This is a genomic window from Aeromonas veronii (assembly GCA_041319085.1).
GTDB classification, from domain to species: domain Bacteria; phylum Pseudomonadota; class Gammaproteobacteria; order Enterobacterales; family Aeromonadaceae; genus Aeromonas; species Aeromonas veronii_F.
Window position 1 is genome coordinate 832,501 of record CP101033.1, and the last position, 461,373, is coordinate 1,293,873.

A 461,373-nucleotide genomic window follows, 5' to 3' on the forward strand; every position below is an offset into this window, starting at 1 on the left:
CCCCTGTGAGGGGAGTGAAATAGAACCTGAAACCGTGTACGTACAAGCAGTGGGAGCCCTTCGGGGTGACTGCGTACCTTTTGTATAATGGGTCAGCGACTTACATTTTGTAGCGAGGTTAACCGTATAGGGGAGCCGTAGGGAAACCGAGTCTTAACTGGGCGTCTAGTTGCAAGGTGTAGACCCGAAACCGGGTGATCTAGCCATGGGCAGGTTGAAGGTTGAGTAACATCAACTGGAGGACCGAACCCACTAACGTTGCAAAGTTAGGGGATGACCTGTGGCTGGGGGTGAAAGGCCAATCAAACTCGGAGATAGCTGGTTCTCCCCGAAAGCTATTTAGGTAGCGCCTCGGACGAATACTACTGGGGGTAGAGCACTGTTTGGACTAGGGGTCATCCCGACTTACCAACTCCATGCAAACTCCGAATACCAGTAAGTACTATCCGGGAGACACACGGCGGGTGCTAACGTCCGTCGTGAAGAGGGAAACAACCCAGACCGCCGGCTAAGGTCCCAAAGTTCTGGTTAAGTGGGAAACGATGTGGGAAGGCTCAGACAGCTAGGATGTTGGCTTAGAAGCAGCCATCATTTAAAGAAAGCGTAATAGCTCACTAGTCGAGTCGGCCTGCGCGGAAGATGTAACGGGGCTCAAACCAGGCACCGAAGCCGCGGATTCACACTTATGTGTGAGTGGTAGGGGAGCGTTCTGTAAGTCTGCGAAGGTGTATCGAGAGGTATGCTGGAGATATCAGAAGTGCGAATGCTGACGTAAGTAACGATAAAGGGGGTGAAAAGCCTCCTCGCCGGAAGACCAAGGGTTCCTGTCCAACGTTAATCGGGGCAGGGTGAGTCGACCCCTAAGGTGAGGCCGAAAGGCGTAATCGATGGGAAGCAGGTTAATATTCCTGCACGACTTGTAATTGCGATGGGGGGACGGAGAAGGCTAGGTGGGCCAGGCGACGGTTGTCCTGGTGAAAGTGCGTAGGTGGTGTTTCTAGGCAAATCCGGAGACACAACACTGAGACACGAGACGAACACACTACGGTGTGGAAGCCATTGATGCCCTGCTTCCAGGAAAAGCCTCTAAGCTTCAGATTACAAGTCATCGTACCCCAAACCGACACAGGTGGTCGGGTAGAGAATACCAAGGCGCTTGAGAGAACTCGGGTGAAGGAACTAGGCAAAATAGAACCGTAACTTCGGGAGAAGGTTCGCTCCTGACAGTGAAGTCCCTTGCGGATGGAGCAGTTGGGAGTCGCAGTGACCAGATGGCTGGGACTGTTTATCAAAAACACAGCACTCTGCAAACACGAAAGTGGACGTATAGGGTGTGACACCTGCCCGGTGCCGGAAGGTTAATTGATGGGGTTAGCGCAAGCGAAGCTCTTGATCGAAGCCCCGGTAAACGGCGGCCGTAACTATAACGGTCCTAAGGTAGCGAAATTCCTTGTCGGGTAAGTTCCGACCTGCACGAATGGTGTAACCATGGCCATGCTGTCTCCACCCGAGACTCAGTGAAATCGAATTCGCCGTGAAGATGCGGTGTACCCGCGGCTAGACGGAAAGACCCCGTGAACCTTTACTACAGCTTGGCACTGAACATTGAACCTACATGTGTAGGATAGGTGGGAGGCTTTGAAGGCGTGACGCCAGTTGCGCTGGAGCCGACCTTGAAATACCACCCTTGTATGTTTGATGTTCTAACGCAGGCCCATAATCTGGGTCGCGGACAGTGCCTGGTGGGTAGTTTGACTGGGGCGGTCTCCTCCCAAAGAGTAACGGAGGAGCACGAAGGTTGGCTAATCCTGGTCGGACATCAGGAGGTTAGTGCAATGGCATAAGCCAGCTTAACTGCGAGACGGACAGGTCGAGCAGGTACGAAAGTAGGTCATAGTGATCCGGTGGTTCTGAATGGAAGGGCCATCGCTCAACGGATAAAAGGTACTCCGGGGATAACAGGCTGATACCGCCCAAGAGTTCATATCGACGGCGGTGTTTGGCACCTCGATGTCGGCTCATCACATCCTGGGGCTGAAGTCGGTCCCAAGGGTATGGCTGTTCGCCATTTAAAGTGGTACGCGAGCTGGGTTCAGAACGTCGTGAGACAGTTCGGTCCCTATCTGCCGTGGGCGTTGGATGATTGAAGGGAGTTGCTCCTAGTACGAGAGGACCGGAGTGAACGAACCTCTGGTGTTCGGGTTGTCACGCCAGTGGCACTGCCCGGTAGCTAAGTTCGGAATCGATAACCGCTGAAAGCATCTAAGCGGGAAGCGAGCCCTGAGATGAGTCATCCCTGACCCCTTGAGGGTTCTAAAGGGCCGTTGGAGACCACAACGTTGATAGGTGGGGTGTGTAAGCGCGGCGACGTGTTGAGCTAACCCATACTAATTACCCGTGAGGCTTAACCATACAACACCCAAGAAGTGTTCTAAGGCTTGTAGCAAATACCAAGCGAACTACTTACGTCAGCTTTCTCAGATTGAAGATTTTGCCTGGCGGCCATAGCGCCGTGGAACCACCTGATCCCATGCCGAACTCAGAAGTGAAACGCGGTAGCGCCGATGGTAGTGTGGCATTCGCCATGCGAGAGTAGGACACTGCCAGGCACCCAATACAAGAAACCCCGCTCAATGAGCGGGGTTTTTTATTGCCTGCAATTCAGCAAATCGACTTCTCCCCGCTTCGTTAAACCCGTACTTTCCAACTGGAACCAAAAGAGGAACGGTAATCCTCCCATTTTTAGGTTCTTCGCATTATCGCGGGGAAGAGATAATTGACAGTCAGGAACTCAGGTAAATTGGCAGTCACCAAACACACCAACCCCTGAGCCCTGCTGTCATCATGCATCCTATCGATCTTGCCGCTTTCTGGCCAGGCTACGCCATCGTTGCCAGCCATCAACACGTCAAAGACATCCTCACGCTGACTCTCGAGCCGCTCACAACCCAGCTGCCGCGCTGTGGTCGCTGTCTTGCACTAAGCCCTCTGGTCCATGATCGGCGTATCCGCCATGTACGGGATCGCGATCTGCTCGATCAGCGTGTCCAACTGCAGGTTCCTGTCCGCCGTGTGGACTGCCTGAACTGTGGCCGCGTCTGTGAGCACATCGACTGGCTCGAACCCGCATCACGCCTGACCCGGAGGCTGCGGGCATGGGTCGAAACCTTGATGCAGATGCTGCCGATAAGCCACATCAGTCGACTTGTAATCCCCCCATTTTTAGGGGCACTCACAAGTAGAGGCGACTAAACCAAGGCGGTCGAGATTACGAATCGCGATAGCGGGGGCGGCCATGATGCTCTACCTGTAAAAAGGTGCAATAAATCAGAACCGCCGATCGCCATCAAGCAGAGAAAAACCGGAAATGAGGTGCGGAATGACGGATGTCATCGTACTTGCCTAGCTTTTTAGCCGTCGTCTGATCCGTGATATTGCCAGTCTGGTGATGACCCGGGCTAGGTTGCGGATAGACTGGCGGGCGATGCCGGCAAGCTGACGGCGATGATCACCCGCTCTGATCTCGTCTCGAGGCGTGAGATGGCGGGATCATCCCTCCATTGCGATTTATCCGGCCGTTTGGACTGTTGGTTTAGTCCAGCCGTCTGAAGGCTTGGTTGTCGAAGCTGCCAGTGGTCTCCTGATTGAGCAGGCTGACCAGCAAAATCGCCCGTTTCTCCCCATCCGGTTCCATATAGATAGCCTCGAAGCCAGCCAACGGTCCCTCTTCAATCAGCACCTTGTCGCCCGAGCAGGGCAGGTTGGCGTAGCTGGCTCTCGCTTCGTCGCTGTCATCGCGGCTCATCAGCTGATAGACCAGCTTGCTGCTGATGGGGGTCCATTCACTGCCAAAGTGGATAATCCGGCTGATGCCGCGGGTCGATTTCAGGGTGACCGGTGTCACCTCTTCCAGATCGACGAAGATAAACAGATAGTTGGGGAACATGGGCTCCCGTACTGGAACTCGCTTGCCCCGGCGCAGCTTCTCGATCTCCACCATGGGGTAATAGGATTCGATACCCTGGGCATCGAGGTGGGCGCGGGCGCGGGCCTCTTCTTTTGGCTTGCAGTAGGCCAGATACCATTTTTTCATGTTGTGAGTATGTTCGTGTTGCCGTGCTCGCGGATATGATAGCGGCGCCAATAAAAAAGGCCACGCATTGCGTGGCCTTTTTTGCCAAGTGAGCAATTACCAACCTTTTACCAGGCCGCCTTTGAACAGCTCCAGACCCTTCTTGTAGACCTCGTCGGTCTGATAGGACTGGACGAACTGTTTGACCTTCTCGTCATCCTTGTTGTTGTCGCGAGCCACGATCAGGTTGACGTAGGGGGACTCTTTATCTTCAACAAACAGGCCATTTTCGGTCGGGGTCAGACCAATTTGACCGGCGAAGGTGTTGTTGATGATGGAGAGATCCACATCTTCCAGTGAACGGGGCAGTTGGGCTGCTTCCAGCTCGACAATCTTGAAGTTGCGCGGGTTGCTGGCGATATCCAGCACGGTGGCTTCCAGGCCGGCGCCATCCTTCAGGGTGATCAGACCCTGTTTGGCCAGCAGGATCAGCGAGCGACCCAGGTTGGTCGGATCGTTCGGTACCGCGATCTGGGCGCCATCTTTTAGCTCGGAGAGCGCCTTGATCTTCTTGGAGTAACCGGCGATCGGGTAGACGAAGGTGTTGCCAACCGGCACCAGCTTGAAGCCGCGATCGCGTACTTGTGCATCCAGATAGGGCTTGTGCTGGAAGGCGTTGACATCGATGCTGCCATCGTTCAGCGCCACGTTCGGGGTGACATAGTCGGAGAAGTTGACGATCTCGACGGTCAGACCGTATTTCTCTTTGGCGACCTTGGCAGCCACTTCAACCAGTTCAGTCTCTGGGCCGGCAATGGCGCCCACTTTCAGAACCTTGCTCTCTTCTTTTTGACCGCAACCGGCCAGTACCAGGCCAGCCAGCAGGGCAGCCGCAACGGATTTGATGCCAAATTTCATAAAACCTCCTGTCAGAAATCGACGATTAACGATGATCACATTTGTTGACCAGGCGCTCACCCGCGCTCTGGATAAGTTGAACCAGTACTACCAGGATAACCACGGTCACCAGCATGACTGTCGGGTCAAAGCGCTGATAACCATAACGAATACCCACATCCCCCAGACCACCGCCACCGATGGCCCCGGCCATGGCCGAGTAGTTCACCAGTGTGACGAGGGTAATGGTGACGCTGTTGAGGATGCCGGGCAGAGCCTCGGGCAGCAGCACCTTGGTGATAATTTGCAACGGCTTGGCGCCCATCGCCTTGGCCGCTTCCAGCAGGCCGTCCGGCACCTCCATCAGGGCCCCTTCCACCAGACGGGCGATGAAGGGGATGCAACCGACGGTCAGCGGCACGATGGCGGCAATGGTGCCGATACTGGTGCCGACGATCAAGCGGGTCAGCGGAATGATGGCAACCAGCAGGATGATAAAGGGCACCGAGCGACCCACGTTGACCACCATGCCCAGGGTACGGTTGAGCAAGGGGTTGGCTAGGATTTGGCCCGCCTTGGTGACGTGCAATGCCACGCCGAGCGGCAGACCCAGCAGGCAGCCGAACAGGGCGGAGGCAAACACCATGATCAGGGTGTCGCCCAGGGCCGCGATGAGCAGATTAATCATGGCTTCGGACATAACCCATTACCTCCAGCTGAATGTGGTTGTCGATGAGGAACTGCTGGGTCGCCTCACACTGGGCTTCATCCCCGAACAACTCGGCCAGCAGGAAACCGAATTTGACGCCACCGGCGTACTCGATGTCTGCGCTCAGAATACTGATGTCGATATTGAAACGGCGGCTCGCCTCGGAAATCAGCGGCGTATCGACCGTGCTGCCGGTAAAGCCGAGCTTCACCAGCGGATAGCTACCCGCCACCCGCTCACTGCTCATCCGATCCTGATACTCCTGCGGTACCTCCAGATGGATGGTGGAGTGGATGAAGTCACGGGCCAGCTGGGTCTTGGCGTTGCTGAAGAACCAGGCCACTTCGCCCTGCTCGATCAGACGGCCGTCGCTGATGATGGCCACTTCGTCACAGATCCCTTTCACCACATCCATTTCGTGGGTGATGAGCAGGATGGTGAGCCCCAGCTTGACGTTGATCTCCTTGAGCAGGGTCAGGATCGAGCGGGTGGTCTGCGGGTCGAGGGCCGAGGTGGCCTCGTCGCAGAGCAGCACCTTGGGGGCCGGTGCCAGTGCGCGGGCAATGGCGACGCGCTGCTTCTGACCGCCGGAAAGCTCGGACGGATAGGCATGGGCACGGGCTTCCAGCCCGACCAGCGCCAGCAGCTCGGCAACCCGTTGCTGGATCTGCTCTTTGCTCCAGCCAGCCAGCTCCAGCGGAAAGGCGATGTTGGCAAATACGGTGCGGGAGGCGAGCAGGTTGAAGTGCTGGAAGATCATGCCGATCTGGCGGCGGGCCAGGGTCAGATCCCGTTCGCTCAGGGCCACGAGATCTTGACCATCGACGATGACTTGACCCTCTGTCGGGCGCTCCAGCAAGTTGACACAACGAATGAGGGTACTCTTGCCGGCACCGGAGGCACCGATCACCCCGAAAATTTTGCCTTGGGGTACATGCAGACTCACATCACGCAGGGCGTGCACGGCGTCACTGCCTGTACCGTAGACTTTGTTGAGACCGATCAACTTAATCATGGATTCTTCCGTGCTAACAGCCTTACAGCACAGGGCGCTACAGGCGGGAAAATTGGGCAGAGGTTCCACGGGGTTACTCTACCATCATGGAGGATGATGCTAAGATGTCTGGATGGCCGTGTCAACGTATGTTTTTACGTCTAGACGTCTAAAAAGTGATAAGGATTGCTGTCAGGCGGATAACGATCAGGATGGTATTGTTGCTCTTCCAGATCCTGTTTCGTCCCTGCGGCACATAACCGAATTAAAGATGGTTTATACCGGGTGAAGGCTGGTTTTATTAGTGTGTCAGCCCGTTTCTGTTCACATCTGCTGTCGAGCTTAATGCTCCTCCATCGTTACACAAATTGCTGCACAAATCGTTCCCTATTCGTGACCGGATCACCTGATCGCCACTTTGTCGGCGTCAACCTTGATGCAGCGCAAGGGGGGCTCGGATCGGGATTGGGTCGGTGGCGCCTGTTTTTTATACTGATGATGTCGACAAGCATGGAGGGCAGTGCGATGAGATTCCAACAGATCAAAGAGTTGCTGCACTATCTTGAACAGGTTCATCACCAGCTCGGACTCTGTTACGGGCGCTTGACCAGTCAGGTGGACAGCGAACGCAGCCGGATGTTGCTGGTCTATCTGCAAGGGCGTGAGGATGCGGCCAGTGCCCATCTGCACGAATATGCCACTCAGCTGGGTGAGGCGGTCAGGGAGACCTGGCTGAACCAGAGTTTCAGCGAGGATATGCTGCCCGCCATCACCCGCTTCGAGCTGCCGGCCTCGTCCCAGACCCAGGATATCGTCACTCAGGTGTGCCGCTGGGAAGAGCAGCTGGTGGGCGAGCTGGGCCATCTGGCCCGTGAGTGCCCGACACCGGCCACCACCACCCTGCTCGAGAATCTGGCCGGGTTGGAGCAGACCCGCCTGACCCGACTGGTGCACGGGGTGCATCGACTCGATGACCTGTAACGGGTGATGGCAACCAAACACGCAAGATAGCGGCCAAACAAAGGGCCCGGCAGCAGTGCCGGGCCCTTCCCATTTGATCTCTGCTGATTGGCGGTGAGCGGCGATCAGCCCTGCCGCTCGGCTGCGTAGAGGGCGGCCCCGATAATGCCCGCCTGATTGAGGCTGGCCGCTGGAATGAGCGGAGCCCGGGTCTCGATGCGATCGACAAACTTATCCAGCTTGGCTGCGCTGCCGCCCCCCAGAATGAAGAGGTCGGGGGAGAAGAGAAACTCGAGGCACGCCAGATACTTGTTGAAGCGCTTGCCCCAGCGGTTCCAAGAGAGATCTTCCCGTTTGCGCGCCGTATCGGAGCAGTAGTGTTCGGCCACCATCCCTTCCAGCATCAGGTGACCCAGCTCGGTGTTGGGCAGCAGATGGCCGTTGACGAAGATAGCGGTGCCGATACCGGTGCCGACCGTGATGAGGATGATGACCCCTTTGCGATCCTTGCCGGCGCCAAAACGCATCTCGGCCAGCCCGGCAGCGTCGGCATCGTTCAGCACATAGCAGGGCTTGCCAGTGACATCGGCAAACAGGTGAGCTGCATCGGTTTCAATCCAGCTCTTGTCGATATTGGCGGCACTCTTGGCAACTCCGTTGTGGATGGTGGCGGGAAAGCCGCAGCCCACTGGCCCTTTCCAGTCGAAGTGTTCTACCAGCGCCTTGAGGGTATGGGCGATGGCGGCCGGGGTGGCCGGTTGCGGTGTGGCAATGCGATGGCGCTCGCCAATCAATTCGCCGGTTTTGGTATCGACCAGACAGCCCTTGATCCCCGAGCCTCCAATATCCACTCCCAACATATGCATCTGTGTTGTCCTTGTTGTGTGCCGACCAGTTTGCAGTGACCACGCGGTTATGGGCACTGCAGGTCGGCAGAGCATGAAAAAAGTGCTGCAATCCGGCAAGGGGCAGATCACTTATGCGTGATCCGACAGACCTTTTTCGATGCAGCGGATCAGCAAACGGGTCTTCTTGTTCTCTTCATCCTGACGCCGGGCAAGGGTGGCCAGCGCCCATTCGATATGTTCGGCCACCATGGGTTCGGCGGTGGTCAGCCCCAGTTGCAGGGCGGCGATCACCTCGGGGGTCGCCGGGCCATTGCCAAGGGCGACCGCCAGATTGCGACGCCAGCGTTGATAGCCGATGCGGCGGATCGGACTCCCTTCGGTCTGCTTCAGAAAGTCGCTCTCGCTCCAGCGCCACAGCGCCAGCAGGGGCGGGCGGTGCAGGCTAGGGCGCGGGCTGAAGTCGGGTTCCGGGCTGGCATCGGCGTAGCGATTCCAGGGGCAGATAAGCTGGCAGTCGTCGCAGCCGTAGATGCGGTTTCCCATCAAGGGCCGGAACTCTTCCGGAATAGGGCCGTCATTCTCGATGGTGAGATAGGAGATGCAGCGACGGCCATCCACCACATAGGGGGCGACAATGGCGCCGGTCGGGCAGATGTTGATGCAGGCGACACACTTGCCGCACTGCTCCTTCGCTACCGGCTGGTCGAGCGGCAGCGGCAAGTTGAGCAACAGCTCCCCGAGAAAGAAGAAGGAGCCGGCCGATTCGTTGAGCAGCAGTGAGTGTTTGCCAACCCAGCCGAGGCCCGCCTTGTCTGCCAGTGGCCGCTCGAGGATGGGGGCGGAGTCGACGAAGGGGCGCCACTCACCCAAGGTCTCTTCAGTGCCTTGAAACAGCTCGGCGCAGCGCGCTTCGATGCGATCACCCAGCTGTTTGAGCCGGTTGCGCAGCACCTTGTGGTAGTCGCGGCCGAGGGCATAGCGGCTGATATAACCGAGAGTCGGATCGCGCAGGGTTGCGGCGAAGCCAGCCTCGAGCGGCAGGTAGTTCATCCGCACCGACAACACCCGCACCGTGCCCGGCAGCAGCTCGTGGGGGCGCGCGCGCATCATGCCGTGGCGCGCCATGTAATCCATGCTGCCGTGATAGCCCGCATCCAGCCAGGCCTGCAATCTCGGCTCTTCGATACGCAGATCGGTGTCGGTGATGCCCGCCTGGTCAAATCCTAGCTCCCGTGCCCAGAGCTTGATATCGTGGGCCAGCTGGTGGAAGTCAGGTGCGCTCATGCGGCTTGGCCTGGCCGGTGTTTGCTGGCGTGGGTCGATTGATAAGAGGCGGGAGCCGTCATGGTAGAGATCATCAGGGGCGCGTTGGGCACAAAAGAGGGGGGCAGTTTACCACAGGGGCTGTGGCAGACTGAACAGATCCGCACACTGGAGCGCAACTGGGCAGCGCGTGAGGGACAACCTCTCTATGCCCTGATGGCGCGAGCCGGTGCTGCGCTGTGCACCTATGCCACCCTGCATTGGCCCGAGAGTCGCTGCTGGTGGATTTTCGTCGGCCCCGGCAATAACGGCGGTGATGGCTATGTGCTGGCCCGCCTTGCCCGCCAGATTGGCATCGAGGTGGTGGTGATTGCCGCCAGAGCACCCGACCAGCTGAAGGGAGATGCCAGACGGGCTGCCGATGAGTGGCTGGCGGCCGGTGGTCGGGTCTGGCTGGCCGAACAGTTTGATGGGGCCCGGCACTCCACCCCGGATCTGGTGGTCGATGCTCTGCTTGGCACCGGCGTCAACACGCCCCTCTCGCCACTACTGACAAAGCTCGTCGCAACAATCAATGGCTTGGCTGTGCCCGTGCTGGCGGTGGATCTCCCCTCCGGCCTCAACGGCGATACCGGCCGTGCCATGGGGGCCGTGGTGCAAGCCACTCGCACCCTCACCTTTATCGGTATCAAGCAGGGGATGCTCACCGGCAACGGGGTGGATTGTGTCGGCCAGCTCGACTGTGATCCCCTTGGCGTGACGCCTGATGACACTATGCTGCCCGCCGCCTGGCGTATCGATTATCCGCTGCTCAGCACACGGCTGACCCCGCGCCCGCGCGCTTGCCACAAGGGCTCTTATGGCAAGGTACTGCTGGTGGGGGGCAATCGCGGCATGCAGGGGGCCATCGTGCTGGCGGCCCGCGCCTGCCTGCGGGCGGGGGCCGGGCTGGTGCGGGTGTGTCAGCATCCGGAGCATCCGCCGGTCAGCCTCTATCAACCGGAACTGATGAGTCTCACTACCGCTGATGACGAGGGGTGGGCGTCGGTACGGGTCATCGGCCCTGGACTCGGTCAGAATGAGTGGGGAAGCGCGCAAATCACCCGTTATCTCACCGATCGGCTGCCACTGGTTTTGGACGCCGATGGATTGAATTGGCTGGCGCAATCTCCCCGCCATCAGGATAATTGGGTGCTCACGCCCCATCCCGGCGAAGCAGCGCGCCTGCTGGGATGCTCCATTGCCGACATTGAAACCGACCGGTTTGCCGCCGTGCAGGCGTTGCAGCGGCGCTATGGCGGTGTGGTGCTGCTAAAAGGGGCGGGATCACTTATTTATGACGGCGAGCGGGTCGCGCTCTGTTGTGAAGGCAATCCCGGCATGGCAAGTGGCGGCATGGGCGATCTGTTATCTGGTATAATCGCCGCCCTTTTGGCCCAGGGCTGGTCTGCCACCATGGCAAGCTGGCTGGGCGCCGTGATCCACGGCGAGGCTGCAGATCAGGCCGCCGCCGACGGCGAGCGGGGCATGCTGGCGTCAGACCTGCTGCCGCAGATCCGCAAACTGGTTAATCCCGACACCATTACAAGTTAAAAAGAAGAACATGGCAAAACAGTTGATGATGACACTGCCGGACGAGGCAGCAACCGTAGCACTGGGTGGCCGCCTGGCACAGGCCTGCCAGCAGGCGACCACAGTGTTTTTGCATGGCACGCTTGGCGCCGGTAAAACCACCCTGACCCGCGGTTGGGTGCAGGGCCTTGGCCATCAGGGCAAGGTAAAAAGCCCGACTTACACCCTGGTCGAGCCCTACGAGCTCAACGGCTGGCAGGTCTACCATTTCGATCTCTATCGCCTGGCTGATCCGGAAGAGCTGGAATTCATGGGCATTCGGGACTATTTTGCCGCCAACACTCTCTGTCTGGTGGAGTGGTCCGAGAAGGGCGAGGGCTGGTTACCGGATCCCGACCTGGAAATTACCCTCACCTATGTAGGCGAGCAGCGCGAGGTTCTGATAGAGGCCCGCACTGCTATTGGCGAAGCCATTCTGGAACGGTTGTCATCTACGTGCGCTTGATCCTTGTTATTGCTCTCTCTTTGATGGCGTTACCCTCCTGGGCGAATCAGCTCAAGAGCGTACGAATCTGGCCATCACCTGATAATACTCGGGTGGTGCTCGACATGAGCAGCGCCCCCAACTTCAACTATTTCACCCTGAGCGGCCCGGATCGGCTGGTGATCGACCTGAAAGGGGCGAGCAACGCCGCCAATCTGGCCCGGATCGAGAACAACAGCGAACTGGTGCGCAAGATCCGCCAGAGCACTCCGCTGGAGAAGGGCGGTCTGCGACTGGTGATGGATCTCAGCTCCGCCATCAAACCGGTGGTCTTTCCGCTGGCGCCAGCCGGGCCCTATGGTCACCGTCTGGTCATTGACCTTCCTTATGAAGAGAGGCGCTCGGCGGCTGCGGTGCAATCCACGCCGGTTGGCGGTAAGGGCAAGGGGGTGGTGATTGCCATCGACCCGGGCCACGGCGGGGAAGACCCAGGTTCCATCGGCCCGCGCAGTACCTTCGAGAAGCGGGTGACGCTGGCGGTCTCCCAGAAGCTGGCGGCGCTGATCGACCGCGAGCCGGGGATGCGCGCCGTGATGACCCGTCGTGGCGACTACTTCGTCGATCTCAACAAGCGTTCTGAGATTGCCCGCAAGGCCAAAGCGGATCTGCTGGTGTCGGTGCATGCGGACAGCTTCCACAACTCCACGCCCCGTGGCGCATCGGTCTGGGTCTTGTCGACCAACCGTGCCAACCGCGAGATGGGCAGCTGGCTGGAGAAGCAGGAGAAGCAGGGCGAGCTGCTGGGCGGTGTCGGCAAGGTGTTGGCGGAATCCGATCCCAACCCCTATCTGGCACAGACCTTCCTCGACCTCTCCATGGACAAGTCCCGTGCCGAAGGATATGACGTCAGCCGCCAGATCCTGCGCTCCATGGGCAAGGTCGCCCGACTGCACAAGAAGGCGCCGGAACACGCCAGTCTGGCGGTGCTGAAGGCGCCGGATATTCCCTCTGTGCTGGTTGAAACCGGGTTTATCTCCAACCACGCCGAAGAGCTACTGCTGGCCAGCGCCAGCTATCAGGACCAGCTGGCCCGCGCCATCTTCGAGGGGATCCGCAACTACTACCGTGCCCACCCGACCAAGGGGGCCATGCTGATAGGCAAGGGGCTGGCGAGTCGGTCTGCGGCCACCACTCGGCCCGCACCTGTTGCTCAGCAGCCGGTGAGCCAGCCTAGGCAGGTACAGTCGCAGCCGGTGGTGAGCAACAAGATGCCCGCCACTGCCCGCGACGGCGGTGCGGCGACCGGCTCCGGAGTCGGGGTGATCAAGCCTTACTCGGCGGCAGCGCAAGAGACTGGTGCGCCGGTCAGCAGTGTGGGCGACTATGACAAATCGCGGATGATCCGCCATGTGGTCCAACGGGGCGAGAGCCTCTCCCGCCTTGCCGAGAAGCATGGGGTGAGTCAGTCCACCCTGGTGGATATCAACAAGCTGCGCAGCCGGGATATTCAGATTGGTCAGACCATCCATATCCCTCAACAGGGGCAGAGCCGCAGTGCCGCCCCTGTTCGCAGTGACGACAAGTCGCAGATGCTCCGCCATGTGGTCACGCGGGGCGAGAGTCTCTCCCGCCTTGCCGAGAAGCATGGGGTAAGTCAGGCGAGACTGGTGGAGATCAACAAGCTCAAGTCGCGGGATATTCAGGTCGGGCAGGTGCTCTACATTCCGCAAAACTAACGCGCGGGAGCGGACGATGCCGCTCCCGCTGTTAGCGAATACCATTAGCAAGATTGAAATTCAGGAGTAAGTGATGCCGATCCGTATTTTACCCCCGATTTTGGCCAACCAGATTCCGGTTGGTGGAGAGGTGGTGGAGCGGCTCTCTATTCGCAAGATTGAAATTCAGGAGTAAGTGATGCCGATCCGTATATTACCCCCGATCCTGGCCAACCAGATTGCAGCCGGAGAGGTGGTGGAGCGGCCCTCTTCTGTGGTGAAAGAACTGGTGGAAAACAGCCTGGATGCGGGGGCTGACCGGGTCGAGATCGACATCGACAAGGGTGGCGCCAAGCTGATCCGCATTCGTGACAACGGTTGTGGCGTCGCCAAAGACGAGCTGGTGCTGGCGCTGTCGCGTCACGCCACCTCCAAGGTTGCCACGCTGGACGATCTGGAAGGGATCAACAGCCTCGGTTTTCGCGGCGAGGCGCTCGCCTCCATCAGCTCGGTCTCCCGTCTCACTTTCACCTCCCGTACCGCAGAGCAGTCCGAAGCCTGGCAAGCCCAGGCGGAAGGGCGCGAGATGAGCGTCACCATCAAGCCGGCGGCCCATCCGGTGGGCACCACGGTGGAGGTGGTGGATCTCTTCTTCAATACCCCCGCGCGGCGCAAGTTTATGCGCAGCGAAAAGACCGAGTTTGCCCATATCGACGAGTTGGTGCGCCGCATCGCGCTCTCCCGCTTCGACGCCACCCTGATCCTGCGCCACAATGGCAAGGTGGTGCGCCAGTACAAGGCCGCCAATACCGTGCCGGAGCAGGAGCGTCGCCTCGCCGCTGTTTGCGGTACCCCCTTCATGCACCATGCGCTGGCGGTGGAGAGCGAGCATAGCGACGTGCGGCTGTGGGGCTGGCTGGCGACCACGGAGGGGGCAAGACCGCAGAACGATCTGCAATACACCTACGTCAACGGCCGGATGATGCGCGACAAGCTGATCAATCACGCCATTCGTCAGGCCTATGACGAGCTGCTGCCTCCCGATCGCTTCGCCGCCTATGTGCTCTACATCGAGCTGGATCCCCGTCAGGTTGATGTTAACGTCCACCCGGCCAAGCACGAGGTGCGCTTCCATCAGGCGCGGCTGATCCACGACTTTATCTTTCAGGCGCTGTTTACTGCGCTGCGCCGCGAAGGGGTCAGCACCGCTCATCAGGACGCGCCGTTGGCCGAAACCCTGGTCGAGTTGCCGGTCAGTCCGCAGATTGAATATCCCGGTCAGGCGCCACGCCCGGAGTGGTACGGTGCCGAGCACAGCTACCGGGCGCCTGCGCAGGTGCGGGAAGGGGGCGCGGCTCGCACCAGCAATTATCAACCGCCCGAGCCGCCAAGTCGCGAGGCGATGCGCGGCATGGGGGCCCTGCTCACTACGCTGCCTATCGCAACGGCGGCTGAGACTGCGCCTGAGCAGCCAGCGGCCACCGTGCCATCACCCAAACAGGGGGGATGTCGCGCCCTGACTTTGGTGGATCAGGCCTACCTGTTGATCGAGCGGGATAATCAGCTGGCGCTGCTCTCGCTGGTGCGTGCCGAGCGGGTGCTGCTGCGTCACTGGTTGCTGGAGACCTGGGGCCAGGGGCTGGCGGCCCAGCCGCTGTTGCTGCCGGTCTCCTTCAAATTGCCGAAGAATTTGATCGCGCTGGTGACCGAGCAGGAACGTTTGCTGAAACGGATGGGGCTGGAGTTGAAAAGCGGGGGGCGCGACACCATGATCCTGACTCGGGTGCCGGCTCTGCTGCGCCAGACCGATCTGGTACGGCTGTTACCCGAATTGCTGCAGATTATCGAGGGCAGATCTGACAGTGATGCTGGCCAGCAGGCTGAAGTATTATGCCAATGGCTGGTGGAGCAGGGGATAAGCCGCGAAAAAATATACGATTTTTCAACTGCCAGTCGTCTGCTGACGGAACTTGTTGCCGCTCATGCTGACCAACTGACAGACATTCGCATGGTGCGCCCGCTTTCGCTGGCGACCGTGCTGGAGGAGTTTGAACATGGCGAGTGACTTGCCGACTGCAATTTTTCTGATGGGGCCGACGGCCTCCGGCAAGACGGATCTCGCCATTGGACTGTGCCAGGCATTGCCTTGCGACATCATTAGCGTCGATTCGGCGCTGATCTATCGCGGCATGGATATAGGGACGGCCAAGCCGACCGCCGATGAACTGGCTCGGGCCCCGCACCGGCTGATCGACATTCTTGACCCGGCCTTGAGCTATTCAGCGGCCGATTTTTGCAAGGATGCCCTGCGGGAGATGAAAGAGATCGCCGACCGTGGCCGCATTCCGCTGCTGGTGGGCGGTACCATGCTCTATTTCAAAGCGCTGCTGGAGGGATTGTCCCCATTGCCCTCTGCCGATCCCGCCATTCGTGCCGGGATTGAGGAAGAGGCTGCCCGCCTCGGTTGGCAGGCGCTGCACGACGAGTTGGTGCGCATCGACCCGGTGGCCGGGGCGCGGATCCACCCCAATGACCCGCAGCGATTGAGTCGTGCACTGGAGGTCTATCGCATCAGCGGCAAGACCCTCACCGAGCTGACGCAGGTGCAGGGGGAGGGCTTGCCCTATCGGGTGCAGCAGTTTGCCATCGCCCCGAGCGATCGTGCCGTGCTGCATCAGCGGATCGAACAGCGCTTTGACAAGATGCTGCAAGGTGGCTTTGAACAGGAGGTCCGTGCGCTGATGGCACGCGGCGATCTGACCCCGGATCTCCCCTCCATTCGCTGTGTGGGTTATCGCCAAATGTGGGACTACCTGTGCGGTGAAGTGGGGTATGATGAGATGCGTTATCGTGGCATTGTTGCCACACGCCAATTGGCAAAACGACAGATGACCTGGTTGCGCGGCTGGCCCGACGTGACCTGGTTGGAATCTGGTGAGTCTGGCAATCTCGACCGCGTGCTTGCTCGAGCTGGTGCGGCTTGACACTCCCTGTATAATCAGGTTGTTATATTGATATTCGGTGTTTAAAAACAACAAACTATAAGGAAAAGAAAAATGGCTAAGGGGCAATCTCTCCAAGACCCGTTTTTGAATGCGCTGCGCCGTGAGCGGATTCCTGTTTCTATCTATTTGGTGAACGGCATCAAACTGCAAGGTCAGATCGAGTCTTTTGACCAGTTTGTTATCCTGCTGAAAAACACCGTGAGCCAGATGGTTTACAAACACGCCATCTCGACCGTCGTACCGGCCCGTGCCGTCAATCATCACCAGCCTACTCCGGGTGGCGCTGCTGATGAACAGGGTGATGCCGAGGCGTGATATCCCTGGGCGAGTCGACTCGCCAACTCAGATTCATCATGATTCCTGTTAAGGAGCAAGCGCTTGTTTGACCGTTATGAAGCTGGCGAACAGGCCGTTCTGGTGCATGTCAACTTCAGTGATGAGGGTGAGCGGGAGGATCTGGAAGAGCTCAAGATGTTGGTGAGCTCGGCCGGAGTCAATGCGCTGGGGGTCGTGACCACCAGTCGCAGTGCGCCCAGTGCCAAATTTTTTGTCGGCAGCGGCAAGGCTGAAGAGATCGCGTCCCAGGTCCAGATGCTGGCGGCGGACGTGGTGATCTTCAACCATGCCCTGACCCCCGCCCAGGAGCGCAACCTGGAGCGTCTGTTCCAGTGCCGGGTGGTGGACCGAACCGGCCTGATCCTCGATATCTTTGCCCAGCGCGCCCGAACCCATGAAGGTAAACTGCAGGTCGAACTGGCCCAGTTGCGCCATCTTTCCACTCGTCTGGTGCGAGGCTGGACCCACCTTGAGCGTCAAAAGGGCGGGATCGGTCTGCGTGGTCCGGGTGAAACCCAGCTTGAAACTGACCGACGTCTGCTGCGAGAACGCATCAAGGCGATTTTGCGTCGGCTCGACAAGGTGGCCAAGCAGCGGGAGCAGGGACGCCGCGCCCGCAACCGCAACGAAGTGCCGACGGTGTCACTGGTTGGTTACACAAACGCCGGAAAGTCCACTTTGTTCAACCAACTTACAGCTGCCAGTGTGTATGCTGCTGACCAATTGTTCGCAACTCTGGATCCCACCCTGCGTAAACTGGTGATCCGGGATGTGGGTGATGTGATTTTGGCGGATACAGTTGGATTTATTCGGCACTTGCCCCATGATCTGGTCGCGGCCTTCAAGGCGACCCTGCAGGAGACTCGTGAAGCGGATCTGCTGCTGCATGTGGTGGACTGTGCCGATGAGCAGATGCAGGAGAATATCGACTCCGTGCAGCAGGTGTTGGCCGAGATTGAAGCCGATGACAGGCCCCAGCTGATGATCTGCAACAAGATCGACAAGCTGGCGGATCGTCCGGCAGGTCTGGAGCGAGATGACGAGGGGCGCCCGTTGCGCGTCTGGTTGTCGGCCCAGACCGGTGAAGGTTGTGAGCATCTGTTTACGGCGCTGACCGAATTGCTGGCTGGCTCCATGGTGCATCACACCCTGCAGTTGCCCCCTTCTGCCGCGAGATTGCGCAGTGCGCTCTATCAGCTGAAAGGGATTGAGCAGGAAGGTTTTAGCGAGGAGGGTGATTTCGTGCTGGAAGTCCGCTTGCAAGTGGCCGACTGGAACCGCCTCGTGAAACAGGAAGGTGAGAGTTTACAACGCTTTATCAGGCATTGATTCGTCGAAGAAGATGACCCCTTAGGGGCTTCTCAACGTATGATGGCCCGGTAGAGATGATATCCATCCGCATGTATTAATGGAGACGCTGATGGCTTGGAATGAGCCTGGTAACAACGGCAAAGACCGTGACCCTTGGGGGAATAACGGCAAGAATCAGGGCCCCCCTGATTTGGATGAAATGCTGCGCAAAGTGAGTCGCCGTTTCGGTGGCTTGTTTGGTGGCGGCAAATCTGGCGGCGATATAGGTCGCTTTGGTCTTTCCATCGCGCTGGTTGTCGCTGTGGTGGTGTGGGTCGTCAGCGGCTTCTACACCATTCGCGAAGCTGAGCGTGGGGTGGTGCTGCGTTTTGGGGAGTATTCCCATAATGTCGACCCTGGCTTGCGCTGGAAACCGACGTTTATCGATCAGGTGATCCCGGTGGATGTGGAGTCTGTGCGCTCCCTGCCGGCCTCCGGTTTCATGCTGACTCAGGATGAGAACGTGGTGCGGGTCGAGATGGACGTGCAGTACCGTGTTGTCAATCCGGAGCAGTACCTGTTCAGCGTCACCAATGCTGACGAGAGTCTGAGCCAGGCTACCGATAGCGCCCTGCGTTATGTGGTGGGTCATACCCGGATGGATGACGTACTGACCACGGGTCGGGAAAAAGTCCGTCAGGAGACCTGGCAGGTGATCGATGGCATCATCGAGCCTTACCAGATGGGTCTGCAGATCGTTGACGTCAACTTCTTGCCGGCACGTCCGCCGGAAGAGGTAAAAGATGCCTTCGATGACGCCATCTCCGCTCAGGAAGATGAACAGCGCTTCATTCGTGAAGCTGAAGCCTACGCTCGTGAAGTGGAGCCGAAGGCGCGTGGTTCGGTCAAGCGGCTGGAGCAGGAAGCGGAAGCTTACAAATCCCAGATCGTGTTGAAGGCCCAGGGTGAAGTTGCTCGCTTCAACGAGCTGCTGCCCCAGTATCAGGCGGCGCCTGAGCTGACCCGTAATCGTATCTATTTGGAAACGATGGAAGAGCTCTATCAGCAGGCCAACAAGGTGGTGGTCGACATGCCGGCTGGCAACAACAGCATGATCTATCTGCCGCTCGACAAGCTCTCTGGCAAAGCAAATGCCGTACAACCGGCTCTTCCGGCGAGTGCTCCGGTGGCTGAATCGACTCCTGCGTCCAACGAAGGGGCCAACTCTACACCGACCCCACTGCGTGGCGGTGACCGTTTCAGCTCAGGGAGAAACTGATAGATGAAAAAGTTAGCTATTGGTGCAATCGCTGTCGCGGCCATGGTCTGTTTCTCTTCGGTCTTCATTGTGAATGAAGGCCAGAAGGGGATCGTGGTGCAGTTTGGCAAGGTGAAGCGGGTTGACTCTGGTGAGCCACGTCTATATGAGCCGGGCTTGCACTTCAAGGTGCCGCTTATCGATCAGGTGCGCAAGATGGATGCCCGCATCCAAACCCTGGAAGGTCAGGCGGATCGCTTCGTTACGTCCGAGAAGAAAGACCTGATCATCGACTCCTACGTGAAGTGGAAGATCGAAGATTTCTCCAAGTACTACTTGGCAACCGGCGGTGGTAACAAGATCCAGGCTGAAGACCTGCTCAAGCGCAAGATCAACAACGGCCTGCGTTCTGAAATTGGTAACCGCACCATCAAGGACATCGTCTCTGGTGAGCGCAGTACGGTGATGGAAGATGCCTTGATGAAGATGGCGCGCTCCTCCGAGCTCGGTATCAAGGTGGTGGATGTGCGGATCAAGCAGATCAACCTGCCGGTGGAAGTGTCCAGCTCCATCTATCAGCGGATGCGTGCCGAACGGACCGCGGTAGCCCGCGAACATCGTTCTCAGGGCCGTGAGCAGGCTGAAATCCTGCGTGCCGATATTGACCGCAAGGTGACCGTGATGATCGCCGACGCCGAGAGTAACGCCCGTCAACTGCGTGGTGAAGGGGATGCCGAAGCCGCCAAGATCTATGCCGACAGCTATAAGAAAGACCCCGAGTTTTTCAGCTTCGTGCGTAGTATGGAAGCCTATCGCAAGAGCTTCGCCGGTGGCAACGACCTGATAGTCCTCAAGCCGGACAGCGAGTTCTTCCGCTACCTCAAGTCGCCTAACGGTACCAAACAGTAATCGCCACGAGGTCACATTCAAAGGGTCTGCATTGTCAGACCCTTTTGTGTTTGGTGTCAACGCCAGCCATTGCTCCAGTTGGCTGGCTGTGCGGATGCATGACACCCATGCTGATGGGATTGCGGAGCGTGTGGCTCCCGAGTCTGCGAGTGATATATCCGTATCCGGATGAGCAGTGTTACCCCTGTGGCTGCTGAAAACGGCGTCAACTGAGAGGCGCGTCGCTATTTCAGTCTGTGGGCCGCGCCATTTGTTAGAGTTATGGTATAGATAAGCCCATTTTGGATGTTCAGGGAGGTCCCATGATAGTGACAAGATCCGATGACGATACCGTATTGACCACAGAGGATGTGCTGCTCAGCCTGTGCAACTCGGTGACGGGTGTCTTGAGTGCCGCGACCATGAGTCAAGTGCGGTTTTCCGGCATGGTGCAGCGGATCAGCAAGACCTGCCTCAAGCCTGATATCGGCTGTTTCGTGCTGTTCGATGGCGGTTTTTCCGGTCTGGTGGTGATCAACTTCTCCGCCGCCGCCGCCATGGAGCTGTACGAGAGCTACATGCTTAGCATGGGGCTCTCCAAGGAGGATCTTGCTATCTCACACACCTCTGATGAGGTGAGCAACGTGATGGGCGAGCTGATGAATCAGATTGTCGGCAGCTTTATCGTCAAGGTGGGCCGGGATCTGCAGACCCACATCACCCAGAACCAGCCGAAGATGCTGGCCCTCAACAAGCAGGTGATGCTGAGTGTCGATACCAATCTCGATAGCCCGGAATCTCGCCGCGTCACCTTCTTCACCGCCCGCAACAACATCTTCTATCTGGAGCTGGCGATGGACAAAACCGAGTTCATTCGCATCCACAATGAGGGGATGGAGCACGAGGAGCTGGATCCCGATGCGCTGATCGCCCAGGCCAAGCAGCACGTAGCCAAGCCGGTTCAGGCGGCAGCTCCGGTCGCCAACGATCACGACGATCTGCTCGACTCCCTCGGCATCTGATCTCGAGCTGATGAGTGAAATGAGCAGGCCACCTAGCGGGGCGTGATGATATCGTTACCCACAAGAACGCGCAGTGGCTTAGTACTACAGCGAAGAACGAGCGCGTATTTTTGGCGTATCTCATCGCTATACCCCGCCATTTCCTCAGATGACGGAAGGTGTTCTCTACCAGATGCCTTGCCTTGTAGAGCTCCTTATCATGCTCTCGCTGCTCCTTACGGGATCATTATCTTCATCCCTCTGCAGCTGGCAAACGCCATCAACTCATTGGTGCTGTACCTCTATCTGCCAGTAAACACGAGTCTGGCCAGTGTACAATCCGCAGTTGTTCCCGATGTAATAATGATTTTTATCGGCATATCACCCACTCAACCTCACAGGCCTTTTTGCCCCAAGAGGTGGGAAGCGATAAGGTTCGGTTCCATGTGCGGTCTGATAAATCATGGCGGTAATGAGCTGGAGTCGTCATGTTGTGATGATTATTTGAGGGGAGCAAGGCGGTGATTGTATCGAATACCATCACCTGAAGATAACGGCCCCTAGACCGGTCAACCAGTGTATTCATCCATTAACCGGAAAAATGGGCGTAAAATTACACGGCAATGCATAGGTTTGCATAAATAGCGTCAATTTGTGTATTGTAATTCAAAAAGATAAGATGTTCAGTCAAAAAATCAGATACGGCAGCAGATATTGATTAAAGAGATATTGTAGATGATGGGTTCGTTATTGTTGATTTTGGTGGGCGGTATAATCGGTAAAAAAAACCGGAGCCTGTTCAGGCTCCGGTTTTCAATGAGAGTGACGGGGATCAGTCACGCACGTAGATGACTTCAACGCCATCATCTTCGTCGTCATCCCACTCGTCATCATCAAGCCCTTCATCGAAGGCCACGGAAGCTGCCAGTGCTTCGGCTTCAGCCTGAGCCAGCTGGTTCTTGTGGTAGTCGTCCCACTTGAACTCGACCTTCTCGATCGCCTCTTTGGCATCCTGCTCCAGTTGACGGGGCATGGTGTCCAGCAGATCCAGAATGTCGTAACAGACCTTCTTGGTACCTTCCTTGCTAATGGCCGAGATCTGGTAGACCGGACCTTCGTATGCCAGCGCCGCCTTGACACGGTCCATCACTTCCTGCGCTTCCTCTTCCAGGATCAGATCCATCTTGTTGAACACCAGCCAGCGCGGCTTGCCTGCCAACTCGGGGCTGTATTTTTCCAGCTCCCGGACGATGGTCACGGCGTTTTCAGCAGGATCGGAGCCATCGATGGGGCAGATATCCACCAGATGGAGCAGCACGCGGCAACGCTCGAGGTGCTTCAGGAAGCGAATCCCCAGACCAGCACCTTCGGCGGCACCCTCGATCAGACCCGGAATATCCGCGATCACGAAGGAGCGGGAGTTCTCACCACGCACCACACCCAGGTTCGGCACCAGGGTGGTGAAGGGGTAGTCGGCCACTTTCGGACGCGCGGCGGAAACAGCACGGATAAAGGTAGATTTACCAGCGTTGGGCAGACCCAGCATACCGACATCGGCCAGCAGCAGCAGCTCCAGCTTCAGGGTCCGCACTTCACCCGGTGTACCGTTACTCTTCTGGCGCGGAGCCCGATTGACGGAGCTCTTGAAGCGGGTGTTGCCCAGACCGTGGAAACCACCCTTGGCAACCATCAGCTTCTGACCATGACTGGTCAAGTCGCCCAGTCGCTCACCGGTATCCTCGTCGCTGGCGCGAGTACCGACAGGAACACGCAGGATCTTGTCCTTGCCACGATGGCCGGTACAGTTGGCACTACGACCATTCTCGCCACGCTCGGCGGCATGGAAACGCTCAAAACGGTAATCGATCAGGGTGTTGAGGTTTTCGTCGGCCAGCAGATAGACATCACCGCCATCGCCACCATCACCGCCATCCGGACCACCGTTGGGAACATACAACTCCCGGCGAAAACTGACACAACCGTTACCACCGTCACCGGCATCGACTCGAATCTGGACTTCATCAACAAACTTCATAGGTAACCGTCACCTTAATTCGAAAAACCGATACGCAATTATAGTGGTACAGACCCCTGCGGGCGATACGCATCTTGGCAATCCACGCCCCTGTCGGAGCCCGGGTCATCTGCGTTCCGTTTTTTCGTCAACTATTCAGAAAAACAAAAGCCCCGCCTGTTGGCGGGGCTTCGGATCCTTGCGGTCCGTAATTACTCAGCAACGATGCTAACGTACTTACGATTCAGCGGACCTTTAACTTCGAACAGGATTTTACCAGTCGCGGTTGCGAACAGGGTGTGATCCTTGCCCAGACCAACGTTGGTGCCAGCGTGGAACTTGGTGCCACGTTGACGAACGATGATGCTACCAGCTAGAACTGTTTCGCCGCCGAAACGCTTAACGCCCAGGCGTTTAGCTTCAGAATCGCGACCGTTGCGGGATGAACCGCCAGCTTTTTTGTGTGCCATTTATCGGACTCCTCTAATTAAGCGCTGATGCCAGTGATTTTGACTTCAGTGAACCACTGACGGTGGCCCGCTTGCTTACGATGGTGCTTACGACGACGGAACTTGACGATAGTCACTTTCTCGCCACGGCCGTGAGCCACAACTTCAGCTACAACCTTGCCACCTTCAACGAAAGGAGCACCTACTTTAAAAGTGTCGCCTGCAGCAACCATCAGAACTTCGTTGAAGTCGATAGTAGCGCCAGTCTCAACGTTCAGCTTTTCCAGACGAACGATTTGACCTTCGGCCACACGGTGTTGTTTTCCGCCGCTTTGGAATACCGCGTACATTTGATTAACTCCGTAAAGGCATGTCTTTTGCTCAAGGCTAGACATGCGCAAAAACCTATAACAATGGGCGGGCATTCTACGCAAATCGATCTGCTCAGGCAAGGCCAATTTAGCAAAAAGTTTATTTTGTGCGCATATCTGCCGCCGTGGATAAACGCCTAACTGTAACCCATTGTGAAATCGTGTAGAATCCCTGCCATTACTAAAATCGCAGTTATTGCTGCTGTCACGTTACGAGACTTATGGACCAACAGACTATCCGTGCGCTCTGTGCCGCCGACATGACGGCGGTCAATGAACTGATCCTGGCCCGACTCCAGTCCGACGTTAGTCTGATTAATCAGCTGGGTTTCTACATTGTCAGCGCCGGCGGGAAACGGATGCGCCCCATGCTGACCGTGATGGCTGCGCGTGCGCTGGGCTATGAGGGTGAGGATCACCTGAAACTGGCCGCCATCATCGAATTCATTCACACCTCTACCCTGCTGCATGACGACGTGGTCGACGAATCCGACCTGCGCCGCGGCCGGGAGACCGCCAACGCCATGTTTGGTAATGCCGCCAGCGTGCTGGTTGGTGACTACCTCTATAGCCGCTCCTTCCAGATGATGGCCGAACTCTCCAACCTGCGGGTGATGGAGATCCTCTCGGATGCCACCAACACCATCGCCGAAGGGGAAGTGTTGCAGCTGATGAACTGCAACGATCCGGACACCACCGAAGAGAGCTACATGACGGTCATCTACTGCAAGACCGCCAAACTGTTCGAGGCCGCCACCCGGCTCGCCGCCGTACTGACTCATCAGCCCGAGCCCGTCGAGCAGGCCATGACCGATTACGGCAAGTATCTGGGCACCGCGTTCCAGATCATCGATGACGTGATGGACTACTGCTCCCAGAGCGAAGAGATGGGCAAGAATGTCGGCGACGATCTGGCCGAAGGCAAACCGACCCTGCCGCTGCTACGTGCCATGGAAGTGGGCTCGCCGGAAGAGCGCCAGCTGGTACGCGATGCCATCGAGCACCGCAACGGTATGGAACATCTTGAGCAGATCCTCGGGATCCTCGACCGTACCGGTGCGCTGGAGTACTCCCGCATGCGTGCCAGGGAAGAGGCCGACAAGGCCATTGCCGCTCTCGCCATCCTGCCTGACTCCCCGCACAAGCACGCGCTGGAAACACTGGCCCACATGGCCGTGCAGCGCAGCGCCTGAGTAAACGACATTCCTGACATAAGGTAGAGTCCACGGGCGTGGTGTAAATTCGGTGGAATGGCAAGATCCATCGACTTATGCGGTAAGGTAATGGTTTGCAAGGATAATAATCTTGAATGGCATATACCTGCGTACCAGCAACCAGCGTTGCAATCATGCGAGCTATCCCGAGTTCTTGGTAGCGACCAAGCCACGGTGAGCGAAGTTGCGAATGGAGACAGCGGGAGCGATCATGATGCTCTACCTGCAAAAAGTAGCAATAGTTCAGAACAGCTGATCGCCGTCAAGTAGTGACCCGCTCAAAGACGTGTCCAACAAGGCGGTTGGTTGGGCCATTCCTATATCTTGCCTGCTCTGTGAAGGCAATACCGGTGTCTGTGAGAGGTATGAATGGTGTACGCCACCATTTCTTCAAGAAATGCAGCTCCATTTTGTTTGGTCGGTGCATCCAAGAACGCCACGTGGGTAAATCTGGTGACACGTTCAATGGCCAAAAACATGTGTTGCTTGCCTTCCTCCAGACGTAACTCGCAACTGTCGGTATGCAAGTAACCCATTTCTGTCGGTTCGAACTGTCCACGTTGATTTTTGTTCTGTTGCTGATTGGGTCGCTTGCTAATGCCATGTCGTATAAGACAGCGATGAAGGGCACTGCGAGTTAGTTGTGGGAGGGCTTTGCGCAAATGCCCCTGGTTTCTGACGACTCCCTCTGACTGTTAGAGACAACAAAAACCCGCAAAGCCTTACGCTGTGCGGGTTTCTGTACTTTCTAGTTCCTGCTCGGAACTTAATTTGGTGGCCCCTGGGGGACTTGAACCCACGACCAATCGATTATGAGTCGACTGCTCTGACCAACTGAGCTAAGGGGCCAAATTGTGCGTTTAGCGGCGTGGATTATAGGGGAAGAGGAAAGGGCAGTCTATAGGTATATCAACCACTTGGCGACTAATTGACCAGATTGGTAGAGGATGAAAAGCGGGTCACAAGGGTAAATGCCAGACAAAACAAAGCCCCGCATGGCGGGGCTTTGGCAGAGTAGTTTGACACAGCGTCAGGACTATTCGTCCAGGAAGCTGCGCAGCACTTCCGAGCGGCTTGGGTGGCGCAGTTTACGCAGAGCCTTGGCTTCGATCTGACGAATACGCTCACGGGTAACGTCGAACTGCTTGCCCACTTCCTCGAGGGTGTGGTCAGTGTTCATGTCGATACCGAAACGCATCCGCAGTACCTTGGCTTCGCGGGCGGTCAGGCCAGCCAGCACTTCGCGGGTGGCGTTGCGTAGGCTTTCACTGGTCGCCGCATCCGCTGGCAGAGCCAGGGTGGTATCTTCGATAAAATCGCCCAAGTGGGAATCTTCATCATCACCGATGGGCGTCTCCATGGAGATAGGCTCTTTGGCGATTTTAAGTACCTTGCGGATCTTGTCTTCCGGCATGCCCATACGCATGGCCAGCTCTTCCGGGTTCGGCTCACGACCCATCTCCTGCAGCATCTGACGGGAGATTCGGTTGAGCTTGTTGATAGTCTCGATCATGTGTACCGGGATACGGATGGTACGGGCCTGATCCGCGATGGAGCGGGTAATGGCCTGACGGATCCACCAGGTTGCATAGGTCGAGAACTTGTAGCCACGACGGTATTCAAACTTGTCTACCGCCTTCATCAGACCGATGTTGCCCTCCTGGATCAGATCCAGGAACTGCAGGCCACGGTTGGTGTATTTCTTGGCGATAGAGATAACCAGACGCAAGTTGGCCTCAACCATCTCTTTCTTCGCACGGCGGGCCTTGGCCTCACCGATGCTCATGCGGCGGTTGATATCCTTGATCTGGGCAATCGACAGACCGGTCTCTTCTTCAATCTGCTGCAGCTTGCCGATGGCGCGCTGAACATCCTCATCCATTTCAACCAGACGGGGAGACCAGGCTTTGCCTGCCTGCTTCTGGTATTCAAACCAGGCAGTTTCACACTCGTTGTTGGTGAAGGCCGCGACGAAGGTTTTCTTCGGCATCTTGGCCTGCTCAACGCAGAGCTTCATGATGATGCGTTCCTGCACGCGGACGCGCTCCATCATCTCGCGCATGTTGTTGACCAGGCGATCGAACTGCTTGGGCATCAGGCGGAATTGACGGAATACATCAGCCAGCTGGGCGATAGCGGCCTGGGTATCATCGTGTGCGCGGCCATTCTTCTGAATGGAGAGGCGGGTCACCTCATACTGGGCACGCAGTTCACCAAACTTCTCGCGAGCGACTTCCGGATCCGGACCACCGTCACCGTCGTCGTCAGAGCTGTCGCCATCTTCATCTTCGTCTTCTTCGTCTTCTTCATCTTCGTCGGCCAGATCGTCTTCGCCGAGTTCGGAACCGATGTGTGTGGCGGTAGGCGCCATGTCTTCGGTTTCGTTCGGGTCGATAAAGCCAGAGATGATGTCAGAGAGACGCAACTGCTCGGCTTCGTACTTGTCGTACTGCTCGAGGAGGTAAGTAATTGCTTCAGGGTACTCGGCTACAGAGCTTTGTACCTGGTTGATACCGTCTTCGATCCGCTTGGCGATGTCGATTTCGCCTTCACGGGTCAGCAGTTCGACGGTACCCATTTCCCGCATGTACATGCGGACGGGATCGGTCGTGCGACCAATCTCAGATTCAACAGATGCCAGAGCCTGGGCCGCTGCTTCGGCAGCGTCCTCATCGGCTGTACCACCTTCAGCCATGATAAGGTCATCGGCATCTGGGGCGTTTTCCACCACTTGGATGCCCATATCGTTGATCATCTGGATGATGTCTTCGATCTGGTCGGAATCGACAATGTCTTGCGGGAGGTGATCGTTCACCTCGGCATAGGTCAGGTAGCCCTGTTCTTTACCTTTGGCAACGAGGAGTTTAAGCTGAGACTGCGGGGTTTGCTCCATAGAACTCATCCGGTTGGTGTTGCTAGGTTGCGCGTACAGTGCGCTGCTGCGCAAATAGCCAATTCTAATAGAAAACCGCCAGACATGCTATGTCTGGTTGCGGCGTCGGTCATGAGAAACCCCTGCCCGCAGTATTGTCGGGGCCAGGCGGTTATAAAATTTTTGCTTTTCATCCCGTTGATTCGGGCGACGCTATCCATATTGGGACTAATCACTCAAATATCAAGCCTCACTCTCATTTCTTTTCTCAATTTGCACCTCTCTTATCAGCATCATCAACTCTTGGGTTTCTTCGGAGCTTAGTCCTTCCTGAGCCACTTTGGCCTGCAATTCTTCTATCCGTTGTTTCAGAAACTGGTTGATGAAGCCGACGAAGGTGTCCTGAAGTTCTCCCAGAATATCGGGTTCCTGGTCGAGCCTGACCTCTTCAAAGAGATCGTGCATCGCCAGCTGAGCGAGGATCTCGCCCTCCTTGGTACCACGCCAGTGTTCCAGCAGGATACCGGTGGTGATACCGGGCTGTGCCAGGATCTGCTGGTGCAGTTGCAGCAGGAACTTGATGCCCTGTACGCGCAGTCCAGCCAATTCCGGCATGGGGGGAAGCTCAGCCGTTACTGCCGGATATTGCACCATCAGTGCCAGCGCCCGCCGCAGTGGCGTCAGCTTGGCTGCCTTGGGTTTGTTGACCTCGGCCTTGGGCTGGCTGTTGCGGGCAAACAGTTCGGCGATGCGCTGTTTGTTCTCGCCCCAGCGCATCATGCTGGAGAGACGAGTGATCAGCCCTTCGCGGGTAAACCCTTCCGGTACGCGGCGAATAAGTTCGGCGGCCTTGTTGGCCACTTCAAACTTGCCAGCCTCACCCGAAAGTGCGGCATCCCGCCCCAGGCGCTCGAACATGAAGTCGGCGAACGGTTGGGCTTCATCGAGCAGGGCTTCGAAGCCCTCCTTGCCAATCTGGCGCACCAGCGAATCCGGATCTTCTCCATCGGGCAGGAACACGAACTTCAGCTCGCGCCCGTCCTGCAGATGGGAGAGAGCATTATCCAGTGCCCGCCAGGCGGCTTCACGGCCGGCGTTATCACCGTCGTAGCAGCAGACCACCTCGGCTGTTGTACGAAACAGGGTGTGGATATGGTCGCTGGTTGTTGCAGTACCCAGCGCCGCCACCGCATAGTCGATGTCGTACTGACCGAGAGCCACCACATCCATATAGCCTTCCACCACCAGGATCCGGCGGGGATCCTTGTGTGCCTGCTTCACTTCGTAGAGACCGAATAGCTCTCGCCCTTTATGGAAGATGGGGGTCTCCGGCGAGTTCAGGTACTTGGGGGTGCCATCACCCAGCACCCGGCCACCGAAACCGATGACCCGGCCACGCTTGTCACGGATCGGGAACATGATGCGATCGCGGAAACGATCATAACTCCCCGGGCCATTGTCACGGGTGATCAGCATGCCGCCCGAGATAAGCAGCTGTTCGTGATCCCGGCTGGCGCCGAAGCGGCGACGCACCTGATCCCAATCGCTGGGTGCATAGCCAATATTGAAGCGTTTGACCACTTCGCCAGTCAGACCGCGACCTTTGAGGTACTCCACCGCATGGGGAGCGCTCTTGAGATTGCTCTCGTAGAAGCGGGCGATCTGGTTCATTAGCTCGAACAGATCCTTGCTGACGGCGGGCTGGCTATTGGCCGAGCCGCCGATACTCTGCTCGCGAGGCACCTGCATGCCCTGCATGCTGGCGAGCTCTTCGATGGCATCGGGAAATTCGAGACCGTCGTACTCCATGACAAAGCCGATGGCGTTGCCGTGGGCGCCACAACCGAAACAGTGGTAGAACTGTTTCTCCTGGCTGACGGTAAAAGAGGGGCTTTTTTCGTTATGAAAAGGGCAGCAAGCCTGGTAGTTCTTACCGGCTTTTTTCAGCCGCACTCGCGAGTCGATCAGCTCGACTATGTCTGTGCGTACGAGCAGATCGTCGATAAAGGATTGGGGGATCCTGCCTGCCATAACCGTCCTGTTTCATTGCGGAGAAAATAAAAAAGCCGCGCATTCCAAGGGAAGCACGGCTTCTTCGACCAAACAAGAGAGTTGCCTGTTACGCCAAGCGGGTTTTCACCTGAGCACTGACGGCGCCGACATCGGCACGCCCCTGAATTTTCGGCTTCAAGACAGCCATGACCTTGCCCATATCAGCCATGACGGCAGCACCACTTTCAGTGATGGCTTGCTCGATCAGAGCGGCAATTTCATCTGCGGTCAGCTGTTGCGGCAGGAACTCCTGCAACACAACGATCTCGGCGGACTCTTTGTCGGCAAGATCCTGGCGACCGGCAGCTTCAAATTGGCTGATGGAATCGCGGCGCTGTTTAACCATTTTGGTCACGACAGCGAGGATATCCTCATCATTCAGCTCGATACGGGTATCGACTTCACGTTGCTTGATTTCTGCCATCAACAGGCGGATCGCTCCCAGACGTGCCTTATCTTTGGCAAGCATGGCGAGTTTTTGTTGATCCTTGAGTTGATCCTTCAGAGACACGGCAATATCTCCCGATTAGTACAGGCGGATACGACGTGCGTTTTCGCGAGACAGCTTCTTGGCGTGACGCTTAACAGCAGACGCTTTGGCGCGCTTACGAATGGTAGTCGGCTTCTCGTAGAACTCACGGCTACGAACTTCGGACAGGATACCGGCTTTTTCGCAAGAACGCTTGAAACGACGCAGAGCAACGTCAAACGGCTCATTTTCACGGACTTTGATTACTGGCATGTGCCTTTCACCTCAGTGATAAATTGTTAGCTGACCTTCAATCGATCAGCATGTCTTAAAATGGTGCGAAATTATACTCTGGACAGGGAATGAAAGTAAACCCGCAGAGATCGCTCTGGTTTAAAAAACCCGCGAAGGTTACCATAGCCATCTCATTTTAGCAGTGAAATTTTTTAGCAATGCGTGTATTGGGCATAGAGACATCCTGTGACGAAACCGGGATCGCGATCTTCGACGATCAAAAAGGGATCCTTTCCCATCAGTTATACAGCCAGGTCAAGCTGCATGCGGACTACGGTGGCGTTGTCCCCGAGCTCGCCAGCCGGGATCATGTTCGCAAGACGATCCCGTTGATCCAGGCCGCATTGCAAGAGGCGGGACTGGGCAAAGATGACATCGACGGCATCGCGTATACCGCAGGGCCGGGTCTGGTCGGCGCCATTCTGGTGGGGGCCACCATCGGCCGCTCGCTGGCGATGGCGTGGAACAAACCGGCCATCGCCGTCCACCATATGGAAGGCCACCTGCTGGCCCCCATGCTGGAAGAGAAAGCCCCCGAGTTCCCCTTCGTGGCGCTGCTGGTCTCCGGTGGTCACTCCATGCTGGTGCGGGTTTACGGCATCGGCAGCTATCAGCTGCTGGGGGAATCCATCGATGATGCCGCTGGCGAAGCGTTCGACAAGACCGCCAAGCTGATGGGTCTGGACTACCCGGGCGGCCCCCTGCTCTCCCGTCTGGCAGAGAAGGGCACCACCGGACGTTTCCACTTCCCCCGTCCGATGACCGATCGACCGGGGCTCGACATGAGCTTCTCCGGCCTCAAGACCTTTGCTGCCAACACCATCGCCGCCAATGGTGATGATGAGCAGACCCGCGCCGATATCGCTCGGGCGTTTGAAGATGCGGTGGTTGATACCCTGGCCATCAAGTGCCGCCGCGCCTTGAAAGAGACCGGTCTCACGCGTCTGGTGGTGGCAGGTGGCGTCAGTGCCAACCGCCATCTGCGTGCCCAGCTGGCCGAATTGATGGAGAGCCTCAATGGCGAGGTGTTCTATCCGCGCACTGAATATTGCACCGATAACGGCGCCATGATTGCCTACGCCGGTATGCAGCGCCTGAAAGCTGGCGTGTTTGAGCCGCTGGCGGTCAAAGCGGTGCCGCGCTGGCCGCTGGATACCCTGGAGCCGGTCTGATCCAAAGGATCTGGCACCCAGAAGGGTCGGGGGAGTGCTATCCAGCGCTCTATTCTTGCGATGTAACAGCGGCCCTTCGGGGCCTCTATTGATCGTGGACGCCAGATTGCGCGACCATCCCTGTCCGGTACTCTCGCCCTTTTCGCCGCCATGCCCCCTCTGTGTTGCCCTGGATGATATAGTCACGGTCAGGATCCGTATTCAAGGAGTGCATCGTGAAGAAGATCATCTACATCTTGCTGGGCCTGGCCGTGGCTGCCGTGGTGGCCATTGCGGCGCTGGTCAGCCTCATCGACCCTAATCAATTCAAACCCCAAGTGGCTGAACAGGTGCGCAAGAGCACGGGCCGGGAGCTGGTGATGGCGGGGGAGATGGACTGGCGTTTCTGGCCGAGTCTCGGCCTCTCGCTGAAGCAGGTCGCCCTGCGCAATCCGGCCGGTTTTGCCGAGCAGGATCTCGTTCGCTTCGAACAGGGTGAGGCCTCGGTGGCGCTGTTGCCGCTGCTCTCCCATCGCTTGGATATTGGCAAGGTGACCCTGAGTGGTGCTCATCTCTTTATCCAGACCAAAGTGGATGGCAGCTCCAATCTGAGCGGGCTGATCAAAGACTCTGCGGCTTCAACGGCGACAGCAACGAGCGAGCCTGCTGCGCCTTCTACCTCCCCTGCGCCAACCACTGATAACAAACCTTGGCAGATCAGTTTGCAGGGGGTCGCGCTCTCCCAGGCCAGTGCGCTGGTACAGGATGATCGCAGCGGCACCTCGCTGCGACTGGATCGTCTCGATCTCGACATGGGGCAGCTGGCCACCGGTCAGTGGGTCCCCGTGACGCTGGCCGCCAAGGGGAGTGCCGACAGGCTCGCTTTCGATCTCAAGGGACAGGCCCAGATCAAGCTGGCGCAGGAGGTGATGGCCAGCGAACTGAAGGAGCTGAGCTTTAGCGGCAGCCTGAGTGAACCGACCTTGCGACTCGACAGCTTCTCCATCAAGGGAGACCGGCTGGCTCTCGGTGAGTGGAGCAATCTCACGTTGGCACTGAAAGGAGCCAAGGTAGAGGGGCAGCAAGTTTCACTGGCTGGCTCGCTGGAAGGAACCCTTAAAGGGCGGCTCGATAAAGAGACGAAGCTGGCCGAGCTCTCCGATGTGCTGCTGACCGCCGCGCTGGAAGGTGATGCGCTGCCGCGCCCGCAGATGAAGCTTAAACTGGCCGGCTTTGCCCGTGCCGAGCTCGACAAGCAGTTGATTACCCTGAGCAAGTTGGTAATGAGTGCCGATGAGGCACTGCTGAGTGGCGAGGGGGCCGTGCAGCTTGGTGAGGTTCCTGTGGTCACGTTTGATCTGCATGGTGAGACGCTGGATCTCGACAAATGGCTCGCCAAAGCGACACCGGCCACGACCACACAGCTGAAAGAGGGCAAACCTGAGGCCAGAGTCCCCAGCGCCGGGGCAAGTGGCAATCAAGCGGCAACCGGCAAGAGCGAAGCCCTCTCCGCGGTCGAACCGGATTTGGGCGCGCTCAAAGTTATGGATCTGGATGGTCGGCTGCAGCTTGGCAGCCTGCGTCTGAAAGGGCTGGATCTCGGCGCTGTCGATCTGCAGGTGGATCTGGGCAAAGGGCTGCTCACGCTCAAGCAGTTCAGCGCGACCGTGGCTGGCGGTCAGGTGAAAGCGAACGGCGTACTCGATGCGCGCCAGCAGCCCGCTACCTACAAGGTGCACAAGCTGGTGGCCGGAGTGAACATTCGTCCCTTGCTGCAGACGCTTGCCCAGAGTGATCTGCTGGAGGGTAAGGGCGATCTCGATGTGCAGGTGCAGGGCCGTGGTCTCTCCGCGCTTGCACTGCGCAACGGGATGCAGGGCAAGGTTACCTTGAAGCTGAGCGACGGTGCCCTGCACGGTATCAACCTGCCGGAGATGATCCGCGAGGCGCGGGCCACCCTCACCGGCAAGGGGGCCGAGCAGGTGAAGGAGGCGCGCAAGACCGATTTCAGCGCCCTGACCGCCAGCTTCCAGATTGCCGATGGCGTTGCCCGCAGCAACGACATCCAGCTCTCTGCCCCGGCCTTGCGGGTCAAGGGGGAGGGGCAGACGGCGCTGGTACCGGAGAGCCTCGACTTCCTGTTCCTCACCTCCATCGTCGAGAGCAGCAAGGGGCAGGGGGGCAAGGATGTGGACGAGCTGAAGGAGATCACCATTCCGGTGCGGATCGGCGGCCACTGGCAGGCCCCCAGCTACCAGCTCGACGTGAAGGCGCTGCTCAGCAACAACAAGTTGCTGGAGGATAAGGCCCGCAAGGAGGCCGAACGCGGCCTCAAGAAGCTGCTGGGTGACAAGGCCGACAACGAGGCCGTCAAAGGGGTGGCTGACCAGCTGCTCAAGGGACTGTTCAAATAGCCCCAGCCTTTCGCTTTATTGCCATGCAGAGCCCGTGCCGAGCGGGCTCTTTCTTATTGCGGAGACCGTTCAGTGAGTGTCGTATCGGACTAGGCATTGGCCTGGCAAGTCTATAGGGAAGGGCCCGCCTGAATTGCTTCAGGCGGGCCCTTTTTCATTGCCGCTAGCGGGAATTACTCCCCCAGCAGCGTTTGCCAGACGGCGAGCACATGGCTGCGCTCACTCTGCAGCTGATCATCGCTCACCTTGCGGGAGATCTCCGAGAGATTGAGGCGATGGCCGAGGTTGCGGATCTCCAGATAGGCCTGCTTCAGCCCCTCCGCCTGCTCCAGGGTCAGTACCCCTGCCATCACGCACTCATCGAAGATGCGCACGTTATCGGACCAGCGAGTGAGGGCATCGGGTTCGCTACAGGCGTGGGCCAGCACCAGATACTGGGCGATAAACTCGATATCCACCATGCCGCCGGGGGACTGCTTGAGGTCGAACTCGCCAGCCCCCGCCTTGAGCAGGTGATCCCGCATCTTGTGGCGCATCTCGCGCACCTCGCGGGCCAGGGTCGGCAGCTCCCGCTCTCTGGCCAGCACATCGCGGCGGATACGGGCAAACTCGGTAACGATGGCATCGTCGCCATAGATGGGACGGGCCCGCACCAGCGCTTGATGCTCCCAGGTCCACGCCTCGTTTTGCTGATACTGCTCATAGGCCGACAGCGACGAGACCAGCAGACCGGAGTCGCCGGAGGGGCGCAGCCGCATGTCGATCTCGTAGAGGATCCCGGACGGGGTACGGGTGCTGAACAGGTGCAGGATCCGCTGCGCCAGACGCAGATAGAGCTGGCGGCTGTCGATGGGCTTGCGACCATCTGTGTAGCTGTTGGGGTCGCCGCCGTGCAGGAACACCAAATCGAGATCCGAGCCGTAGCCCAGCTCGATCCCGCCCAGCTTGCCGTAGGCCACCACCGCAAAGCTGCGCTGGCCGCTTACCGCTACCTCGGGTGGCACCCCGTAGCGCTCGCTCATCTGGGCCCACGCCTGATTGACCACCTCCTCGGTGATCGCCTCCGCCAGCCAGGTGAGGTGGTCGCTCACCTTCATCAGCGGCAGGGCGCCGGCGATGTCGGCCGCCACGATGCGCAGCAGCTGCACCTGCTTGAACTGGCGCAGCGCCTCCATCTGCTGCTCCACATCCTCTTCGGGGATGCGCAGCAGGAACTGGCGCAGCTGGGGCTTGTACTGATCGAGCGGGGTGGGGTGGTAGAGGTGCTGGGGATCGAGCAGTTCGTCCAGCAGGATGGGGTAGCGGGCCAGCTGTTCACTCACCAGATGGCTGGCGTCGCACAGCCGTACCAGCTGGCGCAGGGCGCCCGGGTTTTCCGCCAGCAGCTGCAGATAGGCGCTGCGGGTGAAGATGCGGGTCAGCAGCTCACAGACCCGCTCGAACAGGCGGGCGGGTTGCTCGCTGGCCACCACCAGCCGCAGCAGCTCCGGCATCAACCAGTCCAGCGCGATGCGCCCCTGCGGCCCCACCTGACGGCGCTTGTACTCCTCCTTGAAGCGCAGCAGGGCGGCGCAGAGCGGAGCGGGCTCGACGGCCCCTTGAGCAGTCAGCAGTTTTTCCAGCTCGGCGGCGTCGAGCTCGGTGCGCCAGAGATCGAGCCAGAGCTGCTCCAGATGGGCGGGGGCCTCCTTCTCTTCCCCCACCACGGCGGCGAACTCCTGATGGACGGCGGCCATCTCCTCATCCAGATGAGCCATAAAGGCGTCCCAGTCAGCAAAACCCAGAGCAGCGATCAGCCGCTGGCGATCCCGCTCCTCGGTGGGCAGGGTCTGGGTCTGCTGATCGCCGATCTCCTGCAATATGTTCTCGACCCGGCGCAAGAAGCGATAGGCATCCAGCAAGCGATCGCAATGGGCGGATTCGAGGGCGCCACATTGGGCGATGGCGGCCAGCGCTTCGGGCAGGTGACGCACCCGCAGCGCAGGTTCACGACCGCCGCGAATAAGTTGCAGCGCCTGGGCGATGAACTCCACCTCGCGAATGCCGCCAGCCCCCAGCTTGATGTTGCCCTCCAGCCCCTTGCGGCGCACCTCGGCGGCGATCATCGCCTTCATCTGGCGCAGGCCGTCGATAACGCCAAAGTCGATATAGCGGCGAAACACAAAGGGGCGCAGCATTTCGGCGAGCTCGACCGCGTGCTCGCACTGGGGCCCCAGTACCCGCGCCTTGACCATGGCGTAGCGCTCCCAGTTGCGGCCGTGGTGCTGGTAGTAATCCTCCATGGCGGCGAAGGAGATGGCCAGCGGCCCCGCATCGCCAAAGGGGCGCAGTCGCATATCGACCCGGAACACCTGACCATCTAGGGTGGGCTGGTGGAGGGCGTTGATGATGCGCTGGCCCAGCTTGATAAAGAACTGCTGGTTGGCCAGCTCGCGCCGCCCGCCGACCGTGTAGCCGTTCTCGGGGAAGGTGAAGATAAGGTCGATATCCGAGGAGAAGTTGAGCTCGCCGCCCCCGAGCTTGCCCATGCCGAGAATGAGCAGCGGCTGCGGGTTGCCGTTGCCGTCCATCGGGGTGCCCAGCTCGCCGCACTGTTTGGCGTAGAGCCAGTCGCGAGCGGAGCAGATGAGGGCATCCGCCAGCTTGGTGAGGTGGATAAAGCTCTCTTCCACTTCGGCATGGCCCAGCAGCTCGCGCCAGGCGATCACCAGCATGCGGCTGCGGCGGAACTGGCGCAGGATACGCTTGAGGGCCTCTTCATCGCTCACCTCGGCCAGCAGGGCGCTGAGGTCACTCTGGTAGGCGGGCCAGCGTTCGGCCCGTTCGAGATCCCCAGAGGCGAGCAGCTTGGTCAGCAACTCCGGCTGTTTGAAGAGGGAATCGGCGACAAAATCGGAGAGACCGAGCAGGGTCAGCAAGGTCTGGCGCACCAGTTCGGGCTGGTTGCCATAGTCGGGGGCCAGCTCGATCAGTCGCTGCCACTGACGCTCGGCCTGTTTTTGCAGCAAGGGGGAGAGGGCAAAGAAAGAGTGAGAGTGCTGGGCCACGGTTGCCGTCCTTGTGGTTCACGACAGGCGGTTAACGACACGGGGTTAACAAAGCTGCCGGTTCAAAATGGTGGCTGCCAATCTAGCACTGTCAGGCGCCCGCGTCACAGCACAGGGGCGAGAAGCATGATCCGGCGAGAAAAAAATGGGCCCCCGATATCGGAGGCCCATTTGATTGGTGGAACAGCGGTTTAGTGGCTGTCGACCCAGACGAACTTGAGCACGAACAGCAGGGCTACCACCAGCACGCAGGGGTTGATCTCGCGCCAGCGGCCGGTACCCGCCTTCATCACGCAGTAGGAGATAAAGCCGACGGCGATCCCCTCGGTGATGGAGAAGCTGAACGGCATCATCACTGCGGTCATGAAGGCCGGGACCGCTTCGGTCAGGTCTTCCCACTTCACCCGGGTCAGCTCGGAGCACATTAGCACGCCGACATAGATAAGGGCTCCCGCCGCAGCATAAGCGGGCACCATGGCGGCAACCGGAGAGAAGAAGATCGCCAGCAGGAACAGCAGGCCGACCACGATGGCGGTCAGGCCGGTACGGCCGCCGACGGCAACGCCTGAGCTGCTCTCGATATAGGCGGTGACCGATGACGTGCCCATAAAGGCGCCGCCGACCGAGCTGACGCTATCGACCAGCAGCGCCTGCTTCATGCGTGGGAAGCGGCCGCGATCATCAGCCAGCTTGGCACGGTTGGTGACGCCGATCAGGGTGCCGGAAGAGTCGAACAGGTTGACCAGCATAAAGGAGAAGATGATCCCGGCGAGGCTGATGTCGAGCGAACCCATCAGATCCAGCTGGCCAAATACCGGCGTTATGCTCGGCGGTATGGAGACGAAGCCCTTGAAGGTGACATCGCCAAACAACCAGCCCAGGGTGGTGGTGACCACGATGGCGATCAGCACAGCGGAGTGAACACCGCGGGCGGAGAAGATGCAGATCAGGAAGAAACCGAGCAGACCCAGCAGGCAGGGCAGGGAGGTGAGATTACCCACCGTCACCATAGTCGCAGGGCTGGCCACGACGATCCCGGCGTTGTGCAGGCCGAGCAGGGCGATCAGCAGACCGATGCCGGCGGTGATGCCGACCCGCAGGGTGAGCGGGATATTGGCGATCAGCCAGTAGCGCACCCGCAGCAGGGTCAGGATCAGCAGCCCCAGGGCGCCCCAGAAGATGGTACCCATGCCGACCTGCCAGGAGTAGCCCATGCCGGCGACCACCACGAAGGCGAAGAAGGCGTTGAGACCCATGGCGGGTGCCAGGGCGATGGGCAGGTTGGCCAACAGGCCCATCAGGATGCTGCCGATTCCGGCGATGAGGCAGGTAGTGACGAACACGGCCTGGGTATCCATGCCCGCAGCGGAGAGGATCTGCGGGTTGACGAACACGATGTAGACCATGGTCAGGAAGGTGGTGATACCGGCGATGACCTCGGTGCGGGCCGTGGTGCCGTGGCCTTGCAGGGCAAACAGGCGCTCGAGCAATCCTTGCCCGGCCGCCTGGCTGGTGGCTTGATGTGATTGATTCATGTTGGATTCCAATGGTGACGTGAAATAAGCAGCAGGCGCGGCCAGACCCATCCATAGGGGCGTCGACCTTATCGCCAGACTCGTCCTGATACCGTGACAACGCGCACATTTTTACACAGGCGGCGATGTTTACAAACCCCGGATCTGCGAAGCGGATCAATGAATGGAGTAAAAGATCAATCGTTTGCTTTTTGGCCAGTAAAAAAGGTGCTCGCCGGAGAACATTGTTGAGCAGAGAGGAGGCTCAGAGGGTCTTGAAGTAACGTTCCACCAGTTGGGCCAGCACAGCATCGAGAGTCTCCTGTACTTCCCCCGGCTCCCGTCCCAGACGGCGCAGCAACAGGCTGGCCTGCTCCTCGGTCAGCTTGCGCCCCTCGATAAAGAACTCATGCTCCGGCAACTGTTTGTCGTAGCGGGGGATCAGCACCCAGCTCACCAGCTCGGGCTCCACGGCGGCAAACATCTTGGCGGCAGCGGCACAGAAGGTCTCGATGTGCGCCTTGCCATCCGGCCCGAGGCAACCCGGTTCAACCCGGATCTGGATGGTGAGTTTTTTCTCTATAGGGGTCGTCATCGTGCTACATCCATGCAAAGGCATCCGCCTTGGATTGTAAGTCAAAAGGCAAGAGAAAGGGGAGCCGAAGCTCCCCTCAACACGCAGTCAGCCTTATTTGGTTATGCGCTTATCGTCATTGGCGCGGTGCGGCTGGATAGCCACTCGCCCTGCACTGCCAAGTTACTTGGCGATGCGCTTGTACTTGGCGCGATGGGGCTGGATCGCCTCGGCGCCGTAGGTCTTCTTCTTCCACTCTTCGTATTCGGTGAAGTTGCCCTCGAAGAAGGCAATCTTGCCCTCATCCTGATAGTCCAGGATGTGGGTGGCGATACGGTCGAGGAACCAGCGGTCGTGGGAGATCACCATGGCACAACCCGGGAACTCCAGCAGGGCGTTCTCGAGGGCGCGCAGGGTTTCGATATCCAGATCGTTGGTCGGTTCATCCAGCAGCAGCACGTTGCCGCCGGTCTGCAGCAGCTTGGCCAGGTGCAGACGACCACGTTCACCACCGGAGAGTTCGCCAACCCGCTTCTGCTGGTCGGAACCCTTGAAGTTGAAGCGGCCGATATAGGCACGGCTCGGGAACTCGTAGTTGCCGATGCGCAGGATATCCTGACCGTCAGCGACCTCTTCGAATACTGTCTTCTTGTCATCCATGCTGTCGCGGAACTGATCGACAGAGGCCAGCACCACGGTTTCACCCAGGGTGATGGCGCCGGAATCCGGCTGCTCCTGACCCGACATCATGCGGAACAGGGTCGATTTACCGGCACCGTTCGGGCCGATGATGCCGACGATGGCCCCCTTCGGAATGGCAAACGACAGATCGTCGATCAGCACCCGATCACCGTAGGATTTGCGCAGGTTGGCCACTTCCACCACCTTGTCGCCGAGGCGCGGTCCGGGCGGAATGAACAGCTCGTTGGTCTCGTTGCGCTTCTGGTAGTCGTTGGTGTTGAGCTCTTCGAAGCGAGCCATACGGGCCTTGGACTTGGCCTGACGCCCTTTCGGGTTTTGACGAACCCACTCCAGCTCCTTCTCGATGGACTTGCGACGGGCCGCTTCGGAGCTGGCTTCTTGTGCCAGACGGGCGTCCTTCTGTTCCAGCCAGGAGGAGTAGTTGCCTTCCCACGGGATACCTTCGCCGCGGTCCAGTTCCAGGATCCAGCCCGCCACGTTGTCGAGGAAGTAACGGTCGTGGGTGATGGCTACGACAGTGCCTTCGTAGTCGTGCAGGAAGCGCTCCAGCCAGGCCACGGATTCCGCATCCAGGTGGTTGGTCGGTTCGTCCAGCAGCAGCATGTCCGGCTTTTCCAGCAGCAGACGGCACAGCGCTACCCGGCGGCGCTCACCACCGGAGAGGTGCTTGATCTTGGCATCCCAGGCCGGCAGGCGCAGGGCATCGGCCGCGCGCTCCAGCTGGTTTTCCATGTTGTGACCGCCCTGGGCCTGGATGATGGCTTCCAGCTCGCCCTGTTCGCGGGCCAGCTTGTCAAAGTCGGCATCCGGGTCGGCGTAGGCCGCATAGACCTCGTCCAGGCGGGCCATGGCGCGCTTCACCTCGCCAACGGCCTCTTCGACCGCTTCGCGTACGGTCTGCTCCGGCTCCAGCTTCGGCTCCTGCGGCAGGTAGCCGATCTTGATGCCGGGCTGCGGGCGGGCTTCCCCTTCGATCTCGGTATCTAGCCCTGCCATGATGCGCAGCAGGGTCGATTTACCGGCACCGTTGAGACCCAAGACGCCGATCTTGGCGCCCGGGAAGAAGCTCAAGGAGATGTTCTTCAGGATATGACGCTTGGGCGGCACGACCTTGCCGACCCGGTTCATGGTGTAAATAAATTGAGCCATTGGCTAATTCTCTTTAATTTTCAGAATGTTAATGTCTTGGCGCTAACAGGCTGATGTCGTGGTGGGGCCAGGTCGACACAGGTCAACCCGGTTCCAAAAAACCCGTCGATTGTAAACCAATGACCCAAGGGCGGCAAAGCAACCGGCTGGGGGCTGGTTCCCCAGTTCGGGGGGATGGTCGGGGATGGCAGCAGCGCCCCCGATTATCTGGTTCACTGCCCCTGATAGAGATACTTTTGGAAGCCGACGAAGGCGCTGCGTACAGCATCAGGAGTGCCCAACTCGGCAAAGGCATCGGCCAGCGCATTGTTGTATTTGAGTTTGAGCAGTGGCCCCAGCTTGGTGTCATCCAGTTCGGTCACCCCCTCTTTGACATAGTGACCCAGCACGAAACTCAAGAAGGCTTGCTGCTTGCTGTCAAACTCCTGGCTCAGCATGGCTTCGGCTTGCGTGGCTCGCTCTTCCCGGGTCATGGGATCATCGGCATAGGCCACATAGGCCAGCACATCAAATAGATCACTCTGCTCGGCCTCGATGACCTTCTGCATCTCGGTCAGTTGGTCAAGGCCAAACCCTTTTTCTGCCAGACCATCAAGCAGCTTTTTACGGGTGCCCGGTTCACTCCAGAGTGCGCGCAGCTCGTCTTCATCCTTGAAAAACTCGGGCAACTTGCCAAACAGCTCGTCCATAAATTCGGCGGCTGACATCGGCGTACCATCCGGGTGCCAAAAGTGGGTGGCGCTCATGTGCTGGATCTTGCGGGCCTTGCCGTCAGCCAGTTCAATCTTGATCTTCTCTTTCTTCTGGCAGGTGCAGGGCTTATTGCCGCACACCTCACACTGATACTCGGGCTCAGGCTCTTTCAGGCAGACACAAGGGCGCTCGCCACAGACCTTGCATGGCTTGGGCGGTGCTTTCTCGCAGGAGCAAGGAGAGGTGCCGCAGCGTTCACATACCTCGGCTGGCAGGGGCTCACCATCCCACTCGGGGTCGCTAAAGTGGTGATGGGCTTTTACAAAGTCATGCAGGGTGAAGTAGTCCTTGCCATCACAAAGCCGGGTGCCTCTGCCGATGATCTGTTTGAATTCGATCATCGAGTTAACCGGACGCATCAGCACGATATTGCGCACATTGCGGGCATCTACGCCGGTTGAGAGCTTTTGCGAGGTGGTCAGGATAGTCGGGATCGATTTTTCGTTATCCTGAAAATCGCGCAACCACTGCTCGCCCAGCGCCCCATCGTCGGCGGTGACCCGGTGGCAATAGTCGGGGTGCTTGATTGTGTTCATCTGGTTGATGAGATCTCGCACCGCCAGCGCATGATCCTGGGTGGCACAGAACACGATAGCTTTCTGGCGCTGGTCGATCTCATTCATAAAGATCTCGACCCGTTTTTTCTCGCGGGCTTTGATCTCGATGATGCGGTTAATCTCCTGTTCGGTGTAAACCCGACCTCGTTCTACTTCCCCCTGAATCACCTTGTCATCTGAGGTGTAGATGTACTCATCCAGTGTGGTGGCATGTTGGCGCACCCGAAACGGGGTCAGGTAACCGTCGTTGATCCCCTCTTTGAGCGAGTAGCTATACACCGGCTCGCCAAAATAGGCATAGGTATCGACGTTATCCTTACGCTTGGGGGTTGCGGTCAAGCCCAGTTGCACCGCCGGTTTAAAGTAATCGAGAATGGCCCGCCAGTTGCCTTCATCGTTGGCACCGCCCCGGTGGCACTCATCGATGATAATGAGATCGAAGAAATCGGCGGGGTAGTCACCAAATACCGGGGCCGGTTTGCCCTCGGCATCGGTGCCAGTCATAAAGGTCTGGAAGATGGTGAAGAAGATATTGCCATTCTTGGGGGCACGGCCTTTCTTTCTGATCTCGTCTGGGGAGATCCGCACCAGCGCATCTTCCGGGAAGGCAGAGAAACTGTTGAACGCCTGATTGGCCAAGATATTGCGGTCTGCCAGAAACAGGATGCGGGGGCGGCGGGCCGGCTCACCTTCGCTCTTCCAGTCATTGATGTTCCAGCGACTATGAAACAGCTTCCAGGCCAATTGGAAGGCAATAAAGGTCTTGCCGGTGCCGGTCGCCAGGGTCAGCAGAATGCGATCTTGTCCTTGGCTGATGGCCTTCAATACCCGCTCGATGGCGATATCCTGATAGTAACGCCCCTGCCAGTAGCCGCCCTTGTCTTCAAAAGGTACGGCAGTGAAGCGCTCCCACCAGCGGTTCTGCAAGGCAAAGGTGGCATGCCACAGCTCATCCGGGCTCGGGAAGGCCAGGGTTTGCCCCTCCTGGCCACTCTCCATGTCGATGGCATAAATACCCTGGCCATTGCTTGAATAGGTAAAGCGGATAGCTAGCTTGTTGGCGTAATCCTTGGCCTGACCCACCCCGGCGGTGAGCGGTTTGTCCCACGCCTTGGCCTCAACCACAGCTAGCTTGGTATTGCGATACTCCAGCACATAGTCGGCCGAGAGCGCCTTGCCCCGTTTACCATTGCCCTCCAGCCGCCCCAGGGTGATGGGGTACTCACGGCGAATACGGCTGCCCGGGGTGACGCCCCAGCCAGCAGCCACCAGCATGGGGTCGATATGGTCGCTGCGGGTTTCTGCTTCGTTCTTCACGTTCTCTCCCTGTCTCTGTGGCCAACGGCCGAGCCATGCTCGATGGTTGCGGCGCAGTCCCCGCCAAGCTGGTCAATCAAAACCCAATCAAGAAAGATCAGGTTGCCAGAAACCTTGTAATTGCATGATTTATTAGTGTTTTTTAATAATCACTGCATCATTGACTGAGCCAGAATCAAAACCCAATCAACAAATGTTCCATCGAAAGCTCACCATTAATGGTTGCTCAATCAGGTCTTTTTAGTGGTTAGTGTCTCACTTATGAGCCACAAACCGGTTTGTTTATCATTTTTTTAAAAAAATGAGATACAAATGCTTTTGTGTCTCACCACTGAGCATCAAAATACCTCGCGCCCCTCCGCGACGTTCAGTAACTCGCGAAACGCATAAATCCCAGCCCGACGGCCCCGGCCCTCTTCAAGCGTTATCAAAATCCCAGCGTCCCGCAGCAAAGTCAGAATACGGTTGGCGGTGGGCCTTGGAATATCCGCATGGTTGATGAACGTAGGCGCACTGAAAATTGGTGATTGGAATAAGAAATCGACTGCTCGAATGGCATGCTGGGAATGTGTGAGGTCTGTCACTTGGGTCTTGATTCGATCGTAAAGTGACAAAATAGCGCGTGCTCGATGCTCATTCTCTGCAGCCTGCTCACGTACACCCTTAAGGAAAAACACACACCAACTCGTCCAGTCGCCATCACGCGAGACCGCTCGCAGGCGCTCCTGATATTCCTCGCGGTTTCGTTCCAGATAGCCGCTCATATAGAAATCCGGACTGGCCAGTAGTTTGCGCTGATGGAGAAACAACGGGATCAGCATTCGCCCCAAGCGACCGTTACCATCCTTGAATGGATGCAGTGCTTCAAATTCAACATGGATGATCGCAAGTTGCACCAGCGCGTCAGGTTCAGTAGTGCTGCCAAAATAGCGCTCCCATTCATCCATTCCGAAACACAAATGCTCTGGTGCAACAGGCACAAAGCTGGCTGTGTCAATGGTGCAACCCGCCGTCCCAATCCAGTTCTGTTCGGTCCGGTAGTAACCTGGCGTTTTATCGCGTCCGCGTACCCCCTCCATGAGCAACTCATGCGCACCACGCAGTATGTGTTGTGAAAACGGGCGGTGTGCCATTTCGCTAACGCAGGCTTTCATGGCCCGACGGTAGTTCAATACCTCTTCTGCATCGAGTCGCTTGGGTTGCGTAAAGGCTTCTGAATCACCACCAGCCTCAATCTCAAGCACTTCGCCGATCGTCACATGCGTACCTTCGATTTTCGACGACAGCACGGCTTCCTGAGTCGTTAAAGGTGAAAGCAGAATGTGAGCATTCGGGATAGCCGATAGCAACCCATCATAGCGAGCAAGTCCCGCATTGGCGGGACCAAGCAAGGGGATGAGCTGCAGCCAATCCAGCTCTGCTGGCGGGAAGTCTCCAAGGTGATAATGAACAGCGTCGCTCATGTATTGTTATCCATATTCGTTTTCTATAACTGGCCGCTAAAGGCTTGCTGTAACAGCGACTGCTTTAGCTCATCCAATGCAGCGATCTTGCGCTGGTAGAGGGATTCGAGGCGCTGGGTTTCAACTCTCAGAGCATCTAATTTCATAACAGCTTCAAGTTGTTGTTCGGCCATCACTCTCGGCACTTTAAAGCTACGAAGTAGCTTTAAAGAGACAGTTTTTTGCGCGGTGCCGGTCGCTCCATCTTTCGCTTGCTTAAACACCTGAGGAGACATAAGCAAGTAATAGAGCCAGTTGCTTGAGATACCAGCTTTCGGGCGAACCAGCCCGATGTGCCGCTGAAAGCAAAACTCGGCATTACTCTCAACCAAAACTGGAATACCGAAAGAGCCTGTAACCGTGTAAAGAACATCACCATACTGAGGCTTTTTATTCGTTTTCAACCCGGAAAAATACTCATGTGGCACCTTGAAGGTGTTTGAAAAATCAATTTTTTGGGTGTCTTTTTGAATATTGCCGATAGTGATGAAAGGAACTCCAGTTTCTGATTTCGGCGGTGGCATGTGATCGCCGTCGGTAATGTCGGTCGCAAGATCTGAAAGGCTTACGACAGGTCCGGTTTGCCAAGCATGGTTGAAAACGGCTTCCAAATAGCTTTCAAACAGGGTGCGGGCGTTCTGGCGGTTCTGCTCGGCATTGGTGCGGGCCGCTGCGATAGCCTCAAACGCCTCATCGAGGATAGCCACGATGCGTTGTTGCTCGGGAAGAGTAGGAACAGGAATCATCAATGCAGCAAGCTTGGAAGCGTTAAATCCACCTTGGGCGCTACCAGATGAACCTGCTCTTATTGCATCCCAATATTCTTTTGATTGGAAATACAGCGAGACAAACTCAGGAAGCAAAGACATATCCTGTAAACGCAATCTGATTAAGTAAGATGCAAACACTGCTTCGGGTGGATTAATAACCAGAAAACTCTTGCCTGTAGTTGCTCCGGTTCGAGCAAAAACGATATCGCCATGGGCAAGCTTGAACTTCTTTAGTCCTGTTGCATCTATCTGGCAGAAAGGTACATCATCCCAATTGACACCACTATCTTGAATGTCTGTAATTCTCAGAAATTTGGGGCCAATAGGATCACTTGTCGCGCTCTCTGTGTATCCATAATTAATTACAGATACTTCCCCTAGTGGCTTCATTTTCCACCTAGCCTTCATACCAGCCCCCGAATCGTGGCCAGCAGCTCGGCGCTTTCGGCATCCAGTGCGGCAATCTCATCCATGATGTCACTTGGGCTGCGATGAACCACTTCTTCACCGCCGTTAGGATTTTTCACCGACAGGTCATAGCTGCTGGTATCGATCTCGGCAACGTCCAGGCTCCAGCTGTTGGCTGAGTCGGCAAAGCTGGCCTGCAGCTCGACAAACTCTTGCAGATCGTCGTCATTAAGCGGGTTGGTCTTGCCCATATTGCGGCCCGGGTCGAGCTGATAGAACCACACCTTGCGGGTCGGTTCGCCCTTGGTAAAGAAGAGCACCACGGTTTTGACCCCTGCCCCCTGGAAGGTGCCGCCCGGGCAGTCCAGTACGGTGTGCAGGTTGCAGCTCTCCAGCAGCAATTTACGTAAGTTAACTGAGGCATTATCGGTGTTGGAGAGGAAGGTGTTCTTGATAACGATGGCTGCACGACCGCCCACTTTCAGCATCTTGATAAAGTGCTGCAGAAACAGAAATGCCGTCTCGCCAGTGCGAATGGGGAAGTTTTGTTGCACCTCCTTGCGCTCCTTGCCGCCAAACGGCGGGTTGGCAAGGATCACCTCCATCCGGTCTTTGTCCTGAATATCGCTCAAGTTCTCGGCCAGGGTATTGGTGTGCTGGATATTGGGCGCTTCGATGCCATGCAAGATCAGGTTCATGATGGCGATGACGTAGGCGAGGCTCTTCTTCTCCTTGCCGTAGAAGGTGCGGGTCTGCAGGGTGGCCAGATCGTCGGTGGAGAGATTCGGCATGGCGCTCAGGTAGTCGTGGGCTTCACACAAGAAGCCTGCTGAACCACAGGCGCCGTCATAGATGCGCTCGCCAATGCGCGGCTTGGTCACCGCAATCATGGCGCGGATCAGTGGGCGAGGGGTGTAGTATTCGCCGCCATTGCGCCCGGCGTTGCCCATCCGCTTGATCTTCTCTTCATAGAGCGCCGACAGCTCGTGTTTCTCCACCTGGGAGCGAAAGCGCAGCTCGTCGATATGGTCGATGATATCGCGCAGGGTGTAGCCGCTGCGGATCTTGTTCTTAATCTCGCCGAAGATTTCGCCAATCTTGTACTCGATGGTATCCGGCCCGCTCGCCCGTTGCTTGAACCCTTCCAGATAGGCGAACAGCTCTTTATCGACAAACTCCACCAGATCGTCACCTGTCATGGCCACGTTGTGGTCAATCTTGCCATCGGCCCCCTTGGGGGCGGCCCAGCTCGACCAGCGATAGCGAGGTAGCAGGATCGGGGTATAGGGCTTGCCTTCGAGCAGTGCTTCGCTCTCTTTGTCCTGCTCCAGCGCGTCGAGGTACTTGAGGAACAACAGCCAGGAGGTTTGCTCGGTGTAATCCAGTTCAGAGCTGCAGCCCGACTCTTTGTGCAGGGCGTCGTCGATATTCTTGAAGGCTTGATCAAACATGAATGGCATCCGGGTAATGCGGGTGGGCAACCGCCAGCCTGGGCAGGCAGTTGCCGCTAATGGATTGAGTTGGCGGCCATTCTACTGTGTTAGCGGGATGCCATAAACCGTTATGGCAGTTTTTGGCCGCGGGATGGGAGGGCATCAAGGTGCCAATGCTAATGCCAAGGGCCAAGGCGCAAGCAAGGCCGAGTGATCCATTTGGCTAAACCGCGCCGGGTCTATCAGCCATGGCAATAGCTGGCAACAGATAGCAGCAGAGAGAAATGGCGCGCCGTGGCACCTTGCTGGCGAGCGCTCAGGGCTGCTGGTGCCCTGCAAAATAGAGCACCCGTTTCACGTACTCCTGCGTCTCGTCATAGGGCGGGATCCCGCCATAGCGCTCTACCGCTTTTTCACCAGCGTTGTAGGCGGCCGAGATCAACACCCAGTCACCATCGAAGCGGCGATCCAGCCACTTGAGATAGGTGACGCCACCCTTGATGTTCTGGGCCGGATCAAACGGTCGGGTTACTCCGAAGCGTTGTTGGGTCTCGGGGATCAGCTGCATCAGTCCCTGGGCATTTTTCGGTGAAACGGCGCGGCTGTTGAGGTTGGATTCGGCGATGGCGATCGCCAGTACCAGCCGGGCATCCACCTTATGGTGTTTGGCGGCATGGCGCAGCATGGTGACCAGTTTCTGCTTGGCGGGTGGCTGGCGGGCAATCCAGGAGTCGACATTGAAGGGGGTGGCGGGGATCCGGGCCAGATAGCCACCTTGGCCGCCACGGATCCCGATGCCGCACTGATCCCCCATGGGGGCATTGCCGATGCGGGCGTTGTAGTAACGGGCAGCCTGTTGGCTGCCAAGGCGTATCGCCATGGCGAGATAGCTGTTGGCCAGCTTGGCGCTGCGCACCGAGGCGGGGCCGGTGGCGAGCAGGCGGCCGATCCGGAAATACCCTTCGGGATGGCCGGTGCTGGCCGCGACACAGTAGAGGGCGATGGCCTTTTGCAGATTGCCGTGTTGCTGGGCTGCCTGACCCTGCTTGATCGCCGTCAGTGCCTTGGGGGCTTGCCTGAAATCCCTGCCTTGTGCCATCGCTAGCGGCGTACCTGCCAGTAACAAAGACAAAAAAAGCAGCAAAAACAGTCCGTTTTCGCTGATGTTCCTCATGGGGTATCTCCTGCTTGAGTACAGAAGATATAGAGGAACATGGCTGCTATCGCCACCAACCCAGTGGATCCTGTTGTTATAGCCTGGGGATTTCAGAGATCAAAACGGTATGGAACTAATGGCGAACCAGCCGTTTATCGAGGTTTTTCGGTCGCTTAGGGGGCGTGGTGGTACGCCTGCGGATCGGCGTTGGTGCCGGGGAGGTCGCGGTAGCATTGGCCAATGTCGCGGGCAACCCGGCGCGAAAGCTGGGGGCGGATCATGGGGCTCTTGCTCGTCAGGGGGCAGGCCGGTAGTCATCGAGATACCAGCGGACAAACTCGGCGACCCCCTGCTTGAGAGGCGTAGCGGGGCGCAGACCGGTGAGGGTGTGCAGTGACTCACTGTCGGCCCAGGTGGCGTGCATGTCGCCTGCTTGCATCGGCAGCATTCGCTTGATGGCGGGTTTGCCGAGGGCCTCCTCCAGCGCCTCGATAAAATCGAGTAGCCGTACCGGCTGGCCGTTGCCGATATTGAGGATGCGGTAGGGGGCTGCGCTCTCGGCCGGGCTCTGTTTGCTGGCATGCCAATCGGGATTGGCGCCGGGCGGCTGATCGGCCACGGCGAGGATCCCCGCGACAATATCGTCTATGTAGGTGAAGTCGCGGCTGAGATCGCCGTGGTTGTACACGTCGATAGGCTCGCCCGCGAGGATGGCGCGGGTGAACTTGGTGATGGCCATGTCGGGGCGGCCCCAGGGGCCGTAGACGGTAAAGAAGCGCAGCCCTGTGGTGGGCAGGCCATAGAGCGCCGAGTAGGCGTGGGCCATCAGCTCGCCGCTCTTCTTGGTGGCGGCGTAGAGGGAGACCGGGTGATCCACCTGCTGCGCGGTGGAGTAGGGCATCTGATCCCCCATGCCATAGACCGAGCTGGAGGAGGCGTAGATGAGGTGCTGGATCCCATGGTGGCGACACCCCTCCAGCACCGTCAGCATGCCGGTGAGGTTGCTGTCGGCATAGGCGAACGGATTGTCGATGGAGTAGCGCACCCCCGCCTGCGCCCCCAGATGGATCACCCGCTCGAAACCGTGGCGGGTAAACAGGGCCGCCATCGCCTCGCGATCCGCCAGATCCACTCGCTCGAAGTGAAAACCGGGGTTGGTTTCGAGCCGGGCCAGCCGCGCCTCTTTCAGGCTCACCTCGTAGTAGTCGTTGAGGTTGTCGATCCCCACCACCTGATGGCCTGCGGCGCACAGCTGGCTGGCCACGTGAAAACCGATAAAACCGGCGACGCCGGTGATCAGATAGATCATGGTTGGCTCTCCGGGTTGCTGATCGCGTTGGCTGGCTGCATTTTGGCGGGAAGATGTGGCCGCCCGATGGTGTGATAGTCAAAGCCGAGTTCGCTGAGCTGGCGCGGCTCATAGAGGTTGCGGCCATCGATGATGACGGGCTGGTTGAGCAGGGCTTTCAACTGCTGGAAATCGGGGGCGCGAAACGCCTGCCACTCGGTGCAGATCAGCAGGGCATCGGCCCCCTCCAGTGCAGATTCTTGAGTGGGGCAGAGCAGCAGATCCGGCCGCTCGCCGTAAAGCTCATGGGCACGCGCCATCGCCTTGGGATCAAAGGCCTGCACCCGGCCACCAGCTGCCCAGATGGCGGCCAGCAGCGGTCGGCTCGGCGCATCGCGCATGTCGTCGGTGCCGGGTTTGAACGCCAGCCCCCACAGGGCGAAGGTGTGGCCGTGCAGCTCCGGGCCGAAGCGGGTCAGCAGGGTTTGCGCCATCTTCTGTTGCTGGCGCTGGTTGACCTGCTCGACCGCCGCGAGCAGCGGGGCGTCGCAGCCGACACTCGCCGCGGTATGGCGCAACGACTTGATATCCTTGGGGAAGCAAGAGCCGCCGTAACCGCAGCCCGGGTAGATAAAGTGGTAACCGATGCGGGGATCGGCGCCCATCCCTTGCCGCACCGCCTCGATATCGGCCCCCAGCTGCTCGGCGAGGGCCGCCATCTCGTTCATAAAGGAGATCTTGGTGGCCAGCATGGCGTTGGCGGCGTACTTGGTGAGCTCGGCGCTGCGCAGATCCATCACCACGATCCGGTCGTGATTGCGGTGGAAGGGGGCATGGTTGAAGGGGATATAGAGGGCGCGCAGTTGCTCAAGCGCCTGCTCGCTGTCACAACCGATGATGATGCGATCCGGCCGCATGCAGTCGTTGACCGCCGCTCCCTCCTTGAGAAACTCGGGGTTGGCTGCCACCTCGCAGGCGAGGGTCAGCCCACGTTCGGCCAACTGTAGCTCAATATGTTCTTTTACTTGCTGCGTTGTGCCGACCGGTACCGTGCTCTTGGTCACCACCAGCTTGGGGTGCTGCATCAGTCGGCCTATGGTGTCGGCCACCGCCAGCACATGTTGCAGATCGGCCGAGCCATCCTCGTCAGCCGGGGTGCCCACGGCGATCAGCAGCAGATCGGCGTGTGCCACGCCAATGGCGGGCTCTACCGTGAAGCTCAGGCGGCCGCTGGCCAGATGGCTCTCGACCAGCGGGGCCAGCCCCGGCTCATAGAAGGGGATCTGCCCCTGTCTGAGGGCGGCGATCCGCTCATCATCCACATCCACGCAGCAGACCTGATGCCCCACCTCGGCCAGAACGGCGGCCTGCACCAGCCCGACATAGCCTGTGCCAAAAATGGTGACCTTCATGAAAAGTGCCTCGTGCTGTGAATGGGGGGGTGGCGCGGTTAAACCGCGGCATGCTGCATCTTGGTGCAGCGGGTGTCAATGCCAGATGACAGGCACCAGAATGGGGCGTTCAGCCTGACTGTTGTGATCCTTTTCACAAAAAATAGACTGGACCCCATAACGAAGCCCTGTGGACAGGGCTCGCAGCCCGCCCGCAATGGCAGGCGACAGATACGCTCTCACAGACACGCTCTCTTTACTTCGCTTGGATACAGGTTATGGACAACACCTCGATTCGCACTGCCCATCCTATTTATGAGGATGTGCTGGCCCTGCTGACGGCGGCCGGCTTTGTTTCCCTCGGCATCTTTCTGTTTCATCAGGTTGGCCTGCTCACCGGCGGGACTGCCGGGCTGGCGCTGCTGCTGCAAAAGGTGACCGGCATCAGCTTCGGCCTGCTGTTTTTCGGCATCAACCTGCCCTTCTATGCGCTGGCATGGTTACGGATGGGGCCACGTTTTACCTTCAACACCTTCGTCTCGGTAGCGGCGGTCTCCTACATGACCGATCACCTCAACGGCGTACTGCAGATCGGCAAGATAGAGCCGCTCTATGCGGCGCTGATCGGCGGCACCCTGATCGGCATGGGGCTGCTCATCATGTTTCGCCACAAGTCGAGTCTGGGGGGCTTCAGTATTTTGGCGCTCTTTATTCAGGATCGCGTTGGCATCCGGGCGGGCAAGCTGCAGATGGGGCTCGATTGCGCCATTGTTGTCGCCTCGTTTTTCGTGGTGCAGCCCTGGATCCTGGCGCTTTCTATCATTGCCGCTGTGCTCTGTAATCTGCTGTTGACACTCAACCACAAGCCGGGCCGTTACCAGATTGCCTGACGAGTGGCAGCCGTGACCGGATAAGACAAGCGTGACCCGATAGTACGAGGCGGCCTGATGGCCGCCTCGTCTGTTTCTACCCTGGCGTTTGTTCGCAGCGCCTAGCTCGCCTGTTCCAGCCTGCTGTCGCCGCTCATAGCGTTGTCACTGATGGTGCTGCCGCTGATGGCGTGACCACCGACGGCGAGCGGGGTGTGACAGGCCACCTGATGATGGGCCTCATCGCACACCTCAAGCCTTGGCGCCTTGCTCTTGCACAGCTCGGTCGCATGGGGGCAGCGCTGGTGGAAGTGGCAGCCGCTTGGCGGCGAGATGGGGGAGGGCACATCGCCGGTCAGCAGAATGCGCTGGCTGCGCCTGCGCGGATCTGGCACCGGAATGGCAGAGATCAGCGCCTGGGTATAGGGGTGGCGCGGCGCCAGATAGAGCGACTGGGCATCCGCCAGTTCGACGATCCGTCCCAGATACATCACCGCAATCCGATCCGAGATATGTTTGACCACCGACAGATCGTGGGCGATGAAGATGATGGAGAGGTTCATCTCCCGCTGCAGGCTGAGCAGCAGGTTGACGATCTGCGACTGCACCGAGACATCGAGGGCTGAGACCGCCTCGTCGCACACCAGCAGCTTGGGTTTGAGGGCGATGGCGCGGGCGATGCCGATCCGCTGGCGCTGACCGCCGGAAAACTCGTGGGGGTAGCGATCCACCGCGCTGCCCGGCAGGCCCACTTTTGCCAGCAACTCCTGCACCCAGGTGCGGCGCTGCTCAGTGTTGCCTTTACCGTGGATGATGAAGGGCTCCTCCAAAATCTGGCCCACGGTGTGGCGGCTGTTGAGGGATTCTGCAGGATCCTGAAACACCATCTGCATCTCCTGACGCAGGGAGCGCATCTCCTTCGGGCTGAGGGCGGTGATGTCGCGCCCCTCGAAGGTGATGGTGCCCGCGGTCGGCTCGAACAGCTTGAGCAGGCTGCGTCCGAGGGTGGACTTGCCGCAGCCCGACTCGCCCACCAGCCCTAGCGTCTCCCCCTGTTTCAGGTCGAAGCTGATGCCATCCACCGCGTGAACCGTATATTGCTTGCGCAGGAAGCCGCCTCCCAGCCGGAAGTGCTGTTTCAGATCCCTGACCGATAACAGAGTGCTCATACGGTCAACTCCTTCCAGTAGTGACAGGCGACATGGTGGTGCGGATTGAGTTGCTCCACCGCTGGAATGGCGCTGATGCAGAGATCGGTCGCGTGGGGGCAGCGGTTGGAGAAGCGGCAGCCTGCGGGCATCTCGTGCAGGGCAGGCACCTGTCCCTTGATGGTCTTGAGCAGGCTCTTGGGCTCATCCTCAAGGCGCGGGATCGAGCTCATCAAGCCGTGGGTATAGGGGTGACGGGGATGGTCAAACAGTTCGAACACATCGGCCTGCTCTACCGCCCGCCCGGCATACATCACCACCACTTCGTCGCACAGCTCCGCCACTACCCCGAGATCGTGGGTGATAAAGATGATGGCCATCCCGGTCTGGGCCTGCAGCTCTTTCATCAGTTCGAGGATCTGGGCCTGAATGGTGACATCCAGCGCCGTGGTCGGTTCGTCACAGATAAGCAGGTCCGGCTCGCAGGAGAGCGCCATGGCGATCATTACCCGCTGGCGCATGCCGCCGGAGAGGTTGTGGGGATAGACCGAAAAGCGCTGGGCCGGTTCCGGGATCCCCACCTTCTGCAGCATGGCAATGGCCGCGGCTTTGCGCTGTGCCTTGTCATACTCGGGGCGGTGGAGGCGAAACACCTCCATCAGCTGCTCCCCCACCGTCTGCACCGGGTTGAGGGCCGTCATCGGTTCCTGAAAGATCATCGAGATGCGGTTGCCGCGCACCTTGTACATCTGATCCGGCGCAAGGGACAGCAGCTCCTCCCCCTGAAAGCGGATGGAGCCAGCAACTACCTGACCATGGGGTTTGGGCAGCAGCCCCATGATGGCGAGTGAAGTGACACTCTTGCCACAGCCGGACTCGCCGACGATCCCCAGCGTCTGACCTGGGGCCACCTTGAAGCTGACCCCGTCGAGCACCTTGATCTTGCCGTCATCGACGGCGAACTCCACCTCGAGATCGCTGACCTCAAGGATGGGTGCCTGGGTGTTGGGCATAACTGCTGCTCCCTTCGCAATGGCCTGAATATCAATGACGTGCATAGGTCTTGTCGAGCAGGTTGATGGGCGCCAGCGCCTCCCCTGCCTCCTTGGCGTTGCGGGTCTCTTCCTTCACCTTGGGATCGAGCCAGAGCAGACCGCCGCTACTGTGAGGATAACCGTCCATCGGCCAGTAGAGCAGATCCGGCGTGTTCTTGGTGGCAGGCACCTCCGGCAGCATCACATAACGCCAGCTGCTAGCCCGCACATAGTTGAGCTGTACCCCGGGCACGAAGATGGCGAGGTCATAGATGCGCTGCTGGATCTGCTGGGAGAGCTTGGCCCGTTTGGCCATGTCGAATTCGACGTTGTAGGCGTCGATCAGCGCGTCCAGCTCCTTGTCAGCCACGTTGAACAGGTTGTTGGTCTGCGGTTTGTTGGCGTTGGCGGAGTGGAACGACTCCCAATATTGTGGATAGAGACCGCCGCCGCCCCAGCCAAGCCAGGCCGCCTCGTGTTTCTTCTCCAGCATCACCTTGAAGCCGGTGGCGCCATCCACTAGGTTAAGCTCCAGATCGAGACCCGCTTTCTTGGCCTCCTCTTTCAGCACAGTAAGTCGCTTGGAGTGCTCCTGACTGGTGTAGGTGAGCGCCAGGGTCAGCCGCTCCCCCTTCTCATTTTGCAGGATGCCGTCCGGCCCCGGCTTGTTGTAGCCGCCCTTGGCAAAGTACTCCCGCGCCTTGCCGATGTCGTAAGCCCGCTCCGGCAGCGTCATCTCGGTGAACTCGCCAAAACCCGAGCCGAAGGTAGTGGCTCTGTCGTAGTCGCCGCGCAGCACTGTCTCGATCATCTTGTCGATGTTGAAGGCGTGCTGGATGCCGAGCCGCACGTTCACGTCCGCCAGTTTGGGGTTGGCCACATTGAGGTGAACCCCCTGACCGCCCTGTTTGGTGTCGGTCATGGCCATCACTTTTTGCACGTACCCCTTCTTGTACTCCGGGGTGACCGCTTTTTCATGCCACCAGTTGGGCAGGATCATCTCGAAGGTATCGATCTCCCCTTTCAGGAAGTGGCGGAAGGCGATGTTGTGGTCGCGGATCACCTGCACCTTGATGGTGTCTATGTTGAATCTGTGCTGGTTGTAGCGATCATCCTTTGCCCACCAATCCTTCTGCTTGCTGAAGGTAACCGATTTGCCCTTCTTGACGTCGCTGATCACGTAGGGACCTGTGGTGGGCACCAGGGCCCAGTTGTACTGCTTCACCCAGTTAGGGGTCAGCTTGTAGTAGTGCTTGGGCTGGGGCCACAGCTCGGTGGTGTTGAGCAGATCCAGCTTGGCCTTGCGGTTGCCTGCTTTGACCAGAATGGTGTGGTCGTCGATCTTCTCTACCGCTACCACTTCAGTGGTGTAGTAGTTGTTGAACCAGGGCCCCTTGATGTGTTTGGAGCGCATCATCTCGTAGCCGAAGGTGTAGTCATCGGCATTGACCGGCTTGCCATCCGACCATTTGGCGCGGGGATCCAGCTTGAAGTAGACGGTCTGGCTGTCTGGCGCGATGGCCCAGTGGGTCGCCAGCGAGGGGATGGGGTTGCCGGTATTGGGGTGGAAGCTGATGAGTCGCAACTGGTTATCGAGAATAAAGGAGCGGAACGATCCGTTGGAGTCAGGCCCTACGGTGCGGAACGTCAGCGGAAAGCTGTCGACAAACATATTGAGGCTGCCGCCCGGCTGCGCCTTGGGGGAGGCGAACACCGGATCCGTGTCGTTGGTCTCCCATTTGAGATCCGCGGGCAGGCTGGCCGCCCAGACCCAGGATCCGTTTACCAGCACAAAGAGAGCACCTATCCATTTGATTTTATTTTTCATGTTTGACTTCCAGGTCTGGCCCCTGCACTGGGGGTCTTGATTGATAACGGGATTATCCCTTGCTCCCGGGACCGCCGATGGCGGCGGCCCGTCCTTCATTTATCACTGTTCGTGGCCCGACGCCTGTCGATGCGCTGGCATCGGCTGGCTTATTGGTAACGGGTAAATTTGCGCGGATCGAACGCTTCGCGGATCGCCTCGCCGATAAAGGAGACCATGATCAGCACCAGACTCACCGCCGCCACCACCGAGCTGACGATCCAGATGGCATCCAGATTGTTGATGCCCTGGGAGAGCAGCTCCCCCCAGCTCGGGGTCGGCGGCGCGAGGCCAAAGCCCAGATAGTCGAGTGCCGTCAGGGTCGAGATATTGCCCACCACGGCAAACGGCGCCAGGGTAACGATCATCATCAGGGTGTTGGGCAGGATGTGGTTGAAGATGATCCGCCCGGTGGTCGCCCCTTGCGCCCGCGCCGCCATCACATAGTCCCGCGCCCGCTCCTTGTAGGTGAGGGTGCGCATATACCAGGTGATCCCCATCCAGCCGAACAGCACGTTGATGGCGACAAACAGGCCGAAGTTGGGCTTGGCCAGCGACACCAGGATCATGATGACGTAGAGAAACGGCACCTGGGACCAGATCTCGATAAAGCGTTGCAAGATGAGGTCAAAGCGGCCGCCGAGAAAACCCATCAGGCAGCCGATGGTGACTCCGATGGCGTAACTGGCCGCCAGCGCGATAAAGGCAAAGCCGATGGCAATGCGAAAGCCGTATACCAGCCGCGCCAGCACGTCGCGGCCGCTGGTGTCGGTGCCGAGGAAGTGGCGCTCAGCCATGCTCGGAGCATAGGGCGGGTAGGCATCCTCTTTGAAATCCTGCTCGTAGGGGTTCCAGGGCACTGGCGGCAGCAGTACCCAGTCGCCCTGGCCCTCTGCGGCAAACTTGGCCTTGAGCTGGCGGTAGTTGGTTTCGTACTCGTAATCGAGCCCGAACTGCTGACCGGGGATCACATCGCCATAGGTGGGGAAGTGCAGCTGGCCCTGATAGCTCACCATCAGCGCCCGGCTGTTGACCAGCAGCTCCGCCAGTAGGGAGAGCAGCACCAGGGTGGTGAAGATGATGAAGGAGTAGTAGCCGCGCTTGATCGACTTGAAGCGCTTGAGTTTTTTCAAGGTAACCGGATTGAGCTTCATGGTCAGTCTCCAAACCGCACGCGGGGGTCAACAGAGGGTGCAACGCAGATATCGGAGACGATATGGCGTGATATCAGCATCGGCATGGCAATAGAGGTCTGGTTCATGGTCAATCTCCAAACCGTACGCGCGGATCTACCAGGGCAACGCAGATATCGGAGACGATATTGCCTATCAGCATCAGCATGGAGGTGATGGCCAGAATGCCCATCACGGTGGGGTAGTCCCGCTCGACGATCGCCTCGTAACCGAGCAGGCCGATGCCGTCGATGTTGAAGATGGTCTCGATGAGGAAGGAGCCGCCAAAGAAGACGGTGAGCACGGACCCCAGGTGACTGGCGATGGGGATCAGGCTGTTGCGCATGGCGTGGTCGGTGACCGCCTTGCGAAACGGCAACCCCTTGGCCACGGCGGTACGCACATAATCGGCCGACAGGTTCTCCATCAGGCTGTTTTTCATGGTCATGGTGAGGATGGCGAAATCGCCGATGGCGTAGGCGATAAGCGGCAGCAGGGCATGGGCAAAGACGGTGCGGATCTGATCCCAACTGCTCTCCATGTACTCAAAATCGTCCCCCGGAAAACCGCCCATTGGCAGCCACTCCAGATGGAAGGCGAACACGGTGATGAGGAAGATCCCCACCACGTAGGCGGGCAGGGCATAGGCCATGTAGATGAGCATGGAGCTTAACGAGTCGAAGCGGCTGTTGTGCCTGAGCGCCTTGGCCACCCCGAGCGGGATGGAGACCGCATAGCTCAGCAGAAAGGTCGCCAGCCCGAAGAAGGCGGTAACGGGGAGCCGATCCTTGATAAGATCCCACACCGGCTCGTAGTAGCGGGTTGATTCACCGAGATCCAGCACCGCCAGCTTCTGCAGCCACTCCCAGTAGGCGACCAGCATCGGCTTGTCGAGGCCATAGAAGGCCTTGAGCTCCTCGATCTGTTCATCGGAGAGGGCCTGCGCCCCCTTGCTGCCGCTGGAGCGGCCAGATTCATTCTGGGACACCTGGGCTTGCAGCAGCATGCGTTCGACCGGGCCGCCCGGCACGAAACGGGTGATGGTGAAGACGAGCAGGGTGATACCGAGAAACGTCGGGATGATCAACAGCATCCGGCGTAGGAAATACGACAGCATGGTAGAACCTCGTCCTTGTTGTTCTTTTTTTGCGACCAGTCAAATCCGGTGACAGGCCTTTCCTTCCTGGCATTACGCGCTGGATTGGTTGCCAAACAGCAGACAATCCGCTTGGCCACTGTAAAAGCTCTGCAACAAAAATCAAGTACAAGGAAATGGAAAACTGGGACAAATGACCCGCTGAAACCAAAAACGCCGAAAAATGATGTTTTTTATCTGAAAAGTGAAAATCAAAACAAAACGCTACCGTTCAACATAATTTTAAAAAACATAAACAGCTGTTTATCCAGGCTTAATTTAATTTTAAACTATTGATTTTTTTTGGTTTTTGCTTGGCTGGTAAAGCTGAAGGAAAACGATATCATCTCGGCACCTATATCTATCCCCACTACCAAAATGGTGCGGTTCACCAGTGATGAAGTTAGTGTTTTATTCTTATTAAGGTCGATAAATCGAAATAAGATATAAACAGACAGCACGCTAACTAATAAGTTCATCAAATTTTAATTCAGCGCCATTTACGTCATTTAACAATGTTTTTACATTGTTCTGGTTGTTTTTGACGGAATTATTCACTAATTTTGCCGGTCAAAATTAATACACTTCGCTTATTCTGCGTTCGACCTCGCCGCCCCCCTGCTCCATTGACGCCGCTAGTCAAAGATTGATAAGCCTTACACATCGCTCCAAAGAGGGCGGTATCAGGAAGCAAACAATAAACAACCAGGAAGGATATAAGCGATGCTTAGGAAGAGCAGAATCTCTGCTGCGATTGCGTTCGCCTTGGCGAGCGTTGCGGCGGCCCCATCCGTATCTGCCGAAGAAGGGCAGAACGTCGAAAAACTGCAGAAAATCAAAGTCACTGGCTCCCGTATCTCCCGTGTTGATGTTGAGGGGGCAACTCCGGTTGTCTCTGTCAGCAAGGCCCAAATTGAACAGTCTGGTCAGCAGACTGTGGCGGATTATCTGAAACAGGCCTCCTACAACTCCTTTGGTGGATACTCCCCTTCCTCTGGTGACTCCTATCAGTCTCAAGGAACCGTTGGTCTGCGTGGCCTGGGCTCTACCCGTACTCTGGTACTGCTCAATGGCAAGCGGATCGCCGGTTCACCGACCATGGGCGGTACTTCCATCAACCTCAACACCATCCCCATGGCGGCCGTTGAGCGGGTGGAAGTGAACCTGGATGGTGGCTCCGCCCTGTATGGTTCCGATGCCATCGGCGGCGTGATCAACGTGATCCTCAAAGAGGGTTTTGAAGGATTGACCTTCCAGGGGCGTGTCGGTTCACCGACCGAGGAAGGTGGTGACGAGAAGAGCGGTTCCATCGTTAGCGGCATCACTGGTGAGAAAGGCTCCCTGATGATGGTCTACGAGCACGATGTCAAAGACGTGATTTTCTACCGTGATCGCGACTATCTGGCCTTGCAGGGCGCCCTGGCCCCCAGCCTCTATGGCCGTAATATCAAAGGGGTGGATGCGGCGACCGGCAAGACCGTCACCCGCACCCTGGATGGGGTTGATTGCGCAAGCACCGGCGCAGGCTTCGTTACCAAGGGCACTGCCTGCCGTTTCGACTTCGCCCAGGTTGCCGCCAAGACCGCTTCCCGTACCCGTGACACCGTCTATGTGAATGGTCGCTACCATATCAACGATAACGTGGACTTCGTTCCTCAGCTGATCGGCTCCCGGGTCACCAGCTTTGGTCGTTTTGCTCCGGCTGCCGGCGCCTTTTCCATCAATGGTGGTACTGCTGGCGGCGATGCCGTGCTGGCAGACAATGGCTTTAACACCGGTGTGGGTGAAAAAGCTACCGTTTATTACCGCTTCAACAACGTCGGTCCCCGCGACAACAATGTGACTGACCTGACCGGCACTATCAACCTGGGTTTTGAAGGCGTGATGCCCACTGACGCCGTCGGGGATGTGGAGTGGAACGCCGGCTATATGTACTCCAAGACCGATAACAAGAGCTCGGGTACCGGCTATGTGTTGGGACCTGCGGTACAGACCCAGGTCAATGGCGGCAACTTCGTCAATGGCAGTTTCTCGGATAGCGCCACCAGCGACCTCTCCTACGACACCAGTCGTACATCCAAGATGGACTTCTTCCAGTGGTCTGGCGGTATGGGTTGGGAGATGGGCCAATTACCGGCCGGTCCGGTCAGCTGGTATTGGGGCGCCGAGTATAACGACTGGGCTTACGCCGATACTTATGACAGCCAGTCCGAAGCGGGCAACGTGCTGGGTTCTTCCGGCAACTCCGGCGCCGGGGTGCGCGATGTGTTTGCCACCTATATCGAGAGCCTGATCCCCATCACCGAGCAGATCGAGCTGAACCTGGCGGGTCGCTTCGACAAGTACAGCGACTTTGGCAGCGCCTTCTCGCCCAAAGCGAGTCTACGTTATCAGCCGCTCGACCAACTGATGTTCCGCACCTCCTGGTCCCAGTCGTTCCGTGCGCCGGGGCTGGATGATCTCTACGCTGCAGATTCATTCTCGGCCGACTTTGCCAAAGATTATGTGGGTTGCCAGGCAAACAATATTAGCGACTGTCCGGAAGCGCAGTACGACACCACCCGGCAGGCCAACAAGAACCTGAAGGAAGAGACGGCTGATACCTTTACCATCGGTGCAGCTTACAACCCGCTGGACAACCTGAACCTGTCGCTCGATTACTACTACATCAAGATTGATGATGTGATCCAGCTGGCGACTACCCAGACCCAGTTCTATCAGGAGCTCAACACCGGCAGCAACCCGAACGTCATTCGTGACGCCAACGGCGATGTCGAGATGGTTTACGCCGGCATGGTCAACCTGGGCCAGCTCAAGACCAGCGGTCTGGACTTCAAGGCGGACTACAAGTACGACTTCAACGTCTTCACCCTGCGCTACGACTTCGGTGGCACTTACATCCTGAAGTATGAAGAGGGTCTGTTTGCTGGTGGCCCAATGATCGACAAGAAGGGTTGGAACGGGTTGCCTGACCTTCGCTTCAACTCCGGGATCGGTGCCAACGTTCCGCAGTGGTGGAATCTGGACGCCTATCTGAGCGCCAACTATATCGACTCCCAGAGTCAGGATTATGTGGACGGTCAGGAAGATGGCCATATCGCTTCCAACACCATCTGGAACCTGAACGTGGCGGTCGATACCAGCTGGAACGGCAAAATCCAGACCGGTGTGAAGAACCTGTTCAACCGCGGGCCTTCCCTGTCGAGTGATGGCTTCACCTACGCGGAAGACCTCTACGGCATCGATGGTCGCATCTACTACATCGACTACACCCAGAAGTTCTAATCAACCCCGTTGATATACAACCTCAGCCGGCCCGGTCGGGCCGGCTGTGCCCAACGTCCAAGGAAGTTACGGAGATAGGGTAATCCTATGAAGACAAGGACCATTACAATGAAGAAAGCGCTTCTTGGCAGCCTGGTTTCGGCCGCCTTGTTGACCAGCTTCAATCTGAGTGCCGCCACTGCCGGTCAGGCCGTGGACGCTCAAGCCGCCACCAATAATGCATCCAAAGTTTCCCAGCAGAAGATCGACAGCTATGCCGAATCTGCCGAGTCCGCGCTGGCCCAGTACAAGGCTGCCCTGCGTCAGGTCGACAGTCTGCGCACCTATAACGAGCAGGTGGGCAAGATGGTCGAGTCCCAGAGCGCCGAGCTGGCATCGATGCAAAAGCAGATAGCCCAGATTGATCAGACCAGCACCGAAGTGGTGCCCTTGATGCTCAAGATGATCGACTCCCTCGAGCAGTTTGTGTCACTGGATCTGCCGTTCCAGAAGGTCGAGCGGGAGGACCGCGTAGCGGCCCTGACCGATCTGATGAACCGTGCCGATGTCACCATCTCCGAGAAGTACCGCAAGATCCTGGAGGCTTACCAGATCGAGGAGGGCTTCAGCCGCACCATCGAGTCCTACAAGGCGAGCCTGGACAAGGATGGCAGCGAGAAGACCTATGAGTTCCTGCGGGTAGGCCGCATCGCGCTGCTCTATCAATCCCCGGATGGCAATGAGACCGGTATGTGGAACAAGCAGACCCGTCAGTGGGAAGTGTTGCCCCAGGAGTATCGCAGTGCGGTTGAACAGGGCCTTCGCATCGCCAAGAAGCAGGCGCCTCCTGCGCTGATCAAGCTGCCGGTTCAAACTGCGGAGAAAGCATCATGAAAGGAATCAAACTTGCTATTGCCTCCCTGATTGCGGGAGCAACCCTGGTCACCCTGCCGGTGACCGCCGCCGAAAAACCGGTGGATCTCAATGCACTGCTGAACCAGGTCAAGGCCTCCAGCCTGAGCGAATCCCAACTCAACAAGGAGCGGGAAGCCCGCTTCCTGGCTGACAAGAACGAGCAGGGGGCGCTGCTGGCCAAGGCCAAGGCCGAGCTGGCTGCCGAAACCGCCAAGGGCGAGCAGCTCAAGGCGACCTTCGATGCCAACGACAAGCAACTGACCGAGCTGACCGAAACCCTGCGCCAGCGTTCCGGCAACATGGGCGAGATGTTTGGTGTACTGCGTCAGTTTGCCGGTGAGTTCAAGGGGATCTTCAACGCCTCCGCCCGCCGGGTCGAGCATCCGGAGCAATCCGCCCTGTTGACTCGTCTGGCCGAGAGTAAAGAGCTCCCCTCCAGCGACGATCTGGAAGCGTTCTGGACCACCACCCTCAGCCGCATGGTGGACGGTGGCAAGGTGAGCCAGATCCCGGCGACCGTGGTCTACGGCGAGGGCAACCAGGCCGAGAAGACCGTCACCCAGATCGGTGAGTTCAACACCGTCTCCGAAGGCAAGTACCTCACCTTCGTGCCGGAGACCGGCAAATTCGAGCAGCTCTCCCGTCAACCGGAGAAGAGCGTGCTGGCTCCCATCGCCGAGTTTGAAGCGGGGGGGGACGGGGTCAAACCCATCTTCATCGACCCGTCTCGCGGGGTGATCCTCTCCCTGCTGGTGCAGTCGCCGACCCTCAAGGAGCGTGTCGATCAGGGTGGTGAAGTGGGTTACGTCATCATGGTGCTCGGCGTGCTCGGTACCCTGCTGGCCATCTTCTGTGGTATCCGCCTGTCGCTGATCGGCTCGTCCATGCGCAAGCAGCTGAAATCCGATCAGATCATCAAGGGCAACCCCATTGGTGACATGCTGGGGGCCTACCAGAACCATCGTGGTGACAACATCGAGGATCTGGAGTCCAAGCTCGACGAGATCATCCTGCGCAACGTGCCCAAGTTCGAGAAGGGCATCAGCATCATCAAGCTGATCGCCTCGGTCGCACCGCTGCTGGGTCTGCTCGGTACCGTGGTGGGGATGATTGCCACCTTCCAGGCCATCACCTTGTTCGGTACCGGCGATCCCAAGCTGATGGCGGGTGGTATCTCCGAGGCGCTGGTGACCACCATGCAGGGTCTGGTCGTCGCGGTGCCCATGCTGTTCCTCTACACCATAGTGCAGACCCAGAGCCGTCGTCTGATCCAGGTGCTGGAAGAGCAGAGCGCCGGTTTCGTCGCCCGTTATCAGGAAAGTCTGCACGCTTCCAAAGCCGCAGCGTAAGGAGTCACCCATGTGGTTCTGGTTGATTGAAGAAGTCGAGTCGGTCCGCCGGTTTTTGGGATTGGGGGGCGATGTACTGGTCGCCCTGTTCTTCCTGACCCTGATGATGTGGGCCCTGTTGCTGGAGCGCTGGTTCTACTTCACGGCGGTCTACCCCAAGCAGGTGAAGCAGACCAAGGCTACCTGGCTGGCCCGCACCGATCATCTCTCCTGGTCTGCCAGGCAGATCCGGCGCGAGTTGGTCTCTCGGGTGGCCATGGCGGTGGACAAGGGAATGCCGGTCATCAAGGTGCTGATCGCTCTCTGCCCGTTGATGGGGCTGCTCGGCACCGTGGTGGGGATGGTGCAGGTGTTTGACACCCTGGCCATCACCGGCACCGGTTCGCCGCGGGCGATGGCATCGGGGATCTCAAAGGCAACGGTACCGACCATGGCGGGCATGATTGCCGCCCTTTCCGGCCTGTTTTTTGTCAACCAGCTCGATCACAAGGCCAAACTGGCGGTGCAAAAGCTGGAAGACAACCTGAAACACGGCTGATGCAGGATGCATACCCCCGGCGAGGCACGGCCTGCCGGGGGCACAGAACAAGCAAGGAGTTTCTGCTATGAGAAAACGTTACAGCGACAGCGGTGCTGACGAGGCGGCTATCGATTTGACCCCCATGCTGGACATAGTGTTCATCATGCTGATCTTCTTCATCGTCACCACCTCCTTCGTCAAGGAGTCCGGTGTTGAGATCAACCGTCCCAGTGCCAGCACGGCCGAGACGGTGAAGAAGGGCAATATCATGGTCGCGGTGCGCGAAAACGGTCAGGTCTGGGTCGACAAGCGGGTAGTCGAGGTGGGGGCGGTACGCGCCAACATCGAGCGGCTGCGGGCCGAAAACCCGGAGAGCGCCGTGGTGATCCAGGCCGATAACGAATCCCGTTCCGGTCTGGTGGTGCAGGTCATGGATCAGATCCGCATGGCCGGTGTCCAGAACATCTCCATCGCGGCAGACAAGAGCAGCTGATGCCGGAGAGAGACCTATGAGATACCTGATATCGTTGGCGGTCTCCTGTGTGGTGGTGTTCTTTCTGTTTCTGGGAATGAACAAGCTGATCACACCGGATCACCGGGAGCTGGTGGAGAAGGATGACGTCACCATGACCGATTTCATCCGCCTCAAGCCCCAGGAGACCCTGCAAGAGAAACAGCGGGAGCTGCCCAAACCGCCGCCGCCCAAGCGTCCGCCGCCCCCTCCCGAGATGGAAGTGGCCAGCACCGATCGGCCGAAGATGGATAGCGCACCGATGGACATGCCCAAGCTCGACATCCCGGTCAACATCGGTGGTGGCAACGCGCTGGGTGCCTACAGCACCGGCGGCGGTGGCGGCGGAGTCGGTGGCAACAACGGTGCCATTCCGCTGGCGACCTTCGAACCCATGATGCCCCGCAAGGCGGCACTGGCGGGGCTGGCCTCCGGCAAGGTGCTGGTGGAGTTCACTGTCACTGATCGCGGTACTGTCAGCAACGTGCGGATCGTCAAGGAAGAGCCGCGCAGCTATGACCTCGGCAAAGAGGCGCGCAAAACCATCGCCAAGTGGACGTTTAAACCGGCCATGGTGGATGGCAAGCCGCAGGCGAGCCGGATGCAGCAAGAAATCGAGTTTGCGGTCAACTAAGGAAGGTGGCGATGAACAAGTTACACAAGATGATCCTCGCCCCGGTCGCCATGGCGGTGCTGCTCAGCACCGCCAGTTGGGCCGCCGAGCAGCCGACCCTGTCGGATCGGGCCTATCGGGCGGTCAACAAGGCGCAGGAGCTGATCACCGAGAAGAAATACGGTGAGGCCAATGCCAAGTTGCAAGATGCACTCTCCGGCGCGGGCGAGCGGGTCTACGACAAGGGGGTCATATTGCAGACCCTCGGTTTCGTAGCCGCCCAGCAGGAGAAATACGGCCAGGCGACCAAGTACTTTGCCGATGCCATCGCGACAGGCGGCCTGCCGCCACCGGTGGCCCAGCAGGTGCGCTACAACCTGGCCCAGCTCTATATGGCTGAGGGTAATTATCAGGGCTCGATCAAGACCATGAAGGAGTGGTTTGCCAACCAGGGCAAGGATGACAAGCCCAACTCCCATGCCTATATCACCCTGGCCAACGCCCACGTGCAGCTCAAACAGTACCGTGACGCGATCCCGGCGGTGGATCAGGCGATCAAGCTCTCGGCAGGTAAAGCGCCGGAGTCCTGGTATCTGTTGAAGATGGGCGCCCACTACGAGCTGAAACAGTACAAACCGGCGACCGAGGTGCTGACTTCTCTGGTCAACATGTTCCCGGAGAAGAAGAAGTACTGGACCCAGCTCTCGGCCATGCATATGCAGGCGGGTAACGATGGCAAGGCACTGGCGGCGCTGGAGTCGGCCTACAACCTCGGCATGTTGACCGAGGCCGCCGAGCTGCAGCGGTTGGCCAACTATCTCGCCTTCACCGGCATTCCCCATCGCGCGGCACGGGTGATGGAGAAGGGGATGAAGGAGGGGGTGATTGAGCAGAGTGCCAGCAACTACAAGACCCTGGCCAACTACTGGCATCAGGCCAAGGAGCTGGATCCGGCTATCGACACCCTGGCCAAATCTTACCAGCTGGCTCCGAATGCCGAATTGCAGCTGAAAATGGCGCGCATGATGATCCAGAGCAAGCGCTATCAGGATTTGGTGGCACTAGCGGCCAAACCGGCAGCCAATGCGAATGGTGAGCAGCGTGCGGATCTCAAGTTCCTGACCGGGGTCGCCTATTTTGAGCAACAAAAGCCGAAGGAGGCCCTCAACGCCTTCACCCAGGCGGCTCAGAATGGCAACGTCAGCGGCCGGGCATCCCCGTGGATCAGCTTCCTCAAGGAGCAGAGTGGCACAGGGGCGGCGGCCGTCCAGTAATTCCAATGACAACACCTGTAGTCCCTTTTATGGTTGCCTGGTGGCTCCATTAACCGCTCTTCGGAGCGGTTTTTTTTTATGGCGATGGCCGCCAGCACCTGTTAGTGGCCGATGCGCTGTTTTGCCCCATTTCATGCCGATCAGGTGCCACTACCGGTATTGGTTTATCTTCCCGGAGGTGGCAAACGTTTTCCTCTCTGCTGCAACCGTGACACCTGGTGACGCTACGCCGTGCTTGATGGGTGGCGCGGGTGGCCTGCTGGCTGTGGGGCCGTGCTGTTCATCTTTCTCTCAGCTGCGACTTGCTAAGGTAGCTTTTGCCCTGTTGATAGGCGTTACGCCGAAAACGGCCACTTTTAACAAGAAAAGCAACATATCGAAGTTGAAATTTTGGCCGACTCAGGAAAGAATGCGCGCTCGGTTATTGGCGTCGTGGGACAGGTTGACCCGCCACCGGCAGACCGAGGATGAGACGGCCCCCGGCCCATTTGGTACAGGAAACCACACAGGAATTTTATGAATCCCCTTCGCATTGCCGCTTCGGCCCTTTTATGCACACTTGCGCTGGTCAGCCAGCAGGCTGCCGCCGTCGAGTACCGTCTGCCTGCGGCCAACAGCCGCCTGATCGGTGAAAACCAGGAATACGTGGTGCCTGCGGACAACCGTCCGCTGGAGCAGATCGCTGCTGATTTCCAGCTGGGTCTGACCAACATCATGGAAGCCAACCCGGGTGTAGATCCCTATCTGCCCACCGCGGGTAGCACCCTGATCATCCCCCACCAGCTGATCCTGCCCAACGCTCCCCGCGAAGGGATCGTCATCAACGTCGCCGAGATGCGTCTCTACTACTACCCGAAAGGCAAGAACGTGGTGGAAGTACTGCCCATAGGTATCGGTCAGCTGGGTGCCGATACCCCGGAAAACTGGATCACCAAGGTCGAGCGCAAGCGCGCCAACCCGACTTGGACCCCGACTGAAAACATCCGTCGCCGCTACGCCGCCCAGGGCAAGACCCTGCCTGCGGTCTGGCCGGCCGGCCCTGACAACCCCATGGGTCTGCACGCGCTCTACATCGGCAACCTCTATGCCATTCACGGCACCAACGCTACGTTCGGCATCGGTCTGCGGGTGAGCAGCGGTTGCGTGCGTCTGCGCGCTGACGATATCAAGTATCTGTTCGACAACGTGCCGGTCGGCACCCGCGTCCAGTTCGTCAATCAGCCGGTCAAGACCACGGTCGAGCCGGATGGCGGTCGCTACATGGAAGTACACGAGCCGCTGTCACGCAACGAAGAGGAGTTCAACTCCACTGCCTCAGCGCCGCTCCCGATGACTCCGGCCATCACCCGCTTTATCGCCCACGTCGAGTCTGACTCCAACGTGGTCAAGCAGGTGCTGGAACAGCGTACTGGTATGCCGACCCGGATCAATCCCTGATTTAGGCAAGTTGCTGGTGCCGCGCACTGGCTGAATAAAGAAAACGGCGACCAGATGGTCGCCGTTTTTTATTGCTTCGTTTGCTGCATCTTATGGCATGCAGACCGGGCAGAAGGCGTAGGTGCCTTGCGGATCGTTGAAGCGAGTGAGTGGGTCCAGGCTGCGGTTTACGTCCACCAGCACCTTGCCAAATCCCGCCGGCAACCAGTTTTGCAACTGCGGGGCCAGTACTTGGGCGCTGCTGTCAAACAGTTGGCGCAGGAACTTGTCCTTGGTGGACTCCTCCTGCTCGATGGGGGTCACCTGCCACTCTTTGAGGTTGGCCAGTTCGGCGGCGGCCTTGATGGCGTCGTCCAGATTACCGAACTCGTCCACCAGACCCAGGGTCTTGGCATCCTGGCCGGTCCAGACCCGACCTTCGGCCGCTTTCTCGGCCTCTTCCGAGCTCAGGCCGCGGCCCTTGCTCACCAGACCGATGAAGCGTTGGTAGGTATCCTCCACGCTCAACTGGATAGCCTGACCGACGTGCTCCGGCAGGGCGCGGGTCGGGCCCACGCCGACGTAATCGGTCGTGCCGACCCCGTCGGTGTGTACCCCGAACTGGGCCAACGCCTTGTCGATGGTGGCGAACATGCCGAACACCCCGATGGAGCCGGTCAGGGTGGAGGGGGAGGCAAAGATCTTGTCCGCATCGGCAGAGATCCAGTAGCCACCGGAGGCGGCATAGCTGCCCATGGAGACCACCACCGGTTTGCCTGCCTGTTTCAGGGCCAGCAGCTCGGCGCGGATCTGTTCGGCGGCGAAGGCGCTGCCGCCCGGGCTGTCGACTCGCAGGACCACGGCTTTAACCTTGTCATCGCGGCGGGCATCGGCCAGCAGGTCGGAGAGGCTATCACCGCCGATGGTACCGGCAGGCTGCACGCCATCCATGATGGCGCCGCTGGCAACCACCAGACCCACTTCATCCTTGCCGCTCTGGGGATACTGTTCGGGCACTGCGGCCAGATACTCTTTCAGGCCGACCCCTTTCCAGCCGTGATCGTCCGCTTCGCCAACCTCTTTAATGACCGCCTGGGTCATCTCGTCACGGGTGGCCAGCTGATCCACCAGACCGTTGTCGAGGGCATAGTTGGCGGCATTGCCACCGGCTTTGCGCAACAGCTCGAGGAAGCGCTCCTTGCCGGGTGCCACGGCGTCCGGTTCGATTTCGCGCTGCTCGGCCACATCGGCGACATAGGATTGCCACAGCTGATCCAGCCAGCGCTGGTTCGCTTCTTTGCTCTCGGGGGACATCTCGTCGCGGGTATAGGGCTCGACGAAGGATTTGTAGGTACCGACCTTGAACACGTGCGGGGTGATGTTGAGCTTCTCCAGCGCCGACTTGAAGTAGGTCTGGTAGACACCAAGCCCCTCGATCACCACGGCGCCGCTCTGGTTGAGCAACACGTGATCGGCGTGGGCCGCCAGCAGGTATTGGCCCTGAGTGTAGAAGTCGGCCATGGCGATCACTGGTTTGCCGCTCTCCTTGAACTCGTCGATGGCGGCAGTCACTTCCTGCAGTTTGCTGAAGTTGGCCCCCTGCAGCCCTTGCGGCTTGATCACCAGCGCCTTGATGCGCTCGTCATCCTTGGCACTCTTGATGGCCCACAGCAGGTCGGAGAGGACGATCTCGCTCGGCTGCTCATCGCTGCTGTCCATCTGGCGCAGCAGTTGTACGGTGGGATCGGTCTGGGAGCGTTGCTCCACCAGCACGCCGTTGAGATTGAGGGTCAGCGCTCCTTCGATGGGCGCCTTGGGGGCCTCTTTCTGGCTGACGCTGAAGACGATGACCAGCACTACGATGAGAAACAGCAGATTGACCAGCATCAGCCGGGTGAAATTGAGCAGGCGCCACAGGCTGCGGAACAACCAACCCAGACCTTTGAAAATAGACATAGTCGCGTTATCGCCCTGTTAATGGGTAAAGAAGGGTCATTATTAACCCGTTGCGGGTGAAATTGCCATTTCCGACTGGCGGATCCCGCCTATCTTCGTTCAGGGCACGGCTGTTCGCTGAAAAATTGTCCAAACATTTGTTTGAAAAAGAATTTTCGATTCTTTACTCTAGCCCCAGTTTGATAACAAAAAATTAACTGGAGGCATCGTGAGCCGCTATCCGACCCTGCTGACCCCGCTCGACCTTGGTTTTACCCAGCTGCGCAACCGGGTGTTGGGCGTTGTTCCATGCACCCTGGCCTTAAAGAGGAAGGCATCATGAGTCGCTATCCCCATCTGCTGACGCCCCTTGACCTTGGTTTTACCCAGCTGCGCAACCGTGTGTTGATGGGCTCCATGCACACAGGCCTCGAAGAGGAGAAGGGCGGTTTTGACAAGCTGGCCGCCTTTTACGCCGAGCGAGCCCGTGGTGGCGTCGGCCTTATCGTCACCGGCGGTATCGCCCCCAATCTGCGCGGTCGGCTGGTACCTCACGGCTCCCAACTGAGCTTCCCCTGGCAGGTGAGCAAGCACAAGAAGGTGACCAGCGCCGTGCATCAGGAGGGGGGCAAGATAGCGCTGCAGATCCTCCATGCCGGTCGTTATGCCTATCATCCGTTCAGTCTGGCGCCGAGTGCCCTCAAGGCCCCCATCTCCCCGTTCAAGCCGCGTGCCATGAGCGAGCGGCAGATCCGCGGCACCATTCGCGACTTCGCGGCCACCGCAGCGTTGGCCAAAGCGGCAGGTTATGACGGCGTCGAGGTGATGGGCTCGGAAGGCTATCTCATTAACCAGTTCATCTGCGAGCGCACCAACAAGCGCACCGATGGTTGGGGCGGCAGCAGCGAAAACCGGATGCGTTTCCCGGTGGAGATTGTCCGCGCCATCCGCGAGCGGGTCGGCACCGACTTCATCATTATCTTCCGCCTCTCCATGCTGGATCTGGTGGAACAGGGTTCGAGCCTGGAAGAGGTGATTGCGCTCGGCAAAGCGCTGGAAGCGGTGGGGGTGACCCTGATCAACACCGGCATCGGCTGGCACGAGGCGCGCATTCCCACCATCGCCACCAGCGTGCCGCGCGGCGCCTTCAGCTGGGTGACCGCCGAGCTGAAAAAGCATCTCAAGGTGCCGCTTATCACTACCAACCGGATTAACACCCCGGAGGTGGCCGAGCGGATTCTGGCGGGGGGCGAGGCGGATATGGTCTCCATGGCGCGCCCCTTCCTGGCGGATCCCGAATTTGTCATCAAAGCGGCCGAGAACCGTGCGGACGAGATCAATACCTGCATTGCCTGCAACCAGGCTTGTCTCGACCATGTATTCAAGCAGAAGCGCGCCTCTTGTCTGGTCAATCCCCGCGCCTGTTTCGAGACCGAGCTGACTTTTGGTCGGGTGCCCCAGCCCAAGAAGCTGGCGGTGGTGGGGGCTGGCCCGGCCGGGCTGGCGTTTGCCTGCTACGCTGCCGAGCGTGGTCATCAGGTAAGCCTGTTCGATCAGGCCAGCGAAATCGGCGGCCAGTTCAACTTCGCCAAGCAGATCCCGGGCAAGGAGGAGTTTCACGAGACCTTGCGCTATTTCGCCAAACGGCTGGAGAAGTGCGGCGTCGAGCTTTACCTTGGTCAGCGCCAGAGTGCCGAGAGCCTGCTCGGCGGCGGTTTTGACGAGGTGATCCTCGCCACCGGTATCCGCCCGCGCACCCCCAACATCCCGGGAATCGAGCATCCCAAGGTATTGAACTACCTCGATGTATTGCGGGATCACAAGCCGGTCGGTGAGAAGGTGGCGGTGATCGGCGCCGGCGGCATCGGCTTCGATGTGGCCGAGTTCCTTGTAGAGAAAAGCATTGAGGCAGATGCCGGGAGCCACCGTGATCACTGGCTCAAGGAGTGGGGCATCGACAAGCAGCTCGGCGAGCGTGGCGGCCTCACGACTCCTGAAATCGACGCCCCCGAGCGCCAGATTTGGCTGCTCCAGCGCAAGGAAAGCAAGGTGGGTGACGGCCTTGGCAAGACCACCGGCTGGATCCACCGTACCGTGCTGAAAAACCGCAAGGTGCAGATGCTCTCCGGGGTGCAATATCTGGGGATCGATGACGAGGGCTTGCATATTCAGGTGGGCGAGACCAAACAGTGTCTGCCGGTGGATCAGGTGATCATCTGCGCCGGGCAGGAGCCCCTCAAGGAGCTGCAGGCTGGGTTGCAGGCGGCAGGCAAGCCGGTGCATATCATCGGCGGAGCCGACGTGGCAGCCGAGCTGGATGCCAAGCGCGCCATCCGCCAGGGGGCCGAACTGGCTGCGGTCATCTAGCCAACTGTGTCATCCTGCCCTCTATCGTGCGATAAACCCCTGAGCCTCAGGGGTTTTCTTCATTCGGTGCTGTGCTAAGGTAGCGCCATCATTGCCCCAGAGAAGGAATTGCCCATGGATGCCCTCACCCTGTTGCTCAACCGCCACTCCTGTGGCCGCCTGACCACACCCGCCCCCAGTGGTGAGGTGCTCGACAATATCCTCAAGGCGGGTCTGCGCGCGCCTGATCACGGCACCCTGACTCCCTGGCAGTTCATTCTGTTTGAAGGGGAGGGCCGCGAGCGGCTGGGCAAGCTGTTGGCGGACGCCGCCCGCGCCCGTGGCGAGGATGAGGATAGCGTCAAGAAGTGCAGCGAAGCGCCGCTGCGGGCACCCTTGTTAGTCGCCGTGGCAACCCGTTTCCAGGATCACCCCAAGGTGCCGAAACTGGAGCAGGAGCTCTCTGCCGGTTGCGCTCTGATGGCGATGCAGATGGCGGCGCAGGCGCAGGGCTTCAACGGCATCTGGCGCTCCGGCTGGTTTATCTTCGATGCGCAGATCAACAAGGGATTGGGATTGGCGCCAGAGGATCAGCTGGTGGGTTTCCTCTATCTCGGTACTCCCATGCTGGAAGCACGCAAACTGCGCGAGCTGCCGCTCGATGTGTTTGTCCGCCGTTTCTGACACTTCGGTCACGTTGCGCTAGAAAAAGTAAAGCCTCGAGAAATCGGGGCTTTTTTGTTTAACCGTGAATAGTAACCAGAGTGGTTGGGGAAAATAAATGGGTCAAAGAGGCTTCGCGCGCCATAGCAGGTAATTATTTAAATAGTGCGATGTACCTCGCAATCCTGTTGTATTTCACTATGTAAAACGTTTGCGCCTTCGTTAATATCTCCCTGCCAGTTTAGAAGGGCACTCCTTCTAATTTTCTGCGATGAGAGTCGCAATTCCGTAGCACCTTTTAACAGCCCAACGTCTTCGTGACATTGGGCTTTATTTTTTATGGGGTGTCGGGGCGGCAGGTGAGCTAATAGCGGCATCGGCTTTGACGCTCGCCTCCCACTCTATGCAGTTGTAAGGTTGGCTGCCTGTGTTTAGCCGTGTTTGCGGCCGGAGAGGCGGCACCACTCCTCCTTGACGGCGGTCGGGTCCATCTCGAACCACTGGCCGTAGATAGTTTCCAGCTCCGGGGCCTGGCTCTCCAGCACGCCGGAGAGGGCCATCAGGCTGCCCGGTTTGCCGTGGCCGGCGATAAGCGGTGCCAGTTCGCGCAGCGGGCCGGCCAGGATGTTGGCGACCACTACGTCCGCTTCGACGTCTTGCGGCTGGTCGGCCGGCAGGTAGAGTTCAATCTGGCCCGCAACGCCATTACGCTCGGCGTTGTCATGGCTGGCCTGGATGGCCTGCGGGTCGATGTCGATGCCGATGACGCGGGCGGCGCCCAGTTTCAGGGCGGCGATGCCGAGAATGCCGGAGCCACAGCCAAAGTCGACCACGGTTTTACCGGTCAGATCCAGCCCATCCAGCCACTGCAGGCAGAGGGCGGTAGTGGGGTGGGTACCGGTACCGAAGGCCAGGCCCGGATCCAGCATCACGTTGACCGCATCGGGGTTCGGCACATCGCGCCAGCTCGGGCAGATCCAGAGGCGCTCGCCAAACTGCATGGGGTGGAAGTGATCCATCCATTCGCGCACCCAGTCCTTGTCTTCCAGCTGCTCGACCTTGTAGCCGACGTTTTCGCCGAAGATCTGCTGGAAGAAGGCGATGGTGGGGGCCGGATCGGTTTCGGCATCGAACAGCCCCATCACTTCGGTCTCGCCCCAGAGCGGAGTTTCACCGGGCATGGGTTCGTAGACGGGCACATCCTTGGCATCCATAAAGGTCACAGCCTGGGCTCCACGCCCCAGCAGCATGTTGCTCACCTTGTCTGCGGTCTTGGCAGTGGCGTTGATTCGAATTTGTATCCAGGGCATGGCGTCGACTCTTCATAAATGTGAAACCGCGAGATTCTACCATCATGGGGCTGTGCTGTCGTGGTTTGCCCATGATGTGGGGGGATATGGGGGCTTTTGCCGGATTGGCACGGTTCCTGTATTACTCTATGCAGGCGAAGACGATCGGTTTTCGCTGAACGCTTTGCTCAAGTTCCGTCATCTTTCACTGCCACCCCCGGGTGGCATTTTTTTTATCTGCGCTTGTTTGCCTGGTAACAAATCTGCCAGACAAAAAAAGAGCAAGGTCGACACCTTGCTCAAGGACGGCAGGCGCCGTTTTGGCGCATTTATTCTGCTGTTGGCACGCCAGATGCAAAGACTAATGTGTCCTGCATAAGGATATGTGTGTGATTGTTACCCCAATGTTCAGGTATTCAGGCCATTTCTCGCGAAATGGCCTCTTTTTTGGCTGATTGCCGGACGTTGGCCTGCCGCTGGCTGGCATGCGTGCCGGAGGTTGTGCCCGTTTGGGGCATCTCCTTGGTGAACTTATCCTATCATGGTGCGTTTGGGTGCTTAGTTGGCAAAGTCGTTCATGTCGATCACCAGCTTGCCTACCATGCGGCCCGCTTCCACCTCGGCATGGGCCTGAGCCAGCGTGACCGGGGTCAGTGACGGGATGGTTCTGGTCAGGGTGGTCTGCAATACCCCTTCATCGACCAGTGCCGCCACTCGGCTGAGCAGGCGGTGCTGCTCAATCATGTCTGGCGTCTGGAACAGGGAGCGGGTGAACATGAACTCCTGGCTGAAGGTGACGCTCTTGCTCTTGAGCAGGGAGAGATCCCACGGCTCGCTCGATTCGGCGATGGTACAGATATGGCCGAACGGGCGGATCAGCCCGGCCATGGTGGCCCAGTGCTCGGCAGTGGCGTTGGTGCAGAAGATGGCGTCGACCTGAGTGATGCCAAGGGCGGTCAGCTCTTCCTGCAATTTGTGGTGGTTCACGACCTGATGGGCGCCCATCTCGAGGCACCACTCGCGGCTCTCGGCGCGGGAGGCGGTAGCGATCACCTCCATACCGGTGAGCTGGCGAGCCAGTTGGATGGCGATAGAGCCCACGCCACCGGCACCGCCGATGATCAGCAGCTTGCCACGACTTTCGCGGGTGAGGGAGATGCGCTCGAACAGGGTCTCCCAGGCGGTGATGGCGGTCAGCGGCAGGGCGGCGGCCTCCACATCGCTCAGGGTGGTGGGGGCGATCGCGGCGATACGTTCATCCACCAGTTGCAGGGCGCTGTTGCTGCCGGGGCGGCTGATGTCGCCGGCATACCAGACCCGGTCGCCTGCCTTGAACAGGGTCACTTCGTTGCCGGTGGCGATCACTTCCCCCACCGCATCCCAGCCCAGCACCCGGGGTGAGCTTTCAATTTTGGCCTTGGGGGAGCGCACCTTGGTATCCACCGGATTGACGGAGGTGGCGGTGACACGCACCAGCAGATCCCGCGGGCCCGGAACGGGATCGGGCAGGTTGGCGGCGATAAAGCAGTCGGGGTGGTCGCTCGGCAGGTAGTGAGTCAGGGCAATGGCTTTCATGGTTATTCCTTTCAAATCGCAGTGTTCGGGATTGCCACTCACTCTAGTCTGGTTAATTATCAAGATTAAGATGGGTAATCAGTAAAGACTGTTTGAATATATGAACAATATTGATCTGGAGTTGATGGGACTGTTCGCCACCGTGGTGGAGCAGGGGAGCTTTACCCGGGCTGCCGATCTGCTCGGTATGCCGAAGTCGTCGGTGAGCCAGAAGATCTCGCGGCTCGAATCCCAGCTCGGGGTGCGGCTGTTGCAGCGCACCACCCGCAGGCTGAGCCTGACGCCGCAGGGGGAGCTCTATGTGGAGCACTGTCAGGGGCTGTTGGCACTGGCCCGCAGCGCCAATCTGACGATGGCGCGGCTGCGCTCGGCCCCGGCGGGGCGGGTGCGGATCACCGCCCCCGAGGCGACCGGTACCCTGCTGCTCGGTCGGATCCTCGCCGAGTTTCGTGCCCTCTATCCCGAAGTGGTGCTGGAGCTGACCCTCTGCGATGAACAGCTCGATCTGGTGGGGGAGGGCTATGATCTGGCGCTGCGGGCGGCGCCGCTGAAAGACTCCAGCCTCATCTGTCGGCGCATCGGTCAGGTGGTGCGCCATCTGGTGGCGGCACCCGCTTATCTGGCCGCTCATGGTATGCCGCAACAGCTGAGTGAGCTGGGCCGTTATGCCTGTCTGGTGCACTCGGCCATGCCGGTGTGGCCATTGCAGGAGGGGGGCTGGCGGCCACAGGGGGCCTGTGTCAGCAACAGTTTGCTGGCGCTGCGGGAGATGGCGCTCCATGACGGGGGGATTGCCCTGTTGCCCCACCATGTCTGTGAAGGGGATTTGGCGGCGGGGCGGCTGCAGAAGGTGTTGCCGGATCAGCCGATACCGGCCAACCCGTTTTACCTGATCTATCCGAGCCGGGAGCATCTGGCGCCCGCTTTGCGTAGTTTGATGGACTTCGTGGCCGAGCGGTTGCCATTCGCCTGAGTTACCAACGACTCTGGCTGGTCGACTCCTGATTGGGTTTGAGGCCGAGGGGGACCGACTGGCGCTCCGCCAGCATGCGGATCTGCCCTTCAATCAGGCTGGCGCAGGGGCCCAGCACCAGTACCAGCTGGTGGTCGTTGAGCTGGACCCAGGAGAGGCAGCCCAGGCCCAGCAGGCGGGATTGATCCACCAGCGAAATATCACGCACCCGCAGGCTGAGGCGGGTGAGGCAGAGGCTCATCGCCTGCAGGTTGTCCATCCCGCCCAGCACCTTGAGGTACTGGATCGCCAGCATCTGCGGGTCGGAGGGGGCGACGTTGGCGAGGCGCGGGTGCTCCACCGCAATGGGCTTGCTCGACATGCTGAGGGGAGCGCGCTCCAGCAGTTGATAAAAGATCAGAGTGTAGGCGACGAAGAACAGGATCCCGACCGGAATGAGCCAGAAGCTGTGCTCGCCGGATTGATAGCTCAGCACCAGATCCAGCAGACCGGCGGAGAAGTAACTGCCCACCTTGATCCCCAGCCCGCTGCAGACCGCCAGCGACAGCCCGGTCAGCAGGGCGTGGGCCAGAAACAGCCAGGGGGCGGTGAAGGCGAACAGAAACTCGATGGGCTCGGTAATGCCGACCAGTGCCGAGGTGAGCGCCAGGGTGAGCAGCAGCCCGCCCTGTGGCAGCCGCTGCATCCGCTGGCGGTGCAACCAGATGGCAAAACAGGCACCCGGCAGGCCGAACATGATGATGGGATAGAGCCCGGCCACATACCCTTCATTAAGTGGTTGGGCGGCGGCCAGCGCCTGCAGGTTGCTCTGGCCAAGGCCGATGACGCTGCCCAGCACCTGATGCAGTCCGAGCGGGATCAGCAACCGGTTGAGGGTGCCGTAGCAGAAGGCGCCAAACGGTGTGGTGAGCAGATCCGAGGTGAGCAGGGTCAGCCCGCGTTCCAGCGGCGGCCACAGCAGCGAGAGGGGGATGACGATCAGCAGGCAGGCCAGTGCCGAGATCAGCAGGCTGGGAAACTCCCCCCTGGCGATGTGCAGCCAGCGAGGCAATGTTTGCTGGTGTACCCAAGGGTAGATAATGGCGGTGGTGAGCCCCGCCAGCAGGCCGCAGATCATGTCGGCGTGCAGGTTGGGGGCCAGGGTATTGAAGGCGGCGCTCAGCAGCAGGAAGTTGACCGCCCCCGCCAGCGTCTGTCCGCCCAGCTCCTGCCGACTCAGGCCAAAGGCGATCGCCACCGCATAGATGAGCGGCATCTGGCTAAAGATCGCCTGACCGGTGAGGGAGAGCACCGCCAAATCGAGCACATCGGGTTGCCCAAGCCGGTGGACAAACGCCGCCATCGGCAGGATGGAGACGGGCAGCAGCAGGGCATAACCGAGCCGCTGCAGGGCTTGAGTAACGACTTGTCGAGTGGCTTTAACGGACATACAGCGGCTACATTCTGTGACTTGGCGCACAGTTTAACCGGAAAGCACCCATTTGGGGATAGTTTTGGAATTCCTGTTTTATCTTTTTATTATTTTTGCTCGAAAAGCTCGCGTACCTCCCGCGAGGGCGGCGCCGTCAACAGGCTCACCGTGATAAAGACCACCAGCGCCAGCGTGAGGCTCGGTACGATGGCGTGCAGGCCAGCCAGTTTGATCCCCCACTGACTCAGCACCCCATAGCTGATGATGCCGCTGACCATGCTGGCCAGCGCGCCCGGGCCGTTGGCTCGCGACCAGTAGAGTCCAAGCACCAGCGGCCAGAGGAACACCGCCTGCAGACCGCCAAAGGCGAGCAGGTTGAGCCAGATGATCATCTCGGGCGGTTGCAACGCCGCCAGCAGCACCAGGGTGCCGAGGATCAGGGTGCAGAGCAGCGAGAGGCGCGGAATGCGCACTTCCAGCTTCTCCTGCTTCGGGCTCAGGTAGTTGAGGTAGAGATCCTTCACCAGAGTGGCGGAAGCCTGGATCAGCTGGGAGTCGATGGTGGACATGATGGCCGCCATCGGCGCCGCCAGAAAGACCCCGGCCAGCCAGGGTGGCAGCACGGCCATCATCAGCGATGGCATGATCTTGTCCGGGCTGTCCATGCCGGGCAGGATGGCGCGGCCAAGGGCGCCAGCCAGATGCATGCCAAACATCAGCAGGGCGCTGACCACGGTGCCGATCAGAATGCCGCGATGGAGCGCCTTGCTGTCGCGATAGCCAAAACAGCGCAGCGCCGAGTGGGGTAGCCCCACCACCCCGACACAGACCAGGATCCAGAAGCTCAGCATAAAGGGCTGGGTCAGCATGTCGCCGGCCCCTTGCGGGCTCACTAGCTTGGGATCGATCTCCCTGAGCTGGTGGATGAGGTTCGGCAGGCCGTCACCGGCGACCAGAATCCCCGCCAGCAGGGCGCCGGTGCCGATCAGCATGATGATCCCCTGCAGCGCATCGGTCATCACCACTGCCCGGAAGCCGCCGATGATGGTGTAGAGCAGCACGCAACTGGCAAACAGCATCAGCCCCTGCTGGTAGGAGAGGCCGGTCGCGGTCTCCAGCAGGCGGGCGCCGCCGATAAACTGCACCACCATGGTGGCGATAAAGGCGAGGATGATAGTAACGGAACCAAGGATCACCACCGCCTTGCTCTGATAGCGGGCCCACAGCATGTCGTTGATGGTCACCGCATTGACCCGGCGGGCGATGATGGCGAACTTCTTGCCAAGCACTCCCAGAGTGAGCCAGACGGTGGGCAGCTGGATCATCGCCAGCAACACCCAGCCCAGACCGATTTTGTAGGCGGCGCCCGGCCCGCCGATAAAGGAGGAGGCCGAGGTGTAGGTAGCCACTAGCGTCATCGCCAGCACCAGCCCGCCCATGCTGCGGTTGCCGATGAAGTACTCCTGCACGAAGTTGCCTTCGGCGCGATGGCGGCTGGCCCAGAAACCGACCCCTAGCACCAGCACCAGATAGATGACGAGCGGCAGCATCAGCTCAAGATTCATGGGATGACTCCTTGCCGGAAGGGGAGTGGGTATCGAGGGGGATCTCCACAAACAGCCGGTTTACCATCAGGGCGCAGAGCAGAATGAACAGCAGTGGCATCACCATGCAGCTGAGCAGGAACCACAGCGGCAGCCCCCATAACTCCAGCTGGAGCGGGATAAAATAGGCGGTGCCATACCAGGCAAAGAAGTAGAACAGGGTCAGCAGCAGGCAGAAAGCGGCTTCCCGGCGGGCGAGAGCAAAACGGTTCACCTTGGCCTCCGACAAATTTGAGGGGCGCAAGGATAACAAAAAAGGGCCATGTCGCCATGGCCCTTTTTCAGCAGAGGCTCCTTGCGGAGCAGACTTCCATCGGAAGTCCGGTCTCTATCAGCGATCCTTACAGACCCAACTTCTTGTGCAGATAGTGGATATTGGTGCCACCGTGCTGGAAGTTTTCGTCTTTCATGATCTCTTTTTGCAACGGTACGTTGGTCTTGATCCCTTCCACTACCAGCTCGTCCAGCGCATGGCGCATGCGGGCGATGGCAATGTCACGATTCTCGCCGTAGCAGATCAGCTTGCCGATCATCGAATCGTAGTGGGGCGGTACCTTGTAACCGGCATAGATGTGGGAGTCCCAACGCACGCCCAGACCACCCGGCGCGTGGAAGCGCTGCACCAGACCCGGAGAGGGCATGAAGGTGGCCGGATCTTCGGCGTTGATCCGGCACTCGATGGCATGGCCACGGATGCGGATATCCTGCTGGGTGATCGACAGGGGCTGACCGGCGGCGATGCGCAGCTGCTCCTTGATCAGATCGATACCGGTGACCATCTCGGTGACCGGATGCTCAACCTGAATACGGGTGTTCATCTCGATGAAATAGAACTCGCCGTTCTCGTACAGGAACTCGAAAGTACCCGCACCGCGGTAGCCGATCTCGATACAGGCACGCACACAGCGCTCACCGATGAACTTGCGCATTTCGGCGGTGATGCCGGGTGCCGGCGCCTCTTCCACCACTTTCTGGTGGCGACGCTGCATGGAGCAGTCACGCTCGCCCAGATAGAGGGCGTTGCCCTGGCCGTCTGCCAACACCTGAATTTCGATGTGGCGCGGGTTTTCCAGGTACTTCTCCATGTAGACCATGTCGTTCTTGAAGAACTGGCCTGCTTCGGATTTGGTCAGGGCGATGGCACCCGCCAGTTCCGCTTCATTGCGCACCACGCGCATACCGCGACCACCACCGCCACCGGCGGCCTTGATGATCACCGGATAGCCGATGCGCTTGGCAATGGCGGCGTTGTGCTTGGCGTCGTTGTCGACGGGGCCGTCAGAGCCCGGTACGCATGGTACGCCCGCTTTCTTCATCGCTTCGATGGCAGAGACCTTGTCACCCATCAGGCGAATGGTCTCAGGCCTAGGGCCGATGAAGATGAAGCCGGATTTTTCGACCACTTCGGCGAAATCGGCGTTCTCGGAGAGGAAGCCGTAACCCGGGTGGATGGCCACGGCACCGGTTACCTCGGCGGCGGCGATGATGGCCGGGACGTTGAGGTAGGAGTCGGTACTGGCCGGTTTGCCGATACAGATGGATTCGTCGGCCAGCAGCACATGTTTGAGCTCCCGGTCGGCGGTGGAGTGAACGGCCACTGTCTTGATCCCGAGCTCTTTACAAGCGCGCAGGATCCGCAGGGCAATTTCACCGCGGTTGGCGATGACTACTTTGTCCAACATGGGTGGCGATTTCCCTTATTCGATGATGAACAGCGGCTCGTCAAATTCGACGGCCTGACCATTTTCAACCAGGATCGCTTTGATCACACCGGCCTTGTCGGACTCGATTTGGTTCATCATTTTCATGGCTTCGACGATGCACAGAGTGTCGCCGACATTGACGTGCTGACCCACTTCCGCGAACGGTTTGGCATCCGGGCTGGAGGAGCGGTAGAAGGAGCCAACCATGGGGGAGCGCATCAGGTGACCGCTCGGGGCGGCATCGGCGGCCGGTGCAGCGGCAACCGGGGCGGCAGCGGCAGGTGCGGCAACCGGAGCGGCTTGCTGCATCATCATCTGCGGCATGGCGGTGGTCACCTGACCGGAGAAGTTGCGGCTGATGCGAACGGACTCTTCACCTTCGGAGATCTCCAGTTCGGCGATGCCGGACTCTTCAACCAGTTCAATCAGCTTCTTGATTTTGCGGATATCCATTAGCATTCTCTTTCTTCTTTATCTGATCAGTGATTATCAAGCCGCGCGCAGATGGTGCACGGCCGCGGTTAAAGCGAATTGGTAGCCATCGGCCCCCAGACCACAAATGACCCCTTTGGCGACATCAGACAGATAGGAGTGATGACGGAACGGCTCCCTGGCATGGACGTTTGACAGGTGAACCTCGATAAAAGGGATGGCAACGCCCAGCAGCGCATCGCGGATGGCGACGCTGGTGTGGGTGAAGGCGGCTGGATTGATGATGATAAAATCCACCTGGCCCATGGCCTGATGGATGCGGCTGACCAACTCATGTTCGGCGTTGGATTGCAGATGTTCCAGAGTGACACCGAGTTCGCTGGCGTTAAGCTTCAGATCGGCGACGATCTCATCGAGCGTCTTGCTGCCGTAGATACCCGGTTCCCGTTTGCCCAGCAGATTCAGGTTTGGTCCGTTGAGCAGGAGAATTCGGTGATGTTGCGACATATTGAGTGCATCCTCGATGATAATGCTGCTATCTATCAGCTATCTTGTGGACTACCAGAAATCTAGCCATTTTCTGCGCAAATCGGTGTGCCCTGGCACACAGATTTCGCAATTATATTGATTTCGTGAAAATTAGCAGCATTTTACTGGTCTAATCTCTACATCTGGCTATTTATTGCGCGTTTCGGTCGGCAAGGCGCCGTGACTGCCGTCCTGCTGTTTGCTGGCGGATGAGAAACGATAAAGCCGGCGCAGGGCCGGCTTTATTGAGCAACAAACGAAGCGGGATCAGGCAGCTTCCGACTTCTCGCGGATAAGTTTGTCTACTACGCCCGGATCCGCCAGGGTGGAGATATCCCCCAGGCTGTCGGTCTCGCCGGTGGCGATCTTGCGCAAGATGCGGCGCATGATCTTGCCGGAACGGGTCTTCGGCAGCCCCTCCGCCCAGTGAATGACATCTGGCGTGGCGATGGCACCAATCTCCTTGCGGACCCACTCCTTCACCTCTTTGTGCAGCTCGCGGCTCGGTTCTTCCCCGGCGATCAGGGTGACATAGGCATAGATACCCTGACCCTTGATCTCGTGAGGAACCCCCACCACCGCGGCTTCAGCGATCTTGGGATGGGCCACCAGCGCCGATTCAATTTCGGCGGTACCCATGCGGTGGCCGGAGACGTTCAGTACATCATCCACCCGTCCGGTGATCCAGTAGTAGCCATCGGCATCGCGACGGGCACCGTCGCCAGTGAAGTAGCGACCCGGGAAGGTGGAGAAGTAGGTCTGCTCGAAGCGCTCGTGATCGCCGAATACGGTGCGCATCTGACCTGGCCAGGAGTCGGTGATCACCAGATTGCCCTCGGTGGCGCCTTCCAGTGGCTCGCCCATGTTGTCCACCAGCGCCGGTTGCACCCCGAAGAAGGGGCGGGTGGCCGAGCCCGGTTTCAGGTCGGTGACGCCGGGCAGCGGCGTAATCAGGATGCCGCCGGTTTCGGTCTGCCACCAGGTATCGACGATGGGGCAGCGTTCGTCGCCAATGGTGCGGTAGTACCACTCCCAGGCTTCCGGGTTGATGGGCTCGCCCACCGAGCCCATGATGCGCAGGCTCTGGCGCGAGGTGCCGGTGACCGCTTCGTTGCCCTTGGCCATCAGGGCGCGGATGGCGGTGGGGGCGGTATAGAGAATGGTGACTTGGTGCTTGTCCACTACCTGACTCATGCGGTTGGTGGCCGGGTAGTTGGGCACCCCTTCGAACATGATGGTGGTGGCGCCGTTGGCGAGCGGCCCGTAGACCAGATAGGAGTGACCGGTGACCCAGCCCACATCGGCGGTACACCAGTAGATATCCTGCTCGTGGTAGTCGAACACATATTTGAAGGTGAGGGTGGCGTAGACCAGATAGCCACCGGTGGTGTGCAGCACCCCTTTGGGTTTGCCGGTGGAGCCGGAGGTATAGAGGATAAACAGCGGATCTTCGGCGTTCATCGCCTCGGGCGGGCAGTCGCTGCTGACGGCGGCGGTCGCTTCGTGCCACCAGATGTCGCGGTGGTTGTGCCAGGCGACATTGCCGCCGGTGCGCTTGAGCACGATCACCTTGTTAACTTGGGTATCCGGGTTGGTGAGCGCTTCATCCACATTCTTCTTGAGCGGTACCGGACGGCCACCACGCAGCCCCTCGTCGGCGGTGATCACGATGCGCGAGCCCGAGTCGATGATACGGCCAGCCAGCGCTTCCGGCGAGAAGCCGCCGAAGACGATGCTGTGTACCGCGCCGATGCGGGTACAGGCCAGCATGGCGATGGCGGCTTCGGGCACCATGGGCATGTAGAGGCAGACCACGTCGCCGCGGTGAACCCCTTGTGCTTTCAATACGTTGGCAAACTTGCACACTTCGCTGTGCAATTCGCGGTAAGTGAGTTTGCGATCTTCGGCGGGGTTGTCCCCTTCCCAGATGATGGCGACCTTGTCACCCCGTTCGGCGAGATGGCGATCGAGACAGTTGGCTGAGACGTTGAGCTGGCCATCTTCAAACCATTTGATGGAGACATGGCCCGGATCGTAGGAGCTGTTCTTGACCTTGGTATAGGGGGTCATCCAGTCGAGGATTTTTCCCTGCTCTCCCCAGAAGGCGTCCGGATTGTCGATGGAGGCCTGATACATGGCCTCGTACCCGGCCTTGTCCAGCAGGGCGCTGTCGCTGATATGGGATTTGACCGGGTAGACCTTGCTCTCGCTCATCTGTCACTCCTTTGAATAGATCTTTTAATGGTTTCTTAACAACTTATACCTTTGGTGGCGGGGGGCAATTAGACTTTTGGATAGGCGGCAACAGTTGGTTACAGGACAAAGAGTGACGATTAATCGGTGAGCGGGTAAAGAGGGCGGGGTTATCCCTTCTGGCGACCAAACGCCTGAATACCGCGCACAAATACCAGCCAGCCGATCAGATGGAATGGGAGGGCCAGCAGATAGAGCAGCAGAAAGTGTGACTGGTTGCCACTGCTGTTGATGAAGTCGATCCAGGCGGCCAGCAGCGCCAGCATGCCGGCGATCTGGAAGCGGCGGCGCAACACCACCTCGACGCCGAGATTGGCAAGGTAGAGGGTGAGCAGGATGCCGGCAAAGCCGGTGAGCTGGGCGGTGCCGTAGAGCTCGCGATCCGGGTTGAACAGCAGCGCAATCAGGGGGGTAATGCCCTGATCCAGCGGGATCAGGGCCAGCAGCCAGCATGCAATCAGAAGCAGGGCTGTCTTCATCTCGGGCTCAGTCGGCGGACGGTGCCGGTTTGACCAGAGAGAGATAGTTGGCATCCATCTTGAGGAAAACCCCCAGCAGACGGGCACTGGCACCGTAGAAGCCAAACCGGTCGGCGGCGCGACAGGCGCTTTCGAACTTGTCGAACCAGCCCAGCAGATGACCGTGCAGCAGCGCTTCCTGTTCGTCGAGCCAGTTTTCCCGCTCGGCGGCGCTCTTTGCTTCCGCTGCGCGGATGATGAGGTTGCCCATCAGATCCAGCTCGATGGCCAGATGGTCGGCAGGCTCTTTGTATTTATCGCTGACATTGATGCCGAGGCGATCGAGGCGGGCCTGCATCTCGGCCATCGGGGCCTGCATCAGCAGTTTGGCCTCGCCACGATAGAGCGATTCGTAGGGCAGGGGGCCCTGCTTGGGATCCACCAGAAACAGGCCAGCGAAGTCGGCGGCCAGTTCCAGCTGGCGATCCGGGCGCACCAGCAGGCGAGCGATGGCGTCATTGAGTTCGGCCACGGCGTCGCGCATCGGATCCAGGGTCGAGAGGCTTTTCAGAAAGCTTCGCACATCATAGGTGTCATATTCGGCGATCTGCTCATCACTGAGTTCGGCGGCGAACAGGGTGGAGAACCACCAGTAGAGTTCGGCCCGGCGTTCGCTGGTAGCCATAAATTCCTGCATTTTTCCTCCGTGGATGGCAATCGGGAGCCTTGATGGCTCCCGATTCTAACGACTTTAAAAATAAAGGAAACTCAAGGGGGCGCTTTCGTCCCCCCGGGGTCAGAGTGCCGGGAACATGGGGTCGATGCCCTTGGCCGATTCCGGCGCGCCGAACGCGGTGACGGCGGGCGCCGGTCCGTGGAACTTCTCGATCTCCACCAGCGCAGTGTGGGCCGTGGTGGCCTGTGCCAGGCTGGAGGAGCCGATGTCGGCGGTCAGCACATTGGGATCGCCGTAGGTACAGAGCGTACCGACCTTGCCGCCCTCTTGCGGCCCATACCAGGCCCCTTCCTGAATGCGCACCACGCCGGGGGCGTAGTCATCGCTTACCACCAGACCAGCCAATACCTGACCGCGGCTGTTGAACACCCGCACCAGATCGCCGTCCTTGAGGCCACGGGATTTGGCATCCTGCGGATTCATGTAGACAGGCTCGCGACCCTGTACTGTGTAGGTGGCGCGGTAGTTGTCGGAGGAGCAGAGCTGGCTGTGCAGCCGCTTGTCCGGGTGGCAGGATTGCAGGTGCAGCGGGTACTGTTTGCTGCCCGGCCCGCCGTGGGAGCGCTCGTAGGGTTCGATCCAGACCGGGTGGCCCGGGCAATCCCCATAGCCGTAGTCGGCGATGGTCTTGGAGTAGATCTCGATAAGGCCGGACGGAGTACCGAGGGGTTCCAGATCCGGCTCCTGACGGAACGACTCGTGACGCACCCAGGGTTGGCCAGTCGGGAAGGTGACGAAGCCTTCGCCGTGCCAGAACTGGCTGAAACGGGGCAGACGAATGCCGATGCCGCGGCCCTGCAGGCGGGCGTCGTCATAGATGCTCTGGATCCACTCCTGCTTGCTCTTGCCACCGGTGAACTCGGCCTCGCGACCGAAGCGACGGCAGAGATCGGCGAAGATGTCGTAGTCATCGCGCGCCTCGAACAGCGGCTCCACCACCTTGTACATGGCCAGAATGCCCGCATTGGAGTGAGAACCCCACTGCTCGATGTCATCCCGCTCGTAGGTGGTGGTGGCGGGCAGCACGATATCGGCGAAGCGGCAGCTGGCGGTCCACTGGTGATCGATGCTGACCACGGTTTCCAGCTTGCGCCAGGCCGCGACCATCTTGTTGCGATCCTGCTGGTGGTGGAACGGGTTGTTGCCGCAGAACACCGCCATCTTCATGTGGGGGTAGGTGATGGTCTGGCCGTTGAAGGCGATCTGCTTGCCCGGATTGAGGATGCAGTCGACGAAACGGGCCACCGGAATGTATTTGGAGTAGCCCTTCCAGTCGCCGTCATGGAGCGGCTTGGCCCCGGGAATGACCGAGCTGAAACCTGACATGATAGGGCCGCTGGAGGTGATGGTGCCCGCCCCGTTGTAGTGCCAGCCAAAGCCGTAACCGCCGCCCGGCAGGCCGATCTGGCCAATCATCGAGGCCAGTACCACCAGCATCCAGGCGTACTGTTCGCCGTGGTGCATGCGCTGCACACACCAGCCGCCGATAAGCTGGGTGCGGCCGCTGCTCATGGCGCGGGCTAGCTCGCGGATGGTCTCGGCAGGGACGCCACAAATGGCGGCGGCCCACTCGGCGTCCTTCACCTGACCATCGCTGGTGCCCAGCAGGTAGGGCAGGAACTTGTCAAAGCCGGTGGTGTAGTTCTTCAGGAACGCCTCGTCGTGGCGCTTCTCGCTGTAGAGGGTGTGGGCGATGCCCAGCATCAGCGGCACATCGGTCTGCGGATTCAGGGTCACCTGATCGCAGTTGAGGTACTTTTGGGTCTTGGATTTGACCGGATCGACACTGATCACCCGGATCTCGCCCTTGGCCACCTTCTCTCTCAGCTGTGCCCAGTAGTCGTAGACGCTGTGATCCGGCACCAGCCAGCCCACTTGCAGGTTCTTGATGGGATCGGAGCCCCAGATGACGATGGTTTTGCTGTGCTCCAGCACCAGCGGCCAGGAGGTCTGCTGTTCATACACCTCCATCGCGCCCGCCACGTGGGGCAGGATCACCTGGGCGGCGCCGGTGGAGTAGTCACCGGCCTTGGCCAGATAGGTGCCGTGCAGGTTCATGGCGCGTCCCAGCATGGCGCCAGCGGAGTGCAGCTTGCCCACCGACTGCCAGCCGGAGTGACCGGCATAGAGGGCGCTCGGGCCATAGGTCTTCTGCACCCGCTCCAGCTCGTGATAGAAGAAGTCCAGCGCCTGGGACCAGGTCACCCGCACGAAGCGGTTCTGGCCGCGTTCGCTGGTGTCGGACTGGTGGCCCTTGCGCAGCCAGTCCAGCCGCACCATGGGATAGCGGATGCGGGAGGGGTTGTAGACCACCTCACTCAAGGCCTTGAGCATGTCGGTGGGGTGCTTGTCATGCTCGAACGGCAGGGTCTCGACCCAGCGCCCATCGACCACCCGGGCACGGAAGGCGCCCCAGTGGGAGCCGGACTGCACCAGTTTTTCGCCGGACTCGGCGGCCATCACGGCGCGACCGAGCAGGGAGGGGCCGATCAGGGCAGAGGCACCGCTGGCCAGCAAGCCACCCAGAAAACCACGACGGGAAATATTGATCATCTTGTTATTCCTCTCTCGGATCCGGAACTCGAATCCGGACTTAGTGGCTGCCCTGACCACCGGTATCGGCGGCATGGTTTTGCAGGTATTTGAGCAGGGTGCGCTCCTCTTCCTTGCTCAGGCGATAGTAGGCAGACATCGCTTTGAGTCCCGAGATCCAGCCGTTGGCAGTGAAGTGAGCGGGATCCGGCGCGCCGTGGCAGGAGTTGCAGGTGGATTTGTACATCTCGCCGGCGTAATCCCAGATCGGCTTGAGCGAGGACTCAAAGCCCTTGCCATCGACCCAGGCCTGCACCTGAACCTGCTCCCACTTGATATGGGTGGCGCTGTCGGTCTCCTGCTTGAGCACTTTCTCGCTCGCTTTCAGTTCGTCACGGATGGTGGCGACGAAGACCCGCTTGCCCATGTATTCGCTCAGCACCCGGCCCTTGCCATCGCTCTCGCGCCACCCTTCGATGGTCACCTTGAGGCGATCGCCGCTGCGGTCCACCACGTCGATGCGGGAGGCAGGCAGCAGTTTGCCGACCGGGTCGCTGCTCTGTTCGCTGGCATAGAGATCTTTTTCACCCAGGTTGTAGAGGGTCTCGGCGGCTGGCGCCTGTTGCGCGTCGTTGACCAGGGTGGCGTAAGTGGCCCGGAAGCCGCCCGCCATGTTGGGCAGTTCGTGGGCGATGCCCTTGTGGCACTCGATGCAGTTCATGTTCTTCGCCGCCGCGTCTTTCATCGCCAGCGCGGCCGCCGGGGACTGCTTGGCGTGATCCATGTTGTCGTAGCTGTGGCAGGACTTGCAGGTCTTGGAGTTCTGGCTGCTCATCCGTGCCCACACCTTCTCGGCCAGATGCAGGCGCCGGTCCTCGAACTTTTCTTGGGTGTCGATGCTGTGGCCTATGTACTCCTGATAGAGGTCGTTGGCCGCCTCCATCTTGCGGGCCACCTTGCCGACAAAGTCCTTCGGCTGGTGACAGTCGGTACAGACCGCCTGTACCCCTGAGGCATTCTTGAAGTGGATGGACTCCTTGTACTCCGGATAGACGGTGTCTTTCATGGAGTGGCAGGAGATACAGAATTCGAGGCTGCTGGTTTTCTCAAAGCCGTAGTGCAGGCCGACGGTGCCCGCGAGGGTGACGCCGATGCCCACCAGAAGCAGCGCCAGTACCGACCAGCGGCGGCTGGGGGTGCGCAGGAAGTGCCACAGTTTTTTCATCATGCTCTCTCACATCACTTTTTTGATGGGAGCCATGATAGGGAGGCGTTGTGAACAGGGCTGCCACCACAAATTAATGAAATAGGGGTATTTATGACAAAATGTGAATAGAATAATCCTCCCTTGTCGACCATCGTGAACCCTGCCCATGAGCTACCACATTCTGGTTGTTGAAGATGATGCGGTTACCCGCGAGAAGCTGACCGGCTATTTCGAGCGGGAGGGCTATCGGGTGACGGCGGTCGAAAACGGCCAGGAGATGCGCGCCGTGCTGGCGGAGCAGAGGGTCGATCTGGTGATGCTGGATATCAACCTGCCGGGGGAAGATGGTCTGCTGCTGACCCGTGAACTGCGGGCGCGCAGCACGGTGGGGATCATTCTGGTCACCGGCCGCAGCGATGCGGTGGACCGGATTGTCGGCCTCGAGATGGGGGCCGATGACTATGTCACCAAGCCGTTCGAGCTCAGGGAACTGCTGGTGCGGGTCAAGAATCTGCTGTGGCGGATCTCGCTGGCGGCCGCCGCGCCGAGCGAGCCTGCGGTGGCTGACGATGCGGTGCGCTTTGGCCCCTGGCGTTTTGATATTCCCCGCCGCCAGCTCAGCAAGGACGGAGTGCCGGTGCGTCTGACCAAGGCCGAATATGAAGTGCTGGTGGCCTTTGTCGCCCATGCCGGGCGGGTGCTCAGTCGGGAGCGGATCCTGACCCTTATCAGCCATCGCGGCGATGGCCCGAGCGATCGCACCATCGATGTGTTGATCCGGCGGCTGCGCGGCAAGATGGAAGCGGATCCTCGGGATCCCCAGCTGTTTGTCACCGTCCATGGTGAAGGCTATCTGTTTGCTGGCGAGATAGCCTTCTGACTGCGGCGTAGTGGTCTTGGCCTGTTTGACCGGGTATCAGACCGGCGGGCGGGTATCAAATTGCGGGCAGTCGTCGCCAATCTGGTGCCAGGGCGCCTTGGAGCCGACGAAGATGTGAAATGCGGGCCGCTGGCTCGGCACATCGTCCAGTACCCCGAGGCGCAGGTTGATCTTGCCGCTGCTGCTCTTCTGGCTGAACAGGCTGGAGCCGCAGTGACGACAGAAAGCCAGGGTGGTCTCTGCCGATTTCTGGTAGCGGCTGATGGCATCAATGCCCTTTACGATGGTGACCTTGTTGCCATCCAGTCCGCCGACAGAGGCGTAATCTCCCCCTGAAAACTTGCGGCATTCGCTGCAGTGGCAGTTACCCATATAGTCGAATTGATCCGGCAGGGTCAGGGCAACGGCGCCGCACAGGCAGCTGGCATGTAACTCTTTCATCTCTTCTCCTTGAGTGTGTTAATCGGATTTGGAACGGCTATTCGACCCGATAGACGGGACGAAAAGCGCCATCCGAGAGGGAATCGGCGGGGTCTGCCAGCGGTGCAGACAGCGTCAGAATGGGTGGCCCCATCACCCGCGGGCACTGCTCGGCACTGGCATCAGGGTGTTGCAGCAGGCAGACCGCCTGAGCGACCGCAAGGCGCCCCTGCAGCCGCATCTGATCGCTGTTGGCGGCCAGGACCTTGCCTCGGCGCAGGCCACGCTGTACCCCGTGGCTGAAGTAGGTGCTCAGCACCTGGGGCCTGTCGAGATGGCGCTGCGCCAGCTCGTTGACCGCCACTTCGGCGGCGATGGCCCCCCCCACCAGATAGTCGAGGTCGGGATAGCGGGCCAGCGTCTGCTGCACTAGCGTGCGCTGGATTTCCCGGCTGTTGTCGCCGCGCTCGGTGGTGACCAGCTTGATGGCGCTTCCCTTGATGGCATCGGCAAAGCCCGGCTCGACGAAGTTGTTGCCGCCACTTGCCTGCGGGCCGGGGAAGAGGGCGACCGAGACCGGCTTGCTGCCGGCGGGGTGGCGCTGCGCCAGCCAGTGGCCGATTTGCCAGCCCATCTGGTACCAGGAGACCCCCACCTTGGCCTGCACCAGACCGCTGGGTAGATCGTTGACCAGCCCAAAGACCGGCAGCGGCGTGGCCTTGATGGCCTCGCGCAAGCCCAGATAGCTCACCGCGCCGAGCAAGATGGCGTCGCTCCCTTCCTGCACGCAACGCTGCAACTGCTGGCGCTGCTCGGCGAGGGCGCCATAGCCCCCCGCTTCGTGGATCTGCAACTTGACTCCCAGCCGCTTCGCCTCGTCCACCATGCCCTGATTGACCGAGAGCCAGTAGGCGTCGCGCAGATGGGGGTAGAGGGCACAGAGGGTCAGCGGTTGGGTTGCGGCAGCGGGTTCCGGCCACTGCTGGCGCACCGGCTGGCCGCTGAATTCGCCGCCGGGCCAGATATCGACTGCAAAGGCGAGGGCGGCGCGAGGCAGCGTGAGCAACCACATGAGCAACAACGGGGAGAGATAGACGCTTCGCATGGCCAGGGGTTTTGTTAAAGTGTTGGGCCATATTATCCGGTCAAAGCCGACCACAACCAAGGGACTTCCCGTGAGAATCTTTTCTGGCCTGGGTGGCAAGTTGCTGCTGGCCTTCTCCCTGATGGCGTTGCTGACCCTCAGTGCCTCCCTGCTGGGCTGGGTGGGGCTTAGTCATCTGCGCCAGCTGGAGCAAGGAGTGCAGCAGACTCTGGTCGATCAGGAGCTGGCCCGCACGCTCTCTCGCCTCAGCGGCGAGATCCAGAGCGCGTCGCGGCTGCTGGCCACCGCAACCAGCGAGCAGGAGCGGGAGCATCAGGGACGCCTGCTCACCCTGCAGGGGCAACAGCTTCAACAGGTGCTGGCGCAACTCGGCCGTGGGCAGGGTTCAACAAGCCTCGATCAGCTCAGCCAGAGCATTATCGGCAATCTGGGTCAGCAGGGTTGGCTGGTGGGAGAGCGACTGACCCTGATGGTGCAGGGTGAAGCGCGGCGGGCCCGTCTGGTGGCGGCAGCTGGGCAGATTGCCGAGCTGGCGCGCAGCCAGATGGAGAACGCCGAAACCGTGATGGTGGCGGGATTGGGTTCCCTCTACCAACAGCAAGGCACGCAAGCGGCCCGGACGCTGGATCGCTTGCTGGAGCAGGATCTCGACTGGCTGGAGCAGATGACCGAGTTGCGTCATCGCACTTTGATGCAGCAGCAGCGCATTGAGGAGATGTGGCGCAGCGAACGGCAGGAACAGTTGCAAACGCTATTGCAAGAGGGGCAGCGGGAGCTGGCCATCTTGCAACTGCGGGCCGGGGCGGTGACCGATCCGGCCCGCCGGCAGGCGGTGGAGCTGGCGCTGACCGTGCTGGCGCAGAGTGACAAGCTGGTGCAACTGCGCAGCGACTGGCTCGGCAAGGGAGAGGCGCTGCGGTTGCTGGCTAATGCCAACGAAGCCCTGATGAGCAGCCTCAACCAGCAGGTCGGTGAGCTGGTCAGCCGTGCCCGCGATTCGCTGGGGCAGAGCCAGCAGGCGCTAAGCCAGCGTCTCAGGCTGCTGGAGCAGGCGTTGATGGGTATTGGCCTGCTCACGCTGGTACTGCTGATGCTGCTGATGTGGCGCATGGTCTACGGCCGGATCGTCTGGCCGCTGCAACGGGCGGTGGCGGGGATGAGCCGGTTGGCTCGCGGGGATCTGACCCCCCTTGAGCCGATCGCCAGTGCCGGGCGCGATGAGCTGGCGGAGCTGGGCCGGGCCCTGCAGGTGTTTCGTGACAATGCAGTGGAGCTGGGCCGCTATCAGCGCGAGTTGGAGTCGCGGGTCGAGGAGCGCACCGGCCAGCTCAGCCACGCCAACGAGCGGCTCAATGAGGAGGTGGAGAAGCAGCGGCAGGCTCGCGCCGAGGCGGAGCAGGCCAACCGGGCCAAGTCGGTGTTTCTCGCCACCATGAGCCACGAGATCCGCACCCCCATGAACGGCATTCTGGGCGGTCTGACACTGCTGGAAGATACCCACCTCAGCGAGACCCAGCAGCGCTATCTGGCCGCCATCGAGCACAGTGGCGAATCCCTGCTGGAGATCCTCAACGACATTCTCGACTACTCCAAGATAGAGGCGGGCCATGTGGAGGCGCGCCGCGAGCCCTTCCCCCTGTTCCAGCTGGTGGATGAGCTCAGCGCGTTGTTTCGGCCAAAGGCGGCGGCTAAGGGGGTCACCCTGGCGCTGGAATATGCGCCCGGGCTGGCGTCTGTGGTCGAGGGGGATCTGGGCAAACTGCGCCAGGTGCTCGGCAACTTGCTCGGCAATGCGGTCAAGTTTACCGCCCGTGGCCAGATTACCCTGACGGTAGCGCCCCTTGTCTGTCAGGGCCCTTGCGCCGAGCCCTGCATCCGCTTCGTAGTGCGCGATACCGGCCCCGGCATTCCGGCCGATGAGCAGGAGGCTGTGTTCGAGGCGTTTCGCCAGCGCCAGCGCGACATAGGCCATCAGGGCGGCACCGGGCTGGGACTGGCGATCAGCCGCAAATTGGTGGCCGCCATGGGGGGCGAGCTGATCCTTGCCAGCGAACCGGGCAAGGGGTGTGAATTCAGCTTCAGCCTGCCCTTGCAAAGCTCAAGCGCCCAACTGCCCGCCGAGGCGCAACCGCTGCACCTTGGCCAGTCCCGCGACATCCTGTTGGTGGAGGATAACGAGATCAACCGCTTGGTAGCGCATGGCATGCTGACCCGCCTCGGCCATCGCGTGACTCTGGCGGAGGATGGTCGCAGTGCGCTGGCGCTGGTGACCGAGCGCCTCTTCGAGCTGGCGTTGCTCGATATCAATCTGCCCGATATGGACGGCATTACCCTGCGCGAGGATCTGGCTGCCATCAGTGAAGAGGTGCATGAGCGGCCGCTGCCCGCCATCGCCATCTCGGCCCAGATGTATCCGGAGGATATCCGCCACTGCCTCGCCGCCGGTTTCGTCGATTTTGTTGGCAAGCCGGTGCGGTTGGCGGTGTTGGCCAATGCCATTGAAGGGCTGTTTCGGCAGGATGGGGCCTCTATCGAGCCGCCTGTGCAGTTATCTGCCGCGCCCTCAACTAACCAGCCAGAGTGGGCCAATCCGGTGCTTGATGCCGATCTGCCCCTGCTCGGCATGGCGCGGATCCGCCAGCTGGTCACGCTGTTTGAGTCGCAAGGGCGGGTGTTGGTGGACGAGTTGGCTCAGGGGGAGGGGAGTGAGCAGCGGCAGCTGGCGCACAAGCTAAAGGGGAGTGCGCTGGCGCTGGGGTTGACCGGGTTTGCCAGCCACTGTGCGGCCCTAGAGGCGGGAGGTGGTGAGCCTGGGGCAATCGGGGTGCAATTTGACGCGGCGGTGAGCGGGTTGCAGCTCTGGCTGGCGGCCAACAGGGATGCGCAGCCCTGATCCCTGTTGGCGATGCACAACGTTCAGAGGGGGTGGCCAGCCCCTGCGCCGTTATTCGATCTCGCGAAACAGCACCTGCTTGCACTTGGCGCAGACCCATTCCCGGCGAAAATCGGTCAGGTGCACCATGCCCACCTCCAGCAACTCGTGATGGCCGCAGTGGTGGCAGAAGATGATGTCGCCATCGACTGATTCAGGGTGGGCCGCCAGATATTCGGCTTTGGTGGGGAGCTGATCCCACGAGGTGGTGGAAACATGTTTGCGCTGGCTGGTGTAGTAGACCCAGTAGAACAGAAAAAAGACAGCCAGGATCACGAATGTCAGCAGATGGTCCATCTTGAACTCCTCCGGTTAGGTGCAGCCCCTCGGATGCATGGCTGCAATCAGCTCCATCATCATTAAATTTGTTTCGAATGAATATGTTACAGGATGGATCACGATGGCGTTGTGATCCCCTTCGGGTTTTACCCGCCCAACCGCGGGATGAAAAATGTGTCGTTTGGCGAAGGGGCCAGGGTATTGAACGGGGAGGGAATCTTGCTTTTTACAACATAAATTCAACATTTTTTTAGGTGGTTGGACTGTCTCTTTGATCCAGCTCACGTTACAATGCCCGGGCCCACTTCACCTAACGCGCAAACGATTTTCAGGAGAGAAACGGATGTTGAAACGTGACATGACCATCGCCAATTATGATCCGCAATTGTGGCAGGCCATCACAGACGAAACCCGTCGTCAGGAAGAGCATATCGAGCTGATTGCGTCTGAGAACTACACCAGCCCCCGTGTCATGGAAGCCCAGGGCTCCCAGCTGACCAACAAGTACGCCGAAGGTTACCCCTCCAAGCGTTACTACGGTGGTTGCGAGTATGTGGATGTGGTCGAAACCCTGGCCATCGAGCGCGCCAAAGAGCTGTTCGGTGCCACTTACGCCAACGTGCAGCCGCACTCCGGCTCCCAGGCCAACAGCGCCGTTTACATGGCGCTGCTGCAACCGGGCGACACCGTACTGGGCATGAACCTGGCCCACGGCGGTCACCTGACCCACGGCTCTCCGGTCAACTTCTCCGGCAAGCTCTACAACATCATTCCTTACGGTATCGATGAGTCCGGCAAGATTGACTACGACGAGATGGAGCGTCTGGCCATTGAGCACAAGCCGAAGATGATGATCGGTGGCTTCTCCGCCTACTCCGGTATCGTTGACTGGGCTCGCATGCGCGAAATCGCCGACAAGATCGGTGCCTACCTGTTCGTCGACATGGCCCACGTGGCTGGCCTGATTGCCGCTGGCGTCTACCCGAACCCGGTGCCCCACGCTCACGTGGTCACCTCCACCACCCACAAGACCCTGGCCGGTCCGCGCGGTGGTCTGATCCTCTCCGCCGCTGACGACGAGGAGCTCTACAAGAAGCTCAACTCCGCCGTCTTCCCGGGTGGTCAGGGTGGCCCGTTGATGCACGTCATCGCCGGCAAAGCCGTTGCCTTCAAAGAGGCGCTGGAGCCCGAGTTCAAGACCTATCAGGCTCAGGTCGTGAAAAACGCCAAGGCGATGGCTGCGACCTTTATCGAGCGCGGTTACAAGATCGTCTCCGGCGGTACCGACAACCACCTGATGCTGGTTGACCTGATCGGCCGCGAGCTGACCGGTAAGGATGCTGACGCTGCGCTGGGCAAAGCCAACATCACCGTCAACAAGAACTCCGTGCCTAACGACCCGCGCTCCCCGTTCGTCACTTCCGGTGTGCGGATCGGTACCCCGGCCATCACCCGCCGCGGTTTCAAGGAAGCCGAGTCCATCGAGCTGACCCACTGGATCTGCGACGTACTGGACAACCACGACAACGATGCCGTGCTGGCCACCGTGCGCGAGAAGGTGCTGGATATCTGCCGCCGTCTCCCGGTCTATGGCTGATAAGCCAGACCGTTCGGTTTGAGACCAATGCCACCTGCGGGTGGCATTGTTTTTTCAGGCTTTTACCGGTTTTGGATGGCCATGCTACACTGGCCGACCTAGATCCTGGCCCGCCGGGCCGGTCCCTGTTCCATTAACGCCGGAGGTCCGATGCATTGCCCATTCTGTAGTGCGGTTGATACCAAGGTGATCGATTCCCGTCTGGTGGCAGAAGGCCATCAGGTGCGCCGCCGTCGTGAGTGTCTGCTCTGTCACGAGCGTTTTACCACCTTCGAGATGGCCGAGCTGGTGATGCCCCGCGTCATCAAGTCAAATGGCTCGCGCGAGCCGTTCAACGAAGATAAGCTGCGCGCCGGCATCCTGCGGGCGCTGGAGAAGCGGCCGGTGAGCATGGAGGCCATCGAAAAGGCGGTCAACCATATCAAATCCCGCCTGCGAGCCACCGGTGAGCGCGAAGTCGCCTCCGAGCTGGTGGGCAATCTGGTGATGGATGAGCTCAAGAATCTGGACAAGGTGGCCTATATCCGCTTTGCCTCCGTCTATCGTAGCTTCGAAGATATTCGCGAGTTCGGTGAAGAGATCGCCAAATTGGAGAAATGATGGTATCGGATGGGCAGGCGGATATCCGCTTTGCCCCTCTCTACCTCAGGACACGCAGATATCCGCGAATTTGGTGAAGAGATCGCCAAATTGGAGAAGTAAACCGCCATTCTCACCCATGTTGCCGCGTCCGATTACGCTGCGCTAATCGAACCTACGATACTGCGTAAAGTCGAGATGTGTTGTCAAAGGAGCCCGAATGTTTAGTCAAGATGATTACCAATGGATGAGTCGGGCCCTCGAACTGGCCCGCCGCGGCCGCTACACCACGGCCCCCAACCCCTGCGTCGGTGCCGTGCTGGTCAAGGATGGCGTGGTGGTGGGCGAAGGGTGGCATCAGAAGGCGGGCGAGCCCCATGCCGAGGTCTATGCCCTGCGCGCTGCCGGTGACAACGCCCGTGGCGCCACCGCCTATGTGACCCTCGAACCCTGCTCCCACCACGGTCGTACTCCCCCCTGCGCCGAAGCGCTGATTAAAGCCGGTGTGGCCCGGGTAGTGGCGGCCATGGTTGATCCCAATCCCCAGGTGGGCGGGCGTGGCCTGCGGATGCTCTCCGAAGCGGGTATCAAGACCGATTTTGGCCTGCTGGCGAGCGAAGCCGAAGCGCTCAATCCGGGCTTTTTCAAGCGGATGCGTACCGCCTTCCCGCGGGTGACCGTCAAGCTGGGGGCCAGTCTCGATGGCCGCACCGCCATGGCGAGCGGCGAGAGCCAGTGGATCACCTCCCCCGATGCGCGTCGTGACGTGCAGCGGCTGCGGGCCAGTCACGATGCGGTGCTCTCCAGCGCCGAAACCGTGCTGGCCGATGGCGCTTCCCTGACCGTGCGCTGGGACGAGCTGCCCCCCTCGGTCAAGGCGAGTTATCCCAAAGAGACCCTGCGCCAGCCGCTGCGGGTCATTGTCGATTCGCAAAACCGGCTCACCCCCGATCTGCCGCTGTTCCAGAGCGAGAGCCCAGTGCTGCTCGCTCGCCACAAGGCGTCCGGCGAGTGGCCCGCGTGGGCGCAGCAGCTGGAGCTGCCGCTGCTGGATGGCAAGCTGGATCTGGTCAGCCTCTTCATGCTGCTGGCCAAACAGAACATCAACTCGGTTCTGGTCGAGGCGGGCCCGCGGCTGTGCGGCGCCCTGCTGGATAAGGGATTGGTGGATGAGCTGGTGCTCTATCAGGCGCCCAAACTGATGGGGGATGAGGGGCGCGGCCTGTTCCATCTGCCGGGCCTGACCCGGCTGTTCCAGGCCCCCAAGCTCAACATCAAGGATGTGCGCATGGTCGGCCAGGATATTCGCATTACCGCCAAAATAGCCTGATTTATCAATATTTAAGGGGGCATTATCTGCCCCCGTCATCAGCAAGGTGATCTGCATGTTTACCGGAATTATCGAAGCGGTGGGAACCCTGGCCGAACTGCGCCGTCAGGGCGACGACATGGCCCTCACCGTCCATGCACCAGGCCTGGATTTTAGCGACGTCAAACTGGGCGACTCCATCGCCACCAACGGTGTCTGCCTCACCGTCGTGGCGCTGGGCGACAAGAGCTATACCGCCGATGTGTCGCTGGAAACCCTCTCCCGTACCGGTTTTGCCGCGGCCAAAGTGGGTGATCGGGTCAACCTCGAGAAGGCGCTGATGCCTACCTCCCGCCTCGGCGGCCATCTGGTCTCCGGCCACGTGGACGGGGTAGGTGAAGTGAAAAGCGTCTCCAGCAGCGGCCGCGCCATCGAGTACTGGATCAAGGCGCCGGGGGAGCTCTCCCGCTACATCGCCGAGAAGGGCTCCATTGCGGTGGATGGCATCAGCCTCACCGTCAACGCCGTGCAGGGCGACCTTTTCCGCCTGACGATCGTGCCCCACACCGCGCAGGAGACCACCATCGCCAGCTGGAGGCCGGGTCACAAGGTCAACCTGGAGGTGGATCAGATCGCCCGTTATCTGGAGCGGTTGATGATGGGCAAGCCCCAGGAGAGCAGTGCCTCGACCCTGACCATGGAGACGCTGGCCAAGGCCGGTTTTCTCTAATGGTGTGCGCTAAATCCGGCCACCAAAACGATTTTCTGTGATCCCGCTCTGATTGAAATGGGGCCGTTCGCCCCAATCTAGAGCAATATACACTCGCATTTGCGTTGAGCCTGCTGGCTCGACCCCCAAGCACACTGATGGAGTAGCCCATGGCGCTGAGCACAACCCAGGAAATCATTGCCGATATCAAGGCGGGCAAGATGGTGATCCTGATGGATGACGAAGACAGGGAGAACGAAGGTGACCTCATCATGGCCGCCTCCTGCGTCCGTCCGGAGGATATCAACTTCATGGCCCGCTACGGCCGTGGCCTCATCTGCCTGACGCTGACCCGGGATCGCTGCAAGCAGCTGGCGCTGCCGCTGATGGTGGATCGCAACAATGCCCAGTTCTCCACCGCCTTCACCGTGACCATCGAAGCGGCCGAAGGGGTGACGACCGGTATCTCCGCCGCCGATCGCGCGGTGACCGTGCAGGCGGCGGTGGCGCCCAATGCCAAGGCGGCCGATCTGGTGCAGCCGGGCCATATCTTCCCGCTGATGGCGCAGGATGGCGGCGTGCTGACCCGTGCCGGTCACACCGAGGCGGGCTGCGATCTGGCCCGTCTGGCCGGTTACGAGGCGGCTTCCGTCATCGTCGAGATCCTCAACGAGGATGGCTCCATGGCGCGCCGTCCGGATTTAGAGATCTTCGCCGAACAGCACGGCATCAAGCTTGGTACCATTGCCGACCTTATCGAGTACCGCAACCAGCACGAGACCACGGTCGAGAAGGTGGCCGAGTGCAAGCTGCCCACCGAGTTTGGCGAGTTTGACCTCATCACCTTCCGCGACACCATCGACAATCAGGTTCACTTCGCCCTGAAAAAGGGTGAGGTTCAGGCCGATCAGCCGACGCTGGTGCGCGTCCATCTGCACGATGTGCTGAGCGATTTGCTGCTGACCGACCGCCACGCTGCCCGCAGCTGGCCGCTGCCCAAATCCATGGCGCGCATCGCCAGCGAAGGCGGGGTGCTGGTGATTTTGGGGGCGGAATCCCATGGCGAGGAGCTGCTGGCCCGGGTCAAGGGCTTTGAAGCCGCCGACAAGGGGCTGGCGCCGGAAGGGGCCAAGTGGCAGGGCACCTCACGCCGGGTTGGCGTGGGCTCCCAGATCCTTAAGGCGCTCGGCGTGAGCAAGATGCGTCTGCTGAGCTCGCCGAAGAAGTACCATGCCCTCGGCGGTTTCGGGCTGGAAGTGGTTGAGTACGTCGGCGAGTAAAGTTCCACCAGAGAAGTTCCATCCCCTCCCGGGTGGTTTCGGGCTGGAAGTCGTGGAATACGTCGGCGAGTAAAGGACTCAAGGTTCTACCAGAGAAGTACCATCCCCTTCCGGGTGGTTTCGGTTTGGAAGTGGTTGAGTACATCGGCGAGTAAAGTTCCACCAGAGAAGTACCATCCCCTTCCGGGCGGTTTCGGTCTGGAAGTAGTGGAATACATCGGCGAGTACGCGCGCCGGACTGGTTAAATCGTGATCATGGCTGTCTATTGCGGCCATGGTTTTTGTCGTGGGTCTGTTGTGCTAGAATGTGCGCACTTTTGACTCCGGCCCTTTTGATTGCACAGATACAGGATTTCCAATGAAGGTTATCGAAGGAAATATCGCCGCTCCTGAGGCGCGCGTTGCTATTGTTGTTGCCCGTTTCAACAGCTTCATCAACGACAGTCTGGTGAACGGCGCGGTGGACGTACTGAAGCGTCAAGGTCAAGTGCAGGACAGCAACCTGACACTGGTAAAAGTGCCGGGCGCGGTTGAAATGCCATTGGTCATCAAGAAGCTGGCCAAGAGTGGTCAATACGACGCCATCGTGGCGGTCGGTACTGTCATCCGTGGCGGCACCTACCACTTCGACCTGGTGGCAAACGAGAACAGCAAGGGCATGGCCCAGGTAATGATGGAATATGAAATTCCCGTTGCCTTCGGTGTGCTGACCACTGAAAACATTGAACAAGCCATCGAGCGTGCAGGTACCAAGGCGGGTAACAAGGGTGCAGAGGCTGCACTGGCAGCGCTCGAAATGATCAACGTCCTGAAAGAACTGGACGTGTAACGAGGAGAAGTACATTGAAACCGTCTGAGCGCCGTAAAGCCCGCCATTGCGCCACCCAGGCCATCTACCAGTGGCAGATGACCAAGGCTAACGTGGGTGACATCGAAGAGCAGTTCAAGATCGATCAGGACACCAAGGGTGTAGACCTGAGCTATTTCCGCGATCTGCTGTTCGGGGTAGCCCTCCACTGCAACGAGCTGGACAAGGTGTTTGCACCTTACCTCTCCCGTCCGCTGGAAGAAGTGGACATGGTGGACAAGGCGATCCTGCGTCTGGCGACCTACGAGCTGACCCGTCGTGATGATGTACCGCCGCGCGTGGTCATCAACGAAGCGATCGAGCTGGCCAAAGCCTTCGCCGCCGATGACAGCCACAAGTTTGTCAACGGTGTACTGGACAAGGTGATCAAGTCGCTGAACAAGCGTTGATCCTGCTGTCCGTCAGCATCTAAGAGAGGAGCCAGCTTATTGCTGGCTTTTTACTGTATGGGTGAATTTGAGCTGATTGATAAGTACTTCAAGGTTCCCCACGCCCGCAAGGACGTGGTGATGGGCCCTGGAGATGACTGTGCCCTGCTGACCCTGCCCCCCGATACCCAGCTGGCGGTGAGCACCGACACTCTGGTGAGCGGCGTACACTTCTTTCCCGACATGGATCCGGTAGATCTCGGCTACAAGGCGCTGGCGGTCAATCTCTCCGATCTCGCCGCCATGGGGGCCGAGCCGCGCTGGGTGTCGCTGGCGCTGACCCTGCCTGCCATCAACGAAGGTTGGGTTGCCGGTTTTGCCGAAGGGTTCCTGGAGCTGGCCGAGTACTACAACGTCGCGCTGGTGGGGGGAGATATGACCCGCGGGCCGCTCTCCATCACCATTTCGGTGAAGGGGTCGGTGCCTGCCGGGCGCGCCCTGATGCGCAGCGGCGCCAAAGCCGGTGACGGCATCTATGTCACCGGCACTCTGGGGGATGCCGCGCTGGCGCTCTCCCACCTGCTGGGCAAACGCACCCTCAACGAGAACCAGCTGGCGGCCGTGCTGCCACGGCTCGACCATCCGCATCCCCGCATTCTGGCGGGTCAGGCGCTGCGCGGGCTGGCGGGCAGTGCGCTGGACCTCTCCGACGGTCTGGCATCGGATCTCGGCCATATCCTCAAAGCGTCCGGCGTGCGGGCCCAGATCGATCTCGATCTGCTGCCGCTCTCGCCGGTGCTGCAGGATGCGGTGAGCGAGCAGGAGGCGTGGCAACTGGCGCTGGCCGGTGGCGATGACTACGAGCTCTGTTTTACCGTACCGGAGGAGCACCGCGGCGCGCTCGATACGGCGCTGGCCCACAGCGGGGTCAAGTTCAGCCGCATCGGCCGTATCGTGGCGGGCGAGCCCGGCATCGACTACCTGCGTGGCGAACAAGTGGTGGCGTTGCAACTGAAAGGGTGGGATCACTTCGCATGAGTTTGTTCAGGATAAAACCCGAGCTGACACGACTGGATCTGAAAAATCCGCTTCATTTTTTAGCGGTGGGGTTTGGTTCCGGTCTCAGCCCCAAGGCGCCGGGCACCATGGGCACCCTGGCGGCCATTCCGCTCTATCTGCTGGTGAGCGGTCTGCCGACCCACTGGTTCATCGCCTTGCTGGCGGCGGGCTTTGTGGTGGGGATCCGCATCTGCCAGAGCGCTACCGATGCCATCGGCATGCCGGATCACGGCGCCATCGTCTGGGACGAGGTGATTGGTTTTGGTGTCACCATGATCGCCGCGCCAGCCGGTTGGGAGTGGGTGGTGGCGGGCTTCGCGCTGTTCCGGTTGTTTGATGTGCTTAAGCCCTGGCCCATCTCCTGGTTTGATCGCCGCATTCATGGCGGATTCGGCATCATGCTGGACGATCTGATCGCCGGCCTGTTCGCCCTGTTTTGTATGCAATTACTGGCGTTCTGGCTCGGCTGAATGCCACCTTCCGGGGGATGACCGTTCTGGCATCCCCCGATTTATCTCTGCTTAATTTTCATTCATCGGCATATGCTGCCGTTTATCATCCATTTCACATAAATATTCACTACTCATTCGGAGCTTGCGATCGTTTTTGAAATAGTGATAAATGCTGCTTGTTGCGCTATTGTTGAAATTAAAGTAATGATACAGATAGATGTACGGATGCACCGGCCATTTATGTGATAAAAATCATCATTTATCTCTACTGAATTGGTTGTTATCTGCACAAAACATTGCGGAATTGTATAACTCAATCATTTACACCCGTGGTCAAACCGTCTAAGTTACTCGCGGGTTATTCCAAAAAAATGCAAAAAACCCGCCCGGATCGCTGGTTTCGCTGCCTCATGGATTGAGCGTTTTTTATTCTATAAACACTCAATATCAACTGCCCAAGGTAACAACCGGCATCTGCGGCTGATTTACGGACGAATTATTTGGGACGGATGTCCCCCGCAGAGGTAAACATGTCCTTGCTCGAAGTAAAGAACTTGCGGATCGAGTACCCCTCCCGCTACGGGGTGCTGGCCGCGGTGAAGGATCTCTCTTTCTCTATCGAAAAGGGTGAGATTGTCGGGGTGGTCGGTGAATCCGGCGCCGGCAAGTCCACCATCGGCAACGCCGTTATCGATCTGCTCAGCCCCCCCGGGCACATTGCCCGTGGCGATATCTATCTCAATGGCGAGCTTATCTCCGGCAAGAGCCAGAACGAGATGCGGGCCATCCGTGGCTCCCGTATCGGGTTCATCTTCCAGGACCCCATGACCTCCCTCAACCCGCTGTTCACCGTTGAGCATCAGCTGGTGGAGACCATTCTGGCCAATACCGACCTCTCTCGCGAGGCTGCTTTTGCCAAGGCGCTGGCGCTGATGGGGGCGGTGGGGATCCCGCAGCCGGAGCTGCGCATCAAGCAGTATCCGCACCAGTTCTCCGGTGGCATGCGTCAGCGGGTGGTGATTGCCATCGCGCTCTCCTGCGATCCGGAGCTGATCATCGCCGATGAGCCGACCACGGCGCTGGACGTCTCCATTCAGGATCAGATCCTCCAGCTTATCCGCACCCTCTGCAAAGAGCGTCAGGTGGGCTGCATGCTGGTGACTCACGACATGGGGGTGGTCTCCAACGTCACCGACAAGGTGGCGGTGATGTATCGCGGTGATCTGGTGGAGTTCGGCACCACCGAGCAGGTGCTGGGCAGCCCCAATCACCCCTATACCCGCAGCCTCATCTCGGCGGTCCCCCGCTCCGACGTGAAGCTGGTGCGCTTCCCGCTGGTCTCCTATATCGAGGATGCCAGTGCGCCGGAAACCAATATCGACCTCAAGACCCACTGGCTCGGCCAGAGTCAGGACGAGCGTGCCTATGAAGGGGCGCTGCTGCGGGTGGAGAACGTCGATCTGAAGTTCGTCACCAAGGACTCCATCTTCCCGAGCCGCCGCCAGTATGTGCGGGCCTGCAACAACATCAGCTTCGAGATCTTCGAAGGGGAGACCTTCGGTCTGGTGGGGGAGTCCGGCTCCGGCAAATCGACCATTGCCCGCGCCATCACCGGCCTCTATCCGCCTGATACCGGCAAGATCTTCTTCGAGGGGATCGATCTGACCGCGCTCAAGAGCGAGCGTGAGCGCCGTCCGCTGCGCCGCCAGATGCAGATGGTGTTCCAGAACCCCTATTCGTCAATGAACCCGCGGATGAAGGTGCGCGACATCATTGCCGAGCCGATCCGCTTCCATCAGCTGGCGAGCAGCGAGAGCCAGATCGAGGGGATCGTCAACGATCTGCTGGATCACGTCGGGCTCGGCCGCGGTGCCGGGGTCAAGTATCCCCACGAGTTCTCCGGCGGCCAGCGCCAGCGCATCTCCATCGCCCGCGCCCTGGCCACGCGCCCGCGTTTTCTCATCTGCGACGAGCCAACCTCGGCGCTGGATGTGTCGGTGCAGGCCCAGATCCTCAACCTGCTCAAGGATCTGCAGCAGGAGCTCAAGCTCACCATGTTGTTCATCAGCCACGATCTGCCGGTGATCCGTCAGATGTGCGACCGCATCGGGGTGATGCAGCACGGTCATCTGGTGGAAGTGGCCGAGACCGAGAAACTCTTTACCAATGCCGAGCATGAGTACAGCCGCAAGCTGATCTCCCTCATGCCGGAGTTCAAGGGAATGTCCCGCGAGGGGCTGGAAATCGCAAGCTAGGATTGGGCCGGTGCGCCGGTCTGCTTGTCAAAAAAAGTGTCATAAAAAAGCCAAAAGCATGGAGAACAAGATGAAAAAAGGATTGTCCAAGATTGCCCTGGCGCTGTTTGCCGCCGGTTTCGCCTTCAGTGTCTCAGCCGCTGATATCAAGGTGGGTGTCGCCTCTGACGCCACGTCGCTGGATCCGCAGGAGCAGCTCTCCGGTCAGACCCTGGAGATGTCGCACCTGGTATTCGATCCCCTGATGCGTTACACCCAGGACCTGCAGTTCGAGCCCCGTCTGGCCGAGAAGTTCGAGCGTGTCGATGACAAGACCGTCCGCTTCCACCTGCGCAAAGGGGTCAAGTTCCACTCCGGTAACGACTTCACCGCTGACGACGTGGTGTGGACCGTCAACCGTCTGAAAGCCTCCGTCGACTTCAAGGCGATCTTCGATCCCATTAGCGAAGTGAAGAAGGTCGATGACTACACCGTGGATCTCGTCACCGCCAAGCCGTTCCCGCTGGTGCTGCAGACCGTCACCTACATCTTCCCGATGGACTCCAAGTTCTACACCGGCAAGACCGAAGCGGGCAAAGACAAGGCCGAGATCGTCAAAAACGGCGACTCCTATGCCTCTACCCACGTCTCCGGTACTGGCCCGTTCACCGTCAAGTTCCGCGAGCAGGGTGTGAAGCTGGATTATGCCCGCAACGCCAACTACTGGGACAAAGCCTCCAAGGGTAACGTCGAGAACCTGACCGTGGTGCCGATCAAGGAAGATGCGACCCGTGTTGCAGCCCTGCTGGGTGGCGACGTGGATATGATCTATCCGGTTGCGCCGAACGATCTGGAGCGAGTGAAGAATGGCAAGGACTCCCAGCTGGTCACCCTGTCCGGTACCCGCGCCATCATCATCGAGCTGAACCAGAACACCAACCCGGCGCTGAAAGACAAGCGCGTGCGTCAGGCGATCAACTACGCCATCAACCAAGTGGGCATCGTCGAGAAGATCAACAAGGGCTTCGGTACCCCTGCTGGCCAGCTGAGCCCGAAAGGCTATGCCGGTCACAACGAGGCGCTGGTGCCCCAGTATGATCTGGCCAAGGCCAAGGAGCTGATGAAGGAGGCCGGTTACGAGAAAGGCTTCAAGATGACCTTCATCTCCCCGGCAGCGCGCTACGTCAACGACGTCAAGATTGCCCAGGCTGTCTCCGCCATGCTGGCCAAGATCAACATCAAGGTGGATCTGAAGACCATGCCGGTGGCCCAGTACTGGCCGGAGTTTGACAAGTGCGCCGCCGACATGCAGCTGATTGGCTGGCACTCCGACACTGAAGATACCGCGAACTTCTTCGAGTTCCTGACCTTCACCAAGGATGCCAAGACCGGTATGGGCCAGTACAACTGCGCCGGTTATGCCAACGCCGAAGCTGACAAGATGGTGATGGATGCCAATGCCGAGACCGATCCGGCCAAGCGTGCCGAGATGCTGAAAAAGGTCGAGGCCATGCTGATCGAAGATGCTGCCTACGTGCCGTTGCACTGGGAAGATCTGGCCTATGGCGCCAAGAAAAACGTCGACATCAAGCCGGTGGTCAACGTGATGAACTTCCCTTACCTGGGTGACCTGGTGGTCAGCAAGTAAGAGAACGTCGCAAGGAAGGACGGGGCGGGGTGGTCAGCTGGCCACTCCGCCCACTAACAGAAGCCTGTGCCACGACACAGGCCACGTAGAAGGACAAGCATGTTTACATTCCTGCTGAAACGGTTCTATCAGGCCGTGATAGTGATGTTCGTCATCAGCCTGGTCGCCTTCTCCATCCAGGATAACCTGGGTGACCCGTTGCGCGAGCTGGTGGGACAATCCGTCTCCGAAGCCCAGCGTCACGAGTTGCGCGAGAAGATGGGCCTTAACGATCCCTTCCTCATCAAATACAGCCGTTTTTTGAAAAATGCGGTGCATGGGGATTTGGGCACCTCCTATTTCTTCAAGCGACCCGCTCTCGAGGTGATCCTCGACAAGCTGGTGGCTACCCTTGAGCTGGTGTTTGCTGCCGCGCTCATCATCGTGGTGGTTTCCATTCCACTCGGTGTCTATTCGGCGATCCGCCCGCGCAGCATTCCCACCAAGATCATCATGGCGGGGAGCAGTATCGGTATCTCGATCCCGGTATTTTTGACCGCCATCATGCTGATGTACCTCTTCTCCATCCAGCTGGGCTGGCTGCCGGCCTATGGCCGCGGCGAGACCCGTAACCTGCTGGGCTGGGAGTCGGGCTTCTTCACCTGGGATGGCATCAAGCACCTGATCCTGCCCGCGGTGTCGCTCTCCTCCATCATGTTGCCGCTGTTTATCCGCTTGGTGCGCTCCGAAATGCTGGAGCAGCTCTCCTCCGAGTACGTCAAGTTCGCCCGCGCCAAGGGGCTGGACAACAACAAGGTCTACTATCAGCACGCCCTCAAAAACACCATGCTGCCGGTCATTACCGTTGGCGGGGTGCAGATCGGTACCATGGTGGCCTACACCATCCTGACCGAGAGCGTGTTCCAGTGGCCGGGCACCGGCTTCCTGTTCCTTGAGGCGATCCACCGGGTCGATACCCCGCTGATCACCGCCTACGTCATCTTCGTGGGGCTGATCTTCGTGGTGACCAATACCCTGGTCGACCTGCTCTATGGGTTGATTAACCCGACCGTTAACCTGACTGCCAAGGGGTAAGCATGAGTAACGCTGTAACTGCAAGCCCAAGCCGTTGGGCACGATTCAAGAACTCTGACATCGTCTACTACTTCCTGCGGGACAAGGTAGCCATGTTCAGCTTTGCGGTGTTCGTGGTATTTGTGCTGGCGGCGCTGCTGGCCCCCTGGCTGGCCCCACACAACGTCTATGACCAGACCAGTTTTGATCTGATGGATGCCGAACTGCCTCCCTCATGGCTGGAAGGGGGCGAAGAGCGCTTCTGGCTCGGTACCGACAACCAGGGACGGGATATCTGGAGTACCATCCTCTATGGCGCCCGCATTTCGCTCTCCATCGGCCTGTTTGCGGTGGCGTTGCAGCTGGTGCTGGGTATCGTCATCGGTCTGATTGCGGGTTACTTCGGTGGTCGCATCGACAACCTGCTGATGCGCTTTGCCGACGTGCAGCTGTCGTTTTCCACCATGATGGTGGCGATCATCATCTCCGCCATCTTTCAGGCAACCTTTGGCTCCGAGTTCTACTCCAAGTTCGCCATCATGATGCTGGTGGTGATCATCGGTATTGCCGAGTGGCCGCAGTACGCCCGTACCGTGCGTGCCTCTGTGCTGGCGGAGAAGAAGAAGGAGTATGTGGAAGCGGCCAAGGTAATGGGGTTCCGTGCCCCGCGCATCATGTTCCGCCACATTTTGCCCAACTGCCTGTCGCCCATTCTGGTGATCTCCACCGTGCAGGTGGCCAACGCCATCATGAGTGAAGCTGCTCTCTCCTTCCTCGGTCTGGGGATGCCGGTTGATCAGCCGTCACTGGGGTCGCTTATCAGCGTCGGCTTCAACTACATCTTCTCCGGCTCCTGGTGGATCACCGCGTTCCCGGGCATCTGTCTGGTGGTGCTGGTGCTGGTCATCAACCTGCTGGGTGACTGGCTGCGGGATGTGTTTAACCCCAAGATCTACAAAGGGTAATCCGGGTTAGAAACGCAAAAATAAAAAGGGCGCCAATGAGGCGCCCTTCTTTTGCTTGATAGCTTTAAGGGTTATCAGGCTTGTAGCCAGGTTTCGATGCTGCGCTGGATGCCTGCATCGTCCAGACCGAGCAGGGCATAGATCTCTTGCTGGGTGCCCTGTTCCACGAAGCGATCCGGCAGGCCGAGGTTGAGCACAGGTTTGCACTGTTTATTGAGCATCAGCAGCTCGTTCACCGCCGAACCGGCGCCGCCCATGATGGCGTTGTCTTCGATGGTGACGAAGTGATTGTGGCTGGCCGCCAGCGACAGCACCAGTGCCTCATCCATCGGTTTGACGAAGCGCATGTCCACCAGAGTGGCATCCAGTGCCTCTGCGGCCGCTTTCGCGTGGTGCAGCAGAGTACCAAACGCCAGAATAGCGGTGCCTTTGCCCTCTCGAATGATGCGTCCCTTGCCAAGCGCCAGTGCCTGCATCTCTGATGAGATGGGCGCATCGCTCAGGCTGCTGCCGCGCGGGTAACGCACTGCGGCAGGGCCCTGATGGAGATAGCCGGTATAGAGCATCTGGCGGCACTCGTTCTCGTCAGATGGCGTCATCACCACCATGTTGGGCACGGTGCGCAGGAAGCTGATATCGAACGCCCCCTGATGGGTCGGGCCGTCGGCACCCACCAGACCGGCCCGATCGATGGCGAACAGCACCGGCAAGTCTTGCAGCGCCACGTCGTGAATCACCTGATCGTAGGCACGCTGCAGGAAGCTCGAATAGATGGCCACCACCGGCTTCTTGTCGGCGATGGCGAGACCCGCGGCGAAAGTGACCGCATGCTGCTCGGCAATGGCCACATCGAAGTAGCGATCCGGATATTGTTGGCTGAATTTCACCAGCCCCGAGCCTTCGCGCATGGCGGGGGTGATGCCGACCAGCTTCTCGTCTTTGGCCGCCATGTCGCACAGCCACTGGCCGAAGATGGCGGAGAAGGTTGGTTTGGCACTGCTCGCCTTGGGCAGGGAGCAATCGTCAGGATTGAACTTGGGCACAGCGTGATAACCAATGGGGTCTTTCTCCGCCGGCTCGTAGCCCTTGCCCTTCTTGGTTTTGACGTGCAGCAGTTGCGGGCCCTTGAGGTTGCGCATGTTGCGCAGGGTCTCGACCAGTGCCTCGATATCGTGACCGTCGATGGGGCCGATATAGTTGAAGCCGAACTCCTCGAACAGGGTACCGGGCACAACCATCCCCTTGAGGTGCTCTTCGGCCCGCTTGGCCAGCTCCTTGACCGGTGGCAGACCTGCCAGCACCTTCTTGCCGCCTTCGCGGATGGTGGTGTAGAGCTTGCCAGACATGACCCGGGCCAGATGGTTGTTCAGCGCGCCGACATTCTCTGAGATGGACATCTCGTTGTCGTTGAGGATCACCAGCATGTCCTTGTGAACATCGCCGGCGTGGTTGAGCGCTTCAAAGGCCATCCCTGCGGTAATGGCACCGTCACCGATCACCGCAACGACCTTGCGACCCAGCCCTTCGCTCTCGGCGGCGACCGCCATGCCGAGCGCCGCACCGATGGAGGTGCTGGAATGGCCAACGGAGAGCACGTCGTACTCGCTCTCGCCACGCCAGGGGAAGGGGTGCAGACCATCTTTCTGACGGATGGTGTGGATCTGGTCACGGCGCCCGGTCAGGATCTTGTGGGGATAGGCCTGATGGCCCACGTCCCAGATCAGCCGATCGAACGGGGTGTTGTAGACGTAGTGCAGGGCGACGGTCAATTCGACCGTGCCGAGACCGGAGGCAAAGTGTCCGCTGGAGCGGCTGACAGAGCGCAGCAGATATTCGCGCAGCTCGTTGCACAGCACCGGCAGCCGATCTTTGGGCAAGGAACGCAGCTCGACCGGAGTGTCCGCGAGGGCCAGGTTGGGGAAATTGCTAATATCAACGCTCATATTGTTACTGTTATCCAGCGTTTAGTGGGTTCGCTCGATGATGTAATCGGCAAACGCTTCCAGAATGTCGGTATTGTAGGGCAAGGATTGCAGGGCTGTTAAGGCTTTACCGTGCAGTTCGCGAGCCAGCTCACGGGCGTTTTCGAGTCCGAGCAGGGCCGGATAGGTACTTTTCTCCAGCGCCAGGTCCGAGCCTTGCGGTTTGCCCAGGGTGGCGGTATCACCTGTGATGTCGAGGATGTCATCCTGCACCTGGAAGGCGAGGCCAATCGCGGCGGCGTAGGTTTGCAGTGCCGCCAGGGTGGCGTCATCGACATCGGCTTTGCACAGGGCGCCGAGCGCCACGGCACATTCAATCAGTGCACCGGTCTTGTGGCGGTGTACCTGTTCCAGTTCGGCCAGCGAGATCTGGCGCCCTTCGGCCTGCAGATCCAGCGCCTGACCGCCACACATACCGAGATAGCCGGAGGCGCGGGCGAGGGTACTCAGCATCCGCACCCGGTTGGTCATCAAGGTATCGGGCATGGGGTGATCGGCCAGAATGGAGAACGCCAGGGTCTGCAGCGCATCACCGGCCAGAATGGCGGTCCCTTCGTCAAACGCCTTGTGAACGGTTGGCTGGCCACGACGCAAGTCGTCGTTATCCATGGCGGGCAGGTCATCGTGTAGCAGGGAGTAAGCGTGGATGCACTCCACGGCAGCTGCGGGGCCATCCAGCAGCTCGCTCTTTACACCCAGCATCTCGCCGACTGCGTAGACCAGAAACGGGCGAACCCGCTTGCCGCCCAGCAGCAGGCCGTAACTCATGGCATCGCGCAGACGCGGTGCCATGGTGGGCAAGGATTCAAGGTGTGCTGACAGACAGTCGTCAATACGCTGACGATGCAGACGGGAAAAATGGTCCAGCGCCACTCACTCCTCTCCTTGTTCTGGCTGGAAGGGGGCGAGCTGGTCACTGCCATCGGCTTGACTGAGCAGGATCTGGATCTTCTGCTCGGCCAGTTCCAGCTTCTGCTGACCGGCCCGTACCAGATGAACGCCTTGCTCGAACTGCTTGAGTGCCTCTTCCAGGGGTAGGGAACCTTGTTCCAGCTGATGAACGATGGTTTCCAGCTCTTCCAGAGTGGCATCAAAACTCAGACGGTCGATTTTTTTACTGGCCATGTCCATCCTCGGGGATTGAAAAAAACGGCTTATATTAGCATCGACCGTCCACAGGGGGGAGGCTGAAAAGCACTGCGCCCTCAAACTCTCGCTAAACTGGCCGATAATGAGCCATCATACTCAGTGGATGCAGGCTTGCCGCTTGGGTCGCAATAGCAGAAAATTCAACAAATTATAAATTAGGCATAAGCATCGGTGACAGGAGTAGGGACGTGGATCTAGGCAGTCTGATAGGGATAGTGCTGGGTTTCGGGGTGGTGGTATACGCCATGGTTCTTGGTGGTGGTGTGGGCATGTTTGTCGATGTTCCATCCATTCTGATCACTTTTATGGGGTCAATTTTCATCGGAATGATGAAATTTAACTTGGGTCAGTTTTTTCTCGCTTTCAAGGTCGCCGGGAAAGCGTTTATGTATAAAAGCGATAAGCTCGATGATCTGATCCTCAAGTCTGTCGAGCTGGCTGATGCTGCCCGCAAAGGGGGGTTTCTGGCGTTGGAGGCGGCAGAAATCCCCAATCCTTTTATGAAAAAAGGGATCGACATGCTGGTGGATGGTCACGATGCCGATGTGGTACGTGCTGTGATGGAAAAAGATATCGATCTAACCGAGGAGCGGCACACTAATGCGATCAAGGTGTTCAGAGCTCTCGGAGATTTGGGCCCCGCTATGGGGATGATCGGTACTCTGGTGGGGTTGGTAGCCATGTTGTCAAATATGAGTGACCCCAAGTCGATCGGTCCGGCGATGGCTGTGGCCTTGTTAACGACGTTGTATGGTGCGATTTTGGCGAATATGTTTGCCATACCGATAGCCGATAAGTTGGATCTGCGCAATGCCGAAGAGCGCCTTGGTCGTTCGCTGATTCTTGATGCCATTATGGGCATTCAGGATGGTCAAAACCCTCGGGTGATCGAGTCATTGCTCAAGAATTATTTGCATCAATCCAAACGCGGACAAGCGGCGGAGTAGCATAGTACATGGCTAAATGTAAATGTCCGCCCCCCGGTCTTCCTGCCTATATGGGCACGTTCGCCGATTTAATGTCGCTCTTGATGTGCTTCTTCGTGTTGCTGCTCTCCTTTGCTGAGATGGATGTGCTCAAGTTCAAGCAGATCGCGGGCTCTATGAAGAATGCCTTCGGGGTGCAGAACATCCTCGAGGTGAAAGATATTCCCAAGGGAACCTCGGTGATTGCCCAGGAGTTCAGGCCCGGTCGCCCGGAACCCACGCCGATTGATACCGTGATGCAGCAGACCATCGATATGACCCAGACCGAGCTGGACTTTCTGCCCGGTGAGGCGGATCAGGCCGGTGGTCAGGACAAGAGTGATGGCAAACTGACGGGGGGCGATACCGCTCAGAATGCGCAGAAGGTGCAGCAGCAGTCCAACACCCTGGCAAAAGCCCTCGCCGAGCAGATGAAAGATCAGATCCAGGATGGCGCCATCGAAATTGAGGCGCTGGGTCAGCAGATCATTATCCGGATCAGGGAAAAAGCGTCGTTCCCGGCCGGTTCGGCGTTTCTGCAGCCCCAGTTCTGGCCGGTCATTCGCAAGGTTGCGACCCTGCTCAAGGATGTGCCGGGTGAAATCACCATCTCCGGTCACACCGACAACGTGGCGACCGAAGATGAGCTGTTCCAGTCCAACTGGGAGCTCTCGACGCAGCGGGCGGTGGCGGTCGCGCATCAGATGATCAAGGTCCCAGGTTTTGATCAGGGTCGGCTGGTGGTGCAGGGGATGGCGGATTCCCAACCATTGGTGCCCAACACGACCCCGGAAAATCGTCGGATGAACCGGCGGGTGGAGATCGCCATCATGCAGGGTAAACCGACCGTGTCGGCGCCCATTTCAGTACCGGAAGGGAAGTAGGCGAGGGGAATGTCGATGACGCAAGTGGGATCAGCATCAGGGGGCTGACGTGGATTTTGTGTTGGCTTCATATTAAGATGCCCCATCCGAACCGATTGCTGCGGCCTCCTTGCAGATGGCCGTAGCTTCTATTTTCAAGCAACCCAGGTTTCGACTATGAATCATACTCCGATGACTGTTCGCGGCGCTGAGAAGCTGCGCGAAGAGCTCGATTATCTCAAGACCGAGCTTCGTCCCCAGATTATCGAAGCGATTGCCGATGCCCGTGAGCACGGCGATCTGAAGGAAAACGCCGAATACCATGCCGCTCGCGAGCAGCAGGGGTTCTGTGAAGGGCGCATTCAGGAGATTGAAGCCAAGCTCTCCAATGCGCAGGTGATCGACGTCACCAAGATGACCAACAACGGCCGCGTTATTTTTGGCGCGACGGTGACTCTGCTCAAGAGCGAGACAGAGGAAGAGGTGGTTTACCGCATCGTGGGGGACGATGAGGCTGATATCAAACAGAACCTTATTTCAGTCAACTCCCCCATTGCCCGCGCCCTGATTGGCAAGGAAGTGGACGATGTTGCTATCGTCAAGACGCCGGGCGGTGATGTGGAATACGAAGTACTGGAAGTCGCTTATATCTAAGCGAATGCCACAGATGATGAAACAGGGGGGCTGGCGCTCCCCTGTTTGTCTTTGTCGGCATCACTACTGATAACGATCAGGACAGATACGCCTCGGTAAAGGCATCCTGATGACGCTGAAACAACCAGTGGCGTAGCCGTTCGAGGTCGCACTCGTTCATCTGAAAACTCAGCGCCCAGGTGGCATGGTCAGCATTGACCTTGATGCGCCTTACCAGCCGTCCCTGCAGTGGAAGAGGGGCCTCTTGTTCGATGCAGAGCTCGCCGTTGATGGGGGTATCGGCGACCATGTCGGTTGGCAAATTTTCCACGATGAGGCCGTTGAAGGAGAGGCTGAGCACCTGAAACAGGCCCAGTTCGCTGCAAAGCTTGGCTTTTTGGGTGAGACGCCAGGCACGCGGTTGCGCAAACCCCAGCTCCCTGATGACCGGAGCAGATAACCGAGTCTCGACAAAGCCGTCTTCCCCTTGGGTAAAGGTCAGAGGAAAATGCAGCTGATGGCCTGCGAAGCGGGCTTCTAGTACAAGGTATTCGGCTTTTTGCAGCAAGCCAAGCATGGAGGCGTCGAGATGACCACTCAGAACATGGGGGTCCTGATTGCTCCCCAAGTCCCGTAGCATGGCCAGCTCATCGTCGGTCAGAATTGGATGGTGAGCCATAATGCCTGTCCGGAAGTATTCATCGCAGGTTAAGGGCTTTGCGACTACTTTGGCAAGCGACTCGGGAAGAAGTGGAATAAGGAAAGAGCGATGCTCTTTCCTTTTACTTGCGGGGCAGCTGGATTTTGGGTTCGTTGGCTTGACGATAAATGGTCAGCACATGACCCATGCTTTGCACCTTGATTGAACCGGTTTCACGGACGATAGCATCCATAACCAGTTGTTTCATTTCGCGATCTTCAGAGGCAACCTTAACCTTGATCAGCTCGTGATGGTTCAGTGCCAGATCGATCTCGGCCAGTACACCTTCGGTCAGACCATGCTGACCCAGCAGGACGACAGGCTTGAGGCTATGGGCAAGGCCCTTGAGGTACTGTTTCTGTTTATTGTTGAGAATCATCGCAATTTCTTCATAAGTCAGGGTTGAAAGGGGCGTATTCTACCCCCACTTAGCCCTTAATACTAATAACCCTTGTGGTTTTTTAAAGTCGATTATCATGACCCAGAAAAAACGTTCCCCCAGTTCAACACGCTGGTTAAAAGAACATTTCGACGATCAATACGTCAAAAAAGCCCAGAAAATGGGCCTGCGTTCTCGTGCTGTTTTCAAGATTGACGAGATCCAGGGCAAGGATCGCTTGCTGAAAAATGGCATGACCGTAGTGGATTTGGGTGCCGCCCCCGGTGGTTGGTCCCAGTTCGCGGTTGAACAGGTTGGTGATTCGGGTCGTGTCATCGCATGTGACATTTTGCCGATGGATCCGATTGCCGGTGTCGATTTCCTGCAAGGGGACTTTCGGGAGGAAACTGTGCTTGGCGCCTTGCTGGAACGAGTAGGGCCTGACAAGGTTGATGTCGTGATGTCTGATATGGCGCCCAACATGAGCGGTACCCAGCAGGTGGATCAGGCTCGCGCCATGTATCTGGTCGAGCTGGCGCTGGACATGTGCAATCAGGTATTGCGTAGTGACGGCAGTTTCGTGGTGAAGGTGTTTCAGGGAGAGGGCTTTGATGCCTATCTCAATGAAATTCGTCAACTTTTCTCCGCTGTCAAAATTCGTAAACCAGACTCATCCCGCGCCAGATCACGGGAAGTCTACATTGTGGCTACCGGTTTTAAACTGTAGTACCCTAACCTTCATCGTTAACTGTCAGTCTGCGAGGTTACTGATTTGAGTGACATGGCGAAAAACTTAATCCTGTGGCTGGTCATCGCCGTCGTTTTGATGTCGGTGTTCAATAGCTTCAGCCCCAGCGATACCACCAGTCGCCAGCTGGACTATTCCAGCTTCGTTAAAGAGGTGACCCAAGAGCAAATCCGTGAAGTACGGATGGACGGTAAGGTCATTAATGGCGTCAAGCGTACTGGTGAACGATTCACCACCATCATCCCTGCGCCGGATCCCCAGCTGCTCAACGACATGCTCAATCACAATGTCAAAGTGATGGGCGAGAAGCCGGAAGAGCCGTCTCTGTTGACCTCTATCTTCATCTCCTGGTTCCCGATGCTGCTGCTGATCGGTGTCTGGGTCTTCTTCATGCGTCAGATGCAGGGCGGCGGTGGCAAAGGTGCCATGTCGTTTGGCAAGAGCAAGGCTCGCCTGATGAGCGAAGATCAGATCAAGACCACCTTTGCTGATGTCGCAGGTTGCGATGAAGCCAAGGAAGAGGTGAAGGAGCTGGTCGACTATCTGCGCGACCCGAGCAAATTCCAGAAACTGGGTGGCAAGATCCCGACCGGTGTGCTACTGGTTGGTCCTCCGGGTACCGGTAAAACCCTGCTGGCCAAGGCCATTGCGGGCGAGGCCAAGGTGCCGTTCTTCACCATCTCCGGTTCCGATTTCGTGGAGATGTTCGTCGGTGTCGGTGCCTCCCGGGTGCGTGACATGTTCGAACAGGCCAAGAAATCCTCCCCCTGCATCATCTTCATCGATGAAATTGATGCGGTCGGTCGTCAGCGTGGTGCCGGTCTGGGTGGTGGTCACGATGAACGTGAGCAGACGCTTAACCAGATGCTGGTTGAGATGGATGGCTTTGAAGGCAATGAAGGTATCATCGTCATTGCGGCCACCAACCGTCCTGATGTATTGGATCCTGCACTGCTGCGTCCGGGCCGTTTCGACCGTCAGGTTGTGGTCGGTCTGCCGGATGTCCGTGGGCGCGAACAGATCCTGAAAGTGCACATGCGCAAAGTTCCGTTGGCGGATGACGTCAATCCTGCGCTGATTGCCCGTGGTACACCCGGTTTCTCTGGTGCGGATTTGGCCAACCTGGTTAACGAAGCTGCCCTCTTCTCTGCCCGTGAGAGCCGCCGAGTGGTCTCCATGCTGGAATTCGAGAAGGCCAAGGACAAGATCATGATGGGGGCGGAACGTCGCTCCATGGTGATGAAAGAGTCCGAGAAAGAGATGACTGCGTATCATGAAGCCGGTCACGCCATCATTGGTCGTCTGGTTCCGGATCATGACCCGGTTTACAAGGTCTCCATCATTCCGCGTGGTCGTGCGCTGGGTGTGACCATGTATCTGCCGGAGCAGGATCGCTGGAGCCACTCCAAACAGCACTTAGAGTCAATGATCTCCAGCCTGTATGGCGGTCGTCTGGCAGAAGAGCTGATCTACGGTGCCGAGAAGGTTTCCACTGGCGCTTCCAACGACATCGAGCGGGCAACAGACATTGCACGCAAGATGGTGACTCAGTGGGGGATGTCCGAGCGTCTCGGCCCAATGCTCTACGCGGAAGAAGATGGTGAGGTGTTCCTTGGTCGCAGCATGGCCAAGGCCAAACACATGTCCGACGATACCGCTCGCGTCATAGATGCCGAGGTCAAGCAGGTCATCGACCGCAACTACGCCCGTTCCAAGCAGATCCTGCTGGATAACATGGACGTGTTGCACACCATGAAAGATGCGTTGATGAAGTACGAGACCATCGATGCCAAACAGATCGATGATCTGATGGCGCGTCGCGAGGTCCGAGCTCCGAGCAACTGGCACGACGAGCACGGAGATACCCCGCAAGGTGGTTCCACTGTGGCTGCCGAGGCCAAGCCGGCCGATGAAGCCGCTCCGGTGGCGGATGTCACTATCGACAAAGCCAACGACGTCCCGGCCAAATAATCGTGACTCTCCAAACCCCGGGCTTGCCCGGGGTTTTTCTTTATCAGATGGACGTGAAAATGCAGTTAACCAGCAAGGGGCTTAGCCTCTCCCTCGATCGTCCCCATGTGATGGGGATCCTCAATGTAACGCCCGACTCCTTCTCCGATGGCGGCCATTTCAACCAGTTTGAACGGGCCATGGTCCATGCGCGGCAGATGGTCTCGGACGGTGCGACTCTTATCGACATTGGTGGCGAGTCAACCCGCCCTGGTGCGCCCGATGTGAGCGAGCAGGAGGAGCTTGACAGGGTTATTCCTGTCGTGGAACAGATGGTCCGTGAGCTGGATGTGATGATCTCCCTTGATACCTCCAAAGCGGCGGTGATGCGTGAGGGTTGCAAGGTCGGCGCCCATCTGATCAACGATGTGCGGGCGCTGCAAGAGCCGGGAGCACTGCAGGCGGCGGCCGAGGCTGCGGTCCCTGTCTGTCTGATGCATATGCAGGGGCAGCCACGAACCATGCAGGTCGAGCCCCACTATGACGATCTTATCGCAGAGGTACGCGCCTTTTTTGATGAACGCATTGTGGCTTGTTTGACTGTCGGGATCCGGCGCGAAGATCTGTTGCTGGATCCGGGATATGGCTTTGGCAAGACCCTTGTACACAACTATCAGCTGTTGGCGGCTCAACAGGAGTTGCTTGATTATGGCTTGCCGCTATTGGTGGGGATGTCGCGAAAGTCTATGATAGGCAATCTGCTGGGGCGTCCGGTGGATGAGCGTCTGGGGGGCAGTCTGGCATGCGCTCTTATCGGCATGCAGCATGGGGCCCGCATCATCAGGGTACATGATGTACGGGAGACCGTGGACGCATTGCGCGTCGGTTGGCTGGCAATGACGGGACAAGATTTTATTTCCAGATAATAAAGAGAACAGACAATGACAAGAAAGTATTTCGGTACCGATGGTGTCCGCGGCAAGGTTGGTGAATACCCGATCACCCCTGATTTCGTGATGAAATTGGGTTGGGCTGCCGGCAAGGTGCTCTCCAAAAAGGGCACCAAAAAGGTGCTGATTGGCAAAGATACCCGTATCTCAGGCTATATGCTGGAGTCTGCGCTGGAAGCAGGACTCTCTGCGGCAGGCCTTAAGGCCATTCTGATGGGGCCCATGCCCACTCCGGCGGTTGCCTACCTGACTCGCACTTTCCGTGCCGAAGCGGGCATCGTCATCAGCGCCTCCCACAACCCCTTCTATGACAACGGCATCAAGTTCTTCTCCGCAGATGGCACCAAGCTGCCTGATGATGTCGAGCTGGCTATCGAAGCCGAGCTGGATCACGAGCTCAAGTGTGTCGAGTCTGCCGAACTTGGCAAAGCGGTGCGCATTGATGATGCCGCCGGTCGCTATATCGAATTCTGCAAGAGCACCTTCCCCTCCCACATGAATCTGGATGGGGTGAAAATGGTGGTCGACTGTGGCCACGGCGCTACTTACCACATTGCGCCGTCGGTATTCCGCGAGCTGGGCGCCGACGTGATCACCATGGGCTGTGCCCCGGATGGCCTCAACATCAACGATGGTGTCGGTTCGACTGCGCCTGAAGCGCTGGTTGCCAAGGTGCTGGAGTGCAAGGCCGATCTGGGGGTTGCCTTTGATGGTGACGGTGACCGTCTGATCATGGTTGACCATACCGGTTATCTCATTGATGGTGATGAAGTGCTCTATATCATCGCGCGCGATGCCCTGCGCAATGGTCGCCTCAAAGGTGGCGTTGTCGGCACCCTGATGGCCAATATGGGCCTGGAGCTGGCGCTGCAGACCCTGGGCATTCCGTTTGCCCGAGCCAAGGTGGGTGACCGCTATGTGCTGGAGATGATGGAAGAGAAGGGCTGGCGCATCGGTGGCGAGAACTCCGGCCACATTATCTGTCTGGATCAGACCACCACAGGCGATGGCATCGTGGCCGCCTTGCAGGTGCTCACCGCCATGCGCAGTGCCGAGATGCCGCTGGCCAAGCTGCGCTCCGGCATGAGCAAGTTCCCGCAGGTGTTGGTGAATGTTCGCTTTGCCGAAGGCAAGGATCCACTGGCTGCTGATGCTGTCATGGCTGAGGTTGCCAAGGTAGAACAAGAGTTGGCTGGTCGTGGTCGCGTGCTGTTGCGTAAATCCGGTACCGAACCGCTGATCCGGGTCATGGTCGAAGGTGAGCATGAACAGCAGGTGCGTGACATGGCTCAACGCATCGCCAAACAGGTCGAATCGGCGTTTTAATGAACAACCAGGGCGACTTTTTAGCCGCCCTGGTTGTATCTTGTTCAAACGATTCGAAAATTTAAAAATAGCACTTGTCAGCTGAGCATCCTCTGGATATTATCAGCCCCGCTTTCGCAAGGGAGTTGCCGATGGGACATCGCAAGCCGTTTGTAGCAGCCAACTGGAAGTTGCACGGTAGTAGGTCGCAGCTAGAGCAGTTTACGAGTCAATGCCTGAACGGTGTTGATGAAAATGTAGATGTGGTTCTCTGTCCTTCCCATGTGCATCTCGACTTTACCGCTTCACTGCTCAACGAGCAGGGAGTAATAAAGTTGGGGGCTCAGAATGTGAGTCAGCACGCTACTGGCGCTTACACCGGAGAAATCTCGTGTCGGATGCTGGTTGAGGCAGGGTGTCGTTACGTATTGGTAGGGCACTCCGAGCGCAGGCGTCTCTTTGGTGAGACCAGTTTTATCGTCGCAGAGAAGTTTGCGGCAGCCAGAGCGGCAGGCTTGATTCCCATCCTCTGTTTAGGTGAGTCAGGTGCAGCGAGGCAGGCGAGAAGAGCCTTCGAGGTGATCGCCGAAGAACTGGATATCGTCATAGAGAAAAATGGCGCGATGGCTTTCGATAATGCTATCATCGCCTACGAGCCGATTTGGGCTGTAGGTACAGGTAAATGCGCCACACCCGAGCAGGCACAAGAGGTTCATTCCTTTATACGTGGTCGCTTGGCGGAGGATACTCCGGTAATAGGTGAGAAAGTGAGAATCATCTATGGTGGGAGCGTAACGCCGACCAATGCGAGAGATTTGTTTGCCCAGCCCGACATTGATGGCGGCCTGATTGGCGGAGCAAGCCTTGATAGCCATGCGTTTTTAGGAATTGTTGAAGCGGCAAAGGGTGCAAGTTAAATGTACGAAATTCTTTTAGTCGTTTATCTGTTGGTGTCACTGGCTCTGATTGGTCTGGTGATGATTCAGCAAGGTAAAGGGGCTGATATGGGCGCCTCCTTCGGCGCAGGGGCATCGAACACAGTATTCGGCTCCGGTGGCTCAGGCAGTTTCCTGACCCGAACAACAGCAATTTTGGCTACTCTGTTTTTCGTTATCAGCCTGGTGCTCGGCTCTATGTCCAGCAACAAGGTAAAGCAGGGTAGTGAGTGGGAAAATCTGCAACAAACCCAACAGGTTGAGCAGACTAAAGCGCCAGTAAATAAAGATACTGACGTTCCCCAGTAAGTGAGTTTTGCCGTGGTGGTGGAATTGGTAGACACGCTATCTTGAGGGGGTAGTGCTCTAGGGTGTGCGGGTTCGAGTCCCGCCCACGGCACCAATTAAGCAGTGAGCTCGGGTAACCGAGTGTATTATAGACAGTCACTCTTGTATGAATAGATTGAACTGGCTATAATCTCGCACGATTTCGGACGCGGGGTGGAGCAGCATGGTAGCTCGTCGGGCTCATAACCCGAAGGTCGTCGGTTCAAATCCGGCCCCCGCAACCAAATTTCACGCATTTCCTACGCTCAGGAAGGCGGTCGCTGCGAGGCGACAATCAGGGTAAAGCGCCAAGCCCCGATTTGACATCGGGGCTTTTTGTTATGTGCAATTTACTCTGAATCGATATCTATCTGGGCTTTATGCCCTTTTTTTGTTTTTCGGAGGGTGACTTTGGCTACGTTGGAACAACGTTTGACCGATCTGCTCGAGGCTCCGGTCGTTGCCTTGGGTTTTGAACTTTGGGGTATTGAGTTTATCCGTGCGGGTAAACACTCCACCTTGCGTGTCTATATCGACGGCGAGCAGGGTGTGACTGTCGAGAACTGTGCTGAGGTCAGCCATCAGGTTGGCGCCATCATGGACGTCGAAGATCCCATCACCGAGGAGTACTACCTCGAGGTGTCCTCCCCAGGCCTGGATCGTCCCCTGTTCAAGGTTGCCCATTTCGAAAAATACGTTGGCCAAGAGGCGGCGGTAACGCTTCGGATGGCAACAAACAACCGCCGCAAGTTCAAAGGCGTAATCAAAGCTGTGCAAGGCGACATGATCACCCTGACAGTAGATGGTAAGGACGACGTGTTGGCTTTCACCAATATCCAAAAAGCGAACATAGTGCCGAACTTTGGTTAACGAGGCTATCGGATATGAATAAAGAGATTTTGCTGGTCGTTGACGCAGTATCCAACGAGAAAGCGGTACCCCGCGAGAAGATCTTCCAGGCTCTGGAAACCGCGCTGGCGACTGCGACCAAGAAGAAATATGAAGGCGAGATTGAAGTTCGGGTCGAGATCGATCGCAAGACCGGTGACTACGACACTTATCGTCGCTGGGTCGTCATTGCGGATCAAGCCGCGATGGAAAACCCCTATGCTGAAATCACCCTGGAAGCGGCGCAGATTGATCAGCCGGAAATCCAGATCGGTGAGTATGTTGAAGACCAGATCGACTCTGTGACCTTCGACCGTATCACTACCCAGACCGCCAAGCAGGTTATCGTGCAGAAAGTGCGCGAAGCCGAGCGTTCACAGGTCGTTGATCAGTTTAAAGATAAAGAAGGCACCATCATCAGTGGTGTGGTCAAGAAGAGCAACCGCGACAACATCATTCTGGATCTGGGCAGCAATGCTGAAGCCGTGATCTTCCGCGACGACATGCTGCCGCGTGAAACCTTCCGCCCGGGCGACCGTGTCCGTGGCCTGCTCTACGCAGTCCGTCCGGAAGCACGTGGTTCCCAGCTGTTTGTCAGCCGTTCCAGCCCGGACTTCCTGAAAGAGTTGTTCCGCATCGAAGTACCGGAAATCGGTGAAGAGATGATCGAAATCATGGGTGCTGCCCGTGATCCGGGTTCCCGCGCCAAGATCGCGGTGAAGACCAACGATCGTCGTATCGACCCGATCGGTGCCTGTATCGGTATGCGTGGAGCCCGTGTGCAAGCTGTCTCCGCCGAGCTGAGCGGTGAGCGCGCTGACATCGTGCTGTACGATGACAACCCGGCCCAGTACGTGATCAATGCCATGGCGCCTGCCGATGTGGCCTCCATCATCGTTGATGAAGATAACCACACCATGGATATCGCCGTGGAAGCGGCCAACCTGGCTCAGGCCATCGGTCGCAATGGTCAGAACGTGCGTCTGGCCTCCCAGCTGACCGGTTGGGAGCTGAACGTGATGACCGTTGAGGACATGCGTGCTAAGCACCAGGCTGAAAACGACCGCATCATGAACCTGTTCACCAGCACCCTGGATATCGATGACGATTTCGCCGGTCTGCTGATGGAAGAGGGCTTCTCTACCCTGGAAGAGATCGCCTTTGTCCCGGTCAACGAGCTGCTGGCGATCGATGGTCTGGACGAAGATATGGTGGAAGAGCTGCGCAAACGCGCCAAAGATGCCCTGACTACCAAGGCTCTGGCCAAAGAAGAGTCTTTCGATGGCGTCGAGCCGTCCGAAGATCTGCTCAGTTTGAACGGCCTTGGCCGTGACATGGCGTACGCCCTGGCCGCACGCGGTATTGGTACCCTGGAAGATTTGGCAGAGCAAGGCATCGATGACCTTGCTGATATTGAAGGGCTGACGGCAGAGAAAGCCGGTGAGCTCATTATGGCTGCTCGCAACATCTGTTGGTTCGGAGAAGAGCAGTCTGAGTAAGATCAAACGGAGGAAAATGAATGGCAGAAGTATCAGTCAAACAACTTGCCACTGACATCGACACACCGGTTGATCGTCTTCTCCAGCAGTTTGTCGATGCCGGTATCAGCAAGAGCAAGGCCGACGACATGGTCAGCGAGTCTGAGAAACAGACACTGCTGGCCCATCTGAAGAAACAGCATGGAGGTGACGAGGTCGCCGCACCTGCCCGCATGACTTTGCAGCGCAAGACCAAGAGCACCATCAGTGTTCAGGGTACTGGCGGCAAGAACAAGGAAGTGCAGGTAGAAGTGCGCAAGTCTCGCACCTATGTAAGACGTTCGGCGCTGGAAGATGAGCAGCGCCAGGCGGAAGCCGAGGAAACAGCGCGTTTGGAAGCAGAAGAAAAAGCTCGTCGCGAGGCCGAAGAAAAGGCCCGTTTCGATGCTGAAGAGAAGGCTCGCCGTGAGGCTGAGCAGGCTCATCGTGAAGCTGAGGAAAAGGCGCGGATCGAGGCACAACAAAAGGCTCGACAGGCTCCACAGCCCGCCAAAGCAGCCGGTAGCACAGCTCAGCAAGAGGCAGAAAAGATGGCCAAGCGCGAAGCAGAAGAACTGAAGCGCCAACAGGAACAAACAGCTTTGCAAAAAGCTGAAGAACTCGCCGCGAAGAAAGCCGAAGAGGCTCGTCTCATGGCGGAACAGAACGCAGCCCGCTGGGCTGAAGAAGAGGCCGCTCGCGCCAAAGAGAGCAGCGACTACCATCTGACCACCAACAAGCATGCGCAAGCCGCAGAAGACGAGTTGGATCGGAAAGAAGAGACCAGCCGCCGCACTGCCGCTGCTGCCAAGGCCCCGAAGAAAGCCGGTCGTCGTGAAGATGATCGCGATTCTCGCAACCCGCGTGCCCGTAAAGGCAAGCGTGGCAAGGTCGCCATGCCGAACGCTATGAAGCACGGCTTCAACAAGCCTGCTGCCGTGGTGAACCGCGACGTCGTCATCGGCGAGACCATCACTGTGGCCGAACTGGCCAACAAGATGGCCGTCAAGGGCGTTGAAGTCATCAAGGCGATGATGAAGATGGGTGCCATGGCCACCATCAACCAGGTGATCGACCAGGAGACCGCTCAGCTGGTCGCCGAGGAGATGGGTCACAAGGTGGTGCTGCGTCGTGAGAACGAGCTGGAAGAGGCGGTACTGTCCGATCGTGACGAGACCTCCGAAGCCAAGCCGCGCGCACCGGTTGTCACCATCATGGGTCACGTTGACCACGGTAAGACCTCGCTGCTGGACTACATTCGTAAAGCCAAGGTTGCTGCGGGCGAAGCCGGTGGTATTACCCAGCATATCGGTGCTTACCACGTCGAAACTGACAGTGGCATGATCACCTTCCTGGATACCCCGGGTCACGCGGCGTTTACCTCCATGCGTGCTCGTGGTGCCAAGGCGACCGATATCGTGGTGCTGGTTGTTGCTGCCGATGACGGCGTCATGCCGCAAACCATCGAAGCTATCCAGCACGCCAAGGCAGCGGGTGTGCCGCTGGTTGTTGCGGTCAACAAGATCGACAAGCCGGAAGCGGATCCGGATCGCGTCAAGACCGAGCTGGCCCGTTACAACGTCATGTCCGAAGATTGGGGTGGAGACTGCCAATTTGTGCACGTATCCGCCAAGTCTGGCGAAGGCATCGACGATCTGCTGGAAGCCATCCTGATCCAGTCTGAAGTGCTGGAACTGAAAGCGGTGGTTGATGGCATGGCCAACGGCGTCGTGATCGAATCCTTCCTGGATAAAGGTCGTGGTCCGGTTGCTACCGTACTGGTACAAGAAGGTACTCTGCGTCAGGGTGACATCGTGCTGTGTGGTCTCGAGTACGGCCGTGTTCGCGCCATGCGTGACGAACTGGGTCGCGAGATCAAGGAAGCGGGTCCGTCCCTGCCGGTGGAAATCCTGGGTCTGTCCGGCGTTCCCTCTGCCGGTGACGAAGCCACCGTTGTCCGTGACGAGAAGAAAGCCCGTGAAGTGGCGCTCTACCGTCAGGGCAAGTTCCGCGAAGTCAAGCTGGCTCGCCAGCAGAAGGCCAAGCTGGAAAACATGTTCGCCAACATGACCGAGGGCGAAGTGTCCGAAGTGAATGTGGTGATCAAGGCCGACGTACAGGGTTCTGTGGAAGCGATCTGCGATGCGCTGGTCAAACTCTCCACCGACGAAGTGAAGGTGAAGATCGTGGGTTCCGGCGTAGGTGGTATCACCGAAACCGACGCGACCCTGGCTGCTGCTTCCAGCGCCATCCTGGTGGGTTTCAACGTCCGTGCCGACGCTTCTGCGCGCAAGGTCATCGAATCCGAGAGCCTGGATCTGCGTTACTACTCCGTCATCTATGACCTGATCGACGAAGTGAAGCAGGCCATGAGCGGCAAGCTGGCCCCTGAGTATCGTCAGGAAATCATCGGTCTGGCTGAAGTGCGTAGCGTCTTCAAGTCTCCGAAGTTCGGCGCCGTTGCCGGCTGTATGGTTACCGAAGGTGTGGTCAAGCGTTCCAACCGTATCCGCGTTCTGCGTGACAACGTGGTTATCTATGAAGGCGAGCTGGAATCCCTGCGCCGCTTCAAGGATGACGTCAACGAAGTTCGCAACGGCTACGAGTGCGGTATCGCGGTCAAGAACTACAACGACGTGCGCGAAGGCGACCAGATCGAAGTTTACGAGACTGTTGAAATCCAACGGACTCTGTAAGCCGAGAGTTAGACAAAATAGGGGGCCGCGGCCCCCTTTTATCGCAGGATAGAATATGGCCAGAGAATTCAGCCGGACCCGTCGGGTCGGACAGCAGATCCAGCGTGAAATCGCGCTGATCCTGCAGCGCGAGGTGAAAGACCCGCGCATCGGCATGGTGACCGTTTCCGATGTGGAAGTGTCCCGTGACCTCAACTATGCCAAAATTTACGTTACCTTCTTGCAGCTGGAAAATGATGCCGAGCGCATCAAGGAAGGCTTGCAGGGTCTGACCGAAGCTGCCGGCTATATTCGTAGCCTGCTGGGCAGCGCCATGCGTCTGCGCGTGGTGCCCGAGCTGCGTTTCTACTACGACCAGACCCTGGTCGAGGGGATGCGTCTCTCCAACCTGGTGACCAACACTGTGCGTGAAGACAAGCGTCGCATGGCCGAATCCGGCCGTGACGAAGAAGCTGAATCCGCACCGGATGATACGACTGAGGATAAAGCCTGAGATGACCCGAAGACGTCGTTTCAAGGGCCGTGATGTGCACGGCATTCTGCTGCTGGACAAGCCGACCGGCCTGACCTCCAACGATGTGTTGCAGAAGGTCAAGCGCATCTACAACGCCGCCAAGGCCGGTCACACCGGCGCACTGGATCCGCTGGCGACCGGCATGCTGCCGATCTGCCTCGGTGAGGCCACCAAGTTCTCCCAGTATCTGCTGGAAGCGGACAAGCGCTATGAGGTGACCGCCAAGCTGGGCGAGCGCACCAACACCAGCGACTCCGACGGTGAGGTGGTCTCCACCCGTCCGGTGAACGTGGCGGTCGGTACCCTGATCGAGGCGCTGGACCATTTCCGCGGCCCGATCATGCAGGTGCCCTCCATGTACTCGGCGCTCAAGCATAACGGTCGTCCGCTCTACGAATATGCCCGCGAAGGCATCGAGATCGAGCGCGAAGCCCGTCCCATCACAGTATTCGAGCTCAAACTGCTGAGCTTTGAAGGTGATGAAGTGCGCCTCGAAGTACACTGCAGCAAGGGCACCTACATCCGCTCTCTGGTGGATGATCTGGGTGAAGTGCTGGGTTGTGGTGCTCACGTCTCCCAACTGCGACGTACCCAGGTGGCCAGCTATCCGTATGATCGGATGCTGACGCTTGAGCAGCTTGAGTGCATCTTCGAGCAGGCCAAGGCCGAGAGCATCCCGCCGCGTGAGCAGCTGGATCCGCTGTTGCTGCCGATGGATACCGCCGTGGCTTCCCTGCCCGAGGTGAACATGCTGGCCGTTGTGGCTGCCTATGTGAATCAGGGCCAGGCCGTGCAGGTGGCCGGCGCGCCGCAAAGCGGTCAGGTTCGCATGACGGTCGGCCCGGAGCGCGAGTTCATCGGGGTTGGCGAGATTGATGATGATGGCCGCGTCGCGCCCAAGCGACTGGTGCGTTATCACGACGATCGCGACGAGGAGTAATCCTCGGGCGGTATCGGCATCACTTTGCCAGCGCGCGTCTTTATCATTGCGTAAAGGGGCGGGGACGATTATGATACCGCCCTCATTTCACGGCTGAATTAGAGATTGGCTGTGAACCTTTAAACACTCTACTGGAGTAATACCATGTCTCTAAATGCTGAGATCAAAGCTTCCATCGTTGCTGACAACGCTCGTTGCGCCAACGACACTGGCTCCCCCGAAGTGCAAGTTGCCCTGCTGACTGCTCAGATCAACCATCTGCAAGGTCACTTCAAAGAGCACTCCAAGGACCACCACGGTCGTCGCGGTCTGCTGCGCATGGTTTCCCAGCGTCGTAAGCTGCTGGACTACCTGAAGCGTAAAGACGTTCAGCGTTACGCTGCTCTGATCGCCAAGCTGGGTCTGCGTCGTTAATCGACCATCAGATTTCGCGAAAAAGGGGAACCATCAGGTTCCCCTTTTTTTATTGCTCTTCAAGCCGTTGCCTGCCTCACAGAATTCGCGTCGCCGCTTACCTTTTGCATCGAATCAAGTATACTTGTGCGCGAATTTAAAGAGCCAAATTGTAAAAAGGAAATTCACGTGAATCCTATTGTAAAGTCATTCCAGTACGGTCAACACACCGTCACGCTGGAAACCGGTGTGATGGCCCGTCAAGCCACTGCGGCCGTTATGGTCAGCATGGACGATACCTGCGTATTTGTGACCGTAGTTGGCAAGAAAGAGGCCGATCACGGCCGTGATTTCTTCCCGCTGACCGTCAACTATCAGGAGCGTACCTATGCTGCTGGTCGTATCCCGGGTGGTTTCTTCCGTCGTGAAGGCCGTCCGAGCGAAGGCGAGACCCTTATCTCCCGTCTGATCGACCGTCCTATTCGCCCGCTGTTCCCGGAAGGCTTCCTCAATGAGGTTCAGGTCGTTGCGACTGTTATGTCCGTGAATCCGGCCGTATCCCCAGACATCGTTGCCATGATCGGTGCCTCTGCGGCACTGGCAATCTCCGGTATCCCGTTTGGTGGCCCGATTGGCGCTGCTCGCGTGGGTTACATGAACGGTCAGTATGTGCTGAACCCGACCACCACCGAACTGCCGCAGAGCGATCTGGACCTGGTGGTTGCCGGTACAGCCAACGCGGTACTGATGGTTGAGTCCGAAGCGGCCATTCTCTCCGAAGAGGTGATGCTGGGCGCCGTGGTATTTGGTCACGACCAGATGCAGACCGTGATCAATGCGATCAACGAGTTTGCCGCTGCCGTCGGCACCAAGCCGTGGGACTGGACTCCGCCTGCCGTCAACGAAGCGCTGAAAGCCAAGGTTGCCGAGCTGGCGACTGCCGAGTTGGGTGAAGCCTACCGCATCACCGAGAAGGCTGTTCGTTACGAAACCATCGCTGCCATCAAGGGTCGTGTGGTTGAGCAAGTTATCGCGTCCGGCGTGGAAATCGACGCCAAGAAGATCGGCGAAGAGTTCCACAGCCTGGAAAGCCGCATCGTTCGTGGTCGCGTCGTACGTGGCGAGCCGCGCATCGATGGTCGCGATCCGGAAATGATCCGCGCCCTGAGCGTAGGTACCGGCATTCTGCCCCGTGCTCACGGTTCTGCCCTGTTCACTCGTGGTGAAACTCAGGCTATCGTGGTCGCCACTCTGGGTACCGAGCGTGACGCGCAGAACATCGACGAGCTGACCGGCAACCGTGCCGATCGCTTCATGCTGCACTACAACTTCCCGCCATACTGCGTCGGTGAGACCGGTATGATGGGTAGCCCGAAGCGTCGTGAAATCGGTCACGGCCGTCTGGCCAAGCGCGGCGTTGCTGCCGTGATGCCGAGCGCCGCCGAGTTCCCGTACGTGGTGCGCGTGGTCTCTGAAATCACCGAATCCAACGGTTCCTCCTCCATGGCCTCTGTCTGTGGTTCCTCCCTGGCGCTGATGGATGCCGGTGTGCCGATCAAAGCCTCCGTTGCCGGTATCGCCATGGGTCTGGTGAAGGAAGAAGAAGGTTTCGTGGTGTTGTCCGACATCCTGGGTGACGAAGACCACCTGGGCGACATGGACTTCAAAGTGGCCGGTACCACCGAAGGTGTGACCGCGCTGCAGATGGACATCAAGATCGAAGGCATCACCAAAGAGATCATGGAGATTGCGCTGAAGCAAGCTCGTGGCGCTCGTCTGCACATCCTGAAAGTGATGGACGAAGCCATCCAGGCTCCGCGTGCCCAAATCTCCGATTTCGCACCGCGTATCCACACCATCAAGATCAATCCTGAGAAGATCAAGGATGTGATCGGTAAGGGTGGTTCCGTGATCCGTGCGCTGACCGAAGAGACCGGCACCAACATCGAGCTGGATGATGACGGTACTGTACGTATCTCCGCCGTGGCCAACGAAGCCGCCATGGAAGCGATCCGTCGCATCGAGGCCATCACCGCCGAGATCGAAGTGAACCGCATCTATGAAGGTAAAGTGGTCCGTCTGGCCGATTTCGGTGCATTCGTCAACATTCTGCCGGGCAAAGATGGTCTGGTACACATCTCCCAGATCACCGACGCGCGCGTACAGAACGTGGCTGACCACCTGACCATCGGTGACGTGGTCAAGGTCAAGGTACTGGAAGTGGACCGTCAGGGCCGCGTACGTCTCTCCATCAAGGAAGCGAACGCCCCGACCGAAGCAGCTGCACCTGCTGCTGACGCCGCTCCGGCTGCTGAAGAAGCGCCTGCTGCAGAGTAATCTGCTTGCCTGATACCGGACCTGTTCCGATTGATGTAAAAAGTCCGGCTCCCCAAGGGGAGCCGGACTTTTTTATGCGCTCACTCTTGTCACTTCGAAGTAGGCCCTCTGCTAAGGATATGGTGGGGCATCCCTGTAGCCTCAAGAGGCCAGGTTAGAAAAGCGGTGTCACAAAAGAGGAGGGAAACGGGGCAGGGGGAGCAAGGAGCCTGAGGATTCAGGCTCCTGATGAGGATCACGCCTCGTTGGCGTGGGCCTTCTGGCACCCTTCCACGGCGTGGGCGATGAGCTCCAGCGCACTCTGGTCGCAGGGGGCAATTCGGCATCGCACGCCTTGATGGGGGTGACGCGATCGCCCCACTTGATGATGGCGGCACCCCAGGTCAGACCGGCACCGAAAGCGGCGGTCAGCAGATAGGAGTTTGGCTGGACGCGGCCCTGCTCCAGCGCTTCACACAGGGCGATGGGCACAGTGGCGGCGGAGGTGTTGCCGTAATTTTCGATGTTGACCATCACCTTCTCCATCGGCGCATTCATCCGCTTGGCGAGGGTCTCGATGATGCGGATATTGGCCTGGTGCGGCACGATCAGGTCGACCTGCTCCGGTGCAATACCGGCCTGCGCCAGCACAGTGCTGGTGGCCTCACCCATGCCGCGCACGGCGCGTTTGAAGATCTCCGGCCCTTCGAAGTTGAAGGTGAATAGCCCATCGATATCGGCAAAACGCACCCGATCGGTACCGAAGTTCGGTACGTGCAGGATCTCCCGCGCTTCGCTGTCACAGCCCAGCTTGTTGGCGATCAGGCCACACTCCTGCTCGCTTGCCTCGATCACCACGGCACCTGCCCCGTCGCCAAACAGCACGGCGGTATCGCGGCGTGCCCAGTCCAGCAGGTAGGTAAGGCGCTCGGCACCGATCACCAGCACCTTCTTCATCATGCCGGTCTGCACCAGCGAGGTGGCGACGGAGAGGGAGTAGACGAAACCGGTGCAGGCCGCATTGAGGTCAAACACGGCGGCGTTGACGGCCCCGAGCTTCTTCTGCACCGCAGAGGCCGCGCTTGGCAGCAGGTTGTCCGGGGTGGCGGTGGCCAGGATGATGCCATCGAGGTCGCTCGCTTCCAGACCTGCGCAGGCCAGTGCACGGCGACCGGCCAGAGTGGCGAGATCCGAAGTGCTGACATGGGAGATCCGGCGGGCCTTGATGCCGGTGCGCGGATAGATCCACTCGTCTGACGTATCCATGATGGTGCTGAGGTCGTCGTTGGTCAGCACGGAGGGAGGCAGGCATTTGCCCCAGCCGGTGATATTGGCGTATTTCATCTTGTTACCGCTTCTCAAAGTGGATCGCCCGCGGGCGGAAAATCGTGCAATTATGCCGTACGAGACAACCACTGTCATCTTGTGGTCATGGTTATGTGCGGGGGGCTCAGCTGTGCCATCTGGTCGCAAAGGGCTGCAAGGTGCTGAGCGTGGCTGGAAATTTTGCTTAAAACGCGGGACTCCTCTGCCCTAAGATAGGCGTTTCACCACCGATGAGGGTATCTCCTTGCTCAGAGCCAATCTCAACTTGTTGCCGACCCTCAAGGTACTGCTGGAAACCCGCAATATCAGCCGCGCCGCCGAGCTGTTGCACCTGAGTCAGCCCTCCATCAGCAAGCAGCTTGCCCAGTTGCGCAGCGAGTTTGACGACGAGTTGCTGGTGCGGGAGGGGCAACGCTGGCTGCTGACGCCAAGGGCCGAAGCGCTGGCCGCCCAGCTGGCGGATTCTCTCGGTGCGCTGGAGCGGCTCTACGAGGCCCCCGGGTTTGACCCGAGCCGCTGCGAGCGGGTATTTCGGCTCGCCTCCTCCGATTATGTGGCCCAGCATATCCTGCCCGATATCTGTGCCGCGCTCGCCAAAGAGGCGCCGTTGGCGGCGCTGGAGTACAGCCTGTGGGACAAGCGTCAGCTGCCGCAACTGTGGCAGTCCGAGCTCGATCTGGTCTCCACCATCACCGAGCAGGTACCGGAGCAGATCCGTGGTCTGCATCAGGGGGAAGATCGGCTGGCGGTGCTGATGGGATGTCACCACCCGTTGGCAGGCAAGACGCTTAATCTCGATGACTATCTCGCCTGGCCTCACCTGCAGGTGAGTGGCGGTGGTGACAAGGACAGCCCGGTTGAGCAGGTATTGGCGCCGCAGGGACTGAGTCGGCGCTGGTTTGCCAGAGTTCCCTTCTTTCAGGCTGCGGTTGAGGTGTTGCTGCGCACCGATTGCCTGATGACCACTCCGGCTCATATCGCCTGGCAGCTATCCTGTGGCCATGAGCTCACCTTTGTCGATCTGCCCTTTGCTACCCGCGACCAGCAGTATCATCTGCTGTGGCATCAGCGCCATCATCAGGATCCGGCTCACCGCTGGTTTCGCGAGCTGGCCTACCCCTTCCTGCGGGATCACCTGCAACGTACCGTCGGCGAGAGTCGCAAGCTGCTCGATCTCGGCGGTTAGCCCCAGTCAGTTGTGTGGTGCCATAGCCATTGGTTATGGAATCTATTCATAACTTTCACTACTGGCATAATGGCTCAGCCCGTACCCTGAATGCAGGTCATCATATCGAGCATATAAAGAGGAAATGCATGGAACTGACGAGTTGGCTGGCACTGGCCGCAATCTGCGTGATGGGCGCCATCAGCCCGGGGCCGAGTCTGGCGCTGATCATCCGCAACACGGTGCAGGGCGGGCAAGGGCACGGCGTCGCCACGGCGCTTGGCCACGGCCTCGGGGTTGGTATCTATGCGCTGGTCACCGCGCTTGGCCTCTCGATCCTGATCACCCAGACCCCTATCCTGTTTGATCTGATCCGCTACGGCGGCGCTGCGTTTCTTGCCTGGCTTGGGGTGAAAGCCCTGCTGGCAAAACCAGCCAGTGGTGACGCGAGTGAAGAAGTTCACCAGCTGCGTGGTCGGCAAGGGGCCTTTGAAGGTTTTATGGTGGCCTTCCTTAACCCCCAGCTGGCGGTTTTCTTCATCGCTCTGTTCAGCCAGTTTGTGCGGGCCGATACCGGTTGGAGCGAAGGGGGCATCATGATGCTCACCGCGGGCGGGATCGATGCCGTCTGGTACGTGCTGGTGGCGCTGGTGCTCTCGCGCGGGCCTGTGCTGGCGTGGCTTAAAGCCAAATCCTTTGTCATCGATAAGGTGAGCGGCTTGGTGCTGCTGGGACTGGCACTCAAGGTGGTTATCTAATCCTGCATTTTGCGGATACCTTAAGCGGGATCAAGGCACGCGGGTGGTGAATGGGCTAGAGTAGCGCCCATTTGCTGTCTGCCCTGATCCCGAGACCATGCACCAGAACAAGCACCCGTTAAGCCACAACAACCGGTTGGAGCTGCTGGCTCCGGCCAAGAACCTCGCCTACGGCATCGAAGCCATCAACCATGGCGCCGATGCCGTTTACATCGGCGGCCCTGCCTTTGGCGCCCGCAGCGCGGCGGGCAACACCATCGAAGATATCGAAGCGCTGGCGCGCCACGCCCATCGCTTCGGTGCCCAGGTCTTTGTAGCCTTCAACACCTTGCTGCACGATCATGAGCTGGAACAGGCCCGGCGCCTGACCCACCAAATATATGAAGCGGGAGCAGATGCGCTCATCGTCCAAGATATGGGGCTGCTGGCGCTCGATCTGCCACCCATCGCCCTTCATGCCAGTACCCAGACTGACAACCGCACCCCGGAGAAGGTGAAGTTTCTGCAGGATGTGGGCTTCTCTCAGGTGGTGCTGGCGCGCGAACTGTCGCTGGCGCAGATCCGCGAGATCAGTGCGGCGACCAATGTGCAGCTGGAGTTTTTTATCCACGGTGCGCTCTGCGTCTCCTACAGCGGCCAGTGCAACATCAGCCATGCCCGTACCGGCCGCAGTGCCAACCGCGGTGAGTGTGCCCAGCTCTGCCGTCTGCCTTGCTCGCTGCAAAAGCCGGATGGCGAAGTGCTGGTGGCCGACAGCCACCTGTTGTCCCTCAAGGATATGGATCAGACCGACAACCTGGAGGCGTTGATCGAGGCGGGGATCCGCTCCTTCAAGATTGAAGGGCGTCTCAAGGGGCTCGACTACGTCAAAAACGTCACCGCCTGGTATCGGCAGAAGCTGGACGCCATTCTGGATAGCCGCTCCGATCTGGTGGCTGCCTCTGCGGGTCGTTGCAGCTACGGCTTCACGCCTGACCCCAAGAAGAGCTTCAACCGTGGCAGCACCGACTACTTCCTCCATGGCCGCCAGCAGGGGATCGACTCCACCAAGAGCCCAAAATATGTGGGCGAGCCGCTGGGGCGTGTTACCAAGGTGACCCGTGACGGCATCGAGATTGATGGCAAACAGGTCACCCTCAACAACGGCGACGGTCTGGGCTTCTTCAAGCCGAATAACGAGCTGGTGGGGATGCGCCTCAACAAAGTCGAAGGTAAGCAGTTACTCCTGTCAGAACGCATGCCGGGGCTGAAGGTGGGGACAGAAATCTACCGCAACCACGATCAGGCGTTCAGCAAGATGCTGGAGAAGGCGAGCGCGGATCGCCGTATCCGGGTCGATATGGTGCTGGCAGAGTGCGATGAGGGCGTGAGCCTCACGCTCACCGACGAGCAGGGTATCAGCGCCGCGGTGACGCTGTCTTGCGACAAACAGCCTGCCGACAATCCGGAGCGGGCGCTGCAACAGGCGCGTGACCAGCTCGGCAAACTCGGCAATACCCTGTTTGTGGCGCGCAAGATTGAGTTGGCATTCACTCACCCGCTATTTATCGCCGCATCACAGCTCAACGGCTTGCGCCGGGATGGTATCGCCGCGCTGGAGGCCGCACGCGTGGCCAGCTACCAGCGCCCCGAGCGACGCATTGCCCTGCGGGATATCAACTATCCCCAGCACCGTCTCTCCTACCTTGGCAATGTGCTGAACAGCGCGGCCGAGCAGTTCTTCCGCGAACACGGGGTGGAGCAGATTGCTCCCGCCTATGAGGCGAACAAGGAGGAGCGGGAAGTGGTGCTGATGATCACCAAACACTGCATCCGCTATAGCCAGAACCTCTGCCCGAACGAGGTGCCAGGTCTCAAGGCCGAGCCGCTGGAACTCAAGATGGGTAAAGACACCTTCCGCCTGCGCTTTGACTGCAACCGCTGCGAAATGCATGTGATGGGCAGCCTGAAACGCTGATCCATGAGCCCCTTTCTCCATCCGGAAAGGGGCAATTTTTATCGCAGGTTCTCTGCCTACCCTCCTTTAATTGTCCCTCTCCAGCGCCAGCAGCGTTTTTTTAATCTCCAATCCCCCCGCATAGCCGGTCAGGTTGCCGTTTTGGCCGATCACCCGATGGCAGGGGACGATGATCGAGAGCGGATTGCGGCCATTCGCCGCGCCCACTGCCCGCACCGCATCGGGTTTGCCGATGGTGCGAGCGATATCGCTGTAGCTGCGGGTTTCGCCGTAGGGGATTTCGCACAGCGCTTGCCACACCGCCTGCTGAAAGTCGGTGCCACGGGCGGCAAGGGGCAGGGAGAAGCGCTGCAAGCGACCGGCAAAATAGGCGTCAAATTCGGCGAGGAAGGGGGCCAGAGTCTCGTGATCTTGCTGCCAGCCACTCATATCGGGCAGTGCCCGCAGGCCCGCCACAAAGTCCACGTGCACCAGACCGGATTCATTGATGGCGACCAGCAGATCGCCGCAGCGGGTCGGCAGGATATCGTAGCGGATCATGGGGTTATCTCCTGTTGTTGGCTATCCTGCTGGTTTTCGTTGCCAGTGGCACGGAGTAGCAAATCGGGCGCTTCACTCATGGCATGCCACAGCCAGCTGGCCGCATAGCTGCGCCACGGCTGCCATGCTGCGCTTTGCGCCAACACCTCTTTTACCGGCAGTTTGCTGCCGCCGCCGAGTGCCTTTTGCAGCACCAGATCGGAAGCGGGGAAAGTATCGGTATCCATCCCGCAGCGCAGCCGCCAGTAAGAGACCGTCCAGGGGCCTATGCCCGGTAGTGCCAGCAACTGCTCATCACTGGCTGTCGTGAGGGTCAGCTCACCGCTGGCCAGTGCCTGCGCCACTCCCCGCAGGGTACGAATACGGCTGCCGGGCATGCCGATGCCGTCGAGATCGAGTTCGCACAACAGGGCGGGGGTCGGTAGTTGCGCCACCCCGAATTGCGCCTCGGTGCGGGCTACCAGTCTCCCCAGTATGGTGATGGCCCCCTTGACCGAGACCTGCTGGCCGACGATGGCGCGCAGCATCACCTCGTACTCATCCCAGCCCCCCGGCAGCCGTACGCCCGGCCAGCGCGTCTGCAAACGCGCGAGCAGCGGATCCTGACCGAGCAGATCTCCAATCCGCTGCATATCGGCATCGAGATCCCACATCCTGCGCACCCGATAGAGCAGATCGGGCAGCGCCGCGAGCGGCAGATCATGGACGGTGAGCTGCAGGCTATGCCCCTTGCCCTGCGCGATACGCACCAACGCGACCTGATCGCCGACCCGGTAGCGCCGCTCATACACCTCGCCATCTACCCGCTCCAGCCCAGGGATCGCCCGCAGCCGGTAGAACGCCAGCATGGCCGCCACGTCATACGGGGGGCGGTAGGGCAGTTGCAGCGTCAGGGTTGCGCCGCGTGGCTGCGCGCTCATTTGTTCTGGCGCGTCAGCGTGCTGCTCCTGCTGGCGCAGGGTGCGCGGGGCCAGTCCGTAGGCGTTCAGCCAGGCGTCGTTGAAGCGGCGGATGCTGGCAAAACCGGCGGCAAACGCGATGTCGGTAATGGACAGCCCGGTTTCGGTCAGCAGTCGTTTCGCGAGCAACAGGCGGCGCGTCTGCTCCACCTGTTTTGGCGAGGCGCCGAGGTGCTGCTCGAATTGGCGGCGCAGGGTACGTTCGCTGATCCCGGCCTCAGCGGCCAGTTTGGCGAGCGTGCCGTCAGCCAGCTCGCCACGATCGATGCGCGCCAGCAGACGTGCCAGTTCAACCGGCAGATCGCCACGGGCGGCGGGGGCCAGCTCAGGGCGGCAGCGCAGGCAGGGCCGCAGCCCATACTGCTCGGCAGCTGCGGCGCTTTGGAAGTAGCGTACATTGTGCTCGTGCGGTGGCCGTGCCGGGCAGACCGGCCGGCAGTAGATGCCGGTCGAGAGTACGCCGGTAAAAAAACGGCCATCAAAGCGAGCGTCGCGGGCGAGCCGTGCGGCGTGGCACTGCTCGGCGCTGAGCGGGAGGCCTGATTCAGCCTCTGTAGCTGGCGGCATCGTCATGGCGTGATCTGTTGGCATCGGTGGCTCCTTGCGCCGAAAACGGGGCGGGCGCTGCGGCCCGGATGAGTGAGAGACTAAGCAGGATCGAGAGGGATGACTAGCCAGAAACGGACAGTCATTGAAATAAAGCCGAAGCCGTGTGCGTGACCCGGGGGCATGAAAAACAGATCGGTTTGGCAAGGCAAGTGTGCGAATCTGGGGTGACAACCCCCAAGGAGGAGATTGCCATGCCAGGACCCGCTCGTGCCGGTGCCCTGATCTATGCCAAGGATCCGGGCCTGCTGACCCTGTTTTACCGTACGCTGCTGCAGATGGTGGTCTGCAGTCAGGATGAGCAGCTGGTGGTGCTGGAAAACAGTGATATCCAGCTGTTGATCCACGCCATTCCAGAGCCCTATGCTGGGCAAGTCGTTATCAAGAGGCCGCCGGCGCTGCGGGAAGAGGGGGCTATCAAGCTGTTCTTCACCGTTTCCAGTCTCGCCTGGGCAGAAGCGAAAGCGGCGGATCTCGGTGGCGGCCTGCTGCCACAGCAGTGGACAGGACCCGGCTTTGTGGTGCGCAACGCCTTCGACCCTGAGGGCAATATCCTGCAACTGCGCGAGTTGCTGGGTTCCCCTGATCCCCTCTGAATCAATCTGTTAGCCACATTATGGTGAGGGCGTGCTGTGGCATAAACCGCCATAAAAATGAACCACCATAAAAACGGGGCCCTGTAGTGGTCAACTATAAAGGGCCCCGTTCTGCAGTTAGTTTGCTGCACGCATCACTTCAGATAACGCTGTTCCAGATGCTGGCGCAGCCAGTGCGGATTGAGCGCTTCACCGGTGGCGCGGCGCACCAGCTCGTCGGTGCTGTGCTGGCTCCCCTGTGACCAGATGTTGCGACCGAGCCAGTCGAAGATCTCCGGCAGACGGCCCGCTGCGATCACCTCACCCATGCTGCCCAGCTCTTTCTCGAGTGCAAAACGCAGCTGGGCGGCATACATGGCGCCCAGGGTGTAGCTCGGGAAGTAGCCGAACGAGCCGCCGGTCCAGTGAATATCCTGCATGCAGCCATTGCGGTCGTTGCCCCGGGTGGAGAGCCCCAGCCACTGCTGCATCTTGGCATCCCACAGCTCGGGGATGTCGGCCACCTCGATCTTCCCCTCCACCAGATCGCGCTCCAGCTCGTAGCGCAGAATGACGTGGGCCGGATAGGTCACCTCGTCCGCATCGACCCGGATAAAGCCCGGCTCGACCCGGCTGTAGAGCTTGGCCAGATTGTCCGGCGCAAACGCCGCCTGCTCGCCGAAGTGGTGACGAATGCGTGGTGCCAGCAGCGCGAGGAAGGCCGGATGATGGCCCAGCTGCATCTCGCAAAACAGGCTCTGGCTCTCGTGGATCGCCATGGAGCGGGCCTCGGCCACCGGCTGACCCAGCAGATGGCGCGGCAGCCCCTGCTCGTAACGGGCGTGACCGGTTTCGTGCACTATGCCCATCAGGCTGGAGACAAACTCCTGCTCGTTATAGCGGGTAGTGATCCGCACGTCGGTCGGCACGCCGCCACAGAAGGGGTGGCTGCTCACATCGAGACGGCCGTGGGCAAAGTCAAAGCCGAGCAGTCCCATCACCTCCTGACCGAGCGCCTGCTGGGTGGGGATGGGGAAGGGGCCTTGCGGCAGCAGCAGGGCATCGCCCTTTTGTTGTTCACTCACGGTCTGGATAAGAGCCGGCAGCCAGCTGGCCAGATCGCCGAAGATCTGATCGAGCCGTGCGCTGGTCATGCCCGGCTCATAGAGGGCCAGCATGGCGTCGTAGGGGCGCACGTCAAGCGCATCGGCCCGCAGTTGCGCCACGTCACGGGAGAGTTTCACCACCTCCTCGAGATTGGGGGCAAAACCGGCCCAGTCGTTTTGCTTGCGCTGGCTGCGCCAGGCGTGCTCGCACTTGCTGCCAGCGAGCGATAGCGCTTCGACCAGCTCACCGGGCAGCAGGCTGGCATCTTGCCACTGGCGCTTGATCTCGCCGAGGTTGGCCCGTTGCACTTCATCGAGCGGCTCACTCTCGGCCTTGGCAATCCAGTCGCCCAGCTCGGGAGCGGTGCGCTTCTGGTGGATCAGCAGACCGAGTTCGGCCATCGCTTCGGCGCGAGCATCGTTGCCCCCTTCCGGCATCATGGCCGCCTGATCCCAGCCGCAGATGGCGGCGAGGTGGCTAAAGCGGTGGATCTGTTGCTGATGTTGTTCAAGCTTTTGATATGACATGGGATTGTCCTTGTTATCGTCCCTGATGGTATACCGCCCCGTACCTGGCATGATCGGGGCCGTTCGATGCTAACACCGCCGCAGCATCGTTGACCACCATCATGCAGGCGGGCCAAAGGCGTGGGGGCGAGAGGCGGATTAGCCGAGCCGCTTCTGGTGCCGCTCGCGGTTTTCCGCTTTTTTGCGTTCGCTTTTGCGCAGCAGCACATAGAGGGCACCGCTGCCGCCGTGGCGACGCTCGGCACTGTGGATCGCCATGACGGCGGGCAGTTGCGGCAACCAGGCGCTCACATAGCTTTTCAGCAGGGCACGCGGGGTGCTGCGCTCCCCCTTGCCGTGCAGGATAAGCAGGCAGCGGATATCCCGGACTTCACAATCCGCAATGAACTGCACCAGCGTCTGGCGCGCCTCATTGAGGGTTTTCTGGTGCAAGTCCAGGCTGGCTTGCAGCTCGTATTTGCCGAGCCGCAGCTTCTTGTAGACCCCCTCCTGCACCCCATCACGCTTGAAGCCGATGATTTCGTGCGGATCGCGCATCTCGATGGCCTCCATGGTGAGGTGGTCGAGGGCGAGTTGCTCGGCGGTGGCAGCCTGACGGCGAGCGAGCTGCGCCTCGGTCGGGGCGGATTTGGCCGCATGGGGATGGATGTTGTCGCTGCGAATGGGCCGAACGTCGGCCACTTCATTCATAAATAGCGAGAGTTCGTCGTTATGAGACACGGCAGGCTCCCCATAAGAAAAAGTGGCGGCCATTATAACGGCCGCAACCGGCACAGAAAACGGGGAAAGGGTCAGGGGATAAGGGGCACCCGGCATGGACACTGGTGCAGTCTGGCCCGGGAATCACCGCCGCGAACCATAAAACAGCACAGGCGGTCAGTGTGAACTGCCGCCTGTGGTCAGAGGATTATTTTCCCTCTTTGGGCTGTTGAGAATGGGGTTGCTGTGAATGAGGCGGTTGCGAGTGCATCACCTTGTAGATGAAGTAGGCCGCGTAAGAGCTGATGAGCAAGAAGGTGCCGATAATCACCAGCATCGACATCAATCCCACGCTGTTGCCAAACATCAGGTCCAGCCAAAAGTCCATTTTATTGCTCCTGTCACCCGGTTGATGACAGGCATGATAAATACCTCTTTGCCCCGTCCGGGATGATCCCGATCAACTCCCTCTCAGGTTGTTTAATAACCAGCGCGATCTGTGATCGTTCTCACTGGACTCCTTGCTACCGAGCCTGCACAGGGCCCGGTGTGGTGAGCGGGGTAATGCGCCACCCTTGCTGCTCCAGCAACGCCAACAACCCCTGTTCGCCGTAAAGGTGCAGGGCGCCTACCACGATAAAGCTCTCGTTGGGCAGGGTGGACCATTTTTTCAGCCAGTTATGGTTGCGCTCGGCCAGCAGAGTCTGCTCCATCCAGCTTTGCAACGGGGGGGGAGCCATCTCCTCCTTGAGCAGATTGATCAGCGTCGCCTCATCCCCCTGCTGCCACGCCTTCATCACGGCGGCGAAACCGCTCTCCAGCATCGGCAGCTCATCCAGGGTGCTGGCGAGCATCAGGGTTTGCTTGTCACCCACGCTGGCCAGATAACCGAGCTGCTCCAGCAGGGTTTCAAAGCCCACTACCGGCTTGCCCTCTTTGGCGGCCCGGGTGGCAAAGTGCTGGTCTATCCCGAGTTCAGTCTTGAAGTCGGAGCGGGCCATGGCGGCCTGGGTCAGGGTAATGGCGGCAAACCAGGGGCGCAGGGTGGCGAGGGTAACCTCGTCGATGCCATAGCGGGCGCCCGCCATCAGGGTGCGTTGATAGAGCTCGGCAGGCAGATGATCCTTGAGCTGTTTGCCATCCACCAGCCGGGTGAGGGAGCCGGTCTGTTGCCACTGATCCGGCGTGATGCTGTTCATGTCCACCTCCATCACCAGTGCGCGGCTCTGCAGCCAGGCGCGCTCGACCGGCTCGGGCAGAGGATAGAGGGCTGGCTTGCCCGCATGGATAGAGCCCAGCAGCCAGTGTTGCTGGTTGCCCTTGCTCACCCGATAGAAGGCGGGATCGGCAAAGGCGTGCAGCGGTAACAGCAGGCAGAGCAGGAAGGCAAAGAGGGTGCGATGAAATCTCATGGGGATCCTTAATATGCGCCGGGTGACTTCTCTTGCTGACAATAACTCCTATGATAAGTCCTCATTTCAGATAACCAAGAGGTTTGCCATGCCCCATCTTCGTTTTCGCGCCGTGACGCTCGATACCCTGCAACAGGTGAGCGGCCCGCTGCTGGCCGAGCTTTGCGAGCTGACCGGCGGCAAGCCGGAGTTTGTCACCATGGAGCGGATTGATAGCTGCTGGATACGCAACGGCGAGCCAGAGGCGGGTTTTCCGTTTGTCGAGCTGCACTGGTTCGAACGGCCGCAGGAGATGCAGGACGCCGCCGCACGCCTTATCACGCGCCATTTGAAACAGGTACTGGGGGAGCAGACCTATGTGGTGGTGCAGGTGATCCCCTTGGTCAAGAGTGCCTACTACAGCAATGGCGAGCACTATTGAAGAGAGGGATAAACCAGGTTGGCGGGACGGGTGACGCCGCTACCCGGCTAACGCCACTTGGGCGGCAGGATGCTTGTCGCCCATCACGGGATCAGGCCGATTTGGCCAGCAGTTTATCGAGCCAGCGAGTGGGCAATACCCGTCGCAAGAAGGCAAACAGCCGGGTCGGAGTGGTCACCGGATAGCGCGCCTTGGGATGGGCGTGGGTCAGCGCATGGAGCAGCGGCGGGATGCAGGCTGTGCTGGAGAGGGTAAAGCCGCTGGTGGCACCCTCTTTTTCCAGCCGCGTCAGGGTCTGGCGGTAGGCCGATTGATGACGGCTCTGGGCCGGGTCGATGTGGCGTAAGAAGGCGCTGCGGGCATTGGCACGAAAACGGGTATCGATGGGACCCGGTTCAATCAGGCTGATATGTACCCCGCTTCCCGCCAGTTCGAGGCGCAGAGTGTCGCTATAACCTTCCAGCGCAAATTTGCTGGCGTTGTAGGCGCCGCGATACTTCATGGCAACCAGCCCCAGTACCGAGCTGTTCTGCACTATCCGACCCTCTTTGGCCTCCAGCATCGGCGGCAGCACCTGACGGATCAGATGGTGCCAGCCAAACAGGTTGGTATTGAACTGCTCCCTGAGCGCCTCGGTGGGCAGATCTTCCAACGCCCCGGGTTGGCCATAAGCGCCGTTGTTGAACAGGCCATAGAGGCGCCCGCCCGCCAGATGGAGCGCCGCACTGGCACCCAGTTCGATGGAGGCGGGATCCGCCAGATCCAGTTGTACTGCCAGTAATCCCTGTTGCTGCAAACGGGCCACATCTTCCGCCTTGCGCGCCGAGGCGATCACGGTAAAACCGTGCTGCCCGAGCGCTTGCGCGGCGGCTAGGCCAATACCGCTGGAACAACCTGTGATCAGAACAAAACGGGGCATGATGGCGTCCTTGTGACTGCTGACAAAAGCGTGCTGACAGGTGAGCGGATAAAACCCTTATCCGGCTCGCATGTTAGCTGCCAACCGGAAAAAAGAAAACCGGGCCAAGTGGCCCGGTTTGCTGACATCGTCTTGCCTGATTACATAAAGGTAAGCGGCATGATGATGTGGAACTTGACGTCGTGCTCGGAGGCGAAGATGTTGGGGTAATCGGTCCAACCGCCGCCTTGGCTGATGTCGTTGTTGTAGTCGGTGTAGTGCAGTTTGAACAGGGTGCCTTTCAGCTTGCCATCCTGCACGGTATAGGTGACGTCGAAGTTGGCAGCCCATTCGGTATCTTCACCGTTGGCTGCTTTCTTGCCTTGACCGGTTTCGATATCCCAACCGTAAGCACCGGATACACCGACGGACCAGCCTGGCGCACCAACCAGGTCATCCAGTGAACGGCTCACCCCGAAGAACAGCGCTTTCTCGTTGTTGGCGTTCCAGTCAGAGCGGGAATCCCACCAAATTTCGTTGGCGCCCTGGGAGTTGGCGTAGCCACGGGTCAGACGGGGCAGGTAGTTGCCTTCGTTACCTTCAGCCTTGGTCCACAGACCTTCCAGACGGAAGCCGTACGGGCCCATGCCCCAGGCTGCAGTCAGTGCTTGTTGCCATGCCAGACCATCATAAGTTTCGATCTGGGAAGTGCCCTTGGTATAAGTCTCGGTTTCAGAACCGTAGAACTGGTAGCTGGTGGAGAGGCCACCCATTACGTCAAACTTGTGAGCCAGTTTGAAGTGGTAGCTGTCCATGTAGCCTTCGGACTGACCGAAAGAGCCGGTCACAGCAGTGCCATTTTCGAAGGTGTAACGGGCTGCGATACCGTGGATGTAGTCGATGACGTTTTCGTCAGCGAACGGATCCATCCATGCTTTGGCACGGGAGAATACCTGAGTCTCTTTGTACCAGGGAGCCTTGTACTCGTCAGCGATGGCGTAGGTCAGGTAGAGACCGCCGAAGTTGCCTTCGACTTGACCACCACGATAGGTACCCGGTTGATAAGACCAGTTAACACCGATTTGGCCTGGGACATACAGCTGGGTATAACCACCCTTGGCAGTGATGCCGCCGTCCAGGAATTTCAGCTTCATCGCTGCGTTGGAGAGGCTGAAGCCACCTTCAGGGGAGCCATCTTTGGCGTTGTTGCCCCAGGTGCGGCCAGCGAAGGAGAATTCGTTTTCCTGGTTTACCGGGTGATTTTCGGTAACAGCCAAGTCATAGGCACCGAAGCCGCCCAGATCCAGACCTACGGTGTCCCAGGCATAACCGGAGTTGAAGTTGAGAGCAGCTTGAACAGTGGAATGACTCAGGTTGGACTGGTATTTGCCTTCTTTCTTGGCGGCAGTCGGGTCACCATCGATGCGCTGACGATCACGCTGGAAGTAGAACAGACCGCCGGTCAGTTTGGAGTCTTTGACGAAAGTTTCATAGGACTGGCCATATTCCGGGCTCATCAAGTCCTGAGCTGCCAACGCCATACCGGGCGCGACCAGAGCGGCTACCACAGCGGCACTCAACGCGGCGCGCTTGAAGATCACTTTTTCCATTTTTATTGCTCCTGATTTTATGGACTTAGCTTTTTTTTCCGGCAGTTGGCATCGGGCCTACCGCTCGGTATTGGCATTGCAATCAAAGCCCCGAAGGGCAAAAAATCGTGTCTTGGTTACCTGCAAACCCGGATGTCTTGGCACATCTGTCGTTGGCAGTCCTGATCATTACATGTTGTTTTTTTATGTTCCGATTCTTGGCTATCGGACAACTCAAGAGTACGTTCGCGGTGCGAAATATCAATGAAAAGTTCCCTCAACGTTTCAAAAGTATGACCGAGTGCAAATAATCATGGGTAAGGTCGTAAACAGCATCATGGCAGGCAACACGGTGATGAGAGCGTTTTCTTGAGGCTGTAGCCAGCGCCAGTGCGGGTTTTATCCGGTACGGGGGAAGCGGTGTCTGTTAACCTGTTGCTAACAGATAATTTTGCGCCACAAAAAAACTTTCCCTCTGGTCGAGGGAAAGTGATCTGGCAAAGATGTGGAGCGAGTAGGGGTCAGCCTTGCTGGCCGAGGATGCGGGGGATCTGCTGCGCCTGATGGTGAATATGGGACGAAACCTGCACCGATAGCTGACTCACCTGACGGGCATGCTGATGGATATGGGCGATCAGATCGGCAAAACTGGCCAGCTTGTGCTCCTGACTTTTGGCGTTGTCGGCGCCCTGCAGGGCGATCACTGCGGTGTTGCGGGCGATCTCCCGTACCGCCTGGGTGGTCTGGCGCAGTTGTTCCACCTGCGCCCGCTGGCGGCTTGACTCGCTGGTGATCCGGTTCAGTACAGTGCCAAGCTGTTCACCGGATTGGGTCAGACGCCCCAGAATATCGGTGATCTGGTTGAGGGATTGCTGGGTATTGGCCGAGAGGTGGCGCACTTCATCGGCGACCACGGCAAAGCCGCGCCCCTGTTCCCCAGCGCGGGCCGCTTCGATGGCGGCGTTGAGGGCCAGCAAGTTGGTCTGCTGAGCGATATGACCGATCACATCGACAACCGAGCGGGTGAGAGCTTTCAGCGCCTCATCACTCTCGTCAATTGCCAGTCCAGTCTGATGGGTGGCGTGCAGCATGCTACCCACCAGATCTTCGCTCTGGCTCATCGCCTGTTCGTTATGGTGGGCATGCTGGGCGATGTCGGCGGCGACCTGATGGACCTCTCCGGCCAGCTGGTTCAGCTCATCCATCATCTGACCGCTCTCGTCGACCACCTGTTCGGTGGTGCGGGTGCTGTGGTGGATTTCGTCAACCTGACAGACCATTCCTTGCAGACTGAGGGATACCGCAGACAGCAGCCCCTCTTTCTGTTGTTGGTCCAGTTGCAAGCGCCCGATCAGTCGGTTGTAGCTGGCAACGATATCGGCCAGCTCATTGTGATCGCGCCCGGCAGGCAACGGCTCGGCCTGCCCTGTCTGATCGAGCTGCAGAAAGGCTCCACGCAGTCGCAACAAGGGGGCGAGCAGCCAGCGTCGTTGCACCAGCGCAAACAGCAGAGCGACTATCACCAGACAGAGCGCCAGCGTACCGAGGATGGTGGCCAACTCCTGATTGACTGCTTGCCGCTCGCGGGCAAGTTGTTCCCCCATCTGTCTGGTCGCTTGCAACATCGCCATGATGTCTTGCTGCACGGTCTGGCGGCCAGCCTGTTGCTGTTGTAGCGCCGTGCGGCTGTTGGCCAGTTCCTGTGGATAGCGGCCCAGCAGCGAGCGTAATTCGCTGCGCGGTTGATCTCCCAGCTCCTTGCGTACCGGCTCCCCCAGCGTGAACTCATCGGCGGGCGCCTCTTCATACAGGCCGAGCAGCGGCAAGGCTTGCAGCGCTTGCGCCTGTTTTTGCAGTGCCTCCAGCTCGAAGCGGATCCCTTCGAGCAGCTTTTCATTGCCCTGTTCCATATAGCTTTGGCGCAAATGGGCGAGGCGCGGCAGGCCCGCCAGGATCTCGGCCGCACCGCGGCGATATTGTTGTGCCGCGGCAGATTGTTCCGTGCTGGCGCCTTGCTCCCCATAGCGGATCAGCGCCATAGCCTGGCTGCCCAGCTCACTCTCCGCATTTTGCAGCAGCTGGCTGTTGCCCGAGAGCTTGCCAGCGGCCTGATAGTCGTGCGCGATGCGCTGCGCCATCTGCTCGAGTTGCTGCCTGAGCGGGGCTGCCACGGCATCATCCTGAGCGGCCAGCGAGGAGAGCGCTTGCTGGCGGATCTTCTCCGCCGCGGTCAGTTGCTGTGGATCGCCGCTGTTGAGGTAGTCCCGAAGACTGTTTTGCAGGGTCACCGTCACCCGTTGTTGCAGCGTTTCGTGCTGATGCTGAGCCTGATTGGTTCGGGCAAGCTGTTGCCAGCCGTGGTAGAGGGCCAGCGCCTGTCCTCCCGCAACCAGTAACAGAACAAGGGAGGATAGGGTGGCGTAATGGGCGATTTTCACGGGGAAATTCCTGTCAGCACAGACCATGGGGGGAGCGTGGCCCGAGCCTAAACAGGGATGATGGCGTTTTTATGACAGCATGGTCAGGTGACCTTATTTTACCGACTTAACTGGCTGGGGATGCCTGCGTGCTGCTGCGTTGTCCCAACATACCGAGCAGGGCGCCCCCCATGATCAGGGCGCCGGCCAACAGGTGGCGCGAGGTCAGCGCTTCTCCATTGAGCAATACCAGCAGCAAGGTGCTCAGCAGCGGTGTCAGGTAGGCCAGCGCACCAATCTGCCGTGGGTCTCCATCCCGTAGCGCCAGATACCAGGTGACAAAGGCTGCCCCCATGGGGCCCAGTGCCAGCCCGATGATCAGCCACCAGTCACTGGTGGGGATCTGTGCCAGCGGCAGAGGCCCTTCGAGCAAATAGGCGAGCAACAGCGCCAACAAACCTGCGGGCAGGCAGGCTGCCGCAGTGACCACGGCAGGGGCGGATGGCAGACGGCGCGACAGCACCGAGTAGGCCCCCCAGATGACCGCAGCCCCCAGCGCCAGCAGGTATCCCGGCAGATAAGCTTGCTGCAGTTGCAGCTCGCCATTGACCATCACCAGCATGGAGCCCGCCAGACCAAAGGCGCCAGCCAGCAGGTGACGGGCATGAAGGGGGTGGCCGGGCAGCAGCAGCGGGGTGAACAGAATGATGCAGAGCGGCCAGAGGTAGTTGATGAGGTTTGCCTCCAGCACCGGGGCATGGCGAAAACTCATAAATAGCAGCAGATGGTAGAGCAGCAATGCCGCCACCGTTACCAGCCAGGTAATCGGGCGAGCACGCCACTGGCGCCAGAACGGCAAGGCCCCGACCCCGCAGAAAAACAGCACCAACCCGACCAGCACCAGCGGTGACACGCTGGTGACCCGTGACGTTAGCGCCGCCAGCGAGGCCCACAGCACAATGGTCAGCAACGCAAAACCGGTGGATCTATTCCACCAGGAACAACCGGACATCCAACACTCCCTTGCAAGATGAAGCAGGGCTTGGCCCACACGGACAAGCCAAAGGGCATCAGTCTATCAGAGAGTGCGCATGCTCTGAATGCAGAAAAGAGAAGGTCATGATAGCGGGTGGGGATACTGGATTGCCGTTTTCGGCCTCTTCGCTGTTCCTAAATGAATAAGCTGAAGTTATATAACTCATTGATTTAAAACTAAAAGCTTTAAGCATTCACCTGTGGCGCCAGACACGTTTTCCCGCTTAGCAGATGCCCCGTAAACCCTAGCCCAATCGGGCGGGGATATAAGGGGAGCTAATCTGATGCGTTTGCGAGCCCGCCTATGTCTTCAGTGTCTCGATAGTCGCGCCTGCCGCACGTCCGCAGCGGTTGTTGATTTCACTGGCACGCGCTATAACTGTACTTATATACAGACTGTGTTTTTAATCATGAAAAAAGCCACGAAAGTACGCATTTACCCCACCGACGAACAAGCGGTATTCCTCAATGCCCAGTTCGGCGCTGTGCGGTTCGCGTACAACAAAGCCCTTCATATTCAGCGGCACATGTTCCAGTGCCACGGGGTTTCACTGAAACCCAAACGCGACTTGAAACCCCTGCTCGCCGTGGCAAAAAAATCGCGCAAATACAGCTGGCTGAAAGAGTACGATTCACAAGCCTTACAGCAGGCGGTGATCAACCTGGATAAGGCATTCGCCAATTTTTTCAACCCCAAGCTCAAGGCCAGGATGCCCACCTTCAAGAGCAAGAGAGGCAGGCAATCGAGCTACCACCCCAATGGCAAAGTGCTGACCGATGCCATCCTGTTACCGAAGATGACGCCCATCCGAGCTGTCATTCACCGAGATATTATCGGCGTGGTATCTAGTATCACGGTCAGCCGTGGCCCGACAGGGAAATACTATGCCTCCATCCTTTGCGATGATGGCCGTGAGGCTCCCGCCAAGCCCTCCCTCATCACAGCGGTGACAGGCTATGATATGGGGCTGTCCCACTACCTCATTGCGTCGAGTGGCAAAAAGATGGCCAACCCGCGCCATCTTATCAACGCCAGTCGCAATCTGCGGCGAAAGCAAAAAGCACTGTCTCGCAAGAAAAAAGGCAGTGCCAATCGTAGTAAGGCCAAATTACAGCTGGCCGCCCTGTACGAGCGGGTAGCCAATGCTCGCGCTGATTTTCAGCACAAACTCTCTCGCACGATAGTTGACGATAACCAAGCGATCATCGTGGAGACGCTTAAAACAACCAATATGATGAAAAACCACAAGCTGGCCCGCGCCATTGGCGATGCTGGCTGGCATGGTTTTATCATGAGGCTGGAGTACAAAGCCCAAGCGGCGGGCCGCCACCTAATCAAACTCGATCAGTGGTTCGCCAGCTCTAAACCATGTAGCGAGTGCGGCCACAAGATGCCGGAGATGCCACTTCACCAGCGACAGTGGGTATGTCCAGCGTGTGGGGCAGAGCATGACCGCGACATCAACGCGGCCATAAACATTCGACAGCAAGGAATATTGGAATTAAAAGCGGCGGGGCTCGCCGTTTCTGCCCATGGAGGCCAGCGTAAATCCGTCAATCTGACGGTAGCGGCCTAAGAAGTGGGAAGCCTCGCCGCTTGAGGCGGGGTGCAGTCACCTATTGTGATAGCCGACAGCGCAAACATGCCCGAGGTGAACTGTATCCCAAGGTGCTGTGCGGGGGCTGCTCGTGATAATGCAGCTCAACCGCGATGGCCACATTGCTATCGTGATTCGGCTATCCGGTGTCGGCAAAACAGGGATCCCCAGCGCTGTCACCTCATGAGCTGATGGAGTGAGGTCGGGTGTAGCTGCTTGTATTGCACCAGTAACAGCTCTGCCGTGGCTACCGCATCGATCAGCGCCTCGTGGCAGGAATAACTGGGCAATCCATGGCGGTTTCTGACCGAAGAGAGTCGCAGGTCAGCGGGCATATCCCTCATGTATCGTCTCCGGCGACGCTCAATTTCCAGCGTGTCCAGCCAGGGTAGTGGCAAGGGGGGCAGGCGATGGCGTTGCTGCAGGTAGTGGTCGATGAAGCGGCGTTCCACCATGGCGCCATGAGCTAGCAAGATGGCCCCCGACATCTGGTGAAAGAGCTCTTCCATCGCATCATCCAGACTCTTCCCGCCGGCTAGCTGCTCGGGCATCAGGTGGTTGATGATGGCTGTGTCGGCCTTGATCCGGTGGTGGCCGTGAACGAACGCATGGGTCGCGGTCTCGAGATCGATTCTCCCTTTCAGCACATCGACCGTGCCAATGCTGAGAATGTGATCCTCCGTGGGCTGCAACCCCGTTGTTTCAAAATCCAGAGATAGCAGGCGCGCTTCTTTTAGGGAGGTTCCCGGGGAGGGGAGAGGGGCGCTCAGCAGTTGGCGTACCATAGCGGGCAACCCGTCCCAGGTTCTCATATAGCGTGCCCTTGCCCGCTCGAGACGCTTGCGGGCAGAGAAGTAATCAAGGCAACCCATTAGTGTACTCACTCTTTAATAAAGCGTAATTTTGCAAAATCCTGCAGCTCGCCGATGATGCGAAAGGCATCTTTCAAGTGCTTGCGTTCGAAGCTGCCAAAGCGATTCGGGTCTATGTGATTGTCGGGTTTGAGGCCTTTCTTCAATGCCATGAGTTGGTGGGCAAAGCGCACTTTCATGATGAAGTGATAAGCACCGATGATGTTCTTGTAGCTCTCTTCCGAGAGCTGCTGCTGTTCATGGGCGTGGAGGAAACGCGCCTCAGTACTGTTATGGGTAGATCCGGCGCTGAGTCCGTAAATACGCGCCAGATCGGTGATCAGCGTCAGGGCATAGCGTTTGATATTGAGGACCTTGCTGTTATCGCCATTTTTCTCCAGTACCAGATTCTTGAAGATGCCCAGGGGCGGCTGGGTTGAGATAGCATCGCGGGTTAAGGAGCGAATGAACGAGGGGTGTGCTTGTACGAGGGAAAACAGGTGGTGCTGCAGTTCATCGCACAACGCCATGTTGCCGTGGAGGGCCCGCAGCTCGAGGAAGACGCTGGCATTGAGCAGTTTGTCGTATTCGGGGTTGGCTATCCACTTGCGGTAGTATTCTTTCCACACCTTCAGCGGTTGGCACCATTTATGGGCGGTAGCCATGAAATGGCCAGAGCAGAGCGGATAACCGCAGGCATCAAGCCCATTGCAGACATACATTGCCAGGTGATTGAAGTAGAGTCTGTCGTTGTCAGTGGCGTCATCAGCCAGAATGAGCGCGCTGTCTTGATCCGAGAGCATATGGACTTCGTTGCGGGCCTGTGAACCGGCAACTACCCAAGCATAGTCGCAAGGGGCCGCTCCCAGTCTGGCTTCTCCCAGTTGCAGCAGTCGTCGACAATAGGCATCCATGATGAGTGTCATGACGTTGCCTATGCTCTCTCCCGCTACCTCCCCTTCCACCAAGGCTTCAAAGATGGCCTGACGCTCAACCGTCAGGAGTTCCATGGCCTCCACCGTTTCGCAATACTTGATCTTCTCGATGAGAAATATCGCCTGCACCCTGTGGTTTTGCACCAGATGGGAGGTGGTCAGCAAACCCAGCACCTGCTGCTCTCGCACAATGGGCAGGCCGCGAATATTGTGCTGCATCATCAGGTAGGCGGCTTTCAGCGTTAGCTCGTCCGGATGAATCGTGATGGGGGCCGGTGTCATTATCTCCCGGATAGGGCGACTGGTCGCCAGCCCTTCGGCGATCACCCGCATTGTCATGTCGCGATCAGTGACGATCCCCTTGAGCTCTCCCTGTTCCATCACAACGGCGGTGGAGGAGCGGCAGACCATGCGCATCTCCCGGGCCACTTGCTGAATACTCATATCGGCATCGACCACGGCTATCTTGCCGCTGTTCACCTCGCAGACCTTGCGCATGAAGAGCCCTTTGTCGTTGTCAGACCAGATGACATTGAGGGCCGATTGCAGACGCTCCCTCGCCTGGGAGGCGAACAGGTTGGCGTATTGCGGATACTCAACCAGCATGTGTTTCAGCTTGCTGTGGGGGATCTGGTAGAGCAGGGTGTGATCGAGTGCGGTCACGTTGTAGCAATCTGCAGGATTGCCCGGGGTACTTTCCAAAAAAGTAAAGCCGAACAGATCGTCTGGTCCCAACAGCCCCCTGAGCACGCCATTTTGCATCCGTTGCTCCAGCGAGCCTGTGCGTACTATATAGAGGTAGCGCTCTGGATCCTCGATGTTGAACGGCAGGCTTTCTCCTTGGCTTAGGTAGCTGATCTTTATGGTGCTGGCCACACAGTGTTGCAACTCAGGAGGCAACCTGTTGAAGGGATCTATCCTGGCGAGAAAGTCGATGATATTGGGCAGCAATGTCTGGGACATGGTGGCGACCTTGTTGGCATTAAGAGAGGGAGGCGCCGCGCCGAGGACGCCTCCATTTAGTGGGGTTACCCGGTGGTTTAGACGGGATCTGTTGGCAGAGTGGCCAGGTAGAGGGCGGGTTTGCCATCGCAGTCGGAAGTAAACAATACCTGCCGATCGTCCGGGGTAAAGGAGGGGTGTGGATGAGTCACCTGGCGATCCCCTTGAAACACCCGCCAAGAGGTGTTGTGGGCAGCTAGTTGATAGTAATAACCCTGCTTTACATCGAAGACATAAAGGAAGGGGTCATTGTCGATGGTATAACCATGGGTATCTTTCACATCAACAGGCGTACCGGATCCATCGCCAATCAGCAAGGAGCCGTCATGGTTGCTCATCAGGTGTGAGCAGGCAGGCATCGCCATGACGGGTTCATCTACGCCGTTGTCCGGGTTGAAGCGGCGGATGATCCTGTCTTGTTGCCCCTTGAGGTAGGAGACGTACATCAGGTATGAGCCGTCCGGTATCCAAAATTCGTGGGTGCAGCTCTCGCCTTCCTGATGAGATCTCACCTTGCGCACGGCCGAACCATCTTCATTGACCAGCCACATGCGGGCATCGACCAGATCGTGAGGACCTTCATGGCAGAAGGCTACGGTGTGATCATCGAAGGGACGGTAGATGGGGTGGCCGAGCCATCCATGCTCCTCATGAATGACTTGTGTCGTCCCGCTGGCGAGATCGATCCGCAACAGCCGACAGTGGGGTTTGGTATGGTAGAAGGTGTGAAACAGGTTCCAGTCGGTCAGCGGGATCCAGTCTTTTTTGGCAATCTCGATCCCCACCAATTTAGTGCAGTCACTGTTCGCTACCCAGGTTCCATAGCCTACCCACTGCTCAGGGACTTGATAGACGAGTGTTTCCACCAGGGTATCAAGGTTTACTTTCAGCAGGTTGCGGCCATTTTTAACGTAGTAGAATGCGCTGTCATCGGGGGATAGAAAGCCGCCAAAGGTGTTGTCTCCAGCCCCTTCTGTCAATTGACGAGCTTGGCCACTGGCCAGATCCAACAAGTAGTAGTTCCAGTAGCCATCAAACTCACCGGCGAACAGCAGTTGGCTACCGTCATTGGTAAAACACTTCTGGTAGAAATAGTTGCGGTGACAGGTTACCTCAGGTGGCGTGAGACGGCAGATTGCTGCGCCTGTGTCCTGGTCTAGGTAGTGGTGATAAGTGAGTGAGACGATTGAGCCCTTGGCCATATGTTCCTCTTGCTGGTTAGCATCGCAAATTGGGCTGTACACCCGCCATTCCTAAATTATAGGAATAGCGTTTCTTTTTTAAATTGACGTACGTCACGAGAATGGAACGATTGTGGGTGGATCATGCCTAAGGTGAAGTGGGTCACATTATGAGTGAGCACAAGATGCTAGCTGTTAATCAGTAACATGCATGTTGTTACAATATTTCCTCGATATCCGCTTCTGGGTGACTGCTCCCCGCCGCAAGCGGCGAGGCTTCCCACTTCTTAGGCCGCTACCGTCAGATTGACGGATTTACGCTGGCCTCCATGGGCAGAAACGGCGAGCCCCGCCGCTTTTAATTCCAATATTCCTTGCTGTCGAATGTTCATGGCCGCGTTGATGTCGCGGTCATGCTCTGCCCCACACGCTGGACATACCCACTGTCGCTGGTGAAGTGGTATCTCCGACATCTTGTGGCCGCACTCGCTACATGGTTTAGAGCTGGCAAACCACTGATCGAGTTTGATTAGGTGGCGGCCCGCCGCTTGGGCTTTGTACTCCAGCCTCATGATAAAACCATGCCAGCCAGCATCGCCAATGGCGCGGGCCAGCTTGTGGTTTTTCATCATATTGGTTGTTTTAAGCGTCTCCACGATGATCGCTTGGTTATCGTCAACTATCGTGCGAGAGAGTTTGTGCTGAAAATCAGCGCGAGCATTGGCTACCCGCTCGTGCAGGGCGGCCAGCTGTAATTTGGCCTTACTACGATTGCCACTGCCTTTTGTCTTGCGAGACAGTGCTTTTTGCTTTCGCCGCAGATTGCGACTGGCGTTGATAAGATGGCGCGGGTTGGCCATCTTTTTGCCACTCGACGCAATGAGGTAGTGGGACAGCCCCATATCATAGCCTGTCACCTCTGTGATGAGGGAGGGCTTGGCGGGAGCCTCACGGCCATCATCGCAAAGGATGGAGGCATAGTATTTCCCTGTCGGGCCACGGCTGACCGTGATGCTGGATACCACGCCGATAATATCTCGGTGAATGACAGCTCGGATGGGCGTCATCTTCGGTAACAGGATGGCATCGGTCAGCACTTTGCCATTGGGGTGGTAGCTCGATTGCCTGCCTCTCTTGCTCTTGAAGGTGGGCATCCTGGCCTTGAGCTTGGGGTTGAAAAAATTGGCGAATGCCTTGTCCAGGTTGATCACCGCCTGCTGTAAGGCTTGTGAATCGTACTCTTTCAGCCAGCTGTATTTGCGCGATTTTTTTGCCACGGCGAGCAGGGGTTTCAAGTCGCGTTTGGGTTTCAGTGAAACCCCGTGGCGCTGGAACATGTGCCGCTGAATATGAAGGGCTTTGTTGTACGCGAACCGCACCGCGCCGAACTGGGCATTGAGGAATGCCGCTTGTTCGTCGGTGGGGTAAATGCGTACTTTTGTGGCTCTTTTCATGATTAAAAACACAGGCTGTATATAAGTACAGTTATAGCGCGTGCCAGTGAAATCAACAACCGCTGCGGACGTGCGGCAGGCGCGACTATCGAGACACTGAAGACATAGGCGGGCTCGCAAACGCATCAGATTAGCTCCCCTTATATCCCCGCCCGATTGGGCTAGGGTTTACGGGGCATCTGCTAATAACCTCATGTCGAGGGCGACCAGCCTTCTGGTGCGTCTTGGGTCGTTGAGGGTGGTGTGGCCAAATTGGGCCAGCTCCCACTCAGCGTGCCGGTTGAGTGAGGGGGGCAGAACCTTGATGAGGAAGGGGGATGAAATAGACAGAACCCGAAATGGGGCGGTGTTCAAAAACATCCCCAGCCGATGCTGGGGATGTTTGTATAAGAGACAGGATTTCGGATGCGCTTGTTGTTTGGGCTGTCAGATACCTGATCCGTCGTGCTCGCCGTTTTCCTCGTGCAGGCCGCACTCGCGCTTGAGGCCGAAGAAGCGGGTCTGCTCCTCGCTCATACCCGGCTCCCACTTGGTGGTGGTGTGCACGTCGCCCACCGAGAGATAGCCCTGCTCCCACAGCGGGTGGTAGGGGAGGTCGAACTCCTTGAAGTAGTAGAAGACGTCCTTGTTGCTCCAGTCGATCACCGGCAGGAACTTGAAGCGGCCGCGCTGGATGGCCAGCACCGGCAGCTTGCCACGGCTGCCCGCCTGCTCCCGGCGCAGACCGGATAACCAGGTCTGGGCCCCCAGCTCGCGCAGGGCGCGGTCCATCGGCTCCACCTTGTTGAGCTGGTTGTAGCGGGTGATCCCCTCCACCCCCTGCTCCCACAAGAGGCCAAATCGGGCCTCCTGCCAGGCCGGACTGAGTTCGGCCCGATAGATCTTCAGGTTGAGCGCGAGGCGCTCGGTCAGCTCATCGATAAAGTGGTAGGTCTCCGGGAAAAGATAACCGGTATCGGTCAGCACCACCGGCACGTCGGCCCGTTCGCGGCTTACCAGATGGAGCATCAGCGCTGCCTGAATGCCGAAACTGGAGGAGAGCACATGCTCCCCCGGCAGATTGGCCAGTGCCCAGCGCACCCGCTCGGGAGCACTCATGGTATCCAGCTCCCGGTTGAGGGGGGCCAGCGCCTCGGCCTGCTCTTCACGGCCGAGGGCCAGCAGTGCCTGCAGGTCAAGGCGGCCATCTTCAGTGACATTAAGCGGCAGATTAAGCAGCATAGAAGTCCCTCGCAGAATCGATAACGGGGGCAACCACCCCAACCCGGATCACGAAATCGCCGAAGCACTCACCCTGATTGCGCTCGTTGGCCCAGCGGCCGATCAGCGCGTCCAGTTCGGCCAAAATCTGCGGCTCGGTGATGTTCTCCTGATAGAGGCGAGGAATGCGGGTGCCCTCCAGATTGCCTCCCAGATGGAGGTTGTAGCGGCCGGGCGCCTTGCCCACCAGCCCCACTTCCGCCAGCATGGCGCGGCCGCAGCCGTTGGGGCAGCCGGTGACCCGGAAGATGATGGCGTCATCTGCCAGCCCGTGTTTGGTGAGCAAGCCCTCGATGTCGGTGACAAACGTCGGCAGCATGCGCTCGGCCTCGGCCATCGCCAGCGGGCAGGTGGGCAGGGCAACACAGGCCATGGACTGCTTGCGCTGTTCGCTCACGCCGTCATCCAGCAGGCCATATTGGCGTGCCAGCCCTTCGATGCGGGCCTTCTCGCTGGCAGGCACCCCGGCGATGATCAGGTTCTGGTTGGCGGTCAGGCGAAAATCCCCCTGATGCACCTTGGCAATTTCCAGCATGCCGGTTTTGAGCGGCTTACCCGGGAAGTCCAGCAGGCGGCCATTTTCGATAAACAGGGTGAGGTGGTGCTTGCCGTCGATCCCCTCGACCCAACCAAAGCGATCGCCACGGCTGGTAAATGCATAGGGGCGCACCTCGCCAAACTGGATGCCAGCGCGGTTCTCCACCTCGGCTTTGAACGCCTCGACGCCAACACGTTCGAGGGTGTACTTGGTCTTGGCGTTCTTGCGGTTGACCCGGTTACCCCAGTCGCGCTGGGTGCTGACTACGGCGGCCGCCACCTCCAGTACGTGGGAGAGCGGAATAAAGCCAAAGTCGCTCGCCTTGCGCGGATAGGTGCTGGTGTCGCCGTGGGTCATGGCGAGACCCCCGCCCACCAGCACGTTGAAGCCCACCAGCTTGCCGTGATCACTAATGGCCACGAAGTTGAGATCGTTGGCGTGGATATCCACGTCGTTGTGAGGCGGGATCACCACAGTGGTCTTGAATTTGCGTGGCAGATAGTTGGAACCCAGGATCGGCTCCTCGTCGTCCCCCAGCTTCTCGCCGTCCAGCCAGATCTCCACGTAGGCGCGGGTCTTGGGCAGCAGGTGTTCGGAGATCTTCTTGGCCCACTCGTAGGCCTCCTGATGAAGCTCGGACTCCACCGGATTGCTGGTGCAGAGCACGTTGCGGTTCACGTCGCCCGCGGTGGCGATGGAATCGATGCCGGTGCTGTTGAGGGTCTGGTGCATCAGCTTGATGTGGCGCTTCAATACCCCGTGGAACTGGAAGGTCTGGCGGGTGGTCAGGCGGATGCTACCGTACAGGCTGTGCTCCTCGGCGAACTTGTCGATGATCTGCCACTGGGCCGGGGTGATGATCCCACCCGGCAGGCGGGCACGCAGCATGACGTTGTGCAGCGGCTCCAGCTTCTGGGCGGCGCGCTCGGGGCGAATGTCGCGGTCATCTTGCTGGTACATGCCGTGAAAGCGGATCAGCTGGAAGTTGTCGCCGTTGAAGCCGCCGGTGAGCGGGTCCTGCAGATCCTGCTCAATGGTGCCGCGCAGGAAGTTGCTCTCGCGCTTGAGGCGTTCGTTGTCGGCCAGCGGCCCTTCGACCGGCCCCGCTTTCTGTTCCGAGATTGTTTGCTTGCTCATCAATAGACATCCCTTTGATAACGTTTGGCACGACGCAATTCGCTCAAATACTCTTCTGCTTCCTCACGGCTCTTGTGACCGTGTTCGGCAATCACATCCAGCAGGGCCTCCTGCACATCCTTGGCCATCTTGTTGGCGTCGCCACACACATAGAAGTGAGCGCCTGCTTCCAGCCACTGGTAGAGCTCAAGCCCTGCCTCGCGCAGGCGGTCCTGCACATAAATCTTGTTGGCCTGATCCCGGCTGAAGGCCAGGGAGATCTTCGACAGCAGCCCTGATTTCACATAACGCTGCCACTCCACCTGATAGAGGAAATCCTGGGTAAAGTGGGGGTTGCCGAAGAAGAGCCAGTTCTTGCCTTCCGCGCCCTGAGCTTCCCGCTCCTGCATAAAGGCGCGGAACGGGGCGATGCCGGTACCCGGGCCCACCATGATGACGGAGGTGTCGGGATTGGCGGGCAGGCGGAAGTTGTCGTTGTGCTCGACAAACACCCGCACCTCGCCATCCTCAATCAGCCGGTCCGCCAGATAGGAGGAAGCGGCGCCAGAACGCCAGGTGCCATCTTCCTGTGGGTAGCGCACCACGCCAACGGTGAGATGCACCTCCTCTTCCACTTCGCTCTGGGCGGAGGCGATGGAGTAGAGGCGCGGGGTGAGGGGGCGCAGCAGGCCAGTCAACTGCTCCGCGCTGAGTTCGGTCGGGAAGCGTTTGAGCACATCCACCACCTGGGCAGAGGCGACCAGCCCATTGACCTGGGCCTTGTCGCCGGCCAAGTCTTTCAGCGCCGCGTTGTCCGATACATCAGCGAGTCCTGTGATAAAGCCGCCGTGCAGCCGGGTCAGTTCGAAGTGACTGGTCAGGGCTGCACGCAAGGTGCCGTGGGCCGTGGCCTCATCGCCGGAGAGGCCGGTCAGGGCCAGCACTTCCTCCACCAGTTCGGCGTCATTGTCGAACCAGACGCCGAGGGCATCCCCAGGCTGATAGGTCAGCCCTGACTCTTCGAGGCTGATCTCGATATGGCGGATATCCTTGGTGGAATCCCGGCCGGTGATCTTCTGATTGACTGACAGACGGGCAGGGAAGGGGTTCTCCTTGCTGTACTGGCTTTGGCCAACCGCCTGCTGCACCGCGCTTGCCACGCTGCCGCTGGCCGCACCGGTGGTGAGCGTTGCGGCAATGGCATTGAGCGCCTGTTCGCTCCACGCCTTGGCGGCATCCTGATAATCCACATCGAGGCTCGCGAGCTCATAAATGCGCTCGGCCCCAGCTTTGGCGAGGAAGTCGTCAAAATCTTTGCCGGTCTGGCAGAAAAATTCGTAGGAGCTGTCACCCAGCCCCAGCACCGCGAACTTGAGCTCCTCCAGCTTGCCAATCTTGCCTTTTTTAAGCTGCTCGAACAGATCGACGGCGCTCTCCGGCGGTTCACCCTCCCCGTAAGTGCTGACGACCACCAGTAGATGGCTCTCTTTCTTGAGCTGCTTGGGTTTGTAGTCGGCCATCGACGCTAGGGTGACCGGTAGGCCACGGGCTTCAGCCTGCGTCTTGATGGCAGTGGCGACGCCTTTGGCGTTGCCTGTCTGGGAGCCGTAGAGAATGGTCAGGCTGCCGCTGGGCGCAGCCACGGCGGCGCTGGCTGCAACGCTCTGGTGACCGGTCTGGGAGAGGCCGTAGAGATATCCGCTCACCCAGGCCAGTTGCTGGGTATTGAGGGTCGAGAGTACCTGACCCAGCTGACGTTGCTGCTCGTCAGAGAGGGGGGAGAGGTTGAATGGGGAATCCTTCAATTGCATCACACGCGTCTTCCATGGTCTGATTTTTGGCCAGATTAAAGGGTGTGTTGGATAACAACAAAGAATAAAAATGTATTCTTTATTCTATTAATGCATTAAAGGGGCAGAGGTACGCCTGTTCCCGCAGCAAAAGAGGGGCGTGGTATAAAGAGCGTTAAATGAGAGCCACTTGATAACACAGGAAGTGCCATGTCGAATATCCGATTGTTTCATGTCAATGCGTTCAGTCAGCAGCCCCTTGGTGGCAATCCCGCGGTGGTCGTATTGGGAGCAGCCCTGCCTGATGCCAGCCAGTTGGCGATGGCGGCCGAGTTCAATCTCTCCGAGACGGCCTTTCTGGTGCAACTTGGCAGGGCCCATTACCAGTTACGCTGGTTCACGCCGAAAGTCGAGGTTGATCTCTGCGGTCATGGCACCTTGGCGGCTGCTCATGTGTTGTGGCAGACAGGGGCGGTAGCTGCACACGAGACTATCCGCTTCGAGACCCGCAGTGGTGAGCTGCTGGCCCGGCGCGAAGGGGAGTGGATTTGGCTCGATTTTCCGCGTATCGCGTTGACGCCACTGACGCTGGATCCCGCCTATGCTGCCGCGCTTGGTTGCCAGCCACGACAGACCTTGGCGGTCGGGGCCAAGTTCTTGCTGGAGCTGGCAAGTGAAGAGGAGATCCGCGCTATTTCGCCTGATTTCCATGCCCTGCGCGCCCTGCCGGGACGGGGGGTGATAGTGACGGCGCCCTCAAACGACTCGAACCATGACTTTGTCTCCCGCTATTTCGCCCCTTGGGTGGGCGTCGATGAGGATCCGGTTACTGGTTCCAACCACTGTGCTCTGGTGCCCTTCTGGGCCGAACGGCTTGGTAAACGGCAACTGCAGGCCCGTCAGATTTCGGCCCGTGGTGGTGAGCTGCGGCTTGAACTGCAGGAGGAGCGGGTACTGATGGCCGGTCAGGCCGTCACCTTGTGGCAGGGAGAGTGGCTGCTACCGCCAGCCTCATAAGCGGTAAGCATTCGTCAATGGTTGTGAGCATCATAAAAAACGCCCCGCAGTTGCGGGGCGTTTTTGATTGCCGTTGGCGGTAGCGCTCTGCTACTACGGGCCTTATTTCTGCGGATCTTACTTTTGCGGACGCAGGGCCGGGAACAGAATGACGTCACGGATGGTGTGGCTGTTAGTGAACAGCATCACCAGACGGTCGATACCGATACCCTGACCGGCAGTCGGCGGCAGGCCGTGTTCCAGCGCGGTGACGAAGTCGGCGTCGTAGAACATGGCTTCGTCGTCGCCAGCTTCTTTCTGATCAACCTGATCCTGGAAGCGCTTGGCCTGGTCTTCTGCATCGTTCAGCTCGGAGAAGCCGTTAGCCAGCTCGCGGCCACCGATGAAGAATTCGAAGCGGTCGGTCACGTCCGGGTTCACGTCGTTGCGGCGAGCCAGCGGAGAAACGGCCGCCGGGTACTCGGTGATGAAGGTCGGTTGCAGCAGCATGTGCTCCACGGTCTCTTCGAAGATCGCGGTGATCACGTGGCCCAGCTCCCAACCCTTCATCAGCTCGATGTGCAGACGCTTGGCAACGGCCTTGGCGCTCTCGAGGGTAGCCAGATCGTCCAGGGTCACATCCGGGTTGAACTTCAGGATGGAGTCAACCATGGTGAGGCGCTGGAACGGCTGACCGAAATCGATGGTCAGGCCCTCTTCGCCCTCTTTGGCGTAACGGATCTTGGTGTCGCCCAGAATGTCCTGCGCCAGGGTGCGCAGCAGCTCTTCGGTCAGGTCCATCAGATCGATGTAGTCGGCGTAGGCCATGTAGAACTCGATCATGGTGAACTCGGGGTTGTGACGCACCGAGATACCTTCGTTACGGAAGTTGCGGTTGATCTCATAGACACGCTCGAAGCCACCGACCACCAGACGCTTCAGGTAGAGCTCCGGAGCGATACGCAGGTACATGTCGATGTCCAGCGCATTGTGGTGAGTGACGAACGGACGCGCGGAGGCACCACCCGGAATGACTTGCATCATCGGGGTTTCCACTTCCATGAAGCGCTTTTCGTTGAAGAACTTGCGGATACCGGCAACTACCTGGGTGCGGATCATGAAGGTCTTGCGGGACTCTTCGTTAGCGATCAGATCCAGGTAGCGCTGGCGGCAGCGGGCTTCCTGGTCGGTCAGCCCTTTGTGCTTCTCGGGCAGCGGACGCAGTGCCTTGGTCAGCAGGCGGATATCGGAAACGTGGACGGAGAGCTCACCGGTCTGGGTCTTGAACAGGGTGCCTTCGACACCCACGATGTCGCCCAGATCCCACTTTTTGAACTGCTCGTTGTAGAAACCTTCCGGCAGGTCGTCACGGGTGACGTAGACCTGGATCTTGCCGGCCATGTCCTGCAGGGTGGCGAAAGAAGCCTTGCCCATGATCCGTCGGGTCATGATGCGACCGGCAATCTTCACCCGTTTACCCAGGCTCGTCAGCTCCTCGGCGCTCTTGTCGTCGAACTCTGCGTGCAGATCGCCAGAGAGGCTGTCGCGACGGAAGTCGTTGGGGAAAGGATTGCCCTGGGCGCGCAGGGCGGCCAGCTTGGAACGACGCTCAGTCATCTCGTTGTTGAGTTCGAGTGAATGATCGACTTCCGGAGTGATGGTTTGTTCAGACATGGTGATTCCTGCTTGTTTACAGACCTGATTTCAGGCTGGCTTCGATAAACTTGTCCAAGTCACCGTCGAGCACCGATTGGGTATTACGGGTTTCGACGCCGGTGCGCAGATCCTTGATACGGGAGTCATCCAGCACATAGGAACGGATCTGGCTGCCCCAACCGATATCGGACTTGGTCTCTTCAAGGGCTTGTTTCTCAGCGTTCTGCTTCTGAATTTCCAGCTCGTAGAGCTTGGCTTTCAGCTGCTTCATACACTGGTCTTTGTTTTTGTGCTGGGAACGATCGTTCTGGCACTGTACCACGACACCGGTCGGAACGTGGGTAATACGCACCGCAGATTCGGTTCGGTTAACGTGCTGACCACCGGCACCGGAGGCGCGGTAGACGTCGATCCGCAGATCCGCCGGGTTGATCTCGATCTCGATGTCATCGTCTATCTCGGGGTAGACGAACACAGAACAGAAGGAGGTGTGACGGCGGCCACCGGAATCGAATGGGGACTTGCGCACCAGGCGGTGTACGCCGGTTTCGGTACGCAGCCAGCCGAACGCATATTCGCCGGTGAACTTGATGGTGGCGGATTTGATGCCGGCCACGTCGCCGTCGGAGCATTCAATCAGCTCGGGCTTGTAGCCGTGGGCATCGCCCCAGCGCAGGTACATACGCAGGACCATGTTGGCCCAATCCTGTGCTTCAGTACCACCGGAGCCGGATTGAATGTCGATATAGCAGTCGGAGCCGTCGTGCTGACCGGAGAACATGCGGCGGAACTCGAGATCCACCAGCTTGGCTTCCAGCTGTTCGGATTCGACAATGGCTTCGTTGAAGGTCTCTTCGTCTTCCCCTTCCACCGCCAGGCTCACCAGCATCTCGACGTCATCCACGCCCTGGGTCAGGGTGTCGATGGTGCCAACCACGTTTTCCAGCGCGACGCGCTCTTTGCCCAGCGCCTGTGCACGCTCGGGTTCATTCCAGACGTCCGGCTGTTCCAGCTCGGCGTTGACCTCTTCTAGACGCTCTTTCTTGGCGTCATAGTCAAAGGTACCCCCTAAGAAGCTCGGTCCGCTCAGACAGCTCCTTAAGTTTATTTAATACGGGATTAACTTCGAACATCGTGAAAACTCTCAGGGTCGATGTGACTTAAAAACGGGATATTCTAGCCAATTGTGGAAGGAATAAACAGGGTTGCCTTGGCTTGTGCGGCTCATGCCGTCATTTTCTGATGCACTTTTTTCTCCACCTCGGTAGAAAATATTGTCCATCGCCCCATTTTCAGGTTCAGTTTTGGCCATTCGGGTCGCTAATGACTAGGTGTAGTGTTGTGTCATTTAGGGAAAAACCCGCTCCTCACCTCAATAAGAAGAACACATGATGAAAAACCTGTCACTCAAGCAGAAGATACTGTTGTCAGTGGTGATCGCCCTTTCGTTGGTGATTTCGTTGCTCTCCTGGCAGAGCTATAGCAGCCAGAAGAGTCTGTTGCTGCAAGGCAGCCAGGAGCAACTGCAGCGGCTGGGCACCCAACAGGCTGCCAGCGTCAGTGACTGGCTCGCAGCCCGTCGCGATGTGATCCAGGCGCTCGGCAACAAGGTCAGCTCCGAACCTCTCAATGCCTTGCAACAGGCACAAGTCTCCGGCCGTTTCCAGCTCACCTATTTCGGTGAGAGCAGCGGCAAGATGCACGACTCCGATCCCTCCATCAACCGTGATGGCTACGACCCGCGCTCCCGTGGCTGGTATCAGGAGGCGATGGGCAAGGGGGGCCTTATCGTCACCAAGCCCTATCTTGACGTGGCCTACAACATCATGGTGGTGACCCTGGCCCAGCCGGTTTCTGGCGGGGTGATCGGGGGGGACCTCTCCATCGCCTCGCTGGTGGAAGACGTGACCAAGATGCAACTGCCTGCCGACGGTTTCGCCATCATGATGCACAAGGATGGCACCATCATCGCCTACAAGGATGCCGCCAAGGCGATGAAACCGGCCAGCGAGATCGACAATGATCTGACCAATGCGCTGATCGAGCAGAGCAAGTCGAGCAAGGAGCTGGTTCCGGCCTACTTCGACAACGAAGGGCGCGACAAGCTGCTGTGGGCAGTTGATATCCCCGATACCGACTGGGAACTGGTGCTGGTGCTGGACAAGGCCGCGCTGGAAGCGCCGCTCTCCTCCCTGCTGATGACCCAGCTGGGGATGGCGCTGCTGGTGCTGGTGGGCAGTATCCTCGCTATCTCCTGGCTGGTCAGCATGCTGCTTGGCCCGCTCACCAAGGTCTCCCTGGCCCTGGCCCGCATTGCCGATGGTAATGGCGATCTGACCCAGCGCATCAAGATCGATGCCAACGATGAAGTGGGCCAACTGGCCAACAGCTTCAACCGTTTCGTCGGCAGCCAGCACCAGCTGATCGGCAATATCCGCAAACTGGCCAACGAACTGAATGCCGATGCCGAGCGCAGTCTGGTGACCAACCAGGCCGCGGTGGATGAGCTGCAACGTCAGCAGCAGGAGGTGACCATGGTCGCCACGGCGGTCACCGAGATGGCGAGCGCCACCATGGAGATCGCCGGCAACGCCGAGAACACTGCCGCCGCGGCTCAGCAATCTGCCCAGAGCAGTGAGCAGGGCAAGATGCTGGTCAACAAGACCCGCCAGTCCATCAATGGTCTGGCTGAAGAGGTGGGGCAGGCGACCGAAGTGATCGGTGAGTTGAGCCGCCACGCGCAAGCCATCACCAGCATCCTCTCCACCATTCAGGGGATTGCCGAGCAGACCAACCTGTTGGCGCTGAACGCAGCCATCGAAGCGGCCCGCGCCGGTGAGCAGGGTCGTGGTTTTGCGGTGGTTGCTGACGAGGTGCGGGTGCTGTCGCGCCGTACCCAGGACTCCACCCAGCAGATCCAGTCCACCATCGAGACTCTGCAGCAGACCACCGCCCGTGCGGTGAGCTTGATGCAGACCAGTCAGGGGCTGGCGGACAACAGCGTGCAGGATGCGGATCAGGCGGTGCGCGCGCTGGAAGAGATCACCTGCGCCATCTCGCTCATCTCCGACATGGCGGGTCAGATCGCCACCGCTGCCGAGGAGCAGACCCAGGTGACCGGCGAGATCACCCAGAACACCACCGCCATCAAGGATGTGAGTGACGAGATCACCGCCGCTGCCATGCGCGATCTGGATCAGGCCCACAGCCTCAAAGGTCGGGCTACCGACCTGAACCAGCAGGTGTCGACCTTTATCCTGTAAGGTGCAACTCGCGGCCTGTTTCGGCTGAGATAAACAAGCCCCGCCCTCTTTCGAGTACGGGGCTTTTTGTTGTTCGGGGGAATGCAAAGCATGAGGATTCCGGGTTGTCTGCCGGGCATCCTCGCGCTGGATAAGTGATCCGCCCCTGCCTACGTCGGCTGGCGGGGAGAGCGCACAAGCAAAGAGCCCACCGAAAAGGTGGGCTCTGATCATATATGTCTGACGAAACGGGAATTACAGGAACGGCATCGCCATAAACAGCTTGATCACCATGGCGTTGATGATGTCGATAAAGAAGGCGCCCACCATGGGCACCACCAGAAACGCCAGGTGGGAGGGACCGAAGCGCTGGGTGATGGCCTGCATGTTGGCGATAGCGGTCGGGGTTGCCCCCAGACCGAAGCCGCAGTGACCGGCTGCCAGCACGGCCGCATCGTAGTTCTTGCCCATCACCCGGAAGGTGACGAAGATGGCGTAGAGTGCCATCGCCACGGTCTGGGCGGCCAGCAGGATGAAGATAGGCAGGGCTAGACTGGCCAGATCCCACAATTTCAGGCTCATCAGCGCCATGGCGAGGAACAGCGACAGGCTGACGTTGCCCAGCAGGGAGACCTCGCGGTCGCTCACCTCATGCCAGTTCAGCAGGGTCAGGACGTTGCGCAACAGCACACCGACAAACAGCACGCAGACAAAGATCGGCAACTCGAAGGCGCCCCCTTTGAGGGAAGCCGAGAGTAGCTCGCCACCCTTGAGGCTGATGGCGATCAACGCCAGCGTCTCGATCACGCTGAAAGTGGTGAGGGGGCGCTCCATATCGGGCATTTCGAAGCCCTTGGGCGCCTCATCCTGGTTATGCTCTTCACCGGGCACCTGCACTTTCTTCACCAGATAGCGAGCCACCGGGCCACCGATCAGGCCGCCCAGCACCAGACCGAAGGTGGCACAGGCGATGGCGAGCTCAGCGGCGGATTGCACGCCGTACTTCTCGGAGAAGGTGGCACTCCAGGCCGCACCGGTACCGTGGCCGCCGGAGAGAGTGATGGAGCCGGCCAACAGCCCCATGTGGGGATCCAGGCCGAGCAGGGTCGCCAGACCGACACCCAGACTGTTCTGCACCAGCAGCAGGCCGGTGACTACCAGCAGGAAGGTTGCGACCGCCTTGCCGCCGCGTTTCAGGCTGGCGAGATCGGCAGAGAGACCGATGGAGGCGAAGAAGGCCAGCATCAGCGGGGTTTGCAGGCTGGTATCAAATTGCAGCTCCATCTGCAGGGTGGAGCGCAGCAATAGCAGTACCAGCGCGACCACCAGGCCGCCGGCAACCGGTTTGGGGATGTTGAAGGTACGCAGCAGCCCGACCCGGGTGACCAGCACCCGGCCAAGCAGCAATACCAGAGTGGCAGCGACCAGCGTTGCGTAGGAATCAAGTTGTAACATTCAGTACTCCCATGTTGATTGGCTGTGTCTTTCATAGCAAAAGACTTACAGATTCAGCCGGGATGAAAACAGTGTGGCTTATGTGCCAGCAAAGAAGGGGAAACATCTCCCCGCCCCAGGAAAGATGGGGCTTGTGCGGGCCTGAAATGCTCAGGCATCCAGATGAGATTTTAGTAAAATCCGGCGGATTGTAGCAAAAAGCATCGTTTAATTCCATCTTTGTCGTATTAATGCTCGTTTTAGTCGTTTATTGTGACATTTAACACTATGTGGGTAGAGGGCAGAAAAGCCGAAAAGGGTGCATGGAACGGCTGTCATTTGGGGCGCCAGTCTCTATAATTCGCCGGTTTCCGCTGCACGCAGAGGCGCTGGCGGGCGTTGACATTGTGGTTCACCCCGACATGGTTCATGTTTTGGCGGTGTTCACTTCATCAAGAGGAGAGGGTGTGAAGAAGTCTATCTACATTGCCTACACAGGCGGCACCATTGGGATGCAGCGTTCCGATCACGGCTACGTGCCGATGGCGGGCTTTATGGAAGACTGTCTGGCGCGGATGCCCGAGTTCCACCGCCCCGAGATGCCGGATTACCATATCCACGAATATGCGCCCCTCATCGACTCCTCCGACATGACCCCGGCGGACTGGCAGCGCATCGCCGAGGACATCAAGAGCAACTACGACAAGTACGACGGCTTTGTGATCCTGCACGGCACCGATACCATGTCCTTCACCGCCTCGGCGCTCTCCTTCATGCTGGAAGATCTCCACAAGCCGGTCATTATCACCGGCTCCCAGATCCCGCTCGCAGAGCTACGCTCCGACGGCCAGCAGAACCTGCTCAACGCCCTCTATATTGCGGCCAACTACCCGATCCACGAGGTGACGCTGTTCTTCAACAACCAGCTCTATCGCGGCAACCGCAGCAAGAAGGTACATGCCGACGGCTTCCATGCCTTCGATTCGCCGAACTACCCGCCGCTGCTCAATGCCGGCATCGCCATCTCGCTGGAAGCGGGTGAGCTGGGTGTGCCGTCCGAGCGACCGCTGGTTCTGCACGACATCACTCCCCAGCCCATCGGCGTGGTGACCCTCTATCCGGGCATCTCCAGCGAGGTGATCGCCAACATCCTGCAACAGCCGGTGAAGGCGCTGATCCTGCTGTCGTTCGGGGTGGGCAATGCGCCGCAGAATCCGGCCATGCTGGCGCTGCTCTCCGAGGCCTCGGCCCGCGGCGTCATCATCGTCAACCTGAGCCAGTGCCTGCACGGCAAGGTCAACATGGGCGGTTATGCGACCGGCAATGCCCTCTCCCGGGCCGGGGTGATCTCAGGCTTCGACATGACCGCCGAGGCGGCGCTGACCAAGCTGCACTTCCTGCTGAGCCAGGACTTGCCGGCACCGCGCATTCGCGAGCTGATGCAGCAGTCCCTGCGTGGGGAGCTGACCCCCTGAGCGTGCGTCCCTCACCCTAACCCTCTCCCTGGGGGAGAGGGGATAGCTCGGGGGAGTTGGCAGCAAGGCTTGTCATGAAGATCGCCGGCAGGTGGCCCGCTTACTGTCCGCAGGCTGCGAGCCAGCTCCCTTCTCCCCCGGCGGGAGAAGGGCTGGGGATGAGGGGGATGAGTCATCCTGCAGAGAGAGGAAAAAAGAGGGGAGCCATCATGGCTCCCCTCTTTGCTATTTATCGCACTCTTTATCGAACAATGTATCGCACTATCGCTATTCGACTGGCCGCCGCGAGACGGGATAGCGAGTGGTCTCAGTGGTTGAGATTGACCCGCACTATCTCCTCCTCAACCGGCTGATTCTCATCACGAAACAGCCGCTTGAGCTCGCTCTTGCTCTTCATCACGATCTCGCCGTCGCGGCCGATGTTCATATGCTCCGGGTTGTCGAGATGCATCGCTTGCCAGGCCATCACGGCTTGCAGGGAGGTGGCCTTCTGCTCGTCGGTGAGCGGCTTGCCATCGGGCCACTTGCCCAGCTCGACCGCGGTTTTGAGCCGCTTGTACACCTCTTGTGGCATCAGCCTGATTGCTTGCAAAAACTCACCCTGTTGAAACGACATCCGGCCTCTCCTTGAACTATTGAGCCATAAACTACGGGGTCAGCCCGGCAGATCCTGGCGGGCCATGCAGGTAGACCCTATCGGGCTATGCAGGTAGATCCTGGCGGGCTATGCCGGTAGATCCTTGCGGGCTATGCCGGTAGATCCTTGCGGACTATGCCGGTAGATCCTTGCGGACTATGCCGGTAGATCCTTGCGGACTACGCCAGCCATCTGCTCCATCACCCGCACTACCTGACAACTGTACCCGAACTCGTTGTCATACCATACGTAGAGCACGCAGTGATCCCCCTCGGCGATGGTCGCCTGGGAGTCGACGATGCCCGCATAACGGGAACCCACCATGTCGGAGGAGACCAGCTCGGTGCTGGCGCTGAAGTCGATCTGGCGGTGCAGGGCCGAGCTTAACGCCATCTGCTGCAGATAGGCGTTGAGGCTCTCCCGATCGGTGGCCTGCTCCAGCGACAGATTGATAATCGCCAGCGAGACATTGGGGGTCGGCACCCGGATGGCGTTGCCGGTCAGCTTGCCCTTGAGTTCGGGCAGCGCCTTGGCCACCGCCTTGGCGGCGCCGGTGCTGGTCATCACCATATTGAGGGCGGCGCTGCGACCGCGCCGCTCGCCCTTATGATAGTTGTCGATGAGGTTCTGATCGTTGGTGTAGGAGTGGACCGTCTCCACGTGGCCATGGCGAATGCCGAACTTTTCCTGCATCACCTTGAGCACCGGGGTGATGGCGTTGGTGGTGCAGGAGGCGGCGGAGATGATCCTGTCATCCGGGCCTATCACCTCGTGGTTGACGCCGAACACCACGTTTTTCATCTCGCCCTTGCCGGGGGCGGTCAGCAGCACCTTGCCGGCACCGCGCGCTTTCAGGTGCTCGGATAGACCCGCCTCGTCACGCCAGACCCCAGTGTTGTCGACGATCAGCGCATCGTGAATGCCGTAAGCTGTGTAGTCGATGTCGGCCGGGCTGTTGGCGTAGATCACCTGAATGAAGGTGCCGTTGGCGATGATGGCGCTGCGCTCCACATCCACCTCGATGGAGCCGTTGAAGGGGCCGTGCACCGAGTCGCGGCGCAGCAGGCTGGCGCGTTTCTCCAGATCCCCGTCGCGGCCGCCACGCACCACGATGGCGCGCAGCCGCAGCGGATTGGCGGCGCCGGTGCGCTCGATCAGCAGTCGGGCCAGCAGGCGGCCGATACGGCCAAAGCCGTAGAGCACCACGTCGGTCGGCTGCGGCATCTGGCTGTGACCAAGGGCCGGTGCCAGTCTGGTTTGCAGATAGTCCTCGATCCCCGCTTCATCCTGATGATCCTGCCAGTAACCGACCGCTAGCTTGCCAAGGTCAACCTCGGCAGCGGTGGGTTTGAGGGCCACGATGGCCTGGAGCAGGGGGAAGCTTTGTTGGATGGGGAGGGGAGCGCCCTGGTGGCGGCGGACGACCCGGTGAGCCTTGAGGATATCGATGGTGGAGGCGTTTTGCAGCGGGCGGCCGTAGAGGGTGATCTCGACCCCTTGTTGTCGGTAGAGGCGACCAATCAAGGGCTGCATGGCTTCGGCGAGCGCCTGGCTCTCCTGCCACGCTTGCAGGTAGTGCTCGTGGGTCATTGACCAGATCCTTTATTTCACGTTGTTGGTGTAAATAGAAAATTCGTCGAATGCAGATCACTGTAGGGGTCTATATTTCGTTATATTATTCTGCAATCGCGGCCTTATATGGCGCGCGCATTGTAATGGATATGTAACCGGTTTGCTAGCCGGAGGTGGCCTGTGAAGGCGCCAGTTGTTACCAACCCGCCTTACCAACAAGATGTGAACCATGGCCAATTTCCCTCTGCGACAGACCTTCATCATGCTTTCCGTCGGCCTTGCCGTGGCGGGCTGCAATGACGACCGGATCCACAACATCTGCAGCAACCATGCCGAGCTCTGTCAGGATCTGGTGGACGATGGCTGGTGCCGCTACGAGCGTACTGATGTGATCCGCAGCCGCTTCTATCTCAAGGAGGAGGGGACAGAGCGGCGCAAGTACGCGCTGATGCGCAACCTTGAGCGCTATCTCAAGTGTGCCGAACGCTCTACCAACATCGAGTACAAGAATGCCCGCGAACAGAAGAGCCCGCGGGTGGAAGGGATGCTGGCTGCAGGGGATCAGTTGGCCCAGCTCGATGCGGCGACCCGCAATTCGCAAGATCCCTATCTGCTGCTCTGGCACTGGACCAACAATACCAACGAGCTGGCCCGCCACCAATTTCTAGCGCTGGAAGGCAGCAAGGCGCTGGATGAACCTGAGTTGCAACTGGCGCTCGGCGGTATCTACGCCAAGAGCGACCCCGAGAAGGCTATTGCCACCCTGCAGCGTGGCCTCTCCCTCTATCAGGAGGGGGACAAGGTCAACAGCCGCCTGCTCACCTCCCTCAGCACCCTCTACATGGGCCAGAAGCAGTACGGGCTGGCCTATCTGTGGGGCAAGGTGAGCGAGTCGTTTCAGGATGCGCCAGAGGTCTCTGCCAAGCGATTTGGCATCTACCACACCCTGAGCAAGCTCGAGCAGGATGGCTACGATGTCCGGGCGGCCGAGATCATCGAGCAGCTCAAACGTGGCAACTATCGGCCCCGAGACAGTGATGACGACGCTCTCCCCGGTCAGTAGCTGGCCCACTCCGTTCGATCTCTCTTTCGTTCATGGCGAGGTGTTCACCGATGGCTGCACCCTCGAGCGGCTCACGGTGCGCGCCGTGGTGTCCCGTGGCGATGAGCTGCTGCTGGTTCACTCCCGGGTCAACGGCGATCTGATGTTCCCCGGTGGCGGCATTGAGGCGGGGGAGAGCCACCATGCGGCACTGGCCCGCGAGCTGTTGGAAGAGTGCGGTGCCGAGCTGCGGGAAGTGGGGGCTATGCTTGGTGAGACCCGTGAATACCGCACCGCCCGCGAGCCGGGGGTCGATGCCTACTGCATCCGCTCGCTCTACTACTGGTGTCAGATTGACGATCAGCTGGTGGCCCCGCAGCCGCAGCCCTACGAGATCCGCCTTGGCTTTGTGCCCGGCTGGTTTGCCCTCGACGAGGCGCTGCAGACCAACAAGACCCAGCTGGCGGGGCCCTGCCCCCAATGGACGGCGCGGGAGACCCGGGTGCTGGCCCAGCTGCAACGCTGGCATCAGCAGGGGATCTTCGACAACGGCCGCTGAGCACATCAAGCGGTAACGGTCAGGGATAGCAACAAAAAGAGCGCCAAAAGGCGCTCTTTTTGTTGCTTGGGAGGACGTTATTTGACCTCTTCGCCCTTGGCTTGCAGATCCGCGTGGTAGGAGGAGCGCACGAAGGGGCCGCAGGCGGCGTGGGTAAAGCCCAGCGCCATGGCGACCTCTTTCAGCTCGTCGAACTCTGCAGGCGGCACGTAGCGCTTCACCGGCAGGTGGTGGCGGCTCGGCTGCAGATACTGGCCCAGGGTCAGCATGTTGACGCCGTGCTCGCGCAAGTCCTTGAGTACCTGCACGATCTCTTCGTTGGTTTCGCCCAGACCCATCATGACACCGGACTTGGTCGGTACATGGGGGTGCATCTCCTTGATGCGGCGCAGCAGCTCCAGCGACCACTTGTAGTCGGCACCCGGGCGGGCGACCCGGTACATGCGCGGGGCGGTCTCCAGGTTGTGGTTGAAGACGTCCGGTGGCGTTTCGCGGAACACCTCCAGCGCCTGCTCCATCCGGCCGCGGAAATCCGGGGTCAGGATCTCGATACGGGTCTGCGGGCTGTGCTCGCGGATCTGCTTGATACAGTCGGCGAAGTGTTGGGCACCGCCGTCGCGCAGATCGTCGCGGTCCACCGAGGTGATCACCACATACTTGAGTTTCATCTCCTTGATGGTCAGCGCCAGTTTCTTCGGCTCTTCCGGATCGAGCGCCAGCGGACGACCATGGGCCACGTCGCAGAAGGGGCAGCGACGAGTGCAGATGGCGCCCATGATCATGAAGGTGGCGGTGCCGTGGTTGAAGCACTCCGCCAGATTGGGGCAGGAGGCCTCCTCACAGACCGAGTGCAACTTGTTCTTGCGCAGGGTGCTCTTGATGTGATCGATCTTCTGGCTCGACGGTGGCAGCTTGATCCGCATCCAGTCCGGCTTGCGCAGCACTTCCTCGTTGGGATCCGGCATGAATTTCACCGGGATCAGGGCCATCTTGTCGCCATCGCGCAGCTTGACGCCCGGCTCCATACGAACGGGTTTGCTCATGATTCACTCTCGGTGTTTGTTATTGTCTGGTTGGTCGCCATCAGGGTCTGCTCGGAGCCCTCATGGTTGCACGGCATGGGGTTGCTCATGCTGCTTCTTCGGTATTGATGATCGTTTGATAGCCAATCAGGCGGGCCAGTTCGGCCACCAGAATGGATTGCGCCTCGGCCACGCTCTGCGGGCCGCCCAGGGCGCTGGTCTGGGTCATGGCCATGCCCGCATAGCCGCACGGATTGATGTGCAGGAAGGGGGTCATGTCCATGTTGATGTTGAGGGCCAGCCCGTGGAACGAGCACCCCTTGCGGATGCGCAGGCCCAGCGAGGCCAGTTTGGCCTCCATGCCAAGGTCATTTTTCACATAGACCCCGGGGGCATCGGCCTTGGCGTAGGCCAGGATATCACTGTTGGCGAGGGTATTAATGATGGCTGTCTCCAGCGCGGTCACCAGCTCGCGGACCGAGAATTTGCAGCGGCGCACATCCACCAACACGTAGAGCACCAGCTGGCCCGGGCCGTGATAGGTCACCTGACCGCCGCGATCGCTCTGCACCACCGGGATGTTGCCCGGATTGAGCAGGTGTTCGGCCTTGCCGGCCTGACCCTGGGTATAGACGGGATCATGTTCGACCACCCAGAACTCGTCCGGGGTGTCGCTGGTGCGGTTGTCGGTGAAGGCCTTCATGGCGTCCCATACCGGCTGGTAGGGGCGGCGACCCAGCTGCCTGACAATCAGGCTGGACTGGGCGGGGATCTGGGATGACATGGTGTCCTCGCGGCGTGCTGCGGCCAAAAACAGTCGCCCCGCAGAACGGGGCGAGAGAGAAATTACAGTACGTATTTCACCAGCTCGATCTTGCCAAGGGCGTGGTACATCGCTTCGATGTGCTCTTTGCTCTGAGCCGTCACGGTCACGCGGACCGAGTGGTAGTTGCCCTTGGAGCTGGGCTGGACAGTCGGGCTGTAGGTGCCGGGGGCGTGCTGCTGCAGCACAGCAACCACTCTTTCCGGCAGTGCCGGGTCGGCAACGCCGAGCACCTTGAACGGGAACTTGCAGGGAAACTCCAGCAGTTCATCAAACTTGGTATTCATTTACTCACCTTTTGCGTCATCACCGGGATGACTTTATCTTGGATGGCTAGTGGCCGATGGCCCGTGTAGGCCGCCATTTCAAGTCTATATGGGCACAGCTCATTACTATATGGGCACTGCCCGGACCGGGATCAAGGCCAGGATCGGTCAGACAAGGATGGAAGTGCTGCTTTTTACCACAAATCAGAGTAAGGCGGAACCTGCAGTTTACAGGGTTATTCACTGCCTTTGCCCAGCACAGACAGCAGCGGCGCCTGTTGGCGCCGCTGTTTAGTGAGGATTGTGCGTTGGATTACTTGAACCAGCTGGTGACCAGCAGTACCAGGTAGTCCCACAGACGGCTCATCAAGCCACCTTCTTGCACCTCTTCCAGGGCGACCAGCGGCACCTGCTTGATCTCTTTGTCGCCCTGCTTCAGGAACACGGTGCCGACGCGCTGCCCCTTGGCCAGCGGCGCTTTCAGCTCGCTGTCGAGCTGGAAGTCTGCCTTCAGGTTGTTGCCCTGACCGCGAGTGACCAGTACGGAGACATCTTTGTCGACGCCCAGTTTCACTTCAGACTTGTCGCCCATCCAGATCTTCTGGGTGACCAGCTCGGTGCCGGCCTTGTACGGGGTCAGGCTCTGGAAGAAGCGGAAGCCATAGGTGAGCAGTTTTTTGCTCTCGGCAGCGCGGGAGGCTTCACTGCTGGCGCCCAGTACCACGGCGATCAGGCGCATGCCTTCGTTGTTGGTGGCAGAAGAGACCAGGTTATAGCCGATCTGGCTGACGTGACCGGTCTTGATGCCATCCACTTGCAGGGACTGATCCCACAGCAGGCGGTTGCGGTTGTGCTGGGTGATGCCGTTGAACACGAAGGATTTCTGGGAGTAGATCTTGTACTCCTCCGGCAGGTCGCGGATCAGCGCCTGGCCCAGACGGGCCATGTCGTGAGCGGTACTGTGGTGACCTTCCGCATCCAGACCGTGCGGGTTCATGAAGTGGCTGTCGTTCATGCCGAGCTTGGCGGCCCAGCTGTTCATCAGGCTGGCGAAGGAGTCGGTACTGCCCGCCAGGAATTCGGCCATGGCGACACAGGCATCGTTACCGGACTGGATGATGATGCCCTTGTTCAGGTCATCGACGGAGACCTGCTTGCCCACCTCGATAAACATCTTGGAGGAGTCGGAGTAGTTCTTGGACCAGGCGTTCTGGCTGATGGTCACCATGTCGGTGCGTTTGATGTTCCCCTTCAGCAGCTCGTGGCCGATGATGTAGGAGGTCATCATCTTGGTCAGACTGGCGGGCGGCAGACGCTCTTCGGCGTTCTGCTCGGCCAGCACCTGACCGGAGTAGTAGTCGATCAGAATATGGGCCTTGGCGGAGATCTCCGGTGCGGCGGGCACCACCACGGGCGTGGCATTCGGGGTCGGGGTCGGTACTGGCGTATTGGCCTGGGCGGCGGCGCTGATCAGTGAGGCCAGAATAACTGAACGGGCAAATTTGGACATCTTGAAATTCCTGCGAGCCAGATGGGGATAAAATGCGGGCCTAACTATACCAGATGCGCCCGCAGGTTATAGCCCGACATGACGATCAGAACTGGTTTTTATCCATCACTCCCTGTCAGCACGCCATAACACGACGTGATGACAGACAGTGGTTAGCAGATGCCCCGTAAACCCTAGCCCAATCGGGCGGGGATATAAGGGGAGCTAATCTGATGCGTTTGCGAGCCCGCCTATGTCTTCAGTGTCTCGATAGTCGCGCCTGCCGCACGTCCGCAGCGGTTGTTGATTTCACTGGCACGCGCTATAACTGTGCTTATATACAGACTGTGTTTTTAATCATGAAAAGAGCCACAAAAGTACGTATTTACCCCACCGACGAACAAGCGGCATTCCTCAATGCCCAGTTCGGCGCGGTGCGGTTCGCGTACAACAAAGCCCTTCATATTCAGCGGCACATGTTCCAGCGCCACGGGGTTTCACTGAAACCCAAACGCGACTTGAAACCCCTGCTCGCTGTGGCAAAAAAATCGTGCAAATACAGCTGGCTGAAAGAGTACGATTCACAAGCCTTACAGCAGGCGGTGATCAACCTGGATAAGGCATTCGCCAATTTTTTCAACCCCAAGCTCAAGGCCAGGATACCCACCTTCAAGAGCAAGAGAGGCAGGCAATCGAGCTACCACCCCAATGGCAAAGTGCTGACCGATGCCATCCTGTTACCGAAGATGACGCCCATCCGAGCTGTCATTCACCGAGATATTATCGGCGTGGTATCTAGTATCACGGTCAGCCGTGGCCCGACAGGGAAATACTATGCCTCCATCCTTTGCGATGATGGCCGTGAGGCTCCCGCCAAGCCCTCCCTCATCACAGCGGTGACAGGCTATGATATGGGGCTGTCCCACTACCTCATTGCGTCGAGTGGCAAAAAGATGGCCAACCCGCGCCATCTTATCAAGGCCAGTCGCAATCTGCGGCGAAAGCAAAAAGCACTGTCTCGCAAGACAAAAGGCAGTGCCAATCGTAGTAAGGCCAAATTACAGCTGGCCGCCCTGCACGAGCGGGTAGCCAATGCTCGCGCTGATTTTCAGCACAAACTCTCTCGCACGATAGTTGACGATAACCAAGCGATCATCGTGGAGACGCTTAAAACAACCAATATGATGAAAAACCACAAGCTGGCCCGCGCCATTGGCGATGCTGGCTGGCATGGTTTTATCATGAGGCTGGAGTACAAAGCCCAAGCGGCGGGCCGCCACCTAATCAAACTCGATCAGTGGTTTGCCAGCTCTAAACCATGTAGTGAGTGCGGCCACAAGATGTCGGAGATGCCACTTCACCAGCGACAGTGGGTATGTCCAGCGTGTGGGGCAGAGCATGACCGCGACATCAACGCGGCCATAAACATTCGACAGCAAGGAATATTGGAATTAAAAGCGGCGGGGCTCGCCGTTTCTGCCCATGGAGGCCAGCGTAAATCCGTCAATCTGACGGTAGCGGCCTAAGAAGTGGGAAGCCTCGCCGCTTGCGGCGGGGAGCAGTCACTCACACTCGCTACAAAAGGGGGCGATCAGGGCACGATAAAGGCCTGTTCCAGTCCCCCTTGCCGTACTTTTTCCAGCACACTCGCCTGCTGGTTGGCTGCGACCGGGCCAATCAGCACTCGGAAAATAGCGCTATGGGCATCGATGCGGTAGGGCACGCCGTACCGCTGGGCCATTACCTTGCCCATCGCCTCGGCCCGATCCCGGGAGCCGCTGGCCAGCACCTGGATCATCTTGCCATCGCCACTGCTGGCAGGTGCTGCAGCCTTGGCTGGCGAGGGTTTGACAGGCGCTGCTTTGGCGGGCTTGGCGGCGGGTGCCTTGACGGGAGCTGGTTCGGCGGTGGGAGTGGCTATCGCCAGCGCCGTCGGCTGACCAATGAAGACATCCTGCGACATCGCCTTGGGTGCGGCGGCCGGGGCTGTCGGAGTCATCTCGATGGGCTTCATCGGCTCCATGATCACCATCTGATCCGGCGTGTCATTGATCAGCTCCAGTCGCACTCGTGCTTCACCGCTATCGACCATATCCAATTGCTTGGCCGCCGCGTAGGAGAGATCGATCAGGCGAGTGCTGTTGAACGGGCCGCGATCGTTGACCCGCACTGTGGTCTCCAGTCCGTTGTCCAGATTGGTGACCCGCACATAGCTCGGGATAGGCAGGTTGCGGTGGGCGGCGCTGAACAGCTTGCTGTCCAGCACATCGCCGTTGGCGGTCTTCTGGCCATCCAGATCCGGCGACATCCAGCTGGCGGTACCCTCTTCGCTGTAGTGTTTGATGTCGCGCCATACCTCGTTTTTCTGCTTGCCGATCCAGTAGTCCCGGTTGCCGCTGGCACTCAGGGGCTCGGGGCGCGAGATGGCGCCGGTGGCTTGCGGGATCTCGATAACGGGTGGCTTGCTGACTGGTGCTTGCGGCTCGATGGGGGCGGTCTGTTCCGGCTGGCTGCTACAGGCGGCCAGCAACAAGCTCAGGCTGAGCGGGAGGAGTGTGTGACGAAGATGCATATGCTTCCTGAATGGCTTGGCTAAGTTGATACACCGCCATCGCATAGAGTGGGCTGCGATTGTAACGGGTGATCACATAAAAGTTATGCCGTGCGACCCAGTATTCCGGTCCATCGGCTTGATCAAATGCCAGTAACTTGACCGGCGTCTGCGGGGCCAGCGGCGTGGCGAGCTCAATCCCTGCTGCTGCCAGTTCTGACCACGGCTGTGTGAGCTCGGGCTCAGATCTCAGCAGCGGTTCGACCGCCATCAGCCCGATCTGGGCCGGTTCCACCACGGATTCGCCCCAGCGCCACTGGTGGCTGGCAAAATAGTTGGCCACGCTGCCGATGGCATCGACCGCGTTGGCAAACAGATCCCGCTTGCCATCCCCGTCAAAATCGATGGCGTAGTGGCGGTAACTGGAGGGCATGAACTGCCCCATCCCCATCGCGCCGGCATAGGAGCCCTTGAGGCGCTCCAGCGACCAGCCCTCTTCCCTTGCCAGCAACACCAGCTGGGCAAACTCCTTGGCAAAGAAGTCGCTGCGCTCGGGGTAGTAAAACCCCAGGGTGTAGAGGCTATCGAGCACCGGATAACGGCCCATTTGGCGACCATAGAAGGTCTCGACCCCGATGATGGCCACGATGAGCGAGGCGGGCACCCGATAGGTCTGCTCCGCGCGGGCCAGCGTCGCCGCATGTTGCTGCCAGAACTGTTGCCCGTCACGGATGCGATCCGGGGTAACGAACAGCGGCCGGTAGCGATGCCAGGGTTTGGCCTCCCACGGCTTGCTGATGGTGTCGAGCACCTCCTGCCGTAGCTGGGCACGGGCGACCGCGGCCTGCAACTCCGCCAGCGGCACCTGCTGCTGTTGGGCGAGCAGAGCCAACCGATCCGGCGCTACGGCGGCGGTTGTCATCGAGGCGGCGAGAGAAAGCAGCAATCCAACCCGTCTCATCAGGCGAGCAGTCTTCTATGAGTCTGAATGGACATCAGTATGCCAAAGCCGGCCATCAGGGTCACCATGGAGGTGCCACCATAGCTCACCAGCGGCAGGGGCACCCCTACCACCGGCAGAATCCCGCTCACCATGCCCATGTTGACGAACACATAGACGAAGAAGGTGAGGGTGATGGCGCCACCCAGCAGTCGCTCGAAGCTGTTCTGGGCCTGCATCGAGATAAACAGGCAGCGGCTGATGACATAGAGGTAGAGCACCAGCAACAGGGCTACCCCCACCAGCCCGAACTCCTCGCTGAAGACCGCGAAGATGAAGTCGGTGTGGCGCTCGGGCAGGAACTCCAGCTGGGACTGAGTCCCTTGCAGCCACCCCTTGCCAAAGACGCCGCCGGAGCCGATAGCAATCTTGGACTGGATGATGTGATAGCCGCGGCCGAGCGGGTCTTTCTCCGGGTCGAGCAGCATCAGCACCCGCTGGCGCTGGTAGTCGTGCATCAGGAAGAACCAGAGCACCGGCATAAAGGCCAGCATCAGCAGGACCGCCAAGCCGATCAGCCACCAGCTGAGCCCCGCCAGGAAGATCACGAAGAAGCCGGAAGCGGCCACCAGAATAGAGGTGCCAAGGTCAGGTTGGGCGGCGATCAGCAGGGTGGGCAGCAGCACCATGATGAGGGCGATCACCACATGGCTGAACTTGGGGGGCAGCGAGTGGCGACTGAGCCAGGCGGCGACCATGATCGGCATGGAGAGCTTCATCACCTCGGAGGGCTGGAACTTCATAAAGCCCAGATCGAGCCAGCGCTGGGCCCCTTTGCCGATGTGTCCGAATACGTCGACCGCAATCAGCATCAGCACCACCACGGCGAACAGCGGCACCGACCAGCGGGCGTAGAGGGAGGGGGGTAGTTGGGCCATGCCGATCATCAGGGCAAAGGCGAGACCGCCGCGCACCAGTTGGCGCACGATGGCGTCCATATCCTGACCGGAGGCGGAGTAGAGCACCACCATGGAAAGGGCCACCACGGCCAGCAGACCGAGCAGCAGGGGCAGGTCGATATGCAGCTTGTACCAGATACTCTGCTGACGGGCTGAATTACTCATGGGGGGCGACCTCACTCGGTTGGGATGGCTTTTCCGGTGCCGGTGGCAGTTGCGGATCAGGGGGCAGCAGATAGGCATCCAGCATCTGACGTGCAATGGGCGATGCAGCCCGGCCTCCACCACCACCGATGGAGTTTTCCAGCACCAATGCCACCACCGCTTTGGGCGCCTCGAAGGGGGCATAAGCGACGAACAGAGCGTTATCGCGATGCTCTGCCTTGACGGTCTTGATGTTGTAAACCTGGTTTTCCTTCAGGCCGACCACCTGAGCGGTACCCGACTTTCCTCCCGAGGTGTATGGCGCATTGATAAACGAGTGGCGGCCACTGCCTTCACTGCCATGGTTGACGCGCCACATCCCGTCCTGCGCCACCTTCCAGAAGCTGTCATTTTTGAGCTTGAGGGCGATGTTAGGATTGATCGGTGCATCGACCACACCCGCCTGTGAGGCGGTGCTCTTGAGCAGGTGCGGCGTCACGTCGTGGCCGTTCTGGGTCAGGATGCTGATCGCCTTGGCCAGTTGGAGCGGGGTGGCGCTCCAGTAGCCCTGACCGATCCCGACCGAGATGGTGTCACCCTGATACCAGGGCTGGCGCCAGCGGGCCATCTTCCAGTCGCGAGACGGCATGACGCCCTTGGTCTCTTCATAGAGATCGACCCCAGTGTACTGACCGAAGCCGAACTTGGTCATGTAGCTGTGGATCTTGTCGATGCCGACCCGATAGGCGAGATCGTAGAAGTAGGTATCTGCCGAGACCTCGATGGCGCGATAGACATCGAGCCAGCCGTGACCCCAGCGGCGCCAGTCGCGGAACTTCTTGGTGGTGCCGGGAATGGAGAAGCTCGGGCCGCCGAAATAGCGGTAGCCTGGGGTGATAGCCCCCTCGTTGAGGCCCATGATGGACATCATGGGCTTGACGGTGGAGGCGGGGGCATAGATGCCCTGAGTGGTGCGGTTCACCAGCGGCCGCGCCGGATCGTTGAGCAGCGCCGAGTAGTTGGCGCCGGAGATACCGGTCACAAACAGGTTGGGGTCGTAGCTCGGGCTCGACTCCAGGGCCAGGATGGCGCCGGTTTTCGGGTCCATCATCACGATGGCACCGCGCTGGCCCGCCAGCAGTTGCTGGGCCTTGAGCTGCATCCGGACGTCGATATTGAGGTAGATATCCTTGCCGGGAATAGGCGGCTGGAATTTGAGGGTGCGGACAATCCGGCCACGGTTGTTCACCTCGACCTCCTGATAGCCCGCGACCCCGTGCAACTCGTCTTCGTAATACTTCTCCACCCCCTGCTTGCCGATATCCTTGGTGGCCGCGTAGTTGGCGAGTTTTTCTTCCTTGTCGAGGCGTTCCACGTCACGGGTGTTGATCTTGGCCACATAGCCCAGGGCGTGGGTGAGGGTGTCACCAAACGGGTAGTAGCGCTTGAGGTAGGCCTCAATGCTGGCGCCCGGGTAGTTGTGCTGGTTGACCGAGAAGAGGGCCACCTGATACTCGGTCAGCTTCTCGTAGAGGGCGACCGGCTTGAAGCGACGCTGGCGCTTGACCTCAGCCAGAAACTTTTCCTTGGTGCCCTCTGGCAGCTTCAGCAGGGTGATCAGCTGGTCGGCGGTACGATCGAGATCGGTGGTCTCTTCCGGCACGATTTCCAGACTGTAGACCGGGCGGTTTTCCGCCAGCAACACGCCGTTGGTGTCATAGATCAGGCCCCGTGGCGGCGCCACCGGCACCACGCGGATGCGGTTGTCGTTAGAGCGAGTCTGATAGGTATCGTAAGACTCGACCTGCAGATAGTAGAGATTGCCCAGCAGCACCAGCATCAGCACGACGATGCCGATGTAGGCTACCAGGGTGCGCCGGAAGAACAGATTGCCCTCGGCACTGTGATCGCGCATTTCGATGCGTTGTTTCAGCATGCCTTTACCTCAAGACCCTTGGGGGCAATACCAGCGGGAACTGCATTGTTCACTCTCTGTGATACGGGTGAATATGAGAGGTGAGACTCCAGAGACGCATGGCTCACTCTCTATGATACGGATGATTGGTGGTGATGCTCCAGGCCCGATAGAGGCTTTCGGCCACCAGTACCCGCACCAGCGGATGGGGCAGGGTGAGCGGTGACAGTGACCAGCTCTGTTCGGCGGCAGCCTTGCACTCGGGGGACAAGCCTTCCGGCCCGCCGACCAGCAGGGCCACGTCCCGGCCATCGAGTTTCCACGCCTCCAGCTGGGTAGCCAGCTGCTCCGTGGTCCAGGGCTTGCCCGGAATATCGAGGGTGACGATGCGCGAGCGCCCCGCAGCCGCCAGCATGGCTTCCCCTTCCTTCTGCAGGATGCGGGGAATGTCGGCATTTTTGCCCCGTTTGCCTGCGCCGATCTCGACGAGTTCAAACGGCATGTCTTTGGGGAAGCGGCGACGATACTCTTCGAAGCCATGCTCTACCCAGGCGGGCATCTTGGTGCCCACCGCAATCAACTGGATCTTCATGGTCGTTACACTTGTGCTCTTATTGCGTATTCATTTGAGCGGCACCGCTCCACAGCTTTTCCAGTTGGTAGAAGTCACGATGTTCATCCTGCATCACATGCACGATCACCGAGCCCATATCTACCAGCACCCATTCACCGCTCAGTTGTCCTTCCACGCTCAGCAGATCCAGACCCGCGTGGCGGGCCTCGCTGGCCAGATGGTGGGCAATGGCGCTGACGTGACGACTGGAGTTGCCGGAACAGACGATCATGGTGTCAGTAATGCTGGATTTGCCGCGTACATCGAGGGTGATGATGTCGCGGCCTTTCATGTCATCGATCTTGTCGATGATAAAGGCATGCAGTTCTTGGCCTTGCAATGAGTCTCTCCTCTGTTCCGGCGCGCAGCGTTTGCGTCAGGGCGGCGGATTATATCATGGTCACTCCCGTTTCCCATCGGGTGGGATGGGATTACGACAGGGGCTAGCGGCGGTTGGCGCGGTAGAGCCCCTGTTGATCAATATAGTGCGCAACCGACTCGGGCAAGAGGTAGCGGGTGTCTTGCCCCTCATCCAGCAAGGCCCGCAGTCGGGTGGCTGACAGTTCGATGGGCTGGTTGTCCGCCAGCCAGATATGACCGGCCAGACGCTGGTGCAGCGCGCTGGCGTCAGTGGTGTGATGGCGCGCCAGCAACTGCGCCACCTCGGCCGGATACTCCGGTTGCCAGCCCGGCCGCACGCTCACCACCAGATGGGCATAGTCGAGCAGCGCTTGCCAGCGGTGCCAGCTTGGCAGGCTCAGCAGTGAATCCATCCCCATCAGAAAACAGAGCGGCGTATCGGGCAGTTCATGACGCAGCTCGATCAGGGTATCGATGGTGTAAGAGGGCTTGTCCCGTCGCAGCTCCCGCTCATCCACCACAAAGTCCCGGTTCTCCGCCGCCGCGAGTCTGACCATGGCAAGACGCTGCTCGCTGGAGCAGAACGGATTGGCGCGGTGGGGCGGGATATGGTTCGGGATCAGCCGCACCTCGGCCAGCCCGAGGGCATCGCGCGCCTCGATGGCCGGGCGTAGATGCCCGATATGGATGGGGTCGAACGTGCCCCCCAGCAAACCGATAGGTGCCTTCAGCTGGTTGGCCGGAGCCTTCAGCAGATTGATCGCAGCCTTCAGCACGGGCTGCACTCCATCGCCAGCGGCAACGGCGTGCCGTCACGAAAGCCGAGGGCTATGGTCTGCAGCATCAGCCAAGCCTGCTCGGTATCGAAGCGGCGCTGGGCATCGTCCAGCTGGGCCATCAGTTGCCACAGTTGCTGCAACTTGGCAAACGGCAGTCGGGTCAGTGCCTGCTGAATGAGCTGCTGGCGGCTCTGCCAGATGCGCAGGCGGCTGAAGTGCTCCCCCAGTGGCTGGCCGTTACGCATCGCCAGTGACAGCTCGGTCAGCTGCTCCAGCTCGCGGCAGAGGGTCCAGGCCAGCATCCCCGGCTCGGAGCCTTCGGCCCGCAGGGCGGCCAGAATGCGCTGGGCCCGGTTCACCTTGCCCTCCAGCAGGGTATCGACCAGCTGGAACGGGGTGAAGTGGGCGTGGCGGATAATGGTCTCTTGCAGATAGGTGACGCTGATGGGCTGGGGCGGCGAAAGCAGGGTCAGCTTCTCGATCTCCTGACTGGCGGCCAGCAGGTTGCCCTCGTAGGAGTGGCACATGAAGTTGATGGCATCCGGCAGCGCCTTGAGGCCGAAACGCGCAAAACGGGCACTCATCCAGCGCGGAAAGAACTTGGGTTCCGGATGGTTGACCGGCACATAGGTGCCAATCTGGTAGAGCTTGTCGAACCACGCTGCTTTCATCTGGGTCTGATTGAGGCGACCGCCGCTCAGCACCAGCAGCAGGTCGGGATGGAGCTGCTTGCCGATTTCGCTGATGCGGGCAGCGAGATCCTTGTCCACCTTGGCGGGCAGTTCCAGCTCGATGATCTGACGGGCGGAGAAGAGACTCATGGCCTGACAGGCATCGTAGACCTGATTCCAGTCCAGCCCCTGCTCCACCACGAAGGTGTGGCGTTCATCGAAACCCTGTTTGCGGGCGACCTGACGGATGGCATCGATGGCCTCCAGTCGCAACAGGGGCTCGTCACCAAAAACGAGATAGCAGGGCCGAAGCCCTGCTTTGAGGTGGTCACCAAATTGCTCAGGGTAGACTCTCATCAAAGTACTCGCATCAGAAGCTGACCTGACTCAACTGCCGGATCACCTGATTGGCCGCCTGCTCCTGCATCTCGCGGTTGAGCTGCTCCTGCTCACGGGAGGAGGCGAGCGCTGCATCCGGCTTGTTGAGGAAGCTGCGGTTGAAGTTGATGGGGAAGACCTGAGTCGGCTTGCCCGGTACCGAGATGGTGAACTGGGTACCAAAGCCCATCACATACTCGGTGTCCGTCCCCAGCGCGTTGACCGAGGCGACCTGACTGGTGCTGCCTACGCCGCCCAGGGTGAGCACCGGAATGCCCTCCTTGTCAGCCAGGGTCACGCCGGAGGCTTTCAGGCGGGTGGTGACCATCCGGTAGAAGTCGCTCTTGTTGTCGCCCACGACCTTCATGGTCATCAGCTCGCTCGGAATGCCGTTGCCGCGCATGTGAAAGCCACAGCCTTGCAGCAGCAGACCAGCCAGCACGATGGCCATCCAGCGGGTGAAGATGGTGCCCATAGAAAATCCTCTTTGCATGAAGGGAAAGCGGCGGGCGCAGGGCCCGCCGTTATCATCCGTTTGCTGTCACAGATTGGCAATGATCAGTTGGTAACCAATCAGTTGGCAGCCAATTAGTTAGCGACAATATTGAGCAGCTTGCCCGGTACATAGATCACCTTGCGCACGGTCAGACCGTCGGTGAACTTCTGCACGGAGGCATCGGCCATCGCCAGCTTCTCAACGTCAGCCTGGCTGATCTCGGCCGGTACGGTCAGCTTGCCGCGCATCTTGCCGTTGATCTGTACCACCACCAGCTTCTCGGTCTCGACCATGGCCGCGTCATCGGCCACCGGCCAGGCAGCGTGATCCACGTCGTCGCCCTTGCCCAGCATCTTCCACAGCTCGAAGCCGATATGCGGGGTGATGGGGTAGAGCATGACTACCACGGCTTCCAGCGCTTCTTGCATCAGGGCGCGGTCCTGCTCATCGCTACCCAGCTTGGCCAGATTGTTCATCAGCTCCATGATGGCGGCGATCGCGGTGTTGAAGGTCTGACGGCGACCCACGTCATCGCTCACCTTGGCGATGGTCTTGTGCAGTTCACGGCGTACCGCTTTCTGCTCGTTGGTGAGAGCCGCCACATCCAGCGCGGCAACGGCGCCACCGGAAACGTGTTCGAAGGTGGTGCGCCACAGGCGACGCAGGAAGCGCTGGGCTCCCTCTACGCCGGAGTCGGACCACTCCAGCGTCATCTCGGCCGGCGAGGCGAACATCATAAACAGACGGACGGTATCGGCGCCGTAACGCTCGACCATCAGCTGCGGGTCGATGCCGTTGTTCTTGGACTTGGACATCTTGGTCATGCCGGAGTGGATCACTTCACGACCATCGTTGTCGATGGCCTTGGTGATACGCCCCTTCTCGTCACGCTCTACCTTGACGTCGGTCGGGCTGACCCAGACGTTGCCGCCCTTCTCGTCTTTGTAGTAGAAGGCGTCGGCCAGCACCATGCCCTGGCAGAGCAGGCGCTTGAACGGCTCGTCGCTGTTCACGAGGCCTGCGTCACGCAGCAGCTTGTGGAAGAAGCGGGCGTAGAGCAGGTGCATACAGGCGTGCTCGATACCGCCGATGTACTGATCCACCGGCAGCCAGTGGTTGGCAGCCGCCGGGTCAAGCATGCCCTTGTCGTAGTCCGGAGAGCAGTAGCGCGCGTAGTACCAGGAGGACTCCATAAAGGTGTCGAAGGTATCGGTCTCGCGGAACGCTTCCTGACCGTTGTAAGTGGTCTTGGCCCACTCGGCGTCGGCCTTGATCGGGCTCTGGATACCATCCATCACCACATCTTCCGGCAGCAGTACCGGCAGTTGATCTTCCGGAGTCGGCACTACTGTGCCGTCAGCCAGAGTCAGCATCGGGATGGGGGCACCCCAGTAACGCTGACGGGAGACACCCCAGTCGCGCAGACGGAAGTTGACAGTACGCTTGCCGTGGCCGAGCGCTTCCAACTTGTTGGCGATGGCGTCAAAAGCGCCCTGGAAGTCAAGACCGTCGAACTCGCCGGAGTTGAACAGTACGCCCTTCTCGGTGTAAGCCGCTTCGCTCACATCGACGTCGCCATCAACCGGCTTGATCACCGCCTTGATGTCGAGGCCATATTTGGTGGCGAATTCGAAGTCACGCTGATCGTGGGCCGGAACCGCCATTACGGCGCCGGTGCCGTAGTTCATCAGCACGAAGTTGGCGACCCAAACCGGTACCTTGCGGCCATCCAGCGGGTGAATGGCATAGAGGCCGGTGGCCATGCCCTTCTTCTCCATGGTGGCCAGTTCCGCTTCGGCTACCTTGGTGTTCTTGCACTCTTCGATAAAGGCTGCCAGTTCCGGATTGTTTTCGGCGGCCTGCAGGGCCAGCGGGTGGCCGGCGGCGATACCGACATAGGTGACGCCCATGAAGGTGTCCGGACGGGTGGTGTAGACCTCCAGCTGATCAGTCTGACCCTCGATATTGAAGCTGATGTTGACCCCTTCGGAGCGGCCAATCCAGTTGCGCTGCATGGTCTTGACCATCTCCGGCCAGCCTTCCAGATTGTCGATGTCGCTGAGCAGCTCTTCGGCGTAGTCGGTGATCTTGATGAACCACTGGGGGATCTCTTTCTGCTCCACCGGGGTGTCACAGCGCCAGCAGCAGTTGTCCACTACCTGCTCGTTGGCCAGTACGGTCATGTCGTTCGGGCACCAGTTGACGGAGGAGGTCTTCTTGTAGACCAGACCCTTCTCGTAGAGCTTGGTGAAGAACCACTGCTCCCAGCGGTAGTAGTCCGGTTTGCAGGTGGCCAGCTCGCGATCCCAGTCATAACCCAGACCCAGCATCTTCAGCTGGTTCTTCATGTATTCGATGTTTTCGTAGGTCCAGGGCGCCGGTGCAGTGTTGTTTTTGACTGCGGCGTTCTCCGCTGGCAGACCGAATGCATCCCAACCTATGGGTTGCAGCACGTTCTTGCCATTGAGGCGTTGATAACGGGAGATCACATCACCTATGGTGTAGTTACGAACGTGCCCCATGTGTAGTCGACCAGACGGATAGGGGAACATGGACAGGCAGTAGAACTTCTCCTTGTCTACTTTCTCCACGGCCTTGAAGGTTTTCTTGGCATCCCAGTGCTGTTGCACTGCTGGTTCAATGGATTGGGGAACGTATTGCTCTTGCATTGGTGACATCCGGATCTGTGAAATGAATAGATAAATCAGCTGGGAAATCGCAATAGAATACCCATATCCTGCGGCGGCAACAACCGCCAGCGTCCCTTGGGCCTGAAGCCGGGCCAGATCAGGGTTTAGTAGAGGAGTTAGAGCCATGGACAAACGTCAAAAAGGGTACGAAGCCTTCATTGCCGAGCTGCAAAAACAGTGGCAAGAGACTGAAGAGTTCCAGGGGGAGCGCCTCAACCGGATGATTGCCAAGGTGCAGGCCTATCTGGAGGCTGCCAGCGACCTGACTCAGGACGAACTGGCGCTCATCGCCGAGTACGTGAAGCGGGATCTGGGCAACTATGACGAGGGGCGCCATGACGATAGTGCGCAGGTGGAAGAGTCTGCCTTTATGTTGGCCCTGAAAGACACCGCCTGGTCCTGGCTGGCAGATGTGACCGACCGCGCCCAGGTGGAGTGGCGAGAGCTGGCCGACGAGCTGGAGCACAAGGGCGTCTATGAGGCGGGTGACTGGGTTGGGCTGGGGGTCATGGTGTGCGACCAGTGTGGCTGGCGCCATACGGTGCTGCATCCCGAGCAGCTCGATACCTGCCCCGAGTGTGGCTGCGCCGAGTATCACCGCGAGCCGCTCTCGCCTTGAGTAGACGCATTATCAGGTTCGCATTATCAGGTTTATGTACCGACCTGTAGGGTCGATTAGCGAAGCGTAATCGTCCATTTAGCCAGAGGTATCGACACTCGGCTTGCTAATTTGCTTGCCAATAAGAGAGAGGCGCCATCAGGCGCCTCACTCTGTTGATGGGCGGGATTACTTGCCCGCGACGGAGAGGCCGCCAAAACGGATCAGCGGGGCGTAGAAGCCCTTGCCATCGTTGTGGTGCAGGGTATCGCCGACCGCTTCCAGCTCGCCCAGCAGGCGGTAGAAGTTGCCCGCTACCGTGATGCCGCGCACCGGCTGGAGTCGTACGCCATCGCGGCAGAGGAACCCTGACGCGCCAAACGAGAAGTCGCCGCTCACCGCATCGGCACCCGAATGCAGGCCATCCAGCTTGACCAGCTCCAGATAGTCGCCGCTCTGCACCTCCGCTTCGCGGTGGGGGCCCGCGCCAAACACCAGATGGCGAGCGGTGACATCGAGGGCGCTGCGGGCACCGCGGGCGGCCGAGCCGTTGCTGGCGACGCCAAAGTGGCGGGCGGTGGCGCTGTTGTGGAGCAGGGTTTTCAGCTGCCCCTCGCCAATCAGCAGCAGATCCGAGGTGGCCGCCCCCTCGCCATCAAACGCCTTGATGTTCATGCCGCCCGGCATATAGACTCGGCTCTCCAGAGTGAGCCAGCGCGAGGCGACGCTCTGCCCCACCTTCTCCCGCCAGGGGTTGATCCCCTGCTGGGCCCACTTGCCCGACAGTACCCCCTGAAAGCAGCCAAACAGGCTGGCGAAGCAGTTGGTACTGAAGATGACGCTGTAACGACCGCCTGGTACCGCCTCGCCCGGCAGCAGGTCGCTGGCGACGGCATAGATCTGCGCGATGAGCCGCTGGCTATCCAGCTTGTCGAAGCGACGGCCATACTGCCCCTGCGAGTGCATCGACTGGCGGCCATCCCGTTCGACCAGTGCCGAGGTGTAGCAGCTGACGCTGAACTCGCCGTGCTGGCAGAGGGTACCCTGACTGTTGGCGAGCCAGAGCTGGCTCTCCCCTTCAAAGAAGCTGTTGTAGGGGGCGCCGCTCACATCGGGCATGGCCAGCATGTCTGACTCCAGGCGCAGGGCCAAGGCGATCTTCTCCTCAACCGGCGTGGTATCGGGCTGGTTGATCTCTTCGCAATCTGTAGTGAGCCGGCTATTGGCCACCGAGATGCGCTGATCCGGGTCTACCTTGGCAAAGCGGCTGGCATCCAGCGCATCCTGCAGCATGGCATCGAGCGCCGCTTCATCGAGCGCTTCCGAGTAGGCGATGCCGACTCGGCCCTCTTTGATCAGGCGAATACCGAGTTGCTGGCTGCTGGTGACCTTGTATTCACCCAGCTCGCCCTTGTCTGCCTTGAGGGAGAAGGCCTTCTCCTGATTGGCGATGATGTCTGCCTCGGCGCCGAGGTCGGCCACTTTATCCAGCAGGCGGGTGAGCAGTTGGTTCATGTCGAGTTGGCTCATCAGGCGTTCCCTCCCACCAGAATATTGTCCACTTTCAGCGCCGGCTGGCCCACCGAAGTGGGGACCGAGCCCGAGACCGAGCCGCACATACCTGCGGCCAGCGCCAGATTGCTGCCCACCATGGAGATCTCTTTCAGCACCTGCGGGCCGGTACCGATCAGGGTGGCTGACTTGAGCGGTTTGGTTATTTTGCCGTGCTCGATGAGGTAGGCCTCCTGCACATTGAAGTTGAACTCGCCGGTGCCGGGCTGTACCGAGCCGCCCCCCATCTTCTTGGCGTAGATGCCATGTTCGACGGTGGCCAGCATATCGTCGAGGCTGTGGTTGCCTGGTTCGATATAGGTGTTGCGCATGCGCGAGGTGGGGGCGTACTTGTAGGATTCGCGCCGACCTGATCCGGTGCGGGCATAACCGGTCTTGAGGGCGCCCATTCTGTCCACCAGAAAGCCGGTCAGAACACCGTCCTTGATGAGCTGGGTATGCTGGGTCGCCATCCCCTCGTCATCGACGTTGATGGAGCCCCAGGCATTGCCTTGCAGCCCTTCATCCACCGCATTGACCACCGGATTGGCGATAAGCTGGCCCATCTTGTCGTGGAATACCGAGGCCTTTTTGGCTACCGAGGTGGTCTCCAGCAGGTGGCCGCACGCCTCGTGGAAGATGACGCCGCCAAAGCCGTTCTCCATGATGACCGGCAGGGTGCCGCTCGGGCAGGGAGCCGCGCCCAGCTTCACCAGTGCCTGACGGGTGGCGGTGAGGGCCAGCTCGCGCGGATCGATGCGATCGGCATGCTCCCAGCCCATCAGGGCGCCGGGGGCCTCGTAACCGACGCTCTGCTCGCTCCCTTCCATGGCGATGGTCTGGGCCATGATGCGGTTGTAGTGGCGGCGATCGGCCACTTGCACTCCTTCGCTGTTGAAGATCTCCACCTCCTGCTCCCAGCCCAGCACGTTGCCGGAGAACTGGCTCACCTTGCTGCTCTCGGCGCGGGCCGCCGCATCCATGGCGTGCAGATAGGCGATCTTCTGCTCCAGCAGCTTGTCTGCCGAGAGCGGCAGCGCCACCGGGTTGCGATCGCTCAGGCGGGTGAAATCGAAGGCGGTGGCGGTCACCACGGGGTCGCGGCGGTCTTTGGCCGCCAGCAGGGTGACGATGCGCAGCAGCTCGTCGCGGTTGGCCAGATTGGTGTAGCCGTAGAGCACCTTGTGGCCGTAACAGAGGCGCACGCCGATGCCGAAATCGAGGCCGCCGCTGATGTTCTCTATCTGGCTGGAGAGCAGGCTGAGCTGGCTGCGGCGCTTGCGCTCGACAAACAGCTCGGCAAAATCGGCACCCAGCGCCAGCGCGTGATCGAGCACGTCACGGGCGATGGCGGGGGCCAACAGGGAGAATGGGGTCATAGAATATCCTTTTCTGGTCTGTCCGTTTGCTTCCGACATCCGGCTCTGATTGTTATGGAATGTCGAGTCCATTGTTGCAGACCAGCACAAAAAAGTCGCTATAGCGTCACGCGATGATACCGATTGAGAAAATCGGTGCGATAACTGCGCCCGGGCGGCCACATCCACAGGGAGTGGCCGCCTTAAGATGAGTGAAAAAGATCAGAGCAGGGCGTGGATTTCGCTCAGGATCTGTTCGACCCACTGCTCGATGCGCGGATCGGTCTGGTCATATTGGTTGGCATCATCGAGGGCCAGCCCGACGAAGTGACGGCCATCGTCGATCAGTGCCTTGGAGGCATCGAATTCGTACCCTTCGTTGGGCCAGTAGCCCACCAGCTTGACTCCTTTTGGCACCAGCTGGTCGTGCAGCATGCCGAGGGCATCCTGGAACCATTCCCCATAACCGAGTTGATCGCCGAGGCCAAACAGGGCAACGATGCGTCCCTCCAGATGGAGGTCGGCGATATCTTCCCAGCGGGACTCCCAGTCCTCCTGCAGTTCGCCAAAATCCCAAGTGGAGATGCCGAGGATCAGGATCTCGTAATCCTCCATCCGGCGCAGGGAGACATCTTTGATATTGTGAATATCCACCAGCTCGGGGCCGATGAGGGCGCGGATCTTCTCGGCAGCCATCTCGGTGTAGCAGGTGGTGGAACCGTAAAACAGACCAATCTTCATCGCTCTTCTCTCTGTTGGCGCTTTCTCGCTTGCTTTTGGCGCGTTCTCGCATGCTCGTGTGGGCAGCGCCATGTTGGCAACACGATGGGTAACGTAAGGGGAGGGCGCCAGTCTAGCAGATTGCCATTCGACCTTCACCGCCCGGTAAGGGGCGTGGCAAACGTGCCTTATCTTTCCAATGAAAGTGCCTTGTCTTTCCAAGGAGTTGGCGAGTTACAATGGGCCATTGATCCCCTGATTGCAGCGCACCATGAGCAAACCCGACCCCCATCCCCTGATTGAACCCTTTCTCGATGCCCTCTGGCTGGAGCGGGGATTGTCTGACAACACGGTCAGCTCCTATCGCAGCGATCTGGAGAAGTTCTCCCTCTGGCTCGACGAGCAGGGGAGCTCGCTGCTGCTGGCGGGGATGGACGAGATCCAGCACTACCTCGCCTGGCGGGTCGATCACCAGTTTGCGGCCAGCAGCACCGCCCGTTTTCTCTCGGCCCTGCGCCGTTTCTATCAGTATCTCAACCGTGAGAAGCTGCGCAGCGATGATCCGACCGTGCTGCTGGAGGGGCCCAAGCTGCCGAAAAAACTCCCCTCCGATTTAAGCGAAACGGAGGTGGAGGCACTCTTGAGTGCGCCGCTGGTGGATGACCCGCTGGAGTTGCGGGACAAGGCAATGCTGGAGCTGCTCTACGCCACCGGCTTGCGGGTTTCCGAGCTGGTGGGGCTCACTGCCGAGCATGTCAGTCTGCGTCAGGGGCTGGTGCGGGTAGTCGGCAAGGGCAACAAGGAGCGGTTGGTGCCGATGGGCGAGGAGGCGATGCACTGGCTGGAGCGTTACTACCGGGAGGCCCGCACCCTGCTGCTCGGTGGTACCAGCTCGGACGTGGTGTTTCCCTCCAAGCAGGCCCGTATGATGACCCGCCAGACCTTCTGGCACCGCATCAAGCTCTATGCCCAGCGGGCCGGGATCAACGGCGAATTATCCCCTCATACCCTGCGCCACGCCTTTGCCACCCACCTGCTCAACCACGGCGCCGATCTGCGGGTGGTGCAGATGCTGCTGGGCCACGCAGATCTCTCCACTACCCAGATCTACACCCATGTCGCCAACGAGCGGCTCAAGGCGCTGCACGGTGAGCACCATCCGAGAGCCTGAGTGTCGGGCCTCCCAAAACAAAAAAACCGCCAGCAGGCGGTTTTTTGGCATTACACGACAGGAGATGGCGCTTATTTATCCTGCCGGGATTTAAGCAGATCACGGATCTCGGTCAGCAGCTCCTGATCCTTGGTCGGGCCTGCCGGGGCGGCGGCTTCCTCTTCCTGCTTTTTCTTCAGGGTGTTGATGGCCTTCAGTCCCATGAAGATGGCGAAGGAGATGATCAGAAAGTCGATGATGGTCTGGATGAACTTGCCATAGGCGATGACCACGGCGGGTGTGGTCCCCTCTGCGGCTTTCAGGGTGACAGCCAGGTCGCTGAAGTCCACGCCGCCGAGGATCAGGCCGATGGGCGGCATGATCACGTCACCGACAAAAGAGGAGACAATTTTGCCGAAGGCGGCACCGATGATGATACCGACGGCCATGTCGATGACGTTGCCGCGGGCGGCAAAGGCTTTGAACTCTTGGATCAGACTCATTATTTCCTCCGAAATTAAACAAGATAGCGCGTTGATGACTCTTGCCAAAGGGCGAACTCTTGTCAGGAAAACAGAGGCGAAGCCGCGTTATTCCTGTCGTCCAGACTAGCTTGCGGGCGTTATGATTCCTTGGCAATCGGGGGAAACCATTTTTTGGGTACAAACCGATATTAATTTTTTGGTAAGTAGCAGGTTGAATAATAAGCTGTGCTGCTGTAGCTTACTCTATCGATTCATTCATGCCGCATGATCAATAAAATGAAGTATTTAATACTAATACTGATGCCTTTGTTCGCATTTACTGCCATGGCTGAGATGGATGCCCAAGCCTTGAGACAGACCATTACGTCCCGGCTGGGGGTGCCCGTCTATCTGGTTGAACCGACCCCGATTGCAGGGTTGTATATGCTGGGCACCTCGCAGGGGGTGCTCTACAGCGATGCCAAAGGGGATTATGTGGTGCAGGGGGTCATGCTGGATATGACCCGTGACATGAAGAACCTGACCATCTCGGGTATGCGCGAGCAGCGCCGACTTGGCCTGGCGCAGGTGGCCCATGCCCCCGTTGTGCTCAAGGCCCGTGATGAACGTCACCGGGTGGCGCTGTTTCTCGGCGAGCAGGATGCCAAACGTCGTCAGCTCCCCAGTACCTTGCATCAACTACAGGCATCCGGGGTGAGCGTGGAACTCTATCCGGTGATTGGCCACGCTGAACGGGCCGCTGACTGGTGCAGTGATCCCCTGCTGCAAAATGATCCGTTAAAAGCCTATTTGCCTCAAACGGCATGTAGTGAGACCCTTATCCAAAATATTGGCCTGAGCCAATGGTTGGGGGTCAAGGTACTGCCGGCCTGGGTCTCCTCTGACGGGGATCTGGTGCGCGGGTATCAGAGCCCCGAACAGCTGCTCAAGATACTGGATAATATAGATGCCTCTGCACATTCGTCGCCGTCCGCGAGTTGATGATTCCCATCTGCCTGCCACTTTGCATCCCCTGCTTCGCCAAATCTTCGCCAGCCGTGGCGTAGACGATCCCGCCCTGCTGGAGCGCAGCGCCAGCCAGCTGTTGCCGCCCCAGCGTCTCTATGGCATGGAGCAGGCGGTGCCGCTGCTGGCGGAGGCTCTGACCGCCCAGAAACGGATCCTGATTGTCGGCGATTTCGACTGCGACGGGGCCACCAGTTCGGCCTTGTGCGTGCTGGCCTTGCGCGCCATGGGCGGTCGCCACATCGATTTTCTGGTGCCCAACCGCTTCGAGTTCGGCTACGGCCTCACTCCCGAGATCGTCGAGCTGGCGGTGGCCCGTGGCGCCGAGTTTCTGATCACGGTGGATAACGGCATCTCCAGCATCGCCGGGGTAGCGGCGGCCAAGGCGGCTGGCATGCAGGTACTGGTTACCGATCACCATTTGCCGGGTCAGGAGCTGCCTGACGCCGATGCGATAGTGAACCCGAACCAGCATGGCTGCGACTTCCCCTCCAAGTCGCTGGCCGGGGTGGGGGTGGCCTTCTATCTGATGGCGGCCCTCAACACCCATCTGCGCCAGCTTGGCTGGTATGAGCGGCAAGGGCTGCGCGCGCCCAATGTGGCGGATTACCTCGATCTGGTGGCCCTTGGCACGGTCGCCGACGTGGTGGCGCTCGATGGCAACAACCGCATTCTGGTCCATCAGGGGTTACAGCGGATCCGGGCTGGGCGCTGTCGCCCCGGCATTCAGGCGCTGGTGGATGTGTCGGGTCGCGATGGTCGCCGTCTGTGCGCCGCCGATCTCGGCTTTGCGCTGGGGCCGCGCCTCAACGCGGTGGGCCGGCTCGATGACATGTCCCTCGGGGTCGCCTGCCTGCTCTGCGATGACCTCAATTTGGCGCGCCAGCTCGCATCCGAAATGGACAGCCTCAACCAGGAGCGCAAGGAGATCGAGCAGGGGATGCAGCAGGAGGCGCTCGCCACTTTGGAGCAGATCCGTTTTCGTGACGGCGAGGTGCCGTCGGGCATAGTGCTGCACCGGGACGAGTGGCATCAGGGGGTGGTGGGGCTGGTGGCCTCCAAGGTGAAGGAGAAGTACTACCGCCCGGTCATCGCCTTTGCCGAGAGCAGCGAGACCGAGCTCAAGGGCTCCGGGCGCTCCATCCCCGGCGTGCACCTGCGCGATGCGCTGGAACTGCTCGATACCCGCCACCCCGGCCTGATGGGCAAGTTTGGCGGCCATGCCATGGCGGCCGGGCTGACCCTGCCCAAGGCCAATATCGAGGCCTTCGGTCGGGCCTTTGAGGCGGTCATCGGCGAGCTGGTGACGCCTGAGCTCTTGACCGGGGTGCTGCTCACCGATGGCGAGCTGCTGCCCGATGAGCTGAGTCTGGAGCTGGCGGAGCTTATTCGCGCCTCCGGCCCCTGGGGTCAGGCGTTCCCCGAGCCGCTGTTTGACGGCGAATTCGTGCTGGTGCAGCAGCGGCTGGTGGGGGAGAAGCACCTCAAGATGATGCTGACAACCGATTCCGGTCACGCGGTGGATGCCATCGCCTTTGGCGTCGATCTCAAGCGCTGGCCCGATGCCTCGGTCAAGCGGGTGCGGCTGGTCTATCGGCTCGATGTCAACGAGTGGCGCGGCAACCGCAGCGTGCAGTTGCTGGTGGAGCATCTGGAGGCGGCCGGTCTCTGAGCCGGTAGCATCGCTGCTTTATCACAGATAGCGCTGACAACGGCCACCCTCGGGTGGCCGTTTTTGTTGGCGGATCTCTGGAAAAGGGCGTTGACCTGTCTATAGCTTCACAGTTTAAGCTCGTCTCTATCGGGTCACCTGAGGGCCCGCACCGTGAGTGATTGCCATGAAAATATCCGAACTGGCCCGCCGCTGCGGCCTCGTCCGCTCCACCCTGCTCTATTACGAGAAGCAGGGGGTGATTGCCGGTACCCGGGCCGCCAATGGCTATCGCCACTATGACGAGGGGGATCTGCAGCGACTGCAGATGGTGCAGGCCCTGCAGGCGGGTGGTCTCAGCCTCAAGCAGTGCCTCGCCTGTCTGGCTGGCGAGATAGATCAGGCGGCATTGCAGGCCCGGGTCAGGGAGCTGGATGAGGAGCTGGCGCGGATGCAGCGCGCCCGGGATCTGTTGGCGGATCTGGCAGGGCTGCGTCCGCGCTCCGGTGAGGAATTCAAGGCCTGGCAGCTGCAACTGCAGCGCGAGGCACCGGAAGCCTACTTCACGTGGGTGATGAAACAGGGTTTTAGCGAGAAAGATCGCTACCACTTGCAATGGTTGAGCAAAGACATGAATGAACATGAGCATTACATCAAGGACTTTATCCAGCTGCTGGATGGCATGAGTTACTGGGGGCCGGGGGATCGCGCCTTCACTCAGCAGCAGTTTGCCGCCTTGCCAATCCGGCCGCGCCGGATCCTCGACATGGGCTGCGGGCGCGGTGCCTCGACCATGGCGCTGGCTCAGGTGACCGATGCCGCCATTGTGGCCATCGATCTGGAAGAGGAGGCGCTGGCCGCCGTGGCGCACTCCGCCCGTGCTGTGGGCTTTGAACATGTCTCCACCCTCTGCGCCAACATGGCGGCACTGCCGGACGATCTGGCCCCGGCCGACCTCATCTGGGCAGAGGGGAGCGCTTACGTGATGGGGGTTGCCAATGCACTGAAGGCGTGGCGTCCGCTGCTCGCGAGCCCACAGGCTTGCATCGTGCTGAGTGATGCGGTCTGGCTGACCGATAACCCGCCCGAGGAGGCGTTGGCATTCTGGCAGCAGGATTACCCCGCCATGCAGACGCTGGCGGGCCTGCTTGAGACGGTACAAGCGGCAGGCTACCGCTGCCTGTCACACACTCCCTTGCCGATGAGCGCCTGGAACAACTATTTGGACCCTATCGAGGTCAATCTGGTGCGCTATCGAGACGAGTTGGGGGAGAGTGCCGCCTGGCAGGACTTGAGCCGGGAAGTGGCCATCCACCGCCAATATCTGGGAAGTTACGGCTATGTGATCTGCTGCCTGCAAAAAGATGCGTGATAAGTTGTCGTAAAAAAAAACGAGGCGCCTGTGGGCGCCTCGTTGTTTATCAGGGATTGCGGATGGCCATTACAGCTCGCGGGCCCAGGGGTGAGCCTTGGGGCGCAGCGCCAGCGCCAGACCCAGCAGCAGCACGGTCAGACAGTAGAGGGGCCAGCTGCCAAAGCGCATGTAGGGGGTCTCGCCGTGGGCGGGACGTACCTCGCTGCGCAACACGCCCGCTTCAAACTGCGGGATCTGGCCGATGATGCTGCCGTCGATCTCGGTGACGATAGTGATGCCGGTGTTGGTGTCCCGCAGCAGCGGACGAGCCAGCTCCAGCGCGCGCATCCGGGCGATCTCCATATGCTGCCACGGACCGATGCTGGTGCCGAACCAGGCATCGTTGGAGACGGTCAGCAGGAAGTCGGTATCGGCATTGACGTTGCGGCGTACCTCCTCCGGGAAGATGATCTCGTAGCAGATGGCGGCGGCAAACTTGAGCCCTTTGGCGATCAGGTTGGGCTGCACCTCGTCACCCCGGCTGAACGAGGACATCGGCAGATTGAAGAAGGGGGCGATGGGGCGCAGCAGATCTTCAAACGGCACGAACTCGCCGATGGGTAGCAGGTGGTATTTGTTGTAGCGGTTGGAGTGGTTGTAGAAGTAGGACTCCTTGCCATCCGCATCCTGCACCCCCATGCCGAGCACGGTATTGTAGAAACGCTGTTGCTGCTCGTCGTAGTGGATGATCCCCGCCAGCAGGCCGGTATCGTTCACCTTCATCGCCTTGTCCAGATTCTCCAGATAGGGGCCCATCGCCTTCTCGATGGCCGGGATCGCCGACTCCGGCCAGATGATGATGTCGGCATCCTGATTCTCGCGGCTCAAGTCCTGATAGGTGCGCACCGTGGGGGCCAGCGCCTCCGGATCCCACTTGAGGGACTGGGCAATATTGCCCTGCACCAGTGCCACCTTGACCGGCTCGCCACGGGTGACCCAGTTGAGCTGCATCAGGCCGTGGGCCCCGGCCACCAGCAGGGCGGGCACCGCCAGCCAGAGCGGGGAGCGGGATTTCCACACCAGCCAGATGGCGGAGGCGGACAGCAACAGGGCGAGGGTGATGCCCTGCACCCCGAGGATGGGGGCGAAGCCCTTGAGCGGGCCATCGATCTGGCTGTAGCCAAACCAGAGCCAGGGGAAGCCGGTCATCACGGCGCCGCGCAGCCAGTCAGCGACCAACCACAGGGCCGGGAAGGCGAGCAGCCAGCGGCTCCAGTGACGGCCGCCAAAGAAGCGGGCAAAGACCCAGCAGGCCAGGGTCGGGTAGAGCGCCAGATAGGCGGAGAGCCCGGCCAGCAGCACGAAGGCGACCGGCAGCGGGATGCCGCCAAACTCGGTCATGCTGACGTGGATCCACCACAGCCCCGGCAAAAAGAGTCCCATGGCGTAGCCAAAACCGCGCCAGGCGGCCTGTTTCGGCGTGGCTTTGTCCAGCAGGGCGTAGAGGCCAAGCAGGGAGGGGATCACCAGCGGCCAGTAGCCGAAGGGGGAGAAGGCCAGCACGGCGATGGCACCAGAGGCCAATGCACTGAGGCTTAACAGAATTTTGGAAGTAACAGGGGATAATCTCACGGGCGATGGTGCTCGTCTTGGTGTGCAACTGGGGTCGAATGGCCGGTATCTTAACCTGTAAGCGGGGCAACGGCGAGCCTCGATGCCGGTGGCAGAGAGCACAACGCCCCGAGGTCGGGGCGTTGTTTCACACATCGAGCGGATTTGCTTATTGCGGCTCGGATTGCGCCGCCGCGTGGTGCTCGGGGATCTTCACCTGCAGCTGCTGCAGACGACGCCGGTCGGCATGCATCACCTTGAACAGGTAGCCGTCCAGCTCGATCTCCTCGCCCTTCTTGGGCAGGTGGCTGAAGGCGTGCATCACCAGACCGCCCACCGTATCCACCTCTTCATCGCTGAATTTGGTGCCGAAGAAGTCGTTGAAATCCTCGATCTCGGTCAGGGCGCTGATGGAGAAGACCCGCTTGCTGAGGCGGCGGATTTCGTCCGGCTCATCCTCGATGTCGTCAAACTCGTCGTCAATCTCGCCAACGATCAGTTCCAGTATGTCTTCGATGGTCACCAGACCGGAGACGCCACCAAATTCGTCGACCACGATGGCCATGTGGTAGCGCTCTTCACGGAACTCCTTGAGCAGACGGTCAACCCGTTTGCTTTCCGGCACGATCACCGTGGGGCGCAAGATTTTCTCGAGCTGCAGCGGCTCGCTGGCGTGATGGCCGCCAAACCCGAAGGGGAGCAGATCCTTGGCGAGCAGAATGCCCTCCACATGATCCTTGTCTTCGTTGATCACCGGGAAGCGGGAGTGACCGGACTCGATGATCACCGGCAGGATCTCGTCGATCGGCTGGGACTTCTCGATGGTCACCATCTGGGAGCGGGGGATCATGATATCGCGCACGCGAAGATCGGCGATCTCCAGCACCCCCTCGATCATGTCCTTGGTGTCCTGATCGATGAGGTCGCGCTCTTCGGCATCGGCTATCACGTCTACCAAATCATTGCGGTCTTTTGGCTCGCCCTGGAAGAGTTGGCTGAGTTTGTCGAGCCAGGTTTTCTTCGGCGAGCCGGTACTAGGGTGATCGTCGGTCATTTTTTCTCTTGGTTACTCGCTTAAACATACTTGAAATTGTTCGAATTATATAAGGATGGCCATCTGCTGTTTCAAGTCGATGACCGTCCTGCATTTTACTCTTCGTCGTTCAAATAAGGATCGGCAAAACCGAGCTCCTGCATGATGTCGCGCTCAAGTGCTTCCATCTCTTCGGCTTCCTCATCCTCGATATGGTCATAACCTAGCAGATGCAGACTGCCGTGCACAACCATGTGGGCCCAGTGGGCCATGAGGGGCTTGCCCTGCTCCTCGGCCTCGCGCTCTACCACCTGACGGCAGATCACCAGATCGCCGAGCAGCGGCAGCTCCAGACCAGGTGGCGCCTCGAACGGGAAGGAGAGCACGTTGGTGGGCTTGTCCTTGCCGCGATAGGTGAGGTTGAGCTCGTTGCTCTCCGCCTCGTCGACGATGCGCACCGTCACTTCTGCCTCCTGCTGGAAGCCGAGAATGGTGCCGTCGAGCCAGCCTTGCAACTGGGCTTCGGTGGGCAGGCCGTCAGTGCTGGCACTGGCCAGTTGCAGATCCAGGGTTACGCTCATTGCTCACTCTCTTTGCTGGCGTTTGTTTGGCCGGCCACCTTCTCGGCTGCCTGTTTAGCGTCGAACGCCTCATAGGCCTGCACGATGCGGGCCACCACCGGGTGGCGTACCACGTCTTTGGACTCGAAGAAGTTGAACGACAGACCATCGACCCCTGGCAGCACTTCCAGCGCGTGGCGCAGGCCGGATTTGGCGTTGCGCGGCAGGTCTACCTGGGTGATGTCGCCGGTGACCACCGCCTTGGAGTTGAAGCCGATGCGGGTCAGGAACATCTTCATCTGCTCGGTGGTGGTGTTCTGGGCCTCATCGAGAATGATAAAGGCGTCATTGAGGGTTCTTCCGCGCATATAGGCGAGCGGCGCCACCTCGATGATGTTGCGCTCCATCAGCTTCTCGACCCGCTCAAAGCCCAGCATCTCGAACAGGGCGTCGTAGAGCGGGCGCAGGTAAGGATCCACCTTCTGGGAGAGATCGCCCGGCAGGAAGCCCAGCTTCTCGCCCGCTTCCACCGCCGGGCGGGTCAGCAAAATGCGGCGAATTTCCTGACGTTCCAGCGCATCCACCGCCGCCGCGACCGCCAGATAGGTCTTGCCGGTACCGGCAGGGCCTATGCCGAAGCAGATATCGTGGCGTACGATATTGGCGATGTACTGGGCCTGATTGGGGCTGCGTGGCTTGATGAGACCTCGCTTGGTCTTGACCGTCACCTCCTTGCCATAGGGGATGCTCGGCGCCGGTTCGTCATCCTGCTCCAGCACCCGCGACTCCGAAATGGCCAGATGGACCATGTCGGGAGTGATGTCGGTCACCTTGCCACCCTTGAGGGGCTGGGTTTCCACATAGAGGTGTTTGAGGATGACGGCGGCGGCATCCAGCTGGGCCGGTTTGCCCACCAGCTGGAAGTGGCTGTCACGGTAGCTGATCTCGACGCCGAGGCGGCGCTCCAGCTGCTTGATATTGTCATCGAAGGGGCCGCACAGGCTGGCAAGGCGCTGATTGTCGGCGGGCTCCAGATGCAGATTCAGGGTCGAGATGTGTCGGCTCAAAATATCCTCGTCTCAAGGCGCTCCCCATCCGTCGGGCGAATGGGGAGGGGGAGATTAATGGGGAGTAAAGGCGGCCACGCCCAGCTCGTCTGGCACATTGTCGGGACGACGGGCCAGGATTTCGCTCGGGGCGGTGGCGATCCGCAGGTTCATCTCGCTCTCGCCGCGGATGAACTTGCCGCGCAGGGAGTTGGGACGCACCTCGGTGATCTCCACGTCGGCAAAGCCGCCAATCAGGGTATGGGCCCCTTCGAAGTTGACCACCCGGTTGTTTTCGGTGCGGCCACACAGCTGCATCGGATCGAGCTTGGAAGGCCCTTCCACCAGGATACGCTGGGTGGTGCCCAGCATGGCGCGGCCAATCTGCATCGCCTGGTTGTTGATGACGTGCTGCAGGCGGGCCAGCCGGGCTTTCTTCACTTCCATGTCGACATCGTCGGGCATGTCGGCAGCCGGAGTGCCCGGGCGCGGACTGAAGACGAAGCTGTAGCTCATGTCAAAGTTGATCTCTTCGATCAGCTTCATGGTGGCTTCGAAGTCTTCATCCGTCTCGTTCGGGAAACCCACGATGAAGTCGGAACTGATGGTGATGTCGGGACGGACGGCGCGCAGGCGACGGATCTTGGATTTGTACTCCAGGATGGTGTGCGGACGCTTCATCATGGTCAGGATGCGATCAGAGCCGCTCTGCACTGGCAGGTGCAGGAAGCTGACCACTTCCGGGGTGTCTTTGTAGACCTCGATGATGTCGTCGGTGAACTCGATCGGGTGGCTGGTGGTATAGCGAATGCGATCGATACCGTCGATGGCGGCCACCAGACGCAGCAGCTCGGCGAAGGTGCAGATGCCGTCATCAAAGGTCGGGCCGCGCCAGGCGTTGACGTTCTGACCTAGCAGGTTCACTTCGCGCACGCCCTGCTGCGCAAGCTGGGCGATTTCGTAGAGCACGTCGTCCAGCGGTCGGCTCACCTCTTCACCGCGGGTATAGGGCACCACGCAGTAAGTACAGTATTTGGAGCAGCCTTCCATGATGGAGACGAACGCGGTGGCCCCTTCGGCGCGCGGTTCGGGCAGGCTGTCGAATTTTTCGATCTCGGGGAAGGCGATATCAACCTGGGCACCACGGCCCTCTTGCACTTCCTTGATCATGGCGGGCAGGCGATGCAGGGTCTGCGGGCCGAACACGATATCCACATAGGGAGCGCGCTGGCGAATGGCATCGCCTTCCTGAGAAGCGACGCAGCCACCCACGCCGATCACCAGACCGGGCTTTTTGGCCTTGAGCTTTTTCCAGCGTCCCAGCTGGTGGAACACCTTCTCCTGCGCCTTTTCGCGGATGGAGCAGGTATTGAGCAGCAAGACATCTGCCTCTTCGGGCTCTTCGGTAAGGGTGTAGCCATTGCTGGCATCCAACAGGTCGGCCATTTTGGACGAGTCATACTCGTTCATCTGGCAACCCCAGGTTTTAATGTGAAGTTTCTTGCTCATTGCTTCTCTTGACTTGTTTTGAAATCGGCATGGTCAAAGGACCGCGCATTTTACTCCGCAATCTGGATACTGCCTAGCTAATATGCTGCTGGCCATGATGCTCACCCGATACCTGTTGCCAGCAAGATCAATAGGCTTTCCCCTTGATTTGACGCAGCAATTCCCCGTTTGCCTCACTGTTTATCCCGCGCCCTTGCGCTATCATGCAGCCATTCGGTTCACGTCCGGGCGCTGTCGCCGGACGCATCCTTTCAGGAATAAATGTATGGAACAGTGTGATATCGCCATCGTCGGCGCCGGCATGGTGGGCGCCGCCACCGCCTGTCTGCTGGCGGCTCAGGGCCTCTCGGTGCGGGTCATCGAGACCCAACTGCCAGCGCAATACGCGCCGGAGCAGCCGCTGGATCTGCGGGTCTCCGCCATCAGTCAGGCCTCGGTAGCGCTGCTGGAGCAGGCCGGTGCCTGGCACCATCTGCAGCAGATGCGGCTCTGCCCCTACCGCCGACTGGAGACCTGGGAGCTGGACGGCTTTGCCACCCGCTTCAACGCCGCCGACCTTGGCCTGCCCCAGCTCGGTTACATCATCGAGAACCGGCTGGTGCAGCTCGCCCTGCTCAAACGGATGGAAGATTTCCCCAATATCCAGACCCACACTCCGGCGGCGGTGACGAGCTTGCGTCAGAGTGCGGATGAAGCTGTGCTGACTCTGGACGACGGCACCGAGCTGGCGGCCCGCTGGGTGCTGGCCTGCGACGGCGCCGAATCCCATACCCGCAAGCTGGCCGGCATCGGCGTATCGCGCTTCGAGTACCGCCAGCACTGCATGCTGATCAATATCGACACCGACTTTGCGCAGGAAGATATCACCTGGCAGCAGTTCACCCCGAGCGGCCCGCGCGCCTTCTTGCCGCTGCCCGGCCAGCACGGCTCTCTGGTGTGGTATGACAGTCCGGCCCGCATCCGGGCGTTGGCTGCCATGAGCAACGAAGGGCTTGCCGCCGAAGTGCGCCGCCACTTCCCGAGTCGGCTCGGCGGGTTCACTGTCACCGGCAAGGGGAGCTTCCCGCTGGTACGCCGCCACGCTAACGACTACCACGCCGGTCGGGTGGTGCTGCTTGGTGATGCCGCCCACACCATCAACCCGCTGGCGGGGCAGGGGGTCAACCTCGGCTTCAAGGATGTGGCCTGCTGGGTCGACTTGCTGCAAGGGGCCGGTGCCGACTGGCATCACGCTGTGCTGGCCGAGCGTTACGAGCGGCGCCGTCGTCCCGACAACCTGCTGATGCAGTCGGGGATGGATCTCTTCTACGGGGTGTTCAGCAACGAGATTGGCCCCCTCAAGCTGGCCCGCAATCTGGCCCTCAATCTGGCGGATAAAGCTGGCCCCTTAAAGGAGATGGCGCTGCGCTATGCACTGGGGCTGGTTTGACAGGTAGAAACCAGATAGCACGGGCTGAATTCGCGAAGGAGCAAAGGTGATGAACAAGGCCCGCCAGTAACGCTTGGCAATGGCATGATCCCACATCAGCGGTCTCTCTGATCAATCGCAACGGCACTCGCCGCGACTCGGGTACTCGTATTGATGAAGGGTGATGAAAAATTCAGATCACGAAATAGGAAAGACGTTCAAAAAAATCCCCAGCCGATGCTGGGGATTTTGGTATGAGAGACAGGTCATCTGACCGGCATAGGATTATCTAGATAATCAATGCGTCATATTAGGACGATAGAAGGCGTTAACCTACGAGCCCCATTGCTTTTGGCAGCGCCATCGAAATGGCCGGTACATAGGTGACTAACATCAATATCAGCGCAATGACGGCAAAGAAGGGGAGCAGTGGCTTGATGACCCCCTCAATCTTTATTTGCCCTATCTTGCAGCCGGTAAAGAGGATCGGGCCGACGGGTGGCGTAATGGTGCCAAGGGAGAGGTTGAAGATCATCATGATGCCAAACTGCACCGGATCCATGCCGAACTGGGTGCAGATGGGCAGGAAGATAGGTGTGAAGATCAGCACTGCCGGGGTCGGATCCATGAAGGTGCCCACCAGCAGCAGTACCAGGTTCATGATCAGCAGGATGATCAGGAAGCTGTCGGTAAAGGAGAGCAGACCCGAGGCGATCACCGCCGGTATCTTGGTAAACGCCATCACCCAGGACATGATGGAAGAGGCGGCCAACATCAGGATCACGATGGCCGTCATCTTGGCCGTCGCCAGGAAGATGGCGGGCAGGTCGGCAGCCTTGATGTTCCGGTAGCAGATACCGAGCACGAGGGAGTAGACCACGGCAATGGCAGAGGCTTCGGTGGCCGTGAAGATGCCGCCCAGGATGCCGCCAATGACCACCACTATCATCATCAGGCTGGGGATTGCATCGAGCAGCAGCTTGAGATGTTGCCCTTTGAGGGAGTTTTTCTCCGCCACATAGCCACGACGCTTGGCGATGAAGCCTGCCACCAGCATGACCCCCAGTCCCCACAGGATGCCGGGGACGTATCCTCCCATGAACAGGGCGGTAATGGAGACGCTGCCGGCGACAGTGGCATAGACGATCAGAGAGTTGCTGGGAGGGATCAGCATGCCGGTCGGGGCTGAGGCGATGTTGACCGCGGCGCTGAAGGCGGGATCGTAGTTATCCTTCTTCTGGATCGGTGACATGATGCCGCCGATGGCCGCGGCAGAGGCGACGCCGGAGCCGCTGATGGAGCCAAACAGCATGTTGGCGACCACGTTGGTCTGGGCGAGGGGGCCAGGCAGGAAGTTACTGACGATCTTGGCGCAGTTGATCAGCCGGATGGCGATGCCGCCATTGTTCATCAGGTTGCCAGCCAGGATGAAGAAGGGGATAGCTAGTAGAGCGAAGGAGTCCAGGCCAACGAAGACCCGCTGGGCCGAGGTCAGGATGGCACCATCAAACGGCAGGATCATCGCCATCGCCAGGAAGGAGGAGAGTCCGATACTGATGCTGATGGGGGCACCGATGAACAGCAAGATAAACGCACCGATGAACATCACCAGCGCAACCGCAACCGCAATATCCATGGTTACACCTTTTGCTTGAAGGAGAATTGCTTGGCCAACCCGTACTGGTTGTACAGGCAGTAGAAGACAGCCAGCGCACCGCTGATGGGGATGGCGGCGTAGATGACCCCGATAGGGATTTGCAGTGCGGAGTCGAGTTGTCCCATCTGGCGATTCATGCCGATATAGCCGCCCACAGTCAGAACCAGCAGGGCAAAGGCCGTGGTGGCGAGCTCGCCGATCATTTCCATCAGGATGCGGACATTGTGTGGCATCCGATCGCGCATGAAAGTGATCGCCATGTGCTCGCGCAGACCGAAGACGTAGGCGCTCCCGATCAGGACCAGCCAGATGAACAGGTAGCGGGAGAGCACTTCGCTCACGGCACTGGGGCTGTTGAACAGATAACGGGTCACCACCTGATAGGTGACCAGCAGTGCCATCACCCCCACGAGGGCGATGCAAAAATAGGAGACAGCGAGATCCACTTTCTGTTTGATGTTGGTCAGGGTGGCGAAGAAGCCCTTCTGAACAGCAGGTTCACTCGATGCGGAAAAGGGAGTTGGTTGTTCAGCGGGTTTCATGATGGAACCTTATAAAAGGGGCTGCAATGGCAGCCCCAGACAATGAACGACATTAGTTGGCCAATGCTCGGATCTTGTTGAAAATATCTTTCTGTTCCGGGGAGGTCAGCAGGGCCTCCTGCAGCGGTTTGCAGCTAGCCTGGAAGGGAGCAATGTCCACTTCGGTAAACGTAGCCCCTTTGCTGGTGGCGGTTTGTTTGGCACTTTCCAGAGCCTGACCGAAGAGGTCAAACTCAGTCGAGGTGCTCTCCTTGGCCAACTTGCGGAAGGTAGCCTGATCCGCGGCATCCATCTTGTTCAGGAAGTTCTCGTTGACCACCAGCAGGTCGGCCACCATCACATGACGGGTATAGGAGAAGTGCGGAGCCACCTCGTACTGTTTCAGGTCAGCATACGTGATCTCGTTATTCTCGGCACCATCGAGTACCCCTTGCTGGATGGCTGAGTAGACCTCGCCCTGTCCCATGGGCACACCGGTTCCTCCCATGCAGCCCAGCATCTTGACCATGGTGTCGGACTGCATGACCCGGATCTTCTTCCCTTTCATGTCTCCGGGCACCTTGATGGGGGCTCCCTTGACATACATGCTGCGGGCACCGGCGGTATAGGCGGTCAACACTTCGAAGCCGTTGCCCTTGGTGGAGCTGAATAGCGCATCCAGGGTGCCGTCGGTGAACACTTTACGCTGGTGCTCGGGGCTGTCATAGATGTAGGGCATAGCCAGTACGGAGAAGTTCTTGTTGAAGTTCTCGACCAGGGGGTTGGCGACGACAGCCAGTTGGATGGCGCCGGATTGAACCAGCTCCAGCGCGGCACGTTGATCACCCAGCAGCTCGTTCGGATGGATCTCCAGCTTGTATTTCCCGCCGGTAGCCGCTTCCAGTTTCTGGCTGAAATCTTCAAGGGCCTTGTACTGGGGGTTTTTTTCGGACTGATTGAATGCTGTTTTCAAAATCACGGGACCAGCAGCCTTGCTGTCTTCACCACATCCAGTCAGAAACAGACCAGCGGCTACAACAGTGCCAATAAGAGACAACTTGGGCAAAGCATTTTTTGTACGCATGTGTAACCCCTCTATGGGTTGGTTATCTTGATGATGTACATGCTACTCGGATCCGCCACGATTTCAGTGATCAGATTCAATTAAATGAAACGTCGTTTTCATTTTATGAGTTTCGTATGTCATTTTTTATGACGATGTAATGTTGCAAGTTGTTACGAGTGATAATTAAGGGCTTCAAATGGGGGGCATTTTTGCCAAGAGGTGTGTTTGGCTGACGATCAACAAGAGGAAATAAAAACAATCGCTCCCGCCAACGCGGGTCATGCTGAATCAGTCAGAGGCTGTCGTCATAAGATGGCGGCCCACAAAGATGCACCGCAGATCTGCACAGCCGCGACAAGCAAGCTCGAGAGTTGGGTGTCGCTGACCGGTTAATTCGACCTCTTTTCTAGCGCGCGAGTCCGGCCGGTCGGCGTCAGCCAATCCATGGATACTAGGATCCCGATGCGTTTGGCCACCTTTGGCCACCATATAGGGAACCCAGTCATCAAAGCGGCACCAGACGTTCGGCTTGGTGTTGGTCAGCACATGAGCGACCTGTTTGACGGTGTACTTTCGTGCAAGACCACTTGCCAGTGAAAGGCCATTGCTAATGGCTTGGAGGGCCACTGAGCCACACTCGATAACCCCGTGGGTGGCATTGGCGAGTGACAAGACCCCCTTGGCATGCATGTTTTGGCCAAATAGGTCGTCGATATGGTTGAGGATAATGTCGTGATTGAGCATGGCTAACGGGGGGATATTTCGCCCTCGTTGCATGCCATCGCCGTAATGGTTTCCAGCGCAGCGCAGACCCGTCCTCCAAATAAAAGTTCAATTTTGAAAGCGATTTCAGTCATGTTTTTAAGAAATCGTAGAGCTAATAAGAAGTTTTTTGATGGTTGATATTTTTGTTGATATCGTTTTCAAGTGGTATCTAGTTGCTGGAATTTTTAATTTCTTGTTATTTTTTTTGTTTTATTGCTATTTCTGGGGGTGTTTTTGTGTTTTTTATGGGGTGTTGGCAATATGTGTTCGTTTTGTGAGTGTTGTCATATCACCCAAATGTTATGCTCCATATAATCGCTTCTGCTTGTCACTTGTATATATCTACTGGCTAAGCCTTGATTATTATGACATCACTCATCCTCAGCGGGAAAAGGAAAATGACAATGAATACAAAATGGCTTCCGATAGCTGCCGCAGTAAGTATGGCCCTCTCTTCCGGTGTTGTTGTTGCTGCTGACGCAGATAATGGTTGGGAAGTACATGGTTATGGTCGTCTGGGTGGACAATGGAATGGCGATGGCGCCAGCAAAATGAACACCTTGGGTAAACAGGATTACCGTACTGTGACCTCTATGGATGAAAATGCCAACCAGGTCGAGTTGTCTGTAAAAAAGAAATTTGAAGGCAAAAATGGTGTAAAGGGTGAATTTGTTACCCGTGCTGAATATGGTAACCAGAATGCAGGTGACACAGGTTATTTTGTCTCCTCAGAAAGTTCTCTGCAGACACATCGTGATGATGCCCAATTTGAAATGAAAGAAGCTTATGTGGAACTGGCTGGTTTTGATTTCCTTGATAAGGATACCAAAATTTGGGCCGGTCAACGTTTTCTGAACCGTGAACAAGGTATTTTGACCAAAGAGTTCTGGAAGCAATCTTCCGGTATCGGTGCTGGTTTCCAGAATGGTGGCTTTGGGGTTGCTATTGTTTCGGCTGATGATGCAGGCCAAGTTCGTAATAATGATCCATTCAACAGCGATTGTAATGAAAGTAACGTATTCAAGTGTACTGGGTCTGTTCGTACCGCAACGTCTTTGAACGTTTTTTATTACGGCTTGGCGGCTCTGGGCGGTACCTTTGATTTTGACCTGAAAGGCATGAAACAAGCTAATACTGATGCTGATGCCGTATCAAACAAAGATCCGGTGACCGGAAAATATACCATCAATGCAGATACCGGTATTGGTGCCTCTATTGCCTATAACCGTGACTATTACGGCTTTAAGGGTTGGTCCAAGACCGCGATTGCTTACGGTGAAGGCATGGCCTCCAACCGTGGTGTTAACTTCGGTTCCTGGAATGGTGGCTTCGGTAAAGACTCCAGCGCTCTGTTCTTCACCTCTTATGGTGTTGCAGAAGTCACTCCTCGCTTACAGCTTGGTAGTGAGCTGACTTATTGGGCTCCACAACATGTGAGCTGGGGTGGGGATCTCGACGTTGCTCGTACCATCTTTGCCCTACAGCCATCCTACAAGATCAATGATAATCTGCGTTTGATACTGACCGGTTCTTATGCGAACGAGAAAGTTGAAGATCAGAACGGTAAGGCACAGTGGGGTCGCACAGATGTAAATACCCAGTTCTATGCTTTGGAAGTAGCTACAGCATTCACTGTTGATGCAGATTACTGGGGACGCCCACAGATCAAACCCTTCGTGACTTGGGTTAAATCCAGCGACGAAAATGCGTCTGGCGGTATCAGTATTGATTCCACTAAAGACAACGGCAAGCTGTCTACCTCGCAAGTATTCTTCGGGGTTGAGGCTGAAGTATGGTTCTAAGCTGATTCTCAGCTAACAGCAAAAGAAGCGACGCATGTTCATGCGTCGCTTCTTGATTTAAAGGAATAACTATTATGAGACGTAACACGAAAGTAGCAATGATCGTGGCTGGCGTTCTGCTGTTGGGTGGGTGTGCCAGCCATAGCTCACAGTCAATTCCGGATTCTGGATTCGCGACCTTGATGGCGTCTCCTGCATGTTGTGCAGATTTTGCTCAGATGCCGCTTGATGCATTGCCGGACGATGACAGCACTCTGGAAGTAGTCTTAGATTCTTCATCACCCGTATTTGATTTCAAAGACGGAAAGTCTTACTTCAAAGCTTTTCAACTACCTAAGCAACGTAGCCAAATAGATATCACGCTTAAGTCTTATTTTACCGATAGCATTATGTTGCCCAGCGTGCTCTTTTTAGACAAAAATCTGAAAGTTATCAAAGAGGTAAATGCTGAACAATTCCAACTCGTTTATGGCAGTGTTGGTCGTCGCATTTCCCTGGATAGTCATATTACCTTAGGCCATGCCTCGCCTGGCCAGCAGGCTGAGTTTATGATTATCAAGGCTGACCCCAAGAGTCGTCAGGGTGAGACGAAGGTAATGTCAGCGGCAAGAAAATGGGCAAAAGAGACTGGTTTGGCCGAGCCGGTGGAAGCTGATCCTATGTTCCCACATAGTATGTCAGGTAATTTAGCTCTTTCAGTGAGCTCATCTGGCCAGATGTTGAGTTCAGGACAGTTAATGTCATTAGGCTCAGTGCAAAAACAGCCCATCACTCCCTCACCTCAGCCTACCGTAGGCAATAGCAAAAGTGCCATTGTGTTGCCAGTACCGACTTCAGTACCTGCCATGCTGAGTGAAACCGAAGCCTTCTATCAGAGCCAGATCGAAAAAGCGGTCAAGGCGGGGGATATCGACAAGGCAATGAAGCTGGTGAACGAGGCCGAACGGGCCGGTTCAAGCAAAGCAAAAACCGTGTTTATTGATGCGGTCAAGCGCTCGCAAAAATAGCGTAATACGCTCCTTTGCTAGTCAGATATATTTATGAAGGCCTCCCTTGTTGGAGGCCTTTTTAATCGGTAGACTGTAATAAATAAAAATGATGTGGTTACATTGAGTTACAATTGGTTTCCTGTTGATGTAATTTGCATTATTAAAATACAAAGTGAAACTGCAATTTATATTTATTTGTAATAGAGTGATGATGCGGATTATTAACTTGCATTAGCGTAATTCTTTAGCCACTAAACAAGTTGTGATCTCCCCTCCAAATTCAATATTCCCCCGCCTTCGAAAGCAGCAATTTATAACCTGCTGGGTTATATTCTGATGGTCAAAATAAACAAGCCCGACTCGAAGATATCTGAATGAATCAGTGCTTATTTCATCCAGATAGATCGTTCAGGGAAGACAATCCATTCAGGAGCGCACACAATGTTCAAAAATGCTTTCTCTAATCTGCAAAAGGTTGGTAAGGCGCTGATGCTGCCCGTATCAGTCTTGCCGGTCGCAGGTATTCTGCTGGGGGTGGGTGCTGCCCACTTCAGCTGGTTGCCAGAAATTGTCTCCCAACTGATGGAGCAAGCTGGTGGTTCCGTATTTGGTCAGATGGCTCTGCTGTTCGCAGTCGGTGTTGCTCTGGGCTTTACCAATAACGACGGCGTATCTGGTCTGTCAGCTATCGTTGGCTACGGCATCATGGTCGCTACCCTGAAGGTCATGGCACCTGTGATGGGTGTTGAAACCATCGAAACCGGTGTGCTGGGTGGCATCTTGGCTGGTGGTATCGCTGCCTGGGCGTTCAACCGTTTCTACAAGATCCAGCTGCCAGAGTATCTGGGCTTCTTCGCGGGCAAGCGTGCTGTGCCCATCATCACCGGTTTCCTCTCCATCGGTCTGGGTGTGATCCTGTCCGTGATTTGGCCGCCAGTGGGTGGCGCTATCGGTGCTTTCTCTGACTGGGCTGCCAACCAGAACCCGGTACTGGCCTTTGGTATCTACGGCGTGGTTGAGCGCTCCCTGATCCCGTTCGGTCTGCACCACATCTGGAACGTACCGTTCTTCTATCAGGCTGGTACCTGCGTCAACGGTGCTGGTGAAACTGTTCACGGTATCATGACCTGCTTCCTGACTGCTGATGACGCCTCCCGCGCTGCGGGTAACGGCTTCGGTCAGCTGGCTGGTGGCTACCTGTTCAAAATGTTCGGTCTGCCTGCCGCCGCGTTTGCCATCGCGCACTCCGCCAAGCCGGAAAACCGTGCCAAGATTGTTGGTATCATGGCCTCTGCTGCCCTGACCTCTTTCCTGACTGGTATCACCGAGCCGATTGAATTCTCCTTCCTGTTCATCGCTCCGGTTCTGTACGCTATCCACGCGGTACTGGCTGGTCTGGCTTATGTGCTGACCAACTCTCTGGGGATCGTACACGGTCACACCTTCTCCAACGGCTTCATCGACTTCGTGGTGCAATCTCCACGTGCCGACAAGATGCTGCTGCTGGTGGGTCTGGGTCTGGTTTACGCTGCCATTTACTACGTCGTATTCAGCTTCGTTATCCGTGCCATGAACCTGAAAACCCCGGGTCGTGAAGACGAGGTTGCTGAAGAGACCGTTGGCCAAAGTAAAGACGGAATGTCTGCAGCTCTGGTTGCCGCCTTCGGTGGTAAAGAGAACATCGCTTCTCTGGATGCCTGCATCACCCGTCTGCGTGTTGGTGTGAAAGATGTTGCCAAAGTTGACCAGGCTGGTCTGAAGAAGCTGGGGGCTGCCGGTGTGGTGGTCGCAGGCTCCGGCGTTCAAGCCATCTTCGGTACCAAGTCTGACAACCTGAAAACCGACATGGACATCTGGATGAAGAGCAACTAATTCTGTTGCCTGAATATCAGCGTGTTTGAAGAGGGAGGCGAAAGCCTCCCTCTTACTATTTGTGGTTACGGATAGTGCGAGTCGCCGTAGCACAGTCAAGCACTGAAAATGCCAAAATCAGGTGCGGAATGACGGGTGAATGACTTCATGCGAGAAGGCTCACTTGTAGCATGACTTGTCCCGCCCGCTGATATTGTGCATGCTGATGGCCCATTTTCCAGGCAGGACTCTTGCTGTATGAATCTTCGCGATCTCGAATATCTGGTGGCGCTGGATGAGGAAAAACATTTTCGCAAAGCCGCCGAACGCTGCTTTGTCAGTCAACCCACCCTGAGCGGCCAGCTGCGCAAGCTGGAGGATGAACTCGGGGTCATTCTGATCGAACGTACCTCGCGCAAGGTGCTGTTTACCCCTGCTGGCGATGCCATGGCCCATCAGGCGCGTCGGGTGCTCAAGGAGGTGCGCGAGCTCAAGAGCATCGGTCAGCACTTCTCCGAGCCGATGTCCGGGGAGATCCATATCGGTTTTATTCCGACCGTGGGCCCCTATCTGTTGCCCCGCATTATCCAGACCCTGCGTGAGCGTTTTCCCCAGCTGGAGTTCTATCTCTATGAGGAGCAGACCCAAACCCTGCTCAAACGGCTGGAAGAGGGGGAGCTGGATTGCGTCATTCTGGCCGAGATGCCGGGGATGGAGGGGTTTGGCTCAATCCAGCTCTACCACGAGCCGATGTGGCTGGCGGTGCCTTGCCATCATCCCGAAGCACAGGCCAGACAGGTGCCGCTTGGCAACCTCAAGGGCAAGAAATTACTGATGCTGGCCGATGGCCACTGTTTGCGGGATCAGGCGATGGGATTCTGTTTTGCCGGCGGGATTGGTGAGGATCAACGCTTCAAGGGCACCAGTCTCGAGACCCTGCGCAACATGGTGGCCGCCGGTAGCGGCATGACCCTGGTGCCAAAGCTGGCCGTACCTGCCGATCATGATGAGGGGGGAGTGAGTTATCGACCGGTGGTCGACCCTGTGCCGGGACGCACCATCTCGCTGCTCTATCGCCACTACTCGGTGCGCCGCCCCTGTTTCAACGAGTTGGCTACCTCGATAGCCACGCTGATGAGCAAGCAGTTGGCCCAATAAAAATACCGCCCGAAGGCGGCATTGCTATTCATATCGATGATCACGCCTTGGCGAGGTCATCCGGTCCAATCTGGCCGATTTCGGCGACTTTTTTGTCTGCCAACAGCCAGAGGGTGAACTTGTGCAGATCCGGGTGGTGAGCCAAGGCAACCAGGAAGGCGCCTCCGACTTCACGGTAACCCAGCTCGTAGTTTTTCAGGGTGGTAGGAGGAACTCCCAGCAAATCTGCAAACTTCGGACGGCTCAAACCGACTGCTTCACGGATCTGACGGATCTTCTTGCCAACAGTGACGATATTTGAATTCATAATGTTCCATACTCCGTTTGGCGGATTTACTCCGCCTTTATTTTTCGCGACGACTCGTAGTCAAGTGTATCAGTTTTGTACGGACTCGTTATGGTCGAGCCTCTATCTTATGAGCGCCTTTCGGCGACAACCCTTCTCTTCGTCGCGGATGGTAATCGCTCAGCCGCTTCAGGTAAACAGTCTCGAAAAGAAACCTTTATTGTGGCCACTCCGATAACTCGTATAATCCGCTGGATACCCATTAAGAGGAATAAGTATGGCTTTTCCCGGCATTATCTCTCGCCTGCACCCCGTTTCCTGCCCTGCAATACTGGCGCAACAGCGTCTGCAAGGTGAACAATATCGCGCCGAAGCATTCTGGCTTCCTGCCTCGATGCTCAGCCATGCCAGCGAGCTCCTGACCACACTGCCGGATAGCTGTAGTCTGTACCTTGAACAGGAGTGCTCGGACCTTGCCCTGCGCAGTCACGATGGCACCCTGCATAACAATGAACAACTCATCATGGTAAACGGTCAGACCATGGCTCTGGCGGTGACCCCGGGTGATGGTGGTCTGGTGCCCGAATCGGGCATGTGCGAGATGGCAGATTGGCTGGAGGCGGGACACCGGCATTTCATCTGTTCTGCGGCGGTTCAGCCTGTGGCGCGCGCCATCCTCAATATCTGGCCCCTTGACCCCTATCTGGCCCGACATTTTTTGATGACATTGACCCCCCTGCTGCAGAGCGCAACCCAGGCTGATTACCTCGCGGTCTTTGCCGCCAGAGCGAATCCTGCCAACCCGCATTCTGACTGGGCTCAGGCCTATATGAAACTTGAAAAGAAACTGCATAGGGCCTATTTGGATCATTAATTAATCTGGATAAATAGGCAATTAAGGGCACGACACAATTTGCCACAAGGTTCATTTGTGAGCTTGATCATGTTTTAAAATCGGCATAGAGTGCGCATCGTCATCGGAATGACATCAGTTGCCTGGCAGTCGCTCTCGCGCGCCAGCGCACTCGACACACCAGGAGAGTGTGCAACCCGGTTATACCGGGTCATCTGTCAGACTCGACGCCAGCCGTACGGCGGAGCCTGCAGCTTACATAAATTACAAAGTGCGAAGCACGTAAATAACGTGCGATCTCAACGAGGATTTTTTTATGATGAAAATGGCTCCTTCCCTGATCGCCATCGCCATGGCTGCTCTGGGTGCTACCGCTGCTCACGCTGCTGACGACATCTACTTCGGTGCCGGTGTCGGTGCTGCTCACTTCAACGGTCTGAACGATATCGCTGGCGTAACTAGCGGTACTGAAGATGCGGCTGCCGCCAACGCCTTCGCGGGTTACAACATCACCGAAAACTTCGGTACCGAACTGGGTTACCAGTACGCCGGTCGTGGCAACACCAACGGCCTGCGTTACGAAAACCAGGGGGCCACCCTGTCCGGTATCGCTCGTCTGCCAGTTGGCAACGACATCTCCCTGTTCGCTGAAGGCGGCGCCTACTGGGCTCACACCGACGGTCTGGGTGTAAGCGACACTAAAGTGTCCCCGCTGGCCGGTGCCGGTGTGACTTACAAAGTCAACGACGCGCTGGATGTGCAAGCCCGCTACCGTTACATGTGGAATGTCGCTGACCTGCACAACGATGGCATCAGCGCCAAAGCTGACCAGTACGTTGGTACTCTGGAAGCGGTATACCACCCGTTCCGTTCTTCCTACGTAGAGCCGGTCGCGGCTCCGGTCGTTGAAGACGTGCCGGCACCTGCTCCGCAAGTGGTAGAGAAGAACTTCGCCCTGAACTCAGACGTGCTGTTTGCCTTCGGCAAATCCACCCTGAAGCAGGACGGCGTGGCCGCCCTGAACGGTCTGTATCAGCAAATCGTTGAATTCCAGCCGAAAGATGGCAACGCTGTTGTTGTTGGTTACACCGACCGTATCGGTTCTGACGTTCACAACCAGAAGCTGTCTGAAGCCCGTGCTCGTACCGTTGCTAACTTCCTGGTGAGCAAAGGTATGGCGGCCAGCAAAGTCGCTATCGAAGGTCGTGGCGAAGCCAACCCGGTTACCGGCACCAAATGCAACAGCGTGAAAGCTAAAGCTAAACTGATCACCTGCCTGGCTCCGGATCGTCGCGTAGAAGTTCGCGTATCTGGCGTACAAGAAGCTCAGCAATAATCTGACCTCGTTCAGATTGTGCGAAAAAAAGGGATGCTGCGGCATCCCTTTTTGTTTCTCTGATTTTCGTTTGCATCCCTCAATCATCCCTCCTTACCCTTGTCTGATCCGTCGTGAAAGCATAAAGTAGTTGCGTCTGTAAGGTATTGGATAAGCACTAAAAAGCGCTTATTGTCCGGTCTGTTGTCCATGACGCCAAGGCATCATGAGAGTCCAAAGCCTTCGCTATCCACTTTGCTGGCGATGTTCTCGCAGCAATAAGAACAAGTGCATTGCCCGACCTGGGCTAATACAACGAGGATAAACCGATGAAACTTAAAATGGCTCCTACCCTGATTGCACTGGCACTGGCTGCCGCAGGTACCACGGCTCAGGCTGCCGATGACTGGTATACCGGTGTTGGTGCAGGTTGGGCATATGCTCATAACCTTGACGATGTACAAGGTCTGGATACAGACAAAGACGCCACCGCACTGAGCCTGTTCGGCGGTTACAACTTCAACGACTATTATGCAGCGGAACTGGGCTACCTCTACGCCGGTAAAGCGGGCGTTGACGGTGTCGACTTCAAGACCCAGGGGGCAACACTGTCCGGTATTGCCCGTCTGCCGCTAGGCGATATCTTCTCGGTGTTTGCTGAGGGTGGTGCCTACTTCAATCACGTCAACGGCAATGGCAATAGCGACAACGGCACAGCGCCGCTGGCTGGCCTCGGCCTGACTGCCAAGGTCTCCGACCTTATCGATCTGCAAGCCCGCTACCGCTATCTGTGGAATCTGGGTGACGAGCAGAAAACCTGGCAGAGCGACATGAGCGTCGCGACCCTGGAGCTGGTGATGCACCCGAACCGCACCTCCTATGTGCCCCCGGTTGCAGCTCCCGCACCTGAGCCGGTTCCCGAGCCGGTACTGGTCGACAAGAACTTCGCCCTGAGCTCTGACGTGCTGTTTGCCTTTGGCAAATCCACCCTCAAGCCAGAGGGTGCCGCAGCGCTCAACACGCTGTATCAGCAGATCGTTGACGTTCAGCCGAAAGATGGCAGTGCCGTGGTTGTCGGTTACACCGACCGTATCGGTTCTGACGCTCACAACCAGAAACTCTCTGAAGCGCGCGCCCGTACTGTGGCCGACTTCCTGATTGGCAAAGGTCTGCCGGCTGGCAAGGTTGCCATCGAAGGTCGCGGTGAAGCCAATCCGGTCACCGGTACCCAGTGCAACAGCGTCAAGGGCAAGGCTCAGCTGATCTCCTGCCTGGCGCCGGATCGCCGTGTGGAAGTTCGCGTCACCGGCGTACAGGAAGTCAAACAGTAATCCTGTAGTCCGATTTGAAAGGAGGCCACGAGGCCTCCTCAGCTTGCTGAAGAACCTCCTCTGTTCCAAAGAGGGGGTTCTTTATTTGGCTCTGGGCCATGGGGCCATTCACTGGCTGGAAATCCTGCATATTTGCCATCTTCGCCATCTCATGTCCTGACACCTTGCCGCTCGTACTCCCTGCATCTGCACCTTCAGCCTGCCAGGCTGTTGGCATCTGGAAGAAACTGGCGTGCTGACGCTGTGTCGGTCCATCCTGAAGCAACATCTGTTTGAAGGCTCCCTAGGCAACCTCAGTCACCGGCTGGCTGATGCGCTGATGGGCAATGCGCTCAAGTTCGGCTGGCGCGAGGCGTTGATCGAGATAGTGGTAGCTGTGGATAATCGTCATGGCTTCGGGCGTGGCGGTTTTGTTTGGCGATAAAATAAGTTCACAAACGAATCCCATTTCATGTCTATTTCACTTGGTTGCCGCTAAAGAGCCTGTTCATGATGCGAGCCCCGGGTCCTGATGAGATGGCGCCACACGGAACGTCAGCGTATGATATGTATCTAATTTTACACCGTTCACGAGTTGATGCGGTGCCCACCACTTGTTTGGTAGAGAACTATGAAACATCAATCCGGTTTTACCCTGATCGAGCTGGTTATTGTGATCGTGATACTCGGTATTTTGGCCATTACCGCCGCACCGAAGTTTCTGAATATGCAAGACGATGCCCGCGAGAGCACCTTGAAGGGCGTTCAGGCGGCCGTAAGCAGTGCGGCCGAGATGGTGCATGCCAAAGCCGTGATATCGGGGGTGGAGACCGCCAGTGCCGCAACGATAACCTTGGGTAGTGGTAAGACTGTTCGTACCGTTTATGGGTACCCCAATGGTCAGGATCTGATGGAAGTTATTGATATTTCAGCTAGTAGCGATGCCACATCGACTACCACCGATTTTATTTACGCCTCTCTGGATACGGCTCCCAATACCATCGGTATCTGGCCCAAAGGGCGCTATGCCTCGGCATCTGACCATACGGTTGTCTGTAATGTCACTTATATCGATGCCGTAACGTCCGGTGCCGCCCCTACGATTTTATTCTTTCCTGGCTGCTGATATGCAGCTACCCAATGCCTGCGCTGTGGCAGGCATTGGCTATATCCACGTTCGGCCTCACTGCGCCAGATCCATCCCACGGTAATCTACGGTGGGACTCCACCTTTATGTGCAGAATGACGAGACCTCTTGGACAGCCACCTTTTTGGGTAGAGTCCACGGAGGTGATGTAAATTCGGTGGGATGGTGATCGCTATCAGCTTATTCGGTAAGGCAATGTTGTGGATGTCCCCATTATGTTTCCGGAAAGGAGGGCAACGAGTCCAGATTGAACCGGAATTGGTGTGCATGATCGGTCGGAATATGCAGCGATAACGGCAGGCTGGATCTGCGGGGGAAATCCTGCAATGGTGCGGGCAGTTATCCGTTTGTCCCGTTATCGAGTGAAAAGGAGTTGAGATGCGCATTGCCATGATTGGTCTGGGGGATATCGCCCGGAAAGCCTATCTGCCGCTGCTGGCGAGCGATGAGCGGGTCACCCCGCTGCTCTGCACCCGGAGTCCATCGGTGCTGGAGAAGCTGGCCCGCCAATATCGGGTCGCCGAGTGCTTTACCGACGTGGCGGCCCTGCTGGCCAGCCGCCCCGATGCCGTGATGATCCACGCAGCTACCGCAGTGCATCGCGAGCTGGCCGAGCAGTCCCTGCGCGCAGGGATCCCCACCTTTGTCGACAAGCCCCTGTGCGACAATCTGGCCGAGGCCGAGGCGCTGGCCAATCTCGCCGTGGTGCAAAATTGCGCCCTCTTTACCGGTTTTAATCGCCGTTATCTGCCCGCCATGGATGCCGCCCGCGCCCAGCCGCTCACCGATCTTAACTGGCAAAAGCATCGCTTTGCCTTGCCGGGCAAGGCGCGGGATTTTATGTTCGACGACTTTATCCATGTGCTCGACAGCCTCTGCTTCTATGGCGGCGTGCCGGATGGCGACTTTCATGCGGTATTGCGCCCCTGTGCGCAGGACACCAGTCTGTTGGCCGGAGTAAGCGTCAGCTGGCAACGCGGCGATCGCGCCATCAGTGGCAGCATGAACCGCAGCGCCGGGATCACCGAGGAGCGTATCGATGCCTACGGCGACAACCTCTCCCTGCACCTTGAGAACTGCACCCGCGGCATCATCGCCCGCGACAAGCAGGCCCAGACGCTGGCCCCCAACGACTGGCAGCCGGTGCTGGCCCAGCGCGGCTTTGCCGCCATGCTGGAGCACTGGTATCAGCAGATTGCAATCGGCAAGGCTGATAGCGAGTTGATCGCCTCCTACCTGCACGGCCACCGGTTGGCAGAGCAGCTGGTGGCGCTGGCTGACCAGCGGAGTTAAGGCTGGCCGAGTCAGTGCGAGGGATATGAATGGACGGTGCGCGAAGATAGCGCACCAAACACAACGGGGGCCGCAGTTGCGGCCCCCGTTGTTATGGGATCAGATGCACTTCACCGGCTTGGGCAGGCCGCCAATCTTGGTCGCCTGCTTGGCGGGCCCTTCCGGGAACAGCTTGTAGAGGTAGCGGCTGTTGCCCTTCTCGGGGCCGTACTGCTTCTCCATCGCCTTGACCAGCGCGCGGATGGCGGGGGAGGTGTTGAACTCCAGATAGAAGGCGCGCACGAAACGCACCACTTCCCAGTGCGGCTCCTCCAGCTCGATCCCCTCCTGCGCCGCTAGCATCAGCGCCAGCTCCTCGCTCCAGTCGTTGCTGTTGAGCAGGTAGCCCTTGGCATCGGTCTTTATGAGTTGGCCGTTGAATTCCAGCTGATGTTGTTCGGACGCAGACATGAGGGCTCCTCGCTAATGGGGCTATCAGGATTGGGCGGGCATGGTAGCGCCTTGATCCCCGGTGAGCAACCGGCTCTCGTTGGCCAGATGGAGTAACTCATCCGCCAGCTCGCTGATCAGGTTGAGCTGCTGGGTCAGCATCAGCTGCTCCTCGCTGCACTCGTTATCGCCATCCGTGGTGAGCAGCAGGTTCTTGCTGCCGATGGAGCTGGAGGGGGTGCCTGCCAGATGACCGGCGGCCTGCTCCAGGGTGTGGCAGATGTGGTGGCGCATCTCATCCAGCCCGTTGATGGCCTCCAGCTTGTCGCGATGGGCCCCCAGCGCCGAGATGTAGGAGAGCAGGGCGTGGTTGCGCCAGGTGAGGGTAAAGCAGAGATCGAGGAAGCGGCGGCGCTTTTGCGGCTCCACCAGCATGCTCTGCCAGGCGGTGGCCAGCTCGCTGTCCGCCAGATGGGCGCTCTTGCGCGCCACCCGATAGTCGATGGACTCGTCCCGCTGCTGCTTGAGGCTTGCCAGCACCGCCGAGAGATAGCGGGCGTTGGCCGACAGCGAATTGGCGATCAGGGTCGGCAGCCGCTTGTACTGCCAGTCCGGCCACAGCCAGGCCACCAACCCGTAAGAGATCAGGCAGCCGAGCAGGGTATCGAGCAGCCGCGGCCCCAGAATGGCAAAGCCGATGCCATCGAGCAGGTTGAACGCCATCAGCACGTAGAGGGTGATAAAGCAGACCGCGGCGCTGTAGTTGTTGCGCACCTGGGTGAAGAACAGGAAGGCGGCGAGCCCCATCACCACCAGCTGGACGTGCAGCTCGGGGAACAGCCAGAGCACCGGGAGTCCCACCAGGATCCCGATAAAGGTGCCGAGCATCCGCTGCACCAGTCGGCGCCGGGTGGCGCTGTAGCTGGGCTGGCAGACAAACAGCACGGTCAGCAAAATCCAGTAGCCCTTTTCGATATCAAAGGCTTGCAGTATGCCGTAGCCGATCACCAGCCCCAATGAGAGGCGCAGTGCGTGGCGAAACACCATGGAGTGCAAGGTGAGGTGCTGCTTGAGCTGGGCCAGCAGCGGCAGGCGGGGCGGGCGCGCCAGCGCGGGCAGCTCCTGCTGCGGCTGTTCGGGGTTTTGCAGCACTTCGGCGCTGCCCAGCAGCTGGTTGATGCTGGCCAGATTGCGGCGCAGGAACTTCATCGGCGTCAGCAGGGTTTTCGGGTAGTGCTGCTTGAGATGGGTGAACTCCAGCTGATCGCCGAGGGCCTCCAGCGTCCAGTGGATGCGCTTGTTATGGGCGTAGGGCTTGTGCACCAGAATGGCGTAACCGAGCCGCTGGCACGCCTCGGAGAGTTGCAGGAACAGCTCCTGAAACCCTTCCAGTACGATGCCCTGCTTGAGCTCCGCTTCCAGTCGGCTGTAGGGGTAGTGGCTGGAGGTGGCGCGTTCGTGAATTTCCAGCGCCAGCAGGTAGAGGCGTAGCAGGCTGGCAAGTTCGGGGCTCGCCGGATGGCGGCGGCTAAGGCGGGCGTTGAGGGCCGATTTGGTGAGGGTCAGCGCACTCACCAGATTGATGTTGAGCTGGGCCAGATTGTGGCGAATGGCCTGGGCGCCGTGCTCGTCCGCCGGGAAGAAGCGGGATTTTTCCAGCAGGTAGCGGCCAAGGGCGAAGTAGCCCTGGGCCAGCTGCTCGTGCAGGGTCTTGTAGGGCAGCAGCCAGAGCCAGATGAAAGAGACCAGCCCGTACCAGAGGGCGCCAGCGCCGAGGGCCAGCGGCTGGTAGAAGAGATCCGGCGACTTGGCGGCCCCCAGCATGGTGTAGATGGCGATCAGCAGCGAGCCGAAGCTGATGGTGGCGTAGCGGGCGCCGAGCGCCCCTACCATCACGAAGATAAGGGTGGAGCTGGCCAGCCCAATGGCAAACAGCCAGGGGGTGGGGTAGAGATACTGCACACACAGGGACGCAAACATGAAGCAAATCAGCGTCATGGCGAGGTTCTTGAGGCGTCCCCACAGGCTGTCGTCGGTTTCGGCGATGGCGCCCGCCACGACCCCGAGAGAGAGCAGCACGGTGAGCTGGATATTGCCGGTGGCCAGGGTGAAGGCTAGCAGACCGAGAATGGCCAGCAGTACCTTGAGAGCGAAGTAGATGTGACTATCGGCCAGCAGTCGGCGTAACAAACCGGAGAAGTCCATGGGCATGCTAGGCACCACCCTTGAGCGAAGCAAAATCGATGTGACTATCAGTCAGCAGTCGGCGTAACAAACCAGAGACGTCCATCGGCATGAGACAGGTGAAACCCTTGATCGAAACGAGAGCGAGATAGTAGCCCACCAAGCGCGAAGTGGCCCTGATTTGGATCAGGGCCACTTCGCTTCATATCCTTGATTTACAAATTATCCTGACAAAAAACAGCGCCAATAAAAACCCCGCCGAAGCGCAATGCTGATCAGTTAAGGATCCATTGACCGATCCTTCTGCTGTAGGACAATCCGGAACCAATCACTGGTTCCGGATTTTTTTATGTCTATTGCAAACGACCTGAGCGATGTTGTTGAGACATCTGGCGACATGCTGGCTCGGCTGGCAATTTTTGCCGACCATATTCCCGACGAATGGATTACTGCCGCAGCCGCCTTGTCTGAAAAGGCCACTATCCGCCGACGCCGCTTACCTTCTGATATGGTCTTGTGGCTCGTCGTGGGGATGGCCTTTTTCCGTAATGAGCCCATCTCCGAGGTCGCTCGGCGCCTCAATATCTGTGCAGAAGGGTTGGCCAATGACGCCTTGCTCGCGGACAGTGCCCTGTCTCAAGCCCGTCAGCGACTCGGCAAACAGCCGCTCGAGTGGCTGTTCAAGCAGTGTGCCGATGTGTGGGGACGGGAACGTTATCCTGAAGACCAGTGGCACGGTTTACAGGTCTTTGCCATCGATGGAGCCCTGTTTCGTACCCAGGATATGCCTGAACTCAGGGCGCATTTCGGTTCGGGTAACACGTCAACCAACCGGCAGACACCCTATCCAATGCTGCGGCTGGTCACGCTGATGAATGTCCGCTCGCATGTCATTGCCAACGCGGCCATCAGCCCGTATCGCAAAGGGGAAATCCCCCTGGCCAGTGAGTTCATTCACTCATTGCCGGACAAGTCGGTGACCCTGCTGGATAAAGGTTTCTTCGGTGCCGACCTGTTGCTACGAATTCAGGCCGAAGACACCGACCGTCACTGGCTCATCCCGGAACGCAAGGGGTTGGTATACACGGAACTTGAGCGCTATGGCGACGGTGACCGTCTGTTGCAAATGACGGTCTCGCCTCAGGCTCGCAAGAAAAACCCCGAGTTACCGACGCACTGGCAAGTTCGCGCAGTGACCTACGAGGTGGCAGGCAAGGAGAAAACGGTCTTTACCTCCCTGCCCGTAACCCGATTCAGCGCAGCGCAGGTGGCGACCCTGTACCACGAGCGCTGGGAAATCGAGTTGGGATACCGGGATATCAAAAGTGCGATGCAGCACAACGCCATCACACTGAGAAGCAAGAAAGTGGACTTGGTTTATCAGGAACTGTGGGGTTTGCTGCTTGGATACAATCTGGTCAGGCGGGAGGCGAGCCAGGCCGCCGTAGCTCATCAGCGAGCGCCCAATGAGGTGAGCTTCAAGTTTGCCTGTCAGTTCATCGCGAACCAGATGGCAGTGATGGCGGGCGCGATATCGCCAGCCCATACCCCACGGAGGTTGGCGGAGTTGCGGGGGAGCATAGGCGTCATGTTCATAGAAAAACGCCCCAGGCCATCGAGACCCAGGGCGGTGAAGATATCAAAGACCCGCTTTCCGGTAGATCGCAATGCGGCTCCGCTTAAGTGAACAGCATTGCCGCCGAAGCGGGGTTTCTGATTAGTTGCGGTTGCCGCCAAGCAGGCTCAGCAGGCTCAGGAAGATGTTGTAGATAGAGACATACAGGGTGACGGTAGCGGAGATGTAGTTGGTCTCGCCGCCGCGCACGATCTGCTGGGTCGTCAGCAGAATGGCACCGGAGGAGAACAGCATGAACATGGCGGACAGCGCCAGGTTCAGGGCGCTCATCTGCAGGAAGATGTTGGCCACCATGGCGACCAGCAGTACCCAGAAACCGACGAACAGCATGCCGCCGATGAAAGAGAGGTCACGCTTGGTGGTCAGGGCATAGGCCGACAGACCGAAGAAGGTGAGCGCGGTGCCGCCAAGGGCAGTCATCACGATCTCGCCACCACCATTGTTCATGTACATGTTGATGATGGGGCCCAGGCTATAGCCCAGCAGACCGGTCAAGGCGAAGGTGAAGACCAGCCCCATGCCGTTATTCTGATTTTTCTGAGTCAGGAACATCAGACCGTAGACGCCGATCAGGAACACGGCCCAGTGCAGCGGCGGCATGTTCATCACGGTAGCGATCCCCGCTACCACGGCAGAGAAGCCCAGAGTGAGGGAGAGCAGCATATAGGTGTTACGCAGCACCTTGTTGGTATCGCGTACGGCACTTTGGGTGCCAGTGTAGATAGAACGGGTATCCATCTTGGGTGTCCTCTTGATGTCCGGGTGAGACGGCGAGCGGCCGCCTCGTGATCGCTGTTTGTTACTGCATGTAATAGGCATTGTATGTAGAACAAATAGGGATGACGAGGAACAATTTCAAGCCACCGGCCATTTTGCTCCCGCACACTATCCCACAGGAAATATGTATTGCATATGAACAAGGGCTTAGCGTAGTATGCACGCCGTTCGGAGGGGTGGCAGAGCGGCTGAATGCACCGGTCTTGAAAACCGGCGATGGGCGACCATCCGTGGGTTCAAATCCCACCTCCTCCGCCATATTCAAAGAGAAAGCCCAAGCGGTCACCCGCTTGGGCTTTTTCGTTTCTGGCATTTTAACTGACATGTCACATGGACGATAAAAATGGCTCGGGTTGTCCCAGAGCCATTTTCAACTTGAATGATGGCTTAGATCCGCCCCTGATAGCGCAGGGGGAAGCGGCCCTGACTGTCGGGCTGGCCGAGGAAGGGGAGCCCTTGCTGCATCTGTGGCGGCAGTTCGGGGCCCGGTTTCAGGGTGCCCTGGAACAGGTATTGGCCATTAGGTTGCAGCTCGAGGCGACCCATGGTCTGCACCGCATCGGAGCCCTGCTTGAGTTCGGCCACCAGTTTGGAGTCGAGGCAGGTGAGCTTCAGCTCGGGGTCGGCCAGATCCAGCTTGCCCGCCGGGGTATCGGCGCTGGCGTTGTACCAGTCGAGGTTGCCGTAGAGGTTGTCACACCAGGGGTTGCCCTGGGCAAACTGCTCCACTTTGAGCTGCAGCTGGCCGCTGACGGTGAACGGGATCGGCAGGCGCATCGGCACCCGGCTCAGCAACCAGGGGGCGGGGGCGTTGAGGGTCAGATCCCGGCCGAAGGCGGCGCCATTCCAGCCGACAACGCCCTGACCGTTGAGGCCGTTGCGATCGCCAAAGCGAATGGCCACTTCGGGGGCGAAGCGCAGCAGCGACCAGCCGTTGAGATCCCAGCGCAGCTGGTTCACCGATTCGCTGGCATATTGCAGTCGGGCAATCTGGCCACTCCAGAGCGTGCCGCTCACCCCTTCCAGTTTCAGCAGGTTGGCAATGTTGGCAGGCAGCGGCAGATGGCGAGCCACTAGCGCTGCAGGCAGGGTGGCCAGCAGGAAGACCAGATAGGCTGCCAGAAACAGGCTGGCAATCAGGATGCGTTTTTTCATAGGAAACGACTCAACTGCAAGAGAGAAACCCGGCCCGGCGCACTGGCTACATGGCGGTGAGAGAGCTGCAACCGGCGGGGAGTGACGATGGGATGTTTCATTGAGGACGACTCAACTGCAAACGTCTGACCTTGACCAGACCCGGGGCCAGGTCCTCGCGGGCGATCTCGATGATTTGAACCTGAATGCCGTGCTGCTCCACCAGAGTGGAGAGCCAGAGCAGCAAGTCATCGAACTGGACCGTGTCGATCCACACTTGCAGCTCCTGCGCCTGGGGTTGCAGCCGGGCAATCTTGATCTTGTGATTGAAGGCGGTGCGGTTGACCACCCCTTCCAGGGTGCCGCTGGTGTCGATCTGGCGCCCCGCGCCACCCTGCATGGCCAGCACCTCTTCGCCCTTCTCCTTGAGCCAGGCGAGGGTCTGCTGCTGGTTCTGCACCTGCCGCTCCCGCTCGGCAATGCGATTATTGATCGGTTGCCAGACGCTCCAGTAGAAGAGACCGACCAGCAACAGGGCGCCACCCGCGACCACCAGCCGCTGTTCCCGTGCGGTGATGCCGTGCCACCAGCTCTGCAATTTTTCCATCATGATGATTTACCCTTGAGCACCAGTGCACCCTCTACCTTGCCCTCGGTGCTGCGCACCTCGCCTTGCTGTACCTCGAATTGCTTGCCTGCCAGCTCGCGGAACCGCTCGATCTCGGCAAAGCCGGGGGCGGTTACCTGCAGCCGCAGCTCGCGGCGACTGGCATCAAAGCGCATCACCTGCGGTTTCAGACCGGGGACTTCGGCAAAGGTGGGGGCCAGCTCGGTGAGCATCAGCAGCACGCCGTTTTGCGGGGCCTGTCCCATCTGTTGCAGGTGCTGGTTCATCTGGCTGCGCACATTCACGATGCGGCTCTCGCCCGGGAAGATGCGGGTATAGACGGCACGGATCTCCGCTTTCAGCGCCTTGTCCTGCTCGGTGAGCTGATAGAGCTGCACGCCGCGCTGGCCGAGGGCCACCAGCAGCAACAGACCCGCAGTGATGGCTACCTTGCGCCACTGCAACCAGTAGCGGGCATATTCGGTTTGCGGCCGGTAGGGGCCGGTCAGCAGGTTGGCGCGGCAGGTGAGGGCCCCTTTGGCCAGCAGCAGCATGGGCAGCTCGGGCTCCGCCGCCTGCCAGTTGGCGGCTGCAATGGCGGGCACCGGAGTGTGGCTGTGGATGGTGACCGGCTCGGCTTCGGTTGCCAGCAAGATAGCCAGCAGCGGTTCGTCGGCAACGATCCCCTGACAGGGGCCCTGGCGCACCAGCCATTCGCTGCCGAGTTGCAGCGCAGACCAGCCATCAGCGGCCTGTGGCAGCGCCAGCACATCGGGCAGCAGTTGCAGACTCTTGAGGCCAGCGGCATCGAGCCAGCCGAGCCACTCGGCCATCTTCTGCCGATCCACCGCCATCAGATCCACCTGCTGGCCGTCGTGGGCCAGCACCACCAGATGGAGCTCGTCTACGTCGGAGGCGATCTGCTCCTCCAGCAGGTAGGGGAGGGCTGCTGCCGACTGGCGGTTGTAGCGACCCGGCAGGGTGACGCGCCGGAAGATCAGATCGCTGCCCGGCACCAGCGTGACCACGGGGCGGCCACCGGCCCGCTCCTGCAGCTCGCCCAGGGCATTGGCCGAGGGCAGGGTGCCGGAGGCGATGATCTCCTGCTCCTGACCGGACCAGACCAGCCAGGCCACGGGTTGTTGTTTATTGGTCCCCAGTCGGATGACCAGACTTTCGCTCACGCATCTCTCTCCTGCGATACCGGTTTGCGCAGGGCGTTATGCGCCCTGGCCACTGGTGCGCAGCCCGCAGGCTGCATCCAACATCTCTCGTACCCGCGGGCGAGTGCCTGCAGGTGCGCTGTTTATTCGGCGCCGCTACTGAGGCGGCGCAGCATGACCAGTTTATTGTCCTTGCCCCGCTGGAACAGGGTCTCGAGCCAGGCCCGGTTATCGCCGACTTCCGCCACCATGCGGGCTTCGAAGAAGTCGCTTTTCACTACCAGCGCCTCTTTCAATCCTTTGACCGTATCGGGCGGAGCGAGCATGTCCGTCATCAGCTTGCTCTCTTTCCACCCCTTCTGCGGTCGCTCGTTCAATATCCGTTTGGCATCATCCAGCCCTATTTTGCCCAGATAGAGGGCGACCAGCAGCTCGGGGCTGTCGGGCGCCAGAGTATTGATATTGATTTTCAACTTGTCGCTCGGCAGGGCGCAGACGTAGGGGGCCAGTCTGGCATAGACCCTGGCCGTCACCCCGCGCACCGCCCGCAGCTCATCCTTGCCCAGCATCCACTGATTGGCGGTGAGGTAGGGTGGCTTGAGCCCCTCGTAATAGGCGTCCTCTGCGCCAAGGCTGGAGACCAGCACCGTATCCTTGTCAGTCCAGTCACGGATGGCATCGGTGAGCTGGGCCGCCTCGTAATCATCCATCGCCAGTTGCTTGAGCAGTTCGCGAAACACCTGCACCGGATAGGGTTGCTGTTCCAACTCCTCGCCGCTCCCCGCCTTGGAGGCCACGCTCAGGCTGTTGAGGTTGAAGCAGGATTGCAGGTCGGTCACCTCGCCCTTGAGCTGGCCATCGTCCACCGGAAACACCGTATTTTTGCGGGCCCAGTTCTGGCTGAGATTGACCACCTCGGGGTTGTCCTTGAAATCCTGTGTCAGCACCTTGCTCACCAGCGCTTCTGCCGAGAGGGCATACCACCACGCCTGTTTGCCGGTGGTGATGTTGGCGGTGCGGCGCAGCTCAAGCTGCAGGCGGCCGCTCATGTTGCTGGCGATGATCACCATCACCGAGAGGATCAGCAGCACCATCAGCAGCGCCATGCCGCGCTGGCGACCGGGAGCGGCGAGATTAGCCCGCATTGGCGCTACCCCCGTTCTGGCTGTCACCATTACCGCCGCTGGTATTGTTGTTGCCGCCATTGTTCCCATTATTGCTGTCGCTGCCACCCCCTTGGTCGGGGTTGCTGCTCTGGCTGTTCTCTTCGGCGCGCTGGCCACCGGCACCAATCAGGAACTGACGGCGAATGGTGCCGTAATCTTCCAGATCCAGCTCCACTGCCAGCCCATGGGGCAGCACGCTGCGCTGGGTCCACTCCTCCTTCCAGTTACCCTTGTCGAAGAAGTAGAGGCGAAACGCCGTGACCCCCGCCAGCACCGGCTGGATGCGCGGTTCGGTGCCGATCACCGGATCCGGATAGAGGTAGCTCAGGCGCTCAAGCTTCTGATCCTTGAGGCGCCAGCCGACCCGCTGCAGATGGGAGCGGGGCAGCATGCCGTCCGGGTTGAGCCAGCCGCTGCGCATAAAGGCCATGCCCCAGTCATCGCTCTGTTGGCCGAAACGGGAGGCCGCCAGCAGCACCTTGTTGTTCTCCCCCTCGATGCGGCCACTGCGCGGCACCATCTGGGTGACGTCTCGCTCCAGCAGGGTGAAGGCGAGTTGCAGTTCGTTGAGGCGGGCCTCCTTGCGCTTGGCCACCTCGTCGCTGGTGAGCACCCCCTGCAGCACCTGATAGGCACCCATGCTGAGGCTGGCGAAGATGGCGATCGCCACCAGCATCTCCAGTAGGGTAAAACCGCGCTGACGAGCTGGCCGAGCATGCGGCAAGCGAATTGACGATCGCTCTCTCGGCGTCTCGAGCAGGGTGAAACCGGCGTGACGGACGGGGCGAGGCGTGCGGGCAACGTGCTGGGTCATCGGCTGATATAGGTCCGCATCATGGCGACCGGGTTCTCGGCCTTGGGCTCGGTACGCACTTCCATATCGAGCGCCCGGAAGTTGTTGTCAGCGGTGGCAACGCCGCGATAGCGCCAGTACCAAGTGCTGCCCGCCATCTGCTCATCCCCTTCCACCCAGCTGTCGCCGGGCCACTTGTTCTCGAGCTTCTGTTGCACCAGCTGGTTCTCCACCACCCAGGTGGCGAGTGTCTTCTGCTCCAGATAGTTGAGGGCCGAGAGGTGTTCGCTGGCGGTTTTCATTACCGCAAGCCCGGCGATGGCAAAGACCGCCAGCGCCACCATCACTTCGAGTAAGGTCATGCCGCGGGCGTTCATCGTGCCACCTGTTGAGGGTGTGGTTGGCACAGCAGTAGCGCCACCATCACTCCTTTCTCAAACAACGTCATGCCGCGGGCGTTCATTTGCTCACCTCTTCATCTTCATCGCCGGTGAGCTGGGTGAGGCGGCCGAACTCGTCCCCTTTGACGATGCGGGTGTAGCGGACATCCTCATCCTGCTGGGTGAAGGTGAGCACGAACGGGCTCAGCTCGCCTCCCGGGAAGATGAGCAACTGAGGAGTGCGCTCCTTCTCGTCGCGCTTCTGTTCGGTTTTCTCGTCGGAGTCCGGTTGCCAGCCAAAGCCTTCCAGCTCCAGTGTCAGCGTCATGTTCTCGGCCAGTTGCACCGGCCCCAGTTGCTTGTCGCCAGTCAGGGCCAGCCACTTGCGATCCTTGGCCTGACGCTGCATAAACTGCCAGCCGTTATCCTCGATGCGAATGCCTACCAGCCGACCATCCATCACCGCATACTCCTGCGCCAGCTGCAGCGTCGCCATCAGACGACGCGCCTGCTTGTCCAGCTCCCGATCCCCTCTGGCGCCTCCCATGCTGAGGGTGACGGCGGTGGCCACCAGTCCCATCAACATGGCGACCAGCAACACTTCCAGCAGAGTAAAACCGGCTTGGCGACTCTGTTTCATGGCGCCAGCCTCAACTGCATAGCGGTAGCCTCAAGCCGACCCATCAACATGGCAACGAGCAGCACCTCCAGCAGGGTAAAGCCGGATTGGCGACGAGCAGATGGCGCAGCCCTCATTCAGGCTGCTCCAGCAAGGCGGAGTGAATGCGCTGGCGGCACATCACTTATTGGAAATCCTTCAGGTTCCAGTTGCCGATGTCGTCATCAGTACCTGCTTCACCATCCAGACCCATGGAGAAGATGTCGATCTTGCCGAACTGGCCCGGGCTCAGCAGCTGGTACGGGTTGCCCCAGGGATCTTGCGGCAGGCGCTTGATGTAGCCGCCATCGCGGTAGCTGCGCGGCGCCGGATCGATGGAGGGCTTGGTCACCAGTGCGTCCAGACCCTGTTCGGTGTTCGGGTAGCGGTTGTTGTCCAGCTTGTACATGTCGAGGGCGTTTTCCAGCGCCACGATATCGGAGACCGCTTTCTGCTGATCAGCCTTCTCCTTGTTGCCCATCAGGTTGGGCACCACCAGACTGGCCAGAATGCCCAAGATCACGATGACCACCATGACTTCCAGCAGGGTAAAACCGGATTGACGACGCTTTTGCATTACTTTGACTCCCTCACAGATGAGATGGCATGAACCATCGACGATTGATTGTTAAACCGCGATCGTTCGATTACGCCTGTCGGCTAATCGAACCTACGGGGTCGATTGGATTGGTAGGTTCGCATAGGGTCGCGTATTTGGACGTCCGAACCTTACATATTCACCATATTGTTCAGTTCCAGGATCGGCTGCAGGATCGACATCACGATAAACAGCACTACCCCGGCCATGGAGACCACCAGCATGGGTTCGAACACCCCGAGGGCAATGTTCACCTGGGATTCAAACTCCCGATCCTGGTTGTCTGCCGCCCGCTCCAGCATGCTGTCGAGCTCGCCGCTCTGCTCGCCGGAGGCGATCATGTGCAGCATCATGGGCGGGAAAATCTTGGTCTCGGCCAGCGACTTGCGCAGACTGGTCCCTTCGCGCACCCGTTCGGCGGCCTCGAGAATGCGCATTCTGGCAAAGTCGTTGGAGAGCACTTCGCCGGAGATCTTCATCCCCTCCAGCAGCGGTACCGCACTGGCGTTGAGGATGCTTAACGTGCGAGCGAAGCGGGCGGTGTTGAGACCGCGACTGACCCGGCCAATCACCGGCAGGCCGAGCAGCACCTGATGCCAGCGTCGGCGGCGCTTTTCATCGGTGAGCCACCAGCGCCAGACAAAGCTGCCAAGGAAGATCAGCAGCAGGAACCAGAGGCCGTAGGCCTGCATCAGTTCGCTGGTGCCGATGAGAAAGCGGGTGGTGCCCGGCAATTGTTGACCCATGTGTTCAAACTGGGCCACCACCTTGGGTACCACCGCGGTGAGCAGGATCGAGATAACCCCGATGGCGACACAGGTGAGCACGATGGGGTAGATCATCGCCTGCAGCAGCTTGGTGCGCATATGCTGGCGCTGCTCGGTGTAGTCGGCGAGGCGGTTGAGCACTTTTTCCAGATGGCCCGATTTTTCACCGGCCGCCACCATGGAGCGAAACAGCTGGTCGAATACATGGGGAAAGGCCCCCAGCGAGTCGGCCAGCGAATAACCTTCCACCACCTTGCTGCGCACGGTCGCCACCAGAGAGCGCAAGTGGGCTTTTTCGCACTGCTCGGCCACCGCTTTGAGCGCCTCTTCGATGGTGAGACCGGCGCCCACCAGAGTCGCCAGCTGGCGAGTGATCAGGGCCAGCTCGGCAGTGCTGGCACCACGACGAAACAGGGCGAAGCGGGTCGCTTCCCGTTTCGCCTTCTCGGTGGTCTCGTTCACCTCGAGGGGAGTGAGCCCCTGTTCACGCAGCAGCTGGCGTACCTGACGGGCCGAGTCGCCCTCCATTACGCCGCTCTTGCTGCGTCCCTTGTTGTCGAGGGCCTTGTATTCGAATGCCGCCATCTCAATCTTCCCGGGTCACGCGCAGCACCTCTTCGAGGCTGGTCTGCCCCTTGAGGACCTTGTCGATGCCATCACGGCGGATGCTTGGGGTGTGGCCGCGGATCAGCCGCTCGATGGCGAGCTCGCCGCTGGCGCTGTGAATGGCTTCACGCACCGCTTCGTCGATCACCACCAGCTCGTGGATGCCGGTCCGGCCACGGTAGCCGGTGTGGTTGCACAGCTCGCACCCGACCGGACGCCACACCTGCTGATCGGGGGCCAGCTCGATGCCCATGGCGAGGCGCTCCTGCTCGGTGATGGGGCGCGGGGCACGGCAATCGGGGCAGAGGGTGCGCACCAGCCGCTGGGCCAGCACCGCCAGCAGGGACGATGAGAGCAGGAAGGGTTCGATCCCCATGTCACGCATCCGGGTGATAGCGCCGATGGCGGTGTTGGTGTGCAGGGTCGACATCACCAGGTGACCGGTCAGCGACGCCTGTACCGCAATCTGGGCGGTTTCCAGATCTCGGATTTCCCCCACCATCACCACATCCGGATCCTGACGCAAAATGGCGCGCAAGCCGCGGGCGAAGGTCATGTCCACCTTGGTGTTGACCTGGGTCTGGCCCACCCCTTCGAGGTCATATTCGATGGGGTCTTCCACCGTCAGGATGTTGCGATCCCGCGAGTTGATTTCAGACAGCGCCGCATAGAGGGTGGTGGATTTACCGGAACCGGTCGGGCCGGTGACCAGAATAATGCCGTGGGGCTTGCGAATAAGCTCGCTGATAATGGTGCGGTTGGCCGCGGTCATCCCCAGCTGCTTGAGCTCGAGGCGCACGTTGTTCTTGTCGAGCAGACGCAATACCACCCGCTCGCCGTAGCTGGACGGCATGGTGGAGACCCGCACATCCACCGCCCGGCCGCCGATGCGCAACGAGATACGGCCATCCTGCGGTACCCGCTTCTCGGCGATATCCATCCGCGACATCACCTTGATCCGCGACACCAGCAGTGAGGCTAGCTTGCGATGGGGGCGCAGGATCTCCCGCAGCACCCCATCGATGCGAAAACGGATCACCAGTGCCCGCTCGAAGGTCTCGATATGGATATCGGAGGCCTCCTCCTTGATCGCCTCGCTCAGCATGGCGTTGATGAGGCGAATGATGGGGGCGTCGTCATCGGCGTCCAGCAGATCTTCGCTTTGCGGCAGCTCTTCGGCCAGGGCGAAGAAGTCCATCTCGTTGCCGAGATCTTCCATCAGCTGGCGCGCCTCTGAGGAGTCGCGCTGGTAGTGGGCCATCAGCAACTCTTCGAAGGCGTCGTTGTCGAGTTGCTCCACCGCGAAGCTGCAACCCGCCACCCGCCGCACTTCCAGCAGGGCTTGCGGGGTGACGCCGGGGCGACACTGCAGCACGGGGGTGCCGTCCCGCTCAATCAGGATCACCCCGAAGTTGCGGGCAAAGACAAAGGGGAGCTCGGGCAGTGGCGCAGGCCCGGCGCTTCCATCCAGATGGTAGGCACTCATCAGGGCTTACTCTGCACAAACGGGGTGGTGGTCTCGACAGTGTTCTGCTGTCTGCTCCGCATCTCGTTGATCTGCTTCTGGATCTCTTTTTGCAGCTCGGGCGACACCATCACATCCTGACCGTAGGCAGGCAATACCTGACGGGCGGGGGAGGTGAGATACCCCTCCTGCGAGGCGGCATTGAGCTGCTCGGCGCGGAACAGGGAGTACTTGTTGCTGGAGACACCGGTATAGACGTCTGCATCACGCAAGATGGTCGGCCGGATAAAGACCATCAGGTTGCGCTTGGCGGTGGTGTTGGAGGTGGAGCGGAACAGATAACCCAGCACCGGGATATCACCCAGCAAGGGTACCTTGGAGACCTGCTCCTTGGTCTGTTCGTCCATCAAACCGCCCAGCACCACGGTTTCGCCGCTTTTGACCAGTACCGCGTTCTTGACGGTTCGGGTATCGAAGGTGGGGCCAAGGTTGGCAGTACCGGTCGCCTGGGTCTGGGCGACGCTGGAGACCTCCTGCTCGATATTGAGCAGCACCGAATCCCCTTCGTTGATCTGCGGGGTCACCACCAGCTTGGTGCCCACCGTCTTGCGTTCGATGGTGTTGAACACCTGATCGCTGGTGGTGGAGCTTTGCGAGCCGCTCTGGACCGGGACCTCCTGACCGACGTTGAAGGAGGCCTCCTTGTTGTCCATGGTGACGATACTCGGGGTGGAGAGAATATCGTTCTTGGTGTTGGAGGCCAGCGCCGTGGCCAGCATGGCCCAGTCCCCCCTATAGAAACCGGCGGCCATGCCGTTGAACTCTTTTAGCAGATTGGCTGCGGTGTCGGTATTGCCGTCCTGGTAATCCTTACCGGCGGCGATGGCGCCGCCGATGGGCAGACCGGAGTTGGTGAACTGGGTGCCGCCGCCGTTGGCATTGCCCCACTGGACGCCAAGGGTGAGGCCGTCACCGTCCTGCATCTCGACGATGATCGCCTCCACCAGCACCTGGGCGCGGCGGATGTCGAGCTTGGCCACCACCTGCTCCAGTTCGGACATCACGTCCGGCTGGGCGGTGATGACCAGCGCATTGGTGGTCTCGTCGGCGGAGATGGCCAGCTTGCCACCGCCGATGCTGGCACTCCCTGTGGTTGCGCCGCCCTTCTTGTCGGCCTCGATGCTGGAGCTGACCCCCTTGAGCACCTCGACCATGTCTTTGGCCTTGCCATATTTGAGGTAGAAGACCCGGGTATTGCCCTGGCTCTGCAGGTCGCGGTCGAGCTGACGCACCATCTGGATGATGCGGGCGCGCGCTTTCGGCTCACCACTCACTACCACAGAGTTGGTGCGCTCGTCGGCTACCACCTTGGGGGAGAGCAGCAAGGAGGCGGTGCCGCCCTGTGGGTTGCCATCCTTGTTGAGGTTGGTCACCAGCCGCACCATTTCACCCGCCGAAGCGAACTTGAGCTTGATGATGTCCACATCCTGATCGCCTGCGCGGTCGACCCGGTTCACCACTTCCACCAGCCGGTTGACCACGGCGGCGCGGCCGGTGATCAGCAGCACGTTGGAGGGCTCGTAGTGCACCACGTTGCCACCACCGGCGTTGTCGTTGAGCTGGCGCAGCAGTGGCGCCAGTTCACGGACCGAGACGTTGCGCACCGGCACTACTCTAGTCACCATCTCGTCGCCGGAGCCCGGGTTGCTGCCATCCACCACCGGAATGGCGGAGGTCTTGGCATCCCGCGAGCGCAGCACCTTGAGCACCCCGTTGTCCATCGGCACCACGGCAAAGCCGTAGACGTCGAGCACGCTCAGGAAGAACTGGTAGTATTGCGCCTCGTTGAGCAGGTCGTAGCTGCGCACGTTGATCTTGCCGCGCACCGAGGGCTCTATGATGATGGTTTTATTGAGGTTCTTGCCCACCGTATTGATGAATTCTTCGATGTCGGTGTTCTTGAAACTGGCCGAGTATTCGGTGGCCCAGGCTGAGCCCGCCATCAACAGTGCCGCTGCGACAGTGGCCAGACGCCAGCCTTTCCCTTTAGTGGTCATTATTGGTACGACTCCAAATCATTATTCTGACAAGCGCACATAGACATCGAACTGTTCGCCCTGTCGCTCGACGGTCACTGTCATTTCCGTTGCGCCAGCCAGCTGCTGCATCGCCTGCATGGCTTGCATGTTGTCCCGTAAGTCCAGCCCGTTGATGCTGATGGCCAAGTCATTGGTCTGCAGCCCGCTCTGGTTGAAATACTCCGGATTGCGGCCCGGGTTGAGGCGATAGCCGGTCATGCGGCCATTCACTTGAACCGGTGAAATATTAAGGTAATCGGTGATCTTGCCCGGATCGGCCATCAGCTCGCTGCGCAGGGAGCCAAGGGGGGCTGCTTTGCCAGTCTGCGGCAGCGGTTTGCCATACTCCTCGCCATCCAACATCAGGGTCTCGTCGCGGCCATCCCGCTCGATGATCACCCGATCCGGATAGACCTGCCGGATCCGCGCCTGGGTGCCGTCAATCATGTCGCCAATACCATAGGAGTTCTGGATGCCTGACATGGCGATGATGGCGATGGATTTGGCAGGATCTGAACTGGCCAGCACGCCACTTAACTGAGCATTGAGCTGGGTGCGCGGCGCATTGGCGGCCACAGCGGCTTTGGCCTGCACCTTGGGGATCGCCTTGCCAAACAGCGCCAGTCGGCTCACCTCGCCCAGCTCTAGGCGCGGGTTGCTCTGGCCGCTGACCGCCACGGCGGACGGTTGCCACGGCTGGCTGGTTTGCGGGCTGGCCAGGGTGAGCAGACGCCAGGTGAGGGCGGCGCTCTGTTGCGCCAGCATGATCAGCAGCGCCAGAAAGGCCAGCTGGGTGACTCTGGTCATGGGAAGCCGCCGGCACTGGGCCAGCAGCATGGTCAAGATCTCATCCCTGAATCGTAGCGTCATATTAATCAACAAATTCCAGGTTCTGGGGTGGCTGCGTATTGTGTACGGCTGAGAGCCGTGACACAACGGTTCCGGGCGCGCCAAGCCGTAAAAATGGATGTTTCATCACACCGTAACCCTTTGAATGCGCATATAAAGTGGCACTCTGGCGAGGTACTTCCTGCTTGCCAGCGAACATCAGGGCCCGGTGCGTACTCACCCTCGCCAATCTTGCAGTGCCTTGAGGGTCACGCTCTGTCCGGCGATCTGCAACACGATGTATTGTTGGTCGATGGTGGCGAGCACGACCCCCGGGGCGATTTCGCTGCTCTCCCGGTATTCGCGGCCATTGAGTACCACGGCCCGCTTGGCGGGGTTGGAGGAGAACACATGAGAGCCGTAGCTCAGCTGCGGCACCTGCTGGCGCACCGACAGGGGCGCCGAGCCCAGCGCCATCAACTGGGCCGGTTGCACGCTCTGGCTGGCGGTGTGTGGCGTCTCCTGCAATGGCGTTTCATTGAGGGCTTTCATCAGCTGCTCGGCCAGACTCAGTGTGGGGGGATTCCCCTTGCTGGCCCCTTCGTTTTTGGCCACAGCTCTGGGTTGGACCACCGGCTCCGGCAGGGGCGGGGGGAGCGGACGGGTCACCATCGCCTTGGGTTCGACCCGCACGAAGGGTGGGGTGATTACCTCTTTCACCTCCACCTTCTCCTCGATGGGGCGCAGGTGGATCAGGTGCCAGCCATAGTTGGCTCCCGCCCCCAACAACAGGGCCAGAGGGGCCAGCAGCCAGCCGATGCGGCGGGGGCTGCGCTCCTCTTCCCGGGGCATGGGCAAGCCCATGGCCGGGATATGGGCGGAGAGTTGCGGTTGCTGCGCTCGGTGCAGCGCTTTTAGCAGGGTAGACATCAGGAGGCCTCCTCCAGTCTGGGCATGGGTTCACCGGAGAGGGCGTTGAGACGCAGCAGGGTGTTGCTGCCAGCGATGCCATCAGGGGTCAGGCCTTGGTCTTGCTGGAACTGGCGCAGCTTGTGTTTGAGCTCGTCATCGAAACGGCGCACCTTGCGCTCGGGTTGTTGCAGCGCACGGCTCAGGGCGTTGTCGAGCCACTGGATCTGGGTCTGACCGGCATTGCTGGCGATCAGGCTGACGCCCCCTTTCGGCATGCGCCAGAGCAGGGTGTAGCTACCGCCCCAGTTGTCGCTGAGCCACTGACGATCCACCTGCCAGCTCTGGTCGCCGATCATCAGGCTGGCCTTGCCCGGCCCCAGATTGACCAGGGTCGCGTAGTAGAGGCCGCCGGTGTCGTCGGTCAGAGTGATCATGGCGGGATGCTGCAGGGCGCGCAGCTCGTCGAGGCTCGCCTCTCCCTCCTGACAGCGCAGACCGGCACGGGGCGCGTTGTCGCAGGTCGCCTCGAACGGTTCCGGTTCATAACCCCAGACCCGATAGAGATTCTGCATGGCGCTGTCGGGGTCGATGGCCTGATTGATCGCCTCGGTCAGTTGCTCCTGTTGCTCGGCGGTCTCGTCGATGGTGACCGGCACCTCGACCTTGACCACCGGTCGGGTGGGGAACACGCCGAAAAATTGCCAGCCCCACCAGCCTGCGGCCACCAGCAGGGCGCCAGCCAGCGTCACCATCAGAGCGGCGACCCAGCTTCCTTCGTCCCGAACGCCATTGACCTCAAAGGCGGCCTGGCTGATATCGCCGTGGACAATCTTGTAGCTGCCACGGGCGAAGGCGGCGATCAGGGCGCGGTCGCAGATGAGGTTGATGAAGCGGGGGATGCCGCCGCTCAGGCGATGGAGTGTCTTGATGGCGCGCGGGGTAAAGATGGGCTGCACACAGCCCGCAACTTGCAGCCGGAAGCGGACGTAGGCATCCACATCGCGGTGGGAGAGCGGCAGCAGGTGATAGCGGGCGGTAATGCGCTGGGCCAGTTGGCGCAGCAGCGGTTGGCGCAGCATCTGTTGCAGCTCGGGCTGGCCGATCAGCACCACCTGCAGCAGTTTGCGTTCGTCGGTTTCGAGGTTGGTGAGCAGCCGCAGTTGCTCCAGTACCCCGGGCAGCAGGTGCTGCGCCTCATCCACCAGTACCACGCTGCGCTTGCCCGCCGCCAGGTTGGCCAGCAGGTGATCGCGAATAAGGTCGAACAGCCGCTTGATCCCGGCATCGTCAGGATAGGGGAGTTGAAACTCGTCGCAGATGGTGGCCAGCAGATCCCGTTCGGTCAGGGAGGGGTTGAGGATGTAGGCGATCTCGGTCTCGGCGGGCAACTGTTGCAGCAGGCAGCGGGAGACGGTGGTTTTGCCGGTGCCCACTTCGCCGGTCAGCAGCACAAAGCCGCCGCCATCCTGCAATCCATAGTTGAGATGAGCCAAGGCTTCGCCGTGGCGCTCGCTCATATAGAGGTACTTGGGATTGGGCGAGATGGAAAACGGATGTTCCGAGAGGCCGAAGAACTGTGTGTACATGAGGGGATTCTTTTGTGGCCGGAGACAGATGAAATAATGTCTCAGGATGATAGCAAACCTCGAATTCATTTAAAGCCATCATTGGCGAAGGGGGGGGGGCAAATTGCGGCCTTTTCCTGCCATCTTGTGATCCAGATAGCGGCGCGCCGGGATATTGCGTTCGAAAGATCGTCACCGAGGCTAAAAACAAGTTTTTGTCGATGAGTTGCCGACCTGAACACTTTCCCTCTTCTGCCGCTTGAGCCTCTGTTCGGCAGCGGCTGCCGAACAGAGGGCTTTGCGGTCTGGCCCCTCACAGGCGCAGCAGCAGCAGGCTGCCGATGGAGTAGCCAGCGCCAAATGAGCAAAGTACACCGCGGGCACCGCTCGACAAGTCCTGGTTGAACAGGTGGAAGGCGATGATAGAACCCGCCGAGCTGGTGTTGCCGTAGCTATCGAGAATGACCGGCGCCTCCTGCTGGCTGGCATCGTGGCCGAGCAGCTTGCGACCGATGAACTGGTTCATGGTGAGGTTGGCCTGATGGAGCCAGAGCCGGCTCAGGCTCTCGGCAGGCCAGCCCTGCTCATCGAGCTGGTTTGCTATCTGGTCGCACACCAGCGGCAACACCTCCTTGAACACCTTGCGTCCCTGCTGGCGAAACAGCTTGTCGTCGCTGTAGCGGGTACGCGGGCTGAGCCGGTTCAGAAAGCCGAAGTTGTTGCGGATGTTGTTGGAGTACTGGGTCACCAACTTGCTGGCTACCAGTTGCCACGGATTGGCCACCTTGCAATCGGCTTCCCGCTCCAGCAGCACCGCGGTGCAGGCATCACCGAAGATAAAGTGGCTATCACGATCGCGAAAATTGAGATGCCCAGAGCAGATCTCCGGATTGACCACCAGCGCCACTCTGGCGGTGCCTGCCGCCAGCATGTCGGCGGCTGTCTTGATGCCGAAGGTGGCGGAGGAACAGGCCACGTTCATGTCAAAGGCCATGCCGCTTGCCCCCAGATAGTGCTGCAGCTCGATGGCCAGCGCCGGATAGGGGCGCGGCATGTTGGACGCCGCGACGATCACCAGATCGATCTCGCCCGGTTCGCGGCCAGCGGCGATCAGCGCTTGCTCGGCGGCGGCCACCGCCATCTCCACCATGATGGAGGGCATCTCGTCGGGCCGCTCCGCCATCAGCGGTTGCATGATATCGGGGTTGAGCACCCCTTCGCGGCTCACCAGATAACGGCTCTTGATGCCGGAGGCCTTCTCGATGAACTCGCAGCTGGAGTGCTGCTTGGCGGAGAGCTGGCCGGCGTCGATGGCGGAGGCGTTCTCCTCGTTGTAGAGATCCACATACTGGTTGAAGGCGGCCACCAGCTCTTCATTGCTGACGGCAAAGGGTGGGGTATAGAGGCCTGAGCCACTGATCACGATAGAGGTCATCTTTGCTCCTCGCCGGGTGCGTTCCCGGCTTGTCGGTTTATAGGGTAGAGAGGGTTACAGCTGGTCGATCGCCGCAGCGAGACCCGCCAGGGTCAGCGGATGCATCCGTCCGCCAACCACGTCATTCATCAGTTTGATGGAGGGATGCCAGAGCCACTCCCGCCGCGGGGTGGGATTGATCCACACCAGTTTGGGAAAGTGCTGCTGCAAGCGGGTAAGCCACACCTGACCCGACTCCTCGTTCCACTGCTCGACACTGCCGCCCGGCCAAGTGATCTCGTAGGGGCCCATGGTGGCATCCCCCACCAGGATCACCTTGTAGTCGCTACCATAGGTGCGCAGCAGCCGCAGGGTATCGAACCGCTCCTCAAAGCGGCGCTTGTTATCCTTCCAGACGAAGTCGTAGAGGCAGTTGTGAAAATAGAAGTACTCCAGATGCTTGAACTCGTGGCGCAACGCAGAGAAGAGGCGCTGCACCTCGGCCACGTGGGCATCCATGGAGCCTCCCACGTCGAAGAAAACCAATAGCTTCACCCCGTTGTGGCGCTCGGGCCGCAGTTTCACATCGAGCCAGCCCTGGCGGGCCGAACTTTTTATGGTGTCGTCGAGATCCAGCTCGTCGGGATTGCCTTTGCGCACCCAGCGCCTGAGTTTGCGCAGCGCCAGCTGGATGGCGCGCTGGCCAAGTGGTGAGTCGTCGCTGAAGTTGCGGTAATGTCGGGCCTCCCATATCTTGGCCGCCTTGCCGTGCTGCCCTTTTCCACCCATGCGGACGCCCTCGGGGTGAAAACCGCCGTGGCCAAACGGGCTGCTGCCACCAGTCCCCACCCACTTGTTGCCACCGGCGTGGCGCTCTTTCTGCTCGTTCAGCCGCTGGTTAAGGGTCTCCAGCAGCTTGTCGAGTCCGCCGAGGGATTTGAGTAACGCCTTCTCCTCTGGGCTCAACAGCCGTTCGAACTCCTTGCGCAGCCACTCCTCGGGCAGGCTTTCCGGCAGCAGGGGTATAGCTTCCAGCCCCTCGTAGTACTCGGCAAAGGCGCGATCGAAGCGATCGTAGTGGGCCTCGTCTTTCACCAGCAGGCAGCGGGAGAGTTGGTAGAACTCGTCCATATCGACAGCGACCAGCCGGGCAGCCAGTGCGGCGTGCAAGTCCAGCAACTCGCGCAGGCTGCACGGCAGCTTGTGGCGGCGCAGGTGGGTAAAAAAGTCGATCAGCATGGGTCAGCTGCCGCGCCGGGCCAAAAAGGCGAGCTTCTCGAAGAGGTGCAAATCCTGCTCGGTCTTGAGCAGAGCGCCATATAGCGCGGGCACCAGCTTACCGGGCTCGCGGGTACGCATCGCCTCGGGGGCGATATCGTCGGCCAGCAGCAGGCGGATCCAGTCCAGCAGCTCCGAGGTGGAGGGCTTCTTGCGCAGCCCCTCTACCTCGCGCAGCTCGAAGAAGAGATCCATTGCCTCGCCAAGCAGGCTCTCCTTGAGGTCGGGGTAGTGGAGTTTGACGATGGCCTGCATCTCGGCCTTGTCGGGGAAGCGGATGTAGTGGAAGAAACAGCGGCGCAGGAAGGCATCCGGCAGCTCTTTTTCGTTGTTGGAGGTGATGATGACCACCGGCCGCTGGCGTGCCTTGACTCGCTCACCGGTCTCGTAGACATCGAACTCCATCCGATCCAGCTCCAGCAACAGATCGTTGGGGAATTCGATGTCGGCCTTGTCGATCTCGTCGATCAGCAGCACCGGTCGCTGCTCGGCGCTGAAGGCCTGCCACAACTTGCCTTTACGAATGTAGTGGCTGATATCGGCCACTCTGGGGTCGCCGAGCTGGGAGTCCCGCAGCCGGGCCACCGCATCATATTCGTAGAGTCCCTGTTGGGCCTTGGTGGTGGACTTGATATGCCAGGCAATGAGGTCGGTGCCGAGATGGTCGGCGACCGCTTCCGCCAGCACCGTCTTGCCGGTGCCCGGCTCCCCCTTGATCAGCAGCGGTTTTTCGAGGGTGATGGCGGCATTGACCGCCATCCTCAATGCATCGGAGGCGAGATACTGGCTGCTTCCTGAAAATCCCATAACGTCGGTTCCTTTGACGATTGGCGCCCGGAGTCAGGGGCCAGAGAGAATAAGCTCTATATGTTGTAATGCCATATGGTTATAACGAATAGTCACTTCTCATTCAGAAACCACAGGGTAATCTTGTTTCATCGTCGTAACAAACACAGGGATAGCACCATGAGCAAAATTTTTGAGGACAACAGCCAGACTATCGGTCACACCCCGCTGGTTCGTCTCAACCGTGTTACCAAAGGCCGCGTGCTGGCCAAGATCGAGAGCCGCAACCCCAGCTTCAGCGTCAAGTGCCGGATCGGTGCCAACCTGATCTGGGATGCCGAGAAGCGCGGCATCCTGACCAAGGGTAAGGAGATCATCGAGCCCACCAGCGGCAACACGGGTATTGCTCTGGCCTTTGTCGCGGCAGCTCGCGGCTATCCCATCACCCTGACCATGCCGGCCACCATGAGCCTGGAGCGCCGCAAGTTGCTCAAGGCGCTCGGTGCCAATCTGGTGTTAACCGAAGGGCCGCTCGGCATGAAGGGGGCCATTGCCAAGGCCAACGAGATCCTCGAATCCGAGCCGGGCAAGTATGTGCTGTTGCAACAGTTTGAAAACCCGGCCAACCCGGAGATCCACGAAAAGACCACCGGCCCCGAGATCTGGGATGCCACTGACGGCGAGGTGGATGTGTTTGTGGCCGGGGTCGGTACCGGCGGCACCATTACCGGTGTCTCCCGCTACCTGAAGCAGACCCAGGGCAAGGCGGTGGTCTCTGTCGCGGTCGAACCGGCCGAGTCGCCGGTCATCAGCCAGAAGCTGGCCGGTGAAGAGATCAAACCGGGCCCCCACAAGATCCAGGGGATCGGCGCAGGCTTTATCCCGGGCAACCTCGACCTCTCTCTCATCGATCGGGTGGAGCAGGTGACCAGCGATGAAGCCATCGAGATGGCCCGCCGCCTGATGGAGGAGGAGGGTATCCTGGCCGGTATCAGTTCGGGGGCTGCCGTCGTTGCCGCCAGCCGTCTGGCCGAGCTGCCCGAATTCGAAGGAAAAACGATAGTGGTCATCCTGCCGAGTGCGGCGGAGCGTTACCTCTCGAGCGCCCTGTTTGCCGGGGTGTTCAGCGAGCAGGAATTGCAGCAGTAAGTGATCAGATTCTGTCAAAACAGCGGCGCTCTCAGGAGCGCCGCTTCTTTATGGGCTAGACTCAATTCTGTCAGTGTCACTTGGTCCTTATTTTTTGGGGTAAAATAACAAGTTTTGGGATGAGAAAAAAAGCAGACATTCCGCTGTAAATCTCATATCCTGTGCGGCGTCACGCGGTGTTTGTTGGCTGGGTATCACAAAGTAACAAAGTGTTATTTTTCGTTATAAAATAATTTCAGGCCAGTCCTGATGCGGCTTGTAGCCCAATAACTGAAAATTGCCAACCAGCGCACCGATTACTGCACAGAAACTTGACCTGGATTAAACCATTGCGGGTCTGCTTTCGTTACTTTACAACATATCCATACTGACACGGTGGGTCAGGTTGCTTCAAAAACGACCAATCCACCAAAAAATATCAATAATATGGGGTGAAACCATGTACGAGAAGTCTGTTGTTATCACTGCTGAAAACGGCCTGCACACCCGTCCGGCAGCTCAGTTCGTGAAAGAAGCCAAAGAATTCCAAAGCGAGATCACTGTGGTCTCCGGTGGCAAGTCCGCCAGCGCCAAGAGCCTGTTCAAGCTGCAGACCCTGGGCCTGACCAAGGGTACCAACGTGACTATCCAGGCTGACGGCCCGGATGCTCAGCAAGCTGTTGAGAAGCTGGTTGCCCTGATGGACGAGCTGGAGTAATCCAGCTTTACTCCTCCCCCACAGTCGTTTTAATAGGAAGGATTATGATATCTGGCATTCTTGCGTCCCCCGGTATCGCATTCGGCAAGGCGCTTCTTCTGAAAGAAGATGAAATCGTTATCAATCAGGGCAAGATTCCCGCCGAGCAGATTGATGCCGAGATCAACCGTTTCCTCGAAGCTCGTACCAAGTCAGCTACTCAGCTGGCAGCCATCAAAGAGATGGCCGGTCGTACCTTCGGTGAGGAAAAAGAGGCCATCTTCGAAGGCCACATCATGCTGCTCGAAGATGAGGAGCTGGAAGGGGATATCAGATCCTTCATCAAAGACAACAAGGCTTCCGCTGACAAAGCCATCTATGAGGTGATCGAACAGTACGCCACTATGATGGCCGAGCTGGATGACCCTTATCTGCGCGAGCGCGCGACTGACTTCCGTGACATCGGTACCCGTCTGGTCAAGAACGTACTGGGCATCGCCGTTGTCAACCTGAGCACCATCGACGAAGAGGTGATCCTGGTCGCCAAAGACCTGACCCCGTCAGAAACCGCTCAGATCAACCTGAAATATGTGCTGGGTTTCGTCACCGACATCGGTGGCCGTACCTCTCACACCTCCATCATGGCCCGCTCTCTGGAGCTGCCGGCCATCGTGGGTACCAACGACATCACCGAGCGCGTCAAGAACGGTGACATGCTGGTGCTGGATGCGATCAACAACCAGATCATCATCAATCCGACCGCCGAACAGCTGACCGAAGCCAAGAAGTTCCGGGCTCAGTTCCAGGCCGAGAAAGATGAGCTGGCCAAACTGAAAGACTTGCCTGCCATCACCCTGGATGGCCATCAGGTCGAAGTATGTGCCAACATCGGTACCGTCAAGGATACCGAAGGTGCCATCCGCAATGGCGCCGAAGGCGTGGGTCTGTACCGTACCGAGTTCCTGTTCATGGACCGTGACGCGCTGCCGACCGAAGACGAGCAGTTCAAAGCCTACAAAGAAGTGGCCGAAGCGATGCCGGATCAGCCGATCATCGTGCGTACCATGGACATTGGCGGCGACAAAGAGCTGCCGTACATGAATTTCCCGAAAGAGATGAACCCCTTCCTGGGCTGGCGTGCCGTGCGTATTTTCTTCGACCGCGAAGACATCATGCACGCTCAGCTGCGGGCCATTCTGCGTGCGTCTGCCTTCGGCAAACTGCGCATCATGTTCCCGATGATCATCTCGGTCGAAGAGTTCCGTAGCCTGAAAGCGACCGTAGAGACGCTGAAAGCCGAACTGCGTGCCGAAGGCAAAGCCTTTGATGAATCCATCGAAGTGGGTATCATGATCGAGACCCCGGCCGCTGCCGTGATGGCTCATCATCTGGCCAAGGAAGTGGATTTCTTCAGTATCGGTACCAACGACCTGACCCAGTACACCCTGGCTGTCGATCGTGGTAACGAGATGATCTCCGCCATGTACAACCCGCTGTCACCCTCCGTCCTGACCCTGATCAAGATGGTTATCGATGCGTCCCACGCCGAAGGCAAGTGGACCGGTATGTGTGGTGAACTGGCTGGTGACGAGCGCGCTACCCTGCTGCTGCTGGGTATGGGTCTGGATGAGTTCTCAATGAGCGCCATCTCTGTACCGCGTATCAAGAAGCTTATCCGCAACACCAACTTCGAAGATGTGAAGGCAATGGCTGATCAAGCACTGAGCTTTGCCACCGCCGCTGAAATCGAAGCGTGCGTAGATAACTTTATTAAGCAGAAGGCAGTCTGCTAAGATCGGCTGCAAACAGCGACAAATCATCTCTAGGAGCTTTATATGGGTCTGTTCGACAAACTGAAGAAACTGGTTTCTGACGATAGCTCTGACACCGGCGGCATCGAAATCTTTGCTCCGCTGTCTGGCGAAATCGTGCCGATCGAAGATGTGCCTGACGTTGTCTTCGCCGAGAAGATCGTGGGTGACGGTATCGCCATCAAGCCGGCTGGCAACAAGATGGTTGCTCCGTGCGATGGCACCATCGGCAAGATTTTCGAGACCAACCACGCGTTCTCTCTGGAATCCGACTCTGGTATCGAGCTGTTCGTTCACTTCGGTATCGATACCGTTGAACTGAAAGGCGAAGGCTTCACCCGTATCGCTCAGGAAGGCCAACAGGTCAAGCGCGGCGACACCATCATCGAGTTCGATCTGGCCGTTCTGGAAGCGAAAGCCAAATCTACCCTGACTCCGGTTGTCATCTCCAACATGGACGAGATCAAAGAGCTGATCAAAATGACCGGTGCCGTGACAGTGGGCGAGACCCCGGTTATCCGTATCAAGAAGTAATGCCCGGCTGGCTCACGCCAGCTGTTGCAATAAAAAAAACCGAAGCCTGGTGCTTCGGTTTTTTTATTGGTGCGCCGGGTACGGCACGTTGCGTGTTAGCTCGACCGGGATGACAGCGGTGGTCAAATCGCTCACTTGGAGGTGCCTCTCCTCTATACCCCCGGTAAGGAGCGTGTTAGCAGATGCCCCGTAAACCCTAGCCCAATCGGGCGGGGATATAAGGGGAGCTAATCTGATGCGTTTGCGAGCCCGCCTATGTCTTCAGTGTCTCGATAGTCGCGCCTGCCGCACGTCCGCAGCGGTTGTTGATTTCACTGGCACGCGCTATAACTGTGCTTATACACAGCCTGTGTTTTTAATCATGAAAAGAGCCACAAAAGTACGCATTTACCCCACCGACGAACAAGCGGCATTCCTCAATGCCCAGTTCGGCGCGGTGCGGTTCGCGTACAACAAAGCCCTTCATATTCAGCGTCACATGTTCCAGCGCCACGGGGTTTCACTGAAACCCAAACGCGACTTGAAACCCCTGCTCGCTGTGGCAAAAAAATCGCGCAAATACAGCTGGCTGAAAGAGTACGATTCACAAGCCTTACAGCAGGCGGTGATCAACCTGGGCAAGGCGTTTGCCAACTTCTTCAATCCAAAGCTCAAATCTCGAATGCCTGCCTTCAAGAGTAAACGGGGCAGGCAATCCAGTTATCACCCCAATGGGAAAGTGCTGACCGATGCCATCCTGTTACCGAAGATGACGCCCATCCGAGCTGTCATTCACCGAGATATTATCGGCGTGGTATCTAGTATCACGGTCAGCCGTGGCCCGACAGGGAAATACTATGCCTCCATCCTTTGCGATGATGGCCGTGAGGCTCCCGCCAAGCCCTCCCTCATCACAGAGGTGACAGGCTATGATGTGGGGCTGTCCCACTACCTCATTGCGTCGAGTGGCAAAAAGATGGCCAACCCGCGCCATCTTATCAACGCCAGTCGCAATCTGCGGCGAAAGCAAAAAGCACTGTCTCGCAAGAAAAAAGGCAGTGCCAATCGTAGTAAGGCCAAATTACAGCTGGCCGCCCTGCACGAGCGGGTAGCCAATGCTCGCGCTGATTTTCAGCACAAACTCTCTCGCACGATAGTTGACGATAACCAAGCGATCATCGTGGAGACGCTTAAAACAACCAATATGATGAAAAACCACAAGCTGGCCCGCGCCATTGGCGATGCTGGCTGGCATGGTTTTATCATGAGGCTGGAGTACAAAGCCCAAGCGGCGGGCCGCCACCTAATCAAACTCGATCAGAGGTTTGCCAGCTCTAAACCATGTAGTGAGTGCGGCCACAAGATGCCGGAGATGCCACTTCACCAGCGACAGTGGGTATGTCCAGCGTGTGGGGCAGAGCATGACCGCGACATCAACGCGGCCATAAACATTCGACAGCAAGGAATATTGGAATTAAAAGCGGCGGGGCTCGCCGTTTCTGCCCATGGAGGCCAGCGTAAATCCGTCAATCTGACGGTAGCGGCCTAAGAAGTGGGAAGCCTCGCCGCTTGCGGCGGGGAGCAGTCACCTGAGCGGCAGGGGATTCACCGCGAGGTGAAATCTGAAGGACGCTGAAAGCAACATGCAGGCCTGACGTACAGGGGCCGCGCCATGTGACCCGAGCCAAACAACAGATGAAAGCGGCCAGGACGAACGCAGAGTCTGCAGGTCGGCGTGTAGCCAGCGTAGTCCGTGCTAGAGCCAGCCACTTGAACCATGCGTTTCAGACGCCGTGGTTCGAGAGGCTGGATTGGTATCACTGCAGGAACGTCATCGACAGCGCTGGCGTTAACATGAACCGCCGTATGTAAAACCGCGTATGGTGGTGTGAGAGGACGGTGGAGTGATCCCTCCGCCTACTCAATGCCCCATGTCAAAGGGCTCGGTGAGGATTTTCCGGCCGAGCCAGCTGATCGAAGGCGGCGAATACCGGGGCGCTGGCGAGGATGCGACCGTGACCCAGACCTCGGGTGCTCACCAGCCGGGTATGACCATCCTGACTGGCTCGCAAGGAGTCGCCGTGCGGAGCAAATCTGTCCTCCTCGTCGTGCACTATCATCGCCGCGCCGCTGCGACTGGCGAGGCAACCCAGCGGGTTGACCGTACTCAAGGGGTGCTGGTACTCCTGCTCAATCTCCTTGACCACCGCATCGAACAACCGGATGGAGTAGCCGGAGCGCGCCACCATGCCGTAGAGCTGGGGCACATAGTCGAGCACTGGCGAAATCAACAGCAGCGGCAGGGTATCGATACCCGGCTGACGGCTGGAGAGGGTGACGGCGCCTCCCATGCTATGGGCGATGACCCCGTGCAGCGGGCCTGCTTCGCTGGCCAACTTGGTCGCCAGCTCGTCGAAGGCGCGCACGAAACGGGGCAGGTGGCCAGTGTTGCCTGCACTCTGGCCGTGGGCCGGATGATCGTAGGCAATGGCGGTGAAACCCTGCGCGGCGATATGGCTCATCAACGGATAGAACTGGCTGGCGCTGCCGGACCAGCCGTGCATCAGCAGCCACAGTGGCCCCTGACCGAGCCGATAGCTCATCAATAACCCTTCGCTGGTATGGACGGCTTGCTTCACCAGACCCGCAGGCTCGTGGTCATCCCGCTGGTTGCGCTGGGGGGTGAGCAACAACTTGCTGGCGGTACGCTTGGCATGGGTAGGGGCGAGTCTGTGGTGCAACCGGGTGCCGATCCCCAGCAGCCATTTGCTCGGGCTGAAGCGGCGGGTGTTGAAGTAGATCTTGCTGCTCATGGTCATCCTGTGGTTTTTGTGTGCGAACGGTCGTGCTTTTTTATCGGTTTTTAAAAAGTCGTGTTGAACGGATGCCAAAACATCAGCGCCAGCTGCTCAGCAGAGCCTCCACTTCGGGCCAGAAATGGCGGGCTGGATCCTGACACAGTTCGAGATCGTTGAACACCTGATCCGCCAGATAGAGGCCATAGAGGCGGTAAACGGCGCGCCAGGGATCCATCTCCCGTCGCCACTCGCCTGCGGCCTGACCCTGCACCACCTGACGGGCCAGATAGTCGAGCCAGAAGCGCACCAGTTGATGGGCGGCCTGCTGCACCTGGCTCTTTTGCTCATGACCATCCTGCGCCGAGGTCCAGGCATCGAGGAACATGCAGCGTCCGGCGAAACAGTGGTTCCACGCCTGCCAGGCGCGCAGCAAGGCGATCAGCTTGTCATGCTGGCTCTGGTGCTCCTGCTGGCGTACCGGCTGGATAACCCGCAGCCGGAACACCTCGGCGGCGTACTCCAGCACGGCGATCTGCAGATTGTCGCGGGATTGAAAGTGGGCAAACAGGCCGCTTTTCGACATCTCACAGGCGCTGGCCAGTGAGCCGATGGTCAGGCTTTCCAGCCCTTGCTGGCTCGCCTGCTCAAAGGCAGTCTGCAAAATGGTTTCCCGGGTCAGGCGACCTTTGCTCATAGCTTTCTCCTCATTGGCGCTGGCAGCATAAAGTACGATCGTGCTAATTGTCGAGCAACAAATAGCCAGCCTAGCTGGCTATGTTGTTTTGCGCGTGTCATTGCGCGCGGGTTTCAGCTCTCCTTGATATCGAGCTGCTGCAGGGCAATGACCGCCTGAGTGCGGTTTTTGACGCCCAGTTTTCTGAAGATGGCGGTGATATGGGCCTTGATGGTGGCCTCGGAGACGTTGAGCTCCCAGGCGATCTGCTTGTTAAGGCTGCCATCGCGCAGCATGATCAGTACCTTGTACTGCTGGGGGGTGAGGCTGGCCAGCTTGCTGGCGAAATCGGGGCCATCTTCCGATTCGGGATGGAGCGAGATGCCTTCCGGCACCCAGTTATCCCCCCCGATCACCGTATTGAGGGCGTTGACCAGCTCCTTCATCGGTGCCGATTTGGGGATGAAGCCGAGCGCGCCGAGCCGCAACACCTGCTGGATGATGGTCGCATCTTCCGAGGCGGAGACCACCACGATGGGCAGGTCGGGATACTGACCGCGCAGGTGAGCCAGTCCCTCGAAGCCATTGGCCCCCGGCATTTTGAGATCGAGCAGCAGCAGGTCAACCTCGGGGTGCTCGCCGAGCAGGCTGGTCAGGCTGTCGATGGAGTCCGCTTCCAGCAATTGAGCGTCGTTGATGGCCATGTGCACCGCTTGGTAGAGGGCGCCCCGAAACAGGGGGTGGTCATCTGCGATGACGATGGTAAATTGGCTGTCCATATTTCGGTTAATGGCTCACATTGTTGCTAACTGATTGTTTTGAAAAATCAAACTAGCATCGCTCACCAAGAGGGTCAAACCCGCCGGTGCGCAAATGTGAAGCGACCATCGGATGTGTAGCCATCAGGGCAGACCGGCCGGTGGCAGGCAACTCATGCAGGAAACAAGAGAGGGGAGCCAGTGGCTCCCCTCTCTGTTGCTGGTCAATATGGCTCAAGGGTTACTTCTGCCTACCGGCAAAGACCACCACCACCTTGTCATCCCCCTTCTCCCGTACGAAGGCGTAGGGGGCATCCGAGAGTTTCTGGTGACTGCCTGCCGCAATGGCCGGATGGGCGGCGCGGAACTGGCCGAGTTGCTGCCAGTGCTTGACCAGCTCAGCCTTGTCTCCGCTGGCCAGCTCATGCCAGTTCATATCCGAGCGCAATGCCAGATCGAACACCCCGCCATCTTTGGCCAGCCCGCGGCCGGACTCGTCGCCATAGTAGAGCTGGATGCCGCCCGGCAGCAGCATGAAGCTGTTGGCAACCCGGCGCTGTAGCGGCACATCCTGATAGTCGCCAAAGAACAGCTTGGTGTCGTGGGAGCTGATATAGCTCAACACGTTGAACTCGGGATCCTGATTGATGCGGCTGGCGTAGCTGGCATAGGTGGGCTCGGCGCTGGCCAGACACTGGGCCTGGGGCAGGGCGAACTCGCGCTGGTAGTCGAAGTTGATCAGCGAATCGAAGCCGTTCTGATACCAGAAATCCTTGGCCACCCCATGATCCCACACCTCGCCCACCATGTAGAAGGGCAGATCGTCGAGGGCCTTGCCCGGGTTGGCGGCCTTCCACTCCTTGAGCGCAGTGGTACCCGCTTGCTTGAGCTTGGCCCACACTTCGGGCTCCAGATGCTTGACGGTATCGGCCCGAAAACCGTCGATGCCAAATCGGCGCACCCAGTCGGTGTGCCAGGCGATCAGGTAGTCGCTCACGGTAGCGTCGGGCAACGCCTTGGCGAGGGTGTCTTTTTTCGCGGCCAGCAGTGGCGGCAGCCCCACCGGCTTGGTTGATTCTGTCAGGAAGTCTGGCAGCCCCGCCACGGAGCCGGTGACATCGTCGGTGCCGGGCTGCGGGTAGCCTGGCAGACCGGCGCGCACCCAGTCACCGCTCCACCACTTGTTCCACGCTGGAGATTGATAGTCGATGAACTGGTTGTAGCCATGCCAGTTGAGGCCGCCACTCGGGTGCCACTGGTTCCAGACGGTCGGCAGTTTGGCTGTATTCTGAGTCAGCTCGGTGAGCCCGAGATCTTGCAAGTCGGCGAGGGTGGCGTAACCGGCGTGGTTCATCACCACATCGAGGATGATCCGCATGCCGCGCTTGTGGGCCTCGTCCACCAAGGTCTTCAGGCTCTCCTCGTCGCCGTAGTTGGGGTCGATTTTGGTGAAGTCGAGCGCCCAGTAGCCGTGGTAGGCGTAGAAGGGGAAGTTACCCTGCTCGCCACCGCCGATAAAACCGTGCACCTGCTCCACCATGGGGGTGATCCAGATGGCGTTGATGCCGAGGCTCTTGATGTAGTCGAGCTTGGCGGTCAACCCCTTGAAGTCGCCGCCGTGCCAGGTGGCCACCTCATCCTGACCATCCTTCTGGCGGCCGAAACTGTGGTCGTTAGCGGGATCGCCGTTGTGGAAGCGGTCGGTCAGCAGGAAGTAGACGCTCGCCTGATCCCAGCTGAACGGCGCTGGTTTGGTCGCCTTGGCCGGTTCGAGTAGCAGCAGGCCGCCGCTCTCTTTACTCGGGGTCAGGGTCAGCTTGCCCTGTTTGACCACCGCCTCCTGTTTCGAGTAGGCATCCCGCAACCGGGTGCCGTCAGGCCAGACCTCTTTCAGGGATACGGTAACCGGGCTGCCATCCCAGCTGATGCAGGGTTCCTCCGGCGGCTGGCGCTTGAACTCGCTCTTCTTGGTCGCCCGCAACACCTTGAGGCTGGGGGTATCCGGGTTGAAGGTGAACTGATACTCCCCAGCCAGCATGACCCGCAGGGTAAAGCTGTGATCCTTGCTGCATTTGTCCATGGGCTGGGCGGTGCCGAAGGGAAGCGGCTTGCTCTCGCTCGGGCCAAAGCTGGTGCCGCAACTGTTGCCTGCGTCGCTGATGCGGATCTGGTGGCTCCCCTTGGCAAGGGGATGGATCAGCTCCACCGTGCCTTTGTCCAGTGCGATCGGGGTTGCGACCGGCTGACCATCCACATAGAGGTGAACCTCGGGGGCGGCCATCGCCTTTGGGGTGAACAGAGGGGCGGCCAGCAGGGCAAGCCAGAGAGAGGATAAGTTGGGAGCGCGACGCATAAGCCATTCCTTGAGCAGGGCAGTTCGGACAAGGGCCCATTCTAGGAGCAGCAAAGCGCGCCTTGGATCGGCAAAATGCCGATTTGTGACATCAGTTCAAATGGTTACGTTTTCAAGCCGAGCAAAGTGTGATGGGGAGTGGTGGGGGGACGCTGTCGATAAAAATAGCGGCCATAAAAATGCCGGTCAGGCGACCGGCATTTGGTGTGTCAGGCATCATCGTCACATCAGACGGTGAAGAACTTGAAGTTGACGAAGGCCACCGCGATGAAGGAGGCCACCATGCCGCTGATGCAGAGTACTGCAGGGCGGATGGCAGGCCAGCGATGGGTCAGCAGAATGATGGCCAGCAGGGTCGGGTAGAGCCCGAACATGTAGCGTGGCATGGCGTTGAGGCCGGTCATCAGCGGAATGGTGCAGCAGATGAACATCAGGGTCGCTTCAGCCCAGCGTTTCTGGCTGAACAGGTAGCCGTTCAGACACCAGCCGAAGATCACCATGATGGAGAGATAAGCCTTGCGGCCGCCCAGTTCGAAACCGCTCAGCCACCAGTCCAGCGGGCTGTCCATGTAACGACCCCAGGCCACCTGAATGTGCTTGAAGGCCATTGCATCACCGGTCAGGTGATAGAGGTAGACCATGTAGGCAAACAGGCCAAACGGGATCATCCAGAGGGTGAACACCACCTTGAAGGCGCGCTCGGTGAAGCGGAAAAATTCCCGCCAGCCGTAGGCTTGCAGCGCCAGGATCAGCACCGGGAAGACCATCATCACCCCCAGGTTGCGGGTACCGGAGATACAGACCCCCAACACGGCCACCATCAGCCACTGCTCCCGATAGGCGAACAGGAACATCCCCAGCATCAGCGCCATAAAGGTCGACTCGGTATAACCGGAGACGAAGTAGGCGGAAAAGGGGGAGAAGGCGAGCAGCCAGACGCCGAAGCGGGCGGTATCGTCACCCAGCTTTAGCTGACGCAGCACCAGCAGCATCAGCGGCAAACTGGCGAAGAAGGAGGTGTTGGCCACAATGATGAGGCCGATCAGGCTCTCGACATTGAACAGGTTGGAGATGGCACCGGAGACCATCGGATAGAGCGGCATAAAGGCCCAGTTGGCCGCATTGCCCTTGCTCAGCCAGCGCGGGTAGAGGTCGTAGCCGTTTTCGATGATGCGCTGGAACCAGACGCAGTCGAACTGGCAATAGGCTTGCAGTGGCCCGATACCGGGAGTGCCATAGAGCTGGACACCGAAGTAGCCCATGCCATACAGCGCCACCCGGCTTAGCATGAAGGCGGCGATGATCATCAGCCAGTCACGGCCGCTGATGCGCAGTGACGGGCGATAGGGCTGTGCAGCCCCGGTGAGCGGGGCGGTATTGGTCATATCATTCATCAGGCAAAAACCCAGACGCGAGAGAGAACGTAAGTGAGGACGGTAACGGTCAGGGTGGCGATGACCACCGGCAGCAGACCGGAGAGCCCCGCAAACAGCAGGCCGCTCAGGATCAGGTTACGCACCGCCAGCGAGAAGAGGGCGACCAGCAGAAACTTGCTGGCGGCTCCCTGCTTCTGGAAGGTGATGTAGCGGTGACCAAAGAAGGAGAACCAGAACGCGATGGCAAAAGCCAGCGTGGTGACCAGATGCTCCGAGATGGTGGGCCAGGTATGAAACAGTGCGATGGAGGTGCCAAGGTCGACGAGGGTGGCCCCCCCGCCGACAAAACCGAAACGTACCAGCCGCCAGAATTCCTCGCGGGAGATCATTGAGGCGCTTGCTCCTGCTGCTCTTGCTGATTGTTCTCAGCGTTCTGCGGTGTGGCCGCATCCTGCTTGGCATACTGGCCATAGACCCCTTCAATGAGGTAGACCGGGCGCTGCTTCACTTCTACAAACATGCGGCCGATGTACTCGCCGATGATGCCGAGCGACAGCAGCTGGATACCGCCGAGGAACAGCACCACGGACATCAGGGAGGCGTAACCGGGCACGTCGATGCCGAAGAAGACCACCTGGGTCACGATCTTGAGGATATAGAGGAAGGCAACGAAGGAGACGCCGACACCCACATAGCTCCAGACCCGCAGCGGCCAGCTGGAGAAGCTGAGCAGGCCGTCGAGGGCGAAGTTCCACAGTTTCCAGTAGTTGAACTTGGTTTCACCGGCGTGACGGGCCGGGCGCTCGTAGGGGACGCCAACGGCACGGAAACCGGCCCAGGCAAACAGACCCTTCATGAAGCGATTGCGTTCAGGCAGCAGCTTGATCGCCTCGACCACGCGACGGTCGATCAGGCGGAAGTCACCGGCGTTCTCCGGCAGCTTGGTGCTGGTGGAGAGCGCGTTGAAGAAGCGGTAGAAGCCACCGGCCGTCAGGCGCTTCATCGGGGTATCGGCGCTGCGATCGACGCGGATGCCGTAGACGGTGTCATAGTCACCGGTCTGCCACAGTTTGACGAACTCCAGGATCAGGGCGGGCGGGTCTTGCAGATCCACATCCATCGGCACGATGGCGTCCCCTTTGGCCTGATGCAGACCGGCGGTCAGGGCCGCCTCTTTACCAAAGTTGCGGGCCAGGTTGACCAGGGTTACGCGCGGATCGCGGGCGATGGCCTGCTCGACCACTTCACGGGTGCGATCACGGCTGCCATCGTTGACGAATACAATTTCAAGCTGGTCTTTCAGCGGGGCCAGTTCGTTGTCTATCGCGTTGATGAAGGCATCGATGCTCTCTTCCTCGTTGTAAACGGGAACGACCAGAGAGAGTCGAAAATCTGGATACGACATAAGAACGTCCTTATTGGATAGTAGTTTTTATAAAACGGTGTTCAGGGCAAATATCACTGGGCAACGGTCAGGCGCACTGATTGAACGTTGATGGGGGTTGGTGCCGAGAGCGCCAGAAAATTGGGGCGCTTGGGATCTGCCGTGAGCGAGTCACCGGGCAGACTGAGGCGGATTTCGTTGATGCCCGCTTTGGCCAGTTTCACAGTGGTGGTGAAGTCGTGACCGAGCGCCACCTGCAACAGGGCACCGGCTTCCGGGCTGTTGATGCGGGCCTGTACGGTAAGCTGATCCGGATTGGCCGCCTGCTTGGGCAGCACGAAGTAGAGACCGCCCTGACCGGTGAGCAGAGTGCCTTCATCGCTCGGCTTCTTGGCCCAGCCTTCGCTGGAGAGGAAGCGGCTCGGTTTGGTCAGATTGAGCTCGTTACCCGGCTGGTAGGTCATGCTGGAGTTATGTTCCCAGAAGCGGGTCTTGCCTTCCAGATAATAGAGTTTGTAGGCCAGGCTCACGTTGGGGTGAGCAGCCAGATAGAGGGTGTAAAGATAAAAACCGCTTAACGCCAGAATGGCAGTCAAAAAACCGAACTTTTTGTACGTCATATCACTCTCTACGCCTGACAGAATGGGTAGGCCGATGTTGCGCATATGCTAATCCAATTGCAAAAAAAGCATAGTGGATCACAAAAAAAAATTTGGTCACATATTAACCCTTTTTTCCCCTTGTTCCAAACGTTGCGGTTTTCTGGTCAAACAGACCTGGCGTGGGCAAGTCGCCTGTGGCAAGGGGCACTCCGGCGGGCAGTTTGGCTGATATGGTTGCTTTGCAGCGTTATTGTCTAGCTGATTCGATACACATCTGGCCTCTATCGCCATTTTGCGGGGGGCGATTTATGATGACTCACCGTTTCGTCAAGGATGATATATGAAGTGGATCTGCTATTGCCTGTGCCTGTTGTTTGGATTATGGGCGCCAATGGCATTGGCCAAGGCCCTGTGTTCCGAGCCCATTCGGGTCGGTTACGATAACTGGCCCCCTTACCATTACTATCAGGCCGACACACCGCAACAGGTGCGCGGTTATGCCGCCGAGGTGCTGACGGCGGTGCTCTCTTCCATGGGCTGCAAGATCAACTATGTGGAGTTGCCCTGGAAGCGGGTGCTCCATGAGATGGCCTATGGTGAGATTGATATGGCGATGGAGGCGAACATCAACGATGAGCGCACCCGTTATGCCTGGTTTTCTGACTCCTACAACCCGGGACGTACCTTGCTGTGGATCCGTAAGGACAGCCACTATCCCGAGCAGGATCTGGCGAGCTGGCTGGCCAGTGGCTACACCCTCGGCGTCACCAAAGAGTACTTTTATGGTGATGAGGTGATGTCGCTGCTCGCTCGCTATGCCAAACAGGTGAGTGCGGTGAGCGACAAACAGAATGTCGAGAAGCTGGCCCGCAGGCGTATCGATGGCTTCCTCGGTGACGCACTGGCCACCCCCAGCGCCCTTAACAAGGAGGGGATGAGCGGTCAGTTCACCAGTCACCCCATGGTGGTTTACGAATCGCCGAGCTGCTTTATGTTGAGCAAGCGGCGCTTTTCGCCGCAGTTCTTGCAACAGTTCAATCAGGCGTTAGCCCGGTTCAAGGAGACGGATGCGTATGACATTATCTGGCAACGTTATGCCCCCGGGCGCTAGCAAAGTATTGGCCGTTCACGCATCATGAGCGGCCTTAGCATCGGGTCTGCCTGTCAGGCCTGACAGAGTGAACAAACCGTTTTGAGGTATCCATGGGGATGAAGTATTGGCTGGCCCTTGCCAATCTGATGTGGTTGGGATGTTTGCCCGCTGGCGCGGTACATGCGACCGACGCGCAAGTAGTGGTGGCGGCCAGTGAGACCGGACACGACTGGTATCAGGGCCGTCAGGCCGAACAGGCCCGTGTCGAGCTGGAGCAGCAGTTACAAGAGGCTGTGCTGGCGCAACTGCACCCCGATTTTTTCACCTTGTGGCAGCGTCTGAAGGCTGCACCAGCCGCCAAACAGGGTGCCACCTATGACGACATTTTTGCCAAGCTGAGTCGTTTCCAGCATGCCTGGCGGGGGATGGATCTGGTCTCTCGCGAGCAGATGAATACCCTCAAGCTCGATTTGAACCGTCCTGTGGTGACCAAGCCCAGCGATGAGGATCTGCTCACCCAAGTGAAATCCCTGCGCCCCCAGGTGGCGGAATACGAGGCGGTGCGAGCCAAAGTGCACAAGTTGCTGGCGATGCCGATGGCCAGCAAATGGCCGACTCTCGATATGCCGACCCTGCGTGCCGGAGAGAGCTCAGCCGAGCTTGGCCAGATCCGCGCCATGCTCAACGAGCTGGGCGACAGTGCCCCGAGCCATGGTGATCAGATTTACGATGGTGACACCGAGCAGGCCATTAAACAGTTCCAGCGTCGTCATGGTCTCACCGCAGACGGCATCATCGGCCGTCAGACCCGTTCCTGGCTCAATACCGGCCCGCAAGTGCGCGCCAGCTTGCTGCTGCGCAACCTGTGGCGTCGCGATCTGGTGGATCAGCTCGCCGGTGGCCGCTACGTGCTGGTCAATATTCCCGACTACCGCCTGAGCGTGGTGGAGTCCGGCAACGAGGTATTCACCAGCCGGGTCATCGTCGGCAAGGAGCAGCGGGCTACTCCCATTCTGGCCAGCGAAATTCGCTCCATCGTGCTCAACCCCTCCTGGCATGTGCCGCGCTCGATCCTGAGCAAGGACATCCTGCCCAAGCTGGGTCGCGATCCCGCCTATCTGAGTCGCGAGCAGTTCGAGGTGATCGACAGCGAGGGCAATCCGGTCCAGTTCACCGAAGAGGGGTGGCATCAGGCGCTGGCCGCCGGTTTCCCCTATCGCCTGCGGCAAAAGCCGGGGGATCACAATGCCCTGGGGCGCTACAAGTTCTACCTGCCCAACAATGACGCCATCTATCTGCACTCCACCCCGCGCAAGGCGCTGTTCGAGCAAGGGGCGCGCGCCTTCAGTTCGGGCTGCATCCGGGTGGAGCAAGCGGACGATCTGGCCGAGCTGTTGCTGGCAGATTCCCGTTATCAGCCGGACAAGGTGGCCAATATCCTCAAGGAGAGCCAGACCAAATGGTTGCCGCTCACCACGCCGATCCCGGTCTTTACCGTCTACTGGAGTAGCTGGATCGACGAAAATGGCCGCCAGCAGCTGCGCAACGACATCTACGGATTTGATCGGGTCAGCTTCCAGAGCCGCCTGCTGTGATCCCTGCCACAGAGTGAAAAGCCCGGCCTGTGCCGGGCTTTTCTATGGGCGATTGAGGTTTGACAGGCCCCCCGCCGGAGGGTAGTTTCAAGCGCCTGTATCACATTCACTCAGTGATCTTATTCAACTATTTTTTCGCTTGAATATTTTCGTTTGAAGCTGCGATGGACGAACCCCTTATGCTGGAACAAAAGATAAGTCGACGTCGCCTGTTGTTGGGAGCCGGTTGCCTGCTGGGTAGCTCGCTGATCTCCTTCCCTGCACTGGCAAGCCGCAGTACCACTGGGCGTGAACTCAGTTTCTTCAATCTCAATACCGGCGAGCGGGTACGCGCCAGTTATTGGGAGAATGGCCGTTATCTGAGCGATGGATTGGCCGAGCTTAACCACATCTTCCGCGATTACCGCCGCAATGAAGTGTTCAGCATCGATAAGAAGCTGTTTGATCAGCTGTTCCTGTTGCAGCACAAGCTGGGCCAGCGCAGCGAAATCCAGCTGATCTCCGGCTATCGCGCCCCGGAGACCAATCGTCAGAAGCGCCACAAGAGCCGCGGCGTGGCCAAGCACAGCTACCACACCTTGGGGCAGGCGGTGGATGTGCGGATCCCCGGCGTACAGCTGGCCCATCTGCGCAAGGCGGCCCTCAATCTCAAGGTGGGTGGGGTCGGCTACTATCCCCGCGATAACTTCGTTCACCTCGATACCGGCCCGGTACGAAGCTGGTAAAGGGGTGGGCAAGCTGTCAAGCTCTTCCCATCGGTGAGGAGATAGCGATGAAAAAGATAGTGATTGGCGGCCTGATCGCCCTGTTGTTGACCGGTTGCAGCAAGCTCAACCGCGAAAATTACGACCAGTTGAAGATGGGGATGAGTTACGCCGAAGCCAGCACCATTCTTGGCAAGGCGGAGCGCTGTGATGACGTGCTGGGTACTACCAGCTGCCTCTGGGGTGGGGAAGGGAAGAACATCAAGATCCGCTTTATCGCCGACAAGGCGACCTTCTTCAGCTCGGAAGGGATTAACTGAGTCGTAGCTGGGTGGGTAAAACAGCACTGCCATGAAAAAAGCGCCACTCGGGCGCTTTTTTGTTGCTCGCAATCCAACCTGCCTCGCCAGAAGCTGGCGTACTCAGTGGGTCGCGTACTGGTAGTTGAAGGTGGGCAATCCCCACTTGAAGCGAACCGCCAGCAGCCGCAGTACAAAGCCGATCCCGATGGAACCGAACGCGGCCCAGTTAGTCGGCAAGCCCTGATCCAGCGCCAGACAGTAGAGCGCTGCGGTGATCAGCGAAATGGCGGCATAGAGCTCGCGACGAAACACCAGCGGAATGCGCTGGCACAGCAGATCCCGCAGCACCCCGCCAAAGACACCGGTCACCACCGCCATGATGCAGGCAATGCCGGCGCCGTGGCCCATCTCCAGCGCACGGGCGGCACCGAAGATGGAGAAGACCACCAGTCCCAGGGCATCGAGGGCCATGAACAGCTTGCCGAGATAGCGCATCAGGGGGGCGGAGACCACTCCCACCATTGCTGCGGCGGCAACCAGCAGCACATACTCCGGATGCTCAATCCAGAGCAGCGGATAGTGGCCCAGCAGCACATCGCGAATGGTGCCGCCACCGATGGCCGTCGCCGAGGCGATGATCACCACACCAAACAGATCCATCCGTCGCCGGCCCGCAGCCAGCGCGCCGGTCATCCCTTCGGCCACCAAGCCCACCAAGAAGAGTGCATGTAACATGAGATATCCCAGGGAATGAAAAGCCCCGAATCCTACCAACTCGTGTCATATGGGACAAGCGATCGAATGCATGCATTAATTTAACTCATGCTAAATGCAAAAAAGGCACCGTTTCGGGTGCCTTTTCTAATCAAGGTTCAAGGGTTAGCGCCCCAACTGCTCCTGCCGGTAGTGATCGACCCACATGGCGGTGGCGCCGCAGATAGCGACCGGCATCACGAAGAGGTTCACCACCGGAATGGCGGAGAAGAGGGTGACCAAAGCGCCAAAGCTCAGGCACTTGCCGCGGCGCTGCTTCAAGGCATCGCGCATGGTGATGAAGCCGATCTTGTGGTTGTCGAACGGATAGTCCACATACTGGATGGCCATCATCCAGGCGCTGAACAGGAACCAGAGCACCGGCGCCAGAGTCTGGCCCACCACCGGGATCAGGAACAGGATCAGGCAGCCGATGGCCTTGGGCAGGTAATATTTCAGCTTGGTCCATTCGCGGCCGAAGGTGCGCGGCACATCCTTGACGATATCCAGCATGCCGCTGTCATTGGCAGGCTGGCCGGTGAGGATCTGTTCTACCTTCTCTGCCAGCAGGCCGTTGAAGGGGGCGGCTACCCAGTTGGCGACCGAGCTGAAGATAAAGGAGAAGACCACCAGGATGGTGATGAGGGCGATGGGCCACAGCAGGTAGTCCAGCCAGTCGAGCCAGGCGGGGATCTGCTGATGGAGCCAGGCGAACAGGCCGTCCAGCTGCAGCAGTAGGGCATAGAAGGCCCCGGAAAACAGCACGAAGTTGACCAGCAAGGGGATCAGCACGAAGGTGCGGATGCCGGGCTGACGAATGAGCGAGAAGCCGCGCAGGAAGTAGTCTGCACCGCTGATCGAGTCTTTTACCATACGGGGGGAGTGGCTCATCTGAGCTCCATCTGTTCATGGGAAACTGCCTGCATATTACAAACAAGCCTTTGATTTGGTAAAGTCGCCGACTATTCCTTATTTCTTGCCGTGGCGACTGAAAAGCGGGCATGGATGGGGATTATGCCTGCATATTACAAACAAAGCCGGGTCTGGATTTGGTAAAATCGCCTGCTCACCTCCTCTTTATTTAGCCACTGATACAGGTCGCCATGCGTCTGAAACTGATCAAACTCGCCGGCTTCAAGTCGTTTGTCGAGCCGACCCGCATCGAACTGTCGGCAGACATGACCGCCGTGGTGGGCCCCAATGGCTGTGGCAAATCCAACGTCATCGACGCGGTGCGCTGGGTACTGGGGGAGAGCTCCGCCCGCCATCTGCGCGGTGAGAACATGACCGATGTCATCTTCAACGGCTCCATCAATCGCAGTGCGCACGGGCGCGCCTCGGTCGAGCTGGTGTTTGACAATCCCCACAACCGGGTGCCCGGCGAGTTCGGCCGCTTTACCGAGATCTCGGTGCGCCGCGAAGTGCTGCGCGACGGCTCCAACCACTATCAGATCAACGGCCAGAAGTGCCGCCGCAAGGATGTGACCGACCTCTTCCTCGGCACCGGTCTTGGCCCCCGCAGCTACGCCATCATCGAGCAGGGCACGGTCAGCCGACTGGTGGAGTCACGTCCGGCCGATCTCAAGCTCTTTATGGAAGAGGCCGCCGGGGTCTCCCGCTACAAGGAGCGGCGCCGCGAGACCGAGCAGCGTATTCGCCACACTCAGGAGAATCTGGAGCGCCTCGGCGATATTCGCGGCGAGCTGGGCTCGCGCCTTGACCACCTCAAAGCCCAGGCCGAGACCGCCGAGCGCTACAAACAGCTCAAGAGTCGTTCGCGCGCGGCCCGCGCCGAGCTGATTGGCTCCGAATTGTGGGCGCTGGAGACGCGCCTTGGCGAGGCCAAAACCGAACTGGCGCAGGCCGAGCAGGCGCTGGCGGCGCTCGATGCCAAGCGCACCGCCGATGACGGGCGCCACGTCACCCTATCGGTTGCCAGACAAGAGGCACAAGCCGAGCAAGCGAGTCGCCAACAACAGATTTTTCTCGGCGGGCAAGCCATCGCCCGTCTTGAGCAGCAACAATTGCACCAGAGTGAACTGGGGCGCGACTGGCAGGCTCGTGCTCAGGCGCTGGGCGAGCGGATCGCCACCCGCAAGGCGCAGCTTGCCAGCCAGCAGGATCAGCTGACCGAAGGGGCTCTGCGCGCTGAGCAGGAGAGCGCCCGGCTGGAGCAGTGTGAGCAGTTGCTCACCGAGCAACAGGAGGCCCGCCAGCACGCCAGCGAGCAGCTGGAGCAGGCCCGCTTGCGCCAGCAGCAGTGGCAACAACAATTGGCAGGGTTGCAGGGGCAGCTCAACCAGACCCGCACCCGGCTGGGTGGCCTGCAGGAGCTGCAAGCCAAGACCCGGCTGGCCCGCCTCAAGCTGGAAGATGAACGCGCGGGTCCACTCGGCGCAGCGGCCGATGACCTGCAACCGGCCCTCGATGCCCAGAGTGGCGAGCTGGAGCTGACGCGGGCTGCCACCGGCGAGCTGACCGAGCAGTTGGCGCTGGCGGTCGACGCCCATGAACAACTCAAGCAGCAGCATGGCCAACAGTTGAGCCTGCAACGGGAGCTGGAGGCGCGGTTGGCGACGCTGGATCAGATCCTCGGCGAACAGATGGAGGGGGCGACCCTGGCCGATCGGCTGCACGTTGCCCCCGAATGGGCACAGGCGCTCGACAAGGTGCTGGGTCGCTGGCTCACCGCAACCCCGGCGGACGAGCATAATCTGGCGCAAGAGGGACTCTGGATTGGCCCGGCGCAACCGGCGATTGCTGGTACCCTGGCGGCGCAACTGGGCGGCGAGCACATTCCCGCCTTCCTCAATGCCATCTGGCTGGTGGAGAGCCGGGAGGCCGCCTTGGCCCGCCAGCCAAGCCTTGCGGCCGGTGAGTCGGTACTGACTCCTGCTGGCGACTGGCTGGGGCCAAACTGGGCCGATCTGGGGCAGGGGGCGGCGCTTGGCACCCTGGCGCTGCTCGGTGAGCGTGAGCGGTTGCATACCGAGCAGGAGAAGGTTGCCGCGGGGCTGGCACAGCTGAGCGAGCAACTTGTGGCTGCCGATGCCCGGCGCGCCCAGCTGGCCAGCGCGCAGGAGTTGTCGCAGCGAACCTTGCGTGAGCAGGAGCAGAAATGGCAACAACTGCGCGAAGCCTGGATCCTGCAACAGGGGCAGCGGCAGGAGCGGTTGCAGCGGCTCGGCCAGCTCGGCGAAGAGCTGATCCGGCTCGATCAGGAGCAGGCCGAAGAGGCAGAGCGACTGGCCATCGCCCGTGAACAACTGGAACTCGATGAGACGCGCCTTGCCGAGTTGCAGGAGCAGGGGGAGCCGCTGACACAAGCGTTGCAAGTTGCTCAGGAGCAGCTGACCCGCTGTGAGCGGGCGGTTGACGAGGCCCGTTTGCGCCGCGAGCAGCAACAAGCGGCCTGCCAGCGTTTGCAACTGGAGCTGGGCAGTCTGCGCCAACTCGTTACTCTGGGTGAAGAGGAGCTGGCGAGGCTAGGGCTGGAGCTGGCCGGGCTGAAAGGGCCGGATAGCGAGACGGTGCCTGATTTGGCGCCACTGCTGGCCGAGCAGCGCAATCTGGAGGCGCTGCAACTCGCCTGCCATCAGCGGCTCACCGAGCTGGAGCGTCAGCTCGGTGAGCTGGAGCAGGCCAGAAGTGCCGATCACAAGCAGCTTGTTACTTTGCAGGAGAAGCTGGCAACCCTGCGCCTTGAGCGCGAACGCAACCTCACCCGTCGACAGGGGCTGCACGAACAGTTCGAAGAGCTGGGGGTTCGACTGGTGGATCTCGATCAGGCGGTGCTGATCGCAGCAGATCGCAGCAAGCTGCGTCAGGAGATCCAGACTCTGGAGGGGCAAGTGGAGGCGCTCGGCGCCATCAACCTGGCGGCGCTGGAGGAGTACGAAGAGGCGAAAACCCGGGCAACCTACCTCGAAAATCAGTGTCAGGATCTCGAGCAAGCGCTGGAAACCTTGAGCCAAGCCATTAAAAGAATTGATAAAGAGACACAAATACGGTTCCGGGACACTTTCGATAAGGTCAACGAAGATTTAAAATCCCTGTTTCCGAAAGTGTTCGGTGGGGGCAGTGCCTGGCTTGAGCTTACCTCCGATGATCTTTTGGAGGCCGGAGTGAGCATCATGGCGAGACCTCCGGGTAAGAAGAATGCTACCATTGCCCTGCTTTCCGGGGGGGAGAAGGCGTTAACCGCACTTGCGCTGGTTTTTGCCATCTTCAGACTCAACCCAGCACCTTTTTGTCTGCTGGATGAGGTGGATGCACCGCTCGATGAAGTGAACGTTGGTCGCTTCTGTTCTCTTGTCAAAGAGATGTCGAGCACAGTACAGTTCGTTTACATCAGTCATAATAAGGTCTCCATGGAGATGGCTGAGCAGCTGGTTGGCGTCACGATGCAAGAGCCCGGGGTTTCTCGCATTGTGTCGGTCGATATCGGTGAAGCCGTCGCTTTGGCTGAGCAAAACTAGAAAGAGAAGCAGCTAATGCAGGAATTGCGTTACATCTTGGTTGCCCTGGGCGGTATTGCTATTGCGGCATTGCTCATTCACGGGTTGTGGAGCAACAAAAAGAATCGTCAGGCACCGATCAAAGAGAAACCGATTGGACGGATGGACTCCAAGTCGCGGGATCGTGATAACGACACCTTCGACAGTGATGGCATCGGCCAGGTGCGCGTGGTCAGTGGTGGCCGTCGTGCCGAGCCCAAGCTGCGCAGTGAAGAGAGCCGCCAGCCGGAACTCGGTCGTCGCCCTGCCGTCCCCGCCTTTGATGATGAAGATGACGAGGACGATCTGCCGCCGCCCGTAGTGCGCAAGCCTGCTGCCCGCCCGGTTCCGCCGCCTCCTGTCTATGAAGAAGAGGAAGCGTTCGACGAACCGTTGCCCGAGGAGATCGACGAGGCGCCCGCCGCGCCGGTGCGCAAGCCAGCTCAGGTCAATCGTCGTACCCCGGTCTACCGTTCCCGCCCCCAGCGTGAGCCCATGATGCAGTCACTGGACGACGAGCCGCTGGTCGAGCCCGCTTATGCGACCGCCCCGACCTTTGGCGCCCGTACAGAGACAGTCCGTACCGCTGACACCGTTCGTGCCGAGCCGGTGCACGCTCCCGAGCCTGTTTATGAAGAGCCGGTCTATGTGGCACCTGCTCCGGTGGTTGAAGAGCAGCGCATGGCGCCACAGCCGGTCGAGAAGATCTGGCAGGATGTCTACGTCATCAACCTGATGGGCCGTCCGGGTCACGACTTGCAAGGGGCGACCCTGCTCTCATCCCTGATGGCGCTGGGCTTCAAGTTTGGCGAGATGGATATTTTCCACCGTCACGAGGACCCGAACGGCAATGGCGAAGTGCTCTTCTCCATGATCAACATGGTCAAGCCGGGCACCTTCAACCCGTACCGGATGGAGCAGTTCGCCACCCCGGGCGTGTCGCTCTTCATGCAACTGCCGCTGCGCAGCAATGCCGCGTTTGCCTTCGAGGACATGCTGCAGGCCGCCGATCAGCTGGCCAGCGATCTCGATGCCATGCTGACAGATATGGATCGCAGCCCGCTGAGCGACGAGACCATTGCCCGTTACCGTCACGAGCTGGCTACCTACGAGGCCAGTCGCGACTAATACGCCATGCGGGTCGAGTGAAGAAAAAGTGCGGTACCCTGGTACCGCATTTTTGTTTCTACCCCGGGCCGGATGTTCAATCACACTTCGAGACTTTTTCATGAGCGACACCCTCTCCCGTCACCGTCAATTGTGTGAACTGCTTACCGAATATGGTCACCAGTACTATGTGCTGGATAACCCCACAGTGCCGGATGCCGAATACGATCGCCTGATGCGCGAGCTGATTGCGCTGGAAGCCGAGCATCCCGAGCTGAAAACACCGTCGTCCCCCAGCGTGCGGGTCGGTGGCCAGCCGCTGACGGCGTTCAGTCAGGTGCGTCACGAGATCCCCATGCTCAGTCTGGATAACGTCTTTAGCAGCGAAGAGTTGCAGGCGTTCGAACAGCGGATGAGCGATCGCCTCAAGCGTGACGTGCGTTTCACCTTCTGCTGCGAGCCCAAGCTCGACGGTCTGGCGGTGAGCCTGCTCTATGTGGATGGTCAGCTGGTGCAGGCGGCTACCCGGGGCGATGGCGCCACTGGTGAGGAGATCACCGAGAACGTGCGCACTATCAAGGCCATTCCGCTCGCGCTGCGTGGCACTGGCTGGCCTGCCCGGCTGGAGGTGCGTGGTGAAGTCTTTATGCCCAAGGCCGGTTTTGAGGCGATGAACGCCAAGGCGCTGGCCGCGGGCGAGAAGGTATTCGTCAACCCGCGCAATGCCGCCGCTGGCAGCCTGCGTCAGCTCGATTCACGTATCACCGCCAGCCGTCCCCTGAGCTTTTACGCCTATGGCGTGGGGGTGGGGGGCGAGCAGTTGGGCGACACCCACTTCGGTCGTCTCAACCAGCTCAAAGCGTGGGGGCTGCCGCTCAGTCCCGAGGTGAAGCTCAAAGAGGGGCCGCTGGCTGTCAGGCGTTCCACGACGACATTCTGGCCCGTCGTGGCGAGCTGCCCTACGAGATCGACGGCGTGGTCTACAAGGTGGATGCCATCGCTCTGCAAGAGGAGCTGGGCTTTGTGGCCCGCGCGCCGCGCTGGGCGACAGCCCACAAGTTCCCGGCGCAGGAGGAGATGACGGAGCTTGAGAACGTCGAGTTTCAGGTCGGCCGCACCGGCGCCGTGACCCCGGTAGCCAAGCTCAAACCGGTGTTTGTCGGCGGCGTGACCGTCTCCAACGCCACCCTGCACAATGCCGACGAGATTGAGCGGCTCGGCGTCATGATCGGCGACACCGTGATCGTGCGCCGGGCGGGGGATGTGATCCCGCAGATCGTCGCCGTGGTGGAGGCGCAGCGCCCAAGCGACGCCCGCGCGATCCTCTTCCCGACCGAGTGTCCGGTCTGTGGCTCTGCAGTCGAGCGACTGGAGGGAGAAGCAGTCGCCCGCTGCTCCGGCGGCCTGTTCTGCGAGGCGCAGCGATCGGCGGCGCTCAAGCACTTCGCCGCCCGTCGCGCCATGGATGTGGATGGCCTTGGCGACAAGATTATCGAGCAACTGGTGGACAAGGGGCTGGTGAAGACCCCGGCCGATCTGTTCAGCCTCAACGCCATCCAGCTGGCCGGTCTTGAGCGGATGGGGCAAAAGTCGGCCCTTAATCTGGTGGCCGCCATCGATGCGGCGCGCAGCACCACCTTGCCGCGCTTCCTGTTTGCCCTGGGGATCCGCGAAGTCGGGGAGGCGACCGCCCTCAATCTGGCCAACCACTTCCTCACCCTGGATGCCCTGCGCGCGGCTTCGGTGGAGCAACTGCTGACGGTGGCCGATGTGGGCGAGGTGGTGGCCAAGCACGTCTACTACTTCCTGCGTCAGCCCCATAACGTGGAGGTGCTGGAGGCCCTGCTGGCCGCCGGTATCCACTGGCCGGCCATCGAGAAGAAAGAAGCAAGCGCTCAACCCTTTGCCGGCAAGACCTTCGTGCTGACCGGTACGCTGACCACCTTGTCGCGCAACGACGCCAAGGTGGCGCTGCAGGCGCTGGGGGCCAAGGTGGCGGGATCGGTATCTGCCAAGACCGATGTGCTGGTGGCGGGGGAAGCGGCCGGTTCCAAGCTGACCAAGGCGCAGGAGTTGGGCATCACCATCTGGACCGAAGAGGAGCTACAACAGGCGTTGCAGGGCTGAATAGCCCTCACCAAGCCTGCTAACCGCAGCCTCCGATAAAAGAGAACCCGGCATGGCCGGGTTCTCTTTTTTTGTGTGGGTGTTCACTCACGCCAGAGGATCTTGTGGCGCCATTTGTCGGGCAGGGTGAGCTGCCAGCGGGCCAGCTCGCTCTTGCTGAAGAGATACTCGCCACGCAGGGCGGCCCGCGGGGAGAGGGTTTTGGGCAGCGCTCCCGCCAGTATGGTGTTGATGAGCGCTGCAGCCTGCAGCCCCTGATCCTTGCCATCGAGCACCAGCCCGCCGATGGCCATCCCCTTGCCCACGGTGAACTCCCAGAAGCAGAAAACCGGCACCGGGCTGTGTCGGCTGGTCCACTCCAATACCGTCTTCTCATCCACATGCTTGCCATTTTCATCCAGCAGCGTGTGGTAGAGGCCGAGGAAGATGGCGCCATATCCGTTTTTCTTGCTGTTGAGCACCGCCTCCTGCCAGAGGTCATACTCGCCGAGCAGCTGGCTGTAGACCCGGGTCTGGCCGACGCGCAGTTCGGTCTGGGTTTTGAACTCATCCTCGATGGCGGTGAGGGCGACCTGGCTGGCATCAAACAGTACCAGCGCCTTGTCGAGCCCCCCCATCAGCTGGCTCATCTCGCTGATATTGCGTTTGAGCAGGGGACGTTCCAGCACGCCGGTGATCTTGGGGTGGCCGACAAAGCCTTTGAGCCGGGGATTTTCGTTCATGCCGAGAAAGACTACCGGGGTACCCAGCGAGGCGATCTCGTTGGCTAGATAGTTGATGGCATTGTCATCGCCCAGCAGCACCAAATCCGGTTTGTTCTTCAGATAAAAAGCGATGGCCCGTTGGGCGATGCCGTCGAACGCCTCCCGCGGATGGCGTTTGGTGTCCATATAGAAGTGAGAGATCTGGTGCTCTCCCTGCAACCCCTTGCGCAGACCTTCATTGTAGCTTTGGTCCCACAGGTATTCGGGATGGTAGCTGCTGATCACCAGAATGTTGGCGGCCCAAAGTGGTAGGGAGAGGGTGGAGAGCAGTAGCAACAGCAGGGAGATACGCATGCGGTGTCCCTTGTCGAGCGGTAGAGAGTACTCGCTCAGTATGGGCGGTTTTGGTTGGCGCTGTCATCTCGAAACGGTGTGGCGGGACGCGATTTTTTTTCGGATGAGCGGATCGGACGCCAGCCCGCACCCTGCTTGAGGTTGGATTTGATTGGGGCTTGTTGTGGTTGGTTGTGAACTGTCCCGCTCGCTGAAAAACCTGTTCTGGATCAAGAAATACGGTCACGCTTTGGTGCCTAATAGACACCACATATAGGCGTGCATTCAGTTTTAATCCCTATATGTAGTGTTATTAAGCTGTGTATAAGCTGTTCCCTTCCTCTCTTCAGCCCAGGCTTGTCAAGCCCCGGCTGAATTTGTTTGCGTCCAGGACGAGATGCCGGGAAGGGGATCTAACAAGGGTGAGCCAGAGGCAAATGCCTGGCCTTTTAACGGGGATAATTCATGAAACCGGTTGTGATCAAACGTGACGGATGTCGCGCACCATTCAATGCCCAGCTGATTAGCGATGCGGTCAGCCGTGCGGCGGAAGCGGTCAATCAGGCCAATCCGGCGCTGGCACTGCGCATCTCAAACGCGGTCAGCCAGGAGCTGGAAGGGCGTGGTGAAGTTGATATCCACGAGATCCAGAACCGGGTTGAAAACCACCTGATGGCGTCCGACGACAAGGCCATTGCCCGTGCCTACATCGAATACCGTCACGACCGGGATCAGGCCCGTGAGGCGCGCGGCCGTCTGGCGCAGGAGATCCGTGGTCTGGTCGAGCAGACCAACGCCGCCCTGCTCAACGAGAACGCCAACAAAGATTCCAAGGTGATCCCGACCCAGCGCGACCTGCTGGCCGGTATCGTCGCCAAGCACTATGCCACCAGCCACATGCTGCCCCGTGATGTGGTGCAGGCCCACGAGAACGGTGATCTGCACTTCCACGATCTCGACTACTCGCCTTTCTTCCCGATGTTCAACTGCATGTTGATCGATCTGAAGGGGATGCTGACCCACGGCTTCAAGATGGGTAATGCGGAGATCGATACCCCGAAATCGATCAGCACCGCCACCGCCGTGACCGCCCAGATCATCGCCCAGGTGGCGAGCCACATCTATGGCGGCACCACCATCAACCGCATCGACGAAGTGCTGGCGCCCTATGTTACCATCAGCTGGCAGAAACACCGTGAAGTGGCCGAAGAGTGGGGCATTGCCGATGTGGAAGCCTATGCCATGGCCCGCACCGAGAAAGAGTGTTACGACGCCTTCCAGTCGCTGGAGTATGAAGTCAACACCCTGCACACCGCCAACGGTCAGACGCCGTTCGTCACCTTCGGCTTTGGTCTGGGGGATAGCTGGGAGTCGCGGATGATCCAGCGCGCCATCCTCAGCAACCGTATCGCTGGCCTTGGCAAGAACAAGAAGACCGCCGTGTTCCCGAAACTGGTGTTCGCCATCAAGGATGGCCTCAACCACAAGCAGGGCGATCCCAACTACGACATCAAGCAGCTCGCGCTGGAGTGTGCCTCCAAGCGGATGTATCCGGACATCCTCAACTACGACCAGGTGGTGAAGGTGACCGGCTCCTTCAAAACCCCCATGGGTTGCCGCTCCTTCCTCGGCGCTTACGAGGAGAATGGTGAGCTGATCCACGAAGGTCGCAACAACCTGGGCGTGGTGAGCCTCAACCTGCCGCGCATTGCGCTGAAATCCCGTGATGAAGCGGACTTCTGGGATCGTCTGGATGCCTCTCTGCGGGTCGCCAAGAAGGCGCTGATGTACCGCATCACCCGTCTGGACGGGGTGAAAGCGCGGGTTGCTCCGATCCTTTATATGGAAGGGGCTTGCGGTGTGCGCCTCAAGGCGGACGACAACGTCAGCGAGATCTTCAAGAACGGCCGGGCCTCCATTTCGCTTGGCTATATCGGGGTTCACGAGACCATCAACGCCCTGTTTGGTGACAAGGTGCACCTGTTTGACAGCGCCGAGCTGCAGCAGAAGGCCATCGCCATCATCGCCCGTCTCAAGGCGGCCATCGACGAGTGGAAAGAGGAGACCGGCTACGGCTTCAGCCTCTACTCCACTCCGAGCGAGAACCTCTGCACCCGTTTCTGCCGCATCGATGCCAAAGAGTTTGGCGTAGTATCCGGCGTGACCGACAAGGGCTACTACACCAACAGCTTCCACCTCGATGTGGAGAAGCAGGTCAATCCGTACGACAAGCTGGACTTCGAGGCGCCCTATCCGCCCATCGCCAGCGGCGGCTTCATCTGTTACGGCGAGTACCCCAACATCCAGCACAACCTGGAAGCGCTGGAGAACGTCTGGGATTACAGCTACGACAAGGTGCCCTACTACGGTACCAACACCCCCATCGACGAGTGCTATGACTGCGGCTTCACCGGCGAGTTCGAGTGCACCTCCAAGGGCTTTACCTGCCCGCGCTGCGGCAACCACGACCCCGCCAAGGTGTCGGTGACTCGCCGTGTCTGTGGCTACCTCGGCAGCCCGGATGCGCGCCCCTTCAATGCGGGCAAGCAGGAAGAAGTGAAGCGCCGCGTCAAACATATGTAAGCCGAGCCCTCAGCCTAGCCCTCTCCCAAGGGGAGAGGGAACCGGCCGATGTACTGTTTGTGCTGCTTTGCTCCCTTCTCCTGCTCACTTGAAAAAGAGTGGGAGAAGGGGCGGGGGGCGGGGATGAGGGGCCGTAATAGAGAGAGATGATGCACTACCACCAATACTACCCGGTTGATGTGATCAACGGCCCCGGCACCCGCGCCACCCTGTTCGTCTCGGGTTGCGAGCACCAGTGCCCCGGCTGCTACAACCAGAGCACCTGGCGGCTCGATGGCGGCAAGCCATTCGATGAGGCGATGAGCAATCGCGTCATTAGCGACCTCAACGACAGCCGCATCAAACGGCGTGGTCTGTCGCTCTCCGGCGGCGATCCGCTTCACCCGGCCAACGTGCCCCACGTGATGGTGCTGGTGAAACGGGTACGTGCCGAGTGTCCGGGCAAGGATATCTGGTGCTGGACCGGTTATCGGCTCGGCGAGCTCTCCGCTGCCCAGCGCGAGCTGGTCGCCCTGCTGGATGTGCTGGTGGATGGCAAGTTTGAAAAAGAGCTGGCAGATCCGGGCCTGCTCTGGCGTGGCAGCAGCAACCAGCAGATCCACGACCTCAATGCCTGGCGTGATACGGGTGAGCGAATTCCCTGTCTGGTTTGCAGTTGAAGCCCGGGATGTTTATGGTTAGCCCATTCCTATCCCGACGACATTCTTGAAGAGGAGAGCCGAGATGAACAATCTGCTCAAGATCCTGCTGGCCATCTTTCTGCCCCCGGTCTGTGCCTTTCTTCAGGTGGGCTTCAGCCTGCATTTTCTGATCAACATAGTGCTGACCCTGCTGGGCGGTCTGCCCGGCATGGTGCATGCGCTTTGGCTGGTGGTGAGCGACAAGCGCGGCTGATACCTTCGGCTGGGTAGTGAGCTCATAGACGATAAAAGGGCCAACCTCTCGGGGTTGGTCCTTTTGTTCATGTTCATACGAATACTTTTTCGTCAAGATGGGTCACTGACCAAGGGGGCTCGTGTTAAGCGGCCCGCAGTCCGGCAACAAGCACCGGCAAAGAACAAGGAGCGTTACATGAAGTGGAAAGTCGCAGTATGGTCAGGTCTGGCCGTGACACTGTTGCTGGGCTGCTCATCCCGTCAGGAGGTGGCGCACGAACGTGCTCCGATCGCTATCCCTCTTGAGCAGTTGTCCAGCTACTGGGTTCAGGAGAAGCAGTGGTCATGGCTTGGCAATGACGAGCCCGCCCTGCCGGCCAAACCGGTCAAGGGGTATGTGGAAGTACGCTATCAAATCGACGCCAGCGGCACGCCGGTCAAACCGGAAGTGGTGGCGGCCGAGCCCCCCGGCGAGCTGGAGCAGAGCGCGCTGGCGACCCTCTCGCGGATCCGCTACAGCCCGGCAGAGGGCAACCCGGATGCCATTCCGGTCGAGGTGACCAACCGCTTCGAGATCGAGATCAACTGATCCCCCACCACTCTGATGTCAGAAACAGAGACCCCGGCCTAGCCGGGGTCACGTTTATTGCTGTTTGCAGTCGTTGTAGGCGGTCTGCCACTCGCCAGCCTGATCCCGCAGTTCGACAAAGCCCCCATCCCCCTTGTTCCACCAGACGGCCTCGTGCTCGTCTGTATAGCGGGCGCCGGAGGCCGAGACGGCCTGGGGCAGGGTGTAATCCTTGCCGTCCGGCAGCGACAGCTTGATAAAGTTGAGGCTCTCATCGGAGAGGGAGAAGTAGCGCACCAGCACCTTCTTGCCCTGCTCGCACTGATAACTGACCGGTTCGCCACCGGTGACAGAGAGGGTATTGCCCTGATTGCAGCCGGCGAGCAGGCCGAGGGCCATCGCACCAGCGGCCATCATATGTACTTTATTCATGATTACAGCTCCATTGGTGTCGGAACGTGTCCGGAACATGCAGTGCATGAACGAGCGGGGTTGTCCCGCGTCGTCGATTTTTGCTCTTTCTTGCAGGTGTGCCCCCTTGTTTCGGGTTTATCCGATGGCCCCCTCAGCTGTGGCTGGTTGTGATGATTGGGAGGGGGGAAGGGTGTGGCACAGTGCGGGATGCCTTTCCAAGCATGAAGTGCAATAGACTGTTTGCAAAGGGGAAAATAATCAAAAATGGACAAATAGACCACTCTTTATTGTTTCTTGATGAAACTGTTAATTAGTGGCGTGATTGCGAGTCAGGTCGCTTTTTCAACATCTGATTAATTGTAAGATTAATAAAGCATTCAAGGAGTCCTGACGGATAGCATCGATGCACCGGCAGGCCATTGCCCAGGACTGGCAAGCGAGATCGCGTCGCGATCATCATTACCTGACTGTGGAGGATTTATGCTGGGTTTCGTTCTGGGCGATATGTATTGTCAAACATCGGTGCAGGCGTTACCTCCTCGCCTGGGAAAGATCTTTCCCATTCCTGCTGATTACCGACTGCGTGGCCGGGTATCCGCCGCCATCATGACCATCGAGAGCCTGCTCGATACCCCTTATCCGCAAAAGCAGTTTCGCGATCTGGTCTATGGCGCCTTTATCGAGCGCCAGCGCCGGCTGTTTGGCGAACATGTCATCGTTGCCCGCATGGAAGGGGAAGAGGGGTTGGAGCTGTCGATAGACCTTTCGTTTGTCAGCACCGCCGTACCGGTGGGCCTACTGGCTATCTCCGAAGAGCTGGCCCTGGCAACAGCGCCGCGTCCCAAGAAGAGCCATCCCCACTACGAGACGCTGTGCAAGGTCATCGATTGCATGGTGATGCTGATGTTTTATGGCAAGGTGATCCGCCAGCGTAATGCGGTGTTGGAAAATATCGGCTATCAGTTTGGTTATCAGCCCGCCGCGACCCTGACGGCGCGCGTTGGCAAGGGGGGGGAGGACGACTACGAGGCCTTCATGGTCAATATCATGACCTGTATTGCTCACGCCAACTCGCTCAAGGAGGCGCTGGAGAACGCCAGCAGGATGGGGATACAGGAGCCCGCCTTTTTCTGCATCGTCGGGGCGATTGCCAGCACCCTGTGGGGCGTGCCCAGACAGTGGGCATATCAGGCCTCACAACTGCTTCATCGTTCCCATCATCACTACATCCAGAATCTGCTGCGCTGTGAAACCCGTGCCGGGCGGCGTCAGATCAATCTGGAACCGCCCAAACCGCCACTGTTTGCTCCGATCCGGCAACAGGTTGTGCGTCTGTTTAAGGGGGCGCACTAATACGGGGCCATCCGCCGACAACACCCGTTGTTATCACTCAGGCGGGATAGAGCGCCCCCAGCACAGCCGGACGGCGGGCACCGGTGACGGCGGGCAGATTGCCCGGCTTGCGATGGACAAAGCACATGGCCAGCCAGGCAAATGCCGCGCCTTCAACCCAATCGGGGGCCAGGCCCAGATCAAGGGTGCTGGCAATGCGCCATGCGGGCAGCAGGCTGGCCAACTCGCTTAGCAGCGGAGCGTTATGGGCGCCACCGCCACAGACAAACAGCTCGGCTTTCGGTTGACTGGCGCTCAATGAGTTTGGCTGGGCGGGCAATTGGCGGGCGATGCTGTGGCAGGTGAGTGCCTGCAGGGTACGCTGCACATCCACGGGGGCGTAGGCATTGCCTGCCAGCTCGCCATCGAGCCAGGCGAGGGTGAACATCTCCCGTCCGGTACTCTTGGGGGAAGGGGCGACGAAGTAGGGGTGAGCTAGCAGCTTCTCCAGCAGAGCCGGGATGGGCGTGCCGCTGGCGGCCCATTTGCCACCGGCGTCATAGCTGCCACCGTGGGGCTGATGGCGGCGATACCAGCCATCGAGCAGGGTGTTGGCCGGGCCGGTATCAAAACCATAGACGCCGACCGGATTGCCCGGCAGTACCGAGATATTGGCGATACCGCCGAGGTTCAGCACCACCCGCAATACGCCGGGTTTGGCAAACAGTGCTTGATGGAACGCGGGCACCAGCGGCGCCCCCTGACCACCGAGGGCCATATCCATGGTGCGAAAATCGGCGATAACGTCGATGCCGGTCAGGGCTGCCAGCAGGGCGGCGTTGCCGATCTGCAGGGTAAAGCCAAGCTGGGGGCGGTGGCGGATGGTCTGGCCGTGGCTGCCGATGGCGCGAATATCCTTGGGGGTTAGCCCCGCCTTGACCAGCAGCGCGTGGGTGGCGGTGGCAAATTCCTCTGCCACTTGCTTGCCGGCCACTCCCATGCGGTCGATTTCGTTGTCGCTCGGGGTGCAGAGGGCATGCAGCGCGCGGGCGGTCTCTTCCGGCCAGGGGTGACAAAGCGCGGCTTCGACCCGCAATTCATCCCCGTCGATCATCACCAGCACGGCGTCAATTCCGTCCATGCTGGTGCCAGACATCAATCCGATATAACGCTCAGCCATGAGCTTTCCTCAATATGGTTGCCAAACGTGGGGCAGGATAAAGAGAGACCCTCATCTGGCTCACTTAGTTGCCGCGACTATCCCGCTTGTTCTGGGCCAGTTGCAGCGTGGGGTTGTCGAGCTTGACCAGTTGCGGCGTGGCCAGCATTTTGAAGTTGGCCAGCTCGCGTCCGCTGAGCGTCTCCGCCTGCGGCAAGTTGAGGGTGCGTGGATTCTTGTGAATGCCGCCCACCACGAATTCATAGTGCAGGTGCGGCCCGGTGACGCGGCCGGTGCCACCCAGGGTACCGATGGTCTGCCCCTGCTTCACCCGCTGTCCCTTGTTGACGGTGCGCTTGGCGAGGTGCAGGTATTTGGTCACGAAGTTGCCGGCATGCTTGATAAAGACATAGTTGCCGTTGAACTGGTTGTAACCGGCGGCCACCACGCTGCCGGAGCCCGCCGCCATGATGGGGGTGCCCACCGGCGCCACATAGTCGATGCCGTTGTGGGGGCGGATCTTGCCGGTCACCGGATGGAGGCGGCGCGGGTTAAAGTTGGAGCTGATGTATTTGAAATTGACCGGCGCGCGCAGGAAACTCTTGCGCATCGCCTTCCCTTCCGGGGTGTAGTAGTTGCCATCTTCATTGAGCACGGCGCGGTAGGCGGTGCCCTGGTTGACGAACTCGGCGGCCAGAATATCGCCGGAGGCCACCCGCTCGTCGTCGCGGAACTTGTCTTCATAGACAACCCGGAAGCTGTCCCCCGGCTGCAGATCCTGGGCAAAGTCGATGTCCCAGCCGAAGATGGCGGCGAGATCCATGATCTGATCTTCCGTCATCCCCGCGTCCACCGCCGCGCCCCAGAAGCTGGAGCGGATCTCGCCTTTGCTCACCTGTTCGCGGGTATCGAGGGCGATCTTGACGTTGCGGGCGACAAAGGTCTCCTCCTTGCGGCTCACCTTGAGCGCCTGCTCCAGACTGTGGGGGTAATAGAGGCTGTGCAGCTCGCCGTTCTCGGTGAGCTTGAAGGTGAGCTCCTGCCCCGGTTGCAGCATCCGCAGGGGATCACTGCCCTCGAGCTGGTCGATTAGGTGCAGATCAGTGGTGCTCAGACCAATGCGCTGGAAGATCACCCCCATGTTGTCGCCACGGTGTACCTTTACCTGCTTGGTGATGTAGCGCGGCTTGGGCGGGGTGACAGGCTGGGCGGCCTCGGCCGTCAGCTCGTGGTTCAACGCGTTGTCGTTAGCCGGTTCCCGCAGGGCAATCTCGTTGCCATTTTCATCGACTCGTGTTGCTACTGCCTGTTCGCTTGGCCAGGCCGCCAGCATCATGATCATGATGCTCAAAATCAGCACCATCTTGCGGTGCCAGTGGGGGAGTGCGTTAAAGGCGTGCCAAATAACCATGAGAAGCAGATGAAGTTGGGCAGAAAAGAGAGTCGGAGTTTACAGCCTTTCTAATTAGCCTGCCATGCCAGCCACACTGGGAGAGTGTTGCAAATGGTCATATGACGCTGACGAAGTCGGGTAGAATGGACGGATTTTACAGCCTTTCCAATTGGCCCGCCATTCCAGTAATATGTTTGGCCCTGTGGAATCGTGATGGAGAGTCAAAAAATGTCCCAGCTCGAGGTGGCGCTAGCCGAGATCAAGCGCGGAGCGGAAGAAATTCTGGTTGAAGAAGAACTGGTCGCCAAATTGAAGGAAGGGCGCCCGCTGCGCATCAAGTTGGGCATGGACCCGACGGCCCCCGACATTCACCTGGGTCATACCGTGATCCTCAACAAGCTGAAGACCTTCCAGGATCTGGGCCACGAGATCATCCTGCTGATCGGCGATTTCACCGCCATGGTGGGTGACCCCTCCGGCAAGAACAGCACCCGTCCGCCGCTCTCCGAAGAGGCCATCAAGCACAACGCCCTCACCTATGCGGAGCAGGCGTTCAAGATCCTCGATCCGGCCAAGACCCGCATCGAGTACAACTCGACCTGGCTGAGCGAGCTGGGTGCGACCGGCATGATCAAGCTGGCGGCCAAGCAGACTGTAGCCCGCATGATGGAGCGCGACGACTTCAAGAAGCGCTACACCGGCGGCCAGTCCATCGCGATTCACGAATTCCTCTATCCGCTGCTGCAAGGCTATGACTCGGTTGCGCTGAAGGCGGACGTCGAGCTCGGCGGTACCGATCAGAAGTTCAACCTGCTGATGGGTCGCGAGCTGCAAAAAGATGCCGGCATGGCGACCCAGTGCGTGCTGATGATGCCGCTGCTGGTGGGTCTGGATGGCGTCAAGAAGATGTCCAAGTCCGCTGCTAACTACATCGGCGTACACGATGCCCCGGGCGAGATGTTCGGCAAGATCATGTCCATCACCGACGATCTGATGTGGAACTACTACGAGCTGCTCTCCTTCCGTCCGCTGGCTGAAATCGAAGGGTTCAAGGCGGGCATCGCTGCCGGCACCCTCAACCCCCGTGACGTGAAGATCTGGCTGGCCAAGGAGATCATCACCCGCTATCACGATGAAGCGGCGGCCGAAGCGGCCCACGAAGATTTCACCCAGCGCTTCTCCAAGAACGCTATTCCGGACGAGATGCCGGAAGTCGAACTGGCCCTGGAAGGCGACGGGCTGGCCATCGCCAACCTGCTCAAAGAGGCCGATCTGGTGGCCACCACCTCCGAAGCGCTGCGGATGATCAAGCAGGGCGCGGTCAAGGTGGATGGCGAGAAGCTGGACGATGGCAAAGCACTGATTGGTGCCGGTACCGCTGTCTATCAGGTTGGCAAGCGCAAGTTTGCCCGGGTGACGGTCAAGTAAGCCCTGATCGCTCAGTCCACGCTGACGGGTCATCCAGTCTGCTGCGTTGAATAAGAGAAGCCTCCCTTGCGGAGGCTTCTCTGTATGTACGATATGGGCGGGAAGCGCAGATAGCAAAACCGGCATCGGATGATGCCGGTTTTTTATTGTTGCAGTGCGGTCTGCGGCCTTAGCGGGCCAGTTGGACGGCGGCGCGCGCGCTGGCCGGTTGCGGGCGGAGCCTGGCTTTTGGCGCGCAGGCCACTTTCAGGCGCAGCCACTCGCGCCACAGTAGCCAGCAGAGCGGCAGGGTGAGCAGCAGCACGGTGGCGGGCTGGGCCATCAGCACACCGTCACGGCCCCACTGCTGTGGCAGCAGGAAGATGAGCGGCAGCAGCAGTACGGTTTTGGCGATGGAGATAACCAGCGCCTGACGGGTACGCGCCATGGATTGCAGCAGCACGATGCCGAACATGATGATCCCCTCCAGCGGCATGGCGCCGAGGTTGAGGGTCAGGCTGCTGATGGCGGCGGCCAGCAGTTCGGGATCCTTGTCGCCGGTATAGAGCATGGCGACCTGTCCCGGCAGCAGCTGGATGGTGAGCCACACCAGCATGCCGTAGATAAAGGTGAAGGTGAGCCCCATCTCCATCAGGTACTTGAGGTTGCGATGGCGCTTGGCCCCCGCCGCCTTGCTGATGAGCGGCTGAATGCCGAACGCCAGCCCCTGCAGGATGACGATAAAGACCGCTTCGGTGTAACCGGCCACGGTAAAGCCCGCCAGATCCTTCACATTGCCATACACCATCAGCTGGCTGTTGTGCAGCATCAGCAGCAGGCCGAGGTTGAACTGGGCAATCAGGCTTGGCAGACCGGTAAAAAGCAGGTGCGGCATGGCGGGGAGGTTGGGCACCAGATCCCGCCAGCTGAGGCGCAGCCGCGCCCAGGGGGTAAAGAAGTAGCCAAGGCCGATCAGGCTCACGGCGCCTTCTGCCATCAGGGTGGCTTGCGCGGTACCGATCAGTCCCAGTCCCAGCCGACCCACCATGATGTAGTTGAGGATGATGTTGAGCACGGCGCCGCTGCTCACCAGCACCATGGCCAGTTTCGGGCGGCCATCGTTGCGCAGCAGATAGGGCACCGCCAGATTGCTAGCCAGCAGCAGGGTACCGCCGCCGATCCAGGTGAGGTAGTCACTCGCCTGTTTCCAAGTCTCGGTGCCCTGTTCAATCCCCAGCCCCAGCAAGATATCGGTGTGGGTGTAATAGAGCAGACCCGGCGCAACACCCCCGAGACCTGCCAGCAGCCAGAGGGCGTTGACCAGCGCCTGACGGGCCAGGTTGTTATTCTTCGCCCCTTGCTGGAAGGAGATGGCGGTGGCCGCCCCCATGCTGATCATGGCGGCCAGCCCGATCAGCACCATGATGACCGGATAGACCAGGTTGATCCCGGCGAGGCCTGCGGCGCCGACATAGTGGCCGACGAAGATGCCGTCGATGAGGTAGTAGGCCCCCGAGACCAGCATGGCAAGAATGGAGGGGAGGGCGTAAGCCCAGAAGCGACGGGTCATGGCCCGTCGCCGCAGTGTTAAATAGGCAGACATATCTGTTCTCTCGAGGAGCTCGAATATCGAACAGCTAGTCTAGATTAATACTTATTTGGTGATAATCAGGGTTTCACTTGATGAATTGCTGAGTATTACTCACCAATCCGGGGTGTTGGTAGTGAGCCTTGAGCATGTCGATCAGGATGCGCAGGCCACTGCCCAGCTGGTGTCGACTGGGATAGAAGAGATAGAAACCGGCAAAGGTGGGGCACCAGGGCTCCAGCACGGTGAGCAGTTTCCCCTCCGCGACCTTTTGGCTCACCTCCTCTTCCAGACAGTAGGCCAGCCCCAGCCCCGCCTCGGCGGCACCGAGATAGAGGGCCGGGGTGCTGGTGGTGAGCGGCCCGGTCACCTCAATTTCCAGCATGTTGCCGTCGGCGGCAAAGGCCCAGCGATAGTGATGGTGCGGGGTGAGGCGATAGCCGATACAGGCGTGGCGACTCAGCTCGCTCGGGTGCTCCGGCGCGCCGTGCTCGGCCAGATAGGCGGGGGAGCCCACCACCAGATAGCGCTGGGACGGGCCGAGGGGGATACCGATCATCTCCTTGGGCAGCAGATCGCCATAAAAGAGCGCCGCATCGTAGCCATCTTCAATCAGCCGGGGCATCAGCTCCTGCTCCACCACCTCCACCTGCATTCTGGGATAACGGCGCAGATAGTCGATCAGTACCGGTGCCAGCAGGCTGTCGATGGCGCCACGGGGGGCGCAGAGCTTGAGCCGTCCCACCGGCTCGTCGCTGTGGCGGGCCAGCTCGCTGAGCGCCTCTTCCAGCGTATTGAGGGTGGGGAGCAGCTGCTTGAGCAACCGTTGGCCCGCGTCGGTCGGCACCACGGCGCGGGTGCTGCGGTTGAGCAGCCGCACCCCCAACCTGGCTTCCAGTCCCTTCAGGCTATGGCTGAGGGCAGAGGCGGAGACCCCGAGTTCGAGGGCGGCCTTGCTGAAACTGCGGTGACGGGCGACGGCGGCAAACACCGCCAGTTCGGCGAGATCGGTACGGGTAATAGTCATCATCAATCAACAAAAAGGCGTGAGTCACAAGGGTACGCCAAGGCTGTGCTGCACACAATCTGCGCGCAACGGACGATATGTTGCAAAATTGCATCAACCGGCAAGACATTGATTCTAGTGAAACTAAGTTGAATTGTTAAAAAAAAACCACAACAAGGCTTTGTTAATGTGATCTCGGTTGGCCAAAAGGTGGCTGCAATCAAACTTCTGTTGATTAATTCAAAAAATGATGTGATTAATAAGGTCATTTAATTACAGTCACTCCATCGAGAAAGACGCATGTTGTCGAGTTGTTAAGGCAGACAGGTGTCCCCCTCAGAGTCAAACACTCATGCCGTTGTTTGTTGCATGCTTGTTGTCACATGACGTGATGACCAGATTGCCGGGGTGTGAGAGCTACAAGGACGGACAGCAGGCGTTCCAGGGAGAGGGAACCGGGCCAAGGCCCGAACAAACAAGAATCCCATTTTTCCTAGATGACAGGAACAACGTATGTCTGACATGAATATTGCGGCTGATGGTCGTTTAGCCAGCAACACTTCCCGCGGCATCAACAAGGCCGATGTGGTCTGGATGCTGGGTCTGTACGGTACCGCGATCGGTGCCGGTGTACTCTTCCTGCCGATCAACGCCGGTGTCGGTGGCCTGTGGCCGCTGGTTGCCATGTTGATCCTGGCCCTGCCGCTGACGTTCTTTGCTCACCGTGGTCTGGCCCGCTTCGTGCTGTCCGGCTCTACCCGTGATGGCGACATCACTGAAGTCGTAGAAGAGCACTTCGGCAAGACCGCAGGCAAATTCATCACCCTGCTCTACTTCTTTGCCATCTACCCGATCGTACTGATGTATTCAGTCGCCATCACCAACACCGTCGAGAGCGTGATTGTTCACCAGCTGGGCATGACTGCGCCTCCCCGTGCCATCCTGTCACTGGCGCTGATCCTCGGTCTGATGGCCGTGGTTCGTCTGGGTGGCCAGGTTATCGTCAAAGCGATGAGCGTGCTGGTATTCCCGTTCGTGATCACCCTGATGGGCCTGGCGTTCTACCTGATCCCGCACTGGAACGGTGCCATCATCACTGAAGCTCCGGCTCTGTCCGACGCCTTCAACGGTGACTTTATCAAGACCCTGTGGCTGGCGATCCCGGTTATGGTGTTCTCCTTCAACCACTCCCCGATCATCTCCTCCTTCGCGGTGGATAACAAAGGTCGTTACGGTGAAGGTGCCGAGAAGAAGTGCAGCAACATCCTGCTGGGCGCCCACGTCATGATGGTGATGACCGTGATGTTCTTCGTATTCAGCTGCGTACTGAGCCTCTCTCCGGCTGATCTGGCGGCTGCCAAAGAACAGAACATCTCCATCCTGTCCTACCTGGCCAACCACTTCGACAACCCGGTTATCGCCACCGTGGCTCCGTTGATCGCCATGGTTGCCATCAGCAAATCCTTCCTGGGTCACTACCTGGGAGCACAAGAGGGCATGAACGGCCTGATGGCCAAGGCGCTGCGCGAGAAGGGCAAGAACGTTGACACCAAGCAACTGAACAAAATCACTGCGGTGTTCATGATCCTGACCACCTGGGCCATCGCCACCATCAACCCGAGCATCCTCGGCATGATCGAAGACCTGGGCGGCCCGATCATCGCAATGCTGCTGTTCCTGATGCCGATGTACGCCATCGCCAAGGTTCCTGCCATGCGCAAATATGCTGGCAACATCAGCAACGGCTTCGTGACCCTGATTGGCCTGATCGCCATGTCCGGTATCATCTACAAGCTGATTGCCTGATAACTCTGGTTAATCCTTGTGAAAAAGCCACTTCAGCAATGAAGCGGCTTTTTTTATTTGGGCAAGGAATAGCCCTTAACAAGCAAGGTGCTGCGGCCTAACATGGCCCGACATCTGTTTATAAATCGGGACAAAGGAATATGTCTGCGTTGAAAAAGGATCTCGGGCTCTGGCAGGGGATGGGGCTGCTCGCCACCTCGCTGCTGGGTACCGGGATCTTCGTGGTACCGGCGACTGCCGCCTCGCTGGCGGGTGGGGCGTCGCTCTGGGCCTGGTTGTTGCTGATTGCGCTGGTGTTGCCCATCGCCTTTACCTTCGCCCGCCTCGGCCGCCGCTATCCCCACGCGGGTGGGGCGCCGCATCTGATTGGCCTCGCCTTTGGCAACGGTGCCGAGCGCTTCTCTGCCTTCCTGTTTCTGGCGGTGCTGCCGGTGGGCCTGCCTGCGGCCTTGATGATCGCCGCCGGTTTCTGGCACGCCCTGTTCGAGATGGGGGAGTGGACCCTGTGGGCCATCCAGCTGCTGACCCTGCTTGGGGTCTTTCTGCTGGGGCTGCGCGGGGCGCGATCCTCCGGCAACCTGCAACTGCTGATTGCGCTCGCCATTTTGGGGCTCACCCTGCTGATCTGGTTCAAGGGGGAGGTGAGCTGGCGCGACGCAGCCCGGCCCTTGCCGAGCGCGGATGAGTGGCCTGCTATGACCACCGCGCTGGCGGTGATGTTTTGGTGTTTTGTCGGGCTGGAAGCCTTTGCTCATATGGGGGAGGAGTTCAAGCGTCCGGAGCGGGATTACCCCATCGCCCTGCTGGGCGGGGTGTTGCTGGCGGGGCTTATCTACTGGGTGCACTCGCTGGTGGTGCTCAAATATGGCCTCTACGGCGATGAGGCAAAAAATGCCACCGCCATTCCCTCCCTGCTGGCGCTGCTGTTTGGCCCCACCGCCAAGTGGCTGGTGGCGGTGCTCGGTTACCTATCCTGCTTTGCCAGCATCAACATCTACATTCAGGGTTTTGCCCGGCTGATCTGGAGCATGGCGCGGGAAGGCAAGCTGCCCGTCTCGCTGGCCCGGCTCACCGCGCGCGGTGCGCCGCTGCGGGCGCTCACGCTGGTGCTTGCCATCTGTCTGCTCTGCATCACCCTTATCATCTGGCTGAGACTGCCGCTCGATGAGCTGATCCGCTACGCCAACGGCAACTTCGTGCTGGTCTACCTGCTCTGCATGGCGGCGGGCTGGCGCCTGCTCAGCGGGGTGGGCAAGGGGCTGGCGGGGATAAGCGTACTGCTCTGCGCACTGGTGCTGGTGGCACTTGCGTCTCAGGTGCTCTATGCGGTGGTGCTGAGTCTTGGCTACGGCGGCTGCTCGCTGTGGCGGCGTCATCTGCGCCGCTGTCGCCAGCAGGATGCGCTTCCGGTGGCGAAGTAACGTCTCCCCGATTGTCGAAGAAATGAGAAAGCCCTGATGTTCAGGGCTTTTTGATTTCGGCATATGGGATGTTCATATGAACACCCGTTGGCACGCAATTTGCCGAAAAGGGCAGGGTCGGATCAACTCAACGGCGATTTATCGCCAAAAAAAGCCGCTCACCTTGGTGAGCGGCTGTAGCCATCCGGGTATTGCGACCTGCGATCAGGTCGGCTGCTTGCCCTCTTCTGTGGGCGTTGACAGAGTGGCCTTACTGGACTCCACCTTCTGCTCTTCGCCCTGCATGTTTTTGATGTAGACATCCATCTGGTTGAAGGCGATCTCGATGCCATTCTCGCGGAACAGCTGGTCGATCTTGCGGTTCAACTCGTCCACCGCCGGGTTGCGATCACCCAGTTCGCTCACGAAGAAGCGCAGCTCGTGATCTAGGGTGCTGGCGCCAAAGGTGAGGAAATAGACGATGGGGGCCGGGTCTTTCAGCACTCGGCTGTTTTCGTCGGCTGCTTGCTTGAGCAGGGTGCGGGTCAGCTCCAGATCCGAGCCGTACGCCACGCCCACCCGCACGATCACCCGGGTGACGGTGTCACTCAGCGACCAGTTGATCAGCCGTTCGGTCATCAGCTGTTGGTTGGGGATTATCACCTCTTTGCGGTCGAAGTCGGTCAGGGTAGTGGCGCGAATGCGGATCCGCGAGACGGTACCGGAGAAAGAGCCGATGGTGACGGTGTCACCGATCCGCACCGGACGCTCGAACAGGATGATGATGCCGGAGACGAAGTTGGAGAGGATCTCCTTCATGCCGAAACCGATACCGACTGACAGACCACCCGCGACCCACTGCAGCTTGTCCCACTGCACGCCCATCATGGAGAGAGCGGTCAGTGAGCCAAAACCGATCAGCACGTAGTTGAGCATGGTGGTGATGGCGTAGGCGGTACCTTGAGCCAGATTGAGCTTGGAGAGTACCAGTACCTCCAGCAAGCCCGGCAGGTTGCGCGCCAGTGACCAGGCACCGCCGAGCAGCAGGAAGCCGATCAGTACGTCACTCAGGCTGATGGGGAACAGCACGGCGTTGGCGCCGGTGCCTTCACTGCGGTGCCACAGCACCATGCTGTCGAGGTAGGAGAAGACCGCGACAAGATCGGACCAGAGCCAGTAGAAGGCGACGCCGAAGATCAGCAGCAGTACGGTACGGGTCAGACGCAGGGACTGCTGGCTGACATCTTCCAGATCCATGGGCTGCTCTTCGATGGACTCGCCCCCTTCCGCATCTTCCGAAGACTTGTGCTCACGCTTGGTCACCGCACGGCGGTAGGCCAGACGACGTGCCGCCAGCTCCAGACCACGCAGGGCGGTGCGGTAGACCAGGCTCCAGATGATGATGAGGTAGAAGGATTCAATCAGGCGACCGGTCAGCTTCAGCGCGGTGTAGTAGTAACCGAGTACCGCCAGCACGATCAGTGCCACCGGCGCCAGTGCGAGAGCGATGGCGATCAGCGATTTCTGCATGCTGGCCTCGCCCTTGATGCGGGCGCGGGAGATGGGGAACACCAGATAGGCGGTTAGCCCCAGTAGGGCCAGGGTCATGGCCTGACCGATCACGTCGTTGCCAAGGGTGGAGGGTTCAACCACCGCCTTGGTAGCGAGCATGATGAGCGGCAGCAGTGGCAGCCAGATGTAGCGCATGCTGGTGCGTTTAGCCTGCAGGTCGGCTTTGGGGATCCGAAAATGGGACTCGCCGATCCCCCCGGGGCGCATCACCGCCAGATAGACGCTGAACACCAAATAACCGAGGGCAAGGTTTAGGGTGATCTGGATGATGAGCTTGGGGCTGAGCAGGCCGCAGAAGGTGAGCATCAGACCGGCGGCCAAGATGAAGAGGGAACCCGGTAGACGTTGCAGGACAGTGAACAGCAGGGCACGGGGGGTGTGCCACTGGCTGTCTTGACGGAAACGGCCAAGATCCTTGGCTATCCGCTTCTGGCGATCGGCCAGAGTAGGGCGCTTCCACAGCAGCAGGCCGCCGACCAACAGCAGGGGAAGGGAAAGCAATGTAATGGGGAGTAACATGCGTCCCCAGCCCTTCCAGTCCGGTTTCAGCACCCAGTCGGATGCTTGCTTATAGGCCTGAGCTGGCCAGTTGATGAACCATTTGGTGTCGATAGTCTTGTTGCTGCTGACCCAGAAAATGTGCTGTTGCAGGGTGAACTCGATGGAGGCATAGACGCGGCTCAACTGCTGCTGGGTCAACTGTAGACTGATGGCATTGGTGAGCTGGGCATCCATCTGGCGGTTTAGCTGATCCAGCAGGCTGATGCGGGTGTCGATAAGCTTGGCGAGGCTTGCCTTGTCCTCATCACTCACCGGTTCACTGCTGCTGGCAAGCAGGTTATCCAAATACTGGTTTTTCTGAAACAGTTGGTCACGCTGTTGGCTCAGTTCGAATTGGGCCAAATGCAGATCGGCGATCTGCTCTTCCAGATTTTTCACCAGGCTAGAGGGCAGCGCTTCCAACTGCTGATAGAGCTGGTAGAGGATACGCGACAGCAGCAGGTTGCCCTTGAGCATCTGCACCTGTTCGTTGAGGTTGCGCTCGGTCTGGGTGCCGCGCTCAAGGGCGGTCTTTGCCTGGAGATTTTTCTGTGCCAGCGAGTTTAGGCTGGTGGTGGCGCTGACTAGCTGCTGGCTGAGCTGGTGGTTGATCTCCTGCTCTTTTTGTACCAAGGGGTTGTCTTCGGTGGCCACCAGCTCGCCGGTCTGCTCGGCGGTTTTCTCGGTATCGCCGAGGCGCTTGGCGCTGCTCTGCTCCTGCAGCACCTGAAGCTTCATCTCCTCGTTGGCAAGACGGGCACTCTGGTAGTCCCGTTGTTTGACCACCAGATCCTGCATGCTGGTGCGGTTATCCAGCTCTTTTTGCAGGTTGGCCAGTTGCAGATCCAGCAGCGCCAGCTCGGTATTGAGCTTCATCTTTTCGGCGCTGGAGATGCTTTCACCGGCGTTGAGACGGCTGCGGATCTCCTGACTGCGCTGGTAGGCTCGGCTCATGTTGGCTTGGGCCCGCTCCGGTAGGGTCTGCAAGCTGGTGAGCTGGCTGCCGATGGTGCCGAGGACCTCCTGGGCCTCCTGCATGTTGGCCAGCACTTCCGGTTGACGGCTGTCGAGCTCCGCCAGACTCATGCTGGCGTATTCGCTCTTGAGCTGCTCGGCACTCTTGCCCTTGGTCAGGGCATCGAGTTTGGCGCTGATCTCTCTGAGTTCGGTGGGCAGGTTGCGTATCCGTTGTGCCTGGGTCTTGGCCTTGGCCTCTTCCTTGTCGATGCTGTCGAGCAGGGCGAGGGTGTCGGTCAGCAACTTCTGATCCGCTTGCTGACTGACGGTCAGGGTCTCTGATTTACCCAGACCATCCAGTGCTCGCTGAACGACGTTGCGAGAGGGGACATCTTGCGCCATGGCTTGCGGGGCGCAGAGGCTGGCAAGGAGACAGAGCAGCGGCAACAGGGTAGCCGAGACTCTTTTCAAATATGTTGAGGACATATAACTTCCGGGTTATTGCGCGATATTCGGGAAATTTCCCGCATAGATTAAATTAGCGTGGATTCTAACACCGGGCTTGTCAGGTAAGCAGGGGGGAGGGACAAAAAAAACGGCGCCCGCAGGCGCCGTTTTCAAGTTGTTCAGCTCTGATTAAAGAACGTGAACAGATGCGGTGTTGGTGGTGCCGCTCGGTACCAGAGCACCGGAGACCATCACAACCACGTCACCTTTCAGACCCATGCCGATTTCCAGCGCGGCTTCTTTACCGATGCGATAGAAATCGTCGGTAGAGGCGATGCTGTCAACCACGTGAGCAACCACACCCTTGGTCAGCACCAGCTGGGCAGCAGTTTTCTTGTTGGTGGTGATAGCCAGGATCCAGGCTTTCGGGAAGTACTTGCGAATGGCCTTGGCAGACTTGCCGCCTTCGGTAGCCACCACGATCAGCGGGGCGTCCAGCTTCTCGGAGGTCTCTACCGCGCCTTTACATACGGCTTCGGTGATGCGCAGCTTGTTGCTGTCGTTGGCAGCAGACAGGTTGGACGGCATCACTGCATCGGTACGCTCGCAGATGGTGGCCATGATGGTCACGGCTTCCAGCGGGTACTTACCCTTGGCGGACTCACCGGACAGCATCACTGCGTCGGTACCGTCCAGGATGGCGTTGGCCACGTCGCCAGCTTCGGCGCGGGTCGGACGCGGGTTCTTGATCATGGAGTCCAGCATCTGGGTGGCAGTGATAACCACTTTGCGGGCTTTGTTGCACTTGGCGATGATCATCTTCTGGGCGAAGATAACTTCTTCAACCGGGATCTCGACACCCATGTCGCCACGAGCAACCATGATGCCGTCGGAAACAGCCAGGATCTCGTCGAAGTTGTCCAGACCTTCCTGGTTTTCGATTTTGGAGATGATCTGGATGTTCTCGCCACCGTGGGCTTTCAGGTGCTCACGGATTTCCAGAACGTCTTCTTTCTTACGAATGAAAGAAGCAGCAACGAAATCAACGCCTTGCTCGCAACCGAAGATCAGGTCGCGCTTGTCTTTCTCGGCCAGGGCCGGCAGCTTGATGGAGACGCCCGGCAGGTTAACGCCTTTGTTCTCGCCCAGGTCGCCGTTGTTCAGCACTTTACAGACAACTTCGCGCTCGGTGATTTCGATCACGTCCAGACCGATCAGGCCGTCATCAACCAGGATGCGGTTGCCGACGCGCAGATCGTTGGCGAAACCTGCATAGGTCACAGCCACTTTGTCTTTGTTGCCAACCACGGTCTGGTCGGTGGTGAAGGTAAAAGTCTGGCCAGCGACCAGCGCGACGTCGTTGCCGCCTTCCAGCTTCATGGTACGGATTTCCGGACCCTTGGTGTCCAGCAGGATAGCTGCGTGCTTGCCGGTCTCGGCCATCACAGCGCGCAGGTTGCTGATGCGGCTGCCGTGCTCGGCGTAGTCACCGTGGGAGAAGTTCAGGCGCATGACGTTCATGCCGGCGTCCAGCATTTTGGCCAGCATTTCTTTGGATTCGGTCTTCGGACCGATGGTGCAGACAATTTTGGTCTTTTTCATGTCAATCTTCATGGTTAAGGAATTTCCGCCGAGCAATATACACCAGTTTTTGGAATCTTTTTATGATCCAGAAACAACGTTTTGACCAGATAACGTTTTCTTTTCAGGGATAACGTTTTCCTGTGGGTCACATTTTAGAGCATACGGCCACAGGTTTGGGCTGAAGGGATACAAATGTTGCCATCTGTGGTTGTTTGGCCGGGTTGTGGTTCAGATGTTGTAAAATGACCACCCGCCCGCTGTCACCGTCTTGTCACCGGCTTGCGCAAAAATGTTAGTTCATTGGCGCACGGGTGAAGGAGGTCGGGATGAAAAACAGCCATGAAACCGGATGGACTCTGCTCTTGCTGGGCGTCGCCCTGATGCTGGTTCAGGCGCTGCCAGCTCGCGACTGGCCTGACAATGCCGGTCTGCTGGCGATCTTCTCCCATCCGGTGAAAGGGGAGGCGGCCGCCGAGGGATTGGCGTGGCGAGAGTGGCAGGCTCACTGTGCCGCGACCCGGATGGCGCTTCGTGCAGCCCGACCGCTGCCGGATGCACCGCAGCCTTGATATCTATTGCCGTTTCCCGGTCGTGAAGGAAGGAGTGAAGGAGTGAAATTATCAATCATTGGTTGATAGTGCTTATCTATCTTGCTGGATTGTTCACCTTAAGTGGCGAGGGGATAATCGATTCCAACAGCGATATCCCCTCCGGTATCGCCCCCTGATACTTTGTTGGAGTCCGCTTTATGTCCCTCGCCCCCGTCTGGTTTATCTCTCACGGCGCACCGGATCTGGTGCTGCGTGAGCAACCCGCCACCCGCTTTCTGCGAACCCTGCGTCTGGGTGGGCTCAAGGGGCTGGTGGTCATCTCCGCCCACTGGTTCAGCCGCGAGCTGCAGATCAACGTCGAGCCCAAACCGGCGCTGATGTATGACTTTTACGGCTTTCCCGAACCCCTTTACCGGATGCGCTGGCCTGCCAGCAGTCCCGAGTGGTTGCAGCAAGGGGTGAGCGACCAGCTGGCGCTGGCCGGACTGACCGCCACCCCGGCGCGGCGCGAGCTGGATCACGGGGTCTGGTCACCGCTCTCCCTGATCGACCCCGACAGCGAGATCCCGCTGGTGCAGATCTCCATCCCAGCGAGCTTCACTCCAGCCCAGTTGTGGCAGCTGGGGGAGGTGCTGGGGGCGCTGCGCAGTCAGGGGATTGGCATCCTCGCCTCCGGCGCCATCACCCACAACCTGCGGGCGCTGGCACCGGAAGGCTCGCCAGTACCGGAGTGGGCCAGCCAGTTTGTCGATTGGCTGGAGCAGAAGATGGCCGACGAGGATCGGCTGGCGCTGCTCGACTATCGTCGGCTGGCTCCCGGAGCGGTGGAGTCCCATCCCCACGACGACCACCTGCGCCCGCTCTTTGTGGCGCTGGGGGCGGCCGATGGTGTAGCTCCGACCCGGCTGCACGAGAGCTGGGATGGCGGCAGCCTCTACATGGGCGCCTACCGCTTCGGTTGATAGCCTCTCAGCAAGACCCCGCCAATTGGCGGGGTCTTGCTGTTTACGGCGTGGTGATTGAGCCGATGGTGCTGGTGCTTGACCCGATGGGACTCAGGGGACCAGCACCCGACTCTCGCCACCGCCGAGGGCTTCGACCCTGATCTGCACGCCAATCCGCTCAACCAGGGTCTGGACGTGGGAGATGACCCCGATCTGGCGACCGGCGGCTTGCAGGGAGTCGAGGCTGGCAAGCGCCAGATCCAGGCTGTCCGGATCGAGCGTACCGAACCCTTCGTCGATAAACAGCGACTCGACCTGGGTCTGCCGTGACGAGAGGCTGGAGAGAGCCAGCGCCAGCGCCAGCGACACCAGAAAACTCTCGCCACCGGAGAGGGAGTCCACCGAACGCACCTCGTCCCCCATGTCGAGATCCACCACCTGCAGCGCCAGATCGGTGCCGGGTACCCGCTCCAGCCGGTAGCGCGGCGACAGTTCGGCGAGCTGGGCGTTGGCCTCTAGCAGCAGACGCTCGAGGGTAAGACTCTGGGCAAAGGTGCGGAACTTGGCGCCGTTGGCTTGCCCGATCAGATCGCACAGCTGCTGCCAGTGGTCGGCCACCGCCTGCTGGGTGGCCAGCTCCTGTTGCAGGCTGCCCGCCTTGAGCGCCGCAGCTTCGGCCTGTGCCAGCTTGCTCTTGCACTCGAACAGCTGCTCTTCAAGGGCGCGGCAGCGGGCATCGAGTGCCGCCAGCTGCTCGCTCAGCTCTGCATCCGGCAGGGCGGCCAGCTCGGGATGGTGCTCCCGATAGCGATCCCGCTTGTTCTCCTCCAGTGCCAGCGCCCGTTGCCGCTCGGCAAGACGGGTACGCGCCTCGCCAAGGGCATCTTCCAGCCCTTGCAGGGCAGTGCGGCGTACCTTGAGCTCATCGGGGCTGATGGCGAGCAGGCGGCGCAGGTCGTATTCGGCAATGCCAAGGGTACTGGCGTGGGCAGCCCAGCGCCCCAGCACCTCCCGCTTGCGGCGGCTGCTGGTCTGCTTTTCCTGCTCCACATGGGTGAGGCGGGTCTTGAGCTCGGTCTGCCGCTCGCGCAGAGCGCGGGCACCGCTTTGCATCAGCTCCAGTTCGCTGGCGAGCTGTTGCAGCCGCTGTTGCCAGCGGCTCTCGACCAGCGGGATCTCCTCGCCATTCAGACAGGCGGCGCGGCTGGTGAGCAGCCCCTGACGCTGCTGTTCGTGCTCCTTGTAGTCGCGCTCCAGCTTGTGCAGCAGCTCGCGCTGGGTCTGCAGGCGCGCCTCCTGTGCGCTCAGGGCCGGGGTGAGGCTGGCGATCTCGCTGGCCAGCCGCTCCCACTCGCTCTGGCCGTGCAGCCAGGCTTCGCAGGCCCGCTGCCATTCGTGCCACTGCTGGCTGCCGAGCCATTGGCGCCACGGTTGGCCGCCCATTTGTTCGTCGAGGCGGTGGGCACCCTGTTCGAGGCGCTGGCGCAGGGTCGCCTCCTGCTCGCCCATCCCCTTCACTTCCCCTTCCAGCGCGATGCGCTGGCGGTCGGCCTCCTGCCACAGCTGGTCAAACTGCTGGTGTTGGGCCGCCAGCTGGCTCAGCTGCTGACGCACCCCTTGCAACTGTTGCTGACCGAGCTGGGCCTGACGCAGCTGCTGCTGGCTGTGGGCCAACCCCAGCTCCAGCGCCTGGCCGCGGCCGAGCAGGGTGCTCATCAGTTCATTCCATTCAATGGGGCTCTGGCGCAGCGGCAGCGGATGGCCGAGCAGGGTATCGCCCCCCAGCTGTTGCCAGCGCTGGGTCAACTGCTCGGCGCGCGCCTCCAGCTCCGGCAGATGTTGCTGACGCACTGCCAGCTGGCGGGCCAGCTCCTGACGCTCGCTCTCGCACTGAATGTATTGATGGTTGAGCCGCTCCCATTCGAGTTCGAGGCTTCTGACCCGCTCCGCCAGCTGACCCAGGATCCCCGCCACCTGTGGCTGGCTCTGGCTGTATGGGTGCTCCCCGGAACCGCACAGCGGGCAAGGTTCGCCATCGCTCAGAATATGGCGATACTGCTCGAAGCTGGCGATGGCGCGGGACTGCTCCAGCGCGTGGCGCACCTCATCCCGCTGCAGGGCCAGCCGCTCGCGGGCGGGCGCCAGCTCTTCGCCGAGGGTGGCGAGTTTGCCTAGCGCTAGCTCCAGCTGGGCAATCTCCTGCTGCAAGCGGCCATGCTGCTCGCCGTGGTTGCGGCCATAGTCGGCAAGCTCCAGCAACTGGCGCAGCTGACCCAGTTGTTCGGTCTGCTGTTGCCACTGCTCCTGCGCCTTGGCGAGGCGGCTCTCCCACTGCTGCTCCTGCAGCTCGTGCTGTTGCTGTTGCAGCCGCGTCTGCTCCTGTTGCCAGTAGTCGCGCTCCTGCTGACCTTGCTCCAGCTGGCGCAGCAACTGCTGCAGGGCGCGCAGCTGGTGATCCCGCAGGGTGAGCAGCTGTTGCAGCTTGTCGGCATCGTCGGCCCAATCCTGCATGGCGGTGAGCAAGGGCTGCCACTGGCGGGCCACCGGGGCCAGCTCCTTGTGCTCTTCGAGCCAGAGCCCCCACTGCTGGTGCTGCTGCTTGAGCAGCTCCACCTGTCGGCTCTGCTCGCGCCAGCCCTGCTCGAGGGTGAGCTGGACCTCTCGCTCCTGCGCTCCCTCCTGCTGGATCTTCTGCAACTGCTGCACTTTTTCCCGGATGCGGGTATCGAGCTCCTGCGCCCGCTTGAGTTCGGGTTGCAGGGCGCCCCATTCCCGCTCGGCGGCGATCTTCTCAGCCAGCAGTTGCTGTTCGGTCAACGCGCTCTGCTGGGTCTGCTCCTCGAGCTTGGCCAGCTCCGGCCCTAGCTCGGCAATCACCTTCTCCTGCTGCTGCACTTCCAGAGTGAGGCGGGCCAGTTCGTCGTGATCGGCGCGGGCCACCAGCGCCTGCTCGGCGCGGGCAAACTCCTCGCGCTCGGGGGCGGCAGCACCGTGGGCCTGCAGGGCGGCATCGAGCGCCGCCTGTCCTTCGGCACAGCCCTGCATCTGGGCAGCAATGCGGCTGTTGAGGTCGCGCAAGTCCTGCATCAGCTGCTGCTGTTGCTGCTCGTGCTTGAGGGTGGTGGAGAGGCTTATCTGCTGGCTCACCCACTGTTCGCGGGTCGCCTCGTCCATCAGCGCCACGTCGCCGAGGCGTTGAGTGATGGCGGCCAGCTTCTGTTGCTCCTCCCGCGCCCGTTCATAGGTCTGGATGGAGATGGCGGAGTAGAGCTCGGTGCCGGTCATCCGTTCGAGCAGGGCGGAGCGCTCGTTGGCGTCCGACTTAAGGAAGGCGGCAAACTCCCCCTGCGGCAGGATCACCGCGCGGCGGAACTGCTCCCAGGAGAGACCCACCAGCTCGTCGATGCGATCCTGCAGCTCCCGCTTGCTGCCGGAGAAAACCTGCCCGGACTCCACATCGGTCAGGGTGCGCTCTTGCGCCTGAAAACGACCCTCCGAGCGGTTGCGGGCGCGGCGCACCGCCCAGCGGGCCAGCCAGATGCGGCCATCACAGCCGCGAAACTGCACCTCGGCAAAGCCGCTGGCGTGGCCGCGGCTGAGGATGCCGCGCACGTCGTTGGCCTTGAGCTTCTCTTCGTCATCCATGCGGCCCACTTCGGCCACGTTCTTGCGATTGGCGATAAAGCGCGGCATCTCGTCGTAGAGGGCGAGACAAATGGCGTCGAGCAATGTGCTCTTGCCTGCGCCGGTATTGCCGGTGATGGCAAACAGGCCCGCGGAGCCGAGCGCCCCCCTGGTAAAGTCGATGGTGAAGGGGCCGGTCAGACTGGCTAGATTTTCACCTGACAGAGACAAGATTTTCATTGGTTAGACTCCTTCACCTGCTCCAGGATCTCTTCAAACGAGGCGACCAGTTCTGCCTCGGGCTCCCCTTCAAATTGGCGCTGATAGCAGAGGCGAAACACCTCGGTGGGGGAGAGCTCATCGAGCCTGCGCCGCTCGCGACCATCGGCCAGCCCTTCGCCCGAGCCCTGATACTGGGTGCTGATGCGGGCCAGACGCACCGGTTTGTCGGCGATGGCCGCCAGAATGCGCTCGCGGATGCGGGCTTCGGGTTTGGGCAGCAGCAGCCGCACTTCGAGGAAGGGTTGTGCCTCTTGTGGACAAGCAGGTAGTTCGAGCGAAGCGATGGCTTTGAGTGCGTCGTCGAGGGTGCTCTGGGGCAGGCGGATCATCTCCACCGCTCGGGGTACCGGGATCCGCTCCAATCCGGTCAGTTTGCCCTCTGCAAAGGTCACTTCCAGCACCTGATGGTTGTAGTTGGCTTCGGCGAGCGACAGCGGCAGCGGAGAGCCACTGTAGTGCACCCCAGTGGCCGGGCTCTGGGCCAGATGGAGGTGGCCGAGCGCCGTGTAGTCGGCATTGGCAAAGAGATCTGCGGGCAGGGCATGCTGGTTGCCGCCGAGCACCCGCCGCTCTGAAAGCTCGGAGAGCTGGCCCGCCGCCAGATAGGCGTGGCCCATGGCGATCAGCGGCAGATCCTCGCCGCAGCGAGCGCGCCCTTCGGCCAGCACCTCGGCATAGACCTGCCGTACCCCTTCGATCAACCTGTCCTGCCCCTCAGCCAGCTGCTCTACCCGCAAATCGCTGCTGCGCAGGAACGGCACGGCAGCGCACCAGGCAGCAATCTTGCCTTCTTTGTCTTGCAGCGGCACCAGCAGGCGGTCAGTCTCGAGCTTGCCCTCACTGTCGCGGCTGATGCTGCCCACCAGATGCAGATCAAAGGCGCGCAGCAGCTCGTGGGGAGCATCGAGCTTGGAGGGGGAGTCGTGGTTGCCGCCGATCAGCACCATGTTGAGGTGGGGCATCTCGGCGCGCAGCCGCGCCAGAAAACGGTAGAGCTGTTGCCAGGCGCAGGCAGGCGGATTGGCGGTATCAAACAGATCTCCCGCCACCAACAGGGCGTCGATCTCGCGCGCCTTGAGGGTGTCGCTCAGCCAGTTGAGAAAGGCATCGTGTTCAAAACGGCGGTCATGACCATGGAGTTGATGGCCAAGATGCCAGTCGGCGGTATGGAGGATTTTCATTGGAAAGCAGCCCGGTTGCAGGGATGGTGCCCGCGGCACCTGATGGAGACAAGATGAGGATGCCCCGTGCTTTTTTCAAGTAAAACAGGGGGCTGGCTTTGGATTCAGGCCGGTTCGCAGCACATCCGGTATTGGGGGTGGCCGGTGAGGGGATCGGACTCCTCGGCCTCGATGACGAAGCCGTGGCGGCGATAGAAACGCACCGCCTGATCGTTCTCAACAAAGACCCGGGCGTGGAGCGACGCCCCCTGACGTTTGGCCTCCTGCAGCAGGGCGTGGCCAACGCCGCGGCCCTGACGGTCGGGGCGCACAAAGAGAGCGGCGAGGAAGTTGTCCACCAGCGCCATAAAGCCGAGCAGATCGCCGCGCTCCTCGAACACCCAGATGGCAGCGCGATCGAGATAGCGGGTACGCAGATCCTCCTGGGCCTGCCACCAGCAGGAGGCATCAACGAAATCGTGGGCCTGCAGGGAGGCCAGCAGCCAGATTTCGACGACCTCTTCCATGTCTTCCGGGCGACTTGGCCGTAACATACTTTCATCCTTGTTAACAACTGGCACTCTCGCAGTCTAGGGGAACTTGGCACGGGCTCAGGTGTTATAAATGAGACCCTGTGAGGTCGATCGCCCTTTATTTAGCGAGAATGATTGGCTGATCACAAAGCGCCTCTCTAGTACAATGCCCGCCGGACAATCTAAAGACCGAGGACGCCATGTGGTTTAAAAACCTGCAGATTTATCGCTTTACCCGCCCCTTTGACCTGACCGTGGATCAGCTGGAAACCCAGCTGGAAGCCTGTGCCTTCACCCCTTGCGGCAGTCAGGACATCTCCCGTTTCGGGTGGGTCAAGCCCCTTGGCAAATTCGGCTCAACCCTGACCCACTCTGCCTCCGGCCACATCCTCATTTGCGCCCGCAAAGAGGAGAAGATGCTGCCCGGTACCGTGGTCAAGGAGATGCTGGCCGAGAAGGTAGAAGCGATCGAGTTCGAACAGGGACGCGCCCTCAAGAAGAAAGAGAAGGAAGCGCTGAAAGAGGAGATCCTCCACACCCTGCTGCCCCGTGCCTTTAGTCGTACCAGCCAGACCTTCGCCTGGATCAATCCGGCCGACAATTTAATGGTGGTGGACGCAGGTTCTGCCAAGAAGGCAGACGATCTGCTGGCGCTGTTGCGCAAATCCATCGGCTCCCTGCCGGTGGTGCCGGTGGCCCTCAAGAACCCGCCCGAGATCACCATGACCGAGTGGCTGAACGAGGGCAATCTGCCTGCCTCCTTCACTCTGGAAGACGAAGCCGAGCTGCGCAGTGCCATGGAGCACGGCGGCATCATCCGCTGCAAGCAGCAGGATCTGATGACCGACGAGATCAAGAACCATCTGGCCAATGACAAGCTGGTGACCAAGCTGGCCCTCAACTGGGGCGAGACCGTCAGCTTCGTGCTGGGGGATGATCTCTCCATCAAGCGCCTGAAATTCAGCGAAGAGCTGCGCGAACAGAACGACGACGTCACCAGCGAGGATCCGGCCGCCCGTCTGGATGCCGACTTCGCGCTGGTCACCTCCGAGCTGGCCCAGTTTATCCCGGCGCTGTTTGCCGCCCTGGGTGGCGAAGAGCAGTCCATCTAACCGGACTGGCACCTGTTTGGCCTCTGCCATCCTGAGCGCCGGAGTGTGCGCTGCGGCCTCATACTGCGGCATGAGCTATCGCCATCAACACGGCCTGCCACAATAAAAACGCCCCCGAGATGCGGGGGCGTTTTGTTATCTGACAGTTATTTGAAGACGCGGAAGCGAGTGGCGTCGTCGATAAAGGTCTTCTCTCCGGCCGCTTGCTTGATGCTGCCAAAGGGCATCTGGGCGCGCAGCAGCCAGCTGGCGGGCAGGTTCCACTCCTTGCGTACCGCCTCGTCGATAAGCGGGTTGTAGTGCTGCAGGGAGGCGCCGACCTTCTCCTGCGCCAGCGTCGTCCAGACCGCAAACTGGGCGATGCCGGTGGCATGTTCCGACCAGATGGGGAAGTTGTCGGCATAGAGGGCGAATTTTTGCTGCAGATCCTTGATGACGTCGGTGTCCTCAAAGAACAGCACTGTGCCAAAGCCTGCGCGGAAGCTGCCATCCACCTTGGCCTCACTCTGGGCGTAGGCCTCCGGCGGCACGATCTTTTTCAGCTCGGCTTTGACGATATCCCACAGCTTGTGGTGCTGGGCGCCAAACAGGATGACGGCGCGGGAGCTCTGGGAGTTGAAAGAGGAGGGGCTGTGCCTGATGGCATCCTGGATCAGGGCCGTCAGCTGCTCCGGCGTATGGGACACCTGGTCACCCAGGGCATAGATGGTACGACGTGCTTTGATCTGCTCGATAAACGGACTGCTCATAACATCTCCTTGTTCTGCTTGGCGTTGCTGCCGATGATGGACGGTTTGCCCAGCGCTGGCCGCGTCAGGAATAGACTATAACACCCATAATGCAGAGTGGTGTTAACCCTGGGTAACGAGCTTTTTTCCTGTCAGTTGATATTCGTTTGTGAACCTTGTTCTGTTGTTAGCAGATGCCCCGTAAACCCTAGCCCAATCGGGCGGGGATATAAGGGGAGCTAATCTGATGCGTTTGCGAGCCCGCCTATGTCTTCAGTGTCTCGATAGTCGCGCCTGCCGCACGTCCGCAGCGGTTGTTGATTTCACTGGCACGCGCTATAACTGTGCTTATATACAGCCTGTGTTTTTAATCATGAAAAGAGCCACAAAAGTACGTATTTACCCCACCGACGAACAAGCGGCATTCCTCAATGCCCAGTTCGGCGCGGTGCGGTTCGCGTACAACAAAGCCCTTCATATTCAGCGGCACATGTTCCAGCGCCACAGGGTTTCACTGAAACCCAAACGCGACTTGAAACCCCTGCTCGCTGTGGCAAAAAAATCGCGCAAATACAGCTGGCTGAAAGAGTACGATTCACAAGCCTTACAGCAGGCGGTGATCAACCTGGATAAGGCATTCGCCAATTTTTTCAACCCCAAGCTCAAGGCCAGGATGCCCACCTTCAAGAGCAAGAGAGGCAGGCAATCCAGTTATCACCCCAATGGCAAAGTGCTGACCGATGCCATCCTGTTACCGAAGATGACGCCCATCCGAGCTGTCATTCACCGAGATATTATCGGCGTGGTCTCCAGTATCACGGTCAGCCGTGGCCCGACAGGGAAATACTATGCCTCCATCCTTTGCGATGATGGCCGTGAGGCTCCCGCCAAGCCCTCCCTCATCACAGAGGTGACAGGCTATGATATGGGGCTGTCCCACTACCTCATTGCGTCGAGTGGCAAAAAGATGGCCAACCCGCGCCATCTTATCAACGCCAGTCACAATCTGCGGCGAAAGCAAAAAGCACTGTCTCGCAAGACAAAAGGCAGTGCCAATCGTAGTAAGGCCAAATTACAGCTGGCCGCCCTGCACGAGCGGGTAGCCCATGCTCGCGCTGATTTTCAGCACAAACTCTCTCGCACGATAGTTGACGATAACCAAGCGATCATCGTGGAGACGCTTAAAACAACCAATATGATGAAAAACCACAAGCTGGCCCGCGCCATTGGTGATGCTGGCTGGCATAGTTTTATCATGAGGCTGGAGTACAAAGCCCAAGCGGCGGGCCGCCACCTAATCAAACTCGATCAGTGGTTTGCCAGCTCTAAACCATGTAGCGAGTGCGGCCACAAGATGCCGGAGATGCCACTTCACCAGCGACAGTGGGTATGTCCAGCGTGTGGGGCAGAACATGACCGCGACATCAACGCGGCCATGAACATTCGACAGCAAGGAATATTGGAATTAAAAGCGGCGGGGCTCGCCGTTTCTGCCCATGGAGGCCAGCGTAAATCCGTCAATCTGACGGTCGCGGCCTAAGAAGTGGGAAGCCTCGCCGCTTGCGGCGGGGAGCAGTCACTGTTGGAAATGTCATCTAAGGAGGGGGAATGTGATATTAATCAATGATTTCCTCGCCTTTCTCTCGCACAATCCCGCTATGTTTTCCACTGTTTGGATGTCATGTGAGTCGCTCGTATCTTAACAAGCGCTACTATGTGCTGGCCCCTCTTTCTGCACTACTTGGCTTGTTGATCCTGATAATGACACTCATCATGGCCATTGCCAGCTATCTGCGGGATATCGACATGACGATATCCGGCTTTGGCCACATGGCCTCTTCCGTTGAGGCGTCCCTGATCCACGAGATGGTGAAGGTCAATGAGCGGCAACTGGCGGTGCTGGAGGCCTCCCTCGACAAGGAGAAGATTGCCCGCGGCGAGCCGGCAGACTCCCCTATCTGGGCCATTGCGCATCAGATCAAGCCTGGCAACCACTACATCTACTTTTACAACATGAATGCGGATCGCATCGACAGCTACCCGGAGTGGCTTGCTCCCCCCGGTTTTAAGGCGGCACTGCGTCCCTGGTATCAGCTGACCGCTATGCCGGGTGACGAGCCCGTCTGGTTTGGTCCCTACCCTGAATACGATACTCAGGAGCTGATACTCAGCCTGATCAAACGGGTGAGGGACGATCAGGGGCAACTGCTGGGTTTGCTGATGGTCGACATGTCATTCGACTCGCTGCAGCAGGCGCTACAGCGCACGGTTGGCGGCAATCAGGCGGCACTCTATCTGACCTTGCGCGGCAGCGATCAGCTGGTGGTGGGCAGCAATATGGATCTGCTGGCGGATCACCCTATCGAGCAGCATCAGGGCCAGCAGTGGCTCGGTCTGGATGTGCTGTGGCATGGGGCTTACATCAAGCGCGAGCTGGCGGATATTGGCTGGGATCTCAATATCTATCTGCCGCCCGTGATGTTTCGTGACAGCCTCTGTGATGCGTTGCTGATGGTGGTGTTGCCACTGCTCTCGCTGTTTGCCATCTGGTGTTGCAGTCTGATTCTGCTGGTGCGGATCTTCCGCCAGGAGCAGGAGTTGGTGTCGGGATCATTGACCGGGATCGTGCGCGATTCAGAGACTTTCGCCCCCATCTCCGAGTCAAAGACTTGGTTTGTGCGGCGTAGCTTGAACGAAATCGATCAGGTCAGGGCCAGTTTTCTAAAAGGGCAAGATGCGCTGTTGCGAGATCCCCTGACCGGTATCATGAACCGACGAGCTTTCGAGCAGCACAAGGCTGCGCTGGAACAGAGGGGGGAGCGCTTCTGGCTGCTGTTGTTTGATGTCGATCACTTCAAGGGGCTCAACGACCGTTGGGGTCATGCCTTCGGCGATCAGGTGCTGTGTCGGGTAGCCAACTGCCTTGCTGATGTGCTGGGGGTGAGCACGGTTTACCGGATTGGTGGCGATGAGTTTGCCGCTTTGCTGCAACCGCCACAGGATGAGCTGGTGGAGAAGCTCAGTTGTCTGCTTGAACTGGTGCGTCAGCAAAAGTGGCGTGAATACCATGGGTCGATCACCCTGAGTGCCGGCGGAGCCTGCAATTCGCCCGCGGCCAACCCCATCTTCGAGCGGGCTGATGCTGCCCTCTACCGCAGCAAGGAGGGTGGCCGTAACTGCTGGCATCTGGCAGAAGGTGCAGCAGACTGACAGCTTTTGTCCCAGCGTGGCGAATATTCGTCGCGATGCGACAGACAGTTTGTTGTCCATCTTGCCGTGGCGGCTTGGTACGATTTCAATTTTCACATTTAAATTCAATAGCTTGATTATACACTTTCAGTATTGGCTGCGACCGTGTGGCCATTGATTGTCGCATCCCTCTTTTCTGCTGGCTGGCGAACCTGATGGCTCTTTGTATAGTGCAGGGGAATTAATCAGGTTTGACAGGAGTATCCATGGAGATGAATTCGCGCGCGCTTCGCACACTGGCCCTGTTGGGCGCCTTGCTCGCTGGCAGCACGACCGTGCACGCCTCCGAGACCCTCAACACCATTCTCGGTGGCGGCGCAGGCGGGGTGGCGGGCACCATGATCGGCAAGGAGCTGGGTGGTGATACCGGCGCGCTGGTGGGGGCTGCGTTGGGCGGTGCTGCCGGTGGCGCGGCGACGGCCAAGAAGGGCAACAAGAATGAAGCGGCCCTTGGCGGCGCAGTGGGGGCGCTGGGTGGTGCTGCCATCGGCAAGAGTGTCGGTGGCGATACCGGTCAGCTGATCGGAGCCGGGGTTGGTGGGGCCAGTGGCTCGGCCATCGGTGCCAAGACCGGCGATGGTCACAAGAGTCAGGATCGCTATTACGATGATGATGACCACCATCACAAGCACCACAAAAAGCACAAGAAACATAAAAAGCATAAATGGCACGACGACGATTAATGCGCGAGCAGTGAATGCGGAAGATGCAAAACGGGGCCTGTTGGCCTGTCTCTTATACACAAATCCCCAAGCATCGCTTGGGGATTTTTTTGAACCTTTTCCCTTCTCCGTGATCTGACTCTTTTGCCATCCCTTATCACGGCTCTAATATGCATCTCACCCAACTCGAACAATGGGCATTCGACCAGTTTGGCCATGCCAATCTCAAGGACCCCAGACGCACTGAACGTCTCGTCAAACTCGCCACCGCCCTTGCTCAACAACCCGGAGATTGCGTGTCACAACTTCCCCTCTCACCCGCCGACATGGAAGGCTCATATCGCTTTATTCGCAACCACCATGTCAATGCCGATGCCATTGCTGATGCAGGCTTTGCCACCACCGCAGCCCTAGCCAGGGACTACGACCTGTTGCTGGCACTGGAAGATACCACGGCCCTGACCTTCAACCATGCCAGCGTCCATGATGAGCTGGGGCACACCAATCAAGGCAGTAGTCGCGCTCTGCTGGCTCACTCCGTCTTGTTGTTTGCTCCGCATAAATCGCAGGTGGTCGGCATGATTGCACAGCGTATCTGGACCCGTGATGTCAGCAAGCGGGGAGAGAGCCACCGGCATGCCACCCGGCCTTACAAGGAGAAAGAGAGTCGCAAGTGGGAGGAGGCATCCGTGGCCTTTGCCGCCCGTCTCGGCACTCAGATGGCCAACGTTATCTCGGTCTGTGACCGGGAAGCGGATATCTACGAATATCTGCATTACAAGCAGAGCAACCAACAACGCTTTGTGGTGCGCTCGATGCAAAGTCGCTGTATCGAAGAGCATGACCACAAGCTCTACGACTATGCCCGGCAGTGCCACTCTGCCGGCACCAAGGTCGTCAAAATACCGCAGCGGGGCGGCAGAAAAGCCAGAGAGGCCGTGCTCGACATCAAGTTTACCAAAGTCACCCTAAAGGCTCCGGCCAACAAGCGTAACGAGCCGGATATCCCGCTCTACTACGTGGGATGCATTGAGCAGGGCGATGCCTCTGACCGGCTGGAGTGGCACCTGCTGACTAGTGAGGCCGTGACCGACGATGCACAGGCCCGCAAGGTTATCGGCTATTACGAGCGGCGCTGGCTTATCGAGGATTATCACAAGGTCTGGAAGAGTGCCGGCACTCGGGTAGAAACCTTAAGGATGCAGAGCATGGATAACCTGAAGCGGATGTGCGTCATCTTGTCGTTTATCGCGGTGCGTCTGTTGCAATTGAGGTTTATCAACGAGGAGTCATCGGCACAGAATCAAAGCTGCGAAACGGTGATAGGCCCGACGGGGTGGAAGCTGCTTTGGCGAAAGGTAGAGAAAACGCCGTTGCCAACCAAGGTGCCGGATATGAGATGGGCGTACCGGAGCCTGGCCAAGCTGGGGGGCTGGAAGGACACTAAACGAACGGGGCGGGCTTCAATAGCGGCATTATGGGAGGGCTGGTTTCGACTCCAGACCCTCCTGGAAGGCTACGAACTGGCGCAGTCTCTTGAGCACCAATAGTTGTGATCAAGAGACAGGCCTGTTGGCCCCGTTTTGCATGGTGTGGTCACTCTATTTTGTGGTTACCCGATCGCGAGATCACACCAGCCGGTGCTGGCGGCGACCGGCGGCAAAGGCGTTGATGTTGTCGATCAGCTGATCGGCAAGACGCTGCATCGACTCCTCGCTGGCCCAGGCCACATGAGGAGTCAGGATAAAGTGGGGGTATTGCAGCGCCTTCATCAAGGGATGATCGGGAGGCGGCGGTTCGACGCTCGCCACATCGAAACCGGCGCCGCCGAGGCGGCCGTTGGCCAGCGCTTGCAGCAGCGCCTCTTCATCCACCAGGCCACCGCGGCCGACGTTGATCAGCAGGGCGCCCGGTTTCATCAGCGCCAGCTCCCGCTCGCCAATCAGGTTGCGGGTGTAGGGGGTGAGCGGACAGTGCAGGCTGATGACGTCCGAGCTTTGCAACAGTTCATCGAGCGGCAACCGATCCTCGTCGTGGCTGGCGCCGACCTGACTCTGGGCGTAGCGCACCGTCATCCCCATCCCTGTGGCCCGCTCGCCAAGCGCCTGGCCCAGGGTGCCCTTGCCGATGATACCAAGCTGCTTGCCGTGCAGATCCATGATGTTGTGGTCGAAGAAGCAGAACTGGCCGCTCTGTTGCCAGCGCCCCTCCAGTAGCGACTGGCGCCAGCAGAAGAGGTTGCGTGACAGGGACAACATCAGCGCCATGGCGTGTTCCGGCACCGAGGGGCCCGAGTAGTTGCGGATATTGCACACCCCGACGTTGGCGGCACGGCACGCTTCCAGATCTACGTTGTCGCTACCGGTGGCGGCCAGCGCGATGAGTTTCAGCTCCGGCAGCTGGGCCAGCTCGGCGGCGCCGATGCGCACCTTGTTGATGATGGCGATGCTGGCATCTTTCAGCCGCTCAACCACCTGTTCCGGGGCCGTGCTGGGATAACTCTGCCAGTGGTGGGGAAAGTCGGGATGATGCAGGGTGATGCCCGCATCCAGGGTATCGCTGTCGAGAAATACGATTTGCTGCATGGACCTTCCTGCCATTGTTCAGGTTCGAAGAGCCATGATGCCAAAGAGGATGCGGTCAGGGCCAGCCCGCCGCTGTGTTATGGCTGGGCTTTATCCGGCAGATGTGAGCTTGCGCGCGCTTTGTCGCATCATGACAGAGGTTGTGTGTATTGACTCAGAGCCAACCCAGGTGGTTGAGCCACCCTTGAATGCGGGCGGGCGTTTCGTCTAGTGCCATCAGGGCGTAGGGGCGATAGTTGAGCTTGTGGCTGCGGCGGCTCTCGGTTTGGCGCGCCTCGGCCGCCAGCAGCGGCCAGCGGCCGCCATCCTCCTGATAGAGATCCAGAGTCGGAATGGTGCCCTGCGCTATCTCTTTCGCGAGGATCTGGTTGCTCTGCTGGTCGGGGAAAAAGCCGTCGAGCAGCACCAGCGCATCGGGGGCAGGCAGTTGTTCGCTGGCGATAAGGTTGGCGGTCCAGGCGGCGCCGGTGCCTTGCGCCAGGATCAGCTTGAAGCCCCCCTCCTGCAGCTTGGCATCGGCCAGCTTGCTGATCCGCTCGGCCAGTTGCTTGCGAAATTCATCGCTTTTTTTCGCTTTTTTCTCGGCGGCAGGGTCCAATTCGGTCTGTTGGGGGAGGGGAGCAGCAGCAGGGTATCAAAGCCCAGCTGGCCGAGGGCGCGGGTCAGTTGCCACAGCTGGCCGCCGCGCTGCCAGTCTGGCAGCAGGATGGCGAGCCCCAGATAGTTTGCACTGTCGTGTTTGGCGAACAGCACCGTCTGCTTGTCGATCTGGGTGGCATCGGGCCGCCCTTTCCAGTCGCTGGCTTGCCAGTGGTCGAGGGGCTGTGGCTCTGCGATGGGCGGTGCAACCTCGCTCGCCTGCGCAACATGGCCAGCCAGCATGGTCAATATCAGCAGTGATAAGGATAATCTGGCCATAGTGTGCTCCCCCGGTTATCCGGGTTAGCGGCGGCAGCGGGATTTTCTGAAGGGGGAGGCGGTGTAATGGCAATACGCAGGCAATAAAAAGGCGCTGTCCCAATTACGTGTTGAAAGGCTAAGCTTGAAGTAGGCCATCACCTTGAGGTCTACCATCATGGATACCCCAGCCTTTCAACACCTGTTGTCCCTCTTTCCCCAGTTAACCCTGCGCCAGCGCCGTGTTGCTCACTAGGAGCTCACTGCGCCACACGCCATTACCTCGCTCAATACCCAGTTACCAGCATGCAGCGGTTGCCCTCATTGTCAGGCCGATGCCAATCAGCTGGCCCCTTGGGGATGGAGTCGGGGACTGCGCCGCTACCGTTGCAAAGTGTGCCTACGCACCAGCTCCGTGCTGACAAAGACGCCTCTGGCGCGGTTGCGCAAAGCACAGTGCTGGGAAGACTACGCGCAAGCCCTCATCGAAGGACTGACCGTCCGCCAGGCAGCGCGGCGTTGCGGAGTCAGCAAAAATACCGCCTTCCTCTGGCGTCACCGCTTCTTGCGTGCAATGGCAACCCATCAAGCCACAAGGGAAGAGGGCATCGTTGAGGTAGACGAGACCTTTTTCCTCGAATCGTTCAAGGGGCAACGGGGGCTGCCGCGCCCGCCACGTCATCGCGGGGGTAAAGGTCGAACTCGTGGAACCGGGTCAGATTACATCCCGGTGATGGTGGTACAAGACCGTGCAGGCCACCATGCGGATTTTCAGTTGGAGAAAATGGATGCCGAGACGGTCATCGCGGTGTTGAAGCCGTTGGTGTCACCGGATGCGGTGTTGTGTAGCGATGGTGCGGGCGTGTATGCCAGTTTCAGTAAAGTGCAGGGCGTGACTCATCAAGTAGTGCGCAATCGTCAGGGTGAGAGGGTGGTAGGGGCATTCCACATCCAACATGTAAACGGATATCACCATCGGTTGAAAGAATGGATGGTGCGCTTTCATGGTGTGGCAACTCATTATCTGAGGAATTATCTGGGTTGGCGCAGGATGCTGGCGCGTTACGGGAGGGGCGTAAATATCAAAGCGTGTTTGCATGAGGCGCTGGGGCACCCCATGCAACACGTAATTGGGACATAGCCAATAAAAAAGCGAGCCGGTGGCTCGCTTTTTTGCAATCAATTCAAAGCGGTCAATTAGTTGACGCGACGCTTGAATTCGCCGGTGCGGCTGTCGATTTCGATCTTGTCACCGATCTCTACAAAGGCGGCAACAGCCAGCTCGTAGGTGGTGCCCTTCAGACGGGCAGGCTTGGTCACTTTACCGGAGGTGTCGCCACGGGCAGCCGGCTCGGTGTACTCAACTTCGCGCACGATGGTGGTCGGCAGCTCTACGGAGATGGCTTTCTCGTTGTAGAAAGTCACTTCGCAGATGTCTTCCATGCCGTCTACCAGGTAGTTCAGCACGTCACCCAGGTTGTCTTTCTCTACGTCGTACTGGTTGTACTCGGTGTCCATAAAGACATACAGGGGATCGGAGAAGTAGGAGTAGGTGCACTCTTTACGCTCCAGCTGAACAACGTCCAGCTTGTCGTCGGCCTTGAAGACAGTCTCGGTGGCGCTGCCGTTCAGCAGGCCCTTCAGCTTCATTTTGACCACGGCGGAGTTACGGCCGGATTTGTTGAATTCAGCCTTCTGAACCACCATCGGCTCGGTGCCGATCATGACTACGTTACCAGCGCGGATTTCCTGTGCGGTTTTCATGTAAAAAATTCCTGTTCGTGAAACGGACGGATAAAAACTGCCAGATTATATACGGCTTTCTAAAAATTTCACCAACCGTGTGACGAGATCCCCATCCCGGAGCAACTTCTGTGACCAGCTTCGCCCATGTTGCTGCCAGCTTGTGGTGTGCATTGGCCATTGGGCCCACAGTGCGCGGCAATCTTCCCCACGATTGAGGGCCAGATTAAAGCGGCGCAGCCATTGAGCACATTCGGCGGGCAGATCAGCGAGATAGTGGTCGAGGAACTGCTCCAGCTTAACCACATGAGCCTCATCCTCCTGTTGGTAGATGTGCCAGAGGAAAGGACGGGCTGCCCACTGGGCCCGCACGAAGGAGTCCTCCCCGCGTACCAGATTGAGATCGCAGCTCCACAGCAGCCGATCGTAACCGGCCTGATCGGTCATCGGCAGCAGCTTGATGGTGAGGTTGCCCGAGTGGAGCAGATCCCCCGCTTTGGCGGTGGTGATGGCCCCTTCAAGGCCTGCGCCGCGCAGCACATCCTGCAGCGAGCGCCCCAGCGGCAGCAGCAGGGTGACGGGCGTGGCGCTCTGGCACCAGCTCTCGACCAGAGTTACCAGCGCATCGCTTTCGTAGGTAAAGAGGCTGACCCGCAGCTCGTGCTCTTGTTTGGGTGGCAAACCTAAGCTGGCCCAGTAGGCTGCCAGTCGCGCATCATCTTGCTGCCACTGCTCCCGTTCGGCGATGAGGTCGTGCTCGCACAGGAGACCGCCGGTTTTAGCGGTAAAGCCCGGGAAGAAGAAGTATTTATTGAGGCTCTGGTTGCCAACTCGCTGGGGCGAGGCGAGGCCGTGGCAATCCTCGACCCAGCTCTCCGCCGAGAGGTATTCCAGATTGATCCAGCAGGATGGCTTGGGTTGGCTCGCCATCCGCTCGGCCATTCGTGCAATGAAGGGGGCGGGCAGCTCGCAGGCAAAGGCCTCGATCACCACGGTGGCCGGTGTGGCATCGGCGGGCAGGGTTTCATGCCAGTGTTGGATATAGATGCCCTCGACCCACTGGCCATCTTGCGCCGGATCCAGTCCCGGACAGATGCGGGCAAAACTGGCCAGATCATCCACCCAGAGCCGCACCTGAGCCTTATTGCCATGTGCCGCAATATTCCCCTCCCGTTTTAGCTGGCGGGCGAGTCGCCAGGTGACGCCGATGTCACCGAAGTTGTCGACGACGCAACAGAAAATATCCCAGTCAAACGGGGGCAGGGGGCTGGTCATGGCTCGGGGTTCCAGATGCAAAAAAACCGGTGCGCAGGGTAGCACACCGGTGGATTGGCTTCTAACCGTCAGCGCGTGACAACGGTCTGCGACAGGTTACTCCTTGCCGTAGACGTTGTGCTCCTGCTCACGCACCCGGATAAAGGTGGTGTGTGCTTTGTTCAGCTCTTTAAGCTGGCGGCAAAGCAGATAAACCAGTTTTACTCCTTGCCATAGACGTTGTTCTCCTGCTCACGCACCCGAATAAAGGTAGTGCGCTTGGTCAGCTCTTTCAGCTGGCTGGCACCGACGTAGGTACAGGTGGAGCGCACGCCGCCCAGAATGTCGCGCACCGCGTTCTCGACCGGGCCGCGATAGGGCAGCAGCACCATCTTGCCTTCGGAAGCGCGATACTCGGCAACGCCACCGGCGTGCTTGTCCATGGCGCTGGAAGAGCTCATGCCGTAGAACTTCATGAAGGGCTCGCCGTTCACATCAACGATTTCGCCACCGCACTCCTCGTGAGCTGCCAGCATGCCGCCCAGCATCACGAAGTCGGCGCCGCCGCCGAACGCTTTGGCAACGTCGCCCGGGCAGGTGCAACCGCCGTCACCGACGATCTGGCCGCCGAGGCCGTGGGCCGCATCGGCACACTCGATGATGGCGGAGAGTTGCGGGTAGCCCACACCGGTCTTGACGCGAGTGGTGCAGACCGAGCCCGGGCCGATGCCGACCTTGACGATGTCGGCGCCGGAGAGGATCAGCTCTTCCACCATCTCGCCGGTCACTACGTTGCCCGCCAGAATGACGTGGTTGGGGCAGGCGTCACGAATTTTGCGCACGAACTCGACGAAGTGTTCGGAGTAGCCGTTGGCCACGTCGACACAGATGAAGCGCAGTGCCTCTGACATGGCGAGGATCTGGCGGGTCTTGGCGAAGTCATCGGGCGAGGTGCCGGTCGATACCATCACATGGCCCAGCAGCGCCGGATCGGTTTCGTTGACGAAGGTTTGCCACTGCTCAAGGCTGTAGTGCTTGTGGACTGCAGTCATCATCTCGAAGCCAGCCAAGGTTCTGGCCATGGCGAAGCTGCCGACGGTATCCATGTTGGCGGCGATAACGGGGACGCCTTGCCATTGGGTCTGGGTGTGCTTGAAAGTGAACTGACGGGTCAGGCTGACTTGGGAACGGCTCTTGAGTGTAGAGCGCTTGGGGCGGAACAGGACATCCTTGAAACCGAGCTTCAAGTCTTCTTCGATACGCATTACAAATTCCTTATTGAGCCTTGTTGAACGTCACTTTTGCAGTGGCAAATTTTCGGCAGGCGCAAAAAAACCGCAGGTTTTCAAGGCCTCCGGTTTACAACAGTGTAGGCAAAAATCCCTTCAGAACAAGACTGATAATTTGTAAATCCTTGTGGTAGCCTTTGGCGTCACAATCTGAGGTTAACCACCAGTTTCATCCAGCACCGTCCGGTGCCTTGCTCTCCTTCGATATTCCCGCCCGCTTGGGCCGCCGTTCGGCCACCCCTTGTCGTCTCTCTTCTGACCCGATCGGCATTATCCAACTCACTGAAATAAATCGGATTGACCCACAATGGGACTGTGGTAGATCTGGGCGCAGGATTGACAAGGCAGGACCGTAAAATGGGCAAGATGATACTGGGGATGACCCTGATGCTGGCACTGTGTGGCAGTGTGCTGGCAGCGACCCCGACCAGCTATGGCTGGATCGAGAAGGGACTTATTTTGCCCACCGGCGTGGCGGTGAAGATGAAACTCGACACCGGTGCGCTCACCTCTTCCCTCGATGCCCGCGCCATCACCCTATTCAAACGGGATGGTAACCCCTGGGTGCGCTTTATGCTGGTGGTGACCGATGCCGACAGCGGCAAACTGGTCAGGCAGCAGTTCGAGCGGCGGGTCGAGCGCAGCGTGACGGTGAGCGGGGCAGGCGGTATGGATCAGCGGCCAACGGTGACAATGTCCATCTGTCTGGGGGACAAGGTGTATGAGGAGTGGTTCACCCTGCGGGATCGCAGCAAGATGATCTATCCGGTACTGCTGGGCCGCCGTCTGCTGGCTGAGCTGGGCCCGGTGGACTCCAGTCGAACCTTTACCGTGCAGCCACATTGTCAGTGAAAAAAAAGCATCATTGAAAGCAAACAGCCCGCATCGCGGGCTGTTTGCTTATCGCTTATCTTGCCGGCGGCAGCGGGAGTAACACACTTACCTCCAGCCCCCCTTCCGGCCGGTTGTGAACATTGAGATCGGCGCCGTGCAACTGGGCAATGCGCGAGACGATAGCCATGCCGAGACCCACGCCATCCCCCTGCTGGGGGTTGACCCGAAAGAAGCGTTCATACAGCCGGGGCAAGGCACTGGCGGGAATGCCGGGACCGTTGTCGCTCACATCCACCCTCACCCGGTTGCCCTCCCGTTGTACGCGCACCCTGATCTCGCCCTCCGGCTGGGTGTAGCGCAGCGCATTGTCGATCAGGTTGCTGAACAGCAGGTCGAGCAGGGTGGTCTGACCCATCACCCACTGCGGCAATTCACACTCCAGCGACAGCTGCTGATCCTTCTTGAGGGCGATGGGAGCAAGCGTCGCGAGAGTGCCTTGCAGCAGGTGACCCACCTCCAGTTCGGTTAATACCAGCCCCTGCTGGTTGTCGATACGGGCCTGGGTCAGTAGTTGGCGGATCAGCCGATCGCTGCGGTCGAGCGCCTGCAGCATCTTGTGCAGGGACTGTTGGCGGCTGGCGTCATCATCGGCTGCAAGGGCATTTTCACTGTGAATGCGCAGCACCGCCAGCGGGGTGCGCAGCTCGTGGGCCGCCTCGTTGGTGAACTGTTTCTCCCGCTCGATGGTCTCCGCCAGCGCCTGCATCAGCCGGTTGATCTCGTTAGTGAGCGGGGTCAGTTCCTGCGCGCTGACCTTGAGGCTGAGCGGGCTCAGGTTGGCGGGGTGGCGTTCGCTGATGGCCTGGGCCAGCTGGCGCAGGGGGGCCAGCCCGCGGGTGATGAGCCACCAGAGCAGAGCCAGCAGGAACGGCAGGGTGATGATCAGCGGCAGCATGGTAAGGGTGGCCATCTTGCTGGCCAGCTCGCTGCGTTCGTCGTCCCGCTCCGCGACGACCAGCCAGGTGCGGCCATCCTCGTTGTAGAGGGTGAAGGTGCGCCACTGATGGTGATCCTTTTTCACTGTGCTGAAACCGCGGGCGAGTTCGACCAGTGGTTGAGCCGGGGCGCTGGGTGCACGCAACAGCAGGCCGCCCTTTTCATCGAGCAACTGGAAGTAGAGATTGCGCTCGAACTCGTGGCCATAGGGGGTGATCTCCCGATCCTCGCCAGTCAGGTTGAGGCTGGGATCTTTTTGCCATTCATTCGGGTTTTGTGCCTCCCACTCCTGATAGACGGTGCCGTTGGCGGGCAACTGCCCCTGCTGGGCCATGTAGCGGGCCAGCAGCTGGTTGGTGATGCGGGCCGACTGGGCGAGGCGGGCATCAAACAGCTCCTCCATCTCGTGACTCGCCTCCATGTAGCCGATAAAGGCGCTGATGGTGAGACTCAGGCTCACCAGCGTCAGGATGCCGGTGAGCAGAAAGCGGCGAATAGAGCGGGGACGTCTCATTGTGCAGGTGTCCGGCCAGGCTGTTCGAGCTGGGGAATGATGTAGCCGACCCCGCGAATATTGCGGATGAGGTCGCTGTAGAACTTCTTGCGCAGATGGTGGATATGCACCTCTACAGCGTTGCTCTCGGCCCCCTCGTCCCAGCCGTAGAGGCTCTGTTGCAGCTGATCGCGGCTCAATACCCGACCGCTCTGGCTGATCAGCTCCTGTAGCAGTTTGTATTCATGGGGGTGAGCTGACCGCTTCCCCTGATAGGTGACCTGCTGGGATTCGGGATAGATGAGGATATCGCCATACTCCAGCGCTGCCTGAGCTTGCCCCTTGCTGCGGCGAACCAGGGCGCGCAGGCGGGCGTTGAGCTCCTGCAGGGCGAAGGGTTTGACCATGTAGTCGTCAGAGCCGGCGTCGAGGCCGACCACCCGATCGTCCAGCGCATCGCGGGCGGTGAGGATCAGCACCGGCAACTGGTGGCCCTCCCGGCGCAACTTGCGCAGCAGGCTGAGGCCATCGATGTCGGGCAGGTTGAGATCGAGGATCAGGGCGGCGAACTCGTCGCTCTTGAGGGCCGTCAGGGCGGGCAACCCCTGTTGCAGCCAGTCCACCGTGTAGCCACTATGGCGCAGTGCATCCTGCATACCATCCCCCAGCATCACATCATCTTCTACCAGCAGGATCCGCATTCTTTTCTCCCTGTTTGTTGGGTGTCGCGATGTGCTTCAATCGCCAAGGTTGACCGTGGCATAAACAACGCTGCCCACCAGTATGCAAGCTGGTGGGCAGAGTTTAAATAGATCTTTGATCCATCAGGGATTTATAGCTTGGCTAGTTTTTCGCGGATCTCCATTCTGCGCCCTTCATCGGCCACTTCGCGGCCCGGGCGGGCCGGGGCGGCCAGTGCCTTGTCGAGGTAGGTTTTGGCCTCGGCCTTGCGACCCTGATCCAGCAGGAAGTCGCCATAGAAGAAGTTGGGGTCGATGCCATCCGGATTGATGGCCAGCGCCTGCTTGAGCAGTTGCTCCGCCTTCTCGTCATCGCCAAAGCCGACCGGCCAGCCGGGCACCTGATAGTAGAGCGAGCCCAGACTGGTGTAGGCAGAGCCGTCAAGCGCCTTGGGATCCTGCTTGAGCGCCAGCTCCAGCTTGGCCTTGGCCTCTTTCACCAGACCCAGTGCCCCCAGCCCCCCTTTGGCCCCCGCCCAGGTGCTCTTGACGATGGCAGACCAGATCAGCAGATCGGCGCGAAAAGGCTCCTTGGCGCTGGCCGCTTCGGCCTGGGTGCTCAGGGTTTCTAGGCAGCCCTCTTTCGCCTTGCCGGTTTGTTGATACTGGCAGACGGCCCACTGTTGCTGGATGGGCGCGAGGGCATCATCCGCGGCCATGACCGAGGTGGATCCCAGCAGGATGGCGATGGCACAAGAGGTCACTGATTGACGGACAACGTTCATATTAATGCTCCTTCTTGGTCGGGATCGGGCGGGACAAGTCTGGTTGTGGCGCACTGTTGGCGTTGGCATCAGTCGTCCTTGGCTGAAGATGACGGGCATAACGTTTGATGATCGGCAGCTGTCTGGCCAGCGCCTTGTCGACAATGCCCGGCAGCAGGGCATTGAGCCGCACGAACAGTTTTTCCGGCCAGCCGAGCCAGCTGCGGCGGGTCTCGTTGCACAGGGCGATGACAGCCTCTTCGGCGACTTCCTGCGGGCTGTCGGTCTGGGTGCCGAGTGCTGCATTCATCTCGTAGGCGGCCTCGGAATTGAGCTTGGTACGGGTGGCGCGGGGGGCAAAGTGCAGCACCTTGATGCCGCTGCCCTCCAGCTCCCGTCCCAGCGCTTCGCTAAAGCCGCGCATGGCAAATTTGCTGGCGCAGTAGACGCTGTAACCGGGGTAGCCGATGCTGCCCAGGCTCGAACCCATGTTCATGATGATCCCCGGCTTGCGCAATCTGGGCAGCAGCACCCGGGTGAGCTGGATCGGTGCCTCGATATTGAGCAGCAGCTGGCGCTCCACCTGTTCGAAGCTCTGATCTTCCAACCAGGCAAACTGGTTGCAGCCGGCGTTGTTGATCAGGATGTCGAGCCCGTTCTCCAGCGCCGGGTGTTGCAACAGCTTGGCCCGCTCCTGCGCAGAGCCGAGGTCGGCGAGTACCACCTGATGGCGCTCGGGATGCGGCAGTGACTTGCACAGCCGATCCAGCGCCGGACCGCGGCGACCGTGCAGCAGCAGGTGGGCCCCCTGGGCCGCCAGCTCCTGCGCCAGCTCTTCACCTATGCCACCGCTGGCGCCGGTGAGCAGCACGAGTTTCCCTTCAAGGTTCATGGTATGGGTTCCCTTTTTGCTGTCTGCTGATCCGCTGCCGACTTACGGTGTGGCGGTGAGGTTGTAGAGCATCTCGCCATAGAGGCGGTAGACCACCTTGGCCCCGTGGATGATGGCCGCCTGATCCGCCTGACTCTCGACCCGATCCATCAGGGATTCAAAGAACTTGAGGTGCTCCTGATCCAGGGTGCCGTGGGAGCTCAGGTAGCTCATCGCTTGCGGTGGCAGGCCGAGACCCTTTTTCAGCTGGTCGGCGACGGTCAGCGCGATGGCCACGCTGGTGCCTTCCAGTACCTGCACCATGCCGAAGAAGCCCATGGGGTTGCCACGCTGGATCTGGTCGTAGAGGAAGGCCACCATCAGCTCGATGGGCAGCCCCGGCTGGCCGTGGCGTACCGCCTCGGCATCGCCACCACAGGCGCGGATGTCGTTGAGGATCCACTCCTGATGGCCATACTCCTCGTCGATGTACTCGGCAAGGGCGCCGCGCACCCACTCGTACTCCTGACCCAGCTTGCCGCCGGTCGCCATCAAGAGCGGAACTGTGTGGCGCACGTGGTAGTAAGCCTGCGCCAGAAAGGCGAGATAGGTGTCACGGCTGATGTCGCCACGGCGGCAGGCTTCGATAATGGGGGCGTTGAACAGATGCTCACGCTCCTCGGCAGTGGCTTGTTGCAGAGTCTGATAGAAGCTCATGACGATTCTCCGGTAAGGCATTGGCTAATTTGCTGGGAAAAGTGTTGGTAAATCTCGTTGCGACGGGGCCGTCCGTTGGCGGTCAGCAGCCCGGGATGTTGATCCAGCGCGACCGGCAACCAGTGGTGCAGCCGGGCATAATCGGGCAGCCGCTGGTTCAGACCGGCGATCTGGCGTGGCAGATCCGCCTCTTTCCCCGGCAGGGGCTGGATCAGCGCCACGTTGGCGGGCTGACCGTCGCCAAAGACCACGATGCGGGCGATGGCGGGGCAGAGTTGGGCCTCGGCTTCCACCCACTCTGGCGAGAAGTTGCGGCCAAAGGCGGTGATCTGGACATTCTTCTTGCGCCCGGTGATATGGAGGTAGCCCTCATCATCCAGATGACCGAGATCGCCAGTGGCGATCTGCATGGCAGAAGGTTCGCCAGCGGTAATCTGCTCGGGAGTCGGTTCGTTGCTGCCGAGATACCCCAGCATGGCGCTGCCGCTCACCATAATTTCGCCATCGCTGGCAATGGTGACCTGACAGTGGGGCAGGGGGCGGCCGACGCTGCCGGGCTTGTCGGCATCCAGGTTGTTGAGGGCGACTACGGAGCCGCACTCCGAGAGGCCATATCCCTCATACACCGGCAGGCCGAGCTGACGGGCGTGTTTGATCAGGTCGGGGGCCACCTTGCCGCCACCGACGGCAATAAAGCGCAGGCTCTTGAGCTGTGGGGCCAGCATCGGGGTGCTGGTGCAGAGCGCCAGCAGCAGGCGCAGCAGTTCGGGGACCAGCACTAGACTGTGGGTCGGCCAGCGCAGCAGGGCCTCCCCCAGCATGGCTGGATTGAGCGAACTGGATCCGGTGAAACCGAGCTCCCCGAGGGACGGAATGCGGCTGCAAGCACCGGTCAGCAGCGGCACATAGAGGCCGGTGATGTTCTCAAGCAGGGTGGCCAGCGGCAGCAGGGTCAGGTGTTTTTCCACCTTGGCTGGCGCGACCCGCTCGGCCAACGCATGGCTCACCGCCATCATCTGGGTCAGTGACAGGCAGACGCCCTTGGGCTGGCCCGTGGTGCCGGAGGTGTAGGTGATCTTGGCGGTGCCCTTGGGCAGTGCCGGTCGATTGGCCGGGGTATGGCGCCACAATGGCAGCTCGCCGGTGATCAGCGAGAGCGGCTCGGCGGCATGCCACCCCTGATGATATGGGCCCACCAGCGCATCGGCGCCGCTGCTCTCCAGCAACCAGGCCTGCTGGGCCTGACTGAAGAAGTGGGGCACCGGAATGACCACGATACCGGCGCGGGTGCAGGCGAGATCCAGCAGCGCCCAGGGCAGGCCGTTATCCAGTTGCAGCGCCAGACGGCTGATGTTGAGCTGTTGCAGCTGGTTGGCTAGACGCTGGATCTGTTGCCACAGGGTCTGGTAATCGAGGCACTGCTGGCTGCTCAGCAGCGCAGGGGATTGCGGATCCTCGTGGGCATGTTTGGCGATGGCGTCGAACAGGCTCATTGGGCGCACCTTTTCTCACAGGTCAGGGTTGCATCGGAAAAAAGCACTGGCATGGGGGCCAGCAGATTGAGCAGCAGGCTGCTCTGGGCCAGCACCTCGCGCCCCTGACTGATATCACCCACCATCACCTTGGGTTGGCAGCGGTAGTACTCACCCCAGGCATCGGCGTCGGCACCCACCTGATGGGCCTGTGCGGGGGCCAGCTCCACCGGATTGAGTTGCAGACGGGCAAAGCTGTTGCGAAGCCGGGCGGTGCCGGTAAAGACCACGTAGTCGAGGGCGTTTTCACACAGCAGGCGACACAGGGCTGCGAACATCAGGCGGGCATTGCCCGGTTCGCTGCAGGCCAGATTGCCCACCTCGATAATGCGGTTGCGTGCCGGATAGACCCCGAGGCGGGTGTTGATGGCGGCCTCGATGGGTTGCTCCAGATACTGTTCCAGATAGAGAGGACCCTCACTGGCATGATTGAGACCACAGGCACCGACCAGCGTCCCGTCTGCCCGATAGAGCCCCAGCAGGCAGGGGAGGAAATGGGGGATGCGGGCGTTGAACTCGAGGGTGTAGGCGGCCTGGATATAGGTTTGCAGCGCCATGACCTGCTGCGGGGACTCGGCTAGCAGCAATCGGTAGGGTGCCTGGATCTCGATGGTCATGGGTGACTCCTTCTCTTGCGATGGTTTGAGAGTAAAAGCCCAAACTTAAGAAACCCTTAAGCAGCAAAAAAAGTTGTCAGCGATGCGACGGGCAGGCAATCTGCGCCGCTGTTATCCAACAGGAAGCACCCAAGAGGAACCGCCATGTCATCCACCGTCTGCTGCCCCCTGTGTACCAGCCATCGCAGTTATCCCCTGCCGGTGGCAGGCAAGCGCTACCATCGTTGCCTCGCGTGCGAGCTGGTCTGGCTGGACGAGGCGGATCATCTGGATGCGGTGGCCGAAAAGGCGGTCTATGACGGTCACGACAACCGGGTGGATGACCCCCGTTATCGCACTTTTTTGATGCGGGCCTTTGGCGAGGTGTTGGCGCGGGTGCCGCTACCTGCCAGCGGCCTCGATTTTGGCTGTGGCCCGGGCCCGGCGCTGGTGGCGATGGGACGCGAGGCGGGTTACCAGATGGCGGGGTATGACAAGTTCTACGCCGATTTTCCCGAATTATTGGCGCGCCAGTACGACTTCATCACCAGTACCGAGGTGATCGAACACATTGCCGAGCCGCGTGCCGTGCTTGATCGTTTGTGGGCCTGTCTCAAGCCCGGCGGCCTGCTGGTGCTGCAGACCCAGCGGGTGCTCAGTGACGAGCGGTTTAAAAGCTGGCGCTATCGCCACGACCCGACCCACATCGTCTTCTTTGCCGAGGCATCGTTTCGGGTGTTGGCCGCCAGCTGGCAGGCTGAGCTTGGGTTGCCTCATGCCGATGTGGCGGTATTCAGCAAACCCTGAGCCGGGTGTTTTATTGGCGCGGTCGCCGAGAGGGCGCTGGCGCCTAAGGCTTTCTGCGTCTCTTGCCATCCGGTTATTCGCAGTAAACGGACGATTACGCTGCGCTAATCGACCCTACCGGATGGGAGTGGGGGGGGGCGGACAGAACGAGAACGCAATGGTCCGCTGCGGTAATCTGTTCCCAAAGGTAGTGATTGGAGAGGTGGATAAATTTCAGGCCTCGAAAGTGTCTTGAATTTAGACAGTCTCAGGTCGTTTTGATGAGCCACTGAAAACAGCCTGATTTTTAAGCTGACATTGCACTTCGGAGTTGAATCAACCATTGGGACAGCGCCTAACAAATCCCGGGGCAAGTTAATCAGCTCACGTCGCCTGCCGCTGCGGCACAGCGCTCAACTAACAGCTCGCGTAACCAGCGATGTCCGGCATCCCGATGCGAACGCGCATGCCAGGCCAGCACCTTGGTAAAGCCCGGCACTTCCACGGGGGGAGTGAGGCTGGTCAGGCCGGGCAGACCCAGCACAAGGCGCGAGGGCACTACCGCGACCAGATTGCTGGTGCGGATGATCTCCGGCAGTACGAGAAAATTCTTCACCGACAGGCTGACCCGGCGCTGGCGCCCCAGGCGCGCCAGCGCCTCGTCGGTGATCCCCGAGAATGAACCGCCGCTGTAAGAGACCAGGGCGTGATCAAGGCGGCAGAAGGTGTCGAGATCCAGCGGCCTGGCCGCGGCGGGGTGATCTGCGCGCATCACGCACACGTAATGCTCATCGAACAGGTTACGTACGTGCAGATCGGGCGGTGTCGTTTCCGGGGTGAGCAGCGCCAGATCGACCGACCCCCGTTCCAGTGCTGTCTGGATCTGAAGATCCTGGATCGGCAGCAGGGTGACGCGGATATTGGGTGCCTGTCGGCGCAGCGCGGCGAGAAAAGGCACGGCAATCGCACTTTGCGCGTAATCTGTGGCGGCGATCGTCAGGGTAAAGCGGGCCGTTGCCGGATCAAACACTGCCGGCTGCAGCAGGGCGCCCACGCCGCTCAGGATCTGTTTGAGCGGCGCAGCCATTTCCTGCGCGCGCGGTGTGGGCACAATGCCGCGCTGGGTACGCACGAACAGTGGATCATCAAGGTTGTCGCGCAGCCTCTGCAGCATGCCGCTCATGGCAGGCTGGGTGACACCCAAGCGCTCTGCGGCGCGCGTGACGTTGCATTCATCAAGCAGCGCATCCAGCGCTTTCAGTAGGTTGAGATCGAGTTGTCGGTCCGGCATGCAGGCTCCTGCGCTTCCCGCAGTGTCGCCGCAAGAAGCTTCTGATATCACCAATCAAGATATTAGACATAATAATATAGGATTGGATCTTATATCTAAGCTTTTCCAGAATGTGCATACCCGCTGCGAGATGCAGCGCCATGCATACGAAAGGAAACTTCTGATGAACGACATCATCTGGCCGGCTGGCTACGTGCCCGGCTACACCGAAAACTTTGCCTCCAACGAAATGATCATCACCGGTCTGAGCGTCGAGGATGTCTGGCCCTTCCTGGTCATTCCTGCACGTTGGCCGGGCTACTACGCCAACTCGGCCGACATCCGCTTCTACGATGGCAAGGGTCCTGAATTGGCTCAGGACGTGCGCTTCTTCTTCTCCACTTTTGGGTTCCCAGTTGAAGCGCAGGTCGTGGAATATGTGGCGCCCGTACAGGGGCAAGCTGCGCGCGTGGCTTGGCACGGCTGGGCAGGCGAGCCCGGGGCGGACGACCGGCTTGATGTTCATCACGCCTGGCTGATTGAAGAGCTCTCGGGCGGCCGCCTGCGTATCCTCACGCAGGAAACCCAGAAGGGGCAGCCCGCGCAGGCGCTGGCTGCCGCCGAGCCGAACCCGATGATCAACGGTCATGACCAATGGCTGAAGGGGCTGGTCGCTGCGGCACGCAAGGCGAAGCAGGCATGATCGCCCGCGTTGCATTTCTCGGCCTGGGCGCCATGGGGAGCCGCATGGCGGCTCGCCTGATCCAGGCGGGCCACGATGTCACAGTGTGGAACCGCACGCCCGCCGCCTGTGAGGCGCTCGCTCAGATCGGGGCACGCATTGCCGCAAGCCCCGCCGAAGCCGTGGTTGGGGTGGATTTTGCGATCTCCATGGTGCGTGATGACCAGGCATCGGCCGCCGTGTGGTGCGATCCACAGACCGGCGCGCTGCGCACCCTGCCACAGGGGGCGCTCGCCATCGAGAGTTCAACGCTCTCGCCAGACTGGGTGAGGCGTCTGGGCGAGCACCTGCACGCCAGCGGACACGCCTTGCTCGAAGCGCCAGTGTCCGGCTCAAGACCGGCGGCAGAGGCCGGTCAGCTGGTGTTTCTGCTCGGTGGCGAAGCGCAGGACATCGCGCGCGCCGAAATGCTGCTGGCGGCGATGGGATCGTCAATGCACGCCGTCGGCCCCTTGGGCGCCGGCGCGCTCGCGAAGCTGGCGACCAACGCCCTGCTTGGCATTCAGGTCGTCGCCTACGCGGAGCTGATCGCGCTGCTCAGACACCAAAGGGTGGATGTGGCAAAGGTCTTGCTGGCCATTGCAGGTACATCGGTCTGGGCGCCCGTGGCCGGGCCGCTGACCGGCGCAATGCTGCGCGGTGAGCATCGGCCGCAATTTCCGATCGAGCTGATTGCCAAGGATTTCGCTTACGCGCTCGCCGCCGCCGGCGATGCAGCGCAAGCTCCGATGCTGACCGCAGCGCTGGAGGTTTTCAGGCAGGGCATCCAGCAAGGGCTTGGCGTTGAAAACATGACGGCGGTTGCGGGGCTGTTCAGCAAGCCCTGATGAACGGCGATGTCTGTGGCACGCGCTACGGACGCTACTGTTTGCAGGCTTTGCCCAATTTGTATCGGGTTCGCCCTTGGTGGCCAAGGAGAAAAAAATGAAAGGCATTGTTATTCGTGCGCCGGGAGGATTGGATCGTCTTGAAATGCGCGATCTGCCAGACCCCGGCACGCCCGGCCCGGGACAGATCCGGGTCGCGCTGCATGCGACATCGTTGAACTTCCACGACCTGCGCGTTGCGAATGGTGCAGCGCCAACCGCGGATGGCCGGGTTCCCATGGCTGACGGCGCTGGCGTGGTTGAGGCCGTTGGAGAGGGGGTGAGCGAGTTCAAGCCTGGCGACCACGTCGTTTCCGCCTTCTTCCCGCAATGGGCCGATGGGATGCCGTTCGATGCGGTCGGCAATTTCCGTGGAACGCCAGGCGACGGCATTGATGGTTATGCCTGCGAGTTCGTGGTGTGCGCGGCGTCTTCTTTTACCCGGTCGCCCCAAGGCTGGAGTCATGCCGAGGCGGCAACAATCACCACCGCAGGGCTGACCGCCTGGCGTGCGCTGGTGGTGGACGGACAGCTCAGGGCGGGCGCAAGTGTGCTGGTGCTGGGAACCGGTGGCGTTTCCATTGCCGCGCTGCAGATTGCCAAGGCCATGGGGGCACGAGTCATTGTCACCTCCTCGTCAGACGAGAAGCTGGTGCGAGCCCGGACGCTAGGCGCTGATGAGATAATCAACTATCGTGCGGATGCCGAGTGGGGCAACAAGGTGCTGGCGCTGACCGGCGGCCGAGGCGTCGATCACGTTGTCGAAGTCGGCGGCCCCGGAACGTTGGCTCAGTCGATCCGCGCCGTGCGGGTTGGCGGTCATATCGCCTTGATCGGTGTTCTTACCGGCCGCCAGGGCGATGTTCCGACCGCTCTCCTGATGGCTAAGCAGGCACGTCTGCAGGGCTTGATTGTGGGTAGTCGGCGTGACCAGAAAGAGTACATCACGGCGCTTGAGCAAACCGGGATTCGCCCGGTAATCGACCGGATCTTTGCGCTTGAACAACTCGCCGAAGCGTTTCGCTTTCAGGAGCGCGGCGCCCACTTCGGCAAGGTTGTTGTCGAGTGGTGAGACGCACGTTTTTTCTGAATGATATCCCCAAGGAGTGAATGATGAAGATCTGCAGATATGGCGCACCCGGTGCCGAAAAGCCCGGTGTGATGGATACGGACGGGCTGCTGCGAGACCTTTCAGGCCTGGTCAGCGATATCACCCCCGATACGATCGAACAGGTGCTGGAGGGGCTGCGCCAACCCGGTGTGATTGACCGCCTGCCACGGGTATCTGGGGCGCCAAGACTTGGCCCGCCCCTGAAAACGGTGTCCAAGTTCGTCTGCATCGGCCTGAATTACCGGGACCACGCCAAGGAAGCCCGGATGGAGATACCTGAAGAGCCGGTCATCTTCTTCAAGGCCCCCAGTTGCATCAGCGGGCCCGATGATGATGTGGTGGCGCCCGCCAACTCCACGCGTCTCGACTGGGAGGCGGAACTGGGCATCGTCATCGGCAGGAATGCGAAGCAGCTCAGCCGGGAAGAAGCCATGGAAAGCGTTGCCGGCTATTGTATCGTGAACGACGTGTCGGACCGCGGCTTCCAGTTCCAGTCATCGCAGTGGGACAAGGGCAAGAGTCTCGACACATTCGGTCCGATCGGTCCGTATCTGGTCACGCGGGACGAGGTGCCAGACCCGCATGCCTTGTCCATCTGGCTTGAAGTGAATGGCGAGCGCCGCCAGGACAGCCACACCTCGCAGATGATCTTTTCGGTGGCGGATATTGTTTCGTACGTGAGCCATTACATGACGCTCATGCCGGGCGACATCATCGCTACCGGCACTCCGGCTGGCGTAGCGCTGGGCATGAAGCCGGCGCCGAAGTGGCTGCAGGACGGAGATCGGGTTCGCATTCACATCGAAAAGCTGGGCTATCAGAACCAGCGTGTCGTGAGGAGTGCAGCGCGTTGATCAACGCTCACGGTTTTCCATTGAGCTTGTCGCCAAGGCGTTTGCTTAAACGCTCTCTGCGGTCTGTAATGAGTAGCCCGCCCGCTTCAGGTCGAGAGTGACCATGCGCCCAGATCCCCATCGCTCACAGCACAACAGCTCGGTTTTCCCAGTCCCGGCGCCAGCCTGGATACCCGGGGGCCGCGGCTCGCGTGCCGGGCGTTTTAACCAAAACGATGGGGAGGCCTCAGGGCGTAGTGCGGATACGGAGGTTCAGGAGGCTGCCACCTCCGCTCCTGATGGGGGCGTTCTCGACGTTGCTCAGCGCATTGAAGGCCAGGATCCAGTGACCCGGCTCGGTGATGGCGCTGCGTTCCTTCTGCGGTTCGTTTCTGGCGTTGGCCGCCAGCTGGCAGGCTGAGCTTGGGTTGCCTCATGCCGATGTGGCGGTTATCACCAAACCTTGAACAGGATGTATTCATTTGATCATGGATTGGGCATGCTGATGGCCTGACGTCTGGAACGGATGCCCTGTTTTCATGTCCATACCCCACCTCTCACTGCAGGATGCCCGCCATTTGCAACTGGCGGCGCAGGGGCTGCTCGCCCCCCGTCGCAGCAAGGCGACCCCGGCCGATCTGCTGGCCACCATTCGCCGCATGGCGTTGCTGCAAATAGACACCATCTCGGTGGTGGCCCGCAGCCCCTATCTGGTGCTCTTTAGCCGGCTTGGCCAGTACGAACCGCGCTGGCTGGAGCAACTGCTAGCCGACGGCGAGATCTTCGAGTACTGGGCCCACGAGGCCTGCTTTGTGCCCCGCGAGGATTACCGATTGCTGCGCCACCGGATGCTCGATCCCGTTGCCATGGGCTGGAAATTTTCGGCCAACTGGCTTGCCACCCATCAGCAGGAGATCGGCCAGCTGATCGAGCGCATTCGTCACCATGGCCCGGTGCGGGCGGCCGACTTTGAACGCACAACCGGCAAGGGAAACGGCTGGTGGGACTGGAAGCCGGAGAAGCGCCATCTGGAGGTGCTCTTTACCACGGGGCAACTGATGGTGCGGGAGCGGCGCAATTTTCAGCGAGTCTATGACTTGGCCGAGCGGGTCATTCCCGAATGGAGCGACCAACTGCATCTGCCGAGCGTTGAGCTGGCGCAGCGGGATATGGTACGCGCCAGCTGCCGGGCGCTGGGACTGGTCAAAACCGGCTGGGTCGCGGACTACTACCGGCTGCGGCGCGGCAAATACGACGCCCTGCTTCATCAACTGGCAGACGAGGGGGAGCTGTTGCCGGTGCGGGTGGAGGGGTGGCAGCATGGCGCCTTTGTGCACGCCTCGCTGGCCGATGAGTTGGCAAGGTCGCAGGCGGGCACCCTCAAGGCAACCCATACCACGGTTCTCTCGCCGTTCGATCCACTGGTGTGGGATCGCAAGCGTGCTAGCGAACTCTTCAACTTCGACTATCGCATCGAGTGCTATACCCCGGCCCCCAAGCGTCAGTTCGGCTACTTCGTGTTGCCGCTGCTGCATCGCGGCAAGCTGGTGGGCAGAATGGATGCCAAGGCTCATCGCCAGCAGGGGATCTTCGAGATCAAGAGCCTCTATCTGGAAGCCGGGGTGAGAGTGACCCGCACGCTTGCACAGGATCTGGCGCAAGCCCTGCAAAAGCTGGCTGACTGGCACCAGACCCCGCAGCTCCGTTATGGTGCCATTCCGGCCAAGTTGCTGGCGTTGTGGCATGAGCGCACCTTGGCAGAGGGGGGGCGGCCAACCCCCTGACCCTGTTGTTTTTTCACAGCGCTGAATTTGAAGTCACCGATTGCGGGTAAAAAGCCAGCTGCGCTATTGTACTAATTGTTTTTTGCACAAGGAGTGTGCTTGATGTCTATCTCGCCTATGGATCTCGCAACTTATTACGGTGTCGATGACATTCCTGCTGCCCTATCGATAGGCGATAGCCTCCATAGTTTGCTCGTAGCCATATTCAGGAATGAGCCTCTGACTACGCCCCGCTACGACATTCTAGCCAGCTACGATCTCAACGCCTTAAGGGGCTTTATCAACGGCGATATGACTCTCCCTGAGTTCAGACGCCAATCTGCGGTAGAACAGGAGCAGCGCTGTTCTAAATCTCTTTACTATAAGATAAGGGCCGAAAGATTGTGCATCGCTACCAACCTTCAATCACGAAGCCCTTGGCTGCTCAGCCAGACGACAAACCTAATATAGAGAAGACCAGTCAAAATTCCACTTGGGATTACCTGCAGAAATTCCGGATCAAAAATGGTCTAGCCGATGGTCAGAATTCTGTGTCCCTCCCCCCGCATGAACTGGCCAAACAATTCTGGGTGGATGATATCACCAGTGCGATCACGGGCGGTGCCAGGTTGCACAGCCTCCTTGTCGCTGCCGGACAAGGCGCGACAGTATCAGCAGCAAACAGACAATTTCTCTTGAACAGGGGGTTGAATGCCTTGCTGTGCTTCTTGACCGGCGAACTCTCCCAAGAGCAGTTCGACCAAAAAGGGAAAGCGGAACAGGAGCAACGAAACGAGCTTGTGCAACAGAAACAACGGGAGATCGCCGCTCAGAAGGCCGCAGATGAAGAACGTTATAAAGCCGAGCAGAAAGCCCGAAGTGTGCGACTTGAGGCTGAGCGGATTCAGCGTGAGAGTGACCCCAAGTATATTGCACGTATGAAGAACCAAGCACTCAGGGAGAAGTATGGTGTAACTGGATATGTCGAATCACATCACCTCAGACAACTCATGGCGATCCTTCTCAAGCTGGATGCAGGCACAAGGCTACTGGAGACTGAAACTATCTGGCTCAAGAGTAATGGCCGTGAGTATGAGACAAAGGAAATTCAGCATACATACAACCGACTCGAAGCTGATCACTGGCTAGCAGATTACCGCAACAGCAAGAACCCATGGAGTGCTGTCAATGCCAGCGGACACTTGCGTAAATGTGCCGCATCGAAAGAGGCGATTGTGCTGCTGGGTGCCATCCCAGCCAAGCGGCAGGTGCAGCCAAAGCTGAAATCCGCCATTCTCACCACCCATGGTGGTGCGATGCGTGACCGTGGCGAACATTCTGCCGCATTGAGCATGGGCGCTGAAGCTCACCGCCTTCAACCCAACAACTTTCGCCCCTGCACTCTACTTGGCGCAGTCTGTATCGAGCTTGGCAACATTAGTGAGGGACATGAGTGGTATTGCAAGGCGGAAGCCAGAGGCGCTGGTCGTGACAGTATTATGTCGGATGTCAGGTCGCTTCTTACCCGAATGACGGCTGATAAGCGTGAAGCGGTTATCACGGAGCTGCAGCGCATTCATCCTGAGCATTATCGATGGCTAAACAAGTGGCGTCATGCTGTTCTGACTTGAGAGGTTACCATCAGGGGATCAGTGCCGTGCCCATAATATATGTCGCGCTGATCAGGATTACGGTAAAGGTCAGTGCCATGCCTACTACCCGGTAGCGAAAATTTTCCGGGGTGCGGCTCATGCCAAAGGCGTGGCAGAGGCGGCCGAGCAGTAGGCTGCAACCCAGCAGATGGATAAGCCAGGGGGTGTGGCTGCTGGATTCGACAAAATAGATCAGCAGCAGGGCGAAAGGCACATACTCAGCAAAGTTGCCGTGCACTCGCATGGCGCGCAGCATGACAGGGTCATCGGCGTGCCCCAGCGCCACCTTGCGGCTACGGCGGGTGCGAATGGTGCGCACGCTAAGATAGACAAACAGCAGGGCCAACAGGGCCGCATAAACAGGCAAAATCGTCATGGTGGGTGGCTCCCGAGTTGAGGTGATGCACGCGATATTGCACCGCGCGTCAATGGTTTGTCTCTGAAGGTAGCGTAACAACGGGGTCTCGTCGTTCATTTGGCATCGACCTGTGATCAATCTGCGATCAACCGGTGATCAACCGGGGCAGGGCACGGCCATCGGTGCGTACCGAACGGTGCGTACCGAAGACGATGCGGATTCGCCGCAGGCGCCCGGGCCAGCTGCTGGATAAAGTGCCGCACCGGGAGTGTGGGCTCAAGTCTTGATTGAAATAGCCATGGCTGGGCGCCGCCTCAGGCTGGCCGCCACACCACACTTGCTATAACATAGCCAGCCAGACGCGATGGTTTGTATTATTTATTTGCTTGGTGTTGCCATTGAGGAACGATATATGATGACGGCGGAGCCGATAGTGAATAATTCTATTAAATTTATTGCCACCGATATGGATGGCACCTTGTTAAATAGTCAGAAAGCGTTACCGGCAGATTTCTTTGAGGTATTTGGCCGTTTGCAACAGCAAGGGGTATTATTTGCCGCTGCCTCCGGTCGACAATATCACAGTTTGGCTGATACCTTTGCCGCGATTAAAGATCAGATGGTATTTATTGCCGAAAATGGCACCTATGTGGTGTATCAGGGGAAGGAGTTGCACAGCGCCCTGATTGCGCAGCAAGATGCCTATCGGATGATTGCCGCAGTGCGCGCGATACCGGGCTCCCATCTGGTGCTGTGTGGCAAGCAGCTGGCCTATACCGAAACCAAGTGTCAGCAAGCGCTCAGTGAAATAAAAAATTATTATCACTCGCTGCGGCAGGTGGATGATTTGTTGGCCATCGATGATGAATTTATTAAAGTCGCGGTGCTTAATTTTAATAGCACCGAGCGCCATGTTTATCCGGTGGTGGCGCCGCAATTTGCCGACAGTCATCAGGTGGTGATCAGCGGTGAACACTGGCTTGATTTTATGCACAAAGAGGCGTCGAAAGGCACGGCGATTAAAAAGCTGCAAACCCTGTTTGATTTTAATTTCGAGCAGAGCATGAGTTTTGGCGATTTTCTCAATGACGTCGAGATGCTGAAAGAAACCTATCACAGTTATGCGATGGCCAACGCCCATCCCGACATCAAACGGTTGGCGCGTTTCAGTGCCCCCGGTAATGATGAGCAGGGTGTCACCACCGTTATTCGCCAGCAGGTGTTGCGAGATTAAGCTGCCGGCGGTGGCATGCCGGGCCAAACGGCCAGGCTCAAAAAAGGGCCAGCCGGTTTATATCGGCTGGCCCTTGTCATTACTCGCTCACGGGATCAGGTCGCCAGACGGGTCAGCACTTTCACCAGCAGCGCGATGCGCGGGGCAATGCTGGCCAGATCCAGATACTCCTCATCGCTGTGGAAACCGGCGCCGATGGGGCCCAGACCATCCAGGGTGGGGATGCCCAGCGCCGCCGTCAGGTTGGCATCGGAGCCGCCTCCTACCTCCTGCCAGCTGATCGGCAGCCCCAGTTCGGCGCCGCACTCTTCCACCAGCTGCATCAGTGCCTGCGTGCCCTCTGACGGCACCATGGCCGGTTTGTGGGCCTCGCGGGTCAGCTGGATGGTGACGCCATCCAGATGGGGACGCTCGGCCAGGGTCAGCAGCTGATCGTTGATCTGGTGGTACTCCTGATTGTCCCAGAAGCGCACATCCACCACGGCGCTGGCATGGGCAGGCACTATGTTGGCGCCGTTACCCCCCTCGACGATGCCGATGTTGAGGGTGGTGCCGCTCTCGAAGTTGGTCAGGGCGTTGATGGCCAGGATCCAGTGACCCAGTTCGGTGATGGCGCTGCGTCCCTTCTGCGGTTCGTTGCCGGCGTGAGCCGCCTTGCCAGTGAAATCGATGCGATAACGGGCCATCCCCTTGCGCGCCTTGACCAGCGAACCGTCGGCGCGGGCCGCTTCGGCCACCAGCACTTGCTTGGCCTGTTTGGCCACCGAGGCCAGCCAGTCGCTGGAGTGCAGGGAGCCGATCTCCTCATCCGGGTTCATGCAGACGCAGATGCTCAGGCGATCGCGCAACTCGCGGGGCAATTCACGCAGGGCATAGACGATGTTGAGCAGGCCGGATTTCATGTCGGAGACGCCGGGGCCGTAAGCGCGCTCACCATCGATGCTCATCGGGCGGGCGGCGGCGGTGCCGAGCGGGAAGACGGTATCCATATGGCCGATCAGCATCACATCGATCTGTGCGGCATCTGGCTGGTTGCGGATCTCTAGCCCCACCCCGGCGGCGCCGCAGTCGACTCGTTTGATCTGCCAGCCGCCCATCGCCTCATATTTGGCGGCCATCAGGTCGGCCACTGCCGCAATGCCCGGCTGGTGCAGGGATCCGCAATCCAGATTGATCAGCGGAACCAGTTCGGTCAGGTATTGCTCCAGAGAAAAAGTCATTGCTTGCTCCACTATCTGGTTCGGGTCAGAGAAGGATGTTCATCACCAGCATGGCGCCGAAGGCGTTGAGTACCGAGATGGCGACCATGATGGGGATGTAACGCCCCTCGGTGCCGATGCAGCCGAGGATGCGGCCCATGTACTGCACCTGAGAGCCCATCAGGTAGATGGCTGGCGCCAGAATGGCGATGTGGGTGCCGTTGAGGATCCCTTGATCGAACAGGGTAATGACCACGCCGACCGCGCCGCCCATCGACATCCAGGCGCCGATCAGCACGGCGGCCGCCTCACCGGGCAAACCGAAGATGGCCATGATAGGGGAGAAGATGGAGCCCATGGCATCCAGCGCGCCGGTGATCTGCAGCGCCTTGATGATGACGAAGGCCATCAGCACGTTGGGAACGGTGGAAGTGGTGGCGATGACCCAACCCTTTTTGGCCCCTTCGACGAAGATATCGGTGACGATGGGTTTCTTGACGTTGGCCTGGCTCATTTGGCTTGCTCCTGGGTGTTGAGAGTCTGCTGGGTGTTGCTGCTATCGGTCTGCTTGCCTTCGCTCATTTTGAGGTAGACCCGGAACAGGTTGGCCCCGATAAATTTGAAGGCGAACATCACGATGACCGCCAGACCGATGGAGGAGCTGACCGCCAGGCTGCCATCCGCCAGCGTCAGGGTGAACAGCACGGCACCGGAGGAGAAGAAGTTGACGATGGTGGCGCCAGCAGAGAACTGGAACATGGTGAATACGTCGGTTTCACGCTGGGTGATAAGCCCTTCATCCTTGAGCTGGCGGGTCATGGCGGCACCGGCATCGGTGCTCTGCAGGGAGGCGATCAGCGCCAGACCGGTGTTGCCCGGGATCCCCATCAGCGGACGCAACAGCGGGGTCAGCAACTTGCGGGCTGCTTCCAGCGCGCCGTAGTGCTCCAGCACGTTGATCATGCCAAGGGCAAACATCACGGTGGGGATCAGGGTCAGGGCGAACAGAAAGCCGTCTCGCGCCCCGTTGCCGCCTTTGCCGCGCATGTCGGTCATGGCCGTTTTGATGCCGTCACCATTCTCGCTGACGCCCTGTACCATGGTGCCGAACGAACCGTTCAACGTGGTGAAATCGAATACCCCGTACCACTCGCCGGATTGCAGCAGTCCGGAGAAGAAGACCACGGCGAAGGCCAGAGCCAGGTAACTGCCTATGGTCACCGAGCGTGTTTTGTCTGTCATGATTAAGCTCCGTATGAATAATTATTTAATCGGTGATGATTATGATTGATATAGATATCCTTAAATTGACGGTGGTCAAAATGGTTTGCTGAAAATTGCGAATGTATTGGGGTTATGTGACTGTGATCGCCATATGATTGGACGATAATCTGGTTTTTATCGAATTGTTTGAGTGAATAAAAAGCAGAGGCGGGATAGCGGGGCAATAAAAAAACCGGGCACTTGGCCCGGTTTGGTCAATCAGTCAGATGTGATTACTGGAGGACCAGCACCATCAGCAGGCCGACGGTAATGGCAGATACCAGGAAGGCAAAGCCATAGAACACATAGTGGTGCAGCTTGGTGGTGTGGATCCCCAGATCGTGCAGACCGTGGTAGATCCGGTGCATGCCGTGCCAGATTGGCAGGGCGATGATCACCAGCAGGATGCAGGCACCCCACCAGGAGCTGGCGAACGCGTGCACGCGGTCATAGCTCATGGTTTCTACGTCCATGATGCCCATGGGCACCAGCAGACCGGTGATGAGGACAATGACCGGCAGCAGCATGGCAACGACCATGCCACCCGCACCAAACAGACCCCAGTAAATTGGTTCGTCAGAACGTCTCATTGTTTTCTCCTCAGGCCACGATGATCAGGACAAGCAGGGACACCACCGCCAGCGCCACATACTGGGCGAGAACGATCGGCTTCTCCGGTACCAGGTCTTCACCACGGAAGATACGCATGGCTTTCGGCGCCAGGGCGAACCAGGTTTTGGCATGGAACAGGCACGCCGCCAGAGCGACGACATGGAACAGGATGGCGATCGGGCTTTGCAGGGATTCCAGCCAGCCGTTGAACGCTTCCTGACCCTGAACCAGGCGCATCAGGCCCCACATCAGCACAACGGCGTAGATGGAGACGAAGATACTGGTGCCTTCACGGATCATGTAACCGGTGTAGAAGGCGTTCTTCAGCCACCAGTCTTTCTTCATTTCGCGGACGTAAGGTTTACGTTTGCTATCAGTGTTGTTCATGGTCTCAATCCTGCTCTCAATCTGGCTTGAACATGGCGATCATGTAGTCCTTGGCGCTTTCGACCTTGCCAAGCTGGATGGCCGCCGCCGGATCGACGCCTTTCGGGCACACTTCGGAGCAGTAGCCCACGAAGGTACAGCCCCAGACGCCTTCGTCCTGGCTGATGATGCGCATACGCTCTTTGGCACCAGCATCACGGTTGTCGACGTTGTAGCGATAGGCCAGAGCCAGTGCCGCCGGACCGGTGAACTTCTTGTTGATGCCATACTGCGGGCAGGCTGCGTAGCAGAGACCACAGTTGATGCACTGGGAGAACTGCTTGTACTTCGCCATCTGGGCCGGAGTCTGGATGTATTCGCCATCACACAGGCTGCGCGGCTCGCTCGGGATGATGTACGGCTTGATGCTCTCCAGCTTCTCGATGAAGTCGGACATGTCGACCACCAGATCGCGCTCGATCGGGAAGTTGTTGAGCGGCTCGATAGTCATCTTGCCCGGCAGGTAGTCGCGCAGGAACGCCTTGCAACCCAGCTTGGGTACACCGTTGACCATCATGCCGCAGGAGCCGCAGATCGCCATCCGGCAGGACCAGCGGAAGCTCAGGGTAGAGTCCAGGTGATCCTTGATGTACTGCAGGGCATCCAGCAGAGACATCTCTCTTTGGTATGGCACCTGGAAGGTTTGCATCCAGGGCTCGTTATCCTGTTCCGGACGGTAGCGCAGGATCTCAATCTCAATCATCTCAGCCATTCTTCTTAGCCTCGTCTTGTTTCTCACCCTCGGAGCCGTACACGCGTTTTGCCGGCTGGGACTTAGTGATCTTCACATCGGAGTAATCGATGGAGGGCGTTTCGCCATTTTTGTAGAACGAGAGCGTGTGCTTGAGGAAGTTCACGTCATCACGCTCTTCGTAACCATCCAGACGCTGGTGGGAACCGCGGGACTCTTTACGATTGATAGCGGAGTGCGCCATGGCTTCAGCCACGTCCAGCATGTAACCCAGTTCGATGGCGTACAGCAGATCGGTGTTGAAGACCGAGGACTTGTCGTTGATCTTGACCTTTTTGTAACGGGCTTTCAGCTCGTTAATCTTGTCGATGGTGCCCTGCATCAGCTCTTCGGTACGGTAGATACCGACACCGGCTTCCATGGACATGCCCAGCTCGTTGCGGATATCGGCCGGGTTTTCGGTACCGTCTACGTCCATCAGGGAGAGGTGCTGCTTGATCAGCGCCTCGGCCTTGGCGGCCAGCGCTTCGGTGTTGCCATGCTTCTGAGTCTTGGCGAATTCACCTGCCTGCTCACCGGCCAGCTTGCCGAATACCACGATCTCGGACAGGGAGTTGGAACCCAGACGGTTGGCACCGTGCAGACCGACGGAGGCACACTCGCCCGCGGCGTAGAGGCCGGCCAGACGGGTGGCACACTTGTTGTCTGTTTCAATACCACCCATGGTGTAGTGGGCAGTCGGACGTACCGGGATAGGCTCTTTGGCCGGATCCACGTTGACGTAGGCTTTGGCCAGTTCGCAGATGAAAGGCAGACGCTCTTTCAGGTACTTCTCGCCAAGGTGACGCAGGTCGAGGTGAACCACATCGCCCATCGGGCCCTGAATGACGCGGCCTTTCTGCTGCTCTTGCCAGAATGCCTGGGAAACGCGGTCGCGCGGACCCAGTTCCATGTATTTGCTCTTCGGCTGGCCGATCGGGGTTTCGGGGCCTAGACCATAGTCTTGCAGGTAGCGGTAGCCATCCTTGTTGAGCAGGACGCCACCCTCACCACGACAACCTTCGGTCATCAGGATGCCGGTGCCTGGCAGACCGGTCGGGTGATACTGGACGAACTCCATATCACGCAGCGGTACGCCGTGACGGTAGGCCAGTGCCATGCCGTCGCCGGTGACGATGCCACCGTTGGTGTTGTAGCGATAGACACGGCCAGCGCCGCCAGTGGCCACGATCACCGATTTGGCCTGGATGAAGCGGGTGATACCGTTCTGGATGTCGAAGGTCAGTACGCCCTGGACACGGCCGTCGTCCACGATCAGATCAAGGCAGAAATGCTCGTCGAAGCGCTTGATGCTCGGGTATTTGACGGAGGTCTGGAACAGGGTGTGCAGAATATGGAAACCGGACTTGTCTGCGGCGAACCAGGTACGCGGAACCTTCATGCCACCAAACGGACGCACGTTGGCTTTGCCATCCGGCTTGCGGCTCCAGGGGCAACCCCAATGCTCCAGCTGGATCATCTCTTTGGTCGCGTTGTTGACGAAGTAGTCCACGACGTCCTGCTCGCACAGCCAGTCACCACCGGAGACGGTGTCGTTGAAGTGATTTTCGAGGGAGTCGTCATCACGGACGACACCGGCGGCGCCGCCTTCGGCAGCAACCGTGTGGCTGCGCATCGGGTAAACCTTGGAAATCAGGGCGATGTCCAGGTCTGGCTGTGATTCGGCTATAGCGATAGCGGCGCGCAGGCCGGTACCGCCAGCACCGATGATGGCCACATCGGTCTTGATAATATCCACATCTGCCTCCTTAGGGATAGATTTGCTGGGCATGATTTTGCTCTATGAAAAAAATGCAGGCTTGATGCAAGTCAAACTGCTAGGTTTTATTCCCTTTTTATTGGTTATTTTTCTATAAAACACCCAAATCCCTGGATGAAAATGTCGTTACTATCGTCATTATTGGTGTTGTAGAGCAGTTGAACACCTGGCTACGAATACGTTAACTTCTGGATTGTACGTAGTTTTCTTTCAATAAAATGCGAATTACCTCTCTTTTTAGGTACTCGCGAAAAAAAGTTTAAGTTTTTTATTGTAATTTTTTAATGAGAATTATTGGTATTCATTTTTTGATAGAAAAAAGTAATCTGAGTGGTAGCAATTGCAACGGCGGTGATTTGATAGATCCAGACGGATTACAAGGATGTAAAGGCAGGGGATTTGACGGGGAATGTGAAATTAATCACTGAAAATTAAGCGCTATTTAGAAAAACAAAAGGGGCCTGTACGGCTGTCTCTTGATCACAACTATTGGTGCTCAAGAGACTGCGCCAGTTCGTAGCCTTCCAGGAGGGTCTGGAGTCGAAACCAGCCCTCCCATAATGCCGCTATTGAAGCCCGCCCCGTTCGTTTAGTGTCCTTCCAGCCCCCCAGCTTGGCCAGGCTCCGGTACGCCCATCTCATATCCGGCACCTTGGTTGGCAACGGCGTTTTCTCTACCTTTCGCCAAAGCAGCTTCCACCCCGTCGGGCCTATCACCGTTTCGCAGCTTTGATTCTGTGCCGATGACTCCTCGTTGATAAACCTCAATTGCAACAGACGCACCGCGATAAACGACAAGATGACGCACATCCGCTTCAGGTTATCCATGCTCTGCATCCTTAAGGTTTCTACCCGAGTGCCGGCACTCTTCCAGACCTTGTGATAATCCTCGATAAGCCAGCGCCGCTCGTAATAGCCGATAACCTTGCGGGCCTGTGCATCGTCGGTCACGGCTTCACTAGTCAGCAGGTGCCACTCCAGCCGGTCAGAGGCATCGCCCTGCTCAATGCATCCCACGTAGTAGAGCGGGATATCCGGCTCGTTACGCTTGTTGGCCGGAGCCTTTAGGGTGACTTTGGTAAACTTGATGTCGAGCACGGCCTCTCTGGCTTTTCTGCCGCCCCGCTGCGGTATTTTGACGACCTTGGTGCCGGCAGAGTGGCACTGCCGGGCATAGTCGTAGAGCTTGTGGTCATGCTCTTCGATACAGCGACTTTGCATCGAGCGCACCACAAAGCGTTGTTGGTTGCTCTGCTTGTAATGCAGATATTCGTAGATATCCGCTTCCCGGTCACAGACCGAGATAACGGTGGCCATCTGAGTGCCGAGACGGGCGGCAAAGGCCACGGATGCCTCCTCCCACTTGCGACTCTCTTTCTCCTTGTAAGGCCGGGTGGCATGCCGGTGGCTCTCTCCCCGCTTGCTGACATCACGGGTCCAGATACGCTGTGCAATCATGCCGACCACCTGCGATTTATGCGGAGCAAACAACAAGACGGAGTGAGCCAGCAGAGCGCGACTACTGCCTTGATTGGTGTGCCCCAGCTCATCATGGACGCTGGCATGGTTGAAGGTCAGGGCCGTGGTATCTTCCAGTGCCAGCAACAGGTCGTAGTCCCTGGCTAGGGCTGCGGTGGTGGCAAAGCCTGCATCAGCAATGGCATCGGCATTGACATGGTGGTTGCGAATAAAGCGATATGAGCCTTCCATGTCGGCGGGTGAGAGGGGAAGTTGTGACACGCAATCTCCGGGTTGTTGAGCAAGGGCGGTGGCGAGTTTGACGAGACGTTCAGTGCGTCTGGGGTCCTTGAGATTGGCATGGCCAAACTGGTCGAATGCCCATTGTTCGAGTTGGGTGAGATGCATATTAGAGCCGTGATAAGGGATGGCAAAAGAGTCAGATCACGGAGAAGGGAAAAGGTTCAAAAAAATCCCCAAGCGATGCTTGGGGATTTGTGTATAAGAGACAGCCTGTACGGCCCCTTTTGCTCATGCTCAAATGCGGAACATGCCGACCTGATTGCTCAGTTCACCCGAAATATTTTTAAGTTGTTCAGAGAGATGGCGTGAGCTGTCGGCATCGACCGCCAGCTCGTCCGAGACATCCTTGACCGCCTGGATGTTGCGGCTGACCTCGTCGGTCACCGCCCGCTGCTCCTCGGCGGCGCTGGAGATCTGGGTGGCCATGTCGGAGATCTGGTTGATCGAGGCGGTGATCTGCTCCAGTGCCTGGGTGGCATCATTCGCATCTTCCACGCTGTTCTGGGCCAGCAACTGACCCTCGTGCATGGTGCTGACGGCGCCCTGGGTATTGCGTTGCAGGGTTTCGATCATGCTGCGGATCTCGACGGTGGAGCTGTGGGTACGCTGGGACAGGACCCGCACCTCGTCGGCCACCACCGCAAAGCCGCGACCCTGTTCACCCGCCCGGGCCGCTTCGATGGCGGCATTGAGCGCCAGCAAGTTGGTCTGCTCGGCGATGCCCTGAATGGTGGAGAGGATGGTGTTGATCTCCTGGGCGTTCTTCTCCAGTTCTTGAATGATGCCGGATGCCTGTTTGACCTGAGTGGCCAGATCGGTGATGGAGCGCTGGTTGCGGGCGATCACCTGCTTGCCATGCTCGCAACTGCTGGAGGAGCTGCGCGCTGCATCGGCGGTCTGTTCCGCGTTGCTGGCTACTTCCACTGCGGTGGCGGACATCTCGTGTACCGCGGTGGCAATCTGGGAGATCTCGTTTTGCTGGCGAGCCAGACCCTGGCTCGATTTTTCCGCCATGCTGTGGGAGGACTTGGCCTGCTGGTTGAGTTGGCCGGAAGAGTTGGAGATATCCTGCACCATCACATGGATCCGCTCGATGAAGGTGTTGACGTGTTTGGCGACCGCGCCCACCTCATCTTCACGTTCGATCTTGATGCGGCGGGTCAAATCGCCGTTGCCACGAGAGAGATCGGCAATCGCCTCGCCCAGTGTTTTAAGGGGCGCCAGTGAGCCGTTGATGGCGATATAGGAGAAGCCCGCCACGATCAGTATGGTGATGAGCCCCTGAATGAGGGAGGAGGTGACCATGCTGCGTACCGACTGGTAGGCTGTACGCTCATCCACCATCATGCCGTAATACCAGTTGGTATTGGGGATGGCGTTAAAGTCAAAGACCTCTTTTTTGCCGTTGATCACCAACTCGTTGATCATGCCGTCATGGGCGATCTGGTTGATATAAGATGCGGTTAGCTCAGGGGCCAGTGAGGTAGCAGGCTTGAGGCTCAACGACGCATCCGGGTGGGCGATGATGGTGCCATTGCTGTCCACCAGTATGGCGTAGGTACCCTCGGTGGTGACCGCCAGAATGTCCGAGATCAGTGAGCTGATGGAGACGTCCCCGGCGATGACCCCCCGGGTGTTGCCACGCTGGAACGGCTCGGCAATGGTGACAATCAGCTGCCCGGTAGCGATGTCGGCATAGGGGGCTGTGATAACCAGCTTGCCTGCTGCCATCGCATCCTTGTACCAGGGACGCTGACGGGGGTCATAGCCGGCGGGCAGCTCGGTCGGTTTACTCGGGATCATCTTGCCGTCTGCGGTGCCGGCATAGACCAGATCGAAGTTGCCTGCATTCATCGACTGTGCCAGATGGCTGATAGGCTCATCTTCTTTGCTGAATGCTTCTTTGGTGGTGCTGACCATGCTGATGCGGGAGTCGACCCAGCGGGAGATCCCCTTGACGTTGGCCATGGAGCTTTCGTCGATGATGTTCCAGACCAGTCGCTGGGTTTCACTGCGCAGTTGCGAGGTGTTGTACCAGACCTGCAGGCCGGTGATCACCAAAATGATGATACCTATAGCCAGGACCAGCTTGTTTTTAATGGATAAGTTCATAATTACATCCTTGTGAGTGTCAGTCTGAGAGTTGGAAATTAATTATTGTTATGCACCTGTTCTTATCGGCCGAAATTGAACTCTTTGTATCCCGGTCAGCGATTTAAAGTCACTGCCGAAATCAGTGGTTATCCATACGCATATCGCGCCCTCACTGCGCCAGAAAACGATCCGGTCGATTGGTGAAGATTCCATCGACACCTATACTGGCAAGTTTTTCATAATCCTCAGGATAATCAACGGTATAAACCAGCACCTTTAACCCGCGGCGATGGGCATCTGCAACAAGCGAGTGATCCACAAAGTCCACGTCGCAGTTGAGTGACCAGGCCCCCAGCTTGTCGGCAAACTGTGCCAGGTTGAGCGGCCGATTGGCGGTCAGGGCGCCGAGCCTGATGTCGGGCCGCAGGGCGGCAAAGCGGGCCAACTCCGGGTGATGGAAGGAGGATACCACCCACTGGGCGGCGGTAAAGCCAAGCTCGGCCTCTGCCCGTCGGGTCAGGGTTGCCACTGCATCGGCGGTATGGGCTCCCTTGAGCTCGATATGCAGCTCGCAGCGTCCGGCGATGATCGCCATCACTTGCCACAGGGTCGGGATCACCTCTCCCTCACCGGCATCGAGCTGCTCCAGATAGCCGCGCGATTGCTCGGTCAGCACCCCCTTGCCGTTGGTGCAACGCTCCAGCCGCCGGTCGTGGAAGACCCACAACTCGCCATCGGCCTCCTGTACGTCGATCTCGATGGCTGGCGCTCCCAACGCCAGCGCTTTGGCTATCGCCTTGAGGGTGTTCTCCGGTGCCAGACCGCTGGCGCCACGGTGGGCAATAATCTGCATGTTCTGCTCCTTTCAATATGAGGTTCGTTTCCGTTCAGATGCGGTGGCTCTAGCCTAAAACAGGGTCTGGAGGTGGGTAAAGCAGTCTATATGAATGATTCATAACACAAAAAACAGGCAGCCGTGGGCTGCCTGTGTTGTTATCGGTTTTTTGTGAGCGGGCGGTGCCGATTCAGGGCTTGAAGGCACCGATAAAGATGGCGGGATCGACCCGGTTGTCGTTGAGGCTGACGTTCCAGTGCATATGGGGGCCAGTGGCGCGACCGGTCGAACCGACTCGCCCGACGATGCCACCCCGCGGCAGACTCTGGCCGAGCTTCACATCGATCTTCGACATGTGGCAGAACATGCTGATGAGCCCCTGACCGTGGTCGACAAAGACGGTGTTGCCGTTGAAGAAGTAGTTGCCGATCAGGATCACCTTGCCAGCGGCGGGGGACTTGATCGGGGTGCCGGCGCCCACGGCGAAGTCGAGGCCGGAGTGGGGGTTGCGCTCCTCGCCATTGAAGAAGCGACGCAGGCCAAACGGGCTGGAGAGGGGGCCGTTGACCGGCTTGTCGAACATCAGGTTGCTCGGCTGGTTGGGGCTGAAGGTCTGGTAAGCCCGGGTCTGCTCCGCCAGCTCGCGGTTGATACGGGTCATATCCTCGGCGAGCGGATTGACCTGACGGCTGTTCTTGAGCTTGATGTGCTGCTCGCGGTAGTGCTTGGGGGTCACGGTGAAGCCGAGAGTGCGGCCATCACCTGTGGTCAGTTGCTGGGCCCCAAGCGGGTTTTTGAGAGAGATGCCGACGATGGCGATCCACTGGTTGTCTTCGCGCACTACCAGCACGGGTTTGTCGTGATAGCGGGCCGTGGGGGCAGTGGCAGACGCGCCAAGAGGGATCACCGCAACGCCACCCGGCACCGGATGGTTGAGCAGGCGACTGATAAAACCCTCGGCCAGGGCCGACTGGCTGGCCAGTAACAACAACAGACAACACACAACTCTCATGACGATACCACTCGATGTTAAAACGCCCGGGATGACGGGATGGCAATCCCCTGTCCGGCATTCGTCGATCACTAAAGAGTGACCACGGCACGCTGGCCACGACAGTGGCTGCTGGGGGAGGGGGCAGATTGTGCCTCGTTATGGTCGGGGCAGCCAGAGGCGGGGCGTGGCTGACGCCCCTTTTGTGCATCGCTGCGTCAGGTTTTATGTCGTGGTCGGGCCGCTTCGCCATTGAGTCGCCCCCGCCCTGGCTCTAGAATCGACTGCCGGCACTGATGCCACCGACACTCCGAGGAGACGATATGAACGGATTATCCCCTTTGCGCACAGCGCCTGCCCGGCACCCGACAGGTCGTGGCTGGCTCTGGGTTCGCAGCGGGTTCGATATCTTCAACAAGGGGATGGGGATCAGCGTGGCCATGGTGCTGGTCTGGTTTATGGTGGGCATGCTGCTGGAGCAACTGCCGGCGGGTGGTCTCCTCTCCCAACTGCTCTATATGGTGTGGGGCGCGGGGTGGGTGGCGGTCGCCGCACGGGGCTATCGGGGCGAGCCGCTGCAGTTTGCCGATCTCTTCGCCGGTTTTCGCCACAAGCTGACCCCGCTGATGCTCGGCGGTCTGCTGGTGTTGCTGCTGTTCAGTCTGGTGGGCCTCGTCTGTCTCGGTTTGCTCTCCATGTGGGGGCTGCTCCCGTTGCTGACTCAGGATCCCGACACCATGGTGGTCTCTGCGAGTCAGTTGCAACAACTGCTGCTGGTGTTGCTGGTGGGGATGCTGCTCATCATTCCCGTGCTGATGGGGGTCACCTTTGCACCGGCGCTGATCTACCACCACGATATCGGCATCATCCAGGCGGTACGGCTGAGCTTCTTCGGCTGCTGGCGCAATATGTGGCCCTTCTGCTGGTGGGGGCTGCTCTCTGCCATTTTGCTGCTGTTTGGCGCGGCGCTGCTGCTGGTGGGGTTGCTGGTGGTGATCCCGGCGCTCAACTACTCCATCTATGTGGCTTATCGGGATATTTTCCTAGACGAGCGTGCGCAGCAGGACGCGCCGCCACAGGTCGGCCCGTTTGGTTTTGACGCCTGATCAACGGACACGATGAAGAAGGGGCCCGCAGCGGCCTGATGCCACGCCTTGCCGTGAACAAGTGGTTCGCAGTAAACATTGGGCTGCACGTCGTTCAGCACCAACCTACGAGCTAGTCAGTCGGGTCGGTGAGCGCAGCGTAATTGGCCGCACCGCAAGCGCCATGGCGAGCCCGCGCCCGTGCTGATGCGTCAGAACACGGGTAGCAGGGGGAGGGGGAATGATTGCCCCATTTCCCCCGCATTCGAGTCGTTTTCGCCTGACTTTTACGTTAAAATTGCGCCGCTTTTTCTCCCTGGCTGCCAATGGATGATGCTGATGAAAGACTTTCTGATTGCCCCCTCGATCCTCTCTGCCGATTTTGCCCGTCTGGGTGACGATGTCGCCAAGGTGCTTGCTGCCGGTGCCGACGTGGTGCACTTCGACGTGATGGACAACCACTATGTTCCCAACCTGACCATTGGCCCCATGGTCTGTCAGGCGCTGCGTGACTACGGTATCGAGGCCCCCATCGATGTACACCTGATGGTCAAGCCGGTGGATCGCATCATTCCCGATTTTGCCAAGGCCGGTGCGTCCCTCATCACCTTCCATCCGGAAGCGTCCGACCACGTTGACCGCTCTTTGGGCCTGATCAAAGAGATGGGCTGCCAGGCGGGTCTGGTGCTGAATCCTGCTACCTCGCTCTCCTGCCTTGAGTATGTGATGGACAAGCTGGACGTGATCCTGCTGATGTCGGTCAACCCGGGCTTCGGTGGCCAGAGCTTCATCCCCGGCACCCTCGACAAGCTGCGTCAGGTGCGTCGTCTGATCAACGAGAGCGGCCGCGATATCCGCCTCGAGATCGATGGAGGGGTGAAGGTCGACAACATCCGTGAAATCGCCGAAGCGGGCGCCGACATGTTCGTCGCGGGCTCTGCCATTTTCAGCCAGCCTGACTACAAGGCGGTGATCGACAAGATGCGGGCGGAGCTGGCTCATGTCACACGCTGATCGCGCATTTGATTTGGTGCTGTTCGATCTGGACGGCACCCTGATTGACAGCGCCGCCCAACTGGCGCTGGCAGTCAATCTGATGCTGACCGATCTGGGTCTGGCACAGGCCGATGAAGCTGTGATCCGAACCTGGGTCGGCAACGGGGCCGACAAGCTGATCCAGCGGGCCCTTGCCTATCACGAGGCAGACCCCGAGCTGTTTGCCAAAGCCCGCCCGATCTTTTTCCAGCACTACAACGCCTGCCTGCTGCAAGGGCTGGCGATGTATGACGGGGTGGTGCAGAGTCTGCGTCGCCTGCAAACCCTGGGCTACCAGCAGGCGATCGTCACCAACAAGCCTAGTGACTTCGTGGCTCCGATCCTCGATGCGCTTGGCATCAGCGATTGTTTCGCACTCTGGCTTGGTGGCAACTGCGTGCCGGTCAAAAAGCCGAGCCCGGAGCCCTTGCTGCACGCCTGTCAGGAGTTGGGGGTGAGCCCGGCTCGCACCCTGATGGTGGGCGATTCCGAAAACGACGTGCTGGCGGCCAAGGCGGCTGGCATGAAGGTGGTGGGCCTGACTTACGGCTACAACTATGGCCGGCCTATCGCCGACTCCCGGCCTGACTGGGTATTCGAACATTTTTCCCAGCTCGATGCGCTGCTGAGCTAATAGCGCCGCTGGGCTAGCTGAATAACAAGGATTAACACTTTGATGACTAAACCAATCGTATTGAGCGGGGCGCAACCCTCCGGTCAGCTGACCATCGGCAACTACATGGGGGCCCTGCGTCAGTGGGTCAACATGCAGGATGAGTACGACTGCCTCTACTGCATCGTCGACCTGCACGCCATCACCACCCGCCAGGACCCGGTTGCCCTGCGCAAGGCTTGTCTGGATGCCGCCGCCCTCTATCTGGCGGTCGGTATCGATCCCAAGAAGAGCACCGTTTTCATCCAGTCTCACGTGCCGCAGCACGCCGAGCTGGGCTGGATCCTCAACTGCTACACCCAGATGGGTGAGCTGTCGCGCATGACCCAGTTCAAGGACAAGTCCGCCCGTTTCGAGAACAACGTCAACGTCGGCCTGTTCGGTTATCCGGTGCTGATGGCCGCTGACATCCTGCTCTATCAGGCCAATCAGGTGCCGGTCGGCAACGACCAGAAGCAGCATCTGGAGCTGACCCGCGACATCTGCACCCGTTTCAACAACCTCTATGGTGAGGTGTTCACCCTGCCGGAACCCTTCATTCCGACCGAAGGGGCACGGGTGATGAGCCTGCAGGATCCGACCAAGAAGATGTCCAAGTCCGATGACAACGAGGCCAACTTCATCGGCTTGCTGGAAGATCCCAAGCAGATCGTCAAGAAGATCAAGCGTGCGGTGACCGACTCCGACGAGCCGGCTGTGGTGCGTTTCGATCCGGAAAACAAACCGGGGGTCTCCAACCTGCTGACCCTGATGTCCGGTGTGACCGGTCGCTCCATCCCCGAGCTGGAACAGCACTTCGAAGGCAAGATGTACGGCCACCTCAAGACCGAGACCGCCGAGGCCGTGGTCGCGCTGCTGGAACCGATCCAGGCGCGTTTCCACGCGTTGCGTAAGGATGAGGCCCATCTGATCGCGATTCTGGCCGAAGGGGCACAAAAGGCACGCGAAAGAGCTGAAAAAACCCTGACCAGCGTATATGATGTAGTCGGCTTCGTTCCTCGAGCCTGACATACTGGGAAGGTGTAGTAGAAGGGAGCTGGGTATTTGCCTGGCTTTCTTTATTTTCTGCCCGACTATTTTGTTTAATTTCTTTATTTCAACATGGGTAATATCCCCAAGAGAAAGCATGTCTGTTCAACCAACTATTTCTGCTGAAGAGCTGAGTGACAAAGGTCACTGGCTACGTAAATTTCGCAAGGCGAAAAACCTCAATACCCTGCAATTGATGGTCTCCAATGCCATCGACAAACACCATAAAACCCCTGCCGTTGCAGCCGCCATCTATCTGGCCGAGTGTCAGCGTGAGCGGGAAATGGAACAGGGTCGTTTTCTCGATCGTTAATTTCTGCCGTCGGTTATCTCATGTTGCTGTTAATTGATAACTACGACTCCTTTACCTGGAATCTGGTGCAATATTTTGGTGCGCTGGGCCAGCAGGTGGTGGTCAAGCGTAATGACGAATTGACGCTGACCGATATCGAGCAGTTATCCCCCCGTTTTCTGGTGATCTCTCCCGGTCCCTGTACGCCCAATGAGGCGGGGCTCTCTCTCGACGCCATCAGCCATTTCGCTGGCAAGCTGCCCATTCTCGGCGTCTGTCTCGGTCATCAGTCGCTGGCGCAAGCCTTCGGCGCCCGCGTCGTGCGTGCCCGTCAGGTGATGCATGGCAAAACCTCGCTCATCCGCCATCGGGATGAGGGGGTGTTCAAGGGGCTCAACAACCCGCTGCGGGTCACCCGTTACCACTCGCTGGTGGTGGAGCGCGACACGCTGCCAGAATGCTTCGACATCACCGCCTGGAGCGAGCATGCCGATGGTGCGTTCGACGAGATCATGGGGCTGCGCCACAAGACGCTTCCTATCGAGGGGGTTCAGTTCCATCCGGAGAGTATTTTGAGCGAGCAGGGCCATCAGTTGCTGGCCAATTTTCTGGCGCGTTCATAAAAAATTGTGATCGCCTTCTCAAGTTCGAGAGAAGGCAAAAAAAATTCCCCTGACACTTTATTCACCCCCTCTCCTGCCCAAATTATCTCTTGCCAAGCCCCCCTGAGTCGTTATGCAATGCGGTTGCCTAAAATCTCAAGGTCAATCGAATATTGTTCCTCATAGGCCGTCTTGTTACAGACTTTTTACTTTTTTTCTGTGATAATCCCGTTGCGTTTACACGAATTTAACTTTTGGGCGGTGGATTATTCTGTCGCCGAATCGAAGGAGAGCTATATGTCAGAGTTGTTGGCAGTGACACGTGAAGTGTTTGATGAAGTGATGGTTCCCAACTATGCGCCCGCCAAGATCATCCCGGTGCGTGGTGAAGGGTCACGTGTCTGGGATCAGGAAGGGCGCGAGTATATCGACTTTGCCGGTGGCATCGCGGTTAACGGCTTGGGTCACTGTCATCCCAAGCTGGTCGAGGCGCTGAAAACCCAAGGCGAAAAGCTGTGGCACCTCTCCAACGTGATGACCAACGAGCCGGCCCTGCGTCTGGCCAAGAAGCTGGTCGCCGCCACCTTCGCCGACAAGGTCTACTTCTGTAACTCCGGCGCCGAAGCGAACGAAGCGGCCCTCAAACTGGCTCGCCGCTACGCCATCGAGAAGTTTGGCGAGCAGAAGACCCAGATCATCGCCTTCAATCAGGGCTTCCACGGCCGCACCTTCTTTACCGTCAGCGTCGGTGGCCAGGCTGCCTACTCCGATGGCTTCGGTCCCAAGCCGGCGGACATCACCCATGTGGCCTACAACGATCTGGCTGCTCTGGCTGCGGTCATCTCCGACAATACCTGCGCCGTGGTGATGGAGCCGCTGCAGGGCGAGGGCGGTATCATTCGTCCCACCGACGAGTTTGCCAAAGGGGTGCGCGAGCTGTGCGACAAGCACAACGCCCTGCTGGTGTATGACGAAGTGCAATCCGGCGTCGGCCGTACCGGCGATCTGTTTGCCTACATGGGGCTGGGCGTCACACCGGATATCCTCACCAGCGCCAAGGCACTGGGTGGCGGTTTCCCCATCGGCGCCATGCTGACCACCACCGATATCGCTTCCCACCTGAAAGTGGGCACTCACGGCTCTACCTATGGCGGCAACCCGCTGGCCTGCGCGGTGGCCGAGGCGGTGATCGACGTTATCAACACCCCGGAAGTGCTGAGCGGTATCAAGCAGCGCGAACAGCTGTTCCGCGAGGGGATTGAGGCGATCAATGCCAAATACCACTGCTTTAGCGAAGTGCGTGGCAAGGGGCTGCTGCTGGGGGCCGTGCTGAACGAGGACTATAAGGGACGTTCGCGCGACTTCCTGCTGGCCTCTATCGATCAGGGGTTGATGGCCCTGGTCGCCGGCACCAATGTGGTCCGTTTTGCTCCTTCACTGGTGATCCCGGAAGCGGACATCAAGGAAGGGTTGGCCCGCTTTGAGAAGGCGGTTGCCCAAGTGGTTAACGCCTGATTCCAAATTGAGGTGGGGAGCTCTCCCGGCAGGAGCCGGGACCCCACCTGTCGTCAATGAAAGGGAGTTGTCATTTATGTTGGTTATCCGTCCCATCGAGCAAAAAGATTTTGCCGGGCTCAAGACCTGCGCCATCGAGTCCGGCACTGGCATGACCTCGCTGCCTGTCAACGATGAGCTGCTGCAGCGCAAGATTGACGCCTCTACCCAGACTTTTTCCGACAAGCCCGCAGGCAAAGGGGACTGCCTCTACTTCTTCGTGGCCGAGGATCTGGAGACCGGCGAGATGGTGGGCACCTGCGCCATCGATGCCGCAGTGGGTCTATCTCAGCCGTTTTACAACTACCACATCGGCAAGGTGGTGCACTCCTCACCCAAGCTCGGCATCTACAACGTCGTGGAAACCCTGACCCTCTCCAACGACTACACCGGCAACTCCGAGCTCTGCACCCTGTTCCTGCGCGAATGTGCCCGTGAGGGGCTCAACGGCCGCCTGCTTTCCAAGCACCGCTTTCTGTTTATGGCCGAGCACCCTGAGCTGTTTGACGAGACCGTCTTCGCCGAGATGCGCGGCGTCTCCGATGCGGATGGCCACAGCCCCTTCTACGAGTGGCTGCAGACTCACTTCTTTTCGATGGATTTTCCCACCGTCGACTATCTGACCGGCATCGGTAAGAAGCGCTTTATCGCCGAGCTGATGCCCAAGTACCCCATCTACGTCAATTTGCTGAGCAAAGAGGCGCGGGCCGTCATCGGCCAGACCCACGAAAAGACCCGCCCGGCCATCAAGATGCTGCAGGACGAGGGATTCGTTAATCGCGGCTATGTCGATATCTTCGATGCGGGGCCGGCGGTCGAGTGCGAACTGAAGAATATCCGCAGCGTGCGTCGCAGCCAGAAACTGCGGGTGCTGGTGGGCGAGCCCATCGGCGGTCGCACCCACCTGCTCTGCAACAGCCGTTTCGAACAGTACCGCGCCTGTTACGGCAATATCCGGGTCGATCTCGACAAGCACGAAGCCATCATCCCGCCCAAGATGGCGGCGGCACTCAAGGTGCAGGATGGCGACATGGTTCGGGTGGTTGACCTCGACTGAGGCAAACAACACAAGCAAACCGATTATCAGACAGGCAGCCGAGGCTGCCTGCCAGCGACAGGGAGTGAATGGATGAGCCAGTTAGTGCAATTTTTCTATTGTCAGTGGCATCAACCGCCAGCTGAATTCTCGGGTATATGCATTAAAAGAGTGGCCAAGTCAGGGAGTAAAATATAATGAGCCAGTTTGTACAACTGATCGACGGTCAATGGCTTGCTGGTGAAGGCAAGTCGTTCGAGTCAACCGATCCGGCCAAAAACGAGGTGATCTGGCAGGGGGCTGCCGCCAGCGCGGCGCAGGTGGATGCCGCCGTCAAGGCCGCCCGTGCCGCCTTCTACCACTGGGCGGATATGAGCCTTGAGGATCGTCTGGCCATAGTGCGTCGTTATGCCGACCTGCTCGGCGAGCAGAAAGAGGCGCTGGCCCTGACTATCGCCCGCGAAACCGGCAAACCGTTGTGGGAGACCCGCACCGAAGTGGCCGCCATGCAGGGCAAGATTGCCATCTCCATCCGTGCCCACGACGAGCGTACCGGCACCGTTGAAAATGCCATGCCGGGCGCCAAGGCGTTTGTCCGTCACAAGCCCCACGGTGTGGTGGCGGTGTTCGGCCCCTACAACTTCCCGGGTCATCTGCCCAACGGCCATATTGTCCCGGCGCTGATTGCGGGTAACACCGTGGTGTTCAAACCCTCCGAGCTGACCCCCATGGTGGCCGAGGCCATGGTCAAGGTGTGGCAGGAGGCCGGATTGCCCAAGGGCGTGCTCAATCTGGTGCAAGGGGAGGTCGAGACCGGCAAGGCGCTGGCTGGCAACCCCGATATCGACGGCCTCTTCTTCACCGGCTCCTCCCGCACCGGCCATTTCCTTCATCAGCAGTTTGCCGGTCAGCCGGGCAAAATTCTGGCCCTCGAGATGGGCGGCAACAACCCGCTGATCGTGAAAGACGTGAGCGACATCGACGGCGCTGTGCATGCCATCGTCCAGTCGGCGTTCATCACTTCCGGTCAGCGCTGCACCTGCTCCCGCCGCCTGTTTGTCGAGCGGGGCGAGCGGGGCGATGCGCTGGTCAAGCGACTGGTCGAGGTGGTTAGCCAGATCAAGGTCGGCCTCTATGACGCAGCCGAGCAGCCGTTCATGGGCTCGATGATAAGCGAACGTGCTGCACTGGGCATGGTCGAGGCGCAAGCCAACCTGCAACAGCTGGGTGGCGAAAGCCTGCTTACCCTCAAGCATCTGGAAGCGGGTACCGGCTTTGTCTCCCCGGGCATTATCGACGTGACCTCAGTCAGCGAGCTGCCGGACGAAGAGTACTTTGGCCCGCTGTTGCAACTCATTCGCTATGACGATTTCGATGCCGCCATCGATCAAGGCAATGCTACCCGTTATGGTCTCTCGGCCGGTCTGCTGGGTGACAAGGAGGCGGACTGGCACCACTTCTTCAAGCGGATCCGCGCCGGCATCGTCAACTGGAACAAGCCCATTACCGGTGCATCCAGTGCCGCGCCGTTTGGTGGCGTGGGTGCCTCCGGCAACCACAGGGCGAGCGCCTACTATGCCGCTGATTACTGTGCGTATCCGGTTGCCTCCGTCGAAGACAGCAAAGCCGCCATGCCGGATCAACTGTCGCCCGGCCTGCGCTTCTAATAACGACACGGGGCATCCAGCGGTGCCCCGATCTGTACCCGCAATCAAAGGAAAGAGAGATGCAAAAGGATATCGACACCCTGTTCAGCCATCTGTGGGACAACTACATCAAGGTGACCCCGAGCGCCCTCAAGGTGCACACCCTGCTGGGTGGCGGCGAGCCCATCGTCAACGATCACGTGGCGTTTCGTACCTACAACCTGCCCAAGCTGGGGCTGGAGAAGCTGGCAGCCCACTTTCTGGCGCTCGGTTACGAGCAGAAGGGCGAGTATGTCTTCAAGGCCAAGAAGCTCTACGCCAAGCACTTCGAGCATCAGGATCCGGACGCTCCCAAGGTGTTTATCAGCGAGCTGAAGGTCGAAGAGCTCTCTCCGGCTGCCCAGGCCATCATCCACAAGCTGGCGGATCAGGTGCCCGATCATCTGACCGATACCCCGGCATTTCTCTACACCGGCGCCCCCTGGCAGGTCTCTTACGCCGACTACCAGACCCTGCTGGCTGAGAGCGAGTATGCAGCCTGGATGGCAGCTTGGGGCTATCGTGCCAACCACTTCACGGTCAATATCAACAAGTTGAAGGATTTCGACACCATCCATCAGGTCAATGCGGCACTGAAGGCGGCGGGTTTCGTGCTCAACAGCGTGGGTGGCGAGGTGAAAGGGGACCCGCAGGTGATGCTGGAGCAATCCTCCACCATGGCGGACAAAGCAGAGGTGCCGTTCAGCGATGGGGTGCGTACCATCCCGAGCTGCTTCTACGAGTTTGCCCTGCGCTATCCGCAGGCGGACGGCGTGCTCTATCCGGGCTTCGTCGAGGCGTCGGCCGACAAAATCTTTGAATCGACTAATGCCATGTAATGGGAACCACTCTGTTTCAGCCGCAACGCCTCCTCGCCGGAGGCGTTTTGTTTGAGAGTCAGGTATTGCCTGAATCTACGAACTAGGATCTGCACGACCCCCATTTGATTAGCAGATGCCCCGTAAACCCTAGCCCAATCGGGCGGGGATATAAGGGGAGCTAATCTGATGCGTTTGCGAGCCCGCCTATGTCTTCAGTGTCTCGATAGTCGCGCCTGCCGCACGTCCGCAGCGGTTGTTGATTTCACTGGCACGCGCTATAACTGTGCTTATATGGCGCTGTTCCAGAGCCGTATTGGTGGCAAGCGTTATACTTATTTCAGGTTATTTGAGTAAGGAGCTTGCCATGGACAGCCAAGCGTTTTCCTCAATGCTGCGTTCTTTTGCCCAGCTCGACCCAATCCAACTAGAACGCGCCCAGGAACAACTTCGTCACCATCTGCAACGTGATCAACTCCATCAGGCATTGGCAAACCAGAGCGAGGCTGTCGCAGCATGCCCCTGTTGCAATTCCTCCCATGTCATTCATTGGGGACGTGCTCGTGGTCAGCAGCGGTTCCGTTGTAAGGCATGCGGCAAAACATTCAATCAATTGGATGGTTCTGCTTTGGCGGGGCTTCATCACAAGCACAAGTGGGCTGCCTATGCTGACTGCCTCAGTCGTGGGTTGTCGCTGCGAGCCGCTGCCAGAGAGTGCGCCATCAACCTGAAGACCGCATTTCGTTGGCGCCATCGCTTTCTGCGCTACGCACTGACCACTCGAGCCAAGCAATTGGCCGGGATCGTCGAGGCCGATGAGGTATTTGTAGCCGAATCATTTAAGGGACGACGTCATCTGGATCGTCCAGCAAGGCGCCGGGGCGCGAAGGGTAAAAAACGTGGGCATATACCCTTGGTCCCGCTCTTAATCGCGCTAGATCGATATGGTCGAGAAAGTGATGCTGTGTTGTTAGATAAAAGCTTGAGTCAAATCGAACCTTCCCTAAAACCACTCCTCACGGCGGGAACAATCCTGTGCACGGATGGCAATCTAAGTTACAGCACGATTGCACAGAACGCGCCGGGCGTGATCCATAAGCGGTTGATCGCCAGCGCTCATCATCGAGTAGAAGATGATGTTTTCCACATCCAGACCCTCAATAACTACGTGAGTCGTTGGCGGGAATGGATGGCCAAATTTCACGGAGTAGGGACAGACTACCTGGAAAACTACCTTGCTTGGTTTCGAGTGGTGAACCAGGAGCCGAATACATCCTGTTCATGGCTGCTTGGCGGAGTCACTCGGCTCACCTACACGTAAAGGGAACAGCGCCGCTTATATACAGCCTGTGTTTTTAATCATGAAAAGAGCCACAAAAGTACGTATTTACCCCACCGACGAACAAGCGGCATTCCTCAATGCCCAGTTCGGCGCGGTGCGGTTCGCGTACAACAAAGCCCTTCATATTCAGCGGCACATGTTCCAGCGCCACGGGGTTTCACTGAAACCCAAACGCGACTTGAAACCCCTGCTCGCCGTGGCAAAAAAATCGCGCAAATACAGCTGGCTGAAAGAGTACGATTCACAAGCCTTACAGCAGGCGGTGATCAACCTGGACAAGGCATTCGCCAATTTTTTCAACCCCAAGCTCAAGGCCAGGATGCCCACCTTCAAGAGCAAGAGAGGCAGGCAATCGAGCTACCACCCCAATGGCAAAGTGCTGACCGATGCCATCCTGTTACCGAAGATGACGCCCATCCGAGCTGTCATTCACCGAGATATTATCGGCGTGGTCTCCAGCATCACAGTCAGCCGTGGCCCGACAGGGAAATACTATGCCTCCATCCTTTGCGATGATGGCCGTGAGGCTCCCGCCAAGCCCTCCCTCATCACAGAGGTGACAGGCTATGATATGGGGCTGTCCCACTACCTCATTGCGTCGAGTGGCAAAAAGATGGCCAACCCGCGCCATCTTATCAAGGCCAGTCGCAATCTGCGGCGAAAGCAAAAAGCACTGTCTCGCAAGAAAAAAGGCAGTGCCAATCGTAGTAAGGCCAAATTACAGCTGGCCGCCCTGCACGAGCGGGTAGCCCATGCTCGCGCTGATTTTCAGCACAAACTCTCTCGCACGATAGTTGACGATAACCAAGCGATCATCGTGGAGACGCTTAAAACAACCAATATGATGAAAAACCACAAGCTGGCCCGCGCCATTGGCGATGCTGGCTGGCATGGTTTTATCATGAGGCTGGAGTACAAAGCCCAAGCGGCGGGCCGCCACCTAATCAAACTCGATCAGTGGTTCGCCAGCTCTAAACTATGTAGTGAGTGCGGCCACAAGATGCCGGAGATGCCACTTCACCAACGACAGTGGGTATGTCCAGCGTGTGGGGCAGAGCATGACCGCGACATCAACGCGGCCATGAACATTCGACAGCAAGGAATATTGGAATTAAAAGCGGCGGGGCTCGTCGTTTCTGCCCATGGAGGCCAGCGTAAATCCGTCAATCTGACGGTAGCGGCCTAAGAAGTGGGAAGCCTCGCCGCTTGCGGCGGGGTGCAGTCACAGGTTGTTGGTGAAAATGTGAATGAGATCACTTGTCGCGCTACAGATTGACGCAGGCGGTGGAGTAAAAAGGAGTAGAATGAGGCTTTCTTTTTGTGGGGCCAATTGATGCCTAACTATCATTTTTTCAAGCAGGGTCAGGCGGTTACCTATCTAGATGCCAATGCGCCCAGCTATAGCGATGAGCGTCGTCAACTGGTCGAGCAGGGATTTTCCGCCATCGCCGCCCCAACGTTTGCAGATACCCCGGCCGAAGCCCTTGAGCTGCTGCGTAATCAGCAGGCACTCCTGGATGAGGCGCAGGCCAACGCCCTTTGCCTGACGGTTGCCGCTATTCCTGCGGCGATCGCTACTCTGTCCGGGCACTGAACTACGCCGCCACCATATTCGCGTACACAAAAATGGTGCCATTGTAATAGCATCATTTTATCGGTTTGCCTGCTTGCCCTGAGCCGTTTACCGCTGGTGCAGGTCACCTTCGATGACCAGCACGGTATCCATCCCTGCCGCCTTGCCCGCCTCAAGCCCGATACGGGTATCTTCAAACACCAGACAGTTTGCCGGATTGGCGCCGAGCAGTTCGGCCACCCGTAAAAAGGTGTCGGGGTGCGGCTTGTGGTTGGTGACATCATCAGCGCTCACCACCACAGAGATATAGGCATCGAGCCCGGTACTCTTCAGGATGGAGTCCGCCTGACTGCGCGGTGAGCCGGTGCCAATCCCCATCTTCACCTTGCCGTGATAGTGCCTGACCAGCTCCCACATCTGGGGAAAGACGCTGACCTTGTCGATATGCGCCGTGTAGAGGGCAATCTTGCGACGGGTAAAGGCCTCGACATCCACCGTCAGTCCCTGCTGCTCGGCCAGCATGGCGATTATCTTGCGGGTGGGAATGCCGCCGTACTGATAGAGCTGCTCCCGCTCGAAGGGGATGCCGAACTCGGCGCAGGTGAGCTCCCAGGCATCCAGATGAAGGGGCATGGAGTCCACCAAAGTGCCATCCATATCGAAAATCAGGGCATCGTAGTGATCAAACCCGTACTGCTCACGCTCGCTCATGGGAGCTCCTCGAATCAAATAGAGCAGGCTAGCAGAAACGGTCGGCGGTTTGTGGGATCTGCTTCATGGTTGGGCAGATGGTGGCCACCGTTTTTCTCTCTTGCTGATTTGGGCGACACGAATCCGTTCATTGCCGGATACTTTGGCATATCAGATCAGCGAGTCCGCTTATGACCTCGAACATATCCCGTGACTCCACCCCGCCGCAAGCGGCGAGGCTTCCCACTTCTTAGGCCGCTAACTGGAGCTATATCCGGCTGCTGCAGAGCCTGCCAAGGGGGACGAGATGGCTCCCGCCGAATTGATGAATGTACGCACAAACGGCCTGCGGGCCACTTTTTGTGGTCGTGAGAGGAGCGTGCTCGGAATCAATGAAGGGGGCGTGAACGTGAATTAACGTGGAGATGGGTTCATAGAGGAGCGGGAGAAAAACTGGGGAGAGGTAAATTTCAGATACAAAAAAACCAGCGTGAGCTGGTTTGTTTGGTACTGCTATTAATGGTGCGGAAGGAGAGACTCGAACTCTCACGCCTAGGGCGCCAGAACCTAAATCTGGTGCGTCTACCAATTTCGCCACTTCCGCAATATTAATGGTGGCTATGACGGGATTCGAACCTGTGACCCCCGCATTATGAGTGCGATGCTCTAACCAACTGAGCTACATAGCCGTCTTGTGTTCAACGTGAGTCAAATACAAGTAAAAATGGCTGGGGTACTAGGATTCGAACCTAGGGATGGCGAGATCAAAACCCGCTGCCTTACCGCTTGGCGATACCCCAACAGTCATGAGACTGGCAAAGAACTTTTAAAAATGGCTGGGGTACTAGGATTCGAACCTAGGGATGGCGAGATCAAAACCCGCTGCCTTACCGCTTGGCGATACCCCAACTAAAGATGGTGGCTATGACGGGATTCGAACCTGTGACCCCCGCATTATGAGTGCGATGCTCTAACCAACTGAGCTACATAGCCGTCTTGTGTTCAACGTGAGTCAAATACAAGTAAAAATGGCTGGGGTACTAGGATTCGAACCTAGGGATGGCGAGATCAAAACCCGCTGCCTTACCGCTTGGCGATACCCCAACAGCGTTCCTCAACAGTCATGAGACTGGCAAAGAACTTTTAAAAATGGCTGGGGTACTAGGATTCGAACCTAGGGATGGCGAGATCAAAACCCGCTGCCTTACCGCTTGGCGATACCCCAACTAGAGATGGTGGCTATGACGGGATTCGAACCTGTGACCCCCGCATTATGAGTGCGATGCTCTAACCAACTGAGCTACATAGCCAACCTTGCTTCCGGTGAGTCGTTACCTTGTCACCGTGCGGGCCGAATTATGCGTATCTGGCTCTGGGGCGTCAACCCTTTTTTTGCCAGAAAAACGCAATTTGAGTGCGTTTGACCAGTTATTGGCCTCTGTTGCGCAAAAGCCCAACAATCTGGTTTTTTTTAAGACATTGCCATTATTGCCCGGACAATGGCAGATAAAAAACAGGCCAGCAAATGCTGGCCTGTCATGGGATCAGACGTTGAACAGGAAGTTGGTCTTGAGTGAGTCTCTCTTCGTGTCATGAGGTCTCACCCTTTATTTAAATCTATTTATTATCAATAAATTAAATTGTTTTTTGTCTCGCGACGTTTCAGGTGGAATCACTGGTAGTCAGGTATTTTGTGTACGCAGTTGCGTACTCAAAATGCTATTGTGTACACAGCTTGAACAAAGGGGGCTAGGGTGGCGCTTAAGACAGATCGGGAAATCGCCAGTTTGAAGGCGGAGGATGGTCAACGGCAGGTGGTTGCTGTGGCTAGTGGTGCTGGTGGTGGGTTGTGTATCGAGGTTCGCAGTGGTGGGCGCTCTAAAACATGGCTTTACCGTTATCGTATCAATAATAAGGCCCGAAAATTCACATTGGGCTCTTACCCGGCAATGAGCTTGGCAACTGCGCGGGTTGAGCACGGTAAGGCTGTTGCTTTGGTTAAGGCAGGAGAAGATCCTGCGGCTGTTGCCAAAGCATCCAAAGTGAAGCGGTCTGCTATGCCGACATTTGATGCGTTTTTTGAAGAGTGGTTGGAGTGGAAGCAAGTTGCCAAGCCTGCCCGAGCATCTACCGTTGAAGCCTACCGTCATACTCACCGACTATATATAAGCAAAGCCATTGGTCGTCTGTTACTGAAAGATGTGACGCGAGCAGTGTTGTTTGCTCACTTATCTAAGGTTCGAGGGCGCAGCATACAGGCTGCGCGAAAGGCACTGACTATCTGTGCTCAGATGCTAGATCATGCTGTGAACCTAGAATTGCTCGAACTGAATCCAGCTCGAACCATTAAGCCATCAACAATTGGGGCTGAGGCGCCACCTCCTCGTCAACGTTGGCTTTGTCGTGAGGAAGTCGCTTCTTTTTGGCAAGGGCTATCAGAAGGAGGGTTCCATCCATCTCAGTCAAACTGTTTACGTTTGATTTTGTTAACTGGTGTTCGCCGTGGAGAAGCTACGGGCATGACCTGGGAGCAAGTTATTGGCAACAAATGGATCATTCCTGCCAGTAATACCAAGAATGGTAAAGAGCATGCGGTCACGCTTCATAAGATGTCTCTAGAGATCCTTGCTCATCAACGAGCTATTAGCAGTGGCAGTCCTTGGGTTTTTGAGGCAATAAGAGAACACGAAGCTGGACAAGGTCATATTGATGGCAATGCCCTTCGTTGGGTGATAAATAAGGTAAAGTCTATTTCTATGGCACAAAGTGAGCCATTCACCGTCCATGATTTACGGCGTAGCTTTGCTAGCTGTTGTGCAGAGTATTTGGATGCAAATGAAAGTGTGATTGAACTTGCTCTTAATCACAGCAAGCGAGATCGTCTCGTTGCTACTTATCAAGCGGGTAAACGTGCGGAACAGGTAGCTCGGCTTTTTGAACAATGGGGTGAGTATATTGAAAGACTCACAACAACAGAAAATATAATCCCAGACAATGTTGTTACTATAAACTTCAGGAAATAGATGCCATTGATAAATTACATCAGTTATATTTGAGGCTATTATGGTTCATGATTAATGTGAGGAAGTTTAGTTGCCAGTATTGGAACTATGGTTAAATACGGCAAGGAAACTAATTGGCGTTTCCTTGCCGTATTTTTGTAGAAAGTTCAAGTTCTAGTTCTAGTTTTAGTTATCTCATCATACTCAGCTCTGATAAGTGCTTCAACAATCGCATTCTTATTCTCACCTTTAGCACGACTGAGTTCATCAAGAATTTTACCAATATCATTTCTCATGTTAATGCTGTATTGTTTCTTTTCCTTGTTATTTTCTCTGTATTTACACTGGTCCCATGCTTTTTTCATGGTGACAAATATAAAATTGGACTTGTCTTCATTAAAAGAATAAAGCACGTCAAAGAATGAAATTATATCATCTGTTAAGTGTTTTGAATTTGGCAGGGTTAGTGATCTATACCCAAGGTTTTTTCTGTATAAATATTCACATAGCCATTCTGTTTTAGTATCTCTGTATTTTTCAAACCAATTTACCAATTTCTTATTTATAATGACACGGCGTGCATCATCTTTTATTGCATTATTTATTCTTGCTTTATCACTTTTGCTGACTTTCAACCTGTTAATTAAGCAAACTATTTTTTGCTTGGTTGCCTCTTCAATCACAATATTTCCCATGCCAGTGATCTGTTTGGCATTGTTGATATTGCTAGCAGGCATAAAAGTTAACTCAAAGTCATCATAGCATTGGTTGTCATCTAGTGGTTTACTAATCAAGTGTTCTAGTTGGCGCCATATATAAAAAATTGTTCTATTATCCTTTTCATTCAGCCAGATGTAATCTTCTTTTGTAAGACATTTTTCATTGAATTCATTTTTAATGATTTCAATAAGCCTATTGAGTCCATATGAATCACTGCATTTTATTGGATGCTGTGAAATGAAGTGTTGGCATGGGGGCATGTTCACCAAAGTGGTTAATTGGCGTTCCAATTCTGTGCGACAAGGCGTCCGCTCACTTGGGACATCGTTTATTTCACATACGCTGTACCATACATAGTCTGAAAATATTTCATCTCTTAACTGAAGCGTAATTATTTTGTCACGTAATGTATTTGGCATATTGCTCTCTCTCAAAAACTACATTGTAGTGTTTAATGAGTATTTTTGTGTATCTTAAATGGAGTTTTTTGTGATGGTTTTCACGAGTTTTTTAGGTATTGATAATCTCTCTTGATTTCAGCCATTATCGTGAGCATAGCCCTCTATAGGCTTGGTATGAGTAGATTGCGTTAGAGGTGGTGAGCAGCCAAGACAGTGAGCAGGCCATATGAGATGTAACCCGGCTCCATACGTAAACTATTACGGTGTTGCTCCAGCTATGAACCAATAGCGGGAGAGCAAGCCATGAAACTCATTAAACTGAAAGACGTTACCGAAATGACCACGTTGTCCAAAGCCACAATTTATCGTTTGATAAAGCAAGGTTCATTCCCTCGTCAAATTTCTTTGGGGCCAAGAGCTGTGGCGTGGCGGTTAAGTGATGTCATCGCCTGGATTGAGAACAGGTCCTGGAGTAGCTTCGTGTCGATGTAATAACTCAAGAGTATGTTGTCGTCTATGAATGAAGGTATTCACGTAGCACTTAAGCAAAAAGAACTGAGGATGCCGAGAGTTTTTAACCTCTATCTATTCGGTATATGTAATATACCTACCAACACGTTCTGCTATATACCTACCAACACGTTCTGCTATACCAGCAGCCCTACACGGGAATATCAGCCACACTAAGTGGCTATTGACCTGTACAGCCTAAGCAGCATTGCTCAGGCTTGACTCAATGGGTATGTCCGCTAGGGCTACATACCCTCTGCACTGACGTCCTACTGTAATAAATTACATCATCCACTTAATGGATGAGTGGACTTGTACGGCCACTCTTGACCCATCTACAAAATCTACATGCATTAAACAGGCATGGGGCTAACCATACCTACCGAAAAGGAGGCGAGATGAATTCAACGTTGGGCTACCAGCTTAGCCCTGAGGAGCTTAATAACCTGCTTGCAGCAGCTGAGCATCGTTATGGGAGTGTTTCACCTTATTACTTAACCAAGTTGTCACAGGTCATTACCGGCTGCTTGGATATATATCCACGTGTGTTTGCCGTACGTGTTGATTTACGTTTGCCACAAACTAATTGGCCGGAGGCGCCTGATATCCCACTGTGCTTTCCTCGGCAGGACTCAGCGGTAATTACACGTTTCTTTGGTGCACTTAAAAGCCAATTGGTAGCGGACCACTACCGTAAAGACAGGCGAGGACAACCTGCCTTTCCTGCATATATCTGGGTGCGTGAGCAGGACTCGAGTGCGAGTCAGCATTACCACGTGGTGCTGCTTTTTAATAAAGACATTTATGCGTTCTTGGGAGATTACCATAATGCTGAGAGCGACAATATGGCTATTAGAATACAGCGTGCTTGGTGTAGTGCCCTTGGGCTTACCTACCCGGACTATGCGTCTTTAGTGCATTTTCCGAAGAGCCCTGCGTACGTATTTGACCGCCGTGCTGCAACGATACATTCCCCTGTGTTTCGCGAGTTTTTATTGCGAGCTGCTTATTTAGCGAAGACCAGAACAAAGGTTCCCGGTCAGCGTAATTTTGGTAGTAGTCAACCTTTTGTAAAGTAAGGAGAGTAAGATGACGGAAATTAACAAGAGTGAAGTAGTAGGCGAAAACGCACAGCCAGAGTTTGAACAGTATGTGCATACACCTACAGTTTGTGGTTATTCGGCGCATTATGATCTAAAGCCTGTCCTGACTAAGGAGCTTCTAAGGCAATTGTGGTGGGGGGCGACTGACCCAGTATCGGCGCGTTATGCGGTTAGCTTGGAAATCTATTTCGGTGCCCGGCATTTTAATGATGTTTGTATTGCGACAGAGTGGCTAGCAACCTCGCTGGCATCGAGTACCGAGACTCGAGCTTTATTTAAAGAGTTGGAGTGTGTTGTCTGTCGTGTGAGTCGCTCTCACGACATGACGTTGGTGCGTATGGTCTTCTTATTCAGTAACTGTAAACATGCGGCAAGGCCTGAGTGGTTTGCCTATCGAGTGGCAGAATACTGGCGTGAGTGTATCTTGCGGCGCTTTCGTTTCTGCAAAGAAGTAGAGCGGCTTCCTATGGAGCCAGGTTTGGGGCGTGTGGCGTACCACTGCATCGACCAAGAGGACACTGCCTTAACCGTATTTGAATGGCTAATGAGTGGCCACCGGCTATACGGTGATAACGCTGCACAGGCGGAGTATTTCTGCGGTCGTCACATCAAAAAGCAGGAGTCGGGCTATTTTTAAGTCCTTGTTGCAGGAGGGAGCCAAGGCTCCCTCTTTTATTCACGTTCTTATTTGGGACATCATAAAGCCCTTAACTCTCGCGCAAATCCGGGCTTCGGAGCTTGAAGATGCAGCCCTTGGCTACCAACTCGTCCCGGTTTGCCAGCACCAGCGGGTAGAGCAGCGGATACTGTTCGTGATCGCCGTTATAGCTCACTTGCATGCGCTCCAGCGCGTAATGCATCAAAGGGATGCGCTGGTTGAGCAGCAGCTTGCCATCCGGCATGGCATAGTCACTGGCAATGATGGCCTGTTGTCCTGCGCTGAGGGTTGGATTGGGGATGACCACCGCAGTGACCTGGGTGTTCCACTCAAGGTCCTGATCCCGGCCGTGAGGGGAGGTATCCAGTAGCTCAGGTTCCCCACGAAACCGGCTCATCACAAAATCCAGATATACCCCTTTCTTCTCGCAGTATGCGCGCACGTGCCAGCGGATCCCGTCATAGACCAGGGTGTGGGGCACGATATTGCGGCCGCTCTGCTCCTCTGAGCTGAGGGATACGTAATCGACATCGACCCGCAACTGACCGCGAGCCGCTTGCACCAGACCCCGCACAATCTTGGGGTCGATATGACGGTTGGGTACATCCAAGATCTCGATATGGCCGTAGCGCAAATCCATCAGCGGCAGGGTCAACAGCCCCGCTTCATGTTGGCGTTGGTGCTGTTTTTCACGATGTAACAGCATCAGGTACTCATCTACTTTTCCTTCACTAAATCGCGGCACGAATTGCTCGGTGGGCTTGTATCCCTTCAGGCTTCGGTCATAGATCAACCCTACTGGTGAGTAGTAGGTCAGGTAGTGATTGATATCCCGTGATGCTTGCTGGCGGCCGATATTGAAGGCTGTCATTAGGTGATTGGTGGTCAGCCGTCCTTCCCATTGCAACACGATCTCTAGCAGGCGAAAGCGTAGGGTCTGATCCCAAGTGAGCTCTCTGGGGGCCATATGTGCTCCAAAATGCGACATGTGTATGTAACCAGTATCGGCATGAGTATACAGGCGACATATACTGAGTTAATCACAGTGTGATGAAAAAGATTGTGCTGTCTGTACCACGTTCTACCAGCATATTGCCGAAGTGCAGCTCAACTTCGGTTGCTCTCACAATCACAAGTTCATGCCAGGCTTTGCCGCAAGGCCCCATACCTCAAGGCTTTCGGGATGGTGTAGTACGATTAGGTGTATTTATTGAGTACAAGGATACCAAGCAGATGAACGTGGTGGAGATTCAAAGGGAGCAGGTAAAGGGATAAGGCAGAGAACGTTGCCACTCTATTCTGCGGCTTACCAGAAGCTTATTCAGGTGACCGATTGATGGACTTTCAGAATAAAATACCCTTCGCAATTAAGACCGAGACCGGTGCAATTGTCTCGGTCGATGATGTTGAAAGAGGACTTGCAGCCGGTTGTCATTGTCCCAGTTGTAAAGGATTGCTCGTTGCCAGAAAAGGTGAGCAAAACCGCCACTGCTTTGCTCATTACCGTGACAGCAAGGAAAAATGCATCTACGCCTTTGAAACCAGTGTGCGGTTGATGCTGCTCTCTAAGCTGGAAAGTGTAGTGAAGCTCAATACCCCTGCCCATTACACCTCGTTTGATGGGGTCAAGGAACTGGTTGCTAAGGCCCATGCTGATATAGGCGTTCAATTTGTTCCGCAAGCAGAGACCCATGGTGTTCCGGCAGGGCTATTTCAGTTGATGTCCCGACCAGACTTTCACCTTGCCCTACACTTTCCTGCCGCGCACGAGCCTGTAGGGTTGTACCCGCTGTGGCTGGGGCGATTCATTGCCAAACACCCTAAAACAGGCGTTTTGGCTGTTTGTTATAGCCAATTTGGCGACCGGATGTTCGATAAGTCTCGCCCGGCAGGGATGGACACAACGACTTTGATGCTGACGATTCTCAGCGAAAATCCCAACTGCCTACATTGGCTCTATCACCCACGCGAGGAGATGGCGCTGATCGCCCTGGAGCAGCTTGCCGAACAGCGACGGCAAGAAGCAGAGGAGAAAGCCAGACAGCAGCAACTAAAACAAGAACAACTGGAGGAAGCTCGGCGTCAGTATGAGGCAAAGCAAAGGATGCAACGCGAGCACCAAGCGGCGATTACGGCTCAGATGAGATTGGCTGAACAGGAGCGTGCCGCCCAGAGAGCACGGGACTATGCCGCACGGGCTGCGCAAGACAGCGACAAGACCAGCAATGGGGGGCAGTATCCACGATCTACGCCGACCGCGTGTCGTAATTGCCAACTACAGCACCAACGCCTTGATGCTGACGGCTACTGCTATCGCGAGGTTTGCATCAGATCTCGTGCGAAACGAATAGCAAGAGCAGAAAAGGCAGAAGCGTCTACACGGTATTCCTACGCCAGCATGCGAGGTGGCGCAAATGTAAACCTCACTCCCCAGAAACAGACCAACCCCGTTGCCAGTCCGCAACCCGTGAGCGACACGCAACGCCAGTGGTATTCCTCTATCAAACCGGGTTCCTGCCCTCACTGCGGGGGAGATAGAGGCAACGGCCCGAATGGCTGGTGGTGTGAGATATGTAAATAACCTTTGGATTTGACCGAATAGATTCAGACGTTTTTCCCGCTTAGGGGGGAATATGACTGTGTCGAAATTCTTGATATGATCGGAACTCATTGAGTCTCTTCGGTGCGCATCAATAATATCGAATTAGTATCTCCAAGCATTCATACCGCAAAGGTAATAAAAAAGAGATGCTGTTATCAGCATCTCTTTGGGGGCAGTTGGAGTTGCAATCTATTTCTGCAACATTGGAGTGGCTTGTGCAAGCAAGTCTGCAGTTGCGAGCAGCTCTTGCTTGGTGGCACAACGTTGCCCATTTTGAGCTCGCTGGTTAGCTAAGAGGCTTAACGCTTCTGGGTTGTCGATCAAGTAGTTAATTAGCTCTAGGGGGGTCATTCCCTGAGAATTGCGCTGCCGTGCGAGTTTGGGGGATAGATGTAGTAAGCGCCTGACGGCATGCAAATTGGCAGTCCAACTCGCTGTGTGCAGTGGTGATTGCCCATCATCCGTGAGATTGTCTCGCTTGCAGGGGTGATCGAGGAGTACATCCACACAACTATCTACCCCAGACTTGATCGCCGAATGTAGAGCAGTCATTCCGCTAATGCTTTGCATTTCTGGATCCGCGCCAGCTTTGAGCATGATGGTTACTAACTCGGTATCTCCTTTCTCAGCCATCAGCATCAAGGGGGATTGCCCTTTAATATCGGGGATATTTAGTTGTTTAGGGCTTTCTTGTGCGAGTTGGCCGATAAACGAGCGCCAATGCGCCAACATGGCTTCGAATCGATGCGTTTCACTTTGCAGCTCGGGTGGAACCATTTGCTTCATCATCGGCATGTTCTGCAGAAACAGAGAGTGCATCTTGAGCAGAGCCATCAATACGGAATTTCCATCGACATCAGGCAGGCTAGATTTCAACAATGAACAATTGGCGTTGATCCACTTTTGCAATCCTCCTTGCTCGCCAGCTTTGAACAATGGCAGCAGGTCGTTAAGCAACTTATCCATCGTACTTTGCATGCTGCGTACTTCGGCCTCAGTACCAGGATAGGGTTTATACAGCTCCTCCCAAAAGTAATCTGATGACCAGCGTGCAATATCCTCGATAGATGGAACCGTATCGCACTCGGCCATCATTCCTCCGGCCAGCATCTCCCGATAGTACTTTTCGTGGTTATTGGTGATTAGTTTCTGGTTGGCAACTTCTAAGGCCAGACCATCCCTCGCGATCTCCCCACGTAAAGGACCATAATTACGTTCCAAAGCAGCGTCCAGCGCCTCTCTGAATAATTTGGTTGCCCCTTCAAAATCATTACTGGCCAGCAGGTGTTTGGCTTTGTATTGCAAAATGGGTGCTTTCCATAACTCATATCCTGAGCTGGCTTCAGCTTCATCGAGTAGAACTTGTACCTTGGTTTTTGTGTCTTTTGGCCTTTGTTTGCGATCACTATTCAGGTAGCCCTCCAGCCCGAACAGAATTGTTTGGATGGTTTCGGCTGGTGTTGCTGCTATCTCATGCAAACGCTGGATAGCGGCCTCTTTGGCTCGTGGAGTTAGGGATGGATGCTGCGCGACCTGACTGACTACCGAATATCGATGCTCGGTCTGCAAGGCGCGCCAAGGTGATGAGGTTCTCATCCGGTCAATCAACCGATAGATAGCTTGTGTCTCATCAGCATGAGCCTTGAGGAGTTCCAACTTTTTCCGAATGATGGGTTCAGCGGATGCTGCGTCGAGTGCAAAGTGATCTTCAAGCATCGCCCCAGGTTGCAAATGGTAGAAATAACGAGTCAATAACTGAGCGAGTTCTAGGTTTGCAGTTTCACGACGAGAAGGAAGGATTGAAAGGAATATGCCTTGTTTGTCCCATTCAGGCAGATGTGCTTCGAACCACGCATTTTCAGCTGCTTCACCCTGCTCCCCGCAATATCGGTATGCATCGATAGTTAGGTTGTAGATAGCCTTATAGATGGCGAATAGTTGAAGCAATTTATTTTGCTGGGGATCAGCACACAACTTGTCAACATCGGGAAATAGGTATTTGAGTAGCCGTACATAACCATCCTGTACCGTCCGAGCAAGTAACAAGCGTTGACGGATAATTTTTGGTAAAGGTGCTGCATAACGCTCAGCGATGCATTTCACGAAGGTGGCTTGCTCGTCTTCATCAGCCTGCCCGTCCAGAATTGACTCTATGCGACCAGGTTGAGTCATGGGGATTTCCCATCGTAGCTTGTCGGCAGTCAGCCCCTTTTTTTCCAAAAAAATAATAGCGTTACTAAATTGTGCAGAAGGGCTGTCATCATTGTGGAGTGATATCGCTCCATCAAAACGTAGTTTTGTCTCGTCGGAGAAGTACTTTTCGATGCTTTCTGGACGAATTGTGGTTCCACTACGCCAGTTATATAAGGATCGGCGTAGGCCATCATTGCCATCCTCGATCAATTCACTATGTTGCTCTGCGAACGCCTCCAGAGGCATACCCAGCAGGTCCAACAGCCAATCGACCACTTGGGCAACCGGCATATATAGACTTGGTTTGCCATGTACCTTGCAGGGCTCAGGAAGATACCAAAAACGCCCACCCGGCATACCTCTGTCTAGCACTGGTTCAAGGTTCCAAAAACCCATCCGGCGGGCCAGAATCGGCATATAAAAATGTGTCAACAACGCCCAGAGAACCTGGCGTTGATCTGCTGCGAATGTCCAAGTATTGAGCTCGAGAAACTTATAGGCATGCACAAATTCCATGAAGTTGTCGAGTGCATCTGATTGTGCAAGCGGGTCGAGCCCTAGTGCCCTGAAGATATCGTCAAAGACTTCTTCGCCCATATTTTTGTGAGCTTTAAGACTTATCTGACCAGTCGAAAACTTGGTTTTCTTGGTTGTCGGATAGCTTTGGCAGCCAAGGCTTTGATGAATTTCCAGCAAGATAGCTTCGGGTAGTGGCAAGGTGCTCATGTTGTGTCTCATCCTGAGGTTGTCTGATGTCTCGACCATTCTGGCAATGTTTATCCATCGGATCACTGAAATGCCCTGTACCCCCCCTCACAGGCCTTAAAACTGGGGGGATACAAGGTGTTTCATATCGTTTAAGCCAATCCATAGGCACCCTTTGCGTATTCTTGACCAAAGAGAGCCTAATCATGTCACTACCCGTTCAAATCGTTATCAATTGGCACTTAACGGAAGCCTGTAACTATCGTTGCCATTACTGTTATGCGACTTGGTATAAAACAATTTGCCAGCGAGAGTTGATCCGAGATCCACAACGAACAGCTAGGTTCCTGGCCGAGCTGTACCATTTCTTTCGACCGGAGAACCGTGCAAACCCATTAGCTGGCCAATTAGAATGGCGTTCAATACGGCTCAATCTGGCGGGTGGGGAGCCATTGTTGCATGCAGGCAAACTTCCATCCATCGTCACCCAAGCACGAGACCTCGGCTTCGAGGTCTCGTTAATAACTAACGGTAGCTATCTCAACGATGGGCTGCTAAACAGCCTCGCACTACAACTGACTTGGCTCGGTATCAGCATTGATTCAGCATCCGCCGCAAACAATCACGCAATTGGACGAGTTGATCGCCTTGGTCGACAACTTGACTTGAATGAGTTGGTCGCCAGTCTGGATATGGCTCGCCAGCTAAACCCAGATCTGCGTATCAAGCTTAATACAGTGGTTAACCAGCTTAATCACCACGAAGATCTCGGTGCTCTGATCGTGAGGCTTGCACCTGATAAGTGGAAAGTCCTACGCATGTTGCCTGTGGTGAGTCAGCACCTAGCTGTTAATGACGAACAGTTTGCCTCGTTTGTCTCTCGTCATAATCCTTTCTCTCAAATCCTTTGTATCGAGGACAACCTAGACATGCATGAGTCATATCTGATGGTTGATCCATACGGGCGCTTTTTTCAGAACACACCTCTGTTGCCTGCTGCTGGTCAGGGTTATACCTACAGTCGGCCAATCCTCGAGGTTGGGGCAGGGATGGCCTTTAGCGAAATGAGCTTTGACCATAAGCGATTTTGCGCACGCTATATCCAGACCAATACGGATGTGGGCGTATGAAGTACTGTACAAATAAAGATATCGATCAGTTGATCCGCCAACTGATTCGTCAGAGGTGGGTCTTTCAAAATGGTGGTAAACATGGGCGGCTGACCAGCCCTGATGGGCTGCTGACTTTGACAGTGAGCAGGTCACCCAGCGACAGCCGTTGCTTGTATAATCTACGGCGAGATTTGCGTAAGGGTATTTTATCTGTAGCGAATATGCGTGTTTTATAGGTATATCCTGCGGCCGTATGATGTTTGAGCTGGTGAATGTAGCTCTACCTCGCCACCGGCAGGTCCTCCCAGCGGGTGGTGTAACAGGGGCTCAGGTGCTCTTGTCGCATCATCCACTCAGGCGACCCCGTGCCTTGGCTGGCAAAGCCTACACGCCCCAATCCCTTGGCTTTGATCTGGTCCATCACGGCCATCAGCGCATCCGATTGAGCAGAGGACGGGGCAAACAGGTCGGCCTGTTGTTGCCCCTTGGGGGTGAACTCACTCAGCATGACGCCCCCCTTCTGATAGCGGTAACCGTCGCGCCAAATCTGCGGTAGCAGCACGTTCACTTGCTGCAGCAACAACCGGGTATCATCGCTAGGGCAGACCAGCCGGACGCCAGCCTGCTCACTGTAGTAAGGGGCTCGTTCGTCAAAGGGGCTGGTTCGCACGAACAGGTGCACCCGCTGGCAACACATCCCCTCGGCCCGCAGCTTCTCGGCTGCGCGAGCCATAAAGCCTGACAACGCTTGGGCCATTTCTCCACGGTCAGTCACGCGCTCACCAAAGGAACGGCTCGAGAGGATCTGCTGCTTCGCAGCCGGTTCAACGGTCAGCTCTGCGCAAGGCAGGCCACGCAGCTCCTGTACGATCCGCTCGACCACCACGCCGTATTGGGCGCGTAACCCTTTGGCGTCGCTAGCCACCAGGTCAGCCACGGTGTTGATGCCTTGTGCCACCAACTTAGCGCCCAAGCGCCGTCCTATGCCCCACACCTCGTCCACCGGGGTGATAGCCATCAGCCGGGCACGGCGCAGCTCGTCACGCAAGTCCACAACGCCGCCCGTGGCAGGCCACTTCTTGGCTGCATAGTTGGCCAGCTTGGCGAGGGTCTTGGTGGGGCCGATCCCGACCCCTACCGTGAGGCCGGTCCACTGCCACACTCGCTGCCGGATCTGTTGTCCATAGGCTGTCAGGTCCCCGGCAAACGACTCCGACAACGCCATAAACGCTTCATCGATGGAGTAGACCTCAAGCTCAGGGGCCATGGTCTCCAACGTGCTCATCACCCTGCCAGACATATCGCCGTAGAGCGCGTAGTTGGAGCTGAATGCCACCCCGCCATGCGCCTCGAACTGCTCGCGGATCTTGAAGTAGGGCCCGGTCATCTCGATGCCCATCGCCTTGGCTTCGGGGCTGCGCGACACCACGCATCCATCGTTGTTGGAGAGCACCACGATCGGGCGGCCACGCAGCTCAGGGCGAAACAGCCGCTCACAGCTGGCGTAGAAGTTGTTTACATCAACGAGCGCTATAGCCATCACGCTGCCTCAGATTGCCAATCACATGGGTGACCACTCCGAACAACTCCAGGGAGAGGCTCATACAAGGGTCGATAGGCGCGAACGCCGGATTGGCTGGCAACAGCCGCAACCTCGGCTTGAGCTGCAAGGTCTTTACCGTGAAGCAGCCATCGAGTAGTGCAATCACCACATCACCATGGCGCGGGGTCAGGCTCTTATCGACCACCAGCAAGTCACCGGGAAAGATGCCGACCCCGGTCATGCTCTCCCCCTCGGCACGCAGATAGAAGGTTGCGGCAGGGTGCGCCACGCAGTGGGTGTTGAGGTCCAACTTCCCTTCCAGATAGTCGCTGGCTGGGCTGGGAAAGCCGCAAGAGGCGCGGTGCAAGAACAGCGGGATGGTCACCTCGGCGGGTGATGGGTCTGGGGTTAACAGCTTCATGGTAACAATGCCTGTGTTTATATACAGGCATTATAGCGCACCACCTTTGAACCAGCGCAAGTCCCGCATGCCACAGATGGCTTGCTATGGCGCCAACAAATAACAAAGAGGTCAGTATGAGTCACAATCTGTGTGCCCTACCGAAAGAGCAGCAAGAACGGGTCGAGGTCGAGAAGGCCGCCGCATATGCGGTATGGAAAGAGCGCAACGGCCACTTGGCCAGCGCAGAAAGCGAAGCAAGCCCGCATAAGTGTGAGCTGAGCAGCTACTTTCTTGAGCAAGTAAGTAGGTACAAACGGGGCTAGGCTTCCTGCGTTCACGCCCTTATTTTGGGGACATCCTAAATTCCTTAACTTTCGCGCAAATCCGGGCTCTGGAGTTTGAAGATACGACCCAGGGCCTGCAACTCGCCCCGGTTTTCCAGCACGTATCCTGATCATTGTTGTCTATCTATCCCCTGGTCATTTCTCGATGCTGATTGAGATTTTATGGTAAATTTGGCTAAATTCTGCAATCTCAATCCATCCTTGATATAGGATCCGCCATGGCAGACTCTGAAGGCGAAATTCTCACTCTCGAAGAAGTTGCCGCATATCTTAAAGCAGGCAAGCGTAAGGTCTATCGACTGGCGCAGGAGGGGATAATACCGGCCTTCAAGCTTGGTGGCAGCTGGCGCTTCCGCCGTGCTGAATTAGACAACTGGATTGCCGCCAGTATCGGGAACCCACATAAACAAGGTAAAAGCTGATGCCACTTTTTATTGCCATGCATTGCACATCACAACAAACAGGGGGTTGCAGTGTCTCGACTTACTGACCTACTCGCTAAGGTCAAGGCCAAGGACTCACTGCTGGGTACTGATTTGGAGCGCGAATTCAAGGCGCTGTCCTCCCGGTTACCGTTTGGTCTGAACTTTGAACGCCACAGTCCGGAAGCGGTTGAATTGCCACTGCGCCCTATCCGCAAGGGCGACAAAGTGCGCGTGCTGCCTGAGCGTGGCTCGGTCAAAAAAGGCGATCAGCGTCTTTGGCTGGTGAAGGCCATTCACAAGACCAAAAAAAGTGCTGATTTGGAACTACTGAATGCGGCAGAGCCCGTACTGCAATCGGTGCAGCTGTCCGAGCTGATTGTGGTCGCTGAATTTCGCGACACGATTTATCCGGGCCTTGTTAGCACCGGCAAGGTAACGTGCGGCGACAACAACAAGCCCTTTCACACCGTAATCAACGGCGAAAACTACCACGTGCTGAAGGCCCTGACCTACACGCATCGCGGCAAGGTGGACGCTATCTATATTGACCCGCCCTATAACACTGGTGCGAAGGACTGGAAATACAACAACGATTACGTCGAGGGTGACGATTTGTATCGCCACAGCAAATGGTTGGCGATGATGGAGCGGCGATTACTAGTGGCGAAGGAACTGCTGAATCCTGCAGATTCTGTCCTTATCGCGACTATCGATGAGAAGGAATACCTGCGGCTAGGCTTGTTACTGGAGCAAATATACGAGGGCGCCAAAATTGAAATGGTCTCTTCAGTCATCAATCCAAAAGGAACGGGTAGATCCGGAGATTTTGCTCGAACGAACGAGTTCCTTTTTTTTGTACGATTTGGAGATGCAAAAGTAGGTGGCATGCTTGATGATACAGATGTAGGGGCCGAAGTCGGATGGGAGACTATGCGGCGACGTAATCTTGCTTCTGTTCGCGGCAGAAAGGGAAAAGGTGCTTGTGGGCCAAATCAATTTTTCCCCATCTTTGTTGATGCTAAGACGGGGGCGATAGTGGGGCGTGGTGACCCATTGCCACCTGAAACCTTGCGTGACACAATTGTTCCACCTAAAGGGGCCATAGCTGTATTTCCTGTTCGTCCTGATGGAACAGAAATGAACTGGGAATACACTGATTCAGCTTTTGATAATTGGTGGCCAAAGGGTTTTATCCGTGCAAACGGTAGAAAAGATCAGCCACAGGCTTACATTATTCAGCATCTACCGAATAAGGCCAGAAAGGAAATTGCCGCCGGCACGGCCGTGATCGAGAAAAGACGTGAAGACGGTTCTGTAATTGCAAAGTATGTTAACGCGACTTTGAAACACGTGACAACTCAGTGGGAATTCACGTCGCACAGTGCCGAGCATGGAGGAACGGGAATTCTGAAATCCCTTATCCCAGAACGCAGGTTTCCATTTCCCAAGTCTTTGTACGCTGTGGAAGATTCCCTTCGTTTTTTTGTAGGCGACAAACCTAATGCCATTATCCTCGACTTTTTCTCCGGTTCAGGCACAACGGCCCATGCAGTGATGCGGCTGAACAAGCAGGACGGTGGATGCCGTCAATGCATATCAGTCACGAATAACGAAGTCGCGGCAGCCGAGCAAAAGGAGCTACGCGAGGAGGGGCTGCGTCCTGGTGATCCTGATTGGGAAAAACATGGTATCTGCGACTACATAACCAAGCCACGCGTGGCGGCTGCCATTACCGGCAAGACGCCAGCCGGCGAGCCGATCAAGGGCGATTACAAGTTCACCGACGAATTCCCAATGGCCGATGGTTTCGAGGAAAATGCGGAGTTTTTCACTCTGACCTACGAGGCTAAGAGCGCGGTCAACCACAACCTAGCGTATGCGCGCATCGCGCCCATACTGTGGCTGCGGGCGGGTGCACAAGGCAGGCGCATCGAGAAATTGCCCGTCGAAGGTTGGGCGGTTGTCGATACTTATGGGCTATTGACCGAGGTGGATCAGGCCACGCCCTTCATCCATGCAGTCTGCGCGGCCAACGGTTTGCGCATTGCTTACATCGTCACCGACGATGACCGGCGCTTTCAGGCCATAACCAAACGCCTGCCTACTGGCATTGAGGCTGTGCGCATGTATGAATCCTACCTGTCCAATTTCAGCTTCGCGAACGGGGAATAAAGATGAAATTCACCCTCAAGGACTATCAACGTGACGCAGTGCGCGATGCATTAATCAACATCAGAGATGCGCAGGATGACTGGCGTCGTAAATCGCGCAAGAGTGCGTTCTCTCTAACCGCTATTACGGGGGCGGGGAAGACCGTAATGGCTGCTGCCGCTTTCGAAGCTCTGTTTCACGGCGATGACGAGTTTGAATTCGATGCTGATCCTGGCGCGGTGGTGATTTGGTTCAGCGATGATCCGGCACTGAATGAGCAAACGCGCTTCCGCTTGATGGAAGCCAGCGACCGCATCAACCACACCGATCTTGTGGTGGTGGAAAATACCTTCAACCGCCCACGGTTTGAGGCCGGAAAAATTTATTTTCTCAACACGCAAAAGTTGGGTAAAAACAGCTTGCTGGTGCGGGGGCATGACCAAGAAGAGCTAGAAGCTAAGGCTGGGCCTCTGTTTCCAGAAACCCGACCAGATCTTCGTGCTTACACCATCTGGGACACGATCCAAAACACAATTGAAGACCCTGAACTTACTTTGTATCTGGTGCTGGACGAGGCTCATCGCGGCATGGGCAATGCAACAGTCAATGAAAAAGGCACAATCGTGCAACGCCTGATCAATGGCTTTGGCAGTGTGCCGGGCATCCCAGTGGTATGGGGGATTTCGGCAACAGTGGAGCGTTTCAACAATGCTATCGAGTTTGCGGGTAAGCACATCAAACTGCCGAATGTCGTTGTGGATGCGGTGAAGGTGCAGGAATCCGGCCTGATCAAAGATACCATACTGCTAGACATTCCCACTGAGACTGGCGACTTCGACACAGTGCTGGTACGACGTGCTACAGACAAGCTGAAGGAGTCCGCTATCGCCTGGCACGAATACGCCAAGCAACAGGAGGAATCTCGCGCGGTGGTGCCGCTGATGGTTCTGCAGGTACCCAATACGCCAGACCCCAACGAGATAGGGCGGGCTCTGGACACGATTTTTGATCGCTACCCAGAGTTGCCTGCTGCCAGTGTGGCGCACGTTTTTGGGGATCATACCACCCAACAATTCGGGAGCCACAATGTACCTTACATCGAACCGCAACGGGTGCAGGACTCCACATGGGTGCGTGTGCTGATCGCTAAGGATGCCATCAGTACTGGTTGGGATTGTCCACGTGCAGAAGTAATGGTGTCTTTCCGTGCCGCCTGTGACCGTACCCACATCACCCAATTGCTCGGCCGAATGGTCCGTTCACCATTGGCTCGGCGCATTCCAGGCAATGACCGACTGAATGCGGTTGATTGCTTGCTCCCGAAGTTCAACCGCAATACGGTTGAAGAAGTGGTCGATACCTTGATGCAAGGCGATGAGTCGGCACCACCCACTGGACGCATTTTGATCGATTATGTGGAAGTCAAGCCACATCCCGAGGCCAACGCCTCTGTGTGGGCAGCTTTTGAGTTATTGCCGTCTCAGACTCGGCCACAGCGTGGTGCGAAACCGGCAAAGCGCCTTACCGCGTTGGCTCACGAATTAGCATCCGACGGTATTCTGGTTGGTGCAGGCAGGTTGGCCCATGGCTTGATGCACAAAGCACTAGATGAGTTCCAGGAGTCTCAGAAAGAGAAGATCGAGGCTAAGCGCAAGTCTGTGCTGACTGTGGATGGTAAGACGGTTATTGCCGACATGAAGGGCAAGGAAAAAACCTTAGATCAGTTTTGGGAAGACGCCGACGTCGCAGTGATCGATGACGCCTACCGGCGTGCTACGCGCATTTTCAGCCCGGACATTGCGAAAACATATGTTGAGCATTTGGCCCGACAGGTCCCTGACCTAGACAAGGATCCAGAGGAATTCCTTGAGGCTATTGTCGAGGCCCGTGTCACTGTCGCAGGCCTTGGTCTGGTCACTGAGATTCAACTCTATTTCGATGCAGCAGCCGACAGTCTTGCGAAAGATTGGCTGGCAAAATACGCACCGCAGATCAAGGCCCTCTCGGACGACCGCAAGGAGTCTTATCGGCAGATTATCGAGATGAGCACCGAGCCGCAGAGTGTGGATTTGGCAAAGCCTGAATCTCGCTATGAAGCTACCAAGGCGCGGGAGAACGACAAGGAAATTGCCTTCCCGACCTGGAAAAACCATCTGCTGTCTGACAAAGATGGCAAGTATCCAGCCGAGCTGAATGAATGGGAACGCACAGTTGTCGAAGCGGAATCCAAGCGCACTGGCTTCCGGTTCTGGTATCGTAACCCGCAGCAACCAGGACAGTCCTCATTGGGTATTGCTTATCGTGAACGCAAGGATGAGCCTTTCAAGATCGTTCGTCCAGACTTCATCTTTTTTGCAGAGCAAGATGGCAAGATCGTGGTGGATTTGGTCGATCCACACGGGCTTCATCTGGCCGATGCATTGCCAAAGTTGCAAGGATTGGCTGGGTACGCTAATGAACACCCTGACGCTTACCGCCGTATTGAAGCGGTGGCTGAAGCAAGCGGCAAACTGCGTGTGCTTGATTTGACTCGCCCAGATGTTCGGCAAGCAGTGTTATCTTCAACGAGCGCAAAGAGCTTGTTCGAAGGTCTATTGGCTAATGACTATGTGTGATACGAAGGCCATTGAAGCCAATTTGGTACGACAGGATGTCAGCCTGTAACGAGCGATAAAGGAAACTGTAGCTTGCTCAATTTCAACAACGTGGAATATGAAGAGTAAGTAAAAGAATGAAGGCCGGAATATCCGGCCTTCTTCACATCCAGTGCTTTGGGATGACGAGTTCAAAAGAGCGTGCCGCGTAGTGCAGCATGGCGAGGATCTCCTTATGGCGAGCACTATCAATTAATTGGCCTGTCTTACGCCGCTCCAGCATGTCTTGTAGCTCAGGCAGGGAAAACATGCCAAGACGATGGAAGTTGCCCCAGGTTGGCTGGCCAAACAGGTTGTAGATCACCACAGTGCTATCCCGTTCACTGGCCAGTCGTTTTTCACCGAGGATCTTGGTCAGCGCCGCTTCGGCTTCCTCTTTGTCATCGTAGGTATTTAGCAGTTTCATCGTCGGACATTCTGGTAGAAATTAAGCGGCAGAGTTTAGCAAAAATGGTGATTGAACCACAGCGAGGGTGATTAACCCAACCCCCCCTGTCCGCAAGCGGCACTATTCCCTCTGTGGCAACCACTAGATGATCCAGGAGCCGGATATCGACCAGCTCTAGCACGCTCTGCAATCGGTGGGTTATTTCGATATCTGCCTGGCTGGGTTCCGGGTATCCCGACGGGTGGTTATGCACCAGCATCAGGGCGGCTGCATTGTGGTGCAGTGCCCGCTTGACGACATCGCGTGGGTAGACGGTCGCAGCGGACAGGGTGCCAAGGAACAGCTCCTCGTAGGCCAGGATCCGGTGTTGGTTATCGAGGAACAGTGCCGCAAACACTTCGCGATCCCGTGTTTGCAGCAGTCCTTGCAGGGCTTGATGGGCCAAGTTTTTATCGGTGATGGCAACGCCCTTGGCGAGTTTCTTGCGGGCAACAGCTTGGGCTATGGTGAGCAGGTCGTCGTCGGTGACAAGGTCAGTTACCCGATAGGTACCGGGGATCTCCCCGGCGATCAGTTTGTGATGCAACATGATGGTGCTCCATACGCCATCGCCCCACCGCGTGGGATGCGGCAGGGTAGGCGAGGTAGTTGGTTAATGGGTTACTGAATGGGGGTGACCGCTGGCTTGGTTGGCGGTGTTCTGGCCGCCAGGGTGAGCGGGGTGTAGTCGTGCAGCGGAATGTGGTAACTGGTGGCGAGCAAGTTACCTACCCGTGTTAGCCAGTAGTGATCCGGGTGATCGCACAGCCATTGCGCCAGTGCGTCCCCCGTTCGTTTTCATAGCGCAGGTAGAGGGCGTAACCGTCCACCGGCTGGCTTTGGTCATGCACTGCTTCAATCTGACCATCATGCTCAAGATAAGCCTCCAGCTCGATGGCGATCACGGCGTTAATCATCTTCGGTCTCCTTGTCAGGGATGGGGTCACTCGCCACGGCATAGCCGCGATGAATGCAGATGCGTTGCAGGTCGGCCAGAAAGTTGGCCAGTACGCGGGGTTGTTCGGTGAGTGGCACGGGTCCTGCTTGACTGCGCCAGAAACAGCGACGTTCGGGGTCGATGCAGATTTCATCCCTCGGCTGGCTTATGGTGTGCCAGTCCTCAGCATTGGTGAGGGAGATCAGTTGCCACTGCACGCCAGACCAGCGCACTTGTAAGGTGACTGTGCTGGCTTGTTGGCTATCCGGTGTCAGGTGCAGCAGCCAACGCTGACCACTGCTGGTGGGTGTTATCTTGGCGTTGGTGGTGATTTGTCCCAACCACTGACGTGAGTAGTGGGAGAGCGCTAATTCTTGGCTCATCGTGTCCTCCTAATCTCCTGCGACCGTGACGCTGAAGCATTCCAACCGGCAGTAGGCAATGAAGTTGCTCTGCCAGATGTCGAACAATTCCCGCGCTTCGGCAAGCCGCAGCGGTCCCCAGCCCAGCATGGTGTGTTCTCCATCGAGGAAGTTGAAATCGAGCTCCTTGCAGAGCTCGGCATCATGGCCGAGCCCCTGGTAGCTGAAGCCGGTGACGTAATCGAACAACCAGCCATCGAGCCCACGGATCAGGCGGATCTCGACCGGGTGCACGCCGCCTTGCTCGGCGCTGTAGCTTGGGTTACGAAAGTTGAAGGTCAGTTGGGTTAAGCGCTCAAGGTTGAGCTCGGTTTTAGCGATTTCCTGGTTGAGCAGAACCAGCAATGAGTGATCAACGGGTAGGGCAAAGCCGTCCCGGAAAAAGGGAATGGTCATGGTGTTCTCCGAATAAAGGGTTGGGGTTAGCGCAGTCGCCAGGGCAGAAGCCAGGTTGGTAGCTTGTTCGTCAGCGGTGTGAGCAGTGTGGGGAGAGTCGGCTTGGTGGTGCGAATTGGCGGCAGGGGCGTTTGTGCAATCGTGATGGCTAGCAAGACGGTACACCACGCCTGGTCTACCTGCTCACTGTGGTGTACACCCTGGATACACCAGGTCACGAAGTGCTCGCAGTTGTTGAACTGCAGGTTGTAGGCCCGCTCTCCTAGCCGTTGATGCGCTCGCGCCAGGCTTTCGCTCGGACTGTAGTAACGGTGGCTGTATTCACGCAGGTAGCAGTCGCCATTGCCTGTAAATATCTCCAACGATGAGACAATAATCTGCCCAGTCACCGGGCCTTCACTCGAGAAAGGACCGGTATAGTGAATAACTTGGTTATTGCCCGCGTAGAGGCCGTGATGGTCGTAGCCCCATCGGCTTACGACCAGATGGTCACCAGGTTGCATGTCTGCTCCTTTTAGAAAACAAAAAGCCCGGTACGAGACCGCAATGCTGTTCACTTAAGAGAATTTGAGTTCCAGTCCACGTAGTATCAGGACAAAAAAGCGAGGGAGGCATGATGCCTCCCTCTTTCTATTGCAAGCCTCGCTGGATAAAGGCTGGAGGAAGATCGACTGGACACAGCCTTGCCCCCCCAACTCAAATCTAATTTATGAATAATCAGTCAAAAAAGTGTTTATCTGAACAGCATTGCGGTACGAGACCGGGCATAGCGAAGTGGAGTGGGCTCACTCGAAGGTGTAACCGGCATCTCCCCGGTCGGTATGAATAACCACCTCCAGTACTCGGCACAGCGGTGTTGACTTGAGGGTGAACCGAGTTTGCTGTCCAAAGTTCATCGCAACAGGGAACACCTGCTTGATGTACTCTGGTTTTAACCGGTCTTTACTGGCGAGACAGGTGCTCCATTTTACACGACCGCTGACACAATCATCACTCGGCACTTCCCGAACCAGCTGACACTGGCCACGGTTGATGGTGATGTCTTTAATCGTGACAGGGTCATTACGAGACACAACCTGCAGTACGCCCTGTTGTGCGCGCAGTTCAAAGTTCAAGGGGGCGGCGGCTGGCTCAGGCTCCGGAGCCGGAAAGGCACAACCAAAGGCCGCGTCCGTAGCGGCAGTTAGCGTCTCTTGTGCCCCAGCGACCGGCAGCTCAACGGTGCGGCCATCCTGGGTGATGGCTTGCAGCGACTTGGCTGAGCGCAGCGCGGCCCACATGTCATAGAACGCCTTACTGTCATTCCCTGCCACCATGCTGGATAGCGGGGGATAGGTATGGCCATCGATGCGTAGCCAAACGGTTTCAGTCGGTGCTTGGCCTGCTTGGTTGAGTTCGATGCGGCTAAGCTGGCCCATCCGGCACGAGAGATAGAGATAGGTTGAGTCATCAACCGTTGCCGAATACTCCGTCACCCCCTGACCCCAGCCATCGTTCCAACGGCCATGATCACCAAACGCCAGTACTGCGGGCGTCAGCAGTAAGCCCAGCAGGGCTATTATCCATTGATGCATCCCACACTCCTTACACGGCATAGCCGAGAATGTTGTTCATAAAGCCCTGAAAGGCGAAAAAGCCGATCAGCGCCCCGATGGCCTGTGGCCCCATCAGCCAAAACACTTTGGCCTTGAAGGTCTCGACAGCGCCGCTGGTCGAGATCCAGTCCGGGTGGGTAAAGCGGCGAAACCACTCCCCGATACACATGCCAACACCGGTAAAAAGCGTGCCGAACACGAAGGAGGCGGTTAGCCCCCAAAATCCAAGCCAGGGAGCTTTGCCGGTCCAGGCGATGTTGATGGTCAGGGCCAGAAAAAGCAGGCCCGCGATAACAAAGTAACGTTTCATGATGTCTCCTTATGGATAAAAATGACTTTTCATTTCCCGTGGCCATGCGGTGGTTGCACAGCGGGAAATGAGGGTTGTGGAGTATTGGTTGATGGATTTACTTTCGTTCTGAAATCCCACGCCAAAGTACCAATGTCAACCTATTTGGTTGATCCTCGCCTTTCAGAGTTCTTCATGTCAACAGGTCTATATCCAACCATACGAGTTGGTTGGAGGACTTATGACAGATATCAACTTTGAGCAGTTAGCCAAGAACGTGGGTAAGGCGATTGGGCGTCAGCGTAACCAGGCCGGGTTTACCCAGGAGCAGGTGGCTGAACACCTCAATATCGGGATGGAGGCTGTCTCCCGGATGGAGCGGGGGATTGTGGTGCCGACCGTGGTGCGGCTGGCGGAGCTCGCTCAACTGTTTGGTTGTGAGCTAGCCGACTTTCTGCGTGAGACCAGTAACCGCCCGACCGAGCAGGGTATTGTGCTGAGCCAGCAACTGGCCCGGCTTGATGATGCCGACCGAAGCCTGTTGCTGGAAACAGTGGAGCGGTTGGTAGATCGGTTGGCTCGTCCCCGCTGATCACCCGCCAGTTACTGGGGGAGGGGATGGGCTCCCTTTCCCCAATTTGTTGGTGAGTGGGCTCCTTCTTGGTTGTGGCCTCTGCGGTGTTCTGCTTGCTTGGCTTTGCGGTGCGTTAAGCGAGGTAGTCGCCACTGCATCAGCGTTACCATTCGCTGTCTCGTCGCTGTTAGCTTCGGGATAGAACTCCTCCAGCAGCATCGGCACCTCTTCATCGATATCCTCAAACTGGCCGTTACGCAGCAACTCGCGAGCAGCCTGCTCCATCTGCTTGATGGCCAAGCCTGCTTCTTGGTCACGCTGGGCCTCCTCCTGAGCCTGTCTGACTGCCTCGGTCAGGTTGGTTTCTTCCCGCAAGGTTAAATCCACGTAGTAGACCGGTGTACGGTAGGACTGGGTGGTGCTCTTGGCCCGCAACCGCAGGGTGAGCGGCAGATAGCGGGTATGGCCACCGCTCACAGCCTCTAGGTACTTCAGTCGCGCCGCCAGTGTGCGTACCGAGTTGTAGCCGGTGGTGCGGAAGATAAAGCTACCCAACTCATCCCCTTGCCCTTCCACAAACAGATTCAGTCGCCCGTACAGCTTGCAACCCTGTTGCCCGGCAAAGGCGCAGCGCTCTGGTCCAGGGCAGCTGACCTCCTCCATGCCTTGCGCCCCCACACGTCTCGCCACCTCCCCATTGCCGACACAGAGCGGCCTGCCGGTTTGCCGGTCAAACGCGCTGTATTCCGCCCGCAGATTCAAGTCGCTATCGTTGAACAGCACCCTCACTGGAATGGCGCGGATCTTGGTCTGCTCCTGCCCTTGGCCACTCTTTTGCGATGAATAGTGTTGATGCAGGGGATGGAGCAACCATCCCCCCTTTTGTTGTACCTGGGTGGTGAGGGTGAAGCTGTCGTCCTTCTCCGGCACCCACTTATCCTGTTTTTGCACCAGCTTGCCGATGCAGATCCGCCCGATCACGGGCGGGGTAATCGCCAGTCCTTTGATCATGGTGTTTGCCTCAAGGGTTGAATGGTGAAACGGCGCACGCCGGGCACCGGTTTGACGTAACGGGTGAGCAGGTCGGGATGATCCTGTCCGAGCTTATCCAGATCCGGAGCCAGCCGGTCTTTACTGCGTTTCCAAGTGATCTTGCCATCGGCAAACAACCCGGCTGTCGCTTCACCCAAAGTGGCTTGCAGCCGCTGCTTGAGCTGCGACTCCTGCAGCTCGACAGCTTCCTTCTGCTGACGCAAGCGCAGTAGCTCGCCAAACAGCTGGTTGAACTCGGGAGAATCGGAGAGATCCACCGTCTGGCCATCGTCACGCGGAAACAGCCAGCTCAGGGCATTGGCGGCATCACTGGATCCGTCAGGCTCTGGCTGCTGCTCTTGTTGCACCATCTGCCAGAACTGCGCTTCCCGCTCGGTGAGATCCTGGATCTTCTCCTCATCGCGCTCGATGCGGTAAATCCGAAAATCCTGGCCGCCGATGAGCACTGCCACCTCAGCCCAGGCATGGCCAGTGACGGCCAGCTGATGGAGCACCTGACACTGGTAAGCCACCGGCACTCCTTCCTCCCACTGGGGGGCGCTGTGATAGCTGGCGGTCTTGATCTCCAGAATGCCCGGCCCATCGGGGTGGCCGACTACCTCCCGATCGAGGTTGGCGAGCATGAAGGGTTGCTCGGGGTGTTGCAGCACTGCATTGACGCGGCGCACCTTGTAGCCTGTGCGCTTGGCATAGACCTGTGCCAGCACAGGTTCGAGCTCGATGCCCCACAGCACCGCTTCCTTATGGGAGATATCTTCCGGCTCCTTGCGACCAGTCTTCTCTAGCCACAGGCTGAGCGGACATTTGTAGGGGGATAGCCCCACTGCCACGGCGGCATCGGAAGAACCAATGCCGAGCTTGCGGATAGCGAGCCACTGCTCGCGGGTTAACTGGGTAGTAGAGGTCAGCCGCAGGGCTTGGCCGTATTTGGCTTTTGCTTTCATGACGACTCCTTGTTGACGGCATAAATGGCGACGCCCGGATTGGCTTGCGCCAGTCCGGGTGAGGTCGTTATGCGGTTTGAATGGGGAAGCGGAATTACTGCAGTAGGGTGAGGGCCTGATTCAGGGCTTGGGATTTGAGTTGGGCACCCTGACCGAACCAAGCGGAATCAAGCCGGTGATCTTGGCTGCGGGCACGGCGGTGGTGATCCACGTATTCGGTGACCGCATTGACCAGCCCCCAGGCGGTATTGCGAGAGCTGGCAGCTCTGAGCCCATACCCGCGCCCTGATAGAGCTCATGCAGCCGTTGTACCGGCTTGGTGAGAATGATGCTCTCCTCATCCAGCGGTTGCGCCAGCAAGTCGCTGAAAAAGCGTAGTGCCTCTTCGGGGGCGACTTGCCGTTGTGCCAGCGCCTTGGTCTGGACTTTGAACTCATCCCAATGGGAGAGCCCCAGTCCGAGCGACTCTTTGACGGTCGCCGCATCGAACTGAGTGGAGTGGGGCACCTTGATGGCGCCGGTAGCGCCACGCAGTGCCATCTGCAGGGTGTTGTTGCAGACCACCCGCAGAGACGTGAACTGCGCCGTGGTGCAGAGTGTGCCGTCGCAGCTGGTCGCCAACAGCAGATAGGACTTTACCAAGTCATTGCCTTTGAGTTTTAGATCCTGGCCGGTCTTGGCCAGTGCCCACAGCTTGCGGCCGCCTTTGAGCGAGCCCGCGGTCTCCAGCTCAAAGCCACCGGCCTCCACTAGGTCTTGATAGAAGTGCAGTACCTCGTGAGGCTGTACCACGTTGTAGCGGCTTGAGACCACCGACAGGGGGGCGAGGGTATCGGAGCGGTAAAGTACCTTGCTGTCGCTGTAGGGGCGAATATGCAGCGCATCGGAGGCGACGTTAAACATCACGTCGCTCTGCTCGATGGTCCAATCCATCCCGGCTGCCTGCAGCCAGATATCGAGAGATTGTTGCGGGGGCAAAATATTGCCAAGGCCATGCCAGGGCGTTTGACCGGTGTAGGCCATCGTATCGATCAGGTGAGCCATGAGAGATCTCCAATGAAAAAGGGACTGCACAGAGCAGTCCCTTGGGTAGGTTCATGGAGATAATATATAGCTGAAATTAATTCAAATGAGACTTATTTACTTGTCTGGTTTCTAGCTATGGAATGCAGCGCTGCTGCTGCACTGTGGTGTACAAATTAAAAGATTGGACTCAAAAGGAGGTACAGTTGGAGCGGGGAAAGAGAAGGGCCTATCAGATTTTAGATAGGCCCTTTTGATAACAATTATGCATGCCTAGCGCTGCCTAGTGTGTACGCAAAAGTGTACTCAAACTAATAATAGCTGCGCCATGCGGTTTTATGTAATTGAAAATAAACAATAATTTTATTTTAGACGTTGAACAGGAAGTTCATGATATCGCCATCTTTGACAATGTAATCTTTCCCTTCGGCGCGCATCTTGCCCGCTTCCTTGGCGCCTTGCTCACCCTTGTAGTTGATAAAGTCTTCAAAGGCGATGGTTTGGGCGCGAATAAAGCCTTTTTCAAAGTCGGTGTGGATCTTGCCAGCCGCTTGCGGGGCGGTGGCACCGACCGGAATAGTCCAGGCGCGTACCTCTTTCACACCGGCGGTGAAGTAGGTCTGCAGGTTGAGCAGCTGGTAACCGGAGCGGATAACGCGGTTCAGGCCCGGCTCTTCGATGCCAAGGTCAGCCATGAACTCGGCGCGATCTTCGTCGTCCAGTTCGGCGATGTCCGCTTCGATGGCGCAGCAGACCACGACCACGACAGCGTTCTCGGCGGCGGCGATTTCACGCACCTTGTCGAGGTAGGGGTTGTTCTCGAAGCCATCTTCCGCCACGTTGGCGATATACATGGTGGGTTTCAGGGTCAGGAAGTTGAGGTGGCTCACGGCGGCCAGCTCTTCTTTATCCAGCTTAAGACCACGGATCATCTGACCGTTTTCCAGCGCGACGCGGATCTTCTCCAGCACTTCCACTTCCAGCTTGGCATCCTTGTCGCCGCCTTTGGCGCGCTTGGACTGGCGGTGAATGGCGCGCTCGCAGGCGTCCAGATCCGACAGGGCCAGCTCGGTGTTGATCACTTCGATATCGTCAGCAGGGGAGACCTTGCCGGCAACGTGAATGATGTTTTCGTCATCGAAGCAGCGCACCACGTGGCCGATCGCTTCGGTTTCACGGATGTTGGCCAGGAACTGGTTGCCCAGACCTTCACCCTTGGAGGCGCCGGCAACCAGGCCTGCGATGTCCACAAATTCCATGGTGGTCGGCACAACGCGCTGCGGATTGATGATGGCAGCCAGCTGATCGAGGCGGGGATCCGGCATTGGGACCACACCGGTGTTCGGCTCGATGGTGCAGAACGGGAAGTTGGCGGCTTCGATACCGGCCTTGGTCAGCGCGTTGAACAGGGTGGATTTGCCTACATTGGGCAGGCCCACGATACCGCATTTAAAACCCATGGATTATTACCTTACTTGATGGATGCTGTGAGGCTCGCCCGCAGGCGGCCCGTGTCATGCTTTTATTCAGCCTTGAAGCTGTGCAGCCGATTCATGGCCTTGGTCATATCTTGTTTGAACAGGATATCGGTGGCGCGCAGAGACTCGTCCAGCGCGGCGTCGATCAGGTTCTGTTCACTGCTGGGGGCCTTGGTCAGGACGAAGCCGGCCACCTGCTCTTTGCTGCCGGGATGGCCGATCCCGAGACGCAGCCGGAAGAAGTTATTGTTGTTGCCCATCTTGGCGATGATGTCCTTGAGGCCGTTATGGCCACCATGACCACCACCTTGCTTGAACTTGGCGATGCCCGGCGGCAGATCAAGTTCGTCATGGGCCACCAGCATCGCTTCCGGCTCAATCTGATAAAAACGCGCCAGTGCGGCCACCGCCTTGCCAGAGAGGTTCATATAGGTGTTCGGGATGAGCAGCCGCACATCCTGCCCCTCGACCAGGATGCGGGCAGTATGGCCGAAGAACTTGGGTTCTTCACGCAGGCTGACATTGTGCCAGCGAGCCAGTTGCTCCACATACCAGGCGCCTGCATTGTGGCGGGTCTTGGCATATTCCGGGCCGGGGTTGCCCAGTCCGACGATCAGTTTGATTTCGCTTGTCACGCTTGATGTCTTCACTCGCAGCTGCCGTGGGCACACTACCCAGGGCAATAGGACGCAATATTCTAGCCGCCGAGTGGCGATCACTCAACCAATGCGCATGTTATGGCGGGATTTGCAGCATTATTGCGGCTAATGGGTGGCTAACTGTGGGCAAACGGGCCTCTTGCGTGAGGCCCGTTTCGGCTTACCGATGGAATGTGCCCGGTTGACTACAGTCGTTATTTGGCACGCAGCAGGGTGACGGTCTCTTCATCCAGTGCGGTCAGGGTGGGGCGGGCATCGCGCACATACTCCACGAAAGAAGCTGCATCGGTGCCACAATCCACACCGCTGGCCTTGCAATCGAGGGCCTGGTCCGGGGCATAGACGGCGCTCAGCAGCTCGCCGTTTTGTGCCACTTTCAGCACCGGGAAGGCGGTCAACTTGCCATTGACGCTGGCGATGTCGACCCGCTCGCTCTTCTGGCTCTGGGCATTGGCCAGAGCCTGCCAGCCATCGTTGCCGTTGGCGCTGTAGGCGTTCATCACCACCCGATAGCGCTGGTTATCCACCAGATCCTGCCACTCGCCGCTTGCGGTCTTGCGCTGCAACTGGGTCAGGGTGCCCGCCTTACCTGCATCGGTCTCCTGGAAGGTGTAACGCAGGTGGCCACCGTAGGGGAACTTGCCGGCATGGGCGCTGGCGGGCAGGGTGGCGGTGATGGTCTCGGTCAACAGGGCACGCACCTCGGCGCCGGTCAGGGTCAGCACCGAGAGCTGGTTCTTGAACGGCAGCAGGGTGAGGGCACTATCCCCCTCGCGCCACTCGCCAGCGGGCAGGTCGGCGCGCACGCCACCCACCGCCACCAGAGAAAAATCGACCGGGCCACCGGTCAGGGCTTGCACTGCTGGGGTATTGGCCCAGTAGAACTCCCCTTCGGCAACCAGCGGCACCACATCTGAGCCGTGGCTGTCACTGCCGTTGTCGCCGGGACGACGGGCATTTTGCAACTGGGCGGGAATGGTGCCGATCACCGGGCCGTAGGCTTGCTCCAGCGCCGGTTTGTAGTGGCTGTCGATGATACCGCGCAGGCGCGGATCTTCATCCACGGTCACCAGATTGGGCTGATTGTCGACAAACTGGCTCGCCTCTTTGCTGCGGGCATCGTCGAGCGCCTGCTTGCGCGCCGCATCGGCGAAGAAGTCGCGGCTGGCCAGCAGGCTGTTGTGCCCCTGGCAGCTGGTCACCTGACCCTGGCTGTCAAAGGTCACCTGGGCCAGACCAATGGCCTGGGCATAGGAGCCCGCCTGCACCACGCAGGTTTTGCCGATGCCATCCGGATTGGTCACCAGCTTGGCGTAATCGCCGGTCTTGCCCCAGCCGATATTGCGAAAATCGCCGAGCAGACTGTGGGAGTGGCCGCCGACGATGGCATCGAGGCCGTTCACCTTGGCCGCCAGCGCCAGATCCCGCTCGTTGCCGATGTGGGTGAGCGCCACGATCTGATGGATCCCCTTGGCTTGCAGCATATCCACCGTGGCCTGAGCTGAGGCGACCTCCTTGCCAAAGCGCAGCTTGCCGACGTTGGGGGCGATATTGCCCATGTCTTCCAGCACCAGACCGATGACGGCAACCAGTTGCTTGCCTTGCGGCAGGTTGTTGATGTCGGTGACCGGGCTCTTCTGGTTGCCGTCAAAGGCGTAGACCACGAAAGGCTTGAGGTTATCTGCCTTGCTGAGGGCCGGATCGGCCTTGGTGTCGAGGTTGGCGGCCAGCACCGGGAAGTTGACCCCCTCGATGAAGCGGGCCAGCTTCTGGTTATCCAGATCGAACTCGTGGTTGCCCAGCGCCATGGCATCGAGGCCAAATTGGCTCAGCAACTCGGCGTTGGCCATCCCCTCGTTGAGCTTGAAGTAGCCGCTGCCCTGCCAGGCATCGCCGCCGTGCAGCAGCAGCAAGGGCTGGTTCTTGGCCAGCGCATCGGCTTGATAGGCTTTCGCCATGGTCAGCAGACGCGGATAACCGCCAAAGCGGGTATAGAGGGTGTCCGTCTCCCCCTGCTGGGCAAAGATCTGCCCTTTGATCTCGGCATTGACCGGATCAAACTGGGAGTGGGTGTCGTTCATGTGAGCCAGAGTCAGCACGAAGGGGTGGTTCTCTTTGACGGGCTGACAGGCGAACAGGGCGGAGGTGAGGGTCGCGAGCAGGAGGGGACGCAAGCAATTCATGGGTAAATCCTTAAGCCTGCCGGGGCAGGGTCGTACCAGATAGCAGAAGTTGGAAAGAGAAGGTCCAGAAAGACGAAAACCGCCTGATGGCGGTTTTCGTTATTGCTGAATCTATCAATGCTCAAACATGGCAGAGATGGACTCTTCGTTGCTGATGCGACGAATGGCTTCGGCCAGCACAGTTGACAGCGTCAGCTGCTTGACCTTGCCTACCGCTTTCATCTCCGCAGTGAGCGGGATGGAGTCGGTGATGATCAGCTCGTCGATCACGGAGTTCTTGATGTTCTCGACGGCAGAACCGGAGAAGACCGGGTGAGTGGCGTAAGCGAATACACGCTTGGCACCGCGCTCTTTCAGGGCCTCTGCGGCTTTGCACAGGGTGCCGCCGGTGTCGATCATGTCATCAACGATGATGCAGTCGCGGCCGGCAACGTCACCGATCAGGTGCATGACCTGGGAGACGTTCGGGCGGGGACGGCGCTTGTCGATGATGGCGATGTCGGTGTCATCCAGCAGCTTGGCGATAGCGCGGGCACGCACTACGCCACCGATGTCCGGGGAGACGACGACAGGAGACTCGAGGTTCTTGGCCTTCATGTCTTCCAGCAGCACCGGGCTACCGAACACGTTGTCTACCGGAACGTCGAAGAAACCCTGGATTTGCTCGGCATGCAGGTCAACGGTCAGCACGCGATCCACACCGACGCTGGAGAGGAAGTCAGCGACAACCTTGGCGGTGATAGGTACACGGGCGGAGCGGACGCGGCGGTCCTGACGGGCATAACCAAAGTAGGGAATAACGGCAGTGATACGGCCAGCTGAAGCACGACGCAGTGCATCTACCATGACGATCAATTCCATCAAATTGTCGTTGGTCGGGGCACAGGTGGATTGAATGATGAAGATATCGCCACCACGTACATTCTCATTGATCTGTACGCTGATCTCGCCGTCGCTAAAGCGACCTACGGCAGCATTGCCGAGTTTGATAAACAGGCGATCTGCGATCTTCTGGGCTAGTTCCGGCGTTGCGTTACCAGCAAACAGCTTCATGTCAGGCACGGTTTGAAACCTCGGGGTTGCATCCAGTATGTGGGGGAGTCTGAAATCAGACCCTATCGTTTTGGGGCAAACGATTTATCAAGATAACGTACAAGGCGTCTGCTGCCCAATGAATGATTGTGATGATACCGGTAACCCGAATCCGTGGCCGAGAGCAAAACCGGCCACGAATATCATCACAAGCTTTTGACTGGACTGAATTGGCTGCGTCCCAAGGGTTTACTCTGGGCGCGATGACCAGATCAAAGATCTGTCATCGTTTATCACAGCTAATTACCGATGCTCGAAAATTGGCTGGGGTACTAGGATTCGAACCTAGGAATGGCGAGATCAAAACCCGCTGCCTTACCGCTTGGCGATACCCCAATCATTTGAACTGTTGCAATGTGGAGAAGAGAGGTGATATGTTCTCGCCCTTGGCGACAAACCCATCAAGTCCCTTCGGCACGCAGGCCAACACTTCCCGAGCAGTCACTTCGTCTTCAAATTGAGCAAAGACGCAGGCTCCTGTGCCCGTCATTCTTGACGGCGCGTATTCTAGCAACCAGCCGAGCGCATTGGCAACCTCGGGGTGGCGCTTTTTCACCAGTGATTCGCAATCGTTTTTCCACTCGCCTTCCAGCAGGTTGTCCAGCGCCATTTTTGGCGTGGCTCTCGGCAGGTCCGGATCCTGGAACACCGCCGCGGTCGCCACATGGCAATCGGGTTTGAGCACCAGATACCAGGCATCGGGCAGTTCGACCGGTTGCAATCGCTCACCGACCCCTTCGGCAAAGGCGGCCTTGCCACGGACAAACACCGGCACATCGGCCCCCAGCTGGACGCCAAGTTGTGCCAGTTCATCTTCGCTCAAACCCGCCTGCCAGAGGTGGTTAAGCGCCACCAGCGTGGTTGCGGCATCGGACGATCCGCCGCCAATACCGCCCCCCATGGGCAACACTTTTTCCAGCCGGATATGGGCCCCCTGCGGGCTCGACAGGGTTGCCTGCAGCAGGCGGGCGGCACGGATGATGAGGTTCTGATCATCCGGTACCCCGGGAATGGCCGGGCTTAGGGTGAGTGTGTCGCTATCAGGAATCACCTCGAACTCGAGCCAGTCGCTGTGGTTGAGGAAGATAAACAGGGTCTGCAGCTCGTGATAGCCATCGGGACGACGGCCATTGACGTGTAAAAACAGGTTGAGTTTGGCCGGTGCCGGCCAGCGTGTGGAAGCCATTAACGTGCAAGAGTCCATTGGTTAATCTGAAGCTTGAGGCGGCTGTTCTGGCCGGTCATGGTCAGCTGGTGCGGCAGGCGGTAGCCATCCTGATCCCGATAATCGCCATAGACGATCTGCCACTGGCCGTCACGCACGCTGGCCAGACTGTTGTCGGGGTTGAGTTCAAACTCCGCCTGACCCGGCAGCCCCTTGATCCACTCCGGCAATCCGGCGACCGGAATATTCCAGCCGGTGAGCTGATAGATCAGCGCTTCGGCATCCTGGCTCTGGTGGCGATTGCCGTCGCTGTCGAGCAGGGTGATCTCCCCCTTGCTGCGTGAGAGCTCCAGAATGCTGGTGCCAATCAGGCTGGTGAGGTTGAGGCGATAATCCTCGCCATCCTGCTGCCAGTTGAGGCGAGCACTGCCCTTTTGCTGGGGGGTGATGATGGCCATCTTGCCGGAGAGCTCCCAATGTGTGAGCTGTTCGAGGCGGGCCCGCTCCTGGTTCCAGTTCACCTGGTCACGCTGGGGCTGGGTGGTGGCACAACCGGCCAGCAACAGCAGGCAGGTGAGGGTAAAAATACGTAGCAGCAAGAGACGGCTCCTGAGAGAGGAATTTGCCACAGTATACGGGGCGGCCGTATTGCTTTTAAAGACTTACCCTTTCTCGTACAATTGGCAGCCTTTGCACCCAGCGTAAGAAATGATCGTCGCCCACTCATGAGTTTGCTTGCCCTCGGAATCAACCACAACACCGCCAGTGTCGCCTTGCGGGAACGGGTCGCCTTTGGCCCGGACTGCATCGATCGCGCCTTGCGTGAGCTGGTGAGCCAACCCGGTGTCAGTGAGGCGGTGATCGTCTCTACCTGCAACCGCACCGAGCTTTACTGCAATCTGGATGGTGAGCAGCAGGGTGAAGTGTTGCGTTGGCTGCAGCAATTCCACGGGCTGGACGCGGCCGAATTGGTCAATGCTATCTATCAGCACCATGACGAAGAGGCGGTGCGCCACCTGATGCGGGTGGCATGCGGCCTTGACTCGCTGGTGCTGGGAGAGCCGCAGATCCTGGGGCAGATCAAGCAATCCTACGGCCACGCCCAGCAGTCTGAATCCCTCAAGGGGACGCTGGAGCGGCTGTTCCAGAAATCCTTCTCGGTGGCCAAACGGGTGCGCACCGATACCGAGATTGGCGCCAGTGCGGTGTCGGTGGCGTTTGCCGCCGTCAGCCTGGGTCGGCGGATCTTCTCCGATCTCTCCCAGACCAAGGTACTGCTGGTCGGGGCGGGGGAGACCATCGAACTGGTGGCCCGCCACCTGCGCGAGCAGAACGTCACCAAGATGATGGTGGCGAACCGCACCTTGCAGCGCGCTCAGACCCTGGCGGCCGAATTCGGCGCCCAGGTGATGACGCTGGAAGAGATCCCCGACTATCTGCACGAGGCGGATATCGTCATCAGTTCGACGGCGAGCCCGCTGCCCATCATCGGCAAGGGGATGGTGGAGCGCGCCCTCAAGGCCCGCCGCTTCAAGCCGATGTTTCTGGTGGATATTGCCGTACCGCGCGACATCGAAGCCGAAGTCGATGAGCTCTCCGATGCTTATCTCTACACGGTGGATGATCTGCAGGGGATCATCGAGCAGAATCTGGAGACCCGCAAACGGGCCGCGGCACAAGCCGAGGTAATCGTGCAGGAGGAGCGCGACGAGTTCATGGGCTGGTATCGCGGCCAGAGCTCGGTCGATCTCATTCGCGACTATCGCCATCAATCCCAACAGGTGGCTGACGAAGAGTTGCAACGGGCCCTGCTGGCACTGGCCCAGGGCGAGAGTGCCGAACAGGCGCTCAAGGCGATGGCCCATCGCCTCACCAACAAATTGATCCACGCGCCGACCCAGGCGTTGCGCCAGGCTGCCTCCCGGGGGGATCAGAGCGAGCTCTCCCGCTTGCGGCAGGCGCTGGGGTTGTCACAAGAGCCATAATTTTCGGGCAACCTGCCGGTTGTCCCGTCCTCCATTGAGAATGCAAGAGTTATGAATCCGTCACTGATCAGAAAGCTGGAAGGCCTCATCGAGCGCCACGAAGAAGTACAGGCCATGCTCGGCGAGCCGGACGTGGTCTCGGATCAGGATCGCTACCGCGCCCTGACCCGTGAATATGCCCAGCTGGAAGATATCGTTCACGCTTTCCAGCGTTATCGTCAGGCGCAGGATGATCTGGAGACCACCCAGATGATGCTGGATGAGGACGATGCCGACCTGCGCGAGATGGCGCAGGAGGAGCTACCGCTCGCCAAGGCCAATCTGGAGGCGCTGGAGCAGGAGCTGCAGGTGATGCTGCTGCCCAAGGATCCCAAGGATGACAACAACTGCTATCTGGAGATCCGCGCCGGTGCCGGTGGCGACGAAGCGGCCATCTTTGCCGGTGACCTGTTCCGCATGTATTCAAGGTTTGCCGAGCGTCAGGGCTGGCGCGTCTCCATCGTCAGCTGCAACGACGGTGAATACGGTGGCTACAAGGAGGTGATCGCCAAGATCGACGGCGAGCGCGTCTATGGCCGTCTCAAGTTTGAATCCGGTGGCCACCGGGTACAGCGGGTGCCGGAGACCGAATCTCAGGGTCGGGTGCACACCTCCGCCTGTACCGTCGCCGTGCTGCCGGAAGTGCCGGAAGCCGAGCAGATCGAGATCAACCCTTCCGACTTGAAGATCGACACCTTCCGTGCCTCCGGTGCCGGTGGTCAGCACGTCAACAAGACCGACTCGGCCATTCGCATCACCCACCTGCCGACCGGGCTGGTGGTGGAGTGTCAGGACGAGCGCTCCCAGCACAAGAACCGCGCCAAGGCGATGTCGGTGCTCTCCGCCCGCCTGCAAGCGGCCGAGGATGAGCGCCACCGCGCCGCCGAGCAGAGCACCCGCCGCAATCTGGTGGGCTCCGGCGATCGCTCCGAGCGTATCCGCACCTACAACTACCCGCAGGGCCGTCTCTCCGAGCACCGCATCAACCTGACCCTGTACCGTCTCTCCGAGATCCTGGAAGGGGATCTGGACTGCATCATCATGCCGCTGGTGCAGGAGTATCAGGCCGATCAGCTCGCCTCGTTGGCCGAGAGCAACTGATGCGGATGGTGAACCGGCAAGCTCGCATTAACTACTGTGCCCATAAGGCGGTGTGTCACTGATGCAGATCCAGCAGGCCCGCGCCCATATCATGACCGTATTGGCTGGCGGGGAATCCCCCCGCGCCGACGCCGATGTGCTGCTCTGCCATCTGCTCGATTGCCGTCGCAGCTATCTGATGACCTGGCCCGAGCGCGAACTGGATGCCGCCCAGCTGGCGACCCTGCAGGGGTGGCTGGCACGCCGACTGGCGGGCGAACCCATTGCCCATCTGGTGGGCGAGCGGGAGTTCTGGTCGCTGCCCCTCAAAGTGAGTCCGGCGACCCTGATCCCGCGTCCCGATACCGAGGTGCTGGTCGAGCAGGCGCTGACTAAAATCCCGCAGGGGCCTTGCGCCGTGCTGGATCTGGGCACCGGCACCGGCGCCATAGCGCTGGCGCTCAAATCCGAGCGGCCTGAGGTCGATGTATGGGCGGTGGAGCGGATGGCGGATGCCGCGGCGCTGGCCCGTGAAAACAGCGTCGCGCTGGGATTGCCCATCGAGGTGCGCGACGGCAGCTGGTTCGAGCCGCTGAGCGAGCCGGATCGCGACAAGACGCCCCGTTTTGCGGTGATTGTCTCCAATCCCCCCTATATTGATGGCGCCGATCCCCATCTCGAGCAGGGGGATGTGCGCTTTGAGCCTCGCTCGGCGCTGGTTGCCGATGACGCCGGGCTGGCCGATATCCGCCACATCGTGGCCCATGCCCCCACTTATCTGCTGACCGATGGCTGGTTGTTGCTGGAGCATGGCTGGGATCAGGGGGCGTCGGTGCGTCAGTTGCTGCGCGATGGCGGCTACCGTGAGGTAGACACGGTACGCGATTACGGGGATAACGACAGGGTGACGCTGGGCCTCTGCCCGCTACGTTGATGGCCCCCCTCACTGTTACTGTTACACGGTGGGTTGCCTGTGCGCCCCCATGCAAGGATTGAATATGGTTTTTGTGCTCAAACACCTGCACCTCACCCTGATTGCCGGGGCTGTGTTGATGTTTATGCTTCGCTTCTACTGGGTACAGACCGCCACTGGCCGTGCCTACAGCGCGCCGGTGATCAAGGTCAGCGGCTGGCTCAACGGACTGGTGGTGCTCTCCGGCGTATTGCTCTGCATGGTGCTGGATCTCAACCCGATCAATAACGGAACGCCCTGGCTCAGCGAGAAGCTGATGGCCATTCTGGTGCTGGTATTTCTGGCGGCGATGGCGCTGCGGCTGGCCAAAAGCAATCTGGTGCGCTGGTGCTCCTTTTTGGGGGCGCTCGGCTGGATCTACTTTATTGCCAAGTTGGCAGTGCTCAAACAGACGAGTGTGTTCGGCTAAGGCATGAAGAGAATGTTACACATAGACGAATGGACCGATTTCGAGGCCCACGACATCACCGAGCTGGCGTTGTCAGTCAGCGATGAGATTTATGGCTCGGCCGAGCAGGGGATCCGCGAGCTGAACCTGCTGGACGAGTGGCTGGACGAACAGATCGAAGAGGGCTCCTGCGACGAGGTGCGTCAGCAGTTGCTGCAAGGCTTCTACCACAGCCTCGGTTTTCACGGCGACTGGCAGGATTACTTCTCGGCCAACAACTGCGACCTCAATCAGGTGCTGGTTCAGCGCAAGGGGATCCCGGTCAGCCTCGGCATTCTCATCATCCAGCTGGGGCGCAAACTCGGGCTCGATGTGGAGGGGATCTGCTTCCCCGGCCACTTTCTGGTGAGCTTTGCCGGTGGCGAGGGGGAGGTCTATGTCGATCCCTTTACCGGCGACGAGCTGAGTCTGGCCCGCATCGAGTTGCTGCTGCGCGGCGCGCTGGGGGATTTGGCGACCCTCACCCCCGATTACCTGCAGCCCTCCGGCCAGTGGGAGATCATCGAACGGTTGCTCAACGTCAGCAAGGGTGCCCTGCTGCGGGAAGATCGCATGCCCGAGGCGCTGCGTTGCAGCGAGCTGTTGCTGCGGATGAAACCCGGCGATCCGTTGGAAACGCGGGATCGCGGTTTTATCTACGAGCAGCTCGACTGTCCGCGCCAGGCCGCCGATGATTTTGAATATTTTATTGAACAATGCCCGGACGATCCGGTTGCCGATGTGCTGAAAGTGCAGCTGGCCGCGCTGGATCTTAGCCCCAAGCCCCTCCATTAAGGACGGCTTGAAACTAAAACAGAAGAATATCAAGGCCGCTGCGTCCGGTCGCAACGGATTAACTTGGCCCCAAGCCCCTCCATTAAGGACGGCTTGAAACTAAAACAGAAGAATATCAAGGCCGCTGTGCCCGGCTGCAACGGACTAACTTGGCTTCAGGCCCTTTCATTAAGGATCTCTTAGATGGAACAGAAGAATATCAAGATCAACCAGATCGACGTTGCCAATGACAAACCGTTCGTGCTGTTTGGCGGCATGAACGTGCTGGAATCCCGCGACATGGCGATGGCGGTGTGCGAGAAGTACGTGGAAGTGACCAGCAAGCTGGGCATCCCGTTTGTCTTCAAGGCGAGCTGGGACAAGGCCAACCGCTCCTCCATCCACTCCTACCGCGGTCCGGGTCTGGAAGAGGGGATGAAGATTTTCCAGGAGCTGAAAGCGACCTTCGGCATGCCGGTGATCTCCGATCTGCATGAGCCCCATCAGGCCAAGCCGGTCGCCGAGGTGGTTGACGTTATCCAGCTGCCCGCCTTCCTGGCACGCCAGACCGATCTGGTGGAAGCCATGGCCCGTACCGGCAACGTCATCAACATCAAGAAGCCGCAGTTCCTCAGCCCAAGTCAGATGAAGAACATCACCGACAAGTTCGAGGAGTGCGGCAACGATCAGCTGATCCTGTGCGAGCGCGGTGCCAACTTCGGCTACGACAACCTGGTGGTGGACATGCTGGGCCTGGGCGTGATGAAGAAGAGCACCGGCGGCTACCCGGTGATCTTTGACGTGACCCACTCCCTGCAGTGCCGCGATCCGCTGGGGGCGGCCTCCGGTGGTCGTCGCGAGCAGGTGACCGAGCTGGCACGTGCCGGTATGGCGGTCGGTCTGGCCGGTCTCTTTATCGAATCCCACCCGGATCCGAAAATTGCCCGCTGTGATGGCCCGAGCGCCCTGCCGCTGGAGAAGCTGGAAGGCTTCCTCAAACAGATGAAGGCCATCGATGACCTGATCAAGGGCTTCGAACCCCTCGATACCTCGGTCTGATCCCGACGCTGTCATGCTTGATGAGAAATGCCCCGCAATGCGGGGTATTTTTATATCTGCCATATTTAGTTGAAGAATAAAACTAATCATCGAGCAAATAAATGTCGGTTGCTGTGGTGTTAAAGGTGTTAATTTTATTGTGTGATTAATGTCTCTTAATTGTTTTTTGTTGCAGGTAGAGTAGTCGCCGTAGTCATGCAGAAACGACATAGAACGGGTGAGATACGCAGATATCTCGTCCCGGCTATCTGCATATTTATTGCTGGCATAACGATGTGCAATTAAATTAACAGGACGTTAATAATGCGAAAGAAACTATTTAGCAGCCTCTATTTTCAGGTCTTGCTCGCGATTACCCTCGGGGTATTTCTGGGGCATGTCTATCCAGAACTGGGCGCCGATATGAAGCCCCTTGGCGATGGCTTCGTAAAATTGATCAAGATGATCATCGCCCCCGTTATTTTCTGTACCGTGGTTACCGGCATTGCCGGGATGGAGAGCATGAAGGCGGTTGGCAAGACCGGCGCCATTGCGCTGCTCTACTTCGAAGTGGTCAGCACCATCGCCTTGATCATCGGGCTGTGCGTGGTCAACCTGTTACAACCGGGTGCCGGCATGAACGTCGATCCGGCAGCGCTGGATGCCAGCACCATCTCCGCCTATGCGGAGCAGGCCAAGTCACAGGGTATTATCGCCTTTTTGCTGGATATTATTCCGGGCAGCGTGATCGGTGCCTTTGCCAGCGGTAATATCTTGCAGGTGTTACTGTTTGCGGTGCTGTTTGGCTTCTCCCTGCATCATATCGGTGAAAAGGGACAGGTTATTTTCGGCGTCATCGACAGTTTCTCCAAAGTCATATTTGGTATTATCAATATGATAATGAGACTGGCGCCGGTCGGTGCATTCGGGGCAATGGCATTTACCATCGGTAAATATGGGGTGGGTTCACTGGTACAGCTGGGTCAGCTTATTGCCTGCTTCTATCTCACCTGCCTCTTCTTTATCTTTATCGTGCTGGGCAGCATCGCCAAAGCGTCTGGCTTCAGTATCCTACGTTTCATCTCCTACATTCGCGAGGAGCTGCTGATCGTGCTGGGGACCTCCTCGTCCGAGTCGGTACTGCCGCGGATGCTGGACAAGATGGAGAAGCTGGGTTGCCAGAAATCGGTGGTGGGGCTGGTCATTCCAACCGGTTACTCCTTCAACCTGGATGGCACCTCCATCTATCTGACCATGGCGGCGATTTTTATCGCGCAGGCCACCAATACGCCGCTGGATCTGTTCCAGCAGATCACCCTGCTGGTGGTGCTGCTGATCTCCTCGAAAGGGGCCGCCGGGGTAACCGGTAGCGGTTTTATCGTGCTGGCAGCGACCATTTCGGCGGTGGGCCATCTGCCCCTGGCCGGGCTGGCACTGATCCTGGGGATCGACCGCTTTATGTCCGAGGCGCGGGCGCTGACCAACCTGATCGGTAACGGGGTCGCCACCGTGGTGGTCGCCAAATACTGCAAGCAGCTGGACGAGAAGAAGATGGATGCGGTGCTCGGCGGCAAGGCCGTGCCGTTGGGAGTGGACAGGGCGTAAGCACTGTTTCCTTCGCACGGCCGGGTTGGCTGGTGTGGGGACAATAAAAAAACGGCCGATTGGCCGTTTTTTTGTGCTGATACCACGAGTATCAGCTGTTCACTGCAGGGCGCTGATTACAGGCTCTGGGTGAAAGTACGGGTAACCACGTCACGCTGCTGTTCCGGGGTCAGGGCGTTGAAACGCACTGCGTAGCCAGATACACGGATGGTCAGCTGCGGGTACTTCTCCGGGTTTTCGATAGCATCTTCCAGCGTTTCGCGACGCAGCACGTTGACGTTCAGGTGCTGGCCACCTTCAACAGCAGGCTCAGCCTGAACCGGCAGTTCGCGGTATTCGAACTGACCCAGGTCAGCCAGTTGCACTTCTTGATCGGCAGCGAAAGCATCGCCTTTGGCGCAGATGCAGCGAGCCTGTTGCTTCTCTTCGTCCAGCAGCCAGAAAGAGTTCAGCAGAGCGGTGTTGGCGGCCTGGGTGATTTGAATGCCTTTGATCATGGTATGACTCCTCAATGGGAACGCGAATCCAACTGTAAGGAAATTACCCTGATGTATTTAAGCTACCGTCGATGGCGATGACTTAAAGGGCCCTTGCCTTACACCTTTTCTTTGATGGGGTCATATATACCATGGTGGCAATATTACCAAAATTGATCCAGATCAAAAAAATCCGACAAAATGCCATTTCAATGGGATTAAATTCTTGAGTTGAATCAAAAAGAGGTCATTTTTCTGATTTTGTAAGATATCTAAATTATGCATCTTTTATCCCATTAATCTAGTAATTTAACTACATCTTTCTGGCTTTTCTGAGGTTAATTGAGGGGGGTGGCTACACTCAGCAAAAAAAAAAGCGAGGAGAGTGCCGGGTGAATCGTGCCGGGTGAATAATGGGTGGCGAAAGTGGACATGGTTCGCCCTGTTTTGTTGCTGGGCAAGCTGCTCGACGGGCGCATCCGCTGATGTGCAGGTGGCATAGGCTCTGTTCCAGCAGGCACTCGCCCGTTATCCCCCATCGCTGGCGTGGTCGGGGCGCCTCGCCAGGCTCTGGAAAGCGTGAACCACGGTTGCGTCTTGCGGGCTGGCCCCCTATCCTGAGCCCTTCGTCGTATCAAGTGAGGAGGCCGGGGTGCTGACCTGGAGTGATGTGATTGGCTCTGAGAAAGAGCAGGACTATTTCAAGAGTACGCTGGCAACCGTCAGAGCCGAGCGGGAAGCGGGCAAGGTGATCTACCCGCCAGCCACCGATGTGTTCAATGCCTTCAAGCTGACCGAGCTGGATCAGGTCAAGGTAGTGATCCTGGGCCAGGACCCTTACCACGGCCCCAATCAGGCGCACGGTCTCTGCTTCTCCGTTCTGCCCGGCGTGCGCACACCCCCCTCACTGGTCAACATCTATAAAGAGATGCAGCGGGACCTGCCAGGTTTCATCACACCCAATCACGGTTTTCTCGAATCCTGGGCCAAACAGGGCGTCCTGCTGCTCAACACCGTGCTGACGGTGCAGGCCGGTCAGGCTCACTCTCACGCCCATCTGGGATGGGAGACCTTTACCGATCGGGTCATCGAGCAGATCAATGCCAGTTGTCAGGGTGTGGTGTTCCTGCTGTGGGGTGCCCACGCCCAGAAGAAGGGACGTTTCATCGACCGCCAGCGCCACTATGTGCTGACCGCGCCGCACCCGAGCCCCCTCTCTGCCCACCGCGGTTTCATCGGTTGCGGTCACTTTAGCGAGAGCAATCGCTTGCTGGAACAACAGGGCAAGAGTCCGATAGAGTGGAAATCTGTCTGCATCCCACTTGATTGAGTGCAAAGTTCGGGCGACAAATGACCGTATACTCAGGGACATAAGATTAATTCAGAGCCAAGGAGTGCCCATGTTATCCAGTCTGCACAAGGACCATCTCAACATCGCCCGACTTTTAGAGCTGCTCAAGCACAAGCTGGCAGCCATTCGTGCCGAAGAGCCCATCAGCTATTTTCTGGTACGCGATGTCATCGACTACCTGCGGGAGGTCTCTGACAAGTACCACCATCCCAAGGAAGACCTCGTCTATGACTACTACCTGAAATATCGGGTAGTGGAAGGGGAGGTTGCCAACCGCCTGCAGGAGGAGCACGTCAAGCTGCTGGAGGCCGGGGCCGATCTCAAGGAGATGGTGGAGATGATCCTGATGGATGCGGTGATCCCCCTCGATCAGTTCACCACCAAGCTGGAGCGCTTCGTGGAGCTGCAAGAGGCGCACATGAACTACGAAGAGGGGGTGATCTTCCCCCATCTGCGTGACTCCCTGACCGAAGATGACTGGCGTCAACTGGAGCAAAACTGGCAGAACCGCGCCATTGGTGACCCCCTGTTCGGCGCCGAGGTGAGCCAGCACTTCCAGGCACTGGCCAAGCGGCTCTCTTTGCCGCTCACGAGCGGCTAAGACGAGCCCGAACCCGCAGCGCGGCGGGTATTGTGTGAGTGCAACTTGAGTGAAAACAGAAAGGCCTCCATCCGGAGGCCTTTTGCATTATGGATGTTGCCATCCATTGCGCAGCCCAAGGATATACAACTGCTGGCAGCAACTCTCTTCGGAGAAGTTACTTATCGACTATCTGGCGTGACTGAGCAGGGTGGATGGGCAGGTGTGCAGGTATTGGTGGGGCGTCAGGCCGAACTCCTGTTTAAAGCGGGCGGCAAAGCGGCTGGGGGAGTCATAACCGCAGGCGAGGGCGACCTCCAGCGGGGTCAGGCCCTGTTGCAACAGGTTGAGGGCATGGCTCATGCGTACCTGAGCCAGCAACTGGCGAAAGCTGCGACCTTCGGCGGCCAGCTTGCGCACCATGGAGGCGCGACTCATAGAGAAGTGGGGGGCCACCGCCTCCAGGGTGTGGTCGATGCCTGGTTCAACCGCCAGGTAGCGTGCCAGCCGCTCTGCGAGGGTCATGGTGCTGGCGGGAAAGATCAACCCGAGGGCGTTGGCAGCCCGCAGCTCGGCATAGAAGCCGCGCAGCAGTTCGGCCTGGGTTGCTTCGCTGAGCCCCCGCTCGGCCATGGTGCTGATGAGCTCGAAGCAGAAGGCGAGACCGGGGGTGACCTTGACGGCGGGTTCCTCCAGATCGGCGTGGGAAGGGGCTGACTCGGCCAGCCATTCTGGTGGCGGCGGGGTGAGCAGCGTGATGGCGTGGGAGCGAAATTTGCCCTGCTCCGGCTGATTGACGAAGGTGAGCTGGTGGCCTGCCGGGATCAGCAGCCACCGCTCCCTGTCAAACGACAGACGCTGCTCGCGCCACCACAGTTGCTTGCTCCCCTGGGTGACCCAGATGAGGGTCGGGGCGTAGATGAGCACCCGATGCAGGGGCTGCTGGCGGATCCCGAGATAGTGGCTCTGTTGCAGCAGGGGAGTGCTCATCCGTTTGGCTCCTAGGGGGTGACGAAGGTGGCGGTCAGGGTGGCTTTGCCGAGCGCCATGCTATTGAGCATGTAGCCTACCATAGCGGGCGGGGTATCAGCCTTCACCTCGAGATCATGGGGCAGGGCCCAGGCGGTGAACTGATAGCGGTGCATGCCGTGACCTGCGGGCGGGCAGGGGCCGCCGTAACCCTGGCTGCCAAAGTCGGTGCGGATCTCCAATCCCTGCTTGAGCTTGCCGGAGGCATTGCTGGCCAGCTCGCTCTGGGTGGCAGGCAGATTCACCACCAGCCAGTGCCACCAACCGCTGCCGGTGGGGGCATCGGGATCATAGGCGGTGATGGCAACGCTTTTGGTGCCAGCCGGCAGATCCTGCCAGCTCAGCTGGGGCGAGTGGTTGTCGCCGCTGCAGCCAAAGCCGTTGAAGCTGAACTGTTTGGCCATCAACTGGCCTTCGTGAATGTCCGTGCTCTTCAGGGTCATGGCAAAGGCTGGCATGGCCGTCAGGCAGAGCAGTGGCAACAGGGCACTCTGTTTGAGCAATTTCATCGGGTGACTCCTCGTGTGGTAACGGGTTCACTTTAGCGAGGGTAGGGCAGATTGTTATTGTAGAACGGCTCAATGTGGCGTCGATTGATGAGTTATTTGAGCCTTTGAGTGGTTTTTATGGCAAGAAGGTAAACGGCAGCGATAAAAAAACCGGCATCATGGATGCCGGTTTTTGTTTGACGATAAGAGGGGCGGCTTAGCAGATGCCCCGTAAACCCTAGCCCAATCGGGCGGGGATATAAGGGGAGCTAATCTGATGCGTTTGCGAGCCCGCCTATGTCTTCAGTGTCTCGATAGTCGCGCCTGCCGCACGTCCGCAGCGGTTGTTGATTTCACTGGCACGCGCTATAACTGTACTTATATACAGACTGTGTTTTTAATCATGAAAAGAGCCACAAAAGTACGTATTTACCCCACCGACGAACAAGCGGCATTCCTCAATGCCCAGTTCGGCGCGGTGCGGTTCGCGTACAACAAAGCCCTTCATATTCAGCGGCACATGTTCCAGCGCCACAGGGTTTCACTGAAACCCAAACGCGACTTGAAACCCCTGCTCGCTGTGGCAAAAAAATCGCGCAAATACAGCTGGCTGAAAGAGTACGATTCACAAGCCTTACAGCAGGCGGTGATCAACCTGGATAAGGCATTCGCCAATTTTTTCAACCCCAAGCTCAAGGCCAGGATGCCCACCTTCAAGAGCAAGAGAGGCAGGCAATCGAGCTACCACCCCAATGGCAAAGTGCTGACCGATGCCATCCTGTTACCGAAGATGACGCCCATCCGAGCTGTCATTCACCGAGATATTATCGGCGTGGTATCTAGTATCACGGTCAGCCGTGGCCCGACAGGGAAATACTATGCCTCCATCCTTTGCGATGATGGCCGTGAGGCTCCCGCCAAGCCCTCCCTCATCACAGAGGTGACAGGCTATGATATGGGGCTGTCCCACTACCTCATTGCGTCGAGTGGCAAAAAGATGGCCAACCCGCGCCATCTTATCAACGCAAGTCGCAATCTGCGGCGAAAGCAAAAAGCACTGTCTCGCAAGAAAAAAGGCAGTGCCAATCGTAGTAAGGCCAAATTACAGCTGGCCGCCCTGCACGAGCGGGTAGCCAATGCTCGCGCTGATTTTCAGCACAAACTCTCTCGCACGATAGTTGACGATAACCAAGCGATCATCGTGGAGACGCTTAAAACAACCAATATGATGAAAAACCACAAGCTGGCCCGCGCCATTGGCGATGCTGGCTGGCATGGTTTTATCATGAGGCTGGAGTACAAAGCCCAAGCGGCGGGCCGCCACATAATCAAACTCGATCAGTGGTTCGCCAGCTCTAAACTATGTAGTGAGTGCGGCCACAAGATGCCGGAGATGCCACTTCACCAACGACAGTGGGTATGTCCAGCGTGTGGGGCAGAGCATGACCGCGACATCAACGCGGCCATGAACATTCGACAGCAAGGAATATTGGAATTAAAAGCGGCGGGGCTCGCCGTTTCTGCCCATGGAGGCCAGCGTAAATCCGTCAATCTGACGGTAGCGGCCTAAGAAGTGGGAAGCCTCGCCGCTTGTGGCGGGGAGCAGTCACCGCAGGATCATCTCGTCACGGCCCGGGCCGACGGAAACCATCGGAACCGGTACGCCGAGCAGCGCTTCGATGCGCAGCACGTACTGCTGGGCCGCTTTGGGCAGCTCTTCGAAGGTACGGCAGCCGGTGATGTCTTCGCTCCAGCTCTCCATCTTCTCGTAAACCGGCTTCAGGGCAGCGGTTTGCGGCCAAATCGGGTTCTCGGTGTGGGCACCTTCGTAAGCCACGCAGATCTTCAGATCCGGCAGACCGGTCAGGCAGTCCAGCTTGGTCAGGGCCACTTCGGTGGCAGCTTGCAGTTCGACACCGTTCTTGGTGGCGACAGCGTCGAAGTAACCGACATCACGGGGACGGCCGGTGGTGGCGCCGAACTCGTTGGTGATCTTGCGGAACTCGTCCTGGTTCTCCATGGCGGTCAGCAGGGTGCCGGTACCGACAGAGGAGCTGAATGCCTTGGCCACAGCGATGACGCGCTCCGGACGCAGTGCCGGCAGACCGCCACCGATACCGGCGTAGGCGCCAGATACGTGGGAGGAGGTCACCCAGGGGTATTCGCCATAGATGAGATCTCGGCCTGCACCCAGCTGCGCTTCGAACAGCAGGGTCTTGCCTTCCGCCTGCAGTGCTTTGAGCGGCATGCTGACGTTGCAGACGGCGTCGATCCAGGGTGCAGAGACTTCCAGCAGCCAGTCAGCCATCTCCTGGGCAGTCTGGGTGAATTCGAAGGAGGGGTAGATAGCCTTCATCTGCGGCAGTTTCCAGTCCAGCATGAACTGGATGCGCTCGACCAGTACTTCTGGCTGTTTCAGCCAGCCAACCAGGATCGCTTTTTTCATTACGCGATCGCCGTAGGCAGGGGCGATGCCCTGACGGGTGGAGCCATAGGCGCCGTCACCCAGACGTTGCTCTTCCAGGGTATCTTCCAGTGCGTGCAGCGGCAGGCACAGGGTGGCGCGGTCAGAGATGGCCAGCTTCGGAGTCACGCCGGAGGCTTTGACTTCGTCGAGCTCGACGGTCAGTTTCTCGGGGCTGATCACCATGCCCGGGCCGAGGACAACCAGGCAATCCGGGTTGAATACGCCACTCGGAACCTGGTGCAGCTTGAAGGTGCCAAGGTCGTTGACCACGGTGTGGCCAGCGTTGTTGCCGCCCTGGAAGCGAATGCTGGCGCCAGCTTGACCTGCCAGATAATCAACGATGCGGCCTTTGCCTTCATCACCCCAGTTAGCACCTACGACTACGATAGACGACATGACTCTTTCTCCTAAGACGTTAAGCGTCCATCCTAGGAGCCTGATGCGGATTAGAAAAATTAATTATCTTTATAATTCCGATAAGAGAACCATATAATTATGGCCAATTAAGCGGCAAACCGTCCGATTTTGCCTATCAAGCCCCGCACCTCGCGGGTTGAGGGACTCTTATGCTGGATATTCACTGGCTGCAAACCTTTGTCACTCTGGCCCGATTGCAACATTTTGGCCAGACCGCCACCGAGCTGCACATGACCCAGCCCAATGTCAGCCTGCATCTCAAGCGGCTGGAGCAGGCGACCCGGGTGCGGCTGATCGAGCGCAGCCCGTTTCGCCTGACGCAGGCGGGGGAGCGGCTGCTGCAAAGCGCCGAGCGCACCATCGCCGAGCTGCAGCTTTGCCAGTCCGATCTCAATGCTCTCAACCAGCTCAGTCAGGGGACGCTGGCCATTGCCGCCAGCGACATCATCTCCCGCCTGCTGCTGATCCAGCCGTTCCAGCGCTTCAAGCGGGAGTTCCCCGGCATCGACCTTACCCTGTTCAACACCACTTCGGATCAGGCCGCCGAGCTGGTCAAGGCGGGCAAGGCGGATCTGGGTTTTGTCATGGCGCAAAAGCGCAGCGAGCCGCTCTTCTATACCGAGTTGCAACAGGTAACCTGGTGCGCGCTGGGTCATGGTCTTGCCCGCTGGCAGGCGCGGGCGGTGGCGGGAGAGAGCGATCCCCTCGATGAGCCGACCCTGATCCTGCTCGGTCATGACACCCGCACCCGGGCGCTGATCGACCCGTCCCTGCCGCTGCTGGCCTTGCCCCCCTGTCGCATCATGGAGGTGGGCAGCGTGGACGCTCAGCTCGATTGGGCCGAGGCCGGGTTTGGCGTTGCTATTGTGCCGGACTTCTCCCTGCATCCGCGCCTCAACCTCACCGCACCGGTCACCAGCCTCGGCGACTTTCCCGGTACCAGCCTAGGTTATGTGGTGCGTCAGAATCAGGTGTTGTCGCGGGCCATCAAGCAGTTGCTGCACTGGGTAGAGGAGGAGATCCAGAAGCCCAACCCCTATCTGACCCGGGGGATGGAGCCGTAGCGGCGCGGCAAGGTGAGCAGATCAATCAGAGCGACTCGCCACTATCGAACGCATATCAACAATCAGGGCAGCCGAGGCTGCCCTGATGTATTTGTTGGCGCTGACCACTCAGGGTTGCAGCGGTGTGGCTGCGCTGGTGGCAGGGGAGGGAAGTGTATCGGTTTTATCCTGCGGTGGGGTTTCGCCAGTCACCGCGCTACTGGCCGGCTGGGCTGCCTGCTCTTGCGGCGCCGTGGCCGCAGAGGCGCTCTGTAGCAACTGAGTCGACACGGCAGCCGATGCTGATGGAACCGTTGACACTACAGAAGAGGCCGAAGGGGCCTCGCTCTCAACCTCGGCAGCTGGTGCAGTCGGATCAGGGATCACCTCGAGCACCTCTTTGGGCAAGGTGGTGGCCTCTGTAGCCTCTGTGGCTTCTGTCACCACTGCGGCACTGCTGGTGGTGGTGGCGTCGGAGGGCGCTTCAAGGGGGATTGCCGTCCCGTCAGCGGCACTCACCTGCTCTGCCGTTGGCGACGCCTCCGAGGTCGATGACCCAGGTGCTAACTGCTCCGGCGCCAGCTGTTCCGCTGTTAACTGCTCGGGGGTCAGTGGCAAGGGCGCGGGCGGTTGATCCGACATCCCCGCATGGAGGGGCAGCTCGGTTTGCGCCTGCAACTGCTCGGGGGTCACCTTGCTCAGGGCCGGATGCAACCGGCTGAACTGCTTGACCCGGGCCAGCAGGGTATCACGCACGGTACGAACGATGGGATCCGGCAGGCTGGCCAGCGCCACCAGTTCGGCACTCATCCCGATATTGTTGATGGAGGTGGTCTGCCCCGGATAGAGGTTGGCGGCGATGCGGCTGCGCTGGTAGTAGGGGTGTTGCTTGAGCAGCTTGTCGATCTGCTCCCCTTCGATGGGGATCAGGCGCACCTTGCAGCGGCTGATCAGGTCGCCGACCGCCTGACTGGGGTGACCGGCTACCACAAAGGCGGCATCCAGCGAGCCATCGCACAGCCCTTCCAGCGGTTCACTGTTCGATGTGAGCTGATAGGCGACAAACTGCCCGGGTTGCCATCCCATGGCTACCATCAGGGCCTGGCTGGTGATCTGTTCACCGGCGCCGCTGTTGCCCGGATAGACCCGTTTCCCCTCGATATCCGCCAGGGTGGTGATACCGCTATCGGGTGCGGCCAGCAGGGTCAGCGACTCCTGATAGAGGCGAAACAGGCTACGCAGCTCATTGTTGGCCCCCTGCCCGCTGAAGGGGCCGGTGCCGTGCAGGGCGTGGTGCAATACATCGGATTGCACCAGTGCCAGCTGTACGTCCCCCTTGTGTAGCGCCTTGAGGTTGGCCATCGAGCCACGGGTGCTCTGCACGGTGCAGCTGTCCCCATGCAGGGCATGGCCGGCATTGAGCACCCGACAGATGGCGCCACCGGTCGGGTAGTAGACCCCATTGAGCGGGCCCGTTCCGATGGTCAGTGCCTGGCTGCCAAAGGGGAGCAGCGCAGAGAGTGCACAGAGGGGAAGCAGAAGGTGATGCATGATCCGTAGAGACATAATTGACCGTTGACTGAGTTGACCGCTGGCTGATGAAACTGGGGAAAGGGGATGGGGTTTGCCCATCCCGTTGCTGGCTGATCAGGGCTTGCTGTGGTTGAGGATTGCCCGCTCCATCCGCGCCAGCGCGTCGCTCAGTCGTGCCCTGGTGCAGCCGAAGTTGAGCCGCACGAACTGGCCGTCGCCAAACTGGGCGCCGGGGGAGAGACCAACGCCGGCCTGCTCGAAGAAGGCGATGGGGTCGGCAAGGCCAAGGGCGCTCACATCGATCCAGGCCAGATACGTCGCCTGATGGCTGGCCAGCTTGACGCCAGGCCAGCGGGCCACCGCCTGCTGGATCAGGGCCAGATTGGCCGCCAGATAGTCGAGCTGCTCGGTCAGCCACTGTTCGCCGCCCTCATAGGCCGCTTCGGCAGCGACAAAGCCCAGCAGGTTGACGTCGGCGCTGATGCCGCGCATCGCCTGCTGCAGCTTGAAGCGCAGACGGGCGTTGGGGATGATGGCGAAGGAGCAGCAGAGACCGGCGATATTGAAGGTCTTGCTCGGGGCCATCATCACCGCGCAGCGCTCAGCCGCTTGTGCACTGATGGCGCCGTAGGGAATATGGCGGGCGTGTTTATCCAGCAGCAGATCGCAATGGATTTCATCGGAGCAGATCACCAGATTGTGGCGCGCGGCGATGGCATCGATGGCCAGCAACTCGTCACGGGTGAAGATGGTGCCACCCGGGTTGTGGGGGTTGCAGAGCAGCAGCAGATCCGCCGAGGGGGCCTGACGCTCCAGCTCTGCCAGATCCAGCACCCAGCGACCCGCCTCTTCAATCATCGGCACGGTGAGCAGGGGACGATCATTGAAGCCCGGTGCCTGCAGGAAGGGGTAGTAGACCGGCTTGGGAGTGATGATGCCGCGGCCATGCTGGCTCCACGCCTTGCAGGCGAGGTTGAGCCCCGGCACCACGCCGGGCAGAAATACCAGCCATTCGGGCTCGATAGCCCAGCCATAGCGGGTCGCCATCCGTTCGATAATGAGTTCGATCAGGCGCGGCGAGGGGCGTGAATAGCCGAAAATGCCGTGGGCGACCCGTTTGGTCAACGCCTCAATCACGGACGGGGGGGAGACAAAGTCGGTATCGGCAACCCACATGGGCAGCACATCCTGACCCTTGTACTTGTCCCATTTCAGGCTCATGGTGCCACTGCGGTCTACTTCCTGATCAAAATCAAACATGCGAACTCCTTGTGCTGGCAAGATGGGCTTTCACTCTACGGGGTCGCGGCCTCCCTCGCAAGGCGTACACCCGCGTATGCCATCCTTGAGCCTGCTCTTGATAATGGCAGTAAGGTAAGCGCCGATATTTCATCCGGCTGCGGCCCGTTAGCCTGTATCGTCCTTCCAATCAGTGGTAACCCTATGAGCTTGTCGATAGCGGCGGTCAAACGCCCGGACCCCGTCTCTCTTTCGTTTCTTGCCGTGACCTTTATGACCGGCGTCGCGGTGGCACTGCAGGTGCCGACCTTAAGCCTGTTTCTGGCCGAAGAGGTGCAGGTGCGCCCTTTTCTGGTCGGGCTCTTCTATACCATCAATGCGGTGGTGGGCATTCTGGTCAGCCAGTGGTTGGGCCATCGCTCCGATAACAAGGGGGATCGCAAGCGCCTGATCCTGCGCTGCTGTTTTGCCGGGGTGGCGCTCTCCTTGCTGTTTGCCTGGAACCGCAACTACTGGCTGCTGGCGAGCCTGGGGGTCATGCTGGCGGCGCTGGCGGCCACTGCCAGCCCCCAGTTGTTTGCGCTGGCGCGGGAGTATTCCGACAGCCGCAACCGTCGGGCGGACATGTTCAGCTCTGTGATGCGGGCCCAATTCTCGCTGGCCTGGGTCATAGGCCCGCCCATCGCCTTTGCGCTGGCCATCGGCTACGGTTTTGAGCTGATGTATCTGGCCTCGGCACTGGCCTATCTGCTCTGTGCCCTGGTGGTGTGGCGTTGGCTCCCCTCTCTCCCTTTGCCCAAGATGGCTGAAGAGACTGAGCGGGTCAGCAGCTGGCGGGATCCGGCGGTGCGGGCGCTCTTTATCGCCTCCACCCTGATGTGGACCTGCAACAGCATGTACCTCATCAATATGCCGCTCTACATCACCCGGGAGCTCGGGATGGATGAGAAGCTTGCCGGTATCCTGATGGGCACGGCAGCGGCGCTGGAGATCCCCTTTATGCTGCTGGCGGGTTATTACACGGCCCGCTTTGGCAAGCGCCCCATGATGTTGCTGGCAGTACTGGCTGGCGCGGCCTTTTACACCGGACTGGTGACCCTCACCGACCAATACGCCCTGATCGCCTTGCAGCTGTTCAACGCCATCTTCATCGGTATCGTGGCGGGGATCGGCATGTCTTACTTTCAGGATCTGATGCCGGGGCGAGCCGGGGTGGCGACCACCCTGTTTGCCAACAGTATCCGCACCGGCTCCATCATGGCAGGGGCCATCGCCGGTGTGGTGGCGGAGGTGTGGAGTTTCCACGGGGTCTTTATGGTGGCGTTGGGATTGGCACTGGTAGCACTGGCCGCCAGCTGGCGGGTGCCCAACGTCTGACGGGGGATGTGGCTGTTATTTGTCGTGCTGGGGCTGTGCGTGCGGGAGCGGCGATGATTCGCCCTGATACTCGTTGCGCAGGCAGCGCAGCAGCAGCTCGGTCGCGGGACCGAGGGATTCGGGGGAGAGGGTCAGCAGATAGGTGTAGAGGTGGCGTTCGTTGCCGCTCTCCAGATCCAGCTGTATGAGTGACCCTTCCGCCAGCTCCCGCTCTACCAGATGGCGCGGCAGCCAGGCATAGCCGAGGCCAAGGCGCAGCATGGCGAGCACTTCGTGGTAGTGGGTGGCCTTCCAGCCGGTATCATCGGCATCGTTCCAGTCCACCGAGCGGTGGATGGGGGGATGGAGGCTGATCTGGTTGTGGCCGGTCAGCAGATCGCTGCGGATGGCCCCCTCCTCCTGTGCCAGCGGATGACTGGCGGCGCAGAGGGGCAGCAGGCATACCTTGTCCAGCAGCAGACCGGTGCGATCGCCCGGCAGGTGCTCGGAGAGCATCAGATCCCCCGGTTGCAAGGCGTTGAAGTGGCAGTGAATGCGTTCGTGCAGGTTGACCCGGCAACCCCGGCTGCGGGGATAGAAGCTGGCCAGCGCCCGATAGAGGCGATCCCTTGGCTGCAGCGCCGAGACATAGAGGTTGATCTGTGGCTCCCACTGCCGCTCCAGGTTATTGGCCAGATTCTCCAGCTCCTCCACCTGCTGGCTCAACTGACGGGCCCGCTTGAGGAAGATCTCCCCCGCCGGGGTCAGCACCGCCTTGCGGCCGCGCACCTCCAGCAAGGGAACCCCCAGACTCTGCTGCAACTTCGCAACCGCATGATTGAGGGAGGACTGGCTCTTGTTCAGCGCCTCGGCCGCCTGGGCGTAGCCGCCGCAGTCGACTACCGCCTGAAAGATCCGCCATTGCTCAAACGTGCTCTTGGGACGAAACATAGTTCAACCTGATTGGAGATAGGATGGTCAGGGGCTTCTACAGGGAGCCTGTGCTCCCTATTCAATTTAACCCCTGCCGCACAACACTCTGGCTATTTTATTGATTTATTTGGGCTGGGCCACCTGCTTATTTGGGTTGAGCCACAAAGGTCTGGCCGGTTTTGCCGCGGCTGTCCGACCCCATCAGGTAGAGGTAGAGCGGCATCAGGTCGGCCGGGGTCTTGAGGTTCATGGGATCTTCCGCCGGGAAGGCGCTGGCGCGCATCTTGGTGCGGGTGCCGCCCGGATTGAGGGTATTGACCCGCACACCAGTGTTCTCCAGCTCGTCGGCCAGCACTTCCATCATCCCCTCAATGGCAAATTTGGAGATGGCATAGGTGCCCCAGTAGGCGCGCCCTTTGCGCCCGACGCTGGAGGAGGTGTAGACGATGGAGGCTTCGCCCTGCGCCTTGGCGGTCTGGCGCAGCAGCGGCAGCAGCGCCTGGGTCAGCAAAAATTCCGATTTGACGTTGACCTGCATCACCTCGTCCCACTCCTTCTCCTGAATATGTTCAAACGGAGAGAGGGTGCCAAGCAGACCGGCGTTGAACAGCACGCCGTCGAGACGGCCAAACTGCTGGGCGAAGGTTTCCGCCATGCCGCGGTAGTGGGCGGCGGTGGCCCCTTTCAGATCCACCGGCACGATGGCGGGCAGCGGATAACCGGCCGCTTCAATCTGGTCATACACGGCTTCGAGTTTGGCGCTGGTGCGGCCGAGCAGGATCACGGTGGCACCGTGAGCGGCGTAGGTGAGGGCGGCTTCGCGGCCGATCCCGTCGCCGGCACCGGTGACCAGAATGACTTTATCCTTGAGCAGGTCGCGGGGTGCCTGATAATCGAGCATGACAACTCCTGTTAACAAATTCCGGCCATAAGTGCATGGCAATCGGCGCCAAGTGTACTGATCCGCGCGCCTGTTTGACCAGCCAGCGGCAATAAAAATGTGAAGAAAATAGAGAGGTTGTGATGCTCTGGTTGGTTTTTCCGGTCACTGGCTGCGATTTTTTGCGCGCCTCCACCAAACTTCCTAGAATGTGACGAAAACCGATCCATTCTGGAGTCCATCGTGACATTTCTGACCGAATATGGCCTGTTTTTGGCCAAGACAGTGACCTTCCTGCTGGCCATCGGCGCCATCATCCTGATGATCGTCAGCACTCGCCAGCCGAAAGCGCGTAAGGGTGAGCTGGTGGTGACCGATCTCTCGAGCGAGCTGGAGCAGGGGCAGTTTGCGCTCAAGAGCGCACTCGCCAGCAAGGCCGAGCGCAAGGTGCTGGAAAAGCAGCAGAAAGAGCAGCAGAAGAAGCGCGCCAAGGCGGGGGATGAGCACAGTCGCCTGTTTGTGCTCGATTTCAACGGCAGCATGGATGCCAAAGAGGTGGCCTCCCTGCGCGAGGAGGTGAGCGCGGTGATTGGCGTGGCCCAGCCCGGCGACGAGGTGCTGCTACGGCTCGAATCCGGTGGCGGCGTGGTGCATGGCTACGGCTTGGCCGCTTCCCAGCTGCAGCGTCTGCGCGATCGTGACATCAAGCTCACCGTGGCGATCGACAAGGTGGCGGCGAGCGGCGGCTACATGATGGCCTGTGTGGCGGACAAGATCCTGGCTGCCCCCTTTGCCATCGTCGGCTCCATCGGGGTGATCGCCCAGATGCCGAACTTCAACAAGTTGCTGAAAAAGCACGACATCGAATTCGAGATGCACACCGCCGGTCAATACAAGCGAACCATCACCATGTTCGGCGAGAACGACGATCTGGGGCGCGAGAAGTTTCGCGAGGAGCTGGCGGCGATCCACGAGCGCTTCAAGGCCTTTGTGGCCGAGCACCGTCCGCAACTCGATATCGATCGGGTCACGACCGGTGAGCACTGGCTGGCGAGTCAGGCCAAGGGGCTGGGGTTGGTGGATACCCTCTGCACCAGCGATGACTACCTGCTGGCGCAGACCAGCCACCACAAAGTGATCGGCATCAGCTATCGCAAGCCAAAAAGCCTGACCCAGAAGCTGGGGCAGCAGGGCGCGCAGGCGCTCGAGGCAGGACTTGGGCGGCTGTGGCAGCAGAGCCCCTGGCGCTAAGCCTGGCCCTCTGGCGCTAGCCCGAGGGAAATCCCGCGATAAAAAGGCCAGCCGGTACCTACCGGCTGGCCATTTTGCATCCGGTTGCAACTTAATGGTGCTGGTCTATTCACAGTTTCACTCGCCGCTGGTGCAATACCTCACCCGGGCCGGTATGCCGCAGGTGGCCGAGTGGGTTGCCCTGCTGGTGGCGACCAATACCCTGACCGCGGTGCTGCTGCTCAGCATCGGCGAGACCATCCTCTTCCCCCTGCTTAACGTGCTGATCGACCAGATGGCCCCCACCCATCTCAAGGGGAGCTATTTTAGTGCCCGCGCACAGGCCGGGTTGGGAGGGGCCGCAGGCGCCCGTCATCATGGGCGGCTGCGCTCCTGCGCTCCTGCGCTCGGAAGGAGGCCCCAGGTAGTGTGTCGCAGACCAGCCTGGGTGCCGTGATTAAAACGTCAGTACCTTGTCGGCAGCCAGGGTCCATTGGGCCAGCATCGGCAGGGTGCCGACCTCAATCCCCTCGATCAGCGGCAGGGCGGTGATGCCACGGGCATCGGTGCAGGTCTTGCACAGGCGAATGGTGACACCCTGCGCCAGCAGGATCTCAAGCATCTGACGCAGGTTGTACCCTTCGGCTGGCGCCTGACCGGCCAGTGCAGCGCTCACCGCATCGGACATCAGGAACAGCTTCAGACTGGCTCCACCCTGCTCGTTCAGAGCGATAGCGAGACGCAGGGCGTTGAACAGGGATTCGCAGCCATAGGGGGCGCCGTTGGCAATCACCACAATTTGTTGATTCATAACAGACTCCTGATCCTAAAAAGCGTCATTGTAGAACCAACAGGATGACGATTGCGTGATGTCGCACAACTTCTGTCGCACCTTTTTCCGGTAAGCGGCCAGTCGCTGAACGCAGGATCAAAAAAGGCCGATTGCTCGGCCTTTTTTCGTTTTACTGCCTGTGCATCCGCACAAACTTTTCCATCAGCTGATCTTCGGTTTCCACATGAGCGGGATCCCAGATGATGCAGTCGATAGGGCAGACGCTGATGCAGGTCGGCTTCTCGTAGTGACCGACGCACTCGGTGCAGCGACTGGGGTCGATCTCGTAGATCTCCTCACCCAGGCTGATGGCCTGATTGGGGCACTCGGGATCGCACATGTCACAGTTGATGCACTTGTCGGTGATGAGCAGTGCCATCTCAGGCCGCCGAGTGGGGCTGACGGGTATCCTGACGCTCACCGAGGTTGCGCAGCAGGATGCCGTAGTTGATGTCCACTTCCTTCGGTACCGGCACATAGACCACGTGGCCGTTGCCCGGTGCAGTGTCGATCAGCTCGCCCTTGCGGTTCTGCATCTGTTCCAGATTGAAGCTGAGGTTACCCTGCGGGGTCATCAGCTCCAGGCTGTTGCCCACCAGGAACTTGTTCTTCACCTCGACTTCCACCATGTCACCGTTGCGACCGGTGATCTCGCCGACAAACTGCTGGGTGTCGGAGACGGAGTAGCCGTAGTCGTAGTTCTGGTATTCGCTGTGGTTGTGACGGCGCAGGAAGCCCTCGGTGTAGCCGCGGTGGGCCAGATTTTCGAGGGTGCCCATCAGGCTGCGATCGAACGGACGACCCGCCACCGCATCGTCGATGGCCTTGCGATAGACCTGAGCGGTGCGCGCGCAGTAGTAGAAGGACTTGGTGCGGCCTTCGATTTTCAGCGAGTGAACGCCCATCTTGGTCAATCGCTCGACGTGCTCGACGGCGCGCAAGTCCTTGGAGTTCATGATGTAGGTGCCGTGCTCGTCTTCAAACGCGCTCATGTACTCGCCCGGGCGGTTGGACTCTTCCAGCAGCACCAGCGCATCGGTCGGCTTGCCAAGGCCCAGGGTGTTGTCCGGACGCACGGCGATGGGCTCCTGACGGTGGACGATCTGGCCCACGTCATCTTCTTTACCTTCGTGCACCTTGTACTCCCAGCGGCAGGAGTTGGTGCAGGTGCCCTGGTTGGGGTCACGCTTGTTGATATAGCCGGAGAGCAGGCAGCGGCCGGAGTAGGCCATGCACAGCGCGCCGTGGACGAACACTTCCAGCTCCATCTCCGGCACCTGCATGCGGATCTCCTCGATCTCGTCCAGCGACAGCTCGCGGGAGAGAATGGCGCGGGTCAGGCCCATCTGATGCCAGAACTTCACCGTGGCCCAGTTGACCGCGTTGGCCTGCACCGACAGGTGAATTGGCATATCCGGGAAGGCTTCACGCATCATCATGATGAGACCGGGGTCGGACATGATCAGCGCATCCGGCTTCATCTCCACCACCGGGCGCATATCGCGGATAAAGGTCTTGAGCTTGGAGTTGTGGGGCTGGATATTGGCCACCACATAGAACTGCTTGCCCAGCGCATGAGCTTCGTTGATGCCCAGTTGCAGGTTCTCGTGATCGAATTCGTTGTTACGCACCCGCAGGCTGTAACGGGGCTGGCCGGCATAGACGGCATCGGCGCCATAGGCATAGGCGTAACGCATGTTCTTGAGGGAACCTGCGGGGGAGAGCAATTCTGGTTTAAACATGGCGGACTCTTTATATCTGATTGCAAATCAGGACGGCGCCACCTGATGGCGCCGTATGGGTTGAGGTCGGTGAATATCAAACTCGCTGGAAGGCGGCTTAATGCACCGTGACCCGATGACGGCCTATCCGGGGCCCATCTACAGACGGTGCGCCGGATATTCGGGGTGCGAAATTGTACTCGCCCCCACGTCATCATGCAATTTGGCAGGAATATCACCGGATTGGAAAATCAGTTTTTGGCAATCTGTGGTGATGATTGAGCGGGCGTTGCCGGTGTTCAACTATCCGGCGCGAGTTGAAACCAGGTGAACTGTTCACTCATAAGATGGTGGGGGGGATGGCCATTGCCCGCGGTGGCTAGCCAATCCCAATCCAGTTTTGGCGAGCCGGCTTTGAAGCGTTGATAGGCAACGCCCTGATGGATGGTCAGAAAGAGGGTTGTGGGGAGTCCCAGCTTGTTGCTGTAGCGCACCATCAGATCCCCCTGATAGTCGTTGCTGATCCTGACTTTGAGCGCCTGCAGTGTCAGACCGGTGGCGTGACCCTGTTTGTCCCAGACTTCAAACATGATGTGAATACTCTGATATCGATGATGCCACGATGAGCAAGCTGGGATGCAATTGCAACTGTCAGATCTGACAAGGGGGAGTGTGAGTGGGCGATAAAGCGAAAACCCGGCGCTAGGCCGGGTTTTCTGAATGATGGTGGAGGGAGAAGGATTCGAACCTTCGAAGGCAGAGCCGTCAGATTTACAGTCTGATCCCTTTGGCCGCTCGGGAACCCCTCCACAGGGGCAAAGCAAATTGTATTCAGCCATTGCAATCAGGGAAATGGTGGAGGGAGAAGGATTCGAACCTTCGAAGGCAGAGCCGTCAGATTTACAGTCTGATCCCTTTGGCCGCTCGGGAACCCCTCCACGGGGTATTTCCTGATTGTCACTACTTTTGCACTTGAATGGTGGAGGGAGAAGGATTCGAACCTTCGAAGGCAGAGCCGTCAGATTTACAGTCTGATCCCTTTGGCCGCTCGGGAACCCCTCCCCAAGTGCGAGGCGCATACTATCAGATCCAGAGGCTTTGTGAACCCCTTGATGAGGCATCTGGCAGTAAAAAATGACTGTTCGCCGATTTTTTGATACATCCAGCTCAAAATTCAAGCTTATCAGCAAGTTGTGCGCTGCTTTTCTGCACAAATTTGCATCCATGCCAGCTGGCGATTGCGCTGAAGATGAGGCAAAGAGCAGAAGACCGCCTGTGTCGGCGGTCTTCCCGGGCATCACATTTAGCGCTGGAACGGGTAGACCGAACCCAGTTTCAGGATCTGGGTCAGCTCGTCCAGCGCGCTGCGGGACTCCTGCACCAGTGCCGGATCCCGCAAGTCATCCAGGGTCAGGCGGTCGCGGTAGTGGCGATCTACCCAGCCATCGAGGCGAGCAAACTGGCTGTCGTTGATCAGGCAAGCCGGATTGACCGCGGCGAGCTCCTGATCGTTCATGGCAACCCGCAGTCGCAGGCAGGCCGGGCCGCCACCATTGCGCATGCTCTGTTTCACATCCATATAGTGGACCGCCTTGATCGGGGTAGCCTGTGTCAGCAGCTTGCCAAGATAGGCCGACACCGCCGGATTGTCGCGGCACTCGGTGGGGGCGATGATAGCCATCTCACCGCCCGGCAGGGTGAGGATCTGGGTGTTGAATAGGTAGGATTTCACCGCATCCAGCACGGATACCTCAGCAGTCGGCACTTCGATAAAGTGCAGATCCCCCTCGCCAAACTTGCCGCTGATCTCGGCCAGCACCGCCTCGGTGTTGAGGAACGCTTGTTGGTGGAAGAACAGCACGTTCTGGTTGCCCACCGCGATCACGTCGTTATGGAACACCCCCTGATCGATCACCTCCGGGTTTTGCTGGATAAACACCACGCTCTCCTCGCCAAGGCCATGCAGGCGGGCGATGGCTTGGCTCGCTTCTAGGGTCTGGCGGGCCGGGTAGCGCTTCGGCGCCGAGCGGGAGTAATCAAAGGCGCTGCGGCCATAGACGAACAGCTCGACCCCCGCCTCGCCATAGGCGCGGCAGAGGCGGGTATGGTTGGCTGCCCCCTCATCGCCGAAGTGATCATTTTCCGGCAGATGGAGGTGGTGGCTGAAGTGGCGATCATTGTTGAATACGGCGCGCAGGATACGGCCAGTGACGTCGGGCTCCAGAGAGCGGTGAAACTTGTTGGTCAGGTTGGCGGGGGTGAAGTGAATGCGGCCATCCTGGGTATCGGCACTGGGGGAGACGGTGGCGGCGTTGGCGGTCCACATGCTGGAGGCCGAGTAGCAGGCGGCCAGTACGGCAGGAGCCTGTTTCGCGGCCTGCTCCAGCACCCGGGCATCGTTGCCGGTGAAGCCGAGGCGGCGCAGAGTGGCGAGATCGGGACGCTCTTGTGGCGCCAGTACCCCCTGGGTCATGCCAAGCTCGGTCAGCGCCTTCATCTTGCGCAGCCCCTGTTTGGCAGCCTCTTTCGGATTGGAGGCCTCCTGGGCATTGCTCTGGGAGGCAACATTGCCGTAGGAGAGACCGGCATAGTTGTGAGTCGGGCCGACCAGACCGTCGAAATTGACCTCGAAGTGCTTCATTGAGTACATCCTTTCGATTTTTATGATGGGGAGCGGTTCCTTCCGCGCACAATGCGTCGGGGTTGGGCCATTATAAAGAGATTTTATTTTTTTGTAACAAGCCGGTAACTAACAGACGTTTTTATGTCGTTTTAGATATAAAAAGAGGGGCGGTATGGCAGAAAATTGAAAAAGCGGTTGCGTCCGGCCTGTTGCCTTCGCATTAATAAATAAAGAAGCAATAAAAGAAGCCGTGTGGTTCGGGCTGGTCAGGCAAATTGGTTCACAACATTGCTTTTTCGCGCCAAATCTCTTATACAGCCCCACAAAACCGCACACCAACCCCGTCGGGTGCAATGAGGATAATAGTTACAGCATGGGCAAATCACTGGTCATAGTGGAGTCTCCGGCCAAGGCCAAGACGATCAACAAATATCTGGGCAAGGACTACGTGGTGAAATCCAGCGTGGGTCATGTTCGCGATCTGCCCACCAGCGGCAGCGCCAGCACCGAGCCCAAGAAACCTGTCATTCGCGGCATCAAGTTGAGTGAAACCGAGAAGGCTGCCAAGGATCGCAAGGCCTTGTTTGCCCGAATGGGTATCAATCCGACAGCTGGCTGGCAGGCCAACTACCAGATTTTGCCCGGCAAGGAAAAAGTGGTCAGCGAGTTGCAAAGTCTGGCCGAGAAAGCCGACACCATCTATCTCGCAACCGACTTGGATAGAGAAGGGGAAGCGATCGCCTGGCACCTGCGCGAGATCATCGGGGGCGACGACAGCCGCTACAAGCGCGTGGTGTTCAACGAGATCACCAAGAGCGCCATCAAGGAGGCGTTCGCCCAGCCATCCGAGCTCAATATTGACCGCGTCAATGCCCAGCAGGCCCGTCGTTTCCTCGACCGTGTGGTGGGTTACATGGTCTCCCCGCTGCTGTGGAAGAAGCTGGCCCGTGGTCTCTCCGCCGGTCGGGTACAGTCCGTTGCGGTGCGCCTCATCGTTGATAAAGAGCGCGAAATCAAGGCGTTCGTACCGGTCGAGTTCTGGGATCTCAACGCTGATCTGCTGACCGCCGAGAAGAGCGATCTGCGGATGGAAGTGGTCAGCCGCAACGGTGCCGACTTCAAGCCGGTCACCCAGGCAGAGACCTTTGCCGCCGTGGCTGCCCTGGAGGGGGTCGACTACAAGGTGGTGAACCGGGAAGATAAGCCAACCGGTTCCAAGCCATCCGCGCCGTTTATCACCTCTACCCTGCAGCAGGCGGCCTCTACCCGTCTAAGCTTCGGGGTCAAGAAGACCATGATGATGGCCCAGCGTCTCTATGAAGCGGGTTACATCACCTATATGCGTACCGACTCCACCAACCTCAGCAAAGAGGCGGTCGAGGCGGTGCGCGAATATATCGGCGAGCAGTATGGCGCAGCCTATCTGCCGGCCGAGCCGAATTTGTATGGCGCCAAGGCCAATGCCCAAGAAGCGCACGAGGCGATCCGTCCCTCCAGCGTGCTGGTCACGTCAGAGATGCTGGAAGGGATGGAGCCGGATGCCATGCGTCTGTACGATCTCATCTGGCGTCAGTTTGTCGCCTGCCAAATGACCCCGGCCCAGTACGACTCTTCCACTCTGACCGTCAAGGCAGGTGAGTTCGAGCTCAAGGCCCGTGGCCGTACCCTGCGCTTTGCCGGTTGGACCAAGGCGCTGCCGCCGATGGGTCGCAAGGGTGAAGATAGTCAGCTGCCTGCGGTGACTGTGGGCGAGGTGTTGAAACTGGTCAAGCTGGATCCGCGCCAGCACTTCACCAAGCCGCCTGCCCGCTTTACCGAAGCGGCGCTGGTACGCGAGCTGGAAAAACGCGGCATCGGCCGTCCGTCTACCTATGCCTCCATCATCTCCACCATCGTCGATCGCGGTTATGTGCGGGTCGAGAGCCGTCGTTTCTTCGCCGAGAAGATGGGCGAGATCGTCACCGATCGGCTGGTGGAGAACTTCGTCGAGCTGATGAACTACGAGTTCACCGCCAAGATGGAAGACAAGCTCGATGGCATCGCCGAAGGGAGCCTGGAGTGGAAGAAGGTGCTGGACGCCTTCTACGCCGAGTTTACCCAAGAGCTGGAGCAGGCTGACAAGGCGCCCGAAGAGGGCGGCATGCGTGCCAACCAGATGGTGATGACCGACATCGACTGCCCGGATTGCGGCCGCAAGATGGGGATTCGTACCGCCACCACCGGCGTGTTCCTCGGCTGCTCCGGCTATGCCCTGCCGCCGAAAGAGCGCTGCAAGAAGACCATCAACCTGGTCTCTGCCGATGAGTTTGTCTCCGCCACTGACGGCGAAGAGGCGGAAACCGAAGCGCTGCGCGCCAAGCACCGTTGTGGCGTCTGTGGCACCGCAATGGATGCCTATATCATCGATGACAGCCGCAAGTTGCACGTCTGTGGCCGCAACCCGGACTGCGATGGCTACGAAATCGAGAAGGGCCAGTTCAAGCTCAAGGGCTATGAAGGGCCGAGCATCGAGTGCGACCGTTGCGGTAGCGAGATGCAGCTCAAGAACGGCCGTTTCGGCAAGTACATGGGCTGCACCAACGAGACCTGCAAGAACACCCGCAAGATCCTGAAAAACGGCGACATCGCCCCGCCGAAAGAGGATCCGGTACCGCTGCCGGAGCTCAAGTGCACCCAGTCCGATGCTCACTTTGTGCTGCGTGACGGTGCTGCTGGTCTGTTCCTGGCGGCCAGCAACTTCCCCAAATCCCGCGAGACCCGCGCACCGCTGGTGGAAGAGCTCAAGCGCTTCAAGGATCGCATCTCGGCCAAGCACAAGTATCTGGCCGGTGCCCCGCTCACCGATCCGGACGGCAACCCCGCCATCGTGCGCTTCAGTCGCAAGACCAAGGAGCAGTACGTGATGACCGAGGTTAACGGCAAGGCGACCGGCTGGACCGCGCACTACGACAACGGTACTTGGCAAGAGAGTTTGCCGAAGGCTAAAAAAGCCTGATGACAAAGAGGCCCCGACAAGGGGCCTCTTTGCTTATGGATGGCGTTATACTGAGATAGCTGCAAGGAGTGCAGCTGTCGTCAATCGCGAAGTAGACAAGGAGGTTGAGATGGAGATTAACGAGATCCGGCCGGGCATGAGCTGCATGACCCGGGAAGGGGCGGCCTATGTGCTGGAGGTGGACCGGCAGAGTCTGCTGGTGCTGCTGCAGCGCGAGGACGAGACCATTCCGGTACAGGTACGCTGCGACGAGATCCTGGCGCCGCTGGAGTGATCCGGCACTGACCCCCTCAAAAGGGCAGTAGAAACAGCAGCTCGGCCAAGTCGGGCTGCCATTGCCACTCCTTCATTCTGATCCGCCCCCCGATCACCACGACCCCCTCCTGCTGCAGGCGTCCCGTCTGTTCGGCAAAACCTTGCGATCCTTTTGGTAGCGAGATGGTGCCCGCCGCGCCCAGCACCCGATGCCAGGGCAGTATCTTGTCGGTTTCCCGCAGCACCTTGCCTACCAGTCTTGCCCGTCCGGGCAGACCCGCCAGATCGGCCACCTGACCATAACTGACCACCCGGCCTGCCGGGATCAGGGCGATGATTGCTTCGATTCTGGCCACTTTTTCATGGGAGGGGTGAAACATGGATGCCTGTTGTTGGGGTGGTACGGATGGGCCATTGTGGCCTCTTGGCGTGCTCGGGAGCAAGGGGGCTGGGAGCGGTCAGAATAAGGTTGGGCATAGGCTGAAATGAAAAAAGGCGGCCGTTTGGCCGCCAAAATAGAGACAACATTACCTCTGTGGCATCCGGTAGCGCACCTGCAACTGATCGAGGATCTGCAGCTGACCCGGCAGGCGGGCGGCGAAGTGCTCCCAGCCCTTGTGGGCGGGATCGCTCCAGGCCACCTCGGCCGTGGCCAGCATACGCGGGAACAACATGTAGTCGAGACGATCACGGCTGGTGATCAATTCTGACCACAAGGGGCTCAGCACCCCGAGGATGTTATCGTTGGCATGGAAATCGGCAGGTGCAGGATCGCAAGCATAAACCTGCTCCAGATTGAGGGTACCCGCCCAGTAGAGGCCGGGTTCATGAATATCGGCGCTCCAGGCGAGATCGAGATAGAGGAACTGGGCGGGCGCCATCACCACCGGATAACCGGCCGCGGCAGCATCCAGCCCCGCCTGAAAGCTGGTCCAGGCACAGATGGCCGCTTTGCGGCTCACCTTGTCGCCATGCAGGATCTCCTCCCAGCCGATCATCTGTTTGCCTCTGGCGGCCAGATAGCGCTGGCAGTGGCGCAGCAGATGGCCCTGCAGCTCTCGGCAGTCGGTGTAGCCCTGTTCGGTCATCAGCTGCTGGCAGGCGGGGCTGTCGGTCCAGACCCCGGTCGGCACCTCGTCACCCCCCATGTGGATCTGCGGGCCGGGAAAGAGCTCGCATACCTCGTCCAGCACCGCCTCCAGAAAGCGGTAGGTGCCGGGCAGGGCGGGGTTTAGCACGTTGTCATCGAAATGCTGAACCGAGCGGTAGCGGGAGTGATCCGCCGTTTCGATCAACAACTCGGGCAGCGCCTTGATGGCGGCGTGGCAGTGGCCCGGAATGTCGATCTCGGGAATGACGGTGATGCCGAGCTCACCGGCATAGCTCACCAGCTCCTTCACCTCGCTCTGGGTGTAGTAGCCGCCATAGGGTTCGGCGCCGCCGCTGAGCTGGGGGTCGATCGCCAGATTATGGCCGCGCCAGGCACCCACGTCGGTCAATGCCGGGAAGGCCTTGATCTCGAGTCGCCACCCCTCGTCATCGGTCAGATGCCAGTGGAAGCGGTTGAACTTGTAGAGGCTCATCAGCTTGAGCAAGCGCTTGATGGTGGCCGGAGTGTGGAAGTGGCGGGCGCAGTCGAGAAAAATGCCGCGAAAGCCAAAGCGCGGGGCATCCTCCAGCGTGACGCAGGGCAGGCTCTCTCCATGTTGCAGATACCACTGGGCCAGCGTCACCAGCCCATGGCGCCAGCCCGCTTCGTCGGCGGCGGCAATCACCACCTCCTGCGGCGTGATGGTGAGTTGATAGGCTTCGGGGGCCAGTTTGTCCTCGGTCAGCCGGATTTCAGCGTCGTGATCCTGCGCCAGCGCCAGCGACGTCAGCTCGTTGAAGTGGGCCAGCAGCTTCGGCACATCGCGGGGGGCGCTGACATGAGCCCGCTCGGCCAGCCGGAAGTTTCCCTCCAGTTGCACCAGATGGGCCGGTTGCGGCACGATTCCGGGCTGGGGCTCGACCTCGGGCAAGTCGGGGCGGGTTACCGGCGGGTTTTCCAGTCCGAGATCCTGAGCTGCCAACATCACCGGCAACAGCTGGGCACCCGTAGTCGCCTCCGGCAGGCTGAGGAAAAAGCCCTGCGGCATGTCGGAGAGCTTCTTGATGGGGGTCTGGCGGCAGCAAAAGCGCAGCTCGCAGCTGTCAGCGTTCGGGACAATCACCTTGTAGCTGCCGCTCTGGCGCTCCAGCTCGCCCCCTTGCAAGGAGTCGGGGTCGATATGGCGAGCCAGACAGAAGTGCAGCTTCCACTTGGTATCAGGCATGCGGGAGAGGGTGAAGGTGAACCAGACATCCTCGCCGTCACGTCGGGCTACCTGGGTGTGGATCAGGGGTGTAGACATGGAAAATCCTCTGATTGGGCAAACAGGATGGCGCCATCGAGCGCATCTGCCTGGGGGGGGATCAGGTTGAGCTGGCCGAGACGGGGGGCAAGGCGGGTGCCAATCCCCCCCAGCAGGGCGATCTGTCTGGCACCGAGCTGGGTCATCCCCTCCAGCAGGATCCGCAGTTGTTCGCAGGTTTCGTCCAGCAGCTGATTGGCTAGCTCGTCGCCATCGCTGGCGGCATCGAATACCCAGGGGGCAAAGTGGCCATAGTCCGCCGGAATGGCGTGGGCGGCCCAGCGTACCACCTCGGCCTGATCCCGCCTGAAGCGATCCATCAAGCGGATGGCGAGGGTGCTGGGGGGCAGAATGCCGTCGTGGCAGAGCAGGGATTGCTGGATGGCGCGCAGTCCCAGCCAGGCACCGCTGCCTATATCTGAAATGGGGAAGCCGCGGCCGGAGCAGGTGCGGATCTGCCCCTCCTGATAGACCAGCCCCACCGAGCCGGTACCGGCGATCAGAATGGCCCCCTCACGGCCACCAAAGGCGCCGAGGCAGGCACCGAAGGCATCGGAGGTGAGCCTGACGCTGGCGAAAGGGAAGGGCATCTCGAGCAGGGCGTGATAGCAGTCGGCCAGCTCGGCGGAGGCGAGCGCCAGCCCGACCCCCATCTGTTGTTCGCACTCGATAGCGATCCCGGCGGCAAGGCGGGCGCTGGCGATGGCGGCCAGCACATTGGCGTGGGCATGGGGGATGCCCAGCTCCAGATTGGAGCCGGCTGAACGCCCCTCTCCGAGCAGCTTGCCCGCCCGATCCCGAATGCGGGCGCGGGTGTGGGTGCCCCCGCCATCGACGCCTACCCAGAACTCAATCATGGCGACCTCCATTTCCCTGCGCATTCTGCCAGCTGATAGCCAGGGCAAACCAGGCTGGCTGTATGGAGGATCCACGACTCTCCCCAATGCCAATGATGCTCGAGCCGATCTCAATCATGGTGCTCTCCCTGCTCATTTCGAGGACTCAGGGCACTCTGCCAGCTGATAGCCAAAGCAAACCAGGCAGCGTGGGGGATCCACTGCTCGCCCCAGCGCCAGTTCTGATCCAGCCGATCCTTGTACTCCTCCGGAATAAAGGCCACGTTGTTTTCGTCATCAAACCCTGAGGTGATGCCGTTGCAGATCCCCCCCTGCGCATTGGGATACCCGGCGGTATAGGCGGGGTTGTTGATGCCGTGGCCCGCCAGCATGCAGGCGTTGAAGGGGTTTTGCCCGAGGATCCAGTCGAGTTGGCGCTGACCGTAAGTAATGAGCGGCTGGCTCTGGCGGGGGAAGTGACGGGCGCCAGCAAAGGCCATGGCCGCCAGCGAGGCGAGGCGGGCATTCTCCCCCTGCCACCAGTAACCGGACTCGTTGTGGTGGGGCATAAAGAAGCTGACGCGCGGCGCTTCATCCACCCCTTGCACATATTGGCGGGCGAGGGAGAAGGGGTTGCCTGCGCGGGTGCAGAGCGCCAGTTCGGCGGCCAGTGCCTGCTCGACCACAGTTTGCACCCGGGCCTTGCGCTCCTGATCCGGCTCCACGTCCAGATATTCCAGCAGCGCCAGCACCGGCAGACCCGCTTCGGCGGCGTGGTAGTAGGGGCGCGAGCCATCCTCGTTGGCCGACCAGTAGTGACCCAGCTCTGGATGAACGCGCAGGCGGGCACAGAGCTTGCTGGCGCGGGCTCTCGCCTCATTGAGCCACTCGGCGCCGAAGGTGCGGGTCAGCTCTACCGCTGCCAGCAGGGCGCAGTAGTCGTCGATGATGTTCTCGACCCCGTCATCGATATAGGCAAGGTTGTGCTCACGCAGATGCAGGTAGCCGCGTTTGGCCGCCTCTGCGTAGCGGCTGGCATCGAAGTCGCCGCTGACGCTCTCGCGGGCGGCACGGGCCAGCGCGGCGATGGCCATGCCGCCCCCTTGGCGAAAACCCGCCTGCCAGTTGGCGGATTTGAGCCCCTGCTGGGTGGCATAGGCGCACAGCTCGCGCTGGGCGGGATCCTTGCTCCACTTGTCGAACAGGGTCATGTAGAAGAAGCCCGACTCATCCTGCATCCGGCAGAGGAAATCGGCGCCGTGCTGCGCCTCGTCATTGAGCCGCTTACAGAGGTTCACCCCGTCGATATCGCGGCGCGGGGCCAGCAGTTCCCGACACTTGAGCAGGGCCCACACAACCATAGGGGTCTGCTGGGGGTTGAGGTAGTTGGCGTAGGAGAGGTGGCTCAGGTACTTGCTCATGTCGCCGCTGGCATCGAACCAGCCGCCGTGCACATCTTTGTGCTGGTCGGTGCCAAACAGGCGGGCACTGCGGTCGGCCCGATCGAAGGTGCCGCTGGCGCGCTGTCCCTTGAAGTAGTGAATAACGTCCGAGAGGCAGCGGCTGGCCAGCAGATCCTGGCCGATGGCAAAACGGGTCGAGCGGACTATGCCTTGGGCAGTGATCGCCTCCAGCCGATAGTGGCCGGGCTCCTTGAAGGCGGAGAAGTCGGCGCTTAGGTAAGCGCGGCCCTGCCAGCCGGGGACGCAGCCAGCCGGTTGCAGCGGGGTTTCAAACAGGATCTGGCCATCATCAAGGCGTTGCAGCCTGACATAGCCGCCGAGATCAGGGGCGGGGGAGGTTTGCAACAGGGCGACCTTGTGTCCGTCGCACTCGTAGCCCACCTGATTGATCAAGAGTTCCATCAAGGTATTACTCCTGTGGTTCACCGCCGGGCGGTGAGGCACATCACGGGGCTGTGGCCGCCCCGTATCGAGGCATGGCCGGACAGGGTTGCCCGGCCGGTATTGGGTTCACCTTCACTCGTAGAGGTAGCAGCGCACGAAGTGGTTGTCAGCCAGCTTGGTGATGGGGGGCAGCGCCTCCTTGCAGCGTGGCATTGCCTGATTGCAGCGCCCGGCAAAGGGGCAACCGCAGGACTCCGGTGTCCAGAGCGGGATCTCCCCCTTGCGGCCCCCCTCCAACTCGGCGTGGATACTCTTCTCGGGGTCGGGCACCGCCGAGATAAGCAGCTGGGTGTAGGGGTGTTGCGGGTGGTGCAGGATCTCGTCCACCTCGCCCCACTCCACCATGTGACCCACATACATCACCGCCAGATCTTCCGCCACATAGCGGGCGGTGGCGATGTCGTGGGTGATGTAGAGCATGGAGACGCCGAGCTCGTTCTTCATCTGCTCCATCAGGTTGAGGATGCCGATGCGAATGGAGACGTCGAGCATGGAAGTCGGCTCGTCCGCCAGCACCACTTCCGCCTCCACCGCCAGATTGCGGGCGATGTTAACCCGCTGGCGCTGGCCGCCGGAGAGCTGGTGCGGATACTTGGCCGCCGTTGCCTTGGCGGGGGTGAGCCCCACCTTCTCCAGCAGGGCGTAGACCATGTCGGGCAGATCTTTCTTGTCGATCACCTTGCTGTGCAGCAGCAGGGGGCGGGCGATGTGGTGATAGATGGTGTGGGTCGGGTTCAATGAACCGAACGGATCTTGCCACACCATCTGCACGCTCTGGCGATAGTCCAGCAGGGCGGTGCCCTTGTTGAACTCCTCCAGATCGTGGCCGCGATAGAGAATGCGCCCGGCACTGAGCTTGTACATCTTGGCGATGATCTTGGCGATGGTGCTCTTGCCGGAACCCGACTCCCCGACCACCGCCAGGGCGCGGCCCCGGTGCAGGTTGAAGGTGATGTCGGAGAGGGCCCGCATCTTGCCACTCTTGATGGCATTGGAGTTGATGGGGAAGTCCTTGTAGAGGTGCTGGACTTCGATGATGGGTGCATCGGTTTTGGCGATTTGCATGACAGACATCCTTAACAGCCAGCGGCCTTGTCCAGATAGATCACGGAATCTTGTTGCAGTCCCTGCTCCTCATAGAGGTGGCAGGCGGTCTGTTGCCCGGGGCGGATCTCGGCCAATTTGGTGTACTCCTGACGGCAGCGATCGTGCACCTTGCCGCAGCGGGCCTGAAAGCGGCAGCCGACCGGCACCTCCAGCAGGTTAAGCGGGGTGCCCGGGATCCCCTCCAGCACCTTCTTCGGCCCGTGCAGGGGCGGGAAGGAGTTACCGAGCCCTCGGGTATAGGGGTGCAGCGGCGCGGTCAGGATCGCCTTGGAGGGGGCGACCTCCACCAGTTCACCGGCATACATGATGCCGATGCGATCGCAGAACTCCACCATCAGGGAGAGGTCGTGGGTGATGAACAAAATGGAGAAGTTGAACTTCTCTTTCAGGGCATAGACCTTCTGCAGGATCTCCCGCTGTACCACCACATCGAGCGCCGTGGTCGGCTCATCCATGATCAGCAGCTCGGGGTTGAGCGCCATGGCGATGGCAATCACCAGCCGCTGGCGCATGCCGCCGGAGAACTGGTGCGGGTAGTCCTTGAGCCGGCTCGGGTGGATATCGACGATGGTGAGCAGCTCCTGGGCGCGCTTGATCGCCTCGTAGCGGGTCATGCCGGGGTTGTGGGCCAGCAGCACGTCGCAGAACTGCTCCTCCATCCGCAACACCGGGTTCAGGGCGTTCATGGCGGACTGGAACACCACCGACACCTGTTGCCAGCGGTAGGAGCGCAGCCGCGCCTCGTTGTAGTGGAGGATGTTCTCCCCCTTGAACAGGATCTCGCCACCGCTGATGTAGGCGGGCGGCTTGTGCAGCCTGGCCACCGAGAAGGCGACGGTGGATTTGCCGCAGCCCGACTCACCGGCGAGACCGAAGATCTCGCCCTGTCTGATATCGAAGCTCACCGAGTTGACGGCGCGCACGTCACCATTTTCGGTGATGTAGTCGACGCAAAGATTGCGTACTGACAGCAAGGGATGCTTGTTCATGCTGTCTTCTCCTGTCCTGCTTGCATGGGGGCTGCGGCCGCTGTTGCAACTGGAGCGGCAAGTTTCTTCCAGCGGTTGAGCCCTTTGTGGGAGCGCAACTGCGGGTTGGCAATCTCGTCGATGGCGAAGTTGAGCAGGGCCAGACCGGCACCCAGAGTGGCGATGGCGAAGCAGGGGGCCAGGATCTCCCACCAGGCACCAATCAGGATGGCGCTGGAGGTCTGGGCGTTGTAGAGCATGATGCCCCAGCTCACTACGGTCGGGTCGCCGAGGCCGAGGAACTCCAGGGTCGCTTCGGTGACGATGGCGTAGATGATGGAGCCGATAAAGCTCACCCCGATGATGGAGATGAGGTTGGGCAGGATCTCCACCAGAATGATGCGCCAGGCCGGCTCGCCCAGCACTTCAGCGGCGATGACGAACTCTTTCTCGCGCAGCGCCAGGGTCTGGGCGCGGATCACCCGCGCGCCATAGGCCCACGAGGTCAACCCTATTATCACGGCAATCACCGTCGGTGACGCCTCCCCGATAAAGCTCGCCAACACCAATAGCAAGGGGAGGTTGGGGATCACCAGCACCACGTTCATCAGGAAGGTGAGGCACTCATCAATCAGACCGCCGAAATAACCGGCAGTGATGCCGATGGCAACGGCCAGGGTGCAGACCAGCAGGCCTGCGCTAAAGCCCACCAGCAGTGAGATACGGGCGCCGTTGGTGAACTGGGACCAGATATCGTGGCCCATGCGGGTGGACCCCATCACGAACTCGGCACTGGGCGGCTGGTGCGGGCGAGCCACCCGTTTGGTCGGCTCGTTGCTGGCCAGAATGGGGGCAAAGATGGCCATCAGGACGAAGGCAACCACGATGGCGAGGCCACAGGCGGCTTTGCGGTTGCCCAACAAGATCTTGAGAATGGTCGGCATTTGCATCTTATTTGCCTCCTGTACGCAGACGGGGATCCAGGAAGACGTAGAGCACGTCGGCCAGGAAGTTGAAGCTGAGCATGGTGATGGTCATGATGAGCAACTGCCCCTGAATGAGCGGGTAGTCGCGCGCCAGAATGCCCTGATAGAGGGTCAGGCCCAGCCCCGGATAGTTGAAGATCACCTCGGTGATGAGAGAGCCACCGATGACGAAACCGAGCGCCATGGAGAGGGCTGTGACGCTGGGCAGAATGGCGTTGCGGGCGCCGTAGTTGAAGATCACCCGGTTGCTGGAGAGCCCCTTGGCCTTGGCCATGGTGATGTAATCCTCGCCCAGCAGGTTGATCATGTTGTTGCGCATGGTGATGAGAAAGCCCCCCACCTGCACCACGGCCAGGGTCAGCACCGGCATGATGGCGTGGGTCATGATGCTCTTGATGTGCTCCCAGCCCCAGTCAGCCGGAATTTCCGGGCTGTAGGCGTAGCCGATGGGCAGCCACTCCAGGCTGACCCCGAACAGGAACAGGGCGAGCAGGGAGACCACCACTGGCGGAATGGCCTGCATCACCAGGGTGAGCGGGGAGAGGATGCTGTCCATCCGGCCGCCGCGATACCAGGCAGCGAAGATGCCGACGATGGAACCGATGGAGAAGCTCAGGATGGTGGAGGTGCCGACCAAAAATAGGGTCCAGCCGATGGCACGGCCCAGCACGTCAGAGACCTGCTGCGGGTAGAAGCGCACCGAGGTGCCGAGATCCCAGGTGAAGACACTCTTCACATAGGTGAGAAATTGGGTGCCGATGGGGCCGTCAACAAAACCGAAGGTGGCTTTGAGGGCTTCCAGGGCGGCGGGTTCCATCATGGCGCCAGCGCGGGCAAACATCACGGAGACAGGATCCCCTGGCATGGCACGGGGTAACAGGAAGTTGATGGTGGCGGCTACCAGAAAGGCAACCAGGTAGAAGGAAAAGCGTCTCAGTATGAATCCCATGATAGTACCTTTTACTGCAAGTCTGCCCCGCGTCGGGTATAGCTACCCCAACCCCGGCAAAGCCGGTCAAGAAGGGGATTAACGGGGAAGAGGGCCCCCCGCAGGGGGCCGGGATTGTTTAGCTGTTTGGCTTGAGGGACAACACGTGCAGCAGGCGCTCAGGGGTGTCCGGGTGGAGCTGAGGTTTGGCTACCGGGTTATCAGCACTGAACCAGCCGTTGAAGCGCTTGGTGCTGTACTCGTACCAGGTCGGGTTGTTGAAGACCGGAATGATGGTCTGGTTGGCACCAACACGATCCTGGATGGCGAACATGATCTCCTTCTGCTTGGCAGCATCGGCGGTCTGGGTGAAGTCATCGATCAGCTTGTCGAGCTCGGGATCCTTGTAGCGGGGCGCGGCGAAGCGGTTGCCACGGTCACCCATGTTGCGGGAGTGGAACGCGGTCTCGAAGTACTTGTGCGGGTTGGCACCGGCAAAGTAGCCCTGCAGCGCCACATCAAAGTCGCCAGTGATGAGGTTCTCGGTCCAGACGGTCGCTTCCGGGGTGGCGGTCTTGGCATTCAGGCCCAGTGCCTGCAGCCCTTCTACACCGATCTGTACTGTGTTGACCCAGTCGGTCCAGCCGTTCGGTACCAGTACCTTGAACTCGATCTTTTTGCAGCTCGGGGTGTCGAGGAACTTGTCGCCGTCACAATCCTTGTAGCCTGCCTCTTTCAGCAGGGCCTTGGCCCCTTCCAGATCGAACTTGTTGTACTTGCCGTACTTCTTGTCCACTTCCGGGTTGTTCCAGGAGTCAAAGGCTTTGCCCAGACCTGACGGGTACTCGTTGACGGTGGGGTAGCCGTAGCCCGCGATATCCACCATGGACTGGCGGTCCATCGCCATGGAGAAGGCGCGACGGAAGTTGATGTCGTTGAAGGCTTCGTTATTGCCCGGGTTCTTGGTCTTGAAGTTGACGTTGAACGCCACGGTACCGGAGGCCGGGAACCAGTATTTGTTGTTCTTCGGATCGTTGCCGACGTAGAGGCGCTCGATGTCCGGCACGAAGGAGCCGAACCAGTCGATGTCACCCTTCATGACAGCAGCCAGCACCTGGTCGTTGGTGGCCATCTGCGGCATGCGCAGACAGTCGATGGCGAGATTGGCGTTATCCCAGTAGTGCGGGTTGCGGCACTGGGTATAGAGCTGGGCGGAGAAGTTGTCCACTTCGGTGAAGGGGCCAGTACCGACCGGCTTGTCGTTGGTGAAGGCAACCGGATCTTTCACCGATTTCCACTGGTGCTCCGGCACGATAGGCACCAGCACCAGATCATTCACCACGTTGGTGTTGACCTCGGTCAGGTCGAATTTGACCTTGTTGGGAGCCAGCTTCTCGACGCTCTTGATCTGGGTCCAGATTGAGCGCTCGTCCAGCGCTTTGTTGGCCTTGACCAGATTGAAGGAGAAGATGATGTCATCGGCATCAAAGGCCTCGCCGTCAGACCACTTCACGCCGTCACGCAGATCGAAGGTGACGGATTTCAGGTCATCGCTGAACGCATAGTTGGTGGCCAGACGATAGACGGGTTTACCCCCTTGCATATCGTTGAAGATCACCAGCGGTTCATAGATGAAGTGACGGGTGGTGTGCAGCAGGCCCGCTTGCAGGAAGGGGTTGAAGTTCTTGACCCAGGCGGTTTCCTGCTGTGCGACCATGGTCAGCACGGTTTTGTTTTCTGCGGCCATGGCGTTACCGGCAGCACCGGCAAGCATCATGGTTCCCAGCATTACAGCGGTAGAGATTTTGGATACTTTGGCAAGCATATGTTTTCCTTTCTTATTTTTTGGCATTCCCGAGGGTTCGCCTTGTTTTGTGTGAGCACCGGTTTCGCATGCTGATGAAATCGGCCCTCTGTGTTGGTCAGGTGTCTAACCTTTGTCGTTCTGTTTTCCAACACCCTTAGCAAACCAGAATTAACAGGAAAACAACAACTATTGATTTCGTTGTTTTCGTAAAAATTGACGGTGTTACGTCAATTTCGTCAAAATTGATTTTTATCTACATAAAATCATTGGTTTACGTTATTTAATTTCGCGTAGAAAGTGGCTGAGAAAATGGCGTATATGACAAAATTGTGAATTGGATCTGCTCTCTGTTTCGGGGTTGTGCGGGGCTTTGTTTTGCATAAAAAGAAACCAGATTGCCAATTGTGATCCGGCGCCCGTTTAGGGCGCCGTGTCACGGCTTGCGGTTGGCGAGTTGACGCAGGGTCTGTGCGCTGTGCTGCAACTGCTGGCGCTGGTGGTCATTGAGCGGGCAGTGGCCCAGCACATACTCGGTGGTGGCCACGACCGTCTTCCAGCGTGGTGACTTGGGCAGGGTGTCCAGACTCAGGTATTTGTCGAGGGTGCGGGTCTGCGGGCTGGATCTGTCCATATAGACCCGCCACAGCTTGCTCTTCTCTGCCAGCACGATTTTGCCCTTGCCGGTGCCCTGCTGCCAGGCATCCAGGGCGAGCTGCATGGTCTCGACCAGCGCCCGACGCAGCGGCTCGTCATCCTGCTGGCGAATGAGGTCATCGGCCAGCGAACGGAACTCGCCACCCAGGCGGCTCAGCTCGCCCAGCAGTTGCTCATCTTCGATGATGGCTTGTCGCGAGAGGTTCTTGAGGGCGTTCTCCAGCGCCATTACCCGGCTCTCGTCCTGGCGCTGCTCGGTACTCAGAGTGAGGGCGAAGGCGGCCTGTCCCCCGAGCGCGATGGGCAGGGCGCGGGCGTTGAGCACGTCTTTTTGCCCAGCCACCAGAAATTCCAGATTGTGTTCCCGTTCGCTGGCGAGGTTGGGCCACTGCTGTTGCAGCGGGGTGGCGAGCCACTCATTGAGGGGCTGCCCCTCCATAGCTTCCGGCTCCTGCCCCAGCCGGCGCGCCAGCACCCGGGAGGCAAACAGCACTGTGCCCTGCTCGTCGATAAAGATCATGGGGTCGGCCCCTTCGCCGAGCAAGGCCAGCAGCCGCTGCTGATCCTGATGCAGCCGATCCTGCAGGGTGAGGCGATGTTCGATCTCCTGCTTCAATAGCCGGTTTTCCACCAGCGAGGCGCGCCCCGCCTTGGCCTCCAGCAGTGCCTTGACCCGGGCAAACAGCTCCTCCTTGCAGAAGGGTTTGACCAGATAGTCGTTGGCACCGGCCCCGAAACCCTCCTCGATATCCTTGGGCTGGTTGAGGGCGGTGAGCAGCAGCACCGGCAGCATCTCTTTCGGGTGTTGCTCGCGCAGGCGGCGGCAGACGTCAAAACCGGAGAGGGTCGGCATCATCACATCCAGCAGGATGAGGTCTACCGGCTCCTCGGCCAGCTTGGCCAGCGCATCGTGACCGTCACTGCTGGGCAGGATGCGGTAGCCGCAAGGCTGCAGCAGATGGCGCAGGATGTGCAGGTTGATGGGCTCGTCATCCACCACCAGAATGAGCGGCGCATCCTCGGGGGGAGGGGGCAGATCGTCGCTCTCCCAGTCAGGCAGGATCAGCGGTTGCTGGCGCACCAGCTGATGCTCGATCTGGCGGCTGCCCTGGGTCAGAGTGGCCGCTTTGCCGGTGGCAAGGGGCAGGGTAAAGGCGAAGGTGGAGCCGACGCTCGGCTCGCTCTCGACAAACAACTCGCCACCCATCAGGTGCACCAGCTGGCGGGTGATGGAGAGGCCAAGGCCCGCCCCCTGCTTGCTTACCTCCGGGCTCATCTGTACCAGCGGCTCGAAGATATGTTCCAGATGGTCGGGGGCGATGCCGATGCCGGTGTCCGTGACCTTGATGCGCAGGAAGTTGCTCTCGACGATGGCACTGAGCACCACCTTGCCCTGCGGCGTGTACTTGATGGCGTTGCCCACCAGGTTGTAGAGCACCTGTTCGAGCCGCTGCTCATCGGCCAGCACCGGCGGCAGTTCGGCCGGGCTGATATCCACCAGAGTGAGAGGTTTGGCCTGCACCAGATGCTGGCAGAGGTCCAGCACCAGCCGGATAACCCCCTTGGATGAGACGGGCTGGGGGTGGATCTCCAGCTGGCCGTAGCGCATCTGGTGGTAGTCGAGCAGATCGTCCACCAGACGGGCCAAGCCGTCGGCACTCTTGATGATGAGGCCGAGCTGCTTTTGCTGTCCTTCGGTCAAATCCTGCTGGCTGGCGAGCATCGACTCGGCCATCCCTTTGATGCCGTGAATGGGAGTGCGCAGCTCGTGGGAGGTGTTGGCCAGCAGTTCATCCTTGAGCTTGTCCGCCTGCTGCAGACTGAGGTTCTGCTTGTGGGTCAGCTTGACCTGCTGTTGCAGCTCCTGGGTCTGCTGTTCGATCAGTTCGATCTTGTCCTTCACCGAGCGCTGCATATGGCGAAACGCCTGTGCCAGTCGGTCGATGTCATCGCCGGTGCGATCGATGGCGATGGGGTGATCCAGCGCGCCATCGGCCACCTGCTCGGCCGCTTCGGTCAGTGAGCGCAGCGGTGCCGTGATGGAGTGGGAGAGCCAGCGGGAAAACAGGATCAGCAGCAGCAGGGAACCTGCCCCCAGCACGATGACCAGCGTCTCCAGCTGGCGGATCGGGGCATAGGCTTCCCGGGTGGAGATCTCGGCGATAAAAGCCCACTCGGTATCGAATACCTTCACCTGGGTGTAGGCGGCCAGCACCTCGTCATCCTGATAGGAGCGAAACTGCCCGACACCCTGCTCGCCAGAGAGGGTTTTGGTGACGAGGGGGGTCTGCAGCAGGCGGAAATTCTGGCTAAAGCTCTTCTCGACACTGTACTCCGGTGCCAGCCAGGCATCGGCCCGCATCCGTTTGTCGGGGCCGATGAGAATGGTCTCGCCGGTTTTCCCGAGCCCCTCCCGCTCCGCCATGATCTGGTTGAGCTTGTCCGGCAGCAGCTCGAAAATGACCACCCCGCGCACATAGTCGTACTGCATCACGGGCGCCGCCATGTAGGCGACCACCTGACCGGTCAGCTCGTTGCGGCCAAAGTCGGTGAATTCGAAGATCTGCTGGGGCTTCTGGCCACCATCGAGGCGGCGCTTGATCTTGGCGAAGGTTTGGCCTAAGCCACTGCCCTGATAGGGGCCGGAGAGCAGATTGGTGGCAAAATTAGGGTGCTTGGTGACCGAATAGACCACGTCGCCATTGAGGTCGACCAGAAAGATGTCGCTGTAGTTGGACTTGCGCACCATGTCGGCATAGCCGCGATGAAAACGCTGGTGCACCCGGCCATACATCTCGCCTGCCAGGATCAGGGCACTGATGGAGGGTTCGATCGCCACCTCATTGTCCGGTTTGCGCAGTTGATCCCAAGAGCCGGGCAGATAGCGGGCCTGAGCACTGTTACGGGCCTCCTGCGGCGTGGTGCCAAGCTTCTCGAATGCGCCGGTAAAGCCATAGAAACGACCGATACTGTTGCCGGCGAAATCCTGCTGGGAGAAGTTGATGATCTGCTCTTTGAGGTTGTTGAAGTAATCCTCGAGCTGACTCTTCTTGATATTACGGACGGAGACCAGATGGTTGGAGGTCTGGGTGGTGAGATCCTTGCCGTGGCTGTAGAGGAAGAAGAGGGTGATGACCAAAAATGGCACCATCCCCAACATGAAAAAAGCCAGCATTAACTGCGGCCTGAGTCCACGAAGCTTGAAGATCCATTTCATCTTGTGATTTTCAATTGAGAATCCGGTTATTAAGCCGTTCAAGTCTCGAACGAAAGCGTAATCATTTCAACGACTTTATCCCAAATTCGCTTGGCTGGTCACAGCGGGATGGAGAAAATAGCAGCAAGCCGTTTAAACCCTGAGCAAACAGTCTGCATCAGGGCTTAAAATGCGAAAAAGGGGTTGTGCTGGCGCTCGGGGTACGTATAATGCGCCTCGTTGTCAGGTAACTGGCACGACAGCAGTAACGCGGGAATAGCTCAGTTGGTAGAGCACGACCTTGCCAAGGTCGGGGTCGCGAGTTCGAGTCTCGTTTCCCGCTCCAATTTTCCATCGCACCAACGATGGAACTCACTTTCAAGACAATCAGTCTTGTCGGCATGGCGCGTTAGCAAAGCGGTTATGCAGCGGATTGCAAATCCGTTTAGTCCGGTTCGACTCCGGAACGTGCCTCCATATTCTCTCTGTTTTTCCTGAATCACCACTCTTTTAGTAGTGAGCCTTGGTCAGTATCCTTGCTGCACCAGTAGCTGTTCGCAACCTGCCTGTTTCCACTCCCGCTCGAGATAGTGGCTCACATCCGCCATGTTTTGCCCCCGATATTTAAATTGCACCTCGGCGCTGTGCTGGCTGAGATCCGCAATCCGTTGTTTCAGGGTGCGGCATTGCCACAGGTTGACGGTGGGTACGCCCCGTTCGGCCAGCACGATGGCATCTTCCCGATTCAGTTGCCACTCCTCCAGTTGTGCCTGTGTCAGGGCAATTATCAGCACCAGCAGTGCCACTTCCGGCAGTTTCATGCGTGTCTCCCTACGGCATGTTTTGTCCCTGATAACTGTGGCAAAGCGCACGATTTTCGCAAACTTGTTAACTGTTGGTTGGTGACGTAACAAATTTTCAGTATTTCCCATTTTTCGCCTTTTTTTTATAAAAAAATGCTTTCGTGATGTAGTAATCCTACATGGAGTGGAGTAATCTTTGTTCAGTGGTCTTACCAGTAAGGAGTTACATCATGTTTCATCCCTTTTCCCTGACTCAGATTATTCTTCGTCGCATTTATGTATTGCTGGTGGGCATTCTGGCTTTCCCCGTGATGCTATTTCGCAGCGATCGTGCGCGCTTCTACAGCTATCTGCACCGGATGTGGAGCAAAACCAGCACCAAACCGGTTTGGCTCAAAATGAGTGAGCGTGGCGAGCGGATCTTCTACTAAACCCCATTCGCACTATGTGCAAAAAGAGACAGCCTTGGCTGTCTCTTTTTTTATCTGCTTGGCGCAAGCCCTGGCTCTCAACATCAGTTTATTTGTTGGTGTTTTATTGCTTTAAGGTTGCATTCGGCCCTGCCTGTTAGCGGGGCATTTTTATGTCTGAAGCATCTCTTTTGATGGTGGCTGTAAAGAAGAGTAACGGAATAAAAAACATCAGATGGCGCTTTTTATTCATGAATTGGTGGCCGCGGAGAATATTTTATCTGAAAATAGCGATTTTAAATCAGACACTTACAGCTTGGTCTTTGAACTTTTTAATTCTTTTTTGTGTTTATTTGAAAGGGAACGTCCCGTTTGCCGGTTCTATTGCAAGTACCCGGTTGCGACAAATCGGGATATCAGCAACATCCAACGACATCAAAAGGAACATGAACATGAATGTTAAAAAAAACACTGCTATCGCCTCTGCCATGACCGGTCTGCTGGCGCTGGGCGCCCAATTTATCGCGGCGCCAGCCATGGCTGCCGATGAAAAGGAGAAGTGCTATGGCGTGGTCAAGGCCAGCAAGAATGACTGTGCGACCAAGAGTAACTCCTGCGCGGGTACTGCTAAGGAAGATGCTCAGGGTGATGCCTTTGTGGTAATGCCCAAAGGGCTGTGCGAGAAGCTGGTCGGTGGTTCGCTGCAACCCAAGTAAGAGACATCGGGCAGGGGATGGCCAACGGGCCGCCCCCTGCATCTTCTCTGATTGGCGAAAGCGAGTCTTGCGATGAACCCTTTGATTGGTATCGGATTACGCACTCCCCATTACGACGAGATCCGGCAAACCCTGCCGACAGTCGGTTGGCTGGAGGTGCACAGTGAAAATTACTTCGAACGGCACAGCCAGGGTTTTCAGGTGCTCGCCGAGCTGGCGCCACACTACCCCGTCAGTCTTCACGGCGTTGGCATGTCCCTCGGTTCTGCCGACCCGCTCGATCCGCACCATCTGCAGCAGTTGTCGACACTGGCCGCGGCGATCAAACCGGTACGGATCTCCGAACATCTCAGCTGGGGCAGCATTGGCGGGCGTTACTTCAACGATCTGCTGCCGGTGCCCTATACCCGCGCCTCCCTGCGCAACATCAGCGACAAGATCCAGCTGGTACAACAGACCCTGGGTTGCCGCATGCTGATTGAAAATCCCTCCTCCTATCTGCAACTGGCCGGGGAGATGAGCGAGTGGGAATTTCTGGCCGAGCTGCAGCAGCGCAGCGAGTGCGGCATCCTGCTCGACCTCAACAATCTTTATGTCAGTGCCTTCAATCACGGTTTCTCTTGCGATGAGTATCTGGCGGCGATCGATCTTGCCACCGTCGGGGAGATCCATCTGGCCGGTTATACCGAGAAGCAGCTGCCGGAAGGATCCCTCTATATCGACACCCACAGTGCCCCTGTGGTGGCGCCGGTCTGGGAACTCTATCGTCAGATCTGCCGCAAGCAGGCCATTCCCACCCTGATTGAGTGGGATCTCGAGATCCCGCCGCTGCCGGTCTTGCTGGCAGAGGCGGCGCAGGCCAGTGCCATTCTGGATGAGGCGTATCCCATGAGTGCGCCACGGGAGGTAGCCCATGGTTGAACTGGCACAGCTGCAACAGCACTTTGCCGATGGTCTGCTGGGGGCGCCTGACGCCATTGCCCCTCACATCAGCTCCCGGCTCTTTCCTGCCGAATCTGTGCTGCAGGTCTATCGCAACCACTTCATCCTGAGCCTTGGCGAGGTGCTGGCGAGCAGTTATCCCGCCGTCAAGGCCATGGTCGGGGATGACTTTTTTGCAGCGGCGGCCCGTGGCTTCGTATTGGCCGAGCCGCTCAGGGAAGGGAGCGTCATGCACTATGGCGCCGGATTTGGCCAATGGTTGGCCCGCTTGCCGACCACTTCCGGATTGCCTTGGCTGGAGGCGCTGACGCAGTTCGAGTGGCAGCTTGAGCGTGCCAGTCTGCTGCCGCTGGAATCCCGCTGCTGGCCAGCCGAGCGCTTGGCCGCATTATCGCCGCAACAATGGGAGCGGCTGCGGCTGTTGCCAGCCACGGATCTGCTGCTGGTTGCCAGCGATTATCCGGTGCTGGCCCTGTGGCAGATGGCGCTGCACGGTGGTGAGGCGGTGGAGGTGCTTGATGCCCCCGTCTGGCTGGCATTGAAGAAACAGCCTGATTGTCGGGTTGCACCCTTGCCCCTGACGGCGGGTGAGTGGGCGCTGTTGCAGGGTTGTATGGCTGGTATGGCGTTGGTCGAGCTGCTGGCGGCCGACCCTGCGGCCAGTGAACATCTCACTCGCCTGATAACCCTTGGGCTGCTGGTGGATATGGAGGTGATGCCATGATGGGACACAAATGGCTGGCGCTGGCCAGCTCGAGTGGTGATTTGCCGCGCTGGAGCAGTGCCGGTGTGCTGTTGCTGGCGCGGCTGTGGGTCGCCTCGGTCTTTATCACTTCAGGCTGGCTCAAGCTGACGGCGTGGGATTCCACCCTCTATCTGTTTGAATCCGAGTATCAGGTGCCCCTGCTGCCCTGGTTGTGGGCCGCTTATCTGGGAACGACCGCCGAGCTGCTGTTGCCGCTTTTCCTGCTGATGGGGCTTTTTACCCGACCGGCCGCCTTGCTGCTGTTTGGCTTCAATATCATGGCGGTGATCTCCTATCCGACCCTCTGGGCGGGCGGCTTTTACGATCACCAGCTGTGGGGCTGGATGCTGCTGACCCTGACCATCTGGGGCGGCGGTGTGCTGAGTCTGGATCACTGGCTGACTCGTCGCAGCCATTGATTTATCAGTAATTTGCCCAATGACAAAGAGCGCCACAAGGCGCTCTTTCAGATTGCTGAAGCCCTGATAATCAGGGCTTTTTACATTTTTGTGCCGGGAGGACTCAGTCCTGCGGGCTCTTGAGCGCCTTGATCACATCCTCTTTGGGCTCCAGCTCCTTGACCTGATTGAAGATCTCCAGCTCCCCCTGCACACTGACGGTGTAGGCGTCGGCATCCTGATAGCTGCCGCTGCCGGCGCTTTCGATGATGACCACCAGCTCGGGCTGCTTGTCGCCATTCAAATCGACCAGCTTCAGCTCCCGGATAAAGCCGTTGCGGGCCATCACCTTGCCATCCTGAAACTCATCCAGTGGAAATTGGGCGTTCTGGCCCGAATAGAGCCGCACGTCATAGCTGCCGATGGAGGCGGGTTCACCGGCCCCCTGCGCCACCCGGATCACCTGCCCGGAGGGGAGGGTCAGTTGCTTGCTAAATCCCTCTTCGGCCTGTGCCTGTGCCGCCAGCGGCAGGGTCAGCAGCCCTGCGATCATCAATGCTCTGTTCATCTTGCAACCTCTTACTGTCTCTTGAGGGCGGGCTCCCGGGGAGCTCGCCGTGATGCTGTTACCAGATCTTCACCCGCTTTTGGGGTGGCAGATAGAGCTTGTCTTCCGGCTGGATGTTGAATGCCTCATAGAAAGCGGGAATGTTCGGCACCACGCCGTTGACCCGGTACTCGGGCGGCGAGTGGGGGTCGGAGCGCAGCAGCATCTGCATCAGCTCGGGGCGATACATCCCCTTCCACACCTGCGCCCAGCCGAGGAAGAAGCGCTGTTCGCCGGTAAAGCCATCCAGCACCGGTGCCTCCTTGCCATCCAGTGACAGCTCGTAGGCCTTGTGGGCTATGGTGAGGCCGCCCAGATCGCCGATGTTCTCCCCCAGTGTGAACTGGCCGTTGACGAACTGACCGTTGATGGGTTCGAAGCGGTTGTACTGGGCCACCAACCGGCTGGTGCGGAAGCGGAACTCCTTGAGATCCTGCGGCGTCCACCAGTCGCGCATCATGCCATCGCCATCGGATTTGGCCCCCTGATCATCAAAACCGTGACCCATCTCGTGGCCGATCACCCCGCCGATGGCGCCGTAGTTGACTGCGTCATCCGCTGTCATGTCGAAGAAGGGGGGCTGCAAAATGGCCGCCGGGAAGACGATCTCGTTGTTGCTCGGGTTGTAGTAGGCGTTCACCGTCTGCGGCGACATGTGCCATTCGTCCCGATCGACCGGCTTGCCGAGGCGAGCGAGATTGTCGGCATATTCGAAGGCCTGCGAGCGCTGCAGGTTGCCCACCAGATCGTCCGGTTTGATGGCGATGGCGCTGTAATCCTTCCACTTGTCGGGGTAGCCGATCTTGGGGCGGAACTTGGCCAGCTTCTCGAGCGCCTGCGCCTTGGTTTCGGGCGACATCCAGTCGAGCTCCTTGATGCTCTGGCCGTAGGCGGTGCGCAGGTTCTCCACCAGCTGCTCCATCCGCTCCTTGGCCGCAGGCGGGAAGTAGCGGGCCACATAGAGCTGGCCGACCGCTTCACCCAGATGATCGTTCAGCACCCCGAGCGCCCGCTCCCAGCTGGCGCGCTGCTTGGGCGTGCCGCTCAACGTGGTGCCGTAGAAGGCGAAGTTGGCCCGGTCGGTCTCGCTGTCGAGATAGGGGGCGTAGTCGGTCAGCAGTTGCCACTTGAGGTAGGCCTGCCAGTCGGCGATGGGGGTCTGGGCCATCACCTGATCCAGCGCGCTCAGATAGGTCGGCTGGCCGATGATGAGATCCGGCTGGCCAGCAATGCCCGCGGCATTGAGATAAGCCTGCCAGTCGAGGTGGGGGGCGAGCCGTGCCAGTTCGCTGGCGGGGCGCTTGTTGTAGTTCTTCTCCCGATCCCGCAGGGTCACGTTGTCCCACTGGATGGTGGCGAGCCGGGTTTCGAGGGCCAGAATCCGTTTGGCTTTGCCGCTCGGGTCAGACTCACCGAGGCGGCTCAGCATGGCGGCGATATGCTGCTGGTACTTCTGGCGCAACGCCTGACTGCCTTCATCCTGCTTGAGGTAGTAGTCCCGATCCGGCAGCCCCAATCCACCCTGATAGAGGTAGACCGCATAGCGATCGGGGGACTTGGCATCGGCGCCGATCCAGATGCCAAACGGCGCGCCGCCGCCCATGCGGCCCGACTGGGCAAAGGCGCGGGCCAGCGCGGCCTGATCACCGATCCGGTCGATGTCGGCAAGCGCCGGTGTCAGCGGGGTGAGCCCTTTGGCGTCGCGGCCAGCCTGATCCAGATAGCTGGCGTAGAGATCGCGGATCTGCTGGGGCGGCGTGCCGGTGGCGGCCTCCTGCCTGGCCAGCCCCTCGACTAGCACCCGCACATCGGCGAGGGATTTGTCCCGCAGCATGTAGAAGGCGCCATCGGCGGGACGATCATCGGGGATCTTGGCGGTGGCGAGCCACTTGCCATTGACGTAGCGAAAGAAGTCATCGCCGGGTTTGACCTGGGTGTCCATATTGGCCAGCGCCAGCCCGGAGTGTTTGGGAGATTCTTGCGGTGCCTGACTGCAGCCAGCCAGCAGGGCCAGTCCAATCAGGCCAGCCAGTAAGCTTTTCTTATTGTTCATCTTGTTTGATTCCAATTCGGGTTGTTTGCTTCCCTGCCCATCTTCCTTGCTCCAACCGGTTGTGCGACCGCCTTGCGGCCAGCCTGGTGGAGAGGGCGGGCGAGCCTCACTCTAGCAGCAGGGTTGCAGCTTGATAAGCCCGACTCTGCTAAGATCGGCCGGTCCGTTTTGGGGAAGCCTATGATTTCTCATCTTTATTCTCGCTTTTGTCTGACTATGCCAGCGCCGGAAGGTTCCACCGGTCTGCTGGTGGCCTTCAGTGGCGGCCTCGACTCCACCCTGCTGCTGGTGCTGGCGGCGCAGTATGCCCGCGAGCACAGCCTGCCACTTCGCGCCCTGCACGTGCACCACGGCCTCAGTCCCCATGCCGATGAGTGGGTCGCTCACTGTGAAGCCGTGTGTCAGCAATTGGCGGTGGAGCTGTTGGTCGAGCGGGTGACCCTGGCTCGTGGCAATGGCGAGAGTCTGGAGGCGCAGGCCCGCACCGCCCGTTACCAGCGGCTGACCGCCCGGATGCGGGAGGGGGAGTGGCTGCTCACCGCCCACCATCAGGACGATCAGCTGGAGACCCTGCTGCTGGCCCTCAAGCGCGGCGCCGGTCTGCGCGGGCTGGCGGGGATCCTGCCAAGCCAGCCCTTTGCTGGCGGCCTGTTGCTGCGTCCGCTGCTCGATATCAGTCGCGCCGAGCTGGCCGAGGCGGCGGCGAGCCTCCCCTTTGGCTGGGTGGAGGATGAGAGCAATCAGGACGTGAGCTATGACCGCAACTTTTTGCGCCAGACGCTTATCCCCCAGCTCAAGGCGCGCTGGCCCGCCATGGCCCAGACCGCGGCGCGCAGCATGGCCTTGTGCGCCGAGCAGGAGGCGCTGCTGGAGGAGCTGGCCGAGAGCGACTGGCAGCTTGCGGGCGAGGGGGAGGCGCTCCATATCGGTCCGCTGCATGCCCTCTCGCCTACCCGGCGCAACAACTTGCTGCGCTACTGGATCCGCCGTCAGGGGGGCGAGATGCCATCCCGCGAGCAGCTTGCCCGACTGTGGCAGGAGGTGGTGCTGGCGCGCGGCGATGCCAATCCCCAACTCAACTGGGGGCGCCAGAGCTGCCGCCGTTTTCAGCAGCGGCTCTATCTGGTGAGCCCTGACCTGCAACCTTGCCATCAGGTGTTGCCGCTGACCGTGGGTGAGCCGCTGACCCTGCCGGACGGGTTGGGCGAGCTGGTGGTGCGCATGGCGGAGCACGGCGAGGATCTGCTGCGCCCCCCCCGAGCGGATGAGCCGCTCTCGGTGCGTTTTCAGGTGGCGCCCGGGATCCCCCTCAAACCGGTAGGGCGGAGCGGCAGTCGGCGGATGAAGAAGCTGTTGCAGGAGTATGGCGTGCCCTCATGGCAGCGGGGGCGCATCCCCATACTCTACTATGGCGAGCAGGTGGCGGCGGTGGTGGGGCTCTTTGTTTGCGACGGTTTTATGGCACAGGGGGCCGGGCTGGTGTGTCACTGGCAGGCGTGCGGTGCAGCCCCGGTTCTGCCCGAGCAGGATCTTGCTTGAGGTGATCTCGGTGTGAGGGGGCGTTAGCCCCAAAAAAAGAAGCTCCGGTCACATGGCGCGCATATGCCGGAGCAAAGAAGAGTTCGGGACTATTCGTTAGGATTGGTCGTTATGGCTGGTCTTGCCGGCTTTTTTGCGGGCGTAGAGGTGACTGTCGGCCGCCTCGTAGAGGCTCGGCACATCGACCCCGGATTGCCAGCTGGCTGCGCCAAGGCTGCAGCCGACCGAGAAGGTGCTGAGCTCCTTGTGAGTCATCAACATATGCTGCAGTCGCAGCCAGACCGGGCGCCACGCCTCGGGTTCGGCCGGTTGCAGCAGCAGGGCAAATTCATCTCCCCCGAGCCGGAACGCTTGATCCGTGCTGCGGACACACCCCTTGAGCAGCTGGGCGAAGCGACTCAGCACCAGATCCCCTACCGGATGACCCCAGGTGTCATTGATCTGTTTGAAGCGATCGAGATCCAGCAGCACCAGCACCAGACCATGGGGCTCGCGGCTGTGCTGCTCGATGGCGCGGCCGATGGCCTCGTCAAAGTAGGAGCGGTTGCCAAGGCCGGTCAGGTGATCGAGTCGGACCAGCTGATCCAGTTTTTCCAGCCGCAGATAGAGGGGCAGCAGCAGGCAGAGCAGCTGATGGTACTGCATCAGAACCCGTTGCTGGCTGCTGCTGAGCGGATGCTCCAGCTCGTAGTGGAGCTGGCCGAGCAGCTGGCCGTGCTGACCGCGCAGCTCGAACGGATAGTTGTGCAGGTTGAGGCTGGCCAGCGGCGGGTGCTGGATCAGCACATGGGGCTGGCCACTATCGAGGTAGAGGCCGTGGATCCTGACAATTCTTGCCGCACGATCGGCAAAAGTTGCCAGCAGACCGCCGAGATCGCTCTGCCCCAACAACTGCTCGAGCAACTGGTTGCGTTCAACGCTGGGCAACGGCGTGAGCCGCTCCATCTGGCGAACCCACTGCTCGATGCCATGGCTAAAGCCATTAAGTGACGACGTAATTTCCATGGTCCTCCACCTGTAACACCTGACTACTGTCTCCTCCATGCAATTGGCATGCCCAATATATCTTTCCTGCCCGCCAGATCGGCTGACTAAGCTTAAGTCGATAAAAGGAGAGGGAAATTTGTACACCGACCTGTTGATCCTGCTGTTCGCCGCCGTGCTGCTGGTGGCAACTTTCCGGCGCCTCGGCTTGCCGGTGATCCTCGCCTACCTGATTGCCGGGGTGTTGCTCGGCCCCCACGGGCTGGCGGTGATCACCGGCCAGTCGATCATGCAGACCATTGCCGAGCTCGGGATCGTCTTTCTGATGTTCTCGCTGGGGCTGGAGTTCTCCCTGCCGAAATTGCTGGCAATGCGCCGGTTGGTGCTCGGAGTCGGGGGGCTGCAGGTGCTGCTCACCTCGCTGCTCTTTTTTGCCATCGGCTGGTGGTGGGGGCTGGGTCTGGCCCAGTCGCTGGTGGTGGCCGGTACCCTGGCTTTGTCGTCGACGGCTGTGGTGATCAAGCAACTCGGCGAGCAGAAACAACTGCACACCCGTCGGGCCCAACTGGGGGTGAGCGTGCTGCTGTTTCAGGATCTGGCGGTGGTGCCTCTGCTGGTGATGATCCCGATCCTCGCCCAGCCGGAAGTACAGGGCAGTGCGCTGGCCACCGAGATCGCCTGGGCCACCCTCAAGGGGCTGTTTGCCCTCTTTACCCTGCTGGCGGTAGGAAAATGGCTGCTGCCGCTGCTGTTTCACGAGGTGGCGCGGGCCCGCTCCGACGAGCTGTTCGTGCTGAGTGCTCTGCTGGTGGCGCTGCTGGCCGCCTACATGACCTATTCGCTCGGGTTGTCGATGGCGCTGGGGGCGTTTCTGGCGGGGATGATGCTGGGGGAGTCTCACTACCGTCATCAGCTGGAGGTGGACATCAAGCCCTTTCGCGACGTGCTGATGGGGCTCTTCTTTATCACCATCGGCATGGCCATGGAGTGGGAGTTGGTGGCACGAGCATGGTGGCAGGTACTGATCTGCGTGCTGTTGCTGGTGCTGTGCAAATCCCTGCTGGTGCTGCTGGCCGGGCGGCTGATGGGGGAGCGCAAGCGCGACAGCATGGCCGCCGGCATCATGCTGAGTCAGGTGGGGGAGTTTGGCTTTGTGCTGCTGGCACTGGCACTGCACCACGGCCTGCTGGATCAGCAGCAGGTCTCCCTGCTCATCGGCATCGGCATCATCTCCATCGCCATGACTCCCTGGCTGGTGATCCAGGCCCATTCGCTGGCCCGCAGTCTCACCGATCCGGCGCTGCTGACCCGCTCCGAGGTGGCACAGTCGGGCCTGAGCAAGAACCAGCACGTCATCATCGCCGGGTTTGGCCGGGCCGGGCAGACCTGCGCCCGCTTCCTCAAGATCGAGGAGATCCCCTTTCTGGCCCTCGACCTCGACCCCGAACGGGTGAGCGAGGCCAAGCTGGCAGGGGAGCAGGTGGCCTTCGGCGATGCCAGCCGCCGCGATATTCTGCTGGCCGCCGGGTTGCTGCGAGCGCGGCTGGTGATCATCACCTTCGATGATCGCAAGCGGGTTGAGGCGATGCTGGCGCTGATCCGCGCATTGGCGGGGGATCTCAAGGTGCTGGTGCGCACCCGGGATGACAGTTTTCTGGAGCAGTACAAGCAGGCGGGGGCCTTCGAGGTGATCCCCGAATCCCAGGAGGGGGCCCTGATGCTGGTCTCCCACCTGCTGCTCAACTGCGATATTCCCATCGGCCGGGTGATCCGGAGAATGGAGCTGGAGCGCAGCAGTCAGTATCGCTTCCTGCACGGCTTCTACTGGGGGGATCAGAGCGCCAGCAATCTGGAAGCAGACCAACTGCTCGAACGTCTCCACCCGCTGTTGTTGCACGATCAGGCGTGGGCGGTAGGCCGTGAAGTGCGTGAGCTACCGCTTGATGAGGTGCGGATCAAGGAGGTGCAGCGCGGGGATCAGACTCTGGAGCCCAGACCCGAGCTGGTGTTGGCGGTCGGCGATCGGCTGATCCTGTTTGGTACCGTGGTGGCGATGGAGCAGGCGGAGCAGCGTCTGCTGGAGGGGCACTGAATCCCCTAGTACTCATCGGCCGCGCCCCTGTTTATTCCTGCTCTGTTGGCAGCCCTTCGATATCAAGGAAGGCGGCAACCCGCTCCCGCTCCCTCAGGGTGTCCTGATAGCCCAGCTTGATTAGTTGCTGGCAATAACCCGGGTAAAACATCAGAAAGCTGGCCAGACTGCTGGTCTCATCCCCCTTCACGCCTAATACCCGCAACAGGCGGCGCAACTGCAGCGGCAGCTTGCGCAGGTAGGCTAGCGCCATGCTGTCGAGATCCTGACTCGGTTTCAGCACGCAGGTCTCCACCCGTTTCAGCTTGAGGCGGTTGCGTTCTCTCTCCGGTATCAGGTCCAGGGTCTGATTGATGCGCCACAGTCGTTCCAGATCGGAGTTGAGGGTGTCGGTAAAGACGGTTTCGAGCAGATGGCTGGCGATATTGGAGCTGGTGAGGTGGCCGTGGTGATAGGTCGGTGCCGAGTGCGCTGGCGGATCCAGGGTGATCAGCAGGATCCGCTCCGCACCCAGATGGATGGCGGGGCTGAGCGGACTCAGCTGGTGGATGGATCCATCGCCGTAGAACTTCTCGCCGATCCGGGTGGCCGGAAAGACAAAGGGGAGCGCCGAGGAGGCGAGCAGATGCTCCGATGTAAGCACGGTGCGCACCCCGCGCCGTCTCGCCCGCTCCCACGGATGGTGGTCGGCCCGCCCCTGAAAGAAGGTGGTGGAAAGACCGTCATCGTAATCCGACGCCGTGATGGCCAGCGCCTCCAGACTGCCGTAGAGGATGTTGTCATCGATACGGTGATAGTCGATGAGCTGATCCAGCAGGCGGTACAGCGGCGCGTTGTCAAACAGGTGAAAGGCGTGGTTGGTGTGGGGATTGATCAGCCCCGCCGACCCCTCGTACATCAGCCGCCACAGCAGCCGACCGGGGTGAAAATCGAAGATGTGGTGAGTCTCGAAGCGGCGCCAGACCCACTCCAGCTTGCGCACCCCCAGATGAAAGCAGGAAGCGTAGCAGGCCAGCGCAGTGACATTGATGGCCCCCGCCGAGGTACCGCACAGGATGGGAAAGGGGATGCCGAGATTGCGTGGGTAGAGCTCAGCAATCGCCTTGAGGGCGCCAACCTGATAGGCGGCGCGGGCACCGCCACCGGTGAGCAACAACGCTGTATTGGGTCTGGCCATATGCTGGCGCCTTATTGTTGGCCCGAGAGGGCGTTCCCACTGACAAGTTAACTATAAGGCGCTGTATCAAATATAAAAACGGGCGCTCGCCCGTTTTTTCATGGTGCGCCGGGCACGGCGCGTTCCGTTACCCGATCACCAGATTTTTCAACCAGCGGCGCTGGCGAATGCGGCGCTGCACCAGCAGCACCTTGCTGAGCTCCTCCAGCAACACCACCGCCACCACCCAGGAGAGGGGCCAGCCGAGCAGCGTGACCGCCACCCAGGCGAGCGGGATGCCGATGCACCACATGCCGACGATATCGATGAAGATGCTGTAGTTCACATCGCCGCCAGAGCGTAGCACCCCGATGATCCCCACCATGTTGAACACCTTGAGCAGCATCCCCAGACACATGATGCCGAGCACCTGTCCCGCTTCTGTCATCAGTTCGGGCGGCAGGTTGCCGACCCATTGCAGCAGGTTGGCTTGCAGCAGCCAGACCGCAATCCCCACCAGCAGTGCACCAATCGGTGCCAGCAGCAGGAACAGCTGGGAGTGCTGCCAGGCGACCTCGTACTCCTCGGCCCCGAGCCGGTGACCGAGCAGGGTCGAGCAGGCCACTGCCAGCCCGAAGAAGAGGGAGATAAGGATGCTCTCAAGGGTGCCGAGGGTGGTCATGATGGCCAGCGAATCGGTGCCCAGATGGGCGTAGAGAAAGCCGTAAATCAGCATGCCGAAGGCCCAGAGTCCGTCATGGAACAGCAGTGGCAGGGCGATCAGGGTAAAGCGCACCACCTCCTTGCGTTTGAAGGCGGCCAGCCAGTCATTTTTTCGCGGGATCAGTTGCGCCTCGTAGCGTCTCACGTAGAGCAGCAGCAGGGCTGTCTGCAGCAGCCGTGAAAGGGTGGTGCCCCAAGCCGAGCCGGCTACCCCCATCGCCTCGAAGCCAAAGTGACCGAAGATGAGGGCGTAGTTGAGGATGACGTTGGCGATGATGGCGATAATGCCGATGCGGGTTGGCGCGGCGGCATTGCCGACCGAGCGCAGGGCTGACTCCAGCGGTACCACGATAGCGGTACAGAGGATGGTGGCGCCGGTGATCATCAAAAACTGATCGGCGAGGGCGCGCAGTGCCGGATCCTGACTGGCAAAGCCCAGCACGCTACCCGGCGATAACACATAGATGAAGGCAAAGGGCAGGGTGACCAGCAGGGCGCCCACTATTGCCAGTGCCAGGGAGCGGCGCACCCCGGCCATCTCGCCGCGCCCGAAGTATTGTGCTGCCAATACCGAGACCCCGCCCGCGAGGCCCGCTATCACCAGCAGATTGAAAAAGAAGACCCGGTTACCCAAGCCGACCGCCGCCACTGCCGTGGTGCCAAGCTGGCTCACCATCATGATATCGATGAGGCCGAGCAGGGAGAACATCATGGACTGCAGCGAGACAGGCAGGGCCAGTCGCCACAGTCGGGTCATGAACTCGCGATCGGTGGTTTGTTTTAAAATCGCTTGCCAATAATTCATTAGTGTTAACCGGGTTTGAGAAAAGCAAGGTTTGTCATGGGTATGATAGGGGCATGTCGGGGCGTTCTCACTGTGAGTGTCTCTCGGTTTTCTTGTGCAAAACTATCCTGTTGAGGTGTTATGCCATTTGCCAGCGAGTGTCTGGAGATAGCACCAGCCTGTGAAGAGCAAATGCTGGGACGTGAAGGGCTGCCCCTGCTCGGCGAGGCGGGGATCTTCCTTAGCGGGCTTTCGAAGATCCGCGATCACTACCTTATTCGCCGCAATCGCCCCGAGTTTCACATTCTGATGGTGAGTCACGATGAGGGGGGGGCGCTGCTCACCGACGAGGGGGAGCAAGCCATTCCGGCCGGGTCGCTGATTTTCCTGCCCGCCGCCGTGCCCGGCGGTCTCAAGCTGATTGGCGAAAGCTGGCAGATCAGTTGGATTTTGCTCGATGACGTGCCGCGCTGGCAGCATCTGCACCGCCTCGGTCACCGTATCTGGCAAGGGGATGGCGGCGATCAGCTCTACCACCTGCTCAGCCTGATGCAGGGGGAAGGGGTTCGTTCCCCGCTGCAACCCCAACTGCTCAGCCTGTTGCTGGCGCTGCTGGAACGCACTCTGCAAGGGGAGGTGCGCGGCACCCCTGAACTCAGATTGCAGGCATTGTTTCGCCGGGTGGAGGCGCGCCTGGACGAACCCTGGAGTGTCGCCCTGCTGGCCGAACAGATGGCCTGCTCCGTGCCCCATCTGCACCGGCTCTGTCAGCAAGCCTTCGGCATGGGGCCGATGGCGAGGGTGACCGAGCTCAGAATGAACAAGGCGCGTCAACTGCTGCTCTATACCAACTGGCCACTTGGCGAGCTGGCGGCCCGGGTCGGTTACAGCGATGGGGCCAACTTTGCCAACCGCTTTCGTCGTCTGACTGGTCAGACCCCGGGGGCATTTCGTCGCCTGGGTCGCAAACCTTTTGCAACGGATATGCAAACTCTTTGAAATTAATGACACAAGCCCCTAGGATCGGCGGGTTCCTGCGTCTAGCTAACCGTTTAGGTACCAAGATCCATGTTTGAAGATAATAACCAGAAACGTCCCCTCTACATTCCCTACGCCGGTCCTGCCCTGCTGGAGACCCCCTTGCTTAACAAGGGCAGCGCCTTCACCAGCGAAGAGCGCAGCAACTTCAACCTCGAAGGCTTGCTGCCCCAGAATATCGAGACCATCGAAGAGCAGGCCGAGCGCGCCTATCGCCAGTTTATGGCGTTTGGCAACGACATGGACAAGCACATCTATCTGCGCAACATCCAGGATACCAACGAGACGCTGTTCTACCGTCTGCTGCACAACCACCTGACCGAGATGCTGCCGGTCATCTATACCCCGACTGTGGGCAAGGCGTGTGAAGAGTTCTCCAACATCTATCGCCGTGCCCGTGGCCTGTTTATCTCCTATCCGGACAAGGACAGGATCGATGACATGTTGCAAAACGCCACCAAGCAGAACGTCAAGGTGATCGTGGTCACCGACGGCGAGCGGATCCTGGGTCTGGGTGACCAGGGGATCGGCGGCATGGGTATTCCCATCGGCAAGCTCTCCCTCTACACCGCCTGTGGCGGCATCTCGCCCGCCTACTGCCTGCCGGTGGTGCTGGATGTCGGCACCAACAACCAGCAACTGCTGAACGACCCCTTCTATATGGGCTGGCGCAATCCGCGTATCTCCGGCGAAGAGTATGCGGAGTTTGTTGATGCCTTCATTCAGGCGGTCAAGCGCCGCTGGCCAGACATCCTGCTGCAGTTCGAGGACTTCGCCCAGAACAACGCCATGCCGCTGCTCAACCGCTACAAGAATGAGCTCTGCTGCTTCAACGACGATATTCAGGGTACCGCTGCCGTGACGCTGGGTAGCCTGATTGCCGCCTGCAAGGCCTCTGGCGCCAAGCTCTCCGAGAAGCGGGTCGCCTTCCTCGGCGCGGGCAGTGCCGGTTGCGGCATTGCCGAGCAGATCGTGGCGCAGATGAAGGCCGAAGGGCTGACGGATGCCGAGGCTCGTGGCCGGGTCTTTATGGTGGACCGTTTTGGTCTTATCACCGACAAGATCCCCAACCAGCTCGACTTCCAGCGCCGCCTCTCCCAGCCGGTGGAGCGGATCAAAGACTGGCCGGTGGGGGACAACATCTCTCTGCTGGAGGTGATGGAGCACGGTCGGCCGGACATCCTGATCGGGGTTTCCGGTCAGCCGGGTCTGTTCACCGAAGAGGTGGTCAAGACCATGCACAAGCACTGTGCCCGTCCCATCATCTTCCCGCTCTCCAACCCCACCTCCCGGGTCGAGGCGACGCCGGCAGACCTTATCCGCTGGACCGACGGTCAGGCGCTGGTGGCAACCGGCAGTCCGTTTGCGCCGGTGGAGCACAAGGGCAAACGCTACGTCATCGCCCAGTGCAACAACTCCTTCATCTTCCCGGGGATTGGCCTTGGCGTCATCGCCTCTGGCGCCACCCGGGTGACCGATGCCATGTTGATGTCGGCCAGCCGCGCACTGGCGGAGTGTTCACCGCTGGTGAAAGGGGAGGAGGGCTCGCTGCTGCCGGATCTGGCAGATATCCATCAGGTCTCCCGCTACATCGCCAAGATGGTGGCCAAGACCGCCATGCTGCAGGGCAAGGCGGTGCAGACCCCGGACGAGGTGATCGATCAGGCCATTGAAGCGAACTTCTGGCATCCGGAATATCGCCGCTACCGCCGCACCTCGTTCTGATTGGACGGGGCGTGAATACCACGGCAAAGCAAAAGGGATGCGAAAGCATCCCTTTTTACTGCACGTCTGACATGGTTATCGCCTCAAGATCAACTACTCGCTGGCGCCCTGTACGCCGGTGACGCGCACCTCGACCCGGCGATCCGGCCCAAGGCAGTCGATGAGCGCGGCTTTCGCCTTGATGGCATCACACTGGGTGCCAGTGACCGGGCTGCTCTCGCCATTGCCCTGAATACTCACCTTGTCGGCAGGCAATCCCTTGCCGATCAGGAAGTTGGCGACTGTTTTGGCGCGAGCTTCCGAGAGGGTCTGGTTGTTGGCATCCGAGCCGATACGGTCGGTATACCCCATCACCACCGCACTGCCATCCTTGGGTTTGACGTCGGCTATCTGCTGATAGAGCGACTCCAGCGCCTGCATCCCCTCCGGCTTCAGCTCCGCCTTGCCGAACGCAAACAGTACGTCCGAACTCAGGTTGAAGGTCTGATCCACCGGCTCGGGAGCAGGCGGTGGCAGGGGGGCGACCATGGGGGCTGGTGCCGGCTCGACCGGTTTGCTGCGGTTGGGGTGGATCACCAACTCCAGCGTGGCGGTGCTGATGTCGCTGACCCAGCGCTGGGTGCCACTGTTGGCTTTGCTGTTATCCGGATCATCGCCAACGCGCACTATGTAGCGATAGCGTGCCTGCAGATCGACCCAGTCATGGAGCCGGGCAGTCAGGCCCAAGCCCGCCAGCGGCGCCAGGTTGTCGTCCCCGCCGTTGACAGACTCGACGTGATAGAGATAGCCACCGCCCTCGGCAAAGAGCGAGAACATCTCGCTGAGCGGCAAGCGCCCAATCACTGAGAGGGTTGCCCCCTTGCTGCTGAAGTCATGGCCGCTGATATCCCAGTCTCCGGTGGAGAGATAGCCAATCTCGGCACCCAGATTTTCCGTGAAGTTGTAGCCGCCAAACAGGGAGAGCGCAGTCGCATCCTTGCTGACATCCTGACTGAAATCATTCAGATCGTGCGCAATGGCCCAACCCCCCCCGACCCCGGCATACCAGTCGTGAACCGGTACCGCTTGTGCGCCTGTGCTCGCCAATGCCAATGCAATCCATACAGGTTTTACTGTTATGTTCATCGCGTATCCTCGTCGATGTTTGGTGTAGTGGGGCTGCCAGCTGGTCAAACCCCACACTTATGTATAGGTGACGGGCTGTTTTTAACCACCGAAGAGGTATGGGTAGTGGCATGCCACGAACGTGAATCATGGGGGAGAGGCGGGAAGATGGGAGGTGTCAGAAGTGATCCAAAAGGTGGGCAAAATGAGAGGCAAGAAAAAGGAGGGCATGTGGCTCATGCCATTAGTTAAGGATCCATTAGCCGATCCTCCTGATGTATAAAAAATCCGAAACCTGTTGATTGGTTTCGGATTTTTATGCGTGTTGACTGAGCGATCAACGTGCTTCATGCCAGCAATGCCGCTCCTTATCGATGGGTCGCGGCCTTCATCCCTTCCACAAACTCTTTCAGGCGAGTGAGCATATGCGCCGGGTTCTGGTGGTGAGTCTCGATGATCTTCACCACGGCGGAACCGGAGATGGCACCGGCTGCGCCAGCGGCAATCGCTTCACGCACCTGAGCCGGTTCACTGATGCCAAAGCCGAGCAGGGCGGGGGGCGCGTTGAACTCGCGCAAGGTATTGATCAGGCCATCCACCGGCATGCCGGCCTTGGTCTCGGCACCGGTCACGCCAGCGCGGCTTACCAGATAGGTGTAGCCATTGCCGAGCTCCGCCACCTGTTTCAGGGTCTCGGCGTCGCCATTGGGCGGGGCGATAAAGATGCTGTCGATGCCGAACTTGTCGGCGGCCGCCTTGTAGGGGGCGCACATCTGCACCGGCACGTCGGCCACCAGCACCGAATCCACGCCTGCCTGCTGGCACTTCTCGTAGAAGCCGTCAATTTTGCGCACATAGACCAGGTTGGCGTAGACCAGCAGGCCAATGGGCAGCTGCGGGTACTTGGCACGGATACGGCCGAGCAGCTCGAAGCAGTCGTCCGGGGTGGTGTGGCTGGCAAAGGCCCGCAGGGCGGCGCCTTGAATGGTGGGGCCGTCCGCTACCGGATCGGAGAATGGAATGCCGAGCTCAAGGGCATCGGCGCCCCCTTCGACCAGCGCATCGACGATGGCCAGCGACAATTCGGGGGTGGGGTCGCCCAGCATCACGAACGGCACAAAGGCGCCCTGATTGGCCGCGTCCAGACGGGAGAAGAGTTGTGCGTAACGGTTCATGACAAGGTTCCTTCTTTTTCAAAAATGTCTGCCACGGTGAAGATATCTTTGTCGCCACGGCCGGAGAGGTTGACGATGAGCACCTGCTCTTTTTCCGGTTCACTGCGGGCCATCTTGAGGGCGTGGGCCAGCGCGTGGGAGGACTCCAGCGCCGGGATAATGCCTTCGGATTTGGCCAGCTCCTGGAAGGCATCCAGCGCCTCCTTGTCGGTGATGGAGACATACTCGGCACGGCCGATGGCGGCCAGATGGGCGTGCTGCGGGCCGACGGAGGGGAAGTCGAGCCCCGCCGAGACGGAGTAGGACTCCTGAATTTGCCCCTGATTGTCCTGCATCAGATAGGAGTGCATGCCAAAGAAGACCCCCTTGCTGCCGTGACCGAGCGGCGCACCGTGCTCGCCGCTCTCGATGCCGTGACCACCCGGCTCGACGCCGATAAGGCGCACCGACGGCTCATCAATGAAGTCGGCAAACATGCCGATGGCGTTCGACCCGCCGCCGACGCAGGCGATCACCGCATCGGGCAGCCGTTCTTCCTTCTCGAAGCACTGGGCCTTGGCCTCTTCGCCGATCATCTTCTGGAACTCCCGCACGATAGTGGGGAAGGGGTGCGGGCCGGCGGCGGTGCCGAGCAGGTAGTGGGCCGACTCGTAGTTGGCAGCCCAGTCGCGCAGCGCCTCGTTGCAGGCATCTTTCAGGGTGCTGGAGCCGGAGTGCACCGGAATGACGGTGGCGCCCATCAGCTTCATGCGAAAGACGTTGGGTTTCTGGCGTTCGCAATCCTTGGCGCCCATATAGACCCGGCACTTGAGGCCGAGCAGGGCGCAGGCCAGCGCAGTGGCAACGCCATGCTGACCGGCACCGGTCTCGGCGATGATCTCGTTCTTGCCCATCCGCTTGGCCAGCAGCGCCTGACCCAGCACCTGGTTGGTCTTGTGGGCGCCGCCGTGCAGCAGATCTTCACGCTTCAGATAGAGGCGGGTCTTGGTGCCCTTGGTCAGATTGCGAGTCAGGGTGAGCGGGGTCGGGCGACCGGCATACTCGGTCAGCAGGGTCTGAAACTCGGCGATAAAGGCGGGATCATCCTTGGCGTCGACGAAGGCCTTCTCCAGCTGGAGCAGGGCGGGGATGAGGATCTGGGGCACGTACATGCCGCCAAATTCACCAAAAAACGGGTTGAGCAGGGTCATGGCTTCTTCCTTGTATTAGCTAAATCGAAACATCAAAAAGGGTTGCGTTACAGAGTGCGCAGGGCGGCAAACGCGGCCGCCAGCTTGTGCGCATCCTTCTGGCCTGGGGCACTCTCTACCCCGGAGTTGAAATCAAGGCCGAGGCAGCCGACCTGGGCCGCCTGCAGGGCGTTGTCGGGGTTAAGGCCCCCCGCCAGCATCAGTTTGCTCTTGTCGAGCGTGGCCAGCAGGGCCCAGTCGAACGCCTGACCGGTGCCGCCGCTCTGGCTGCCTACTTTGGTATCGAGCAGCAGGCGATCCGCCGGATAGTCGAGGGCGGGCAGCGGCTCGCCGCTTTCCTTGCCAAGAGAGATGCCAATTGCTTTCCAGATCTGGCAGCCAGCGGGCAGCAGCGGACGCAGTTCCTCGATATAGGCGGCATCTTCATCCCCATGCAGCTGCACCGCGGCGAGCCCCAGCGCCTCCACCGTCTTGGCGATAGTGGCGGGCTGGGCATTGCGAAATACCCCAACGTAAGAGAGCGGCGCGCCAGTCATCACGGCGCGGGCGGCGGGGATGTCCACATAGCGCGGGCTTTTGGCCACAAAGATAAGACCGCCAAATACCGCGCCCGCCTGATGGGCGGCGGCGGCATCCTCGGCGCGGGTCAGGCCGCACACCTTGTTCTGGCCCAGTACCAGCTTGCGCACTGCCGCCTCCAGATCCGGCTCGGCCATCAGGGACGAGCCCACCAAGAAGCCCTTGGCATGGTGGCGCAGATCCGCCACCTGGGCGCGGTGGTTGATGCCGGACTCGCTGATCACCACCCGATCGCTCGGGATATCTTTAGCCAACTGTTTGGTGCGAGCGAGATCGACGCTCAAGTCGCGCAGATCCCGGTTGTTGATGCCAATGACCGGTGCACCAAGGGCGATGGCGCGGGTCAGCTCCTCCTCGTTACTCACCTCGGTGAGCACGCCAAGGCCCAGCTCTTTGGCCACCGCGAACAGGGCGCGATAGCCCTCGTCGGTGAGCACCGAGAGCATCAGCAGGATGGCGTCCGCCTGAT

390 protein-coding genes, 18 tRNA genes, 2 rRNA genes and 12 pseudogenes (2 of these 422 cut by a window edge) are annotated in these 461,373 nt (G+C 58.9%); 181 read left to right on the top strand and 241 right to left on the bottom strand.

Going from position 1 to position 461,373, the window contains the following annotated elements; all coding sequences use genetic code 11:
* From NMD14_04245 to NMD14_04255, 3 genes are all read left to right on the top strand, one after another.
* Positions 1–2,412, top strand: a 23S ribosomal RNA gene (locus tag NMD14_04245) (it extends 476 nt beyond the left edge of the window).
* Between the two features lie 82 nt (positions 2,413–2,494).
* Positions 2,495–2,609 (top strand): 5S ribosomal RNA (gene rrf, locus NMD14_04250).
* Between the two features lie 235 nt (positions 2,610–2,844).
* Positions 2,845–3,252: a transposase family protein gene (locus NMD14_04255; protein ID XEI33641.1), complete on the top strand. Its 408-nt coding sequence runs from the start codon at positions 2,845–2,847 to the stop codon at positions 3,250–3,252.
* A 340-nt stretch (positions 3,253–3,592) separates the two neighbouring features.
* On the opposite strand, the gene rfaH is transcribed toward NMD14_04255, so the two are convergent.
* From rfaH to metN, 4 genes are all read right to left on the bottom strand, one after another.
* The gene (rfaH, locus tag NMD14_04260; GenBank protein XEI33642.1) at positions 3,593–4,093 is read right to left on the bottom strand and encodes a transcription/translation regulatory transformer protein RfaH; all 501 of its coding nucleotides are present in this window, start codon (positions 4,091–4,093) and stop codon (positions 3,593–3,595) included.
* A 96-nt stretch (positions 4,094–4,189) separates the two neighbouring features.
* Entirely contained in the window at positions 4,190–4,990 is an 801-nt protein-coding gene (gene metQ, locus NMD14_04265; GenBank protein ID XEI33643.1) for a methionine ABC transporter substrate-binding lipoprotein MetQ, read from the bottom strand.
* Between the two features lie 25 nt (positions 4,991–5,015).
* Positions 5,016–5,669, bottom strand: coding sequence for an ABC transporter permease (locus tag NMD14_04270; GenBank protein XEI33644.1), 654 nt, complete (start codon positions 5,667–5,669; stop codon positions 5,016–5,018).
* Positions 5,650–6,693 carry a methionine ABC transporter ATP-binding protein MetN gene (metN, locus tag NMD14_04275; GenBank protein ID XEI33645.1) on the bottom strand — a complete coding sequence of 348 codons (1,044 nt, stop codon included), beginning with the start codon at positions 6,691–6,693 and terminating at the stop codon, positions 5,650–5,652. The genes NMD14_04270 and metN overlap by 20 nt, the downstream gene beginning before the upstream one ends.
* A gap of 504 nt (positions 6,694–7,197) precedes the next feature.
* Here metN and NMD14_04280 point away from each other — a divergent pair.
* Entirely contained in the window at positions 7,198–7,653 is a 456-nt protein-coding gene (locus tag NMD14_04280; GenBank protein ID XEI33646.1) for a hypothetical protein, read from the top strand.
* A gap of 104 nt (positions 7,654–7,757) precedes the next feature.
* Here NMD14_04280 and NMD14_04285 read toward each other — a convergent pair whose 3' ends face one another.
* Together NMD14_04285 and queG are read right to left on the bottom strand one after the other, a co-directional pair.
* The gene (locus NMD14_04285) at positions 7,758–8,498 is read right to left on the bottom strand and encodes an ROK family protein (protein ID XEI33647.1); all 741 of its coding nucleotides are present in this window, start codon (positions 8,496–8,498) and stop codon (positions 7,758–7,760) included.
* 111 nt (positions 8,499–8,609) lie between these two features.
* Positions 8,610–9,764 carry a tRNA epoxyqueuosine(34) reductase QueG gene (queG, locus tag NMD14_04290; GenBank protein XEI33648.1) on the bottom strand — a complete coding sequence of 385 codons (1,155 nt, stop codon included), beginning with the start codon at positions 9,762–9,764 and terminating at the stop codon, positions 8,610–8,612.
* A 60-nt stretch (positions 9,765–9,824) separates the two neighbouring features.
* Between queG and NMD14_04295 the strand changes: the two genes are divergently transcribed.
* The 10 genes from NMD14_04295 to NMD14_04340 all read left to right on the top strand — a co-directional run bounded on the left by NMD14_04295 (position 9,825) and on the right by NMD14_04340 (position 21,313).
* Positions 9,825–11,336 carry an NAD(P)H-hydrate dehydratase gene (locus tag NMD14_04295; protein XEI33649.1) on the top strand — a complete coding sequence of 504 codons (1,512 nt, stop codon included), beginning with the start codon at positions 9,825–9,827 and terminating at the stop codon, positions 11,334–11,336.
* Positions 11,337–11,346: 10 nt separating this feature from the next.
* Positions 11,347–11,820: a tRNA (adenosine(37)-N6)-threonylcarbamoyltransferase complex ATPase subunit type 1 TsaE gene (gene tsaE / locus NMD14_04300; protein XEI33650.1), complete on the top strand. Its 474-nt coding sequence runs from the start codon at positions 11,347–11,349 to the stop codon at positions 11,818–11,820.
* A gap of 23 nt (positions 11,821–11,843) precedes the next feature.
* The gene (locus NMD14_04305) at positions 11,844–13,535 is read left to right on the top strand and encodes an N-acetylmuramoyl-L-alanine amidase (GenBank protein XEI33651.1); all 1,692 of its coding nucleotides are present in this window, start codon (positions 11,844–11,846) and stop codon (positions 13,533–13,535) included.
* Positions 13,536–13,713: 178 nt separating this feature from the next.
* Entirely contained in the window at positions 13,714–15,579 is a 1,866-nt protein-coding gene (gene mutL / locus NMD14_04310) for a DNA mismatch repair endonuclease MutL (protein XEI33652.1), read from the top strand.
* Positions 15,569–16,498, top strand: coding sequence for a tRNA (adenosine(37)-N6)-dimethylallyltransferase MiaA (miaA, locus tag NMD14_04315; protein XEI33653.1), 930 nt, complete (start codon positions 15,569–15,571; stop codon positions 16,496–16,498). Before mutL ends, miaA begins: the two co-directional genes overlap by 11 nt.
* Before the next feature lie 72 nt (positions 16,499–16,570).
* Entirely contained in the window at positions 16,571–16,834 is a 264-nt protein-coding gene (gene hfq / locus NMD14_04320) for an RNA chaperone Hfq (GenBank protein ID XEI33654.1), read from the top strand.
* Positions 16,835–16,897: 63 nt separating this feature from the next.
* Positions 16,898–18,184: a GTPase HflX gene (gene hflX / locus NMD14_04325; GenBank protein ID XEI33655.1), complete on the top strand. Its 1,287-nt coding sequence runs from the start codon at positions 16,898–16,900 to the stop codon at positions 18,182–18,184.
* Positions 18,185–18,275: 91 nt separating this feature from the next.
* On the top strand, positions 18,276–19,424 hold the full coding sequence (gene hflK, locus NMD14_04330; protein XEI33656.1) for an FtsH protease activity modulator HflK: 1,149 nt from the start codon (positions 18,276–18,278) through the stop codon (positions 19,422–19,424).
* A gap of 3 nt (positions 19,425–19,427) precedes the next feature.
* On the top strand, positions 19,428–20,312 hold the full coding sequence (gene hflC, locus NMD14_04335) for a protease modulator HflC (protein ID XEI33657.1): 885 nt from the start codon (positions 19,428–19,430) through the stop codon (positions 20,310–20,312).
* Positions 20,313–20,614: 302 nt separating this feature from the next.
* Positions 20,615–21,313: a DUF3334 family protein gene (locus NMD14_04340; protein ID XEI33658.1), complete on the top strand. Its 699-nt coding sequence runs from the start codon at positions 20,615–20,617 to the stop codon at positions 21,311–21,313.
* A 46-nt stretch (positions 21,314–21,359) separates the two neighbouring features.
* On the opposite strand, the pseudogene NMD14_04345 reads toward NMD14_04340, so the two are convergent.
* The 4 genes and pseudogenes from NMD14_04345 to rplU all read right to left on the bottom strand — a co-directional run bounded on the left by NMD14_04345 (position 21,360) and on the right by rplU (position 24,105).
* Positions 21,360–21,536: pseudogene (locus NMD14_04345) on the bottom strand (transposase).
* A 588-nt stretch (positions 21,537–22,124) separates the two neighbouring features.
* The gene (cgtA, locus tag NMD14_04350) at positions 22,125–23,327 is read right to left on the bottom strand and encodes an Obg family GTPase CgtA (GenBank protein XEI33659.1); all 1,203 of its coding nucleotides are present in this window, start codon (positions 23,325–23,327) and stop codon (positions 22,125–22,127) included.
* 191 nt (positions 23,328–23,518) lie between these two features.
* Complete coding sequence (gene rpmA, locus NMD14_04355; protein ID XEI33660.1) at positions 23,519–23,776, bottom strand: 50S ribosomal protein L27; 258 nt, start codon at positions 23,774–23,776, stop codon at positions 23,519–23,521.
* 17 nt (positions 23,777–23,793) lie between these two features.
* Positions 23,794–24,105: a 50S ribosomal protein L21 gene (gene rplU, locus NMD14_04360; GenBank protein ID XEI33661.1), complete on the bottom strand. Its 312-nt coding sequence runs from the start codon at positions 24,103–24,105 to the stop codon at positions 23,794–23,796.
* 242 nt (positions 24,106–24,347) lie between these two features.
* Between rplU and ispB the strand changes: the two genes are divergently transcribed.
* The gene (gene ispB / locus NMD14_04365) at positions 24,348–25,319 is read left to right on the top strand and encodes an octaprenyl diphosphate synthase (protein XEI33662.1); all 972 of its coding nucleotides are present in this window, start codon (positions 24,348–24,350) and stop codon (positions 25,317–25,319) included.
* A gap of 793 nt (positions 25,320–26,112) precedes the next feature.
* Here ispB and NMD14_04370 read toward each other — a convergent pair.
* The 5 genes from NMD14_04370 to rpsU form a co-directional block, all read right to left on the bottom strand.
* Positions 26,113–26,189 (bottom strand) — tRNA-Ile (locus tag NMD14_04370).
* Between the two features lie 187 nt (positions 26,190–26,376).
* Positions 26,377–28,233 carry an RNA polymerase sigma factor RpoD gene (gene rpoD / locus NMD14_04375; GenBank protein XEI33663.1) on the bottom strand — a complete coding sequence of 619 codons (1,857 nt, stop codon included), beginning with the start codon at positions 28,231–28,233 and terminating at the stop codon, positions 26,377–26,379.
* 222 nt (positions 28,234–28,455) lie between these two features.
* Positions 28,456–30,243, bottom strand: coding sequence for a DNA primase (dnaG, locus tag NMD14_04380; protein XEI33664.1), 1,788 nt, complete (start codon positions 30,241–30,243; stop codon positions 28,456–28,458).
* 88 nt (positions 30,244–30,331) lie between these two features.
* Entirely contained in the window at positions 30,332–30,775 is a 444-nt protein-coding gene (locus NMD14_04385) for a GatB/YqeY domain-containing protein (GenBank protein ID XEI33665.1), read from the bottom strand.
* A 15-nt stretch (positions 30,776–30,790) separates the two neighbouring features.
* Positions 30,791–31,006, bottom strand: a complete 216-nt coding sequence (gene rpsU / locus NMD14_04390) for a 30S ribosomal protein S21 (GenBank protein XEI33666.1) — start codon at positions 31,004–31,006, stop codon at positions 30,791–30,793.
* A gap of 179 nt (positions 31,007–31,185) precedes the next feature.
* Here rpsU and tsaD point away from each other — a divergent pair, with 179 nt between their 5' ends.
* Positions 31,186–32,199: a tRNA (adenosine(37)-N6)-threonylcarbamoyltransferase complex transferase subunit TsaD gene (tsaD, locus tag NMD14_04395; protein XEI33667.1), complete on the top strand. Its 1,014-nt coding sequence runs from the start codon at positions 31,186–31,188 to the stop codon at positions 32,197–32,199.
* A 215-nt stretch (positions 32,200–32,414) separates the two neighbouring features.
* Positions 32,415–34,592, top strand: coding sequence for an AsmA family protein (locus tag NMD14_04400; GenBank protein XEI33668.1), 2,178 nt, complete (start codon positions 32,415–32,417; stop codon positions 34,590–34,592).
* Between the two features lie 173 nt (positions 34,593–34,765).
* On the opposite strand, the gene glnE is transcribed toward NMD14_04400, so the two are convergent.
* The 11 genes from glnE to NMD14_04455 form a co-directional block, all read right to left on the bottom strand.
* Positions 34,766–37,639, bottom strand: a complete 2,874-nt coding sequence (glnE, locus tag NMD14_04405; protein XEI33669.1) for a bifunctional [glutamate--ammonia ligase]-adenylyl-L-tyrosine phosphorylase/[glutamate--ammonia-ligase] adenylyltransferase — start codon at positions 37,637–37,639, stop codon at positions 34,766–34,768.
* Between the two features lie 191 nt (positions 37,640–37,830).
* Complete coding sequence (locus NMD14_04410; GenBank protein XEI33670.1) at positions 37,831–39,174, bottom strand: NCS2 family permease; 1,344 nt, start codon at positions 39,172–39,174, stop codon at positions 37,831–37,833.
* 244 nt (positions 39,175–39,418) lie between these two features.
* On the bottom strand, positions 39,419–39,748 hold the full coding sequence (locus tag NMD14_04415) for a hypothetical protein (protein XEI33671.1): 330 nt from the start codon (positions 39,746–39,748) through the stop codon (positions 39,419–39,421).
* A gap of 162 nt (positions 39,749–39,910) precedes the next feature.
* Positions 39,911–41,578 (bottom strand): energy-dependent translational throttle protein EttA, encoded by a 1,668-nt coding sequence (gene ettA, locus NMD14_04420; protein XEI33672.1) that lies wholly within the window; start codon positions 41,576–41,578, stop codon positions 39,911–39,913.
* Between the two features lie 212 nt (positions 41,579–41,790).
* The gene (locus NMD14_04425) at positions 41,791–44,205 is read right to left on the bottom strand and encodes a DEAD/DEAH box helicase family protein (GenBank protein XEI33673.1); all 2,415 of its coding nucleotides are present in this window, start codon (positions 44,203–44,205) and stop codon (positions 41,791–41,793) included.
* A 338-nt stretch (positions 44,206–44,543) separates the two neighbouring features.
* A complete protein-coding gene (locus NMD14_04430) occupies positions 44,544–45,668 on the bottom strand; it encodes a Fic family protein (protein XEI33674.1) in 1,125 nt (374 codons plus the stop codon).
* A gap of 23 nt (positions 45,669–45,691) precedes the next feature.
* Positions 45,692–46,867: a restriction endonuclease subunit S gene (locus tag NMD14_04435; protein ID XEI33675.1), complete on the bottom strand. Its 1,176-nt coding sequence runs from the start codon at positions 46,865–46,867 to the stop codon at positions 45,692–45,694.
* Between the two features lie 14 nt (positions 46,868–46,881).
* The gene (locus NMD14_04440) at positions 46,882–48,336 is read right to left on the bottom strand and encodes a type I restriction-modification system subunit M (protein ID XEI33676.1); all 1,455 of its coding nucleotides are present in this window, start codon (positions 48,334–48,336) and stop codon (positions 46,882–46,884) included.
* A 298-nt stretch (positions 48,337–48,634) separates the two neighbouring features.
* Positions 48,635–49,492 (bottom strand): lytic transglycosylase domain-containing protein, encoded by an 858-nt coding sequence (locus tag NMD14_04445; GenBank protein ID XEI33677.1) that lies wholly within the window; start codon positions 49,490–49,492, stop codon positions 48,635–48,637.
* 277 nt (positions 49,493–49,769) lie between these two features.
* On the bottom strand, positions 49,770–50,783 hold the full coding sequence (locus tag NMD14_04450) for an NAD-dependent epimerase (GenBank protein XEI33678.1): 1,014 nt from the start codon (positions 50,781–50,783) through the stop codon (positions 49,770–49,772).
* A complete protein-coding gene (locus NMD14_04455) occupies positions 50,780–52,174 on the bottom strand; it encodes a UDP-glucose/GDP-mannose dehydrogenase family protein (protein XEI33679.1) in 1,395 nt (464 codons plus the stop codon). Before NMD14_04455 ends, NMD14_04450 begins: the two co-directional genes overlap by 4 nt.
* A gap of 257 nt (positions 52,175–52,431) precedes the next feature.
* Between NMD14_04455 and NMD14_04460 the strand changes: the two genes are divergently transcribed.
* Positions 52,432–53,043, top strand: coding sequence for a YitT family protein (locus NMD14_04460; GenBank protein ID XEI33680.1), 612 nt, complete (start codon positions 52,432–52,434; stop codon positions 53,041–53,043).
* Between the two features lie 101 nt (positions 53,044–53,144).
* Here the strand turns inward: NMD14_04460 and NMD14_04465 are convergent, their stop codons facing one another.
* From NMD14_04465 to NMD14_04485, 5 genes are all read right to left on the bottom strand, one after another.
* The gene (locus tag NMD14_04465; protein XEI33681.1) at positions 53,145–54,191 is read right to left on the bottom strand and encodes a dipeptide ABC transporter ATP-binding protein; all 1,047 of its coding nucleotides are present in this window, start codon (positions 54,189–54,191) and stop codon (positions 53,145–53,147) included.
* Complete coding sequence (locus NMD14_04470; GenBank protein XEI33682.1) at positions 54,188–55,183, bottom strand: ABC transporter ATP-binding protein; 996 nt, start codon at positions 55,181–55,183, stop codon at positions 54,188–54,190. The genes NMD14_04465 and NMD14_04470 overlap by 4 nt, the downstream gene beginning before the upstream one ends.
* A gap of 31 nt (positions 55,184–55,214) precedes the next feature.
* Entirely contained in the window at positions 55,215–57,032 is a 1,818-nt protein-coding gene (locus tag NMD14_04475; GenBank protein ID XEI33683.1) for an extracellular solute-binding protein, read from the bottom strand.
* 149 nt (positions 57,033–57,181) lie between these two features.
* Positions 57,182–58,225 (bottom strand): ABC transporter permease subunit, encoded by a 1,044-nt coding sequence (locus NMD14_04480; GenBank protein XEI33684.1) that lies wholly within the window; start codon positions 58,223–58,225, stop codon positions 57,182–57,184.
* Between the two features lie 109 nt (positions 58,226–58,334).
* On the bottom strand, positions 58,335–59,360 hold the full coding sequence (locus NMD14_04485) for an ABC transporter permease subunit (GenBank protein XEI33685.1): 1,026 nt from the start codon (positions 59,358–59,360) through the stop codon (positions 58,335–58,337).
* A gap of 15 nt (positions 59,361–59,375) precedes the next feature.
* Between NMD14_04485 and NMD14_04490 the strand changes: the two genes are divergently transcribed.
* The 9 genes from NMD14_04490 to NMD14_04530 all read left to right on the top strand — a co-directional run bounded on the left by NMD14_04490 (position 59,376) and on the right by NMD14_04530 (position 69,261).
* Complete coding sequence (locus tag NMD14_04490; protein XEI33686.1) at positions 59,376–59,675, top strand: hypothetical protein; 300 nt, start codon at positions 59,376–59,378, stop codon at positions 59,673–59,675.
* A gap of 426 nt (positions 59,676–60,101) precedes the next feature.
* Complete coding sequence (locus NMD14_04495) at positions 60,102–62,663, top strand: TonB-dependent receptor (protein ID XEI33687.1); 2,562 nt, start codon at positions 60,102–60,104, stop codon at positions 62,661–62,663.
* Between the two features lie 108 nt (positions 62,664–62,771).
* Positions 62,772–63,536: a DUF3450 domain-containing protein gene (locus tag NMD14_04500; protein XEI33688.1), complete on the top strand. Its 765-nt coding sequence runs from the start codon at positions 62,772–62,774 to the stop codon at positions 63,534–63,536.
* The gene (locus NMD14_04505) at positions 63,533–64,906 is read left to right on the top strand and encodes a MotA/TolQ/ExbB proton channel family protein (GenBank protein ID XEI33689.1); all 1,374 of its coding nucleotides are present in this window, start codon (positions 63,533–63,535) and stop codon (positions 64,904–64,906) included. The genes NMD14_04500 and NMD14_04505 overlap by 4 nt, the downstream gene beginning before the upstream one ends.
* 10 nt (positions 64,907–64,916) lie before the next feature.
* Positions 64,917–65,444 carry a MotA/TolQ/ExbB proton channel family protein gene (locus NMD14_04510; GenBank protein XEI33690.1) on the top strand — a complete coding sequence of 176 codons (528 nt, stop codon included), beginning with the start codon at positions 64,917–64,919 and terminating at the stop codon, positions 65,442–65,444.
* A 67-nt stretch (positions 65,445–65,511) separates the two neighbouring features.
* Entirely contained in the window at positions 65,512–65,919 is a 408-nt protein-coding gene (locus tag NMD14_04515) for a biopolymer transporter ExbD (protein ID XEI33691.1), read from the top strand.
* Between the two features lie 16 nt (positions 65,920–65,935).
* Positions 65,936–66,571 (top strand): energy transducer TonB, encoded by a 636-nt coding sequence (locus NMD14_04520; GenBank protein XEI33692.1) that lies wholly within the window; start codon positions 65,936–65,938, stop codon positions 66,569–66,571.
* Between the two features lie 11 nt (positions 66,572–66,582).
* Entirely contained in the window at positions 66,583–67,824 is a 1,242-nt protein-coding gene (locus NMD14_04525; GenBank protein XEI33693.1) for a tetratricopeptide repeat protein, read from the top strand.
* A 516-nt stretch (positions 67,825–68,340) separates the two neighbouring features.
* A complete protein-coding gene (locus NMD14_04530; protein XEI33694.1) occupies positions 68,341–69,261 on the top strand; it encodes a L,D-transpeptidase family protein in 921 nt (306 codons plus the stop codon).
* Positions 69,262–69,351: 90 nt separating this feature from the next.
* On the opposite strand, the gene sppA is transcribed toward NMD14_04530, so the two are convergent.
* On the bottom strand, positions 69,352–71,196 hold the full coding sequence (gene sppA, locus NMD14_04535) for a signal peptide peptidase SppA (protein ID XEI33695.1): 1,845 nt from the start codon (positions 71,194–71,196) through the stop codon (positions 69,352–69,354).
* 318 nt (positions 71,197–71,514) lie between these two features.
* Here sppA and NMD14_04540 point away from each other — a divergent pair, with 318 nt between their 5' ends.
* Both NMD14_04540 and NMD14_04545 read left to right on the top strand, forming a co-directional pair.
* A complete protein-coding gene (locus NMD14_04540; GenBank protein ID XEI33696.1) occupies positions 71,515–73,542 on the top strand; it encodes an NADPH-dependent 2,4-dienoyl-CoA reductase in 2,028 nt (675 codons plus the stop codon).
* Between the two features lie 114 nt (positions 73,543–73,656).
* Positions 73,657–74,205 carry an NAD(P)H nitroreductase gene (locus NMD14_04545; protein ID XEI33697.1) on the top strand — a complete coding sequence of 183 codons (549 nt, stop codon included), beginning with the start codon at positions 73,657–73,659 and terminating at the stop codon, positions 74,203–74,205.
* 410 nt (positions 74,206–74,615) lie between these two features.
* On the opposite strand, the gene prmA is transcribed toward NMD14_04545, so the two are convergent.
* Positions 74,616–75,494, bottom strand: a complete 879-nt coding sequence (gene prmA / locus NMD14_04550) for a 50S ribosomal protein L11 methyltransferase (protein ID XEI33698.1) — start codon at positions 75,492–75,494, stop codon at positions 74,616–74,618.
* 537 nt (positions 75,495–76,031) lie between these two features.
* Positions 76,032–77,048: a zinc-binding alcohol dehydrogenase family protein gene (locus NMD14_04555; GenBank protein ID XEI33699.1), complete on the bottom strand. Its 1,017-nt coding sequence runs from the start codon at positions 77,046–77,048 to the stop codon at positions 76,032–76,034.
* Positions 77,049–77,148: 100 nt separating this feature from the next.
* Between NMD14_04555 and NMD14_04560 the strand changes: the two genes are divergently transcribed.
* Positions 77,149–78,021 (top strand): LysR family transcriptional regulator, encoded by an 873-nt coding sequence (locus tag NMD14_04560; GenBank protein XEI33700.1) that lies wholly within the window; start codon positions 77,149–77,151, stop codon positions 78,019–78,021.
* Position 78,022: 1 nt separating this feature from the next.
* Here NMD14_04560 and NMD14_04565 read toward each other — a convergent pair whose 3' ends face one another.
* The 11 genes from NMD14_04565 to torC all read right to left on the bottom strand — a co-directional run bounded on the left by NMD14_04565 (position 78,023) and on the right by torC (position 90,906).
* The gene (locus NMD14_04565) at positions 78,023–79,450 is read right to left on the bottom strand and encodes a PTS transporter subunit EIIC (GenBank protein XEI33701.1); all 1,428 of its coding nucleotides are present in this window, start codon (positions 79,448–79,450) and stop codon (positions 78,023–78,025) included.
* Positions 79,451–79,539: 89 nt separating this feature from the next.
* Positions 79,540–80,997: a sodium/pantothenate symporter gene (gene panF / locus NMD14_04570; protein XEI33702.1), complete on the bottom strand. Its 1,458-nt coding sequence runs from the start codon at positions 80,995–80,997 to the stop codon at positions 79,540–79,542.
* Positions 80,987–81,250 (bottom strand): DUF997 family protein, encoded by a 264-nt coding sequence (locus NMD14_04575; GenBank protein XEI33703.1) that lies wholly within the window; start codon positions 81,248–81,250, stop codon positions 80,987–80,989. The genes panF and NMD14_04575 overlap by 11 nt, the downstream gene beginning before the upstream one ends.
* Positions 81,251–81,377: 127 nt before the next feature.
* Entirely contained in the window at positions 81,378–82,718 is a 1,341-nt protein-coding gene (gene accC, locus NMD14_04580; GenBank protein ID XEI33704.1) for an acetyl-CoA carboxylase biotin carboxylase subunit, read from the bottom strand.
* Between the two features lie 15 nt (positions 82,719–82,733).
* Positions 82,734–83,192, bottom strand: coding sequence for an acetyl-CoA carboxylase biotin carboxyl carrier protein (gene accB / locus NMD14_04585; GenBank protein ID XEI33705.1), 459 nt, complete (start codon positions 83,190–83,192; stop codon positions 82,734–82,736).
* Between the two features lie 36 nt (positions 83,193–83,228).
* Positions 83,229–83,678: a type II 3-dehydroquinate dehydratase gene (gene aroQ / locus NMD14_04590; protein XEI33706.1), complete on the bottom strand. Its 450-nt coding sequence runs from the start codon at positions 83,676–83,678 to the stop codon at positions 83,229–83,231.
* 288 nt (positions 83,679–83,966) lie between these two features.
* Positions 83,967–85,913 (bottom strand): acetate--CoA ligase, encoded by a 1,947-nt coding sequence (gene acs / locus NMD14_04595; GenBank protein ID XEI33707.1) that lies wholly within the window; start codon positions 85,911–85,913, stop codon positions 83,967–83,969.
* A gap of 149 nt (positions 85,914–86,062) precedes the next feature.
* A complete protein-coding gene (locus NMD14_04600; protein ID XEI33708.1) occupies positions 86,063–86,431 on the bottom strand; it encodes a hypothetical protein in 369 nt (122 codons plus the stop codon).
* 7 nt (positions 86,432–86,438) lie between these two features.
* Positions 86,439–87,107: a molecular chaperone TorD gene (torD, locus tag NMD14_04605; protein ID XEI33709.1), complete on the bottom strand. Its 669-nt coding sequence runs from the start codon at positions 87,105–87,107 to the stop codon at positions 86,439–86,441.
* 99 nt (positions 87,108–87,206) lie between these two features.
* Positions 87,207–89,699 (bottom strand): trimethylamine-N-oxide reductase TorA, encoded by a 2,493-nt coding sequence (torA, locus tag NMD14_04610; protein XEI33710.1) that lies wholly within the window; start codon positions 89,697–89,699, stop codon positions 87,207–87,209.
* Positions 89,700–89,739: 40 nt separating this feature from the next.
* Entirely contained in the window at positions 89,740–90,906 is a 1,167-nt protein-coding gene (gene torC, locus NMD14_04615; GenBank protein XEI33711.1) for a pentaheme c-type cytochrome TorC, read from the bottom strand.
* Positions 90,907–91,051: 145 nt separating this feature from the next.
* Between torC and torR the strand changes: the two genes are divergently transcribed.
* The gene (gene torR, locus NMD14_04620) at positions 91,052–91,765 is read left to right on the top strand and encodes a two-component system response regulator TorR (protein XEI33712.1); all 714 of its coding nucleotides are present in this window, start codon (positions 91,052–91,054) and stop codon (positions 91,763–91,765) included.
* 36 nt (positions 91,766–91,801) lie between these two features.
* Here torR and NMD14_04625 read toward each other — a convergent pair whose 3' ends face one another.
* Positions 91,802–92,206, bottom strand: coding sequence for a GFA family protein (locus NMD14_04625; protein ID XEI33713.1), 405 nt, complete (start codon positions 92,204–92,206; stop codon positions 91,802–91,804).
* Between the two features lie 37 nt (positions 92,207–92,243).
* Positions 92,244–93,290: a TMAO reductase system periplasmic protein TorT gene (gene torT, locus NMD14_04630; GenBank protein ID XEI33714.1), complete on the bottom strand. Its 1,047-nt coding sequence runs from the start codon at positions 93,288–93,290 to the stop codon at positions 92,244–92,246.
* Between the two features lie 70 nt (positions 93,291–93,360).
* Here torT and torS point away from each other — a divergent pair, with 70 nt between their 5' ends.
* Entirely contained in the window at positions 93,361–96,183 is a 2,823-nt protein-coding gene (gene torS, locus NMD14_04635; protein XEI33715.1) for a TMAO reductase system sensor histidine kinase/response regulator TorS, read from the top strand.
* A gap of 51 nt (positions 96,184–96,234) precedes the next feature.
* Here torS and NMD14_04640 read toward each other — a convergent pair whose 3' ends face one another.
* Complete coding sequence (locus NMD14_04640; GenBank protein ID XEI33716.1) at positions 96,235–96,519, bottom strand: hypothetical protein; 285 nt, start codon at positions 96,517–96,519, stop codon at positions 96,235–96,237.
* A gap of 325 nt (positions 96,520–96,844) precedes the next feature.
* Between NMD14_04640 and NMD14_04645 the strand changes: the two genes are divergently transcribed.
* The 13 genes from NMD14_04645 to NMD14_04705 all read left to right on the top strand — a co-directional run bounded on the left by NMD14_04645 (position 96,845) and on the right by NMD14_04705 (position 110,622).
* Positions 96,845–98,098, top strand: a complete 1,254-nt coding sequence (locus NMD14_04645; protein ID XEI33717.1) for a serine hydroxymethyltransferase — start codon at positions 96,845–96,847, stop codon at positions 98,096–98,098.
* A 150-nt stretch (positions 98,099–98,248) separates the two neighbouring features.
* Positions 98,249–98,698 carry a transcriptional regulator NrdR gene (nrdR, locus tag NMD14_04650; protein ID XEI33718.1) on the top strand — a complete coding sequence of 150 codons (450 nt, stop codon included), beginning with the start codon at positions 98,249–98,251 and terminating at the stop codon, positions 98,696–98,698.
* A gap of 199 nt (positions 98,699–98,897) precedes the next feature.
* Entirely contained in the window at positions 98,898–100,007 is a 1,110-nt protein-coding gene (ribD, locus tag NMD14_04655) for a bifunctional diaminohydroxyphosphoribosylaminopyrimidine deaminase/5-amino-6-(5-phosphoribosylamino)uracil reductase RibD (protein ID XEI33719.1), read from the top strand.
* A gap of 55 nt (positions 100,008–100,062) precedes the next feature.
* Positions 100,063–100,716, top strand: a complete 654-nt coding sequence (locus NMD14_04660) for a riboflavin synthase (protein ID XEI33720.1) — start codon at positions 100,063–100,065, stop codon at positions 100,714–100,716.
* Positions 100,717–100,865: 149 nt separating this feature from the next.
* On the top strand, positions 100,866–101,975 hold the full coding sequence (ribBA, locus tag NMD14_04665) for a bifunctional 3,4-dihydroxy-2-butanone-4-phosphate synthase/GTP cyclohydrolase II (protein ID XEI33721.1): 1,110 nt from the start codon (positions 100,866–100,868) through the stop codon (positions 101,973–101,975).
* Positions 101,976–102,333: 358 nt separating this feature from the next.
* Positions 102,334–102,804: a 6,7-dimethyl-8-ribityllumazine synthase gene (gene ribE / locus NMD14_04670; GenBank protein XEI33722.1), complete on the top strand. Its 471-nt coding sequence runs from the start codon at positions 102,334–102,336 to the stop codon at positions 102,802–102,804.
* 14 nt (positions 102,805–102,818) lie between these two features.
* Positions 102,819–103,232, top strand: coding sequence for a transcription antitermination factor NusB (gene nusB, locus NMD14_04675; GenBank protein ID XEI33723.1), 414 nt, complete (start codon positions 102,819–102,821; stop codon positions 103,230–103,232).
* Positions 103,233–103,289: 57 nt separating this feature from the next.
* Positions 103,290–104,249 carry a thiamine-phosphate kinase gene (gene thiL, locus NMD14_04680; GenBank protein XEI33724.1) on the top strand — a complete coding sequence of 320 codons (960 nt, stop codon included), beginning with the start codon at positions 103,290–103,292 and terminating at the stop codon, positions 104,247–104,249.
* Positions 104,246–104,740, top strand: coding sequence for a phosphatidylglycerophosphatase A (locus tag NMD14_04685; GenBank protein ID XEI33725.1), 495 nt, complete (start codon positions 104,246–104,248; stop codon positions 104,738–104,740). Before thiL ends, NMD14_04685 begins: the two co-directional genes overlap by 4 nt.
* A 512-nt stretch (positions 104,741–105,252) precedes the next feature.
* Positions 105,253–106,977, top strand: coding sequence for an ABC transporter ATP-binding protein (locus NMD14_04690; GenBank protein XEI33726.1), 1,725 nt, complete (start codon positions 105,253–105,255; stop codon positions 106,975–106,977).
* Between the two features lie 70 nt (positions 106,978–107,047).
* Positions 107,048–108,604, top strand: a complete 1,557-nt coding sequence (locus NMD14_04695) for an ABC transporter substrate-binding protein (GenBank protein XEI33727.1) — start codon at positions 107,048–107,050, stop codon at positions 108,602–108,604.
* 99 nt (positions 108,605–108,703) lie between these two features.
* Positions 108,704–109,678, top strand: a complete 975-nt coding sequence (locus NMD14_04700) for an ABC transporter permease (GenBank protein XEI33728.1) — start codon at positions 108,704–108,706, stop codon at positions 109,676–109,678.
* A gap of 2 nt (positions 109,679–109,680) precedes the next feature.
* Entirely contained in the window at positions 109,681–110,622 is a 942-nt protein-coding gene (locus tag NMD14_04705; GenBank protein XEI33729.1) for an ABC transporter permease, read from the top strand.
* A 74-nt stretch (positions 110,623–110,696) separates the two neighbouring features.
* On the opposite strand, the gene dxs is transcribed toward NMD14_04705, so the two are convergent.
* From dxs to xseB, 3 genes are read right to left on the bottom strand one after another with little or no spacing between them, the layout of a single operon-like run.
* Positions 110,697–112,565 (bottom strand): 1-deoxy-D-xylulose-5-phosphate synthase, encoded by a 1,869-nt coding sequence (gene dxs, locus NMD14_04710; protein XEI33730.1) that lies wholly within the window; start codon positions 112,563–112,565, stop codon positions 110,697–110,699.
* A 21-nt stretch (positions 112,566–112,586) separates the two neighbouring features.
* Positions 112,587–113,477: a (2E,6E)-farnesyl diphosphate synthase gene (gene ispA / locus NMD14_04715; GenBank protein XEI33731.1), complete on the bottom strand. Its 891-nt coding sequence runs from the start codon at positions 113,475–113,477 to the stop codon at positions 112,587–112,589.
* Positions 113,478–113,729, bottom strand: coding sequence for an exodeoxyribonuclease VII small subunit (xseB, locus tag NMD14_04720; protein ID XEI33732.1), 252 nt, complete (start codon positions 113,727–113,729; stop codon positions 113,478–113,480). It abuts the gene before it with no gap.
* Positions 113,730–113,941: 212 nt separating this feature from the next.
* Here xseB and pomA point away from each other — a divergent pair, with 212 nt between their 5' ends.
* The 3 genes from pomA (at position 113,942) to greA (ending at position 116,235) form a co-directional block, all read left to right on the top strand.
* Positions 113,942–114,700 carry a flagellar motor protein PomA gene (gene pomA / locus NMD14_04725; GenBank protein XEI33733.1) on the top strand — a complete coding sequence of 253 codons (759 nt, stop codon included), beginning with the start codon at positions 113,942–113,944 and terminating at the stop codon, positions 114,698–114,700.
* A gap of 8 nt (positions 114,701–114,708) precedes the next feature.
* Positions 114,709–115,602 carry a flagellar motor protein MotB gene (locus NMD14_04730; protein ID XEI33734.1) on the top strand — a complete coding sequence of 298 codons (894 nt, stop codon included), beginning with the start codon at positions 114,709–114,711 and terminating at the stop codon, positions 115,600–115,602.
* 156 nt (positions 115,603–115,758) lie between these two features.
* Positions 115,759–116,235, top strand: coding sequence for a transcription elongation factor GreA (gene greA, locus NMD14_04735; protein ID XEI33735.1), 477 nt, complete (start codon positions 115,759–115,761; stop codon positions 116,233–116,235).
* A gap of 76 nt (positions 116,236–116,311) precedes the next feature.
* On the opposite strand, the gene NMD14_04740 is transcribed toward greA, so the two are convergent.
* Positions 116,312–116,893: a PilZ domain-containing protein gene (locus NMD14_04740; protein ID XEI33736.1), complete on the bottom strand. Its 582-nt coding sequence runs from the start codon at positions 116,891–116,893 to the stop codon at positions 116,312–116,314.
* 103 nt (positions 116,894–116,996) lie between these two features.
* Complete coding sequence (gene yhbY, locus NMD14_04745) at positions 116,997–117,293, bottom strand: ribosome assembly RNA-binding protein YhbY (protein ID XEI33737.1); 297 nt, start codon at positions 117,291–117,293, stop codon at positions 116,997–116,999.
* Between the two features lie 97 nt (positions 117,294–117,390).
* Between yhbY and rlmE the strand changes: the two genes are divergently transcribed.
* From rlmE to pnp, 15 genes are all read left to right on the top strand, one after another.
* Positions 117,391–118,020: a 23S rRNA (uridine(2552)-2'-O)-methyltransferase RlmE gene (gene rlmE / locus NMD14_04750; GenBank protein ID XEI33738.1), complete on the top strand. Its 630-nt coding sequence runs from the start codon at positions 117,391–117,393 to the stop codon at positions 118,018–118,020.
* Positions 118,021–118,074: 54 nt separating this feature from the next.
* Positions 118,075–120,012 (top strand): ATP-dependent zinc metalloprotease FtsH, encoded by a 1,938-nt coding sequence (gene ftsH / locus NMD14_04755; GenBank protein XEI33739.1) that lies wholly within the window; start codon positions 118,075–118,077, stop codon positions 120,010–120,012.
* A 59-nt stretch (positions 120,013–120,071) separates the two neighbouring features.
* Complete coding sequence (gene folP, locus NMD14_04760; protein XEI33740.1) at positions 120,072–120,917, top strand: dihydropteroate synthase; 846 nt, start codon at positions 120,072–120,074, stop codon at positions 120,915–120,917.
* 15 nt (positions 120,918–120,932) lie between these two features.
* Positions 120,933–122,267 (top strand): phosphoglucosamine mutase, encoded by a 1,335-nt coding sequence (gene glmM, locus NMD14_04765; GenBank protein XEI33741.1) that lies wholly within the window; start codon positions 120,933–120,935, stop codon positions 122,265–122,267.
* 131 nt (positions 122,268–122,398) lie between these two features.
* The gene (gene tpiA / locus NMD14_04770; protein ID XEI33742.1) at positions 122,399–123,163 is read left to right on the top strand and encodes a triose-phosphate isomerase; all 765 of its coding nucleotides are present in this window, start codon (positions 122,399–122,401) and stop codon (positions 123,161–123,163) included.
* Positions 123,164–123,490 (top strand): preprotein translocase subunit SecG, encoded by a 327-nt coding sequence (secG, locus tag NMD14_04775; GenBank protein XEI33743.1) that lies wholly within the window; start codon positions 123,164–123,166, stop codon positions 123,488–123,490.
* A gap of 9 nt (positions 123,491–123,499) precedes the next feature.
* Positions 123,500–123,584 (top strand) — tRNA-Leu (locus tag NMD14_04780).
* Between the two features lie 92 nt (positions 123,585–123,676).
* Positions 123,677–123,753, top strand: a tRNA-Met gene (locus NMD14_04785).
* Positions 123,754–123,919: 166 nt separating this feature from the next.
* Complete coding sequence (gene rimP / locus NMD14_04790) at positions 123,920–124,378, top strand: ribosome maturation factor RimP (protein XEI33744.1); 459 nt, start codon at positions 123,920–123,922, stop codon at positions 124,376–124,378.
* A 14-nt stretch (positions 124,379–124,392) separates the two neighbouring features.
* Entirely contained in the window at positions 124,393–125,895 is a 1,503-nt protein-coding gene (nusA, locus tag NMD14_04795; protein XEI33745.1) for a transcription termination factor NusA, read from the top strand.
* Positions 125,896–125,915: 20 nt separating this feature from the next.
* Positions 125,916–128,609 carry a translation initiation factor IF-2 gene (infB, locus tag NMD14_04800; GenBank protein XEI33746.1) on the top strand — a complete coding sequence of 898 codons (2,694 nt, stop codon included), beginning with the start codon at positions 125,916–125,918 and terminating at the stop codon, positions 128,607–128,609.
* Between the two features lie 55 nt (positions 128,610–128,664).
* Positions 128,665–129,102, top strand: a complete 438-nt coding sequence (gene rbfA, locus NMD14_04805) for a 30S ribosome-binding factor RbfA (GenBank protein XEI33747.1) — start codon at positions 128,665–128,667, stop codon at positions 129,100–129,102.
* A gap of 1 nt (position 129,103) precedes the next feature.
* Entirely contained in the window at positions 129,104–130,063 is a 960-nt protein-coding gene (truB, locus tag NMD14_04810) for a tRNA pseudouridine(55) synthase TruB (GenBank protein ID XEI33748.1), read from the top strand.
* A gap of 144 nt (positions 130,064–130,207) precedes the next feature.
* Positions 130,208–130,477 carry a 30S ribosomal protein S15 gene (gene rpsO / locus NMD14_04815; GenBank protein XEI33749.1) on the top strand — a complete coding sequence of 90 codons (270 nt, stop codon included), beginning with the start codon at positions 130,208–130,210 and terminating at the stop codon, positions 130,475–130,477.
* Between the two features lie 168 nt (positions 130,478–130,645).
* The gene (gene pnp / locus NMD14_04820) at positions 130,646–132,793 is read left to right on the top strand and encodes a polyribonucleotide nucleotidyltransferase (protein ID XEI33750.1); all 2,148 of its coding nucleotides are present in this window, start codon (positions 130,646–130,648) and stop codon (positions 132,791–132,793) included.
* Between the two features lie 235 nt (positions 132,794–133,028).
* On the opposite strand, the pseudogene NMD14_04825 reads toward pnp, so the two are convergent.
* Positions 133,029–134,116, bottom strand: a pseudogene (locus tag NMD14_04825) (ketoacyl-ACP synthase III).
* 226 nt (positions 134,117–134,342) lie between these two features.
* On the opposite strand from NMD14_04825, the gene NMD14_04830 reads away from it, so the two are divergent.
* The 3 genes from NMD14_04830 to NMD14_04840 all read left to right on the top strand — a co-directional run bounded on the left by NMD14_04830 (position 134,343) and on the right by NMD14_04840 (position 137,978).
* The gene (locus NMD14_04830) at positions 134,343–135,284 is read left to right on the top strand and encodes a LysR family transcriptional regulator (GenBank protein ID XEI33751.1); all 942 of its coding nucleotides are present in this window, start codon (positions 134,343–134,345) and stop codon (positions 135,282–135,284) included.
* A 128-nt stretch (positions 135,285–135,412) separates the two neighbouring features.
* The gene (locus tag NMD14_04835; protein ID XEI33752.1) at positions 135,413–136,021 is read left to right on the top strand and encodes a LysE family translocator; all 609 of its coding nucleotides are present in this window, start codon (positions 135,413–135,415) and stop codon (positions 136,019–136,021) included.
* 97 nt (positions 136,022–136,118) lie between these two features.
* Complete coding sequence (locus tag NMD14_04840; GenBank protein XEI33753.1) at positions 136,119–137,978, top strand: U32 family peptidase; 1,860 nt, start codon at positions 136,119–136,121, stop codon at positions 137,976–137,978.
* A gap of 66 nt (positions 137,979–138,044) precedes the next feature.
* On the opposite strand, the gene NMD14_04845 is transcribed toward NMD14_04840, so the two are convergent.
* Both NMD14_04845 and NMD14_04850 read right to left on the bottom strand, forming a co-directional pair.
* Positions 138,045–138,518: a methylated-DNA--[protein]-cysteine S-methyltransferase gene (locus NMD14_04845; protein ID XEI33754.1), complete on the bottom strand. Its 474-nt coding sequence runs from the start codon at positions 138,516–138,518 to the stop codon at positions 138,045–138,047.
* A complete protein-coding gene (locus tag NMD14_04850; GenBank protein ID XEI33755.1) occupies positions 138,515–140,068 on the bottom strand; it encodes a helix-turn-helix domain-containing protein in 1,554 nt (517 codons plus the stop codon). The genes NMD14_04845 and NMD14_04850 overlap by 4 nt, the downstream gene beginning before the upstream one ends.
* A gap of 209 nt (positions 140,069–140,277) precedes the next feature.
* On the opposite strand from NMD14_04850, the gene NMD14_04855 reads away from it, so the two are divergent.
* On the top strand, positions 140,278–140,679 hold the full coding sequence (locus NMD14_04855) for a glyoxalase/bleomycin resistance/dioxygenase family protein (protein XEI33756.1): 402 nt from the start codon (positions 140,278–140,280) through the stop codon (positions 140,677–140,679).
* 134 nt (positions 140,680–140,813) lie between these two features.
* Here the strand turns inward: NMD14_04855 and NMD14_04860 are convergent, their stop codons facing one another.
* The 4 genes from NMD14_04860 to NMD14_04875 form a co-directional block, all read right to left on the bottom strand.
* On the bottom strand, positions 140,814–142,292 hold the full coding sequence (locus NMD14_04860; GenBank protein XEI33757.1) for a carboxypeptidase M32: 1,479 nt from the start codon (positions 142,290–142,292) through the stop codon (positions 140,814–140,816).
* A gap of 138 nt (positions 142,293–142,430) precedes the next feature.
* Positions 142,431–143,012: a DNA endonuclease SmrA gene (gene smrA / locus NMD14_04865; GenBank protein ID XEI33758.1), complete on the bottom strand. Its 582-nt coding sequence runs from the start codon at positions 143,010–143,012 to the stop codon at positions 142,431–142,433.
* 187 nt (positions 143,013–143,199) lie between these two features.
* Complete coding sequence (locus NMD14_04870; GenBank protein XEI33759.1) at positions 143,200–143,379, bottom strand: DUF3149 domain-containing protein; 180 nt, start codon at positions 143,377–143,379, stop codon at positions 143,200–143,202.
* A gap of 136 nt (positions 143,380–143,515) precedes the next feature.
* Positions 143,516–144,403: a TraB/GumN family protein gene (locus tag NMD14_04875; GenBank protein ID XEI33760.1), complete on the bottom strand. Its 888-nt coding sequence runs from the start codon at positions 144,401–144,403 to the stop codon at positions 143,516–143,518.
* An 88-nt stretch (positions 144,404–144,491) separates the two neighbouring features.
* On the opposite strand from NMD14_04875, the gene NMD14_04880 reads away from it, so the two are divergent.
* Positions 144,492–144,824: a DUF1904 domain-containing protein gene (locus NMD14_04880; GenBank protein ID XEI33761.1), complete on the top strand. Its 333-nt coding sequence runs from the start codon at positions 144,492–144,494 to the stop codon at positions 144,822–144,824.
* A gap of 91 nt (positions 144,825–144,915) precedes the next feature.
* On the opposite strand, the gene NMD14_04885 is transcribed toward NMD14_04880, so the two are convergent.
* The 4 genes from NMD14_04885 to NMD14_04900 all read right to left on the bottom strand — a co-directional run bounded on the left by NMD14_04885 (position 144,916) and on the right by NMD14_04900 (position 150,740).
* Positions 144,916–145,743: an SDR family oxidoreductase gene (locus NMD14_04885; GenBank protein ID XEI33762.1), complete on the bottom strand. Its 828-nt coding sequence runs from the start codon at positions 145,741–145,743 to the stop codon at positions 144,916–144,918.
* 140 nt (positions 145,744–145,883) lie between these two features.
* Entirely contained in the window at positions 145,884–147,332 is a 1,449-nt protein-coding gene (locus NMD14_04890) for an OprD family porin (GenBank protein XEI33763.1), read from the bottom strand.
* Between the two features lie 500 nt (positions 147,333–147,832).
* Positions 147,833–149,749, bottom strand: coding sequence for a methyl-accepting chemotaxis protein (locus NMD14_04895; GenBank protein ID XEI33764.1), 1,917 nt, complete (start codon positions 149,747–149,749; stop codon positions 147,833–147,835).
* Positions 149,750–149,855: 106 nt separating this feature from the next.
* The gene (locus NMD14_04900; GenBank protein ID XEI33765.1) at positions 149,856–150,740 is read right to left on the bottom strand and encodes a DMT family transporter; all 885 of its coding nucleotides are present in this window, start codon (positions 150,738–150,740) and stop codon (positions 149,856–149,858) included.
* Between the two features lie 433 nt (positions 150,741–151,173).
* On the opposite strand from NMD14_04900, the gene NMD14_04905 reads away from it, so the two are divergent.
* The gene (locus tag NMD14_04905; GenBank protein XEI33766.1) at positions 151,174–152,340 is read left to right on the top strand and encodes a transposase; all 1,167 of its coding nucleotides are present in this window, start codon (positions 151,174–151,176) and stop codon (positions 152,338–152,340) included.
* Positions 152,341–152,537: 197 nt separating this feature from the next.
* Here NMD14_04905 and NMD14_04910 read toward each other — a convergent pair whose 3' ends face one another.
* The 8 genes from NMD14_04910 to NMD14_04945 form a co-directional block, all read right to left on the bottom strand.
* Positions 152,538–153,233, bottom strand: a complete 696-nt coding sequence (locus NMD14_04910; GenBank protein XEI33767.1) for an exonuclease domain-containing protein — start codon at positions 153,231–153,233, stop codon at positions 152,538–152,540.
* An 8-nt stretch (positions 153,234–153,241) separates the two neighbouring features.
* On the bottom strand, positions 153,242–155,110 hold the full coding sequence (locus NMD14_04915; GenBank protein XEI33768.1) for a DUF294 nucleotidyltransferase-like domain-containing protein: 1,869 nt from the start codon (positions 155,108–155,110) through the stop codon (positions 153,242–153,244).
* Between the two features lie 77 nt (positions 155,111–155,187).
* Positions 155,188–156,351, bottom strand: a complete 1,164-nt coding sequence (locus NMD14_04920; protein XEI33769.1) for an oligogalacturonate lyase family protein — start codon at positions 156,349–156,351, stop codon at positions 155,188–155,190.
* Between the two features lie 266 nt (positions 156,352–156,617).
* Complete coding sequence (locus NMD14_04925; GenBank protein ID XEI33770.1) at positions 156,618–157,784, bottom strand: transposase; 1,167 nt, start codon at positions 157,782–157,784, stop codon at positions 156,618–156,620.
* Positions 157,785–157,952: 168 nt separating this feature from the next.
* A complete protein-coding gene (locus NMD14_04930; protein ID XEI33771.1) occupies positions 157,953–158,138 on the bottom strand; it encodes a transposase in 186 nt (61 codons plus the stop codon).
* A 72-nt stretch (positions 158,139–158,210) separates the two neighbouring features.
* Positions 158,211–159,005 carry a phosphoadenylyl-sulfate reductase gene (locus tag NMD14_04935; GenBank protein ID XEI33772.1) on the bottom strand — a complete coding sequence of 265 codons (795 nt, stop codon included), beginning with the start codon at positions 159,003–159,005 and terminating at the stop codon, positions 158,211–158,213.
* Positions 158,995–160,719 carry an assimilatory sulfite reductase (NADPH) hemoprotein subunit gene (gene cysI, locus NMD14_04940; GenBank protein XEI33773.1) on the bottom strand — a complete coding sequence of 575 codons (1,725 nt, stop codon included), beginning with the start codon at positions 160,717–160,719 and terminating at the stop codon, positions 158,995–158,997. Before cysI ends, NMD14_04935 begins: the two co-directional genes overlap by 11 nt.
* Positions 160,719–162,509, bottom strand: a complete 1,791-nt coding sequence (locus NMD14_04945; protein XEI33774.1) for an assimilatory sulfite reductase (NADPH) flavoprotein subunit — start codon at positions 162,507–162,509, stop codon at positions 160,719–160,721. The genes cysI and NMD14_04945 overlap by 1 nt, the downstream gene beginning before the upstream one ends.
* A 189-nt stretch (positions 162,510–162,698) precedes the next feature.
* Between NMD14_04945 and NMD14_04950 the strand changes: the two genes are divergently transcribed.
* On the top strand, positions 162,699–163,505 hold the full coding sequence (locus NMD14_04950; protein XEI33775.1) for a PhzF family phenazine biosynthesis protein: 807 nt from the start codon (positions 162,699–162,701) through the stop codon (positions 163,503–163,505).
* Between the two features lie 117 nt (positions 163,506–163,622).
* Here the strand turns inward: NMD14_04950 and lysS are convergent, their stop codons facing one another.
* Positions 163,623–165,101: a lysine--tRNA ligase gene (lysS, locus tag NMD14_04955; GenBank protein XEI34711.1), complete on the bottom strand. Its 1,479-nt coding sequence runs from the start codon at positions 165,099–165,101 to the stop codon at positions 163,623–163,625.
* A gap of 73 nt (positions 165,102–165,174) precedes the next feature.
* Positions 165,175–166,273 (bottom strand): peptide chain release factor 2 gene (gene prfB / locus NMD14_04960; GenBank protein XEI33776.1). Its coding sequence is split into 2 segments (ribosomal slippage): positions 165,175–166,197 and positions 166,199–166,273, totalling 1,098 coding nucleotides; the frame shifts between segments, so codons are not numbered across the junction.
* Positions 166,274–166,531: 258 nt separating this feature from the next.
* On the opposite strand from prfB, the gene NMD14_04965 reads away from it, so the two are divergent.
* Positions 166,532–168,403: a methyl-accepting chemotaxis protein gene (locus NMD14_04965; GenBank protein ID XEI33777.1), complete on the top strand. Its 1,872-nt coding sequence runs from the start codon at positions 166,532–166,534 to the stop codon at positions 168,401–168,403.
* Between the two features lie 234 nt (positions 168,404–168,637).
* Here the strand turns inward: NMD14_04965 and gltS are convergent, their stop codons facing one another.
* Positions 168,638–169,837, bottom strand: a complete 1,200-nt coding sequence (gene gltS, locus NMD14_04970) for a sodium/glutamate symporter (protein XEI33778.1) — start codon at positions 169,835–169,837, stop codon at positions 168,638–168,640.
* Positions 169,838–170,283: 446 nt separating this feature from the next.
* On the opposite strand from gltS, the gene ansA reads away from it, so the two are divergent.
* Positions 170,284–171,291: an asparaginase gene (gene ansA / locus NMD14_04975; GenBank protein XEI33779.1), complete on the top strand. Its 1,008-nt coding sequence runs from the start codon at positions 170,284–170,286 to the stop codon at positions 171,289–171,291.
* 307 nt (positions 171,292–171,598) lie between these two features.
* Here ansA and NMD14_04980 read toward each other — a convergent pair whose 3' ends face one another.
* On the bottom strand, positions 171,599–171,907 hold the full coding sequence (locus tag NMD14_04980; GenBank protein XEI33780.1) for a DUF1315 family protein: 309 nt from the start codon (positions 171,905–171,907) through the stop codon (positions 171,599–171,601).
* A gap of 177 nt (positions 171,908–172,084) precedes the next feature.
* Complete coding sequence (locus tag NMD14_04985) at positions 172,085–173,518, bottom strand: glyceraldehyde-3-phosphate dehydrogenase (GenBank protein XEI33781.1); 1,434 nt, start codon at positions 173,516–173,518, stop codon at positions 172,085–172,087.
* 211 nt (positions 173,519–173,729) lie between these two features.
* Between NMD14_04985 and NMD14_04990 the strand changes: the two genes are divergently transcribed.
* Positions 173,730–174,563 carry a DUF2989 domain-containing protein gene (locus tag NMD14_04990; protein ID XEI33782.1) on the top strand — a complete coding sequence of 278 codons (834 nt, stop codon included), beginning with the start codon at positions 173,730–173,732 and terminating at the stop codon, positions 174,561–174,563.
* Positions 174,538–175,101, top strand: a complete 564-nt coding sequence (locus tag NMD14_04995) for an NUDIX domain-containing protein (GenBank protein ID XEI33783.1) — start codon at positions 174,538–174,540, stop codon at positions 175,099–175,101. The genes NMD14_04990 and NMD14_04995 overlap by 26 nt, the downstream gene beginning before the upstream one ends.
* 77 nt (positions 175,102–175,178) lie before the next feature.
* Here the strand turns inward: NMD14_04995 and lipA are convergent, their stop codons facing one another.
* The 4 genes from lipA to NMD14_05015 all read right to left on the bottom strand — a co-directional run bounded on the left by lipA (position 175,179) and on the right by NMD14_05015 (position 178,722).
* Positions 175,179–176,144 (bottom strand): lipoyl synthase, encoded by a 966-nt coding sequence (gene lipA, locus NMD14_05000; protein XEI33784.1) that lies wholly within the window; start codon positions 176,142–176,144, stop codon positions 175,179–175,181.
* Positions 176,145–176,229: 85 nt separating this feature from the next.
* Positions 176,230–176,907: a lipoyl(octanoyl) transferase LipB gene (gene lipB, locus NMD14_05005; protein XEI33785.1), complete on the bottom strand. Its 678-nt coding sequence runs from the start codon at positions 176,905–176,907 to the stop codon at positions 176,230–176,232.
* A 62-nt stretch (positions 176,908–176,969) separates the two neighbouring features.
* Positions 176,970–177,233 carry a DUF493 family protein YbeD gene (gene ybeD, locus NMD14_05010; protein XEI33786.1) on the bottom strand — a complete coding sequence of 88 codons (264 nt, stop codon included), beginning with the start codon at positions 177,231–177,233 and terminating at the stop codon, positions 176,970–176,972.
* 292 nt (positions 177,234–177,525) lie between these two features.
* Positions 177,526–178,722 (bottom strand): D-alanyl-D-alanine carboxypeptidase, encoded by a 1,197-nt coding sequence (locus NMD14_05015; GenBank protein ID XEI33787.1) that lies wholly within the window; start codon positions 178,720–178,722, stop codon positions 177,526–177,528.
* Positions 178,723–179,060: 338 nt separating this feature from the next.
* On the opposite strand from NMD14_05015, the gene NMD14_05020 reads away from it, so the two are divergent.
* Positions 179,061–180,227, top strand: a complete 1,167-nt coding sequence (locus NMD14_05020) for a transposase (GenBank protein XEI33788.1) — start codon at positions 179,061–179,063, stop codon at positions 180,225–180,227.
* A 65-nt stretch (positions 180,228–180,292) separates the two neighbouring features.
* On the opposite strand, the gene NMD14_05025 is transcribed toward NMD14_05020, so the two are convergent.
* From NMD14_05025 to leuS, 10 genes are all read right to left on the bottom strand, one after another.
* Complete coding sequence (locus NMD14_05025) at positions 180,293–181,273, bottom strand: septal ring lytic transglycosylase RlpA family protein (GenBank protein XEI33789.1); 981 nt, start codon at positions 181,271–181,273, stop codon at positions 180,293–180,295.
* Complete coding sequence (gene mltB / locus NMD14_05030; GenBank protein XEI33790.1) at positions 181,215–182,213, bottom strand: lytic murein transglycosylase B; 999 nt, start codon at positions 182,211–182,213, stop codon at positions 181,215–181,217. The genes NMD14_05025 and mltB overlap by 59 nt, the downstream gene beginning before the upstream one ends.
* The gene (gene rodA / locus NMD14_05035; protein XEI33791.1) at positions 182,213–183,316 is read right to left on the bottom strand and encodes a rod shape-determining protein RodA; all 1,104 of its coding nucleotides are present in this window, start codon (positions 183,314–183,316) and stop codon (positions 182,213–182,215) included. Before rodA ends, mltB begins: the two co-directional genes overlap by 1 nt.
* Entirely contained in the window at positions 183,309–185,231 is a 1,923-nt protein-coding gene (gene mrdA / locus NMD14_05040) for a penicillin-binding protein 2 (protein XEI33792.1), read from the bottom strand. Before mrdA ends, rodA begins: the two co-directional genes overlap by 8 nt.
* Positions 185,232–185,334: 103 nt before the next feature.
* On the bottom strand, positions 185,335–185,802 hold the full coding sequence (gene rlmH / locus NMD14_05045; protein XEI33793.1) for a 23S rRNA (pseudouridine(1915)-N(3))-methyltransferase RlmH: 468 nt from the start codon (positions 185,800–185,802) through the stop codon (positions 185,335–185,337).
* 19 nt (positions 185,803–185,821) lie between these two features.
* Positions 185,822–186,163 (bottom strand): ribosome silencing factor, encoded by a 342-nt coding sequence (rsfS, locus tag NMD14_05050; GenBank protein ID XEI33794.1) that lies wholly within the window; start codon positions 186,161–186,163, stop codon positions 185,822–185,824.
* A 103-nt stretch (positions 186,164–186,266) separates the two neighbouring features.
* A complete protein-coding gene (gene nadD, locus NMD14_05055) occupies positions 186,267–186,914 on the bottom strand; it encodes a nicotinate-nucleotide adenylyltransferase (GenBank protein ID XEI34712.1) in 648 nt (215 codons plus the stop codon).
* 38 nt (positions 186,915–186,952) lie between these two features.
* A complete protein-coding gene (holA, locus tag NMD14_05060) occupies positions 186,953–187,990 on the bottom strand; it encodes a DNA polymerase III subunit delta (GenBank protein XEI33795.1) in 1,038 nt (345 codons plus the stop codon).
* A 13-nt stretch (positions 187,991–188,003) separates the two neighbouring features.
* Positions 188,004–188,486: an LPS assembly lipoprotein LptE gene (lptE, locus tag NMD14_05065; GenBank protein ID XEI33796.1), complete on the bottom strand. Its 483-nt coding sequence runs from the start codon at positions 188,484–188,486 to the stop codon at positions 188,004–188,006.
* 113 nt (positions 188,487–188,599) lie between these two features.
* Complete coding sequence (gene leuS, locus NMD14_05070) at positions 188,600–191,176, bottom strand: leucine--tRNA ligase (GenBank protein ID XEI33797.1); 2,577 nt, start codon at positions 191,174–191,176, stop codon at positions 188,600–188,602.
* Between the two features lie 145 nt (positions 191,177–191,321).
* On the opposite strand from leuS, the gene NMD14_05075 reads away from it, so the two are divergent.
* Positions 191,322–191,816, top strand: coding sequence for a zinc ribbon-containing protein (locus tag NMD14_05075; GenBank protein ID XEI33798.1), 495 nt, complete (start codon positions 191,322–191,324; stop codon positions 191,814–191,816).
* 168 nt (positions 191,817–191,984) lie between these two features.
* Here NMD14_05075 and NMD14_05080 read toward each other — a convergent pair whose 3' ends face one another.
* The 3 genes from NMD14_05080 to fldB form a co-directional block, all read right to left on the bottom strand.
* Entirely contained in the window at positions 191,985–193,325 is a 1,341-nt protein-coding gene (locus NMD14_05080) for a TldD/PmbA family protein (protein ID XEI33799.1), read from the bottom strand.
* On the bottom strand, positions 193,325–194,725 hold the full coding sequence (locus NMD14_05085) for a TldD/PmbA family protein (GenBank protein ID XEI33800.1): 1,401 nt from the start codon (positions 194,723–194,725) through the stop codon (positions 193,325–193,327). The genes NMD14_05080 and NMD14_05085 overlap by 1 nt, the downstream gene beginning before the upstream one ends.
* Positions 194,726–194,926: 201 nt before the next feature.
* Positions 194,927–195,445: a flavodoxin FldB gene (fldB, locus tag NMD14_05090; GenBank protein XEI33801.1), complete on the bottom strand. Its 519-nt coding sequence runs from the start codon at positions 195,443–195,445 to the stop codon at positions 194,927–194,929.
* 250 nt (positions 195,446–195,695) lie between these two features.
* Between fldB and xerD the strand changes: the two genes are divergently transcribed.
* On the top strand, positions 195,696–196,595 hold the full coding sequence (gene xerD, locus NMD14_05095; GenBank protein ID XEI33802.1) for a site-specific tyrosine recombinase XerD: 900 nt from the start codon (positions 195,696–195,698) through the stop codon (positions 196,593–196,595).
* A gap of 71 nt (positions 196,596–196,666) precedes the next feature.
* On the opposite strand, the gene mscL is transcribed toward xerD, so the two are convergent.
* Entirely contained in the window at positions 196,667–197,077 is a 411-nt protein-coding gene (gene mscL, locus NMD14_05100; protein XEI33803.1) for a large-conductance mechanosensitive channel protein MscL, read from the bottom strand.
* Positions 197,078–197,392: 315 nt separating this feature from the next.
* On the opposite strand from mscL, the gene NMD14_05105 reads away from it, so the two are divergent.
* The 3 genes from NMD14_05105 to NMD14_05115 all read left to right on the top strand — a co-directional run bounded on the left by NMD14_05105 (position 197,393) and on the right by NMD14_05115 (position 201,087).
* The gene (locus NMD14_05105; GenBank protein ID XEI34713.1) at positions 197,393–198,040 is read left to right on the top strand and encodes a disulfide bond formation protein DsbC; all 648 of its coding nucleotides are present in this window, start codon (positions 197,393–197,395) and stop codon (positions 198,038–198,040) included.
* Positions 198,006–199,736 carry a single-stranded-DNA-specific exonuclease RecJ gene (recJ, locus tag NMD14_05110; protein ID XEI33804.1) on the top strand — a complete coding sequence of 577 codons (1,731 nt, stop codon included), beginning with the start codon at positions 198,006–198,008 and terminating at the stop codon, positions 199,734–199,736. Before NMD14_05105 ends, recJ begins: the two co-directional genes overlap by 35 nt.
* A 166-nt stretch (positions 199,737–199,902) precedes the next feature.
* Positions 199,903–201,087: a MerR family transcriptional regulator gene (locus tag NMD14_05115; GenBank protein ID XEI33805.1), complete on the top strand. Its 1,185-nt coding sequence runs from the start codon at positions 199,903–199,905 to the stop codon at positions 201,085–201,087.
* A gap of 69 nt (positions 201,088–201,156) precedes the next feature.
* On the opposite strand, the gene lnt is transcribed toward NMD14_05115, so the two are convergent.
* The 5 genes from lnt to miaB form a co-directional block, all read right to left on the bottom strand.
* Positions 201,157–202,701 carry an apolipoprotein N-acyltransferase gene (gene lnt, locus NMD14_05120; protein ID XEI33806.1) on the bottom strand — a complete coding sequence of 515 codons (1,545 nt, stop codon included), beginning with the start codon at positions 202,699–202,701 and terminating at the stop codon, positions 201,157–201,159.
* Positions 202,702–202,849: 148 nt separating this feature from the next.
* Complete coding sequence (corC, locus tag NMD14_05125) at positions 202,850–203,734, bottom strand: CNNM family magnesium/cobalt transport protein CorC (GenBank protein XEI33807.1); 885 nt, start codon at positions 203,732–203,734, stop codon at positions 202,850–202,852.
* Between the two features lie 95 nt (positions 203,735–203,829).
* On the bottom strand, positions 203,830–204,294 hold the full coding sequence (ybeY, locus tag NMD14_05130) for an rRNA maturation RNase YbeY (protein ID XEI33808.1): 465 nt from the start codon (positions 204,292–204,294) through the stop codon (positions 203,830–203,832).
* Positions 204,291–205,340 carry a PhoH family protein gene (locus NMD14_05135; GenBank protein XEI33809.1) on the bottom strand — a complete coding sequence of 350 codons (1,050 nt, stop codon included), beginning with the start codon at positions 205,338–205,340 and terminating at the stop codon, positions 204,291–204,293. The genes ybeY and NMD14_05135 overlap by 4 nt, the downstream gene beginning before the upstream one ends.
* A 54-nt stretch (positions 205,341–205,394) precedes the next feature.
* Positions 205,395–206,828, bottom strand: coding sequence for a tRNA (N6-isopentenyl adenosine(37)-C2)-methylthiotransferase MiaB (gene miaB, locus NMD14_05140; GenBank protein ID XEI33810.1), 1,434 nt, complete (start codon positions 206,826–206,828; stop codon positions 205,395–205,397).
* A 265-nt stretch (positions 206,829–207,093) separates the two neighbouring features.
* Between miaB and NMD14_05145 the strand changes: the two genes are divergently transcribed.
* Entirely contained in the window at positions 207,094–208,257 is a 1,164-nt protein-coding gene (locus NMD14_05145; GenBank protein ID XEI33811.1) for an FAD-dependent monooxygenase, read from the top strand.
* A gap of 307 nt (positions 208,258–208,564) precedes the next feature.
* On the opposite strand, the gene NMD14_05150 is transcribed toward NMD14_05145, so the two are convergent.
* The 4 genes and pseudogenes from NMD14_05150 to NMD14_05165 form a co-directional block, all read right to left on the bottom strand.
* Positions 208,565–209,872 (bottom strand): TRAP transporter large permease, encoded by a 1,308-nt coding sequence (locus NMD14_05150; protein XEI33812.1) that lies wholly within the window; start codon positions 209,870–209,872, stop codon positions 208,565–208,567.
* 2 nt (positions 209,873–209,874) lie between these two features.
* Positions 209,875–210,435 (bottom strand): TRAP transporter small permease, encoded by a 561-nt coding sequence (locus NMD14_05155; protein XEI33813.1) that lies wholly within the window; start codon positions 210,433–210,435, stop codon positions 209,875–209,877.
* A gap of 52 nt (positions 210,436–210,487) precedes the next feature.
* The gene (locus NMD14_05160; GenBank protein XEI33814.1) at positions 210,488–211,498 is read right to left on the bottom strand and encodes a TRAP transporter substrate-binding protein; all 1,011 of its coding nucleotides are present in this window, start codon (positions 211,496–211,498) and stop codon (positions 210,488–210,490) included.
* A gap of 419 nt (positions 211,499–211,917) precedes the next feature.
* Positions 211,918–212,224, bottom strand: a pseudogene (locus NMD14_05165) (IS4 family transposase).
* 425 nt (positions 212,225–212,649) lie between these two features.
* On the opposite strand from NMD14_05165, the gene NMD14_05170 reads away from it, so the two are divergent.
* The 4 genes from NMD14_05170 (at position 212,650) to oxyR (ending at position 218,045) form a co-directional block, all read left to right on the top strand.
* A complete protein-coding gene (locus NMD14_05170; GenBank protein XEI33815.1) occupies positions 212,650–214,047 on the top strand; it encodes a carbohydrate porin in 1,398 nt (465 codons plus the stop codon).
* A 74-nt stretch (positions 214,048–214,121) separates the two neighbouring features.
* Complete coding sequence (locus NMD14_05175; protein XEI33816.1) at positions 214,122–215,054, top strand: MalM family protein; 933 nt, start codon at positions 214,122–214,124, stop codon at positions 215,052–215,054.
* A 423-nt stretch (positions 215,055–215,477) separates the two neighbouring features.
* Positions 215,478–216,908 carry a PTS glucose transporter subunit IIBC gene (ptsG, locus tag NMD14_05180; protein ID XEI33817.1) on the top strand — a complete coding sequence of 477 codons (1,431 nt, stop codon included), beginning with the start codon at positions 215,478–215,480 and terminating at the stop codon, positions 216,906–216,908.
* A 237-nt stretch (positions 216,909–217,145) separates the two neighbouring features.
* On the top strand, positions 217,146–218,045 hold the full coding sequence (gene oxyR / locus NMD14_05185) for a DNA-binding transcriptional regulator OxyR (GenBank protein XEI33818.1): 900 nt from the start codon (positions 217,146–217,148) through the stop codon (positions 218,043–218,045).
* 40 nt (positions 218,046–218,085) lie between these two features.
* On the opposite strand, the gene NMD14_05190 is transcribed toward oxyR, so the two are convergent.
* Positions 218,086–218,352, bottom strand: a complete 267-nt coding sequence (locus NMD14_05190; protein XEI33819.1) for a helix-turn-helix domain-containing protein — start codon at positions 218,350–218,352, stop codon at positions 218,086–218,088.
* Between the two features lie 256 nt (positions 218,353–218,608).
* On the opposite strand from NMD14_05190, the gene NMD14_05195 reads away from it, so the two are divergent.
* From NMD14_05195 to NMD14_05220, 6 genes and pseudogenes are all read left to right on the top strand, one after another.
* Entirely contained in the window at positions 218,609–219,205 is a 597-nt protein-coding gene (locus tag NMD14_05195; GenBank protein ID XEI33820.1) for a hypothetical protein, read from the top strand.
* A gap of 295 nt (positions 219,206–219,500) precedes the next feature.
* Positions 219,501–220,520: an OmpA family protein gene (locus tag NMD14_05200; GenBank protein XEI33821.1), complete on the top strand. Its 1,020-nt coding sequence runs from the start codon at positions 219,501–219,503 to the stop codon at positions 220,518–220,520.
* A 308-nt stretch (positions 220,521–220,828) separates the two neighbouring features.
* Positions 220,829–221,830: a porin OmpA gene (ompA, locus tag NMD14_05205; protein ID XEI33822.1), complete on the top strand. Its 1,002-nt coding sequence runs from the start codon at positions 220,829–220,831 to the stop codon at positions 221,828–221,830.
* Between the two features lie 232 nt (positions 221,831–222,062).
* On the top strand, positions 222,063–222,254 hold the full coding sequence (locus NMD14_05210; GenBank protein ID XEI33823.1) for a hypothetical protein: 192 nt from the start codon (positions 222,063–222,065) through the stop codon (positions 222,252–222,254).
* A 186-nt stretch (positions 222,255–222,440) separates the two neighbouring features.
* Positions 222,441–222,533, top strand: a pseudogene (locus NMD14_05215) (prepilin-type N-terminal cleavage/methylation domain-containing protein).
* A gap of 801 nt (positions 222,534–223,334) precedes the next feature.
* Positions 223,335–224,249 (top strand): Gfo/Idh/MocA family oxidoreductase, encoded by a 915-nt coding sequence (locus NMD14_05220; protein ID XEI33824.1) that lies wholly within the window; start codon positions 223,335–223,337, stop codon positions 224,247–224,249.
* Positions 224,250–224,348: 99 nt separating this feature from the next.
* Here the strand turns inward: NMD14_05220 and NMD14_05225 are convergent, their stop codons facing one another.
* Together NMD14_05225 and yccS are read right to left on the bottom strand one after the other, a co-directional pair.
* On the bottom strand, positions 224,349–224,699 hold the full coding sequence (locus NMD14_05225; GenBank protein XEI33825.1) for a TusE/DsrC/DsvC family sulfur relay protein: 351 nt from the start codon (positions 224,697–224,699) through the stop codon (positions 224,349–224,351).
* A 24-nt stretch (positions 224,700–224,723) separates the two neighbouring features.
* Positions 224,724–226,889 carry a YccS family putative transporter gene (gene yccS, locus NMD14_05230; GenBank protein ID XEI33826.1) on the bottom strand — a complete coding sequence of 722 codons (2,166 nt, stop codon included), beginning with the start codon at positions 226,887–226,889 and terminating at the stop codon, positions 224,724–224,726.
* A gap of 322 nt (positions 226,890–227,211) precedes the next feature.
* Here yccS and NMD14_05235 point away from each other — a divergent pair, with 322 nt between their 5' ends.
* Positions 227,212–228,549, top strand: a complete 1,338-nt coding sequence (locus NMD14_05235) for an IS4 family transposase (GenBank protein XEI33827.1) — start codon at positions 227,212–227,214, stop codon at positions 228,547–228,549.
* 30 nt (positions 228,550–228,579) lie between these two features.
* On the opposite strand, the gene NMD14_05240 is transcribed toward NMD14_05235, so the two are convergent.
* Positions 228,580–229,236 carry a Bax inhibitor-1/YccA family protein gene (locus NMD14_05240; protein XEI33828.1) on the bottom strand — a complete coding sequence of 219 codons (657 nt, stop codon included), beginning with the start codon at positions 229,234–229,236 and terminating at the stop codon, positions 228,580–228,582.
* A 209-nt stretch (positions 229,237–229,445) separates the two neighbouring features.
* Here NMD14_05240 and NMD14_05245 point away from each other — a divergent pair.
* A tRNA-Ser gene (locus tag NMD14_05245) sits at positions 229,446–229,533 on the top strand.
* A gap of 129 nt (positions 229,534–229,662) precedes the next feature.
* Here the strand turns inward: NMD14_05245 and exeN are convergent.
* The 18 genes and pseudogenes from exeN to NMD14_05335 all read right to left on the bottom strand — a co-directional run bounded on the left by exeN (position 229,663) and on the right by NMD14_05335 (position 247,494).
* Positions 229,663–230,430 carry a GspN family type II secretion system protein ExeN gene (gene exeN, locus NMD14_05250; GenBank protein ID XEI33829.1) on the bottom strand — a complete coding sequence of 256 codons (768 nt, stop codon included), beginning with the start codon at positions 230,428–230,430 and terminating at the stop codon, positions 229,663–229,665.
* Positions 230,431–230,527: 97 nt separating this feature from the next.
* On the bottom strand, positions 230,528–231,019 hold the full coding sequence (gene exeM / locus NMD14_05255; protein XEI33830.1) for a GspM family type II secretion system protein ExeM: 492 nt from the start codon (positions 231,017–231,019) through the stop codon (positions 230,528–230,530).
* A complete protein-coding gene (gene exeL, locus NMD14_05260) occupies positions 231,016–232,200 on the bottom strand; it encodes a GspL family type II secretion system protein ExeL (GenBank protein XEI33831.1) in 1,185 nt (394 codons plus the stop codon). The genes exeM and exeL overlap by 4 nt, the downstream gene beginning before the upstream one ends.
* A gap of 122 nt (positions 232,201–232,322) precedes the next feature.
* Positions 232,323–233,324: a GspK family T2SS minor pseudopilin variant ExeK gene (gene exeK / locus NMD14_05265; GenBank protein ID XEI33832.1), complete on the bottom strand. Its 1,002-nt coding sequence runs from the start codon at positions 233,322–233,324 to the stop codon at positions 232,323–232,325.
* Positions 233,325–233,436: 112 nt separating this feature from the next.
* Positions 233,437–234,021, bottom strand: a pseudogene (gene exeJ / locus NMD14_05270) (GspJ family T2SS minor pseudopilin variant ExeJ).
* A 134-nt stretch (positions 234,022–234,155) separates the two neighbouring features.
* Complete coding sequence (exeI, locus tag NMD14_05275; GenBank protein XEI33833.1) at positions 234,156–234,515, bottom strand: GspI family T2SS minor pseudopilin variant ExeI; 360 nt, start codon at positions 234,513–234,515, stop codon at positions 234,156–234,158.
* 82 nt (positions 234,516–234,597) lie between these two features.
* Positions 234,598–235,158 (bottom strand): GspH family T2SS minor pseudopilin variant ExeH, encoded by a 561-nt coding sequence (exeH, locus tag NMD14_05280; GenBank protein XEI33834.1) that lies wholly within the window; start codon positions 235,156–235,158, stop codon positions 234,598–234,600.
* Between the two features lie 5 nt (positions 235,159–235,163).
* Positions 235,164–235,274: pseudogene (locus tag NMD14_05285) on the bottom strand (prepilin-type N-terminal cleavage/methylation domain-containing protein).
* A 47-nt stretch (positions 235,275–235,321) separates the two neighbouring features.
* Positions 235,322–235,753 (bottom strand): GspG family T2SS major pseudopilin variant ExeG, encoded by a 432-nt coding sequence (gene exeG, locus NMD14_05290; protein XEI33835.1) that lies wholly within the window; start codon positions 235,751–235,753, stop codon positions 235,322–235,324.
* A gap of 152 nt (positions 235,754–235,905) precedes the next feature.
* Complete coding sequence (gene exeF, locus NMD14_05295; protein XEI33836.1) at positions 235,906–237,126, bottom strand: GspF family T2SS innner membrane protein variant ExeF; 1,221 nt, start codon at positions 237,124–237,126, stop codon at positions 235,906–235,908.
* A gap of 1 nt (position 237,127) precedes the next feature.
* Entirely contained in the window at positions 237,128–238,633 is a 1,506-nt protein-coding gene (exeE, locus tag NMD14_05300) for a GspE family T2SS ATPase variant ExeE (protein ID XEI33837.1), read from the bottom strand.
* Complete coding sequence (gene exeD, locus NMD14_05305) at positions 238,633–240,669, bottom strand: GspD family T2SS secretin variant ExeD (GenBank protein XEI33838.1); 2,037 nt, start codon at positions 240,667–240,669, stop codon at positions 238,633–238,635. Before exeD ends, exeE begins: the two co-directional genes overlap by 1 nt.
* 21 nt (positions 240,670–240,690) lie before the next feature.
* Positions 240,691–241,560 carry a GspC family type II secretion system variant ExeC gene (gene exeC / locus NMD14_05310; GenBank protein XEI33839.1) on the bottom strand — a complete coding sequence of 290 codons (870 nt, stop codon included), beginning with the start codon at positions 241,558–241,560 and terminating at the stop codon, positions 240,691–240,693.
* 195 nt (positions 241,561–241,755) lie between these two features.
* The gene (gene exeB, locus NMD14_05315; protein XEI33840.1) at positions 241,756–242,448 is read right to left on the bottom strand and encodes a GspB family T2SS assembly factor variant ExeB; all 693 of its coding nucleotides are present in this window, start codon (positions 242,446–242,448) and stop codon (positions 241,756–241,758) included.
* Entirely contained in the window at positions 242,448–244,016 is a 1,569-nt protein-coding gene (locus NMD14_05320) for an AAA family ATPase (GenBank protein XEI33841.1), read from the bottom strand. Before NMD14_05320 ends, exeB begins: the two co-directional genes overlap by 1 nt.
* A gap of 292 nt (positions 244,017–244,308) precedes the next feature.
* Entirely contained in the window at positions 244,309–245,430 is a 1,122-nt protein-coding gene (locus tag NMD14_05325) for a beta-ketoacyl-ACP synthase III (GenBank protein ID XEI33842.1), read from the bottom strand.
* Between the two features lie 54 nt (positions 245,431–245,484).
* On the bottom strand, positions 245,485–246,648 hold the full coding sequence (locus NMD14_05330; GenBank protein XEI33843.1) for a VWA domain-containing protein: 1,164 nt from the start codon (positions 246,646–246,648) through the stop codon (positions 245,485–245,487).
* Positions 246,649–246,651: 3 nt separating this feature from the next.
* Entirely contained in the window at positions 246,652–247,494 is an 843-nt protein-coding gene (locus tag NMD14_05335; GenBank protein XEI33844.1) for a MoxR family ATPase, read from the bottom strand.
* Positions 247,495–247,653: 159 nt separating this feature from the next.
* Here NMD14_05335 and cysK point away from each other — a divergent pair, with 159 nt between their 5' ends.
* The 5 genes from cysK (at position 247,654) to NMD14_05360 (ending at position 253,171) form a co-directional block, all read left to right on the top strand.
* The gene (gene cysK, locus NMD14_05340; GenBank protein XEI33845.1) at positions 247,654–248,622 is read left to right on the top strand and encodes a cysteine synthase A; all 969 of its coding nucleotides are present in this window, start codon (positions 247,654–247,656) and stop codon (positions 248,620–248,622) included.
* Between the two features lie 439 nt (positions 248,623–249,061).
* Positions 249,062–249,319: an HPr family phosphocarrier protein gene (locus tag NMD14_05345; protein ID XEI33846.1), complete on the top strand. Its 258-nt coding sequence runs from the start codon at positions 249,062–249,064 to the stop codon at positions 249,317–249,319.
* Positions 249,320–249,363: 44 nt separating this feature from the next.
* Positions 249,364–251,091, top strand: coding sequence for a phosphoenolpyruvate-protein phosphotransferase PtsI (gene ptsI, locus NMD14_05350; GenBank protein ID XEI33847.1), 1,728 nt, complete (start codon positions 249,364–249,366; stop codon positions 251,089–251,091).
* Between the two features lie 42 nt (positions 251,092–251,133).
* On the top strand, positions 251,134–251,643 hold the full coding sequence (gene crr, locus NMD14_05355; GenBank protein XEI33848.1) for a PTS glucose transporter subunit IIA: 510 nt from the start codon (positions 251,134–251,136) through the stop codon (positions 251,641–251,643).
* Positions 251,644–252,004: 361 nt separating this feature from the next.
* Entirely contained in the window at positions 252,005–253,171 is a 1,167-nt protein-coding gene (locus NMD14_05360; GenBank protein XEI33849.1) for a transposase, read from the top strand.
* Positions 253,172–253,556: 385 nt separating this feature from the next.
* Here the strand turns inward: NMD14_05360 and NMD14_05365 are convergent, their stop codons facing one another.
* The 8 genes from NMD14_05365 to NMD14_05400 form a co-directional block, all read right to left on the bottom strand.
* Entirely contained in the window at positions 253,557–254,435 is an 879-nt protein-coding gene (locus tag NMD14_05365) for an alpha/beta fold hydrolase (GenBank protein ID XEI33850.1), read from the bottom strand.
* 82 nt (positions 254,436–254,517) lie between these two features.
* On the bottom strand, positions 254,518–255,114 hold the full coding sequence (locus tag NMD14_05370) for a TetR/AcrR family transcriptional regulator (protein XEI33851.1): 597 nt from the start codon (positions 255,112–255,114) through the stop codon (positions 254,518–254,520).
* Between the two features lie 113 nt (positions 255,115–255,227).
* Positions 255,228–255,872 (bottom strand): response regulator transcription factor, encoded by a 645-nt coding sequence (locus NMD14_05375; GenBank protein ID XEI33852.1) that lies wholly within the window; start codon positions 255,870–255,872, stop codon positions 255,228–255,230.
* Positions 255,873–256,092: 220 nt separating this feature from the next.
* Positions 256,093–258,204, bottom strand: coding sequence for an alpha-amylase (locus NMD14_05380; GenBank protein ID XEI33853.1), 2,112 nt, complete (start codon positions 258,202–258,204; stop codon positions 256,093–256,095).
* Between the two features lie 227 nt (positions 258,205–258,431).
* Positions 258,432–259,598, bottom strand: a complete 1,167-nt coding sequence (locus tag NMD14_05385; protein ID XEI33854.1) for a hypothetical protein — start codon at positions 259,596–259,598, stop codon at positions 258,432–258,434.
* Positions 259,598–259,969: a GtrA family protein gene (locus NMD14_05390; protein XEI33855.1), complete on the bottom strand. Its 372-nt coding sequence runs from the start codon at positions 259,967–259,969 to the stop codon at positions 259,598–259,600. Before NMD14_05390 ends, NMD14_05385 begins: the two co-directional genes overlap by 1 nt.
* Positions 259,966–260,985, bottom strand: a complete 1,020-nt coding sequence (locus NMD14_05395) for a glycosyltransferase family 2 protein (protein ID XEI33856.1) — start codon at positions 260,983–260,985, stop codon at positions 259,966–259,968. The genes NMD14_05390 and NMD14_05395 overlap by 4 nt, the downstream gene beginning before the upstream one ends.
* 53 nt (positions 260,986–261,038) lie before the next feature.
* Positions 261,039–261,584, bottom strand: coding sequence for a hypothetical protein (locus NMD14_05400; protein ID XEI33857.1), 546 nt, complete (start codon positions 261,582–261,584; stop codon positions 261,039–261,041).
* A gap of 322 nt (positions 261,585–261,906) precedes the next feature.
* Here NMD14_05400 and NMD14_05405 point away from each other — a divergent pair, with 322 nt between their 5' ends.
* The 4 genes from NMD14_05405 to NMD14_05420 all read left to right on the top strand — a co-directional run bounded on the left by NMD14_05405 (position 261,907) and on the right by NMD14_05420 (position 265,278).
* Complete coding sequence (locus NMD14_05405) at positions 261,907–262,677, top strand: transporter substrate-binding domain-containing protein (protein XEI33858.1); 771 nt, start codon at positions 261,907–261,909, stop codon at positions 262,675–262,677.
* A gap of 92 nt (positions 262,678–262,769) precedes the next feature.
* Positions 262,770–264,254: a L,D-transpeptidase family protein gene (locus NMD14_05410; protein XEI33859.1), complete on the top strand. Its 1,485-nt coding sequence runs from the start codon at positions 262,770–262,772 to the stop codon at positions 264,252–264,254.
* A 179-nt stretch (positions 264,255–264,433) separates the two neighbouring features.
* Entirely contained in the window at positions 264,434–264,979 is a 546-nt protein-coding gene (locus NMD14_05415; GenBank protein ID XEI34714.1) for a DUF882 domain-containing protein, read from the top strand.
* Positions 264,980–265,026: 47 nt separating this feature from the next.
* A complete protein-coding gene (locus NMD14_05420) occupies positions 265,027–265,278 on the top strand; it encodes a DUF3862 domain-containing protein (GenBank protein XEI33860.1) in 252 nt (83 codons plus the stop codon).
* A 102-nt stretch (positions 265,279–265,380) separates the two neighbouring features.
* Here the strand turns inward: NMD14_05420 and NMD14_05425 are convergent, their stop codons facing one another.
* Positions 265,381–265,995, bottom strand: coding sequence for a trimeric intracellular cation channel family protein (locus NMD14_05425; protein XEI33861.1), 615 nt, complete (start codon positions 265,993–265,995; stop codon positions 265,381–265,383).
* Positions 265,996–266,139: 144 nt separating this feature from the next.
* Complete coding sequence (gene cysZ / locus NMD14_05430) at positions 266,140–266,904, bottom strand: sulfate transporter CysZ (protein ID XEI33862.1); 765 nt, start codon at positions 266,902–266,904, stop codon at positions 266,140–266,142.
* 212 nt (positions 266,905–267,116) lie between these two features.
* Between cysZ and NMD14_05435 the strand changes: the two genes are divergently transcribed.
* The 3 genes and pseudogenes from NMD14_05435 to ligA all read left to right on the top strand — a co-directional run bounded on the left by NMD14_05435 (position 267,117) and on the right by ligA (position 273,743).
* A complete protein-coding gene (locus NMD14_05435; protein XEI33863.1) occupies positions 267,117–270,491 on the top strand; it encodes an AAA family ATPase in 3,375 nt (1,124 codons plus the stop codon).
* A gap of 15 nt (positions 270,492–270,506) precedes the next feature.
* Positions 270,507–271,637, top strand: coding sequence for a cell division protein ZipA (gene zipA, locus NMD14_05440; GenBank protein ID XEI33864.1), 1,131 nt, complete (start codon positions 270,507–270,509; stop codon positions 271,635–271,637).
* Positions 271,638–271,737: 100 nt separating this feature from the next.
* Positions 271,738–273,743: pseudogene (gene ligA / locus NMD14_05445) on the top strand (NAD-dependent DNA ligase LigA).
* Between the two features lie 83 nt (positions 273,744–273,826).
* Here ligA and NMD14_05450 read toward each other — a convergent pair.
* Positions 273,827–274,801, bottom strand: coding sequence for an ABC transporter substrate-binding protein (locus tag NMD14_05450; protein ID XEI33865.1), 975 nt, complete (start codon positions 274,799–274,801; stop codon positions 273,827–273,829).
* A gap of 444 nt (positions 274,802–275,245) precedes the next feature.
* Between NMD14_05450 and nrdD the strand changes: the two genes are divergently transcribed.
* From nrdD to NMD14_05470, 4 genes are all read left to right on the top strand, one after another.
* Positions 275,246–277,363 carry an anaerobic ribonucleoside-triphosphate reductase gene (gene nrdD / locus NMD14_05455; protein ID XEI33866.1) on the top strand — a complete coding sequence of 706 codons (2,118 nt, stop codon included), beginning with the start codon at positions 275,246–275,248 and terminating at the stop codon, positions 277,361–277,363.
* Between the two features lie 149 nt (positions 277,364–277,512).
* Complete coding sequence (gene nrdG, locus NMD14_05460; GenBank protein ID XEI34715.1) at positions 277,513–278,022, top strand: anaerobic ribonucleoside-triphosphate reductase-activating protein; 510 nt, start codon at positions 277,513–277,515, stop codon at positions 278,020–278,022.
* A gap of 64 nt (positions 278,023–278,086) precedes the next feature.
* A complete protein-coding gene (locus NMD14_05465; GenBank protein XEI33867.1) occupies positions 278,087–278,257 on the top strand; it encodes a YqaE/Pmp3 family membrane protein in 171 nt (56 codons plus the stop codon).
* A gap of 177 nt (positions 278,258–278,434) precedes the next feature.
* On the top strand, positions 278,435–278,827 hold the full coding sequence (locus tag NMD14_05470) for an energy transducer TonB (protein XEI33868.1): 393 nt from the start codon (positions 278,435–278,437) through the stop codon (positions 278,825–278,827).
* Positions 278,828–278,881: 54 nt separating this feature from the next.
* Here the strand turns inward: NMD14_05470 and NMD14_05475 are convergent, their stop codons facing one another.
* Positions 278,882–279,238: an MliC family protein gene (locus tag NMD14_05475; GenBank protein ID XEI33869.1), complete on the bottom strand. Its 357-nt coding sequence runs from the start codon at positions 279,236–279,238 to the stop codon at positions 278,882–278,884.
* 462 nt (positions 279,239–279,700) lie between these two features.
* On the opposite strand from NMD14_05475, the gene NMD14_05480 reads away from it, so the two are divergent.
* On the top strand, positions 279,701–280,573 hold the full coding sequence (locus NMD14_05480; protein XEI33870.1) for a hypothetical protein: 873 nt from the start codon (positions 279,701–279,703) through the stop codon (positions 280,571–280,573).
* A gap of 37 nt (positions 280,574–280,610) precedes the next feature.
* Here the strand turns inward: NMD14_05480 and NMD14_05485 are convergent, their stop codons facing one another.
* Positions 280,611–281,732, bottom strand: coding sequence for an anhydro-N-acetylmuramic acid kinase (locus tag NMD14_05485; GenBank protein ID XEI33871.1), 1,122 nt, complete (start codon positions 281,730–281,732; stop codon positions 280,611–280,613).
* A 64-nt stretch (positions 281,733–281,796) separates the two neighbouring features.
* Positions 281,797–283,122, bottom strand: a complete 1,326-nt coding sequence (locus tag NMD14_05490) for a peptidoglycan DD-metalloendopeptidase family protein (protein XEI33872.1) — start codon at positions 283,120–283,122, stop codon at positions 281,797–281,799.
* 210 nt (positions 283,123–283,332) lie between these two features.
* On the opposite strand from NMD14_05490, the gene tyrS reads away from it, so the two are divergent.
* Positions 283,333–284,532, top strand: coding sequence for a tyrosine--tRNA ligase (gene tyrS, locus NMD14_05495; protein XEI33873.1), 1,200 nt, complete (start codon positions 283,333–283,335; stop codon positions 284,530–284,532).
* 169 nt (positions 284,533–284,701) lie between these two features.
* On the opposite strand, the gene NMD14_05500 is transcribed toward tyrS, so the two are convergent.
* Positions 284,702–286,114, bottom strand: coding sequence for an MATE family efflux transporter (locus NMD14_05500; protein XEI33874.1), 1,413 nt, complete (start codon positions 286,112–286,114; stop codon positions 284,702–284,704).
* A 73-nt stretch (positions 286,115–286,187) separates the two neighbouring features.
* Positions 286,188–287,126 carry a LysR family transcriptional regulator gene (locus tag NMD14_05505; protein XEI33875.1) on the bottom strand — a complete coding sequence of 313 codons (939 nt, stop codon included), beginning with the start codon at positions 287,124–287,126 and terminating at the stop codon, positions 286,188–286,190.
* Between the two features lie 492 nt (positions 287,127–287,618).
* On the opposite strand from NMD14_05505, the gene NMD14_05510 reads away from it, so the two are divergent.
* Together NMD14_05510 and yjeH are read left to right on the top strand one after the other, a co-directional pair.
* Positions 287,619–288,911 carry an HAAAP family serine/threonine permease gene (locus NMD14_05510; GenBank protein ID XEI33876.1) on the top strand — a complete coding sequence of 431 codons (1,293 nt, stop codon included), beginning with the start codon at positions 287,619–287,621 and terminating at the stop codon, positions 288,909–288,911.
* A 140-nt stretch (positions 288,912–289,051) separates the two neighbouring features.
* On the top strand, positions 289,052–290,332 hold the full coding sequence (gene yjeH / locus NMD14_05515) for an L-methionine/branched-chain amino acid transporter (GenBank protein ID XEI33877.1): 1,281 nt from the start codon (positions 289,052–289,054) through the stop codon (positions 290,330–290,332).
* Between the two features lie 204 nt (positions 290,333–290,536).
* On the opposite strand, the gene mscK is transcribed toward yjeH, so the two are convergent.
* The gene (mscK, locus tag NMD14_05520; protein XEI33878.1) at positions 290,537–293,866 is read right to left on the bottom strand and encodes a mechanosensitive channel MscK; all 3,330 of its coding nucleotides are present in this window, start codon (positions 293,864–293,866) and stop codon (positions 290,537–290,539) included.
* Between the two features lie 150 nt (positions 293,867–294,016).
* Entirely contained in the window at positions 294,017–295,429 is a 1,413-nt protein-coding gene (gene pykF, locus NMD14_05525) for a pyruvate kinase PykF (protein ID XEI33879.1), read from the bottom strand.
* Between the two features lie 308 nt (positions 295,430–295,737).
* Between pykF and NMD14_05530 the strand changes: the two genes are divergently transcribed.
* Together NMD14_05530 and NMD14_05535 are read left to right on the top strand one after the other, a co-directional pair.
* The gene (locus NMD14_05530; protein XEI33880.1) at positions 295,738–295,980 is read left to right on the top strand and encodes a hypothetical protein; all 243 of its coding nucleotides are present in this window, start codon (positions 295,738–295,740) and stop codon (positions 295,978–295,980) included.
* 179 nt (positions 295,981–296,159) lie between these two features.
* Positions 296,160–296,924, top strand: a complete 765-nt coding sequence (locus NMD14_05535) for a dioxygenase (GenBank protein ID XEI33881.1) — start codon at positions 296,160–296,162, stop codon at positions 296,922–296,924.
* A gap of 93 nt (positions 296,925–297,017) precedes the next feature.
* Here the strand turns inward: NMD14_05535 and NMD14_05540 are convergent, their stop codons facing one another.
* The 3 genes from NMD14_05540 to NMD14_05550 all read right to left on the bottom strand — a co-directional run bounded on the left by NMD14_05540 (position 297,018) and on the right by NMD14_05550 (position 302,526).
* Positions 297,018–300,770 carry an AAA family ATPase gene (locus tag NMD14_05540; protein XEI33882.1) on the bottom strand — a complete coding sequence of 1,251 codons (3,753 nt, stop codon included), beginning with the start codon at positions 300,768–300,770 and terminating at the stop codon, positions 297,018–297,020.
* The gene (locus NMD14_05545) at positions 300,767–301,993 is read right to left on the bottom strand and encodes an exonuclease SbcCD subunit D C-terminal domain-containing protein (protein XEI33883.1); all 1,227 of its coding nucleotides are present in this window, start codon (positions 301,991–301,993) and stop codon (positions 300,767–300,769) included. The genes NMD14_05540 and NMD14_05545 overlap by 4 nt, the downstream gene beginning before the upstream one ends.
* A 104-nt stretch (positions 301,994–302,097) precedes the next feature.
* Complete coding sequence (locus tag NMD14_05550) at positions 302,098–302,526, bottom strand: GNAT family N-acetyltransferase (GenBank protein ID XEI33884.1); 429 nt, start codon at positions 302,524–302,526, stop codon at positions 302,098–302,100.
* Between the two features lie 179 nt (positions 302,527–302,705).
* On the opposite strand from NMD14_05550, the gene rdgC reads away from it, so the two are divergent.
* A complete protein-coding gene (gene rdgC / locus NMD14_05555) occupies positions 302,706–303,617 on the top strand; it encodes a recombination-associated protein RdgC (protein ID XEI33885.1) in 912 nt (303 codons plus the stop codon).
* Positions 303,618–303,763: 146 nt separating this feature from the next.
* Here rdgC and NMD14_05560 read toward each other — a convergent pair whose 3' ends face one another.
* Positions 303,764–304,366, bottom strand: a complete 603-nt coding sequence (locus tag NMD14_05560) for a nitroreductase family protein (protein ID XEI33886.1) — start codon at positions 304,364–304,366, stop codon at positions 303,764–303,766.
* A gap of 352 nt (positions 304,367–304,718) precedes the next feature.
* Between NMD14_05560 and NMD14_05565 the strand changes: the two genes are divergently transcribed.
* The 4 genes from NMD14_05565 to NMD14_05580 all read left to right on the top strand — a co-directional run bounded on the left by NMD14_05565 (position 304,719) and on the right by NMD14_05580 (position 309,806).
* On the top strand, positions 304,719–305,885 hold the full coding sequence (locus NMD14_05565) for a transposase (GenBank protein XEI33887.1): 1,167 nt from the start codon (positions 304,719–304,721) through the stop codon (positions 305,883–305,885).
* Between the two features lie 143 nt (positions 305,886–306,028).
* Positions 306,029–307,555 (top strand): sensor domain-containing diguanylate cyclase, encoded by a 1,527-nt coding sequence (locus tag NMD14_05570; GenBank protein XEI33888.1) that lies wholly within the window; start codon positions 306,029–306,031, stop codon positions 307,553–307,555.
* Between the two features lie 245 nt (positions 307,556–307,800).
* Complete coding sequence (locus tag NMD14_05575) at positions 307,801–308,277, top strand: hypothetical protein (GenBank protein ID XEI33889.1); 477 nt, start codon at positions 307,801–307,803, stop codon at positions 308,275–308,277.
* 149 nt (positions 308,278–308,426) lie between these two features.
* The gene (locus NMD14_05580; GenBank protein XEI33890.1) at positions 308,427–309,806 is read left to right on the top strand and encodes an IS4 family transposase; all 1,380 of its coding nucleotides are present in this window, start codon (positions 308,427–308,429) and stop codon (positions 309,804–309,806) included.
* A 78-nt stretch (positions 309,807–309,884) separates the two neighbouring features.
* On the opposite strand, the gene NMD14_05585 is transcribed toward NMD14_05580, so the two are convergent.
* Positions 309,885–310,841, bottom strand: coding sequence for a D-2-hydroxyacid dehydrogenase (locus NMD14_05585; GenBank protein ID XEI33891.1), 957 nt, complete (start codon positions 310,839–310,841; stop codon positions 309,885–309,887).
* 154 nt (positions 310,842–310,995) lie between these two features.
* Positions 310,996–311,759 (bottom strand): annotated as a pseudogene (locus tag NMD14_05590) (alpha/beta hydrolase family protein).
* Positions 311,760–311,916: 157 nt separating this feature from the next.
* On the opposite strand from NMD14_05590, the pseudogene NMD14_05595 reads away from it, so the two are divergent.
* Positions 311,917–312,879: pseudogene (locus NMD14_05595) on the top strand (IS1595 family transposase).
* 56 nt (positions 312,880–312,935) lie between these two features.
* On the opposite strand, the gene efp reads toward NMD14_05595, so the two are convergent.
* The 3 genes from efp to NMD14_05610 all read right to left on the bottom strand — a co-directional run bounded on the left by efp (position 312,936) and on the right by NMD14_05610 (position 316,000).
* Positions 312,936–313,502: an elongation factor P gene (efp, locus tag NMD14_05600; protein XEI33892.1), complete on the bottom strand. Its 567-nt coding sequence runs from the start codon at positions 313,500–313,502 to the stop codon at positions 312,936–312,938.
* A gap of 45 nt (positions 313,503–313,547) precedes the next feature.
* Complete coding sequence (gene earP / locus NMD14_05605; protein ID XEI33893.1) at positions 313,548–314,756, bottom strand: elongation factor P maturation arginine rhamnosyltransferase EarP; 1,209 nt, start codon at positions 314,754–314,756, stop codon at positions 313,548–313,550.
* Between the two features lie 200 nt (positions 314,757–314,956).
* A complete protein-coding gene (locus tag NMD14_05610; GenBank protein XEI33894.1) occupies positions 314,957–316,000 on the bottom strand; it encodes a GMP reductase in 1,044 nt (347 codons plus the stop codon).
* A gap of 381 nt (positions 316,001–316,381) precedes the next feature.
* On the opposite strand from NMD14_05610, the gene NMD14_05615 reads away from it, so the two are divergent.
* The gene (locus NMD14_05615; protein ID XEI33895.1) at positions 316,382–316,876 is read left to right on the top strand and encodes a RimK/LysX family protein; all 495 of its coding nucleotides are present in this window, start codon (positions 316,382–316,384) and stop codon (positions 316,874–316,876) included.
* A 55-nt stretch (positions 316,877–316,931) separates the two neighbouring features.
* Here NMD14_05615 and NMD14_05620 read toward each other — a convergent pair whose 3' ends face one another.
* The 7 genes from NMD14_05620 to NMD14_05650 form a co-directional block, all read right to left on the bottom strand.
* Positions 316,932–318,368: an ATP-binding protein gene (locus NMD14_05620; GenBank protein XEI33896.1), complete on the bottom strand. Its 1,437-nt coding sequence runs from the start codon at positions 318,366–318,368 to the stop codon at positions 316,932–316,934.
* Positions 318,365–319,048, bottom strand: a complete 684-nt coding sequence (locus NMD14_05625; protein ID XEI33897.1) for a response regulator — start codon at positions 319,046–319,048, stop codon at positions 318,365–318,367. The genes NMD14_05620 and NMD14_05625 overlap by 4 nt, the downstream gene beginning before the upstream one ends.
* A gap of 131 nt (positions 319,049–319,179) precedes the next feature.
* Entirely contained in the window at positions 319,180–319,746 is a 567-nt protein-coding gene (locus NMD14_05630; GenBank protein ID XEI34716.1) for a tetratricopeptide repeat protein, read from the bottom strand.
* A gap of 67 nt (positions 319,747–319,813) precedes the next feature.
* Positions 319,814–320,683, bottom strand: a complete 870-nt coding sequence (locus NMD14_05635) for an SDR family oxidoreductase (protein ID XEI33898.1) — start codon at positions 320,681–320,683, stop codon at positions 319,814–319,816.
* 42 nt (positions 320,684–320,725) lie between these two features.
* The gene (locus NMD14_05640) at positions 320,726–321,379 is read right to left on the bottom strand and encodes an iron-containing redox enzyme family protein (protein ID XEI33899.1); all 654 of its coding nucleotides are present in this window, start codon (positions 321,377–321,379) and stop codon (positions 320,726–320,728) included.
* Positions 321,376–322,872: an AMP-dependent synthetase/ligase gene (locus tag NMD14_05645; GenBank protein XEI33900.1), complete on the bottom strand. Its 1,497-nt coding sequence runs from the start codon at positions 322,870–322,872 to the stop codon at positions 321,376–321,378. Before NMD14_05645 ends, NMD14_05640 begins: the two co-directional genes overlap by 4 nt.
* The gene (locus NMD14_05650) at positions 322,869–323,528 is read right to left on the bottom strand and encodes a thermostable hemolysin (GenBank protein XEI33901.1); all 660 of its coding nucleotides are present in this window, start codon (positions 323,526–323,528) and stop codon (positions 322,869–322,871) included. The genes NMD14_05645 and NMD14_05650 overlap by 4 nt, the downstream gene beginning before the upstream one ends.
* A gap of 144 nt (positions 323,529–323,672) precedes the next feature.
* Here NMD14_05650 and NMD14_05655 point away from each other — a divergent pair, with 144 nt between their 5' ends.
* A complete protein-coding gene (locus tag NMD14_05655; GenBank protein XEI33902.1) occupies positions 323,673–324,314 on the top strand; it encodes a class I SAM-dependent methyltransferase in 642 nt (213 codons plus the stop codon).
* A gap of 358 nt (positions 324,315–324,672) precedes the next feature.
* Here the strand turns inward: NMD14_05655 and NMD14_05660 are convergent, their stop codons facing one another.
* Entirely contained in the window at positions 324,673–325,584 is a 912-nt protein-coding gene (locus NMD14_05660) for a LysR family transcriptional regulator (protein XEI33903.1), read from the bottom strand.
* 163 nt (positions 325,585–325,747) lie between these two features.
* Here NMD14_05660 and NMD14_05665 point away from each other — a divergent pair, with 163 nt between their 5' ends.
* The 6 genes from NMD14_05665 to NMD14_05690 all read left to right on the top strand — a co-directional run bounded on the left by NMD14_05665 (position 325,748) and on the right by NMD14_05690 (position 332,509).
* Complete coding sequence (locus tag NMD14_05665; protein XEI33904.1) at positions 325,748–326,266, top strand: SRPBCC domain-containing protein; 519 nt, start codon at positions 325,748–325,750, stop codon at positions 326,264–326,266.
* Positions 326,263–327,132, top strand: a complete 870-nt coding sequence (locus NMD14_05670) for an NAD(P)-dependent oxidoreductase (GenBank protein ID XEI33905.1) — start codon at positions 326,263–326,265, stop codon at positions 327,130–327,132. Before NMD14_05665 ends, NMD14_05670 begins: the two co-directional genes overlap by 4 nt.
* 97 nt (positions 327,133–327,229) lie before the next feature.
* Positions 327,230–328,243, top strand: coding sequence for an NAD(P)-dependent alcohol dehydrogenase (locus NMD14_05675; GenBank protein XEI33906.1), 1,014 nt, complete (start codon positions 327,230–327,232; stop codon positions 328,241–328,243).
* A gap of 38 nt (positions 328,244–328,281) precedes the next feature.
* Positions 328,282–329,136 (top strand): fumarylacetoacetate hydrolase family protein, encoded by an 855-nt coding sequence (locus tag NMD14_05680; protein XEI33907.1) that lies wholly within the window; start codon positions 328,282–328,284, stop codon positions 329,134–329,136.
* A gap of 518 nt (positions 329,137–329,654) precedes the next feature.
* Entirely contained in the window at positions 329,655–330,899 is a 1,245-nt protein-coding gene (locus NMD14_05685; protein ID XEI33908.1) for a winged helix-turn-helix domain-containing protein, read from the top strand.
* Positions 330,900–331,282: 383 nt separating this feature from the next.
* Positions 331,283–332,509: a hypothetical protein gene (locus tag NMD14_05690; protein XEI33909.1), complete on the top strand. Its 1,227-nt coding sequence runs from the start codon at positions 331,283–331,285 to the stop codon at positions 332,507–332,509.
* A gap of 10 nt (positions 332,510–332,519) precedes the next feature.
* Here NMD14_05690 and NMD14_05695 read toward each other — a convergent pair whose 3' ends face one another.
* The gene (locus tag NMD14_05695; protein XEI33910.1) at positions 332,520–332,906 is read right to left on the bottom strand and encodes an MAPEG family protein; all 387 of its coding nucleotides are present in this window, start codon (positions 332,904–332,906) and stop codon (positions 332,520–332,522) included.
* A 394-nt stretch (positions 332,907–333,300) separates the two neighbouring features.
* Here NMD14_05695 and NMD14_05700 point away from each other — a divergent pair, with 394 nt between their 5' ends.
* Entirely contained in the window at positions 333,301–334,122 is an 822-nt protein-coding gene (locus tag NMD14_05700) for a Cof-type HAD-IIB family hydrolase (protein ID XEI33911.1), read from the top strand.
* A 95-nt stretch (positions 334,123–334,217) separates the two neighbouring features.
* On the opposite strand, the gene NMD14_05705 is transcribed toward NMD14_05700, so the two are convergent.
* The 11 genes from NMD14_05705 to NMD14_05755 form a co-directional block, all read right to left on the bottom strand.
* Positions 334,218–335,342 carry a M20 family metallopeptidase gene (locus NMD14_05705; protein ID XEI33912.1) on the bottom strand — a complete coding sequence of 375 codons (1,125 nt, stop codon included), beginning with the start codon at positions 335,340–335,342 and terminating at the stop codon, positions 334,218–334,220.
* A gap of 25 nt (positions 335,343–335,367) precedes the next feature.
* Entirely contained in the window at positions 335,368–335,835 is a 468-nt protein-coding gene (locus tag NMD14_05710; GenBank protein ID XEI33913.1) for a YjiG family protein, read from the bottom strand.
* Positions 335,832–336,563, bottom strand: a complete 732-nt coding sequence (locus tag NMD14_05715; protein ID XEI33914.1) for a YjiH family protein — start codon at positions 336,561–336,563, stop codon at positions 335,832–335,834. The genes NMD14_05710 and NMD14_05715 overlap by 4 nt, the downstream gene beginning before the upstream one ends.
* 254 nt (positions 336,564–336,817) lie before the next feature.
* Positions 336,818–337,174 carry a fumarate reductase subunit FrdD gene (gene frdD, locus NMD14_05720; protein ID XEI33915.1) on the bottom strand — a complete coding sequence of 119 codons (357 nt, stop codon included), beginning with the start codon at positions 337,172–337,174 and terminating at the stop codon, positions 336,818–336,820.
* Positions 337,175–337,184: 10 nt separating this feature from the next.
* The gene (locus tag NMD14_05725; protein ID XEI33916.1) at positions 337,185–337,583 is read right to left on the bottom strand and encodes a fumarate reductase subunit C; all 399 of its coding nucleotides are present in this window, start codon (positions 337,581–337,583) and stop codon (positions 337,185–337,187) included.
* A 16-nt stretch (positions 337,584–337,599) separates the two neighbouring features.
* Positions 337,600–338,334, bottom strand: a complete 735-nt coding sequence (locus tag NMD14_05730) for a succinate dehydrogenase/fumarate reductase iron-sulfur subunit (GenBank protein ID XEI33917.1) — start codon at positions 338,332–338,334, stop codon at positions 337,600–337,602.
* Positions 338,327–340,111, bottom strand: coding sequence for a fumarate reductase (quinol) flavoprotein subunit (gene frdA / locus NMD14_05735; GenBank protein ID XEI33918.1), 1,785 nt, complete (start codon positions 340,109–340,111; stop codon positions 338,327–338,329). Before frdA ends, NMD14_05730 begins: the two co-directional genes overlap by 8 nt.
* Before the next feature lie 507 nt (positions 340,112–340,618).
* A complete protein-coding gene (locus tag NMD14_05740) occupies positions 340,619–341,998 on the bottom strand; it encodes an IS4 family transposase (GenBank protein XEI33919.1) in 1,380 nt (459 codons plus the stop codon).
* 129 nt (positions 341,999–342,127) lie between these two features.
* On the bottom strand, positions 342,128–344,005 hold the full coding sequence (locus tag NMD14_05745; GenBank protein ID XEI33920.1) for a methyl-accepting chemotaxis protein: 1,878 nt from the start codon (positions 344,003–344,005) through the stop codon (positions 342,128–342,130).
* A 151-nt stretch (positions 344,006–344,156) separates the two neighbouring features.
* Positions 344,157–344,840, bottom strand: coding sequence for a glycerophosphodiester phosphodiesterase (locus tag NMD14_05750; GenBank protein ID XEI33921.1), 684 nt, complete (start codon positions 344,838–344,840; stop codon positions 344,157–344,159).
* Positions 344,841–345,012: 172 nt separating this feature from the next.
* Entirely contained in the window at positions 345,013–345,834 is an 822-nt protein-coding gene (locus NMD14_05755) for a peptidoglycan DD-metalloendopeptidase family protein (protein XEI33922.1), read from the bottom strand.
* 302 nt (positions 345,835–346,136) lie between these two features.
* Here NMD14_05755 and NMD14_05760 point away from each other — a divergent pair, with 302 nt between their 5' ends.
* From NMD14_05760 to NMD14_05820, 13 genes are all read left to right on the top strand, one after another.
* Entirely contained in the window at positions 346,137–346,919 is a 783-nt protein-coding gene (locus NMD14_05760; protein XEI33923.1) for a hypothetical protein, read from the top strand.
* Positions 346,920–347,237: 318 nt separating this feature from the next.
* Positions 347,238–347,912, top strand: coding sequence for a ribulose-phosphate 3-epimerase (gene rpe, locus NMD14_05765; GenBank protein ID XEI33924.1), 675 nt, complete (start codon positions 347,238–347,240; stop codon positions 347,910–347,912).
* Positions 347,899–348,567, top strand: coding sequence for a phosphoglycolate phosphatase (locus NMD14_05770; protein XEI33925.1), 669 nt, complete (start codon positions 347,899–347,901; stop codon positions 348,565–348,567). The genes rpe and NMD14_05770 overlap by 14 nt, the downstream gene beginning before the upstream one ends.
* A gap of 42 nt (positions 348,568–348,609) precedes the next feature.
* The gene (gene trpS, locus NMD14_05775; protein ID XEI33926.1) at positions 348,610–349,614 is read left to right on the top strand and encodes a tryptophan--tRNA ligase; all 1,005 of its coding nucleotides are present in this window, start codon (positions 348,610–348,612) and stop codon (positions 349,612–349,614) included.
* A gap of 118 nt (positions 349,615–349,732) precedes the next feature.
* Positions 349,733–349,948 (top strand): hypothetical protein, encoded by a 216-nt coding sequence (locus tag NMD14_05780; GenBank protein ID XEI33927.1) that lies wholly within the window; start codon positions 349,733–349,735, stop codon positions 349,946–349,948.
* Positions 349,949–349,968: 20 nt separating this feature from the next.
* A complete protein-coding gene (locus NMD14_05785; protein ID XEI33928.1) occupies positions 349,969–350,550 on the top strand; it encodes an aminodeoxychorismate synthase component II in 582 nt (193 codons plus the stop codon).
* A 276-nt stretch (positions 350,551–350,826) separates the two neighbouring features.
* Complete coding sequence (locus NMD14_05790; GenBank protein XEI33929.1) at positions 350,827–352,044, top strand: aspartate aminotransferase family protein; 1,218 nt, start codon at positions 350,827–350,829, stop codon at positions 352,042–352,044.
* A gap of 76 nt (positions 352,045–352,120) precedes the next feature.
* Positions 352,121–353,140: an arginine N-succinyltransferase gene (gene astA / locus NMD14_05795; protein ID XEI33930.1), complete on the top strand. Its 1,020-nt coding sequence runs from the start codon at positions 352,121–352,123 to the stop codon at positions 353,138–353,140.
* Positions 353,141–353,316: 176 nt separating this feature from the next.
* Positions 353,317–354,786, top strand: a complete 1,470-nt coding sequence (astD, locus tag NMD14_05800) for a succinylglutamate-semialdehyde dehydrogenase (GenBank protein ID XEI33931.1) — start codon at positions 353,317–353,319, stop codon at positions 354,784–354,786.
* Between the two features lie 59 nt (positions 354,787–354,845).
* The gene (locus NMD14_05805) at positions 354,846–355,643 is read left to right on the top strand and encodes a DUF1338 domain-containing protein (protein ID XEI33932.1); all 798 of its coding nucleotides are present in this window, start codon (positions 354,846–354,848) and stop codon (positions 355,641–355,643) included.
* 346 nt (positions 355,644–355,989) lie between these two features.
* Positions 355,990–356,943, top strand: coding sequence for an IS1595 family transposase (locus tag NMD14_05810; GenBank protein XEI33933.1), 954 nt, complete (start codon positions 355,990–355,992; stop codon positions 356,941–356,943).
* Between the two features lie 40 nt (positions 356,944–356,983).
* Positions 356,984–358,150 carry a transposase gene (locus NMD14_05815; protein XEI33934.1) on the top strand — a complete coding sequence of 389 codons (1,167 nt, stop codon included), beginning with the start codon at positions 356,984–356,986 and terminating at the stop codon, positions 358,148–358,150.
* 147 nt (positions 358,151–358,297) lie between these two features.
* Positions 358,298–358,558, top strand: a complete 261-nt coding sequence (locus tag NMD14_05820; GenBank protein ID XEI33935.1) for a hypothetical protein — start codon at positions 358,298–358,300, stop codon at positions 358,556–358,558.
* An 87-nt stretch (positions 358,559–358,645) separates the two neighbouring features.
* On the opposite strand, the gene NMD14_05825 is transcribed toward NMD14_05820, so the two are convergent.
* The 9 genes from NMD14_05825 to NMD14_05865 all read right to left on the bottom strand — a co-directional run bounded on the left by NMD14_05825 (position 358,646) and on the right by NMD14_05865 (position 360,537).
* The gene (locus NMD14_05825) at positions 358,646–359,248 is read right to left on the bottom strand and encodes a beta-phosphoglucomutase family hydrolase (protein ID XEI33936.1); all 603 of its coding nucleotides are present in this window, start codon (positions 359,246–359,248) and stop codon (positions 358,646–358,648) included.
* A gap of 499 nt (positions 359,249–359,747) precedes the next feature.
* Positions 359,748–359,831, bottom strand: a tRNA-Leu gene (locus tag NMD14_05830).
* An 8-nt stretch (positions 359,832–359,839) separates the two neighbouring features.
* A tRNA-Met gene (locus NMD14_05835) sits at positions 359,840–359,916 on the bottom strand.
* Between the two features lie 36 nt (positions 359,917–359,952).
* Positions 359,953–360,027, bottom strand: a tRNA-Gln gene (locus NMD14_05840).
* Between the two features lie 33 nt (positions 360,028–360,060).
* A tRNA-Gln gene (locus NMD14_05845) sits at positions 360,061–360,135 on the bottom strand.
* 8 nt (positions 360,136–360,143) lie between these two features.
* A tRNA-Met gene (locus tag NMD14_05850) sits at positions 360,144–360,220 on the bottom strand.
* A gap of 36 nt (positions 360,221–360,256) precedes the next feature.
* A tRNA-Gln gene (locus tag NMD14_05855) sits at positions 360,257–360,331 on the bottom strand.
* A 46-nt stretch (positions 360,332–360,377) separates the two neighbouring features.
* Positions 360,378–360,452 (bottom strand) — tRNA-Gln (locus tag NMD14_05860).
* Between the two features lie 8 nt (positions 360,453–360,460).
* A tRNA-Met gene (locus NMD14_05865) sits at positions 360,461–360,537 on the bottom strand.
* A gap of 444 nt (positions 360,538–360,981) precedes the next feature.
* On the opposite strand from NMD14_05865, the gene NMD14_05870 reads away from it, so the two are divergent.
* A complete protein-coding gene (locus NMD14_05870) occupies positions 360,982–362,250 on the top strand; it encodes an integrase arm-type DNA-binding domain-containing protein (GenBank protein XEI33937.1) in 1,269 nt (422 codons plus the stop codon).
* Positions 362,251–362,396: 146 nt separating this feature from the next.
* Here the strand turns inward: NMD14_05870 and NMD14_05875 are convergent, their stop codons facing one another.
* Positions 362,397–363,368, bottom strand: coding sequence for a hypothetical protein (locus tag NMD14_05875; protein ID XEI33938.1), 972 nt, complete (start codon positions 363,366–363,368; stop codon positions 362,397–362,399).
* 285 nt (positions 363,369–363,653) lie between these two features.
* On the opposite strand from NMD14_05875, the gene NMD14_05880 reads away from it, so the two are divergent.
* The 3 genes from NMD14_05880 (at position 363,654) to NMD14_05890 (ending at position 365,600) form a co-directional block, all read left to right on the top strand.
* Positions 363,654–363,842 carry an AlpA family transcriptional regulator gene (locus NMD14_05880; GenBank protein XEI33939.1) on the top strand — a complete coding sequence of 63 codons (189 nt, stop codon included), beginning with the start codon at positions 363,654–363,656 and terminating at the stop codon, positions 363,840–363,842.
* A 416-nt stretch (positions 363,843–364,258) separates the two neighbouring features.
* Positions 364,259–364,939: an inovirus Gp2 family protein gene (locus NMD14_05885; protein ID XEI33940.1), complete on the top strand. Its 681-nt coding sequence runs from the start codon at positions 364,259–364,261 to the stop codon at positions 364,937–364,939.
* 10 nt (positions 364,940–364,949) lie between these two features.
* A complete protein-coding gene (locus NMD14_05890) occupies positions 364,950–365,600 on the top strand; it encodes a hypothetical protein (GenBank protein XEI33941.1) in 651 nt (216 codons plus the stop codon).
* Between the two features lie 70 nt (positions 365,601–365,670).
* Here the strand turns inward: NMD14_05890 and NMD14_05895 are convergent, their stop codons facing one another.
* Positions 365,671–366,588 (bottom strand): WYL domain-containing protein, encoded by a 918-nt coding sequence (locus NMD14_05895; GenBank protein XEI33942.1) that lies wholly within the window; start codon positions 366,586–366,588, stop codon positions 365,671–365,673.
* Positions 366,589–366,957: 369 nt separating this feature from the next.
* Between NMD14_05895 and NMD14_05900 the strand changes: the two genes are divergently transcribed.
* The gene (locus NMD14_05900; GenBank protein XEI33943.1) at positions 366,958–368,202 is read left to right on the top strand and encodes a hypothetical protein; all 1,245 of its coding nucleotides are present in this window, start codon (positions 366,958–366,960) and stop codon (positions 368,200–368,202) included.
* 210 nt (positions 368,203–368,412) lie between these two features.
* Here the strand turns inward: NMD14_05900 and NMD14_05905 are convergent, their stop codons facing one another.
* Positions 368,413–371,142 carry an ankyrin repeat domain-containing protein gene (locus NMD14_05905; GenBank protein XEI33944.1) on the bottom strand — a complete coding sequence of 910 codons (2,730 nt, stop codon included), beginning with the start codon at positions 371,140–371,142 and terminating at the stop codon, positions 368,413–368,415.
* 185 nt (positions 371,143–371,327) lie between these two features.
* On the opposite strand from NMD14_05905, the gene NMD14_05910 reads away from it, so the two are divergent.
* Positions 371,328–372,251: a viperin family antiviral radical SAM protein gene (locus NMD14_05910; GenBank protein XEI33945.1), complete on the top strand. Its 924-nt coding sequence runs from the start codon at positions 371,328–371,330 to the stop codon at positions 372,249–372,251.
* Positions 372,252–372,513: 262 nt separating this feature from the next.
* Here NMD14_05910 and umuC read toward each other — a convergent pair whose 3' ends face one another.
* The gene (umuC, locus tag NMD14_05915; GenBank protein XEI33946.1) at positions 372,514–373,773 is read right to left on the bottom strand and encodes a translesion error-prone DNA polymerase V subunit UmuC; all 1,260 of its coding nucleotides are present in this window, start codon (positions 373,771–373,773) and stop codon (positions 372,514–372,516) included.
* Positions 373,754–374,197, bottom strand: a complete 444-nt coding sequence (gene umuD, locus NMD14_05920) for a translesion error-prone DNA polymerase V autoproteolytic subunit (protein ID XEI33947.1) — start codon at positions 374,195–374,197, stop codon at positions 373,754–373,756. The genes umuC and umuD overlap by 20 nt, the downstream gene beginning before the upstream one ends.
* Positions 374,198–374,313: 116 nt before the next feature.
* Here umuD and NMD14_05925 point away from each other — a divergent pair, with 116 nt between their 5' ends.
* The 4 genes from NMD14_05925 to NMD14_05940 all read left to right on the top strand — a co-directional run bounded on the left by NMD14_05925 (position 374,314) and on the right by NMD14_05940 (position 379,714).
* On the top strand, positions 374,314–374,502 hold the full coding sequence (locus tag NMD14_05925) for a DNA polymerase III subunit theta (GenBank protein ID XEI33948.1): 189 nt from the start codon (positions 374,314–374,316) through the stop codon (positions 374,500–374,502).
* Positions 374,503–374,741: 239 nt separating this feature from the next.
* On the top strand, positions 374,742–374,945 hold the full coding sequence (locus tag NMD14_05930; protein XEI33949.1) for a helix-turn-helix domain-containing protein: 204 nt from the start codon (positions 374,742–374,744) through the stop codon (positions 374,943–374,945).
* Between the two features lie 51 nt (positions 374,946–374,996).
* A complete protein-coding gene (locus NMD14_05935) occupies positions 374,997–377,120 on the top strand; it encodes a DNA methyltransferase (GenBank protein ID XEI33950.1) in 2,124 nt (707 codons plus the stop codon).
* Between the two features lie 2 nt (positions 377,121–377,122).
* Positions 377,123–379,714, top strand: a complete 2,592-nt coding sequence (locus tag NMD14_05940; protein XEI33951.1) for a DEAD/DEAH box helicase family protein — start codon at positions 377,123–377,125, stop codon at positions 379,712–379,714.
* 142 nt (positions 379,715–379,856) lie between these two features.
* Here the strand turns inward: NMD14_05940 and NMD14_05945 are convergent, their stop codons facing one another.
* From NMD14_05945 to NMD14_05980, 8 genes and pseudogenes are all read right to left on the bottom strand, one after another.
* Positions 379,857–380,159 (bottom strand): hypothetical protein, encoded by a 303-nt coding sequence (locus NMD14_05945; protein ID XEI33952.1) that lies wholly within the window; start codon positions 380,157–380,159, stop codon positions 379,857–379,859.
* Between the two features lie 82 nt (positions 380,160–380,241).
* Positions 380,242–380,730, bottom strand: a pseudogene (gene radC, locus NMD14_05950) (DNA repair protein RadC).
* 187 nt (positions 380,731–380,917) lie between these two features.
* Positions 380,918–381,097 (bottom strand): hypothetical protein, encoded by a 180-nt coding sequence (locus tag NMD14_05955; protein ID XEI33953.1) that lies wholly within the window; start codon positions 381,095–381,097, stop codon positions 380,918–380,920.
* The gene (locus NMD14_05960; protein XEI33954.1) at positions 381,090–381,500 is read right to left on the bottom strand and encodes a hypothetical protein; all 411 of its coding nucleotides are present in this window, start codon (positions 381,498–381,500) and stop codon (positions 381,090–381,092) included. Before NMD14_05960 ends, NMD14_05955 begins: the two co-directional genes overlap by 8 nt.
* Before the next feature lie 9 nt (positions 381,501–381,509).
* Positions 381,510–381,935 carry a DUF2787 domain-containing protein gene (locus NMD14_05965; GenBank protein ID XEI33955.1) on the bottom strand — a complete coding sequence of 142 codons (426 nt, stop codon included), beginning with the start codon at positions 381,933–381,935 and terminating at the stop codon, positions 381,510–381,512.
* A 26-nt stretch (positions 381,936–381,961) separates the two neighbouring features.
* On the bottom strand, positions 381,962–382,438 hold the full coding sequence (locus NMD14_05970; protein XEI33956.1) for a lecithin retinol acyltransferase family protein: 477 nt from the start codon (positions 382,436–382,438) through the stop codon (positions 381,962–381,964).
* 282 nt (positions 382,439–382,720) lie between these two features.
* Positions 382,721–383,509 (bottom strand): hypothetical protein, encoded by a 789-nt coding sequence (locus NMD14_05975; protein ID XEI33957.1) that lies wholly within the window; start codon positions 383,507–383,509, stop codon positions 382,721–382,723.
* A gap of 10 nt (positions 383,510–383,519) precedes the next feature.
* A complete protein-coding gene (locus NMD14_05980) occupies positions 383,520–383,840 on the bottom strand; it encodes a hypothetical protein (protein ID XEI33958.1) in 321 nt (106 codons plus the stop codon).
* A gap of 220 nt (positions 383,841–384,060) precedes the next feature.
* Between NMD14_05980 and NMD14_05985 the strand changes: the two genes are divergently transcribed.
* Positions 384,061–384,411 (top strand): helix-turn-helix domain-containing protein, encoded by a 351-nt coding sequence (locus tag NMD14_05985; GenBank protein ID XEI33959.1) that lies wholly within the window; start codon positions 384,061–384,063, stop codon positions 384,409–384,411.
* Here NMD14_05985 and NMD14_05990 read toward each other — a convergent pair whose 3' ends face one another.
* From NMD14_05990 to lolB, 10 genes and pseudogenes are all read right to left on the bottom strand, one after another.
* Positions 384,412–385,404: a hypothetical protein gene (locus tag NMD14_05990; GenBank protein ID XEI33960.1), complete on the bottom strand. Its 993-nt coding sequence runs from the start codon at positions 385,402–385,404 to the stop codon at positions 384,412–384,414.
* On the bottom strand, positions 385,401–386,390 hold the full coding sequence (locus NMD14_05995) for a YqaJ viral recombinase family protein (GenBank protein ID XEI33961.1): 990 nt from the start codon (positions 386,388–386,390) through the stop codon (positions 385,401–385,403). Before NMD14_05995 ends, NMD14_05990 begins: the two co-directional genes overlap by 4 nt.
* 94 nt (positions 386,391–386,484) lie before the next feature.
* Positions 386,485–387,434: pseudogene (locus tag NMD14_06000) on the bottom strand (DUF932 domain-containing protein).
* Positions 387,435–387,781: 347 nt separating this feature from the next.
* The gene (gene ychF / locus NMD14_06005) at positions 387,782–388,873 is read right to left on the bottom strand and encodes a redox-regulated ATPase YchF (protein ID XEI33962.1); all 1,092 of its coding nucleotides are present in this window, start codon (positions 388,871–388,873) and stop codon (positions 387,782–387,784) included.
* A 62-nt stretch (positions 388,874–388,935) separates the two neighbouring features.
* Positions 388,936–389,526, bottom strand: a complete 591-nt coding sequence (gene pth / locus NMD14_06010) for an aminoacyl-tRNA hydrolase (GenBank protein XEI33963.1) — start codon at positions 389,524–389,526, stop codon at positions 388,936–388,938.
* Positions 389,527–389,744: 218 nt separating this feature from the next.
* Complete coding sequence (locus tag NMD14_06015) at positions 389,745–391,733, bottom strand: bifunctional metallophosphatase/5'-nucleotidase (protein XEI33964.1); 1,989 nt, start codon at positions 391,731–391,733, stop codon at positions 389,745–389,747.
* Between the two features lie 114 nt (positions 391,734–391,847).
* Positions 391,848–392,795, bottom strand: a complete 948-nt coding sequence (locus NMD14_06020; GenBank protein XEI33965.1) for a ribose-phosphate pyrophosphokinase — start codon at positions 392,793–392,795, stop codon at positions 391,848–391,850.
* Between the two features lie 291 nt (positions 392,796–393,086).
* Positions 393,087–393,161, bottom strand: a tRNA-Gln gene (locus tag NMD14_06025).
* Position 393,162: 1 nt separating this feature from the next.
* On the bottom strand, positions 393,163–394,011 hold the full coding sequence (ispE, locus tag NMD14_06030) for a 4-(cytidine 5'-diphospho)-2-C-methyl-D-erythritol kinase (GenBank protein ID XEI33966.1): 849 nt from the start codon (positions 394,009–394,011) through the stop codon (positions 393,163–393,165).
* Positions 394,011–394,589, bottom strand: a complete 579-nt coding sequence (lolB, locus tag NMD14_06035) for a lipoprotein insertase outer membrane protein LolB (GenBank protein XEI33967.1) — start codon at positions 394,587–394,589, stop codon at positions 394,011–394,013. Before lolB ends, ispE begins: the two co-directional genes overlap by 1 nt.
* A gap of 126 nt (positions 394,590–394,715) precedes the next feature.
* Here lolB and hemA point away from each other — a divergent pair, with 126 nt between their 5' ends.
* From hemA to NMD14_06070, 7 genes are all read left to right on the top strand, one after another.
* Positions 394,716–395,975, top strand: coding sequence for a glutamyl-tRNA reductase (hemA, locus tag NMD14_06040; GenBank protein XEI33968.1), 1,260 nt, complete (start codon positions 394,716–394,718; stop codon positions 395,973–395,975).
* A 51-nt stretch (positions 395,976–396,026) separates the two neighbouring features.
* Positions 396,027–397,115: a peptide chain release factor 1 gene (gene prfA, locus NMD14_06045; protein ID XEI33969.1), complete on the top strand. Its 1,089-nt coding sequence runs from the start codon at positions 396,027–396,029 to the stop codon at positions 397,113–397,115.
* 61 nt (positions 397,116–397,176) lie between these two features.
* A complete protein-coding gene (gene prmC / locus NMD14_06050; GenBank protein ID XEI33970.1) occupies positions 397,177–398,028 on the top strand; it encodes a peptide chain release factor N(5)-glutamine methyltransferase in 852 nt (283 codons plus the stop codon).
* Positions 398,029–398,092: 64 nt separating this feature from the next.
* Entirely contained in the window at positions 398,093–398,476 is a 384-nt protein-coding gene (locus tag NMD14_06055; GenBank protein ID XEI33971.1) for a SirB2 family protein, read from the top strand.
* Between the two features lie 12 nt (positions 398,477–398,488).
* A complete protein-coding gene (locus tag NMD14_06060; GenBank protein XEI33972.1) occupies positions 398,489–399,289 on the top strand; it encodes a tetratricopeptide repeat protein in 801 nt (266 codons plus the stop codon).
* 183 nt (positions 399,290–399,472) lie between these two features.
* The gene (gene kdsA, locus NMD14_06065) at positions 399,473–400,327 is read left to right on the top strand and encodes a 3-deoxy-8-phosphooctulonate synthase (GenBank protein ID XEI33973.1); all 855 of its coding nucleotides are present in this window, start codon (positions 399,473–399,475) and stop codon (positions 400,325–400,327) included.
* A 303-nt stretch (positions 400,328–400,630) separates the two neighbouring features.
* A complete protein-coding gene (locus tag NMD14_06070; GenBank protein ID XEI33974.1) occupies positions 400,631–401,911 on the top strand; it encodes a dicarboxylate/amino acid:cation symporter in 1,281 nt (426 codons plus the stop codon).
* A gap of 116 nt (positions 401,912–402,027) precedes the next feature.
* Here NMD14_06070 and grcA read toward each other — a convergent pair whose 3' ends face one another.
* Positions 402,028–402,408, bottom strand: a complete 381-nt coding sequence (gene grcA, locus NMD14_06075; GenBank protein XEI33975.1) for an autonomous glycyl radical cofactor GrcA — start codon at positions 402,406–402,408, stop codon at positions 402,028–402,030.
* A gap of 631 nt (positions 402,409–403,039) precedes the next feature.
* Here grcA and ung point away from each other — a divergent pair.
* Both ung and NMD14_06085 read left to right on the top strand, forming a co-directional pair.
* Positions 403,040–403,717, top strand: coding sequence for a uracil-DNA glycosylase (gene ung, locus NMD14_06080; protein ID XEI33976.1), 678 nt, complete (start codon positions 403,040–403,042; stop codon positions 403,715–403,717).
* A 70-nt stretch (positions 403,718–403,787) separates the two neighbouring features.
* Positions 403,788–404,339 carry a hemerythrin domain-containing protein gene (locus NMD14_06085; GenBank protein XEI33977.1) on the top strand — a complete coding sequence of 184 codons (552 nt, stop codon included), beginning with the start codon at positions 403,788–403,790 and terminating at the stop codon, positions 404,337–404,339.
* A 168-nt stretch (positions 404,340–404,507) separates the two neighbouring features.
* On the opposite strand, the gene NMD14_06090 is transcribed toward NMD14_06085, so the two are convergent.
* Positions 404,508–405,308: a helix-turn-helix transcriptional regulator gene (locus tag NMD14_06090; GenBank protein ID XEI33978.1), complete on the bottom strand. Its 801-nt coding sequence runs from the start codon at positions 405,306–405,308 to the stop codon at positions 404,508–404,510.
* Positions 405,309–405,319: 11 nt separating this feature from the next.
* Positions 405,320–405,856 (bottom strand): YbhB/YbcL family Raf kinase inhibitor-like protein, encoded by a 537-nt coding sequence (locus tag NMD14_06095; protein ID XEI33979.1) that lies wholly within the window; start codon positions 405,854–405,856, stop codon positions 405,320–405,322.
* A gap of 382 nt (positions 405,857–406,238) precedes the next feature.
* Here NMD14_06095 and NMD14_06100 point away from each other — a divergent pair, with 382 nt between their 5' ends.
* The gene (locus NMD14_06100) at positions 406,239–407,405 is read left to right on the top strand and encodes a transposase (protein XEI33980.1); all 1,167 of its coding nucleotides are present in this window, start codon (positions 406,239–406,241) and stop codon (positions 407,403–407,405) included.
* Positions 407,406–407,441: 36 nt separating this feature from the next.
* On the opposite strand, the gene NMD14_06105 is transcribed toward NMD14_06100, so the two are convergent.
* Positions 407,442–408,698 carry an adenylosuccinate synthetase gene (locus NMD14_06105; protein ID XEI33981.1) on the bottom strand — a complete coding sequence of 419 codons (1,257 nt, stop codon included), beginning with the start codon at positions 408,696–408,698 and terminating at the stop codon, positions 407,442–407,444.
* A gap of 170 nt (positions 408,699–408,868) precedes the next feature.
* Between NMD14_06105 and NMD14_06110 the strand changes: the two genes are divergently transcribed.
* Entirely contained in the window at positions 408,869–409,783 is a 915-nt protein-coding gene (locus tag NMD14_06110) for a LysR family transcriptional regulator (GenBank protein XEI33982.1), read from the top strand.
* A gap of 108 nt (positions 409,784–409,891) precedes the next feature.
* Here the strand turns inward: NMD14_06110 and NMD14_06115 are convergent, their stop codons facing one another.
* Both NMD14_06115 and NMD14_06120 read right to left on the bottom strand, forming a co-directional pair.
* Positions 409,892–411,328 carry a TAXI family TRAP transporter solute-binding subunit gene (locus NMD14_06115; protein XEI33983.1) on the bottom strand — a complete coding sequence of 479 codons (1,437 nt, stop codon included), beginning with the start codon at positions 411,326–411,328 and terminating at the stop codon, positions 409,892–409,894.
* Positions 411,329–411,409: 81 nt separating this feature from the next.
* Positions 411,410–412,555: a PatB family C-S lyase gene (locus NMD14_06120; GenBank protein XEI33984.1), complete on the bottom strand. Its 1,146-nt coding sequence runs from the start codon at positions 412,553–412,555 to the stop codon at positions 411,410–411,412.
* A gap of 183 nt (positions 412,556–412,738) precedes the next feature.
* Between NMD14_06120 and NMD14_06125 the strand changes: the two genes are divergently transcribed.
* Positions 412,739–413,911, top strand: coding sequence for an MFS transporter (locus NMD14_06125; protein ID XEI33985.1), 1,173 nt, complete (start codon positions 412,739–412,741; stop codon positions 413,909–413,911).
* A 15-nt stretch (positions 413,912–413,926) separates the two neighbouring features.
* Here the strand turns inward: NMD14_06125 and NMD14_06130 are convergent, their stop codons facing one another.
* Complete coding sequence (locus NMD14_06130) at positions 413,927–414,841, bottom strand: LysR family transcriptional regulator (GenBank protein XEI33986.1); 915 nt, start codon at positions 414,839–414,841, stop codon at positions 413,927–413,929.
* A gap of 127 nt (positions 414,842–414,968) precedes the next feature.
* On the bottom strand, positions 414,969–415,724 hold the full coding sequence (locus tag NMD14_06135; protein XEI33987.1) for a YciK family oxidoreductase: 756 nt from the start codon (positions 415,722–415,724) through the stop codon (positions 414,969–414,971).
* Between the two features lie 222 nt (positions 415,725–415,946).
* On the opposite strand from NMD14_06135, the gene sohB reads away from it, so the two are divergent.
* The gene (sohB, locus tag NMD14_06140) at positions 415,947–416,954 is read left to right on the top strand and encodes a protease SohB (GenBank protein XEI33988.1); all 1,008 of its coding nucleotides are present in this window, start codon (positions 415,947–415,949) and stop codon (positions 416,952–416,954) included.
* A 91-nt stretch (positions 416,955–417,045) separates the two neighbouring features.
* Positions 417,046–417,300, top strand: a pseudogene (locus NMD14_06145) (MFS transporter).
* A 90-nt stretch (positions 417,301–417,390) separates the two neighbouring features.
* Here the strand turns inward: NMD14_06145 and NMD14_06150 are convergent.
* The 8 genes from NMD14_06150 to astB form a co-directional block, all read right to left on the bottom strand.
* The gene (locus tag NMD14_06150; protein XEI33989.1) at positions 417,391–417,744 is read right to left on the bottom strand and encodes a DsrE/DsrF/TusD sulfur relay family protein; all 354 of its coding nucleotides are present in this window, start codon (positions 417,742–417,744) and stop codon (positions 417,391–417,393) included.
* Positions 417,745–417,895: 151 nt separating this feature from the next.
* Complete coding sequence (locus NMD14_06155) at positions 417,896–418,144, bottom strand: YfhL family 4Fe-4S dicluster ferredoxin (protein ID XEI33990.1); 249 nt, start codon at positions 418,142–418,144, stop codon at positions 417,896–417,898.
* Position 418,145: 1 nt separating this feature from the next.
* Complete coding sequence (gene yegQ / locus NMD14_06160) at positions 418,146–419,507, bottom strand: tRNA 5-hydroxyuridine modification protein YegQ (GenBank protein XEI33991.1); 1,362 nt, start codon at positions 419,505–419,507, stop codon at positions 418,146–418,148.
* 278 nt (positions 419,508–419,785) lie between these two features.
* Positions 419,786–420,076 (bottom strand): hypothetical protein, encoded by a 291-nt coding sequence (locus tag NMD14_06165; protein XEI33992.1) that lies wholly within the window; start codon positions 420,074–420,076, stop codon positions 419,786–419,788.
* Between the two features lie 134 nt (positions 420,077–420,210).
* A tRNA-Tyr gene (locus tag NMD14_06170) sits at positions 420,211–420,295 on the bottom strand.
* A gap of 44 nt (positions 420,296–420,339) precedes the next feature.
* Positions 420,340–420,424 (bottom strand) — tRNA-Tyr (locus NMD14_06175).
* Between the two features lie 39 nt (positions 420,425–420,463).
* A tRNA-Tyr gene (locus NMD14_06180) sits at positions 420,464–420,548 on the bottom strand.
* A 241-nt stretch (positions 420,549–420,789) separates the two neighbouring features.
* On the bottom strand, positions 420,790–422,127 hold the full coding sequence (gene astB / locus NMD14_06185; protein ID XEI33993.1) for an N-succinylarginine dihydrolase: 1,338 nt from the start codon (positions 422,125–422,127) through the stop codon (positions 420,790–420,792).
* A gap of 355 nt (positions 422,128–422,482) precedes the next feature.
* Here astB and topA point away from each other — a divergent pair, with 355 nt between their 5' ends.
* Entirely contained in the window at positions 422,483–425,104 is a 2,622-nt protein-coding gene (gene topA, locus NMD14_06190) for a type I DNA topoisomerase (protein ID XEI33994.1), read from the top strand.
* Positions 425,105–425,213: 109 nt separating this feature from the next.
* The gene (locus NMD14_06195; protein ID XEI33995.1) at positions 425,214–425,378 is read left to right on the top strand and encodes a hypothetical protein; all 165 of its coding nucleotides are present in this window, start codon (positions 425,214–425,216) and stop codon (positions 425,376–425,378) included.
* A 16-nt stretch (positions 425,379–425,394) separates the two neighbouring features.
* On the opposite strand, the gene NMD14_06200 is transcribed toward NMD14_06195, so the two are convergent.
* The 10 genes from NMD14_06200 to NMD14_06245 all read right to left on the bottom strand — a co-directional run bounded on the left by NMD14_06200 (position 425,395) and on the right by NMD14_06245 (position 440,162).
* Positions 425,395–425,739 carry an MGMT family protein gene (locus NMD14_06200; protein ID XEI33996.1) on the bottom strand — a complete coding sequence of 115 codons (345 nt, stop codon included), beginning with the start codon at positions 425,737–425,739 and terminating at the stop codon, positions 425,395–425,397.
* A 147-nt stretch (positions 425,740–425,886) separates the two neighbouring features.
* On the bottom strand, positions 425,887–427,752 hold the full coding sequence (locus NMD14_06205) for a beta-N-acetylhexosaminidase (GenBank protein ID XEI33997.1): 1,866 nt from the start codon (positions 427,750–427,752) through the stop codon (positions 425,887–425,889).
* Positions 427,737–428,609, bottom strand: a complete 873-nt coding sequence (locus NMD14_06210) for an N-acetylglucosamine kinase (GenBank protein XEI33998.1) — start codon at positions 428,607–428,609, stop codon at positions 427,737–427,739. The genes NMD14_06205 and NMD14_06210 overlap by 16 nt, the downstream gene beginning before the upstream one ends.
* 110 nt (positions 428,610–428,719) lie before the next feature.
* Positions 428,720–430,453, bottom strand: coding sequence for a glycoside hydrolase family 9 protein (locus NMD14_06215; protein ID XEI33999.1), 1,734 nt, complete (start codon positions 430,451–430,453; stop codon positions 428,720–428,722).
* Between the two features lie 114 nt (positions 430,454–430,567).
* Positions 430,568–431,560: an ABC transporter ATP-binding protein gene (locus NMD14_06220; protein ID XEI34000.1), complete on the bottom strand. Its 993-nt coding sequence runs from the start codon at positions 431,558–431,560 to the stop codon at positions 430,568–430,570.
* Positions 431,561–431,571: 11 nt separating this feature from the next.
* Positions 431,572–432,591 carry an ABC transporter ATP-binding protein gene (locus NMD14_06225; protein XEI34001.1) on the bottom strand — a complete coding sequence of 340 codons (1,020 nt, stop codon included), beginning with the start codon at positions 432,589–432,591 and terminating at the stop codon, positions 431,572–431,574.
* Positions 432,588–433,520, bottom strand: coding sequence for an ABC transporter permease (locus tag NMD14_06230; protein ID XEI34002.1), 933 nt, complete (start codon positions 433,518–433,520; stop codon positions 432,588–432,590). The genes NMD14_06225 and NMD14_06230 overlap by 4 nt, the downstream gene beginning before the upstream one ends.
* Before the next feature lies 1 nt (position 433,521).
* The gene (locus NMD14_06235) at positions 433,522–434,505 is read right to left on the bottom strand and encodes an ABC transporter permease (protein XEI34003.1); all 984 of its coding nucleotides are present in this window, start codon (positions 434,503–434,505) and stop codon (positions 433,522–433,524) included.
* 118 nt (positions 434,506–434,623) lie between these two features.
* Positions 434,624–436,309, bottom strand: coding sequence for an ABC transporter substrate-binding protein (locus NMD14_06240; protein ID XEI34004.1), 1,686 nt, complete (start codon positions 436,307–436,309; stop codon positions 434,624–434,626).
* A 415-nt stretch (positions 436,310–436,724) separates the two neighbouring features.
* A complete protein-coding gene (locus tag NMD14_06245) occupies positions 436,725–440,162 on the bottom strand; it encodes an ATP-binding protein (protein ID XEI34005.1) in 3,438 nt (1,145 codons plus the stop codon).
* 249 nt (positions 440,163–440,411) lie between these two features.
* Between NMD14_06245 and NMD14_06250 the strand changes: the two genes are divergently transcribed.
* Together NMD14_06250 and NMD14_06255 are read left to right on the top strand one after the other, a co-directional pair.
* Positions 440,412–440,487 (top strand) — tRNA-Gly (locus tag NMD14_06250).
* A 57-nt stretch (positions 440,488–440,544) separates the two neighbouring features.
* Positions 440,545–440,618: transfer RNA gene (locus NMD14_06255), tRNA-Cys, on the top strand.
* A 50-nt stretch (positions 440,619–440,668) separates the two neighbouring features.
* Here NMD14_06255 and NMD14_06260 read toward each other — a convergent pair.
* Positions 440,669–440,962: a hypothetical protein gene (locus NMD14_06260; GenBank protein XEI34006.1), complete on the bottom strand. Its 294-nt coding sequence runs from the start codon at positions 440,960–440,962 to the stop codon at positions 440,669–440,671.
* Positions 440,963–441,174: 212 nt separating this feature from the next.
* Here NMD14_06260 and NMD14_06265 point away from each other — a divergent pair, with 212 nt between their 5' ends.
* The 5 genes from NMD14_06265 to NMD14_06285 all read left to right on the top strand — a co-directional run bounded on the left by NMD14_06265 (position 441,175) and on the right by NMD14_06285 (position 444,176).
* Complete coding sequence (locus NMD14_06265; protein XEI34007.1) at positions 441,175–441,375, top strand: YbfA family protein; 201 nt, start codon at positions 441,175–441,177, stop codon at positions 441,373–441,375.
* A gap of 431 nt (positions 441,376–441,806) precedes the next feature.
* The gene (locus NMD14_06270; GenBank protein XEI34008.1) at positions 441,807–442,070 is read left to right on the top strand and encodes a DUF2282 domain-containing protein; all 264 of its coding nucleotides are present in this window, start codon (positions 441,807–441,809) and stop codon (positions 442,068–442,070) included.
* A gap of 72 nt (positions 442,071–442,142) precedes the next feature.
* Positions 442,143–442,991: a DUF692 domain-containing protein gene (locus tag NMD14_06275; GenBank protein XEI34009.1), complete on the top strand. Its 849-nt coding sequence runs from the start codon at positions 442,143–442,145 to the stop codon at positions 442,989–442,991.
* Positions 442,984–443,736, top strand: coding sequence for a DNA-binding domain-containing protein (locus NMD14_06280; protein XEI34010.1), 753 nt, complete (start codon positions 442,984–442,986; stop codon positions 443,734–443,736). Before NMD14_06275 ends, NMD14_06280 begins: the two co-directional genes overlap by 8 nt.
* Complete coding sequence (locus NMD14_06285; GenBank protein ID XEI34011.1) at positions 443,733–444,176, top strand: DoxX family protein; 444 nt, start codon at positions 443,733–443,735, stop codon at positions 444,174–444,176. Before NMD14_06280 ends, NMD14_06285 begins: the two co-directional genes overlap by 4 nt.
* A 103-nt stretch (positions 444,177–444,279) precedes the next feature.
* Here the strand turns inward: NMD14_06285 and NMD14_06290 are convergent, their stop codons facing one another.
* Together NMD14_06290 and NMD14_06295 are read right to left on the bottom strand one after the other, a co-directional pair.
* Positions 444,280–444,723: a PliI family lysozyme inhibitor of I-type lysozyme gene (locus NMD14_06290; protein ID XEI34012.1), complete on the bottom strand. Its 444-nt coding sequence runs from the start codon at positions 444,721–444,723 to the stop codon at positions 444,280–444,282.
* 58 nt (positions 444,724–444,781) lie between these two features.
* Complete coding sequence (locus NMD14_06295; GenBank protein XEI34013.1) at positions 444,782–446,815, bottom strand: M13 family peptidase; 2,034 nt, start codon at positions 446,813–446,815, stop codon at positions 444,782–444,784.
* 180 nt (positions 446,816–446,995) lie between these two features.
* Here NMD14_06295 and tilS point away from each other — a divergent pair, with 180 nt between their 5' ends.
* Positions 446,996–448,354 carry a tRNA lysidine(34) synthetase TilS gene (gene tilS, locus NMD14_06300; GenBank protein ID XEI34014.1) on the top strand — a complete coding sequence of 453 codons (1,359 nt, stop codon included), beginning with the start codon at positions 446,996–446,998 and terminating at the stop codon, positions 448,352–448,354.
* Between the two features lie 96 nt (positions 448,355–448,450).
* Here the strand turns inward: tilS and NMD14_06305 are convergent, their stop codons facing one another.
* Positions 448,451–449,359: a GGDEF domain-containing protein gene (locus NMD14_06305; GenBank protein ID XEI34015.1), complete on the bottom strand. Its 909-nt coding sequence runs from the start codon at positions 449,357–449,359 to the stop codon at positions 448,451–448,453.
* A gap of 118 nt (positions 449,360–449,477) precedes the next feature.
* On the opposite strand from NMD14_06305, the gene NMD14_06310 reads away from it, so the two are divergent.
* Positions 449,478–451,430, top strand: coding sequence for a cation:proton antiporter (locus NMD14_06310; protein XEI34016.1), 1,953 nt, complete (start codon positions 449,478–449,480; stop codon positions 451,428–451,430).
* Between the two features lie 31 nt (positions 451,431–451,461).
* Here the strand turns inward: NMD14_06310 and NMD14_06315 are convergent, their stop codons facing one another.
* On the bottom strand, positions 451,462–452,607 hold the full coding sequence (locus NMD14_06315; protein XEI34017.1) for a patatin-like phospholipase family protein: 1,146 nt from the start codon (positions 452,605–452,607) through the stop codon (positions 451,462–451,464).
* Positions 452,608–452,734: 127 nt separating this feature from the next.
* On the bottom strand, positions 452,735–454,114 hold the full coding sequence (locus tag NMD14_06320) for an MATE family efflux transporter (protein ID XEI34018.1): 1,380 nt from the start codon (positions 454,112–454,114) through the stop codon (positions 452,735–452,737).
* A gap of 120 nt (positions 454,115–454,234) precedes the next feature.
* Between NMD14_06320 and NMD14_06325 the strand changes: the two genes are divergently transcribed.
* Both NMD14_06325 and NMD14_06330 read left to right on the top strand, forming a co-directional pair.
* The gene (locus NMD14_06325; GenBank protein ID XEI34019.1) at positions 454,235–455,092 is read left to right on the top strand and encodes an AraC family transcriptional regulator; all 858 of its coding nucleotides are present in this window, start codon (positions 454,235–454,237) and stop codon (positions 455,090–455,092) included.
* Between the two features lie 69 nt (positions 455,093–455,161).
* Positions 455,162–456,856 (top strand): NAD-dependent malic enzyme, encoded by a 1,695-nt coding sequence (locus NMD14_06330; protein XEI34020.1) that lies wholly within the window; start codon positions 455,162–455,164, stop codon positions 456,854–456,856.
* 93 nt (positions 456,857–456,949) lie between these two features.
* Here the strand turns inward: NMD14_06330 and NMD14_06335 are convergent, their stop codons facing one another.
* The 4 genes from NMD14_06335 to trpCF form a co-directional block, all read right to left on the bottom strand.
* Positions 456,950–457,981 (bottom strand): OmpA family protein, encoded by a 1,032-nt coding sequence (locus tag NMD14_06335; protein ID XEI34021.1) that lies wholly within the window; start codon positions 457,979–457,981, stop codon positions 456,950–456,952.
* A gap of 347 nt (positions 457,982–458,328) precedes the next feature.
* Positions 458,329–459,135 carry a tryptophan synthase subunit alpha gene (trpA, locus tag NMD14_06340; protein XEI34022.1) on the bottom strand — a complete coding sequence of 269 codons (807 nt, stop codon included), beginning with the start codon at positions 459,133–459,135 and terminating at the stop codon, positions 458,329–458,331.
* Entirely contained in the window at positions 459,132–460,325 is a 1,194-nt protein-coding gene (gene trpB / locus NMD14_06345) for a tryptophan synthase subunit beta (GenBank protein XEI34023.1), read from the bottom strand. Before trpB ends, trpA begins: the two co-directional genes overlap by 4 nt.
* Positions 460,326–460,372: 47 nt before the next feature.
* Positions 460,373–461,373: the 3' portion of a bifunctional indole-3-glycerol-phosphate synthase TrpC/phosphoribosylanthranilate isomerase TrpF gene (gene trpCF, locus NMD14_06350; protein ID XEI34024.1), read on the bottom strand. 532 nt of this gene lie beyond the right edge of the window; 1,001 of the gene's 1,533 nt are visible here — the last part of the coding sequence; the start codon falls outside the window, past its right edge; its stop codon occupies positions 460,373–460,375.

What these genes read in the sequence shown, in the direction of transcription:
- trpS (XEI33926.1), top strand. Translation starts at nt 348,610, where the DNA reads ATGACTAAACCAATCGTATTGAGCGGGGCGCAACCCTCCGGTCAGCTG.
- NMD14_04340 (XEI33658.1), top strand. Translation starts at nt 20,615, where the DNA reads ATGATAGTGACAAGATCCGATGACGATACCGTATTGACCACAGAGGAT.
- grcA (XEI33975.1), bottom strand. Translation starts at nt 402,408, where the DNA reads ATGATCAAAGGCATTCAAATCACCCAGGCCGCCAACACCGCTCTGCTG.
- NMD14_05725 (XEI33916.1), bottom strand. Translation starts at nt 337,583, where the DNA reads ATGAACAACACTGATAGCAAACGTAAACCTTACGTCCGCGAAATGAAG.
- rpe (XEI33924.1), top strand. Translation starts at nt 347,238, where the DNA reads ATGAAAGACTTTCTGATTGCCCCCTCGATCCTCTCTGCCGATTTTGCC.
- lptE (XEI33796.1), bottom strand. Translation starts at nt 188,486, where the DNA reads ATGGGCACCATCTTCACCCGCTGGATGGCCATCGTGCTGGCTGGTCTG.
- NMD14_06290 (XEI34012.1), bottom strand. Translation starts at nt 444,723, where the DNA reads ATGAACAGAGCATTGATGATCGCAGGGCTGCTGACCCTGCCGCTGGCG.
- NMD14_05930 (XEI33949.1), top strand. Translation starts at nt 374,742, where the DNA reads ATGGCAGACTCTGAAGGCGAAATTCTCACTCTCGAAGAAGTTGCCGCA.
- tpiA (XEI33742.1), top strand. Translation starts at nt 122,399, where the DNA reads ATGGGACATCGCAAGCCGTTTGTAGCAGCCAACTGGAAGTTGCACGGT.
- nrdR (XEI33718.1), top strand. Translation starts at nt 98,249, where the DNA reads ATGCATTGCCCATTCTGTAGTGCGGTTGATACCAAGGTGATCGATTCC.
- NMD14_05705 (XEI33912.1), bottom strand. Translation starts at nt 335,342, where the DNA reads ATGACTTTTTCTCTGGAGCAATACCTGACCGAACTGGTTCCGCTGATC.
- ptsG (XEI33817.1), top strand. Translation starts at nt 215,478, where the DNA reads ATGTTCAAAAATGCTTTCTCTAATCTGCAAAAGGTTGGTAAGGCGCTG.
- NMD14_06135 (XEI33987.1), bottom strand. Translation starts at nt 415,724, where the DNA reads ATGCTCGATTATCAGGCACCCCGCGACCTGCTCAAGGATAAAGTCATT.
- NMD14_05390 (XEI33855.1), bottom strand. Translation starts at nt 259,969, where the DNA reads ATGATCTCCCGCGAGGAATTCTGGCGGCTGGTACGTTTCGGTTTTGTC.
- NMD14_05405 (XEI33858.1), top strand. Translation starts at nt 261,907, where the DNA reads ATGAAGTGGATCTGCTATTGCCTGTGCCTGTTGTTTGGATTATGGGCG.
- NMD14_05015 (XEI33787.1), bottom strand. Translation starts at nt 178,722, where the DNA reads ATGTCCAAATTTGCCCGTTCAGTTATTCTGGCCTCACTGATCAGCGCC.
- exeB (XEI33840.1), bottom strand. Translation starts at nt 242,448, where the DNA reads ATGTCTACCCTGCTAAAAGCGCTGCACCGAGCGCAGCAACCGCAACTC.
- thiL (XEI33724.1), top strand. Translation starts at nt 103,290, where the DNA reads ATGGGTGAATTTGAGCTGATTGATAAGTACTTCAAGGTTCCCCACGCC.
- exeF (XEI33836.1), bottom strand. Translation starts at nt 237,126, where the DNA reads ATGGCGGCATTCGAATACAAGGCCCTCGACAACAAGGGACGCAGCAAG.
- rpoD (XEI33663.1), bottom strand. Translation starts at nt 28,233, where the DNA reads ATGGAGCAAACCCCGCAGTCTCAGCTTAAACTCCTCGTTGCCAAAGGT.
- NMD14_05945 (XEI33952.1), bottom strand. Translation starts at nt 380,159, where the DNA reads ATGAAACTGCTAAATACCTACGATGACAAAGAGGAAGCCGAAGCGGCG.
- NMD14_04440 (XEI33676.1), bottom strand. Translation starts at nt 48,336, where the DNA reads ATGTTTGATCAAGCCTTCAAGAATATCGACGACGCCCTGCACAAAGAG.
- ftsH (XEI33739.1), top strand. Translation starts at nt 118,075, where the DNA reads ATGGCGAAAAACTTAATCCTGTGGCTGGTCATCGCCGTCGTTTTGATG.
- NMD14_04450 (XEI33678.1), bottom strand. Translation starts at nt 50,783, where the DNA reads ATGATCTATCTGATCACCGGCGTCGCCGGTTTTATCGGTTTTCACGTG.
- NMD14_04640 (XEI33716.1), bottom strand. Translation starts at nt 96,519, where the DNA reads ATGGACCATCTGCTGACATTCGTGATCCTGGCTGTCTTTTTTCTGTTC.
- NMD14_04495 (XEI33687.1), top strand. Translation starts at nt 60,102, where the DNA reads ATGCTTAGGAAGAGCAGAATCTCTGCTGCGATTGCGTTCGCCTTGGCG.
- astB (XEI33993.1), bottom strand. Translation starts at nt 422,127, where the DNA reads ATGAAGCACTTCGAGGTCAATTTCGACGGTCTGGTCGGCCCGACTCAC.
- NMD14_04600 (XEI33708.1), bottom strand. Translation starts at nt 86,431, where the DNA reads ATGAAGACAGCCCTGCTTCTGATTGCATGCTGGCTGCTGGCCCTGATC.
- NMD14_05805 (XEI33932.1), top strand. Translation starts at nt 354,846, where the DNA reads ATGCAAAAGGATATCGACACCCTGTTCAGCCATCTGTGGGACAACTAC.
- NMD14_04530 (XEI33694.1), top strand. Translation starts at nt 68,341, where the DNA reads ATGAATCCCCTTCGCATTGCCGCTTCGGCCCTTTTATGCACACTTGCG.
- prmC (XEI33970.1), top strand. Translation starts at nt 397,177, where the DNA reads ATGCAGATCCAGCAGGCCCGCGCCCATATCATGACCGTATTGGCTGGC.
- NMD14_05170 (XEI33815.1), top strand. Translation starts at nt 212,650, where the DNA reads ATGAATACAAAATGGCTTCCGATAGCTGCCGCAGTAAGTATGGCCCTC.
- NMD14_04545 (XEI33697.1), top strand. Translation starts at nt 73,657, where the DNA reads ATGGATGCCCTCACCCTGTTGCTCAACCGCCACTCCTGTGGCCGCCTG.
- mrdA (XEI33792.1), bottom strand. Translation starts at nt 185,231, where the DNA reads ATGCTGAAACAACGCATCGAAATGCGCGATCACAGTGCCGAGGGCAAT.
- metQ (XEI33643.1), bottom strand. Translation starts at nt 4,990, where the DNA reads ATGAAATTTGGCATCAAATCCGTTGCGGCTGCCCTGCTGGCTGGCCTG.
- NMD14_05480 (XEI33870.1), top strand. Translation starts at nt 279,701, where the DNA reads ATGCTGGGTTTCGTTCTGGGCGATATGTATTGTCAAACATCGGTGCAG.
- accB (XEI33705.1), bottom strand. Translation starts at nt 83,192, where the DNA reads ATGGATATCCGCAAAATCAAGAAGCTGATTGAACTGGTTGAAGAGTCC.
- NMD14_04915 (XEI33768.1), bottom strand. Translation starts at nt 155,110, where the DNA reads ATGTCCCAGACATTGCTGCCCAATATCATCGACTTTCTCGCCAGGATA.
- NMD14_06120 (XEI33984.1), bottom strand. Translation starts at nt 412,555, where the DNA reads ATGTTTGATTTTGATCAGGAAGTAGACCGCAGTGGCACCATGAGCCTG.
- NMD14_05940 (XEI33951.1), top strand. Translation starts at nt 377,123, where the DNA reads ATGAAATTCACCCTCAAGGACTATCAACGTGACGCAGTGCGCGATGCA.
- NMD14_05410 (XEI33859.1), top strand. Translation starts at nt 262,770, where the DNA reads ATGGGGATGAAGTATTGGCTGGCCCTTGCCAATCTGATGTGGTTGGGA.
- holA (XEI33795.1), bottom strand. Translation starts at nt 187,990, where the DNA reads ATGAGAGTCTACCCTGAGCAATTTGGTGACCACCTCAAAGCAGGGCTT.
- NMD14_06295 (XEI34013.1), bottom strand. Translation starts at nt 446,815, where the DNA reads ATGAACAATAAGAAAAGCTTACTGGCTGGCCTGATTGGACTGGCCCTG.
- NMD14_04525 (XEI33693.1), top strand. Translation starts at nt 66,583, where the DNA reads ATGAACAAGTTACACAAGATGATCCTCGCCCCGGTCGCCATGGCGGTG.
- NMD14_04685 (XEI33725.1), top strand. Translation starts at nt 104,246, where the DNA reads ATGAGTTTGTTCAGGATAAAACCCGAGCTGACACGACTGGATCTGAAA.
- NMD14_04645 (XEI33717.1), top strand. Translation starts at nt 96,845, where the DNA reads ATGTTGAAACGTGACATGACCATCGCCAATTATGATCCGCAATTGTGG.
- nrdG (XEI34715.1), top strand. Translation starts at nt 277,513, where the DNA reads ATGCACTACCACCAATACTACCCGGTTGATGTGATCAACGGCCCCGGC.
- NMD14_05175 (XEI33816.1), top strand. Translation starts at nt 214,122, where the DNA reads ATGAGACGTAACACGAAAGTAGCAATGATCGTGGCTGGCGTTCTGCTG.
- NMD14_06275 (XEI34009.1), top strand. Translation starts at nt 442,143, where the DNA reads ATGAACCCTTTGATTGGTATCGGATTACGCACTCCCCATTACGACGAG.
- cgtA (XEI33659.1), bottom strand. Translation starts at nt 23,327, where the DNA reads ATGAAGTTTGTTGATGAAGTCCAGATTCGAGTCGATGCCGGTGACGGT.
- earP (XEI33893.1), bottom strand. Translation starts at nt 314,756, where the DNA reads ATGACCAGCCCCCTGCCCCCGTTTGACTGGGATATTTTCTGTTGCGTC.
- NMD14_04515 (XEI33691.1), top strand. Translation starts at nt 65,512, where the DNA reads ATGAGAAAACGTTACAGCGACAGCGGTGCTGACGAGGCGGCTATCGAT.
- NMD14_05985 (XEI33959.1), top strand. Translation starts at nt 384,061, where the DNA reads ATGACAGATATCAACTTTGAGCAGTTAGCCAAGAACGTGGGTAAGGCG.
- NMD14_04270 (XEI33644.1), bottom strand. Translation starts at nt 5,669, where the DNA reads ATGTCCGAAGCCATGATTAATCTGCTCATCGCGGCCCTGGGCGACACC.
- NMD14_06200 (XEI33996.1), bottom strand. Translation starts at nt 425,739, where the DNA reads ATGTTTCACCCCTCCCATGAAAAAGTGGCCAGAATCGAAGCAATCATC.
- NMD14_04510 (XEI33690.1), top strand. Translation starts at nt 64,917, where the DNA reads ATGTGGTTCTGGTTGATTGAAGAAGTCGAGTCGGTCCGCCGGTTTTTG.
- NMD14_05420 (XEI33860.1), top strand. Translation starts at nt 265,027, where the DNA reads ATGAAAAAGATAGTGATTGGCGGCCTGATCGCCCTGTTGTTGACCGGT.
- NMD14_05815 (XEI33934.1), top strand. Translation starts at nt 356,984, where the DNA reads ATGAAAAGAGCCACAAAAGTACGTATTTACCCCACCGACGAACAAGCG.
- NMD14_06155 (XEI33990.1), bottom strand. Translation starts at nt 418,144, where the DNA reads ATGGCACTGCTCATCACCGACAAGTGCATCAACTGTGACATGTGCGAT.
- NMD14_04985 (XEI33781.1), bottom strand. Translation starts at nt 173,518, where the DNA reads ATGACCCACGAGCACTACCTGCAAGCGTGGCAGGAGAGCCAGGCGCTC.
- NMD14_04455 (XEI33679.1), bottom strand. Translation starts at nt 52,174, where the DNA reads ATGAAGGTCACCATTTTTGGCACAGGCTATGTCGGGCTGGTGCAGGCC.
- NMD14_04295 (XEI33649.1), top strand. Translation starts at nt 9,825, where the DNA reads ATGGTAGAGATCATCAGGGGCGCGTTGGGCACAAAAGAGGGGGGCAGT.
- NMD14_06210 (XEI33998.1), bottom strand. Translation starts at nt 428,609, where the DNA reads ATGATTGAGTTCTGGGTAGGCGTCGATGGCGGGGGCACCCACACCCGC.
- NMD14_05580 (XEI33890.1), top strand. Translation starts at nt 308,427, where the DNA reads ATGCATCTCACCCAACTCGAACAATGGGCATTCGACCAGTTTGGCCAT.
- lysS (XEI34711.1), bottom strand. Translation starts at nt 165,101, where the DNA reads ATGACTGAGCGTCGTTCCAAGCTGGCCGCCCTGCGCGCCCAGGGCAAT.
- NMD14_05155 (XEI33813.1), bottom strand. Translation starts at nt 210,435, where the DNA reads ATGAAACCCGCTGAACAACCAACTCCCTTTTCCGCATCGAGTGAACCT.
- trpA (XEI34022.1), bottom strand. Translation starts at nt 459,135, where the DNA reads ATGAACCGTTACGCACAACTCTTCTCCCGTCTGGACGCGGCCAATCAG.
- NMD14_05105 (XEI34713.1), top strand. Translation starts at nt 197,393, where the DNA reads ATGGATGCCCAAGCCTTGAGACAGACCATTACGTCCCGGCTGGGGGTG.
- NMD14_06195 (XEI33995.1), top strand. Translation starts at nt 425,214, where the DNA reads ATGGAGATTAACGAGATCCGGCCGGGCATGAGCTGCATGACCCGGGAA.
- NMD14_05670 (XEI33905.1), top strand. Translation starts at nt 326,263, where the DNA reads ATGATCGCCCGCGTTGCATTTCTCGGCCTGGGCGCCATGGGGAGCCGC.
- NMD14_05960 (XEI33954.1), bottom strand. Translation starts at nt 381,500, where the DNA reads ATGAGCCAAGAATTAGCGCTCTCCCACTACTCACGTCAGTGGTTGGGA.
- yhbY (XEI33737.1), bottom strand. Translation starts at nt 117,293, where the DNA reads ATGATTCTCAACAATAAACAGAAACAGTACCTCAAGGGCCTTGCCCAT.
- NMD14_05220 (XEI33824.1), top strand. Translation starts at nt 223,335, where the DNA reads ATGCGCATTGCCATGATTGGTCTGGGGGATATCGCCCGGAAAGCCTAT.
- secG (XEI33743.1), top strand. Translation starts at nt 123,164, where the DNA reads ATGTACGAAATTCTTTTAGTCGTTTATCTGTTGGTGTCACTGGCTCTG.
- NMD14_05710 (XEI33913.1), bottom strand. Translation starts at nt 335,835, where the DNA reads ATGAGCCAGGCCAACGTCAAGAAACCCATCGTCACCGATATCTTCGTC.
- NMD14_05680 (XEI33907.1), top strand. Translation starts at nt 328,282, where the DNA reads ATGATGAAGATCTGCAGATATGGCGCACCCGGTGCCGAAAAGCCCGGT.
- NMD14_05750 (XEI33921.1), bottom strand. Translation starts at nt 344,840, where the DNA reads ATGCAGATTATTGCCCACCGTGGCGCCAGCGGTCTGGCACCGGAGAAC.
- NMD14_04835 (XEI33752.1), top strand. Translation starts at nt 135,413, where the DNA reads ATGGAACTGACGAGTTGGCTGGCACTGGCCGCAATCTGCGTGATGGGC.
- NMD14_05510 (XEI33876.1), top strand. Translation starts at nt 287,619, where the DNA reads ATGTCTGACATGAATATTGCGGCTGATGGTCGTTTAGCCAGCAACACT.
- gltS (XEI33778.1), bottom strand. Translation starts at nt 169,837, where the DNA reads ATGTTACAACTTGATTCCTACGCAACGCTGGTCGCTGCCACTCTGGTA.
- NMD14_06100 (XEI33980.1), top strand. Translation starts at nt 406,239, where the DNA reads ATGAAAAGAGCCACAAAAGTACGTATTTACCCCACCGACGAACAAGCG.
- exeK (XEI33832.1), bottom strand. Translation starts at nt 233,324, where the DNA reads ATGCGGGCTAATCTCGCCGCTCCCGGTCGCCAGCGCGGCATGGCGCTG.
- frdD (XEI33915.1), bottom strand. Translation starts at nt 337,174, where the DNA reads ATGAGACGTTCTGACGAACCAATTTACTGGGGTCTGTTTGGTGCGGGT.
- NMD14_04695 (XEI33727.1), top strand. Translation starts at nt 107,048, where the DNA reads ATGAAAAAAGGATTGTCCAAGATTGCCCTGGCGCTGTTTGCCGCCGGT.
- NMD14_05625 (XEI33897.1), bottom strand. Translation starts at nt 319,048, where the DNA reads ATGCGGATCCTGCTGGTAGAAGATGATGTGATGCTGGGGGATGGTATG.
- panF (XEI33702.1), bottom strand. Translation starts at nt 80,997, where the DNA reads ATGAATCTTGAGCTGATGCTGCCGCTCGTCATCTATCTGGTGCTGGTG.
- NMD14_05025 (XEI33789.1), bottom strand. Translation starts at nt 181,273, where the DNA reads ATGCATCTTCGTCACACACTCCTCCCGCTCAGCCTGAGCTTGTTGCTG.
- hemA (XEI33968.1), top strand. Translation starts at nt 394,716, where the DNA reads ATGAGTTTGCTTGCCCTCGGAATCAACCACAACACCGCCAGTGTCGCC.
- NMD14_06165 (XEI33992.1), bottom strand. Translation starts at nt 420,076, where the DNA reads ATGTTTGAAGTCTGGGACAAACAGGGTCACGCCACCGGTCTGACACTG.
- leuS (XEI33797.1), bottom strand. Translation starts at nt 191,176, where the DNA reads ATGCAAGAGCAATACGTTCCCCAATCCATTGAACCAGCAGTGCAACAG.
- NMD14_05465 (XEI33867.1), top strand. Translation starts at nt 278,087, where the DNA reads ATGAACAATCTGCTCAAGATCCTGCTGGCCATCTTTCTGCCCCCGGTC.
- NMD14_05550 (XEI33884.1), bottom strand. Translation starts at nt 302,526, where the DNA reads ATGTTACGGCCAAGTCGCCCGGAAGACATGGAAGAGGTCGTCGAAATC.
- NMD14_06330 (XEI34020.1), top strand. Translation starts at nt 455,162, where the DNA reads ATGTTTGAAGATAATAACCAGAAACGTCCCCTCTACATTCCCTACGCC.
- dxs (XEI33730.1), bottom strand. Translation starts at nt 112,565, where the DNA reads ATGAGCGTTGATATTAGCAATTTCCCCAACCTGGCCCTCGCGGACACT.
- NMD14_05700 (XEI33911.1), top strand. Translation starts at nt 333,301, where the DNA reads ATGATGACGGCGGAGCCGATAGTGAATAATTCTATTAAATTTATTGCC.
- NMD14_05330 (XEI33843.1), bottom strand. Translation starts at nt 246,648, where the DNA reads ATGCTGATCGACTTTTTTACCCACCTGCGCCGCCACAAGCTGCCGTGC.
- NMD14_04465 (XEI33681.1), bottom strand. Translation starts at nt 54,191, where the DNA reads ATGAGCACTCTGTTATCGGTCAGGGATCTGAAACAGCACTTCCGGCTG.
- NMD14_04900 (XEI33765.1), bottom strand. Translation starts at nt 150,740, where the DNA reads ATGTCCGGTTGTTCCTGGTGGAATAGATCCACCGGTTTTGCGTTGCTG.
- lipA (XEI33784.1), bottom strand. Translation starts at nt 176,144, where the DNA reads ATGAGCAAACCCGTTCGTATGGAGCCGGGCGTCAAGCTGCGCGATGGC.
- accC (XEI33704.1), bottom strand. Translation starts at nt 82,718, where the DNA reads ATGTTGGACAAAGTAGTCATCGCCAACCGCGGTGAAATTGCCCTGCGG.
- NMD14_04990 (XEI33782.1), top strand. Translation starts at nt 173,730, where the DNA reads ATGGCCAATTTCCCTCTGCGACAGACCTTCATCATGCTTTCCGTCGGC.
- NMD14_05880 (XEI33939.1), top strand. Translation starts at nt 363,654, where the DNA reads ATGAAACTCATTAAACTGAAAGACGTTACCGAAATGACCACGTTGTCC.
- NMD14_04460 (XEI33680.1), top strand. Translation starts at nt 52,432, where the DNA reads ATGGACAACACCTCGATTCGCACTGCCCATCCTATTTATGAGGATGTG.
- NMD14_04875 (XEI33760.1), bottom strand. Translation starts at nt 144,403, where the DNA reads ATGAGATTTCATCGCACCCTCTTTGCCTTCCTGCTCTGCCTGCTGTTA.
- ychF (XEI33962.1), bottom strand. Translation starts at nt 388,873, where the DNA reads ATGGGTTTTAAATGCGGTATCGTGGGCCTGCCCAATGTAGGCAAATCC.
- NMD14_04855 (XEI33756.1), top strand. Translation starts at nt 140,278, where the DNA reads ATGCCAGGACCCGCTCGTGCCGGTGCCCTGATCTATGCCAAGGATCCG.
- NMD14_05240 (XEI33828.1), bottom strand. Translation starts at nt 229,236, where the DNA reads ATGGATACCCGTTCTATCTACACTGGCACCCAAAGTGCCGTACGCGAT.
- NMD14_06325 (XEI34019.1), top strand. Translation starts at nt 454,235, where the DNA reads ATGCCATTTGCCAGCGAGTGTCTGGAGATAGCACCAGCCTGTGAAGAG.
- NMD14_05075 (XEI33798.1), top strand. Translation starts at nt 191,322, where the DNA reads ATGGACAAACGTCAAAAAGGGTACGAAGCCTTCATTGCCGAGCTGCAA.
- NMD14_06230 (XEI34002.1), bottom strand. Translation starts at nt 433,520, where the DNA reads ATGCAAATGCCGACCATTCTCAAGATCTTGTTGGGCAACCGCAAAGCC.
- torA (XEI33710.1), bottom strand. Translation starts at nt 89,699, where the DNA reads ATGATCAATATTTCCCGTCGTGGTTTTCTGGGTGGCTTGCTGGCCAGC.
- NMD14_05780 (XEI33927.1), top strand. Translation starts at nt 349,733, where the DNA reads ATGTCTGTTCAACCAACTATTTCTGCTGAAGAGCTGAGTGACAAAGGT.
- miaA (XEI33653.1), top strand. Translation starts at nt 15,569, where the DNA reads ATGGCGAGTGACTTGCCGACTGCAATTTTTCTGATGGGGCCGACGGCC.
- NMD14_05485 (XEI33871.1), bottom strand. Translation starts at nt 281,732, where the DNA reads ATGGCTGAGCGTTATATCGGATTGATGTCTGGCACCAGCATGGACGGA.
- NMD14_04700 (XEI33728.1), top strand. Translation starts at nt 108,704, where the DNA reads ATGTTTACATTCCTGCTGAAACGGTTCTATCAGGCCGTGATAGTGATG.
- NMD14_06220 (XEI34000.1), bottom strand. Translation starts at nt 431,560, where the DNA reads ATGCAAATCGCCAAAACCGATGCACCCATCATCGAAGTCCAGCACCTC.
- NMD14_05490 (XEI33872.1), bottom strand. Translation starts at nt 283,122, where the DNA reads ATGGTTATTTGGCACGCCTTTAACGCACTCCCCCACTGGCACCGCAAG.
- corC (XEI33807.1), bottom strand. Translation starts at nt 203,734, where the DNA reads ATGACCGACGATCACCCTAGTACCGGCTCGCCGAAGAAAACCTGGCTC.
- NMD14_05345 (XEI33846.1), top strand. Translation starts at nt 249,062, where the DNA reads ATGTACGAGAAGTCTGTTGTTATCACTGCTGAAAACGGCCTGCACACC.
- NMD14_06085 (XEI33977.1), top strand. Translation starts at nt 403,788, where the DNA reads ATGTTATCCAGTCTGCACAAGGACCATCTCAACATCGCCCGACTTTTA.
- NMD14_05145 (XEI33811.1), top strand. Translation starts at nt 207,094, where the DNA reads ATGGAACAGTGTGATATCGCCATCGTCGGCGCCGGCATGGTGGGCGCC.
- NMD14_05530 (XEI33880.1), top strand. Translation starts at nt 295,738, where the DNA reads ATGAAAAACAGCCATGAAACCGGATGGACTCTGCTCTTGCTGGGCGTC.
- NMD14_05380 (XEI33853.1), bottom strand. Translation starts at nt 258,204, where the DNA reads ATGCGTCGCGCTCCCAACTTATCCTCTCTCTGGCTTGCCCTGCTGGCC.
- NMD14_05190 (XEI33819.1), bottom strand. Translation starts at nt 218,352, where the DNA reads ATGAATTCAAATATCGTCACTGTTGGCAAGAAGATCCGTCAGATCCGT.
- nrdD (XEI33866.1), top strand. Translation starts at nt 275,246, where the DNA reads ATGAAACCGGTTGTGATCAAACGTGACGGATGTCGCGCACCATTCAAT.
- fldB (XEI33801.1), bottom strand. Translation starts at nt 195,445, where the DNA reads ATGAAGATTGGTCTGTTTTACGGTTCCACCACCTGCTACACCGAGATG.
- NMD14_05360 (XEI33849.1), top strand. Translation starts at nt 252,005, where the DNA reads ATGAAAAGAGCCACAAAAGTACGCATTTACCCCACCGACGAACAAGCG.
- folP (XEI33740.1), top strand. Translation starts at nt 120,072, where the DNA reads ATGCAGTTAACCAGCAAGGGGCTTAGCCTCTCCCTCGATCGTCCCCAT.
- NMD14_05545 (XEI33883.1), bottom strand. Translation starts at nt 301,993, where the DNA reads ATGAAAATCCTCCATACCGCCGACTGGCATCTTGGCCATCAACTCCAT.
- NMD14_04470 (XEI33682.1), bottom strand. Translation starts at nt 55,183, where the DNA reads ATGCCCAACACCCAGGCACCCATCCTTGAGGTCAGCGATCTCGAGGTG.
- NMD14_05675 (XEI33906.1), top strand. Translation starts at nt 327,230, where the DNA reads ATGAAAGGCATTGTTATTCGTGCGCCGGGAGGATTGGATCGTCTTGAA.
- NMD14_06320 (XEI34018.1), bottom strand. Translation starts at nt 454,114, where the DNA reads ATGAATTATTGGCAAGCGATTTTAAAACAAACCACCGATCGCGAGTTC.
- NMD14_05565 (XEI33887.1), top strand. Translation starts at nt 304,719, where the DNA reads ATGAAAAGAGCCACAAAAGTACGTATTTACCCCACCGACGAACAAGCG.
- ybeY (XEI33808.1), bottom strand. Translation starts at nt 204,294, where the DNA reads ATGAGCGTAACCCTGGATCTGCAACTGGCCAGTGCCAGCACTGACGGC.
- NMD14_04920 (XEI33769.1), bottom strand. Translation starts at nt 156,351, where the DNA reads ATGGCCAAGGGCTCAATCGTCTCACTCACTTATCACCACTACCTAGAC.
- NMD14_05715 (XEI33914.1), bottom strand. Translation starts at nt 336,563, where the DNA reads ATGACAGACAAAACACGCTCGGTGACCATAGGCAGTTACCTGGCTCTG.
- NMD14_05745 (XEI33920.1), bottom strand. Translation starts at nt 344,005, where the DNA reads ATGAACTTATCCATTAAAAACAAGCTGGTCCTGGCTATAGGTATCATC.
- NMD14_04880 (XEI33761.1), top strand. Translation starts at nt 144,492, where the DNA reads ATGCCCCATCTTCGTTTTCGCGCCGTGACGCTCGATACCCTGCAACAG.
- NMD14_04560 (XEI33700.1), top strand. Translation starts at nt 77,149, where the DNA reads ATGAACAATATTGATCTGGAGTTGATGGGACTGTTCGCCACCGTGGTG.
- torC (XEI33711.1), bottom strand. Translation starts at nt 90,906, where the DNA reads ATGATGAAAAAACTGTGGCACTTCCTGCGCACCCCCAGCCGCCGCTGG.
- NMD14_04485 (XEI33685.1), bottom strand. Translation starts at nt 59,360, where the DNA reads ATGCTGTCGTATTTCCTACGCCGGATGCTGTTGATCATCCCGACGTTT.
- NMD14_05645 (XEI33900.1), bottom strand. Translation starts at nt 322,872, where the DNA reads ATGAGCCTGTTCGACGCCATCGCCAAACATGCCCACGAGGATCCGCAA.
- NMD14_05540 (XEI33882.1), bottom strand. Translation starts at nt 300,770, where the DNA reads ATGAAAATCTTGTCTCTGTCAGGTGAAAATCTAGCCAGTCTGACCGGC.
- aroQ (XEI33706.1), bottom strand. Translation starts at nt 83,678, where the DNA reads ATGTCGCAACATCACCGAATTCTCCTGCTCAACGGACCAAACCTGAAT.
- NMD14_05895 (XEI33942.1), bottom strand. Translation starts at nt 366,588, where the DNA reads ATGGCCCCCAGAGAGCTCACTTGGGATCAGACCCTACGCTTTCGCCTG.
- mscK (XEI33878.1), bottom strand. Translation starts at nt 293,866, where the DNA reads ATGTCCTCAACATATTTGAAAAGAGTCTCGGCTACCCTGTTGCCGCTG.
- NMD14_05080 (XEI33799.1), bottom strand. Translation starts at nt 193,325, where the DNA reads ATGAGCCAACTCGACATGAACCAACTGCTCACCCGCCTGCTGGATAAA.
- ribBA (XEI33721.1), top strand. Translation starts at nt 100,866, where the DNA reads ATGGCGCTGAGCACAACCCAGGAAATCATTGCCGATATCAAGGCGGGC.
- astA (XEI33930.1), top strand. Translation starts at nt 352,121, where the DNA reads ATGTTGGTTATCCGTCCCATCGAGCAAAAAGATTTTGCCGGGCTCAAG.
- yjeH (XEI33877.1), top strand. Translation starts at nt 289,052, where the DNA reads ATGTCTGCGTTGAAAAAGGATCTCGGGCTCTGGCAGGGGATGGGGCTG.
- NMD14_05730 (XEI33917.1), bottom strand. Translation starts at nt 338,334, where the DNA reads ATGGCTGAGATGATTGAGATTGAGATCCTGCGCTACCGTCCGGAACAG.
- NMD14_05655 (XEI33902.1), top strand. Translation starts at nt 323,673, where the DNA reads ATGTCATCCACCGTCTGCTGCCCCCTGTGTACCAGCCATCGCAGTTAT.
- NMD14_06105 (XEI33981.1), bottom strand. Translation starts at nt 408,698, where the DNA reads ATGTCGTCTATCGTAGTCGTAGGTGCTAACTGGGGTGATGAAGGCAAA.
- mscL (XEI33803.1), bottom strand. Translation starts at nt 197,077, where the DNA reads ATGAGTCTGATCCAAGAGTTCAAAGCCTTTGCCGCCCGCGGCAACGTC.
- exeN (XEI33829.1), bottom strand. Translation starts at nt 230,430, where the DNA reads ATGAAAAAACGCATCCTGATTGCCAGCCTGTTTCTGGCAGCCTATCTG.
- NMD14_04520 (XEI33692.1), top strand. Translation starts at nt 65,936, where the DNA reads ATGAGATACCTGATATCGTTGGCGGTCTCCTGTGTGGTGGTGTTCTTT.
- pykF (XEI33879.1), bottom strand. Translation starts at nt 295,429, where the DNA reads ATGAAAAAGACCAAAATTGTCTGCACCATCGGTCCGAAGACCGAATCC.
- NMD14_06270 (XEI34008.1), top strand. Translation starts at nt 441,807, where the DNA reads ATGAATGTTAAAAAAAACACTGCTATCGCCTCTGCCATGACCGGTCTG.
- NMD14_05335 (XEI33844.1), bottom strand. Translation starts at nt 247,494, where the DNA reads ATGGGATTTTCAGGAAGCAGCCAGTATCTCGCCTCCGATGCATTGAGG.
- NMD14_05470 (XEI33868.1), top strand. Translation starts at nt 278,435, where the DNA reads ATGAAGTGGAAAGTCGCAGTATGGTCAGGTCTGGCCGTGACACTGTTG.
- NMD14_05620 (XEI33896.1), bottom strand. Translation starts at nt 318,368, where the DNA reads ATGAGACGTCCCCGCTCTATTCGCCGCTTTCTGCTCACCGGCATCCTG.
- tyrS (XEI33873.1), top strand. Translation starts at nt 283,333, where the DNA reads ATGTCCCAGCTCGAGGTGGCGCTAGCCGAGATCAAGCGCGGAGCGGAA.
- NMD14_05370 (XEI33851.1), bottom strand. Translation starts at nt 255,114, where the DNA reads ATGAGCAAAGGTCGCCTGACCCGGGAAACCATTTTGCAGACTGCCTTT.
- NMD14_06235 (XEI34003.1), bottom strand. Translation starts at nt 434,505, where the DNA reads ATGGGATTCATACTGAGACGCTTTTCCTTCTACCTGGTTGCCTTTCTG.
- tsaD (XEI33667.1), top strand. Translation starts at nt 31,186, where the DNA reads ATGCGTGTATTGGGCATAGAGACATCCTGTGACGAAACCGGGATCGCG.
- NMD14_04280 (XEI33646.1), top strand. Translation starts at nt 7,198, where the DNA reads ATGAGATTCCAACAGATCAAAGAGTTGCTGCACTATCTTGAACAGGTT.
- mutL (XEI33652.1), top strand. Translation starts at nt 13,714, where the DNA reads ATGCCGATCCGTATATTACCCCCGATCCTGGCCAACCAGATTGCAGCC.
- kdsA (XEI33973.1), top strand. Translation starts at nt 399,473, where the DNA reads ATGGAACAGAAGAATATCAAGATCAACCAGATCGACGTTGCCAATGAC.
- yccS (XEI33826.1), bottom strand. Translation starts at nt 226,889, where the DNA reads ATGCCCATGGACTTCTCCGGTTTGTTACGCCGACTGCTGGCCGATAGT.
- acs (XEI33707.1), bottom strand. Translation starts at nt 85,913, where the DNA reads ATGAGCGAGAGCAAGGTCTACCCGGTCAAATCCCATATCAGCGACAGC.
- NMD14_05910 (XEI33945.1), top strand. Translation starts at nt 371,328, where the DNA reads ATGTCACTACCCGTTCAAATCGTTATCAATTGGCACTTAACGGAAGCC.
- oxyR (XEI33818.1), top strand. Translation starts at nt 217,146, where the DNA reads ATGAATCTTCGCGATCTCGAATATCTGGTGGCGCTGGATGAGGAAAAA.
- rpmA (XEI33660.1), bottom strand. Translation starts at nt 23,776, where the DNA reads ATGGCACACAAAAAAGCTGGCGGTTCATCCCGCAACGGTCGCGATTCT.
- NMD14_04435 (XEI33675.1), bottom strand. Translation starts at nt 46,867, where the DNA reads ATGAAGCCACTAGGGGAAGTATCTGTAATTAATTATGGATACACAGAG.
- NMD14_04890 (XEI33763.1), bottom strand. Translation starts at nt 147,332, where the DNA reads ATGGAAAAAGTGATCTTCAAGCGCGCCGCGTTGAGTGCCGCTGTGGTA.
- nusA (XEI33745.1), top strand. Translation starts at nt 124,393, where the DNA reads ATGAATAAAGAGATTTTGCTGGTCGTTGACGCAGTATCCAACGAGAAA.
- NMD14_06280 (XEI34010.1), top strand. Translation starts at nt 442,984, where the DNA reads ATGGTTGAACTGGCACAGCTGCAACAGCACTTTGCCGATGGTCTGCTG.
- tsaE (XEI33650.1), top strand. Translation starts at nt 11,347, where the DNA reads ATGGCAAAACAGTTGATGATGACACTGCCGGACGAGGCAGCAACCGTA.
- NMD14_04505 (XEI33689.1), top strand. Translation starts at nt 63,533, where the DNA reads ATGAAAGGAATCAAACTTGCTATTGCCTCCCTGATTGCGGGAGCAACC.
- NMD14_04555 (XEI33699.1), bottom strand. Translation starts at nt 77,048, where the DNA reads ATGAAAGCCATTGCCCTGACTCACTACCTGCCGAGCGACCACCCCGAC.
- NMD14_04690 (XEI33726.1), top strand. Translation starts at nt 105,253, where the DNA reads ATGTCCTTGCTCGAAGTAAAGAACTTGCGGATCGAGTACCCCTCCCGC.
- NMD14_04885 (XEI33762.1), bottom strand. Translation starts at nt 145,743, where the DNA reads ATGCCCCGTTTTGTTCTGATCACAGGTTGTTCCAGCGGTATTGGCCTA.
- queG (XEI33648.1), bottom strand. Translation starts at nt 9,764, where the DNA reads ATGAGCGCACCTGACTTCCACCAGCTGGCCCACGATATCAAGCTCTGG.
- hflK (XEI33656.1), top strand. Translation starts at nt 18,276, where the DNA reads ATGGCTTGGAATGAGCCTGGTAACAACGGCAAAGACCGTGACCCTTGG.
- NMD14_04565 (XEI33701.1), bottom strand. Translation starts at nt 79,450, where the DNA reads ATGTCCGTTAAAGCCACTCGACAAGTCGTTACTCAAGCCCTGCAGCGG.
- rodA (XEI33791.1), bottom strand. Translation starts at nt 183,316, where the DNA reads ATGAGTAATTCAGCCCGTCAGCAGAGTATCTGGTACAAGCTGCATATC.
- NMD14_04870 (XEI33759.1), bottom strand. Translation starts at nt 143,379, where the DNA reads ATGGACTTTTGGCTGGACCTGATGTTTGGCAACAGCGTGGGATTGATG.
- NMD14_05500 (XEI33874.1), bottom strand. Translation starts at nt 286,114, where the DNA reads ATGTCTGCCTATTTAACACTGCGGCGACGGGCCATGACCCGTCGCTTC.
- NMD14_06205 (XEI33997.1), bottom strand. Translation starts at nt 427,752, where the DNA reads ATGTCTACACCCCTGATCCACACCCAGGTAGCCCGACGTGACGGCGAG.
- NMD14_04730 (XEI33734.1), top strand. Translation starts at nt 114,709, where the DNA reads ATGGCTAAATGTAAATGTCCGCCCCCCGGTCTTCCTGCCTATATGGGC.
- NMD14_05685 (XEI33908.1), top strand. Translation starts at nt 329,655, where the DNA reads ATGTCCATACCCCACCTCTCACTGCAGGATGCCCGCCATTTGCAACTG.
- exeI (XEI33833.1), bottom strand. Translation starts at nt 234,515, where the DNA reads ATGAACGCCCGCGGCATGACCTTACTCGAAGTGATGGTGGCGCTGGCG.
- mltB (XEI33790.1), bottom strand. Translation starts at nt 182,213, where the DNA reads ATGAGACGGGTTGGATTGCTGCTTTCTCTCGCCGCCTCGATGACAACC.
- NMD14_05150 (XEI33812.1), bottom strand. Translation starts at nt 209,872, where the DNA reads ATGGATATTGCGGTTGCGGTTGCGCTGGTGATGTTCATCGGTGCGTTT.
- NMD14_04445 (XEI33677.1), bottom strand. Translation starts at nt 49,492, where the DNA reads ATGAGGAACATCAGCGAAAACGGACTGTTTTTGCTGCTTTTTTTGTCT.
- lipB (XEI33785.1), bottom strand. Translation starts at nt 176,907, where the DNA reads ATGTCATCCCAGATCCCCGCCCAGTCCAGCCTGATTGTCAGGCAGCTG.
- NMD14_05760 (XEI33923.1), top strand. Translation starts at nt 346,137, where the DNA reads ATGAACGGATTATCCCCTTTGCGCACAGCGCCTGCCCGGCACCCGACA.
- NMD14_04255 (XEI33641.1), top strand. Translation starts at nt 2,845, where the DNA reads ATGCATCCTATCGATCTTGCCGCTTTCTGGCCAGGCTACGCCATCGTT.
- NMD14_05885 (XEI33940.1), top strand. Translation starts at nt 364,259, where the DNA reads ATGAATTCAACGTTGGGCTACCAGCTTAGCCCTGAGGAGCTTAATAAC.
- NMD14_06060 (XEI33972.1), top strand. Translation starts at nt 398,489, where the DNA reads ATGTTACACATAGACGAATGGACCGATTTCGAGGCCCACGACATCACC.
- NMD14_05900 (XEI33943.1), top strand. Translation starts at nt 366,958, where the DNA reads ATGGACTTTCAGAATAAAATACCCTTCGCAATTAAGACCGAGACCGGT.
- NMD14_05770 (XEI33925.1), top strand. Translation starts at nt 347,899, where the DNA reads ATGTCACACGCTGATCGCGCATTTGATTTGGTGCTGTTCGATCTGGAC.
- infB (XEI33746.1), top strand. Translation starts at nt 125,916, where the DNA reads ATGGCAGAAGTATCAGTCAAACAACTTGCCACTGACATCGACACACCG.
- efp (XEI33892.1), bottom strand. Translation starts at nt 313,502, where the DNA reads ATGAAAACCGCACAGGAAATCCGCGCTGGTAACGTAGTCATGATCGGC.
- NMD14_05160 (XEI33814.1), bottom strand. Translation starts at nt 211,498, where the DNA reads ATGCGTACAAAAAATGCTTTGCCCAAGTTGTCTCTTATTGGCACTGTT.
- NMD14_06095 (XEI33979.1), bottom strand. Translation starts at nt 405,856, where the DNA reads ATGAAATTGCTCAAACAGAGTGCCCTGTTGCCACTGCTCTGCCTGACG.
- NMD14_04860 (XEI33757.1), bottom strand. Translation starts at nt 142,292, where the DNA reads ATGTCATATCAAAAGCTTGAACAACATCAGCAACAGATCCACCGCTTT.
- NMD14_04540 (XEI33696.1), top strand. Translation starts at nt 71,515, where the DNA reads ATGAGTCGCTATCCCCATCTGCTGACGCCCCTTGACCTTGGTTTTACC.
- prmA (XEI33698.1), bottom strand. Translation starts at nt 75,494, where the DNA reads ATGCCCTGGATACAAATTCGAATCAACGCCACTGCCAAGACCGCAGAC.
- NMD14_05875 (XEI33938.1), bottom strand. Translation starts at nt 363,368, where the DNA reads ATGCCAAATACATTACGTGACAAAATAATTACGCTTCAGTTAAGAGAT.
- NMD14_04905 (XEI33766.1), top strand. Translation starts at nt 151,174, where the DNA reads ATGAAAAAAGCCACGAAAGTACGCATTTACCCCACCGACGAACAAGCG.
- trpB (XEI34023.1), bottom strand. Translation starts at nt 460,325, where the DNA reads ATGACCCTGCTCAACCCGTTTTTTGGTGAATTTGGCGGCATGTACGTG.
- metN (XEI33645.1), bottom strand. Translation starts at nt 6,693, where the DNA reads ATGATTAAGTTGATCGGTCTCAACAAAGTCTACGGTACAGGCAGTGAC.
- NMD14_04965 (XEI33777.1), top strand. Translation starts at nt 166,532, where the DNA reads ATGAAAAACCTGTCACTCAAGCAGAAGATACTGTTGTCAGTGGTGATC.
- NMD14_05200 (XEI33821.1), top strand. Translation starts at nt 219,501, where the DNA reads ATGATGAAAATGGCTCCTTCCCTGATCGCCATCGCCATGGCTGCTCTG.
- NMD14_04910 (XEI33767.1), bottom strand. Translation starts at nt 153,233, where the DNA reads ATGGGTTGCCTTGATTACTTCTCTGCCCGCAAGCGTCTCGAGCGGGCA.
- ybeD (XEI33786.1), bottom strand. Translation starts at nt 177,233, where the DNA reads ATGAATACCAAGTTTGATGAACTGCTGGAGTTTCCCTGCAAGTTCCCG.
- rbfA (XEI33747.1), top strand. Translation starts at nt 128,665, where the DNA reads ATGGCCAGAGAATTCAGCCGGACCCGTCGGGTCGGACAGCAGATCCAG.
- NMD14_05385 (XEI33854.1), bottom strand. Translation starts at nt 259,598, where the DNA reads ATGAATGATATGACCAATACCGCCCCGCTCACCGGGGCTGCACAGCCC.
- NMD14_05115 (XEI33805.1), top strand. Translation starts at nt 199,903, where the DNA reads ATGAAAATATCCGAACTGGCCCGCCGCTGCGGCCTCGTCCGCTCCACC.
- NMD14_04840 (XEI33753.1), top strand. Translation starts at nt 136,119, where the DNA reads ATGCACCAGAACAAGCACCCGTTAAGCCACAACAACCGGTTGGAGCTG.
- ribE (XEI33722.1), top strand. Translation starts at nt 102,334, where the DNA reads ATGAAGGTTATCGAAGGAAATATCGCCGCTCCTGAGGCGCGCGTTGCT.
- NMD14_05975 (XEI33957.1), bottom strand. Translation starts at nt 383,509, where the DNA reads ATGCATCAATGGATAATAGCCCTGCTGGGCTTACTGCTGACGCCCGCA.
- NMD14_05435 (XEI33863.1), top strand. Translation starts at nt 267,117, where the DNA reads ATGCGTCTGAAACTGATCAAACTCGCCGGCTTCAAGTCGTTTGTCGAG.
- NMD14_06150 (XEI33989.1), bottom strand. Translation starts at nt 417,744, where the DNA reads ATGAATCAACAAATTGTGGTGATTGCCAACGGCGCCCCCTATGGCTGC.
- NMD14_04415 (XEI33671.1), bottom strand. Translation starts at nt 39,748, where the DNA reads ATGACGACCCCTATAGAGAAAAAACTCACCATCCAGATCCGGGTTGAA.
- NMD14_05395 (XEI33856.1), bottom strand. Translation starts at nt 260,985, where the DNA reads ATGTCGTATCCAGATTTTCGACTCTCTCTGGTCGTTCCCGTTTACAAC.
- NMD14_05400 (XEI33857.1), bottom strand. Translation starts at nt 261,584, where the DNA reads ATGACGTACAAAAAGTTCGGTTTTTTGACTGCCATTCTGGCGTTAAGC.
- NMD14_04305 (XEI33651.1), top strand. Translation starts at nt 11,844, where the DNA reads ATGGCGTTACCCTCCTGGGCGAATCAGCTCAAGAGCGTACGAATCTGG.
- NMD14_06315 (XEI34017.1), bottom strand. Translation starts at nt 452,607, where the DNA reads ATGGCCAGACCCAATACAGCGTTGTTGCTCACCGGTGGCGGTGCCCGC.
- NMD14_05925 (XEI33948.1), top strand. Translation starts at nt 374,314, where the DNA reads ATGAGTCACAATCTGTGTGCCCTACCGAAAGAGCAGCAAGAACGGGTC.
- NMD14_05450 (XEI33865.1), bottom strand. Translation starts at nt 274,801, where the DNA reads ATGCGTATCTCCCTGCTGTTGCTACTGCTCTCCACCCTCTCCCTACCA.
- NMD14_05755 (XEI33922.1), bottom strand. Translation starts at nt 345,834, where the DNA reads ATGAGAGTTGTGTGTTGTCTGTTGTTGTTACTGGCCAGCCAGTCGGCC.
- NMD14_06055 (XEI33971.1), top strand. Translation starts at nt 398,093, where the DNA reads ATGGTTTTTGTGCTCAAACACCTGCACCTCACCCTGATTGCCGGGGCT.
- NMD14_04480 (XEI33684.1), bottom strand. Translation starts at nt 58,225, where the DNA reads ATGAAGCTCAATCCGGTTACCTTGAAAAAACTCAAGCGCTTCAAGTCG.
- torT (XEI33714.1), bottom strand. Translation starts at nt 93,290, where the DNA reads ATGCGAAGCGTCTATCTCTCCCCGTTGTTGCTCATGTGGTTGCTCACG.
- NMD14_05905 (XEI33944.1), bottom strand. Translation starts at nt 371,142, where the DNA reads ATGAGCACCTTGCCACTACCCGAAGCTATCTTGCTGGAAATTCATCAA.
- greA (XEI33735.1), top strand. Translation starts at nt 115,759, where the DNA reads ATGAATCATACTCCGATGACTGTTCGCGGCGCTGAGAAGCTGCGCGAA.
- NMD14_06070 (XEI33974.1), top strand. Translation starts at nt 400,631, where the DNA reads ATGCGAAAGAAACTATTTAGCAGCCTCTATTTTCAGGTCTTGCTCGCG.
- rpsU (XEI33666.1), bottom strand. Translation starts at nt 31,006, where the DNA reads ATGCCAGTAATCAAAGTCCGTGAAAATGAGCCGTTTGACGTTGCTCTG.
- NMD14_05415 (XEI34714.1), top strand. Translation starts at nt 264,434, where the DNA reads ATGCTGGAACAAAAGATAAGTCGACGTCGCCTGTTGTTGGGAGCCGGT.
- NMD14_06225 (XEI34001.1), bottom strand. Translation starts at nt 432,591, where the DNA reads ATGAACAAGCATCCCTTGCTGTCAGTACGCAATCTTTGCGTCGACTAC.
- NMD14_06240 (XEI34004.1), bottom strand. Translation starts at nt 436,309, where the DNA reads ATGCTTGCCAAAGTATCCAAAATCTCTACCGCTGTAATGCTGGGAACC.
- rlmE (XEI33738.1), top strand. Translation starts at nt 117,391, where the DNA reads ATGACCCAGAAAAAACGTTCCCCCAGTTCAACACGCTGGTTAAAAGAA.
- NMD14_04980 (XEI33780.1), bottom strand. Translation starts at nt 171,907, where the DNA reads ATGTCGTTTCAACAGGGTGAGTTTTTGCAAGCAATCAGGCTGATGCCA.
- xerD (XEI33802.1), top strand. Translation starts at nt 195,696, where the DNA reads ATGAGCAAACCCGACCCCCATCCCCTGATTGAACCCTTTCTCGATGCC.
- NMD14_04500 (XEI33688.1), top strand. Translation starts at nt 62,772, where the DNA reads ATGAAGAAAGCGCTTCTTGGCAGCCTGGTTTCGGCCGCCTTGTTGACC.
- NMD14_05650 (XEI33901.1), bottom strand. Translation starts at nt 323,528, where the DNA reads ATGACCATCGAGATCCAGGCACCCTACCGATTGCTGCTAGCCGAGTCC.
- NMD14_05890 (XEI33941.1), top strand. Translation starts at nt 364,950, where the DNA reads ATGACGGAAATTAACAAGAGTGAAGTAGTAGGCGAAAACGCACAGCCA.
- NMD14_06260 (XEI34006.1), bottom strand. Translation starts at nt 440,962, where the DNA reads ATGAAACTGCCGGAAGTGGCACTGCTGGTGCTGATAATTGCCCTGACA.
- NMD14_05630 (XEI34716.1), bottom strand. Translation starts at nt 319,746, where the DNA reads ATGGCCGCGGATGATGCCCTCGCGCCCATCCAGCAACAGTGGGCCGTC.
- NMD14_05955 (XEI33953.1), bottom strand. Translation starts at nt 381,097, where the DNA reads ATGATTAACGCCGTGATCGCCATCGAGCTGGAGGCTTATCTTGAGCAT.
- exeE (XEI33837.1), bottom strand. Translation starts at nt 238,633, where the DNA reads ATGAGTGCCTACCATCTGGATGGAAGCGCCGGGCCTGCGCCACTGCCC.
- NMD14_05325 (XEI33842.1), bottom strand. Translation starts at nt 245,430, where the DNA reads ATGACCTCTATCGTGATCAGTGGCTCAGGCCTCTATACCCCACCCTTT.
- NMD14_05980 (XEI33958.1), bottom strand. Translation starts at nt 383,840, where the DNA reads ATGAAACGTTACTTTGTTATCGCGGGCCTGCTTTTTCTGGCCCTGACC.
- NMD14_05635 (XEI33898.1), bottom strand. Translation starts at nt 320,683, where the DNA reads ATGAACCTTGAAGGGAAACTCGTGCTGCTCACCGGCGCCAGCGGTGGC.
- topA (XEI33994.1), top strand. Translation starts at nt 422,483, where the DNA reads ATGGGCAAATCACTGGTCATAGTGGAGTCTCCGGCCAAGGCCAAGACG.
- umuC (XEI33946.1), bottom strand. Translation starts at nt 373,773, where the DNA reads ATGGCTATAGCGCTCGTTGATGTAAACAACTTCTACGCCAGCTGTGAG.
- NMD14_06215 (XEI33999.1), bottom strand. Translation starts at nt 430,453, where the DNA reads ATGGAACTCTTGATCAATCAGGTGGGCTACGAGTGCGACGGACACAAG.
- NMD14_05475 (XEI33869.1), bottom strand. Translation starts at nt 279,238, where the DNA reads ATGAATAAAGTACATATGATGGCCGCTGGTGCGATGGCCCTCGGCCTG.
- exeG (XEI33835.1), bottom strand. Translation starts at nt 235,753, where the DNA reads ATGCAAAAGCGTCGTCAATCCGGTTTTACCCTGCTGGAAGTCATGGTG.
- NMD14_04660 (XEI33720.1), top strand. Translation starts at nt 100,063, where the DNA reads ATGTTTACCGGAATTATCGAAGCGGTGGGAACCCTGGCCGAACTGCGC.
- NMD14_05235 (XEI33827.1), top strand. Translation starts at nt 227,212, where the DNA reads ATGTCTATTGCAAACGACCTGAGCGATGTTGTTGAGACATCTGGCGAC.
- rlmH (XEI33793.1), bottom strand. Translation starts at nt 185,802, where the DNA reads ATGAAGATCCAGTTGATTGCGGTGGGCACCAAGATGCCCGCCTGGGTA.
- NMD14_06125 (XEI33985.1), top strand. Translation starts at nt 412,739, where the DNA reads ATGAGCTTGTCGATAGCGGCGGTCAAACGCCCGGACCCCGTCTCTCTT.
- NMD14_05585 (XEI33891.1), bottom strand. Translation starts at nt 310,841, where the DNA reads ATGCAGCAAATCGTATTTCTCGACAGCGATACCCTGGATGCGGGCATC.
- NMD14_05560 (XEI33886.1), bottom strand. Translation starts at nt 304,366, where the DNA reads ATGAGCAGTCCGTTTATCGAGCAGATCAAAGCACGTCGTACCATCTAT.
- NMD14_05505 (XEI33875.1), bottom strand. Translation starts at nt 287,126, where the DNA reads ATGACTATTACCCGTACCGATCTCGCCGAACTGGCGGTGTTTGCCGCC.
- NMD14_04950 (XEI33775.1), top strand. Translation starts at nt 162,699, where the DNA reads ATGTCGAATATCCGATTGTTTCATGTCAATGCGTTCAGTCAGCAGCCC.
- ispB (XEI33662.1), top strand. Translation starts at nt 24,348, where the DNA reads ATGGACCAACAGACTATCCGTGCGCTCTGTGCCGCCGACATGACGGCG.
- glmM (XEI33741.1), top strand. Translation starts at nt 120,933, where the DNA reads ATGACAAGAAAGTATTTCGGTACCGATGGTGTCCGCGGCAAGGTTGGT.
- NMD14_06090 (XEI33978.1), bottom strand. Translation starts at nt 405,308, where the DNA reads ATGAGCACTCCCCTGCTGCAACAGAGCCACTATCTCGGGATCCGCCAG.
- astD (XEI33931.1), top strand. Translation starts at nt 353,317, where the DNA reads ATGAGCCAGTTTGTACAACTGATCGACGGTCAATGGCTTGCTGGTGAA.
- NMD14_05740 (XEI33919.1), bottom strand. Translation starts at nt 341,998, where the DNA reads ATGCATCTCACCCAACTCGAACAATGGGCATTCGACCAGTTTGGCCAT.
- exeC (XEI33839.1), bottom strand. Translation starts at nt 241,560, where the DNA reads ATGACGCTACGATTCAGGGATGAGATCTTGACCATGCTGCTGGCCCAG.
- NMD14_06115 (XEI33983.1), bottom strand. Translation starts at nt 411,328, where the DNA reads ATGTCTCTACGGATCATGCATCACCTTCTGCTTCCCCTCTGTGCACTC.
- NMD14_04995 (XEI33783.1), top strand. Translation starts at nt 174,538, where the DNA reads ATGACGACGCTCTCCCCGGTCAGTAGCTGGCCCACTCCGTTCGATCTC.
- NMD14_05020 (XEI33788.1), top strand. Translation starts at nt 179,061, where the DNA reads ATGAAAAGAGCCACAAAAGTACGTATTTACCCCACCGACGAACAAGCG.
- NMD14_05575 (XEI33889.1), top strand. Translation starts at nt 307,801, where the DNA reads ATGGAGATGAATTCGCGCGCGCTTCGCACACTGGCCCTGTTGGGCGCC.
- ompA (XEI33822.1), top strand. Translation starts at nt 220,829, where the DNA reads ATGAAACTTAAAATGGCTCCTACCCTGATTGCACTGGCACTGGCTGCC.
- NMD14_06335 (XEI34021.1), bottom strand. Translation starts at nt 457,981, where the DNA reads ATGAACATAACAGTAAAACCTGTATGGATTGCATTGGCATTGGCGAGC.
- miaB (XEI33810.1), bottom strand. Translation starts at nt 206,828, where the DNA reads ATGAGCAAGAAACTTCACATTAAAACCTGGGGTTGCCAGATGAACGAG.
- NMD14_05640 (XEI33899.1), bottom strand. Translation starts at nt 321,379, where the DNA reads ATGAGCTTCTATCAGACTCTGCAACAAGCCACTGCCGAGGAGCGTGAG.
- NMD14_06285 (XEI34011.1), top strand. Translation starts at nt 443,733, where the DNA reads ATGATGGGACACAAATGGCTGGCGCTGGCCAGCTCGAGTGGTGATTTG.
- NMD14_05825 (XEI33936.1), bottom strand. Translation starts at nt 359,248, where the DNA reads ATGAGCGAGCGTGAGCAGTACGGGTTTGATCACTACGATGCCCTGATT.
- NMD14_06305 (XEI34015.1), bottom strand. Translation starts at nt 449,359, where the DNA reads ATGGAAATTACGTCGTCACTTAATGGCTTTAGCCATGGCATCGAGCAG.
- zipA (XEI33864.1), top strand. Translation starts at nt 270,507, where the DNA reads ATGCAGGAATTGCGTTACATCTTGGTTGCCCTGGGCGGTATTGCTATT.
- NMD14_05970 (XEI33956.1), bottom strand. Translation starts at nt 382,438, where the DNA reads ATGCAACCTGGTGACCATCTGGTCGTAAGCCGATGGGGCTACGACCAT.
- NMD14_05425 (XEI33861.1), bottom strand. Translation starts at nt 265,995, where the DNA reads ATGTTACATGCACTCTTCTTGGTGGGCTTGGTGGCCGAAGGGATGACC.
- rpsO (XEI33749.1), top strand. Translation starts at nt 130,208, where the DNA reads ATGTCTCTAAATGCTGAGATCAAAGCTTCCATCGTTGCTGACAACGCT.
- NMD14_06110 (XEI33982.1), top strand. Translation starts at nt 408,869, where the DNA reads ATGCTGGATATTCACTGGCTGCAAACCTTTGTCACTCTGGCCCGATTG.
- NMD14_05365 (XEI33850.1), bottom strand. Translation starts at nt 254,435, where the DNA reads ATGAGCAGCAAGATCTACTTCAACACCCGCCGCTTCAGCCCGAGCAAA.
- NMD14_04430 (XEI33674.1), bottom strand. Translation starts at nt 45,668, where the DNA reads ATGAGCGACGCTGTTCATTATCACCTTGGAGACTTCCCGCCAGCAGAG.
- rfaH (XEI33642.1), bottom strand. Translation starts at nt 4,093, where the DNA reads ATGAAAAAATGGTATCTGGCCTACTGCAAGCCAAAAGAAGAGGCCCGC.
- NMD14_04945 (XEI33774.1), bottom strand. Translation starts at nt 162,509, where the DNA reads ATGCAATTGAAGGATTCCCCATTCAACCTCTCCCCCCTCTCTGACGAG.
- NMD14_04705 (XEI33729.1), top strand. Translation starts at nt 109,681, where the DNA reads ATGAGTAACGCTGTAACTGCAAGCCCAAGCCGTTGGGCACGATTCAAG.
- dnaG (XEI33664.1), bottom strand. Translation starts at nt 30,243, where the DNA reads ATGGCAGGCAGGATCCCCCAATCCTTTATCGACGATCTGCTCGTACGC.
- hflC (XEI33657.1), top strand. Translation starts at nt 19,428, where the DNA reads ATGAAAAAGTTAGCTATTGGTGCAATCGCTGTCGCGGCCATGGTCTGT.
- NMD14_04740 (XEI33736.1), bottom strand. Translation starts at nt 116,893, where the DNA reads ATGGCTCACCATCCAATTCTGACCGACGATGAGCTGGCCATGCTACGG.
- NMD14_05085 (XEI33800.1), bottom strand. Translation starts at nt 194,725, where the DNA reads ATGACCCCATTCTCCCTGTTGGCCCCCGCCATCGCCCGTGACGTGCTC.
- NMD14_05610 (XEI33894.1), bottom strand. Translation starts at nt 316,000, where the DNA reads ATGCGTATCGAAGAAGACTTGAAGCTCGGTTTCAAGGATGTCCTGTTC.
- tilS (XEI34014.1), top strand. Translation starts at nt 446,996, where the DNA reads ATGATTTCTCATCTTTATTCTCGCTTTTGTCTGACTATGCCAGCGCCG.
- NMD14_05320 (XEI33841.1), bottom strand. Translation starts at nt 244,016, where the DNA reads ATGTACACACAGTTCTTCGGCCTCTCGGAACATCCGTTTTCCATCTCG.
- ptsI (XEI33847.1), top strand. Translation starts at nt 249,364, where the DNA reads ATGATATCTGGCATTCTTGCGTCCCCCGGTATCGCATTCGGCAAGGCG.
- NMD14_05225 (XEI33825.1), bottom strand. Translation starts at nt 224,699, where the DNA reads ATGTCTGCGTCCGAACAACATCAGCTGGAATTCAACGGCCAACTCATA.
- NMD14_05790 (XEI33929.1), top strand. Translation starts at nt 350,827, where the DNA reads ATGTCAGAGTTGTTGGCAGTGACACGTGAAGTGTTTGATGAAGTGATG.
- cysK (XEI33845.1), top strand. Translation starts at nt 247,654, where the DNA reads ATGAGCAAAATTTTTGAGGACAACAGCCAGACTATCGGTCACACCCCG.
- NMD14_04845 (XEI33754.1), bottom strand. Translation starts at nt 138,518, where the DNA reads ATGATCCGCTACGATATCCTGCCGACCCGCTGCGGCGATCTGCTGGTC.
- NMD14_05810 (XEI33933.1), top strand. Translation starts at nt 355,990, where the DNA reads ATGGACAGCCAAGCGTTTTCCTCAATGCTGCGTTCTTTTGCCCAGCTC.
- NMD14_05990 (XEI33960.1), bottom strand. Translation starts at nt 385,404, where the DNA reads ATGATCAAAGGACTGGCGATTACCCCGCCCGTGATCGGGCGGATCTGC.
- NMD14_05195 (XEI33820.1), top strand. Translation starts at nt 218,609, where the DNA reads ATGGCTTTTCCCGGCATTATCTCTCGCCTGCACCCCGTTTCCTGCCCT.
- umuD (XEI33947.1), bottom strand. Translation starts at nt 374,197, where the DNA reads ATGAAGCTGTTAACCCCAGACCCATCACCCGCCGAGGTGACCATCCCG.
- torR (XEI33712.1), top strand. Translation starts at nt 91,052, where the DNA reads ATGAGCTACCACATTCTGGTTGTTGAAGATGATGCGGTTACCCGCGAG.
- ispE (XEI33966.1), bottom strand. Translation starts at nt 394,011, where the DNA reads ATGGCTTCCACACGCTGGCCGGCACCGGCCAAACTCAACCTGTTTTTA.
- sppA (XEI33695.1), bottom strand. Translation starts at nt 71,196, where the DNA reads ATGTCTATTTTCAAAGGTCTGGGTTGGTTGTTCCGCAGCCTGTGGCGC.
- NMD14_06245 (XEI34005.1), bottom strand. Translation starts at nt 440,162, where the DNA reads ATGAAATGGATCTTCAAGCTTCGTGGACTCAGGCCGCAGTTAATGCTG.
- NMD14_05665 (XEI33904.1), top strand. Translation starts at nt 325,748, where the DNA reads ATGAACGACATCATCTGGCCGGCTGGCTACGTGCCCGGCTACACCGAA.
- NMD14_05995 (XEI33961.1), bottom strand. Translation starts at nt 386,390, where the DNA reads ATGAAAGCAAAAGCCAAATACGGCCAAGCCCTGCGGCTGACCTCTACT.
- NMD14_05535 (XEI33881.1), top strand. Translation starts at nt 296,160, where the DNA reads ATGTCCCTCGCCCCCGTCTGGTTTATCTCTCACGGCGCACCGGATCTG.
- NMD14_04925 (XEI33770.1), bottom strand. Translation starts at nt 157,784, where the DNA reads ATGAAAAGAGCCACAAAAGTACGCATTTACCCCACCGACGAACAAGCG.
- NMD14_06265 (XEI34007.1), top strand. Translation starts at nt 441,175, where the DNA reads ATGTTTCATCCCTTTTCCCTGACTCAGATTATTCTTCGTCGCATTTAT.
- NMD14_05660 (XEI33903.1), bottom strand. Translation starts at nt 325,584, where the DNA reads ATGCCGGACCGACAACTCGATCTCAACCTACTGAAAGCGCTGGATGCG.
- ribD (XEI33719.1), top strand. Translation starts at nt 98,898, where the DNA reads ATGTTTAGTCAAGATGATTACCAATGGATGAGTCGGGCCCTCGAACTG.
- rplU (XEI33661.1), bottom strand. Translation starts at nt 24,105, where the DNA reads ATGTACGCGGTATTCCAAAGCGGCGGAAAACAACACCGTGTGGCCGAA.
- NMD14_04475 (XEI33683.1), bottom strand. Translation starts at nt 57,032, where the DNA reads ATGAAAAATAAAATCAAATGGATAGGTGCTCTCTTTGTGCTGGTAAAC.
- truB (XEI33748.1), top strand. Translation starts at nt 129,104, where the DNA reads ATGACCCGAAGACGTCGTTTCAAGGGCCGTGATGTGCACGGCATTCTG.
- NMD14_05785 (XEI33928.1), top strand. Translation starts at nt 349,969, where the DNA reads ATGTTGCTGTTAATTGATAACTACGACTCCTTTACCTGGAATCTGGTG.
- NMD14_05695 (XEI33910.1), bottom strand. Translation starts at nt 332,906, where the DNA reads ATGACGATTTTGCCTGTTTATGCGGCCCTGTTGGCCCTGCTGTTTGTC.
- exeM (XEI33830.1), bottom strand. Translation starts at nt 231,019, where the DNA reads ATGATGGAAAAATTGCAGAGCTGGTGGCACGGCATCACCGCACGGGAA.
- rdgC (XEI33885.1), top strand. Translation starts at nt 302,706, where the DNA reads ATGTGGTTTAAAAACCTGCAGATTTATCGCTTTACCCGCCCCTTTGAC.
- NMD14_05820 (XEI33935.1), top strand. Translation starts at nt 358,298, where the DNA reads ATGCCTAACTATCATTTTTTCAAGCAGGGTCAGGCGGTTACCTATCTA.
- cysI (XEI33773.1), bottom strand. Translation starts at nt 160,719, where the DNA reads ATGAGCAAGCAAACAATCTCGGAACAGAAAGCGGGGCCGGTCGAAGGG.
- NMD14_04285 (XEI33647.1), bottom strand. Translation starts at nt 8,498, where the DNA reads ATGCATATGTTGGGAGTGGATATTGGAGGCTCGGGGATCAAGGGCTGT.
- yegQ (XEI33991.1), bottom strand. Translation starts at nt 419,507, where the DNA reads ATGTTTAAACCAGAATTGCTCTCCCCCGCAGGTTCCCTCAAGAACATG.
- NMD14_05615 (XEI33895.1), top strand. Translation starts at nt 316,382, where the DNA reads ATGGGCAAGATGATACTGGGGATGACCCTGATGCTGGCACTGTGTGGC.
- ettA (XEI33672.1), bottom strand. Translation starts at nt 41,578, where the DNA reads ATGGCTCAATTTATTTACACCATGAACCGGGTCGGCAAGGTCGTGCCG.
- hfq (XEI33654.1), top strand. Translation starts at nt 16,571, where the DNA reads ATGGCTAAGGGGCAATCTCTCCAAGACCCGTTTTTGAATGCGCTGCGC.
- NMD14_06130 (XEI33986.1), bottom strand. Translation starts at nt 414,841, where the DNA reads ATGTTTCGTCCCAAGAGCACGTTTGAGCAATGGCGGATCTTTCAGGCG.
- cysZ (XEI33862.1), bottom strand. Translation starts at nt 266,904, where the DNA reads ATGAGCCACTCCCCCCGTATGGTAAAAGACTCGATCAGCGGTGCAGAC.
- xseB (XEI33732.1), bottom strand. Translation starts at nt 113,729, where the DNA reads ATGGCCAGTAAAAAAATCGACCGTCTGAGTTTTGATGCCACTCTGGAA.
- exeH (XEI33834.1), bottom strand. Translation starts at nt 235,158, where the DNA reads ATGAAACAGAGTCGCCAAGCCGGTTTTACTCTGCTGGAAGTGTTGCTG.
- prfA (XEI33969.1), top strand. Translation starts at nt 396,027, where the DNA reads ATGAATCCGTCACTGATCAGAAAGCTGGAAGGCCTCATCGAGCGCCAC.
- torD (XEI33709.1), bottom strand. Translation starts at nt 87,107, where the DNA reads ATGCAGGAATTTATGGCTACCAGCGAACGCCGGGCCGAACTCTACTGG.
- NMD14_05965 (XEI33955.1), bottom strand. Translation starts at nt 381,935, where the DNA reads ATGACCATTCCCTTTTTCCGGGACGGCTTTGCCCTACCCGTTGATCAC.
- NMD14_04850 (XEI33755.1), bottom strand. Translation starts at nt 140,068, where the DNA reads ATGCCAACAGATCACGCCATGACGATGCCGCCAGCTACAGAGGCTGAA.
- NMD14_05375 (XEI33852.1), bottom strand. Translation starts at nt 255,872, where the DNA reads ATGGACAGCCAATTTACCATCGTCATCGCAGATGACCACCCCCTGTTT.
- recJ (XEI33804.1), top strand. Translation starts at nt 198,006, where the DNA reads ATGCCTCTGCACATTCGTCGCCGTCCGCGAGTTGATGATTCCCATCTG.
- NMD14_06015 (XEI33964.1), bottom strand. Translation starts at nt 391,733, where the DNA reads ATGAATTGCTTGCGTCCCCTCCTGCTCGCGACCCTCACCTCCGCCCTG.
- exeD (XEI33838.1), bottom strand. Translation starts at nt 240,669, where the DNA reads ATGACCACTAAAGGGAAAGGCTGGCGTCTGGCCACTGTCGCAGCGGCA.
- NMD14_04625 (XEI33713.1), bottom strand. Translation starts at nt 92,206, where the DNA reads ATGAAAGAGTTACATGCCAGCTGCCTGTGCGGCGCCGTTGCCCTGACC.
- crr (XEI33848.1), top strand. Translation starts at nt 251,134, where the DNA reads ATGGGTCTGTTCGACAAACTGAAGAAACTGGTTTCTGACGATAGCTCT.
- NMD14_04410 (XEI33670.1), bottom strand. Translation starts at nt 39,174, where the DNA reads ATGAATCAATCACATCAAGCCACCAGCCAGGCGGCCGGGCAAGGATTG.
- NMD14_04935 (XEI33772.1), bottom strand. Translation starts at nt 159,005, where the DNA reads ATGCTGCTTAATCTGCCGCTTAATGTCACTGAAGATGGCCGCCTTGAC.